General features: G+C 60.1%; 445 protein-coding genes, 5 tRNA genes, 1 other RNA gene, 1 pseudogene and 1 riboswitch (2 of these 453 running past the window's edge). Of the genes and pseudogenes, 223 read left to right on the forward strand and 229 right to left on the reverse strand.

All coding sequences use genetic code 11. The features are described from left to right. The 3 genes from pyk to HYP802_RS0106840 form a co-directional block, all read right to left on the reverse strand. Positions 1-329, reverse strand: the beginning of a protein-coding gene (pyk, locus tag HYP802_RS0106830; RefSeq protein ID WP_013946403.1) for a pyruvate kinase. 1,117 nt of this gene lie to the left of the window's left edge; the window shows 329 of its 1,446 coding nt (coding positions 1-329); the start codon lies at positions 327-329; its stop codon lies off the left edge, out of view. Beyond that, positions 326-745, reverse strand: coding sequence for a DUF1036 domain-containing protein (locus tag HYP802_RS0106835; protein WP_085941688.1), 420 nt, complete (start codon positions 743-745; stop codon positions 326-328). The genes pyk and HYP802_RS0106835 overlap by 4 nt, the downstream gene beginning before the upstream one ends. A 101-nt stretch (positions 746-846) precedes the next feature. Then, positions 847-2,142 carry a glycerate kinase gene (locus tag HYP802_RS0106840; protein WP_024275406.1) on the reverse strand — a complete coding sequence of 432 codons (1,296 nt, stop codon included), beginning with the start codon at positions 2,140-2,142 and terminating at the stop codon, positions 847-849. 176 nt (positions 2,143-2,318) lie between these two features. Here HYP802_RS0106840 and HYP802_RS0106845 point away from each other — a divergent pair, with 176 nt between their 5' ends. The 3 genes from HYP802_RS0106845 (at position 2,319) to HYP802_RS0106855 (ending at position 4,434) form a co-directional block, all read left to right on the forward strand. Beyond that, the gene (locus tag HYP802_RS0106845; RefSeq protein ID WP_013946406.1) at positions 2,319-2,627 is read left to right on the forward strand and encodes a DUF1244 domain-containing protein; all 309 of its coding nucleotides are present in this window, start codon (positions 2,319-2,321) and stop codon (positions 2,625-2,627) included. A gap of 268 nt (positions 2,628-2,895) precedes the next feature. Next, positions 2,896-3,192: a DUF2312 domain-containing protein gene (locus tag HYP802_RS0106850; protein WP_013946407.1), complete on the forward strand. Its 297-nt coding sequence runs from the start codon at positions 2,896-2,898 to the stop codon at positions 3,190-3,192. Between the two features lie 312 nt (positions 3,193-3,504). Further along, entirely contained in the window at positions 3,505-4,434 is a 930-nt protein-coding gene (locus HYP802_RS0106855) for a hydrogen peroxide-inducible genes activator (protein ID WP_024275407.1), read from the forward strand. 22 nt (positions 4,435-4,456) lie between these two features. Here HYP802_RS0106855 and HYP802_RS0106860 read toward each other — a convergent pair whose 3' ends face one another. The 3 genes from HYP802_RS0106860 to HYP802_RS0106875 all read right to left on the reverse strand — a co-directional run bounded on the left by HYP802_RS0106860 (position 4,457) and on the right by HYP802_RS0106875 (position 10,386). Continuing rightward, entirely contained in the window at positions 4,457-6,007 is a 1,551-nt protein-coding gene (locus HYP802_RS0106860) for a DUF882 domain-containing protein (protein WP_013946409.1), read from the reverse strand. 222 nt (positions 6,008-6,229) lie between these two features. Next, on the reverse strand, positions 6,230-8,413 hold the full coding sequence (locus HYP802_RS0106865) for a L,D-transpeptidase family protein (RefSeq protein ID WP_024275408.1): 2,184 nt from the start codon (positions 8,411-8,413) through the stop codon (positions 6,230-6,232). A gap of 464 nt (positions 8,414-8,877) precedes the next feature. Next, positions 8,878-10,386 (reverse strand): sigma-54 dependent transcriptional regulator, encoded by a 1,509-nt coding sequence (locus HYP802_RS0106875; RefSeq protein ID WP_024275409.1) that lies wholly within the window; start codon positions 10,384-10,386, stop codon positions 8,878-8,880. Between the two features lie 384 nt (positions 10,387-10,770). On the opposite strand from HYP802_RS0106875, the gene HYP802_RS0106880 reads away from it, so the two are divergent. The 8 genes from HYP802_RS0106880 (at position 10,771) to HYP802_RS0106915 (ending at position 20,502) form a co-directional block, all read left to right on the forward strand. Next, complete coding sequence (locus HYP802_RS0106880; RefSeq protein ID WP_244421025.1) at positions 10,771-12,534, forward strand: M3 family oligoendopeptidase; 1,764 nt, start codon at positions 10,771-10,773, stop codon at positions 12,532-12,534. A gap of 194 nt (positions 12,535-12,728) precedes the next feature. After that, positions 12,729-14,642: a potassium transporter Kup gene (locus tag HYP802_RS0106885; RefSeq protein WP_013946413.1), complete on the forward strand. Its 1,914-nt coding sequence runs from the start codon at positions 12,729-12,731 to the stop codon at positions 14,640-14,642. 175 nt (positions 14,643-14,817) lie between these two features. Beyond that, complete coding sequence (locus HYP802_RS0106890; RefSeq protein WP_013946414.1) at positions 14,818-14,961, forward strand: aa3-type cytochrome c oxidase subunit IV; 144 nt, start codon at positions 14,818-14,820, stop codon at positions 14,959-14,961. Positions 14,962-15,073: 112 nt separating this feature from the next. Next, entirely contained in the window at positions 15,074-16,213 is a 1,140-nt protein-coding gene (locus tag HYP802_RS0106895) for a Re/Si-specific NAD(P)(+) transhydrogenase subunit alpha (protein ID WP_024275411.1), read from the forward strand. An 11-nt stretch (positions 16,214-16,224) separates the two neighbouring features. Beyond that, complete coding sequence (locus HYP802_RS0106900) at positions 16,225-16,626, forward strand: proton-translocating transhydrogenase family protein (protein WP_244420970.1); 402 nt, start codon at positions 16,225-16,227, stop codon at positions 16,624-16,626. Between the two features lie 65 nt (positions 16,627-16,691). Continuing rightward, positions 16,692-18,116: an NAD(P)(+) transhydrogenase (Re/Si-specific) subunit beta gene (locus HYP802_RS0106905; protein WP_013946415.1), complete on the forward strand. Its 1,425-nt coding sequence runs from the start codon at positions 16,692-16,694 to the stop codon at positions 18,114-18,116. Between the two features lie 157 nt (positions 18,117-18,273). Further along, positions 18,274-19,662 carry a YiiX/YebB-like N1pC/P60 family cysteine hydrolase gene (locus tag HYP802_RS0106910; RefSeq protein ID WP_013946416.1) on the forward strand — a complete coding sequence of 463 codons (1,389 nt, stop codon included), beginning with the start codon at positions 18,274-18,276 and terminating at the stop codon, positions 19,660-19,662. A gap of 12 nt (positions 19,663-19,674) precedes the next feature. Continuing rightward, the gene (locus tag HYP802_RS0106915) at positions 19,675-20,502 is read left to right on the forward strand and encodes an alpha/beta hydrolase (protein WP_013946417.1); all 828 of its coding nucleotides are present in this window, start codon (positions 19,675-19,677) and stop codon (positions 20,500-20,502) included. A 75-nt stretch (positions 20,503-20,577) separates the two neighbouring features. Here HYP802_RS0106915 and rpsU read toward each other — a convergent pair whose 3' ends face one another. Beyond that, positions 20,578-20,931: a 30S ribosomal protein S21 gene (gene rpsU, locus HYP802_RS23535; RefSeq protein ID WP_013946418.1), complete on the reverse strand. Its 354-nt coding sequence runs from the start codon at positions 20,929-20,931 to the stop codon at positions 20,578-20,580. 300 nt (positions 20,932-21,231) lie between these two features. Here rpsU and HYP802_RS23785 point away from each other — a divergent pair, with 300 nt between their 5' ends. Continuing rightward, complete coding sequence (locus tag HYP802_RS23785) at positions 21,232-21,792, forward strand: nuclear transport factor 2 family protein (RefSeq protein WP_013946419.1); 561 nt, start codon at positions 21,232-21,234, stop codon at positions 21,790-21,792. Positions 21,793-21,800: 8 nt separating this feature from the next. Here the strand turns inward: HYP802_RS23785 and HYP802_RS0106930 are convergent, their stop codons facing one another. Continuing rightward, a complete protein-coding gene (locus HYP802_RS0106930) occupies positions 21,801-23,123 on the reverse strand; it encodes a glycoside hydrolase family 3 N-terminal domain-containing protein (RefSeq protein WP_013946420.1) in 1,323 nt (440 codons plus the stop codon). A 94-nt stretch (positions 23,124-23,217) separates the two neighbouring features. Next, on the reverse strand, positions 23,218-24,078 hold the full coding sequence (locus HYP802_RS0106935) for a transporter substrate-binding domain-containing protein (RefSeq protein ID WP_013946421.1): 861 nt from the start codon (positions 24,076-24,078) through the stop codon (positions 23,218-23,220). A gap of 384 nt (positions 24,079-24,462) precedes the next feature. On the opposite strand from HYP802_RS0106935, the gene HYP802_RS0106940 reads away from it, so the two are divergent. After that, positions 24,463-25,749, forward strand: a complete 1,287-nt coding sequence (locus HYP802_RS0106940; protein WP_244420971.1) for a glycosyltransferase — start codon at positions 24,463-24,465, stop codon at positions 25,747-25,749. 12 nt (positions 25,750-25,761) lie between these two features. Here the strand turns inward: HYP802_RS0106940 and HYP802_RS0106945 are convergent, their stop codons facing one another. Then, complete coding sequence (locus HYP802_RS0106945) at positions 25,762-26,124, reverse strand: DUF3175 domain-containing protein (RefSeq protein ID WP_013946423.1); 363 nt, start codon at positions 26,122-26,124, stop codon at positions 25,762-25,764. A 151-nt stretch (positions 26,125-26,275) separates the two neighbouring features. Here HYP802_RS0106945 and HYP802_RS0106950 point away from each other — a divergent pair, with 151 nt between their 5' ends. Next, entirely contained in the window at positions 26,276-27,532 is a 1,257-nt protein-coding gene (locus HYP802_RS0106950; RefSeq protein ID WP_013946424.1) for a cyclopropane-fatty-acyl-phospholipid synthase family protein, read from the forward strand. A 15-nt stretch (positions 27,533-27,547) separates the two neighbouring features. On the opposite strand, the gene HYP802_RS0106955 is transcribed toward HYP802_RS0106950, so the two are convergent. Together HYP802_RS0106955 and HYP802_RS23540 are read right to left on the reverse strand one after the other, a co-directional pair. Further along, positions 27,548-28,291 carry a lysophospholipid acyltransferase family protein gene (locus tag HYP802_RS0106955; protein WP_013946425.1) on the reverse strand — a complete coding sequence of 248 codons (744 nt, stop codon included), beginning with the start codon at positions 28,289-28,291 and terminating at the stop codon, positions 27,548-27,550. 160 nt (positions 28,292-28,451) lie between these two features. Then, the gene (locus tag HYP802_RS23540) at positions 28,452-28,595 is read right to left on the reverse strand and encodes a hypothetical protein (RefSeq protein WP_013946426.1); all 144 of its coding nucleotides are present in this window, start codon (positions 28,593-28,595) and stop codon (positions 28,452-28,454) included. Between the two features lie 289 nt (positions 28,596-28,884). On the opposite strand from HYP802_RS23540, the gene HYP802_RS23965 reads away from it, so the two are divergent. Further along, positions 28,885-29,172 carry a hypothetical protein gene (locus tag HYP802_RS23965; protein ID WP_024275415.1) on the forward strand — a complete coding sequence of 96 codons (288 nt, stop codon included), beginning with the start codon at positions 28,885-28,887 and terminating at the stop codon, positions 29,170-29,172. A gap of 36 nt (positions 29,173-29,208) precedes the next feature. Here HYP802_RS23965 and HYP802_RS0106970 read toward each other — a convergent pair whose 3' ends face one another. Beyond that, a complete protein-coding gene (locus HYP802_RS0106970; RefSeq protein WP_013946428.1) occupies positions 29,209-29,436 on the reverse strand; it encodes a hypothetical protein in 228 nt (75 codons plus the stop codon). Between the two features lie 394 nt (positions 29,437-29,830). On the opposite strand from HYP802_RS0106970, the gene HYP802_RS0106975 reads away from it, so the two are divergent. Next, entirely contained in the window at positions 29,831-30,082 is a 252-nt protein-coding gene (locus HYP802_RS0106975; RefSeq protein WP_013946429.1) for a hypothetical protein, read from the forward strand. A 23-nt stretch (positions 30,083-30,105) separates the two neighbouring features. Here HYP802_RS0106975 and HYP802_RS0106980 read toward each other — a convergent pair whose 3' ends face one another. The 9 genes from HYP802_RS0106980 to HYP802_RS0107020 form a co-directional block, all read right to left on the reverse strand. Then, a complete protein-coding gene (locus HYP802_RS0106980) occupies positions 30,106-31,389 on the reverse strand; it encodes a GGDEF domain-containing protein (protein ID WP_013946430.1) in 1,284 nt (427 codons plus the stop codon). A gap of 183 nt (positions 31,390-31,572) precedes the next feature. Then, positions 31,573-32,451 carry an arginine deiminase family protein gene (locus tag HYP802_RS0106985; RefSeq protein WP_013946431.1) on the reverse strand — a complete coding sequence of 293 codons (879 nt, stop codon included), beginning with the start codon at positions 32,449-32,451 and terminating at the stop codon, positions 31,573-31,575. Then, positions 32,448-33,041, reverse strand: a complete 594-nt coding sequence (locus HYP802_RS0106990; protein WP_013946432.1) for an urea carboxylase-associated family protein — start codon at positions 33,039-33,041, stop codon at positions 32,448-32,450. The genes HYP802_RS0106985 and HYP802_RS0106990 overlap by 4 nt, the downstream gene beginning before the upstream one ends. Next, positions 33,038-33,826 (reverse strand): creatininase, encoded by a 789-nt coding sequence (locus HYP802_RS0106995; protein ID WP_013946433.1) that lies wholly within the window; start codon positions 33,824-33,826, stop codon positions 33,038-33,040. The genes HYP802_RS0106990 and HYP802_RS0106995 overlap by 4 nt, the downstream gene beginning before the upstream one ends. A gap of 14 nt (positions 33,827-33,840) precedes the next feature. Then, positions 33,841-34,554, reverse strand: a complete 714-nt coding sequence (locus HYP802_RS0107000; RefSeq protein ID WP_013946434.1) for an SDR family oxidoreductase — start codon at positions 34,552-34,554, stop codon at positions 33,841-33,843. Next, positions 34,551-35,324: an SDR family oxidoreductase gene (locus tag HYP802_RS0107005; protein WP_013946435.1), complete on the reverse strand. Its 774-nt coding sequence runs from the start codon at positions 35,322-35,324 to the stop codon at positions 34,551-34,553. The genes HYP802_RS0107000 and HYP802_RS0107005 overlap by 4 nt, the downstream gene beginning before the upstream one ends. Before the next feature lie 25 nt (positions 35,325-35,349). After that, positions 35,350-36,129 (reverse strand): ABC transporter ATP-binding protein, encoded by a 780-nt coding sequence (locus HYP802_RS0107010; protein ID WP_013946436.1) that lies wholly within the window; start codon positions 36,127-36,129, stop codon positions 35,350-35,352. Between the two features lie 10 nt (positions 36,130-36,139). After that, complete coding sequence (locus HYP802_RS0107015; protein WP_013946437.1) at positions 36,140-37,015, reverse strand: ABC transporter permease; 876 nt, start codon at positions 37,013-37,015, stop codon at positions 36,140-36,142. Positions 37,016-37,047: 32 nt separating this feature from the next. Continuing rightward, positions 37,048-38,076 carry an ABC transporter substrate-binding protein gene (locus HYP802_RS0107020; protein WP_013946438.1) on the reverse strand — a complete coding sequence of 343 codons (1,029 nt, stop codon included), beginning with the start codon at positions 38,074-38,076 and terminating at the stop codon, positions 37,048-37,050. A 139-nt stretch (positions 38,077-38,215) separates the two neighbouring features. On the opposite strand from HYP802_RS0107020, the gene HYP802_RS0107025 reads away from it, so the two are divergent. Then, positions 38,216-39,148: a LysR family transcriptional regulator gene (locus HYP802_RS0107025; RefSeq protein ID WP_013946439.1), complete on the forward strand. Its 933-nt coding sequence runs from the start codon at positions 38,216-38,218 to the stop codon at positions 39,146-39,148. Between the two features lie 145 nt (positions 39,149-39,293). Next, positions 39,294-39,470, forward strand: coding sequence for a hypothetical protein (locus tag HYP802_RS23545; protein WP_013946440.1), 177 nt, complete (start codon positions 39,294-39,296; stop codon positions 39,468-39,470). Between the two features lie 137 nt (positions 39,471-39,607). Here the strand turns inward: HYP802_RS23545 and HYP802_RS0107035 are convergent, their stop codons facing one another. Both HYP802_RS0107035 and HYP802_RS0107040 read right to left on the reverse strand, forming a co-directional pair. Further along, positions 39,608-41,428, reverse strand: a complete 1,821-nt coding sequence (locus HYP802_RS0107035) for a methanol/ethanol family PQQ-dependent dehydrogenase (RefSeq protein ID WP_024275421.1) — start codon at positions 41,426-41,428, stop codon at positions 39,608-39,610. 486 nt (positions 41,429-41,914) lie between these two features. Continuing rightward, a tRNA-Gly gene (locus HYP802_RS0107040) sits at positions 41,915-41,988 on the reverse strand. 142 nt (positions 41,989-42,130) lie between these two features. On the opposite strand from HYP802_RS0107040, the gene HYP802_RS22165 reads away from it, so the two are divergent. Further along, entirely contained in the window at positions 42,131-42,676 is a 546-nt protein-coding gene (locus HYP802_RS22165) for an FUSC family protein (RefSeq protein ID WP_013946444.1), read from the forward strand. A gap of 90 nt (positions 42,677-42,766) precedes the next feature. Continuing rightward, entirely contained in the window at positions 42,767-43,066 is a 300-nt protein-coding gene (locus HYP802_RS0107050) for a hypothetical protein (protein ID WP_013946445.1), read from the forward strand. Between the two features lie 98 nt (positions 43,067-43,164). On the opposite strand, the gene mscL is transcribed toward HYP802_RS0107050, so the two are convergent. Continuing rightward, positions 43,165-43,554: a large-conductance mechanosensitive channel protein MscL gene (gene mscL, locus HYP802_RS0107055; RefSeq protein WP_013946446.1), complete on the reverse strand. Its 390-nt coding sequence runs from the start codon at positions 43,552-43,554 to the stop codon at positions 43,165-43,167. 239 nt (positions 43,555-43,793) lie between these two features. Between mscL and HYP802_RS0107060 the strand changes: the two genes are divergently transcribed. The 3 genes from HYP802_RS0107060 to pip (HYP802_RS0107070) all read left to right on the forward strand — a co-directional run bounded on the left by HYP802_RS0107060 (position 43,794) and on the right by pip (HYP802_RS0107070) (position 46,928). Further along, positions 43,794-44,054, forward strand: coding sequence for a DUF4212 domain-containing protein (locus HYP802_RS0107060; RefSeq protein ID WP_013946447.1), 261 nt, complete (start codon positions 43,794-43,796; stop codon positions 44,052-44,054). Positions 44,055-44,063: 9 nt separating this feature from the next. Further along, positions 44,064-45,899 (forward strand): sodium:solute symporter, encoded by a 1,836-nt coding sequence (locus HYP802_RS0107065; RefSeq protein ID WP_024275422.1) that lies wholly within the window; start codon positions 44,064-44,066, stop codon positions 45,897-45,899. Between the two features lie 69 nt (positions 45,900-45,968). After that, entirely contained in the window at positions 45,969-46,928 is a 960-nt protein-coding gene (gene pip / locus HYP802_RS0107070) for a prolyl aminopeptidase (RefSeq protein WP_024275423.1), read from the forward strand. Between the two features lie 9 nt (positions 46,929-46,937). Here pip (HYP802_RS0107070) and HYP802_RS0107075 read toward each other — a convergent pair whose 3' ends face one another. Next, positions 46,938-47,492 carry a hypothetical protein gene (locus HYP802_RS0107075; protein WP_024275424.1) on the reverse strand — a complete coding sequence of 185 codons (555 nt, stop codon included), beginning with the start codon at positions 47,490-47,492 and terminating at the stop codon, positions 46,938-46,940. Positions 47,493-47,844: 352 nt separating this feature from the next. On the opposite strand from HYP802_RS0107075, the gene HYP802_RS0107080 reads away from it, so the two are divergent. The 3 genes from HYP802_RS0107080 to HYP802_RS0107090 all read left to right on the forward strand — a co-directional run bounded on the left by HYP802_RS0107080 (position 47,845) and on the right by HYP802_RS0107090 (position 52,379). Next, on the forward strand, positions 47,845-50,568 hold the full coding sequence (locus HYP802_RS0107080) for an SEL1-like repeat protein (RefSeq protein WP_081741021.1): 2,724 nt from the start codon (positions 47,845-47,847) through the stop codon (positions 50,566-50,568). A gap of 93 nt (positions 50,569-50,661) precedes the next feature. Further along, positions 50,662-51,588, forward strand: a complete 927-nt coding sequence (locus HYP802_RS0107085; RefSeq protein WP_013946452.1) for a sulfite exporter TauE/SafE family protein — start codon at positions 50,662-50,664, stop codon at positions 51,586-51,588. Next, the gene (locus tag HYP802_RS0107090) at positions 51,588-52,379 is read left to right on the forward strand and encodes a TIGR02186 family protein (RefSeq protein WP_013946453.1); all 792 of its coding nucleotides are present in this window, start codon (positions 51,588-51,590) and stop codon (positions 52,377-52,379) included. The genes HYP802_RS0107085 and HYP802_RS0107090 overlap by 1 nt, the downstream gene beginning before the upstream one ends. Positions 52,380-52,390: 11 nt before the next feature. Here HYP802_RS0107090 and pdeM read toward each other — a convergent pair whose 3' ends face one another. The 4 genes from pdeM to HYP802_RS0107110 are packed head-to-tail and all read right to left on the reverse strand — an operon-like array spanning position 52,391 to position 57,241. Then, positions 52,391-53,113, reverse strand: coding sequence for a ligase-associated DNA damage response endonuclease PdeM (gene pdeM / locus HYP802_RS0107095; RefSeq protein WP_013946454.1), 723 nt, complete (start codon positions 53,111-53,113; stop codon positions 52,391-52,393). Next, positions 53,110-55,746 carry a ligase-associated DNA damage response DEXH box helicase gene (locus HYP802_RS0107100; protein ID WP_155831176.1) on the reverse strand — a complete coding sequence of 879 codons (2,637 nt, stop codon included), beginning with the start codon at positions 55,744-55,746 and terminating at the stop codon, positions 53,110-53,112. The genes pdeM and HYP802_RS0107100 overlap by 4 nt, the downstream gene beginning before the upstream one ends. Positions 55,747-55,805: 59 nt before the next feature. Further along, positions 55,806-56,903, reverse strand: a complete 1,098-nt coding sequence (locus tag HYP802_RS0107105) for a quinone-dependent dihydroorotate dehydrogenase (RefSeq protein WP_051463114.1) — start codon at positions 56,901-56,903, stop codon at positions 55,806-55,808. Then, positions 56,888-57,241: a DUF952 domain-containing protein gene (locus tag HYP802_RS0107110; protein WP_024275429.1), complete on the reverse strand. Its 354-nt coding sequence runs from the start codon at positions 57,239-57,241 to the stop codon at positions 56,888-56,890. Before HYP802_RS0107110 ends, HYP802_RS0107105 begins: the two co-directional genes overlap by 16 nt. A 196-nt stretch (positions 57,242-57,437) precedes the next feature. Between HYP802_RS0107110 and HYP802_RS0107115 the strand changes: the two genes are divergently transcribed. Beyond that, the gene (locus HYP802_RS0107115; RefSeq protein WP_024275430.1) at positions 57,438-59,219 is read left to right on the forward strand and encodes a DUF262 domain-containing protein; all 1,782 of its coding nucleotides are present in this window, start codon (positions 57,438-57,440) and stop codon (positions 59,217-59,219) included. A 22-nt stretch (positions 59,220-59,241) separates the two neighbouring features. On the opposite strand, the gene HYP802_RS0107120 is transcribed toward HYP802_RS0107115, so the two are convergent. Together HYP802_RS0107120 and HYP802_RS0107125 are read right to left on the reverse strand one after the other, a co-directional pair. After that, a complete protein-coding gene (locus HYP802_RS0107120; RefSeq protein WP_024275431.1) occupies positions 59,242-60,894 on the reverse strand; it encodes a lysine--tRNA ligase in 1,653 nt (550 codons plus the stop codon). Positions 60,895-60,989: 95 nt separating this feature from the next. Then, entirely contained in the window at positions 60,990-61,700 is a 711-nt protein-coding gene (locus HYP802_RS0107125; RefSeq protein WP_029670848.1) for an alpha/beta family hydrolase, read from the reverse strand. Positions 61,701-62,379: 679 nt separating this feature from the next. Between HYP802_RS0107125 and mepA the strand changes: the two are divergent. Then, positions 62,380-63,384 (forward strand): annotated as a pseudogene (mepA, locus tag HYP802_RS23970) (penicillin-insensitive murein endopeptidase); the annotation flags it as partial. Positions 63,385-63,606: 222 nt separating this feature from the next. Here mepA and msrA read toward each other — a convergent pair. Continuing rightward, positions 63,607-64,281 carry a peptide-methionine (S)-S-oxide reductase MsrA gene (gene msrA / locus HYP802_RS0107135; RefSeq protein WP_024275434.1) on the reverse strand — a complete coding sequence of 225 codons (675 nt, stop codon included), beginning with the start codon at positions 64,279-64,281 and terminating at the stop codon, positions 63,607-63,609. A 118-nt stretch (positions 64,282-64,399) separates the two neighbouring features. Then, positions 64,400-64,855 carry a hypothetical protein gene (locus HYP802_RS0107140; protein ID WP_245261470.1) on the reverse strand — a complete coding sequence of 152 codons (456 nt, stop codon included), beginning with the start codon at positions 64,853-64,855 and terminating at the stop codon, positions 64,400-64,402. A 171-nt stretch (positions 64,856-65,026) separates the two neighbouring features. Here HYP802_RS0107140 and HYP802_RS0107145 point away from each other — a divergent pair. Continuing rightward, a tRNA-Ser gene (locus HYP802_RS0107145) sits at positions 65,027-65,116 on the forward strand. Between the two features lie 316 nt (positions 65,117-65,432). Beyond that, the gene (locus HYP802_RS0107150; protein ID WP_024275436.1) at positions 65,433-65,894 is read left to right on the forward strand and encodes a hypothetical protein; all 462 of its coding nucleotides are present in this window, start codon (positions 65,433-65,435) and stop codon (positions 65,892-65,894) included. Positions 65,895-66,063: 169 nt separating this feature from the next. On the opposite strand, the gene HYP802_RS0107155 is transcribed toward HYP802_RS0107150, so the two are convergent. After that, positions 66,064-67,104, reverse strand: coding sequence for a cytochrome-c peroxidase (locus HYP802_RS0107155; protein ID WP_013946491.1), 1,041 nt, complete (start codon positions 67,102-67,104; stop codon positions 66,064-66,066). A gap of 323 nt (positions 67,105-67,427) precedes the next feature. Then, positions 67,428-67,799, reverse strand: coding sequence for a carboxymuconolactone decarboxylase family protein (locus HYP802_RS0107165; RefSeq protein WP_024275437.1), 372 nt, complete (start codon positions 67,797-67,799; stop codon positions 67,428-67,430). Between the two features lie 182 nt (positions 67,800-67,981). Between HYP802_RS0107165 and HYP802_RS22170 the strand changes: the two genes are divergently transcribed. After that, positions 67,982-68,275 (forward strand): MliC family protein, encoded by a 294-nt coding sequence (locus tag HYP802_RS22170; RefSeq protein ID WP_024275438.1) that lies wholly within the window; start codon positions 67,982-67,984, stop codon positions 68,273-68,275. 35 nt (positions 68,276-68,310) lie between these two features. On the opposite strand, the gene HYP802_RS0107175 is transcribed toward HYP802_RS22170, so the two are convergent. Together HYP802_RS0107175 and HYP802_RS0107180 are read right to left on the reverse strand one after the other, a co-directional pair. After that, the gene (locus HYP802_RS0107175; protein WP_024275439.1) at positions 68,311-68,805 is read right to left on the reverse strand and encodes a hypothetical protein; all 495 of its coding nucleotides are present in this window, start codon (positions 68,803-68,805) and stop codon (positions 68,311-68,313) included. Between the two features lie 119 nt (positions 68,806-68,924). Then, positions 68,925-70,607 (reverse strand): FAD-dependent oxidoreductase, encoded by a 1,683-nt coding sequence (locus HYP802_RS0107180; RefSeq protein ID WP_024275440.1) that lies wholly within the window; start codon positions 70,605-70,607, stop codon positions 68,925-68,927. A 168-nt stretch (positions 70,608-70,775) separates the two neighbouring features. Here HYP802_RS0107180 and HYP802_RS0107185 point away from each other — a divergent pair, with 168 nt between their 5' ends. The 4 genes from HYP802_RS0107185 (at position 70,776) to HYP802_RS0107200 (ending at position 74,424) form a co-directional block, all read left to right on the forward strand. Then, the gene (locus HYP802_RS0107185; RefSeq protein WP_024275441.1) at positions 70,776-71,366 is read left to right on the forward strand and encodes an NAD(P)H-dependent oxidoreductase; all 591 of its coding nucleotides are present in this window, start codon (positions 70,776-70,778) and stop codon (positions 71,364-71,366) included. A gap of 103 nt (positions 71,367-71,469) precedes the next feature. Further along, on the forward strand, positions 71,470-72,957 hold the full coding sequence (locus HYP802_RS0107190) for a CHASE3 domain-containing protein (RefSeq protein WP_024275442.1): 1,488 nt from the start codon (positions 71,470-71,472) through the stop codon (positions 72,955-72,957). After that, complete coding sequence (locus HYP802_RS0107195) at positions 72,947-73,396, forward strand: response regulator (protein ID WP_024275443.1); 450 nt, start codon at positions 72,947-72,949, stop codon at positions 73,394-73,396. Before HYP802_RS0107190 ends, HYP802_RS0107195 begins: the two co-directional genes overlap by 11 nt. Before the next feature lie 2 nt (positions 73,397-73,398). Continuing rightward, the gene (locus HYP802_RS0107200; RefSeq protein WP_024275444.1) at positions 73,399-74,424 is read left to right on the forward strand and encodes a response regulator; all 1,026 of its coding nucleotides are present in this window, start codon (positions 73,399-73,401) and stop codon (positions 74,422-74,424) included. A gap of 42 nt (positions 74,425-74,466) precedes the next feature. On the opposite strand, the gene HYP802_RS0107205 is transcribed toward HYP802_RS0107200, so the two are convergent. The 6 genes from HYP802_RS0107205 to HYP802_RS0107230 all read right to left on the reverse strand — a co-directional run bounded on the left by HYP802_RS0107205 (position 74,467) and on the right by HYP802_RS0107230 (position 76,988). Then, on the reverse strand, positions 74,467-74,805 hold the full coding sequence (locus tag HYP802_RS0107205; protein ID WP_024275445.1) for a hypothetical protein: 339 nt from the start codon (positions 74,803-74,805) through the stop codon (positions 74,467-74,469). Between the two features lie 53 nt (positions 74,806-74,858). Continuing rightward, a complete protein-coding gene (locus tag HYP802_RS23550; protein ID WP_155831178.1) occupies positions 74,859-75,017 on the reverse strand; it encodes a hypothetical protein in 159 nt (52 codons plus the stop codon). Positions 75,018-75,133: 116 nt separating this feature from the next. Beyond that, the gene (locus HYP802_RS0107215) at positions 75,134-75,331 is read right to left on the reverse strand and encodes a hypothetical protein (protein WP_155831180.1); all 198 of its coding nucleotides are present in this window, start codon (positions 75,329-75,331) and stop codon (positions 75,134-75,136) included. Between the two features lie 204 nt (positions 75,332-75,535). Next, the gene (locus tag HYP802_RS0107220; RefSeq protein ID WP_024275447.1) at positions 75,536-76,345 is read right to left on the reverse strand and encodes a ribonuclease HII; all 810 of its coding nucleotides are present in this window, start codon (positions 76,343-76,345) and stop codon (positions 75,536-75,538) included. Positions 76,346-76,641: 296 nt separating this feature from the next. Next, complete coding sequence (locus tag HYP802_RS23790; protein ID WP_197022718.1) at positions 76,642-76,779, reverse strand: hypothetical protein; 138 nt, start codon at positions 76,777-76,779, stop codon at positions 76,642-76,644. Next, positions 76,776-76,988, reverse strand: coding sequence for a hypothetical protein (locus HYP802_RS0107230; RefSeq protein ID WP_024275448.1), 213 nt, complete (start codon positions 76,986-76,988; stop codon positions 76,776-76,778). The genes HYP802_RS23790 and HYP802_RS0107230 overlap by 4 nt, the downstream gene beginning before the upstream one ends. Before the next feature lie 97 nt (positions 76,989-77,085). On the opposite strand from HYP802_RS0107230, the gene HYP802_RS0107235 reads away from it, so the two are divergent. Continuing rightward, positions 77,086-78,153: an ROK family protein gene (locus HYP802_RS0107235; protein WP_024275449.1), complete on the forward strand. Its 1,068-nt coding sequence runs from the start codon at positions 77,086-77,088 to the stop codon at positions 78,151-78,153. 202 nt (positions 78,154-78,355) lie between these two features. On the opposite strand, the gene HYP802_RS0107240 is transcribed toward HYP802_RS0107235, so the two are convergent. Next, entirely contained in the window at positions 78,356-81,232 is a 2,877-nt protein-coding gene (locus HYP802_RS0107240) for an autotransporter domain-containing protein (RefSeq protein WP_024275450.1), read from the reverse strand. Positions 81,233-81,319: 87 nt separating this feature from the next. Between HYP802_RS0107240 and HYP802_RS0107245 the strand changes: the two genes are divergently transcribed. The 3 genes from HYP802_RS0107245 (at position 81,320) to HYP802_RS0107255 (ending at position 83,263) form a co-directional block, all read left to right on the forward strand. Continuing rightward, positions 81,320-81,820, forward strand: a complete 501-nt coding sequence (locus HYP802_RS0107245) for a hypothetical protein (protein WP_024275451.1) — start codon at positions 81,320-81,322, stop codon at positions 81,818-81,820. Positions 81,821-81,909: 89 nt separating this feature from the next. Next, positions 81,910-82,374, forward strand: coding sequence for a hypothetical protein (locus HYP802_RS0107250; protein WP_013946508.1), 465 nt, complete (start codon positions 81,910-81,912; stop codon positions 82,372-82,374). 199 nt (positions 82,375-82,573) lie between these two features. After that, positions 82,574-83,263: a Spy/CpxP family protein refolding chaperone gene (locus HYP802_RS0107255; RefSeq protein WP_013946509.1), complete on the forward strand. Its 690-nt coding sequence runs from the start codon at positions 82,574-82,576 to the stop codon at positions 83,261-83,263. A 132-nt stretch (positions 83,264-83,395) separates the two neighbouring features. Here HYP802_RS0107255 and HYP802_RS0107260 read toward each other — a convergent pair whose 3' ends face one another. Further along, positions 83,396-85,264, reverse strand: coding sequence for a DEAD/DEAH box helicase (locus HYP802_RS0107260; RefSeq protein WP_013946510.1), 1,869 nt, complete (start codon positions 85,262-85,264; stop codon positions 83,396-83,398). Positions 85,265-85,567: 303 nt separating this feature from the next. Here HYP802_RS0107260 and HYP802_RS0107265 point away from each other — a divergent pair, with 303 nt between their 5' ends. After that, entirely contained in the window at positions 85,568-86,041 is a 474-nt protein-coding gene (locus HYP802_RS0107265) for a cupredoxin domain-containing protein (protein WP_013946512.1), read from the forward strand. On the opposite strand, the gene pip (HYP802_RS0107270) is transcribed toward HYP802_RS0107265, so the two are convergent. Next, positions 86,038-87,000, reverse strand: a complete 963-nt coding sequence (gene pip, locus HYP802_RS0107270; protein ID WP_013946513.1) for a prolyl aminopeptidase — start codon at positions 86,998-87,000, stop codon at positions 86,038-86,040. The two genes, HYP802_RS0107265 and pip (HYP802_RS0107270), sit on opposite strands and share 4 nt — an antisense overlap. Before the next feature lie 14 nt (positions 87,001-87,014). Here pip (HYP802_RS0107270) and HYP802_RS23555 point away from each other — a divergent pair, with 14 nt between their 5' ends. The 4 genes from HYP802_RS23555 to HYP802_RS0107290 all read left to right on the forward strand — a co-directional run bounded on the left by HYP802_RS23555 (position 87,015) and on the right by HYP802_RS0107290 (position 88,878). After that, positions 87,015-87,215, forward strand: coding sequence for a hypothetical protein (locus tag HYP802_RS23555; protein WP_155831181.1), 201 nt, complete (start codon positions 87,015-87,017; stop codon positions 87,213-87,215). Positions 87,216-87,309: 94 nt separating this feature from the next. Next, positions 87,310-87,738 (forward strand): hypothetical protein, encoded by a 429-nt coding sequence (locus HYP802_RS0107280; RefSeq protein WP_024275452.1) that lies wholly within the window; start codon positions 87,310-87,312, stop codon positions 87,736-87,738. Between the two features lie 201 nt (positions 87,739-87,939). Beyond that, positions 87,940-88,476, forward strand: a complete 537-nt coding sequence (locus HYP802_RS0107285; RefSeq protein ID WP_013946516.1) for a Spy/CpxP family protein refolding chaperone — start codon at positions 87,940-87,942, stop codon at positions 88,474-88,476. Between the two features lie 15 nt (positions 88,477-88,491). Then, positions 88,492-88,878: a DUF302 domain-containing protein gene (locus HYP802_RS0107290; RefSeq protein ID WP_013946517.1), complete on the forward strand. Its 387-nt coding sequence runs from the start codon at positions 88,492-88,494 to the stop codon at positions 88,876-88,878. A gap of 26 nt (positions 88,879-88,904) precedes the next feature. On the opposite strand, the gene HYP802_RS0107295 is transcribed toward HYP802_RS0107290, so the two are convergent. The 3 genes from HYP802_RS0107295 to HYP802_RS0107305 all read right to left on the reverse strand — a co-directional run bounded on the left by HYP802_RS0107295 (position 88,905) and on the right by HYP802_RS0107305 (position 91,896). Beyond that, on the reverse strand, positions 88,905-89,111 hold the full coding sequence (locus HYP802_RS0107295; RefSeq protein WP_013946518.1) for a hypothetical protein: 207 nt from the start codon (positions 89,109-89,111) through the stop codon (positions 88,905-88,907). Positions 89,112-89,147: 36 nt separating this feature from the next. Continuing rightward, positions 89,148-91,322: a methylmalonyl-CoA mutase gene (gene scpA / locus HYP802_RS0107300; protein ID WP_024275453.1), complete on the reverse strand. Its 2,175-nt coding sequence runs from the start codon at positions 91,320-91,322 to the stop codon at positions 89,148-89,150. A gap of 73 nt (positions 91,323-91,395) precedes the next feature. Then, positions 91,396-91,896: a hypothetical protein gene (locus tag HYP802_RS0107305; RefSeq protein ID WP_155831182.1), complete on the reverse strand. Its 501-nt coding sequence runs from the start codon at positions 91,894-91,896 to the stop codon at positions 91,396-91,398. A gap of 177 nt (positions 91,897-92,073) precedes the next feature. On the opposite strand from HYP802_RS0107305, the gene HYP802_RS0107310 reads away from it, so the two are divergent. The 5 genes from HYP802_RS0107310 (at position 92,074) to HYP802_RS0107330 (ending at position 94,789) form a co-directional block, all read left to right on the forward strand. Beyond that, positions 92,074-92,973: a DUF817 domain-containing protein gene (locus HYP802_RS0107310; protein WP_013946521.1), complete on the forward strand. Its 900-nt coding sequence runs from the start codon at positions 92,074-92,076 to the stop codon at positions 92,971-92,973. Positions 92,974-93,062: 89 nt separating this feature from the next. Next, a complete protein-coding gene (locus tag HYP802_RS0107315) occupies positions 93,063-93,338 on the forward strand; it encodes a hypothetical protein (RefSeq protein WP_013946522.1) in 276 nt (91 codons plus the stop codon). Positions 93,339-93,494: 156 nt separating this feature from the next. After that, positions 93,495-93,698 (forward strand): hypothetical protein, encoded by a 204-nt coding sequence (locus HYP802_RS0107320; protein WP_013946523.1) that lies wholly within the window; start codon positions 93,495-93,497, stop codon positions 93,696-93,698. A 207-nt stretch (positions 93,699-93,905) separates the two neighbouring features. Then, the gene (locus tag HYP802_RS0107325; RefSeq protein ID WP_155831183.1) at positions 93,906-94,598 is read left to right on the forward strand and encodes a hypothetical protein; all 693 of its coding nucleotides are present in this window, start codon (positions 93,906-93,908) and stop codon (positions 94,596-94,598) included. Positions 94,599-94,600: 2 nt separating this feature from the next. Further along, the gene (locus HYP802_RS0107330) at positions 94,601-94,789 is read left to right on the forward strand and encodes a hypothetical protein (RefSeq protein WP_013946525.1); all 189 of its coding nucleotides are present in this window, start codon (positions 94,601-94,603) and stop codon (positions 94,787-94,789) included. Positions 94,790-94,815: 26 nt separating this feature from the next. On the opposite strand, the gene HYP802_RS0107335 is transcribed toward HYP802_RS0107330, so the two are convergent. Then, positions 94,816-96,156 carry a chloride channel protein gene (locus HYP802_RS0107335; RefSeq protein WP_013946526.1) on the reverse strand — a complete coding sequence of 447 codons (1,341 nt, stop codon included), beginning with the start codon at positions 96,154-96,156 and terminating at the stop codon, positions 94,816-94,818. Positions 96,157-96,183: 27 nt separating this feature from the next. After that, a complete protein-coding gene (locus HYP802_RS0107340; protein ID WP_013946527.1) occupies positions 96,184-98,058 on the reverse strand; it encodes a methylmalonyl-CoA mutase subunit beta in 1,875 nt (624 codons plus the stop codon). Between the two features lie 219 nt (positions 98,059-98,277). Between HYP802_RS0107340 and HYP802_RS0107345 the strand changes: the two genes are divergently transcribed. Continuing rightward, the gene (locus tag HYP802_RS0107345; RefSeq protein ID WP_013946528.1) at positions 98,278-99,717 is read left to right on the forward strand and encodes a helicase HerA-like domain-containing protein; all 1,440 of its coding nucleotides are present in this window, start codon (positions 98,278-98,280) and stop codon (positions 99,715-99,717) included. 126 nt (positions 99,718-99,843) lie between these two features. Beyond that, a complete protein-coding gene (locus HYP802_RS0107350; protein ID WP_013946529.1) occupies positions 99,844-100,140 on the forward strand; it encodes a DUF4236 domain-containing protein in 297 nt (98 codons plus the stop codon). 74 nt (positions 100,141-100,214) lie between these two features. Here the strand turns inward: HYP802_RS0107350 and HYP802_RS0107355 are convergent, their stop codons facing one another. Together HYP802_RS0107355 and HYP802_RS0107360 are read right to left on the reverse strand one after the other, a co-directional pair. Next, positions 100,215-101,471 (reverse strand): patatin-like phospholipase family protein, encoded by a 1,257-nt coding sequence (locus HYP802_RS0107355; protein ID WP_244420973.1) that lies wholly within the window; start codon positions 101,469-101,471, stop codon positions 100,215-100,217. A gap of 237 nt (positions 101,472-101,708) precedes the next feature. Further along, positions 101,709-102,299 carry a superoxide dismutase gene (locus tag HYP802_RS0107360; RefSeq protein WP_013946531.1) on the reverse strand — a complete coding sequence of 197 codons (591 nt, stop codon included), beginning with the start codon at positions 102,297-102,299 and terminating at the stop codon, positions 101,709-101,711. 699 nt (positions 102,300-102,998) lie between these two features. Here HYP802_RS0107360 and HYP802_RS0107365 point away from each other — a divergent pair. From HYP802_RS0107365 to groL, 3 genes are all read left to right on the forward strand, one after another. Then, entirely contained in the window at positions 102,999-103,328 is a 330-nt protein-coding gene (locus HYP802_RS0107365; RefSeq protein ID WP_024275455.1) for an H-NS histone family protein, read from the forward strand. A 452-nt stretch (positions 103,329-103,780) separates the two neighbouring features. Continuing rightward, positions 103,781-104,095: a co-chaperone GroES gene (gene groES, locus HYP802_RS0107370; RefSeq protein WP_013946533.1), complete on the forward strand. Its 315-nt coding sequence runs from the start codon at positions 103,781-103,783 to the stop codon at positions 104,093-104,095. Positions 104,096-104,134: 39 nt separating this feature from the next. Further along, the gene (gene groL, locus HYP802_RS0107375) at positions 104,135-105,781 is read left to right on the forward strand and encodes a chaperonin GroEL (RefSeq protein ID WP_013946534.1); all 1,647 of its coding nucleotides are present in this window, start codon (positions 104,135-104,137) and stop codon (positions 105,779-105,781) included. 131 nt (positions 105,782-105,912) lie between these two features. On the opposite strand, the gene HYP802_RS0107380 is transcribed toward groL, so the two are convergent. Then, on the reverse strand, positions 105,913-108,186 hold the full coding sequence (locus HYP802_RS0107380) for a glycosyltransferase (protein ID WP_013946535.1): 2,274 nt from the start codon (positions 108,184-108,186) through the stop codon (positions 105,913-105,915). Next, complete coding sequence (locus HYP802_RS23795) at positions 108,111-108,521, reverse strand: hypothetical protein (protein WP_013946536.1); 411 nt, start codon at positions 108,519-108,521, stop codon at positions 108,111-108,113. Before HYP802_RS23795 ends, HYP802_RS0107380 begins: the two co-directional genes overlap by 76 nt. Before the next feature lie 32 nt (positions 108,522-108,553). On the opposite strand from HYP802_RS23795, the gene HYP802_RS23560 reads away from it, so the two are divergent. The 3 genes from HYP802_RS23560 (at position 108,554) to HYP802_RS0107405 (ending at position 110,064) form a co-directional block, all read left to right on the forward strand. Beyond that, positions 108,554-108,697 (forward strand): hypothetical protein, encoded by a 144-nt coding sequence (locus tag HYP802_RS23560; protein ID WP_155831185.1) that lies wholly within the window; start codon positions 108,554-108,556, stop codon positions 108,695-108,697. Positions 108,698-108,871: 174 nt separating this feature from the next. After that, a complete protein-coding gene (locus tag HYP802_RS22820) occupies positions 108,872-109,693 on the forward strand; it encodes a hypothetical protein (protein ID WP_013946538.1) in 822 nt (273 codons plus the stop codon). 188 nt (positions 109,694-109,881) lie between these two features. Beyond that, positions 109,882-110,064, forward strand: coding sequence for a hypothetical protein (locus tag HYP802_RS0107405; RefSeq protein WP_013946539.1), 183 nt, complete (start codon positions 109,882-109,884; stop codon positions 110,062-110,064). A gap of 14 nt (positions 110,065-110,078) precedes the next feature. Here HYP802_RS0107405 and HYP802_RS0107410 read toward each other — a convergent pair whose 3' ends face one another. The 7 genes from HYP802_RS0107410 to HYP802_RS0107440 form a co-directional block, all read right to left on the reverse strand. Beyond that, positions 110,079-110,750, reverse strand: a complete 672-nt coding sequence (locus HYP802_RS0107410) for a class I SAM-dependent methyltransferase (protein WP_013946540.1) — start codon at positions 110,748-110,750, stop codon at positions 110,079-110,081. A gap of 7 nt (positions 110,751-110,757) precedes the next feature. Then, on the reverse strand, positions 110,758-112,002 hold the full coding sequence (locus HYP802_RS0107415; RefSeq protein ID WP_013946541.1) for a DUF3419 family protein: 1,245 nt from the start codon (positions 112,000-112,002) through the stop codon (positions 110,758-110,760). 48 nt (positions 112,003-112,050) lie between these two features. Then, positions 112,051-112,857 (reverse strand): UDP-2,3-diacylglucosamine diphosphatase, encoded by an 807-nt coding sequence (locus tag HYP802_RS0107420; RefSeq protein ID WP_024275462.1) that lies wholly within the window; start codon positions 112,855-112,857, stop codon positions 112,051-112,053. A gap of 272 nt (positions 112,858-113,129) precedes the next feature. Beyond that, positions 113,130-113,363 carry a hypothetical protein gene (locus HYP802_RS0107425; protein WP_013946543.1) on the reverse strand — a complete coding sequence of 78 codons (234 nt, stop codon included), beginning with the start codon at positions 113,361-113,363 and terminating at the stop codon, positions 113,130-113,132. Positions 113,364-113,457: 94 nt separating this feature from the next. Then, positions 113,458-114,714, reverse strand: a complete 1,257-nt coding sequence (locus HYP802_RS0107430; RefSeq protein ID WP_013946544.1) for a CCA tRNA nucleotidyltransferase — start codon at positions 114,712-114,714, stop codon at positions 113,458-113,460. Between the two features lie 18 nt (positions 114,715-114,732). Next, complete coding sequence (locus HYP802_RS0107435; RefSeq protein WP_013946545.1) at positions 114,733-115,035, reverse strand: DUF6111 family protein; 303 nt, start codon at positions 115,033-115,035, stop codon at positions 114,733-114,735. Then, positions 115,032-115,688 (reverse strand): CoA pyrophosphatase, encoded by a 657-nt coding sequence (locus tag HYP802_RS0107440; protein WP_013946546.1) that lies wholly within the window; start codon positions 115,686-115,688, stop codon positions 115,032-115,034. The genes HYP802_RS0107435 and HYP802_RS0107440 overlap by 4 nt, the downstream gene beginning before the upstream one ends. 119 nt (positions 115,689-115,807) lie before the next feature. On the opposite strand from HYP802_RS0107440, the gene HYP802_RS0107445 reads away from it, so the two are divergent. Continuing rightward, positions 115,808-117,052: a hypothetical protein gene (locus HYP802_RS0107445; RefSeq protein ID WP_155831186.1), complete on the forward strand. Its 1,245-nt coding sequence runs from the start codon at positions 115,808-115,810 to the stop codon at positions 117,050-117,052. Positions 117,053-117,087: 35 nt separating this feature from the next. On the opposite strand, the gene HYP802_RS0107450 is transcribed toward HYP802_RS0107445, so the two are convergent. From HYP802_RS0107450 to hemF, 3 genes are all read right to left on the reverse strand, one after another. After that, on the reverse strand, positions 117,088-118,152 hold the full coding sequence (locus HYP802_RS0107450) for an alkene reductase (protein WP_013946548.1): 1,065 nt from the start codon (positions 118,150-118,152) through the stop codon (positions 117,088-117,090). 169 nt (positions 118,153-118,321) lie between these two features. Next, positions 118,322-119,491: a DUF2235 domain-containing protein gene (locus HYP802_RS0107455; RefSeq protein WP_013946549.1), complete on the reverse strand. Its 1,170-nt coding sequence runs from the start codon at positions 119,489-119,491 to the stop codon at positions 118,322-118,324. Between the two features lie 238 nt (positions 119,492-119,729). Continuing rightward, positions 119,730-120,638, reverse strand: a complete 909-nt coding sequence (hemF, locus tag HYP802_RS0107460) for an oxygen-dependent coproporphyrinogen oxidase (RefSeq protein WP_013946550.1) — start codon at positions 120,636-120,638, stop codon at positions 119,730-119,732. 143 nt (positions 120,639-120,781) lie between these two features. On the opposite strand from hemF, the gene HYP802_RS0107470 reads away from it, so the two are divergent. Then, complete coding sequence (locus HYP802_RS0107470; protein WP_035575733.1) at positions 120,782-122,659, forward strand: ABC transporter ATP-binding protein; 1,878 nt, start codon at positions 120,782-120,784, stop codon at positions 122,657-122,659. 8 nt (positions 122,660-122,667) lie between these two features. Here the strand turns inward: HYP802_RS0107470 and HYP802_RS0107475 are convergent, their stop codons facing one another. Both HYP802_RS0107475 and HYP802_RS0107480 read right to left on the reverse strand, forming a co-directional pair. Next, complete coding sequence (locus HYP802_RS0107475; RefSeq protein WP_013946552.1) at positions 122,668-123,309, reverse strand: isoprenylcysteine carboxylmethyltransferase family protein; 642 nt, start codon at positions 123,307-123,309, stop codon at positions 122,668-122,670. A gap of 77 nt (positions 123,310-123,386) precedes the next feature. Further along, complete coding sequence (locus tag HYP802_RS0107480) at positions 123,387-123,857, reverse strand: tRNA (cytidine(34)-2'-O)-methyltransferase (protein WP_024275463.1); 471 nt, start codon at positions 123,855-123,857, stop codon at positions 123,387-123,389. Positions 123,858-124,089: 232 nt separating this feature from the next. On the opposite strand from HYP802_RS0107480, the gene petA reads away from it, so the two are divergent. The 4 genes from petA to HYP802_RS0107500 all read left to right on the forward strand — a co-directional run bounded on the left by petA (position 124,090) and on the right by HYP802_RS0107500 (position 127,835). Beyond that, the gene (gene petA / locus HYP802_RS0107485) at positions 124,090-124,662 is read left to right on the forward strand and encodes a ubiquinol-cytochrome c reductase iron-sulfur subunit (protein WP_024275464.1); all 573 of its coding nucleotides are present in this window, start codon (positions 124,090-124,092) and stop codon (positions 124,660-124,662) included. 14 nt (positions 124,663-124,676) lie between these two features. Further along, a complete protein-coding gene (locus tag HYP802_RS0107490) occupies positions 124,677-125,993 on the forward strand; it encodes a cytochrome b N-terminal domain-containing protein (protein WP_013946555.1) in 1,317 nt (438 codons plus the stop codon). Positions 125,994-126,003: 10 nt separating this feature from the next. Further along, positions 126,004-126,864: a cytochrome c1 gene (locus tag HYP802_RS0107495; RefSeq protein WP_013946556.1), complete on the forward strand. Its 861-nt coding sequence runs from the start codon at positions 126,004-126,006 to the stop codon at positions 126,862-126,864. A gap of 98 nt (positions 126,865-126,962) precedes the next feature. Continuing rightward, positions 126,963-127,835 (forward strand): S-methyl-5'-thioadenosine phosphorylase, encoded by an 873-nt coding sequence (locus HYP802_RS0107500; protein WP_013946557.1) that lies wholly within the window; start codon positions 126,963-126,965, stop codon positions 127,833-127,835. A gap of 53 nt (positions 127,836-127,888) precedes the next feature. Here the strand turns inward: HYP802_RS0107500 and HYP802_RS0107505 are convergent, their stop codons facing one another. After that, positions 127,889-128,329 carry a hypothetical protein gene (locus HYP802_RS0107505; protein WP_013946558.1) on the reverse strand — a complete coding sequence of 147 codons (441 nt, stop codon included), beginning with the start codon at positions 128,327-128,329 and terminating at the stop codon, positions 127,889-127,891. 126 nt (positions 128,330-128,455) lie between these two features. Between HYP802_RS0107505 and HYP802_RS0107510 the strand changes: the two genes are divergently transcribed. The 7 genes from HYP802_RS0107510 (at position 128,456) to HYP802_RS0107540 (ending at position 133,794) form a co-directional block, all read left to right on the forward strand. Continuing rightward, complete coding sequence (locus HYP802_RS0107510; protein ID WP_024275465.1) at positions 128,456-128,995, forward strand: adenine phosphoribosyltransferase; 540 nt, start codon at positions 128,456-128,458, stop codon at positions 128,993-128,995. A gap of 8 nt (positions 128,996-129,003) precedes the next feature. Further along, a complete protein-coding gene (locus HYP802_RS0107515; protein ID WP_024275466.1) occupies positions 129,004-129,225 on the forward strand; it encodes a hypothetical protein in 222 nt (73 codons plus the stop codon). Between the two features lie 2 nt (positions 129,226-129,227). Continuing rightward, entirely contained in the window at positions 129,228-129,938 is a 711-nt protein-coding gene (locus tag HYP802_RS0107520; RefSeq protein WP_245261472.1) for an alpha/beta hydrolase, read from the forward strand. Continuing rightward, positions 129,928-131,028, forward strand: coding sequence for an S-methyl-5-thioribose-1-phosphate isomerase (gene mtnA, locus HYP802_RS0107525; protein WP_024275468.1), 1,101 nt, complete (start codon positions 129,928-129,930; stop codon positions 131,026-131,028). Before HYP802_RS0107520 ends, mtnA begins: the two co-directional genes overlap by 11 nt. 28 nt (positions 131,029-131,056) lie before the next feature. Beyond that, positions 131,057-131,704 (forward strand): class II aldolase/adducin family protein, encoded by a 648-nt coding sequence (locus HYP802_RS0107530; RefSeq protein WP_280949176.1) that lies wholly within the window; start codon positions 131,057-131,059, stop codon positions 131,702-131,704. Between the two features lie 132 nt (positions 131,705-131,836). Next, positions 131,837-133,345, forward strand: a complete 1,509-nt coding sequence (locus HYP802_RS0107535; RefSeq protein ID WP_024275470.1) for a catalase — start codon at positions 131,837-131,839, stop codon at positions 133,343-133,345. Positions 133,346-133,491: 146 nt separating this feature from the next. Further along, entirely contained in the window at positions 133,492-133,794 is a 303-nt protein-coding gene (locus HYP802_RS0107540) for a hypothetical protein (RefSeq protein ID WP_024275471.1), read from the forward strand. A 22-nt stretch (positions 133,795-133,816) separates the two neighbouring features. Here HYP802_RS0107540 and HYP802_RS0107545 read toward each other — a convergent pair whose 3' ends face one another. The 5 genes from HYP802_RS0107545 to HYP802_RS0107565 form a co-directional block, all read right to left on the reverse strand. Next, the gene (locus tag HYP802_RS0107545) at positions 133,817-134,056 is read right to left on the reverse strand and encodes a DUF3297 family protein (RefSeq protein WP_013946566.1); all 240 of its coding nucleotides are present in this window, start codon (positions 134,054-134,056) and stop codon (positions 133,817-133,819) included. An 11-nt stretch (positions 134,057-134,067) separates the two neighbouring features. Then, complete coding sequence (ychF, locus tag HYP802_RS0107550) at positions 134,068-135,165, reverse strand: redox-regulated ATPase YchF (protein ID WP_013946567.1); 1,098 nt, start codon at positions 135,163-135,165, stop codon at positions 134,068-134,070. 93 nt (positions 135,166-135,258) lie between these two features. Then, positions 135,259-135,984, reverse strand: coding sequence for a hypothetical protein (locus HYP802_RS0107555; RefSeq protein ID WP_013946568.1), 726 nt, complete (start codon positions 135,982-135,984; stop codon positions 135,259-135,261). A 38-nt stretch (positions 135,985-136,022) separates the two neighbouring features. Beyond that, positions 136,023-136,763 (reverse strand): aminoacyl-tRNA hydrolase, encoded by a 741-nt coding sequence (pth, locus tag HYP802_RS0107560; RefSeq protein WP_024275472.1) that lies wholly within the window; start codon positions 136,761-136,763, stop codon positions 136,023-136,025. A 113-nt stretch (positions 136,764-136,876) separates the two neighbouring features. Then, entirely contained in the window at positions 136,877-137,590 is a 714-nt protein-coding gene (locus HYP802_RS0107565) for a 50S ribosomal protein L25/general stress protein Ctc (protein WP_013946570.1), read from the reverse strand. Between the two features lie 285 nt (positions 137,591-137,875). Here HYP802_RS0107565 and HYP802_RS0107570 point away from each other — a divergent pair, with 285 nt between their 5' ends. After that, the gene (locus tag HYP802_RS0107570; RefSeq protein ID WP_024275473.1) at positions 137,876-138,286 is read left to right on the forward strand and encodes a Fur family transcriptional regulator; all 411 of its coding nucleotides are present in this window, start codon (positions 137,876-137,878) and stop codon (positions 138,284-138,286) included. A 12-nt stretch (positions 138,287-138,298) separates the two neighbouring features. Here HYP802_RS0107570 and HYP802_RS0107575 read toward each other — a convergent pair whose 3' ends face one another. The 6 genes from HYP802_RS0107575 to lgt all read right to left on the reverse strand — a co-directional run bounded on the left by HYP802_RS0107575 (position 138,299) and on the right by lgt (position 144,537). Next, positions 138,299-139,234: a hypothetical protein gene (locus HYP802_RS0107575; protein WP_024275474.1), complete on the reverse strand. Its 936-nt coding sequence runs from the start codon at positions 139,232-139,234 to the stop codon at positions 138,299-138,301. Between the two features lie 125 nt (positions 139,235-139,359). Beyond that, positions 139,360-140,295, reverse strand: a complete 936-nt coding sequence (locus HYP802_RS0107580; RefSeq protein ID WP_024275475.1) for a ribose-phosphate pyrophosphokinase — start codon at positions 140,293-140,295, stop codon at positions 139,360-139,362. Positions 140,296-140,473: 178 nt separating this feature from the next. Next, positions 140,474-141,472: a hypothetical protein gene (locus HYP802_RS0107585; RefSeq protein ID WP_245261474.1), complete on the reverse strand. Its 999-nt coding sequence runs from the start codon at positions 141,470-141,472 to the stop codon at positions 140,474-140,476. A gap of 275 nt (positions 141,473-141,747) precedes the next feature. Then, the gene (gene pgeF, locus HYP802_RS0107590) at positions 141,748-142,533 is read right to left on the reverse strand and encodes a peptidoglycan editing factor PgeF (RefSeq protein ID WP_024275477.1); all 786 of its coding nucleotides are present in this window, start codon (positions 142,531-142,533) and stop codon (positions 141,748-141,750) included. 28 nt (positions 142,534-142,561) lie between these two features. Beyond that, positions 142,562-143,698: an SAM-dependent methyltransferase gene (locus HYP802_RS0107595; RefSeq protein ID WP_024275478.1), complete on the reverse strand. Its 1,137-nt coding sequence runs from the start codon at positions 143,696-143,698 to the stop codon at positions 142,562-142,564. Next, positions 143,695-144,537, reverse strand: coding sequence for a prolipoprotein diacylglyceryl transferase (gene lgt / locus HYP802_RS0107600; RefSeq protein WP_013946577.1), 843 nt, complete (start codon positions 144,535-144,537; stop codon positions 143,695-143,697). The genes HYP802_RS0107595 and lgt overlap by 4 nt, the downstream gene beginning before the upstream one ends. A 195-nt stretch (positions 144,538-144,732) precedes the next feature. Between lgt and HYP802_RS0107605 the strand changes: the two genes are divergently transcribed. The 3 genes from HYP802_RS0107605 (at position 144,733) to proC (ending at position 146,647) form a co-directional block, all read left to right on the forward strand. After that, positions 144,733-145,011 (forward strand): accessory factor UbiK family protein, encoded by a 279-nt coding sequence (locus HYP802_RS0107605; protein WP_013946578.1) that lies wholly within the window; start codon positions 144,733-144,735, stop codon positions 145,009-145,011. Between the two features lie 250 nt (positions 145,012-145,261). Then, the gene (locus tag HYP802_RS0107610) at positions 145,262-145,759 is read left to right on the forward strand and encodes a YbjN domain-containing protein (protein ID WP_013946579.1); all 498 of its coding nucleotides are present in this window, start codon (positions 145,262-145,264) and stop codon (positions 145,757-145,759) included. 60 nt (positions 145,760-145,819) lie between these two features. Further along, entirely contained in the window at positions 145,820-146,647 is an 828-nt protein-coding gene (proC, locus tag HYP802_RS0107615) for a pyrroline-5-carboxylate reductase (protein ID WP_013946580.1), read from the forward strand. A 243-nt stretch (positions 146,648-146,890) separates the two neighbouring features. Here proC and HYP802_RS0107620 read toward each other — a convergent pair whose 3' ends face one another. From HYP802_RS0107620 to HYP802_RS0107630, 3 genes are read right to left on the reverse strand one after another with little or no spacing between them, the layout of a single operon-like run. Beyond that, positions 146,891-148,303: an ATP-binding protein gene (locus HYP802_RS0107620; protein ID WP_013946581.1), complete on the reverse strand. Its 1,413-nt coding sequence runs from the start codon at positions 148,301-148,303 to the stop codon at positions 146,891-146,893. A 47-nt stretch (positions 148,304-148,350) separates the two neighbouring features. Then, the gene (locus HYP802_RS0107625; RefSeq protein WP_013946582.1) at positions 148,351-149,058 is read right to left on the reverse strand and encodes a response regulator transcription factor; all 708 of its coding nucleotides are present in this window, start codon (positions 149,056-149,058) and stop codon (positions 148,351-148,353) included. After that, positions 149,055-149,645, reverse strand: a complete 591-nt coding sequence (locus tag HYP802_RS0107630) for a MarR family transcriptional regulator (RefSeq protein WP_024275479.1) — start codon at positions 149,643-149,645, stop codon at positions 149,055-149,057. The genes HYP802_RS0107625 and HYP802_RS0107630 overlap by 4 nt, the downstream gene beginning before the upstream one ends. Positions 149,646-149,846: 201 nt before the next feature. Here HYP802_RS0107630 and HYP802_RS0107635 point away from each other — a divergent pair, with 201 nt between their 5' ends. Next, positions 149,847-150,743 carry a branched-chain amino acid aminotransferase gene (locus tag HYP802_RS0107635; protein ID WP_024275480.1) on the forward strand — a complete coding sequence of 299 codons (897 nt, stop codon included), beginning with the start codon at positions 149,847-149,849 and terminating at the stop codon, positions 150,741-150,743. Positions 150,744-150,889: 146 nt separating this feature from the next. On the opposite strand, the gene HYP802_RS0107640 is transcribed toward HYP802_RS0107635, so the two are convergent. Beyond that, entirely contained in the window at positions 150,890-151,186 is a 297-nt protein-coding gene (locus HYP802_RS0107640) for a hypothetical protein (RefSeq protein WP_081741022.1), read from the reverse strand. 298 nt (positions 151,187-151,484) lie between these two features. Between HYP802_RS0107640 and HYP802_RS0107645 the strand changes: the two genes are divergently transcribed. Together HYP802_RS0107645 and arfB are read left to right on the forward strand one after the other, a co-directional pair. Further along, positions 151,485-151,856, forward strand: a complete 372-nt coding sequence (locus HYP802_RS0107645; protein WP_024275482.1) for a glyoxalase superfamily protein — start codon at positions 151,485-151,487, stop codon at positions 151,854-151,856. 7 nt (positions 151,857-151,863) lie between these two features. Further along, positions 151,864-152,283 (forward strand): alternative ribosome rescue aminoacyl-tRNA hydrolase ArfB, encoded by a 420-nt coding sequence (gene arfB, locus HYP802_RS0107650; protein ID WP_024275483.1) that lies wholly within the window; start codon positions 151,864-151,866, stop codon positions 152,281-152,283. A gap of 45 nt (positions 152,284-152,328) precedes the next feature. Here arfB and HYP802_RS0107655 read toward each other — a convergent pair whose 3' ends face one another. From HYP802_RS0107655 to mnmA, 5 genes are all read right to left on the reverse strand, one after another. Beyond that, the gene (locus tag HYP802_RS0107655; RefSeq protein WP_024275484.1) at positions 152,329-152,718 is read right to left on the reverse strand and encodes a hypothetical protein; all 390 of its coding nucleotides are present in this window, start codon (positions 152,716-152,718) and stop codon (positions 152,329-152,331) included. A 365-nt stretch (positions 152,719-153,083) separates the two neighbouring features. Continuing rightward, positions 153,084-153,872, reverse strand: coding sequence for a class I SAM-dependent methyltransferase (locus tag HYP802_RS22825; RefSeq protein WP_024275485.1), 789 nt, complete (start codon positions 153,870-153,872; stop codon positions 153,084-153,086). Between the two features lie 690 nt (positions 153,873-154,562). Further along, a tRNA-Met gene (locus HYP802_RS0107675) sits at positions 154,563-154,639 on the reverse strand. Positions 154,640-154,764: 125 nt separating this feature from the next. Then, entirely contained in the window at positions 154,765-155,502 is a 738-nt protein-coding gene (locus HYP802_RS0107680) for a class I SAM-dependent methyltransferase (RefSeq protein ID WP_024275486.1), read from the reverse strand. 42 nt (positions 155,503-155,544) lie between these two features. Next, complete coding sequence (gene mnmA, locus HYP802_RS0107685; protein WP_051463145.1) at positions 155,545-156,732, reverse strand: tRNA 2-thiouridine(34) synthase MnmA; 1,188 nt, start codon at positions 156,730-156,732, stop codon at positions 155,545-155,547. A gap of 452 nt (positions 156,733-157,184) precedes the next feature. Between mnmA and HYP802_RS0107690 the strand changes: the two genes are divergently transcribed. After that, the gene (locus HYP802_RS0107690) at positions 157,185-157,463 is read left to right on the forward strand and encodes a DUF1153 domain-containing protein (protein WP_013216444.1); all 279 of its coding nucleotides are present in this window, start codon (positions 157,185-157,187) and stop codon (positions 157,461-157,463) included. A gap of 69 nt (positions 157,464-157,532) precedes the next feature. On the opposite strand, the gene HYP802_RS0107695 is transcribed toward HYP802_RS0107690, so the two are convergent. Both HYP802_RS0107695 and HYP802_RS0107700 read right to left on the reverse strand, forming a co-directional pair. Then, entirely contained in the window at positions 157,533-158,222 is a 690-nt protein-coding gene (locus tag HYP802_RS0107695; RefSeq protein ID WP_024275487.1) for a hypothetical protein, read from the reverse strand. Positions 158,223-158,439: 217 nt separating this feature from the next. Next, positions 158,440-158,823 (reverse strand): hypothetical protein, encoded by a 384-nt coding sequence (locus HYP802_RS0107700; RefSeq protein ID WP_035575737.1) that lies wholly within the window; start codon positions 158,821-158,823, stop codon positions 158,440-158,442. Between the two features lie 675 nt (positions 158,824-159,498). On the opposite strand from HYP802_RS0107700, the gene HYP802_RS0107705 reads away from it, so the two are divergent. Then, a complete protein-coding gene (locus tag HYP802_RS0107705) occupies positions 159,499-160,197 on the forward strand; it encodes a response regulator transcription factor CtrA (RefSeq protein ID WP_013946595.1) in 699 nt (232 codons plus the stop codon). A 94-nt stretch (positions 160,198-160,291) separates the two neighbouring features. On the opposite strand, the gene HYP802_RS0107710 is transcribed toward HYP802_RS0107705, so the two are convergent. After that, entirely contained in the window at positions 160,292-161,764 is a 1,473-nt protein-coding gene (locus tag HYP802_RS0107710; protein WP_013946596.1) for an outer membrane beta-barrel protein, read from the reverse strand. A gap of 228 nt (positions 161,765-161,992) precedes the next feature. Between HYP802_RS0107710 and HYP802_RS0107715 the strand changes: the two genes are divergently transcribed. Then, complete coding sequence (locus tag HYP802_RS0107715) at positions 161,993-162,655, forward strand: MBL fold metallo-hydrolase (RefSeq protein ID WP_024275489.1); 663 nt, start codon at positions 161,993-161,995, stop codon at positions 162,653-162,655. 41 nt (positions 162,656-162,696) lie between these two features. On the opposite strand, the gene HYP802_RS0107720 is transcribed toward HYP802_RS0107715, so the two are convergent. From HYP802_RS0107720 to HYP802_RS0107740, 5 genes are all read right to left on the reverse strand, one after another. Beyond that, on the reverse strand, positions 162,697-163,074 hold the full coding sequence (locus HYP802_RS0107720; RefSeq protein ID WP_024275490.1) for a hypothetical protein: 378 nt from the start codon (positions 163,072-163,074) through the stop codon (positions 162,697-162,699). Between the two features lie 37 nt (positions 163,075-163,111). Further along, a complete protein-coding gene (locus tag HYP802_RS0107725; RefSeq protein ID WP_024275491.1) occupies positions 163,112-163,609 on the reverse strand; it encodes a hypothetical protein in 498 nt (165 codons plus the stop codon). 208 nt (positions 163,610-163,817) lie between these two features. Beyond that, entirely contained in the window at positions 163,818-164,438 is a 621-nt protein-coding gene (locus tag HYP802_RS0107730; protein WP_013946600.1) for a histidine phosphatase family protein, read from the reverse strand. 116 nt (positions 164,439-164,554) lie between these two features. Beyond that, positions 164,555-165,256 (reverse strand): histidine phosphatase family protein, encoded by a 702-nt coding sequence (locus tag HYP802_RS0107735; RefSeq protein WP_024275493.1) that lies wholly within the window; start codon positions 165,254-165,256, stop codon positions 164,555-164,557. Between the two features lie 22 nt (positions 165,257-165,278). After that, complete coding sequence (locus HYP802_RS0107740; RefSeq protein WP_024275494.1) at positions 165,279-165,725, reverse strand: acyl-CoA thioesterase; 447 nt, start codon at positions 165,723-165,725, stop codon at positions 165,279-165,281. Between the two features lie 226 nt (positions 165,726-165,951). Between HYP802_RS0107740 and HYP802_RS0107745 the strand changes: the two genes are divergently transcribed. Next, positions 165,952-166,254 (forward strand): hypothetical protein, encoded by a 303-nt coding sequence (locus tag HYP802_RS0107745; protein ID WP_013946603.1) that lies wholly within the window; start codon positions 165,952-165,954, stop codon positions 166,252-166,254. A 78-nt stretch (positions 166,255-166,332) separates the two neighbouring features. On the opposite strand, the gene HYP802_RS0107750 is transcribed toward HYP802_RS0107745, so the two are convergent. Together HYP802_RS0107750 and uvrB are read right to left on the reverse strand one after the other, a co-directional pair. Beyond that, positions 166,333-166,911 carry a type 1 glutamine amidotransferase domain-containing protein gene (locus tag HYP802_RS0107750; RefSeq protein WP_024275495.1) on the reverse strand — a complete coding sequence of 193 codons (579 nt, stop codon included), beginning with the start codon at positions 166,909-166,911 and terminating at the stop codon, positions 166,333-166,335. Positions 166,912-167,004: 93 nt separating this feature from the next. After that, entirely contained in the window at positions 167,005-169,632 is a 2,628-nt protein-coding gene (uvrB, locus tag HYP802_RS0107755; RefSeq protein WP_280949177.1) for an excinuclease ABC subunit UvrB, read from the reverse strand. Positions 169,633-170,121: 489 nt separating this feature from the next. On the opposite strand from uvrB, the gene HYP802_RS0107760 reads away from it, so the two are divergent. Both HYP802_RS0107760 and HYP802_RS0107765 read left to right on the forward strand, forming a co-directional pair. Then, positions 170,122-170,325, forward strand: a complete 204-nt coding sequence (locus tag HYP802_RS0107760) for a PsiF family protein (protein ID WP_035576045.1) — start codon at positions 170,122-170,124, stop codon at positions 170,323-170,325. 114 nt (positions 170,326-170,439) lie between these two features. Beyond that, on the forward strand, positions 170,440-171,171 hold the full coding sequence (locus HYP802_RS0107765; RefSeq protein ID WP_024275498.1) for an SDR family NAD(P)-dependent oxidoreductase: 732 nt from the start codon (positions 170,440-170,442) through the stop codon (positions 171,169-171,171). A gap of 47 nt (positions 171,172-171,218) precedes the next feature. Here HYP802_RS0107765 and HYP802_RS0107770 read toward each other — a convergent pair whose 3' ends face one another. Then, positions 171,219-171,728, reverse strand: coding sequence for a hypothetical protein (locus tag HYP802_RS0107770; RefSeq protein WP_013946608.1), 510 nt, complete (start codon positions 171,726-171,728; stop codon positions 171,219-171,221). A 125-nt stretch (positions 171,729-171,853) separates the two neighbouring features. After that, positions 171,854-172,282 (reverse strand): hypothetical protein, encoded by a 429-nt coding sequence (locus HYP802_RS0107775; RefSeq protein WP_013946609.1) that lies wholly within the window; start codon positions 172,280-172,282, stop codon positions 171,854-171,856. 304 nt (positions 172,283-172,586) lie between these two features. Here HYP802_RS0107775 and HYP802_RS0107780 point away from each other — a divergent pair, with 304 nt between their 5' ends. Then, positions 172,587-173,789: a pyridoxal phosphate-dependent aminotransferase gene (locus HYP802_RS0107780; RefSeq protein ID WP_013946610.1), complete on the forward strand. Its 1,203-nt coding sequence runs from the start codon at positions 172,587-172,589 to the stop codon at positions 173,787-173,789. An 84-nt stretch (positions 173,790-173,873) separates the two neighbouring features. Here the strand turns inward: HYP802_RS0107780 and HYP802_RS0107785 are convergent, their stop codons facing one another. Next, positions 173,874-174,122, reverse strand: a complete 249-nt coding sequence (locus tag HYP802_RS0107785; protein WP_024275499.1) for a hypothetical protein — start codon at positions 174,120-174,122, stop codon at positions 173,874-173,876. 360 nt (positions 174,123-174,482) lie between these two features. Here HYP802_RS0107785 and HYP802_RS0107795 point away from each other — a divergent pair, with 360 nt between their 5' ends. Beyond that, the gene (locus HYP802_RS0107795) at positions 174,483-176,567 is read left to right on the forward strand and encodes an elongation factor G (protein ID WP_024275500.1); all 2,085 of its coding nucleotides are present in this window, start codon (positions 174,483-174,485) and stop codon (positions 176,565-176,567) included. A gap of 82 nt (positions 176,568-176,649) precedes the next feature. Here the strand turns inward: HYP802_RS0107795 and HYP802_RS0107800 are convergent, their stop codons facing one another. The 7 genes from HYP802_RS0107800 to HYP802_RS0107830 all read right to left on the reverse strand — a co-directional run bounded on the left by HYP802_RS0107800 (position 176,650) and on the right by HYP802_RS0107830 (position 184,822). Further along, entirely contained in the window at positions 176,650-176,961 is a 312-nt protein-coding gene (locus HYP802_RS0107800) for a formate dehydrogenase subunit delta (protein ID WP_013946613.1), read from the reverse strand. Between the two features lie 37 nt (positions 176,962-176,998). Continuing rightward, on the reverse strand, positions 176,999-177,817 hold the full coding sequence (fdhD, locus tag HYP802_RS0107805) for a formate dehydrogenase accessory sulfurtransferase FdhD (protein WP_024275501.1): 819 nt from the start codon (positions 177,815-177,817) through the stop codon (positions 176,999-177,001). Positions 177,818-177,853: 36 nt separating this feature from the next. After that, on the reverse strand, positions 177,854-180,751 hold the full coding sequence (gene fdhF, locus HYP802_RS0107810; RefSeq protein ID WP_024275502.1) for a formate dehydrogenase subunit alpha: 2,898 nt from the start codon (positions 180,749-180,751) through the stop codon (positions 177,854-177,856). 57 nt (positions 180,752-180,808) lie between these two features. Continuing rightward, positions 180,809-182,374 (reverse strand): NADH-quinone oxidoreductase subunit NuoF, encoded by a 1,566-nt coding sequence (locus tag HYP802_RS0107815; protein ID WP_024275503.1) that lies wholly within the window; start codon positions 182,372-182,374, stop codon positions 180,809-180,811. Further along, entirely contained in the window at positions 182,371-182,898 is a 528-nt protein-coding gene (locus HYP802_RS0107820) for a formate dehydrogenase subunit gamma (protein WP_013946617.1), read from the reverse strand. Before HYP802_RS0107820 ends, HYP802_RS0107815 begins: the two co-directional genes overlap by 4 nt. A 203-nt stretch (positions 182,899-183,101) precedes the next feature. Continuing rightward, the gene (locus HYP802_RS0107825; RefSeq protein WP_013946618.1) at positions 183,102-184,007 is read right to left on the reverse strand and encodes a LysR family transcriptional regulator; all 906 of its coding nucleotides are present in this window, start codon (positions 184,005-184,007) and stop codon (positions 183,102-183,104) included. 80 nt (positions 184,008-184,087) lie between these two features. Continuing rightward, complete coding sequence (locus tag HYP802_RS0107830; protein ID WP_245261475.1) at positions 184,088-184,822, reverse strand: SDR family NAD(P)-dependent oxidoreductase; 735 nt, start codon at positions 184,820-184,822, stop codon at positions 184,088-184,090. A 535-nt stretch (positions 184,823-185,357) separates the two neighbouring features. Between HYP802_RS0107830 and HYP802_RS0107835 the strand changes: the two genes are divergently transcribed. Next, on the forward strand, positions 185,358-187,274 hold the full coding sequence (locus tag HYP802_RS0107835) for an EAL domain-containing protein (protein WP_050976750.1): 1,917 nt from the start codon (positions 185,358-185,360) through the stop codon (positions 187,272-187,274). Between the two features lie 119 nt (positions 187,275-187,393). Then, on the forward strand, positions 187,394-188,251 hold the full coding sequence (locus tag HYP802_RS0107840; RefSeq protein WP_013946621.1) for a TIGR01459 family HAD-type hydrolase: 858 nt from the start codon (positions 187,394-187,396) through the stop codon (positions 188,249-188,251). Positions 188,252-188,319: 68 nt separating this feature from the next. On the opposite strand, the gene HYP802_RS0107845 is transcribed toward HYP802_RS0107840, so the two are convergent. Continuing rightward, complete coding sequence (locus tag HYP802_RS0107845) at positions 188,320-189,315, reverse strand: NAD(P)H-quinone oxidoreductase (RefSeq protein ID WP_024275506.1); 996 nt, start codon at positions 189,313-189,315, stop codon at positions 188,320-188,322. Positions 189,316-189,472: 157 nt separating this feature from the next. Between HYP802_RS0107845 and HYP802_RS0107850 the strand changes: the two genes are divergently transcribed. Next, a complete protein-coding gene (locus HYP802_RS0107850; RefSeq protein WP_024275507.1) occupies positions 189,473-189,664 on the forward strand; it encodes a DUF1192 domain-containing protein in 192 nt (63 codons plus the stop codon). 370 nt (positions 189,665-190,034) lie between these two features. Then, positions 190,035-190,583 carry a DUF1465 family protein gene (locus HYP802_RS0107855; RefSeq protein ID WP_013946624.1) on the forward strand — a complete coding sequence of 183 codons (549 nt, stop codon included), beginning with the start codon at positions 190,035-190,037 and terminating at the stop codon, positions 190,581-190,583. An 88-nt stretch (positions 190,584-190,671) separates the two neighbouring features. On the opposite strand, the gene rpmE is transcribed toward HYP802_RS0107855, so the two are convergent. Next, positions 190,672-190,896, reverse strand: a complete 225-nt coding sequence (gene rpmE, locus HYP802_RS0107860; RefSeq protein WP_013946625.1) for a 50S ribosomal protein L31 — start codon at positions 190,894-190,896, stop codon at positions 190,672-190,674. Between the two features lie 351 nt (positions 190,897-191,247). Here rpmE and HYP802_RS0107865 point away from each other — a divergent pair, with 351 nt between their 5' ends. After that, complete coding sequence (locus HYP802_RS0107865; protein WP_245261476.1) at positions 191,248-192,996, forward strand: ABC transporter transmembrane domain-containing protein; 1,749 nt, start codon at positions 191,248-191,250, stop codon at positions 192,994-192,996. A 308-nt stretch (positions 192,997-193,304) separates the two neighbouring features. Here HYP802_RS0107865 and HYP802_RS0107875 read toward each other — a convergent pair whose 3' ends face one another. The 5 genes from HYP802_RS0107875 to HYP802_RS0107895 form a co-directional block, all read right to left on the reverse strand. Continuing rightward, the gene (locus tag HYP802_RS0107875) at positions 193,305-194,333 is read right to left on the reverse strand and encodes a peptidoglycan -binding protein (RefSeq protein WP_013946628.1); all 1,029 of its coding nucleotides are present in this window, start codon (positions 194,331-194,333) and stop codon (positions 193,305-193,307) included. Positions 194,334-194,336: 3 nt separating this feature from the next. After that, positions 194,337-195,389 carry a hypothetical protein gene (locus HYP802_RS0107880; protein ID WP_013946629.1) on the reverse strand — a complete coding sequence of 351 codons (1,053 nt, stop codon included), beginning with the start codon at positions 195,387-195,389 and terminating at the stop codon, positions 194,337-194,339. Between the two features lie 117 nt (positions 195,390-195,506). Next, positions 195,507-196,301, reverse strand: coding sequence for an inositol monophosphatase family protein (locus tag HYP802_RS0107885; RefSeq protein ID WP_013946630.1), 795 nt, complete (start codon positions 196,299-196,301; stop codon positions 195,507-195,509). A gap of 88 nt (positions 196,302-196,389) precedes the next feature. Next, complete coding sequence (locus HYP802_RS0107890; protein ID WP_244420978.1) at positions 196,390-197,427, reverse strand: SEL1-like repeat protein; 1,038 nt, start codon at positions 197,425-197,427, stop codon at positions 196,390-196,392. A 41-nt stretch (positions 197,428-197,468) separates the two neighbouring features. After that, positions 197,469-198,116: a thiamine phosphate synthase gene (locus tag HYP802_RS0107895; RefSeq protein ID WP_013946632.1), complete on the reverse strand. Its 648-nt coding sequence runs from the start codon at positions 198,114-198,116 to the stop codon at positions 197,469-197,471. 310 nt (positions 198,117-198,426) lie between these two features. Here HYP802_RS0107895 and HYP802_RS0107900 point away from each other — a divergent pair, with 310 nt between their 5' ends. Further along, positions 198,427-200,814 carry a L,D-transpeptidase family protein gene (locus tag HYP802_RS0107900; protein ID WP_024275509.1) on the forward strand — a complete coding sequence of 796 codons (2,388 nt, stop codon included), beginning with the start codon at positions 198,427-198,429 and terminating at the stop codon, positions 200,812-200,814. A 91-nt stretch (positions 200,815-200,905) separates the two neighbouring features. On the opposite strand, the gene HYP802_RS0107905 is transcribed toward HYP802_RS0107900, so the two are convergent. After that, positions 200,906-201,940, reverse strand: coding sequence for a class I fructose-bisphosphate aldolase (locus HYP802_RS0107905; RefSeq protein ID WP_013946634.1), 1,035 nt, complete (start codon positions 201,938-201,940; stop codon positions 200,906-200,908). Between the two features lie 79 nt (positions 201,941-202,019). Next, a complete protein-coding gene (gene gap, locus HYP802_RS0107910) occupies positions 202,020-203,030 on the reverse strand; it encodes a type I glyceraldehyde-3-phosphate dehydrogenase (RefSeq protein ID WP_013946635.1) in 1,011 nt (336 codons plus the stop codon). A gap of 283 nt (positions 203,031-203,313) precedes the next feature. On the opposite strand from gap, the gene HYP802_RS0107915 reads away from it, so the two are divergent. The 6 genes from HYP802_RS0107915 (at position 203,314) to HYP802_RS0107935 (ending at position 206,434) form a co-directional block, all read left to right on the forward strand. Further along, positions 203,314-203,541: a hypothetical protein gene (locus HYP802_RS0107915; RefSeq protein ID WP_013946636.1), complete on the forward strand. Its 228-nt coding sequence runs from the start codon at positions 203,314-203,316 to the stop codon at positions 203,539-203,541. A 40-nt stretch (positions 203,542-203,581) separates the two neighbouring features. Next, a complete protein-coding gene (locus HYP802_RS0107920; protein ID WP_024275510.1) occupies positions 203,582-203,896 on the forward strand; it encodes a cell division protein ZapA in 315 nt (104 codons plus the stop codon). A gap of 76 nt (positions 203,897-203,972) precedes the next feature. After that, positions 203,973-204,133: non-coding RNA, 6S RNA (ssrS, locus tag HYP802_RS23190), on the forward strand. Positions 204,134-204,165: 32 nt separating this feature from the next. Further along, positions 204,166-204,738 carry a 5-formyltetrahydrofolate cyclo-ligase gene (locus tag HYP802_RS0107925; protein WP_013946638.1) on the forward strand — a complete coding sequence of 191 codons (573 nt, stop codon included), beginning with the start codon at positions 204,166-204,168 and terminating at the stop codon, positions 204,736-204,738. Positions 204,739-204,757: 19 nt separating this feature from the next. Continuing rightward, positions 204,758-205,591: a TIGR00282 family metallophosphoesterase gene (locus HYP802_RS0107930; RefSeq protein WP_013946639.1), complete on the forward strand. Its 834-nt coding sequence runs from the start codon at positions 204,758-204,760 to the stop codon at positions 205,589-205,591. A gap of 93 nt (positions 205,592-205,684) precedes the next feature. Beyond that, positions 205,685-206,434 (forward strand): YebC/PmpR family DNA-binding transcriptional regulator, encoded by a 750-nt coding sequence (locus tag HYP802_RS0107935; protein WP_013946640.1) that lies wholly within the window; start codon positions 205,685-205,687, stop codon positions 206,432-206,434. A 47-nt stretch (positions 206,435-206,481) separates the two neighbouring features. On the opposite strand, the gene HYP802_RS0107940 is transcribed toward HYP802_RS0107935, so the two are convergent. Further along, positions 206,482-206,799, reverse strand: a complete 318-nt coding sequence (locus HYP802_RS0107940; RefSeq protein ID WP_013946641.1) for a hypothetical protein — start codon at positions 206,797-206,799, stop codon at positions 206,482-206,484. Between the two features lie 173 nt (positions 206,800-206,972). On the opposite strand from HYP802_RS0107940, the gene HYP802_RS0107945 reads away from it, so the two are divergent. From HYP802_RS0107945 to HYP802_RS0108045, 21 genes are all read left to right on the forward strand, one after another. Beyond that, positions 206,973-209,075, forward strand: coding sequence for a hypothetical protein (locus HYP802_RS0107945; RefSeq protein WP_013946642.1), 2,103 nt, complete (start codon positions 206,973-206,975; stop codon positions 209,073-209,075). After that, positions 209,072-209,599, forward strand: a complete 528-nt coding sequence (gene ruvC / locus HYP802_RS0107950) for a crossover junction endodeoxyribonuclease RuvC (RefSeq protein ID WP_013946643.1) — start codon at positions 209,072-209,074, stop codon at positions 209,597-209,599. Before HYP802_RS0107945 ends, ruvC begins: the two co-directional genes overlap by 4 nt. Before the next feature lie 13 nt (positions 209,600-209,612). Further along, entirely contained in the window at positions 209,613-210,242 is a 630-nt protein-coding gene (gene ruvA / locus HYP802_RS0107955; RefSeq protein WP_013946644.1) for a Holliday junction branch migration protein RuvA, read from the forward strand. Between the two features lie 45 nt (positions 210,243-210,287). Further along, positions 210,288-210,713 (forward strand): hypothetical protein, encoded by a 426-nt coding sequence (locus HYP802_RS0107960; RefSeq protein WP_013946645.1) that lies wholly within the window; start codon positions 210,288-210,290, stop codon positions 210,711-210,713. An 80-nt stretch (positions 210,714-210,793) separates the two neighbouring features. After that, positions 210,794-211,840 (forward strand): Holliday junction branch migration DNA helicase RuvB, encoded by a 1,047-nt coding sequence (gene ruvB, locus HYP802_RS0107965; RefSeq protein WP_013946646.1) that lies wholly within the window; start codon positions 210,794-210,796, stop codon positions 211,838-211,840. Positions 211,841-211,945: 105 nt separating this feature from the next. Then, on the forward strand, positions 211,946-212,896 hold the full coding sequence (locus HYP802_RS0107970; protein ID WP_013946647.1) for a metallophosphoesterase: 951 nt from the start codon (positions 211,946-211,948) through the stop codon (positions 212,894-212,896). Continuing rightward, positions 212,893-213,384, forward strand: coding sequence for a YbgC/FadM family acyl-CoA thioesterase (locus tag HYP802_RS0107975; protein ID WP_013946648.1), 492 nt, complete (start codon positions 212,893-212,895; stop codon positions 213,382-213,384). The genes HYP802_RS0107970 and HYP802_RS0107975 overlap by 4 nt, the downstream gene beginning before the upstream one ends. Positions 213,385-213,769: 385 nt before the next feature. Next, positions 213,770-214,486, forward strand: a complete 717-nt coding sequence (gene tolQ, locus HYP802_RS0107980) for a protein TolQ (protein WP_024275511.1) — start codon at positions 213,770-213,772, stop codon at positions 214,484-214,486. A gap of 3 nt (positions 214,487-214,489) precedes the next feature. Beyond that, entirely contained in the window at positions 214,490-214,942 is a 453-nt protein-coding gene (tolR, locus tag HYP802_RS0107985; protein ID WP_013946652.1) for a protein TolR, read from the forward strand. Positions 214,943-215,150: 208 nt separating this feature from the next. Continuing rightward, positions 215,151-216,362, forward strand: coding sequence for a cell envelope integrity protein TolA (gene tolA, locus HYP802_RS0107990; RefSeq protein WP_013946653.1), 1,212 nt, complete (start codon positions 215,151-215,153; stop codon positions 216,360-216,362). Between the two features lie 86 nt (positions 216,363-216,448). Continuing rightward, positions 216,449-217,795, forward strand: a complete 1,347-nt coding sequence (gene tolB / locus HYP802_RS0107995; protein WP_013946654.1) for a Tol-Pal system beta propeller repeat protein TolB — start codon at positions 216,449-216,451, stop codon at positions 217,793-217,795. Between the two features lie 256 nt (positions 217,796-218,051). Beyond that, a complete protein-coding gene (locus HYP802_RS24100; protein ID WP_256380100.1) occupies positions 218,052-218,186 on the forward strand; it encodes a hypothetical protein in 135 nt (44 codons plus the stop codon). 35 nt (positions 218,187-218,221) lie between these two features. Continuing rightward, positions 218,222-218,347 carry a hypothetical protein gene (locus HYP802_RS24105; RefSeq protein WP_256380101.1) on the forward strand — a complete coding sequence of 42 codons (126 nt, stop codon included), beginning with the start codon at positions 218,222-218,224 and terminating at the stop codon, positions 218,345-218,347. A gap of 455 nt (positions 218,348-218,802) precedes the next feature. Next, a complete protein-coding gene (pal, locus tag HYP802_RS0108010; RefSeq protein WP_013946655.1) occupies positions 218,803-219,315 on the forward strand; it encodes a peptidoglycan-associated lipoprotein Pal in 513 nt (170 codons plus the stop codon). A gap of 297 nt (positions 219,316-219,612) precedes the next feature. Next, positions 219,613-220,335 (forward strand): OmpA family protein, encoded by a 723-nt coding sequence (locus HYP802_RS0108015; protein ID WP_157135397.1) that lies wholly within the window; start codon positions 219,613-219,615, stop codon positions 220,333-220,335. A gap of 147 nt (positions 220,336-220,482) precedes the next feature. Beyond that, a complete protein-coding gene (gene ybgF / locus HYP802_RS0108020) occupies positions 220,483-221,532 on the forward strand; it encodes a tol-pal system protein YbgF (RefSeq protein ID WP_013946657.1) in 1,050 nt (349 codons plus the stop codon). A 48-nt stretch (positions 221,533-221,580) separates the two neighbouring features. Continuing rightward, positions 221,581-222,957: a tRNA lysidine(34) synthetase TilS gene (gene tilS, locus HYP802_RS0108025; RefSeq protein ID WP_013946658.1), complete on the forward strand. Its 1,377-nt coding sequence runs from the start codon at positions 221,581-221,583 to the stop codon at positions 222,955-222,957. A gap of 114 nt (positions 222,958-223,071) precedes the next feature. Then, positions 223,072-225,024, forward strand: a complete 1,953-nt coding sequence (ftsH, locus tag HYP802_RS0108030) for an ATP-dependent zinc metalloprotease FtsH (protein ID WP_013946659.1) — start codon at positions 223,072-223,074, stop codon at positions 225,022-225,024. A gap of 98 nt (positions 225,025-225,122) precedes the next feature. Beyond that, positions 225,123-226,226, forward strand: a complete 1,104-nt coding sequence (gene folP / locus HYP802_RS0108035) for a dihydropteroate synthase (protein WP_024275513.1) — start codon at positions 225,123-225,125, stop codon at positions 226,224-226,226. A 129-nt stretch (positions 226,227-226,355) separates the two neighbouring features. Further along, complete coding sequence (locus HYP802_RS0108040; protein ID WP_013946661.1) at positions 226,356-226,949, forward strand: glutathione S-transferase; 594 nt, start codon at positions 226,356-226,358, stop codon at positions 226,947-226,949. Positions 226,950-226,964: 15 nt separating this feature from the next. Next, a complete protein-coding gene (locus HYP802_RS0108045; protein ID WP_013946662.1) occupies positions 226,965-227,588 on the forward strand; it encodes a pyridoxamine 5'-phosphate oxidase family protein in 624 nt (207 codons plus the stop codon). Here the strand turns inward: HYP802_RS0108045 and HYP802_RS0108050 are convergent, their stop codons facing one another. From HYP802_RS0108050 to HYP802_RS0108060, 3 genes are read right to left on the reverse strand one after another with little or no spacing between them, the layout of a single operon-like run. Beyond that, positions 227,589-228,917 (reverse strand): APC family permease, encoded by a 1,329-nt coding sequence (locus HYP802_RS0108050; RefSeq protein ID WP_024275514.1) that lies wholly within the window; start codon positions 228,915-228,917, stop codon positions 227,589-227,591. 35 nt (positions 228,918-228,952) lie between these two features. Beyond that, entirely contained in the window at positions 228,953-229,426 is a 474-nt protein-coding gene (locus HYP802_RS0108055; protein WP_024275515.1) for a hypothetical protein, read from the reverse strand. Positions 229,427-229,452: 26 nt separating this feature from the next. Continuing rightward, positions 229,453-230,361 carry a ParA family protein gene (locus HYP802_RS0108060; protein ID WP_013946665.1) on the reverse strand — a complete coding sequence of 303 codons (909 nt, stop codon included), beginning with the start codon at positions 230,359-230,361 and terminating at the stop codon, positions 229,453-229,455. A 350-nt stretch (positions 230,362-230,711) separates the two neighbouring features. Between HYP802_RS0108060 and glmM the strand changes: the two genes are divergently transcribed. The 8 genes from glmM to HYP802_RS0108105 all read left to right on the forward strand — a co-directional run bounded on the left by glmM (position 230,712) and on the right by HYP802_RS0108105 (position 240,645). Then, positions 230,712-232,064: a phosphoglucosamine mutase gene (gene glmM, locus HYP802_RS0108065; protein ID WP_024275516.1), complete on the forward strand. Its 1,353-nt coding sequence runs from the start codon at positions 230,712-230,714 to the stop codon at positions 232,062-232,064. Between the two features lie 240 nt (positions 232,065-232,304). Further along, entirely contained in the window at positions 232,305-233,096 is a 792-nt protein-coding gene (locus HYP802_RS0108070; protein ID WP_024275517.1) for an outer membrane beta-barrel protein, read from the forward strand. Positions 233,097-233,370: 274 nt separating this feature from the next. After that, positions 233,371-234,240, forward strand: a complete 870-nt coding sequence (locus tag HYP802_RS0108075; RefSeq protein WP_024275518.1) for an outer membrane beta-barrel protein — start codon at positions 233,371-233,373, stop codon at positions 234,238-234,240. Between the two features lie 91 nt (positions 234,241-234,331). After that, positions 234,332-235,501, forward strand: coding sequence for a phosphoserine transaminase (locus HYP802_RS0108080; RefSeq protein WP_013946670.1), 1,170 nt, complete (start codon positions 234,332-234,334; stop codon positions 235,499-235,501). 155 nt (positions 235,502-235,656) lie between these two features. Further along, positions 235,657-237,348 carry a mucoidy inhibitor MuiA family protein gene (locus HYP802_RS0108085; protein WP_013946671.1) on the forward strand — a complete coding sequence of 564 codons (1,692 nt, stop codon included), beginning with the start codon at positions 235,657-235,659 and terminating at the stop codon, positions 237,346-237,348. Between the two features lie 101 nt (positions 237,349-237,449). Continuing rightward, a complete protein-coding gene (locus HYP802_RS0108090) occupies positions 237,450-238,739 on the forward strand; it encodes an adenylosuccinate synthase (protein ID WP_013946672.1) in 1,290 nt (429 codons plus the stop codon). A gap of 35 nt (positions 238,740-238,774) precedes the next feature. Further along, entirely contained in the window at positions 238,775-239,569 is a 795-nt protein-coding gene (locus HYP802_RS0108095; protein WP_024275519.1) for a YdcF family protein, read from the forward strand. Between the two features lie 239 nt (positions 239,570-239,808). Continuing rightward, a complete protein-coding gene (locus tag HYP802_RS0108105; protein WP_155831187.1) occupies positions 239,809-240,645 on the forward strand; it encodes a hypothetical protein in 837 nt (278 codons plus the stop codon). Between the two features lie 16 nt (positions 240,646-240,661). Here the strand turns inward: HYP802_RS0108105 and HYP802_RS23565 are convergent, their stop codons facing one another. The 4 genes from HYP802_RS23565 to HYP802_RS0108125 all read right to left on the reverse strand — a co-directional run bounded on the left by HYP802_RS23565 (position 240,662) and on the right by HYP802_RS0108125 (position 244,608). Further along, on the reverse strand, positions 240,662-240,970 hold the full coding sequence (locus HYP802_RS23565; RefSeq protein WP_013946676.1) for a hypothetical protein: 309 nt from the start codon (positions 240,968-240,970) through the stop codon (positions 240,662-240,664). A gap of 250 nt (positions 240,971-241,220) precedes the next feature. Then, positions 241,221-243,413 carry a DUF1217 domain-containing protein gene (locus HYP802_RS0108115; protein WP_024275522.1) on the reverse strand — a complete coding sequence of 731 codons (2,193 nt, stop codon included), beginning with the start codon at positions 243,411-243,413 and terminating at the stop codon, positions 241,221-241,223. Positions 243,414-243,587: 174 nt separating this feature from the next. Continuing rightward, complete coding sequence (locus HYP802_RS0108120; RefSeq protein ID WP_013946678.1) at positions 243,588-244,106, reverse strand: N-acetyltransferase; 519 nt, start codon at positions 244,104-244,106, stop codon at positions 243,588-243,590. A gap of 49 nt (positions 244,107-244,155) precedes the next feature. Then, on the reverse strand, positions 244,156-244,608 hold the full coding sequence (locus tag HYP802_RS0108125; RefSeq protein WP_013946679.1) for an NUDIX domain-containing protein: 453 nt from the start codon (positions 244,606-244,608) through the stop codon (positions 244,156-244,158). 95 nt (positions 244,609-244,703) lie between these two features. On the opposite strand from HYP802_RS0108125, the gene HYP802_RS0108130 reads away from it, so the two are divergent. The 3 genes from HYP802_RS0108130 to HYP802_RS0108140 all read left to right on the forward strand — a co-directional run bounded on the left by HYP802_RS0108130 (position 244,704) and on the right by HYP802_RS0108140 (position 247,643). After that, positions 244,704-245,609, forward strand: a complete 906-nt coding sequence (locus HYP802_RS0108130; RefSeq protein WP_013946680.1) for a metallophosphoesterase — start codon at positions 244,704-244,706, stop codon at positions 245,607-245,609. A 319-nt stretch (positions 245,610-245,928) separates the two neighbouring features. Further along, the gene (locus tag HYP802_RS0108135) at positions 245,929-247,026 is read left to right on the forward strand and encodes a patatin-like phospholipase family protein (RefSeq protein WP_013946682.1); all 1,098 of its coding nucleotides are present in this window, start codon (positions 245,929-245,931) and stop codon (positions 247,024-247,026) included. A 98-nt stretch (positions 247,027-247,124) separates the two neighbouring features. Continuing rightward, positions 247,125-247,643, forward strand: coding sequence for a DUF3280 domain-containing protein (locus tag HYP802_RS0108140; protein WP_013946683.1), 519 nt, complete (start codon positions 247,125-247,127; stop codon positions 247,641-247,643). A gap of 106 nt (positions 247,644-247,749) precedes the next feature. Here HYP802_RS0108140 and HYP802_RS0108145 read toward each other — a convergent pair whose 3' ends face one another. Then, positions 247,750-248,547, reverse strand: coding sequence for a helix-turn-helix transcriptional regulator (locus HYP802_RS0108145; RefSeq protein WP_013946684.1), 798 nt, complete (start codon positions 248,545-248,547; stop codon positions 247,750-247,752). Between the two features lie 233 nt (positions 248,548-248,780). Between HYP802_RS0108145 and HYP802_RS0108155 the strand changes: the two genes are divergently transcribed. Further along, a complete protein-coding gene (locus HYP802_RS0108155; protein WP_013946685.1) occupies positions 248,781-249,164 on the forward strand; it encodes a lysozyme inhibitor LprI family protein in 384 nt (127 codons plus the stop codon). Here the strand turns inward: HYP802_RS0108155 and HYP802_RS22830 are convergent. Both HYP802_RS22830 and HYP802_RS0108165 read right to left on the reverse strand, forming a co-directional pair. Next, entirely contained in the window at positions 249,143-249,841 is a 699-nt protein-coding gene (locus HYP802_RS22830) for a septal ring lytic transglycosylase RlpA family protein (RefSeq protein WP_013946686.1), read from the reverse strand. The two genes, HYP802_RS0108155 and HYP802_RS22830, sit on opposite strands and share 22 nt — an antisense overlap. Positions 249,842-249,956: 115 nt before the next feature. After that, positions 249,957-250,484, reverse strand: a complete 528-nt coding sequence (locus HYP802_RS0108165; protein WP_013946687.1) for a septal ring lytic transglycosylase RlpA family protein — start codon at positions 250,482-250,484, stop codon at positions 249,957-249,959. A 612-nt stretch (positions 250,485-251,096) separates the two neighbouring features. Here HYP802_RS0108165 and chrA point away from each other — a divergent pair. Continuing rightward, a complete protein-coding gene (gene chrA / locus HYP802_RS0108170; protein WP_013946689.1) occupies positions 251,097-252,422 on the forward strand; it encodes a chromate efflux transporter in 1,326 nt (441 codons plus the stop codon). 2 nt (positions 252,423-252,424) lie between these two features. On the opposite strand, the gene HYP802_RS0108175 is transcribed toward chrA, so the two are convergent. Continuing rightward, positions 252,425-253,390, reverse strand: a complete 966-nt coding sequence (locus HYP802_RS0108175) for a magnesium transporter CorA family protein (protein WP_013946690.1) — start codon at positions 253,388-253,390, stop codon at positions 252,425-252,427. Positions 253,391-253,599: 209 nt separating this feature from the next. Here HYP802_RS0108175 and HYP802_RS0108180 point away from each other — a divergent pair, with 209 nt between their 5' ends. After that, positions 253,600-253,914 carry a hypothetical protein gene (locus HYP802_RS0108180; protein ID WP_013946692.1) on the forward strand — a complete coding sequence of 105 codons (315 nt, stop codon included), beginning with the start codon at positions 253,600-253,602 and terminating at the stop codon, positions 253,912-253,914. Positions 253,915-254,002: 88 nt separating this feature from the next. Here the strand turns inward: HYP802_RS0108180 and HYP802_RS0108185 are convergent, their stop codons facing one another. Both HYP802_RS0108185 and HYP802_RS0108190 read right to left on the reverse strand, forming a co-directional pair. After that, entirely contained in the window at positions 254,003-254,518 is a 516-nt protein-coding gene (locus tag HYP802_RS0108185; protein ID WP_013946693.1) for a polymer-forming cytoskeletal protein, read from the reverse strand. Positions 254,519-254,749: 231 nt separating this feature from the next. Next, positions 254,750-255,079: a hypothetical protein gene (locus tag HYP802_RS0108190; RefSeq protein ID WP_013946695.1), complete on the reverse strand. Its 330-nt coding sequence runs from the start codon at positions 255,077-255,079 to the stop codon at positions 254,750-254,752. 221 nt (positions 255,080-255,300) lie between these two features. On the opposite strand from HYP802_RS0108190, the gene HYP802_RS0108195 reads away from it, so the two are divergent. Continuing rightward, entirely contained in the window at positions 255,301-256,599 is a 1,299-nt protein-coding gene (locus HYP802_RS0108195; protein ID WP_013946696.1) for a polysaccharide deacetylase family protein, read from the forward strand. Between the two features lie 642 nt (positions 256,600-257,241). Here the strand turns inward: HYP802_RS0108195 and HYP802_RS0108200 are convergent. The 10 genes from HYP802_RS0108200 to HYP802_RS0108245 form a co-directional block, all read right to left on the reverse strand. After that, positions 257,242-257,892, reverse strand: a complete 651-nt coding sequence (locus HYP802_RS0108200; protein ID WP_013946697.1) for a hypothetical protein — start codon at positions 257,890-257,892, stop codon at positions 257,242-257,244. 121 nt (positions 257,893-258,013) lie between these two features. After that, the gene (locus HYP802_RS0108205; protein WP_024275525.1) at positions 258,014-258,712 is read right to left on the reverse strand and encodes a glutathione S-transferase family protein; all 699 of its coding nucleotides are present in this window, start codon (positions 258,710-258,712) and stop codon (positions 258,014-258,016) included. Positions 258,713-258,747: 35 nt separating this feature from the next. Then, positions 258,748-259,242, reverse strand: a complete 495-nt coding sequence (locus HYP802_RS0108210) for a hypothetical protein (RefSeq protein ID WP_155831189.1) — start codon at positions 259,240-259,242, stop codon at positions 258,748-258,750. 86 nt (positions 259,243-259,328) lie between these two features. Further along, positions 259,329-261,173, reverse strand: coding sequence for a phosphomethylpyrimidine synthase ThiC (thiC, locus tag HYP802_RS0108215; RefSeq protein WP_024275527.1), 1,845 nt, complete (start codon positions 261,171-261,173; stop codon positions 259,329-259,331). A gap of 103 nt (positions 261,174-261,276) precedes the next feature. Continuing rightward, positions 261,277-261,386, reverse strand: a riboswitch (TPP riboswitch). Positions 261,387-261,500: 114 nt separating this feature from the next. After that, positions 261,501-263,171, reverse strand: coding sequence for a DUF4332 domain-containing protein (locus HYP802_RS0108220; RefSeq protein WP_013946702.1), 1,671 nt, complete (start codon positions 263,169-263,171; stop codon positions 261,501-261,503). Between the two features lie 103 nt (positions 263,172-263,274). Then, the gene (locus tag HYP802_RS0108225; RefSeq protein ID WP_024275528.1) at positions 263,275-264,063 is read right to left on the reverse strand and encodes an NAD(P)-binding domain-containing protein; all 789 of its coding nucleotides are present in this window, start codon (positions 264,061-264,063) and stop codon (positions 263,275-263,277) included. Between the two features lie 19 nt (positions 264,064-264,082). Further along, on the reverse strand, positions 264,083-266,224 hold the full coding sequence (locus tag HYP802_RS0108230) for a membrane protein (protein WP_013946704.1): 2,142 nt from the start codon (positions 266,222-266,224) through the stop codon (positions 264,083-264,085). Between the two features lie 12 nt (positions 266,225-266,236). Beyond that, complete coding sequence (locus tag HYP802_RS0108235) at positions 266,237-269,233, reverse strand: DUF4159 domain-containing protein (RefSeq protein ID WP_024275529.1); 2,997 nt, start codon at positions 269,231-269,233, stop codon at positions 266,237-266,239. Continuing rightward, positions 269,230-270,228, reverse strand: a complete 999-nt coding sequence (locus tag HYP802_RS0108240; protein WP_024275530.1) for a DUF58 domain-containing protein — start codon at positions 270,226-270,228, stop codon at positions 269,230-269,232. The genes HYP802_RS0108235 and HYP802_RS0108240 overlap by 4 nt, the downstream gene beginning before the upstream one ends. Before the next feature lie 7 nt (positions 270,229-270,235). Then, positions 270,236-271,234: a MoxR family ATPase gene (locus HYP802_RS0108245; RefSeq protein WP_013946707.1), complete on the reverse strand. Its 999-nt coding sequence runs from the start codon at positions 271,232-271,234 to the stop codon at positions 270,236-270,238. Between the two features lie 189 nt (positions 271,235-271,423). On the opposite strand from HYP802_RS0108245, the gene HYP802_RS22190 reads away from it, so the two are divergent. From HYP802_RS22190 to HYP802_RS0108270, 3 genes are all read left to right on the forward strand, one after another. Then, positions 271,424-272,026, forward strand: a complete 603-nt coding sequence (locus tag HYP802_RS22190; protein WP_081740956.1) for a DUF1285 domain-containing protein — start codon at positions 271,424-271,426, stop codon at positions 272,024-272,026. 1,058 nt (positions 272,027-273,084) lie between these two features. Further along, the gene (locus HYP802_RS0108265) at positions 273,085-274,443 is read left to right on the forward strand and encodes a hypothetical protein (RefSeq protein ID WP_155831190.1); all 1,359 of its coding nucleotides are present in this window, start codon (positions 273,085-273,087) and stop codon (positions 274,441-274,443) included. Between the two features lie 173 nt (positions 274,444-274,616). Beyond that, positions 274,617-275,234, forward strand: coding sequence for a GNAT family N-acetyltransferase (locus tag HYP802_RS0108270; RefSeq protein WP_024275533.1), 618 nt, complete (start codon positions 274,617-274,619; stop codon positions 275,232-275,234). A gap of 587 nt (positions 275,235-275,821) precedes the next feature. Here HYP802_RS0108270 and HYP802_RS0108275 read toward each other — a convergent pair. The 7 genes from HYP802_RS0108275 to HYP802_RS0108310 all read right to left on the reverse strand — a co-directional run bounded on the left by HYP802_RS0108275 (position 275,822) and on the right by HYP802_RS0108310 (position 282,277). Then, positions 275,822-276,031: a hypothetical protein gene (locus HYP802_RS0108275; protein ID WP_013946713.1), complete on the reverse strand. Its 210-nt coding sequence runs from the start codon at positions 276,029-276,031 to the stop codon at positions 275,822-275,824. 195 nt (positions 276,032-276,226) lie between these two features. Further along, on the reverse strand, positions 276,227-276,415 hold the full coding sequence (locus HYP802_RS0108280) for a hypothetical protein (RefSeq protein WP_013946714.1): 189 nt from the start codon (positions 276,413-276,415) through the stop codon (positions 276,227-276,229). A gap of 125 nt (positions 276,416-276,540) precedes the next feature. Next, on the reverse strand, positions 276,541-276,750 hold the full coding sequence (locus HYP802_RS0108285) for a cold-shock protein (protein ID WP_013946715.1): 210 nt from the start codon (positions 276,748-276,750) through the stop codon (positions 276,541-276,543). A gap of 409 nt (positions 276,751-277,159) precedes the next feature. Beyond that, complete coding sequence (locus tag HYP802_RS22835) at positions 277,160-278,776, reverse strand: OmpA family protein (RefSeq protein ID WP_155831191.1); 1,617 nt, start codon at positions 278,774-278,776, stop codon at positions 277,160-277,162. A gap of 182 nt (positions 278,777-278,958) precedes the next feature. After that, positions 278,959-280,131 (reverse strand): acyltransferase, encoded by a 1,173-nt coding sequence (locus HYP802_RS0108300; RefSeq protein ID WP_013946717.1) that lies wholly within the window; start codon positions 280,129-280,131, stop codon positions 278,959-278,961. A gap of 156 nt (positions 280,132-280,287) precedes the next feature. Then, complete coding sequence (locus tag HYP802_RS0108305; RefSeq protein WP_024275535.1) at positions 280,288-281,742, reverse strand: multicopper oxidase family protein; 1,455 nt, start codon at positions 281,740-281,742, stop codon at positions 280,288-280,290. A gap of 154 nt (positions 281,743-281,896) precedes the next feature. Further along, a complete protein-coding gene (locus HYP802_RS0108310; RefSeq protein WP_013946719.1) occupies positions 281,897-282,277 on the reverse strand; it encodes a DUF930 domain-containing protein in 381 nt (126 codons plus the stop codon). Between the two features lie 248 nt (positions 282,278-282,525). Between HYP802_RS0108310 and HYP802_RS0108315 the strand changes: the two genes are divergently transcribed. Then, positions 282,526-283,539, forward strand: coding sequence for a DUF4118 domain-containing protein (locus tag HYP802_RS0108315; protein WP_024275537.1), 1,014 nt, complete (start codon positions 282,526-282,528; stop codon positions 283,537-283,539). A 67-nt stretch (positions 283,540-283,606) separates the two neighbouring features. On the opposite strand, the gene HYP802_RS0108320 is transcribed toward HYP802_RS0108315, so the two are convergent. Next, positions 283,607-283,795: a hypothetical protein gene (locus HYP802_RS0108320; RefSeq protein ID WP_013946721.1), complete on the reverse strand. Its 189-nt coding sequence runs from the start codon at positions 283,793-283,795 to the stop codon at positions 283,607-283,609. Between the two features lie 309 nt (positions 283,796-284,104). Continuing rightward, positions 284,105-284,377 (reverse strand): usg protein, encoded by a 273-nt coding sequence (locus HYP802_RS0108325; RefSeq protein WP_029670869.1) that lies wholly within the window; start codon positions 284,375-284,377, stop codon positions 284,105-284,107. Between the two features lie 239 nt (positions 284,378-284,616). Here HYP802_RS0108325 and HYP802_RS0108330 point away from each other — a divergent pair, with 239 nt between their 5' ends. From HYP802_RS0108330 to HYP802_RS0108340, 3 genes are all read left to right on the forward strand, one after another. Continuing rightward, positions 284,617-285,264: a MarC family protein gene (locus HYP802_RS0108330; protein ID WP_013946723.1), complete on the forward strand. Its 648-nt coding sequence runs from the start codon at positions 284,617-284,619 to the stop codon at positions 285,262-285,264. 127 nt (positions 285,265-285,391) lie between these two features. Beyond that, the gene (locus HYP802_RS0108335) at positions 285,392-285,802 is read left to right on the forward strand and encodes a hypothetical protein (RefSeq protein ID WP_013946724.1); all 411 of its coding nucleotides are present in this window, start codon (positions 285,392-285,394) and stop codon (positions 285,800-285,802) included. Positions 285,803-285,842: 40 nt separating this feature from the next. Next, positions 285,843-286,382 (forward strand): GNAT family N-acetyltransferase, encoded by a 540-nt coding sequence (locus HYP802_RS0108340; protein WP_013946725.1) that lies wholly within the window; start codon positions 285,843-285,845, stop codon positions 286,380-286,382. Between the two features lie 128 nt (positions 286,383-286,510). On the opposite strand, the gene HYP802_RS0108345 is transcribed toward HYP802_RS0108340, so the two are convergent. Then, positions 286,511-287,050: a polymer-forming cytoskeletal protein gene (locus tag HYP802_RS0108345; protein ID WP_013946726.1), complete on the reverse strand. Its 540-nt coding sequence runs from the start codon at positions 287,048-287,050 to the stop codon at positions 286,511-286,513. 236 nt (positions 287,051-287,286) lie between these two features. Beyond that, positions 287,287-287,754, reverse strand: a complete 468-nt coding sequence (bcp, locus tag HYP802_RS0108350; RefSeq protein WP_013946727.1) for a thioredoxin-dependent thiol peroxidase — start codon at positions 287,752-287,754, stop codon at positions 287,287-287,289. Between the two features lie 167 nt (positions 287,755-287,921). On the opposite strand from bcp, the gene HYP802_RS0108355 reads away from it, so the two are divergent. Beyond that, a complete protein-coding gene (locus HYP802_RS0108355; protein WP_024275538.1) occupies positions 287,922-291,677 on the forward strand; it encodes an AsmA-like C-terminal region-containing protein in 3,756 nt (1,251 codons plus the stop codon). Between the two features lie 9 nt (positions 291,678-291,686). Here the strand turns inward: HYP802_RS0108355 and tyrS are convergent, their stop codons facing one another. After that, a complete protein-coding gene (tyrS, locus tag HYP802_RS0108360) occupies positions 291,687-292,943 on the reverse strand; it encodes a tyrosine--tRNA ligase (protein WP_013946729.1) in 1,257 nt (418 codons plus the stop codon). Positions 292,944-293,095: 152 nt separating this feature from the next. Here tyrS and HYP802_RS0108365 point away from each other — a divergent pair, with 152 nt between their 5' ends. Then, positions 293,096-294,217 carry an anhydro-N-acetylmuramic acid kinase gene (locus HYP802_RS0108365; RefSeq protein WP_244420981.1) on the forward strand — a complete coding sequence of 374 codons (1,122 nt, stop codon included), beginning with the start codon at positions 293,096-293,098 and terminating at the stop codon, positions 294,215-294,217. A 16-nt stretch (positions 294,218-294,233) separates the two neighbouring features. Here the strand turns inward: HYP802_RS0108365 and HYP802_RS0108370 are convergent, their stop codons facing one another. Then, complete coding sequence (locus HYP802_RS0108370; RefSeq protein WP_013946731.1) at positions 294,234-295,016, reverse strand: alpha/beta hydrolase; 783 nt, start codon at positions 295,014-295,016, stop codon at positions 294,234-294,236. A gap of 304 nt (positions 295,017-295,320) precedes the next feature. Between HYP802_RS0108370 and HYP802_RS22200 the strand changes: the two genes are divergently transcribed. The 8 genes from HYP802_RS22200 to HYP802_RS0108410 all read left to right on the forward strand — a co-directional run bounded on the left by HYP802_RS22200 (position 295,321) and on the right by HYP802_RS0108410 (position 303,298). Beyond that, positions 295,321-296,898, forward strand: coding sequence for an aminotransferase class V-fold PLP-dependent enzyme (locus HYP802_RS22200; protein ID WP_024275539.1), 1,578 nt, complete (start codon positions 295,321-295,323; stop codon positions 296,896-296,898). Between the two features lie 54 nt (positions 296,899-296,952). After that, a complete protein-coding gene (sufB, locus tag HYP802_RS0108380) occupies positions 296,953-298,422 on the forward strand; it encodes a Fe-S cluster assembly protein SufB (RefSeq protein WP_024275540.1) in 1,470 nt (489 codons plus the stop codon). Between the two features lie 73 nt (positions 298,423-298,495). After that, positions 298,496-299,251: a Fe-S cluster assembly ATPase SufC gene (gene sufC / locus HYP802_RS0108385; RefSeq protein WP_024275541.1), complete on the forward strand. Its 756-nt coding sequence runs from the start codon at positions 298,496-298,498 to the stop codon at positions 299,249-299,251. Position 299,252: 1 nt separating this feature from the next. Continuing rightward, a complete protein-coding gene (gene sufD, locus HYP802_RS0108390) occupies positions 299,253-300,590 on the forward strand; it encodes a Fe-S cluster assembly protein SufD (RefSeq protein WP_024275542.1) in 1,338 nt (445 codons plus the stop codon). A gap of 30 nt (positions 300,591-300,620) precedes the next feature. Further along, positions 300,621-301,904: a cysteine desulfurase gene (locus HYP802_RS0108395; protein ID WP_024275543.1), complete on the forward strand. Its 1,284-nt coding sequence runs from the start codon at positions 300,621-300,623 to the stop codon at positions 301,902-301,904. Between the two features lie 12 nt (positions 301,905-301,916). Next, positions 301,917-302,399: an SUF system Fe-S cluster assembly protein gene (locus tag HYP802_RS0108400; RefSeq protein WP_013946737.1), complete on the forward strand. Its 483-nt coding sequence runs from the start codon at positions 301,917-301,919 to the stop codon at positions 302,397-302,399. Between the two features lie 68 nt (positions 302,400-302,467). Continuing rightward, positions 302,468-302,851, forward strand: coding sequence for an iron-sulfur cluster assembly accessory protein (locus HYP802_RS0108405; protein WP_024275544.1), 384 nt, complete (start codon positions 302,468-302,470; stop codon positions 302,849-302,851). A gap of 33 nt (positions 302,852-302,884) precedes the next feature. Next, the gene (locus HYP802_RS0108410) at positions 302,885-303,298 is read left to right on the forward strand and encodes a TfoX/Sxy family protein (protein WP_013946739.1); all 414 of its coding nucleotides are present in this window, start codon (positions 302,885-302,887) and stop codon (positions 303,296-303,298) included. A gap of 152 nt (positions 303,299-303,450) precedes the next feature. Here the strand turns inward: HYP802_RS0108410 and HYP802_RS0108415 are convergent, their stop codons facing one another. Together HYP802_RS0108415 and HYP802_RS0108420 are read right to left on the reverse strand one after the other, a co-directional pair. Then, positions 303,451-305,079: a DEAD/DEAH box helicase gene (locus HYP802_RS0108415; protein ID WP_013946740.1), complete on the reverse strand. Its 1,629-nt coding sequence runs from the start codon at positions 305,077-305,079 to the stop codon at positions 303,451-303,453. Between the two features lie 302 nt (positions 305,080-305,381). Then, positions 305,382-306,053: an aquaporin gene (locus HYP802_RS0108420; RefSeq protein WP_013946741.1), complete on the reverse strand. Its 672-nt coding sequence runs from the start codon at positions 306,051-306,053 to the stop codon at positions 305,382-305,384. A gap of 371 nt (positions 306,054-306,424) precedes the next feature. Here HYP802_RS0108420 and HYP802_RS0108425 point away from each other — a divergent pair, with 371 nt between their 5' ends. Further along, complete coding sequence (locus HYP802_RS0108425) at positions 306,425-307,828, forward strand: fatty acid desaturase (protein ID WP_013946742.1); 1,404 nt, start codon at positions 306,425-306,427, stop codon at positions 307,826-307,828. Between the two features lie 78 nt (positions 307,829-307,906). Here HYP802_RS0108425 and parE read toward each other — a convergent pair whose 3' ends face one another. Further along, positions 307,907-309,868 (reverse strand): DNA topoisomerase IV subunit B, encoded by a 1,962-nt coding sequence (gene parE, locus HYP802_RS0108430; protein WP_244421031.1) that lies wholly within the window; start codon positions 309,866-309,868, stop codon positions 307,907-307,909. Positions 309,869-310,084: 216 nt separating this feature from the next. After that, positions 310,085-310,936, reverse strand: coding sequence for a pantoate--beta-alanine ligase (gene panC / locus HYP802_RS0108435; protein ID WP_013946744.1), 852 nt, complete (start codon positions 310,934-310,936; stop codon positions 310,085-310,087). A 197-nt stretch (positions 310,937-311,133) separates the two neighbouring features. Here panC and putA point away from each other — a divergent pair, with 197 nt between their 5' ends. Further along, complete coding sequence (gene putA, locus HYP802_RS0108440; RefSeq protein ID WP_245261477.1) at positions 311,134-314,286, forward strand: bifunctional proline dehydrogenase/L-glutamate gamma-semialdehyde dehydrogenase PutA; 3,153 nt, start codon at positions 311,134-311,136, stop codon at positions 314,284-314,286. A 9-nt stretch (positions 314,287-314,295) separates the two neighbouring features. Here the strand turns inward: putA and HYP802_RS0108445 are convergent, their stop codons facing one another. Continuing rightward, positions 314,296-314,661 (reverse strand): cupin domain-containing protein, encoded by a 366-nt coding sequence (locus HYP802_RS0108445; protein ID WP_013946746.1) that lies wholly within the window; start codon positions 314,659-314,661, stop codon positions 314,296-314,298. Positions 314,662-314,726: 65 nt separating this feature from the next. Further along, a complete protein-coding gene (locus HYP802_RS0108450; protein ID WP_013946747.1) occupies positions 314,727-316,388 on the reverse strand; it encodes a D-alanyl-D-alanine carboxypeptidase in 1,662 nt (553 codons plus the stop codon). Between the two features lie 663 nt (positions 316,389-317,051). Between HYP802_RS0108450 and clpS the strand changes: the two genes are divergently transcribed. Both clpS and clpA read left to right on the forward strand, forming a co-directional pair. Then, a complete protein-coding gene (clpS, locus tag HYP802_RS0108455; RefSeq protein WP_029670871.1) occupies positions 317,052-317,399 on the forward strand; it encodes an ATP-dependent Clp protease adapter ClpS in 348 nt (115 codons plus the stop codon). A 7-nt stretch (positions 317,400-317,406) separates the two neighbouring features. Continuing rightward, on the forward strand, positions 317,407-319,860 hold the full coding sequence (gene clpA, locus HYP802_RS0108460) for an ATP-dependent Clp protease ATP-binding subunit ClpA (protein ID WP_013946750.1): 2,454 nt from the start codon (positions 317,407-317,409) through the stop codon (positions 319,858-319,860). Between the two features lie 61 nt (positions 319,861-319,921). On the opposite strand, the gene HYP802_RS0108465 is transcribed toward clpA, so the two are convergent. From HYP802_RS0108465 to HYP802_RS0108485, 5 genes are all read right to left on the reverse strand, one after another. After that, entirely contained in the window at positions 319,922-320,563 is a 642-nt protein-coding gene (locus HYP802_RS0108465) for an SDR family oxidoreductase (protein WP_013946751.1), read from the reverse strand. Positions 320,564-320,647: 84 nt separating this feature from the next. Next, positions 320,648-321,067, reverse strand: coding sequence for an HIT family protein (locus HYP802_RS0108470; RefSeq protein WP_013946752.1), 420 nt, complete (start codon positions 321,065-321,067; stop codon positions 320,648-320,650). A 44-nt stretch (positions 321,068-321,111) separates the two neighbouring features. Further along, a complete protein-coding gene (locus HYP802_RS0108475) occupies positions 321,112-322,284 on the reverse strand; it encodes a GNAT family N-acetyltransferase (RefSeq protein WP_013946753.1) in 1,173 nt (390 codons plus the stop codon). A gap of 117 nt (positions 322,285-322,401) precedes the next feature. After that, positions 322,402-323,154, reverse strand: coding sequence for a glycerophosphodiester phosphodiesterase family protein (locus HYP802_RS0108480; protein ID WP_013946754.1), 753 nt, complete (start codon positions 323,152-323,154; stop codon positions 322,402-322,404). Positions 323,155-323,158: 4 nt separating this feature from the next. After that, the gene (locus HYP802_RS0108485) at positions 323,159-323,620 is read right to left on the reverse strand and encodes a RidA family protein (protein WP_013946755.1); all 462 of its coding nucleotides are present in this window, start codon (positions 323,618-323,620) and stop codon (positions 323,159-323,161) included. A gap of 130 nt (positions 323,621-323,750) precedes the next feature. On the opposite strand from HYP802_RS0108485, the gene HYP802_RS0108490 reads away from it, so the two are divergent. Further along, entirely contained in the window at positions 323,751-324,635 is an 885-nt protein-coding gene (locus HYP802_RS0108490; RefSeq protein ID WP_013946756.1) for a cell envelope integrity EipB family protein, read from the forward strand. A gap of 7 nt (positions 324,636-324,642) precedes the next feature. Here the strand turns inward: HYP802_RS0108490 and HYP802_RS0108495 are convergent, their stop codons facing one another. Next, positions 324,643-324,912 carry a DUF3572 domain-containing protein gene (locus HYP802_RS0108495; RefSeq protein WP_245261478.1) on the reverse strand — a complete coding sequence of 90 codons (270 nt, stop codon included), beginning with the start codon at positions 324,910-324,912 and terminating at the stop codon, positions 324,643-324,645. A gap of 164 nt (positions 324,913-325,076) precedes the next feature. Here HYP802_RS0108495 and HYP802_RS0108500 point away from each other — a divergent pair, with 164 nt between their 5' ends. Continuing rightward, positions 325,077-325,490, forward strand: coding sequence for a response regulator (locus HYP802_RS0108500; RefSeq protein WP_050976861.1), 414 nt, complete (start codon positions 325,077-325,079; stop codon positions 325,488-325,490). 24 nt (positions 325,491-325,514) lie between these two features. Next, the gene (locus HYP802_RS0108505; RefSeq protein ID WP_013946759.1) at positions 325,515-326,885 is read left to right on the forward strand and encodes a PleD family two-component system response regulator; all 1,371 of its coding nucleotides are present in this window, start codon (positions 325,515-325,517) and stop codon (positions 326,883-326,885) included. A gap of 578 nt (positions 326,886-327,463) precedes the next feature. Here the strand turns inward: HYP802_RS0108505 and rpmG are convergent. From rpmG to topA, 5 genes are all read right to left on the reverse strand, one after another. Next, on the reverse strand, positions 327,464-327,631 hold the full coding sequence (gene rpmG, locus HYP802_RS0108510) for a 50S ribosomal protein L33 (RefSeq protein ID WP_013946760.1): 168 nt from the start codon (positions 327,629-327,631) through the stop codon (positions 327,464-327,466). Between the two features lie 76 nt (positions 327,632-327,707). Next, complete coding sequence (locus HYP802_RS0108515) at positions 327,708-328,412, reverse strand: NUDIX hydrolase (protein ID WP_013946761.1); 705 nt, start codon at positions 328,410-328,412, stop codon at positions 327,708-327,710. A 10-nt stretch (positions 328,413-328,422) separates the two neighbouring features. Beyond that, a complete protein-coding gene (locus tag HYP802_RS0108520; RefSeq protein WP_348623178.1) occupies positions 328,423-328,983 on the reverse strand; it encodes a DUF983 domain-containing protein in 561 nt (186 codons plus the stop codon). After that, positions 328,940-331,216 (reverse strand): ribonuclease R, encoded by a 2,277-nt coding sequence (gene rnr, locus HYP802_RS0108525; RefSeq protein ID WP_013946763.1) that lies wholly within the window; start codon positions 331,214-331,216, stop codon positions 328,940-328,942. The genes HYP802_RS0108520 and rnr overlap by 44 nt, the downstream gene beginning before the upstream one ends. Positions 331,217-331,239: 23 nt before the next feature. Next, positions 331,240-334,032, reverse strand: coding sequence for a type I DNA topoisomerase (gene topA / locus HYP802_RS0108530; protein ID WP_024275546.1), 2,793 nt, complete (start codon positions 334,030-334,032; stop codon positions 331,240-331,242). 202 nt (positions 334,033-334,234) lie between these two features. Between topA and HYP802_RS0108535 the strand changes: the two genes are divergently transcribed. After that, positions 334,235-334,432, forward strand: a complete 198-nt coding sequence (locus HYP802_RS0108535; protein WP_245261479.1) for a hypothetical protein — start codon at positions 334,235-334,237, stop codon at positions 334,430-334,432. Between the two features lie 34 nt (positions 334,433-334,466). Here HYP802_RS0108535 and dprA read toward each other — a convergent pair whose 3' ends face one another. The 5 genes from dprA to ruvX all read right to left on the reverse strand — a co-directional run bounded on the left by dprA (position 334,467) and on the right by ruvX (position 339,329). Then, entirely contained in the window at positions 334,467-335,648 is a 1,182-nt protein-coding gene (dprA, locus tag HYP802_RS0108540) for a DNA-processing protein DprA (protein WP_024275548.1), read from the reverse strand. After that, a complete protein-coding gene (gene plsY, locus HYP802_RS0108545) occupies positions 335,632-336,264 on the reverse strand; it encodes a glycerol-3-phosphate 1-O-acyltransferase PlsY (RefSeq protein ID WP_155831192.1) in 633 nt (210 codons plus the stop codon). Before plsY ends, dprA begins: the two co-directional genes overlap by 17 nt. Before the next feature lie 50 nt (positions 336,265-336,314). Next, positions 336,315-337,646 carry a dihydroorotase gene (locus HYP802_RS0108550; RefSeq protein WP_024275550.1) on the reverse strand — a complete coding sequence of 444 codons (1,332 nt, stop codon included), beginning with the start codon at positions 337,644-337,646 and terminating at the stop codon, positions 336,315-336,317. Continuing rightward, positions 337,643-338,617, reverse strand: a complete 975-nt coding sequence (locus HYP802_RS0108555) for an aspartate carbamoyltransferase catalytic subunit (RefSeq protein WP_024275551.1) — start codon at positions 338,615-338,617, stop codon at positions 337,643-337,645. Before HYP802_RS0108555 ends, HYP802_RS0108550 begins: the two co-directional genes overlap by 4 nt. Positions 338,618-338,828: 211 nt before the next feature. After that, positions 338,829-339,329, reverse strand: coding sequence for a Holliday junction resolvase RuvX (gene ruvX, locus HYP802_RS0108560; protein ID WP_024275552.1), 501 nt, complete (start codon positions 339,327-339,329; stop codon positions 338,829-338,831). 207 nt (positions 339,330-339,536) lie between these two features. On the opposite strand from ruvX, the gene gatC reads away from it, so the two are divergent. Genes gatC through gatB form a run of 6 tightly spaced genes read left to right on the forward strand, consistent with a single transcriptional unit; the run spans position 339,537 to position 343,875 of the window. Then, entirely contained in the window at positions 339,537-339,824 is a 288-nt protein-coding gene (gatC, locus tag HYP802_RS0108565; RefSeq protein ID WP_013946772.1) for an Asp-tRNA(Asn)/Glu-tRNA(Gln) amidotransferase subunit GatC, read from the forward strand. A 4-nt stretch (positions 339,825-339,828) separates the two neighbouring features. Beyond that, a complete protein-coding gene (locus HYP802_RS0108570) occupies positions 339,829-340,245 on the forward strand; it encodes a hypothetical protein (RefSeq protein WP_024275553.1) in 417 nt (138 codons plus the stop codon). Further along, a complete protein-coding gene (gatA, locus tag HYP802_RS0108575) occupies positions 340,242-341,741 on the forward strand; it encodes an Asp-tRNA(Asn)/Glu-tRNA(Gln) amidotransferase subunit GatA (protein ID WP_024275554.1) in 1,500 nt (499 codons plus the stop codon). Before HYP802_RS0108570 ends, gatA begins: the two co-directional genes overlap by 4 nt. A gap of 37 nt (positions 341,742-341,778) precedes the next feature. Continuing rightward, positions 341,779-342,096 (forward strand): chorismate mutase, encoded by a 318-nt coding sequence (locus HYP802_RS0108580; protein ID WP_245261480.1) that lies wholly within the window; start codon positions 341,779-341,781, stop codon positions 342,094-342,096. Continuing rightward, entirely contained in the window at positions 342,086-342,397 is a 312-nt protein-coding gene (locus HYP802_RS0108585; protein ID WP_024275555.1) for a hypothetical protein, read from the forward strand. Before HYP802_RS0108580 ends, HYP802_RS0108585 begins: the two co-directional genes overlap by 11 nt. After that, on the forward strand, positions 342,394-343,875 hold the full coding sequence (gene gatB, locus HYP802_RS0108590) for an Asp-tRNA(Asn)/Glu-tRNA(Gln) amidotransferase subunit GatB (RefSeq protein WP_013946777.1): 1,482 nt from the start codon (positions 342,394-342,396) through the stop codon (positions 343,873-343,875). The genes HYP802_RS0108585 and gatB overlap by 4 nt, the downstream gene beginning before the upstream one ends. On the opposite strand, the gene HYP802_RS23800 is transcribed toward gatB, so the two are convergent. From HYP802_RS23800 to HYP802_RS0108615, 5 genes are all read right to left on the reverse strand, one after another. Beyond that, on the reverse strand, positions 343,872-344,030 hold the full coding sequence (locus HYP802_RS23800) for a hypothetical protein (protein ID WP_197022719.1): 159 nt from the start codon (positions 344,028-344,030) through the stop codon (positions 343,872-343,874). The two genes, gatB and HYP802_RS23800, sit on opposite strands and share 4 nt — an antisense overlap. 161 nt (positions 344,031-344,191) lie before the next feature. After that, positions 344,192-345,556: a cytochrome P450 gene (locus tag HYP802_RS0108600; protein WP_024275556.1), complete on the reverse strand. Its 1,365-nt coding sequence runs from the start codon at positions 345,554-345,556 to the stop codon at positions 344,192-344,194. A 72-nt stretch (positions 345,557-345,628) separates the two neighbouring features. Continuing rightward, positions 345,629-345,793: a hypothetical protein gene (locus HYP802_RS23805; protein ID WP_013946780.1), complete on the reverse strand. Its 165-nt coding sequence runs from the start codon at positions 345,791-345,793 to the stop codon at positions 345,629-345,631. A 111-nt stretch (positions 345,794-345,904) separates the two neighbouring features. After that, positions 345,905-346,459, reverse strand: coding sequence for a DedA family protein (locus tag HYP802_RS0108610; protein WP_024275557.1), 555 nt, complete (start codon positions 346,457-346,459; stop codon positions 345,905-345,907). A 96-nt stretch (positions 346,460-346,555) separates the two neighbouring features. Next, entirely contained in the window at positions 346,556-346,996 is a 441-nt protein-coding gene (locus HYP802_RS0108615; protein ID WP_024275558.1) for a hypothetical protein, read from the reverse strand. Between the two features lie 175 nt (positions 346,997-347,171). Between HYP802_RS0108615 and HYP802_RS0108620 the strand changes: the two genes are divergently transcribed. Further along, positions 347,172-348,140, forward strand: coding sequence for a quinone oxidoreductase (locus tag HYP802_RS0108620; RefSeq protein ID WP_024275559.1), 969 nt, complete (start codon positions 347,172-347,174; stop codon positions 348,138-348,140). 8 nt (positions 348,141-348,148) lie between these two features. Beyond that, positions 348,149-348,793, forward strand: a complete 645-nt coding sequence (locus HYP802_RS0108625) for a glutathione S-transferase N-terminal domain-containing protein (RefSeq protein WP_024275560.1) — start codon at positions 348,149-348,151, stop codon at positions 348,791-348,793. Between the two features lie 37 nt (positions 348,794-348,830). Here the strand turns inward: HYP802_RS0108625 and HYP802_RS0108630 are convergent, their stop codons facing one another. Further along, positions 348,831-349,103, reverse strand: a complete 273-nt coding sequence (locus tag HYP802_RS0108630) for a hypothetical protein (RefSeq protein WP_024275561.1) — start codon at positions 349,101-349,103, stop codon at positions 348,831-348,833. A 423-nt stretch (positions 349,104-349,526) separates the two neighbouring features. On the opposite strand from HYP802_RS0108630, the gene HYP802_RS0108635 reads away from it, so the two are divergent. Then, on the forward strand, positions 349,527-349,799 hold the full coding sequence (locus HYP802_RS0108635; protein WP_013946786.1) for a sel1 repeat family protein: 273 nt from the start codon (positions 349,527-349,529) through the stop codon (positions 349,797-349,799). Positions 349,800-349,840: 41 nt separating this feature from the next. On the opposite strand, the gene HYP802_RS0108640 is transcribed toward HYP802_RS0108635, so the two are convergent. Continuing rightward, positions 349,841-350,479, reverse strand: coding sequence for a hypothetical protein (locus HYP802_RS0108640; RefSeq protein ID WP_024275562.1), 639 nt, complete (start codon positions 350,477-350,479; stop codon positions 349,841-349,843). Between the two features lie 158 nt (positions 350,480-350,637). Here HYP802_RS0108640 and HYP802_RS0108645 point away from each other — a divergent pair. Further along, a tRNA-Ser gene (locus tag HYP802_RS0108645) sits at positions 350,638-350,730 on the forward strand. A gap of 239 nt (positions 350,731-350,969) precedes the next feature. Further along, positions 350,970-351,314 carry a hypothetical protein gene (locus tag HYP802_RS0108650; RefSeq protein WP_024275563.1) on the forward strand — a complete coding sequence of 115 codons (345 nt, stop codon included), beginning with the start codon at positions 350,970-350,972 and terminating at the stop codon, positions 351,312-351,314. Between the two features lie 329 nt (positions 351,315-351,643). Here the strand turns inward: HYP802_RS0108650 and HYP802_RS0108660 are convergent, their stop codons facing one another. The 4 genes from HYP802_RS0108660 to HYP802_RS0108680 all read right to left on the reverse strand — a co-directional run bounded on the left by HYP802_RS0108660 (position 351,644) and on the right by HYP802_RS0108680 (position 356,442). After that, positions 351,644-352,294, reverse strand: coding sequence for a response regulator transcription factor (locus HYP802_RS0108660; RefSeq protein WP_013946790.1), 651 nt, complete (start codon positions 352,292-352,294; stop codon positions 351,644-351,646). Beyond that, positions 352,291-353,751 (reverse strand): ATP-binding protein, encoded by a 1,461-nt coding sequence (locus HYP802_RS0108665; protein WP_013946791.1) that lies wholly within the window; start codon positions 353,749-353,751, stop codon positions 352,291-352,293. The genes HYP802_RS0108660 and HYP802_RS0108665 overlap by 4 nt, the downstream gene beginning before the upstream one ends. Before the next feature lie 345 nt (positions 353,752-354,096). Then, positions 354,097-355,530 carry an AMP-binding protein gene (locus HYP802_RS0108675; RefSeq protein ID WP_245261481.1) on the reverse strand — a complete coding sequence of 478 codons (1,434 nt, stop codon included), beginning with the start codon at positions 355,528-355,530 and terminating at the stop codon, positions 354,097-354,099. Positions 355,531-355,791: 261 nt separating this feature from the next. Further along, positions 355,792-356,442: a DedA family protein gene (locus HYP802_RS0108680; protein WP_013946793.1), complete on the reverse strand. Its 651-nt coding sequence runs from the start codon at positions 356,440-356,442 to the stop codon at positions 355,792-355,794. A gap of 317 nt (positions 356,443-356,759) precedes the next feature. Here HYP802_RS0108680 and HYP802_RS0108690 point away from each other — a divergent pair, with 317 nt between their 5' ends. From HYP802_RS0108690 to HYP802_RS0108725, 7 genes are all read left to right on the forward strand, one after another. After that, entirely contained in the window at positions 356,760-357,683 is a 924-nt protein-coding gene (locus tag HYP802_RS0108690; RefSeq protein ID WP_024275565.1) for an alpha/beta fold hydrolase, read from the forward strand. A 169-nt stretch (positions 357,684-357,852) separates the two neighbouring features. Further along, positions 357,853-358,305, forward strand: a complete 453-nt coding sequence (locus HYP802_RS0108695) for a (2Fe-2S)-binding protein (protein WP_013946796.1) — start codon at positions 357,853-357,855, stop codon at positions 358,303-358,305. Positions 358,306-358,316: 11 nt separating this feature from the next. Next, complete coding sequence (locus HYP802_RS0108700; protein ID WP_155831193.1) at positions 358,317-360,467, forward strand: molybdopterin cofactor-binding domain-containing protein; 2,151 nt, start codon at positions 358,317-358,319, stop codon at positions 360,465-360,467. After that, positions 360,464-361,801, forward strand: coding sequence for a cytochrome c (locus HYP802_RS0108705; protein ID WP_024275567.1), 1,338 nt, complete (start codon positions 360,464-360,466; stop codon positions 361,799-361,801). The genes HYP802_RS0108700 and HYP802_RS0108705 overlap by 4 nt, the downstream gene beginning before the upstream one ends. Before the next feature lie 176 nt (positions 361,802-361,977). Next, on the forward strand, positions 361,978-363,000 hold the full coding sequence (locus tag HYP802_RS0108710) for an NAD(P)-dependent oxidoreductase (RefSeq protein WP_024275568.1): 1,023 nt from the start codon (positions 361,978-361,980) through the stop codon (positions 362,998-363,000). A gap of 353 nt (positions 363,001-363,353) precedes the next feature. After that, complete coding sequence (locus tag HYP802_RS0108715) at positions 363,354-365,504, forward strand: OmpA family protein (protein WP_013946800.1); 2,151 nt, start codon at positions 363,354-363,356, stop codon at positions 365,502-365,504. 171 nt (positions 365,505-365,675) lie between these two features. After that, positions 365,676-367,670 carry a hypothetical protein gene (locus HYP802_RS0108725; RefSeq protein WP_024275569.1) on the forward strand — a complete coding sequence of 665 codons (1,995 nt, stop codon included), beginning with the start codon at positions 365,676-365,678 and terminating at the stop codon, positions 367,668-367,670. Here the strand turns inward: HYP802_RS0108725 and HYP802_RS0108730 are convergent. Both HYP802_RS0108730 and HYP802_RS0108735 read right to left on the reverse strand, forming a co-directional pair. Continuing rightward, on the reverse strand, positions 367,610-368,593 hold the full coding sequence (locus HYP802_RS0108730) for an alpha/beta hydrolase (RefSeq protein ID WP_029670877.1): 984 nt from the start codon (positions 368,591-368,593) through the stop codon (positions 367,610-367,612). The genes HYP802_RS0108725 and HYP802_RS0108730 overlap by 61 nt on opposite strands. A 28-nt stretch (positions 368,594-368,621) precedes the next feature. Next, entirely contained in the window at positions 368,622-370,715 is a 2,094-nt protein-coding gene (locus HYP802_RS0108735) for a lytic transglycosylase domain-containing protein (RefSeq protein ID WP_245261482.1), read from the reverse strand. 409 nt (positions 370,716-371,124) lie between these two features. Here HYP802_RS0108735 and dapA point away from each other — a divergent pair, with 409 nt between their 5' ends. From dapA to HYP802_RS0108750, 3 genes are read left to right on the forward strand one after another with little or no spacing between them, the layout of a single operon-like run. Continuing rightward, entirely contained in the window at positions 371,125-372,015 is an 891-nt protein-coding gene (gene dapA, locus HYP802_RS0108740; protein ID WP_024275572.1) for a 4-hydroxy-tetrahydrodipicolinate synthase, read from the forward strand. Positions 372,016-372,038: 23 nt separating this feature from the next. Beyond that, positions 372,039-372,512: an SsrA-binding protein SmpB gene (smpB, locus tag HYP802_RS0108745; RefSeq protein ID WP_013946805.1), complete on the forward strand. Its 474-nt coding sequence runs from the start codon at positions 372,039-372,041 to the stop codon at positions 372,510-372,512. 59 nt (positions 372,513-372,571) lie between these two features. After that, a complete protein-coding gene (locus HYP802_RS0108750) occupies positions 372,572-373,123 on the forward strand; it encodes a peroxiredoxin (RefSeq protein ID WP_024275573.1) in 552 nt (183 codons plus the stop codon). On the opposite strand, the gene HYP802_RS0108755 is transcribed toward HYP802_RS0108750, so the two are convergent. Together HYP802_RS0108755 and HYP802_RS0108760 are read right to left on the reverse strand one after the other, a co-directional pair. After that, positions 373,104-373,763 carry a uracil-DNA glycosylase gene (locus HYP802_RS0108755; protein ID WP_024275574.1) on the reverse strand — a complete coding sequence of 220 codons (660 nt, stop codon included), beginning with the start codon at positions 373,761-373,763 and terminating at the stop codon, positions 373,104-373,106. The two genes, HYP802_RS0108750 and HYP802_RS0108755, sit on opposite strands and share 20 nt — an antisense overlap. A gap of 29 nt (positions 373,764-373,792) precedes the next feature. Further along, on the reverse strand, positions 373,793-374,452 hold the full coding sequence (locus tag HYP802_RS0108760) for an NYN domain-containing protein (protein WP_013946808.1): 660 nt from the start codon (positions 374,450-374,452) through the stop codon (positions 373,793-373,795). Positions 374,453-374,853: 401 nt separating this feature from the next. Between HYP802_RS0108760 and rpoZ the strand changes: the two genes are divergently transcribed. From rpoZ to HYP802_RS0108815, 11 genes are all read left to right on the forward strand, one after another. Then, the gene (rpoZ, locus tag HYP802_RS0108765) at positions 374,854-375,306 is read left to right on the forward strand and encodes a DNA-directed RNA polymerase subunit omega (RefSeq protein ID WP_013946810.1); all 453 of its coding nucleotides are present in this window, start codon (positions 374,854-374,856) and stop codon (positions 375,304-375,306) included. A gap of 103 nt (positions 375,307-375,409) precedes the next feature. Beyond that, on the forward strand, positions 375,410-377,632 hold the full coding sequence (locus HYP802_RS0108770) for a bifunctional (p)ppGpp synthetase/guanosine-3',5'-bis(diphosphate) 3'-pyrophosphohydrolase (RefSeq protein WP_024275575.1): 2,223 nt from the start codon (positions 375,410-375,412) through the stop codon (positions 377,630-377,632). Between the two features lie 52 nt (positions 377,633-377,684). Further along, positions 377,685-378,236, forward strand: a complete 552-nt coding sequence (locus HYP802_RS0108775; RefSeq protein ID WP_013946812.1) for a DUF2062 domain-containing protein — start codon at positions 377,685-377,687, stop codon at positions 378,234-378,236. A 103-nt stretch (positions 378,237-378,339) separates the two neighbouring features. Further along, on the forward strand, positions 378,340-379,122 hold the full coding sequence (locus HYP802_RS0108780; RefSeq protein WP_024275576.1) for a pyridoxine 5'-phosphate synthase: 783 nt from the start codon (positions 378,340-378,342) through the stop codon (positions 379,120-379,122). Beyond that, the gene (acpS, locus tag HYP802_RS0108785; protein WP_024275577.1) at positions 379,119-379,535 is read left to right on the forward strand and encodes a holo-ACP synthase; all 417 of its coding nucleotides are present in this window, start codon (positions 379,119-379,121) and stop codon (positions 379,533-379,535) included. The genes HYP802_RS0108780 and acpS overlap by 4 nt, the downstream gene beginning before the upstream one ends. A gap of 196 nt (positions 379,536-379,731) precedes the next feature. Further along, complete coding sequence (gene lepB / locus HYP802_RS0108790) at positions 379,732-380,490, forward strand: signal peptidase I (RefSeq protein WP_024275578.1); 759 nt, start codon at positions 379,732-379,734, stop codon at positions 380,488-380,490. Positions 380,491-380,511: 21 nt separating this feature from the next. Further along, positions 380,512-381,219, forward strand: coding sequence for a ribonuclease III (rnc, locus tag HYP802_RS0108795; RefSeq protein ID WP_013946816.1), 708 nt, complete (start codon positions 380,512-380,514; stop codon positions 381,217-381,219). Beyond that, positions 381,212-382,138, forward strand: a complete 927-nt coding sequence (era, locus tag HYP802_RS0108800) for a GTPase Era (protein WP_029670879.1) — start codon at positions 381,212-381,214, stop codon at positions 382,136-382,138. The genes rnc and era overlap by 8 nt, the downstream gene beginning before the upstream one ends. Before the next feature lie 21 nt (positions 382,139-382,159). Continuing rightward, positions 382,160-382,879 (forward strand): DNA repair protein RecO, encoded by a 720-nt coding sequence (gene recO / locus HYP802_RS0108805; RefSeq protein WP_013946818.1) that lies wholly within the window; start codon positions 382,160-382,162, stop codon positions 382,877-382,879. Between the two features lie 580 nt (positions 382,880-383,459). Continuing rightward, on the forward strand, positions 383,460-384,473 hold the full coding sequence (locus HYP802_RS0108810; protein WP_013946820.1) for a hypothetical protein: 1,014 nt from the start codon (positions 383,460-383,462) through the stop codon (positions 384,471-384,473). A 205-nt stretch (positions 384,474-384,678) separates the two neighbouring features. After that, a complete protein-coding gene (locus HYP802_RS0108815) occupies positions 384,679-386,697 on the forward strand; it encodes an acetyl/propionyl/methylcrotonyl-CoA carboxylase subunit alpha (RefSeq protein WP_013946821.1) in 2,019 nt (672 codons plus the stop codon). 52 nt (positions 386,698-386,749) lie between these two features. Here the strand turns inward: HYP802_RS0108815 and HYP802_RS0108820 are convergent, their stop codons facing one another. Beyond that, positions 386,750-387,598 carry a LysR family transcriptional regulator gene (locus HYP802_RS0108820; RefSeq protein ID WP_013946822.1) on the reverse strand — a complete coding sequence of 283 codons (849 nt, stop codon included), beginning with the start codon at positions 387,596-387,598 and terminating at the stop codon, positions 386,750-386,752. Positions 387,599-387,845: 247 nt separating this feature from the next. Here HYP802_RS0108820 and HYP802_RS0108830 point away from each other — a divergent pair, with 247 nt between their 5' ends. Further along, complete coding sequence (locus HYP802_RS0108830) at positions 387,846-388,217, forward strand: hypothetical protein (RefSeq protein ID WP_013946824.1); 372 nt, start codon at positions 387,846-387,848, stop codon at positions 388,215-388,217. Between the two features lie 81 nt (positions 388,218-388,298). Here HYP802_RS0108830 and lipB read toward each other — a convergent pair whose 3' ends face one another. Then, a complete protein-coding gene (gene lipB / locus HYP802_RS0108835; RefSeq protein WP_013946825.1) occupies positions 388,299-389,039 on the reverse strand; it encodes a lipoyl(octanoyl) transferase LipB in 741 nt (246 codons plus the stop codon). Positions 389,040-389,283: 244 nt separating this feature from the next. Between lipB and HYP802_RS0108840 the strand changes: the two genes are divergently transcribed. The 3 genes from HYP802_RS0108840 (at position 389,284) to HYP802_RS0108855 (ending at position 394,296) form a co-directional block, all read left to right on the forward strand. Further along, a tRNA-Leu gene (locus HYP802_RS0108840) sits at positions 389,284-389,370 on the forward strand. A gap of 781 nt (positions 389,371-390,151) precedes the next feature. Further along, positions 390,152-391,246 (forward strand): efflux RND transporter periplasmic adaptor subunit, encoded by a 1,095-nt coding sequence (locus HYP802_RS0108850; protein WP_013946903.1) that lies wholly within the window; start codon positions 390,152-390,154, stop codon positions 391,244-391,246. Further along, complete coding sequence (locus HYP802_RS0108855) at positions 391,243-394,296, forward strand: efflux RND transporter permease subunit (RefSeq protein WP_013946904.1); 3,054 nt, start codon at positions 391,243-391,245, stop codon at positions 394,294-394,296. Before HYP802_RS0108850 ends, HYP802_RS0108855 begins: the two co-directional genes overlap by 4 nt. Here the strand turns inward: HYP802_RS0108855 and HYP802_RS0108860 are convergent. Both HYP802_RS0108860 and HYP802_RS0108865 read right to left on the reverse strand, forming a co-directional pair. Beyond that, positions 394,293-395,744, reverse strand: coding sequence for a GntP family permease (locus HYP802_RS0108860; protein ID WP_013946905.1), 1,452 nt, complete (start codon positions 395,742-395,744; stop codon positions 394,293-394,295). The two genes, HYP802_RS0108855 and HYP802_RS0108860, sit on opposite strands and share 4 nt — an antisense overlap. Positions 395,745-395,747: 3 nt before the next feature. Beyond that, positions 395,748-396,785: a patatin-like phospholipase family protein gene (locus tag HYP802_RS0108865; protein ID WP_013946906.1), complete on the reverse strand. Its 1,038-nt coding sequence runs from the start codon at positions 396,783-396,785 to the stop codon at positions 395,748-395,750. A 218-nt stretch (positions 396,786-397,003) separates the two neighbouring features. Between HYP802_RS0108865 and HYP802_RS23570 the strand changes: the two genes are divergently transcribed. Further along, entirely contained in the window at positions 397,004-397,441 is a 438-nt protein-coding gene (locus HYP802_RS23570; protein WP_013946907.1) for a hypothetical protein, read from the forward strand. Between the two features lie 323 nt (positions 397,442-397,764). On the opposite strand, the gene HYP802_RS23810 is transcribed toward HYP802_RS23570, so the two are convergent. Beyond that, the gene (locus tag HYP802_RS23810; protein ID WP_013946909.1) at positions 397,765-398,331 is read right to left on the reverse strand and encodes an AraC family transcriptional regulator; all 567 of its coding nucleotides are present in this window, start codon (positions 398,329-398,331) and stop codon (positions 397,765-397,767) included. 631 nt (positions 398,332-398,962) lie between these two features. On the opposite strand from HYP802_RS23810, the gene HYP802_RS0108885 reads away from it, so the two are divergent. Next, entirely contained in the window at positions 398,963-399,352 is a 390-nt protein-coding gene (locus HYP802_RS0108885; protein WP_013946911.1) for a response regulator, read from the forward strand. 76 nt (positions 399,353-399,428) lie between these two features. On the opposite strand, the gene HYP802_RS0108890 is transcribed toward HYP802_RS0108885, so the two are convergent. Further along, positions 399,429-400,964: a Do family serine endopeptidase gene (locus tag HYP802_RS0108890; protein WP_013946912.1), complete on the reverse strand. Its 1,536-nt coding sequence runs from the start codon at positions 400,962-400,964 to the stop codon at positions 399,429-399,431. Between the two features lie 289 nt (positions 400,965-401,253). Between HYP802_RS0108890 and HYP802_RS0108895 the strand changes: the two genes are divergently transcribed. Next, positions 401,254-401,544: a hypothetical protein gene (locus HYP802_RS0108895; protein ID WP_013946913.1), complete on the forward strand. Its 291-nt coding sequence runs from the start codon at positions 401,254-401,256 to the stop codon at positions 401,542-401,544. A gap of 156 nt (positions 401,545-401,700) precedes the next feature. Beyond that, complete coding sequence (locus HYP802_RS0108900; protein ID WP_013946914.1) at positions 401,701-402,222, forward strand: DUF1269 domain-containing protein; 522 nt, start codon at positions 401,701-401,703, stop codon at positions 402,220-402,222. 133 nt (positions 402,223-402,355) lie between these two features. On the opposite strand, the gene HYP802_RS0108905 is transcribed toward HYP802_RS0108900, so the two are convergent. After that, the gene (locus tag HYP802_RS0108905; RefSeq protein WP_024275583.1) at positions 402,356-403,462 is read right to left on the reverse strand and encodes a polysaccharide deacetylase family protein; all 1,107 of its coding nucleotides are present in this window, start codon (positions 403,460-403,462) and stop codon (positions 402,356-402,358) included. Positions 403,463-403,746: 284 nt separating this feature from the next. Between HYP802_RS0108905 and HYP802_RS0108910 the strand changes: the two genes are divergently transcribed. Continuing rightward, positions 403,747-404,184, forward strand: coding sequence for a GNAT family N-acetyltransferase (locus HYP802_RS0108910; RefSeq protein ID WP_024275584.1), 438 nt, complete (start codon positions 403,747-403,749; stop codon positions 404,182-404,184). Between the two features lie 61 nt (positions 404,185-404,245). On the opposite strand, the gene HYP802_RS0108915 is transcribed toward HYP802_RS0108910, so the two are convergent. From HYP802_RS0108915 to HYP802_RS0108935, 5 genes are all read right to left on the reverse strand, one after another. Further along, positions 404,246-405,235: a proline-rich domain-containing protein gene (locus tag HYP802_RS0108915; protein WP_244420987.1), complete on the reverse strand. Its 990-nt coding sequence runs from the start codon at positions 405,233-405,235 to the stop codon at positions 404,246-404,248. Positions 405,236-405,316: 81 nt separating this feature from the next. Continuing rightward, the gene (locus HYP802_RS0108920) at positions 405,317-406,675 is read right to left on the reverse strand and encodes a hypothetical protein (RefSeq protein WP_013946918.1); all 1,359 of its coding nucleotides are present in this window, start codon (positions 406,673-406,675) and stop codon (positions 405,317-405,319) included. Between the two features lie 101 nt (positions 406,676-406,776). Further along, positions 406,777-407,418, reverse strand: coding sequence for a hypothetical protein (locus HYP802_RS0108925; protein WP_013946919.1), 642 nt, complete (start codon positions 407,416-407,418; stop codon positions 406,777-406,779). Between the two features lie 12 nt (positions 407,419-407,430). After that, positions 407,431-407,922: an isoprenylcysteine carboxylmethyltransferase family protein gene (locus HYP802_RS0108930; RefSeq protein WP_013946920.1), complete on the reverse strand. Its 492-nt coding sequence runs from the start codon at positions 407,920-407,922 to the stop codon at positions 407,431-407,433. A gap of 44 nt (positions 407,923-407,966) precedes the next feature. After that, positions 407,967-408,383: a hypothetical protein gene (locus HYP802_RS0108935; protein ID WP_013946921.1), complete on the reverse strand. Its 417-nt coding sequence runs from the start codon at positions 408,381-408,383 to the stop codon at positions 407,967-407,969. Positions 408,384-408,554: 171 nt separating this feature from the next. Here HYP802_RS0108935 and HYP802_RS0108940 point away from each other — a divergent pair, with 171 nt between their 5' ends. The 3 genes from HYP802_RS0108940 to HYP802_RS0108950 are packed head-to-tail and all read left to right on the forward strand — an operon-like array spanning position 408,555 to position 410,609. After that, the gene (locus HYP802_RS0108940; RefSeq protein WP_013946922.1) at positions 408,555-408,986 is read left to right on the forward strand and encodes a hypothetical protein; all 432 of its coding nucleotides are present in this window, start codon (positions 408,555-408,557) and stop codon (positions 408,984-408,986) included. A gap of 54 nt (positions 408,987-409,040) precedes the next feature. Continuing rightward, positions 409,041-409,478, forward strand: a complete 438-nt coding sequence (locus HYP802_RS0108945; protein WP_013946923.1) for a DUF1489 domain-containing protein — start codon at positions 409,041-409,043, stop codon at positions 409,476-409,478. A gap of 24 nt (positions 409,479-409,502) precedes the next feature. Beyond that, positions 409,503-410,609, forward strand: coding sequence for a pyridoxal phosphate-dependent aminotransferase (locus tag HYP802_RS0108950; protein ID WP_013946924.1), 1,107 nt, complete (start codon positions 409,503-409,505; stop codon positions 410,607-410,609). 15 nt (positions 410,610-410,624) lie between these two features. Here HYP802_RS0108950 and HYP802_RS0108955 read toward each other — a convergent pair whose 3' ends face one another. Further along, positions 410,625-411,296 carry a TetR/AcrR family transcriptional regulator gene (locus HYP802_RS0108955; RefSeq protein WP_013946925.1) on the reverse strand — a complete coding sequence of 224 codons (672 nt, stop codon included), beginning with the start codon at positions 411,294-411,296 and terminating at the stop codon, positions 410,625-410,627. A 73-nt stretch (positions 411,297-411,369) separates the two neighbouring features. Here HYP802_RS0108955 and HYP802_RS0108960 point away from each other — a divergent pair, with 73 nt between their 5' ends. Continuing rightward, positions 411,370-412,551 carry an MFS transporter gene (locus HYP802_RS0108960; protein ID WP_013946926.1) on the forward strand — a complete coding sequence of 394 codons (1,182 nt, stop codon included), beginning with the start codon at positions 411,370-411,372 and terminating at the stop codon, positions 412,549-412,551. Positions 412,552-412,649: 98 nt separating this feature from the next. After that, entirely contained in the window at positions 412,650-412,958 is a 309-nt protein-coding gene (locus HYP802_RS0108965) for a hypothetical protein (RefSeq protein WP_013946927.1), read from the forward strand. Positions 412,959-413,022: 64 nt separating this feature from the next. Here HYP802_RS0108965 and glnA read toward each other — a convergent pair whose 3' ends face one another. Together glnA and HYP802_RS0108975 are read right to left on the reverse strand one after the other, a co-directional pair. Further along, the gene (gene glnA, locus HYP802_RS0108970) at positions 413,023-414,432 is read right to left on the reverse strand and encodes a type I glutamate--ammonia ligase (RefSeq protein ID WP_013946928.1); all 1,410 of its coding nucleotides are present in this window, start codon (positions 414,430-414,432) and stop codon (positions 413,023-413,025) included. 107 nt (positions 414,433-414,539) lie between these two features. Continuing rightward, entirely contained in the window at positions 414,540-414,878 is a 339-nt protein-coding gene (locus HYP802_RS0108975) for a P-II family nitrogen regulator (protein WP_013946929.1), read from the reverse strand. Between the two features lie 296 nt (positions 414,879-415,174). Here HYP802_RS0108975 and HYP802_RS0108985 point away from each other — a divergent pair, with 296 nt between their 5' ends. Beyond that, on the forward strand, positions 415,175-416,722 hold the full coding sequence (locus HYP802_RS0108985) for a bifunctional ADP-dependent NAD(P)H-hydrate dehydratase/NAD(P)H-hydrate epimerase (protein ID WP_024275585.1): 1,548 nt from the start codon (positions 415,175-415,177) through the stop codon (positions 416,720-416,722). Positions 416,723-416,736: 14 nt separating this feature from the next. Here the strand turns inward: HYP802_RS0108985 and HYP802_RS0108990 are convergent, their stop codons facing one another. Continuing rightward, positions 416,737-417,309 (reverse strand): thioesterase family protein, encoded by a 573-nt coding sequence (locus tag HYP802_RS0108990; protein WP_013946932.1) that lies wholly within the window; start codon positions 417,307-417,309, stop codon positions 416,737-416,739. 177 nt (positions 417,310-417,486) lie between these two features. On the opposite strand from HYP802_RS0108990, the gene HYP802_RS0108995 reads away from it, so the two are divergent. The 3 genes from HYP802_RS0108995 (at position 417,487) to HYP802_RS0109005 (ending at position 421,716) form a co-directional block, all read left to right on the forward strand. Next, a complete protein-coding gene (locus HYP802_RS0108995; protein ID WP_024275586.1) occupies positions 417,487-419,160 on the forward strand; it encodes a tetratricopeptide repeat protein in 1,674 nt (557 codons plus the stop codon). Positions 419,161-419,208: 48 nt separating this feature from the next. Further along, positions 419,209-420,663 carry a deoxyribodipyrimidine photo-lyase gene (locus tag HYP802_RS0109000; protein WP_024275587.1) on the forward strand — a complete coding sequence of 485 codons (1,455 nt, stop codon included), beginning with the start codon at positions 419,209-419,211 and terminating at the stop codon, positions 420,661-420,663. 225 nt (positions 420,664-420,888) lie between these two features. Then, on the forward strand, positions 420,889-421,716 hold the full coding sequence (locus HYP802_RS0109005; protein ID WP_029670886.1) for a L,D-transpeptidase: 828 nt from the start codon (positions 420,889-420,891) through the stop codon (positions 421,714-421,716). A gap of 63 nt (positions 421,717-421,779) precedes the next feature. On the opposite strand, the gene HYP802_RS0109010 is transcribed toward HYP802_RS0109005, so the two are convergent. Together HYP802_RS0109010 and HYP802_RS0109015 are read right to left on the reverse strand one after the other, a co-directional pair. Further along, positions 421,780-422,964, reverse strand: coding sequence for a DUF1134 domain-containing protein (locus tag HYP802_RS0109010; RefSeq protein WP_024275589.1), 1,185 nt, complete (start codon positions 422,962-422,964; stop codon positions 421,780-421,782). 73 nt (positions 422,965-423,037) lie between these two features. Continuing rightward, positions 423,038-423,448, reverse strand: coding sequence for a thioesterase family protein (locus tag HYP802_RS0109015; RefSeq protein WP_029670887.1), 411 nt, complete (start codon positions 423,446-423,448; stop codon positions 423,038-423,040). 194 nt (positions 423,449-423,642) lie between these two features. Here HYP802_RS0109015 and HYP802_RS0109020 point away from each other — a divergent pair, with 194 nt between their 5' ends. Next, positions 423,643-423,957: a hypothetical protein gene (locus HYP802_RS0109020; protein ID WP_024275591.1), complete on the forward strand. Its 315-nt coding sequence runs from the start codon at positions 423,643-423,645 to the stop codon at positions 423,955-423,957. Here HYP802_RS0109020 and HYP802_RS0109025 read toward each other — a convergent pair. Next, positions 423,954-424,373, reverse strand: coding sequence for a hypothetical protein (locus tag HYP802_RS0109025; protein WP_051463116.1), 420 nt, complete (start codon positions 424,371-424,373; stop codon positions 423,954-423,956). The genes HYP802_RS0109020 and HYP802_RS0109025 overlap by 4 nt on opposite strands. A 329-nt stretch (positions 424,374-424,702) precedes the next feature. Here HYP802_RS0109025 and HYP802_RS0109035 point away from each other — a divergent pair, with 329 nt between their 5' ends. Further along, on the forward strand, positions 424,703-425,122 hold the full coding sequence (locus HYP802_RS0109035) for a hypothetical protein (protein WP_024275594.1): 420 nt from the start codon (positions 424,703-424,705) through the stop codon (positions 425,120-425,122). Between the two features lie 83 nt (positions 425,123-425,205). Here the strand turns inward: HYP802_RS0109035 and HYP802_RS0109040 are convergent, their stop codons facing one another. Next, positions 425,206-425,490 carry a hypothetical protein gene (locus HYP802_RS0109040; protein ID WP_013946941.1) on the reverse strand — a complete coding sequence of 95 codons (285 nt, stop codon included), beginning with the start codon at positions 425,488-425,490 and terminating at the stop codon, positions 425,206-425,208. A gap of 310 nt (positions 425,491-425,800) precedes the next feature. On the opposite strand from HYP802_RS0109040, the gene HYP802_RS0109045 reads away from it, so the two are divergent. The 3 genes from HYP802_RS0109045 (at position 425,801) to msrB (ending at position 427,073) form a co-directional block, all read left to right on the forward strand. Next, a complete protein-coding gene (locus tag HYP802_RS0109045; protein ID WP_197022720.1) occupies positions 425,801-426,268 on the forward strand; it encodes a hypothetical protein in 468 nt (155 codons plus the stop codon). Positions 426,269-426,345: 77 nt separating this feature from the next. Then, a complete protein-coding gene (locus HYP802_RS22215) occupies positions 426,346-426,612 on the forward strand; it encodes a hypothetical protein (protein WP_013946943.1) in 267 nt (88 codons plus the stop codon). A gap of 44 nt (positions 426,613-426,656) precedes the next feature. Then, on the forward strand, positions 426,657-427,073 hold the full coding sequence (msrB, locus tag HYP802_RS0109055; RefSeq protein WP_024275596.1) for a peptide-methionine (R)-S-oxide reductase MsrB: 417 nt from the start codon (positions 426,657-426,659) through the stop codon (positions 427,071-427,073). 38 nt (positions 427,074-427,111) lie between these two features. On the opposite strand, the gene HYP802_RS0109060 is transcribed toward msrB, so the two are convergent. Beyond that, positions 427,112-427,948 (reverse strand): DUF72 domain-containing protein, encoded by an 837-nt coding sequence (locus tag HYP802_RS0109060; RefSeq protein WP_024275597.1) that lies wholly within the window; start codon positions 427,946-427,948, stop codon positions 427,112-427,114. A 212-nt stretch (positions 427,949-428,160) separates the two neighbouring features. Here HYP802_RS0109060 and HYP802_RS0109065 point away from each other — a divergent pair, with 212 nt between their 5' ends. The 4 genes from HYP802_RS0109065 to HYP802_RS0109085 all read left to right on the forward strand — a co-directional run bounded on the left by HYP802_RS0109065 (position 428,161) and on the right by HYP802_RS0109085 (position 431,977). After that, positions 428,161-429,231 carry an energy transducer TonB gene (locus tag HYP802_RS0109065; protein WP_013946946.1) on the forward strand — a complete coding sequence of 357 codons (1,071 nt, stop codon included), beginning with the start codon at positions 428,161-428,163 and terminating at the stop codon, positions 429,229-429,231. A 370-nt stretch (positions 429,232-429,601) separates the two neighbouring features. After that, positions 429,602-429,949, forward strand: coding sequence for a hypothetical protein (locus HYP802_RS23575; protein ID WP_155831194.1), 348 nt, complete (start codon positions 429,602-429,604; stop codon positions 429,947-429,949). Positions 429,950-430,254: 305 nt separating this feature from the next. Next, entirely contained in the window at positions 430,255-431,508 is a 1,254-nt protein-coding gene (locus HYP802_RS0109080) for a GGDEF domain-containing protein (RefSeq protein ID WP_013946949.1), read from the forward strand. Positions 431,509-431,713: 205 nt separating this feature from the next. Beyond that, positions 431,714-431,977: a hypothetical protein gene (locus HYP802_RS0109085; RefSeq protein ID WP_013946951.1), complete on the forward strand. Its 264-nt coding sequence runs from the start codon at positions 431,714-431,716 to the stop codon at positions 431,975-431,977. A gap of 90 nt (positions 431,978-432,067) precedes the next feature. On the opposite strand, the gene HYP802_RS0109090 is transcribed toward HYP802_RS0109085, so the two are convergent. The 3 genes from HYP802_RS0109090 to HYP802_RS0109100 form a co-directional block, all read right to left on the reverse strand. Continuing rightward, positions 432,068-432,913, reverse strand: coding sequence for an SDR family NAD(P)-dependent oxidoreductase (locus HYP802_RS0109090; RefSeq protein ID WP_013946952.1), 846 nt, complete (start codon positions 432,911-432,913; stop codon positions 432,068-432,070). A gap of 233 nt (positions 432,914-433,146) precedes the next feature. After that, entirely contained in the window at positions 433,147-433,857 is a 711-nt protein-coding gene (locus HYP802_RS0109095; RefSeq protein ID WP_013946953.1) for a carbonic anhydrase family protein, read from the reverse strand. 137 nt (positions 433,858-433,994) lie between these two features. Beyond that, positions 433,995-434,351 carry a polymer-forming cytoskeletal protein gene (locus tag HYP802_RS0109100; protein WP_013946954.1) on the reverse strand — a complete coding sequence of 119 codons (357 nt, stop codon included), beginning with the start codon at positions 434,349-434,351 and terminating at the stop codon, positions 433,995-433,997. 225 nt (positions 434,352-434,576) lie between these two features. Here HYP802_RS0109100 and HYP802_RS0109105 point away from each other — a divergent pair, with 225 nt between their 5' ends. After that, positions 434,577-434,864, forward strand: coding sequence for a hypothetical protein (locus HYP802_RS0109105; protein WP_013946955.1), 288 nt, complete (start codon positions 434,577-434,579; stop codon positions 434,862-434,864). A 108-nt stretch (positions 434,865-434,972) separates the two neighbouring features. Here HYP802_RS0109105 and HYP802_RS0109110 read toward each other — a convergent pair whose 3' ends face one another. Both HYP802_RS0109110 and HYP802_RS0109115 read right to left on the reverse strand, forming a co-directional pair. Next, on the reverse strand, positions 434,973-435,170 hold the full coding sequence (locus tag HYP802_RS0109110) for a hypothetical protein (protein WP_013946956.1): 198 nt from the start codon (positions 435,168-435,170) through the stop codon (positions 434,973-434,975). A 27-nt stretch (positions 435,171-435,197) separates the two neighbouring features. Further along, complete coding sequence (locus HYP802_RS0109115) at positions 435,198-436,358, reverse strand: serine hydrolase domain-containing protein (RefSeq protein ID WP_013946957.1); 1,161 nt, start codon at positions 436,356-436,358, stop codon at positions 435,198-435,200. Positions 436,359-436,545: 187 nt separating this feature from the next. Here HYP802_RS0109115 and HYP802_RS0109120 point away from each other — a divergent pair, with 187 nt between their 5' ends. Next, the gene (locus HYP802_RS0109120) at positions 436,546-436,890 is read left to right on the forward strand and encodes a hypothetical protein (RefSeq protein ID WP_024275601.1); all 345 of its coding nucleotides are present in this window, start codon (positions 436,546-436,548) and stop codon (positions 436,888-436,890) included. Positions 436,891-436,951: 61 nt separating this feature from the next. Here HYP802_RS0109120 and HYP802_RS0109125 read toward each other — a convergent pair whose 3' ends face one another. Further along, positions 436,952-437,311 (reverse strand): cytochrome c, encoded by a 360-nt coding sequence (locus HYP802_RS0109125; RefSeq protein WP_013946959.1) that lies wholly within the window; start codon positions 437,309-437,311, stop codon positions 436,952-436,954. Positions 437,312-437,337: 26 nt separating this feature from the next. Then, entirely contained in the window at positions 437,338-437,763 is a 426-nt protein-coding gene (locus tag HYP802_RS0109130) for a hypothetical protein (protein WP_013946960.1), read from the reverse strand. A gap of 98 nt (positions 437,764-437,861) precedes the next feature. On the opposite strand from HYP802_RS0109130, the gene HYP802_RS0109135 reads away from it, so the two are divergent. Continuing rightward, positions 437,862-438,221 (forward strand): c-type cytochrome, encoded by a 360-nt coding sequence (locus HYP802_RS0109135; RefSeq protein WP_013946961.1) that lies wholly within the window; start codon positions 437,862-437,864, stop codon positions 438,219-438,221. A gap of 153 nt (positions 438,222-438,374) precedes the next feature. Then, positions 438,375-438,668 (forward strand): hypothetical protein, encoded by a 294-nt coding sequence (locus HYP802_RS0109140; protein WP_013946962.1) that lies wholly within the window; start codon positions 438,375-438,377, stop codon positions 438,666-438,668. A gap of 757 nt (positions 438,669-439,425) precedes the next feature. Here HYP802_RS0109140 and HYP802_RS0109150 read toward each other — a convergent pair. The 7 genes from HYP802_RS0109150 to HYP802_RS0109180 all read right to left on the reverse strand — a co-directional run bounded on the left by HYP802_RS0109150 (position 439,426) and on the right by HYP802_RS0109180 (position 448,753). Further along, positions 439,426-440,058 (reverse strand): HAD hydrolase-like protein, encoded by a 633-nt coding sequence (locus HYP802_RS0109150; RefSeq protein ID WP_013946964.1) that lies wholly within the window; start codon positions 440,056-440,058, stop codon positions 439,426-439,428. A 252-nt stretch (positions 440,059-440,310) separates the two neighbouring features. Next, positions 440,311-443,478: a multidrug efflux RND transporter permease subunit gene (locus HYP802_RS0109155; RefSeq protein ID WP_013946965.1), complete on the reverse strand. Its 3,168-nt coding sequence runs from the start codon at positions 443,476-443,478 to the stop codon at positions 440,311-440,313. Between the two features lie 3 nt (positions 443,479-443,481). Beyond that, complete coding sequence (locus tag HYP802_RS0109160; RefSeq protein WP_024275603.1) at positions 443,482-444,588, reverse strand: efflux RND transporter periplasmic adaptor subunit; 1,107 nt, start codon at positions 444,586-444,588, stop codon at positions 443,482-443,484. Between the two features lie 22 nt (positions 444,589-444,610). After that, positions 444,611-445,444 (reverse strand): polyphosphate kinase 2, encoded by an 834-nt coding sequence (gene ppk2, locus HYP802_RS0109165; protein WP_013946967.1) that lies wholly within the window; start codon positions 445,442-445,444, stop codon positions 444,611-444,613. A 154-nt stretch (positions 445,445-445,598) separates the two neighbouring features. Then, positions 445,599-446,660 (reverse strand): calcium/proton exchanger, encoded by a 1,062-nt coding sequence (gene cax, locus HYP802_RS0109170; protein ID WP_013946968.1) that lies wholly within the window; start codon positions 446,658-446,660, stop codon positions 445,599-445,601. A 24-nt stretch (positions 446,661-446,684) separates the two neighbouring features. Beyond that, positions 446,685-448,475, reverse strand: coding sequence for a sulfate permease (gene sulP, locus HYP802_RS0109175; RefSeq protein WP_024275604.1), 1,791 nt, complete (start codon positions 448,473-448,475; stop codon positions 446,685-446,687). Positions 448,476-448,579: 104 nt separating this feature from the next. After that, entirely contained in the window at positions 448,580-448,753 is a 174-nt protein-coding gene (locus HYP802_RS0109180) for a hypothetical protein (RefSeq protein ID WP_155831195.1), read from the reverse strand. 97 nt (positions 448,754-448,850) lie between these two features. On the opposite strand from HYP802_RS0109180, the gene HYP802_RS0109185 reads away from it, so the two are divergent. Then, positions 448,851-449,285 carry a hypothetical protein gene (locus tag HYP802_RS0109185; RefSeq protein WP_024275606.1) on the forward strand — a complete coding sequence of 145 codons (435 nt, stop codon included), beginning with the start codon at positions 448,851-448,853 and terminating at the stop codon, positions 449,283-449,285. Between the two features lie 87 nt (positions 449,286-449,372). On the opposite strand, the gene HYP802_RS0109190 is transcribed toward HYP802_RS0109185, so the two are convergent. After that, positions 449,373-449,717 carry a zinc ribbon domain-containing protein YjdM gene (locus tag HYP802_RS0109190; RefSeq protein ID WP_024275607.1) on the reverse strand — a complete coding sequence of 115 codons (345 nt, stop codon included), beginning with the start codon at positions 449,715-449,717 and terminating at the stop codon, positions 449,373-449,375. Between the two features lie 172 nt (positions 449,718-449,889). Continuing rightward, a complete protein-coding gene (locus tag HYP802_RS0109195; protein ID WP_024275608.1) occupies positions 449,890-450,363 on the reverse strand; it encodes a VOC family protein in 474 nt (157 codons plus the stop codon). A 929-nt stretch (positions 450,364-451,292) separates the two neighbouring features. On the opposite strand from HYP802_RS0109195, the gene HYP802_RS0109205 reads away from it, so the two are divergent. Next, a protein-coding gene (locus HYP802_RS0109205) for a DUF262 domain-containing protein (RefSeq protein ID WP_024275609.1) crosses the window boundary here: on the forward strand, positions 451,293-452,141 show its 5' portion. The gene runs 252 nt beyond the window's last position; 849 of the gene's 1,101 nt are visible here — the first part of the coding sequence; its start codon is at positions 451,293-451,295; its stop codon lies off the right edge, out of view.

The following is a 452,141-nucleotide window of genomic DNA, read 5'->3' on the forward strand; positions in this document are numbered from 1 at the left end:
GGCAGGTAAACGCGTTCTTCCGAACCGAGCGTTTCGTCGCGATCGAACTTGAAGATCGCGCCGGTCGGCACGTTGATGCGGCCGGCGTCAAAATTGCCGATGCGGAACTTCGGACCTTGCAAGTCGGCAAGGATGCCGATGGGATGGCGATGGCGCGCGGCGCAGGCGCGCACGGTGTTATAGAGCGCCTTCGAACCGTCGTGGGTCGAGTGGCTCATGTTAATACGGAAGACATCGACGCCCGCCATGAACAGGCGCTCGACCATCTCGGGGGAGGCAGACGCGGGTCCAAGCGTCGCTACAATCTTGACCCGCCGATTACGTCTCATTTGTCTGCATTTCCTTGGCCCGGATCGGTGAGGCGGATGGTCCACTCCTTCGCCTCGCCAGTATCTACTTCGAAAAATCCGGTGCGCTTATATCCGCGTTTCACGCAATCCTGAACCCCCCGGATGGCAAAGGACTTTTCTGTCGTGCACATGTCGTTTTTGCCGCCCCATTCGCCGCCGCGATCGTAATCGACGGCGTGGACGTAAACGTAGCGGCTCGGCAAGGCTCCCTTCAGAAGCGTCTCGCAGGTTTGCGATGCGATATTCCACCAGCCTTCCGTCGCCCAGCCTGTGGTGTCCTGATAACCAATCGCGACGCCCACCCGGCTTGATGTCGCGTTGCAAAGCTTCAGGTCGGCATGTGCCGCCGACGTGTAAACACATAAGGCCAACGAAAAGATGACGTGCCGGACAATGGCGCGCGAAGAATTGCGGGATGGCAAGTCAGAAGCTCCAATTCCTATAGCGGAGAGTTCTGGTTGTGTCCCCAGCCGTTCGCCAACGCCGTGTGTCTTGCTTACGGATCGACAAGGATGACCCGGAAATCGTTGACGTTGGTTTGGGTCGGGCCACACAGAATAAGATCGCCTATGGGGCGAAAGAAACCCGTCGAGTCGTTGTTCTCCAGGAACTTGGCGGCATTGAGATTTTGTGACGCAGCCCGTGCGAGCGTATCGGGGAAAACCATGGCGCCTGCCGGATCGCTGTGGTGTCCGCCACCGCCGTCGATGCCGTCGGTGTCGCCAGCGAGGCCGGCGATGCCCGGCGTGCCATTCAATGCGATGGCGAGGCCGAGGGCGTATTCCTGGTTGGGGCCGCCGGAGCCGTTGCCGCGTACAGTGACGGTCAATTCGCCACCGGACATAATCGCGACCTTTTCGCCCTTAGCTTTCGCTTCGAGCGCCATCTCGGCGTGCTTGCGGGCGACCTCGTGCGCTTCGCCTTCAAGATCGTCGCCAAGCATGATGGTGCGATAGCCGAGATCGCGTGCGATGGCGCCAGCAGCTTCGATCGAAGCGCGCGGTGCGGCGACGATTTCGTAAGTCGAATTGGCGAGCTTTGGATCGCCGGCTTTCAGCGTTTCGTTTTTCGGATCGTCGAGCGCTTTCGCGATCTCGGGCGACGGCGTGATCTTCCATTTGGCGAGCACGGCGCGTGCGTCCGCTAGCGTCGAGCGGTCGGCGACGGTCGGGCCGGAGCCGATCTCGTCGGGATTGTCGCCCGGCACGTCGGAGATAGCGAGCGTTAGCAAGCGCGCCGGATAGACGGCGGCTGCGAGCTTGCCACCTTTGACTTCGGAGAGGTGCTTGCGCACGCAATTCATTTCCGAGATCGGTGCTCCGGATTTCAGCAGCTGTTTGGTCAGGGCCTGCTTGGCTTCGAAGCTGACATCCGGCACCGGAGCTGCCCAGATCGCCGAAGCGCCACCCGACAGCAGGCAAAGAACGAGATCGTTCGGCCCGGCGCTCTTCGCCAGCGCAATGGCGCGTTCGGCACCAACGATGGAATTTGCGTCGGGAACGGGGTGGCCCGCTTCCAGGATTTCGATGATCTTGGTCGGCAAGCCGAAGCCGTGGCGCGTCGAGATAAGGCCCGAGATTTTGCCGGCTTCGCCGGTTGCGATGTAATGCTCTTCGGCTGCGACGGCCATCGCGGCAGAGCCCTTGCCGGCACCGATGATGATGATCCGGCCGCCTTCGGGGACCTTGGGCAGGTGCGCAGGCAGGCAAACCGCGGGGTGGGCCGTCCGATAAGCGGTTTCGAACAGCGTGCTCAAAGTCTCGCGGACGCCGCCGTTCGTGCCGTCTTTCATAGTGTCTCCCTAGGCCGATGCCTGCTTGTTATCTCATTATTGGGGGTCTGGTTTGCGCAAACGCTCCGTCCCCGTCAAGGCATCAGAGGCCGCAGCTTAGGCGGGGCTTTCGGGTGGCCGGAATGGTGCTTATGTCGTAAGCCCGTCGCAGGATCCTGCCGGTCAAGGAGTTGGCCATGAAGACTTTCGATCCGCAAACGACAATTGAACTCGAAGCCGCGGTATTCCGGCGTCTGGTCGAGCATTTGCGGTCGCGAACGGACGTTCAGAACATCGATATGATGAATTTGGCCGGGTTCTGCCGGAATTGCTTGGCGACGTGGATGTCGGACGCGGCGGAGGGCAAGGGGCTCGAATTGTCCAAGGATGACGCCCGCGAAATCGTCTACGGCATGCCGTTCCAGGAGTGGAAAGCCAAGCATCAGACCGAAGCGTCGCCCGATAAACAGGCGGCCTTCGAACAGAACCGGCCGAGAGATCATTAATCGTGGTCCCCGGCGACTCGCGTTCCGCGAGCCGGCCGCCGGGGACGGCTTTGGAGCAAGCAGTCGGCCGGCTTTTTGTTGCGCCTTGCGACTCTCCTTTGGAGAGCCGGCCGCAAGGCGCGGCACCGCAGCGACTCACAAACGCTCCGCGACATATACAACGTCAAGATGGCGGACCAAATTTATCCCTTTGGATAGCGGGGATCGCCGCCTTGCTGTGGCCGACGCTCGCCGTTAGCGTCGGCGGAACAAGACAGCAGGAGTTCCCATGAGCACGCTTCAAGCCTCGGCGCAAAATCAGCTGCGCCAGTTCGTCGAACAGATCGAACGCCTCGAAGAGGAAAAGAAGCAGCTCGCGGCCGATATCCGTGACAAATACACGGAAGCCAAGGCCGTCGGCTTCGACGTCAAGGCGCTGCGCCAGATCGTTCGGCTGCGCAAGAAGAGCAACCAGGAGCGCCAAGAAGAAGAGAGCATCCTGGAAGTCTACATGCATGCGCTGGGAATGTTGGATCAGGCACCCAATACGGAAGCGCTTGCCGACGCGATGATGGCCGCTGAGTAAGTGAGTCTTTAGTTGCGCCCTGCGACTCGCGTTCCGCGAGCCGGCGGCGGCTTCGATTGGCCGGTCGCCAGCGTGGGCTTTCATTGCCGGCCGCAAGGCGCGGTAACGCCGATCTGCAACCCGTAATAAAACAGCACCGCCCAGTCCCCATTCGGCGCTGAGGAAAAGGCGGTGCTGGCGACAGCAGTCTTTCGACTGCCACCTCTGTGCGCGCGGAAATGTGATTGGTTCTGCGCGTCTTCAGGTTCACCCTAATGCCCGGTCGTGATAAGGACAAATCGCTATTTCTTGCGCTGGGCATTAGACCTTCTGATGGTTCACGTCACACTCAAGCAGCTCCGGTATTTTGACGCGCTCGCGCGCGAACAGCATTTCGGCCGCGCCGCCGATGCCTGCGCGGTCACGCAGCCTGCATTGTCGATGCAGATTCAGGATCTTGAAGCCTCATTGGGCATTGCGCTCGTCGAGCGAACGCGCAGCGGCATCAAGCTGACGCCGAAGGGCGAGGAAATCGCGCTACGCGCGCAGCGGCTTCTCAACGACGTCCGCAATCTCGTCGATTATGCGCAGCACGCGGGCGGCCTTCTATCCGGGACGCTTCGGCTGGGTGTCATTCCGTCGGTTGCGCCGTATCTGCTGCCGCCGCTTCTGCCGCTGCTGAAGGAGCATCATCCCGATCTCGAACTGCACGTTCGCGAGACGCAGACGCAGGTTCTGACGGATGAGCTGGTCGAGGGGAAACTCGACGTGCTGCTCTTGGCTTTGCCGATCAAAAATCCGGATATCGAAACGTTACCCGTTTTCGAAGACCGGTTTTTGTTGGCGATGCCGAAAAGCCGAAAGCTCTCCGGCCGCGTGCGGGCAACGAAGGAGATGGTCGAGCACGACCGCCTTCTGCTGCTCGAAGAGGGGCATTGCCTGCGCGACCAGGCGCTCACCTATTGCAGCTTGCAGCAGGTCGATGATGTCAACACGTTCGGAGCGTCGAGCCTGTCGACTATCGTCGAGATGGTGTCGGCAGGTTTCGGAATCACGCTGCTGCCGGAGATCTGCATCGGCATCGAAAGCCGTGGCCGCGACATCAAGATGATCCGCTTCGTTGATCCTGAGCCGTCGCGGTCCATCGGGCTTGCGTGGCGTCGCTCAAGTCCGCGGCGTGCGGATTTTCTGGCGTTGGGCAAGTTCGTCAACGAGGCTGGGCAGGTGTCGCTTAAGCGCGGCGTTGCGGCGCTCGAGGCTTAGCGCCAGTCAACTTAGCGAATTGTCAGCGGGCGCTGGTCTGGACAGGGCGGTTCGAGATGCCCGTGGCGATGCGGCTGTCTTCCAGTTCCTTCAGGGCTTCGGCGTGCACGGCCTTGCCTTTGAATTGATCGCACCACATTGCTTCCGCCAATTGGCGTCCCGGCCGGAACCGCATTGGCTCAAGCGTATCGACATCATCCAGGACTTCGAGCGTAGCGGCGACGTCGGGAGCCTGCATCGGCGCGAGCGGCTTGTCGCGGGCCGTCGGTTCGTTGGTCAGAAACGGAGCAAGCGGGAAGGGGCGATAGTCCATCTCGTCGGGATGGTCTTCGTCGTAGGCCGGTGCCTGCGCCCATTCGGTCATGCTGGCCGGGCGCATATCGCTGACGGTTCCGGCCGCCGGATCGAGGCTTGCGACTTGAGCGATCGGCGCTTCCGAAGGTTTGCGATTTTCAGCCAAGGCTGCGGCGGCGAGCGCTTTCTGCGGGCGAACGGCGGGTCTTGGACCTTGGATGAGTTCCGGCAGCGGCATGGAGGCGGCGGACGCAACCAGATCATTGAGCTTGCTGCGATCGGCTTGCGACGGAACCGTGAAATGCGACGAGCGGTCGATCAGCCTCGGGACAGCGATTGCCTGTGATTGCCCATCGCTGGGTTCGAGCGATGCGACCGTCGATGCCGGCGCGAACGGGCGTATCGGTGGCGTGAGCAACGGGTCGGGCTCAGTCGTTATGTTGACGTTGCGACGCGTAGAGCCATCGGCGATTTTCGGGCGTGCGCCGAAACCCAATGAGGCGACCACGTTGAGATGCTTCTTCGGCGGGCTGACTTCGAGCGACGCCACCATGGTGCGCGAGGTTCCGGGCTCACGGCGGTCATGGAAGAATTCAGCGACCTGAGTTGCCAGATCGTGGAAGCGGCTCCGCGCGATTTTAACGTCGGCCGGGGTGATCGGACGGCCGTCGGCGGGCACGAATTTCGAGCGGCCGTTCGGAAAGAGCAGGGCAAGCTCCTGACGCGGCATGCGCGGCCACATGCGAACGTTGGCGGTGTCGATGTGAATGAAGGGGATGCCGGACGTCGGATAGTATCCGACGCCGCCGCGCTCACGGATCAGCGCGGAGTAGCGCATCTTCTTCAGCGGAATGTCGGGGAAGGTAATGTCGATCGCCTTGCCGGTGATGTGCTGGCTGAACCGCGCCTGACCGCCGCGCGTTTCGCGAAGCATTTCATTGGTGCTTGCCGTGCGGTAGCCGCAGATGATGTTGATCGGCTCCTTCGAGCCGAGTTCTTCGTGCATTTCCCAGGCGAGGTCGATAGTGGCGGGCGCGATCGTTATGATCTTGTTTTTGCGCCAGTCGCGCATGATGTAATTTATCTTGGTCATCGCCTCGGGAATGTATTTTCCATTCCGCTTGTAGACGATGGTCAGGCGTTCGTGTGTGTGGATGTGATAGAGGGAAATCACGCGCTCATTAGGCTGCCCGGCCGCCGTCATCTTGTCGGCGTTGAGACACACAGACAAAATCAGCGCGAGTGCGCCGAATACCAGCCCTGAGCGGCGAGCGGCCACGAATTCCCCCGTCCCTACTAAAAACATTCCGAGCCCGACTGGGGCCAAAATGCTCGGCCGTTAACGATTAACCCCGAACCGTTAAGAGGCAGTAACTATCCCCGGCCGATATCTAAAACTTCGGAAAGGGCGATAAAAAGGCCAGTGGGCTCGGCAAATGAAAAAGCCGGCCCGCTTACGCGGCCGGCTTCTCATGTCTGCTTCGTCAGTCGTTGGCTGTGCTCAGAAGCCGCCAAAGACCTGCTTGAAGAAACTGCCGAGGCCACCGTTGTGCTTCTTGCGGCGCCCGCGGCTGTCGTATTCGTCGTCATCGCCGAAGAGCGATGCGAAACCATCGTTGCGCCATCCCTCATTCGGGATGTCTTCGGGCGACACTTTCTTTTCGTCAGCTTTGACGATCTGGTTCCACTTGCCGGCGAGCGCGAGCGTAATGCGTTTCTCGTGGCCGTAGATGTCGTTGAAGGTCTGAACTTCGCCGTTATCATCGACCCACGCCGTGAAATACGTCACGTGCACGGGAATGGGATGATCGAGGGCGATCTCGTTCTCCTCTGGGCCGTTCTTGACGAGATCGTCGACCTTCTCTTTGTCCCAGCCTTTATCCTTGTCGAGGATCAGCTCGGCCAGCGATACAGGGTTGCGCACGCGCATGCAGCCGTGGCTGAAAGCGCGGACGGGTTCGTTGAACAGACCTTTGCTCGGCGTGTCGTGCAGATAGACCGCGTGCTTGTTCGGGAACAGGAACTTCACGACGCCGAGCGCGTTGCCGCCGCCGGGCGGCTGATAGACATGGAAATTGCGAATGTCGGTGCGAGACCAATCGACATTTCGCGGATCGACCTTGCGGCCGTTGTATTCCATGACCAGACCCTGGCGACGCAATGAATCGTAGCCCGATCTGAGGCCTGGCAGCAGTTCCTTGATCTTGATCGAGTCCGGAACGTTCCAGCGCGGCTTGATAACGACGGTCTTCATCGTCTCGGAGAAGATCGGCGACTGGGCGTCGGGCCGGCCAGAGACGATGCGCTCCTCATGGATGACCTGGCCATTTGACACCACGCGGAATTTGAATTCCGGGATGTTGACCATGACGTAGTAGTTGCCGAGATCGGCGGGCATCCACCGCCACTCTTCCATATTGGCGACTAGGCGGTCCGTCGTGACGCCGTTGCCGGCGTTCAACGAATTGCGCAGCACGTTCGTAATCCAGAAGCTCGCCGGGCGAATGCCCTTCTGCTCCTTGTAGGCCTTCACGGCGTCGGCCAGCGCATTGTCGTAATAGTTTTCGTCGGCGGGCGAGCCGTCAGCTTTGACCGGCGGAGCCGTGACTTTCAGGCGCTTGCGCAGGACGGCGATTGCGGGATCGCTCTGGCCGGGTTTGATATTCGGCCCGCTGGGAATTTTGAGCGCTTCCTCGGCCTTTTTCGACGCCCGCAGTGCGAGGAGCTTCTCGCGCAAACGGCGGAACTGCTCCTGCTGCGGGTTGAGCGAGGTCAGATAGGCAGCTTTGTCGGGTGCTGCCGCGAGATCGTCGATGACTGTCTTGCGATCAAGCAGAACCGGCTTGCGGTCGATGTACGTGCCGAGCTGTGCGGACGGATCGCTGATGCGATCGCCGTGAGCATCGCGCGCATACTCCATCGCCTCAAGCGACAGACGGGCTTCTGCGGCCATCAGGTCGTCGGGATTGAAGCCGCCGTCGGCGTTCGCCTTCAGATCGGGGATCTTGAAATCGGCCGAGCGCAGGCCCCAATCGTCGGCACCTTGGAGCGCCGAAATGAGGTTCTTGGCTTCGGGCGTGAAGCCGTGCTTGTCGACCCACAGCGTTGCGCCCATGCGATCGTGATAGAACTTTGCGAGTGCGTCGCGATCCTCAGCGTCGGTTCCGGACAACGCCTTCTTGGCGTTGTTCCGTATGTAGTCTTCGATAGGCAGATAGAGCAGCCGATCGTCGGCGGCGATTTTGGGCTGCTCGGCGGCTGCGGCGTCGGCAGCAGGTGCAGGCGTTTCAGCAGCCGGCGCGGTTACCGCCGTGTCGGTCGGTTTGTCGGTAGCGGCAGGTGCTTCCGGCGCCTTAGCTTCGGACGACGGAGCTTCGGCTGAAGGCTTGCTTTCGGGCGCTGCCGCGCTGTCGGTTGCGGGCGCTGCCGGTGCCTGTTCTACAGTGGAAGCATCCGGTGCCGGTTTGGCAGCGTCCGCTGCGGGTTGATGTTCCGGCGCCGTTTCCTGTGAACCGGCTGCGGGAGCGGCGGCAGGTTGTGTCGCGCTATCCGTGCTGTTGGACTGACCACTTGTCGGTTGTTGATCACTTGTCAGCTGATCACTGGCGGGATCGAGTGCCAACGCGGCTGATCCTGCGCTGGCCGTCAGCAACAGGCCGACAGCCAGGACTTTTGCGACGCGCATTCCGAAAACCACCTTTCAACTCCCCCGGCGATAGATAGGCGCCAGCGTTTCGTCTGACCAACCAGATCGCGGGACATAGCTGTGTTGCACAGCGCTGTGGCGAAACTGTTGCTGTTTCGTGCCCTTAAATGCACAGAAAACGGGCCAATACGGCGCGTCCGAAGCGCCCACCCGATTCGCTTACTTCCAACACCATAGAAAGCGGAAAGTTTCAATTTGATTGCGGCACGTCGGATTTCGCGACAGCTATAGCGAAAATGCAAAAGCCCCGGATGCAGCCGGGGCTTTTGCTGTCGAGGGCGAAGGGGCTCGCTCTCTCATCCTGGCCGGCGATCTTGAAGACCGGTCGGATGTAAACGGAATGTCGTGTGCGGTCTGGTCGCATGGTGGCGGGAACGGAGGGCGCGTGCATGCGCGCTCCACTCTCGCCTTTGGCGTGCAGCCTCTAAGGTTCGGTGACGTGTCTAGTTGGTGCGGGGCTCGAGGCCGTATTCCTGCATTTTGCGGTAAAGCGTCGAGCGTCCGATGTTGAGCCGTTTGGCGACTTCCGTCATGTGGCCGCGATAACGGCCGAGAGCCAAGCGGATCATGTCGGCTTCGATGGCTTCGAGCGAGCGGATTTCGCCGTCCTCAGCCATAGCCTGGATACCGAGCGCACTTCCCGCCGATGAGGTCTTCATCTCGACGGTATGCGGGACGGTGTTCTCGGCGCCGAGAAGGGCCGGGCCGGTGTAGGCCTGCGGCTTCTGGACGACCGAAGGTGCGGCCGGAATTTCGGCCTCGAAGCCGTCGACGTGGGCGGCGATCTGAGGGAATTCCGAAACCGTGAGTTCAGGACCGTCGGCCAGGACGACCGCGCGGAAGACCGCATTCTCGAGCTGGCGAACGTTGCCCGGCCAGGAGTAGGCCTGCAGCAAACGCATGGCACGGTCAGAGATCGTGGTCACGCGCTTGCCTTCCTCGGCGGCGAAGCGGGCAATGAAGTGGCGCGCAAGCTCGGGGATGTCTTCGACGCGTTCACGCAGAGGCGGAACGAAGATCGGGAAGACGTTGAGACGGTAGTAGAGATCCTCGCGGAACTTGCCGTCCTTGACCTGCTGGATCATGTCACGGTTCGTCGCTGAGATGAGGCGGAAGTTGACCTTCACCGGACGCTTGGAGCCGACCGGATCGATCTCGCCTTCCTGCAGGGCGCGCAGCAACTTCACCTGAGCTTCCAAGGGCAACTCGCCGACTTCGTCGAGGAAGAGCGTGCCGCCATCGGCTTCTTGGAATTTGCCGGTGCGCTTGTCGATGGCGCCGGTAAACGATCCCTTCTCGTGACCGAACAGAATGCTTTCGATCAGGTTTTCGGGAATCGCTCCGCAGTTCACCGTGATGAAGGGCTGGCCGGCGCGATCGCTCTCGCCTTGAATGGCGCGTGCGATGAGTTCCTTGCCGACGCCGCTTTCCCCTTCGATCAGAACCGGGATGTTCGATGCGGCGGCGCGCTTGCCGAGCGTGATGACACGCGTCATCGCTTCGCCGCGCAGAACGAGATCGCCGAACGTCAGCTTGCCTTCGGCGGTTTTCTTGATGCGCGTGATTTCGTCCGTCAGTGCTTCAATTTTGAGGGCGCTCTTGATGGATACCTCGAGCCGTTCTGGCGAGGCGGGCTTGACGACGAAATCGACTGCGCCGCGGCGCATGGCGTTGATCGCGGTTTCGATCGAGCCGTTCGCTGTCTGCACGATGATTGGCGGCATGCCAGCAACGTGGCCGACACGGTCAAGAACGGCCATGCCGTCCATTCCCGGCATGATCAAGTCCAACAGGACGAGACCGATCTGGGGGCGTTCCTGGCCTTCGAGAACTTGAACGGCCTGTTCGCCGGAGCCACATGACTTGGTCTCGAAGCCAAATCGCTTGATCGTCTCTTCGAGAATTCGACGCTGGGCAGGATCGTCATCGACGATCAGAATACGCTTTGACATTTTCACGCAACTTTTACTCTAACGCAGACACGAGGGTCGTTTTTGAGCAATGGAAGCAGACTGCCCCAGCTTCACACACTTGGTGACCCGGAACTTACGCAACGAGCACATCATTGCCGGACAACGGTAAACGTAAGGTTTCGCGGTGACGCAAATTTCGCCGCCGTTCGCTAAGAGGCTGAACTCTCGCGAAAGTTTTTTTCAGCCGGTGCCGACCCTACATCTGTCTGGATCGTCAAATTTCATCTTTTCCGAGGCTGTGCTAAGCCACGGCTCGCATTCTTAACTATAGAGGTTCTCATGCGCAGGTGGCCGTTGTCCGATATCACTCTCGCTCCACAATCCGCGACCAAGCTGGCGGACGATAGGGACGCCCTGGGCAACATGCCGCAATGGGATCTGAGCGATCTCTATTCCGGTCCCGGCGATCCGGCCATTCAGCGCGATCTCAAAGAAGCGGCCGCTGAGGCGACGCGCATCAAGGCGACGTATCAAGGGCGCTTAGCGGAACTCGCCAAGGACGGCGACAAGCTGATCCATCCGGTCAAGGATTACGAGAAGCTGTCCGATCTCGCGGGCAAGCTCGGATCGTTTTCCGGGCTCTACTATGTTCTCAATCAGACGGACCCGGCGCGTGCGAAATTCAATGCCGACGTCTCGGAAGCGCTGACGAAGCTCTACACCGATCTCATCTTTTTCGAACTCGAACTCAATCAGATCGACGACGCCGTGCTTGAGTCGGCGCTGAAGCACGAAAGCCTCAAGCGCTATAAGCCGTGGTTCGATGATCTGCGGAAGGAAAAGCCGCATCAGCTCGACGAACGGATCGAGACGCTTTTCACCGAAAAATCGCAGACGAGCCGCGGCGCGTGGAACCGGCTGTTCGACGAGACAATGTCGGCGCTGCGATTTGAGGTCGAAGGCGAGAAGGAAGCGCTTTCGCTTGAGCCGACGCTCAACCTGCTGTCGCACGCTGACGAGAAGAAGCGCGAGGCAGGATCAAAAGCGCTCAGCAAAGTTTTTCAAGCGAATCTGCCGCTGTTTTCGCGGATCACGAATACGCTTGCGAAAGACAAAGAGATCTCCGACCGCTGGCACAATTTCAAAGACGTTTCAGACAGCCGCAACCTTGCGAACCGTGTCGAAGGCCCGGTTGTCGACGCGCTGGTGTCGAGTGTCCGCGCGGCCTATCCGCTGCTGTCGCATCGCTATTACGCAATGAAAGCCAAATGGCTCGGCAAGAAGACGCTGGCATCTTGGGATCGCAACGCGCCGCTTCCCGACAAGCCGGAACGCACGATCACGTGGTCGGAAGCCGAGCAGATCGTTCTTCGGGCTTACAACGGTTTTGCGCCCGAGATGGCGACGATCGCCAAGCAGTTCTTCGATAAGAACTGGATCGATGCGCCGGTGAAGCCCGGCAAGGCGCCAGGCGCGTTCTCGGCGTCGACGGTGCCGTCGGTGCACCCTTACGTCATGATGAATTATCTCGGTAAGCCGCGCGATGTCATGACGCTCGCGCATGAGCTTGGCCATGGCGTCCATCAGTGGCTCGCGCGCGATCAGGGTCCGCTGCTGGCGCCGACGCCGCTGACGCTCGCCGAGACGGCGTCCGTGTTCGGCGAGATGCTGACGTTCCGCGCGCTCATCGCTGAGACCAAGGATGCGCGCGAAAAGAAAGCCATGCTCGCGGCCAAGGTCGAGGACATGATCAATACCGTTGTGCGCCAGATCGCATTCTATACTTTTGAGCGAAAGGTTCACGAAGCGCGCCGCGAGGGCGAACTGACGGCCGAGCAGATCAACGGCTTCTGGATGGACGTTCAGGCGGAAAGCCTGGGGCCGGCGATCGATCTAAAACCCGGCTACGAGGTCTTTTGGACCTATATCCCGCACTTCATTCATTCGCCTTTCTACGTCTACGCCTACGCGTTCGGCGACTGTCTGGTAAACTCGCTTTACGGCCTTTACGCCGAAGCTCACCCCGGGTTCGTGGCGAAATACTTCGATCTTTTGAAAGCAGGCGGGTCGAAACACCATTCGGAGCTGCTGGCGCCGTTTGGGCTCGATGCGCGCGATCCTCAGTTCTGGAATAAGGGACTTAAGGTCATCGAGGGGATGATCGACGAACTGGAAACCATGTCTTGAGCCTGCTCTAGAAAGCGTTCATAAAACCGACTGTTCGGCGGTGCAGCGAATCCTGCGAAGGTGTGCTGCCGAACGGTCCGCTGGAAAGGCAACTTGGGGGTGGCGAATTTAACGCTTTCCATCGGCTCGACGTGAGGGTAGAAGCCCGCCACTTTGCTGCGATGCAGCCCAATTCGACAGGTCGAGGTGCCTGAATGGCACAAGCGCCCGCCTCTTCTCAGGCTGCCGATTATGGCGTCGGAGAGGGGCATGACAGTAAGAACTTCTGGGCATTGGCACTGGGCTCGGTAGGTGTCGTCTTTGGCGACATCGGTACGAGTCCGCTTTATGCTTTCAAGGAGGCTATCACAGCTGCTTCGCACCGCGGGTTGACTGCCGCGGAGGCGGCGGTTGGCGTGCTGTCGCTCATCTTCTGGAGCATGACGCTCGTCGTCACCGTGAAGTACGTGCTCCTTTTGCTCCGCGCCGATAACAAGGGCGAGGGCGGTATGTTCGCGCTGATGGCGCTGGGCCAGACCGTCGCCCGCCGCAGCGCGCCGCTGCTCGGTGCGCTTGGTATTGCCGGCGCTTCGTTCTTTTACGGCGATGCGGTTATCACGCCGGCGATTTCGGTGTTATCGGCGGTCGAAGGCCTGCAACTCATCGCGCCGCAATTCGAACGCGCCGTCATTCCGGTCGCCGTCATTGTTCTCGCCGGCCTTTTCTGGATGCAGTCACGTGGCACGGACCGGGTCGCGCGATTTTTCGGTCCGGTCATGTGCGTCTGGTTTGCCATCCTGGCGCTGGGCGGCCTCGTCCACATCGCCGACAATCTGCACGTCCTTCGTGCCCTCAATCCGATTGAGGGCATTTCGTTTGTCTACCACCACGGCTTTCTGGGCCTGACGGTGATGGGCCTCGTCTTTCTGGCGTGTACCGGCGCCGAGGCGCTCTACGCCGACCTTGGCCATTTCGGCCGGAAGCCTATCTCTGTCGCCTGGGTGTACTTCGTCATGCCGGCGCTGGTGCTCAATTATTTCGGCCAGGGCGCGTTGGTCATGAACGACGCCAATGCGGTCGAAAATCCGTTCTATCGGCTTTATCCCGATTTCATGCTGATCCCGATGCTGATCCTGTCGACGTTCGCGACGGTGATCGCGAGCCAGGCAGTGATTACGGGGGCCTTTTCGCTGACGCGTCAGGCTATCCAGCTCGGCCTCGTGCCGCGCTTCGAGATCCGGCATACCTCGGAGAGCATGGCCGGACAGATCTATATGCCGAGGGTCAACTGGATCCTTTTCGTAGCCGTTCTTGTCGCGATTTTTGCCTTCAGGACGTCGTCCAATCTGGCGGCGGCCTACGGTGTGTCGGTGACGGCAGCGATGGTCATCGACTCGCTGATGGCGTTCTTCGTCATTTGGAAATGCTGGAAGTGGCCGCTGTGGCGCGTTGCGCTCATCATCATTCCGCTGTTGCTGATTGAGCAGGCGTTCTTCTCAGCCAATATCCTGAAGCTGCTGGAAGGCGGCTGGGTGCCGCTCGCAATCGCCTGCATGCTGGCGATCATCATGTTCACCTGGGTGCGCGGCACGCGTGTTTTGGCGAAAGTCACGAAGCGCAACGAGGCCGACCTCGATTGGCTGGTGCGCAAGCTCGAAGCGAAGCCGCCGCATCGCGTTTCGGGAACAGCCGTGTTTCTGACCGGCGATCCCTATGCTGCGCCCACGTCGATGATGCATAATCTGAAGCACAATCGCGTCATGCATGAGCGCAACATTCTGCTCTCGATCCGTACGGAAGAGACGCCGCGCGTGGCCCGTCATGAGCGGCTGACGATCGAGCGCGTGTCCGATCATTTCATCCGGATCATCGCGCGTTACGGCTTCATGGAAACGCCGAGCGTGCCGAAGATTCTCGAACATGCGCGCCGGAAGGACTGCAACATCGACATCGGTTCGACGTCGTTCTTTCTGTCGCGGCGTTCGCTGCGCATGACAGCGAAGTCTGAGATGCCGCGTTGGCAGGAACGCCTGTTCATTATGCTGGCAGGAAGCGCGGAAGACGCGACGACTTATTTCCAGATTCCGACCGACCGAGTCGTTGAGGTCGGCACGCAGGTTGCGGTGTAGCGAGGCGCGCTCGTCTCTACAACCTAGGCTCGATGCCGTATGGCGGATACGCAGTCTTGGCCGGGTTCCCGGCGCAAACTAGGCGAAAGGCCAGACTGCGACACCTTGAAGCTCGCCACATCTTGCGATACCAACCTCATGCAGATTTTAAAACACGCCACTGGGGAGTGAAACTTTGGATATCGATACCTCGAAGGGTAGCCCGGCAATGGACTACGCAGCGCATCTTGAGACCTACCGCGATTTCGTGCGCTTTCTGAAGATTGGCGTCATCACAGTGGCCGTCATTCTCGTCCTCATGAAGATCTTTCTGGTCTGATCCCCGGCTCACCTACGCCGATTAGGTGACGTCAATTTGGGGCAGGCCGGTGATGGACTGCCCCTTTGCTTTTTCCGGTTCTGCCCCTGCCGCCCATCGATTGGACCGAGACATGGTTACGATAGCTGTCACCAGTGAGCCGGCCGACGAGCCGCGCGTTGCCGTTTCGCCGGACACGGTCAAGAAATTCACCGGCCTCGGCGCGCTCGTTCGCATCGAGCAGGGCGCAGGACTCAGATCGCGCTTCTCCGACGACGCCTACCGTGCAGCCGGTGCGGAGATCGTCAGCAAAGCGGATGCGCTTTCCGGCGCCGATATTTTGCTCAAGGTTCGCCGTCCATCTATCGATGACGTCAAAGCACTGAAGCCCGGCGCGATCGTTGCCGGCATGGTCGATCCTTACGGCGAGCGCGACGGTCTCGACGCGTTGGCGGGGACCGGCGCAATCGTCTTCTCGATGGAATTCATGCCGCGCACGACACGCGCGCAGTCAATGGACGTGCTGTCGAGCCAAGCGAACCTCGCGGGCTACAAGGCCGTCGTCGATGGCGCTTCGATGTTCGGTCAGGCGCTCCCGATGATGATGACGCCCGCCGGTACGGTTCCGGCGGCAAAGGCGTTCATTATGGGTGTCGGCGTTGCGGGTTTGCAGGCCATTGCGACGGCGCGGCGGCTCGGTGCGCAGGTGACGGCAACAGACGTTCGCCCGGCGACGAAAGAGCAGGTGCAGTCGCTCGGTGCGAAGTTCATCGCGGTCGAAGACGATGAGTTCAAACAAGCGCAGACGGCTGCCGGTTATGCCAAGCCGATGAGCGCGGAATATCAGGCGAAGCAGGCCGAACTCGTCGCCAACCACATCAAATCGCAAGACCTCGTCATCACGACGGCGCTCATTCCGGGCCGTCCGGCACCGAAGCTTATTTCGCGCGCCATGATCGAGAGCATGAAGCCCGGCTCGATCATCGTCGACCTCGCGGCCGAGCGCGGTGGCAATACCGAGATGACGGAGCCCGGCAAAACGATCGAGACGCCGAATGGCGTGAAAATTTTCGGGCCGCTTAATCTTGCAGGCACCATCGCCGTCAACGCTTCAAGTCTCTACGCCCGCAATCTCTTGGCTTTCCTCGAAACGATGATCGACAAGAAGGAAAAGACGCTGGCGGTGAATTGGGACGACGAACTGATCAAGGGAACGCTGATCGCCAAGGACGGGCAGATTGTGCATCCCAATCTTGCGACGAAGACGGCATGAGGAGCCTTGCCATGCGCTTGATCCAAACTCTGATCGCGGCTCTTGCGGTCACGGCATTAACGGCATCGTCGGCGTTCGCTGCCGAGGGGCATGGCGTCAGCCCGTCTGTATACGAGCTGATGGTGTTCGTGATTGCGGTTTTCGTCGGCTACTACGTCGTCTGGTCGGTGACGCCGGCTTTGCACACGCCGCTCATGAGCGTCACGAACGCGATCTCGTCCGTTATCGTGGTCGGCGCGCTGCTCGCCGTCGGTGTTTCGCTGACGGATTCGGACAGCGGCATCGCTCGCGTGTTCGGTTTCCTCGCATTGACGATGGCGTCGATCAACATCTTCGGCGGCTTCCTCGTCACCAACCGGATGCTCGCCATGTACAAGAAAAAAGAAACGCCTCCACCGAAGAAAGAGGGCTGACGCTCGCGTCGCTCGTCGCATGAGAACCGCCGCAGGAATCCGATAACAGGCCCGGGAACGCACCTATGTCCGCAAACGTCGCCGCTCTGCTTTATCTCGCCGCCGGCGTTCTCTTCATCCTGGCGCTTAGAGGCCTGTCGAGCCCCGCGACATCGCGCAAGGGCAACCTCTACGGTATGATCGGTATGACGATCGCGATCCTTACGACGCTTGGGCTCGCCGAGCCGACGGCGACGTCCTGGATCCTGATTGTGCTTGGCATCGGCATCGGCGGTTTTATCGGCGCCAAGACGGCACACGAAATTCCGATGACGATGATGCCGGAACTCGTCGCGGCGTTTCACTCACTCGTCGGTCTCGCCGCGGTGTTCGTTGCGGCCAGTGCGCTTTACGCGCCATCGGCGTTCGGCATTCTCGTCGATCCGGCGGCGCCCGATCTCGGGATCAAGGCCGGCAGCCTGCTTGAGATGTCGCTCGGCGTTGCGATCGGCGCGATTACGTTCACCGGTTCGGTCATTGCGTTTGCGAAGCTTTCGGGGCGAATGTCGGGCAAGCCCATCATGTTGCCGTCGCGGCATCTGATCAATGCGGGCCTTGGGATTCTGCTGATCCTGATGATCTACGCGTTCATCGTGTCGGGTGGGTCGGCGTGGCTGTTCTGGCTGATCGTGGCGCTCTCGCTGCTGATCGGCGTCCTGATCATCATCCCGATTGGCGGCGCCGACATGCCGGTCGTCGTCTCGATGCTGAACTCGTATTCGGGATGGGCGGCTGCGGGCATCGGCTTCACCCTCGGCAACGTCGCGTTGATCATCACCGGCGCGCTCGTCGGCTCGTCGGGCGCCATCCTGTCGTACATCATGTGCAAGGCGATGAACCGGCAGTTCCTGTCCGTCATCGCGGGCGGTTTCGGCGGCGAGACTGCGGCGGCCGGAGCTGCAGGCGGCGGCGAGCAGAAGCCGGTCAAGCTCGGCTCGGCGGAAGATGCCGCCTACGTTCTCAAAAATGCGTCGAAGGTCATCATCGTGCCGGGCTACGGCATGGCGGTCGCCCAGGCGCAGCATGCGTTGCGCGAGATGGCGGACGCGCTGAAGAAGGCCGGTGTCGAAGTCAAATACGCCATCCACCCGGTTGCAGGACGTATGCCGGGGCACATGAACGTGCTGCTCGCCGAGGCCAACGTGCCCTACGACGAAGTTTTCGAACTTGAAGACATCAACAGTGAGTTCGCCCAAACCGACGCCGTTTACGTCATCGGCGCCAACGACGTCGTCAATCCGGCGGCTGAAGAAGACAAGACGTCGCCGATCTACGGCATGCCGGTGCTTCAGGTCTGGAAGGCGGGAACGGTGTTTTTTAACAAGCGTTCGTTGGCGTCGGGCTATGCCGGTATCGACAACCCGGTCTTCTATCGCGACAACACGGTGATGTTGTTGGGCGATGCCAAGAAAATGACGGAAGAGATCGTTAAATCCCTGGCTGCGGACTAGGCGAGGGCTGGCCCAAGGGTCGGAGCGAGCCGTCTGGCCGTAGATTGCCGGCCATAGGGGCGGATCGGCAACAGGCGGTTGCCGATTGCGGTGGCTCGGGTCAGAACCGGGCCGGTCTGCTATAACTTGCAGCCAAGGGTGAGTTTGAGGGTTTTCCGTGTTGGCTCCTGTCGCGTCGGCGTCTTTCGAAAACGATATCGAGCACATCGAGATTATCGCGGCGACGCCGGTAACGAATTCGGCGCTGCTCGCCCGCAACCTGCAATTCATCTACGAGCGGGCATCGAAGGCGCGGTTTGCCGATTACGACGTGGTGGGCATCGCGCGGCAGGCGCCGCAGCTGATGTACCGACTGTTCGATCTTCGCGTCGGCCTTCGCGATCATCTGGCGCATTACGAAATGCTCGGCCTCATGACGCCGGAGGCGACGCAGGGTTTTCGCGACGTCTTTCGTGTGCTCCGTTACGTTTCCGACATGCTCGGGGAGGTCACGACCGGGCATCCGCGCACGCATGAGAACGGGTATCTGCTCCGTGGCTTTACGGGCACCGACAACAACACGCTCGTGAACTATGCTTTCTATAGGAGCGGAACCGCGCACCATTTCCGTTCGGGCGACGTCGTGCTGGTGCGAGGCACGGCGCACAACAGCGCGGCCATCGCCCGGATCGGTGACGTCGATAGCCAGTTCAGCCATATCGGCGTCGTCTACATTGATCCCCAGGGCGACCACTGGATGGTCGAGAGCCTGATCGAAGACGGTGCGACCATCACCCCGCTAGCGAAGGCGCTCGACCATAACATCGTGCGCGCTGTGCTCTATCGCCATCGTGATGCCGATCTCGGGGCGCGCGCAGCTAAATATATTTTCGATTATGTGGCGGCGTCGCACGCGAAAGGCGGCAAGCGCATCCTTTACGATTTCTCGATGCGCACTGACGATACGCGGAACCTGTTTTGTTCGAAGCTGGTCCGGCTCGCTTATGAGCAGGGCAGCTTCGGGACTTTCAGGCTGCCGACCTATCCGACGCACATCGCCCGCAAGAACAAGGATTTTCTGGACCGCGTCGGCGTCGCGACAGACCTGACGTTTGCGCCTGCCGACATCGACATGGAGTCGGGTTTCGATCTCGTCGCCGAATGGCAGGACTATCGCGATACGGCCGGCATTCGCCTGCAAGACTTCACGATGGACAAGCTTTTCGAGTGGATGGACAAATACAACTATCGCTTCGAAGAGACGACGGCGATCAAGCTGGTTTCGCTGCTGGGCCGCTTTTCATCGCACTTCTCGGAAGGGGCGAAGGAAGTATTGTCGTCGGTCTTTCCGCGCGTGCCGATCAACATGCCGCGCAAGACCGTTGCGGTAGTGGCGATGTTGCACAAAACGGCCGAGCCGATCTATCGGGAACTCATGAAGCTCAATCAGGATTGCGTCGCTGAGACGGGCGTTCCGCTTCATGGACTCGACGCGATGGCAGCGCTCGAAAGCATTCGTGAACGAGAAGGTGACAGGATCGGGTATCTGGTTCGTCATCGTGACTGACCCAAGGCGGGCGTGCTTTTGGTTCTCAAATACATTCTGATCACTCTCGTTCTCCTCTATGTCGTCGTGGCGGGGGCGATGTATGTGGCGCAGCGGCGGTTCCTGTATTTCCCCGATCCCGTGCGCACGGCGCCCGCGGCTGCGGGGCTCGTGGGCGTGTCTGAACTCGTCATTCCGACACCTGACGGCGAGAAGCTGATTGCCTGGTACCGCAAGGCGCGGCCAGGTCAGCCGACGCTGCTTTATCTTCACGGCAATGGCGGTTCGCTGGCATTCCGCGCTGAGACGATGCGGAAATATATCGAGCATGGACGCGGCATGCTCATGCTGGCGTACCGAGGCTTCAGCGGTTCTACGGGGTCGCCGACGGAAACGGCCAACGTGGCGGATGCGAAACTCGCTTACGAGACGCTGATCCGCGACGGCGTGAAACCCCACGATATCATTCTGTATGGCGAATCGCTTGGGTCGGGCGTCGCGATCCAGGTAGCGAAGGACGAGAAGGTCGAGGGGCTCATCCTTGATGCGCCCTACACGTCCATTCTTGAATTGGCGTCGGCGGAGTTTCCGTGGCTACCGGTCCGCTTGCTGCTCAAGGACCGGTATGAGTCGATCAAATACATCCATGACGTCCATGTGCCGATTTTCATCATGCATGGGGATGCCGATGAGGTCGTGCCGGTCGAGATGGGGCGCCGGCTGTTCGCTGCCGCCAATGAGCCGAAGGAGATCAAGATCATTCCCGGCGGAGGGCACGTCATCCATGACGGACCGACGTTCGCGTTCGTGAATGGCTGGATCGACAGGCTGCGCGCGGGGAAGTTGCTGGCGCGCGACTAAACAGACCTTTCAGCAAAACAAAAAGGCCCGCGGACATCGCGAGCCTTGATTGTGTCGTCGCTTTGCAGCGATGGCTTAGAAGCTGCTGCCGGTGCTGCCGCTGCTGGCTCCGCCAGCGCCGCCGCCGTTCTGGCCGCCGCGGAAACCGCCGCCTGCACCGCCCTGGCCGCCACGACCCGGGCCACCCTTGCCACCAGCGCCGCGCGCTGTTGCGGGCTTGCTCGGAAGGAGACCTTCGCGCTGCAGCTTCTTGCGGGCGAGCTTGCGAGCGCGGCGCACCGCCTCGGCTTTCTCGCGGGCTCTCTTTTCAGAAGGCTTTTCAAAATGACCGCGGAGCTTCATCTCGCGGAAAACGCCCTCGCGCTGCAATTTTTTCTTAAGCGCCTTGAGAGCCTGATCAACATTGTTGTCGCGAACGAGAACCTGCAAGCAGTTGTATCCTCTGAAGAAATTCTGTCTCTTGAATGCGCAAAAACACCGACTCCGGAGGTTTGGCCGCCGGTGTCCGCGCGTGTTCTGGGCCGTCTTGTATCAAAGACGATGGAGATTGGCAATCGGCAGGACGGGAATTCCGTCAGGGGCGCCGCTAGGGCGAACAATACGCCAAATGGGACCTTTCGGCCGCGGAATTTCGCCTTTTCGGTTAAGGCGGCAACCGAAATTTCACGCACAGCGGGAATCATAACATCAAGAGAGGCTTGGACAGCTTCGCCTGCGAAAGGATCGCCTATGACAGGATCCTGGAATGCCCGGCCATTGCTCCGAGCGATCGGTCTTCTGATGATCGCCAGCGCCGGAGGAGCCTACAGCCCGGCCAAGGCGGATGGCCAAACAGACGGACCGGGGTGCGCCAAGCTTTCCGAGGTCCAGATGGTTCAATTGCTCAATGGCTGGCGCGCAGCGTTCGTGAGCGGGAGCGCGGAACAGCTTTCGACCCTTTATGCTGATGATGCAACTCTGGTCGCGACCAAGGACGGCAAGGTCTACAAGGGTCGCGACGCGATCCGAACCTACTATCAGGATTTCTTTTCCCGGCATCCCCGGCTGTCGATCCGCCCGGCATCGCTCGTTGCCGGATGCGGTTCGGCGACCGTCAGCGGTCCCGTGATCTATCGCATCACCGGCGAGCGCAAAGGGACGCGGATGTTGCTTGGCGGGCGGTACAAGACCGAATTCGAACGTGTCGGCGAGAAGTGGGAAATTGTTCGCCATTCGCTCGCGGCCGATCCGAGGACCATCGGCGAGCCGTTCGAGAAGACGCTGACCAAGCCTCCTGCATCCGATCTTTGAGGCGCGTCTTACTGCTGCGCCTGAACGGGAGCGGACGGTGGCAGGTCGCGATCGTCGACGAAGACGTAGCGCTTCAGCCGCTCGCGCGTCTCGTTTTCGCGCGCGATTGAGATTTCGCCCTTCTGGTCGGCTTCGATCAACGCGGACATCAGGATGTCGTAGCTCTTGTCGACGCTGCACAGCAGGATCAGATCGACCCCTGCATCGAGCGCTTTGACGGCCGCGCCGCCCAAGCCGTCGCGCGATTTCGTGACTGCGCCCATGCTGAAGTCGTCGGTGATGAGCAGGCCGTCGTTTTCGAAGCGCGGACGCACGACCTTGTTGATGACGATATCGGAGAAGGACGCCGGCGTCGTGCTGTCAATGGTGTCGAGCCGGACGTGGCCAAGCATGGTCGCAACGCCGGGCTCCGTCATTACGCGGCGGAACGGCACCCAATCGGTCAGTTCAAGCTGGCTTGCGCCGGTGCTGATGTCTGCCGACGTTACGTGTGTGTCGCGCGTAACGCGACCCAAGCCGGGGAAATGCTTCAGCGTGCAGATGATGTTGAATTTCGTCAGGGTATCGCAGTACCAGCCCGCGACTTTGGCGACGAGGTAGGGATCGTCGTCAATGGCGCGCCAATAGATACGGGTTTCGCCGTCGTTGCGATTGGGCTTGCCGAGCCGCAGATCGACGACAGGGCCAAAGTTCATCGTGATGCCGAGGCGTTCCAGTTCGCGCGCTTGCGTTTCGGCATATTGGCGGACGGCTTTTTCGCGATCGCTGTCGGTCTTGAGCTTGGCGATGAGCATGCCGAGCGTCGGCTGCCACTTGAGCGGGGGCGAGAGCCGCGACACGTATCCGCCTTCCTGGTCGGCGGCAACGATGAGGCGGGGCAGGCCTTGCTGCCGGCGGATCATCTGCAGGTCGTCGATGTCTTTGGCGACGTCCTGAATTTTACGGCCCTGGACGTTGTGATCGGTGACGAAGATGCCGGCGATGGCCTTTTTCTCGACGAGCGGCTTGACCTGAGAAAAGCTATCGAAGCCGACGACGATGCGTCCGCCGAGACGTTCGAGCCGCTGCGGATCGGATGCAAGGATTTCGTCGCGCGTCAGAAGTTTTTGCGGCCGTTGCGGCAAGGCCGGCTGCGCGGGCTCGGCTTTTACTGCGAGCTTGGCACGTCTGGTTTTATTGCGGGCATGATAACGCGGCGAGTGGCGCTTATGATATTTGCGCGAGCCGGATTTGTGATAGCCGGAGCGCGCATCGGACGAGCTGCCGCCCGACACGATCAGTGCGGCTGACAGAATGGCGAGCAGCAAGGCGCGGATCACAGTTTGAATCATAGCTCGTCAAATTAGCTTGCGGATCGTGCCGTTGCGTGCCGATGCCGCATTAAGCTTGTTTTTTTATGGCCGTGCAGTGCACACCAGCCTCGTCTCAGTAAATTCTGACCGGAAAGTAGCGCTGGACGAGTTCTTCGAAACGTCCCGAAGCGCGAACGCGTTCCAGTGCTTTGTTCAGCAGGAGCCTAATCTGCGGATCGTTCTTGGGGACGGCGATGGCCATGCCGTCTCCAAAGAACTTGGGTTCCAGGAATGCACCGCCGCGCATTTCGCAGCACTGGCGCGATAGCGTACCGTTAAGCCAGAAAGCCAGCGAGATGCCGTCGTCGAACAGGAAGTCGGCCTTACCGGCGGCCAGCGCCTCTCGCGCCAAGTCGGGATTTTCGTAAATGACGAGCGGGCTGTCGTGGAAGAACGCACGGAGGAACGCCTCGTGCGGGGTGCCGCGGGCGACAGCAATGCGTTTGCCTTCGAGCTTGCCGGGCGTCATCCCCACGCGCGGCTCGTCCTTGCGGGCGGCGAAGCGACCCGGCGTGTGGAAGTAGCGATCGGTGAAATCGACTTGCTTCAGCGCCGCTGCCGTCACCTTGTGTCCGGCGATGACGGCGTCGGCCTCGCCCTTCAAAAGGTCGGGGATCAGCTCGTCCCAAGGGCGAACCTTGATATCGCAGGAAGTGTTGAGTTCGAGGCAGATGGCGCGGGCGAGATCGACGTTGAAGCCGACGAGCACGCCGTCTTCGTCGTAGAAATCGAACGGCGGATAGTCGTTGTCAGTCAGAAAGCGGATGACGACACGACGGGGCGGGGCGGCATCCTTCGATGCGCCGACGTTGGCAACGGCAGGGTCTGATCCTGATGCGTCCTGGGCTGCGACCGGCATCGCAAAGCTGAGCGCCGCGAAAAAAGCCACGGCCGTCGCCAGAAGTGCATGTCGGTTCAGTCGTTGCGCTTTCATTTCAAAAGAACTCCGAGTTCTCGTGTCCGCGATCGACGCCCATTCTTGGCTTTTAATTTTACGCATCTTGAGCATATAGTTTGTCACTGGCTGGGCGGCGTGACCGTCGGAGGGGCCAGTCAGGTGCATGCCATGCTGGGGACTCGGCCTAAAACGCCGACCACGCGGACATTCCGCGTGCCGCCACGTGTAACGCGCGGTCGTCCGCCGCCGTCTGGACGCGTGTTCGCTCAGCCCCCCTTTCAACGCGATATTGGGCAACTGGACCGTGCGGTCAACGATTTGCGACGGAGGGCACCGGACTTTTCCGCCGCTTCTCCGCTGCTTTTGTGGCAGCGGGTGCTTTTGTTCCTCACGCTAGCGGGTTTGACGGCCGGGCTTTTCTTGCTTGACGACTTCGGTCTCGTGCTCTGGTCGCTGACCATTGCGGTGCCGTTTCTGATGATTTCAGTCTTGCGGCTGGCGGCGCTCTGGCGTGTCGTGAGCGGCCATCAGGAAGCGGTCGACCCGCGATGGCTTGACCGGCGGTACGATAACCGGCTGCCGACATTTTCGGTCCTGGTTCCGCTCTATCGCGAAGTTGCCGTCGTGCCGGCGCTCGTCCGCGCGATGGGTCGGCTCGACTATCCGAGCGACAGGCTCGAAATTCTTTTCATCACCGAAGTAGATGATGCAGTGACGCGGCGTGCGCTTTTGCAAGCCGGGCTCGGCGCCAACATGCGTGTGGTGACGGTTCCGCGCGGCCAACCCAAGACAAAGCCCAGAGCGCTCAATTATGCGCTGCAGGAAGCGCGCGGCACGCTGGTGGCGGTGTTCGATGCCGAGGATCGCCCCGACCCCGACCAACTTCGTCTGGCGGCGATAGCGTTCGTTCGCGGCGGTCCGAGACTCGCATGCGTGCAGGCACGGCTTGTGGTGTTCAATCCGGACGACTCTTTTCTCAGCCGCCAATTTACGCTCGAATACGCGGCGCTTTTCGGAGGGGTGTTACCGGCGCTCGATTATTTGCGATTGCCTATTCCGCTTGGTGGGACGTCGAACCATTTTCGCCGCGACGTGCTTTTGAAATGTGGCGGCTGGGATCCGTTCAATGTCACCGAGGATGCCGACCTCGGAATCCGGTTGTCACGTCTTGGCTACGAGGTTTCGATCATCGATTCCGAAACCATGGAGGAGGCGCCGGTTACGTGGCGCGTCTGGCGCGGTCAGCGCACGCGCTGGATCAAGGGATGGATGCAAACCTATCTCGTGCACATGCGCCGCCCGTTACGGCTTTGGCGCGATCTTGGCGCCCGAAGGTTCTTAGGTTTTCAGGTGACCATCTCGGCCATGCTGATCTCGATGCTCGCGCATCCATGGTTCTATGTGCTCGTTGGGACGGAGGCCGTGCTCAGAGGTCGGGTCCTGCCGGAGAACGAATTTCTCTTCTGGCTCTTCGGAGCCAATCTGATCGTGGGATATGGTTCAGCGGCGCTGCTGATTTTAGTGACGTCTTTTTCAGCGGGCATATCGGGACGCGTGTTCTCCGTCGTCTTGCTGCCGATCTATTGGCTCGCGATTTCACTCGCGGCCTATGGCGCGATCCTCGATCTCGTCAGGAGACCTTTCTTTTGGGAGAAGACGACCCACGGCGTGCGCCGACAGGCTCGCATGGCGAGACAAAGGGCATGATTGGCGACGCCGCTATGCAGATCGTCCGAACGCCTTCCGTAATTCGACCTTGGCGCGATCGAGTGTCTGGCGTCGGCGGGCGGTGAGATTCTTTCCGGCGCGATTGATGTAAAACGTCAGCATCGACATGGCCGATTGGTAGGGCGTGCCCTTCCGGCGCTTGCTTCTTTCTGCCGATCGCTTCAGCGATTTGGCGATCTCGGATGGGTCGCGCCCCTCGAAGAGATGCGCCTTGAGATCGAGGGCATCGCTCGTCTTCGTCACTTGCGCAGACCAGCGATGCGTCGAGCGCGGGGATTTGCGAGCATTTTTCGTCGTCTTCGCTGAATGCGTTTTACGCTTCGTAACCGAAGCAATTTGATTTTTTGGCGCCATGTCTTCCTCGCTGCTTGAGTATTTTGACGCATGACAGAACGATGATGAAAAACCGACGCAAATCTGTTAAGTTCCTGGTGTCGACGGGAATTTGGCCGGAACCAAATTCCTTTCGTTGTGTTGAGTATTGGACATATTCGACGGCCTGCCCATGAAACGCCTGCTCCAATCGTTTCTGAAACAGTGCATCAAGACCGGAAGCCTCACGGTCGTCATGCCCAACGGTGATAGGCTCTCATCGGGGGACGGGACCGGGGTCCCTCTCGTCGTCACCCTCAAAGACAACAAAGCGGCGCGTGAACTTTTCTTCCATCCGCAGATGGCGCTGGGAGAACTTTTTACCGACGGCAGGCTGACCGCATCTGGGGGCACCGTTTACGATCTCCTGGAACTGCTAGGACACAATCTTCACAGCCTAACGCCGCCGCAGTTCGGTTGGCTGCAGCACACGCTGCGCAATCTGCTGGAGCCATTCCACCGCGCGAATTCCGAGGGCAAGTCGCGCGATAATGTCCACCATCATTACGATATCGACGATCGCATCTATGAGCTCTTTCTCGATTCCGATCGTCAGTATTCGTGCGCCTATTTCGAAACGCCGGACCAGGATCTGGAGACCGCTCAGCTCGCGAAGAAGCGGCACATCGTGTCGAAGCTTCTCGTCAAGCAGGGCACGAAGGTTCTCGATATCGGCAGCGGCTGGGGTGGCATGGCGCTCTATCTGGCGGGTATTGCCGGCGCCGAGGTAACTGGCGTTACGCTTTCGCCGGAACAGCTCAAAGTTTCGAAGCGCCGCGCCAGCGAGAGGGGCCTTGCGAAACGCATTGATTTTCGCCTGCAGGACTACAGGGCGCTGACCGAGACGTTCGACCGGATCGTCTCAGTCGGGATGTTCGAGCATGTCGGTCTCAAGGATTATGAGACGTACTTCAAGACGGTTCGGCGATGCCTGAAGGACGACGGCATCATGCTCTTGCATTCGATCGGTCGGCTCGACGGGCGCAGCGCAATGAACCCGTGGTTCGAGAAGTATATTTTCCCCGGCAGTTACGTTCCGTCTCTGGCGGAGGTGTTCCCGGCCATCGAGAAGGCCGGTCTGATTGTTACCGATGTTGAGGTCTTGCGCCTGCATTATGCCGATACGCTGCTGGCGTGGCGGAAGCGGTTCATGGCACGGCGCGCTGAAGCCGCCGCACTGCTCGGCGAGCGCTTCTGTCGAATGTGGGAATTTTATCTGGCCGCGGGTGAGGCTGGTTTTCGATACGGCGGCTTGATGGTCTTCCAGATCCAGCTTGCCAAAAAAATCGACAGCGTGCCGCGGACACGCGACTACATCGCAACGGAAGAGGATCGTCTGCGTAAGCGTGAGAAGCAGGCCAACGCAGATCACACGGTCGCGGCAGAATAGCCGCGTCTTCCGCTCTTAAAGAAACAGGCGCGGCGTTCCGCTCTGCTTGTTGCCGGTGAGGGGGTGGCGGTCGGTTGCCTTTGCCAATTCGTAGGCGCGCGCTGTGACTGCGTTCAGCGAAGCCTCGACCGCAAGGCGGGCTTTCTCCAACGCTTCGTCGTCAGCATCGGGCGAGACGAAAATGGGCTCGCCTGCAACCCAAGCCAACCGTGACAAAGGCAAGTTCACCGTCATCCTGCTCCAGGTGTTGAGCACTAGGAAGCGAGATGTTGCTGCTGCAACCGGGATAATTGGACGGCCAGAGAGCCGTGCGAGCGTCACGATGCCCTCGCCCGCGACCCGTGGGCGTCTTGGTGGGATGTCGGCCGTCATGGCGACGATGGAGCCGCTTTCCAGCGCCTTCACTGCCGCGCGAAGTGCGTAGGCGCCCCCGCGATCTCGCTTGCGGTCTCCGGCGCCAGCGCCACGGATCGCAGAGATTCCGAAGCGGGCCAGAACCTGAGCGACGAGCTCGGCGTCGCCGTGGCGGGCAACCATAGCTTCGACCCGATATTCGCGGGTGTTCAGATCCGGCAGCATCATGAATTGCCCATGCCACATGGCCATGATGAATGGCACCTGGGCGCGAAGGCGATCGAGGAAATCGGCCGGCTCATAAACGGTGGATGATGTTCGTCTGACGGTCCGAATAAGACCGGCGACGAAGCGGCTGGACGCACTGATGGCGAAGCGATTTGTTTTGGAAGGCTGACGAACCATTATCTTGTCGCGCGCGTCGTCGTTCCGAAATGTAAAACAGTGGGGGCGGGATAGTCCGCTTGAACGAAAGTTAGCTCAAGTGTGGCAAGAGGCAATTGCATCGCAATACTTAGCAACGGGTGATTAGTAGGAGACGTTTACGCCGCGGACGGTGGGTCTTCTAGATCAGCATTTCAATTCCATAAGTGATGATGAGCGCAGAGGTCATTGCAACCACGATGCAGATCAGGGAAATAAGGACGTAATAGCCGTCCGATGCGTGATCGTCCTCGCAGAGAGGAATTTTTCCGGCCTGCTTTTGCATACAGAAATCCAACGGATAAACTGTTTTCCAAATTTGAAGCGGGCGGCATAGGGCTCTTTGCGAGCCCATACAAGCTGCGGCAGCAGAAATTCTGGGCTGCGTTTTCGCGTGGAGCCTGCGGCGCTTCGTCCGAGGACGGTTTTCCGGCTCCGCGTGGGGCAGACAAGCAATCCGTGGCAGCGACCGCTTTCAGGCCCCGATAGGGCAGCGCTGACGTGACGGACGCCGTTTGAGGCAAAGGCCGAATGGCACCGATATCATAGGCAACTGTGGCGCGATTGAAGCGCGGATGACAGCGGCGTTCATGATGAATTCATCGGCACAGGCAGAAAAAGGAGGTCATGCTGCAGCGCAGCTAAAATGCTCGTGCAAGGACTTTACGAGGGTGGCAATGGACAAATATCGCGTCGTCGTCTGGTGTGAATCCTGTCGCGGAGACGACGAAGGCTGTTTCGGGGGATCGTCGGAGGTTATCGGCGCCCAATTCGAAACCTGGGAAGAGGCAGAAAAGGCCGGCGCTCATTATTGTTTTGACCTGCCGTACCGCTACCGCGTCGAGCAGGCCGATATGCACTAAAATTTCGGTTGAAACGGCGGTTTAGAGCGGGTGGCGTCACGCAAGGCGCATAAGTTCCCGCTCCTGGCCGAGAGCCTCTTTGAGCGTCTTCTGGGCCATCTGCATTTTTCGCAGCATGTCCTCATAATCGACGGACGAATCGAGAGCTTCCGCGAGCAGGTAGTCCGCCTGCTCGACCTTGGCCTCAAGGTGGGCGATCCGCGACCGGGCATCGAATAGCTCTACCGGCTGATTATTACTGACTGCGATGCTTTCAACGGTCATGAGCATTATCCTAATTTATATTCTGGACAAAACGCGTTAGCCGAGGCCTTGGTTCCCCCAGCCTTCGTGAGCTGTTCGTCGCTGATGGACGCGGAAAACCGAGCGTTTAAAACCGATCGGCCATTTCCGCTGGCGCTCGGTTGCTGGGCGCGCATCGGTGCGCAAAGGCATTGCACAAGGCAACTGCCAATCGCGCGGACGGTGAACGGTATTTTAATCATCCGGTAACCGATTTTAACCCCTGCCGCCCGTCTGGGGTCTTTTCGCCGCGCTTTCGAGAGCGCACATTCATAATGCGGCCATTGCGCGATCGGTCACGGGGATCCGGTTGGATTCGGACGGCCTGCAGACTGTTGAGGGACTGACGGAGGCGAGACGAAGCGAGGAAAGAGCCATGGCCCTCTATTCTGGCGGCGACCGTAACGACGACTCTCAATTCGGTATTGGCATGCGCGATGGTGATGGCGTGCTCGATGCCTTGATCATTCTTCTGCTGGTCGGATTTTCGTTTGCGCTTTGGTTCGTGTGCGGAGCGCTGCGTCCGATGCTGGACGATACCAATCCGAGCTTGATGGCCCATCCGGCACCGATGTCGGGGCCTTACATCGCGGGCTCAGTGCAGCCTCAAGACTTGTCGGGAAGATAGTGCGGATTTTTTCTGACTAGGTCTTAGATGCGGCGGGTTAAGCGCGCCTTGCGTTGGGAGTGATGGTGTGCAGCTTCCGCCACAGCGCCGTAGACGTTCGCCCGCTCGGCTTCTGAGCCTTCCAGATCGATCGGAACAATGCTGTCCTTCTGCTGCCGGATGTCCTCGCGGCTTGAAAAGAGAATGACGCGATTGCGTCCGGACCGTTTGGCGACATAGAGAGCGGCGTCAGCCTGAATGATTAAGTCGTTCAACATCGTTTGGTCGCCGACCTTGGATATTCCGACGCTGACCGAGCTGCCAAACAGCTGAGCGTCGGAAAAAAAGCGCTTCTCGGCGAATTTCTTGCGGATGCGCTCGGCCACGAGCAGGGCCGCCTTCAGTGTCGCGTCGGGAAGTAGAATGGCGAATTCCTCACCACCGAGGCGCGCAGCGAGATCGCCCTCGCGGACGGTGTCCCTCAGAATTTCAGCAAACGTCTGCAGCACGGTATCGCCGATCTGATGGCCATAAACATCGTTGACTTGCTTGAAGTGATCGACGTCAAAAACGACGACCACGATGCCCGTCGGCGCACGAAATGCGGCGGCGCGATCGAAGAACGCGCGCCGATTGTAGAGGCCGGTCAGGGAATCCGTTTCGGCCTCGCGCTTGTGGCGCCGTGTCAGACGAATTTGATTGAGACCGAGGGAGAGCGCGCCGATCGCGGCCGTATCGGCGAGGCAAACGATGAGGTTCAGATTTTCGGCCCAGTCGTCGGGCGGGCGGTTCATGATCCATTCGCCCTGCTGTGCCAGAGCAAAGGCACAGAGGCCGAATGACAGGCCGCCTACAACATAAAGGGTTGCGAGTGTCGTGAGCAGGAGCGGAGATTCGTGGCGGCAACGCCAATATTCGATCCCCGTTTGGCATAAGATCAGCATCGCCGCGAGATTGAACACGATGTAGCAAAGGCCGTCATAACCACTAACCATCATGGTTGTGGTGAGAACGCTGGCGATGAGCGCGCTGGCAACCATCAGTTTGGCGGGAAGCAATCCGGTGCGGAATTGGTAGGCAGCTCCGAGAAAGAATACCAACCCGATTTGAAGCGCCGAAAAAGCTACGATGCCGACCGAAGGCGAATAGTGCGCGACAAAATTGCTGTAGGCCAGAATGCTGACGACTAGGCTCGTCGAGCCGAGCGTCCACGTCATCAGGGTGCGGTCAGACTGCGAGACCAGCCAGCTCACAAAGAACGTCAGCGCCACCCCTGCGCTGCAGAAGCTCAGAGCGATCAGCAATGAATTATAATCAAGCAGAATCATACCCGGACAATACCGACAAATCCTTTGCCGAGAATGACCGATGGGCCTCAGGGCCGCCTCATATGCAACAATTCAGTATTGTTTGGCCAGTCCAATTAGGCCGGTCACGGAAGACTAAATGAACAGGCAGCCGCTATCCTCGCTGCCTGATGATCATTTGTGAGGCGTTGGGCACAAATCGCCTCAGAGCGGATCGCGCCGCAGGGCCTGACAGAGGCAGTGTGGGCCGCCGCCGCCCAGCGTGAACATCCGGAGGTCAGGATCGAAGACCTTGATGCCGTGGGCGCGCATGCGGGCGTTCAGATCCTTGTTCGCTGCGGTCGACAACACGCGGTCGTTGCCGAGAGCGACGATGTTCGTGCCGAGCTGTGTCGCATCATGATAGGAGACGGGTAGAATTTCGTAGCCCTTCGATTTCAGAAGATCGAGGAACCACGGCTGGTGCGCGTCGGGAGCGACGGCAACGAGCTTTTTGTTGATGAATCCGACCGACACGTCGAGGTGCACGAAATGCGGTGGGAAGGGCACGGCGTAAGCCTCCCAGCCTTTTTCCCGGAACCACGCGCACATCTGCTCGGCGCCTTCCTGCTCGGAGCGTTCGCCGCCGTAGCCGCAGAGGACAAATCCCGGTTCGACGACCATGAAGTCGCCGCCTTCGAAATGGCCGGCGGTGATCATGTTCCAGATCGGGATTCCGGCTTCTTCGTAGAACTTCAGGACCAACGCATAGTCACCGCGGCGGTAGCGGGTTTGCAGCATGGTGATGACGGCGCCGAAGGGCGTCATCACGCTCGAGTCACGAGCGAAGACGCCGTATTTCAGCTCAGGCCGCGCATCGAGCCAATGACAGGTGACGCCCGCCTGCTCGAAGACATCGACCATTTCGCGATGCTGTGACATGGCCGCTTGGGCATCGAAGCGGAGTCCGAGCGCGAGCGTCTGCCGGGAAACGGCGCCGACGGGCCGCCATTCGAAAAAGTCAGGTTTGCCGAGAAGAACATGCCGGAGCACGCCGGTTTCTGAATCGAGTCCCCACGGAATGGAGACGGTCGTCGTGCTCATGCCAGAACCTCGTAGTGCGCGTCCGTCGGCGCGCCTTTGTTGATGCAGATGATGTCCTGCGGGCAGGCGGACATCGCGACGATGCAATTCATCTCGGCTTTCAGCACGACGTAGTCGCCGGGTTTCGAGACAGGCTCTTCCCAGCCGATGGTGCCATCGGTCTTCACCGGAATGTTCATCCAGAGATTGAGGGGGGAGGGCACTTCAGGCGGTGTCAGACCGAGGCCCGCCATACCGGAGCGTAGATTGTCGGCGCAGTTGTCGTGGTAATCGGCGACGCCCAGGCCTTGATAGCGATAGATATCGCATGCGGCGATGAAGGTGTCGTGGATGCCGGGCGAGGTGTCTTCGACGAGCGTCAGGATTGGGCGTCGCTTGTTGGTGACGAGCTTGTCGCCGGGCATTGGGCGAATGCGGTCGATGGCGGCGCGCATGTGCTCCATCGAGAGGAACTCGCTCAGATCGTCGGCGTTGAAGGCCCACGTATCGACGACCTGATGGCCATGCGTGTTGATGATCTTGATCGATTGCCCGGCTTTGAGCGCGACAGCGCGGCCCTGGCGCGCCGGGACGACGTGGATATCGCTCATGGCTTCACCTTTGCATTTGGAAATTCTTTGCGGATCGCGGCGGCGACGCCTTCGGCATAGTCGTTCGCCAGCAGCTTGCCCTTTTCCGCCGAGCAGCCGTGTGCGGGCGACAGCACGCCGGAGCAAGGCACCAGTCCTGTGCGCGTCGGGTATATGTCATAGGGCGGAAAGCTCGCGGGCTTGTCGTCGGGGAGCGCCGACAAATCGACGAGATGCGGATGATGATGGAGCATCAGAGACGTTTCCATCACGGCGGCGTGCTCGAGATCGTAGCCGGGGAAGCCGTCAGGAAAAATCTTATCGAGCGTCTCGCGCTTGGTGAAATCCCAATATTCGAGGCGCATGACCTCGAAATCATGAATGCCCATATAGGCGAGCTCACGACGGGCGAGATCGACGCCTTCGATCGTGAACATCATGTTTTCGTAGTGGCCGTTGATGAGAACGAGCTGGCGCGCGCCGTGGCGTGCAAACTCTTTGATGACGTCACGCAGTACGTGAGCAAGTGTATCGGCGTCGAGACTGGTCGTGCCGCAGAAGTGATTGCCGCCGCCCATCTTCGGCTGCGACTTGTAGCCGAACGAGAGGACCGGCGCGACGACAGCCTCGATCTGTTTTGCGACATCGGCTGCAACGGCGGTCGCGAGCAGGGCATCGGTGCCCATTGGCAGATGTGGGCCATGCTGCTCGGTGGCGCCGGTTGGGAGCAAGATGATTGCACCGTCTTCGATGCGTTTCTGGTACGTCGTCCAGCTCATCTCATTCATAAAGATGCGGTCGGTCATGCTTGTTCTTTCCTTCAAACCATCGAGGCGCCGCCGTTGACGCCTAGAACTTGGCCGGTGACGAACGTTGCGCCGGGGCCGGCGAGAAACAGGACGGCTTCCGCGACTTCTTCCGGTTTGCCGATGCGGCCGAGCGGATTGGACGTTTCAAGGCGTTTCCATTCGTCGGGCAGGTTTTCGAAATCGAGAAGCGGCGTGTCGGTTGGGCCTGGCGCCACGGCATTGACGAGAATGTCGGGGCCGAATTCCTTCGCCCAGCAGCGCACCATAGCGCTGACGCCGGCTTTAGTGGCGCAATAAGCAGCGTGATGTTCGCGTCCGAGCTGAGCCAGCTCGGAACTGAAGAGAATGATCCTGCCGCCCTTGCCGCGGCTTTTCATCATACGTACTGTTTCGCGCGTCACGAGGAACGTGCCGACGAGATTAACGTCGAACACCTTACGGACATCGGCAACGGGCGTTTCGAGTAAGGGGCCGTAGCGAAAGATGGCAGCCGAATTGGCCATGACGTCTATGCCGCCAAGCGCGCTATCGGCGGCGGCGATCGCTTCTGCAACTTGGATCTCGTCGGTGACGTCAAGCTGAAACGACAGGCCCTTCTCGATCGGTTCGAAATCGAGGCGAGCGACGCGCGCGCCTTTCTTCTCGAAGAGATCGGCCGTCGCAAGCCCGATGCCACTTGCGGCGCCGCAAACGACGACTTTCAGATCTTTTAATTCTCTGCTCATCCAAGAAATTCTCCGCGGTCGACGCCAATGGCCTGTCCGGTGATGTTCGTGGCAAGGTCGCTGGCGAGAAAAAGGTAGAGGCCGGCGACGTCCTGCGGCTCCATCAGGCCGGGGAGGCACTGGGCGGCGACGACATCGTCGAAGATGTCGGCTTCGCTGCGCTTGGACCGCGTGGCCATGACTTTCGCCGAACGAACCGATGCGACGGTGCGGACCCAGCCAGGGCAGACGGCGTTGACGGTGATGCCTCGCGGTCCAAGCTCCCGTGCGAAAGTGCGCGTCAAGCCGACGACAGCGTGCTTCGATGCGATGTAGGCGGCGAATTCGCCGACGGCGCTTTTGGACCAGACGGACGCAGTGTTGATGATACGCGCACCGGTCTTCAGAAGCGGTAGCGCGGTGCGCGTGACGTTCCAGGTGCCGCGGACGTTGATGTCCATGATGCGGGCGAACGTGGCATCAACCTCGTCGCTTGGGTCCGTCAGGGGCGTGATCAATTCAAGGCCGGCGTTGTTGACGAGAACGTCTAGCTTGGAAATTTCCGAGAACGCCTTGGCGACATCGGACTTGTCGGTGATATCGGCGACGAAGGCACGAACAGGGCGGCCGTACGCCTTCGAGATTTTGTCCGCGGCCTCATGCACGGTGTCGTCGTCGGCGAGGATTGCTAAGTCGGCGCCGGCTTCGGCGAAGCCCTCAGCGATACCAAAACCGATGCCGCGGCTCGCGCCCGTCACGAGGACGCTTTTATTTTTGAGATTGATACACATCTGCTTTCCTGCGGCGCTTTGCGCCCTAATTGTCGTGGCCCGCTGCAGCGCGGACGAATTTCAAAACTTCCGTTCGCAGCTTGAAGAAGCGCTCGCTATCGCGAAGCTCCAGCGTGCGATCAGGGCCGAGAGCTGCCGCAATATCGACTTCCTCAAGCATGCGTGCGGGGCGCTTGGAGAAGACGATGATGCGGTCGGCGAGAAAAACTGCTTCGTCGACGTCGTGCGTGACGAAAATGATTGTCTTGGCGTCCTGCTGTTGGATGCGGCGCAGCTCGATCTGAAGATCTTCTCGGCGCTGCGCATCCAATGCGCCAAAGGGTTCGTCCATTAACAGAACGTCGGAGCCTGCAGCGAGCGTTCGGGCGATGGCGATGCGTTGGCGCATGCCGCCTGAGACCTTGTTCGGATAGGCGTCGGCGAAGTCGCTGAGGCCGACGAGCTGCAAGTAATGTGCAAGGCGCGTCGCCTTGCGTTCCGGCGTCATATCGAGACGGTACTTCATGCCGTAGGCGACATTCTCGGCGACGGTCAGCCAAGGAAACGATGAGTAGGACTGAAAGACCATGCCGCGGTCGCGGTCCGGCTCGCGGATTGGTTGGCCGTCGAGGCGGATTTCACCGGTGCTTGGCGTTTCCAGGCCGCCGACCATGCGCATCAGCGTCGTCTTGCCGGAACCAGAGGGGCCGAGGAAGACGATGAATTCGTTGCGCCTGACGGTGAGGTCGAACGTTGGCGCGACGACTTCTAGATCGCCGAAATATTTCGCGATGCCGTCGAATACGAGATAGGGAGCTGGTGCCACGGCGCGCCTCTCAGAGATAACGGAAATAGCGCTTGTGGACGAGGCGCAGGATCTGATCGGTCAGCAGGCCAATCAAGCCGATGGTGACGACGCCTGCCATGACCTCGGAGGTGTTCATGTAGCGTCGTGCCGCCCAGATGACGAAGCCGAGGCCGTTATCGGCGGCGACGATTTCCGCGATGATGAGATAGGTCCAACACCAGCCGAGCGTGATGCGCAAGTTGTCGAATAGGCTCGGTAGCATGGCGCGGAAGGCGACGTCTTTCAGCATCTGGAAGGGACGTGCACCGACGGTGTAGGCGATCTCGACGTATTCCTGAGGCACGCGGCGCATGTCGTCGGCGACGAGCAGGACGAGTTGAAAGAAGGTGCCGAGCCAGAGAAGAAAGATCTTCGTCGTTTCGCCGACGCCGAACCAGATGATGCTCAGCGGGACGAGAGCGGGAACCGGCAGATAGCGGATGAAGTCGACGATCGGCTCCAGGGCGGCGCCGACGCCGCGGAAGCTTGACATCGCGATGCCGATCGGGATCGCCATTACGACGGAAAGAGCGAAGGCCACCCACACGCGCAAGGTCGAGACACCTGCATTCCAAAGCAGATGCTTCTGCGTGATCATGGTCCACAGAGTTTCGACGGTGACGCTGGGGGGTGGCAGGAAGAGCGAGTTGATCCAGCCGAGCCGGGTCGAAATTTCCCATGCCGCGATGACGAACAGGCTGGCGCAAATCGACGTCAGGATTTGCGCCCGCCTCGACAGTGTGCCCCGGAACGCGAAGAACTGGTTCCGGGTGCGGTACGCCGCGCGCGGCGCCTTGGCGTTCGGCGCCGCTGCCGGTTTCCGTTCGACCACTGCTGCCGTCGATACTGTTGCTTTGCTCGTCACGAGATGGCCTGGCTCGCCTGGTTCGCGGCTGATTATTTCAGGTCGGCTTCAGTGATGCCGGAGACGATCGAATTGTCGATTTGGTCTGCGGCCTTGAGGTCGTGATCGGCCGCGCCGTTTTCCAGGTTCAGCTTCATGACTTCGCCAAAGACTTTGTACAGCGAACCGGGGGCGCCGGGTTTGCCGAAATATCCGGCCGTCTGTGCATAGCCGGTATATTCGAGGCTGCCGTCAATAGAAGCGGCGAACTCTTCCGGCGTCAGGTTGAAGTGCGGTGCTGCCAGCTTGATGAAGTCCGCTTTGTTGCTCTTGAAGTAGTCGATCGCTTTGAAGATGCCGATCATGAACTTCTTGTACTTCTCGGGGTTCGCCTTCAAGTCGTCCTGGCGGACGATGATGACGTCGACGATGATGCCGGGATATTGCGCCGACGAGATCAGCAGGTGCGGATTGCGCTGCTTGATCTTGTCGAGGGCCTGCGAAAGGTTCGGCTGATAGGAAACAACGGCGGAGATCGATGGATCGGCGAAGACGGCGACGGTATCGGCGGTCGCGATCTGCTTTACGTCGAGGTCAGCAAGCGTCAAGCCTTTTGCCTTGAGCGCCATCTGAAGGAGCAGCCGGCCTGGGATGTTCGGCTCGGATGCGACGGTCTTGCCCTTGAGCTGTTCAACGGAGGTGATGTCACCCGGCGCGATGACGCCGTCACCGCCAAGTGACTCGTCGATGGTGCCGATGATGACGCCAGGCGTCTTGGCATCGCGCGGCTTGCCCTGATATTCGCCGACGGTGCGCATATCCATCTCGATGTCCTTGCGGTCCATCGCGGCCATGACGTTGGCACGTTCGTCCTCGAACTTGATGTCAACGTCGATGCCAAGCTTTTTGAAGTAGCCAAGATCCTGCGCGACGAAGACCGGCGCGTATCCGCTCCAGGTCGGGCAGAGAATGCGAATTTTCTCGTCGGCATGCGCAGCGGTTGCGGCGACCGATACGCCAGCCCAAAGCGCCACTGCCAGACCGACGCCGGTGAACCGGCGGAAACCTATTGCCATATGCATGGTCATAACCCCTCGCTGACGACACCACTTCGGCAATAGAGAGTTGGCTAAAATAACATCTATGAAAATATTGATTATTTGAACGATACATTGAAAACTGCCGATGTGATATGATGCTGCTTTGTGCGAAGGAGTTTCGGTGCGTCGGCTCGATAACATCGATATCCGCCTTTTAAGGGTGTTTATGACGCTGGTTGAAGCCGGTAGCTTCGCCGATGCTCAGATTGCGCTCAATCTCTCCCAACCGACCCTCAGCACCCACCTTGCGGCGCTTGAGCGCAGGCTCGGTGCGCAATTGTGCGTGCGCGGACGACGAGGGTTCCGGCTGACGCCTTTCGGCGAAGCAACCTATATCGCGACCCAAAAGCTCTTTGCGGAGATTAGCTCCTTCGAGGAACGGGTCGGTCAGTACAACGGTCAACTCGTCGGGAGGCTTCGCATCGGAATCGTCGATGGCATCGTCACGAATTCGGCGCTCGGGCTGCAGCACGTCGTCGGCCGCTTCATGGAAAACGCCGAGAACGTGTTCATCGATCTTGAACTCGGAACACCGAATCACCTTGAGCAAGCCATCGCGGATGGTCGCCGCGACGTTGTCATTGGACCGTTCTCGCAGAAAGCGCCGGGTGTGACGTACGTTGCTTTGCACCGCGAGCCGCATGGACTCTATTGCGGCAAGGGGCATCCGCTGTTCGATGCGCCGACATCCGCGATCACGCGGGAAGCGATCGAGAAGGCGCAGTTCTCGGTGCGCGGTTATCGGCAGTTCGACGATCTCTACCGCGCCGATCATCCGCGTGCGTCAGGCAACGTCGTTCAGATGGAAGCGCAGGTGATGCTGATCCTGTCCGGCTATTTCATCGGCTTCCTGCCGCGGCACATCGGTGAGAGCTGGTCAAAGCAGGGATCGATGCGCGAGCTCCGGCCGCAAACCTATCAGTTCGTGTCGAGCCACTTCGCGGCCTATCGGAAAAGCGACGGTGACCGGCAGCTCGTGCGCAGCTTCGTGCGCTTCCTCAGTCAGCATGCGAACCAAACGCGCAAGGGGGGTGCGGTTGGTAAAGCGGCCTGACGCTCATCAGAGCTTCGGCAGATCGTTTCGGAAAATCTGATTTAGCGCGGATCTTGATCCAGGGGGATTGCTGCATCCGTTGATGCGGATCAATTGCGCCGCGCTCTGCGCTCCTACTCTGTCTCAAATTCTTTGGGAGGCAGCCATGACAACGGTCGAATTCTATTATCTGGCGATCTGCATTGGAGCGATGTGCCTTTTCGCGTTTGCGCTGAGCTACAACGCAACAAGCTGGAAAAGCTGGAAGCAATCGCAGACAGCAAAGTCGTCTGCCGCTGACGCAGGTGAGCATGTGAAGCCCCAGGAAAAACTGGCGGCTTAGAGCCAACACATTCCGCCTGTCCGTGCCGGCAGTAAAAAAGGGAGAGGACCCGCGGTCCTCTCCCTTAAATTTTGTCTGATCGGTTTTCCCAGCGGATGTGGGATGGCCCAGGCTGCGCCGGGCCATCTCGCAGATCGTTAGGGCAGTGCGAACACGGTGAGCGAGCCACCGAGGTTCGAGTAGGAAGCAAGGCCCGAATAACCGCCGACAGCGCCGAGGCCGTCGTTCGGGTTCGTCAAGCCAGCTGCCAGACCGATGCCGGCCCAGCCGCCGATGCCCGAGAGAACGCCGACATACTGCTTGCCACCCTGCATGTAGGTGAAGACGTTGCCGATAACGCCCGACGGGGTCTTGAACTTGTAGAGTTCCTTGCCGGTCTTCTGGTCGACGGCTTTGAAGTAGCCTTCGAGCGTGCCGTAGAAGGCGACGCCGCCAGCGGTCGTCAGAGCGCCAGACCACACCGAGAACTGCTCAGGCTTCGACCAGACGATCTTGCCCTTGCCTGCGTCCCAAGCGAGGAACGTACCCATGCGCTCCGGCTTATCCGGGCCAGGGAACATCGAGAGCGTCGCGCCGACGAACGGCTGACCTGCGGCGTACGAAACCTTGAACGGCTCGTAATCCATGCAGACGTGGTTGGCGGGAACGTAGAACAGGCCCGTCAGCTCCGAGTAGGAAGCCGGCTGTTCGTCCTTCGAGCCGAGAGCGGCAGGGCAGATGCCCTTCGTGTCGAAGTCTGTGCCGTGAGCGAAGGTCGAGTACTTCTTCACGCGGACCGGACGACCGTAGTCGGGGCTCGACTTGTCGAGGTTGATGCTGGTCGCCCAGTTGACGACCGGATCATACTTTTCGGCGACGAGAGGTTCGCCCGTGGCACGGTCGAGCGTGTAAGCAAAACCGTTACGGTCGAAGTGGACTTCGACTTTACGCTTTTCGCCTTTGACATCGATGTCGGCGAGGATCGGCTCGTTGATGCCGTCATAATCCCACTCGTCGAACGGCGTCATCTGGTAGGCCCACTTGGCCATGCCGGTGTCGGGATCGCGCGCAAAGTGCGTCATCGACCACTTGAGATCGATCGGCTTGCCGTCCTTGCCAGCGCGCTGAACCGGGTTCCACGTGCCGGGGTTACCGGTTCCGTAGTACACGAGGTTCAAGTCCGGATCGTAAGCCATATAGCCCCAGGTCGTGCCGCCGCCGATCTTCCACTGATCGCCGCTCCACGTCTTGAGCGAAGAATCTTTGCCGACCGGCTTGCCGAGCGACATCGTCTTCTCGGGGTCGATAAGCATTTCAGCGTCCGGACCCGTCGAGTAGGCGCGCCAGACTTTCTTGCCGGTGTTTTCGTCGTATGCGGTCAGCGAGCCGCGGACGCCGTATTCGCCGCCCGAAATGCCGACGAGGACCTTGTCCTTGACGATGAGCGGAGCGGACGTGCCGGTTTCACCCATCTTCGGATCGCCGTTGGCGACCTTCCAGAGTTCCTTGCCGGTCTTGGCATCAAGAGCGACCAGCGTCGTGTCGGCCTGATACATGAAGATCTTGCCGTCGGCGTACTGGAGGCCACGGGTAACCGTGTCACAGCACATGACTGAGATAACGGACGGATCCTGCTTCGGAACGTACTTCCAAACGATCTTCTGTTCGTCGGCGAGGTTCAGGGCATAGACGACGTTCGGGAACGGCGTCACCATGTACATCTCGTTGCCGACGACGAGTGGGCTGCCTTCATGGCCGCGCAGAACGCCGGTCGAGAACGTCCAAGCCACCTGGAGCTGGCCGACGTTTTCTGTCGTGATCTGGTTAAGTTTCGAATAACGATGACCGGCGTAATCGCCGTTTTGAGTGGCCCAATTGTTCGGGTCGCTCGTCGCTTTAATGACGCTTTCATTCGCCCAAGCGGACGAACCCAGCGAAGCGGACAATGCCAGCCCCGCCGCTAGAATCTTTCCACGCATTGTAGTCCTCCAATTCACGACTTGACACGTCTTCGGCGGGTGCCGAAAGCCGTGCGCAACCGCCGGCGGAAGCCGGCATTCAATTTCCCTCTTTTATATTGTTTTTGTCATATATTCGGGCAGCGATGATGCGAAAATCATCACTGGTACCGTTCGGGATTTGAACGTCTTCTCAGGATGTTGCGGCGACGGGGCGAAGCCCGGAACAGCAACCGGGCGCAATCAAGTTCATATTCCGCAACGCGTCAACTGCGATTGCCGATTAGTGGATGCGACAATTGGAAATCCTACCCGTGACATTCAGCACGATTTCCCGATTTCTCTATTGTTGAGCGAAATCATGATGGTGACGCGACATATCAGCCTTGCATTTCGCGAAGAGAGAAATTCGGCGCGCAAATTTCGATCAATAACAATTCTAGATGAATTGCGATCTCAACTCCGGATCAATGCCGACTTTATGTGATTAAAAATTCAGCGGCGTGATGGAGCGGGCGAAGGGAATCGAACCCTCGTATGCAGCTTGGGAAGCTGCCGTTCTACCATTGAACTACGCCCGCGAAGGCCGTGATTTTCCGGGTTTTGACACTTTCACGATGTTCCCGCAAGCCGTACGATCGCTGGTAGCCGCGTTGTCCCTAGGGTACTGCGCTGAGGGGCGACAACGCGCCGAAAGGCGTCGATCACGACGATAGAGATCCGATGACAAGAGAAGCATGGGCGCGGCACGTTGCATTCGTGCTGCGCTGCTCGGGTGCGGCGACACTCTCTTATATGCTTGCGAACGCCATCGGGCTGCCGCACCCAGTGTGGGCGGCGATGTCCGGCGTCATTGTCGGGCAGGAAAAGCTGGACGAGACGCGAAGCGCGACCATAGGGCGGTTGTTCGGCACGGTCGTCGGCGTCGTCGTTGCGGTTACAATCGGATCTCTTCTCGAACCGCTTCATGCCGATGTCGTCGTGCAGATGGCGGTCGCAGTGGCCGTCGCGGCGATCATCGCGCGGCGTTACCCGATGCTCCGGGTCTGCATGTGGACGTGTCCGATCGTCTTTCTCAGCACCGACGCGGCGACACCGTTGGCTGTCGTCGGTTTTCAACGGGGTGCGGAAGTTCTGCTTGGCGGGATCGTTGGCGCGCTGCTGCACGGGCTATCGGAAACGGTCATCTCCGCCATAGTGACGGCGGCGCCCGAAAAGCCGGAGGAGGCGAAGCCTAAAGCCGCTTCTCTGCCGATTCACGATGACTGAGTGCTCCGAGGAAGTATTTACAAAAATTGATCGGGGCCGCGTCGGCGAAGATGCTAGATATGGTGCGTCGAACTTCGGGGAGAGGGATGAATGCCGGGGGCCTTTAAATCGCTTTGGGCCGTTGTCGCGCTTGTCATGGGCGCTTGCGGTGGCTTGCTTGTCTCTCCCGCGGCTGCCGATGATACGAGTACGGCCAAGCGTGCGCCTTCAACGCTCGATCAGCAGATCAACCAAGCGGTCGGATCGGGCGGATCATCGTCGTCGGATATGGACGCGCGGATCAGGGATCTCGAAGCGACCCGCACGGAGATCGATCAGCAGAAAAAGCCGACCATCAGCCTCGGCGTCAGCGGCTGGGTCAATCAGCAAATGTTATACAACGTGAAGTAACGCGCTCGCCGATCAGGGAGGGGCGCAACAGTCTGAGAGCGCGCAACCATTCCGCTGGAATAGTCGCGCGCTGGCTGAAACATTATTGTGGGACGGCTTCAGGCTTTCTTCGCCAGAAGGTCGCGAATTTCCTTGAGATACTCTTCCGTCGGTGTCGGCGGGGGCGGGCCCGCAGCGGCCTTAGGCTTCTTCATCGTGTTGACGGCTTTGACGAGCAGGAAGATCGCGAAGGCGGTGATGAGGAACTTGATGACGGCGTTGAGAAACACGCCGTACCTGATCAGCACCGGGTCGGTCGGCGTGGGGATCGCAACCGAGAGACTGGAAAAGTCGATCCCTGCCATCATGTAGCCAATCGGCGGCATGACGACATTGTCGACGAGGGAAGACACGATTGGAGCGAAGGCGGCGCCCATGATTACGCCGACGGCGAGGTCGATGACGTTGCCTCGCATGGCGAATTCTTTGAATTCGTCAATTATGCTCATGCTGATTGTCCTTCCCTGCTGATATTGCCGTTCCCGTCCTGGGAACGTCGCGCCTTCGTCCTGGAAGGCTGGCACGCGATTCCCGCGGCGAAATGTTAGGGGATGATCTAGCGCAGGACAACGGAACGGCGGCCAAAATCCCCGGAGTAGCATTGGACAAAGGCCCTGGCCGACGGGCATAATGAGGGCGACAGGCGGTGGGGCGCCGAGCGCGAAAGCGGCGACTTTGGGGGATCCGGATGATTGAACGGAAAGAACGCAAGCCCTACTGGCGCCATACCAAGTGGCAGGTCATTGCGAGCATCATACCGTTTCTGGCACTGGTCATCGTTTTGCCGCTCTATGCCGAGCAATTGAACTCCAGCCGGTTCCTAGGGTTTCCGCTCGGGTACTTTCTTGCGGCTCACGGATTTTTCGTGATCGCCCTGATAACGGTCGCGAGCTACGTCAACCGCCAGAATGCCATCGATCACTGGCACGGCGCGCACGAAGATATGTGAGGCGGGAGCATGGCGTTCGGTGCGCGCGCGAGATTGATCAATCCGCGCCTCGGCACGTATTTCAGCATTTTCGCCGCCCTCTACACGGCGCTGTTCCTTCTTGTCCTGATCTTCGAGCAGCTGAAGTTCGATGAGAGCTTCCTGCGCATCGCGTTCCTCGCCGGGCCGATCATCATCTACGCCGCGATCGGCCTGTGTGTCGGCACGAACGACATCCTGTGTTATTTCGCGGCTGGTCGGCGCGTTCCCGCGGCCTATACCGGGCTTTTGCTCGGTGCTTCGGCGCTGGGCGGCACCTTCATCGTGGCGGGCACGGGCGCATTCTTTTTCTCGGGGTTCGATGCCGTCATCCTGCTGATGGGTACCCTCACCGGTTTCGTCATCATGGCGATCGGGCTTGCGCCGTTCTACCGGAAGTTCGGCGCCTTCACCGTCCCGAGCTATCTCGGCCGCCGTTTTGAGAGCCGGGGACTGAGGGTCATCACGGCAGGCATCGCGGCTGTGCCGATGCTGCTCGTGCTGTCGGCAGAATTGCGCATTGGCGGTAACGTCGCGCAGCGCCTTGTCGGCGGCAGCGCCAACAATCTGGTGTTTCTCCTGGCGCTGACGATTGCGATATCGACGGCGGCAGGCGGCAAGCGTTCCTTCACCTGGACGGGCGTTGCGCAATCGATCGCGCTGTTTCTCGCCGTGCTTGGCGTCGCGACGACGGTCAGCGTGATGGTCACAAGCCTGCCCATTCCGCAACTCGCGAACGGTCCGATGGTGCGCGGGATGGTGCGGAACGAAGTCAACGAAGGATTGCAGCTCATCAAGGTCTGGCCGATGGCGTTCCAGCTGCCGCCCGACGGCTTTTCCGCGTTGACAAAGCCTTACACGCAGCCGTTCGGCTCGATCGGACCGTTGGCTTTCATCATTGGTGTTTTCGCGATTGCGACGGGTGTCAGCACCGCGCCGTGGCTATTGCCGCGCGTCGCGGCGACGCCTGGCGTGTATGAAGCGCGGAAATCGCTCGGCTGGGCGACGGTCTTTTCCGGACTGGCGCTCCTCACGATTTCTTCGGCGGCAATCTTCCTTCGAGATTTCACGCTCGAAGCCGTGATGAGCGAGCGGCTCGGCCCGTTGCCGCAATGGCTGCATAACGCGGCGGCGCATCATATCGTGACGTTCGATCAGGCAGCTACACGGCTGGGATTTGCCGGCTTGAAGTTCGATCGCGACGGCGTGCTGTTTGCTTTGCCGCTGCTCGTCGATCTGCCGTCGGCGTTCTCTTATCTCCTGCTGGCCGGCGCTGTTGCCGCTGCATTGGTCACGGCGTCCGCGACGACGGTGTCGCTGGCGGCCGTTCTTGGCGAGGACGTTGTTCAAGGCATGTCGTGGGAGCCGCCGACGACGCAAAGCCGGGTGTGGATCGTGCGCGGCTTCATCGTGGTCGTAGCGTTCTGTGGCGCGATGCTGTGCGTCACGGCGCCGAGCGATCCGTTGCGGCTCGTACTGTGGGCACTGTCGCTGACGGGTGCGAGCCTCTTCCCCGTCATGGTCCTGTCGATCTGGTGGAAGAGACTGACGGTCGGCGGTGCGATCGTCGGGGTCATCTCGGGCTTTATCGCCGGAGCGTTCGCCATCATGATGGGCGAGATGGGGACGCTTTCGACGCCAGGCGCCATCGCGGGCATTCTCGGGCTGCCGGTGTCGTTCGCGCTGGCCATCGGTACGAGCTTGATGCGGCCGGAAGTCAGCCGTCACACTGTCGAGATGGTACGCGACATCCGGGTTCCGGGCGGCGAGATCATCTACGACCGCGAGATGCAGCGGCTCCAGCTGCGTAAACATTCGCGCACGTAATGGCTCGAATGCTGACTTGCGGGTCGTTCAGGATTGCTCAGGCGGTCTGGGGCCTCTAAAGAGCAATCCATGACCATTCGCGATCGCCTCGATCTCTATCCGCCACTGACGCCGTACCGCGAGACCCGGCTGCCGGTCGGCGGCGGGCATACGCTTTACGTCGAGGAATGCGGAAACCCGAATGGACGGCCGGTCGTCATTCTGCACGGCGGTCCAGGCGGCGGATGCAATCCGACCATGCGGCGGTTTCACGATCCCGACCGTTATCGCATCGTGCTGTTCGATCAACGCGGGTGCGGGCGTTCGACGCCGAACGCGTCGCTCGATCACAATACGACGCACGATCTCGTCGCCGACATCGAGCGCATTCGCGGCGAACTCGGCATCGACCGCTGGCAGTTATTCGGCGGCTCGTGGGGGGCGACGCTGGCGATCGCTTACGCAGAAGCTTATCCCGAGCGCGTGACCGCGATGGTTCTGCGCGGCATCTTTCTGCTGACGCAGGCGGAGTTGCGCTGGTTCTATCAGGACGGATGCAGCTGGATTTTCCCAGAAGCCTTTGCCGAATTCCAGCGGCCGATTCCGCCCGACGAACGCGACGACATGATCGGCGCCTATCACCGCCGGTTGACGTCCGACGATCTCAGCGTTCGCCTTGCCGCAGCGCGTGCCTGGAGCATCTGGGAAGGGACGACGCTCTCGCTCATTCCGGAAGCCGATCGCGTGGCACGGTTTGGCGCCGACAGCTATGCGCTGGCCTTCGCCCGAATTGAAAGCCATTACTTCGTCAACGCTGGTTTCTTCCGCAGGGACGGCGAGTTGCTTCTTGAAGCCCATCGCCTGAGGGACATTCCCGGTGTCATTGCGCACGGCCGTTACGATGTCGTGACGCCCGTGCGGAACGCGGTGATGCTCGCCAAGGCTTGGGGCAACGCCGATCTACGCATTGTGCCTGACGCTGGGCATGCCATGACGGAGCCGGGACTCGTGCATGAGCTTATCCGTGCCACACGCAAATTCGCGGACTGATATCTTTATCTAGAGCGAGCCTTTTGGACCCGGCGAGGCCGACGGTGGCGCGGGCGGCGGTGACGGCGCGGCGTGGTCGTCCGGCGGCAGAGGCTTATCCAAATCCCTGACGTGATCGCGGATCTTCTTGTAAACGCGCGAGATGTAGTCGAGAGCCTGATCGACTTCCTCATCAGTCGGGAGCTGGGCCTTGCCGTCCGGCGGTGGCGCGTCGGCGAGCGGACCGGGTGGCGCTGGAACACCGGGCGGCCGTGTCTCGATCATCTCTTCAAGTTCTTTGACGCGCGCCTTCAGGTCGTGGTTCTCCGATTCAAGTCGCGAAAGCTTGTCGGCGGGTGTGTTGGCGGTCTGATCGTCGACGGATTTGCAGGCCCATTCGTTGCCGCTCTTGGCGCACATGGCGACGGCGCCCGTCTGCTTGTCGAGACGCAGGAAGCCGCCCTCGACGGGGGACATCGTGAACCGTTCGGCGGTGTCACTCGATGGCTCTGCAACTGAAGCCGCTGCCAGCATTGGCAGAATGGAAAGACCGAGCATGGTTGCCCGCGTCGCCCTCAAGGTCATTGCAAGTCCTCCGCTGACCGTTACCTGCGAAATGGTCATATGCGGGAACTATGGCAAGACCGCTGGCCATAGCCATTTCCGCGAATCAACCCGTTCGACGTGGCAGTGCCGGCGGCCGCCAGATCAAAAGTTTCCTCTAATAATGTATTGAAAAGTCGCAATTTTTATCGTCCTGGCACGCTCCTTAACTCGACGTTTACTCCCGGCGACCAAAAGTTGCCTTCGAAGCTGATTTGTGTCGCGTCCGCCAACGATCGCATTTGACCTGCGCGGTACGGACCCCCCGATGTCCCGAGCGCGCGGCGGCTGCGCTCTCCCGGACCGTTCGCAATCGCGCTGTCTCGAGGGGAAGATGTCGAAATCGGAAATGGGTGCTGAGCGTCGGGAGGGAAGGGACCCGCACGAGTCCGGTGACGACAGCCGCGACGAACTCAAATCGATCCTCGATACGATTGCCGCCCAGCTTCAGGACGCCGATCGTCGGCACACGGCTGCGCTCAGCGAAATGCAGGATCGGATTTCGGGGATGGGGCGCGAGGCCGATCTCCTGCGTATGCGCATTCCCGATCAATTCGCGCCGGCCTTCGAGCAGATCGAAGCAGGCATTGGCGAGCTGGCTCATCGGCTGGTCGATGTCGATCGAAGCGCCGCGCGTGGTGCGGCGCGGACGCGCCAGCATCGGGCGGCAGCACGTTCGGGCCATGCCGATCTGAACAACCCTTGGGACCGGGACGACGCGGAAGCGCTCGCCAGTGTCTATGAAGCGTCCGCCTATCCGCCGTCTGCAGCCTCTGCACGCGATGCCGACGAGACCGCGGGCGGTACTTCGAACATCGACGAGGCATGGCTTGAAAGCCGGTTCGCCGAGATTGCCCGCGGCATCGAATATTCGCTCGCGCATGTGAAGCCCGAGAACAAGTTCTCGGACTTCGATCAGCGTTTCGATCAGTTCGAGCGCCAGTTTGCGAAAGTGTTCGCAGGCGTTGCCACCCATGACGACCTCGCTACTGTGCAGCAGATCGAGGCGCACATGGAAGAGATCGTCAATCGTCTCGAAAAGACGAACGATCAGCTCGATCGGCTCAACACTATCGAAGCGCAGCTTGCGAACGTGTCGCAAACACTCGCGGAGATGCAGGCGGCGAACGCCAAATTGGCAGACATCGGTGCGGTCGCTCGGGCGGTAGCGGAAGAAACGGCGCAGCGATTTGCGAGCCAGCCTCCGGATGAGCGAAATGTGGCAGCGGACGAGCTTCGTCCGCTGATCGAACAGCTCGTGATGGAAAATCGTCAGGGCGGCGAACAAACCGCAATGCTTCTCGATACCATGCAGCAAGCTATGGTTCGTCTGCTCGACCGGGTGGAAGCGATCGACTTTCCGCCGCAGCAACCGCCGCCGCGGATCTTCGAGGCCGACCATGCGGCCAACTACGGCGCGCGAACGGAAATGTTCGGCAGCGATGCACTGCGCGATGACGACTTTGCTGCTGAGCCGTCTGCTTTCGACGAAGATGATAGCTATGGCGCCTTTCCCGGTGCCGTCTCGCCGCCACCGCTTTCGGCGGTCAGCGAGACGGGAATGTCGCCGGAAGAAATGGCGCTGCGCAGCGAGAAGATGCGGCAGGAATTCATTGCTGATGCGCGCCGGGCCAAGATGCGTCTCAGCGCCGAGGGCGACGACATTGACGATTCCGTCGCGCCATCGCTGTCGGCAACGCGGATGGCGTATGCAAGCGGCTCGGCGCCAGCCGGCAGCCGGCCGATCCGGCCTTCGAGCGCGCTTGCCAAGAACACGTCGGGACCCTCTGCGCCGTCGCCGCGGCTAATGATCATCGCGGGCTTCGTGCTCGTGGCGCTTGCCGGGCTTTGGTATGCCTTCGGATTTGAAAGCAAGCCGCAGTCGGCTGCCGTGCAGGAGGCCGCTCCTGCAACCACCACGCAAAGCAAGACGGTCCAACCGGGCGACGCCACGGATGCAGCAAAGGCTTCGGGTGCGCCGTCGGCTTCCGAGCCGTCGTCGGGGTCGCAAGCCCCTTCGGCGCCTGCCGGTGAACCGAACGCTCAAGGCGGGGTCAATGGTCCGCGCAGCGATCTCGGGCCTCATGACGGCGGCGCGCCTGCGACGACGGCCTCGATCGACCCGGATTCTACACCGCGGACGACGCTGCCGATGACAGGCGTTGCGGTCGATCTCGATCATCCGGTAACGGAAGCCGAGCTGATCCAGGCGCGGCGTCATCAGGCGATGGCGAACATTTCGGGCGAGCTTGGAAGCGCTGCGGCGCGGCCAGGCGAATCTGCCGTGGTCCCGGCGTCGATGATTCCAACAGAAGCGGAAACGGAAGGCATCGCGCCGCCGGCGCAAAACACAAGCGCACCGGCCGGGGGGCAGAAGTCATCGCGGCTCGATATGCCGCCGGCGATGATCGGTCCGCTGTCGTTTCGGCTCGCGGCGGCCAACGGCGATTCATCGGCACAGTTCGAAGTCGGCGCGCGGTTCGCGGAAGGCGAGGGCGTGTCGCAGAATTTCGCTGAGGCCGCGAAATGGTATCAGCGTTCGGCCGAACAGGGTTTCGCCTTGGCGCAGTATCGTCTCGGCACGCTTTATGAGCGTGGTCTCGGTTTGAAGGCCGACCGGAAGCAAGCAAGCACCTGGTATCTGCGCGCAGCCGAGCAGGGCAACATCAAGGCCATGCACAATCTTGCTGTGCTCTCGGCCAACCAATCGGATCGCGCCCCCGATTACACGACGGCGGCGCAATGGTTCGAGGAAGCTGCCAAGCGCGGCCTGCCCGACAGCCAATTCAATCTGGCTGTTCTTTATGAGAACGGTCTTGGCGTGACGCGCGATCTAAGGACGGCGTTCATGTGGCTTTCGCTTGCCGCGCAAGGTGGTGACGCAGATGCAGTCCGCCGCCGCGATATTCTTCGCGGCAAGCTGACGGCGCAGGACATTACCGTTGCGAGAAAGATGATTGACGCCTGGCGGATGACGCCTACGGATCGCGCGATCAATGATGCCCACGTTGCCGGCGACCTATGGAAACAAAATCCCCGAAACGGCCTCAACGGCTAGAGCTTGCCGTGACGCGCCGCGTGGTGTCTCCTGGCGGGAAATCCTGCTAGACGCTAGTTCCATCGCCTGCACCACGCCGTTTCGGATCCGAGGATGACCCTTTACCTGCCGATTGCCGAGATGTCGGTTTCCGTCATCGTGTTTTTGGCTCTCGGGATGAGTGTCGGTTTTCTCTCGGGTCTTTTCGGTGTCGGCGGCGGTTTTCTGCTCATGCCGCTGCTGACGTTTCTCGGCATTCCGTCGGCGGTCGCCGTGGCGACCAGCGCCTCGCATGTCGTGGCGTCTTCGGTATCGGGCGCGATCACACATTATCGCCGCGGCAACGTCGATATCCGGATGGGGCTCGTCATGCTGGCGGGCGGTCTGACGGGAACCTATCTCGGCGTCAGTGCGGTGAAGATCTTGCGGCGTCTGGGATACTTCGATTTCACTGTCGCGCTCATGTACGTCATTTTTCTCGGCGTGGTCGGTACGGTGATTTTCGTCGAGGGCATCAACTCGTCGCGCCGGGTGCGCTCGACTGGCGGGACGACGGCCAGAAAATCCGGTCAGCATGGCTGGATGGAAGGCCTGCCGTTCAAGATGCGGTTTCCACGCTCGAAGCTTTACATAAGCGCCGTGCCGCCGGTGATCATCGGCATGTTCATCGGTTGCCTGTCGGCGATCATGGGCATCGGCGGCGGTTTCATCATCATACCAGCGATGATCTATCTCTTGCGGATGCCGACGGGGCTCGTTATCGGCACGTCGCTGTTTCAGATCGTGTTCGTTGCGGCTCTGGCGACCGTGCTGCACGCTGTCGAGAACAAGACGGTCGATGTGGTGCTCGCTTTGATCTTGATCGTCGGCGGGGTGATTGGTGCGCAATTCGGAACGATGGTTGGGGAGAAATTGCGCGGCGAACATCTGCGCGCGTTGTTGGGCGCGGTGATTTTGCTCGTTGCGGCGCGGATGGCGTACGAGCTTGTCGTACCGCCTGCCGATCTGTTCTCGCTCGCGGCAGTGGCGGGGGCATCCTGATGCGGTGGTTTTTGGCAGCGATGGCCGTGATGATCGGCTTCGCAGGCGCTGCGGCGGCGGAGGCGCCGAAAGAAGGCGTCGAAGCCGACGCCTCGACGCGGCAGGTTGCCATCACATCGAGCTTCACGGGCACGGAAATTCTGGTCTTCGGTGCAGTCACCAACGGCGTGCAATCTAGTCCAGAAGCCGGCACCTATGACGTGATCGTGGTGGTCGAAGGCATTCCGGCGCCGGTCGTCGTGCGTCTCAAGTCGCGGGTCGGCGGCATCTGGGTCAATACGCAGTCGATGCGCTTTGCGTCGGTGCCGAGCTACTATGCTATCGCTTCGACGCGGCCGATCGACGAGATCGCGGATAAGGCGGTGCTCGATGCGCAAGGGATCGGCTTCGATCATGTGCGGATGGTTCGGGCCGCGCGGAGCCGGACGGATGCGACCGATCCGGCGGAGTTGCAGGCGTTCAAGGAAGCGCTGATCCGTTTGAAGGAGCGAGAGCGGGTCTACGTCAAATCGGATTTCGGCGTGTCGTTCATAGGCAGAAGTCTTTTCCGTGCGACGATTGCGTTGCCGCCCAATGTGCCGGTCGGGCCGCTGACGGCGCACGTGTATCTGTTCAAAGGCGGCCACATGCTCGGCGAATACAGCAATCGCGTCATGCTGCAACGTGAAGGCGTCGAGCGTTACATTCACGAGACTGCAATGACGCAGCCGTTTCTGTACGGCATAGTGACGGTGCTGCTTGCGGTGTCATCAGGGCTTGCTGCGGCGTTCGCATTCCGCAAGCCGGCCTGATCTCTTCGATCTCAATCGTCGCGCAGCAGGCGGGGGGCGACGGGATAGAGGCCTTCGTGGCCGAGCATCCAGACGTCAAGACCATCATCGCCGAACAGCGGTTCGAAGGCCATGTCGAGAATATTGAGACCGCCCGTATAGGCACCGAACGCCGGCATCACGAGACGCAGGCGATTGCCGACGAAGCATGGCCGCCGCAGCGATGTGCCGTGAAACACGAGGCGGGCGGCGGGATGAAAATGTCCGGCGATCTCGTGCGTCGCCGCGCCGGGACGTGGCTCATGACGGAGCGCGATACCGCCGACGATGATTTCCTCGACGACATAGCCCGCCAGCGTGCGGTCGATCTTGGGATCGTGATTGCCAGTGATCCAGATCCAATCGCGATCTTCCTGCAGCATGTGCAGGCTTTCGATGTCGGCTTGATCCATGCGCGCCGCGCCATCGGAATCATGCAGGCTGTCGCCAAGCGAAATGACTGTTTCGGGTTGGTAGCGATCAATCAGTGCTGCCAGCTTGCTCAGCGTCTCTCGCGTGTCATAGGGCGGCAGCATCTGGCCGCGCGCCGCGAACGCCGAGCCTTTTTCGAGATGAAGGTCGGAGACGATCAGCGCACGCTCGGCAGGCCAGTAGAGCGCACCGAACTTATGGGCGAGGAAGGTCTTGCCGCAGATGTTGACCGGCTGATCGGCGAAATCATCGAGCCCGATGCGCTCCGGTTTCAGCATGTTCATTGCTCTGCATCCCCCGTCGCTTCGCGTATCAATTCGTCGGCCGCCGCACGCAGAACCGTATCGCGATCCTGACCGTAGACCAGCTCGACGCCGATCTCCAACAGCACCGGCACGGCGAGCGGAGACACATGGTCGAGAATTTGGTGCCTGATTCGGTTTTTAATGCGAGCGAGAAACGCGCCGAGCCGCTTGATGTCGAGCAGGCCCGTGGCGGCGTCGGCCCAGGCGGCTTCTAGCAGCAGGTGGTCCGGGTCGTGGCGGCGCAGCACGTCATAGATCAGGTCGGTCGAGATCGTCACCTGGCGACCAGATTTGACCTTGCCGGGGTGGCGGCGCTCGATCAGACCGGCGATGACAGCCGCAAGGCGAAATGTCCGCTTCATCAAGGCGCTTTCGGCGAGCCACGCATCGAGGTCGTCGCCAAGCATGTCTTCGTCGAAGAGTTCTGCAAGCGAAAGGCGACCGCCGGCAATGAGGTCAGACATATCGCCATGGGTCCAGACGGCGAGCGCATAATCGTTCGCCACGAAGCCGACAGGCTGGGCGCCGGTACGGTCGAGGCGGCGGGTCAGCAGCATGCCGAGCGTCTGGTGCGCGAGACGGCCTTCGAACGGATAGGCGACGAGGAAGTGGCGGTTACCCCGGGGGAAGGTTTCGACCAGCACTTCATCGGGCGCAGGCATGACTGAGAATTCGGTCTGCAACTCAAGCCAGTTGGCGACAGGATTTGGAAGCGCCGACCAGACGCTCGGGTCGGCGAGCATATCGCGAACGCGGCGCGCGAGATGCGTAGACAGCGGGAATTTGCCGCCGTCGTAACTCGGCACCATCGGGTCTTCGGCGTTGGCGCGCGTGACGAAGACTTCGGTATCGCGAATGCCTTCGAAGCGCAGCACTTGGCCGGCGAAGACGAATGTATCGCCCGGCGTCAGTTGCTCGGCGAAATATTCTTCGACTTCGCCCAGCACCCGGCCGCCCATGTTCGGCAATCGCTTGGCGCCGCGATGGGCGATGAGGCGGACTTTGAGATGTGGCGCATCGACGATGGTGCCGATGTTCAGACGGTATTGTTGCGCGATGCCGGGATGGGCGACGCGGAGCTTGCCGTCGTCGGTTGGGCGGAGTTTGGCGAAACGTTCGTAGGAGCGAAGGGCGTAGCCGCCGGTCGAAACGAAATCGACGGTGCGGTCGAATTGATTTCGTGTGAGGCCCGCGTAGGGGAGGGCAGAGCGGACTTCATCGAACAGCGTATCGGGATCGAAGGGGGCTTCGCAGGCCATGCCGAGCACGTGCTGGGCGAGGACATCGAGTGCGCCGCTGCGGGACAGCTGCGCGTCCTGATCGCCGGCTTCGGCGGCTTGCTGGGCGGCGCGGCATTCCAAAACTTCGAAGCGATTGCCGGGAACGAGGATCGCTTGCGACGGCTCATCGAGGCGGTGATTGGCGCGGCCGATGCGTTGCAGCAAGCGGCTTGCACCTTTGGGCGCACCGAGATGGATGACAAGATCGACGTCGCCCCAGTCGATGCCGAGGTCGAGCGTGGAGGTGGCGACGACGGCGTGCAGGCGACCTTCGGCCATCGCCGCTTCGACCTTCTTGCGCTGGGCAGCTTCGAGCGAACCGTGATGCAGGCCGATCGGCAAGTTGTCGTCATTGATGCGCCAGAGTTCCTGGAAGGCATATTCGGCCTGCATGCGCGTGTTGACGAAGATGAGCGTCAGCTTGTGCGCACGGATTGCGTCGTAGACCTCGTGCATGGCGTAGCGGGCGGTATGGCCGGTCCAGGGAATGTCGTTTTCCGCTTCAAGGATTTCGATGACGGGCTTGGCGCCGCCTTTGACGGTGACGAGACCAGCGATGTTCGTCATCGTTTCGGGATCGGTCTGTGCGACGAGGTAGCCGCGCAATTCGCTCGGGCGCGCGACGGTGGCCGACAGGCCGATGGTCATGACATTCGGCGCGAGCTTTCGAAGGCGGGCGATGTCGAGCGCCAGGAGATCGCCGCGTTTCGAGGCGGCGAGCGCGTGAAGCTCGTCAAGGATGATCGTATCGAGATCAGCGAAGAGATAGGACGCGTCCGGGTGGCTTAGCAGCAGCGCAACCTGTTCCGGTGTCGTCAGCAGGATGTGCGGCGGCTTCACGCGCTGACGCTGGCGGCGCGCGAGGGACGTATCGCCAGTGCGCGTTTCGGTGCGGACCTTCAGGCCCATCTCTTCGATCGGCGTGTTGAGATTGCGCTCCACGTCGGCGGCAAGCGCTTTCAGCGGGGAGATGTAAAGCGTGTACAGCCCGGCGCCGGTTTTCTTCCGGCCCCCGTTATGAATCGAGATCAGGCTTGGCAGGAAACCTGCGAGCGTCTTACCTGCGCCGGTCGGGGCGATGAGCAATGTCGAGCGGCGCTCGCGGGCGGCTTCAAGGAGCGCCAGCTGATGCGGCCTCGGCGTCCAGCCGCGATGCGCAAACCAGTCCGCGATTTCTGGCGGGAGGTGCGCCGTATCGGGAGCAGCTTCGGCGCGACGTGATTTCTTCTTCGGAAGAGGTGCGACCAACGCAGCGCCGCGCGGCTTCGGCTTGGCGCGCGAGGTTGGCGGGCGCGCTTTGCGCGGGGGCTTGTCGGTGGTTTTACGCGGCACGTATCAGACTTCGTTGAGATAAGCGTTCGACTGGTACCGTCCCCGCGGGCATTCTATCTCTAAAGCGGCTGTTTCGCCCAGTAGTCGGCGTGGCGGCCTCGGATGGCGGCGAGACTCGATTGGCCGCTGCTCTTCAGGGCGTCGGTGAGAACGGACTTGATCTCACTGATGAGGCTTGGCCCTTCGTACACAAGACCCGTATAGAGCTGCAACAATGTGGCGCCGGCTTCGATTTTTTCCAAGGCCTGCTTGCCGGAACCAATGCCGCCGATGCCGATGAGCGGAATTTTTCCGCCGGTTTCCTGGTAGATGCGGGCGAGCATGGCGGTCGAACGGGCAAACAGCGGTTGTCCGGAGAGGCCGCCCGTCTCGTGCGCCAACGGCGATTTGACGCCGTTGCGGGTGAGGGTCGTATTGGAGACTGCGATACCATCGACGCGGTGCGCGACGAGGCGTTCGACGATCGGCGCGATGTCGGCCTCGGCAATGTCGGGCGCGATCTTGACGATGATGGGACGGCGTAACGCACCATCTTTGACCAGCCGCGTGCGCGTCGCCATGATCCGCGTCAGAAGTTCGTCGAGCGCTTCGGGCGCTTGAAGGTCGCGCAGGCCTGGCGTGTTCGGCGAGGAGATGTTGACGGTGAAATAACTGGCCAGCGATGTGAACCGCATCAATCCCAGAACATAATCTTCGCCGCGGTCGTCGCTGTCTTTGTTCGCGCCGATGTTGACGCCGACGATGCCGCCGCGATTTTTTCGCGCTTCGAGCCGGTCCAGTACCGCGGTGTGGCCGCCGTTGTTGAAGCCGAGCCGGTTGATCAGGGCTTTGTCTTCCAGGAGGCGGAATACACGCGGGCGTGAATTTCCGCTCTGCGGTTTCGGTGTTACCGTACCAACTTCGGCGAAGCCGCAGCCCATTCCAAGGACTGCGTCGGGTACGCGTGCGTCTTTATCATAGCCGGCGGCGATGCCGATGGGGTTGGGGAATTCAAGACCAAAGACGGATTGCGCCAGCACGCGATCGTCGGGTTTGAGTGGGCGCGGGTAAATTCCGCATTCCAGTGCCTTGAGGGAAGCCTCGTGGGCTTCTTCTGGGCCGAGTGCGAAAAGCGCGGAGCGCGCGAAGCGGTAGAATTTTTTCAGCACACGAACCATTCCTCTTCAATTCGCGGTATGCCATTCTCATCGTTTTGAAGGTTACGCTGCCACATCGCTTCGGAAACCGATATGTTGCCGTAGAGGTGCGGGAAGAGATCTCCGCCGCGCGATTGTTCCCATTTGAGTTCGGGGCCTAATGCCGAGGCCTCAAACGCGATGAGAACAAGATCGCCTTTGTCTTTGAAATGTTTTTCTAATGTGCCGGGAAGCTGATGTTGCGCCGAAAGATGTATGAAGCCATCGCGACGATCATCGGCCGATCCGCTATATACTCCGTCTATGGTCGCTTTGGACCATTCACGAACGGTGACAATTTTGAATACGATTTTGCTCATTGCAGAGTTTGAATTTTGATAGCGCTCTCTCACTGATATCATTACGCCGCAGCGACACGGGGCAGTGTGGCGCCGATGCAAGCCCGTTGCTATCACGGCTGCATACGCGTGCAACCCGTTTCATGTGTCGCGGGTTTTCAATTTCGGGTCGTGGGGATGCGGTTCCCGCGGATGGCAGATAGAGGTCTTCGTTTTCGTGTATCCAACGGCGTCGCTAACAATTTCGGAACTGTTCTTCGGACCCTATCTGTTGAACATTCCGCTGTTCCAACGGCCGTACTCGTGGGGACGAGAACAGGCCGAGCAGCTTCTCGACGATCTGATGGAGGCTGCTGGCGTCTGCTCGGGCGGCGAGGCGGATCAGACGTACTTTCTCGGAGCCGTCGTGCTTATGGACGCCCCGGGAGCGGAGACTTCGAGGCTCAACCCGAAGATGACGCCTCGCGAGTTCGGGGTAATCGACGGACAGCAGCGGCTCGTTACGCTGATGACGCTGCTTGCTGTGTTGCGTGATCTTGAAACCGATACGCGCAGGCCGGTCGGCAAGCGCGTGCACAATATGCTCATTGCGCAACTTGGCACGCGCTTCTTTCGTACCGAACGGTTCCGAATGCATCTTTCGACGCGCGAGCGCGCCGTGTTCGAAGATCATATTCTGCTGCCGGGAAGTTCGGTGCAGCCGACCTATCTCGCCGCGCCGTCCTTGCCGGAAGCGACGCTGCTCGAAGTGCGCGACCGCTTCAAGGCCGTTTTGTCCGAGATGACCAATACGGCACGGCGGACACTTGCCGATTTCATCGCGGACAGTTGTTATATCGTCGTGATCGTCGGCAACGACATCGACCGGTCGCATCAGATGTTCGTGGTGTTGAACGAGCGCGGGAAGAAGCTGCAGCGCAACGACATCCTGAAGTCCGACATTCTGGCGCGCATGTCGACGAGCGATGCGAAGTGGGCCGTCGGGATGTGGGACGATATGAGCCTGGCCCTCGGCGAAGGATTCGAGCCGTTCTTCGGTCATTTGCGCACGATTTACGGCCATGGCCGTCTGCAAATCGTATCGGGCGTGCGGCAAGTCATTCGCGACAGCGGCGGATCGGAAGCGTTCTTCAAGGATGTGTTCCTGCCGCTTGCGAAAGCGTATGTGCTGGTCAGGAGTAACGGCGAAGACGTGCTGCCGCACAGCATGCAGCGGACACTCATCTATCTCAATCGGCTGCCGGAAGCCGACTGGGCGCCTGCGGCTATCGTCGCGCTCAAGGACTGGAAGTACGATCCGCACCGGGCCGCGTTTCTTTTGGACGAGATCGAACGATTGGCGATGCTGACGCGGCTGCTTTGCGCCGGGTCGGGCAAGCGTGTGCGGCGCTTTGCGGAGCTTATCAAAGTCATGCGGTCCGGTGTGCCGATCGACGCGTCGCATCCGGTTCTGCAGATGTCGCGCGATGAAGTTCGCGGCGTCGCTTTCCATCTCAAGGATTTTCACAAACGCAATCCGAAGGTGTGCAAGCTGCTTCTGATGCGGCTTGGCGACGAGCTGGCAGGCGAAATGGATGTGGTCGATCCCGATCTCTACACCATCGAGCACGTGCTGCCGCAGCGCCCGGCGGCGTCTAGTCCGTGGCGCCAGAAGTTCGCGAGTTCGGAAGAGCGCGCGCAACTCGTGGAAAGCCTCGGCAACCTTGTGCTGATCACGCAACAGGAGAACGACCGGGCGCGCAACGCATCGTGGGAGGACAAGAAGCAGATTTACGCCAAGGCTTCGAGCCGGGTGCCGCTTCTTGCGATCACGCGCGACGTTCTCGGTGAAACGGAGTGGTGCAAGGAGCAGATCGAGGCTCGCGAGCTTCGACTGATTGAATTGATCGACAAGCTCTGGCGGATCGATCTTCTTGGGCAACGGCCGGGCGTTCGACCGCCGCCGCTCAAGCCTGTCGATGTCGAAGAGCCGACGGAGCCGCTACGGCATCTCGCGTGAGGAGATGCCAGGAGCCGCGTGCTTACGCAGCGGCAAGCTCGCCGCCGAGCGCTTTCGCAATCAACGCGCGGGTTTCGGGAATGCCGTACAGCGCGACAAAGGTGCCGAGACGCGGGCCGCGTTCCTGGCCCAGCAAGATCTCATAGATCGCCTGGAACCAATCGAGTTTTACACCGGGGCCGCCGCTGGGGCTGGTCTTGGTCGTGTCCTGATAGCGCGGAATGGAGCGGCCGACATCGAGCAGCGCATTCTGGATGGTGTCGCCGTCGGCGTCTGGCGGCAAAGCTGCAAGCGCCGCGTCGAGGCTCTTCAAGGCTTCGATCTCAACGTCGTCGGGTGCGCGGAACTTCTTCGTCGGTTTGACGAAGTCTTCGTAGTAGCGGATCGCGTAGCCGGCGAGCTTGTCGAGGATCGGCGCGTTCTCGGGCTCGGCGCCCGGCGCGTAGCGGCGCAGGAAGCCCCACAGCACGTCCTTGGTGTGGGCGTGCGATACCGACACGAGATTGAGCAGCAAGCCGAACGTCACCGGTATTTCCGGCTTCGGCGGGCTACCGGCGTGAATGTGCCAGACTGGATTGTCGATCTGCTGCTTTGAGTCCTGCTTCGGGAACGACGACAGGAATTGCAGATATTCATCAACGGCGCGCGGGATGACGTCGAAGTAAAGCCGCTTGGCGCTGCGCGGCTTCTGATACATGAACAGCGCGAGGCTTTCGGGCGAGGCGTAGGTGAGCCATTCGTCGATGGTGAGCCCATTGCCGCGCGACTTTGAAATCTTCTCGCCCTTGTCGTCGAGGAACAGCTCGTAGACGTAATGCTGCGGAGGCACGCCGCCGAGGATCTCGCAGATCTTGTCGTAGATCGGCGCGTTGGTCTGATGGTCCTTGCCGAACATTTCGAAGTCAACGCCGAGCGCGACCCACCGCATGCCGAAGTCCGGCTTCCATTGCAGCTTCACGCGGCCGCCGGTGACGGGCAGCGTGACGTCGCGGCCGTCTTCGTCGGCGAAGGTGATGGTGCCGTCCGTGGCGTTCACTTCCTTCATGGGCACGTAAAGGATGCGGCCGCTCGTGGGCGAGATAGGCAGGAAGGGGCTGTACGTCGCCTGCCGTTCCGGGCCAAGCGTCGGCAGCATGACCTTCATGATGGCGTCGTAGCGTTCGACGGCGCGCAGCAGCATGTCGTCGAAGCGTCCGGCCTTGTAGTATTCGGTTGCGCTCGCGAATTCGTACTCGAAGCCGAAGGTATCGAGGAAGCGACGGAGCATGGCGTTGTTGTGATCGCCGAAGCTTGCGTAGTCGCCGCCGAACGGATTGGGGACCGTCGTCAGCGGCATCTGCAGATACGGTTCGAGCGCTTTCCGGTCGGGAACGTTTTCCGGAATCTTGCGCATGCCGTCCATGTCGTCGGAGAAGCAGAGAAGGCGGGTCTTGCGCTTGCCTTCGGTCAGCGTCTCGAAGGCATGGCGCACCATCGTCGTGCGCGCAACCTCGCCGAACGTGCCGATGTGCGGCAGGCCCGAAGGTCCGTAGCCTGTCTCGAACAGGACCGTCTTGGTGTCGCCGCCGGGAATCTTCTCCAGGCGCTTGAGCAGCCGGCGCGCTTCTTCGAAGGGCCAAGCCTTGGAGTCGGCGCTGGCGGTGGACTGCTCGGGCGTGAAGACGAGTGCGGTCATTTGGCTATGGCTGTTCGTATGGTCACGAGATGGCAAAGGTACAAAGGCTGGCTTTGCGGCGAAGGCGCGCACCGTAGGTGCACGGGCGGGCAGCGTCAACGCGCCTTCGAAATCTCCGTGACAAATGCCGCAACGGCGTCGGCGGCGGCTGCGAGATTGCCTTTGCGCGTGAAGCCCGACGCGCCACGCGGCCCGAAATCGTGGTCGCCGTCGTCCATCCAGACGAACGCAATTTTGTTCGAAAGCGGATATTTTTCCACTTCGGCGCGGCTGCCGAACGGGTCGCGTTCGCCCTGAACGATCAGGGCCGGGCAACGAAGATTTTTGAGGTGCTCAGTCCGTAGCTGATCGGGTTTGCCGGGAGGATGGAACGGATAGCCGAGACAGACGAGGCCAGTGATCGCCTTTTTCGCAAAGAGCTCGTCGGCGACGAGGCTCGCGACCCGGCCGCCGAGGGATTTGCCGCCGATCACGAGTGTGGCGCGTGGATACGCGGCGTGGATGGCATCGATGCACGCGCGGTATTCATCGACGAGGACTTCTGCGCGCGGCGGCGGGCGCTTCGGGCCCCCATCGCGACGTCCGGCCATGTAGCCAAACTCGAAGAGCGTGAGCGCCAGGCCGCGTTCGTCCAAGAGAGCAGCCATTGTGTCGAGGAACGGCGAACTTATCCCCGCGCCTGCGCCATGCGCTAAGATCAGTCGCGTGTCGGCTGCAGCGCTTCCGCGGTCGATGCGGAATGCCGGCAGAGCCGACGACGCAGGCTTTTTTGCTGTTGCGCCGGGTGATTTTTGAACGCGGGTCATGGTGGTCACGATGCGAAAAGGACGAGCTGATACAGTGCCGGCAGTTGGCGTACCAGCGAAATTACAGGGCGAGGATGTGACAGGCGTGCCGTTGCGCCTTAAAATTGCAGGCTGGGTCTGATTTTCGCCCGAGATTGAGCTAAAGTAAGTGTCATGAGGTAAACGGGGACGAAGCATGAGAGCCGCAAAGGTCTTGGCGCTCGCGGTCGTCTGCGCATTGGCGGCGATCGGTAGTTCGCTGGTTCAGGCATCCGACACGCCGAGTTTGTTTGGTTTCATCCAGCCGTCGCAGGCGGAATCCGCGCAGAATGCTGCGTCCGGACAGAGCGATGACGCAAGCGATGTTCCGTCAGCGCCCGATCCTGGGCATGCAGACGGAGCGCAAGGTTCGACGCTTCCTGCTTTCGTGGCGCGGCCGCACGCGTTGACGCAGTCTGATTCCGAGCCAAGCGAACCGCCGGGTGACGATGCCGAGGCGCCGTCGTCGGATACCGCGGCTCCTGCTGCCGCCAGCACGACGACCGGCTCCGTTTCCGACAAGCCCGAGGCTGCAAGCGCCGCAACGACACCTGCGAAATCGTCGAAGAAGCCGCCGGTTTCGATCAACGTCAAAATCAAAGTTGAGCCGATTCCAGGACTGACGGCACCGAAGAAGCCGACTTGGCCGACGTTTGTCGGTGCGAAGCAACTCTTCGGGGAAGCCAAGAAGCCTGCGCCGATGGAGGCGCGTTCGATCGGCAGTTATTCGCGTGGATGTCTGGCGGGCGGTGTGCCGTTGCCGATCGACGGTCCGGCGTGGCAGGAGATGCGGCTCTCGCGCAATCGCAACTGGGGCAATCCCGTCTTGATCGCGCTGATCGAACGGTTCGCCAAGGATGCCCAGAAGCTCGACGGTTGGCCGGGCCTGCTGGTCGGCGATATCGCGCAGCCGCGCGGCGGTCCGATGGTGACGGGACATGCTAGCCATCAGATCGGTCTTGATGCCGACTTCTGGCTGACGCCGATGCCCAAGAAACGGCTTACGCGGAAAGAGCGCGAGACGCTGAATGCCACGTCGATGCTGGATGACACCGGATTGAAAGTCGATCCGAAGGTGTTTACGTCGAAGCAGGTGGCGCTCATCAAGCGCGCAGCGTCATATCCGGAGGTTGAGCGGATTTTCGTACATCCGGCGATCAAGAAGGCGCTGTGTGAGCGAGCGGGAACAGATCGTGCGTGGCTCGGCAAAGTGCGGCCGTGGTACGGCCATTACTATCACTTCCATATGCGCATCAAATGTCCGCCGGGCTCTACAGGATGCACGCCGCAAGTGCCACCCACCGGCGACGATGGATGCGGCAAGGAAGTGACGCAGTGGCTGGCGAAGGTTATCCCGGCAAAGGGGCCGCCAGCGCCGCGTCCGCCTGGGCCGCCAAGGGCGCCGAGCCCGCCGATCATGCTTTCGGATTTGCCAAAGGAGTGTCAGGCGGTGCTGGCTTCCGGGCCTGATCCGATCAAAATTCCGACCGCTGCCCTGATGACGAGGGTGCAGGTGAAGAAAGCGCTGGCAAAGGCTGCTGCCGTGAATATGGCTCTCTACAAGGCGTCGACTGCCGGAGGTGCCAAGGGGTCACCCGCGGAACTCGCGAAGAGCCCGGCGCTCCGTCCGCATATGCATAAATCTGCGACAGCCGATCCGAAGTAGGCCAGACGTCATCCCCGTTTGTGCCGGGAAGCCATTTCGATCATCGCGCTCCTGCGGGCGAGACAACACGATGGTGGGCGGCGGCGAAGTTTGTGGGCGCACTCGCAACAACGTCATGCCGACGGAGGTCGGCACCCAGGCAAGCATCAGCTCGCGTCGTCTTTCGACTTGTCTGGATCCCGGCCTTCGCCGGGATGACGTTGGAATAGCGACTAGGCGGACTTAGCCCTTTACGTCCGCCGATGCTGCGTCAGAAGCGGGCATCGGGCAGGAGACGCCCGTACCCTTCAGGCCGCAGTAGCCGTGGGGAACCTTCGCCAGGTACTGCTGGTGATAATCCTCGGCCAGGTAGACCGGCGGCGCAGGCTGGATCTCCGTCGTGATTGCACCGTAGCCCTTGCCGGCGATTGCAGCCTCATAGGCCTTCTTCGAAGCCTCAGCCGCTGCAAACTGCTCGGGCGTGGTGGTGTAGATCGCCGACCGGTACTGAGTGCCGACGTCGTTGCCCTGACGGAAGCCTTGGGTCGGATCGTGCGCTTCCCAGAACGTCTTCAGCAGCGTCTCGTAGGAAATGACCTTCGGGTCATAGACGACGACGACAACTTCGGCGTGGCCGGTCGCGCCGGTGCAGACCTCGTCGTAGGTCGCATTCGGCGTGTAGCCACCTGCGTATCCGACGGCGGTGATCCAGATACCATCACCCAACTGCCAGAACAGGCGTTCGGCGCCCCAGAAACAGCCGAGCCCGAAAACCGCGACTTCCAGGCCGGCAGGGTAGGGGCCATGCAGCGGGCGCGAAAAGAGATAGTGCTCGGCATTGGCGGAGAGGATCGCGGTCGGACGGCCCTTCGGGGCGGTCTCGGCGGTCGGCATGACGACGCGCTTACGTGCGAACATGGATTAGCTCCTTTTTATCGTTGGGGTGGATGCCCCAGTATACGACGGCCGTTCCCCGTTCGTTTCAGAAGGCCTGCAAATTCGCTTCCGGGTGCAAATGGCGCGCTGGTTGCGGGCTTCAATAGTCGTTGGCGAAAATTCGAATCCGGCGGCGCGGGCGACCGAGAAAGCCGCAGGCGATGGCCAGCAGCAGGAAGATCATCGTCGCCGGAAGCGACAGGAACGAGGTCAGCACCGGATCCCAGCCAACCGGCCCGGTTATGCGGGTGACCGTACGCTCCAGGGCTGACACGAACGCCGGAGCAAGGTTGTGAAGGTGCTGCAACAGCGAGATTGCGCCTTCGCCGTCGCTTCGAGGCCGCGAAACGTCGGCGGCGAAGGAGATGAGGGTGAAGAGGGCGAACAGCGCGGCGAGAAAGCGCAGCATGAGGCGCGGGCGGGATTCGGGGTTCACGAAGCCTGCGACCAAGGCAATCAGCAGCGCGGCGGCGGCGACGCGCAGCAGCCACGCCGTCGGCTGTTCGCCCGAGGTGTACCAAAGCCAACCGTAAACGGCCGCCGAAGCGGCTGCCAAAGCTGAAAAGACCTTGAGAAGCGTGGAGCTGGTCATAGGTGGCAGTTGCTCATGAGCCAGCGCCAGTTTTGCGGCCCCTGCGGCCCAGCGTCAAGCTGGGGAAAATCATTTCAGGGTGCCGTTGCGCTCGGGATGCGGATGCGTATAGTGCGCCCCTTCCACGAACCGGACGGAGAGATGGCCGAGTGGTTGAAGGCGCACGCCTGGAACGCGTGTAGGCTCGCAAGGGTCTCGTGGGTTCGAATCCCACTCTCTCCGCCATTGTTGTCAGACGTGCCGTTTTGACGACGATTAGCTTCCTCTGGTTTTCCTCCATATTCCCCACCCGCTTTCGCAACGCGGCGGAGCTTCGAGCCGTAAGCCGTCACCTAGTTCTATAAGGCTGACATATATTACCCGGATACAATTGACGAAGGTATTTCGTCCGGGTATTAATGGTGCGGGCATCTGGGCAAGCGCGACACGTTCGATTTCCTAAACAGCCCCGCGGGGCCAACGATTGCTGTCTTCTGGTTCGTTGCCGGAGGTGGCCATCGCGGTCGCGCGGTCAGCGATACATCCCATTCAAGGAACCGCCATGAGCAGAACCGGCTCGACATCGTATCTCGAACCGACACAGGCCGCGGGGCGCCAGTTCGTGCAGCGCGATCTTTCCGGCCCCGTCGTCATGCTCAATCTGCTGAGGTTCAGGGATGTCGCCGATTATTCAGGCCACCCTGAACTGGCGCCTGCTGTGCCGATCAGCGGTGCACGAGCATTCGATCGCTACGTTGAGCATACGCTGCCCTTCTTGCGCGAAAGCGGGGGCGACATCTTGTTTCTCGCCAAGGGCGGCGCCTTCCTGATCGGCCCCGCCGACGAACGGTGGGATCTGGCAATGCTGGTCCGGCAGGCCAGTGTTGCTTCGTTTCTCTCCTTCGCCGCCCATGCAGGGTATCTCGCGGGGCTTGGCCATCGCTCGGCAGCGGTGGAGGACTCCCGCCTTCTCCCACTATCGGAAATGCCATGTCGCACGCCTGCTGAGGGAATGCAGGCATGAATACAATAATGGCCAACGGCATTGAACTCGCCTGGGACAGTTTCGGCGATGCCGACACCGAAGCATTCCTGCTGAGCGTGCTGAAGGAATTTCGAGGCGTCGATAGGCGAAACGCTGTTGGGGACGGGCGACCGCCGCGCGTCATACGCCCGTCCCTTCACATCGAATCTTATGGCTGCGGCCTAGGCGTTTCTACCGTACTAGGCGGGAGTATCGGGTAGGTGACTTGGGGTTGCTCGCCCGTCAGCGACTCCAGGAACGAGGTGATGTTGCTAATTTCCGCGTCCGTGAGGTGTTGGCCGAGTTGGCTTGTGCCCATGACAGCAACTGCCTGACGAAGATCCCATGATTTCCCCGTATGGAAATATGGCATTGTCAGCGCAACATTACGGAGCGGCGGGACGCGAAAGACATATTCATCGCTGACCGTGTGCGTGACTTGGAAGCGCCCCTTATCATCAGGCGGCAGGAAATCAGCACCTGGTTTTTCGACTACGCCAAAGGGCGCATACATTTGCCCGCCGACATTTATGCCCGCATGACAGGACGAGCATCCCTTGCTCATGAAGAGCTGCAAACCTTCTTTTTGCTCTGGAGTAAGCGCTGCTTCATCGCCTCGCAAATACTTGTCGAAGGGAGCATTGGGGGTGATCAGCGTCGCTTCAAAGGCCGCAATCGCGGTTGCGACGTTGGACATCGTAATGCGATCGGCGTCAGTAGCGAAGGCCGCTTCAAAAAGCTTGCTGTAGCCAGGAATTCCTTTCAACATTTGAATAGCGTGTTCGGGGGTGATGCCCATCTCGATTGGATTCTGGATCGGCCCACCAGCTTGGGCTTTCAAGTCAGCGGCGCGGCCATCCCAAAATTGCGCGACGTTAAATACTGCATTCAAAACTGTGGGTGCATTTCGGCCGCCGTGTTGCCATTTGTGCCCAATCGAGTTTGGAAGCATGTCGACGCCTCCAAGCCCAATTTGATGGCAGGTGTTGCAGCTGATGTTATGACTTTGCGAAAGGCGCGGATCGAAATAGAGAGCTTTGCCGAGGTCCACCATCGCTGGCGTAGAGACAATGCCTTTAATCACTGGCGGGGTGAGAGGAATAGGAGCGAAGGTGGCTTGGGCCTGCTTCATGAGAGGGTCATCGGCAGCATCCACCGACATCGCGACCGCAGAAGTCGCGACCACTGTCAGAATTGTAAATAGTCGCATGCGCTTCTCCTTCTCGCCAACCCCCGCGAACAAAAAACTAACGCATCAACCATTGATGGACTTGATTTCGCGCAATAGGAATTATCGGTCAGGATGACCGCGCGAGGTGATTCAGAAATCACCCTTCGCAGCAGCTATCCCGAGGACAACTGCTGCCCACGAAGCATTGACGGTCACACTCGTTTTCTTCCGTTATCATGGCTTTGATCAAATTTTCGCCGTGCTCGACGCTGGCAAAGATGACGCCGACCACATGCAAAGCGACAAGTCCGAGCGCTAAAGTAAGCGAGGCCCTCTTGCACCTCCTCCATCGGCTTGATCGATCACGCCATCGTTGGGGTCGCTGCTGCTTTGGCGGCTTCGAATTGACGGACGGCGTCGACGGCGTGGGCGGCATACATCACCGAGGGGCCAGCGCCCATGTAGATCGCCATGCCGAGGGTTTCGAAGATTTCAGCGTCGGTCGCACCTTGAGCGACGGCCGCTTTGGCATGGAAGGCGATACAATCTTCACACCGGACGGCGACGCCGATCGCGAGAGCGATTAGCTCCTTGGTTTTGGTATCGAGGGCATCAGCCTTGGCCGCGGCCTGAGCGATGGCGCCGAAGCCTTTCATCACGTCAGGCGCGCCCGCGCGAAGTTCTTTCAAGGTGGCGCTGACGTTTTTCGTGATCTCCACATAGTCGGTTTTCATATCTGTCCGTTCCTCATTTGCTAACGCACAAAATCGCCGTGGTGAGCGAGCCGCTATGATGTGCGTCAAGGTCCGTCATCAGCAGGGTTCGCCTCGACGAATTCAAACCGGCGGTGCTATTAGAAATCGGCTAACCATCGACGCCTGACGATTAGGCTCTTACGGATTGAGGAGACGGGAACATGCGGCTTCGTTTGTTTGGGGCGTTCGTGGCAATCGTTGCGGCCACTCCGGCTGCGATGGCGATGGAGCCCGTCCATTATGTGTGTGCCGACAAGACGGAGTTAACAGCGACGTTTCACATGTCGCCAGGCGCCGCCCATCTCGTGTTCGCTGGTTCGGGCGAGACGATGAACCTGCCGCAAGCACCGTCTGCCGACGGTGGCCGCTATGTGAAGGGCGATACCGAGTTCTGGATCAAAGGCAGGGACGCGACGCTGACGCGCGGCGACGGTAAGACGACCTGCAAGAGCTGACGGTCCGCTCTGCTGGCGGCGCACCGCGCAGAAGCTTATTGCGGCGACGGTGCCGTCTTGAGTTTCGAAATTCGGATTAGTGTCGAACCGCCGACACCTGACGTCGTCCGGCATTCGAAACGATCGCCGTTGATGTCGTAAATCGCGTTGTTGTCATCGGAGGCCATGGCGCGCTGCGCGCAAAGGACAGAGCCGCTGCGGATGGCCGATCTGGTGCTCGCCATGACGACGGCGCCCGCGGACGAGACGCGGTCGTAGAAGTCGGATGAAGGCCATGTCGCATTCGCCTTCGCCATCAACTCGGGCGCTTTGTCGACGTCGCTGGCGCAGGTCAGCGTCAATTCGTCGACGCTGTCGGTTTTCAAAGCAACCACGACCGATTGATCCTGGGTATTGCGTTCGGCGACGGCAATTTCGGGGTTTTGGGCGTGGACGTTCGCGGCCAGCGCGTCACACTCGTCGGCGCGGGTCGGGGCTGCCCAGGCGAGAGCCAAAGCCGCGGTTAAAATCGTCGTTCGCCAAACACTCATTCGATTCCTCTCAATTCCGCGATGCAGAGACCCTACACATCGTGGCGGGGGTGGTCTGTTAAGCCAAACGGGCGACCAACTTATGGCAGTTGGCTGAACGTCAGAAAACAGCAAACTTCTTAGGCGGTTGCGGCGGCCTGAAGGGGCGCGGGTACCGACGACAGGTACGTGTGAAGCGCGGCGACGACCTGCGCGCCTTCACCGACTCCGGCTGCGACGCGCTTGATCGAGCCGGCGCGCACGTCGCCGATGGCAAAGATGCCGGGGATGCTGGTCTCCAGAGAGGCGCAATCTTCGCCTGCGCCGACGCCCGTCAAGACAAAGCCTTTGGGGTCGAGCTTGACGCCGGTCTCGGCTAGCCAGCCCGTTTCGGGATCGGCACCGATGAACAGAAAGAGGTGGCGGACGCTACAGCAAACTTCGTCGCCGGACGGAGAGCGCCACGCGATCGTTTCGAGGATGCCATCGTTACCTTCGAGGCGCGTGATTTCCGAATTCGTAAGAATATCGACGTTGGGCAGGCCTTTGATCCGGTCAACGAGATATTGCGACATCGAGAGCGAGATGTCGCCGCCACGCGCGAGCAACCAGACTTTTTTTGCGCGGCCTGCGAGGTAGACGATGGCCTGTCCGGCGGAATTTCCGGCGCCAACGAGGACGACCTCCTGCTGCGAGCACAGCTTGCCTTCGATCGGAGACGCCCAGTAGTGGACGCTGCTGCCTTCGAAATCGTGCAGGTTCTCGACGCCAAGGCGGCGATAGCGGACGCCGGTCGCGACGACGACGGTGCGCGTGCGGACGTATTGGCCGTCTGCGAGTCGCAGCGTGAAACTGGTGGTGCTGCTGCTGCCATGTGTTTCGAGGCCGACGACCTCCGAGGGAATGGCGAATTCGGCGCCAAACTTCTGCGCCTGATTGAAGGCGCGCGCCATCAAGGCCATGCCGGTTATTCCGGTGGGAAAGCCCAGATAGTTTTCGATGCGCGAGGATGCGCCGGCCTGGCCGCCGAACGATCGGCAATCGAGAATAAGCACTGACAGTCCTTCGGAGGCAGCATAAACGGCTGCGGCCATGCCCGCCGGTCCCGCGCCGACGATCGTTACGTCGTAGAGGCGGTTTTCATCGAGCGGGCCAACGAGGCCAAGGCAGCGGGCAAGCTTCAATTCGGTCGGGTTTTGCAGAAGGTCGCCGCTCGGGCAAAGCACGATTGGAAGTGAGGATGGATCGACGTGGAAGCGCTCGACAAGGCAGCGTGCTTCCGGATCGTTTTCAGGGTCCAGGTCGACATGGGGATGGCCGTTGCGCGACAGGAAGTTCTGCAGGCGGATAACGTCGCTATTGCCTGCGCGGCCGACGATGACGGGTCCTGCTCCCGTTTCCAGGAGGCCGACGCGACGCAAGATCAGCGCACGCATGATCCGTTCGCCAAGCTCGGCTTCAGCGATGAGAAGGGCGCGCAGTTTCGATGGTGCAATGACGAGCGCTTCGACCGTCGTCGTCGCGACGGCATCAACGAGCGAGGGACGGCCGGACAACTGGGCAAGCTCTCCCATGAACGAGCCCGGTCCGTGAGTGACGATGGGCGTGTCGTGCCCCTTCATGTCGCGTTGGGTGACATCGACGCTGCCGCTCAACACGATGATCACACCGGCGCCGACTTTGCCGACCTGGGCAAGCGCATCGCCTGCGGCAAAGGATTTGGTCTCTCCGAAACGGCGTACGCGCTCGATCTCGTATGTTTCGAGATGCGGGAACATCTGTTCGCGCCGATTGGCGGTAAGGGAACCCACGTTGGAGGTCATGGCAACTCGTATTTACGTCGTTATAGGTATTCAATATTCACGACTGCGGCGTTGCGCAACGAAATAGGGCGGATAAAGCCCGGATAAAAGCGGCAGGTCATGGAACCGAAACGCCGCCGGCGTCGTTGTCAGTCCCGTTGCGATGTATCTTGGGACAGGGAGATCAGGGTGTCCGATAAAATTCTCGTTTTTTACGGTTCATATCGCAGCGATCGGATGGGCATTCGGCTTGCCGATTTTCTGGTGTCGCGCTTGAAGCAGCGGGGCGCCGATGTCGAATTGATCGATGCGAAAGTCGTGAACCTGCCGATGCTTGACCGGATGTACAAGGAGCACAAGCCCGGCACTGCGCCTGCGGCGCTGGAAGAGTTGGCTCAGAAGATCAAAGCCGCGGACGCATTTCTATTTGTGGTCGGCGAATACAATTGGAGCATGCAGCCCGGCCTGAAAAACCTCACCGATCATTTTCTTGAAGAATGGTTCTGGAGACCGGCGGCTATTGCGAGCTATTCGGCCGGGCGGCTTTCCGGCGTCCGCTCTGCGACGGCATGGCATGGGACGCTATCGGAAATGGGAATGATCGTCGTCTCCAGTACGCTGTCGGTCGGTCCGATCGGGCAGACGCTCGGCCCCGATGGTGAGCCGATGGGTGAAGGTGGCAAAGCTTTGGAGAAAATGTTTCCGCGTTTTGCCGACGATCTCTCCTGGTGGACCGAAGCCGCCAAGGCGCAGCGTGCCAAACGCGCGCCCCCTTACTGATATTGTGAAGCTTCGCTGGGCAGTTGCGAAGTTATTTTTCAGATAGCACTTTGGTCGAAACTGTCTTATCGGAGAAAAATAGACTGGGGCAGCCGAGCGGTTAATGAGCGCGAATTCTTCGAATCTTTTGCGCGTTACATATGTATTCGCGGCGGCTGGCGTGTTGACGCTTGTCGTGCTCGTCGCGGTTTCTTTCTGGCTTTTAGAGAAGACCACCACCTCGACGCGCGATGTGATTGTCGCCCGTGAGCAGCTGACAGCGCTGTCGCAGCTGTTGTCGTCAATTCAGGACGCCGAAACCGGTCAGCGTGGGTATCTGTTGACGGGCGAGAGCCGTTATCTGGAGCCCTACAACATCGCGATTGAGGATGTCCCGCGGCGGATGGCAGATGTCCGCGACAAATTCAAAGACCAGCCGCAACTCAAGGCCGGGCTAGATAAGATTGCGGCGGCGATTGCAGCGAAACTTCGGGAGCTTGCATCCACGGTCGAATTGCGGATGGCGGGCAAGTCCAGCGAAGCGCTGGCGGTGGTCAACACCGATCGCGGCAAGAACCTCATGGATGACATCCGCAAGCTCGTGGCGGAACAGACCGAGGTGGTCGAAACGGAATTAACCAAGAGCATTCAAAGCCAGCAAGACAACGCCGTTCTTGCTCGATGGTTTACGTTGGGAGCTGGCGTCGTCATCCTGCTGGCGGCTCTTGGTGCCGTCGCGACGATCTTGCGATATACGCGCGCTCTGTTGGCAACTCGCGGCAAGATGGAGCAGCTCAATATGGGGCTTGAGGAGCGCGTTAAGGAAAGGACAGCGGACCTTCAGCGTGCGAACGATGAAATTCAGCGCTTTGCCTATATCGTCAGTCACGACCTGCGAGCGCCGCTCGTGAATGTCATGGGGTATACCTCAGAGCTCGAAGCGGGGCTGGCGACGCTTGCGAGCCTTTGTGAGGATCCCAAGCTCGTTGAACTGGAATCAGGGCCAGCCGCCCGGACCGCGATCCGTGAGGACTTGCCGGAATCGATCGGGTTCATCCGGACATCGACACATAAGATGGACGGGCTGATCAAGGCGATCCTGAAACTGTCGCGGGAAGGGCAGAGAATTCTCCGGCCCGAGACGGTCGACCTGGAAGAGTTTTTTGATTCCGCCATCGCAGCTGTGCAGCACCGGGTTACGGAAGCGGACGGCGAGATCGAGGTTTTGCGGCCGATGCCGACGATCGAAACCGACCGTCTGGCTCTTGAGCAGGTTTTCGGCAACCTTATTGATAACGCACTCAAATACACTATGCCGGGACGCGCGCCCAAGATCATCATCGAACAGGTTCCGAGCCGCTGGGGTGCAATCGTCATCGAGGTTCGAGATAACGGTCGCGGCATCGCCGCCGACGATGCGGAACGCGTGTTCGACCTCTTTCGGCGCGCCGGAGCACAGGATAAACAAGGCGAAGGCATCGGCTTGGCACACGTCAAGACTTTGATCCGCCGCCTCGGGGGTGAGATCACGATGACGTCTGAACTCAAACGAGGCACGACGTTCCGCGTCATGCTGCCTCGTAAACTGCCGGAGAAGCCGAATGCCCAATAGTGAAGGTAAGGCGGTCCAGATCGTCATGATCGAGGACGATGCAGGACACGCGCGTCTCATCGAAAAGAACATCCGGCGCGCGGGCGTCAACAACGACATCATTCCATTTGTGAATGGAACGGATGCGCTGGCATTTCTGTTTGGTCCGAATGGAAGTGGCGAGACGAGCGCGCGGAAGCATCTGCTTGTGTTGCTGGATCTCAACCTTCCCGACATGACGGGCGTCAGTATCCTCGAAAAGATCAAGGCGAACGAGCATACCAAGAGGACACCCGTCGTCGTGTTGACGACAACGGACGATGAACGCGAAATTCAGCGCTGCTACGATCTCGGCGCCAATGTCTACATTACGAAGCCCGTCGACTACGAGAACTTCGCGAATGCGATCCGGCAATTGGGGCTTTTCTTCTCTGTTATCCAGGTACCGGAAACCAACTGATCATGGCGCCGAAGGTGCTCTACATCGATGACGATCCGGGCATCGGGCGCTTGGTTCAAAAAACGCTGCAGGCGGGTGGTTTCGACGTCGAACTCGCGTATTCCGGCGATGAAGGGCTCGAGCTCGTTCGCTCCAGGCCGTTTGATATCGTGGCGCTCGATCATCACATGCCCGGAAAGATCGGGCTGCAGGTTCTGAAGGAAATCCGAGCGCTCTCTAATCCACCGCCAGTCGTCTACGTGACCGGATCGGAAGACAGCCGCGTTGCGGTCGCAGCGCTCAAGGCCGGGGCGATCGACTACGTCTGGAAAGATGTCCAAGGACATTTCCGAGAACTGCTTATGCAGGCCGTTCAGACGTCGCTGGAGCAGGAGCGGCTTCAGCGGGACATGGAAGCTGCCGAAACGGAAATCCGCTTGGCACGCGACAGGGCTGAGCTGCTGCTGAAGGAAGTCAATCATCGCGTCGCCAATTCGCTGGCGATTGTTGCGGGTCTTCTCGCGCTACAGCGGCATTCGCTCAGTGATCCGGGCGCGCAGGATCTGCTCGATCAAATGAGCGCGCGGATCATAGCGATCGCGGGGGTGCACCGCAGACTTTACACGTCGCAGGATGTGACGGCGGTGGATCTTAAGGAATATCTCACCAGCCTAATCGAAGATTTGAAGCGGGCTATGGGCGATGCAGGTCGCAACCATCCCGTCCATCTCAATTGCGTGCCATTGTCCATTCCGACCGACAAGGCGGTTTCGGTCGGCATCGTCGTCACCGAGCTTGTTACGAACGCCTACAAGTATGCTTATCCTGATCGTGCCGACGGGGAAATCCGCGTCGATCTCGCCCTTAGAGAGGGCCAAGTCGTTCTCACCGTCGAGGATGATGGCGTCGGTCTCGGCAAAACGCAGATGACGGGTGGTACACGTTTGGGCACACGTGTCATGACGTCGATGACGTCAAGCATTGGCGGCAAGCTGGACTTCAGCGGTGGAGACAGCGGCACGCGAGCCATGCTGACGTTTCCGGTTTGAAGCTTGAGCGACGTGCAGGTTTGCGAAAAGCAGTTCGCGTCGCTAGCGGCGAACGTATTGCACCGGCAGTTTCGGCGTGTGCGGCAGATCCGGGAACGAGGCGACAAATCCGAATTCACGAATGTCGAACGGATGAAACGGCGCCGACAGAAAAATCACCGGCACGCCGAGAGCCTGCACGGCTGTACAAAACGTCGTCGTCTGTTTGTCGGTATCGAATTCGACAAGTACGGCGTCGATGTGTTTGCGCTCGATCATCTCGAGCGCGGGAGAAAATCTGCTGAAGACATGAGCTGTGTCGCCGGACTTGACGACGATGTCTCTCAGTTCGAGGCCGCATGAGCGAGTCCGGTCGACGACAACGAACGATTTGGAAGCCATTACGGGTTCTCCTATCGCTTCAGCCAATGTCAGTCTCGAACATCAATCCCAAATTATCGGCGCGAAGATTTCGGATTGGTACGGCGAACCTCGGCGGGCTCAGCTCCATCCTGGTCGGAAATTTGCGAACCGAGATACAGCAGGTAGCAAAACACGATCGGGGGTGCGGTGACCGACAGCAGCAACAAAAAATCGTAAACGATGGCGAGCATGCCGCCTCCTTTCTCCGCGAATTAAGTCTCAACCGGAGAAATAAGTTCCCGTTTACGAATGTCAGCGGTGCGGGACAGCTATGCGCCGGAATGGCCGGACATCGCCCGCTGCTGGATCAATTCTGAGCGCCGAAGCCCAGTCGTTCCAACGCACTCTCGCCGAGCCTACGGTCGTCGCCGCCGCTTTGCACTAGTCGATCGAGGTGCCGGACGGTACGCGTCAGATTGCGCCGCATCGTCTGCTGGAAGAAGATTTGGCTCACCTCTTCGTCGCCGAGGTCGAGTATGAGCCGGGCTTCGGACCTGGCTTCCATGAGATCGCTTTCCGACATCATTACGCTCACCCCGCGTTTTGATTGCGCTGCTGCGAGACCCCAGTTTATAGCGGATTTTATCCGCAATGGATCCCCCGCCGTTCAAAAATCATCTCAGGCCGAGTATCACAACTGTCATAATTTGAGAGAAATCCGAACAGCCGAATGGTGTGGTTGCACTGCGCGTTTTCTGTTGGCGGACGATCAGGGGCCGTCCGTATCAGCCATCGAGGTGCTGTCATCGCCGTTGAATGATCTTGTGTCATAAAGCGGAGGCAGGCCGAGCACGGAGCGGACCGGCGCAAACGAGCGGCGATGAATGGGCGAAGCGCCGAGCTTTTTCAATGCCGTGAGGTGTTCGCGGACCGGATAGCCTTTGTGGGTCTTGAGACCGTAGCCGGGATATTCACCATCGAGGACGTGCATTTTGGCGTCGCGCGAGGTCTTGGCGATGATCGAGGCTGCGGCGATCGTCAAGCTTTTGCAGTCGCCGCGTACGATCGCCTGCTGCGGGATGGCCAAGTCTTTGATCCGCCGGGCGTCGAGCAAAATGTGATCGGGCGGGTTGGCCAAGCCTTCGACGGCGCGGCGCATTGCCAGGATACCGGCCCAGTAGATGTTCAGGCTGTCGATTTCATGCACTTCAGCCCAGCCGACGGCCCACGTCACTGCAACCTTCTTGATTTCGACGGCAAGACGCTCGCGCGAGACGGCGTCAAGCTTTTTGGAGTCATCGACGCCGGGAATGCGGGTGCCGGGTTCGAAGATGACGGCTGCCGCACACACCGGTCCGGCCAGCGGGCTCATGCCGGCTTCGTCGACGCCCGCCACCAGAAGCACGCCCGACGACCACAAATCGGTTTCGAAGCGCAGTAAATTGCGCAGCCTCTGGCCTTCCGAGCGATTATCAAAGCGGCGCTTTTCGATGGCTGAGAGAATGGCTCTGGCGCCAGCGCGCGGATCACGCCGCAGCGCGGCTTCGAGCGCCTTATCGAGGGGCCGCCCTTCGCGCATATGGCGAAGGGTAAGTTCTGACAAATTGAGTTTCACAGGGCACGCGTAGAGGTCTTGTTCGGCAAGACCGTGGCACGGGCGCTCCGCGTGCGTCAACTTTTTCTGCTTGGTTCAGTTTCAACGCGGCCGGATTACAGGCGGGACGTCAGGTTCCTCAGGCGGCTGATCCGGCGGCGGGGGCGAACTGGGCTCGGGGAGCGGCTCGGGTTCACTTGGCTCGATATTAGGATCAAAGCCGGGATCGGTCGCGGGATCATGCGGATTGCCGGGACGCCCCATCCCATGGTGGGCCACGTTCACTTGGCTTTTGCCTCCTTGAAATATTGAACTTCGCGTTCGCGCTGTTTAGCGCCGTCCTTAGTCTTATAGGTGCCGAGGTTCTTGCCTTTCTTGGAAACCAGGCGATATCCGGCCTTCACTTTTCTGATTGTCATTTTTTTCCTCCGCTCGGATAGGAACGGTTTTCAAAAACATATTTACGCCGCTTGCGTTCTGGGGCGCGGGTTTCGTCTGCGAGTTTCTGGCGCGCCTTGGTGTGGTCTTCGTTGGCGACAGCGGACCGCTCACGCTTCGTCGGCGTTTCTGTTTGACGCGGTTGCTGCGTCGCGTCGTCATCGGCGTGGGTTCCCGGCGTTTTGGCCATCGTTTAGTTCCTGTCAGTGCTTGTTGTAATGCAAGTCGCTCCGACATTCGTTGGTTCCAAAGGGAACCAATTTCCCTCATCCGGCGTCGTTGTGCCGATGGACAAACCGATATCTTCTCGATCCGATCTTCCGACCCATGGTGCAGCCGTTTTGCCGAGCGTAACGGTCGACAGCTACAACATTGAAGTTCGGGACGGCGATGGCTTCATCGGCGACAAAGCGAGCAAGAGCGCGTTCTGGGAAATCGTCGAAAAGTGGCGCAAGCCTCTGAAAGACGCGGGCGAGGATCCCTTCGGAAACAAGAGCACGGACAAGCTCAAGAAGGATGACCTTGTCGCGGAACTCGAGGAAGGCGATCCGGAGGCGGCTGGCCTCGTTCAGAGCGCCGTCGAAGAGTTTTCTCAGCAGTTTGCGAAAGTCATCCGCCGCTTTCTGCAAACCCAGGAGTGGCGGGACACGGAAGCCATCGTCGTCGGCGGCGGCTTTAGCGGCAGCCGGATCGGCGAGCTTGTGGCCGGTCGGACGGGGCTGCTGCTGAAAGCCGAGAATATCGCTGTCGACATCGAGATGATCCACAACGATCCGGACGATGCCGGCCTCATCGGGGCAGCGCATCTGCTGCCGGCGTGGATGCTCAAAGGGCACGACACGATGTTGGCGGTCGATATTGGCGGCACTAACATTCGCGCCGGGACCGTGCAACTCAACCTCAAGAAATCTTCTGATCTCATGAAGAGCAAAGTGGCAGGCTCGGAGATCTGGTGTCACGCGGATGCGGAAACCAATCGGACCGAGGCGGTTGCCCATCTCGTCAAAATGCTCGAAGGGCAAATTCGCTGGAACGAGAAAGAGAAGTTTGCGCTGGCGCCGGTGATTGGGATCGGCTGCCCCGGAATTATCCGCGAGGATGGCTCGATCGACCGCGGCGGCCAGAACCTTCCTGGGAATTGGGAGGCTCGCGGCTTCCATCTTCCGAGCGCCATCAAGGCAGCGATCCCCGAGATCGGCGGATCGGAGACGATGGTGGTCATGCACAACGATGCGGTGGTGCAGGGCCTTAGCGAGCTGCCGCGCATGCAGGACCGGCAGCGCTGGGCGGTTTTGACAATCGGCACCGGGCTCGGCAATGCGCGCTTTACAAATCGCGACGTGAAGAAGGATTGATAACGGCGGCAAAAATTTTCGGCGTTTGCCGCCGCGTCAGTTTCCGCGGTTACAGGCTTTTTAGGATTTCTCTGGCAGATACGATCTGCCGTCCGCGCTTGTCTTCACAAACAACAGGCCTGGTGGCCGGGCACCTCTTTAAGCGATCATAACTTTGGAGGTGCCCGTCATATTTTTCGTGCTCGACGTTCCACAAGTGGCGTCAGAATTTCCAGGATAGGTTGCCTTTGACGCCGTGGTCCTGGATGTCATCGCCGATCTCGCCGCTGTAGGAGAGGCCGACGGTGAGATCTGGCGAGAAATTAACGTCGAGGCCAGCGCCCAGCATCAACGTATCGCGCGCAATCGGCACACCGTCGATCGAGAACGGTGTGCCGCCGGAGAAGGCGAGCACCTGGCTGGTGTCGACGTCGTCGAGCGCATGCCGCCAACCGACCATCCCGTGTGTCGTCAAGATCGTACCGCTTTGCATGATGACGTTGGTTGCGGCGCGGAGGCCGAGTGTTGTCGTCGGCAGGTCCTGGTTGTCGCCGAAGCCCTTAAGGGCCGCGTCGCTGCCAGCTTCGCGGAAATCGTCGGTGTTGAGGTTGACGTAGGCGATGCCGGCGAACGGCTCGAAATCTACGCCTCCCAAACCGATGTGATAGCCGAGTTCGCCGAAGACTTGCGCCGTGCCAGCGGTTTGATTGCTGCGCGCTTCGTCAGTCGTTCCGCCAAGATCGAAGCGGCGCTTGGTGTCGAGATCGGCCCAGGTGTAGCCCGCACCCCAACGCACGCCGAGCGCGCCCCAGCGGCCGCCGCCATAGAGGGCGAGGTGGGCATCATCGCGCTCTTGCGAAGAGTTGCGGCCGTCGTCATCGAGAGAGGCGTGACTGTAGCCAGCGGCGATGCCGATGCTGCCGAAGCTTCCGGCTTTGGTATCGACGCCGACGAAGACACCGCCAATGGTGCGGTCGACACCTGCGGCGTTGCTGTCGCCGCTATACGTGCCTTGCGAGCCGAATGCTTGTCCCCAGAGGCCGCCGCGGGGTTTGTCTTCCAGATCGTTTCTGACACGGTCCATCACGGCGTCGCGTAGGAAGCGGCTGTCTTCGAGCATGATGCCGTTTGCGGAGGCGTAGATCTCGCCGGACAGGCTATTGAAGGCTCTCCGGGCTGCCTCTTCGCTGGTGGCGTTCGCGACCGAATTCAAAACGGCGCTGGTCGCGCCGAGGCTGTCGATCGCAGCGGCAACCTTATGTTGGTTCGAGGTGATGGCAACCGATTGGAACGTCACGTTGCTGCGCGTAATGTCGAGATAGATGTTGTTGGCGTCGGAGGCGAGCGCGAAGTCGATGAATGGCATCGAGTCCGTCGCGCTCGTGTAGCCACCCGTAATGCCGTTCTGTGCTGTCAGGATCGTGTATTGCGTTCCGAGCTTGTACTGGCCCGAAGCGGGCTTCACGACGACGGAGCCAGCGAGCGTCGCGGCGCCGTCGACGGTGATGAGATCGGATTTACCGGTGCTGTCGAGTTCGACTTCGTAAGTTGAACCGGCTTGCTGCTGATAATCGCCCGTGAAGGTCAACGTGCCGATCGAATGGCCAGGCGCGATGGTGCCGAAGATCGACGCCGACCCGATGGTGCCGTTGCCGGCGAGGATCGTTCCGGCCTTCGTGGTCAAGTCGGCGTCGAGCGTGCCATCGACGCTGAGCTTGCCCGATTCAAGTGTCGCGCCGTTGCTGTAGCTTTGCGTGCCAGTCAGCGTCCAGTCGCCTTTGACGTCGAGGATTTCGAAGTTGACGCCGCCAGCAAAGGTGCCGGTGCCGTCGAGATCGACCGTGTCGGTTCCGGCTCCGCCATCGACAAGGCCGATGAACTTGCCGCCCGTGTTGACGATGAGGGTATCGTCGCCGCCGCCGAGATCAACGGCTTGGCCGTTCGCACCCTCGATCAGCCCGGCGTTTTGAATGGTGTCGTTCTGCGTGCCGATGATGCGGATGCCGAAGCCATTCTCGCCACGGATGGTGCCGAGGTTGGTGATCTGGGTCGCGTAAGGCGCTGCGCCTGCGTTGCTGTCGTCGATCAGGATGGCGTTGTCTTTGCCGCTGATGACAGCGTTCGCAGAGCCGTTGATGATCGTGCCGCCGCCCGCAGCTATGCCTTCGCTGGTATTCGGGGAGCCGTCCTTTTCGCCCTTCGAGCCGGTGCCCTGAATCGTGCCGTAGTTGGTGATGTTGGCTTTAAAGTCGATATCGACGCCGTCGCCATCGCCGTTCTCTGAGACGTCGTCGATAGTGCCGGTGATGGTGCCGTAGTTCAGGACCGTGCCGTTTCCGTCAGAGCCGACGCCGGAGCCGTTGCGGCCGGTTATGCTGGCGCCGGCTTCGTTGTAGACGTTCACGTCAACGTCGCTGGTGATGCCGTGGCGCGCACCTGAGATGACGCCGCCCGCGTAGTTATTAACGGTGCCCGCGTGGTCTTGAAAATCGATACCGTCCTTGGAGTCATCCGGCGCGGCAGCGTTTGAGATGATCTTGCCCCAGTTGTTGACTGTGCCGTTTCCGCCGGCCCGGATGGCGTCGGCATCCTGGGTGCTAATTACACCGGTTGCATAATTGTTGATCGTTGCGCCGTTGGTCGAAATCGAGTCGAGATCAATCGCCTGGCCGGTTTGCGAGGTGATGGTTCCCGCGTTGTTGATTGTTACTTTTCCGTCTGTGACGTCTGTATCGATACGGATGCCGTCATCGAAGGTGTCGACGGTGGCGCCCGTTTCGTTGTTGAAGGTGAACGTCCGAATTGTGCTGCTGCCGCTCGTATCGATGCCACGGTTGCCGGATTTGATGGTTCCGAAGTTGTCGATCACGATCCCCGGCGCGGCTGAAGCATCCTTGAGCTTGATCGCAGTTGCAGAAACGTCGAGGGTTCCTCCACCCTGAATGGTGAGTGTGTCCTGGTTTTTGAGTGTCTGAGCGGTTGTGTTCGTATCGCCGCTGTTGACGACGATATCGGCAGCATGGACAGAAGGCGCAGGAAGATAGGAAACGAGAACAGCAACAAGCGCGGTGTGTGCCGCGCTACTCAACAGACGAGACATTTCGAGTGACCCCCAACGAACTTTACCGAGGGGCGTTTAGGAGCCGGGGATTACAGTTCGACGACAGAATCGGAGACGCCGGAACAGATGATGCGTTTGGGCAACCAGAGTGCTGACGAATATTGTGCGGGCGGCGTGCGCTGGTGTCGGCTGCCGGTCGCGCTTTTGGCGGTGATCGCTGCGTGCGTCGGCGGTTGTTCGGGGCAGGGGGCCAACATGGCGACGCTGCAGTCTCCCACCGCCACGCCGCCGACGGATGTGGCAGTACGGTCGGCTCCAGTCGTGCCTGGACGGCGTGCCCGTGTTTTCATTTTTGCGGGCCTTGGCGACAAGTGCGAGCAGTTGGCCGCGCCCGAGATCGCGATTACGCAGCCGCCGGCCAAGGGCGATCTGGCTTTCGTTCCCGGCCAACAGACGACGATTGAATATTCGGCAAAAGGGACCTGCATCGGAAAGACCGCGATAGGTACAGGCATTTACTACACGGCGCGGGATGGCACGGACGGCACGGACAGTTTCGCCGTTACGGCAAAGCTTGCCAGCGGGGAGACGGTCGGCCGGTCGTTCCGGGTGACGATCGCGCCATAAGCCGGGGCGCTTGAGAATGTCTTAAGCGTTTCTTTAACTTCGGTACGGCACAGTCTTTTCCAATTCGTTCAGTTCTGGAGCCTGCCGTTATGCGTAGCTCGTCGCGGTCGATCGGATTCGCCGCTCTCCTTTCCGTGCTCGTTGTCCTGCCGGTGTCGGTGGCTTTCGCGGAAAGCGCCGATGTCGATAATTCAACGGCGGACGGCGATCAGTTCGATCCTGCAGGGCCGGATTCTTACGTGCCGAAGCCCGGCAATCTCAACAGCGTGCCTGAAGACGGCGCGAGCTTCCGCTCGCAGCCCGGAACCGACAGCCCGCTCGTCAAGCAGATCCTGGCCGCGCGCCCGAACGAAGATCTGGTGATCTGCATTGCGGGTTGCTACGCGGGACGCAATCGCGTGGTCTATGCGCAGCCCTCATCAAGCGCTTTGCGCGGCAGCCTGTCATCGACCATGACGCCGGCGGACCCGCAGAAGTCGGGCAGCGTTGCGGGGGCGCGCCGCGCGGCGGCTATTGATCCCACGTCGCTGGCGATCATCAACGGGACGAACTGAACGCTTCGGCGCAAGGCGCCATTGGCATCTACGGGTGGGCTTTGTTCATGCCCGCGTTCTGCCTGAATTCGTTCATCTTTATTCATTCTCGCGATGTCGGCAGCAAACGGCGACGGATCGCGAAGATAGTTGCGTTTTTATCTCCGATGGCCGGGCAACGATCCCCCTAAATGCCTTCCCCGGCCCTAAGGAGATGTCCATGAAGACTTTATCGCGTGGCACCTGGATTGCGATTGCCGCTGTCGCAGCAGTCCCTGCAACCGTTGCTATCGCCAAGACGGCCGACCATGCCGGATGGCGCATGATGTCGCCTGAGACCCGGTCACGTCTTGAGGACGGCCGCCTGGCGATGGTGAAGACGGCGCTGCAACTCACGCCGGATCAGGAAAAGCTCTGGGCGCCGGTTGAAACGCAGGTTCGCGACGCGTTCAAGGCGCGCGAAGCCCGTATCGAGAAATGGCAGAAGAAGCGCGAAGAGTGGAAAGCCGAGCACGCCAAGGGCGGCAAGGATGAAGCCGAACACAAGCGTCCCGATCTCGCCACCCGCTTCGAAATGATGAGCAAGCGGATGGGTGAACGCGCTGACCGCATGAAGGCGTTCTCGACGGCCTTCTCGCCGTTCTATGCATCGCTGTCGGATGAGCAGAAAGAAGTCCTTCGTCCGTTGGTCCGTGAACTGAGCCCCGGCTTCGGTCATGGCCCGCGCGGTCACCGCTTCGCCGAAGGCTGGGGTCCGGGCGGTCGCGATCATGGCTGGTTCGGTCATGGCCCGCACATGGGTCCCGGTATGATGGGCCCCGGCTCGCATGATGGTCCGCAGATGCAGGACAACGACGATAATGACGGCGGACCGGAGCAGGCTCCTGCCGAGCCCGACAAGAAGGGCTAAGGCGTCGTAACCTTTTCTCTGCTTTTACTCCCTTCGTTTCGACTTTGGCCGGGCCATAAAAAAAAGCCCGGCCATTTTTATGGCCGGGCTCGATACTGTTTCGATCAGTGAGCTATCGCACCGTGCGAACGCTCAGCGGGCCGGACGGGCGCGGTTGCGATCGTCGTCGCGGCGCTTCATGAACTTCGGTGCGCCGCCGTCATTGCCCCACGACCGGCCGCTCTCGCCGTTGCGTTGCGGTTTTTTCGTTCCGTGACCGGCCTCGCGATTGCCACCATTCGCTTCGTTGCGGTGGCGGCCTTCGACATGGCGCGGTCCGTGGCGATGATCGTGACCGTTCTCGCCACGGTGATCGGCGCGGAGTTCGCCGCGGTGATCTTTCGGGCGATGATGGTCGCTCGGCTTGTGTTCGCGACGCTCTGCGTTAGCAGAATGGCCGTTGCTGCCATGCGAACGTGCGTTCAGCTGATCGCGGTCACGCGGACGGCTATCGTCCCGATGGCGCTGCGGGCGTTCTTGACGTTCCGGACGAGCCGAGCGCTCTTGGCGATCCGAGCGATCCTGACGATCGGCGCGTGCGGGCCGCTCCGGACGTTCGTGGTGAGCAGGACGCTCTGAACGTTCCGGACGCGCTGGGCGTTCGCGATCGGTGACGCCGAACACTGCGGGGCGTTCGGGGCGGCCTTCACGGCCTTCGCTCTGGTAGGCGGGCCGGTCACGCCCGCGGTCGCGATTGCCGCGATGGGCTTGGCGTTCCCCGCGCGGTGCGCCGTCGCGATGACGATGCTCGCCGCCACGATTGCCTTCACGGCGCGAGCCTTCACCGTCGTTCGTCTGATGATTGCGCGGCAGCGGCGGCAGGACTTCGCCACCGACATCGTCGACGACGTCGAGCGGCTGCTTCATCATCCGCTCGATGGCGCGGACTTCCTGGCGTTCCGACGGATCGCACAGCGAAATGGCGACGCCGTTGGTGCCTTTGCGGGCGGTACGGCCGACGCGATGAACGTACGTCTCGGGATCGAGCGGCATGTCGAAGTTAATGACATGCGTGATGTTCGAAACGTCGATGCCGCGCGCGGCAATGTCGGTCGCAACGAGCACACGAATGTGGCCCATCGTGAAGTCATTGAGGGCGCGTTGACGAGCATTCTGCGCCTTGTTGCCGTGGAAGGCTGCCGAGCTGATGCCAGCCATGCCGAGGCGGCTTGCAACACGATCCGCACCGCGCTTCGTGCGCGTGAAGACGATGACGCGCGAAGCGGCCTCGTCGTTCAGGATGGTGTGCAAGCGGCTCTGCTTCTCGGGCGTCTTAACGATCATGATCTTCTGATCGATGCGATCGACGACGATCTTCTTTGAAGAGAGATCGATGCGATAGGGATCGTGAAGAATATCGTAGGCGAACTTCTTGATCTCATCGGGCATCGTCGCGGAGAAGAGCGCGGTACGGCGCTTCTGCGGGATGAGCGAAACGATCTTCTTGATGTCGCGGACGAAGCCCATATCGAACATGCGGTCGGCTTCGTCGATGACGAGCGTCTGCACGCCGGAGAGATCACAGCTTCGCATATTGACGTGGTCGAGCAGGCGGCCCGGCGTCGCCACAAGGATGTGAACGCCCCGTTTCAGCGCGTTGATCTGCGGTCCTTTGCTGACGCCACCGAGGACGACGGCGCGGCGCAGGTTCATGTTGCGCGAGAGCTTGGCGACTTCCTGGTCGATCTGGACCGCAAGTTCACGCGTTGGCGCAAGGATCAGCGCCGAGACCTGCTTCCATTGCGGGTCGGACGGGTTTGCTGCGAACTTGTTCAGAAGCGGCAGAAGGAATGTTGCGGTCTTGCCCGATCCCGTCTCGGCCATGCCGAGCAGGTCGCGGCCTTCGAGCTGCGGCGGAAGCGCCTGCACCTGAATCGGTGTGGGCGTCGTGTATCCGCACTGCGTCAGAGCACGCGCAAGAGGTTCAGCAAAGCCGAATGCCTCAAAAGTTTCAGTGGTCAAAGTGAAAAAGTCCCAAGGGCTTCGAGCCCCGCGCACACATCTGGTGCCGGAGGTTCGTCCCATGGCCCACACCGGCGCTTTCGGGGTGCGGCCTTGTCTATAAGGATTGATCTCAATGCAGGGTCGAGCGCGGTGATTGAACCGCTTTCAAGTGGCACGAGGACCCGAGCGCCATCGGAGAGCAATGCGTGAGCTAGTGACGATGTTCGGCTGTGAAGTCAAGCGCGATCGTTAATTAACGCTCGACTGTGTCGCCACGACGCGGAAAAATCCAGGCGGATTGAAACGGTAAGGAGGTTCACCATGATCACACCGCGACAAGTCGCTCTGACGCTTGCAGCGGCAGCGATTGGGTTTGCCGGAGCGGCGGCTCTGGCGGCCACCGGCACTAAGCGCGCATTTACGATTGCGGCGATCGAGCCGAAGGGCGGCACGCTGGTCTCGAAAGAACCGTTCCCGACGACGCCGTTGCCGGAGGGTGGCGGGTACGAACTGAAGCAGCCGAATTCAGACGGGCGCTGGGAAGTTTCGGCGTACCTCTGGAGCACGCCGCAAATCCACGTCAAAGCCGGAGACGAGGTGACGCTGTCGTTCGTCGGCCTCAACGGGGCGAGCCATCCGACGACGATCGAGGGCTACGACAAGTCGTTCACCCTGAAACGCGGCGAAGTGCAGAACGTCAGCTTCGTCGCGGACAAACCCGGCGTCTATCGCATCATCTGCTCGAAGCATCAGCCGACGATGGTGAGCGAACTCATCGTTGACGAGAACAGCTAAGGCGCGGCCTGCGCGGCATCGCCGAGTTCGGTGATGGCGCGGCGCATGGCTTCCATCACGCCGGGCTCGGTCATGGAATGCCCGGCGTGGTCGATGATTTCCAGGCGGGCGGCGGGCCAGACGGACGCTAGCGCGTGAGCTTTTTTTGGCGGACAGAGAAGGTCGTAACGACCTTGAACGATGACGCCCGGAATGTCGCGCAGGCGATGGGCGTTGGCCAGCAACTCGCCGGGCTGCAGAAAAAAGCTGTTCGCGATGTAGTGTGCTTCGACGATCGGCGTCGGCGGCAGGCGGGCGCCATCGGCGACCGTTTCGGGAATGACGGCGTGTTTTGGCTGGAGTTCCGAGAGGGCGCGCTCGTAGGCGTTCCAGGCGTGCGCGGCGCGCGTTCTTTCAGCGCCGTCGGGGCCGGTTAGGCGTTTGACGTAAGCGGTCAGCGGGTTGGCCCGCTCCTCCGGCGGAAGACGGTTACAATAGGCTTCGAATAGTTCGGGGCGGAAAATCTGCGGCCCATCGACGAAGGCCCAGCGAACTTCTTCGTCGGTGCCGAGAAACAGCGCCCGCAGTACGAGAGCCGTTACGCGTTCCGGGTGCCGTTCGGCATAGGCGAGCGCCAGCGTCGATCCCCAAGAACCGCCGACGAGCATCCAGCGGTCGATGGCAAAATGGGCGCGGACAGCTTCGAGATCGGCAACGATATGGGCTGTCGTGTTGGCCTTGCAGGAGAGGTAGGGGTGGCTGCGGCCTGCGCCGCGCTGGTCGATCAGGAAGACATGATCGCGGGCAGGATCGAACAGCGTGCGATGCAGCACTTGGGAACCGCTGCCAGGGCCGCCATGCAGGAATACGATCGGCCGCCCGCCTTTCCGGCCAACTTCCTCGACGTAAATCCAATGGCCATCGCCGACGTCCAGCATGCGGGCATCGAAGGGGCGAAAGGATTCCGGGAGGGTCTTCATGCCTCCTGCTGAGCATGCTTTTTCTTAAACGACAAGTTCCGCCGGTAGGAATGCTGCAACCAATTGGTGAGGAGGGGCTGGACGGCCTTCACATGTCTGTCATCACTCTAGCGGCGGTTGACTTCAGATTTGATGAATTTGCGGCGGCGGAAGCGGCGTTCGTGTCGGCGGATCGCGGTCTGGTGAACGCCCAGTTTGGTGTTTACGGCAATTGACGATTTTCCAAACGATGCCTACCTGCACCCGGCTGCAACATTCGACACGGTGCGCTATATTTCGCGGGGCGGCCGGTTTCAACGGAGTATTGGAATGATCCAGAGCCACCTTTTAAAAGCGCGCCGCGCTTCGGTATTTGCCGTGACGCTCGCTGGTGCGTTAGGGCTCGGTATGGTTGGCGCCGAAGCGCGCGCCGAATCTGCGATGCTGGTTGGGACGTGGGCCGGAAACGGCAACATCAATTTCTCGTCGGGCACGAAAGAGAAAGCGCGGTGCCGTGCGCATTTTGCAAAGACCGGCGCGCGCAGCTACCGGATGTCGGCAACCTGCGCGACGTCGTCTGCCAGAGTCGATCAGACGGCGGAGCTGACGAAGTACGGTGCCAACAGATACGTCGGTAGCTTCTTTAATCAGCAATACAATACCGGCGGCTCGATCAAGATCACGGTCTCGGGGCGCACGGGCGATGTTAGTCTTGCGGGCGAAGCGGGCACCGCTTTCTTTCGGCTCAGGAAGTACTAGGCTTTTTCTTCGATACATTGTTCGCCATGGCTAACGCTTTCGGTCGGCCATGGCTTTTTTTGTGTTGAAGGCCGGCGTCGGCGCCGTCGCGACATTCGAGAGATAATAAAAATCTGTAACACTTGACGCCCATCAACGCGCGCAGGGCCAAGAAAACGGATTCCGTTCCTGGTCGAGAACAAGCCAGGAAGGAGAGCGGTCATGAAGCAGAATTTGCGTGTTCTTGCTGGAGCGCTTATCGGCACAATAGGTCTTGGAGTTGGCGGTGCTCTTGCCCAAGACAGTCAGCCGCAAATGCCTATGATGGGCCAAGGCATGATGGGTGGTCAAGGTATGATGGCTGGCCAAGGCATGGGCCCCGGTATGATGGGTCAGTCTGGCATGGGCATGATGGGCCATGGCATGATGAATGACATGGGCCCAATGATGGAAGGCCGCCTTGCGTACATGAAGGCCGAGCTTGGCATCACTGCTGAGCAAACGGCAGCATGGGACGACTACGCAAAAGCCGTGAAGGCGCGTGCGGCCGGCATGCAGGAAACGCGCACGGAAATGATGAAGGTCATGCATTCGGGCAGTGCGCTTGATCGTTTGGACGCCCGCACCAAGGCGATGGAAAATATGGTGCAGAACTTAAAGGCCGTTCGGCCGTCGGTTGAGGCGCTCTACAATGCTTTGAGCGACGATCAGAAGAAGAAGGCCGACGCACTGCTCGCGATGGGCTGTTGCATGATCTAAGTTCGGATTGCACGAATGGATTATTACATTGCGAAGACGTTGCAGCTTCCTTTCGCCGATGTGGTTGCGAAAGTGATATCGGCGCTCAAGGACGAAGGGTTCGGCATCCTGACGGACATCGACGTCAGCGCGACATTGAAGTCGAAAATCGGTGCGGAGTGGCGGCCCTATCGGATCTTAGGGGCCTGCAATCCGCAGCTCGCGTATCGCGCGTTGCAGGCGGAGGATAAGATCGGCGTCATGCTTCCATGCAACGTCATCGTTCAGGAGCGTGCGGCTGGCGACGTCGAAGTCGCAGCGGTCAATCCCGCTGCTGCTATGGGCCGTGTCGGCAATCCAGTCTTACCTGAGATTGCCGAAACTGTCCGGGACAAACTTAGCGCTGTACTTGAGCGGCTATAAGCCGGCCATACTCGGTATCAGTGTCCTCATTCGCCTTCGCGCTGTTCTTCCGCGAACTCTTTTTCAAGTTCGCGTTCGAGCGTGACAAGGTCTTCGGGCAGAGGCATGCCCGTTGCCTTCAGCTGATTGAGTTTTTCGCGCAGCGAGAGATAGATCTCGTGCCTGTCTTCGGGCTCGTTCTGCATCTCAGTGAGAAGCAGCGAAATCTCCAGCTTGATCTGGTCGAACGCCATGATCGGTACCTTTCAAGAAATGGGATGACGGGGGATTTATTCCGCCGCTTGCTTGTCCACGTAGCCCAACTGCGCGTTGAGTTTTTCAACGAGGTCTGCGGCGGCTTCGGGGATGTTGGTGCCGGGACCGAAGACGGCCTTGGCGCCTGCCGCATAGAGCGCGTCATAGTCCGACGGGGGAATGACGCCGCCGACGACGATCATGATGTCGCCGCGGCCTTCCTTGTCGAGCGCTGATTTCAGTTCCGGCACGAGCGTGAGATGGCCCGCCGTCATGGTCGAGACGCCGACAACGTGCACGTCGTTCTCGACGGCCTGGCGTGCTGCTTCATCGGCAGTCGCGAACAGCGGTCCGATATCGACATCGAAGCCGAGGTCGGCGAACGCGGAAGCGATAACTTTCTGGCCGCGGTCGTGGCCGTCCTGGCCGAGCTTGGCGATCAGGATGCGCGGGCGGCGGCCGTCATTCTTGTCGAACTGCTCGACGAGCTTTTTGACGCGCTCAAGGCTCGGGTTCATCGCCGCTTCCTTTTTGTAGACACCGCTGATGGCGCGAATTTCCGCCTTGTGGCGCGAGAACACTTTCTCCAGCGCATAGGAGATTTCACCGACCGTCGCCTTCTTGCGCGCAGCCTTCACGGCGAGATCGAGCAGGTTGGCGTTGCCTTTGGCGCCTTCGGTGAGATCGTTGAGCGCAGCTTGTACTTCGGCCTCGTTGCGCTCGGCGCGCAGGCGTTCGAGCTTCGCAAGCTGGGCTTCGCGGACGGCGTGATTGTCAACTTTGAGGAAGTTGATCTCCTTGTCGCCCTTGATCTGATACTTGTTGACACCGGTGATGGTCTGGCGACCGCTGTCGATGCGGGCCTGCGTACGGGCGGCGGCTTCTTCGATGCGCAGCTTCGGAATGCCCGCTGCGATAGCCTTCGCCATGCCGCCTTGTTCTTCGACTTCCTGGATGTGAGACATCGCTTTTTTCGCGAGTTCGTACGTCAGGCGTTCGACGTAATGGCTGCCGCCCCACGGGTCGATGGTGCGGCAGGTGCCGCTTTCCTGCTGCAGTAGAAGCTGCGTGTTGCGAGCGATGCGGGCGGAGAAGTCGGTCGGCAGCGCGATGGCTTCATCGAGGCCGTTCGTGTGCAGCGACTGTGTATGACCTTGCGTGGCGGCCATCGCTTCGAGACAAGTGCGCGTCGCGTTGTTGAAGATATCTTGCGCCGTCAGCGACCAGCCCGACGTCTGCGAGTGCGTGCGCAACGACAGCGAGCGGCTGTCCTTGGGCTTGAATTCTTCCTTGATGAGCTTCGCCCAGAGCAGACGCGCGGCGCGCATCTTGGCGATCTCCATGAAGTAGTTCATGCCGATCGCCCAAAAGAACGACAGGCGCGGGGCAAAGGCGTCGATATCCAGACCTGCGGCGACACCGGCGCGGGCGTATTCGATGCCGTCAGCGATCGTATAGCCGAGTTCGAGGTCGGCGGTCGCGCCCGCTTCCTGCATGTGATAGCCGGAAATCGAGATCGAGTTGAATTTCGGCATGTTCGCGGACGTGTAGGCGAAGATGTCCGAGACGATGCGCATCGAAGGTGCGGGCGGATAGATGTAGGTGTTGCGCACCATGAACTCTTTCAGAATGTCGTTCTGAATGGTTCCGGCGAGTTTCTGTGGCGGTACGCCCTGTTCTTCGCCGGCGACGATGAAAAGCGCCAGCACAGGCAGCACGGCGCCGTTCATCGTCATCGAGACGGTCATGTCCTGGAGCGGAATGCCGTCGAACAGCACGCGCATGTCGTAGATCGAATCGATGGCGACGCCCGCCATGCCGACGTCACCCTTCACGCGCGGGTGGTCGGAGTCATAGCCGCGATGCGTGGCGAGGTCGAAGGCGATCGAGAGGCCCTTCTGGCCGGCGGCGATGTTGCGGCGATAGAAGGCGTTGGAATCTTCCGCCGTCGAAAAGCCGGCGTATTGGCGGATCGTCCACGGCTGCAGCGCGTACATCGCCGGATAGGGACCGCGCACGAACGGCGCGATGCCCGGCAGCCCGTCGATAAAATCGAGCCCGGCCGTATCGGCATCGGTGAAGACCGGCTTCACAGGAATGCCTTCCGGAGTTTCCCACACGGGGGCGCTCGGCGCCTCGGCCGCCGAAGCGGATTTGACCGGCGTCTCCGGATCGAGGGGAATCTGAGCAAAATTCGGAATCGAAGTCATGCGGGTCGGTGATCCGGTCAAAAGTGGTTATCGTCCGCCGCAAGGTACGGCAAAACTCGGGGCGGGGGAAGGTTTAGCGGGGTTTGCGGTCCAGGAGGTAGTCCCTTCGGCGCAGAAGCAGATCGTAAACGACGCCGAAAAAAACTCCGCTTAATGCGGCGCGGATCAGATCGGCGCTCTGGGCGCCCGGCGGGGCGGGCGCTAAGGGCGTCAGGATGAGGTAAATCGCCTCCGCCAGCAGGCACCAGAGGATGGCCGCCAGCGCTACGAATTTCAGCAGGCGAAGAGTTCCGGTACTGGAGGCTGCGCCGAGAAATTTCGCCGCGGGTGGGAAAACGAATATCCCCACGGGTAGGAACCAGATGAAGGCTGCCAGCAGGGTCGTCGGCATGTCGTTGCCGAAGTCCTTGACGGCCGCTCCGGCATTCCCTGTGCCGGAGACGCGGGGATCGGCCAGGATGACGAGCGCGGATGCTGCGACGAACGCCGAGATGAGGCCGCTCAAGAGGCCCATCAGCATCAGGCGTGGCAGCGAATGGCTCGGTGCGGGGGATGGACTGGTCGGGGCAGTCAAGGCGAACTCCTTTGCGTCGCGATCACTTGGCATACCGGCCGTGCCTAGGGAAGAGACGGGATGACAGTGTCGAAATTCGACGTTTCCACGTCGATGCTGCAAGCGGTCAGCCTAGGGCTCATAAAGCCATAAACCTCGGCATGATGCGTAAAGGGGGCGCCAGTTTCAGGGTGCAATATGCAACGCAAAGTTTCCGGGGATGCTTCGCAGCGAAGCGCAGCCCGACAGTGGCCGCCGCTTGCGCGCTTCATCGATTGGGAAGCGCGGATTGGTGAGGCGGCGGAAGCACACGGGCGGCTTTCTCACTTTGCCTACGAGTTCGTCCGCTTCGGTGTGAAGCAGGCGTGGGCCTGTCTGTTCGGAGCTTTGCTTCTTGCGCTGCTGATCGCGACGCATTTTTTCTATCCGAAAGGGGCGGTGCTGGCGCGATACGATTTTCTCGTTATCGCTGCAGTTCTGATCCAATTGGCGATGCTGCTTTTCAAACTTGAGACGTTCGAAGAAGCGAAAGTCATCGTCGTGTTTCATGCCGTCGGCACGGTGATGGAAATCTTCAAGACGTCGGTCGGATCGTGGATCTATCCCGAGGCGAGCCTGCTTCGCATCGCGGGCGTGCCGCTCTTCACCGGCTTCATGTATGCGGCGGTCGGTTCCTATATCGCACGCTGCTGGCGGCTTTTCGATTTCCGATTCACGCGGCACCCGCCGGTCTGGGTGCTGGGCGTTCTAAGCGTCGCCATTTATGCGAACTTTTTTGCTCACCATTACGTCCGGGATTTTCGGGTCATTCTCTTTGCGGCCGCCGTCGTGCTCATCGGGCCGTGCACGGTCTATTACAGGATCTGGAAGACGCACCGCCACATGCCGCTGCTGCTCGGGCTATTCCTGGTGGCGCTTTTCATCTGGTTTGCCGAGAACATCGGGACGTTTACGGCTGCGTGGGCTTATCCCAACCAGCGGCACGGCTGGCAACTTGTGAGCGCCGGAAAGCTCGGTTCGTGGTTCCTCTTAATGTTGATTTCGTATACCCTTGTTGCGTCGCTCCATCGTCCGAGCGAAATAAAAATCGAGGAATGAGCAGTATATTGTTTACCTCGAACTGTGGTCCCGACGGATATCGGTCGCGTTTCGTCGTAATATCTGCCGTCATTTCCTGGAAACGTCCTATGCGCAACTCAATCATCTTCATGGCTTCGGCGATCTCGGCCGGATTGTCGGCATCAAGCGCCATTGCCGAGAGCGGGCTCGAGCCGCCGATGGATCTTCTGGCCGCGCAGCTTCGTACGCAGGGATTTGCGTGCGATCATCCAGACAGCGCGCGACTAGAGAAGGACGCATCGAAGCCTAACGCCAAAGTCTGGATCGTTGCGTGCAAGGGCGTTCACTACCGGATGACGGTGGTGCCGGATCTCGCTGCGAAAATCGAAAAGCTCGACAACTAGTCCAGCTGCTCTTACCGGCCGAAGCGCGTCGTTCGCTTTCGCGGCGGCGGCGCTGTCGGTTTGTCACTCCGGTAACAGCGAGAGTTTGGCGTCGTGTTCATTCTCCCACGCATCGGCCTGCCATGGCCGGAGCAATTTTGAGATGGGAGGAGTGTCATGTCTGCTGTCGCTGTTGGAGCTGCCGGAGCTGCTATCGTCACTGCCGCGACTGTGCTGGCCGCGGCTTTTCCAGACACTCAGGCTCTGCTGTCGCCGTTGACCGAAGGCGGCAACGAATATGCGGTGCCTGCGGCGTCGGTGCTCGCGTCGCTGCCGATCCTCGGCGTCATGGCCGTGCTTGCTGTGTCGGGCCGCGAATAGGTTTGCGCAGCGCTACTATTGGGCTCTGACCGAGCATCGCGCGTGCCATTCTCCTGCCTTTGTTAGCGTTTCATTAGTCGTTGGGGCACGGGGGGTTAGAGTACGAAGCTACCTTGCCCGTGTGTGTGTGTTTTGAAGGGTGCCGCGGCACCGGTGCGGGCCGGCGTCGACGAGCAGTCCCATCGAGTATCGCGTGGGGTGTGCGTCGTGAGATTTAAGGCAGTTTCAGTGGTTCTGGGCGCGATCGTTGCGTCGACATTGTCCACTCCAACGAGATTAGGATCCGGCGGCGCGGCCGATGCTGCCGATGCGATCCCGCCGGCGCAGCAGCGTCCGCAGGCGATCAAGGTTCCGGAGTTCGTTCCGGTCGTCAATTTCAGCGAGTTCGTTATGGCGATGCAGGCGTTTGCCGCGCAGAATCCTCCGGCGGCGCGGATTGCGGCGGAGGAGTTAAGCGCTAAATTTGCATTGAACGGCGATGCGAAGCCGGCGGACGCGCAACAGATCGAAGTGCGTAAGCCCGACCAGCAAATGGCTGCCGCTACGCCTGAGAAACCGGCGTCCGTTATCGTCACGCGACCGGTCGTTACCGCGAGTATTTCAGAAGCGCCAGCAGAACCGGCGGTTCCGGCTGTTCCCGATCCGAACGGGCGCCCGACGACGGTTGCGGACCCCGTGAAGATTATCACCGGCTATCCCGGTAAGACGGCGGAGACGACGTCGAAGCGGCATAAGGCCGAACGCAAAGTCGCATCCGCAGGCCGCGAACGCTTGGCGAAAAAGTTTCAGCCAGCGATGGGGCTCGGCATGATGATCGACTCCGCGGAAGAAGCCCCGCCGATGTCGGCTCTGGCTCAAAAAAAAAGCAAAGTGAACGCCGGCTCCCGCGGCATCGAATAGTCGTGGAGCGCGAAGCGCAGCCGACCAAGACAGCTGCCGTCGAGCAGCCGCAGCAGGCGGGTGCCGATGAAAAAGCCGGTGCTAACAACAAGGATTTTCAGGTCGGCATTCCGGGGCAGTCGATGGAACCGCTGATTTCGAAATGCGCAAAGACCGAAAGGTCGTGCATCGGCATCTTTTGCGGATGCTGAAAGGAGGGGCAAGTGCCCCTCCGGTTCTATTTCTTCAGTTCCGACGGCAGCGGATTGAAGCCGTGCGATAGCGCGTGATAGAGCGGCTCACGCTGGATAAGGCGCGAAATGCCTGCGGCGAGCAGCGACGTCGCCATCAGCGGAATGACCATGTTCCGGTCGCTCGTCATTTCCATCACAATCACGACGGCGGTGAGCGGCGATTGCACGACGGCGGCAAAGTAGCCGACGGTCATCATCAGCATCAGGGCGCGCGGTTCGACGAACGAGAAGATCGGCGTGACCATCGAGCCCAATCCGGCGCCGACGGCAAGCGACGGCGAAAAGAGACCGCCGGGAATGCCGCTCGCCGACGACAGGAGCGTCGTGATGAGCTTGCACGGCCCATACCAGAACGGAATGTGATTGCCGTCCACCAGTCCGGCATGCGTTTCCATATAGCCGTTGCCGGACGCATATCCGCCCGTTGCGATGCTGAGCACCGCGACGATGAGGCCGCAGACGGCGGCGAAGACGGCCGGACGGCGGCGGAGTATCGCGATGAAAGATGGCGGCTTGCGCACGAGTACGACGAGCGAGCGCGAAAAGAAGCCGCCCATGATGCCGCCCAGCAGTGCGCAGATCGGGATAGCGGACCAGTCGGCGGCATGCGCCATATTGGCCGAGACCACACCGAAATAAGCGTAATTTCCGAGGATGAACCAGCTCACGCCGCCAGCGATCGCGACAGAGGCGATGACGAGTTCGTTGATGCGGCCGGCATAAGATTTGGCAACCTCCTCGATGGCGAAGAGAATACCGGCGATGGGCGCGTTGAACGCCGCGGCGATGCCAGCCGCCGAGCCTGCGAGGACCAAGCCGTTGTGTCGTCCGATGCCGGCATAACCGGCAACCGCATACATGACCGAAGCACCGACCTGAACAGTCGGGCCTTCGCGTCCGACGGATGCGCCGAAGATCAGTGCAATCGTCGTCATGATGATCTTTGCGACCATCGTCGGCCAGCCGAGAATGCGTTTCCGGAAGGCGACGATCTTGCTCCGCCGCGCGGCGATGACCTGCGGAATGCCGCTTCCCGAAGATGCCGGGAACCAGCGTGCGGTGATGTAGGCGAGCACGGCGAAGCCGATGGGCGACAGGATCAGCGGCAGCCACGGCGAGGTGTGCAGCATCCGGTAGTAGATGTCCTGCGCCGCGTCGGCGAGCTTGGCAAAGCCAACCGCGGCAAGGCCGATGCAGACGGCGCCGAGAAGGAAGACGCAGCGGCGAAGCCAAAGGCGGCGCGAGAGGCTGACATACCTATAGCGGCGCAAATGCAATTTCCGACGGATTGCCGCTTTGCGAGCGGCTTGTACTTTTGAATCCACGTCTCGTCGTTTCCTTGGCTTTTTCGCTCAGGCCAATTTGTCTTGCAGGCCTTTCAGCGTGGCGACCGCATCGGCCCCGGCAAACAGGAACTGATCGACGCCGGCGGCCTTGAGCGCTGCCTCGTTGTCGCCCGGTCGACCGGCCATGAGCACGAGTTTGGCGCCTGCGGCTTTCAGAGCTTTTGCCGTCGGTTCTGAAAGGGCGGCATTGACCGCGTCGGACGAACAGATGCACGCGGCGGTCGCTCCGGATTTACGGAAGGCTTCGGCTGCAGACTCGGGCGTCTTGTAGCCGTCGCTGACGAGCGTCGCGATGCCGCCCGCCGCGAGGTAGTTTTTCGTCCACGTCGTGCGGATGTTGTGATCGACGATCTCGCCCATGCTGGCGAGGAAGAGGTTGAAGCCGCCGTGTGCGTCCGCCGCGTCGCGCAGCGCTTCGAACGCTTCGCCGAGGCGATGCGGTTTCAGCGGCGCGATCTCGACGGCGGCATTCGCCGTTGGCGCCGAAGCTGCCGGCCACGGATCGGCATGAACGCCATCGTCGCCGAGCAGCGGAAACGCATTCACACCCGTCAATTCCTGACGGATCGTTGCGACCGACTTGGCGCGCGTTTCCGCCGTCTTCGCGATCATTTCTTGCACGAAGCCCGATTGCAGGCAGGCGAGAAGGCCGCCGCGGGCTTCGATATCCTGGAAAATTTCCCAAGCTTTCTTCGTCATGTCGTCGGTCAGGTTCTCGACGTACCAGGAACCGCCTGCCGGGTCATTGACGCGGCCGAGGTGGCTTTCTTCCTGGCAGACGATCTGGATGTTGCGCGCAACGCGGCGCGCGAATGCATCGGGCTTGCCAAGTGCGAACGTGAAGGGCAGCACGACGATGGCGTCGGCACCACCGAGAGCAGCGCCTGCGCATGCGATCGTCGTGCGTAGGATGTTCGTCCACGGATCGCGCTTCGCCATGATGCGATAGGACGTCGGGCAATTGAGTGTGACGGCAGATGCCGCATCGCCTGCGCCGCAAGCGTCTGCAACGCGCCAGATGAGGTGACGCGCCGCGCGCAATTTTGCGATTGTGGAGAATTCATCGATGTCGGCTGCAAGCGCGACGTTGATTTTCGGGAGTGCTTCGGCAGGAGCGATGCCACCCATGTCCGCTGCACGCAAATAAGCAACGAGCGCCGACAGCATGAACGCAAGCTCTTGCGCTTCGCTGGCGCCTGCGACGTGAGCCGGGACGCCATCGGCCGTCATGACCTGAACGCGCGGTGACGCCATCGTCGTCTTCATCAAGGCGACGGCGCGTGCGAGCGCCGTCTCGACCGGTTCCGACAAGCGGCCGGTCATCGCCAGCGTGCCGAGCGGATCGGCGCCGAACGAGCCCTGGCGTTCGGCAGGCTTAATGCCTTTTGCGTCCCATTCCGCCATCAGCGCGAGGGCAGCGTCGAAGACGTTTTCTCCGGCAACAAGGACGATGGGGCAAACGTCAAGCAGGACGCCCGCGAGCGCCTCGGCGAATGCGTCCTTGGTGGCGGGCAGGCCGTCGCCGCAGACCTGAAGTGCGACGGATGTCACGCCGCCTTCGAGATCTTCCAGAATTGCCTTGTTCGCCGCTTTAGGGTCGGACTCGATGTGGAAGGTGCGAATGTCCCAGCCGAGGCCATCACGTGCGGGCCTCATGCCGCGGGTGAGCGGGGGCTTGCCTGGCAGCTCGTTTACCGTGCTTTGAAGCGCGTCGCGGCGGGTATAGAGCGGCTCGATCTTCAGACCGTCGGCCGTGCGGCTGACAAGCCGTTTCTCGAAATCGGCGCCTTTCAGCGCCTTTTCGACGAGGGCGCGCCATTCATCGATATTGGCGGCCGGAAAATCCTGGGCGAAATGCAAATCTTGCGTCCGGGTCGTCATACAACTTGGTTCCCAAATCATTAGGGGCGTTATCGATAGGGTATCTTTCCGGTATACCCCCTAAAGCAGTTCGTGCGAGCCTGAAATTGCTATGTGGCTTGGCCGAATTGCCGCGCTGGGGCGAGGCTAGGTTGACGTTTGCGTCGGCTGGACGGGCGTGGCATCACGGCAGGAATGGCCGCCGCGCGAGTCGGCCGTTTCGATACGCGAGGAGGCACTATGACCGGCAAGCATGGGCCCGAGGACAGTGGCGAAGCGGTCGCCGATCCTCGCGACTATGTCCAAGATGGCTTGATCCTCATTGGTGTCAGCAAGTCAGGCCACGAACCGGCGGCGGAATGTATCGAGCTTGCGCTGGCCAACCGGCATGGTCTTATCACAGGCGCGACTGGTACCGGCAAGACCGTTACGCTTCAGGTGCTGGCCGAAGGCTTCTCAGCGGCCGGCGTTCCGGTTTTTGCTTCCGACATCAAGGGCGATCTTTCGGGTATCGCTGCAAAGGGTACGCCTGCGCCGAAGCTCGTCGAGCGGGCGAAAGAAATCGGGCTGACGAACTACGGCAACACGTCGTTCCCGACGGCGTTCTGGGACATCTTCGGTAAAGACGGCCATCCCGTTCGCGCGACCGTGCAGGAAATGGGACCGTTGTTGCTCTCGCGATTGATGGAGCTGACCGAGCCGCAGGAAGGCGTGCTCAATATCGCGTTCCGCTGGGCGGAGGACGAACGGGCGGCCGGTGACGCGAAAATGACGATCCTCGATCTGCAGGATCTGCGCGCGGTCATCGACGAGATGGGCAAGAAAGCCTCGACGTTGCGCAGTAAATACGGACACATCGCGCCCGCAACGGTCGGCGTTATCCAGCGCCGTCTCCTGGTTCTCGAAGAGCAAGGCGCCGACCGGTTTTTCGGTGAGCCTGCGCTCGACATCATGGATTTTCTGAAGGTCGATGCGGACGGTCGCGGCGTCGTCAACGTGCTTGCGGCTGAAAAGCTGATGAACACGCCGCGCCTTTACGCGACGTTCCTGCTTTGGCTGTTGACCGAGCTTTTCGAGAAGCTGCCGGAGGTGGGCGATCTCGAAAAGCCCAAGCTCGTGTTCCTGTTCGACGAAGCGCATTTACTGTTCAACGACGCGCCGAAAGCGGTGCTCGAACAGGTCGAACGCGTGTCGCGGCTGATCCGTTCGAAAGGCGTCGGCGTCTATTATGTGACGCAGAGCCCGAGCGACGTTCCCGATCGCGTCTCGGCGCAGCTCGGCAACCGAATTCAGCACGCGTTGCGCGCTTTCACGCCGAGGGAGCAGAAAGCGATCCGCGCTGCTGCCGAGACGTTCCGGTCCAATCCGAGCATCGATACCGAACGCGCCATTCAGGAGCTTCGTGTCGGTGAAGCGCTGGTCTCGTTACTGCGCGGCAAGGGCGAACCGTCGATGGTCGAGCGGACGTTGATCCGGCCGCCGATGTCGCGCGTCGGGCCGCTCACGGCAGACGAGAGGAAGAAGCTCATCGAAGCTGATAGCGACAACGTCAAGAAATACGCCAAGGGCCTCGATCGCGAATCAGCACACGAGCGCTTGCAGGATCGCAGCACGATGCTGGGACAGCTCAAGCACAGCGCCAAGAAAGTCTTTCCCGGTCTTTTTGGCGGTAAAGGCTGACAGCGGAGCGAATCCGTTGAAAGTCACAATTGGAGCCATTAGGTTTTTTCGGAGATTCGCAAAACGCGAGTACCGTGGCGCGTAAATTGGATGACTTAACCGGCAGGCGCCGACGAGGAGACTGAGATGGGATATTTCCGGTTTCGCAAGACATTTACAATTCTTCCCGGCGTTCGCATCAATCTTAGTAAGACCGGTGTCAGCAGCAGTGTCGGCGGCAACGGCGCGACGCTGAATGTCGGGAAGCAGGGGCCGGTGGTGACGTTCGGCATTCCGGGTACGGGTCTTAGCTATCGCGCTCCAGTGAGCCTTGCGATCCTGCTGTTGGTTGTGGCGGCCGTTGCCATCGTCGGTATTACCTATCTGGTCGCGCCGGACGCTGTGAAAACGCTGCTGCATTGGTGGCAACCGCGCTGGTTCTGAACTGCAGCCAAGTTCAGTGGATGAGAAGCGCTAGCGAAAGCTGGCGCTTTTGTTTTAGCGGATGGTGGTTTGTCTTAGCCGTTGCCCGCAGCCGCAACCGGTTCGGGCAGACTTGGGCGGGGCTGCTGACCATCGACTCCGATCGGCGCCACACCCGGCGGATGCTTCAGCCATATGCCGCTGCGGCCGACCTGGACGCCCTTGGCATAGAGAGCTGCCTGATACTTAGGATCGTAGATTTCTTTGGTCTTGTAATCGAACGATGGCGGCACAGCCAGGAAGTTGAAATCGGCGCCACCATCAAGCGCAACGCGGTAGATGTGATAGACCTCGCCCATGTTCTGGCTCTTGATGAGCGTCGAAATCGAGCGGCCGGCGATCTGTAGCGTCGTCGGCTTTACGACTTCCTGGTCCGGGGTGGCTTTGCCGTTCTTTATAATGAAGTAGCGGCGGATCGGCGGCTGATCGTAAAGAACGTCGAAAGCTTTGATGGGCGCATCGACCGGGCTGATGAAGACTTCGCGGGTGGTGCCCCCGTCAACGTGTAACTCGTCATACATTCTGCCGTCGGCGACGACTTCAATCTTGACCGGCGGGAAGGCGGCCGGAATAGCGGCGGACGCTAGGATGACCTTGCGAAACAGCTCGATCGCTTGGGGCGATCTTTTGAGGGCGATTTCGCCCATGTTCCAAACAACGGGGCGCTGGGCATCGAGGTTCGTCGTCAGGACCAAGAGAACGCGACCGCGCTTGTATTGCGCAGCGATCCGGTCGAGAAATTTTTCATCGACATAGTGCGCGATGAGGTTCTGCAGGGGAGCGGTGCTCGAAAGAGCAGGGCCGCCGAAAAGACCTGACAGAATTTCTGGCGTCGCGACTTGATCCTGTTTGTATTGCGTCCAGATGGCGTGAAGCTTTTCGTCTTCGGACGGCCCGAGAAAGGCGAACGGCGCAATGATCGCCCCGGCGCTGACGCCCGTTACGACCTGGAATTCCGGACGGTCGCCGCGCTTCGTCCAGCCGGCGAGGACGCCCGCGCCGAATGCACCGTCGGAACCGCCGCCTGAAAGTGCGAGCGTATCGACGACTTTGCGGCCGGCTACGGTTCTCGTGTTCTTACCTAGCTTGGGCATATGCGCAGTGCGCCGCCGGATTTCGGCGATAGGATCTTTTGGAACTTCATCGCCCCAGAAGCGAACGCCGGGCATGCCCGGGATTTCCGCAGTTTCGGCGAGGGAGGCGCTGGAAATCCCGTTGCGCGTCATAATTGTCGCGCACCCGGTGAGAACGAGCGCGAAGATCAACGTGACAGCAACGTGCAATCTCGGCACGAACACTCGGATCCCCCGCCCCCGCACAATATCCGCGTACTGTATGAGCTTTAGGGCACGGACAAGGCGACGGCAACGGCGCGAAGCGAGCTGTGGAGGCAAGTCTCTGATTTGGCGGACCTTTGAGTGGCTTCCGCGCATCAGTTCGAACGCCGGGTTTGATCGAGTGCCACACATGCATTGGCGCCAGCATTGAAAGCAATGCCGGCGCCAATCGAACATTTCGAGGTTTTACACTTAGCCGACGAGAGCCTCGACGTGCTCCCAGTTGACGAGGTTGTCGAACCAGGCCTCGAGGTACTTCGGACGAGCGTTGCGGTAGTCGATGTAGTAGCTGTGCTCCCAAACATCGACGCCGAGGATCGGCTTGGAGCCGTACATCAGCGGGTTTTCACCGTTCGGCGTTTTGACGACTTCAAGTTTGCCGTCCTTTACCGCAAGCCAAGCCCAGCCCGAGCCGAACTGGCCCTTGCCGGCTTCGATGAAGTCGTTGCGCACCTTGTCGAAGCCGCCGTAACCGTCGACGAGCTTCTGGACGCTGCCCGGCAGCTTGTTGCCGCCGCCGCCCTTCTTCATCCACTGCCAGAAATGCAGATGGTTATAGTGCTGGCCAACGTTGTTGATGAGGCCAGCAACTTTATCCGCGTAAGCGTTCTTGACGATATCTTCGAGCGACTGGCCCTCGTACTTCGAGCCAGCAAGCAGCTTGTTGCCGTTTTCGACATACGCCAAGTGATGCTTGTCGTGGTGGAACTCGAGCGTCTCGGCCGACATGAACGGCGTGAGAGCGTCATAGGCATAAGGAAGATCGGGTAATTTCAGCGTCATAGACGGCCACTCATAATGTTGCGGGGTGGATTGAAAGCCGCGGGAACGTAGCTTTTGAAACCAGCTTACACAAGTCGAAGGCTGAACCCGCGGTTGGCGATGCAGTTCCACTGCGCCGACACCAATCGGCGATTTTCGTCGTTCGCATATCGATCTTCCGGATGGTGGGAGAGATTTAATGGCGGACGCTGGACTTCAAATTCACCGCGCTGCGATCCAGATAAAGTCAACAATTTAATAATTTGAATGCCGTGAGAGCCTTCAAGATCGCGGCAAAGAATGCCAGCCGCAATTTCTTTTTTTTGCCATCAATGCAAAAATTTGTATTTTAGTATCTACACGGATTGTTTGCGGGTATTATTGGAAGAACACGATTTCCGATTGCGATCCGGTAAGGACACGGCTGTTAAGAAGGCTGAATTCGTTGGAAAGATCTCGTGCTATTTCTCAGCCTGAGCGTTTGTTTGTAGGCGCGTTTTAGGTGGTGATATCGCTCCGCTTAAACTAATGAATTGGCGGCATTGAAAAATATGTGATCCGCCATTTCTCGTTTGCGGAATATTCACGAGTATTTATGAGGTTGCGTTGACACGGTGACACATCTCGGAGATTCCTGCTGCGCAGGGGTCGGGATGTGATTACACCGGCGGGCAGGAAATCTAGTAGAGGTTGTCGTTGGTGATGCGAAAAGTAAAATCTATGGCGACGATCAATGTCGACAAACTTTCCCTCAAGGAGCTTGTCGACCTTGAAACGAAAGTTCAGAAGGCGATCGCCGCCGCTCGGGACCGGGAACGCACCGAACTAAAAAAGAAAGTCGCGGATCTTGCAGAAACACACGGATTTTCCGTGGCCGAATTATTTGGTGCAAGCCGCGGACGCGGCGCAGTAAAAGGCAAGTCGATCGGCGTTGCGAAATACGCCAATCCTGAAAATAAAGCCGATACCTGGACGGGGCGCGGTCGTAAGCCGAACTGGCTGGTCGAACGGCTTAGGAAAGGTGCCAAGCTTGCCGATTTCGCGATTTGATGCCGCGAAATTGTACGACGGGGCAACTGAGGAAAATGCGCAATTCGCATCGCAGAATAACTGTTTGCGATAAATGAATTGCGCGAGCCCGCTCTTCAGAAAAATGGATTTCAAGTTGTCGCGCGATATAAACATCGCGCGCGATTTGTAATTGCGAGCTGCGACCGCTTTGTTGTTGCAACTTTTGGCCCGGCCATCGGATGGCGGCACGGGCCGCCATGGCCCCGCGCCATTGCAGCGTTCAATAACCCGAACGCCATACTAATGGATCACGTTTTAGCACTCAAGTATTGACAGTGCTAACAGTACGGACCATATATCCGTCGCGTTCGGGCTCGTCAGCGATCCTGCTCGCAGTGCACCGGCGGACAGCAATGCCCGTTGCCTGCGGCCTGGCATCCTAGGCTGCGAACAAAAGACAAATCGTCTAGCCAAATCATGAGGTTACCCCCATGGCGTTCCGTCCTCTCCACGATCGTGTCGTCGTGAAACGCATTGAGGAAGAAGCAAAGACTGCAGGCGGGATCATCATCCCCGACACCGCCAAGGAAAAGCCCCAGCAGGGCGAAGTTGTGGCCGTTGGCCCCGGCGCTCGCGATGAAGCGGGCAAGGTCGTTCCCCTCGACGTCAAGGTCGGCGATCGTGTTCTGTTCGGCAAGTGGTCGGGCAGCGAAGTCAAGATCGACGGCGAAGATCTCCTGATCATGAAAGAGAGCGACATTCTCGGCGTTCTCTCGGCCCCGGCAAAGTCCAAGGCCGCCGCTTAATTTTATCCCCCTATTTGCCAAGCTTAGGAGTTGCTCAACATGGCAGCTAAAGACGTCAAGTTTGCCCAAGACGCCCGCGAGCGCATGCTGCGTGGTGTCGACATTCTTGCCAACGCCGTGAAAGTCACGCTCGGCCCGAAGGGTCGCAACGTCGTTATCGAGAAGTCGTTCGGCGCACCGCGCATCACCAAGGACGGTGTGACGGTCGCGAAGGAAATCGAGCTCGAAGACAAGTTCGAGAATATGGGCGCGCAGATGCTCAAAGAGGTCGCCTCGAAGACGGCCGACCTCGCCGGTGACGGCACGACGACGGCAACGGTTCTTGCCCAGGCTATCGTTCGCGAAGGCGCGAAGTCGGTTGCTGCCGGCTCGAACCCGATGGACCTGAAGCGCGGTATCGACCTCGCCGTTCAGGCCATCGTCGAAGACCTCAAGACCAACTCGAAGAAGGTCGCGAAGGATCAGATCGCTCAGGTCGGCACGATCTCGGCGAACGGCGACGAAATCGTCGGCAAGAAGATTGCCGAAGCGATGGACAAGGTCGGTTCGGAAGGCGTCATCACGGTCGAAGAATCCAAGACGCTCGATTTCGAACTCGATGTCGTCGAAGGCATGCAGTTCGATCGTGGTTACCTGTCGCCGTACTTCATTACCAACGCCGACAAGATGATCGCGGAGCTTGAGAACCCCTACATTCTCATCCACGAGAAGAAGCTTTCGGGTCTCCAGGCGATGCTTCCGGTTCTCGAAGCCGTCGTCCAGTCGGGCAAGCCGCTCCTCATCATCGCTGAAGACGTCGAAGGCGAAGCTCTCGCGACGCTCGTCGTCAACAAGCTGCGTGGCGGCCTCAAGGTTGCTGCCGTCAAGGCTCCGGGCTTCGGCGATCGCCGCAAGGCCATGCTGGAAGACATTGCAGTCCTGACGGGCGGTACGGTGATCTCGGAAGATCTCGGCATCAAGCTCGAGACGGTTACGCTGCAGATGCTCGGCCGCTCCAAGAAGGTGACGATCGACAAGGAAAACACGACGATCGTCGATGGTTCGGGCAAGAAGGCCGACATCGAAGCGCGCGTGAAGCAGATCAAGGCGCAGATCGAGGAAACGTCCTCGGACTACGACCGTGAGAAGCTCCAGGAGCGTCTTGCCAAGCTCGCTGGCGGCGTTGCCGTCATCAAGGTTGGCGGCGCGACGGAAGTCGAAGTTAAAGAGCGCAAGGACCGCGTCGACGACGCTCTGCACGCAACGCGCGCAGCCGTCGAAGAGGGCATCGTCCCGGGCGGCGGCGTTGCGCTTCTCCGCGCTGCGAAGGCTCTCGACTCGCTGAAGCCTGAGAACGACGACCAGAAGGTCGGCATCAACATCGTCCGCAAGGCGCTGCAGGCTCCGGCTCGCCAGATCTCGACCAACGCCGGTGAAGACGGTTCGGTGATCGTCGGCAAGATCCTCGAGAACTCGAAGTACGCTTACGGGTACAACGCTCAGTCACACGAGTACGGCGATCTGTACTCGCAGGGCGTCATCGACCCGACGAAGGTCGTGCGTTGCGCGCTGCAGGATGCCGCTTCGGTTTCGGGCCTGCTGATCACGACGGAAGCCATGATCGCCGACGTGCCGAAGAAGGACGCTGGACACTCGCACGGCGCTCCCGGCGGCGGCATGGGCGGCATGGGCGGAATGGACTTCTAAGGAAGTTTTCGCTGGCGCCTTCCGACTCCGCTTCGCGGAGCCGGCCGGAAGGCGCTATCGTTCCACGAAAATCAAAAGCCCCGCAGTGATGCGGGGCTTTTTTGTGCGTCGAGAGCTTGAAAGGGGTTCGTTCAATTCGTTGAGAAGTGGCTCGCGAACCAATTTCCAAGCGAAGCAGACGAAAATTTTTCGAGGCCGTCATATGTTCCGATTACATGGCGTGCGTTCAAAATTTCCTCGGCTAGTTGCTCCGGAGGAATTTCACGATCGACGGCAATCGTGTGATCCGCCAGTGCTGGGTCGATGAGGTTTGTCGATGCAATTGGCTTCTTGCCAACACCGACGAGCTGGGCGAGGACACCCGAGCTTTCGCCATATTGGATCATGCGCAACTGAACAGCCACATCGACCGCCTTCATCCAACGATGCAATTCGGCGTCGTTCGGAGAGTCAACGATCTCGACGATGTTGCGATCTTCCGGGCTGATGCAGTTGCACGCATATTCGTTAGCGCGCCAGCCCACGATCGCAAGCCGCGCAGGCCGAGATCTATTTATTTCTCGAACGGCAGCAATGACGCGGTCCGTGCCTTTAATGTTATCTGGAATGCCAAACGTGCCGATGATCAGTTCATCTCGTCTGCGCGAGAACGGCGGGATGGCGTTAGCCTCGATGCGATCGATTGTATGATGGGCGATATCCACGCGTACATCGAATTCGCAAGCAATATCGTATTCAATCGCCTTTTTGGCGCGCTCGGAATTCACAACGATGTGTCTGATGCCAGCCCCGAGTATGAGCGGGCGAATTCCTCTCATGCCTACATCAGGGAACTCGTTATGGGTTCCGCAACTCTTCAGCTGCGCCAATGGATAGAACATCGAGAACAGCGTACGCATCGTCTCCAGTGATCGGCCGCAGTACCAGAACCAAATATTTTCCAATCGACCGTCGTGCAGGTAGACGGTTTTGGCGGCGCGATTACCTTTATGGTTCATGAGTGCCTGAAGTACCGGCAAATTGTGATGTGAATTACCGAGTACATAAACAGCACGGTCGTAGCGCTCGGCCTCATCGAGATCGTCGAACGCGCAGATCGGCCATAACGAAACCTGACGGCCCGCTATCTTCTGTGTCTCGCGTTCACGCAGAGACAAATCTTGCGGAGACGCCACATCCGTGAACAGGTCAAATAGGTCGGCGTCGCCAAAGACCTTCGCTGAATTCGTTGCAATTCCGCTTCGATCGGGTGGGGTGCAGCTGAATACAGCAACACGTCGGCTTTTCGATCTCTTGAGTTGTCGATCTGTGACGCGGATACGGAGCAACGTCTCGATCATGGTGCTCGCAGCGCGCGTCCAATTCACTTTAGAAAGTAATTCCTGTCCTGCGGCGATCGAACGGCTTCTCTCGTTTTCGTCATGGAGAAGAAGGTCGAGGGCCTTGGCTATGGACCGGGGATCGCGTGGATCGAACTGGTGCTCGGGCGGAACGAGTTCCGCCGTAGAGCTTACGTTCGATGCTGCGCAAGGAACACCCGCGGCCAAGCTCTCGAGGATTGGCAATCCGAGGCCTTCATATAACGAAGGAAATACGGTCATGCGGGCAGATTTTACAAGTCTGACGAGATCGTGCTCATCGACAAACCCCGTCATCGAGACGTCGGTCGGCGGCAAGAGAAGATCTTCGATCAATTTATCAAGTCGGGAGCGTGAGGGTTCGTGAATATTTCCGATGATAATGAGCTTTGCTCGAGACTCTGGTCTTATTTTCTTGAATGCAGCGAAGCCCGCAATCGCGCCATCGAGGTTTTTGCGGTATTCGTCGCCGCCGACATAAACAACGTTCTCAGTCGGCGGATAGCAATGCGCAGCCGACCATTTTGCAATATCCACGCCGCCGTAAATCACGGTTAGGGCGGTGGGTGCACAGCCTGCATACTTTGCGAAATCGGTTGCAGTCGTCACGCTGTTGCAGAAAGTGTGAGATGAGATTTGTGACGCGATTGTTTCGCCAAGGCGAAATAAATCGTGCAGGTCGGGCCTCGTGCTGAAATAGATATCAGGAAAAATATCTGGGATCAGGTCGTGGCCGATCCCGACAACCGAGCGGCTAATTCTTAGCGCTTGATGTGGCAATAAGAATCCAAGGCGTCCCTCGTGGTTGGCCCAGTTGTCCGGAAAATAGCTCGGCAGGCAGAAAAAATCGAAATAATCTTCGTCTATCGCCGAGAGTTCGTCGACGAAAATTGTCGATCTATCAAGGGCTGTCGCGCCGCGATCTTCGAGGAGCGAAATCTTCAATCGGCCGTCGACGCGCAGAGCGTCAATTAATCCAAATATGTATCGGCCGATACCGCGTCGACTTTGATGTTGAGCAAATCGAACGTCGAAGAGGAGGCGCATGGGGCAATCCTGGTGACGACGGGATGAAATTTTCTTGTCAATGCCATTAAGCGGACGAATTCGCGCTCCAGCTGCGCATTACGCGCTAAATTTTCAGCATGCTGTTGGGCATTTTCAAATGAGTGCGAAAACATGGCTACGCGCTTGTCGACTGTCCGCTCGATCTTTTTTGTGAGCGGCTTCAACAACCAACGTCGAAATTTTTTGGTAACCGGCATTTGAAAAACCCCCAAATAATATGCATTAGGCAGAATATCCGCACAAAGACTAAAATCCCGACGCGCCGAAGGCAAGCGGTTTAGAAAAAAACTGATGCAGTCTGGTGCGCGAGCCACTTGGCGCCGAACTCACGGCGCGTGGAGGGCGCATGAACGGGGATTTGGATACGGCGGCGCGAACGATCTGGGCGGTCTCTAAGAGAATTCCGAGCCTGCTCATGTCGGGAACGCCAGCGGCGGACGTCAAAACATCGAGCGGTCTATTCTTTGATGCGCTCATTACAAGCAAGTGACACCGAAGATATCTTCAGGAGAGCGGGCGCGGATCGAGGACGCTGAGTTGGGCTGCGGTAAGGTGCGCTCCCTCCAGCCCGATACAATTTATAGCTGTGCACAATCTGTCGCAGGCGTTCGCGTCGGCTCGAATTGCTGTACTTTATTACTGCGCATTACTGGAAAATTTGAAGATGAGCGTCCGCATGTTCAGTCATGCGCAGGCGAAGCGGAAACTTATTCTCAAAATACTAAGAAAAGGGAAGAAGATGTCGGCCGATATCCTGTCCAAGCTCAAGACCTTACACGATGACGTTCGTGCGCGCATTGAGGCGACGCCGGACTTCAAGGCCATGAAAGCCGTCGAGCGCGCGATCAGCGAGCTCGATGAAATTCTTGCTGTGCCAGTTGCCGCCAATAGCGACGCTGTGGAGGCCGAACCGGCCGAGGCAGCCGTAGAGGAGGCAGCATGCGAAGAAGCCGCTCCGGAGGCTGCTGCTGCTGCCGAAGAAGCAATGCCGGAGGAGGCTGCTGCTGAAGAAGCGGCGGCTGAACCGACGGTCGAAGACGTGGTTGAGGCCGCTGTCGTCGAAACCGCAGAAGCTTCGATGGAGGAGCCAGCCGCTGAGGCTGCGCCGGAGGCTCCTGCGGAGGCGCCTGAAGCACCAGTTGAGGCGGCGGCAGAGGAACCCGCAGCCGAAGCTACGGAAACGGCGGAGGTTGCGATCGAAGCGTCTGCCGAAGCTGAAGTGCCTGTCGCGGAGGCCGCCGAAGAAGCGGCTCCCGAGGCAGAGGCTGCTGCTCCTGAGGCTCCGGTGGGGGAAGCCGCTCCGGCAGCAGCAGAGGCGGCCGAGGCCGCACCAGCCGAAGAGGCTGCTCCGGAGGCAGACGCCGGCGAAGCTCCGGAAGAAGCGGCACCGGAGGCGCAAGACGATAAACCTGTTGCGGCCGCCGTCATGCCCAACGGCGCGGCGCATCCGGCCGAAGCACCGGCTGCCGCCCCGCCGGCGGAATAAATCGCAATCATGCGATTGTGATAATTACGAAAGCCCTGGTGCTCGCGCTGGGGCTTTTGCGTGCGGTGCGAAGTGTGGAACGCTCGCGCGTGGTTCCCCGATTGAGGCTTTGGGAGCGACTGTCACGCCCCTGGATCAAATCCTGGATCAACTGGGGCCAAACAAAAAAGCGCAGGGAGGCTTTTGTCATGAATGCCGTCGAAATCCATGATCATGCCCGTAAGCTTTACGACGTGCAGGGCGCCAAGGCGCTCGCAGAAGCGACGCAGATGGTTCGTCGCTATGAAAAGACCGGAGACGAGCGCACGGCAGAAGACTGGCGGCGCATCGAGCTGGCGCTCCGGCAGCTTCTCGGGCCTCGCGTCAGCTAGTTGCCGACGCGGCGTTACGAAAGCTTCGCACCGATGCAGACGTGGGCTGCATAATCGAAGCGGCCTTGGTGGAAAGCGGCGCTGCGGCCGCTGTGCCGGGCGACATCGCGCACGACGTCTTCGAGCTCCTGACGTGGCGTGACGCTGAATTTCGTCAGCCACGCGCGCATGCCGCGTCGCGCCAAGGAGGGCATGGTCGCCATCGTGCCGAAATCGACGATGTGCAGTTCGCCCGTTGGCGAGAGCTGTGAGACGGCGCGGGCGATGACGTCCTGCCAGGGCGGGATCATCGACAGTGCGTATGAAATGAAGATGCGGTCGATGTTGGCGATACCGAAAAGTTCGGACGCCGAGAACGTCGTGGCGTCTGCCTGGGCAATCGTGACGATGTCGCGAAACGGGCTGCGATCGATCGAGGCACGCGCCGTCTTCAACATTTCTTCGGAAACGTCGAGACCGTAGAACTTCGCAAGCGGATAGCGGCGCGCGGCGCGCAGTAGATTGCGGGCCGTACCGCAGCCGACTTCGAGCACCGTGCCGCCGACCGGAGGCGCAAGCTCGGCGATCATCTGATCGCGGCCGATCAGATAGTAGCGTCGTGTGAAATCATAAATGTAGCGTTGATGGCGATACATGCCATCCATGGCGCTCGCAGCGCTTTCGGTCATTGCGGCGGCGTCGCTCATAAGACGATCAGGCGTTCTTGATGTAGAGGTGGAAACCGCCGTAGATCGCCGAGCGATCCTTGGCGTGGATCTCAGCGGACTTGGCAGCGTCATAGGTCCACTGGCCGAGCGTCGCGTCGGCGACGCGGCCCGGCAGGATGCTTTCCTCGCCCGCGGTGCGGAAGATGACGCGGGCGCCGGGGCGCGCAGTGCGGGTGATTTGATCCCACAACGCATTCAAGGCTGCGTCGTCCATCCAGTCCTGGGCATCGAGCAGGATATAGCGATCGAGGCTTTCGGCCGGCTCGCCGGAGAGGAAGCGGATCATGTTGTCGTGAACAACCTCGACTCGGTTGGCGCGCGCCTTGATCGCCATGAAGTTCGCTTTTTCGAGATACGGTGGGCAGGGGCCTTCGCCCTGCGTTGCGTAGCTGCGGCCGAATGCCTGCCAAGCGAAATAGTTGTCTTTCAGATCGAAGCCCGTCGCCAGGCGTTCGGCGCGTTCCTTCAAAACGTCGGCCATCGTGCGAGCGCCGCTGCCGGAAAGCGCGTCATACTGCACCGGCGGAATGCCGAGGCCGAACAGCGACGCCCGGTTTGACGTGATCCAGCGCAAGACAGGATGGCTGAAGGCCGGTCCGATGTCGCGCGCAAAGATCTCGCGCTGCTCTTCGATCGAACGGGCTTCAAGCAGACGCTTCGGTTTGGCGCCGAACACGCGCGCAGCGAGATGGCCTGTCGCGATGAAGCGGCCGAGCAGCCCGAAATGATAGAAATTGCGCGCGAAGCGCGTGATGCGGCGGCGGCCCGTCAGCTCGCGGCCTTCCCAATAGGCGCGGGTATCGGCGTCGAGATGCGGCGCGATGAGATCGTTATAGAGGGCGACGTTGCGGCGGTCGTTGGCGGCGCCGAAGAAGCGATAGAACGTAGCGTGGTTCGGCAGATGCTGAGCTGCGGCGACCTTCAGCTTGAGCAGCGCGATGTGCGTGGCGTTGAGATCGACGGCATAGATGCGCGCCGGATTGGCCGACAGGTAGCTCATGACATTGCAGCCGCCGGAGGCAATCGTCATGATGCGCGTTTGCGGGGTGATTTCGAGCGCGTCCATGTCGGCGCGCGGATCTTCCCATATCTGCGGGTAGACCATCGAACGGAAGGCGAAGGTGAAGGTGCGCTCAAGGATACCGGCGAGGCTCAGCGCACGGTTCTGGTGCACAGCTTCGCTCAGAAGATCGATGCTCGTCGGTTCGAGGGCTTTAGCGGTCGCGTTCACGTGGGATACTCCGTTCGCCGGCTCGCTTTTCGTCCGGCATAATTGCCGTTAAGCGGCTTCAATCAACCAGCGGCCGGAAGGTGCCTGTGAGGCGCGCGCGGCCAAGTGCTCTTTCCAACGAATGATTTCAAATTGGCCGTCGAAGCGTTCGCCGATGGCGGTGCAGCTTTCGACCCAGTCGCCGCAGTTCATGTAGTGAATGCCGTCGATCTGGCGCGAGTTGGCGTGATGGATGTGGCCGCAGATAAGACCTTGCGCCTCACGGCGCTTGGCCTCGCCGGCCAGCGCGTCCTCGAATTCGCCGATGTAGTTCACGGCGCTTTTCACTTTGTGCTTCAGAAAAGCCGAAAGCGACCAATGACCGAGGCCGAACATGCGGCGAGCAAAGTTCAGCGGCACGTTGAGCGCGAGAGCTGCGTCATAAGACCGGTCGCCGAGAAATGCGAGCCAGCGGGCGTAGCGCACGACGACGTCGAATTCGTCACCGTGCAGAATGAGATAGCGCTTGCCGTCGGCGGCTTCATGGATGGCATCGCGGCGGATTTCGACGCCGCCGAAATTCATGCCGGTATAGTCGCGCAGGCCGTCATCGTGGTTGCCCGGAATGTAGACGACGCGGGTGCCTTTACGCGCCTTGCGCAGAAGCTTCTGCAAAACGTCATTGTGGCTCTGCGGCCAATAAGGACCGCGGCGGACTTTCCAGAAATCGACGATATCGCCGACGAGGTAGAGGTTCTGGCATTCGACGTATTTCAGAAAGTCGAGAAGAGCAGTCGATTGGCAATTGCGCATTCCGAGGTGAATGTCGGAAATAAAAACGGTTCGGTAGTTCAATTCCGGATTTGGTGCGCTCAAGGTCGGCCCCCAGTCAGTGCGCTTCCCATAAATGCGTCTATGCATTTCATGTAAAACGTAGGACGGGATTCATGTAACAGGCGTATGACGAACGCCTGCGGCCGGTAGTGTTGAGTGTAAGAAATCGCAGCTATTTATGGGTTTACCAACAGCGCGAGGCGGCGCGCGCGAGATATGCCGGCGGTTTCGATCGCCGCAAAAGTGTCATATGGCGAATATGCCACACACTGATGATTGCGCTGCCATCCACGCGACGGCAGCGCAATTTCGTATCAGTATTCGATGCGCTGAAAGATATGCTCCCAGGCGTAGAGCAGAATGGTGTCGACAGCGCCAACTAGAAGAAACGCCAGCGCAATCGGTGATGTCGAATTTTCGGGAAGGCCCATATCGACGCCCCTTGTCGATACGGCCAATGCTGCAGTCAGACTGAGAAGAGCGAGAACGGCGAAGACGATTTGAACGAACTTGAGCGAACGTTCACGCTCACGGCCGATGCTGTCCATCAGGGTGTCTCCTCAACGCGATACAAATGGGTGAACCCCGGAGAGAGACTTTAGTCGGAGCATAAGCAAAGGTGAAGTGAAATTTAATGATTTGTTAAGTAACAGCTTCGCGCGCCAGCTCTTTAAGCATTCTGCTTTGACGTTCAGCATCGGCGGGAAAATTCTCCGAGATCCACCAGCGCTCGAAGGCACTAAGGATGCCGCCGACTTTCGGACCTGGTTGAATGCCGAGTGCAAGGACGTCGTTCCCGGTGAAGGGCATGACCGGAATTTTCCAGCGATCGGCGAGTAATGCGCGGGCGCGCCAGCGCGGATCGGTGCTGGGGGCACCAGATTGTGCCCAGGCAAGGCGGACGGCGCGCGCGAAGGCATCGGCGCCGAGCCTGTAAAGTGCAGCTTGTGCAATCGCTTCGGACGTTTCCGGGGCGATGCCGGGATCGCCTGCGGATGCGCTTTTGAGACGCTCGGCTTCGGCATTCGAGAGCCGAAGCTCGCGGCCGAGAAAGGCTGCATCTTCCGGATTGTTGACGGCAAGCGCGGCAAGGCGCGCGAGCGCATCGGGTGGCTCGCCCAGTGCGGCTTCGATCGCAACGAAGCGCGCAAAGCGGTCAGGTTCGAGGCGCGTCCTGACGACAAGCTGAAGGATGCCGCTTTTTTCCATGGCGTTGACGACATCGACGGCGTTCAGCGCTGCGAGCAGTTTCAGCATTTCGGCGCGGACGCGCTCAGCGGAGAGCAGCGATAGTCCGTCTTTCAAGGCATTTGCTGCCGCCAGCCCTGCGGGATCGAGCTGGCCCTTTCCGTATTCGGCGCTGAAACGGAAGAAGCGCAGAATGCGCAGGTAATCCTCGCGGATGCGTGCCTCGGCATCGCCGATGAAGCGAACGCGACGTTGGCGTAGATCATCGAGGCCGCCGACGAAATCGTAGACGATGCCGTCGGCCGAGCAATAAAGCGCGTTGATCGTGAAGTCGCGGCGGGCGGCGTCTTCTTCCCAGGAGGTGGTGAAGGTGACGACGGCATGACGGCCGTCCGTCTCGACATCGTGGCGCAACGTCGTCACTTCAAAGGATCGCTTGTCAGCGACAACGGTAACGGTGCCGTGGTCTATGCCAGTCGGATATGCGCCAAGACCGGCATTGGCAGCGAGGCGCATGACGTCGGCGGGCAGAGCTGTCGTTGCGATGTCGATATCCTTGACGGGGCGGTTGATCATTGCGTTGCGCACAGCGCCGCCGACAACGCGGGCTTCCGCCCCGCCGGCAGAAAGCGCGGCGAAGACCTTTGCAAGCGCCGGGGCTCGTAGCCATTCGGCACTCATGCGGGTCGATTTGATGGCTGTATCAGTCATGCCGTTTCAGTCCTGCAATCACGGCTTTGCCGTCGGGGGCAGCGTTTTCGTCTCGTGAATGCTGCGCGCCGGTTCGAGCTTCCCGTCGACGACGGAGGCGGGCACATAGACGTCGTCGGGGCTGTTATAGGTGCGGGACGAAAACACGACGAGCGTCGCGAGCATCACGGCAGCGCCGGCAAAGAAGAGACGGATCAAGGGGGCACGGCTCAAGACCGTCATCAGGCCAGGCCATTCATCTTCGGAGAATGCAATCCAGGCGATGTAGAGGAACGTCGGCAGCAGGAAGAAAAAAATATTCTCGGTAACGATGCGGATCATGTGCTGAACAGTCTCCGATAGAGCGTGCGGATTATTCCCGCTGTCGCGCCCCATATATAGCGTTCACCGTAAGGCATCGCATAGAACCTGCGTTCTGCACCGCGCCAGACGCGACTGTGGATCTCGTGATTGGCTTCGTTCATCAAAAAGGCAAACGGAACCTCGAAAACGTCGGCGACCTCGTCCGGATTGGCCGTAAGCGTGAAGCCCGGACGTACGAGCGCGACCGAGGGCGTGATGATGTAGCCGGTGCCGGTGCGATAAGGCGAGAGATAACCGACCGGCTCGATGAAAGCCGCATCCAGGTTAATCTCTTCGCGCGTCTCCCGCAGCGCAGCAGCGAGAGGCGTTGCGTCTTGCTGCTCGACTTTCCCGCCGGGGAAGGCGATTTGTCCGGCGTGCGAGGGCAAATGGTCCGTTCGTGCCGTCAGCAGCACGGTCAGAGGCTCACGGGCGACGATGGGTACCAGGACGGCTGCGTGGCGCAGGCCAGCGGAAAATGGACCGAGGCCGGGGTTCAGATCGTCATCGCCAGGTGACTGCGGTTCATTCAGTTCAGGCGGGCTCGCAAGCAGCCGCGCACGTGCCAGGCGCTCGAAATCGGCAGCCTCGATATCCGGCGTTGCCATATTGGAGGCAGAAAGCGGGTTCATTTCGCAACCTGGCAGAAATTGAAGCGTGACCGTCCTGGGGTGGCCGGGGGCGGCTGAATCACGCTATTTTTGATTCGTCATTTAACTTGCGTCGTGTTTAGGGGCAGATGGGACTGCGCGTGGCTTACTTACGTATGACATCGCCGTTTCGGAAGCAGGGCATTTCGGCGCCCGCCCTGGCGCTCACGCTGGTTTGCCTCATGGTGCCGATCGCGCCGCCGCGCGCGACCGCGATGTCGACCATCGATTTTCTGACGTCGCTGTCCGATAGCGAGATAGAAGCTTTTCAAGTCTGGAAGACGGCGCGACAGAATTTCGAAGAGAAGCTCGATGCCTACTGGGATGCGGTCGAGCAGAAGCGAACTCTTCGCAAGCGTAAACGCGCAAAGGATATTCCGTTTTCGGCAAACGACTACGTGATGAGCTTTCCGCCAAAGTATGGAGGGCCGTCGCTGTCAGGTTCGCTCGCGTCGAAATATGGCCGATTCCTGGATGCGCAGCGGGAGGCCAACCCGTCGCCAAGCCGGGAGCTGGCAACCATTCCCGACTACCTCGCGGCCGCGAAGCGCGTCTACAACTTCGTGCCCGAACGCGTGACGGAAAAAGAGTTCAAGCTGCGCTATGCGTCAGAGGCTGCGGCCCTCGGTCTGTCGAAGGAGCAGGTGGTGCGTGTCTACGCGCTCGAAACGGGTGGCGTCGGCACCTACGATACGCAGGCCGGAATTCATCCGATCAAGAAGACAGGCCGCGCCATTTCCAGCGCCATTGGCTATGGCCAGCTTCTCGATGCCAATTCGATCAATGAACTGGCGCGCAGCGGGCCGACATTCATTCGGCTGCTGACTGCGAGATATCATGATCCGCGCAATTCGCCGGCCCGAAAAGCGCTGCTGCGGCACAAGCTGGTTGTGCTGAAGAAGATGTACGCGAACGTCAAGCATCAGCCGTTCGAATGGCATGTGCAGCAGGCCTATGCCAAGACGCAGGCGGGTATGGGTATTCACACTCTGAATATCGACGGTGACATTGGGCCGATGCTGCAGGCGATGAAGCTCAAGACACTGCAGGATTTGGCCGCCAAGAATGGACGGCGTTCGCTGTCGGGCGCCGAACTCGAGCTGATGAATCTCGCGGGGCCCGTCACGGGGCTCGAGATGATGGATGGAGCGGGATCACGCGCGCCCACGTCGAACTTCTTTTCGCGGCGGGCTTATTACGTGAACAAGATGGTGATGGGTTTGACCGGCTCGCAGCTTCAGGCTGAACTCGACCGGCGCATGACGCACGCGCTGACGACGCCGGGTTCATTGGAATTCGCGAATGCCTTCGACGCAGTCGAGGCGCGGCGGGAGGCCGAGCGCTGAGCGCACGGCCTCCGTTCAGTCACGCATAAGCGTCGTTACGCGTTTTGCGATTCAAGTGCGGGATAGTCGGTGTAACCCTTTTCCGTACCGCCATAGAACGAGTCCGGATCAGGCGGATTCAACGGCGCATCGAGCTTGAAGCGCAGCGGCAGATCGGGATTGGCGATGAACACCTTGCCGAAAGCGACGGCGTCGACCGTTCCGGCCTCGATGGCGGCCTGCGCCGTTTCCTTGGTGAATTTCTCATTGGCAATTAAGACGCCGCCGAAACGCTTCTTCAACTCGGGGCTGATAGAGTCCGGTCCCTGATATTCGCGCGTGCAGATGAACGCGATCTTGCGCTTGCCGACTTCTGTCGCGACGTAGCCGAATGTTTCGAGCGGGTTGCTGTCGCCCATGTCTTGCGAGTCGCCGCGGGGCGCGAGGTGGAGACCGACGCGGTCGGCGCCCCAGACTTCGATGCAGACATCGACGACTTCAAGCATCAGGCGGGCGCGGTTTTCGATCGAGCCGCCGTAGGCGTCGGTGCGCTTGTTGGTCTTATCCTGCAGGAACTGATCGAGCAGGTAGCCGTTGGCGCCATGGACTTCGACGCCATCGAAGCCCGCGCGTTTGGCGTTCTCAGCGCCGCGGCGATAGTCGGCGATGACGCCTGGGATTTCGCTCAATTCGAGGGCACGGGGCGTCACGTATTCTTTCTTCGGCCGCACGAGGCTGACGTGGCCTTTCGGTGCGATGGCGCTGGGCGCAACGGGAAGCTTGCCGTCGAGATATATTGGGTCGGAGATGCGTCCAACGTGCCAGAGTTGCAGCAGGATGGTTCCGCCTGCCGCGTGGACTGCGTCGGTGATTTTCTTCCAGCCCGCGACCTGCTCTTCCGACCAGATGCCGGGCGTGTCGGGGTAGCCGACGCCCATCGGGGTCACGGAGGTGGCTTCGGTTAGCATCAAGCCTGCCGAGGCGCGCTGGACGTAATATTCAAGCATCATGTCATTCGGCACACGACCAGCGCTGGCGCGGCAGCGCGTAAGCGGAGCGAGGACGACGCGATTCTTCAGCGAGAATGCGCCTGCTTTGAGCGGATCGAACAGAGTTGTCATAGGGGATTTCCCGAAGTTTGCCGGCAAGGAACAGTCGAGAGGGTGCATCTAGTTCGATAGAACTGAACCGGTGAACATGTGGCACGATCTATCTGGCGGACAACTGCGGCTTTCGACCGCCCCAGGCGGTGGAAGAGCCAATGTTCTTGTTTTGGCTTCCTGCCGGCCGTCACGCGGCCCTGTCGCTTGCTGCGCCGGGGATTGTTTCGACACCAGATTCATCAGGCCCGGTAGCGGCTCGCTGTGCAAGGGCGGCCGGTTCATAGGTGATATCCCGGACGGTGCCGTTGCAGGCTTCTTTCACGGTTCGTCCGAGACGCAAAAGCACGCTCTCGTGGATTTTTTCGTTGAGCGAAATCAGGTCGCGTCCGATTTTGCCGGTGCGCCGTTTGCTGGTTAATGGCTGATCTTCGAGGCTCTGCTGAATCGCACGGTTTGCGGGCATCAATCGGCTGAAGGCGTATGGCCAGCCGGTTGCTGACGCATGCTGCAAGCCGAGGTGATCAGGTTTGCTGTCTCGGCGCAGCTTATCGATGTCGATGGCGAGGCTCGTCTTGGCCTGAATGCGTTCGGCCATCCAGAGCAGTGCGATGTCCGAGAGAGCCGTTTCCGGCCAACCACCTCCGACGTCGGCGTGCGTACCGGCAAACCACATCTGCTCGACGTGCTGGCGCGATGGCAATCGGCCATCTTCGGGATAGGTCATAAGCGTCGGGCGGAACGGGCTTCGCGCTTCGTCGATCGACAGCGCATGCAGCGCGACGTCGATGGTGTCGTGCAGCCGCATGTCGTGATAATCGAATTTGCGGCTCAGCCAGTCCCAAGATCGATACGGATTGCCGACATTGCCGACGGTGTCCCAGAGGCCGAGACAGCGAATGCGAACCGGGTAATGGCAGGCGGCGCCGATTTCTGCGATGGCGTCGAAATTACGTTTGCGCTCGGGCTGGCGATATATGCGCCAAGCGTCGTCGATTGAAAAATCGCTGCCCTTCTCCGCGAGGCCGAACAGAGTGATGAAACTTGCGAGGCTGCGGGCTTCGTAAGCGCCACGCGAAAATCCGAAGAGATAGATCTCATCGCCCGGCTCGTAAGCGTTGCAGAGAAACTGATAGGCCGCCTTGATGCGGTCGCCAATCTCGAAGCCGAGCGCGCCCTTGAGAAAGGCCAAGCCGTGATCTTGCGACGAGGCAATTCCAACGACATAGCGGACGAGTTGGCGGACGCCTCGATTGTCTTCGTAAAGGACCGCACGGCTGAGCTTGGCGACGTTCGTCAGCGGTGACGCGTCGTCATCATCGTTCCAGGTGCCGTCGAGCGCGCAGACGAGCCGTTTCATCCTGCCGTGCTCCCGAAGGCCTCCGCTGCCGAGACGAGGCATTCGCCCCGCTTTGCTCTCGGCGCGCATAAGGCCCGAGGGTTAGATCGCTCGGAGGTTATACGGACGCGTGCGGAAGGGTAAACCCATCGCAGCAGGAAACGCGGCGACGGACGTGTTCAGGAATGGCGAAACGGCCACAATATCCGCAATCTGCCATCCTCGGGCCAAGCCCGAGGATGACGTCATGTTTGTAAAATCAGGGCCACTTCACCACGGGCGGCATCGAAGACAGGATCGACTCCGTGTTGCCGCCGGTTTTCAGACCGAACGTCGTGCCGCGGTCGTAGAGCAGATTGTATTCGACGTAGCGGCCACGGCGGATCAATTGCTCTTCGCGCTGCGCATCCGAGTACGGCATTGTGTAATTGCCACGCACCAGCATCGGATAGACGCTGTGGAATGCGCGTCCGACATCCTGGGTGAAAGCGAAGGCTGCATCCCAGCCGCCTTCGGCATCGGAAGGCGTCAGATAATCGTAGAAAATGCCGCCGACGCCGCGCGGTTCGTTCCGGTGCGGCAGGAAGAAATATTCATCGCACCAGTTCTTGAGCTTCGTGTAATCGACGATCGGGTGGTTGGCGCAGGCGCCGTACATGGCGGCATGAAAAGCGAGCGTATCTGCATCCGACTGCGTGCGACGCTTGTCGAGCACCGGTGTCAGGTCCGCTCCGCCGCCGAACCACCACTTGTTCGTCACGATCATGCGCGTGTTCATATGAACCGCAGGCACGTTAGGGTTGATTGGGTGGCCGATGAGCGAAATGCCCGACGCCCAGAACTCCGGGTTTTCTTCGGCGCCGGGAATTTGTTTGCGGAACTCCGGGGCAAATTCGCCGTAAACCGTGGATGTGTGCACGCCGACTTTCTCGAAAACGCGGCCATGCATGAGGCTCATCACGCCGCCGCCGGCATCAGGTTCACCGGCTTTGGCGCGATTCCAGGGCGTGCGGACGAAGGTGCCCGGCGCGTCTTTTCCGTGTGGAGCGTCTTCGGGAAGGCTTGTTTCCAGCTTCTCGAACGCTGTGCAGATGTCGTCGCGCAGTTTTTCAAACCACGCACGCGCGGTGGCTTTTTTCTGCTCTAGTGGCATTTCAGGGGCGTTCATGGATTTATCTGAGCTATGTCTTGTTTTTGACCGAAAAGACCCTTAGCTCCAACCGACATCAACGATCAACATCCGGTCGCCGTCGCCAGTCGGATCTAGCCCGACTTTGCGAGCAGGCGCCGCTTTCGTCATTGCGATAGATCATGTTGCGCCGACTTATGAGCTGGGGTGAGACCCGCATCAAGCCGTTCGACGAGCGCGCGATCGTGCGCCCGCCCGATACACTGTGGGCTTTCTATTGGTTTTTTATCAAGCCTCTTTGGCCGTTTTTCGTGCTGCTCCTGATCGCTGGCTGCCTGGGCTCGACCATCGAAGTGGCGTTGATGGGCTTTATCGGTGCGATCGTCGACAAAATGCGGACGCATGGCGATCCGGCGACGTTCGTTTCGAGCTACGGGTGGATGCTGGCGGGCATGGCGTTCGTGGCGCTGGTGCTGCGGCCAGTCATCTCGACGGCGCACGACTTCATCAAGAACCAGATGCTTTCTGCGGGCTGCACAACGCGCATTCGGTGGCAGACGCATCGCTACGTGCTGCGGCAGAGCCTCGGTTTCTTCCAGAACGATTTCGCGGGCCGCGTCGCCAACAAGATCATGCAGACGGGCACATCGCTGCGTGAAAGCGTCGTCCAGCTGATCGACGCGCTGTGGTATGCAAGCGTGCAGTTCATCGGTTCGGCGCTGCTGTTTGCGGCATCCGACTGGCGGCTGACCATTCCGCTGATCGCTTGGCTCGTCGCTTACGTCGTGGCGCTGCGCTATTTCGTGCCGCGCATCAAGGCGCGCTCGACGGAAGCATCGGAAGCTCGTTCGATGCTCGTCGGCCGCATTGTCGACAGCTATACGAACATCATGACCGTGAAGCTCTTCGCGCATGCCGAGCGCGAGGATATCTACGCGCGCGAGGCGCTGACCGAGCAGATGACGAAGTGGCAGGCGTCTCTGCGTCTCATCACCGGCATGGAAATCACGCTCTATTCGCTCAACGGCCTGCTGCTCGTTGCGACGACAGGAACGGCGATCTGGCTGTGGACTCTGCATCACGTCTCAGTCGGCGACATTGCGGTCGTCGGCGGTCTTGTCATTCGTATCGTGACGATGTCGGGCTGGGTGATGTGGACGATTGCGGACGTGTTCGAGAACATCGGCGTCGTGCATGAAGGCATGGAGACGATCTCGCGGCCGAATCTGCTCGTCGATGCGCCGGATGCGAAGCCGGTCGTCGTGCCGCGCGGAGAAATCCGCTTCGATCACATTCATTTCCACTACGGAGCAGGACGTGCGTCTGCAGAAGATGCGCCGCCGCGCGTGATCGAGGATCTTTCGCTAAAGGTGCGGCCGGGTGAGAAGGTTGGTCTGGTCGGGCGCTCCGGCGCTGGCAAGTCGACGCTCGTCAATCTGCTGCTGCGGTTCTACGACCTCGAAGGCGGCCGTATTCTGATCGACGGGCAGGACATCTCGCGTGTCACGCAGGACAGCCTGCGCGCGGAAATCGGGATGGTGACGCAAGACACGTCGCTATTACACCGGTCGGTGCGCGATAACATCCTCTACGGCCGTCTCGATGCCACGGACGAGGACGTGATCGCCGCGGCAAAGCAGGCCGAGGCGCATGACTTCATCATGGCCCTTGAGGACCTTAAGGGCCGCAAGGGTTACGATGCGCATGTCGGCGAACGCGGCGTGAAGCTTTCGGGCGGCCAGCGGCAACGCATTGCGATAGCGCGCGTGTTGCTGAAGAACGCGCCGATCCTGGTGCTCGACGAGGCGACGAGTGCGCTTGATTCAGAGGTCGAGTCTGCGATCCAATCGAGCTTCGAGAAGCTGATGGACGGCAAGACCGTGATTGCGATCGCACACCGGCTTTCGACTATTGCGGCGATGGACCGGCTGGTCGTGATGGAAGACGGCCGGATTGTGGAAGAAGGTTCGCATGCGGACCTTCTGAAGCGCGGCGGTCTTTACGCCCAGCTGTGGCTGCGCCAGTCCGGCGGCTTCCTTGCACGCGAGGCGGCTGAGTAATCCCGCCGCTAACGCTTGCTACGTTGGCTGCTGGCGAAAGCGGGAACTTTCTGCGCCAAAAAAGCCTGAAGCTCGCTCGCCGCGTGGCGGATATTGAAGAAGCGCGGCACGTCTTTCTTGTAGTCGAGATAGGCGCGGCCGTAGCGGGCTTCGAGCCACGGCTCTTCCGTTCGCGCCATCATGGCATAAACAATGACGAGTGCTGCTGCGAGAAGCGTGGCGTCCCACGACCAAGCCGCTAATCCGAGTGTCGTGAAGGCGAGAATGGCCGTCGCGTATTGCGGATTTCGCGTCCAGCGATAGACACCGGTCGTCTCAAGGCCGCTCGCCTGACAGTAGGTTGCCTTTCGGCCGAGCGACCACAGCGTATAAATATAAGCGACACCTGCGATGAACGCGACGGCAGCGAGCGCGACGCGGAACGGCGCTAGCGGTCCGGACAGCGTTATCAGGAAACGCTCAGCCGCGAGGATCAGGACCGAGACGTTTAACGTCCGAAAAAGTGTCCAGAAGGCAAAGCTTTTTGCTGACCCGACCGGGGGCGCGGGCCAAATCCGCCAAGCGGCGTTGATCCGGCCGGCCAGCATTCCCGCAATCAACAGAAGCGCCGAGGCGACGCCAGCAATGATCAGAATGAAGTCGATCGGCATGCGATTCTGCGACGTGTCGGTGCGATCCGACAGATTTGCAGCATTCGCGTGTCACGCGTGCGACAGGGCGGGACGCGTCAGGCGGCGGGAAAGCCGTGCGTTTGCCGCAGCGCTTCGCCGAGCACGATGGCAGCGGCGACGGCAACGTTCAACGATCTGAGACCGGGTCGCATCGGTATGGTGATGCGTGCATCGGCTTGGTTGTGGACGGCATCGGGAACGCCGGCGCTTTCGCGGCCAAGCAGCAGTGTATCGTTCGGCGCGAAAGCGAAGTCGCAATGCGTCGATGTCGCCTTCGTTGTGAGAAGGACGAGACGCCCCGGCGGTTCGGCGGAAGCGCGTCGTGCGGCCATGAAGGCATCGAAGCTTACGTGGCGTGTGAGATCGACGAAAGGCAAGTAATCGAGCGCGGCGCGCTTCAAGGAACGATCACTCATGTCGAAGCCGGTCGGGCCGATGACGTCGACGGGCACGCCAAAGCAGGCCCCGAGGCGAAGGATCGTTCCGGTGTTCTGAGCAATGTCGGGTTGATAGAGGGCGAGGCGCATCCGGGGTGTCTGGGGATCTCAGAGATTCATGTCTACTGCGACATGTGCGCCAAATTGCCCCTCACTTTTTGTCGCGCTTTCCGATTGATAGCGGCATCAAACGCTGTCAAAACATCCAACTAGGGAAGAAATGAACGAACTAGAGACCAAAAAATAGGCAATCGGCGGCAGGCACTGTCCTATGCAACCGGTGAAGCCTCTGGCTCTGGTTCCCCAATGCGGGAGGCGTGCGTTGAGCACAGATGCCTTAGAGCCGCACCGCCGGGATTTCCTGGTGGTTGCTGGAAACGCGTTCGCCGCTGTCGGCGCCGCGTCGCTTCTTTGGCCTTTCATTCAGCAGATGAACCCCGACGCCAGCACGATGGCGCTGTCGTCGGTGGAGGTCGATCTTGCTCCGGTGAAAGAAGGGCAGGCGATCACTGCGATGTGGCGCGGCAAGCCGATCTTCATCCGTAATCGGACGAAGGCCGAGATCGAATCGGCGCTGGCTGTACCCGTGAAGGATCTGCCCGATCCGCTGGCGCGGAACGAGGATCTGCCGACGGACGATCCGGCAACCGATGCTAACCGCACCAAGGCCGGGCACGAGAACTGGATCATCATCATCGGCATTTGCACGCATCTGGGCTGCATTCCCAAGGGGCAAGCTCTCGGCGATGATCGCGGTGAGTACGGCGGCTGGTTCTGCCCGTGCCACGGCTCGCAATACGATACCTCCGGACGCATTCGTAAGGGACCGGCACCCCGCAATATGGAAGTGCCGCCTTATGCGTTCACGACCGCAACAAAAATCAAAATCGGTTAGGGGGGAGAGAGCATATGGGAGCCCGAACCTCGAATTACGTGGCCGAAACGCGGTGGGGCAAGTGGCTCGACGAGCGCTTGCCGATCGGCCGTGTGGTGAAGAACCAGTTCATCGACTATCCAACGCCGCGGAACCTCAATTACCTGTGGACCTTCGGCGGCATCCTGACGCTGATCCTCGTCGGACAGATCGCGACGGGCGTGGTGCTGGCGATGCACTATCAGCCGAGCGCGACAGGCGCGTTCAATTCGATCGAGCAGATCCGCCGCGACGTGAACTACGGCTGGATGCTGCGTAATTTCCACGCCGTCGGCGCGTCGATGTTCTTCTTCGCCGTCTACATCCATATCTTTCGCGGCTTCTATTACGGCTCGTATAAGGCCCCGCGCGAAGTGCTGTGGATCCTTGGCGTGTTGATCATGCTGCTGATGATGGCGACGGCGTTCATGGGCTACACGCTGCCGTGGGGGCAGATGAGCTTCTGGGGCGTGACGGTCATCACCAACCTCTTTTCCGCGCTCGATACGATCGTCAACGGGCTCGGAACGGCGGTCGTCGAATGGCTGTGGGGCGGTTATGCCGTCTCGGGCGTGACACTCAATCGCTTCTTCTCGCTGCATTACCTCTTGCCGTTTGTGCTGACGGGCGTGGTCGGGCTGCACATCTGGGCGCTCCATATCGTCGGGCAGAACAATCCGACAGGGCTCGATCTCAAGGAGCCAACCGACTGCGTGCCGATGCATCCTTATGCGACGTCGAAGGATGCGGTCGGGATTTTCGCTTTCCTTCTGCTTTACGCGTGGTTCGTGTTTTTCGTGCCGGACTATCTGGGGCACGCCGACAATTACATCGAAGCGAACCCGCTGGTGACGCCGCCGCATATCGTGCCGGAATGGTATTTCCTGCCGTTCTACGCGATCCTGCGCGCCTTCACGAGCTCGTTCCTCGGCATTCCGCTCGGGCAGTATGCCAAGCTTTGCGGCGTCGTCGCGATGTTCTCCGCCGTGATCATCATCGCGTTCGCGCCGTGGCTCGATACATCGCGCATTCGGTCGGCGAAGTACCGGCCGATCTTCAAGTGGTTCTTCTGGTTCTTCGTCTTCACCTGCGTATCGCTCGGCTATCTCGGATCGAAACCGGCGGAAGGTGTGTATGTGGTCGCCGCGCAGATCTTCACGGTCTGCTACTTCCTGTTCTTCCTCGTTGCGATGCCGATCGTCGGCCTTATTGAAACGCCGCGAAGGCTGCCGCGCTCGATCACGGAATCGGTGCTCAGCAAGGGCGGAGCGGGGCTGCCGTCGGGTGCCGCTGCCGCACCTGAGACGCGGTGAGGAGCGACAGATGAAACAGCGCATCTCACTTTCATTGATCTTCGCGCTTTCGTTCGTGCTCCCGGTTACGAGCGCCTCTGCGGAGGAAGCGGGACATCCGGAGATCCATCGGCAGACGTGGTCGTTCTCGGGCTTCACCGGGCAATTCGATAAGGCGCAATTGCAGCGCGGCTTCCAGGTCTACAAGGACGTCTGTTCGAACTGTCACGGCCTTAAGTATCTGTCGTTCCGCAATCTCGTGCAGCCGGGAGGACCGGAATTTCCGGAAGCAGCCGTGAAGGAACTGGCGAAGACGTGGCCGAACCAAATCACGGACGGTCCGAACGACGAAGGCAAGATGTTCGAGCGTCCGGCGTTGCTGTCTGATCCAATCCGGGGGCCGTATCATAACGATCAGGAAGCGCGGGCAGCGCAAAACGGCGCGTTGCCGCCTGATCTATCGCTTATCGCTCGGGCACGCGGCGTTGAGCGCAATCCAAGTTGGTGGATCCATCCGTTCCTGATGCTCGGCGATATTGCCAAGGCCTATCAGGAGGGCGGCGCGGATTACATCTATGCGCTCATGCACGGCTATTCCGATCCGCCGGCAGATTTCAAACTGACGGACGGAAAATTCTACAACAAGATTTTCCCCGGCCATCAAATCAGCATGCCGCCGCCGCTTTCCGACGGTCTCGTCAGTTACCAGGACGGCACACCCGACACCGTCGATAACTATGCGAAAGACGTTGTCGCATTTCTGTCATGGGCCGCCGACCCCACGCTCGATACGCGCAAGCAGATCGGATGGCAGGTCATTTTGTATCTTATCGTCACCACTGGCTTGCTCTACCTGGGCAAGAGGCGGATCTGGGCCAGCATTAAGCACTGACCCGAGCGCTTGTGACGATTTGCAAACTGGAAGGCTGCGCTTGCGTAGCCTTTTTTCTTTTGTACTGGCGGGTACATTGAAAATGAAAAAGGTGGGTGATGACGGCATCGGTTCTGGGCATTGTTGGAGGCAGTGGGTTCTATCAACTGCCAGGCCTTGCCAACCCTGAATGGAAGGCAATCGAGAGTCCGTGGGGTACACCTTCGGACGAAATTCTGTTTGCTGATATCGACGGATTGCCGATCCGGTTTCTGCCGCGGCATGGGCGCGGGCATAAGCTGTCGCCGACGGGCATCAACTATCGGGCGAATATCGATGCGCTTAAACGTGCTGGCGTGACCGATCTCATCTCGGTTTCCGCGTGCGGATCGTTGAAGAAGAAATACAAGCCCGGCGATTTCGTGCTTCCCGATCAGTTCATCGACCGGACGTTCGCGCGCGAGAAGTCGTTCTTCGGCAACGGTTGCGTTGCGCATGTTGCGATGGGCGATCCGATCAGTCCGCTGCTAACGAAGGCGCTCGAAAAGTCGGCGAAGGCCGAGAAGATCGAGGTGCACAAGGGCGGCACCTACCTCGCGATGGAAGGGCCGCAGTTTTCCACGCGCGCAGAAAGCAATCTTTACCGGTCTTGGGATTGCGACGTCATCGGCATGACGAACATGCCGGAGGCCAAGCTCGCGCGCGAAGCGGAGATTTGCTACGCGAGCGTCGCGATGGTGACGGATTACGATTGCTGGCACGACGATCATGAAGACGTCGATGTCGCGTCGATCATTGCTGTCATGCACGCGAATACAGAAAAAGCGCAGCGGCTCGTCGCGCATCTCGCGCGGGATTTTCCGCGCGAGCATCCGGCTTGTCCGATCGGCTCGGACAGGGCACTCGAAGTTGCGCTGATCACGCCCCCGGAAGCGCGCGATCCTGAACTCTTGAAGAAGCTCGATGCGGTTGCGGGGCGGGTGCTGGGATAGCTCCTGATTATCATCCTCGGGATTGTTCCGAGGGTGGCCCGGAGAGGCGTGCGTTAGTTCGGGAAGCTGATCAGGATCTTCATCTTGATGAGCCAGGGGAAGATCATTTCGAGTAGGGTGCCGAGCGTCCATAGTACGGTGCCGAGCAGAATGAGCGCGGGGATGCTGGCGATGACGGCTTTCAGAAAGAACAGCATCAGCTCGACGAAGGGCACGTCGATTTTACGGACCGACACCGGCGCGAGCGTTGCGGCCGCCGCAGCGGCATTGGGGGTGAAATCGGATGCTGCGTAGATCTGCGGCTGCGGCCGTGAACGATCGTCTGGGCCCATCGAGAGTGTCGGCGCGGCCGCGCGTTCCTGCGCTGCGCGTTCGCGTGCTTCCCGGGCGCGGGCTTCCTTTTCGCGTCTCAGCGTGCGCGGCAAGTCTTCCGTATCGTCGAGAAGCGGGTCGAGGTCGGGTCCTGCGATTGCGGAGGTGCCTGGAGATGCCATTACTCTTCCCTCAAGCAGGGCTGCCGCCAGTGCCGAATGTTTCAGCACGACAGCGTTGCTCAAAATCTACCTAGAACCCAGCGATATTGCTATTTTGCGCCGTCAATTTGACCGGAGTGGAGCACTGTGAAGAACCTGGACGCCCTCGAAGAGCTTATTCGTACGATCCCTGACTATCCGAAGCCCGGCATCATGTTTCGGGATATCACGACGCTTCTTTCCGACCCGAAAGGGCTTAAAAAAGCGATCAAAGGCATGGCGAAGCCATTCGAGGACCAGAAAATCGACGCGGTTGCCGGTATCGAGGCGCGCGGGTTCATTCTGGGTGGCGCGATTGCTGACCGCCTCGAATGTGGCTTCATTCCGATCCGGAAAAAAGGCAAGCTGCCTTGGAAGACGATCGGGCAGGAGTACACGCTTGAATACGGCGTGGACGTCATCGAAATTCATGAGGATGCGTTCGAAAGCGGATCTCGCGTGCTGATCGTTGACGATCTAATCGCGACGGGTGGCACGGCGGAAGCGGCAGTAAAGCTCGTTCAACGTTCCGGTGGCAAGGTGGTTGGAGCAACCTTCATTGTCGATCTGCCGGATCTCGGCGGCATGAAGCGGCTCGATGACCTGGGCATCACCCGTCACGCGCTTGTGGCATTCGAAGGCCACTAGGAGCAAACGTGGACCTTCCAAAAGAGCATCTGTCAGATGCGTTCGAGCGGATCGCCGCGTGGCGAGCCGATCCTTGGACGGTTCATAATTGCCCCGTGTGCCAAACGCCGGGGCTGCAGGTCATCGACAGGTCGGTGCGGCCCTATTCGGAATGGTACGCGCTGACGTGTGCCGCTTGCGGGCTTGATGCTTCGCTGCACATTCCGTTGCCCGGTCCGGGTAACATGTGAGCATGGCGAACGGTCCGATCGAGATTGTCCTGTTGCCCGGTCTCGACGGGACAGGCGATCTGTTCGACCGTTTGGCAGCGCGGCTTGCTCCGGATCTGACTGTTACGATCGTACGCTATCCGCAAGATCCGTCGCTCGGGTATGCGGGCTATGCGGAAATCGTGCGCAACGTGATCGGCAAAAGACCGGTATTTCTTCTGGGAGAGTCGTTTTCGGGGCCGGTTGCCGTTCGTGTCGCGACGCAGCTCGGGCGGCAGGTGCAGGGTGTCGTGCTGGCGGCAACGTTCGTGAAGAACCCGTGGCCCGGTTGCTTCATTCGTCGCGCGGCGCTCGTCGATCCGCGAACGACGCCGTCGCGACTTCGCGATGCTGTCCTGATGGGACCTTTCGGCGATCCCGAACTCGTCAAAAAAGTAGAAGGGATCGTCGCTACGCTGTCACGGTCGGTGCGGGCATCGCGGCTCAAGGCCATTGCGGAGGTCGATGTGCGGCGGGATTTCGCCCAACTCGCCTGTCCGATCCTGGTGCTGCATGGGCGCGGCGATTGGCTCGTCCGCAAGTCGCCCATTCAGCGTGCGGTTTGCGAACGCGGGCGCGCACGCATGGTCGTCATTCCCGGCGCCCATATGCTATTGCAAACGCGTTCCGCCGAGGCGGCGGCCGAGATCGTTAATTTCACTAAGTCAATCGCGGAGGCTCATCATGAAGCTTGACGGAGTGCCCTCGCGCACGATCTGGCTCGAACCGGACGGCTGGTCCATTGGCATCATCGATCAGACGCTTCTGCCGCATAAGATCGTGCGGCCGGTGCTCAAGACGGTCGAAGATGCGGCGCGCGCCATTAAAACGATGCAGGTTCGCGGCGCGCCGCTGATCGGCGTCACGGCGGCTTATGGCGTGGCGCTGGCGATGCGTGTCGATGCATCGGATGCGAGCCTAGACAATGCGGTTGCGTTCCTCGGTGCGCAGCGGCCGACGGCGGTCAATCTGCGCTGGGCGCTGGAAGATCTGCGCACGACGCTGCTGCCGCTGGCGCCGAGCATTCGCGCTGTCGCCGCCTACGCGCGTGCGGCAGAACTGGCAGAGGACGATGTCGAGACGTGCCGGAACATCGGCGTCAACGGCCTCAAGTTGATTAAGGAGATCGCGATCCGCAAGGGCGGTGGTCCTGTCAACGTTCTGACGCATTGCAATGCGGGCTGGCTCGCGTGCGTCGATTGGGGGACGGCCACGTCGCCGATCTATCACGCGCACGATGCCGGCATTCCGGTGCATATCTGGGTCGACGAGACGCGACCGCGCAATCAGGGCGCGGCGCTGACGGCGTTCGAGCTTTTGCAGCACGGTGTTCCGCATAGCCTCATCGCGGACAATGCCGGTGGGCATTTCATGCAGGCTGGCGACGTCGATCTCGTCATCGTCGGCACGGACCGGGTGACGGCGAACGGCGACGTTGCGAACAAGATCGGCACGTATCTGAAGGCGCTCGCGGCGCACGATACACGGGTTCCGTTTTATGTGGCGCTGCCGTTTTCGACGATTGACTGGCGCACCGAAAAAGGCAGCGACATTCCCATCGAGGAACGCAGCGAAGACGAAGTTCTGTATGTTCAGGGCAAGCTGCCGAATGGCGAGCTCGGGTCGGTTCTGATTTCGGCAGAAGGGACGCATGCCCGTAATCCGGCCTTTGATGTGACACCTGCGAGGCTCGTGACGGGGTTCATCACGGAGCGGGGCATTTGCGCGGCGTCCCGAGAAGGGCTGCTGTCGCTCTATCCTGAAAAGACCAGCGAAGTGGCATGATCCCGTGAAACAGCCAAGCGAAAAATCGTTGAGAAAAGAGGTCATTGCAACGGCTCTGGAGATGAGCCGTTCGGGACTTTCTCCAGGGCGTTCAGGTAACGTCTCGTGTCGGTTCGGCGGCGGCATGCTGATCACGCCGACGGGCAAGCGGTATGAAGATACCGAGCCAGACGACATCGTATTCGTCGCCGCTGACGGCAGCGTTCCAGATGGTCAACTGAAGCCGTCGAGCGAGTGGCAATTTCACCTTGCTGCGTATCACGCGCGCCCGGATCGAAATGCACTTGTGCACACGCACTCGCTGCATGCGACCGTGCTGGCGTGCGCGCACAAATCCATTCCGGCATTTCATTACATGGTGGCGGTCGCGGGCGGAAAGGACATTCCGTGCGTGCCTTACGCGACGTTCGGAACGGATGAACTCGCGCGGCATGTTGCGGCCGGGCTTCGTGAACGAGACGCGTGTTTAATGGCCAACCACGGTCAGATTGCTTGCGGAGCTTCGCTCGCGCACGCACTTGAAATGGCCCGAGAGGTGGAAGTTCTGGCCGAGCAGTACTACAAAGTACTCTTACTGGCTGATATGCATTTGCTCGATGATGCTGAAATGCTCGAGATTGCCGAGCGCTTTAAAGCCTACGGCAGGAATGCGGAGCTAAACCAGAAGCGCCGATAGAAAGGGCCAATCGCTCCTATAGAAATTTTTGCGCGATAAGATTGTCTTATAAGCATTTCCTGAAGATTCGATTGGTGGATTAAGTTTTTCTGATCTTAGGTCTCTTTGGTTTCCTCCAGGAAGGATGATCACATGACCGATACCACGAAGCTCACCACAACAGCGGGTGCCCCGGTCCCCGACAACCAGAATTCGCTGTCAGCCGGGCCGCGCGGTCCGCTGCTGATGCAGGATTACCAGCTCATCGAGAAGCTCGCGCATCAGAACCGCGAGCGCATTCCGGAACGTACCGTCCACGCCAAGGGCTGGGGCGCTTACGGAACGCTGACGATTACGGGCGACATTTCGAAGTACACGAAGGCGAAGGCGCTGCAGCCGGGCGCGAAGACCGACATGATCGCGCGCTTCTCGACCGTTGCAGGCGAGCTTGGCGCGGCGGATGCAGAGCGCGATGTTCGCGGCTTCGCACTCAAATTCTATACCAGTGAAGGCAACTGGGATCTCGTCGGCAACAACACGCCGGTGTTTTTCGTCCGCGATCCGATGAAGTTTCCCGATTTCATTCACACGCAGAAGCGGCACCCGAAAACCAACATGCGCTCGCCGACGGCGATGTGGGATTTCTGGTCGCTGTCGCCGGAAAGCCTGCATCAGGTTACGATCCTGATGTCGGACCGCGGCTTGCCGGTCGGCGTTCGCAACATGAACGGCTACGGCTCGCACACGTATTCATTCATCAATGCCAACAACGAGCGTTTCTGGGTGAAATTCCACTTCAAAACGCTTCAAGGCCATAAGCACTGGACGAACGGCGAAGCGAGCGAGATCGTCGGCCGCACACGTGAATCGACGCAGGAAGATCTGTTCACGGCTATCGAGCGCGGCGAGTTCCCGAAGTGGAAGATGCAGGTTCAGGTGATGCCGGAAGGCGATGCCGACAAGCATTGGTATAACCCGTTTGACCTGACGAAGGTTTGGCCGCATGCGGACTATCCGCCGATCGACATCGGCGTATTCGAGCTGAACCGCAATCCTGAGAACTATTTCGCCGAGATCGAGCAAGCGGCATTCTCGCCGTCGAACATCGTGCCGGGCATCGGCTTTTCGCCCGACAAGATGCTGCAGGCGCGCATCTTTTCGTATGCGGATGCGCATCGCTATCGCCTCGGCACGCACTACGAGCATCTGCCCGTGAACGCCGCGCGCTGCCCCGTTCATAACTATCACAAGGACGGCCCGATGCGGTTCTTCGCACCGGAGACGGGGAACTTGGACGCCTATTACGAGCCGAACTCGTTTCATGGTGCCGAGCAGGACAAGTCCGTCGCGGAGCCGCCGCTGAAGATTTCGGGCGATGCCGATCGTTTCAATCATCGCGATGGCAACGACGATTACAGACAGGTGACGGCGCTGTTCAATCTCTTCAACAAAGAGCAGAAAGCGCGGCTGTTCTCTAACGTTGCCGAAGCGATGTGGGGTATTCCCGATTTCATCGCGGAGCGGCAGCTTGCCCACTTCAAGAAGGTGCATCCGGATTATGAAGCCGGGGTGCGCGCGGCGCTCGATCACATGACACGACAGAAAGCTTCCGAGACGGCGCAGCAGCAGAAGATGCCGCAAGGCGCAGAAGCTGCCGAGTGATCGCGCGGTTCGTTTCGACGATTAATGAAAAGGCCCTGCTCGTGCGGGGCCTTTTTTGTTTCGGCGGTTTGCTGCTGTTAGGACGCAACTTCCCGAGTGCCAGCGCGTTGCTCGAACGGCGCTCAATGTATCGAGGAGGAGCCGTCATGCCGAGAGGCGATAAAGCGAGCTATACGACCAAACAGAAACGCAAGGCCGAACACATCGAGGAAGGCTACGAGAAGCGCGGCGTCGGCAAGTTGGAAGCCGAGCGGCGCGCGTGGGCGACCGTCAACAAAGAGAGCGGCGGCGGAAACAAGAGCGGCTCGGGTCGCGGGAAGAAAGATACGCACGTCGCGTCGAAGCGCGGTGGAAAGATCGGCGGCAGAGCGTCGGCCACGCGACCAGCGGCGGCGCGCAGTGCGTCAGCGCGGAAAGCTGCCGCGACGAGAAAGCGGCGCGGAAGCTGATCGCGCCGCATTGGCGTCATCATCACGCCGTGCGGAAATACGGCTCGACTTTGCCTTTGAGCTTCAGGGTCATCGGGCGGCCTTTGCGGTCGCGCGCGTTCCCTGCTGCGACGCGGATCCAGCCTTCGCTGATGCAGTATTCTTCAACGTTGGTTTTGTCGGTACCATTGAAGCGGATGCCGATGTCACGCTTCAGAAGCTCTTCGTTGAAGAACGGGCTTGCGGGATCGTTGCAAAGGCGGTCGGGCAGTTCGTCGGACATGTTTGTTCGTCCTAGTTGGCGAAACGGAAGTGCATGACATCGCCGTCTTGGACGACGTAGTCCTTGCCTTCGAGACGCATTTTTCCGGCTTCTTTAGCACCGGTTTCGCCGTTGCCGGTTACATAATCGTCGAAGGCAATGGTTTCGGCGCGGATGAAGCCTTTTTCGAAGTCGGTATGGATGACGCCAGCGGCTTGCGGAGCCTTGGTGCCGCGCGTGATTGTCCAGGCGCGGGCTTCCTTCGGGCCGACGGTGAAGTAGGTCACGAGGTGGAGCAGGTCGTATCCGGCGCGGATCAGGCGATTGAGGCCCGGTTCGTCGAGGCCCATCTCACTGAGGAAGGCATCACGGTCTTCCGGCGCAAGGCCTGCGAATTCGCTTTCGATCTTGGCGGAGATGACGACGACAGCCGCGTTCTCGGCCTTCGCGCGCTCTTCGACCTGCTTCGAATAGGCGTTGCCGTTGGCCGCTGAGGCTTCCTCGACGTTGCAGACGTAGACGACGGGCTTCGATGTCAGAAGCTGCAGCGCACGGAAGGCGGGCATCTCTTCGGCGGTCATCTGCGCGAGACGGGCGGGCTTGCCTTCACGCAGAAGCACCAGCGGCTTTTCCATGACGGCGTACTGCGCCTTGGCTTCCTTGTCGCCGGACTTCGCTTTCTTCTCGATTTGCGAGATGCGCTTTTCAAGGCTTTCGAGATCGGCGAGCATCAATTCCGTTTCGACGACGTCGGCGTCGGCGAGCGGGTCGATGCGGTTCTCGACGTGGGTGATGTCTTCGTCAACGAAGCAGCGCAGCACGTAGGCCACGGCATCGACTTCGCGAATGTGCGACAGGAACTTGTTGCCGAGGCCTTCGCCCTTCGAAGCACCGCGGACGAGGCCGGCGATATCGACGAACGTCAGGCGCGTTGGAATGATTTCCTTGCTACCTGCAATGCCAGCGAGCGTGTCGAGGCGCTTATCGGGAACAGCGACCTCGCCGACGTTCGGTTCGATGGTGCAGAAGGGGTAGTTGGCCGCCTCGGCCTGCGCCGTTTGCGTGAGCGCATTGAAGAGGGTTGACTTGCCGACGTTCGGCAAGCCGACGATGCCGCATTTGAAGCCCATGGTGGGGAAATATCCGTTTAGGTTGTGGTCCGTGGGTTAAGCGACCCAGGCCCTAATGTGAAGCCTTATCGGTCCAATGTGCGGCCGTATGGCTCACCGCTGGTACTTGGTAAAGGCGAATGTCGAGTAACGCGCGGGTGCGGGAAGATTGCTCGTGCCGGACATGGCGTCTGCAAGCGCCTCCGAAATGTGCGTACCCTGATCGACGCTGCGGACCGCGATGACGATGAACGGGCGCTGCCAGCTCGTATCTATATCTTCGCAATCGGCGCACGGATCGATGTAGCGGCCGAGATTGAGCGTCCACATCGGGATGCGATCGCCGACTGCGCCGCGCACCCATTGTGCGGTGCGAACGGCGCGGAGACCGCCGCGCTGTTCCTCACGGGCGACGTCGCCTTCCTGGCTCGCAAGGCCGACAGCGATCAGACCGAGCGCGGTGCCCAGGCCCTGACGCAATTGCGGTGCGAGAACCTCGTCCTGGATCTCTTGCGGCGACAGGATGGTGTCGTCCTTTTCGAGTTCCGTCGTCGACCCGCGGACCCAGCCGTAATTCTTCGTCAGCACAACGACATCGAACACGGCGCGGCGCCCCTGGCGGTCGGTGCCTTCGATCGGGAAGACCAGCGTGCGATCATTCCAGCGGTGGGCGAAAATGCGCCGGACGCCGGTCTTGTCTTTATCGCGCGCGAAATAAGCGTCATTCAGCACGCTGCCGAAAACGCCGACGGTGAAAAGGAAAATGAGCGCGCCGATAACCAGATCGAAAAGAGATCGCGATCCGGAGTCCGCGCGGCTCTCTTCCTGATACTCAGACATCGGCTCAACCCCACAACTCGCCAAACTTCGCGAGGATGCTAGGCGTCCTCGCCGCCGGATTTTCGCGCGCTCAGCCATTTTTTCAAGTTGTCGGCGAGGGCGGATTGGCGTTTGGACGCGCGTTCACCGGCTGGGTGTGGCCGCGATGCCTTCGGCGGGCGCGGCGACTCTTGTGGCGCGCGCGAAGCCTTGGGCGCAGGCGTTTCGTGATCCTCCTGCGTCGTGCGAGCGACGTCACTCAGGAAGCGGTCGTCTTCGCCTTTGGCGAGATAGGGGGCGGCGTCGGAGATGGCATCAAGCAGCGCATTGAGCCATTCGCGCTCTGATTTCGCGAAGTCGTTCAAAACATAATAGACGACGGCATCTTTTGAGCCGGGATGACCGATGCCGAGGCGCACGCGCTTGTACTCGTTTTCAATGTGCGCGGTGATCGAGCGCAAACCGTTGTGACCGGCGTTGCCGCCACCCGTTTTCAGTTTCACCTTGCCGGGTACAAGGTCCAACTCGTCGTGAAAGACGTAAATGTCCGACAGCGGAATTTTTAGAAAACGCTGGGCTTCACCGACAGAGCGGCCGCTCTCGTTCATGTAGGTTTCGGGCTTCAGCAGCGTCACGCGCTCGCCGCCGATCGAGCCTTCGGAGATGAGCCCCTGAAATTTCTTGCGCCAGGGCGCGAAGCTGTGGCGTTCCGCGATGCGGTCGAGCGCCATGAAGCCGATGTTGTGGCGATTGGCGCGGTATTTCTCGCCCGGATTGCCGAGGCCAACGAAGAGCTTCATTTCGACTGTGCCTTCCGACTCGCCTTCGGCGAGCAGCCCGGAAGGCACGGGATTGTTGCTGGGCCCGGCGGTCCACTTCCCAAAGGAAAGATGTCGGGCCCAGCAAAAGTCTCTTACTTCTTCGCGGCGGGCTTGGCGGCCGGAGCGGCCTTACCTGCAGCAGCCGGGGCTGCCTTGCCAGCGGCGGCCGGAGCAGCCTTGGCACCCGCGGCGGGAGCGGCAGCAGCATCCGCGGTTGCGCTTGCGGCTTCGTCGTCACCCTTCAGGGCGCCGGCGATCGTCGCAATCGTGAAGTCGCGATTCTTGATGACGGGCGAAACGCCTTCCGGCATCTCGACGGCCGAGATGTGGATCGAACGGCCGATCTCCATGCCTTCGAGATTGATCTCGAACGCGCGCGGGATTTTGTCGTAAGGGCAGAACACTTCGACGTCGTGGCGGACGATATTGAGAACGCCACCGCGCTTCAGACCCGGCGACAACGTTTCGTTGGTGAAGTGCACGGGAATCGAAACGCGGATCACGCCATCCTTGCCGACGCGCTGGAAGTCAACGTGAAGGGGCGTGTCGCGGACAGGGTCGACCTGGACGTCGCGGGCGAGCACGATGTGCTTCGTGCCTTCGACGTCGATCTCGATAGCCGTCGAGGTGAAGTGGCCACGCAGGACCTGCTTCCACAGCTCGTTGTATTCGAGATTGATCGTTTCCGGGGTTTCGTGGTTGCCGTAAATGACGGCGGGCACATTTCCATTGCGGCGTGCTTGGCGTGCGGCCCCCTTGCCGGCACGCGGGCGCGCCGTAGCCTTGAGCGTAATGAGCTCAGCCATGGCATCGTCTCCGAGTGTTAAAGGCTCTCCTGCCTATCAGAAGAGCCAAAAAGCCGCTTGCCGGCCTCCAAGGGTGCCGGGCGGCGTCTCAGGAAAATCTTCTTGAGATGGCGGGTATATACCTGGGGTTGCCGCCGCGCGCAACGGTCGGAAATGGCCCCAAATAGGCGCACAATACTTGGGTCGGACTGGAAAGTTGCTGAGAAAATCAGCATATTAAGGGGTGATTTACTGGAAACCCTGCGTTGTGACCTGCAATTGTGGGTGGTGGAGATGCCCGAAGTGATGACGAAGAAGACGACCAAGCGCCGGAGCGCGGCCGATCAGGACAAGATCATTGTCGAAGCGCTGAGGGGCGTCGGGCGGCCCGTGAGCGCCTACGAGCTTATCGAACAGGTGCGCGCGAAGGGTGTCAGCGCGCCGCCAACGGTCTATCGGGCTCTACAACGTTTAATCGACGATGGCTTGGCGCATCGGCTTGAAAGCCTCAATGCTTTCGTCGCTTGCGATCATCCTCATCACGTAGGAAAGGCTGTCTTCGCGATCTGCGATTCCTGCGGCACGGTGAAGGAATTCGATAGTCCGACCGCTGTGAAGAGCCTGCAGACGTGGGCAAGCAAGAACGACTTCAACATCCGCTCAATGACAATGGAAATTCGCGGACGCTGCGGAGATTGCACCGTAGGACACGATTGATAAAGCCAAGGTTCAAAAATCGATATCGAGACTGAGTTTCAGCGTGGTTGCGGGCGTCGCACTATTCAAACCGAACAACGCACCGAACCCGACCGTCGTCTCAACTTTTTGTTCGTCTTCAGCGTCATCTTTCTTTGAGAGCGTGTCGTCGTCATCTGCGTCGCCGAACGTCCAGTAGGCGATAGGACCGAGACGATACTGATTGAACGTTCCGAAGATTTGCTGCTGCTCGTCCGTGTTGCCGCCGCTGATGCGTTCGACGCCGCCATAGGATTCAACGGCAAGAGCGAGCTGATTGGATGTGCGATACATGATCCGGGCGGCGTAGCCGAAATCGAGCTTGCCCTGATTTTCGAAGCCGCCGCCAAAGTATTGAATGGCTGTCGGATTGATGTTTGCGCTCCAGCGTCCGGATTGCCATTCGATGATCGGGCCGATCGTCAGCGTCGAAGCTTCGTCTTCGTGTGCGGATTGATCCCATTCGACGAGAAAGCCGGCGCCGATGCCGTCGCCTTTGCGCTTGATGACGGTCCAGATGGTTTCGGCACCGTAGCTGTCGAATTCAAGCGGTCCCATCCGATCGGCGTCGTTGAAGGTCTGGGGATCGTCCAGGCGCTGCTGCTCGAACTCGATGCCGAGGCGAAGTTTGACGAAGGTCGTGAGGCCCATCTCAACTTCCAGGCCTTCGCGTTGGCGTGTTACCGTGTTGTCGTCGGCAATGATGCCGCCTGCGCCATTGGAAACGACGCCGCGTCTCGGATTGCCAGATGAAAAGTCATTCTGGCTTTCGATCTCGATCGCGCCAGGTTCGGTGTCGAGGTCTTTGATTTCGAACTGGTCGAGGGACGGTCCCGCCATTGCCGCCTGTGAGAACGCGAGCATCGAGATGCCCATGAGCAAGGCAACAACGCAGCCTGCCGCTCGCGTGTGAACCGGGATTCGCCCCACGCCTCCCCCTCGAGAATTTGCTTCCCGTTATTGTTCTCAAATTTCCTTATGGCATGGAGAGTTTTTTCCGAACAGTGCGAAACAGCACCGCTCGGGATCAGATAATCCGGCTTCTGGAAAGTGTATCAGTAAAAGAGGCTCGAGACGCTTTCTTCGCGGCTCGTGCGGAGGATCGCTTCGCCGATGAGTGGCGCGATCGACATGACGCGGATGTTGCGCGCGGCCTTTACGGCTTCGGTCGGCAGGATCGAGTCCGTGATGACGAGCGATTTCAGGCGCGAGTTCTGGATGCGGCTGACGGCGCCGCCAGACAGCACAGCGTGCGAAATGTAAGCAGAGACTTCCGTCGCGCCGTTTTTCAGCAGGGCCTCAGCGGCGTTGACGAGCGTACCGCCGGAATCGACGATATCGTCGATCAGGATGCAGCGTTTGCCGTCAACGTCACCGATGACGTTCATCACTTCGCTTTCGCCTGGACGTTCGCGCCGCTTATCGCAAATGGCGATTGGCGCGGTGATACGCTTGGCGAGCGCTCGGGCGCGGACGACGCCGCCGACGTCGGGCGACACGACGACGATGTCGTCCGTGTTGCCATAGTGCTCTTCGATGTCGCGCGTCATGACCGGCGCAGCGAAGAGGTTATCGGTCGGGATGTCGAAGAAGCCCTGGATCTGGCCGGCGTGGAGATCGAGCGTCAGAACGCGGTCGGCGCCGGCGCGCTCGATCAGGTTGGCGACGAGCTTGGCCGAAATGGGCGTACGCGGACCGGGTTTGCGGTCCTGCCGGGCGTACCCGAAGTATGGGATGACGGCTGTGATGCGGCGCGCCGACGAGCGCTTCAACGCATCGAGCAGGATCAGCAGCTCCATCATGTTGTCGTTGGCGGGGAACGACGTCGACTGAATGACGAACACGTCCTGACCACGGACGTTTTCCTGGATTTCGACGAAGATCTCCATATCGGCGAAGCGCTTCACCTGGCCTTTGGCCATCGGCAGCTTCAGATAGGTGCAGATCGCCTCGGCGAGGGGGCGATTGCTGTTTCCCGCGATGATTTTCACGCCCAGCTTCCCTCGGCCGTCACTGTTCCGGGCGTCACCCTTGGAATCGAAAGGCATTTGCGCTCCAGAAACCTCTTCATTTGCGGGCTTGTAGCAATTGGGCCCGGACGATTCAACCGTCCGAGCCCAAGCTGTTGTCACAGTGTTGCCGATCGAGGTTAACCTGACCGGCTACTGATTATTCGACGCTCTTTGGCGGTAAGAGCTTGATAATGCCTTGCGCAGCAGCGGCGGCTGCGGCATCGGCGGTCTGTCCCCAGGAGCCGTCAAGCGAGCCGGTCGGGATCTCATTCTTCTGCGACACAGTGCCGAGCTTCTTGCCGCTCGGGTCGATCACGTTCCAGTCGATCTGGATCGGCTGCTTGCCGTCTTTGCTGGTGCCCATGGCGACCTTGCCGACAACTTTGTAGGCCTGCGAGTCGGGCGTAGTTGCCAGCTTCAGGCCGCTCTTCGACAATTCGCGCTGAATTGCGGTGGTGAGCGTGGTGCTGCCGTCGCCGGGCGCTCCCGTCACCAGCGGCACGACGGCCGTGACGGGACCGGAGTGGGTGATGCTGCCGGTCGTCGGCGAAGCCGGGCTCGATGCAGCCGAGGCATACGTCGTCGGCCGCGGCGGGCTTGACGGAGCGTTGGTCGATTGCGTGTTGATGTTTGAGGCCATCGGAACACCACCGCCGCTCGCGATCCAGCTAGCGATCTGTTTCGAGGTCTTGCCGGAGATCCGTTCTACGACGGCAGGCGTCACTGCCGACCAGGGGTCTTTCCCGGCGCTCGCGATGACTTCCTCACCCGTGACGCGATGAACGCGCTTGCCGCTCTGGTCGGTCACATCCCAGATGTAGGAGATCTTCGCTTTCGATTTTTCGCGAGCAGCCACGATGTAGCCGCGGACGACATATTCGCCCGTCGCATTGTTCGAGGTGCCGACGCTCAGGCCCTCTCGGCCAATGGCAGAAGCAAGCTGCGACTGCAATTCGTGAGCGACGTTTTCGGGCGATCCGATAACCGGCGCGATCTGGAATTTGGCGTTCTGTGTAACGGGTCCAGATGGTGACGCGCCTGTCGGGAGAGCGATCGAGTTTTGTGCCGAGGGCGTTCCGCTGCCACCGCCTATGCCGCCCAAGAGGTTTGATGATGAGCCACAACCACCCAGGCCTGCCGTTACCAGCGAAGCCAAAAGTATCGACCCGATCGTCCAAAGACGTGTTCGGCGCTCGCGTACCCGAGCAGAGCAAAAGGTCGCCACTCGACGTCCCCCCTTATCCAACCGCGACTTCCCCGGCGGCCGGAACACATTACCTCCGCGGCCTGAACTCCTGTGATTACTACCGGAACTGACCCTTATCCCTGTAGATCAGCCCTGAACGACCCGTCCAGACGGGAGCTCGGCGAAACTGTTATCGACCGGTGTAAACGTTGGCGTCGGCTCGGACTTCCCTGTGGATTATGCCGTTACGCCACGACGATGGCGGAGATTTGACGGCCATAGTCCACTTCCCCGAGGAGAGTTTTACGCCTGTAGCTGAAGAAAAGCGATTCGTTCTTGCAGGTGCAGAGCGCCAGATCCTCGATGCTGCCGACGCCGGCTGCCTGCAATCGCATTGTCACAAAGGCCGGCAGATCGAAATGCGGACGCGCGTTCGGGTTCGCCCGCGTAAAATACGTGCTGAACGCTGGATCACGCTCAAGGAAGGTCGCCTCGAACTCAGGGCCGACCTCGTAGGCTGACTGACTGATGCAGGGGCCAACGGCCGCAGTGATCCGTTCGCGTTTGGCGCCGAGACGTTCCATTTCCGCGACGGCGCTGCCGACAACATCGTTAATGGCGCCACGCCAGCCGGCGTGAGCAGCAGCGATGACGCCGGCCTCTGCGTCGGCCATCAGGACCGGAGCGCAATCCGCTGTCAGAACGCCAATGACAAGTCCGGGCGTGTTGGAGACGACGGCGTCGGCGTGGGGGAGGGCCGCGCGGTCTGGCGCTTTGGTCACGTGCAGCGCCATCGTGCCGTGCTCCTGATAGAGCGTGACGACACCGCCGCCGAGTTTTTCGTCGCCGCCGAGAAAACGGCCGATCCGGTTGCGGTTCTCGGCGACGAGGTTCTGATCGTCGCTTGAGCCCCAGCCACAGTTGAGGCTGGCGTAGAGACCCGTCGAGACGCCGCCTTCGCGGGTGAAGAAGCCGTGGCGGATGCCGTTCCAGCTGGAGAGATTTCGCGCTTCGATGGGTTTCAAGGACATCCGGCGCGCTTTCCCTTTATGCGGGTCTTCATGCTGGTCCGGGCGCGGCGCTCTGCTCGCGGGCCGCGCTGAAGCCCGGAAGCGACGGTAGACCGGGGGAGCGGGCTGCGAGGACCTTGAAGCGCCCTCCCATGCCATTGGGGGCGAGCAAGCGGGCGACGCCCGTTTCGATTTCGGTCGCGCGGGCCGGATTGGCCGCCATCAAACGCGAGGCGCGCTCGACAATGCCGAGAGCACCGAGGAACTCCGCCTGCGTGACAGGGCCATCGAGCGCCAGACCGGCGCGATGCAGCGTCGAGGCGAGATCGTAGAAGTTGATGTGCACCGTCAGGTCGGCTTCGCCCGGCGACGTCAGTGGAGATTCATACTTATGCGCGCGGACCGCTTGCAGCGTGTCTCCGGCGGCCGGTGTGGTGTGACCATAGTCGACCATAAGAAAGGCGATGGGGCCGCGTTCGGAGAGTGCTTGCAGGGCGTCGGCAAGCTGGTCGAGGCGCTGGCTTTCGATGACGGCCCCGGGCGGGGCGCCGGGCAGCAGAGCTTCGAATGCATCGCGCGGGCATTCGCCGTCGATTGCGGTGAATTGCAGGTCGCCGCGGGCATCGAGGGTCACGGCGCGAATGTGCCAACCCGATGCGGTCTTGACCCATTGGGCGACCGGCCAGGCATCGAGAAATTCGTTGGCGAAGATGATGGCCGGCGGGTTGATCTCGTCGAGTTCGCGGCCCCAGCTCAGCACGTTGCGGAATTCCGACAGAGTTGCAGTTTGCAACTCGATCAGGGATTCGCTGGCTTCGACGAGATGCACGCGCGTGACGTTCGAGAAGCCGGGGACGATGCGGGCGGCGCGAAGAATATCGCGCATCATGGTGCCGCGTCCGGGGCCGTATTCGACGATGGTAATCGGGTTAGGAGCGCCGAGCACGCCCTGCCAGACGACGCCGGCCCAGACGCCCAGAAGCTCGCCAAAGACCTGCGATACGTCGGCGGCGGTGATGAAGTCGCCCGATGCGCCGAACACCTGCTGACGGCGATAGTAGCCGTAGTCCGCATCCCAAAGGCAGGCGGACATGTAGCTATCGACCGTCATGGGCCCGTCGCGGCGAATCCGTTCCTTGATCCGCCGGGCGAGCGGTGTATCGCGACGCAGGCCGTTATCGATCACACCGCAGCCTTTCCGGGCTCGCTCTTGTTATGACAGGCGGTCCAGATCAGATAGATCCCCAGAATAACCATCGGCACGCAGTACATCTGACCGGCCGTGAAGGGACCGATGTTCATGATGTTATAGGGCTCGGGCTCGCGGAAGATCTCCGAGAAGCTGCGGGCGATGGCGTACCAGATCATCCAGATGCCGGTCGTCAGTCCGGGGCGCTTCAGCGAGGAGAAGTGGTGGGTGGCGATCCGCAAGATGATGAACATCACGATGCCTTCGAGCGCCGCCTCATAAAGCTGGCTCGGATGGCGCGGGTTGTCGCCGCCGTTGGGAAAGACCATGCCGACCCAGGCGTCGGTCACGCGGCCCCAGTGCTCGGAATTGATGAAATTGGCGATCCGGCCAAAGAAAAGGCCGAAGGGTACGGACGCACAGACGAGGTCCGCCACGGACCGGGCTGACACTTTGTAGATGTAAGCGAATACGAAGATCAGGATGGCGCAGCCGATGACGCCGCCATGGAAGCTCATCCCGCCCTTCCAGACCTTCACCATCTCCAGAGGATGCGAGAAGTAGAAATCGGGGTCGTAGAGAAAGATCTGACCGAGGCGGCCGCCGATGATGACACCAAAGGTCATGAAGAGCAGAAGGTCGTCGATGCGTTCGAGCGTCATCGGCGGTTTGTTGCCCGCCCAGAGCCGCGGGGTCGAAACCAAGTTGCGGATATACCACCAGCCGAGCAAAAGGCCGGCCATATACGAGAGGCCGTACCATTTGACGGCGACTGGCCCGAGATGGATCGCGACCGGGTCGATATCGGGGTAGGTGAGAAGGGCGAGGGGTGTCATCGGCTCTCCGGGCGAGGTTTCGCAAATGGCCGTATCGAGTTACCAGGGAAGGCCGGTCTTAGGCCGCGTTGTTTGGGTAACGCCGTCTTAATGTCAAGCATGCATCCGGCAGACCCAAGATGAGAATGTCGTAAGCTTGCAGCCATGCCTGCCTATCGCCATAGTTGAATAACCGTTCCAATCCGAGATCTTGAAATGACCCAGACGACCAACAAATTCTTCGACGACTTTGCCAAGCTCATGACAGACGCAGCGGGTGCGGCAGAGGGCTTCAAGAAAGAAACCGAGGCTGTTTTTCGGGGCCAAGCCGAAAAGTTCCTGCGGGATATGAATGTCGTGACGCGCGAGGATTTCGAAGCGGTGCGCGAAATGGCGCAGAAGGCGCGGCAGGAAAACGAGGCGCTGGCGGCGCGCATCGCGGAGCTGGAAGCCAAGCTCTCGAAGCTTTCGCCGCAGGGCGGCACCGCTGCCTAAAGGCATCCACAGGTTCGAGCGCTTTTCACCAGCAATCGTGGCCCAAGGCGGCCTTGGCCCCTGTTCCGCCTGGGCTTTGCCACTTTGATCGTGGACAAGATTTCCTGGCCCGCCGGGTCAGCTTGCGACTCGCAGGGCCGTCTGGTTTTGTCCGGCGCAGCAGCACGAAAGCGGCGCAATTTGGGAAATCCCAATCGCGTGGTTGTTTCGTGGCCATCCCGGCGCGCGGCAGACTGGAGAGCGATATCAAATGGCAGTTGCGGAACAGGGTTCTGACCGCGTTCTCAATCCGATCGATCTCATCGAACAGCTCGCGCATGCCCATGACTGGCCGTGCGAGCGCGCGAGCGACGAAGAGCTGACGCTGATCGTTGCGGGTTCCTGGGCCGACTATCACATCTCGATCAACTGGCGTGACGATCTCGAAGCCCTGCACTTGGCGTGCGCGTTCGATTTCCGGGTGCCAGAAAACCGCCTGACGGAAATGTATCGCCTGATCGCCCAGATCAACGAGCAGCTCTGGCTCGGCCACTTCGATCTGTGGACCCAGGAAGGGCTCGTGATGTTCCGTCACGCGCTGCTGCTTAACGGTGCCGTCGCGACGGTCCGGCAGTGCGAAGCGATGCTGAAAGCGGCGCTGGAAGGCTGTGAACGGTATTACCAGGCCTTCCAGTTCGTGGTGTGGGCAGGTAAGGAAAGCCGCGAAGCCCTGGTTTCGACGATGTTCGAGACGCAGGGGCAGGCTTAAGCCGGGTCCATCGGGCGACGTCTCGACCCACGCCCGGCCACTTTCCAAGGTGTCCGGGTTATGTCTCTGAAATTAGATGGTTCCGTCGTGCTCGCCGGCGCAGGCAAAATGGGCACAGCGATGCTTGCAGGCTGGCTTGAGCGGGGCCTCGATCCGGCTCAGGTCATCATCCAGGAGCCGAAGCTTTCCGGAGCCGCCCTCGAACTCGCGCAGAAGCACGGGATCGCGTCGCAGCCGGTTCTGGAACCGCGGTCGCCGCCACCCGCTGTCATCGTCGTCGCGGTGAAGCCTCAAGCGATGGATGACGTCTTTCCGGCCTTGGCCAAGATCGCGGGGCCACAGACGGTCGTCATGTCAATTGCGGCGGGTAAGACGATTGCGAGCTTCGAGAGGCATTTGCCGGCTGGTGTTGCCGTTCTACGGGCCATGCCGAATACGCCGGCCGCCATCGGGCGCGGCATCACGGGTGCCGTCGCGAACGCTCATACAACACAGTCTCAAAAGGCTGCCTGCGAAGCGCTGCTCGGTGCGGTTGGTGATGTCGTTTGGGTTCCCGAAGAAGACCTGATCGACGCGGTAACGGCGGTGTCGGGGTCGGGACCTGCCTATGTGTTCCTGCTGGCGGAAGCACTGGCGGACGCTGGCGTTGCGGCGGGGCTCGATGCGGCGACGGCGAAGCGGCTCGCCACTGCCACGGTATCAGGTGCCGGTGAGCTTCTGCATCAGTCGAAGACCGATCCAGCGACGCTGCGCCAGAACGTGACGTCACCGGGCGGCACGACGGCGGCTGCGCTGGCCGTGTTGATGCGCGACGGCAGCGGCCTCAAAGAGCTGATGACGGAAGCGGTGCTGGCGGCGGAAAAACGAGGCCGCGAACTCGGGCATTGACCAGGGCTGGGAAATTGGTCTCGCCCGAGGTTCGCGACCTTCGATTGGCGTTCCCGTGGGTTGGCGACCCACAGCGTGGAACTTCGGTTCCGGCGACTGCAGCCTTGGAGGACACCTTCGCCGTAGTCGGACGGGAAATCGTGCCGGAACCGATGTGCAGAAATTGTAACTTCATAACGTTACGGTCAAATCACAAGGGCGTGTGCCACGCGCGCCAAATTTGTGATCGACGGCCAAATTTCTCTATTGCGGCAAAGAGATAATGGCGCGGAGGCCGCCCATCGAACTCTCGCCCAATGCGATCTCGCCGCCGTGGCTTTTGGCGATGTCGCGGGCGATGACGAGCCCCAAGCCGCTGTTGCCCTCGTCCTGATTGCGAGCGTGGTCCAGCCGATAGAACGGCCGGAAAACGTTCTCGCGTTCGTCCTCGGGAATGCCGGGACCGTCGTCATCGACCTCGATGCGGACCCAGCGGCCTTCGGGTGCCACACGAATGATGATGCGGTCGCCGAAGCGGGCGGCGTTGGTGACGAGGTTCATGATGGCGCGTTTCAGGGCCTGCCGCTTCAACGGCAGGATGATGTCGCCCTTGCTCTTGCGGATCTTGAGTTCGATCGAGCAAGCGTAGATCGACGCATCGTCGACGATCTCTTCGAGAAGCTCCTTGAGGTTCGTCGGCTTGGCTTCCTCGCCGCCGTCGCCTTTCGCGAAGGCTAGGTAGTCTTCGAGCATGTGCTGCATCTCGTCGACGTCGGCGGAGAGTGCGCGCGTCTCCGGTGTATCTTCGAGCAGGGCAAGCTCAAGCTTGAAACGGGTTAGGACGGTGCGCAGGTCATGGCTGACACCTGCCAGCATCGTCGTACGCTGCTCGACGTGCTGCTTGATGCGGTCGCGCATCTGCAGGAAGGCGAGCGCGGCCTGGCGCACCTCGCGCGCGCCACGCGGGCGGAAATCCTCCGGGATGCCGCGGCCTTTGCCGAAAGCGTCGGCGGCATCGGCAAGGCGCAGAATGGGTCTGATCTGATTGCGCAGGAACAGGATCGCGACCGTCAGCAGAATGACGGACGAGCCGACCATCCACAGCAGGAAGATGTGCGAGTTCGAGGCATACGTCTGGCTGCGGGTGGCGACGAAACGCAAGATCGCATCGTCGAGCTTCACGCGGATCTCGACGTTCTGATCGCCGACGGTGTTGATCCAGAACGGCAGCTGTACGTGCTTGCGCAATTCGTTCGAGAGCGCGCGATCAAGTAGGCGAAAGAACGGTTTCGGACCAGGCGGCGGCAGGTCGCCGCTTGGCAGCACTTCCATTTGCAGGTTGAGGCGATCGCGCGCGAGGTCGATGATCTTTTGGGGACCTTCGCGTTTCGCCATGTCCTCGTAGACTTCGATCACGGCCGCGATGTCGCGCGCGGTCGCTTCCGAAAGCCGGCGCGTAACGGCTTGCCAGTGCCGTTCCATGAACGCGAATGCGATCACGCCTTCGAGGACGACGATGGGCGTGATGATGATCAGCAGCGCGCGGGCATAAAGCCCTTTCGGCAGCATCTCGGAGCCGAGACCCAGGATGCGCATGACGATCGGGTGCTCGCGAAAGCGCTGATAGCGCGCGGCGAGGCTGCCGGTCTCCGGGGTCGTTTCGGGCACAACGGCCATGGGATGCTATCCGCCTTGCGCCGGTCGGCCCGAGCGCGCTGTTACGGTCAATCGGTGTAGAGGATGTAGCCTTTGCCTCTGACCGTTTGCAAATAGACCGGGTTCGAAGGGTCGGCTTCGATCTTGCGCCGGAGGCGGTTGATCTGGACGTCGATGGCGCGCTCGCTGCCAGTGCTGTCGTCACTCGACAGTTCATGGCGCGGGACGGCGACGCCGATGCGTTGCGAGAAGAGGCGCAAAAGATCGCGCTCGCGCTCGGTCAACTTGATGGCTTCGTCATCGCGCTTGAGTTCGCCGCGCGTGATGTTGAAGACGCAGCCGCCCATGCGGATTTCATCGCGCTGGGCGGATTGCGTCTGGCCGCGGCGAAGAATATTGCGCAAGCGGAGCAGCAACTCGCGCGGATCGAACGGTTTCGAAACGTAGTCGTCAACGCCGGCTTCGAGGCCTGAAATGCGATCCTCGGCTTCGGCGAGTGCGGTCAGCATGCAGATCGGCACCGGACGCGTCAGCTTCAGGTCGCGGGCAAGCGACAAGCCGCTTTCGCCTGGCATCATGACGTCGAGCAGCACCAGGTCGAACGCCAGTCCGCGCATGTAAGATCGTGCGGAGGCAGCGTCAGACGCTTCGGTGACGCGGAAGCCGTTGCTCGAAAGAAAGCGGCCGAGCAGTCCGCGGATTTTCTGGTCGTCGTCGACGACGAGGATGTGCGGGGCATTATCGGCCAAAGGTTCAGTTCGGTCCGGTGCCATCATGGTTCCCGTGGGTTACAATCAGGTTCGGGCGAGGGCAGTCCGCCGTGCTCGCTACGGATAAGGCTTTCGACACGATGCTTGTCCTTTTCGGAAATCATCGCGAAGAGAAAATTCTTTGCAACGGTGTCGGCGTTTTGGCCGAGCTCGGCAAGAGCCCCTTCAATCCGTTTGGCCTGGATTTGTGTCAGTTTATCGGTCAAACGCGCGCCTTTTGCCGACAGATAGAGGCGGCGTTCGCGGCGATCCTCGTTGCCCGCTTTCTGGATGATGAAGCCCTCATCGACGAGCTGTTTCAAGACGCGCGCTAATGACTGTTTTGTAATCTGCAAAATATCGAGCAGTTCCGCGACCTTCAGGCCGGGATTGCGGTGCACGAAGTGCAGGACGCGGTGGTGCGCGCGCCCGAAGCCGTATTGCTCAAGTATCGTGTCCGGGTCGCAAGTAAAGCCGCGATACGCAAAGTAAAACAGCTCGATACAGGCGATCAGGTCGGCATTCGGAGAGCGTCGGCCAGCGTCCTGGGCATGGGAGGGCTGTCCCGGTGCGCCGCGATGTTCTGACGGGCCTTCTGACGTTATGTCAGTCATGTTGACTTATTGGCCTCGATTGTATTCTGTTGCAAGCCAATTTGGTGGCTTGTCCCGCAGGTCCATAGTCTTGCACGCGGCGCACTGAAATATCGGTTTTCCGAGCGTTTCAGCCTGCCTGGCCCGTCCGTAACGGACCGCGCGACATACACCACCACTTCAAATTCGCCAATGATAAAGACCAGGAAGGATTACGCTGGCATGGCCGACCTTATTCCGTTTCACGATCGCGACGGGTTCATCTGGATGGATGGAGCGCTCGTTCCTTGGCGCAACGCGAACGTTCATATCCTGACGCACGGGCTGCACTACGCCAGCTCGGTGTTCGAGGGCGAGCGCGCCTACGACGGCGAGATCTTCAAGCTGACCGAGCATAGCGAGCGGCTGATCGCAAGTGCGCGGATCCTCGACTTTACAATTCCGTACACCGTCGCCGAAATCGACCAAGCCTGCCGGGATGTCGTTGCCGCCAACAAGCTGTCAGACTGCTACGTGCGGCCTGTGGCATGGCGCGGCAGCGAGCAGATGGGTGTTTCGGCGCAGAACTCGAAGATCCATCTTGCCGTCGCTGCCTGGGACTGGGGTTCCTATTTCCCGATGGAACAGCGGCTGAAGGGTATTCGCATCACCAATGCCGTTTACCGTCGTCCCGATCCGGCCTGCGCGCCGTCGCGCGCCAAGGCTGCGGGTCTCTACATGATCTGCACGCTCGAAAAGCACCGCGCCGAGCGCATGGGCTACTCGGATGCTTTGATGCTCGATTGGAAGGGCCGCGTGGCGGAATGCACCGGCGCCAACATCTTCTTCGTCAAGGACGGCGTTATTCATACGCCGACGGCCGATTGCTTCCTTAACGGCATCACGCGGCGGACGGTCATCGAGCTTGCGAAAAAGCGCGGAATTCAGGTGATCGAGCGCGATATTATGCCGGACGAGCTGGCGTCGTTCTCGGAATGCTTCATTACGGGTACGGCGGCGGAAGTGACGCCGGTTTCGGAGATTGGCGAGCACAAATACAAGCCGGCCAAAGTTACCGAGACGCTCCTGAACGACTATATGGAACTGGTGAAACCGAAGAAGCGTGTCGCTGCGGAGTAAGTCACGTTTCGAGACTGTTTAGCAGAGATTAGCGGGGTGCCGTTTCGACGGCGCTCCGTTTTTTGTGAAGGCTAGATAATGCCGCGCAATAGCGACCTCATGCCAAGGTGCATGGGGTTTGCTGAGTTGAAATGTGGGCTTGGGTTCTACGCCTTGCGGGCTTGGATTTTGGCGTCGGTGTCGGCAGCTGGCCGGCGCAACATCAGCGGAGCGCAAATCGCGAAGAGGAATAGAGCAATCGCCGCGCCGACCATCAGGATCGTTTTCGAGGACAGCGGCTTGTCGAGCCACAACGCGCCGACGGCGAGAATGGCACTCCAGAAGGCGGCCGGAACGAGGGAGGCAATCGCGAGACCGGCGAAGCGCGAGAAGCCAGACGGATGAGCCACACGTGTGGTCTCCTCAATGGCGTGAATCGCGGTCGATGTCGTCGCAGTTCGCATGGCGGCTTCCTCAGCCCTAAGCCAGTAATACGATTCGCCCCTTGAGCTGGCGGTCGATTGCAGCTCCTCGACCAAGGCTATGTTGCGGCATTCAACAAATGGTAAATGCTGCTGCTAAAATGCTACAAATAGGGCGCAATGTAGGGCGAAATGGGGCTATATTCCGTATGCGCACCAACTGCCTTACGATCTTCTCCTGAGGGTTGTTCCCGAATTTCGCAATCGCGAATACTATGCCGCAGCCTTTTCGCAATCAATAGTGGTGTTTACCTCTGTCTGCAATTGTCGATTGGTGGTTATGCACATTGCTCCGGCCGTGCCGATATTAAGGATATTCGACGAGGGGAAGGCCAAAGACTTCTACCTTGGCTTCTTGGGGTTCACGCTCGACTGGGAACATCGGTTCGAGCGGGGTATGCCGCTTTATGCGCAGATCACACGGAGCGCCTGCATCATCCATCTCTCCGAGCATCATGGGGACGCAGCTCCAGGCAGCGCGGTTCGAATTGCCGTCGACGATATTGACGGCTATCACGCTGAGATCATGGGGAAGGGCTACAAGTACATGCGGCCGGGGATCGAAGCGATGTCGTGGGGCACGCGCGAGATCAAAGTCATCGATCCGTTCTTCAACCGCCTGATGTTCTTCTCGCCCGCGAAGAAGGACTAGCAGCGCGATGCGCGTTTCCGATGCGCTCGACATCGACGAAGCGGAACTCGAAGAGCGCTTCGTCAGGGCGTCGGGACCGGGTGGCCAAAACGTCAACAAGGTGTCGACGGCAGTCGAACTGAGGTTCAACCTGCGAGCCAACACGTCGATACCGCCTTACGCCCGCGAGCGCCTGAAGCGGCTTGCGGGGCGGCGGCTGACGCTTGATGACGAGATCGTCATCCAAGCGGACCGGTTTCGAAGTCAGGAGCAGAACCGGGCGGATGCGCGTGCACGCCTCGCTGAGTTGATTGCAGAAGCGTTGGTGCGGCCGAAGCTCAGGATCAAAACCAAGCCGTCGCGCGGCGCCCGTGAAGAGCGCATCAAAGCAAAGACCGTGCGCGGGAAGGTGAAGAAAATGCGAAGCCGTAAAGTCGATTTCGACTGAGACCGCTGTGCGGCTTCGCGAGTAACCGTCTTGTCGCCTGTTGGATCAGGCGATCACCGCGGCGATGCCGGCGGCTGTCTTCAGGAGATTGGCGAATTCAGTAAGAGTCTGCTGGAGCGGGTCGGTCGCGGCTGTATCGGTGGTCGTCGTGCTATCGCTCGTCTGCGATGTCGCGTCGGCCTTGCCGTGGTGGCCGTGCGCACCATGAGCGTGCGATTTGCCATCATTCGAGCCGTTGAGCATCGAAAGATCGGTTTTGAACTTGGTCGCGAACGGATTGGTGTCGGAGGGATCGGTCGTGGCCGGTGGCGTGATGTAGGACAGGGCTGTCGTCTGACCGGCTTGCGTCTGCTGGCCGGGCGAAGCCAGGAGATCGAGCGCCTGCTGGCGATAGCGTGCGTAGGCGTCCGAGTTGCCGACGGATGAAATGGACATGCGGTCTCCTATGGAGCGGAGGCATAAAGGAGGGCCGTGATGGCCTTGTCGACCGCGGTAAGCACATGCAAACGAGCCGCCGCCGATGAAACAGCGTTTTCTAACCCGCGAACCTCGCCCGAGGCTGACATTGTCATCGATTTGAGAAAAGGCAGCTGCGCGCCTGAAGCGCGATGCGTCAAGAACGTTGTTCTAACTCGCTACATATCTGCTGGCGGCGGCGCGCGCAGCTCAAGCTGTGGTCGTCAATCCTGCAGCGAAGATTTATGCGAGTCCCGATTGCCATCTTTGACGATCTACATTTCAACTAGAGTCGCGCGCTACACCAGTTTTGCGGTCTGGCGCTATCCAGGGTCACTCCGCTTTTAAACATAGAGTTCTGGAGGCCAGCGCTCAATCACTGGACCGCTCTTCTTGCCGATGAAGAAGATATTATCGCCGCGATGGGCGGTCGGAAGGTCATTTTTGCGAAGAAATTCGAGAGCCTCTTCCGAGGACTTTCCAAAGGTGTCAACGGTCTCCAAACTTGTGCATTCGAACCCCGCAGCCTGCGTCAGAGCCAATAAGGCGTGGATGTCGTATTCGAAGTTGTGCCGGTAGGGGCTTCGGTTCTTCATGTACTGCATGAAGAAATGTGGGCGATACCCATGCAGGATCTTCAAGACATTCTGGGAAGACGTACAATTTGGCGTTGTCATAAGCAGTGCACCGCCGGGTTTAAGAACCCTATTCAAATCTGACATCAAAAACATCGGATCGACGTCCATGTGCTCGATTACTTCGCAGCAAAGGACGAGATCAAGGCTCTCGTCCGGCAGCGGAATAGGCTCCTCTTCAAAGTTCACCGTGAGGAACGTCGACCGCATCGGAAAGCCATCCACGGTGAGTTCAAATGGTTTCCGATCTGTTTGCTCGGGGCTTGAGCGGAATTGAGTTCCATAGACAGTCTCGAAACCCATCTTGGCAAGGATGTATTGAAAGATATGGGTCGCGCCGAGTTCGAGGGCGGTGGTTCGTTCGCCATCAAAGGCATAAAGTCGTTTCAGCGTTTCAGCATAGCGAAGTTGGTGAGCGGTCAGCCATGGATTTTTGCTCTCGCCCGTCTTTTCAAGAATAGAAATGACCGTCTCGATGGTCGCGTCCTGCATCAGCATGAAGTCTCACCACATGTCCAAAATTCGTTGTATTCTCTGTCGCGATGTCCGGGCGTCATGGTCGAGCGGGGGCGGCAGTTTGGAGGTTGGCCTCGCAAATAATTGCGAGGTCGCCCACAAGCCCTCTCTCTATTGATTTTTTAGGCACTCGCCGAAAGCGAATCCCAACAACCATCCCTCGGCTTGCGTATCCACGTTCTTCAAATGCGAAACGAGTCGCGAACTCGGCGCCCAATTCCATCGAAAATATCTCCCCTCAATGCTCACATCGAAAATATTTCAATAAGCTATCGAGTTCAGGCGATAAGAACAATCCCGGTGTAGGTAAGCGCCGGGCGGATTTTGAGCTTGCGATCGAAGGCGCCTTGCATCGTCTGGACTGGGAGAAGGCCGAACCGTCCCAACTCGCCGGCAAATCCGGCATGGTGATTTTTGCAACGGAGTACCGGCCGCCGAGTTCGTCCTAAGATTGGAACGCAGGCAAAACGATCGCGCGCAACTGCAGGCAATCCGACAGTCCGGACACGTCGCGCGGGGCAATGGCCATTTTTCTTCACGATGCCAGGGCGGCGAGCGAGAAATGTGCGTTTGATGCACCTTTCACGATGATTGATCGCGTCCACGCTTCGCGCTGGCGAAGGTCAGCTAAATGAGGGGGAGACAAATTTTGTCGCGCTAAGTGTGGTTTATTGGTAGCGGGAGGCGGACTTGAACCGCCGACCTGCGGATTATGAGACCGCCGCTCTAACCACCTGAGCTATCCCGCCACACGCGGCGCGCTGCGCCGTCGAGGGACCGTCTATAGGGAGCGCCATGCCTTTCTGTCAACACGGCGCGCCGTCTCAAAATGCCGCCGAACCGCTTATCTCGGCAATTGGTTGAAGGCTGGCGGCTATTCCGCAGCTTCGGGGCGGAGCGAGGCCGAGCCTTCGTCCTTGCGGAAGCGCATCATCGTGAAGATGCCCCAGGGTCGGAGTGCCTTGCGGTCCATCAGCTTCAGGTCCGGGCAGACCATGACGCGTGAGACGTCGAAGACGGAATGCCAGCCGACGAGGTCGGCGAACGGCGCCATCTGGCGCTCGACCCAGCCGCGGACGCCTTCGTCCTGGCTGAAGTGGTTGACCAGCATCACCTCGCCGCCGGGCTTGGTTACGCGTGCGAGTTCAAGCATCACCTTCTTGGGATCGGGAACGACGGTGATGACGTACATCGCAACCGTCGTGTCGAAGGTGTTGTCGGGGAAAGTGAGATTGCTGGCGTCCATCTCGTGGAGGCCGGAAACGTTCGTCAGCTTTTCGGCTTTGACGCGCTCGCGGGCCTTCTCAAGCATTTCAGGCGCGAGGTCGATGCCAACGATGTCGAGGTGTTTCTTGTAGTTCGGAAGTGATAAGCCGGTGCCGACGCCAACTTCGAGAACGCGCCCTGACCCGGAGTTGATGATCTCGACAGCATGACGGCGGCCAGCGGTCGAAACGGCTCCGAAGGTATAGTCGTAGACAGGCGCCCAGCGACGGTAAGCGTCGCGAACCTGGCCTTCGTCGAGTTGAAGAACCTTCGTTGCAGAACGCCCTTTCTGTGCGTCCGACCGCGCTGTCGCGGAGCGGAAGCTCGAAGGCTTGTTATCACTCACTGCCGATCTCCATCAGTCCGCAAACAATCTTGCCCGATGCGCCTAGCGTCCCAACTCGGCCATCGTCGTAACGCGAGGCTCGACACCGTTTGCCTTGATCGTCTTGGCAATCCAGCCCCCGCCGAGAACGCGTCCTTCCGTCCCGTCATCGGCATAAAACACGCACGCCTGACCGGTCGCAATACCTTCCTCACCGTCATGAAGTTCAATTCTGACCGCACCATTTTGTTCGATTTGCAGCAGTGCGAGCCGAAGCTTCTGCGACGAACGCATGCGAACATACAGCGAAAGTCCAGAGGCGCCGACGTCTTCGAGCGGCTTTTCCCCGAGCCAATTGACGTTGCGCAGCATCAGGCCGGTCGTCGTCAGCGCCGAGCGCGGCCCGACGATGACTTCGTTGCGGGCGGCGTCGAGGCGCACGACGTACAGCGGCTCGGCGGCGGGGATCTTGATGCCGCGACGCTGACCGACCGTGTAGTGAACGATGCCGTCGTGACGGCCGAGAATGCGACCGTCGAGGTGGACGATGTTGCCGGAATCGAGCGCGGTCGGCTTCAGGCGTTCGATCACGTCGGTGTACTTGCCGGTCGGGACGAAGCAGATGTCCTGGCTGTCGGACTTATCGGCGACGGGCAGATTGAACGAGCGGGCAAGCTCGCGCACATCGGCCTTGCGCATGCCGCCGATCGGGAACCACAGGGACGCAAGCTGCTCCTTTGTGATCCCGAACAGAAAATAGCTCTGGTCGCGGTCGGCATCGACGGCGCGGGCGAGGGCGGGGCCGTGCTCGGTGTCGAGCCGCTGCACGTAATGGCCCGTGACGAGTACTTCGGCGCCGAGGTCCTTGGCGGTGTCGAGAAGATCGCGGAACTTGATCTCGTTGTTGCAGGTGACGCACGGAATCGGCGTTTCGCCGGCGACGTAGCTCTCGGCGAACGTCTCGATCACCTTGGCGGCGAAGCGCGTCTCGTAGTCCAGAACGTAATGGGGGATGTCGAGAGCTTCGGCGACGCGCCGAGCATCGTGGATGTCCTGGCCGGCGCAACAGCTGCCCTTGCGTCCAGTGGCTGACCCATGATCGTAAAGCTGGAGTGTGACGCCGATGACGTCGTGGCCGGCTGCCTTCATGATTGCCGCAGCAACTGAGCTGTCGACGCCGCCGGACATGGCGACGACCACGCGCTTGCGAGCGGCCGGCGCCGCGATGGGCGCGTTGGCGGGATTGGTCATCGTGCCGCGGCTGGCAAATGTCGTTTCAGACTGAGTCATGGTGATCAAGCAGAGGCTAGGGTAACTCAAAGCGGGCCATCGGTCGGCCCCTGCAACGCTATCCCTGTGCCGCTATCCTTCAAAAGATTGAACAGATTCAGACAACTACCGTGACGCAGCCTGGATGGCGCCACCGCCAATTCGAATAGCGTGTAATCAATAGTTCTCAAATCTGCCATCGGCAAGGCTGTGTGTCATCCGGAAGCTGCCGTTGGCCCATTTTTCGCTGAGAAAGACTTACGGTTAGCGATTGGGTCACAATGGAACAGTTCGCCTCATCGGCGCCCTATTTCAGTGGCCGGAATGTTGGAATTGGCACGCCTATTTAAGTCTTTTTCACTCAATGGGTTAGTGCTAATTTAATCGCAAACCGGTTATAACCGAGCCGTGGTCAAGAGTGTGTATCGAGTATCATGACCGAACAGCAGATGAGAGCGCGCGGGCGCTATGTGATCGGACCCGATGGGTCTCCGCTCACAGTCGCAGATCTTCCCCCGCGGGATACGAAACGTTGGGTTATTCGCCGCAAGGCTGAAGTGGTTGCTGCCGTGCGCGGCGGACTGCTCAGCATTGAGGAGGCGTGCGAGCGGTATACGCTGACCGTCGACGAGTTTTTGTCGTGGCAGCGTTCGATCGACAAGCATGGCCTTCCGGGTCTTCGGGCGACGCGCCTGCAGGACTATCGCGAATAACTTCGCGATCCTCGTGAGGTGAACGCGGCGGCTCGCGCTTGCGGGCCGTTGAGCCGTGTCCAACTGGATTTACGGTTGAGAAGCAGACTGCGCGGCAGGTTTTGCCTGCGCAGCCTTGACCTTTGTCTTGGGCTTCTTCGCGGTCTTTGCCGGTTTTGTTGCGGACGCGACGGCGTCGCCTGGTGGCGGAGGCCACGCGGCGACGGTCGTCGGGCCGTGGCAGCCTTCTTCGCCTTTCGACCAGCGGGAAATGTCGTCGGTCATGGCGGCGGCGTAAGCGTCCGACATCTTGCGGTTTTCGACGGTGACACTGGCGGTTTCTTCGCCGGTCGGCTCGATTTCAACCAGATAGGCTTTGAGCCCACGCGGGTTGGCCTGCGATGGATCACGCACGTGGACTGTGATCACGGCCTTGCCGCCGGTGCCGCGCGATGGCGCGTCGGCCGCAGCATGGAAGATATAATCTTTCTTGAGTGGGCCATTCACTGAAAACCAGCAAGCCATCGCGCCGGTCGCGATGTGCGAATAGATCGTCGTCGCCGATCCGACAGCGCCGCGAATGGGAGTGCCGGGAGGTGCCTCAGGGTCGCCGGGTGCTGTCGTTGGCGACGTCGGCATCGTGACGGGCGTGGGTGCTGTTGCAGCCGTCGATTGCGCGCCGAGCGAGGGCAGTTCAGGGGTATTGCCTGCGCAACCCGATAGCGACGCAGCCAAAAGCAGCGCCGAAGCGGCCATGCATGATGGACGGCGAAGCGACATCTTCCCCCAAAGTGCAGTCCAATCGAATCGTCATTCTGAGCACTGCAACGGCACAGACTCCTGCCCGCCGCGTCACGTTTGGGCAAGGGGGCGGAGCACTTTCAGCCGCGCCGCCAACAGAATTTGGAATGAAAAAGGCGGCGCCTTTCGGGCACCGCCTTGAAGCCTGCCTTTTTCTGACGGCCTACACAACCCAAGTTCGCCCGGAGCGCAAGGCTCAGCGAAGGGCCGTGAAGCCGAGCGGACGGTCGCGGCGGCCGGGGCGCGGATCGTCCATATTCTGGGACTGCTGGGAGGCCCGGGAAAACTGTTCGACGGTATCATCGCGCTCGCGGACGGCGGCGGTAAGCTTCTCGCGGAGGCCTTCCGTCGACTGGCGGAGGTTGTCGCGGCGTTGGGCGGCGGCCTTCGCAAAGGTCGAGTAGGAGAAATGCCCGCGATCGCGAATGCCGGTGCGATCCTCTTCGAGCTGGATCTGGCGTTCCAAATCAGCAGCCATTTGATCAAATTCGCGAATAATGCGCTCGAGATCGTCAACCTTTCGGGACTTCTCTTCCACTTCTCGACGCTTCAGGCGGATGGCCAGGTCACGTGACTTCATCGTTCGATACCCCAAACACATTCGAACCCTGGTATCCAAGAAGCATGCCAGATCATTGATAAGGCTTTGCTACTACAGCAACCAGGAAGAAATACCTTAAATCCGGCAAGAGGCTGCGTTGCAACAGCTCTTTAGGACCCTCAATACTCTAAATAACATTCTGCACTTAAGTTGCGGTAAAGCAACGCGTAACTAATTCTGATCGGTCGTTTCGTTTGGGGGCAGCTTTTGGCCATAACCCATCTAGGGCAATGACGCGAATTCTGTTAGCTCTTGATTCGAGCCGTATATGGATTGCGAGGCGATTGTATAGGCCAATCAATGGGGTGGGCGCCCCAGCGAGAGGTTTCGCTTAGGGTCTGTTAGCGGGTCGAGAGGGGCAAGTTCTAATACATCGAAACTTGTGGCGGGCCGTTGTCCGGCGCGAACGGGATTACTTTGTCCCGTTATCGACGGCGCGTGACCCGAGATCGTGAAAGCCGTATCATCGGCTGCGGACGCTGACGTGTTTCGGCATTCCGACAGTATGGTGAAATAGCTAACGCGGATTAGGGTTTGTTAACCTCTCGTCGCTAACTTCCTAACGATCGCTTAGCTCGACTGTAGTGCGTTCACTTTGAGCAAAGAGCAGACATAGCGCGGACACGGATCGGATAGGGCACCAGAGGGACGGTCATGCGGGTTCTACTCATTGAAGATGATAGTGCCACGGCGCAAAGCATCGAGCTTATGCTGCAGTCGGAAGGTTTTAACGTTTACACGACGGATCTTGGGGAAGAGGGCGTCGATCTCGGCAAACTTTATGATTACGATATTATTCTCCTCGACCTGAACCTTCCCGACATGAGCGGCTATGAAGTTCTGAAGACGCTGCGCGTGGCAAAGGTCGGCACGCCAATTCTCATTCTATCGGGCCTCGCCGGCATCGACGACAAAGTTCGCGGTCTCGGCTTCGGCGCCGACGACTATATGACGAAGCCGTTCCACAAGGACGAACTCGTCGCGCGAATCCAGGCGATCGTTCGCCGTTCGAAGGGTCATGCGCAATCGGTCATCGAGACGGGCGATCTTCGCGTTAACCTCGACACCAAGACGGTCGACGTCAACAATCAGCGCGTGCATCTGACGGGTAAGGAATACCAGATGCTCGAGCTGCTCTCGCTGCGCAAGGGCACGACGCTGACGAAGGAGATGTTCCTTAATCATCTCTACGGCGGCATGGACGAGCCCGAGCTCAAGATCATCGACGTGTTCATATGCAAACTTCGTAAGAAGCTGCAGGCAGCGACCGGCGGCAAGCACTACATCGAGACGGTGTGGGGCCGCGGCTACGTTCTTCGCGATCCGAGTGATGAAGGCTCTGAGGCCGCGTAGGCCAGAGCGTCATTGCGATCACGCGCACAGGGGCCATGACGGCCCTTGTCGTGTTTTTGGGAGGCATGCGGAGTGCGGCAAGCTTCCCGCCGCGCTATTTCAACGGAGCGTCGGGCGTTTCGCGAGCGCCAAAGCGATAGTTGAGCGAGAGGCGGCCCATCTGGATGGTGGGATCGAATTTAGTCGAGATGAACTGATTGATCTGAGGAAGGTCGTTCGGCAATAACGTCACCTCATCGCGGCTGAGATCGACATAGCGATACTCGGCCTTAAGCGACAGCGACTCCCAGATTTTCGTTTCGATACCGCCGCCGACGAAGAAGCCATCAAATCGCTGGCCGTCGATCAGGACTATACCGGTGCTCGCTCCGGAGAACCCGGCGTTGAGCGTCATCGGATCCATTCCGACGTTGGCATAGCCGACACTTCCGAAGACCAGCGTGTCGGGGGTAACGAGATATCCGAGCCTGCCGCCGACCATCAGCATGTTGTCGAACTTCGAGATCGTGCCGGCGCCAAGAGTATCTACGCCGTCTGTCAGGCTGAGGGTGTTGCGGTTTTTGAGATTGGCAAAGTCGGCATCGAAAAATGCGCCGATGACATAGCGTGTGTGGAGCTGGAGGTCGTAACCGACCGTGCCAGATATCAGTCCTCCGTCGCTTCCGATGCCATCAAGGGCGACGTTGAAGATGGATCCCGGCGGCGATGAGCGATCTGCAACCGTCGCTTTATTGTTCGCGACGCCGTAGCCCGCGCCGATGCCGATATAGGGACCTGTCCAATTGCTGTTGACGGTCGGCGGCTGCGGATTGGTTGCGGCGTCGTTGCTGTCATCACCGAAGCGATAGTTCAGCGACAGTCGCGCCGTTTGAATCTGCGGTTTGATCGACGCGGATATGAAGTCGCTGACACCACTGCCAGGCAGGATCGTCGCGCTTTCGGCCTCAAGTGAGGTGTAGCGATACTCGGCCTTGACGCTGAATCCCTTGCCGATCAGCGTCTCGGCGCCGCCGCCGAAGAAATAGCCGTTGAAGCTTCCGACACTCGCGAGCGTTCCGCTGCCGCCGCCGCTGGCCGTTGAAACCGAGGCATCTACATCGCTCGTTTCGGCGTGCGTGTAGCCGCCCGTCGCGAAGAAGACCGTCGTCGGTGAAACCAAGTATCCGATCTTGCCGCCGACCGAGAGCTGGTTATCGATCTTGAATTTGGCGCTCGCGTTCAGATCGTCGGCGGGCGGGATGCCAAGCGAGACCTTCGTCTCGATGTCGGCGAAATCGTAGTCGACGAATGCGCCGACGAGCAGCTTGTTATAGAGAATGCGATCGTAACCAGCGCCGAGGGTGAAAAAACCGCCGGTGCCACTGAGCCCGTTGATATCCAGGCCGCCGCTTATTCCCGTCACGTCAGGACCGGGACCGATCTTCATCTCATTGTTGGTGGCCCCGTAACCGCCTCCAATTCCGACCGAAAACCCATTCCAGTCGTTGGCGTGTGCCGGGTGACAGGCGAGCCCAAACGCAGCAGCCGAAACAGCGATGCTTAGTGCAATACTGATTGTGTTCGGCATTGTTGCTTCTTCCCGCATTGAGCAAAAATTGAGCGTATGCGGACGATCGTGCGATTCGGCTTTGGTGCGGAGATGCCGAAAGGCAATGAACCATGATTATTAATTAGGCAGATTATCTGGGGTGGTTGGGCAGAGGCCGCTGCTGTGCCGATATTTGCGCCAATGCGACGCTGCTACCTGCACCGCAAGATGCGCTAAGACCCATGTCGGCAATACGGAGCGAATCTCATGAGCGAACCGCGCGCGAACGTTTCATCCCCGCTGCAGGCCGCGATCGTTCGCGTCACGCCGTTCGAGCAGAATTGCACCTTGATCTGGGACGAGGCGACGAAGGTCGGCGCGGTTATCGATCCGGGTGGTGATCTCGATCGTATTGAAGCCGCGATCAAAGAGACCGGCATGACGGTCGAGAAGATCCTGCTGACGCATGGGCACATCGATCATGCGGGTGGCGCCGCGGAATTGCGCGACAGGCTCGGCGTCAAGATCGAAGGCCCGCACAAGAACGACTCGATCCTGCTCGATGCACTGGAAAAGCAGGGCGAGATGTACGGCTTTTCCGGTGTCCGCAACGTCGTGCCGGACCGTTGGCTCGACGAAGGCGAAACGGTCACCGTGGCCGGGCATGCGTTCGAGATTTTTCACTGTCCGGGGCACTCGCCCGGTTCGGTCGTGTTCTTTAACCGGCCGCAGCGGTTTGCGCTGGTCGGCGACGTCATCTTCCGCGGATCAATCGGACGTACGGACTTTCCGTATGGCGATCATGAGGCGCTGATCTCCGCTATCAAGACGAAGCTGCTACCGCTCGGTGACGATGTTGCCTTCATTTGTGGGCACGGTTCGCCCAGTCAATTCGGGCACGAGCGGACAAGCAATCCGTTTCTCGTATAGGGCAGAGCTTGAGGCCGCTGCCGCTAGCGATCAGAAGCCGCTCAGAACGAGAATTCGTAAGAGCCGCCGAGACAGCCGAAGATGCCACATTCGCGGGCAAGCGAGCCGTAGCCGCCATCGTCGATCGAGTTGCCGCCCGAAAAGTAGTCAATCGTCTGCACGCGCAATGTTTCTTCGCAGCTGCGGCGGCAGTAGGTCCAGTTGCCGCTCGGCAGCTTCACCTGCCAGCCCACTTGCGTCGGTCGAACGACGCTCCTGATCGAGCCGTTGCCGTAGCGGCTATAGGCCGTGATGATCTGGCCCGGCTTATAGTTCGTTTTCAGGCGGCCGATGCCGCTGGCATCTACAACCGGAACAAGCGCCGTGGTGCCGAGCATAGCGGCGAGGGCGGGTATGAGAGCCAGCAGTCGTGCGCGCATCGAAATCTCCAATTTTCGGAAGTGTGGCAGATTCCCGTTAACGCGACATGGAAATGTGCACGCCCTTGAACGACGGACCGCTGGAAGCAACCGTGACCGAATGCGAGCCGCCCGAGATCGAGACGGTCATCGTACCGGTGATGCCGCCGCTGATGGCGAGCGTCATCCGGCTGGCCGTCGCGCGTCCCTGCACGGTGCCCGACTGATTGTAGGTCCGCTCCTCCCAACTGCCGCTGACGGCGCCGTTGGTATCGACGAGATTGGCGCGCAGTTCCAATTTGGCAGACGCATTGGCGCAGCGGATCGAGAGCCCGAGGTTATGCGGGTTGCCGTTGTTGGTGTAATACCCTTTGCAACGCAGGCTTTCGGTCTTGCCGTCATCGAAGCGGGCCGTGCCGGAGCCGCCCCACGTTCCCGCGAGGGTGACGAACGGGTTGTCCGATGCGGCCCATACCGGTGCCGCCGAAACTGCTAAAGCCACGGCGATGGCGGAGGTCCACGCCGACACCGACGTTGCACGTCTCAGATTGCGCATCACGTAAAACCTTCCTTCCCAGAATGCGGGCTGCACAAGCGGCGCGCATTATTGTCTGATGTTCGCCGTTTTGCGAGACGTATGCATGTAGTTCGCGTTCACGCCGAAATGTGTGGCCGCGAGGCGACACTAAAAGGGTAATGGCCGGCGCAGCCCCCCGTATATGGGGGCGATTCTACAGTACTCCGGTTTCATTTTGATGCCGGTTTTAGAACGGATTGACGATCTGTGCGACGATCGGTGGCGCATCCGTTTTGGGGTCGTAGCGGAAATCCAGGATGAGATTGAAGCAGTCCTGAGGCCAGGGATCAGGATAAGACCCTTTTTGCGCGCCCAGAAGGGACGCAATCTCCGGCAGCTTGCCGTGATGCCAGCAGATGACGATGGTCTTGCCGCGATACTCGGGCTTCGAAAAAATCTCCGTGACAAGCGAACGGAACTGCTTGTCTTCGATGTGGTATTGAACCTCGATGCCGAGCGTGGCGGCGAGCGGTTTTACCGTTTCGATCGAGCGGATCGACCGCTTCGAGCGCGCTGCTGCATAGATATAGTCTGGTTTACCGAAGACTTGCGGAATATAGGTCGCCAGCCGTTCGGCGCGCTTCATTCCGTCTTTCGAAAGATAAATGTCGTCGGTCTTGCCGGTCTTCTCGGCGTGCCGCATCAACAGGATGCGGCCAGGACCGCCATCCGGGTGGCACGTCGCGGTTATTTCCTTGTGCCCACACCAGGCTTTCCAAAGCGCGCCAAGCCAGCCGCTGTTGCCGTCGGCACTTTTTTCCTCAGAACTCAGCACGTCGTGTCCCTCAACGGTGTCATCGCGGCGCATGTCCGCACCGGCGCCCGGCCCCAACTAAGCAGGCGCCCGCGTGTAGTCAGAGATGGCGGAAGCGTCAATGCGACGACGATCTGCCGGCGTTTCAATCCGGCAGTTACGCACGGCGATCAAAACGGTTCGATGACGCGCGACACCTTCGGAGGTTTGCCGGAGAAGGGATCGTATTGGAGATCGAGGACAATGTTGTAGGCGTTTTTCGGCCAAGGATCGGGATAGCTGCCGGCCGGTGCGCCGAGCAGCGCGGCGATGGCGGGCAATTCCTTGTGGTGCCAGCAGATGACGACCGTCTTGTTCTTGAAGTCTGGGTCGTTCAGGATTTCATCGATGAGATCGCCGAACTCATCTTTCTTGAAATAGTCCTGGATTTTGAGATCGAGCGCGTCCGCGAGCGGTTCCATCGTTTCGTGGGGCCGGTCGGAATGTTTCGATCCCGCGGTCGCGACGATGATGTCGGGCTTGCCGAAGGTTTCGGGGATGTACGTCGCCAGGCGCTTGGCGCGCTCGACGCCGGCATCCGAAAGGTCTTCGTTATCGGGGTCGTCGGTCTTGTCGGCGTGACGCATCAGAATGATGCGCTTCGGGCCGCCCATGAAGTGATCAATCGGCGCAAGGTCGCTCGCCTTTTCGCGCGCAGGCGTGCAGACGCTGCAAACGCGTGCCGCGGCGATTTTCGGAAAGCCGAGCGCAAGCAGGCCGACGTGAAGGCCATCGGCAATATTGGCAAAGTCAGTGCCGAATGCTGCTGTCGCGAGCGCCGCCATTAAAACGGCCGCGGAAAGCACGTGCCGGCAGGCGAGACCATGTCTCATGTTTTTTCCCTTCTGCGGGAGATTAGACCCAGGTTGAGCCATTGCGGCGTTCGGGCAGGGGGCGCGGCCGACCGTTATCATCGAGCGCGACGAACGTGAAATGCGCGCGCGTCACGCAGGCTTGAACTTCGCCGTCACGCGGACGCCGCCATGCCTGGACCTCGAACGTCATCGATGTGCGGCCGCGCTTGGTGAGGAGCGCCCAAACCGTTACCTCGTCGCCGACCTTGACGGGTGAGTGAAAGCTCATGCCTTCGACGGCGACCGTCACGCAGCGACCCTGGCTGAGCCGGGCCGCGGCGTTGCCTGCCGCGAGGTCCATCTGGGACATGATCCAGCCGCCGAAGATGTCGCCCGCCGGATTGGTGTCGGCGGGCATGGCGATCGTGCGAATGACCGGGTCGCCAGACGGCGTCGTGATATCCGCAGCCGTCGGGTTCTGGCTGGCGTCGGGTTTTCCATCTTTCATGTCCGCGACCCCTCTTTTGAAGCGTTTCGCGGCTTCTGGCACGCGACGTCACATTACGAATGTCATCTGAACAAATATCCGGACTTGGCTGCCGGGGCTATGCGCCGGACGGGCGCGGTCTAAAAGGCCATGTCCGAAATCGGTATGGCGTCAACCCTTGAGCAACCTTCGTTGCCTAATTTCGGCAGTCGAACCGTTCTTTTCGATTCGAAAACGAGACCGCACGATGAAATGGGCAACGCCTGATCGCGAACTGCTGCAGCAACTTGCAGATATTCCGGAGGTGACACTCAGCGGCTTTTCCGTCCGGGAAGGCTTGGCTGGCACCGGTGTGACAGTTCTCAAGGGCCGGGACTATTTCGGCAGCTGGCGGACCGTCGATACGCAGCTCGTCTGGGTTCCGGCGAACCTGACGGAGCCGGGTCACATCGTCGAGACGGTGGACGAAGCGCTGCGCCAGACGCTGCTGATGATCTTAAAGAGCCTGCAGGTTTCGCCGAAGAAGCCGCCGCGCGCGCTTGCCGGTTGAGGCGGGTTGCAAAAATAGAAATGGCCGCCAAGGCAGCGGCCACTTCGTATCATCGCGTTTTGCAAATTTGAGACGACGCTAGGCCGCGAGAACGGCGCGGTCGTGCTTGCCTTCTTCAATCTCCTCGATGATTTTTGCGACGAAGGCTTCGAGGTCACCGGGGTTGCGGCTCGTCACGATGCCTTGGTCGGATACCGCGGGTTCGTCGACCCATTGTGCTCCAGCATTCAGCATGTCGGTTTTGATTGAGGCGTAAGATGTCGCTTTGCGGCCGCGGACGGCGTTGGCTTCGATCAGCAGCCACGGAGCGTGGCAGATCGCAGCGACGACTTTGCCTTCCGCCAAAAATGCTTTGATGAGTTTCACTGCCTCAGGATTTTGTCGGAGCGTGTCGGGATTCATCTGCCCGCCAGGAAGTACGATCGCATCGTAGAGCGATGTTGAAGCTTCGCTCAGTTCGACGTCGACTTTGACGGGCTTGCCCCAGTCTTTGTTCTCCCAACCGATGATCGAGTCTTTCTGTTTGCGCTCCTTCGGTGCTGCGACATGCACAAGCTGCGCGACGGCTTTCAGCTTCTCGCGCGGTACGTCGAGTTCGGACTGCTCGAAGCCGTCAGTCGCGAGAATGAGAATTTTCGCTTTCGAGATCTTTGGCATTGGAGGTTCCTCGATTGCTGTACAACTGAGGGACAACCATGTGCATCAGGCGAGGTTCCCCGCAGTGCGAAGAACGCCGTTATTGTCGCGTGTTTATTGGCCAGGGCGGCCGGTTTTACGCGGGCGGCCGCGGCGTTTCTTCTTCTCGCTATCGTCGTCGAATTCCCGCGTACGTGTCGGCGTTGTAATGCGTGACGGCTTCTCTCCGGACTTCACGGGCAGCGATGCGTGCGGGCCCATCTCGTCGAGCGTCGGCTTGTGCGGCCCGGAAATGCGTTCGCCGAATGCGCCAGCTTTCGCGCGGCTGTCGACGGTCGGCGCGCGAGCAGGCACAGGGCGATCTGTACCTGGACCCATGTCGTCAAGCGAAGGTTTCTTGATGCGTGATGTGGACTGAGCATGCGTCGGCTGAACCGGCTCGTATTCGTTCTTCACGCGGGAAGAACTGGCGGCCGGCGGCACATTCGCTTTCGCGCCGTATTTTCGTTCGCCTTTGAAGCCGCCGGACTTGTCCTCGATCTCCGACTGGCGCGCGAGCGGGTCGTCGGAGATTGCGAGTTCCGTCTGCTGCAGGCGTTTGATCTCGTCGCGCAAGCGCGCGGCGGTTTCGAATTCCAGATCGGCGGCGGCTTCTTTCATGCGCCGTTCCATGTCGGCGATGACGGCGTGTAGGTTGTGTCCGAGCGTTTGCACTTTGTCGCCGTCCGCGAGACCGGCATCGACTGTCACATGATCTTGCTCGTAAACAGACTGCAGCACGTCGGCGATATTCTTCTTCACGCTTTCCGGCGTGATGCCGTTGGCTTCGTTCCACGCCATCTGCTTTTCGCGACGGCGCGTCGTTTCGGCGATGGCTCGTTCCATCGAGCCGGTGATCTGGTCGGCGTAGAGAATGACTTTGCCGTCAACGTTACGCGCAGCACGGCCGATGGTCTGCACAAGGGATGTTTCCGAACGCAGAAAGCCTTCCTTATCCGCATCGAGAATAGCGACGAGGGCGCATTCGGGAATATCGAGACCTTCGCGTAGCAGGTTGATGCCGATGAGCACATCGAACGCGCCAAGACGGAGGTCGCGGATGATCTCGATACGCTCCAACGTTTCGATGTCGGAGTGCATGTAGCGGACGCGCACGCCGTTCTCGTGCATGTATTCGGTGAGGTCTTCGGCCATGCGTTTCGTCAGCACCGTGACGAGCGTACGATAGCCCTTTTGCGAAACCTGGCGCACTTCATCCAACAGATCATCGACCTGCGATTTCGCCGAACGCACTTCGACGACAGGGTCGATCAGGCCGGTCGGGCGAATGACCTGTTCGGCGAAGGTGCCGCCGGTCTGCTCCAGTTCCCAGCTTGCGGGCGTCGCCGAGACGAACACCGACTGGGGGCGCATCGCGTCCCATTCTTCGAAACGGAGCGGGCGATTGTCCATGCACGACGGCAGGCGGAAGCCGTACTCGGCGAGCGTCGCCTTGCGCCGGAAGTCGCCGCGGAACATGCCGCCGATCTGTGGGACCGTGACGTGGCTTTCGTCGGCGAAGACGAGAGCGTTGTCGGGCAGATATTCGAACAGCGTTGGCGGCGGATCGCCCGGATTGCGGCCCGTCAGATAGCGCGAATAGTTTTCGATGCCGGCGCAGGAGCCTGTCGCCTCCATCATTTCCATGTCGAAGGTCGTGCGCTGTTCGAGGCGCTGGGCTTCGAGCAGCTTGCCGGCATTGTAAAGCTCGTCGAGGCGCTGCTTCAGCTCAGCCTTGATCGACTTGATGGCCTGTTGAAGCGTCGGCTTCGGCGTTACGTAGTGCGAGTTGGCGTACAGTTTCACGAGCGCCAGCTCGTCGGTCTTTGTGCCGGTCAGCGGATCGAACTCGACGATGCTCTCGATTTCGTCACCGAACATCGAGAAACGCCAGGCACGATCCTCTAAGTGAGCCGGAAAGACTTCGACGGTATCGCCGCGCGCGCGGAACGAACCGCGGATGAAATTGTGATCGTTGCGGCGATAGTGAAGCGCGACGAGGTCGGCCAGCAATTGATCGCGCGAAAGCTGTTCGCCCTGGCGAACCGTGAACGTCATCGCGGTGTAGGTTTCGACCGAACCGATACCGTAGATGCAAGAGACAGACGCGACGATGATGACGTCGTCGCGTTCGAGCAGCGCGCGGGTCGCGGAGTGGCGCATCCGGTCGATCTGCTCGTTGATCGAGGATTCCTTCTCGATGTAGGTGTCGGTGCGCGGGACGTAGGCTTCGGGCTGGTAGTAATCGTAATATGAGACGAAATACTCGACCGCGTTGTCAGGAAAGAAGCTTTTGAACTCGCCGTAGAGCTGGGCGGCGAGCGTTTTGTTCGGCGCGAGGATCAGCGCCGGGCGCTGCGTTGCTTCGATGACGTGCGCCATTGTGAATGTCTTGCCGGAGCCCGTCACGCCGAGCAGCACCTGATTGTGCTCGTGCTTGCTTACGCCCTCAACGAGTTCGGCGATGGCTTGGGGCTGGTCGCCTCGCGGCTGAAACTCGGACGCGATTTTGAAGCGTACACCGCCTTCACTCTTTTCCGGCCGGTCGGGGCGGTGCGGAACGAACGTCGGCATGCCGCCGGAGACGATCGGATGCGTCGCCATGAGCGGCTGGCGGGCGAGGATTTCGCGGGCACGATCGGTTCGCTCCTCGGGTTTGGTGAGGAGGGCTGTCAGGCTGTCGGTCAGGCTCTCGCTGCCCATGGGCGGGCGCGGTCCGGACTGGCGCAGGGCGGGCAGGCTTGGAAGGCCGTTGGCCGATTTGTGGCCCGAGAAGTCGGCGGGCGCGAAATAGGCGCTCGATTCCGCAAAGCCCGGCGTCCCTGCTTCCGTCTCAATGGGCGGAGCAGCCGGTTTTCCCGATTTGCCGCGGGAGGGGCGGGGGGTCTTGCGGCCGGATGATTTCGATGGGGGCGACACCGCCTAGATATAGGAAATGCCCGGCTGTCCATAAATGCTGTTTTCACGCCACAGTGTCACGGTCAAGCTATAGTACGAAGTGGCGAACCTCTCGGTCCGCGAAAATGTTCTCCTTACGGAACAGTATGTTCGGTCGCGCCAAGTGGCGTGATAGCGAAACGGAAACCGGGAAGGGGCGTTAGATGCGCGTCTGTCCGGCGGGGGGCGATGAACCTGCCAAGCTGGGCTTTGTCGGTTTATCGGGGCGACCCTAAAAAAAACATGGAGACCACAATGATCACCACCCGTTTGATCGCTGCAGCCGTTGCGGCCACGTTCGTTATTGGCGCAGGCGCAGCGGTTGCTGCCGAGAAGACGCGTACGCCGGAATCGATCGAATGCTCGAAGCAGGCCGACGCGAAAGGTCTGCATGGCAAAGAGCGCAAGACGTTCCGCGCGCACTGCAAGGCCGAGATGAAGAAGGCCAAGAAGAGCTAAAAGCTTTTTCTTCTGATACGTCTAGGTGAGAGACCCCGTCGCTTGCGGCGGGGTTTTTTGTTTGGCCGTTTGGCCGGCGCTATGTTCAGTTTAAAAAACGCCGGGAGAGGTCTCATGGCGATGGGCAAGGACGCGAAGCTCGCGCTTGTAACGGGCGCAAATCGCGGCATCGGCTTTGCGATAGCGTGCGGACTTGCGGCGCGCGGGATGCGTGTGCTGGCGGGTGTGCGTTCCACTGAGAAAGCCCGCGAGGCAGCCGATGCGTTCGGCAGGGCCGGTGCGGCGGTCACTTCTGCCGTGCTTGACGTGGCAGATGTGCGGCGCATTCCAGAGGCGCTTGATGGCATCGCGCGCGATCACGGTCCGATCGACATTCTCATCAATAACGCCGCCGTTCTCATCGACGGCCCCGGCGGGTTTGCTGCCAGCCTGTTCGACATGACCGACGATGTCTTTCGGCGAACGTGGGAGACGAATGTCTTGGGGCCTTCAGCAACCATTCGCGCGCTGGTTCCGGGCATGATGGCGCGAGGGTTCGGGCGGGTCGTCAACATGTCGTCGAGGGCGGGGCAATTGAACGGGATGGGCGCGGGATTTCCCGCTTATCGGGTTTCGAAAGCGGCGCTCAATGCGCTGACGCGCATTGCAGCGGCGGAAGCGGCTGCGTCGGGCTCGGACGTGAAGATCAATGCGTGCTCGCCGGGATGGGTCCGGACCGGCATGGGCGGAGCGGAAGCGCCGCGCTTGCCTGCTGAAGGTGCGGAAACGCCGATCTGGCTGGCGACGCTTGCGAGCGACGGCCCAAACGGCGGCTTTTTCGAAGATAAGAAGGCGCTCGCATGGTAAGCGCCGCCTGGCGACCAAGCTGTGCGATCAGAATTATAGCGCGAAAATCAGAGCGTGCGGCCGCTGCGTCCGCCAGCTACGACCGGCAATCCGCCCTGCTGAATTTCCATCACGAAACGGACGGGCCGGGCTCCTGAATCGTTCAGATCACGGGCAGTGACGAGAACGAGGTGCGTCGGAGTCGTCGAGGTGTCGATCTGGGTGATCTGCGGCGTGAAATCGGAGACGGTCGAAACTTCAAGCGTGCGATGGACGCCGCCAAGATCCAGCGAAATCTGATCGCCGACCGAGATCGTCTTGGTGACGGGCGTGGTGCCGTCGCGCATGGCCGAAAGCCAGAAGTCTTCGGAGCCAGAAACCGGCGTCGCCGGCGCGATGGATGCGACCTGTCTGACTTGTTTGGTGTGAATTTCGGCGCGGTCGTTCAGAGCCGTTTGAAAGCTCGAGCGGAGGACCGACTCGCTGCTAGCAAAAAATAACGCCAACCCGGCGAAGGCCACCGTGGAACCGGCCGCCAAACTCAGCCAAAGAGGGCGCCTCACTTCCTGCTTCGTCATGCTTCCGTCTCCAGCATTCCTATCAGGGCAACAACCGGTCCAAATGCAACCTTGTTGCTATCCTCAGACGTACAGGCGAGATTAAGGCAATTCAATAGCGCTGCTCGCCACATCGGCCAATAACTCTATTTCGTGAGTGGGAAACGCCGGGCAGGGACCGCATAAGCGCGCTTCAGATGCCGCAGAATGGCCAAGTTCAGCGCCGTCATCAACGAAAACGCAACTCCCAGTAGGCCCCATGCGGCCGACACACTCGTTTGGCGGTAAACGGCGTCAGCGGGGGAGGTCGCGGTCGCGATCTGAACGATGGGCTGCGGACCAGGCTGGGCGACGGCCTTTTCAGCCGCAGATTTCTGAGCCGCCAGCGCGACGCCGGTGAAGGCTGCGGGCACGATCCCGGCCTTGGCGTGATTGCAGATCAGGGTCGAACTGACGATCGTGAAGAGGAGACCTGCCGCGACAGCGTCCACCAGGGGACGTACGAGGCGGCGATATTTCGGATGAGCGCGAGTTTTCGCGCGCGGAGGCGTTTCCGGATCAGTACTCACACTCATTGTCTCAAGACCTCCCGCTCAGCATCAACTTGGTAATGACATTCCATTAAAGCAAAGTTGACCTTTGCATCTGGGCGGACGTGGGTTCGGATTGTGGCGCGAGCGGATCAAATACGGTTTCGCGAGAATTCGCCCGCACTTTGTGTCTCGCCTGCATCATGACCTCACGATGGCGATAAGAGCCCTGCAAAAGCGCGACTTGCGGCGCGGATACATTGCAATTAGGGTCCGCGCCGCTTATCTCGCCGCTGCGAAATAGGAAGTCTTGTCCGTTTCCCCACCTCGTTTACAGGTCGCTTTGATCATGGGCTTCATCGCCGACAGTCTGAACCGCATCCAACCGTCCGCAACCATCGCCGTTTCGACCAAAGCGCGCCAGCTCAAGGCGCAGGGCCGGGACATTGTCTCGCTGTCCGCGGGCGAGCCGGATTTCGATACGCCGCAGAACATCAAGGATGCCGCCAAGCGGGCGCTCGACGAGGGCAAAACGAAGTATACCGACGTCGACGGCATCCCCGAGCTCAAGGCGGCGATCGTCGCGAAGTTCAAGCGCGATAATGGCCTCGATTACAAGCCGAGCCAGGTTTCGGTCGGCACGGGCGGCAAGCAGGTGCTCTATAATGCGCTGCTCGCGACGCTCAATCCGGGCGATGAGGTCGTCATTCCGGCGCCGTGCTGGGTGTCCTACGCCGATATCGTACTGCTCGGTGGAGGCAAGCCGGTGTTTGCCGAGACGACGCTCGAAAACGGCTACAAGCTGACGGCGGATGCGCTCGAAAAGGCGATCACGCCGAAGACGAAGTGGTTCATCTTCAACTCGCCGTCGAACCCGACCGGCACCGCTTATTCGGCTGCCGATCTGAAGATCATTACGGACGTTCTTCTTCGTCACCCGCACGTCTGGGTGCTGACCGACGATATGTACGAGCACCTGCTTTATGATGGGCTGGAGTTCGCAACGCCGGCGCAGGTCGAGCCGAAGCTCTATGAGCGGACGCTGACAATGAACGGCCTGTCAAAGGCTTACTGCATGACGGGCTGGCGCCTCGGTTATGCCGCTGGGCCGGAAATCCTGATCAATGCCATGCGCAAACTGCAGTCGCAGTCGACCTCGAACCCTTCGTCGATCGTGCAGTGGGCGGGTGTCGAAGCCCTGAACGGGCCGCAGGACTTCATTGCTGCCAACAACAAGATCTTCGTCGAGCGGCGCGATCTCGTTGTCAGCATGCTCAACCAGGCGAAGGGTATCCAGTGTCCGAAGCCGCAAGGCGCGTTCTATGTCTATCCGAGCATCAAGGCGACGATCGGCAAGACGAGCAAGGGCGGCACGGTCATCAAGGACGATGAAGCTTTCGTGACGGCCCTTTTAGAAGAAGAGGGCGTTGCCGTGGTTCACGGTGCGGCGTTTGAAGGCTCGCCATCATTCCGCGTTTCTTATGCGGCTTCGACCGAGTCCTTGAAGGACGCCTGTACCCGCATCCAGCGGTTCTGCGGAAATCTCAGCTGAAAAACATAAAGCGCGCGATTTTGGTCGCGCGCTCGAAAATTCGATCGGCAACTTGGTGGCGTGCCGAAGCCCCGGGTCAGAGCCTTAAGCTGGCGTCGCGCCGTGCGGCATGAACCGTTCGGCGAACCAATCCCAAGCATGGGCGAGCTGGCTCGTAATCGGTTTGCCATCGACTGCCGGGACGACCGGCCGCCAGATTGCGATTTCTGTCGCTGGCTGCGCTTTGAATTCGAAAACCGTCGGCTCAGCGCCGAAGGTCTCGGGGAGTTGTTCTTCGGCGGCCATGACGTATCCGGCGGCGTTAGCCGCGGACATCAGTGTTTCGATACTCATAACCTTGCCTCGCATTTCTGAGCCAATTTCCCTCTGGCCCATTCCGCATTTCTCGCCAGTACCCCTAGAACGCGCGAAACACCGGAAGAGTTCACAATGCGACGAATATAAAGTTATTCAAGTTATTTTTCGCTTTCGAACTCCGTTCGACAAACATGCGCCGCAAAGTAGGTTCGGCAGCGCAAAATAAATCTCCCTCGAATTGTCTTCATATCGCATCGCAATAGAAGCCTTCACAAAACTGTGCGGCGAAGATCGTTGTGCTGTCCGATCTTTGGAGCGAGCATCTCCTGAGCCGCTCCCTTCCGAGGTGCGGGGTGCGGCCGGTAAAGGTCGCGCGCCTCGCAATCGGAGGCAATCATGACAAGCTCAGATGGCCCAAAAGGCGGAAACGGCACTCAAAGTGGCAGAGGCGGGGTCCGGGGCGCGCGATGCGTGGCGCTCATCGGACCCTTTGCAAGCGGTAAGACGACACTTCTCGAAGCGATCCTGGCGCGAACGGGTACGATTTCCCGGGCCGGATCGATCTCAGCAAAATCGACGGTGGGAGACAGCACGCCGGAGGCTCGCGACCACGTAATGAGCGTCGGGCTCAACGTTGCGGAGGCTTCGTTCCTCGGAGAGCAATACACCTTCATCGATTGCCCAGGCTCGGTCGAATTTGCCTACGAGGGCGCGCTAGCGCTTCCGGCTTGCGACATGGCCGTCGTGGTGTGCGAGCCGGACCCCAAGCGCGTCTCGGCCTTACAGGTGATCCTGAAGCAACTCGACGACGCCGGGGTGCCGCATCTCCTGTTCCTGAACAAGATCGACGCCTCGAGCGTGCCGGTGCGTGACGTCATCCCGAGCCTGCAGCCCGCGAGCGCGAAGCCGTTGGTTCTGCGCCAAATCCCGATCTGGGAGAACGGCATCGCGACGGGGTTCGTCGACCTCGCGTCCGAGCGCGCCTACGTCTATCGCGAGCATGCCGAAAGCAAAATTATCGAACTGCCTTCCGCCGTCGCCGCGCGCGAGAAGGAGGCGCGGTTCCAGATGCTTGAAAAGCTCGCCGATTACGACGACGAGCTGATGGAGCAGTTGCTCGTCGATATTCCGCCTCCCAATGATCGGGTGTTCGAGGATCTGACGAAGGAATTGCGTGACGGATTGATATGTCCGGTGCTGCTCGGCTCTGCGGAGCATGGGCACGGCATTCTCCGGCTATTGAAAGTGTTGCGGCACGAATGTCCGACGGTCGAAGACACCGCCAAGCGACTAAAGCTCGATGGTGCGAAATCTGCGGCCTACGTATTCAAGAGCGTGCATACGAAAGCGGGTGGTAAGCTGTCGTTTGCGCGCGTTTTTGCCGGTGAGATCGCCGACGGAGCGACCGTGACGGGTGCGCATGGGCAGGAGGAGCGTGTCGCCGGCATCTTCAGCATTCGCGGTGAAGAAACTTCGAAGCGTGGAACGGCGAAAGCCGGAGAAACGGTGGCGCTGGGACGGCTCGATTCCATCCGGTCCGGCGAGACGATTGCGGTTGGAAAGTCGGCGGCGGCGCAGGTCGCCGTGGCGAAAGCTCCACAGGCGGCGCTTGCCATCGGTCTCGGCCTCAAGGATCGAAAGGACGAAGTGAAGCTGTCATCGGCCGTTGCGAAGCTGACGGACGAAGACCCCTCGCTGACGCTTGAGCACAATGCCGACATGCATCAAATCCTGCTGCATGGGCAGGGCGAGATGCATTTGCGCGTGGCGCTTGAACGCTTGATGCGCAAGTACGGCATCGACGTTACGCGCGAGAAGCGACGCGTCGGCTACAAGGAGACGATCCGCACGGCGACGGAGGTGCGGGCGCGGCACAAGAAGCAATCGGGCGGTCACGGGCAGTTCGGCGACGTGAAACTCGACATCCGACCGATGCCGCGATCAAGTGGAGTTGCGTTCGACGACAAGATCACGGGCGGCGTCATTCCGAAGAATTTCATTCCTTCGGTCGAGATCGGCGTGCGCGATTATCTGACTGAGGGGCCGCTCGGGTTTCCGGTGGTCGATGTCGCGGTGACGCTGACGGACGGCTCATTCCATTCGGTCGATTCTTCCGACATGGCGTTTCGTCAGGCCGGACGATTGGCGATGACGGAAGGCATGCCGAAGTGCAATCCGGTGCTGCTCGAACCGATCATGGCCGTGTCGATTGCCGTGCCCTCAGAGGCGAACGCGCGGATCAACGGTATCATCTCGCAACGGCGCGGGCAGATCCTGGGGTTCGATGCGCGTTCGGGCTGGCCGGGATGGGATGTGATCGAGGCACATATTCCGGAAGCGGAAATGGACAACCTGATCATTGATTTGAGATCAGCGACCGCGGGTGTCGGCTCGTTTACATTCGGGTTCGATCACCTGGCGGAAGTGTCCGGGCGGCTGCGCGATCAGGTGCTGGCTGCAAGCCGGGCCGCTGCAGAGTAATTTGCCGCGTTCGAAACTTAAAAGGCGGCGTGGAACAACACGCTGCCTTTTTTAGTGCTGTGTCTTGGGGAGGTCTGAAGTCTTAGCCCGCGTCACCGCCGCCGCTGGCGGTGCTCGGCATAGCGCCTTTCGGCGCGACTTTGTCTTTGTTCTGCACGACGGCCTGCTTCACCGGCGATTTCGGGCCTTTGTAATAAGCAGCCATGGCTTCGAGGAAGAGAGGCGAGAGATCTTTTCCGCCAGCGTCGATGTAGGCCTTCAACTCGTTGCGCATCCGCGGTTCCCAGAAATTGTGGATGTGCATCGCGATGCCGTCGATCGCTTCCTGCTTCGGATACGACTCGAAATAAGCGGCAATTTGATTGGTCATGCGGATGATGTCGGAGCTTTGCATCGTCAGGTGATTTTCTGGTTGTTGGATGGGAAAGCGTTCAACGATTAAAGATGACAGGGCCGCCAGGGCCGAGCGCGGCGAGGAAGAGATTGGCGTTCGTCGCCAATTCAAGGGCGAGTGCGGTCGGCGCCGAGACGGTGACGAGCGCACCGATGCCTGCCGTGACGGTTTTCTGTACAAGCTCGAAGCTGCAGCGGCTGGTCATCAGCACAAAGCCTTCGCTGCGGTCGATGTTCTGCGTGTAAAGCGCGCCGATGAGCTTATCGAGCGCGTTGTGGCGGCCGACATCTTCGCGGACGAGCTTGATTTCCCCGTCCTTCGACACCCAAGCCGCGCCGTGGACGGAGCGGTTGAAGCGGTTCATCGGCTGCTGATCCGATAAGTTCTGCGCGGCGCGGCGGATGGCATCCGGCGAAGGCGCCCACGAACGATGCACCGGTTTCAGCGGACGAACGGCGGACTCGATTTCTTCGACGCCGCACAGGCCGCATCCGGTGCGGGCTTCGATCGTGCGTCGCGACAGGCGCGTCGAGTCGATTGCGTCTTCCGGCACGGCGACGTCAACTGCCATGCCGCCGTCGACCGGCATTACCAGGACGCCCTGGATTTTGCTTGGATCGGGAACGATGCCTTCGCCGACGAGAAAGCCGATGGCGAAGTCGCGCAGGTTTGCCGGCGTCGACATCATCACGGTGTAAGGCACCGAGTTGATCTGCAACGCAACCGGCGTTTCCTCAGGCAGTTGCCACGTGATCGCCTGCGTGCCTGACGCCGTTGTCTGCTCGCCGAAGGCAGGGCGCGAACACAGGTCCGCGCCGCCCGTTGGCTGAGATACGGCTTTGGGCACGACGTTCATTGCGGTCAAACTCCGGGAGGGCCGGCTAAGAGGACGTTACTCCGCCGGCTCCAGTTTCTTGTCCTTGGCGATGCGCTTGTTCTCGAACTCGCGCTCCTGCCATTCCTCCTGCCACTCTGACGGGTGGTTGGAGACGTGGACCTGGACCGCCGTCACCTTATACTCGGGGCAGTTGGTCGCCCAGTCCGAGTTTTCCGTAGTGATGACGTTGGCGCCGGTCACGGGGTGGTGGAAGGTCGTATAGACGACGCCTTGCGGCATGCGATCCGAGACCTTTGCCGTTAACGTGGTGGCGCCGACGCGGCTTGCAAGAGACACTTTCATGCCGCTCTTGATGCCACGCACTTCCGCGTCGTGCGGATGAAGTTCGAGGATGTCCTCCGGGTGCCACGCGACGTTCTCGGTGCGCCGGGTCTGAGCACCGACATTGTACTGCGACAGGATACGTCCGGTCGTCAGGATCAGCGGGAAGTTGCGGTTGGTGCGCTCGGCCGTCGGGACGAAGCCCGTCAGCATGAAGCGGCCCTTGCCGCGCGTGAACTCGTCCGTGTGCATGACGGGCGTGCCGACCGGATGTTCTTCGTTGCACGGCCACTGGATGGAGCCCAGTTCGTCGATGCGGTCGAACGAGACGCCTTCGAAGGTCGGCGTGACGCGGGCGATCTCGTCCATGATTTCCGACGCCGAATTGTAATGCATCGGATGGCCCATCGCCGTTGAGAGGCGCGAGATGACCTCCCATTCCGCCATGCCCTGTTTTTCGCGCATGACCTTACGGACGCGGTTGATGCGCCGCTCGGCGTTCGTGAACGTGCCGTCCTTTTCAAGGAACGACGTGCCGGGCAGGAAGACGTGAGCGAAGGCGGCCGTCTCGTTCAGGAACAAGTCCTGTACGATGACGATGTCCATCGATTCCAGCGCGTGCTCGACGTGATGCGTGTTCGGATCCGACTGAGCGATGTCTTCGCCCTGGATGAACATGCCCATGAACGTGCCGTCAGAGGCTGCGTCGAACATGTTGGGAAGACGCAGACCCGGTTCCGGATCGAGCTTGGTGTTCCATTCCTTCTCGAAGATCGTACGTACTTCGGCGTTCGAGACGTGGCGGTAACCGGGGAACTCGTGCGGGAACGAGCCCATATCGCACGAGCCCTGCACGTTGTTCTGACCGCGCAACGGGTTCACGCCGACGCCTTCGCGGCCGATGTTGCCGGTTGCCATCGCGATGTTGGCCATGGCCATAACCATCGTCGAGCCTTGGCTGTGCTCGGTGACGCCGAGGCCGTAGTAAATCGCAGCGTTGCCGCCGGTCGCAAAAAGGCGCGCGGCTTCGCGAACCATTTGCGCCGGAACGCCGGTAATGTGCTCGGTCGCTTCGGGGGAATTTTCAGGGCGCTTGATGAATTCTTCCCAGCGATAGAAATCAGCAGGTTCGCAACGGCGCTTGACGAACTTGGTGTCGATCAAGTTTTCGGTCGCGATGACGTGACCCATCGCGTTCATGACCGCGACGTTGGTCGAGGGTTGAAGCTGAAGATGGTAGGCCGCCTCAACGTGCGGCGAGCGCACGATATCTGTGCGACGCGGATCGACGACAATCAGCTTGGCGCCTTCGCGGATGCGCTTCTTCATGCGCGAACCAAAGACGGGGTGACCGTCGGTCGGGTTGGCGCCGACGACCATGATGACGTCGGTCTTATCGACGCTCTTGAAGTCTTGCGTTCCGGCGGATTCACCGAACGTCTGCTTCAAGCCGTAGCCCGTCGGCGAGTGGCAGACCCGGGCGCAGGTGTCGATGTTGTTGGTGCGGAAGGCACCACGAACCAGACGCTGCACGGCGTAGACTTCCTCGTTCGTGGTGCGCGAGGAAGTGATGCCGCCGATGGAATCCTTGCCGTATTTCTCTTGCGTGTCCTTGAGACGCTTCGCGGCATAGTTGATGGCTTCATCCCACGACACAGCCTGCCACGGATCGGTGATCTTTTCGCGGATCATCGGCGTCAACACGCGATCCTTGTGCGTCGCGTAACCGAACGCGAAGCGGCCCTTGACGCAGGAATGGCCTTCGTTGGCGCCGCCGTCCTTGTAGGGCATCATGCGGACGACTTCCTCGCCGCGCATTTCAGCCTTGAACGAGCAGCCGACGCCGCAATAAGCGCACGTTGTGACGAGCGAATGCTCGGGCTGACCGTGATCAAGAACGGACTTCTCGATGAGCGTTGCTGTCGGGCAAGCCTGGACGCAGGCGCCGCAGGAGACGCATTCCGACGACAGGAATTCTTCGTCCATGCCGGCAGAAACGTGAGAAGCGAAACCGCGGCCGTCGATCGTCAAGGCGAACGTGCCCTGCACTTCCTCGCAAGCGCGAACGCAGCGCGAGCAGACGATGCACTTCGACGGATCGAACTGGAAGTAGGGGTTCGACTTGTCTTTCGCCTTGAAGCGGTCGTTGGCTTCGCCGTCTTTCGTTTTGGCGAAGACGTGGTTCTCGCCGTCGTAGCCGTAGCGGACTTCGCGCAGGCCGACTGCACCCGCCATGTCCTGCAACTCGCAGTCGCCGTTGGCGCCGCAGGTTAGGCAGTCAAGCGGATGGTCGGAGATGTAAAGCTCCATCACGCCACGGCGGAGGTTGGCGAGACGAGCATTTTGCGTCGTGACCTTGATGCCGGGCGCGACGGGCGTCGTGCAGGACGCTGGCGTTCCTTTGCGGCCCTCGATCTCGCACAAGCAGAGGCGGCACGAACCCCAGGGGTCGAGGCTATCGGTGGCGCAGAGCTTCGGGATCTGGATGCCGAGCTGCATTGCGGCGTTCATGATCGACGTGCCTTCGGGCACCGTGATCTCGCTGCCATCGATTTCGAGCGTCACCATCTTGGTGGCTTCGTGGACATCTGGTGTCGGCGTGCCGAAGTCGGTCTCTTTGATGAGAGTCATCGGCTTGATATGTTGGTTCATCGAGCGTCCTCTTGGAGGTCAGCTGATTCTGGAAATTTACTCTGCGGCATCTGCGAGAAATTTATTCGTCGACGGCTTGTGGAAGTCTTCCGGAAAGCCCCGCAACGCACTCATGACGGGGAACGGTGTGAGGCCGCCCATCGCGCAGAGCGAGCCGTCCGTCATGGTCACGCACAAGTCTTCGAGCAGCGCCAAGTTCTTGTCGCGATCGACGTCGTCGATGATGCGGTCGATCACCTCGACGCCGCGCGTCGAGCCGATCCGGCACGGCGTGCACTTGCCGCAGCTTTCGATCGCGCAGAATTCCATCGCGAAACGTGCTTGCTTTGCCATGTCGACCGTGTCGTCGAAAACGACAAGGCCGCCGTGGCCGACCATGGCGTCGACTTTGGCGAATTCCTCGTAATCCATCGGCACGTCGAACTTCGATGCCGGGATGTAGGCACCGAGCGGACCACCGACCTGGACAGCGCGGACGGGACGTCCCGTTGCGGTGCCGCCGCCCCAGTCTTCGATCAACTGACGCGTGGTGACGCCGAACGCCTTCTCGACGAGGCCGCCCTGCTTGATGTTGCCGCCGAGCTGGAAGGCGAGCGTGCCGCGCGAGCGGCCGACGCCGTAGTTCTTATAGAACTCGCCGCCCTTGGACAGGATGATTGGCACGGCCGCGAAGCTCATCACGTTGTTGATGATGCTCGGCTTGCCGAACAGGCCTTCGATGGCGGGGATCGGCGGCTTGTAGCGAACGATGCCGCGTTTGCCCTCGATGCTTTCGAGCATCGACGTTTCCTCGCCGCAGATGTAAGCGCCGGCACCCATCCGGACGAAGAGATCGAACGAATAGTTCGTGCCCTGGATGTTATTGCCGAGCCAATTGGCTTGGCGTGCGATTTCGATGGCTTCGCGCAGCACGTGCACCGAATGGGGATATTCGGAACGCACGTAGATGTAGCCCTTCTGGGCACCGCCCGCGACAGCGGCGATAGTCATGCCTTCGATCAGGCAGAAGGGATCGCCTTCCATCAGCATGCGGTCGGCGAAGGTGCCGCTGTCGCCTTCGTCGGCGTTGCAGACAACGTACTTTTCGCCCGGCGGCAGGTCGTGAACCGTCTTCCACTTGATGCCGGTCGGGAAGCCTGCGCCGCCGCGGCCGCGAAGACCCGACGTCGTCACTTCGGTGACGATATCCAGCGGCTTCATCTGCAAGGCTTTGGCAAGCCCCTCATAGCCGCCGTGGGCACGATAATCTTCGATGGAAAGCGGATCGGTAATGCCGCAACGCGCAAACGTCAGCCGTTCCTGGTTCTTGAAGTAGGGAATCTCTTCAGTCCGGCCGTGGCCGAGACGATGGGATTTGCCTTCGAGGAAGCCAGCTTCGAAAAGGCCCGCGACATCGCCCGGCGTCACCGGACCGTAGGCGACGCGGCCGCCCGGCATATCGACCTCAACGAGCGGCTCAAGAAAGAGCATGCCGCGCGAACCGTTGCGGACGACCTGAATATCGAGGTTGCGAGATTTTGCCTCTTTGGTGATCGCAGCTGCGACTTCGTCGGCGCCGACGGAGAGCGCTGCAGCGTCTCTTGGAACGAAGACCCTGATCATTCTGCAGCTTCCTTGTCGAGAGCGCCGATGATTTCGTCGAAACGCTTGGAATCGACCATGCCATAAAGTTTTTCGCCGACCATGATGGCCGGCGATAGCGCGCAATTCCCAAGGCAGAAGACCTGTTCGATGGTGACCGAACCGTCGGCGGTGGTGCCGCCGAGTTTGGTGCCAAGCGATTGCTCTGCGTGCTGACAGAGCTTCTCAGTGCCCATCGATTGGCAGGCCTCGGCGCGGCAGATCTTGACGACGTGGCGGCCGACGGGATGGCGTTTGAATTCGTGATAGAAGGTCAACACGCCGTAGACCTCGGCGCGGGAGCGGTTCAGTGCCTTGGCGATCACCGGCAGCGTCGCATCCGGCACGTAGCCAAGCTGATGCTGCAACTCGTGAAAAATCTCCAGGAGCTCGTCGGGCTTGTTGCCGTGACGGGCGCATACCGCCAAGGCCGCGACCTCAGCGGGGTCCATGACTGGCGTTGGCGCCGTCGAAGTGCCGTTGTTTTGACTGGCTTTCTTCGCCATGCGTGGCGTTTCCTCGGTATTGTTGGCGGTCTTTCGTGCCGCAGTGCGCACTTTGCCGCATAAACGGTTAAGTGGTTCAATCCGCACCTCGGTTCAAATCGATATAGTCGATATCTCTATAGACGCCGTCAATGATGCGGTGCAAAAACTGGGCCGAATGGCACAGTTTTGAGCATTTTTTCGGGCTAAGTAGCCGGAAAATTTCAGGAAATGCGTTTTGTAGAAAGAGCGGTCGCGGCCTCTCTGAAGGCCCGTACGAGCGGTGCAACGGGATCACGATCCTGTGTGATCATGCCGACGCTGTGCGCCACCTCAGGATCTACAAGAGGAATGGCTCGGATGCCGGGATCGTCGCCCAAGAGATTCAACAGATAGTGGGGCATGACGCTCGCCAGCCCCATGAGGCGGACGTTGGAATAGAGATTGATCACGGAGTTCGTTTCGAGCGCCGGTTCTGGGTGGCGGCCGGCTGCCTCGAACGCGTGGTCAATGATGCGCCGGTTCTGCATGTTTGGGGTCAGCAGGCCCAGCGGCAACTCGGCGGCGTCGCGCCAGCTCACCGTCTCGCGCTCGGCCATCGGATGATCTTCTGGAACGAAAAGGCAATAGCGCTCGACGTAGAGCGGGGTGGCGACGAGGCCATTGATCGGCTCGTTGTCGAGGTAACTGATCCCGGCATCGATCGTATACTCGTTGAGCCCGCGCAGGATTTCCTCGGAACTCATCGACATGATCGTGAAGTTGATCTGCGGATGTAGGCGCTGCACGTCGCGCGTCAGATAGGGCAGAATCGGCAGCGCCGACGGGATCGCGCCGAGGACCAAGCGGCCAGTCAGGCCGAAATCGCTGATCGCAAGCTGCGCCAGCTCCTGATGCATCGAGGCCCAATTGTTGAGAATGAGCTGCGCCCATTTGAGGACGCGTTCACCTTCTTGCGTCAGACCCTGATAGCGTTGGCCGCGTTCGACGATGGGCACGCCGAGTTCAAGCTCAAGCTGGCGGATGCGGCCAGAGAGCGTCGGCTGCGTGACGTTGCAGGCCTGGGCAGCGCGCGTGAAATGCTTTTCGCGCGCCAGTGCAACGAGATATTGGAGCTGGCGGATATCCATTTTCGACGCTCTCGCTTGAGAGAGCGCCGGTTATCGGGGTTTCGCTGGGCAAAAGCAAATCGCGCGCTGACGGCTGTGTTTCAGCCGTCAATGCCGGTGGCGTCGAAGACGTGGCCCGAGAGTGCGCGGCCGCGGCGGGAAGCCAGGTGCAGCGCGAGAGAGGCGACATCGGGTTCGCTGGCGAGATAGGCTCCGGCGCGGCCGTCGAAGAAGGCGCGGGGCCCGACACCGTTAATGCGAACGCCCTTATCAGCCCAGGCGCGGGCTTCCTGCGCGATCATCGCGGCGAGCGCCGTCCGGATGACGCCGCAGATCGCGGCCGAGCGGGCATCGCGGGGTTCGGGCATGTTGACGACGTTGAGGACGAGGCCTTCGCTCATGACGAGGCACATGCGATTGGCGATCACCCGGGTGAGCTGGGCGAGGGGTGCGAGCTTTGACTCTATAAGGGCTTCGAGATCGGCATCGTCGGCGATGGCATTGATCTCGTCGGCCGAAATCGACGTCATGTTGATGGCGGCGTCGAGCCCGCCAAAGGCCTGAGCCGAGGTCTGGGCGAAGCGCGCCGCGGAATTTGCAGTCGAAATATCGAGAGTATGGAGGCGAATCTCGCTTGCGCTCTGGGACAGGAAGGCGAACAACTCGACGAGTTCTGGCGACAACTCGGCGGTATGGACGACAAGGCGGACGTTGAGATCGGCGAATGTCCGGGCGACGTCGATGCCCGAGTTTCCGGTCAGACCGGTGATTAGGATGCGCGCCCGCGATAACTCACTCGAGACTTCTTCTTCGACGCTGGTACCTACTCGATCCATGTACATGGCGCTCTTCCCCTCCTGACAACACGCTGAACCGGCGAACGCGAGAGGCGCCGTCGGCAGGATGATAGCACGCCGATTCGCCTAACGAGACCTAAACAGCCAGCCGATTCGGGTTTGGGGGAGACGGGTCAAGGGCGCTTTTGAGACTATGCACCGCGTCACGCGTTATAAGTCTGTGACCCTGACGCCCCGCACAGGCATCGATCTGCCCTTAGTGCGGGCAGAGGGTGGAAAAGGTGGTGATAGTTCGAGGCGCGCACGTTGCGCCGCGTTTCACGCCTCTGCGAAGGTTGAGACTGACGAATCGACTAGCTGCTTGGATAAGATGACAAAACAGGACAACTCGAAGCCGCAAGCCAGTGTCGCGCCTGCCGACACGGCTGCACCATCGCCGGCTCTTGTGCCTGGTCCCGCTTTTGGGCCTGGTCCGGCTCCAGGACCTGCTCCGGCAAACGGGCCGCCTGCTCCAAGCGCGGCTGCGCCATCCCAGGATTCGCCCCGCGAGGTTAAATCGCGAGATGGGCTGATCGTGGCGTCCATCGTCATTGCCTCTGTTGCCGTGGCGGTGATGTGCTTTACCCAGCTCGGGCTGACGCTACCTGTTGCCGGCGCCGTGGGCGTCGTAACGCTGGCGCTGCTGATGCTCATTCACAAGCAGATGCAGAAGTCGGCGCAGATCGCTCAGCTGAAAGCGGAACTGGCCCAAAGCCGCCTTGCCGGACGGCCCAAAGCCGGAATGCGTCCGGGTCCCGCTCCCCAGCAGGCCCAAGCCCAGCCTCAATCATCGCAAAGCGCAACCGAGGCGCGGATTCGCGAATTGAGCCGTGACATCGGCAATCTTGTTCCCCGTTCGGATGCGTCGCCAGCCGGCGCTCAAGGTCCGACGCAATCGTTCGTCGGTCCGCTGGCGCCCGAGCAGGGGCCGCGAAAGGCGCAGCGCGCGCCGTTACCGCCTATCGGTGAAGCAGCGGCGAAGTCGGCAAGCGAAGCCGGCGCTGGTCCGTCTCTGCAGGGGCCGACTGTAAAGCCTCCGGTTTCGGAGCCGCCTGCCGACACGCAGTTCATGGGGCCGCAACCGGCGCAAGAGGATGCGCCGCGCGAGCAGTGGTCTTTCCGGCCTCGGACCGATGCCCAGGCGTCCGTGCAGGGCGCGTCGGCTGCGACCAACGCTATGAACGGCAACGCACAGGCGCCAGTCGCGACGACCATCGAGGGCGATCTCGAACTCGTGCAGCGTAAGATCAAGGAACTCGCTGACGAGGTGAACGCGGCGGAAGCATTGCGTCCCAAGCCGCAGCTCGTTGCGACTCGTCCGAGCGGACCGTCGAGCCCGCTGGAAGACTCCATCGGCGCGCTGCGCGCTGCTGCAAAGAGCATGCGCGGCAGGCCGTCTCTCGGCGATTTCATTCCGAAGTTCGAAACGCAGGCTGCCGAGCCGAAGCCCGCTTCCCAACCACAGTCGATGCCTGCGCAGCCAGCTGCTGCTCCGGCGAGCCCCGCAACGGGTTTCGGCGAGCTCGTCATTCCGGCGACGGCAGAAAGAATCGCGGGTTCGGACACCGCCGCGTCGGCTTCTACTGCTCCACCATCAAATGCTGCTGAGCGCGATGTGGCACCTCCCAACCTTGAGCTGCCGCTTCCCGATTTCTCGCTGCCGTCGGGGCCGACCCTGCCGCCGCGTGCGGATGCGATCAGCCGTGCTGTTGACGATGGAACCATCGACGTCTTGCTTGGGCCGATCGTGACGCTGTCGGAGCATTCGGTCAGCCACTACGAAATGACGGCGAACCTCGTTTCGCTGACTGGCGAGACACTTACCTTCAGCGAGGACGATTTTGCGCTGATCGAAGGTGACCGCGATGCGAAATTCGACATTGCGCGTCTCACTCGGGCCGCTGCACTGGCGGCGCGAATGGATGCGCGTGATCGCGAAGGTTCGCTGCTCGCGGAATTTTTTGGCTCCTCGATGACGAGCAGGGCTTTTCTTGAAACCTTCGCGAACGCCTACGAAACGCGGCAGCGAATTTCGGCACAGCTCGTACTGACGTTTACGCAGCGTGCGGTCGACGCGTTCTCACCGGCGGCTTGGCAGGCCGTGCGCGATATGCACGCGTTCGGGTTCCGCTTTGCGCTCGACAAGGTTCGTCACGTGGGGACGGATTTCGCGGCGCTGCAGAGATCGGGCTTCCGCTTTGTTCGCATTGACGCTCAGACACTGCTCAATGGGTTGGCAACACCAGAGCGGCTTGTGCCGGCCGAGGAAATTCTGCAGCGGGCGACGCTGGCAGGGCTTTCGATCATTGCGGCGGGCATTCAGGACGCAACAACGCAAAAGCGGCTGCTGGACGCCGGTGTGCTGTTAGGTCAAGGGCCGCTGTTTGGAGCGCCGCGACAGGTCAACGTCGACAGCGGCGCGGGGCCGTCCGATCAATCGGCGGCGGCTTGAGATAGCTCGGCGAAGTTTAACGACTGTGACGACGGCGCCGGATGACAGTCCGGCGCCGCGTCGTTTATAGGGCCGTTTATCGGGGCCGCAGAGCGCGCGCTCCATGTAAAGGCCTGCCGATGACCGACATTCCCGTTCTCTCGTCCATTGCGCCATTCGCGGAAACATCCGAGCTCTGGTTCGTCGATATCTGGGGCGTGATGCACAACGGCGTGCGGCCGTTCGCGTCGTCGGTGGCGGCGTGCGAGGCTTTTCGCAAGCGGGGTGGAACAGCGCTGCTGGTGACGAACTCTCCGCGGCCGCGGGAGAGTGTGGGCAAGCAGCTCGATAGCATCGGCGTATCGCGCGATGCTTATGACGGCATTGTCAGTTCGGGAGACGTGTCGCGCAGTCTCATCGACGCGTGGGCGGGGCGGCCTATTTTGCACATCGGGCCATCGCGTGATCTGCCGATCTTTGCGGGGTTGAAGGCTCAGCCCGGCGCGACCCTCGAGGATGCCGAAGTTGCGATCTGCACTGGTCTTTACGACGACGAGACGGAAACGCCGGATAGTTACGCCACGATTTTGGAGAAGCTTCGTGCGCGCGATGTGCCGATGATCTGCGCCAATCCGGATTTGAAAGTCGAACGTGGTGGCCGCATCATCTATTGCGCCGGAGCGATTGCGGCGGCTTATACGGCGCTGGGTGGTACAGTGAGCTACGCAGGGAAGCCATACCAGCCGATCTATGACCTTGCGCTCAAGATCGGCGCCGAGAAGCGTGGCGCGGTGGTCGGTAAGGATCGGGTGCTGGCGATTGGCGACGGCGTGGCGACCGACATTGCGGGAGCGGCCGCATTCGGTATCCGTTCCGTGTTTATTGCGAGCGGCATCTCCGTACGGGCAGACGAAACGATGGATCACGCGGCGCGGCGCCTATTCGCAAACGACAGCGCCGCGAAGCCGGTTGCGGTGATGAAAGATTTTGTTTGGTAGTTGGAATTGTCATCCTCTGCATAATGTCGAGGATGACACGGTAAGAGCGGCGAAGTCGCTCAACGTTTCTATATCGTCAAAACGATTTTGCCGATGTGGGCGCCACTGTCGATGCGCTTGTGGGCTTCGGCGGCATCGGCCAGCGGATACGTGCTGTCGAGCGGAATTTTGATTTTTCCGGAGGCGATCAGCGGCACGACTTTTTCGGCAATCGCGCTCGCGATATCGCCTTTCACTTCGTTCGAACGGATGCGCAGCGTCGAGCCCGTTAGCGTCAGGCGCTTCAGCATCACGCGCATGAAGTCGACTGTTGCGGTCGAGCCCCTCTGGAACGCGATGTTGACGAGACGACCATCGTCGGCAAGCGAGCGAATGTTCTTCTCGATGTAGTCGCCGCCGACCATGTCGAGGATGACATTGACGCCTTTGCCTGCCGTTTCGGTCTTGATGACTTGGGCGAAATCCTGCGTGCGATAGTTGATCGCGACGTCGGCGCCGAGCTTGCGGACTTCTTCGCATTTTTCATCTGAGCCAACGGTCGTGAAGACCGTTGCGCCGAACGCCTTGGCAAGCTGTACGGCCGTCACGCCGATGCCGCCACTGCCGCCGTGAACGAGAAACTTCTCGCCCGCCTCCAATTGTCCGCGCTGAAAGACGTTGTGCCAGACAGTGAAGAACGTCTCGGGAATGGCGGCTGCTTCGATGAACGAGATCGCATCCGGCTTTGCGATGCAGGCGAGTTCCGATACCGCAGCGTATTCGGCATAGCCGCCGCCAGGCACGAGGGCCATTACGGCATCGCCAATAGTGAAGCGTTTCGCGCCCTCGCCCAAGGCCACGATCGTGCCGGAGACTTCGAGGCCCGGAAGTTCCGAATGGCCTTTCGGTGCGGGATAATTGCCCTGTCGCTGCAACACGTCTGGCCGATTGACGCCTGCTGCTGCAACCTTGATCAACACTTCGCCTGCCTTCACCTCGGGTAGCGGCAGTTCCGTCATCGTCAGGACTTCGGGTCCGCCGGCTCCGTTGATCACTACCGCTTTCATCGTCGTGGGAAGGCTCATCAGGTTTACTCTCTTGGCATTTTGGCTGGCGAGAGGAATGCACCGCAAGGGCCGCTGGGGCAAGGCGGGATGGAGACGCGCCCTGTCTGCTGCATCCGATCTCGACCCGCTGGAGCATCTTCAATAGAGTGGGCGCATAAGAACCGGAGGACGCGTCATGGACCTCGACGATCTGTTGCCGCCGAAAAAACCAAAGGGTACAGCAATCGGCGAAAGCCTCGAAACGCTGTCGGTCGCAGAGCTCGAAAAACGGATCGCAGATCTTGAGGCGGAGATCGTCCGGGTGCGTGCGGAAGTCGATCGCAAGAAGCGTCACGAAGAGGCGGCGCGCGCGCTTTTTAAATCGTAAAGTGCGCTCTAACGATCAATTTGAATTACGCTGCATACTGTCCAATTTTGGGATTCGATGAATTTGGCGCGGCTGTTTCGAATCCTAACAGCGCATCACTCCGCGCGCGTTTCCACTTAACTGAACCTTAAGCATATTGCTGCACTTTCGATGTTAATCCAGGCCATCTGGATCGTGGCGGCCCCTCTGCCGCCTCATTTGACGCCTCCCTGTTGACTTTCGAGCCGCCCTAACGGAGCGGCTCTTTTTTTGCACTGTCCACAACAGGATTGGAAACGCCCCGTTTTGGGCGAGGTTGTTAACTATGGTGCTCTAGTGTCGGTTCGTGGTAGCAGTTGCACACGGGTAAGCGTTTGTATCGTTGAGGGTCATGAGTAACGTATATCGCGTGGATGGCGCGCCGTCTGGCGGCGCCACAACGGTCTCGTTCGGAGAGCGGTTTCAGTCCTCCGAACAGTTTGACCACATCTTCAAAGAAGGCATGGCGCTCGTCGAGCGCACGGCCAGTTATCTTGACGGTCCGGGCCGCAAGGAAGCAAAGGCGCTCGCTGGCGGGGTCGGCGTCCTTTATGCAACCGAAAGCATGCGTCTGACGACGCGGCTGCTCGATCTGGCTTCGTGGCTTCTCATTCGCCGTGCGCTTCGAGAAGGTGAGATCACCGAGGACGAAGCGCGCAAGAAGCGGCGTCGCGTCAAACTGCAGGCCTTTGGTCGCCCGGCGCACGTCAAGGGCTATTCGGAACTTCCGATGGGCCTGCAGAGCCTGATCGAGGAAAGCTTCGCTCTGCACGATCGCATCTCGCAGCTCGATCGCATTCTGACGACGCCGTCGGCAGCAGACGCGCCGGAAGCAGCTGTGAACCCGGTTGCGCATCAGGTCGGTTTGCTGGAGCGGGCGTTCGCTGCGAAAGTCAGCTGAGCGCAACGACAGTTCGAAAATCAAAAAGGCCCGCTCCACGAGAGCGGGCCTTTTGATTTCTGACGATACGTTCCATCGCGAAAAGCGATCAGAACATGCCTTCGAACTTCTTCTTGAAGCGCGACAGGCGGCCGCCACGGTCCATCAACTTCGCATCGCCGCCAGTCCAAGCCGGGTGCGTGTTCGGGTCGATGTCGAGGGTGAGCGTGTCGCCCTCCTTGCCGTACGTCGAGTACGTCATGAACTGAGTGCCATCCGTCATGACCACCTTGATCTGGTGGTAGTCGGGGTGGAGATCGGCGTCTTTCTTCATAGCCTTTGGTCCGTCTGGTAATACGTTTATCACGGCGAAGCCCTGAAGAGCTCCGGCCCCGGTCTTGGCAAAGAGGGGACTGAATTGGCGCGTTGTTTAGCCGAGATAGCCACCCTGCACAAGCCGCAGTGCGTCGCAAACCTAAGCAAATCGTAATTTTCTTGAGGCCGATCAGCGGCCCATTGCCACTTGAGCCATCGGCTCCGGTGGGGCATGGTCCCCGCGGCTTAAGGGTCGAAACATCATGTTTCCCCACGACTTGGATCAGAAAACCCCATGAGCAGCGACGTTGCAGACCGGAGCCCTGAGCAGGCTCAACCTACGGATGAACCTTCCCGGGAACGCCGGCGCATGTCGCTTAAGCCTTTGAAGACGCTGATGCCCTTGATCACCGCGCATAAGGGTGCGCTCTGGGGCGCCGTTATCGCCCTGGTCGTCTCGGCGCTTGCCATGCTGTCGGTTCCGCTCGCCGTCAGGCGTATGATCGACAAGGGTTTTGCCGGCAACGATTCCGCGCTCATTAACAGCTACTTCCTCACGCTCATCGGCATCGGCCTCATCATCGCGATCGCGAGCCCGGCCCGCTATTATTTCGTCAACTGGATCGGCGAGCGCGTGGTTGCCGATTTGCGCTCGAAGGTTTTCGCGCAACTCGCCAAGCTCGGACCGGCCTATTTCGACGTCAATCATTCCGGCGAGATCATGAGCCGCCTGACGGCGGACACCACGCAGATCAAAGCTGTCGCCGGCTCGTCGCTGAGCCAAGCGGCGCGCAACTCGATCATGCTGGTCGGCGCGCTGATCATGATGTTCATCACCAGCACCAAGCTTTCGCTGCTGGTGTTTCTGGCGATCCCGGTCATCGTTCTGCCGCTCGTCGGCTTCGGGCGGCTTGTGCGCCGCCTGTCACGGGAGGCGCAGGATACGCTCGGCGATTCATCGGCCTACGCGGCCGAGAACCTTGCCGCCTATCGGACGATGCAGGCCTACGTCAACGAGAAGGCCGTGACGGATCGGTACGACCGTTCGGTGGAGCGGACGTTCGCTGCGGCACGTCGGCGGATGCGGGCGCGTGCGGCGCTGACGGGCATCGCTATCTTCCTGACGGTAGCAAGCATCACGGCCGTGCTCTGGTACGGCGCGTCGGCGGTGATCTCCGGTGACATGACCGGCGGCCGGCTTGGGCAGTTTGTGCTTTATGCGCTGTTCGCTGCGGCATCTCTCGCAGAAGTCTCGGAAGTCTGGGGTGAGATCAGCCAGGCGGCAGGTGCTGCGGAGCGGCTTTCTGAAATGATGGCGACGGTGCCGGAAATCCGTTCGCCAGAGAAGCCGACGCCGCTGCCGGAGCCCGCAATCGGCAGCGTAGCGTTCGAAAACGTGTCGTTCGGCTATGCGGCGCGCAAGGGCGATAAAGCGCTCGATGGTGTTTCGTTCCGAGCCGAGCCGGGCGAGACGCTGGCGCTCGTCGGCGCCTCGGGGGCGGGCAAGACCACGATCTTCAATCTGCTTCTGCGCTTCTATGATCCTGATACGGGCATGGTTCGCGTTGATGGCGTCAACGTCAAGGATGCCGACCTCTCGGCGCTGCGCAATCGCATGGCGCTCGTACCGCAGGACGTTGCGCTGTTCGCCGATACGGTTGCCGAAAACATTCGCTATGGCACGCCAGGCGCGACGCTGTCGGAAGTGCGGCGTGCGGCGGCTGCAGCCCAGGCCGACGAATTCATTCGCCGTCTTCCGGATGGATACAACACGCGTCTTGGCGAACGCGGCACATCGCTTTCGGGCGGTCAGCGTCAACGCATCGCCATTGCACGCGCCATTCTGAAAGATGCGCCGATCCTGCTGCTCGACGAGGCGACGAGCGCGCTCGATGCGGAAAGCGAGGGCGCTGTGCAGCGAGCGCTTGAAGACCTGATGAAGGACCGGACGACGATCGTCATCGCGCATCGCCTGGCGACGGTGCAGAAGGCGGACCGGATTCTCGTCATGGAGAACGGCCGTATCGCGGAAGCCGGTACGCATAGCGAACTGGTACGGCGCGGCGGAATCTATGCGCATCTTGCCGAGCTTCAGTTCGGACGCGAGGCGGCGGAGTAGGCCGAACGGCGGATCTGCGAGTTAACTGGCTGTTAATGTCTGTGAACTGATTATCAACAATCTGTCCGCCTGCTGATAATTAGTGTCATGAAGACGCTTACGGCCATCGTTATCGGGTTCGGAGTTTTTGCGTACGACATCTCGTTCAACAACGGCGAGATCGTACGTTGGGTCGGGTCGTTTCTCGGACTTGCCTAGGCGATAACAGCTGACTACTGCCCCGACGCATGCGGCTGCGCATTGACGTGGCCGCTCCTGTTTTCCATTGAGCTTAGCGATAAGCGTTCGGCGCGGCGGCCGCTAGGCTTTTATCTGTTCGTCAGCTTCAGCTCGATGCGACGGTTCTTCTGGTAGGCTTCTTCCGTGTGGCCGGGATCGACCGGCTGGAATTCGGCATAGCCCGCTGCGACGAGCCGGTCGGCGGGGACGCCGCGCGAGACGAGGTATTTCACGACCGATGCGGCGCGGGCCGTTGAGAGTTCCCAGTTCGAAGCGAATTGCGAATTCGAAATCGGGCGCGCGTCGGTGTGGCCGTTGATCTGAAGAGCCCAATCAATGTCGGGCGGAATTTCTTTCTGCAATTCGACGATGGCTTCGGCGATCTGGTCCATCGCCGCCATGCCTTCCGGCGTCAGCGTTGCGGAGCCCGACGGGAACAGCACTTCAGATTCGAAGACGAAGCGGTCGCCGACAACGCGGATGTCTTTGCGATCTTTCAGCAGCGTGCGTAAGCGGCCGAAAAAGTCGGATCGATAACGCTTCAACTCCTGCACCTGCTGGGCAAGGGCCGTGTTCAAACGGGCTCCGAGATCCTTGATGGTCTTGTCGCTTTCGGCGCCTTTTTTCTCCGAGGCTTCGAGTGCGTCGTTCAAGGCTGCGATCTGGCGGCGAAGCGCAACGAGCTGTTGATTGAGAAGATCGACTTTCGACAACGCTTCGTTCGAAAGGTTCTTCTGCTTGTCCAGCGCCGCCGTTAATCCGGCAATCTGACCTTCGGCCGATTTGGCGCGCTCGTCGGCGCCAAGGCCAGCGCCCGTCAGTTTTTCGTTCTCGGCTTTGAGTGTGGAGAGCGTGGCTTGCAAAGCCGCGAGTTCATCCTGCGCCGATTGCGATTTGCCTTTTTCCAGCGACAGCATCGACGTCAATTCACTGATCTGGGCGGTGAGGCGCTGAAGGGCGGAATCTTTGCCGGTGACTTCCTGGGCGGAGAAATACTGCGCGATCATGAAGATCGACATCAGAAGCGTCACGACGAGGAGCAGCGTCGAGAGCACGTCGACGTAGGCGGGCCAGAACTCGCCGTATTCGCCACCGCGGCGGGAGCGTCCGCGCGCCATTGGTTAGCCCCCGCGCTTCATCGCATCGGCGAGGCTGCGCAGCATGCTGGCGACCTCTTGCTGCTGCTGCGCCTGCTCATCGACCCATTCGCGGACGACCTTTTGTTCGGTGCGCATCTGCGTCACGAGCTGATTGACGCCGCGCGCGAGGTCGCGAACGTCCTCTTGAGCTTGACCGGCCGCCTTGGCGGTCGTGGGGGCCGGCTGGTCGGTCAAGCGATTGGTGAAGTCTTCGAGCGAGCGCTGCATGTCGACGACGGCGGACAGAAGCTGGCGGTTGACGTAGTCGCTCGACGACACGCCGCCGGCAGGCGTCAGCTCGGTGATGCCCGAGAGCCATTCTTCCAGCTCGTTATAGAAGCGGTTGTGCGCGTGGTTTGCCTGCAATTCGAGAAAGCCGAGAATGAGAGATCCAGACAGGCCCAGAAGCGATGACGAGAAGGCCGTTCCCATGCCCCTCAGCGGCGCGGCGAGGCTTGCCTTTAAGTCGCTGAAGAGCTGGACGTTGTCGGTCGCCTTGCTGTCGAGGGTGTCGATGGCGTGGCCAACCGACTGAATGGTTTCGAGCAGACCCCAAAAGGTGCCGAGCAGGCCGAGGAACACGAGCAGCCCGACGAGATAGCGGCCGGTGTCGCGGGCTTCATCGAGGCGCGAGCCGATCGAATCCATGAACGACCGCATTGCGGCCGTCGACAGCGAGATGGTGCCGGTGCGGTCGCGCAGCATCGTCGCCATCGGGGCGAGCAAAACAGGACGCGCGCTGATCGACAGGCCGGGATCGGAAATGCGGAAGGCGTTCACCCAGCGGATTTCCGGATAGAGCCGGAAGACTTGGCGGTAGGCGTAGATGATGCCGAGAAAGAGCGTACCGAGGATCAGGCCGTTCAGGCCTGGGTTGTTCAAAAACGAATGCTGCAACTGATCGAAGAGAATGGCGGCAAGAAAGCCGACCAAAGTCAGGAAAATCGTCATGCGCAGCAAAAAGACACCGGGCGGTGTCAAACGCCGCGATACCGGTGCGAGTGCCGAGGCATCGCCCGGGCGGATCTTGGCCATTCGTCGTCTCCGGAACGTCCCCGCTGTCCCATTGCGAGACCTTAGCGCAACGCTGTGTCATCGAAAACCGGCAACATCATGCCGGAGTCCGGGCTAGCCCGGGGCGTCCGGCGTGTGTCATCCCTTTGTAAACAGCACAGAGCCGAAAGCTTTGTGAAGGTGAAGGTTGGCAGCCAGGACGTCGCCCGAGTCCAGCATCTTGTCGCCGCCCTTCAGGTCGCTGACGAAGCCACCGGCCTCGCGGACGATGACGATACCGGCCGCGACATCCCACGGTTGCAGATTATGCTCCCAGTAGGCGTCGAAGCGGCCGGCAGCAACGAAGGCGAGATCGAGGGCGGCGGAACCGGTGCGGCGGATGCCTGCGACTTCGCCCATCAACATTTCCATCTCTTTCAGGAAACGCGGGTGACCGGTGCGGCCGCGATGGGGAATGCCGGTCGTTACGAGCGCATCCGCGGGCGATTTGCGGGCGGCGACGCGGAGGCGGCGGTCATTCAGGTACGCGCCTTTGCCCTTTTCGGCGGTGAAAAGCTCGTCGCTCGCCGGATTGTAAATGACGCCCGCGACAAGCTGGCCTTCGCGTTCAAGGCCGATGGAAACGGCGAACATCGGATTCGAATGCAGGAAATTGGTGGTGCCGTCGAGCGGATCGACGATCCAGCGGTGGGTCTTGTCGGCGCCAATGATTTCGCCGCGCTCTTCCATCAGGAAGCCGTAGCCGACGCGGGCCTTCGACAGTTCCTTGAAGATGATGTCTTCGGCTTTGTGGTCGGCGGCGGAGACAAAATTGGCAGGGCCTTTGATCGAGACCTGCAGGTGTTCGACCTCGCCGAAGTCGCGAATGAGGCTGCGTCCGCCTTTGCGCGCCGCGGAAATCATGACGTTCAGGGTCGGTGATACGTTGCTCATGTCGTGAGATCCGGAATCGGCGCGAGAAAAACTTCGAAGACGCGCGCTCTACCGGCTCTTCACAGTCATGGCAAGGCGGCGCAAAGCCTTAAGGCACTGCCGACATTTCCGGATCGACCGCGATACGGTCCATCCAGGCGGAAGCCTCGACCGCTGCTTTGAGGCGATCGGCCTTCGACATTTTCGCCAGAATGGCGTCGAATTCCTTGTCGACGAAGCCGTTCTTCTGCGCGATCAGGCGCCATTTCGCGGCTTCGATCGGGTCTTTCTTCACCTTGATGCCGTCAAGGTAAACGTAGGCCAATCGGTTCTGCGCGCCGACGATGCCCTTTTCTGAGGCCGCCTTGAGCAGAGCGGGGATCTTCACCTCGTCCTTCGTGAGGCCGAAGCCCTGGAGGAGCCGCACAGCATAATCGTATTGCGCGACTGCGAGGCCTTGCTCGGAAGCGCGGGAGAGCCAGCGTGCCGCTTCCAGCGCATTGGCATCGACGCCGGTGCCCGTCTGATAAAGCTCTGCGAGGTCGTATTCGGCCTGTGGAACGCCTTTTTCGGCGGCGTAGCGAATGTGCTGGTAGGCGCGGATCGGGTTCTGCGGCTTGCCCGTGCCGTTGAGGAACAGCAGGCCGAGATTGTAGTTGGCGTCGGCGCTGCCGGAGAGGGCGGCCTTCTCGAACAGTTCGCCGGCCTGTGTGTAGTCTTTCTTGACGCCCTTGCCCTGGGCGTAGGCCATCCCGAGCGCGAAGGTGCCCTGGATGTCGCCCATGTCGGACGCTCGCTTGAAGTATTCGTTGGCTTTGCGCTGGTCTTTTTCGACGCCAAGGCCGTCCTGGTAGATGCGGCCGATGAGAGTATTGGCTTGTGGTTCGCCCTTGGCTGCGGCTTCCTGCGCGAGCTTCAGCGCCGTCAGGTACTGGCCTTGGTCGAAGGCGGTGTAGGCGGCATCGTCGCCGGTCGGGGGAACCAGCGAGGGAATGCGCGTTTTCATGCTCGCCGGTCCGGACGTGGGGGGCGGCTCGGCTTCCGACTTCTTGGGCGTCGGGGTGAGCTTGGGGACAACCGTCTCGTCGCGCGAAAACCACGAGCTGCTTTCGGCCGCTGCGGGAGCGGCGCTGAGAGTGAGTGCCAAGCAGAGGGCCGTTCCGATTAATGATCCAGACCGGGATAATCTCATGTTGCAGTCTCGGGGATTCGTAAGGCTTCCGAAAACGCGCGAACGCGGGCGGCAGCGTCTTTTTCCGTTTCGCTGCTTGTCACGCGGACAGAGACGAAGTCGGCGCCCAAGATAGCCAATGCATGCGCGGCATCGCTATCGGGAACATCGAAGGCAACGCAGGGGACTTCGAACAGCTCACTCCACCAGGCGATGAGATCGCGTTGGCGTTGCGCTGCCTTTTCCCGGTCTTCGACATGAGGAGGAATGCCGAAGGCGACGTAATCGGCGCCGCTTTCGCCAAGTTCCATCGCGTCGTGGCGGCTGCGCCCAGCGTCGGCGCCGACGATGGCATCAGGCGCGGACTGGCGCGCTGTTTTGAATGAACGGATGATATCCTGTGACCAGAGCAGATGAACGCCATCGGCGCCGAGCATCTTGGTTTCGCCGGTCTCCGACGCGATCAGCACGGCGATGCCTTGTGCTTGCGCCAAGGCAATGAGCGGCCGCGTCGTTTCGGAAGCGATTTTCGCGCCTTGGCCGGGACGCAGCAGCACGCTTGCAATCGGCGCGGCCTCAATCGCCGCCGAAAGCACGCTTTTCGCCTGTGCGGCGGGCGTGTCGTCGATCTGAAAATCCAGATAAAGGCTGGCTGGGGTAGACACGCGCCAAAGACTCCAGTTTTTGAACGTTCAATTCCGTGCTGAATGCGGCGGAAACAAGAAGGCCGTCGATTGACCGGGTTTCGTCCACTGGGTTGCAGCAAACAGGGCTATACTCAAGACGAATCGAGTTTTAAGGGCCACAGCGCGGTTTTTTCGCCGGATTACCGCCTTAACGCAGTTTACCAGTCTACGGGAACGGGTCATGGTCACCCATCTCTGAGTTTAGGCGTTTTTCCGCCAACTTGAGGGCTCACGTAGTGTCGGCAAGATCGGCATGCTGCGTCTCTCGCCCATCGGAGCCAAACGGGGAATGATCAAACAAGTCACGCTTCGCCTAGTCGGCGTCAGTTTATTGGGGGTTTGCTGGATCGGATGTGCGCCAGTCATGGCGGCAGAGACGACCACGCAGGATTCCTCAAGCGGCACGACGACGTATTTTCCGCCGAAACCGACGTCGGCAGCGGATGCTCCGGTTGTCACGCCGGCGGCGCCGACGACAACGGCTGCCATTCCGAAATCGGCTGACCCGCCCAAGAGCAATCTTCCGGCCGAGCCTGCGGTTTCGCCGAAGAGCAGCGTACATGATGCCGATCCGTCGGTAACGGCGACGGTGACTCCGGCTGCCGGTGAGACGCCTCAGTCGCAACCGGCGCCCGCGACAGGCGATGCCAAGCCGGCTGATGCAAAACCGGCCGACGTCAAACCCGACGCTGCGCCGGCCCCTGCAACGACGGATACGGCTATCGTAACGCCATCGGCGGACGACAAGTCTGCCGCGGATAAACCTGCTGCAGACACGCCGGCTGCAACGCCTGCGCCATCAACCGACAGCAAGCCAGACGCTGCTACCGCGACACCTCCTGCGGCTTCTCCCGCGAGCGATACAGCGCAGCAGCCCAAGCCCGCTGAGACGACGCCGGTTGCCACGCCGCCAGCACCGCCGCCGGTCAATCCGGTCGTTCTCGCGGCACGCGGGAAGCTTTCGGATAAGTCGTTCGCCAGCAACAGCGCCAATGACGATGTGACCGCCGCGCGCGATTACTATAGTGGCCATACCGAGCCGCTGTGGGTTCATGGCGGTGAGTTCACGCGCAAAGCGAAAGAGATCATCTCGACGTTGAAAGGCGCTGATGATTGGGGTCTCGATTCATCGGCCTTCGCTATTCCGGCGCTCGGGAGTGGGTCCGCTTCGGAAGGAGCGGCGGAGGCTCAGTTGACGCTATCGGCGCTGAAATATGCGCGGTATGCGCGCGGCGGCCGTCTCGATCCAGTGTCGCTCAGCAACATTCTCGATATGAAGCCGCCGGTCAAAGAGCCGAAGGCCGTCATGCGAGAGCTGGCGAGTGCGTCAGATCCCGGCGCTTATCTGCGCGGCCTCAATCCGAAACACATCGGTTTCGAACGTCTACGTCAAGCGCTGTTGAAGGCACGTGGCGGGGCGACTGATGTCGCGGATGAGCCTGTCGACCCGGCGCTACTCATCAAACTACCGACGAAGGGCAAAACGCTGAAGCGGGGCGTCAAGGACGATCAGGTTTCGCTGCTGCGGCAGCGCTTGAAAGTTCCTGCCGACAATCCCTCAAATGATCGCGTGTACGACGATCAGCTTGCCGATGCGGTTCGCGCCTTCCAGCAGGCGAACGGTCTCAAGGCCAATGGCGTGGTGACCAATCGCGTGCGCACCGCGCTCAACAGCGAGGGGCAGCCCAAGCGTCGCGCCAGCCCGTCGGAGAACGTCGATCGCATCGTCGTCAACATGGAGCGTTGGCGGTGGCTGCCGGCCAATCTCGGGAAGTTCTACGTCATGAACAACATTCCCGAGTTTACCAGCGAGATCTGGAAAGACGATCGCATCGAGCTGAAGCAGAGGATCGTTGTCGGACAGCCGTCGTGGCCGACGCCGCTGCTGTCTTCTAAAATGCAGTATGTGATCTTCCGCCCGAGCTGGGGCATGCCGGACGGCATCAAAGCCAAGGAGCTTATGCCGCGCCTCCGGCAGGCGTCCGGCAATTCGGGCTTCGGATTCTTCGATCAGTTGTTCGGTGGCGGCGGCGGTTACAGCGGCGCAGATGTGATCGAAGCCTACAAGCTGCAGGTCTATTACAACGGCCAGAGGGTCGATCCCAATTCGGTGAATTGGAAAACGGCGGACGTTCGGCAATACAGCTTTATCCAGCCGCCGGGTCCGGACAATCCGCTCGGCATGGTGAAGTTCCGTTTCCCGAACAAGCATGACGTCTACATGCACGATACGCCGGAGAAGAGCCTCTTCAGCGCGAATGCCCGGGCGTTGAGCCACGGCTGCATGCGTGTTCAGGATCCTCGTAAAACTGCGGAGGTCATTCTGGGCGAAGACAAAGGTTATTCGCCTGAGAAGGTCGGAGAGCTTTGGAATAGCGGTGCCAGCATCACGCTGTCGAAAGAGGTGCCCGTTTACCTCGTCTATTTCACCGCTCGTGTGGGCGACGATGGTCAGATGGAAAACTTCCCCGACGTCTACGGCATCGACAGCCGGGTGATGTCTGCAATCCGGGGACGTCCCGTCCGCTTCGTTGCGCAGGAAGCGATCGATCCGACGGAAGCTTCGGAGCCGGGCGCCAGCGCGTACGATCCGGGAGACGATCAGCGGCCGAACCGCCGGAGCAAGAAGAACAGCAATCCCATCCAGGATGCGCTTTCCAACATCTTCTTGAACTGAGCGCAGCCGGTATAGACATCAAAAAAGGGCGGATCTTTCGATCCGCCCTTTCTGTTTTCAGGCCGTGCCCGGGATTTCGATACGGCTTTTATCAGGCCGCTTTTTCGAGCTTCTGGTCCCATTTGCCGAGAGCAGCTAGGCTGTTCATCTTGGCGCGGTGCGTGAAGGCGCGCTGGCCGGCAGCGACGTTCTCGGGCTTGCCGCCCCAGGCCTGGATCGCAGCGGCCTGCAACGCGCGGCCATAAGAGAAGGTCAGCGGCCAGGGCAGCGGACCGGACGCGTTCATCAGCGAGAGATGCTCGGTTGCGGCTTCGTCCGACTGACCACCCGAGAGGAAGGCAATGCCAGGGACAGCGGCGGGAACCGTCGCCTTCAAACACTTGACCGTCTTTTCGGCGACTTCGGCGGCGCTCGCCTGCTTTGAGCACTTCTGGCCGGAAATGATCATGTTCGGCTTGAGCACGATGCCTTCGAGATTGACGCGGGCATCATAGAGTTCGCGGAAGACGGTGCGCAGCGTCCACTCCGTGACGCGATAGCATTCATCAATGTCGTGGCCGGCATGCTCGCCGTCCATCAGGACTTCGGGTTCGACGATCGGGACGATGTTGGCTTCCTGGGCAAGGGCCGCGTAGCGGGCCAGCGCGTGCGAATTTGCCTTGATGCAGTTCCAGGTCGGCATGCCGTCGGCGATGGTGATGACCGCGCGCCACTTCGCAAACCGGGCGCCGAGCTTGTAATATTCGGCGAAGCGTTCGCGCAGGCCGTCGAGGCCTTCGGTGATGGTTTCGACCTTCGACGTCGGACCTGCGAGCGGTTTTGCACCCATGTCGACTTTGATGCCGGGAAGCGAGCCTGCGGCCTTCATGATGTCGACGAGCGGCGTACCGTCCTTGGCCTTCTGACGGATGGTCTCATCGTAAAGGATGACGCCGGAGACGTAATTCTTCATGCCTTCGGTGGCGCGGAACAGCATCTCGCGGTAGTCGCGGCGGCTGTCTTCGGTCGATGTCAGCTTGATCGAGTCGAACCGCTTCTTGATCGTGCTCGTGCTTTCGTCAGCGGCCAGAATGCCTTTGCCGGGCGCAACGAGAGCGCGGGCGATGTCTTCAAGTTTTTCGCTCATACTTGCCTCCGTAGGCCGTTTAAACAGTGAAACGCACAATAACGGGCGCCGTTCACTGGCGCCCGTCCTAAAATCCCGTTCAAATCAGCTTGGCCATTGCGACTGCGGTATCGGCCATGCGGTTCGAGAAGCCCCATTCGTTGTCATACCAGGAAACGACGCGAACGAAGTTGCCGTCAATCACCTTGGTTTGATCGAGGGCGACGGTCGAAGACGACGGATCGTGGTTCAGGTCCATCGATACGAGCTTGTCCTTCGTCACCGTCAGAATGCCACCGAGGCGGTTCGATTTTGTGGCTTCAACGATGGCGTTGTTCACTTCTTCTGCCGTCGTGTTCCGCTTGGCGACAAACTTGAAGTCGATCAGCGAGACGTTGGGCGTCGGCACGCGCATCGACGCGCCGTCGAGCTTGCCGGCGAGTTCCGGGATCACGAGGCCGACGGCCTTCGCGGCGCCGGTCGTCGTCGGGATGATGTTCAGCGCTGCTGCACGGGCGCGGTAGAGATCCTTGTGCAGGGTGTCGAGCGTCGGCTGGTCGCCCGTGTAGGAGTGGATCGTCGTCATGAAGCCGTGTGCGATACCGACGGCATCGTTGAGCACGTGGACGACCGGCGCGAGGCAGTTGGTGGTGCACGAGGCGTTCGAGACGACGACGTGCTCCTTCGTGAGCTTGTCGTCGTTGACGCCGTAGACGACAGTCAGATCGGCGTTATCGGCGGGGGCCGAGACGAGCACGCGCTTGGCGCCGGCTTCGAGATGCGCCTTGGCCTTGTCCTTCGAGGTGAAGATGCCGGTACATTCGAGCGCGACATCGACGCCCATGGCCTTATGCGGTAGCTCGGCGGGGTTCTTGATGGCCGTCACCTTGATCGGACCGGTACCGGCGTCGATCGTATCGCCATCGACCTTCACTTCCTTGGGGAAGCGGCCATGCACGCTGTCATAGCGCAGCAGATGGGCGTTGGTTTCGACAGGGCCGAGATCGTTGATGGCGACGACTTCAATGTCCGTCCGACCGCTCTCGATGATTGCGCGCAGCACGTTGCGACCAATGCGGCCGAAACCGTTGATCGCGACCTTCACAGCCATTCTTGGAGATCCTCCGGGTGTGAGAAATTGTAACGGATACGGACGAATTGCGGGCTCGTCGCGATCAGTCTCAAGGTTTTGCGGGTCTTTAACGTCACTTGGTGGCCGCCTGTCAATCAGGCAAGCCCGGTGCTTTGGGTTACGCTCCTAGGATTCTTTTCAGTCATAAGGGGGCAAACACGGTCTCGTTTATTGACGACATTTACCTTAGCCACGTAACCTAACGCCCAAGCTAAGGTGATCGATGCGTCAATCGTGTCGCCCGCGAGGGCGATGAGAGGCCATGACTGAACGCAACACCGTTAAGATCAAGCGCGCGGAAGACCTGAAGTCTGCCCGCAAGCCGTCGGGCGACCTCAATTTGCGGTCCGAGAATGCGCGCCTGCGAGCCGAGCTGGCGACCGCCCAGCAGCGGATCGCGGAGCTTGAGCAGCGGACCGCCGACGCCCTCAATCGCATTGATTGGGTTCTCGATTCGCTTCATAGTCTGCGCGAAAGCGAGTCATCGTGAGCGTCGTTCAAGGGGGAGACCGGCTGCGTTGCCGGGCAGGATGGCCGAAGTCCCGTTCACCTTCAATCAACGCACCTATCGGTTCCACTGCGAGGAACACGACGAGCGGCGCCTGAGGGACATCGTCTCGTACTTCAACTCAAAACTGGACGAACTGGTCCGTGAGCATGGGGCGGTCGGCGACGAGCGTCTGATCCTCATGGCGGCGCTGATGATTACGGACGAGCTGTTCGACACTCGGGCCGATGTCGACGATCTGCTGGGGGGCAACTCAGCTGACCTGCGCTCGGCCGCGATCCGCAGCCTTGAGGCGGACGAAGACGCCGAGCCCGAGAAGCGGCGCGCCAAGGGCTAAGGCGGCGAAAGCCCATCGGGCTCGTGCATATGCCGACGCGACCACTGGATTTTTCTTAGCCGTTCACATACATCAGCAGATGCTGCGGGGCTCGTCAGGGACAATATGACCCGGGGGCCTATAAGATCCGCACGGGCGCTGTCCCTGACCGGAGCCGTGGCTCCGGATACATGGTGCCCACCTACGCTCGTAGGGACCACGCGGGATCATCGTCTCAACGGCCTTCGCGGCATTATTTCTTTCAGGACCAACTTGCGTTAGACAGCGAAATGATGGCGGACGCAAAGAAAGAGCTGCGCGCCGAAGCGCTTCTGCGTCGCAAGGAAGCCTTCGAGCGCCACGGACCGGAGGCGAGCCGGCTGGTTGCCGCCCAAGGTCTGGATTTCCTTGGCATAAAGCCCGAAGCGACGGTGTCGGGGTTCGCGGCAATCCGCGATGAAATCAACCCGGCGCCGCTGATGACGTGGCTTCAGGCCGAAGGCTGCAAGCTGGCGCTGCCGGTGATGCAGGGGCGGGGCAAGCCGCTTATTATGCGGTTGTGGTCGCCTGGAGACGTGATGGCCCCTGCAGCCTGGGGGATCGCCGAGCCGACCGACGATAAGCCGGAGGTCGATCCGGACGTCGTGCTGGTGCCGCTGCTGGCGTTCGATGCGCGAGGGTACCGCCTGGGTTATGGTGGCGGTTTTTACGACCGTACGCTCAACCGGTTGCGAAAAATAAAGCCGATCATCGCCGTTGGGATCGCCTATGACGAACAAAAGGTCGACGCGGTGCCTGCCGAAAGCTATGACGAAAAACTCGACTGGGTCCTGACGCCTTCGGGTCCCCAAAAATGCCAATAAATTCTGGTCGGACCCTTTCATGCGTCTTCTGTTTCTTGGAGATATCGTCGGCCGTGCGGGCCGCACGGTCGTATGCGATGCATTACCCGGGCTCATCCGGCGGTTCGGCCTGGATTTTGTCGTCATCAACGGTGAGAATTCGGCCGGCGGTTTCGGTATTACGGAAGCGATTTTCAACGATCTGATCGACGCCGGCGCCGATTGCGTGACGCTCGGCAACCATGCGTTCGATCAGAAGGATACGCTCGTCTTCATCGAGCGACATGACCGGCTGATCCGGCCAATCAACTATCCCAAAGGTACGCCGGGAAGGGGCGCCACCCTGCTGCAGTCAAAGGGGGGTGCAGATGTGCTCGTCGTCAACGCTATGGGGCGCGTGTTCATGCCTGAAAACGACTGCCCCTTTCGCGCCGTCGATAATGAATTGGCGGCTTGTGCACTAAAGCGCGAAGCCGACGCCGTTATCATCGACTTCCACGCCGAGGCGACGAGCGAGAAGCAGGCGATGGGCTATTTCCTCGATGGGCGCGTCAGTCTCGTGGTCGGAACACATACTCATACGCCCACCGCGGACGGCCGCATTCTGCCGAGCGGAACGGCGTATCTTTCAGATGCAGGAATGTGTGGCGACTACAACTCAGTGCTCGGCATGGATCCCGAGGAGCCGATCAATCGCTTTCTGACGCGGATCCCGCGGGGGCGTTACGAGCCGGCCGTCGGGCCGGGCTCGATTTCAGGGTTCGCGGTCGATACGGACGACACCACCGGCTTGGCCGTTCATGCCGCCCCGCTGCGGCTTGGTCCGCATCTCGAGCCGTCAACGCCTGCTTTCTGGACGGAAACGGTCGCCTGAACGAGGCTTTGAAGGGTCGCCCTTGACCCGCGCGCGGCCGTTGCGCAAAAGACGGGGCTTCTGCACAACTCCAAAAACGCAACGAGCACGAGCATGGCCGGCCATTCGCAATTCAAGAACATCATGCACCGCAAGGGCAAGCAGGACGCGATGCGTTCGAAGCTCTTCGCGAAGCTCGCACGCGAGATCACGGTGGCCGCGAAGTCGGGCACACCCGATCCGGACATGAACCCCAGGCTGCGGCTGGCGATCCAGGAAGCCCGCGCCGAAAACATGCCGAAGGACAACATCGAGCGCGCCATCAAGAAGGCGGCAGGCGGCGACCTCGCGAACTACGAAGCAGTTCGCTACGAAGGTTACGCGCCGGGCGGCGTGGCGGTGATCGTCGAAGCTTTGACCGACAACCGCAATCGCACGGGCGGCGTCGTCCGCAGCGTGTTCACGAAATACAACGGCAATCTCGGCGCGACGGGTGCAGTCAGCCATATGTTCAATCATATCGGCGAGATCACCTACAAGCCGGGTGCCGGATCTGCGGACGCTGTGCTGGAAGCTGCGATCGAGGCGGGCGCCGACGATGTGCAGTCGGACGAGAATGGCCATCTGATCACGACGGCGTTCGAATCCCTCGGGACGGTCGCGGGCGAGCTTGAGAAAAAGCTCGGCGAAGCCCAGAGCGTCAAAGCTGTGTGGAAGCCGAACCTGTCAACGTCGGTCGATGAAGACAATGCGCAGACCATCATGAAGATGCTTGGCGCGCTCGAAGACGACGACGACGTACAGAACGTCTACGCCAATTTCGAAATCTCCGACGAAGTGTTGAAGAAGCTGACGGCGGCCTGAGGCTATAGGCCCGAGCGCCTCGGCCGAGGCGCTTCGAGAACTGAGAGCTATCCGGCAGTATAGAACACGCCAAATGTCATCGCGACCAGTCCGGCGATGACCATCAGGATGCCGACGATCCCGAAAAACTGAGCCATCGAGTTGCGGAAGCGGGTGCGGGCGCTACCTCCAGCCGAGGCTTTCGGCTGGCCTGGACCGGGAGCACCCGGCTTTTTGCGAAGTTTGTTAATTGCGGCTTCTGTCGTGGCGGCGGCGATCGCGGCGCGCGTATCATTCCGTTTGGCCCAGCGAAATAGCCAGAATCCGCCAAGGATCAGCAACAGACCTGCCACAATCCAGAGCGGATGAGCGAAGGTGACGTTCATTACGTCCTGAACCTCTATGGTGGCGGCGGACCGCCAAGTTATTTATTCATTCCGCAACACTAAAGTCGAAATCTTGCGTTCTTACGAGTTTGGTGCGGCAGCAAAGCCGGGGAAGCGTGCTTTGTTGTCAAAACGCACTATGATTAGGGCGTACACGGTGTACGGGAGTAGGCATGGCGGCGGGCGGACCATCGGGGGGCAGAAGCCGGGTTCGTGTCGGACTGGTCGTTGTCCACGGTGTGGGCGAGACCGAGCCCGGCTATTGCGTCAATGCCGTTCTCGATACCCTGGCCACGACGCGGCCCGGATACAGCGTTTCGCCTGCCAACGAATACAATCGCATGACCGAGCCCGAGGTCGGCAATCCGCCGCCCGTGTTTCCGGTGATCCGCCGCGGCGCCGCGCATAACAGCGGCATCGAGATCGAAGCCGTCGAGCTGCACTGGGCGGACCTGACCGAAGGCCAGCCCGGGCGCGTGAATACGCTGCTGCAACTCTTTCGCGTCATCTTCGAATCCCATCACCTCGTCGATGCCATGCTCGACCGGACGCGGGATGTCACGTCGTGGATCCTGCGCAAGCTGCTCTGGATCGCGGGCTGGCTGATCCGCGGGCCGAGCGCGGCACTCACGATCGTGACCTCGGCGATCTGTGCGCTGTTCCTGTTCGAGCCCGTGTCGGTGACGACCGAAATGATGGACGTCCGCTCGCAGGTGCTCGTCATGACGGGCGCAATTTTTATTGCGTCGCTCTATGTTTTCTACCGGATCAGCCGGCAGCAGGATTACTCCTGGTACGACACCGTGTTCTGGCTGGTGGTGACGTCGCTCGCGGTGTTCGCGCTGACGTACTACAACGCGCTGCTCGTGCTTCTACAATACATTCCCGAACTCGAGATCGGTCCGCAGCGGCTGTTGGCCCGCGGTGTTGCTGACTGCGTCGGCGGACCGACGAACGCGGCCTGCTATATCGACGGCCTTTACAAGATCATCATCTGGGGCTGGCGCTTCTGGGGCGGGATGATGGTGTTCGCGGCGGTGCTGCTCGGGTTCGCCTGGGTCCGCGCCCGGATCACGCGCGACCGTTCGCGGCTCGGGACGCTGTCGACGAGCATCGCCATCCTCATCATGCAGTTCATGCTGTGGACGACAGTGGTCGTCAGCGTGATCTATCCGGTGTTGAACCGGGCTGAGACGATCACGACGCTGCGGGAAGCGCGGCCCATTGTCCAGAAGGCCATCGCCGCGCATGAGATTCAACCCGACAGTCCGCTTGCAAAGCTTGTGCAGGTGCCGAACATCGAGCTCGACTGGATCGGTCGCTTCAAGTTCATTTATGCGGCAACCGCCGTCACCGTGCTGCTGATGATATTGGCCTCGATCCTGCTGATCGAAATCCGGCAATTCAAGGCGCGGCGCGGGCGTTCAGATCTCGAACAGACAGCGCGAAACATGCCACGGCTGTTGTTCAATCCGGCGCTGGTCGGGCTTTTGATTTTCGCGTTTCTCGTCGTCTTCGCGCTGGTTTTCGTGCAGCCCTATCTCGACAAGAACCAGATGTTCGTGACGCTGAGGGGCTATATCCTGCCGGTGGCGGCGGTGGTCGCTTTGGTGCTGCCGTTCTTCTTCGGACGGCGCGTCGCCAACGTCGCAAACTTCGCGCGCGATCTGATCGACCATCACTATCAGCCGCGGCAGGAGACGGCCGCGTACTTCATCCCGTCGGTGTTTCGCATTCGCAACCGTCGGCTCCGGCGCGAGCGGATACAGTCGCGCCTCAACCTGGTGCTCGAACACTTCGTGCAGAACCAGGGCTATGACGGCGTGATCTTTCTGGCGCACAGCCAAGGGTCAGTGATCGTCTATGATTATCTGCGCGATAACGGGCCGAACTATACGCGCCTCGGCGATGCCGCCCCGGCGCTGCTGACGTTCGGATCGCCGCTCGGCAGCATCTATCAGAAATATTTCCACGAATACGCGGCTGCGAAGCAGGTGCCGATTGGCATCGCGTCGAAGCTCAAGTGCTGGATCAATCTCTTCCGGGTGGACGATTACATCGGCGGTCGCATCCAACCGCCGCCGGGACTGCGCGTCGACAACCACGTCATGGGCCTGGGTGGCCATACCGGTTACTGGACCGAGCCTGACGTGGCGGAAGCGCTCGATGCGATCCTGACGGGCAAGGTTGCGGACGCTACCAAGCCCCCGCCGTTGCCGCCGCCACCGATGACGCCTTCGGCGCCCTATGCGGTTCGTGCTATGCGAAGAGCATGAGGGAACGAACGATTCGCATTATCGGCTTCGATCCGGGGTTGCGCCGGACCGGGTGGGGGGTCATCGACAGCGATGGCGTCCGGCTCGTCTATGTGGCGTCCGGCGTGATTACGCCGCCCAAGGACGACGATCTTGCCTATCGGCTTTCGGCGTTGTTCGACGAGGTGACGAGCGTTATTCAGAGCTTCAGTCCGTCTGAGGCCGCCGTCGAAGAGACGTTCGTCAACGAGAACCCGCGCTCGACGCTGAAGCTCGGTCAGGCGCGCGGAGCGGTGCTGTTGGCGCCCGCACGCCTCGGGCTGCGCGTCGCGGAATACACGCCGAACCTCATCAAGAAATCGGTGACCGGCGCAGGTCACGCAGAAAAACATCAGATCCAGGCGATGATCTCGTTCCTGCTGCCGAAGGCGACGTTTGGATGTGCGGACGAGGCGGACGCGTTGGCGATCGCTATCACGCATGCGCATCATCGCGTCAGTCGCCAGCGGGCGGCGGCGTTTGCGGCCAAGGTCGCGGGAACATGATCGGCAAGTTCATATGATCGGGAAGCTCAAGGGCAAGGTCGATGCGATCGGCGAAAGCCACCTCGTGATCGATGTCAACGGCGTCGGCTACGAAGTGCAGGCCTCGACGAAGACGCTGCGCAATCTGAAGGTCGGCGACGACGTGGCGCTGACGATCGATACGCACGTGCGCGAGGATGCGATCCGGCTGTTCGGATTTCAGAGCGAGTTCGAGCGGAGCTGGTTTCGTACCCTGCAGACGATCCAAGGCGTCGGCGCCAAGGTTGCTTTGAGCGTGCTTGGCGTGATGGCGCCGCAGGATCTCGCCAACGCCGTGGCGTTCGGCAACTGGGCGGCGGTGGAAGAAGCACCGGGCGTCGGCAAGAAACTCGCGCAACGCATCGTTCTCGAATTGAAGGACAAGGCGCCGGCGCTTTCGCTCGGCGGGCATAACATTCCGGCGGGTGGTGCGGGTATGGCTGCTCCTGGGCCCAGCATGCCGCCATCGAGCCTGGCGTTCGCCGAAGCGCTCTCGGCGCTGACGAATCTCGGCTACAACCCGGCGCAGGCCAATGCTGCCGTTGCGGTCGCGTCGCAGGAATTGGGAGATGCTGCCGACACTGCTGCCCTTATCAAGCGCAGCCTCAAAGAGTTGGCGCGCTAGGCCGTCCGTCATAATTTTCGCCGCAACCGGAAAGCAGTCTCGCGCATGGAGAAGAACAAGATCAGCAACACCATGCGCACGCTCTGGATGGTTTTGATTACGTCGCTGGCGGCGCCATTCTTTGCCGGATTGATCTTTGTCGGACTGCAATTCCTTGCTCCGGCGACGAATTTTCTACTGCCGCCGCACGGTGGCGAAGCGATTGGCGAAGTCGCAGTGGATGCGTTCGTCTGGAGCGCATTGCCGGCGACCGTCGCGGCGCTGGGATTGACGCCGTTCGTCCTGCAAAACGGCACGTACCCGTGGTTGTATGCGGCCGTGGCCGGTGTGTTGGGGTTCATGGCGGGCGTGATCATTTTTCCGTTTCACGCCGGACCGGCGATGCCGTTTCTGGCATTTCTGGCGGGTTTGCTGGCCATCGGCATGCGGGCGCTGCTGATCGCGGGCGGCATTCTGCGCGAAGAGGCGTGAAGTCGGGCTTTGCACCGCGTTTCCAACGGCCCCTGGCGCGCCGACTTGACGGCGCTGGCGAATAGCCTCACGAACAAACCATGACCGACAGGCTTGTCAGCAGCGCGCGTAAGGACGCGGATGCCTTCGAGGCGACGATCCGCCCGCAGTCGCTCGACGATTTTGTCGGGCAGGAGCAGGCGCGCGCAAATTTGAGGGTTTTCATCTCAGCGGCGCGCGGGCGCGGGGATGCGCTCGACCATGTGCTGTTCGCCGGGCCTCCGGGGCTCGGCAAGACGACGCTGGCGCAGATTCTGTCGAAGGAACTCGGCGTCGGGTTTCGAGCGACCTCAGGGCCGGTGATTTCCAAGGCTGGCGATCTCGCGGCGCTCCTGACGAACCTCGAAGAGCGCGATGTGCTCTTCATCGACGAAATTCATCGGCTCAATCCGGCGGTCGAAGAAATTCTCTATCCAGCGATGGAGGATTTCCAACTCGATCTGATGATCGGCGAGGGGCCCGCGGCGCGGTCGGTTCGCATCGATCTGCCGAAATTCACGCTGGTCGGCGCGACAACGCGCGCGGGACTGCTGACCAATCCGCTGCGCGACCGGTTCGGCATTCCGGTGCGGCTCAACTTCTATACGGTTGCCGAGCTTGAGCAGGTGGTCGGGCGCGGGGCACGCGTGCTCGGAGCTGCGATGTCGCCGGACGGAGCACGCGAGATCGCCAAACGTTCGCGTGGGACGCCGCGCATCGCAGGGCGGCTGCTTCGCCGCGTCCGGGATTTTGCGGCCGTCGAGGGTGCCGTCGTCATCAACGCCGAGGTCGCCGACCGGGCGTTGACGATGTTGGAAGTCGATGGCGAGGGACTCGATGCGCTCGATCATCGCTATCTGGGCTGCATCCTCAAACATTACGAAGGCGGCCCAGTCGGCATCGAGACGCTGGCGGCGGCGCTGTCGGAACCCCGTGACGCGCTCGAAGAGATCGTCGAGCCGTATCTTTTACAGCAGGGCTTCATCGGGCGTACGCCGCGCGGACGGGTTCTGACCCTCAAAAGCTACAGGCATCTGGGCGTAAACAGCCCGGCGAAAGGGGCTTCGCCGGAGCTTCCGATCTTCGAGGACGGCGAAGGCGAGGCGTAACGCCGCTCCTCAACCAAAACTTAAAAAAGTTCATGGTTTGAACAGCATTTGCCGTCGAATGTCGGTGCTCGGCTTTCAAATCTGAAGACTTAAGAGGGATTTGCAGTGATTAGCCGCCGCGATCTGCTGAAGATGACGGGCGTCGCAGGCGTCGGCTCGACGGCGCTCAGTGGTTATGCCGTCGCCGAAGCCTTCCGCGAGCATGTCACGACCTACGCATTTACGCCGCCGAACTGGACGCCGGGACTGACGTTGCGTCTGGCGGTTCTGGCCGATCTGCATGTCTGCGATCCGTGGATGTCGACCGAGCGGCTCGAACGCATCGTGGCGCAGACAAATGCGCTTAATCCGGACGCCATCCTGATGCTCGGCGATTTTGTCGTCGGCTTGCAACTCGGCAGCTACTCAGGCGCGGTCAGCAACGAAGCGTGGGCTTCTGAGCTGGCGAAGTTGAAGGCGCCTTATGGCGTGCATGCGATTCTCGGCAATCACGATTGGTGGCAGTCGGCAGAGGTTCAAAAACGCCGCGCAGGTCCGACGCCGGCGGGACTGGCGCTGAAAGCCGTCGGTATTCCGGTTTACGAAAACACTGCCATTCGGCTGGAGAAAGACGGGCATCCGTTCTGGATTGCGGGGCTCGGCGATCAGTGGGCTTTCAAACCGCCCAAAGTTGAAAGCGACGAGGTGGTGCCGAGCCGGGATAGCGGATTGAGCTATGCGGGCGTCGATGATCTTCCGGCGACCATGCGCGCAATCAAGGACGATGCGCCGGTCATTCTGATGGTGCATGAACCCGATATCTTTCCAGACGTTTCAAAGCGCGTGTCGCTGACATTTGCCGGCCACACGCATGGCGGTCAGGTGCGCATTTTAGGATATGCTCCGGTCGTTCCGTCGATCTATGGGTCGCGCTATGTCTACGGGCATATCGTTGAGGATGGGCGGCATCTCATCGTTTCGGGCGGCCTCGGTTGCTCGTCGCTGCCGATCCGGATCGGATCTCCGCCGGAAATCGTGGTCGCAGACCTCGGCGGGGCAAACGGAGGCGAAGTTTGAGCGTCGAGCAATGGCCGGATATCGCGGGCCGCATCATCAATGATGCGAACGGCCAGCGGCACATTCTACCGGTCCGGGTTTATTTCGAGGACACTGACGCAGGCGGCGTCGTCTATCACGCATCGTTCGTGCGCTATGCCGAACGTGGACGCACGGATTTTCTGCGGTTGCTTGGCACCGACGCGCGCCGCTTAATCGACGGCTCCGACAGTGGCGAGCCGGCGGCGTTCGTCGTGAGGCGGATGACGTTCGACTACGCGCGCCCTGGACGGATGGACGATCTCCTGGAGGTCGAGACCCGCGTGAAAGAGCTGGGTGGGGCAAGCGTCACGCTTGAGCAGACGATCAGCCGCGACGGCGTGCGTCTCGTGTCCGCGGACGTCATCGTGGTGCTCGTTGCGATTTCGGGGAAACCGCTGCGTCTCAGCGGAGCTGTGCGGGAAGCTTTTGCCGCCTACGCGGAAGGCGCGAAAAGCTCGGCATCCTAAGGGCCTGCATCTGGGATAGGCAGACGTCGGCCGATTGCTGTCAGACACGGATTGAGCACCTTGAGTGGCTTATCTTGGCTCCGCCTGAGGCCAACGGCCGCAATTTTCGTGGATAAACGGGCGGATGCGGCGATGTCATGGGCTGTAGTAAGCCCTCGTTTGGTCATATTGGGCGGCAAAAGCTCTCCGCTCCAAATGCGCATGGGGCGGGGGCGCTTGCTGCCGGGGTGGACGTCATTAGGCCGTCATACGCTTTCTTCAACGGGCCGATGCTCGGCGCGTCTCATATCATTGGGTTCGCCTTGAGCGTGTCCCGGTGCTACCGGAATTCCACGGCTCGTGCGATTGCGCACGGGTATCGCAGTTCTACGACATGGATGGTGAAATGAATCCCGCGGATGTCGCCCAAAGCGCCGTTGCACCGGTCTCAGCGGGTGGTTTTTCCTTTCTCGAACTTTTTCTGCACGCAAGCATCGTGGTGCAGCTCATCATGGGCGGGCTGGGGCTCGCCTCTATCTGGTCTTGGGCGATCATTTTCGAAAAGCTTCTGGCGTTCCGCAAAGCGCGCGTCGAAAGCGATCGTTTCGAGCAGCTTTTCTGGTCTGGCCAGTCGCTCGACGAGCTCTACACCAATCTGTCGCGTGGGCGGACGATCACGATGGCGGCTCTGTTCGTGGCGGCCATGCGGGAGTGGAAGCGCTCCGTCGAAGGCAACATTCGCGCACTCGGCGGCATTCAGCTTCGCGTCGAGAAGGTGATGGACGTTACGATCAGCCGTGAGATGGAACGGCTCGATCGACGCCTGCTTTTCCTTGCGACGGTCGGCTCGACGGCGCCGTTCGTGGGTCTGTTCGGCACGGTCTGGGGCATCATGACGAGCTTCCAGTCGATCGCGGTTTCCAAGAATACGTCGCTGTCGGTTGTGGCGCCGGGTATCGCGGAAGCGCTTTTTGCAACCGCCCTCGGCCTGATGGCCGCTATTCCTGCCGTTATTTTCTACAACAAGTTCTCGGCGGATTCGGCTGCGATCTCGCAGCGTCTCTATGCATTTTCGGATGAATTTGCAGCGATCGTATCGCGGCAGATCGACGTGAGGGCTTAGCCGATGGGAATGAGCGTCAAGGCGGGCGGAGGCGGTGGACGCGGTCGGCGTCGCGGCAAGCATATGCCGATGAGCGAGATCAACGTCACGCCGATGGTCGACGTGATGCTCGTGCTGCTCATCATTTTCATGGTCGCCGCGCCGCTGCTGCAGACCGGCATCGACGTCAATCTGCCGGAAGCCAAGGGGCAGCAAATTCCGACGCCGAAGAAAGATCCGCTGGCGGTCACGGTGAAGGCCAACGGCGATGTTTACATCGGCGATTCGCAGGTTCCGCTCGATGATCTGGCGACGAAGCTCAAGGCCATCGCGCAGAACGGCTACGACGAGACGATCTTCGTGCGCGGCGACAAGGGTGTGAACTACGGTACGGTGATGGAAGTCATGAGCCGCATCAATCAGGGCGGCTTCAAGAAGTTGTCGTTCGTTCTCAACGGGGAGAAGGGAGGCACTTAGCGCCCGTAATCGCTAAAGGACGATACGTATGACGAACATGGATGCGCGTCAGCGCCCTCTCAAGACCGGTTCGTCGCGAGGCCTGTCGGCAGCGAAGGCTTCGGTCTGCGGCCGGTTCCCGTCGCAGTTCGGACCGCTACTTGGGCCGCAGTTTGGTGAGTATCGGCGGCCGGACGCGCCGCCTTATGTTGATTGTGGGTGCTGAACCGTGCCCTTCGGACTTGTTCTGTCCCTTCTTTTTCATGCCGCCCTTCTCGGGTGGGCACTTTACGGCTTGCATTCCTCGCCGCCGCTGACCCCGGACACGCCTGCGATTTCGGCTGAACTCATCACGCCGTCGGAATTCCTGCGCCTGAAGCAGGGCAGCGAAGACGCCAAACATCTCGAAACGAAGGCGAACGACAAGCCGACGCCGGACGACAGCAAGAACGATACGCAAAAGCCCGCGAATGCGCCGCCCCCTCCGCCGCCCCCGGCCGAGGAGCAGGTCGCGAAAACGGAGCCGCCTCCGGAGCCCGAACCGCCGGACGCTGCCGAGCCTCCGCCGCCTCCACCTCCGCCCGAGGCATCGAAGTCCGAGCCCGATCCGATCGCGAAGAAGCTGCAGGAGACGCCGCCGCCTCCGGCTGCGAACACGCCGCCTCCGCCGCCCGAGCCTGGTCCGACGCCTGAAGAAAAGAAGGCTGAAGAAGAAAAACAGGCCGCAGAAGCGGCGAAAAAGAAGGCCGAGGAAGAAGCTAAAAAGAAAGCCGAAGAAGAGGCAAAGAAAAAGGCCGAAGAGGAAGCCAAGAAGAAAGCGGCCGAGGAAGCGAAGAAAAAAGCGCTCGCCGAAGCCAAGAAGAAGGCTGCGGAAGAGGCAAAGAAAAAGAAGCTCGCTGCACTGAAGAAGAAGCGGCAGGAAGAGGCGCGCAAGAAGGCCGAGGCTGCCAAGAAGCAGTTCGATCCGAGCAAGATTGCCGCGTTACTGGACAAGTCGCCGGACGACGCGACGCCGAAAGCGTTGCTCGACAAGGACAAGCGGAAGAAGGGTCAGCAGGCATCTGGCTCGAAGAACGACGCGTTCGACACGGGCAAGGAAGCCGGTACGGCGACGGGCACCGATACGGTGCTTTCGGCGCGCGAGCAGGATCTGCTTAAGGGCATGCTGAAACAACAGCTCAACGGCTGCTGGCGGCCGCCGGGAACGGGCGGCGGCGAGGAAGTGCCGGTCGTCGCGCTGCATTGGGAACTCAATCCCGACGGCACACTCGCAGGCGAGCCGCAGGTGACGTCGGCACCGAACACGACGGCGGGGCAGGTCTATGCCGAGGCGGCGCTCCGGGCCGTCCGGACCTGTGCGCCTTTCCATCTGCCGCCGGACAAGTACGAAGGGGGCTGGAAGGTCATCGACTGGACTTTCGATCCGCGACAAATGTTGTAAACGCCTAAAAGTTGCTTCAATCGACCGCGAAGCGAGACAATCTTTGAACTCCCGGTTTGCCGGCAGTGACGCATGAGAGAGCCTGAATGATTCTGAAAGTCCGCCTGAAACGGCTGTTTTCTGTCGCTACGTTCGTCGCTGCCACCATAGGGCTCGCTCCAGGGTTGGCGACGACGCCCGCCATGGCGCAGCTCAAAGGTACGCAGACGGAAGGCACGATCGCGCCGATCCCGATCGCAATCCCGACATTTCTTGGCGACGATCAGCAACTCGCGCAGCAAATCTCCGGCGTGGTCGAAGCAGACCTTGGGAATTCAGGTTTGTTCCGGCCGCTCGATCACGGGTCTTTTCTGGAGCAGGTGCGCGACGTCAACGCGCTGCCACGTTTCAACGACTGGAGGTCGATCCAGGCCGACGCCCTGGTCGTGGGGCGCGTCGTCAACAGCGGCGACGGGCGAGTCGGCGCCGAATTCCGGGTCTGGGACGTGGCAGGCGGAAAGCAGCTCACGGGGCAGCGATTCTCAACGGCGTCCCGAAACTGGCGCCGCATCGGTCATATGATCGCCGACAGCATCTACGAACGCCTGACGGGCGAAAAAGGCTACTTCGATACGCGAATCGTCTTTGTCGACGAGACGGGACCGAAGGAACGCCGCATCAAGCGGCTCGCGATCATGGATCAGGACGGCGCCAATGTCCGCTTGCTGACGCAAGGCAACGAACTCGTGCTGACGCCGCGGTTCTCGCCGACGAACCAGGAAATCACCTACATGGCCTACATGGCCGATGGCCAGCCCAAGGTTTTCATCATGAACCTTGAGACCGGACAGCGGGAACTGGTCGGCGATTTTCCGAACATGACGTTCGCGCCGCGATTCTCGCCCGACGGCCAGCGCGTGATCATGAGTCTCGGCCGACCGGACGGCGGCTCCGACATCTACGAGATGGATCTGAGGTCGCGGCAGCCGCGGCGACTCACCCAGTCGAACGGCATCGACACCAGCCCCAGCTATTCGCCCGACGGCAGTCAGATCGTGTTCGAAAGCGATCGCGGCGGCCGGCAGCAGCTCTGGGTCATGAATTCGGATGGCTCCAACCAGCATCCGATCTCTGGAGGCGATGGCACCTATTCGACGCCGGTCTGGTCGCCGCGTGGCGACTATATCGCCTTCACCAAGCAGGCGGGCGGCCAGTTCATCATCGGCGTGATGAAACCGGACGGTTCAGGCGAGCGGCAATTGACGTCGGGCTTCCACAACGAGGGGCCGACCTGGGCGCCCAACGGCCGGGTGCTGATGTTCTTCCGTGATGTCAGCAACGGCGAGTCGGGTGGACCTCGAATCTATTCGGTCGACATCACCGGCTACAACGAGCGCGAAGTGAAGACGCCCTCGTTTGCATCCGACCCAGCGTGGTCGCCGCTGCTGAATTAAGATCCCGTTTACGAATGCGTCGCCACAAATATTAACGGCGATGGAAAAAGGACTCGAAAAGATACGCGATACCAATTGGTTGCGTATCTTAACGCCGCTGGAAAAAGTGTTGACTTTTGCCCACTAACGCCCGTTGCATTTTCGCATCTATGGGGTTGGAAAACTTGGGATTTGGCGCCTCCGTTCTTGATCCAAGACCGCCCTCCCGGTACCCCAGAGTACGGCTTTTGCCGGAATCGTATCAGGAGATATGACCATGCAGGGTGTGAAGGGGCTGATCCTTTTGTCAGCAGTTGTTGCGGCTATCGCTCTCGGCGCTTGCCGTCGCGAAGCTGAGCATGTTCCTCTGAAGCTTGGCGGCCCGGTCGCCAGCGACTCGGTTGCTCGCTAATTTAGCGCGTAATCAGGAACTTTAAGGAGACTACAATGAAGAGCGCAATCGTTCTCGCTACAGTTTTGGTTGCTGTTGCTCTCGGTGCTTGCCGCCGTGAAGCAGAAACGACGCCGCTGAAACTTGGCGGGCCCGTCGCTTCGGAGCAGGTTGCGCACTAAGCGCACCCTGACTTCTTAGTACTGCGTTTTTCATTATTGATCTTCAAGACCGAGTTGTGGGCGGGTTTCCGTCAACAACTCGGTCTTGAGCTTTTTAGGCCTGTCGTTCCAGGCATCCTCATTGTGCTGACAAAAGATCAGAACAAGTGAGTCTCAAGTTCTTTGGTGCTCTCGCGCAATAATTCCGGGAAAACACAAAGAAAAGTGGTCGTAATTCAAATTAGTCGCACACACACCTCTAAACCCGATGGTAATAGATCCGGTGAGAGGCTGCTGCGGAAAGCCCAGATTGCCAGTTCGAAATACGACGGATCGGGGAGCTACCGCCGCGGAATCGGCCATATTTTCGGCTGAACGCTCCGCTATCGGCATAAGGGACAAACACTATCTCTTGGCGGACGGTACGCGGTGCGACTCGCGCAAGGGACGAGATCGATACGAAGGGGATTAGCGGAATGATGGCCACGTTTGCGCGGAGCTTGGGCCTGCGCCTTGCCGCCGTTTCGATTCTTGCCGCGACGCTCGGCGCATGTGCCAACAAAGACATGCAGCCCGACTCGCTCGCCAGCAAGTATGGCAATGCAACACCCGGTTCGCAGCGCGACTTCACCCAGAATGTCGGCGATATCGTCTACTTCTCGACCGACTCGGTCGATCTGACGCCGGAAGCGCAGCAGACGCTCGTGAAGCAATCGCAATGGCTGCAGCAGTACCCGCAGTACACGATCACGATCGAAGGTCACGCCGACGAACGCGGTACGCGCGAATACAACATCGCGCTCGGTGCGCGCCGCGCGACGGCCGTGCGCAATTTCCTTTCGCAGCATGGTATCAACGGCGCCCGCATCCGTACGATCTCGTACGGCAAGGAGCGTCCGGTTGCGGTTTGCAACGATATTTCCTGCTGGTCGCAGAACCGGCGCGCGCAGACCGTGCTCAACAGCGGCGGCGTCGTCAGCCAGCGTTAGCGCTGGGCATCAACACCGAGGCATCGGCTGGGCGTCGTTTCGCCCGCCGCCACCTGCTCGTTCCTACCGGGTCGATGCTTGAGGGGGCTTGTTCGATAGGGGTTGCCGGGTGGTTCAATTCGGCAACATGTTAACAAACCTTTAAGGCCATTTGCTATCAGCAAAGTTTGGCCCAATTAGCCTCGCATAAGGACGCCACGTTATTTTTAGTTGCGGCGCCCTTATTCAATGCGGATTTCGCGGACTTCAATTGTTGCGGCTGGCGTGATTTGTTGCGTCCTGGGCTTGATGGGCGCCTTGGCATCGCATGTCGGCGCGCAAGACAGTGATCCTGATGGCATTCGGGCAGCCGAACTTCTCGAAGATGGTCTGGATGCCTTGTCCGACCGTGCAGAGGATTCGGGCCGCCGGCTCCTTAATCGCGTTATCGACGAATATCCCGGCACGGCTGCCGCGTCGCGCGCCAAGCGAGCGCTCGCCGCGCTTGAGCGTGGCGAACTCGATCCGGAATCGCGGCAACGGCTGAAAGCCGATGAGGCCGAACGGACGTCGGAATATCGGCATGCTTTCCTGCTGGATGTTGGCGATCGCGTCTTTTTTGCTGAGAACAGTGCCGCACTTGGCGGACGCGCGCGCAGCCTTATCGAGCAGCAGGCGCGCTGGCTAAATGTGCGACCGGATCTGTCCATCATGGTCATCGGCCGGGCCGACGGCGAGGGCAACAGCAAGGCGGCCCGCGACCTGTCGCTGCAACGGGCGCAGGCAGTTCGCGATCGTCTCGTCGCGGCTGGTCTGCCGCTGAATCGCATAGAGATCAAAGCCGCCGGAGATCTGGACCAGGTCGCAATCTGCGACAACGCCCTTTGCCGGGCGCAGAATCGCAATGCCGAGGTTCTGATCAACTACTGGCACGTCTATTCCGGCTGGCAAGCCGGTGCGCAGCATCCCGGATTGGCAAATTCCACGTCCGGAACGGCAAGCCGGCAATTGCGCGATTCGGGCGATCAGATTTCTCAATAGGTTGTTGGGAAAGGTGGTTGATGGCGGACTGCGACCCGGCGTAGGTGGAGGCGCGGGAACACCTGGGGTAAGCTCCCGCAGCCGGCTGGCGGGAGAATCCTGTTCCGGCGCGTGTCGCATCAACTGATCCGAGGGGCACAGCCGGGCATGGCCAAGCTTGCGCAAATCTACAGCACTGGCATGGGCGCCTTTCAGGCCGTCGCCTTGATTGCGGTTATGGCTCTCTCGTCCGGTCCGCTTTTGTCTCGCCCGGCCATGGCGCAGGCGAACGATGCGCGCGGGACGAAGGGCGGCGCGGCGGCGAATGCTTCTCCTGACTCGGCTCTCAAAGCACGCGTCGATGCCCTGGAAGAGCAGCTTGTCGATATGCAGGTCGTCGTCGGGACTTTGGAAACACTCGCCAAGAACGGCGGCGGTGGTGGCGGGGCTGCATCGCAACCCTTCCCATCGGCCGGAAGCGGTGCTGATACCGCGCGGATCGAAAGCCTCGAAACGCAGGTCCGGGCGTTGACGGCACAGGTTCAGCAACTCACAGAACAGATTCAAGCCCAGGGCGGTGTGCAACATCGAACCGACCTTCCGGGCGGACCTGACACGGCTTCGCTCGGGAGTGGCAACGGAACGCCGCAAGCCGAGTCTGCGGCTATTCCAGGTTTCGGCTCGACGACCGTTTCGCCGGGGAATGGCGGCAACGATGCCATCGGCGGGCTTCTGAACAAGCAGGATCAGCAAGGGCAGGCGAACGGCTGGTCGTCTCCACCCGGCGCGGGCGTTGCGACGGCGGCCTTGCCGCCCGCAAGCGAAGCGTCAGGCGATCCCAAGCAGGCCTACGAGACGGCGTATGGCTATCTGCTGCAGCGCGATTACGGCTCGGCGGAAGCGTCCTTCAATGATTTTCTGAAGAAGTATCCCAACGACTCGCTCGCCGGGAACGCCCAATACTGGCTCGGCGAGACGTATTTCGTGCGCGGTCAATACAAGGCGGCAGCCGGCGCGTTTCTCAAGGGGTATCAGACTTATGGGCAAAGCGGTAAGGCGCCCGACAGTCTGTTGAAGCTCGCGATGTCGCTGGACAGGCTGGGTCAGAAAGAGGCAGCTTGCTCATCGTTCTCGGAGCTCGCCGCGAAATTTCCGACCGCCCCGCAGAGCGTCAAAGGCCGGGCGCAGAGCGAGCGTCAGCGGATCGGCTGCCAATAAATCTGTGTTCGCCGGCCTTTAGGGCGTTTGCCGGCTGAGAGTTTGCCCGTGCGTAGAGATTTGCAATCGCCGATCAGCACTGTCGAAGCGGATGCCGCGTTGGCGGTGCTCGCGCGTTTCGATCATGTCGTGCTTGCGGTGTCCGGCGGTCCGGACAGCATGGCGTTGATGGCGCTCGCGGCTGAATGGCGTGCCCGTTTCGAAGGGCTAAAGCCAAACGTCTCCGTCGCCACTGTCGATCATGGTCTGCGCGCCCGGTCGCGCCACGAAGCGGAGATGGTGGCTGTCGAGGCGCGGCGCCTCGGTTTGCCGCACGCTATTCTGAGTTGGGACGGAGAAAAGCCGACCTCGGGTCTGTCAGCCGCCGCACGGGAGGCGCGCTATCGTCTGCTCGAAGCGCATGCGAAAACGATTGCTGCGGCCAACATCGCAATCGTCACGGCGCATCATCGTGACGATCAGGCAGAGACGTTTGCGATGCGGCTTGCGCGCGGGGCGGGACTGGATGGTCTTGCCAGCATGCGTGGCGAACGGCCGTTGCGCGATGGCGCGCCGATCGTGCTGATGCGGCCGCTGTTGGCTTTTCCGAAAGCGCGGCTATTGGCGACAGTCGCTCTGCGCGGCATCACCTATGCCGAAGATCCGACGAACCGCGACCGGCGCTATGAGCGGGCGCGCGTTCGCTCGACGCTGGAGCAGATGGAAGAGGCCGGTCTGTCGTCCGAGGCCATTGCAACGTCCGCCCGGCGCCTGGGCGAAGCTCGCGAGGCGTTGGCCTACGCCGAAGCGCACTTCGTGGCCTCGCTTGATCTGTCTTACGGCAACGACGTTTTCGCGAAGCTCGATCGTCGGGCATTCGAGGCTGGCCCGGCATTCCTGCGACAGAAAGTTCTCGCGCAGCTTATCGCGCGATATGGCGGTGCAAGTCCGTCACCGCAACTTTTCGAGGTTGAGGACTTGGTGGCGCGTATGCAACGCGATGCCGCCTCAGCGGCAACACTCGGGGGGGCGGTGGTTTCGAGCGGCCCGCGCTTCGTGCGTGTCTGGCGTGAGGTTGGGCGGCTCGGACAGGCCGAGATTACGCTGTGCGTCGGTGAGGCGACCGTCTGGGATCAGCGTTTCGTCGTGCGGTTTGCGCCGGATCAGGCCGATATGGCCGATGCCGTCACGGTTAAGCCTTTGGGCGAAAAGGGCTATGCGGCCATCGTACTGCGGCTTGCGCCGACCCGGCGGCCGCCGACACGTGCGGCACAGGCGCTGCCGTCATTTTGGATCGGGGACAGCTTCCTTGCGGCCCCTTCTCTTGCCCCATTTGCGTTATTCGATGCAGCGCCGCTCGATCCCAAGGCATACGAGATCAGCCCCTGGTTGCCGCTGCCAGATCTTAAGGAATTGGCCGTACGGTCGGAGGCCAAAGGTTGGTAAATGCCCGAACTTGTGCGGCGTTACGCTGGCACCTATGTTAGGGTCTAACTTTGGGGGCAGCAGTGCCGCCGAGCACGCGCCGATTTGGTGCCGGTGGCACCATCAAGGAAAAATATGAACCCGAATTATCAGAAACTTGCGATTTGGGCGGCACTGTTCGTCCTGTTGCTTGCCCTCTACAATCTCGTCAGCAATCCGAGCACGACGCGCCGGACCAACGAAATTCAATATTCCGAATTTCTTGATGCCGTCGATAAGGGTAACGTAACCGAAGCCGTGATTGCAGGTAATCGGATCACGGGTACGAAGCGCGATGCGAGCAGCGGAGACATTTCGTTCTCGACTTACGCCCCGGAAGACCCCAACCTCGTAAAGCTTTTGCGCGAGAAGGGTGTAAAATTCAAAGCGCGACCTGCCGAGGATGAAGTGCAATCGATTACGAGCATTCTTCTGAGCTGGTTCCCGATGCTGTTGCTCATCGGCGTGTGGATCTTTTTCATGCGTCAGATGCAGTCCGGCTCCGGTCGAGCCATGGGCTTCGGCAAGTCACGCGCTAAGCTTTTGACGGAGCGCCACGGGCGCGTCACGTTCGAAGACGTGGCCGGCGTCGACGAGGCGAAGGCCGATCTTGAGGAAATCGTCGAGTTTCTGCGCGATCCGCAGAAGTTCCAGCGCCTCGGCGGACGCATTCCGCGCGGCTGTCTGCTCGTCGGTCCTCCCGGCACCGGTAAGACCCTGATCGCGCGTGCCGTCGCCGGTGAAGCCAACGTGCCGTTCTTCACGATCTCAGGCTCCGACTTCGTCGAGATGTTCGTCGGCGTCGGCGCGAGCCGCGTCCGCGATATGTTCGAGCAGGCGAAGAAGAATGCGCCGTGCATTATCTTCATCGACGAAATCGACGCCGTCGGTCGCCATCGTGGCGCCGGTCTTGGCGGCGGTAACGACGAACGCGAGCAGACGCTCAACCAGTTGCTGGTTGAGATGGACGGCTTCGAGGCCAACGAAGGCATCATCATCATCGCGGCGACGAACCGTCCCGACGTGCTCGATCCAGCTTTGCTGCGTCCGGGCCGTTTCGACCGGCAGATCGTCGTGCCGAACCCGGATGTCATGGGCCGCGAGAAGATCCTTCGCGTGCACATGAAGAAGGTGCCGCTGGCTCCTGACGTCGATCCGAAGGTGATTGCGCGCGGTACGCCCGGTTTCTCCGGCGCTGATCTCGCGAACCTCGTCAACGAGGCGGCCTTGCTTGCTGCGCGCCGTAACAAGAGGCTCGTAACGCAGGCCGAATTCGAAGATTCCAAAGACAAGGTCATGATGGGCGCCGAGCGCAAAACCATGGCCATGACCGAGGAAGAAAAGCTCGCGACCGCCTATCACGAAGCCGGTCACGCCATCGTCAACCTCGTCGTGCCAGGCAACGATCCGCTGCATAAGGTGACGATCATTCCGCGCGGCCGGGCGCTGGGCGTAACGATGAGTTTGCCGGAGCGCGATCGCCTCAGCTATTCGAAGCAGTGGTGCGAGGGCAAGATCGCGATGGCCTTCGGCGGCCGTGTCGCCGAGCAGTTGATCTATGGCCGTGAGCATTTGAACACCGGCGCGTCGAGCGACATCAGCCAAGCGACGAACATTGCCAAGAAGATGGTGACGGAGTGGGGTATGAGCGAGAAGCTCGGGCCCCTGCTCTATTCCGAGAACCAGCAGGAAGTGTTCCTCGGCCATTCGATCACGCAGCAGAAGAACATGAGCGATGAGACCGCAAAGCTCATCGACGAAGAGGTTCGCCGCATCGTGACCACGGGCCAGACCACCGCTTGGGAAGTGTTGACGAAGCACAAGGGCGAACTGGAGCTGATGGCGCAGGCGCTGATGGAATACGAGACGATCTCGGGCGATGAGTGCCAGACGATCATGCGCGGCGAGAAGATCTCTCGTCCCACGGATGATGACGGTACGAAGGGGCCTGCCGGTTCGGCTGTTCCTTCAGCCGGTCGTCAGCCGCCGCGTCCGCGCGGAGAACCGCAGGGCGGCATCGACATCGGACCTGAGCCTCAGCCGCAGTAAGTGGCGAGGTCGATGGTCGGCCAATAATTTCCAGGCGGCCGCGATTGTTTCGCGGCCGCTTTTTCATGAGTTACGCGCACGGGCAGGCACACACCGGAATGAGACGCTCAATCTATCTGCAACCCACCGCCATCTTCTGGGACCGGAGCGAGCGGCGCGCCGTCGACGAAGCCGACGTGGCCCAGTGGAAGGGTCTGCCGCTGGCAGGCGGACGCCTGTCGTTTGCTGCGCTCGACGTGCTGACGCGTAGCTCGCCTAACACCAAACGGCGAACGGTCGTGCTCGGTGATGCCTTCAGCGGCGATTGGGGGCGGGAAGCGCTGGCTGCTGCCGATATTCTGCAGGAGCTTTCGGAACCGAGGGCGCGGCTTGCCGGTATGTCGCTCGACCGGCCGCGCATCATGGGCATCGTGAATGTCACGCCCGACAGCTTTTCCGATGGCGGCGAGTTTGCTTCGACGCGCGATGCAGTCGAGCACGGTCTGCGTTTGATCGAACAGGGTGCCGACATTCTCGATATCGGCGGCGAGAGCACGCGACCGCAGGCTGACTATGTCGCTGTCGAAGAAGAGTTACGACGCGTCATTCCGGTGATCGAAGGGCTGCGGGCAAAGACCGATGCCGTCATTTCGGTCGATACGCGCAAGTCTGAGGTCATGAAGCGCGCGGCGGCGGCGGGAGCTGATATTCTGAATGACGTCTCCGCCTTCACGCACGAACCGGACGCGCTGGAGGTTGCTGCCGAGACGGGGCTGCCGGTCATCGTCATGCACGCGCAAGGTGATCCGAAGACGATGAACGACAATCCTCAGTACGACGATGTCGTGCTCGACGTGTTTGATTATCTGGAAAGCCGCGTGCAGGCGTGCATCGCGGCCGGGATTCCGAAGTCGAAAATCGTCGCCGATCCGGGCATCGGCTTCGGCAAGCATCTGCATCACAACGTGGCGGTGATGGCGGGGTTGTCGCTCTATCATGGGCTCGGCGTGCCGCTGCTTCTCGGCGCGAGCCGTAAGAAGATGATCGGTCAGCTCTGCAACGTGGATGGTGCCAAGAACCGGGTGCCGGGTTCTCTGGCCTGCGCCATCGCCGGGGTTGCGGCAGGCGTTCAGATGGTTCGCGTGCACGACGTGGCGGAAACGAAGCAGGCCGTCGAGGTCTGGCGGGCGTGCTCGGCAGGAACGGAGAAAGGACTGGACTGAACTGAACGGCGCTAAGGCCGATCTTCCCTCTCATTTTTCGAGAAGGTCCTTGCTGGAAATCCGGACTGCCGCCGCCGGCTAGAATGCCCTATCTCCGGTCTCCAGAGACGGTGTGAGAGGGCAAAGGCGATGAAATTATACGATCTCGATGTTTCCGGAAATTGCTACAAGGTCCGACTGCTTTGTTCGCTGCTCGGCGTCCCGGTCGAACTCGTTCCGGTCGACTTTATGGGCGGCGCGCATAAGCGCAGTCCAGTGATCGATCTCAATGCCTTTTGTCAGCTGCCCGTCCTAGAAGACGGCGATGTGATCCTCAGAGATAGTCAGGCGATCCTCGTTTACGTCGCTCGTAAGTGGGGCGGGGAGACTTGGCTGCCCACCGACGCGGAGTCGATGGCGCAGGTCATGCAGTGGCTCATGGTGGCGGAGAACGAAATCGCACGCGGGCCGGGTGATGCGCGCCTGCATGACAAGTTCAAAATGAATATCGACATCGCGGCGGCGCGAGGGAAGGCGGCGCGCATTTTGACGATCATGGATCGGCATTTGGAAACGCGGCAGTGGCTGGCGCTCGACCGGCCGACGATCGCCGACATCGCCTGCATGCCCTACGTCGCCCTCGGGTGGGAGGGCGGTGTGCCGCTCACACCGTATCCGGCCGTTTCCGCTTGGGTCGAGCGCATCAAGAAACTTCCTGGCTTCATCGGCATGCCGGGTCTTTGACGAAAGGTATGTGCTGTGGATCGTGTCGCGTCTGACATTGCGTTTACGCCTGCCGTGAAGGCGGAGCAGGCGCGGCACGGGTCGCGCCTGCAATACGAGCGCATGGAGCGGCTCAGGGGCTGGCCGACTACGGTGACCGACGATCTCGCGGAACGGATCGCCGAGACGCGGTCATTCTACTTGGCGACGGCGAGCGCCGACGGGCAGCCTTACGTCCAGCATCGCGGCGGCCCAGCCGGGTTTCTCAAGGTTCTCGACGAGAAGACGCTGGCGTTCGCGGATTTCGGCGGCAACAAGCAATACATCACCGTGGGCAATCTGGGTGAGAATGCGAAGGCGTTCATTTTCATCATGGACTATGTGAACCTGCGCCGCGCCAAACTCTGGGGCACCGCAAAGGTGGTCGAGGGTGACGACGCGCTGCTGTCGCAGCTCAGCGATCCGGGCTACCGCGGCAGGCCGGAGCGGGCGATCGTCTTCACACTCGAAGCGTGGGATCTGAATTGCCCGCAGCATATTCCACGCATGCTGCCGTTCGACGATGTGAAAGACGCGATCGGCCGGTTGCAGTCACGCATCGCCGATCTGGAGGCCGAAAACCAGCGCCTGCAAGACGAACTTGCCGCCGCCGCGCACTGATCAGCGCTGGCTCGCCTTCGTCAGCCGCAATATTGCGTAGAGCGCGAGAATGCCGGCGAGGAGCGCGGCGGCGAGTGCCGGCGCGCGCCAGTCTGCGCTCGCGAGGCGGGTGATCAGCAACACGCCGCAGACGCCGATCCCTGCAATCGGTAGCGCAATCGGGATTTCGAAGCGGCCGCGCGCTTCACCGGGGCGGCGCTTCAGAACGACGAGCGCCGCATTCACCGCAATGAAGATCACCAGCAGCAACAGGACCGTAGCGGCGGCGAGGTCGGCAATCTGACCGGCGACGACCAACAGCAAAAGCAACCCAAGTAATGCCGCGATGGCGATGTGTGGCGTACGGCGGGTCTCATGCACGCGGCCGATAAAGCTCGGCAACAGGCCTTGTCCCGACATACCGTAGATGAGACGCGACGCCGTCACGTAGTTGACGAGTGCGGTGTTGGCTACCGAGAAAAGCGCGATGAGCGTCATCAGTTCCGCCGGGATGCTCGGCGCACTCTTTTCGAGGACGGCCGTCAGCGGGCTCGGCGCAGCGGCGAGTTCCCGCCACGGCACGACGGAAACGGCGGTGATCGAGACGGCGACGTAAAGCACCGCTGCGGCGAGCGTGGCCACGATCAAGCCGCGCGGAATCGTGCGCTCGGGATCTTTGCATTCTTCCGCGACGTTCACCGCATCCTCGAAGCCGATGAACGCGAAGAAGGCGAGCACGGAAGCTTGCAAGACGACGACGCCGAGGCCGAGATCGGCACGCTCGGGCGGGATTTCGAAATAGTCGACGGTGCCCCAGTACGAGAGGCCGGAGGCGATGACGAGCAGGAGGCCCGAGACTTCCATCAACGTGCAGACGACGTTCACCCACATGCTTTCGCGAATGCCGCGGAAGACGATGCCGGAAAGAATGAGAAGGAAGCCGATGGCGATGATGTTCGGCGACGAGGCTTCCCAGCCAGCCAGATCGGCGACGATGGCGGCGAAGATTTTTGATTGCGTCGCGACCGACGTCAGCCCGGAGGCAACGAGCGCCAAGCCAATGGTGAAGCTCAGAACTGGAATGCCGAAAGCCCGATCCGTCACGTAGGCGGCTCCGCCGGCGCGGGGGTAGCGCGAGCCGAGGGAGGCATAAGACAGCGAGGTCAGCAGCGCCGCAACGAGCGCGGCCAGGAATGACAGCCAGACAGCGGAACCGGCTTCGCCTGCGGCCTTGCCGATCAGGCCGTAGATACCTGAGCCGACCATGCTGCCGAGCGCATAGAGTGCAAGCTGAGTCGGCCCGACGGAGCGGCGGAGATGAGGGGTTCCGTCGCTCACACTGTCGGTCACCAATACGCTTCTCCCGGTTTAAGGATTGCGGCCGGTCAGCTTGCGGCGGCTTTGCGATCCGCGAGCCGACGTTCGACGCCTGCCACGATGGCCTTGCGGATATCGTCGGTTCGTTTCAACGACGCGTCAACCGGGACATGTTGCGCTTCGGCGAAAGCACGTAGATTTTCGGCCGACTTGATATCTTTCAGCCGCAGCATCAGGCCGTCGCGGCCATGCTTCGCCAAGGCGACAAGCGCGGAGAACAGGTATGGATTGAAGTTCTCGGCGCGGTCGTGCCGCTCTTGAACGGCGATCTCGCTTTCGATCTTTGGTGGCGGAGGAGGCGTCGCGGCAGCTTCTGGCAGCTCGGCAGGGACCTCCCACACCAGCATGCGATTGACGGACTTCGTCAGCGCGGCTGCAAGTTTTTCGGCTGTTTCCGCATCGAGAGACGTTTCGCGCCGGATGTGGGCACGAAAGAAGTTGAGCATCTCATCGCCGGGCCAGAGCTGTTTGCCTTTGCTCATGATCGACGTCTTTTCGCTCTCAACGGTTAAGAAACAGCGACTGCGGCTTTCTTTTTCGCGGCGACCGTTTCGACCAGTCGCGCGATTTCCTGGTGAAGCTCTTTCACGTCACCGGCAGCATCGCCGTATTTGGCGTCGATCGGGCGGAGCTTGCCAAGATAGTCGAAAGCGTTGGCGATGCCGTTGCGCTGCGGCAGGAACGTCTCGAGCACAGGATGCACGAGGCTGATTTCTTCGATCATCATATAGTCGCGGTCGTCGTTGCGCACGTAGTTTGCGAGGCAGACGTAACGGCGGTCTTCCGGCGGCATCTCGGCCAGATCGTCGAGGTTGCGCATGTCCTCGATCAGCATGGCGACGCGGTCGACGGCAAGCTGCGAGACGTAGTCGGGGCGGAATGGCACGATCACCTTGTCAGCCGTCTTGAGCGCCGCGAGCGCCGCGAACGACAGGCCGGGCGCGCAATCGAGAATGACGACGTCATAGTCGCCTTCGAAGCGGCGGATGAGGCTTTCCATGCGGCCGCGTACACGGTTAGCGACGACCTCGGGCACGTTGCTCTGGTTCGCCTGCTTCAGGTACAGCTCGCCCTGGATATCCTCGAGCAGAAGAGATCCTGGCACGAGCGAGATCGGCGCGGGCTTGCCGTTTGCCGCAGAGACGTCGCCGACATTCTTGGCGACATAGTCGCGCGCATTTGCCGGGATGCCGTCGAAAAGATCGTAGAAATAGTCGGCGATCGTCTTGCCGGCCTTGCGGGATTCGTTCCAGCCCTGGCCGCCCATCAGGATCAGTGAGGCGTTGCACTGGGAGTCGAGGTCGATCAGAAGGACGCGCTTGTTGCCATAGACCGCCAGGCCGTGCGCGAGCATCACCGAAACCGTGGATTTGCCGACGCCGCCCTTTCGGTTTGCGACCGCAAGAAAGACTGCCATAATTGCGTTACCTCTCAGATCGCGCACGCCAATTCAGCCCTCTGAGGCGCGCGATTCATCAATAGCCGAGCTATGGGCCGATTCCATGTCGCTTCGCCACCCCGCGCGAGGACGCTCAGTAGGTGCGGCTTTATTAGCGCTGTTTTCAACCCTCAGTGGAATTCCGTGCAAAATTTTGTTTCATTCAACCATGGGGATGGAATGCGGAACCGCTCTCGGGCATCTATGATGGCGAGGGGTGAGGGGGAAGCAGGTCGTCTCGGCGCGACACGCGTTTCTCCGCCAATTCCGGATTGCTTCCGGGGCCGAAAAGGCCGGCTGCAGGCGTTCCGGCTCTACGGGAGGATAGCATGGCACGGCGGTATTTCGGGACAGACGGCATTCGCGGTCTCGCCAATCGTCACCCGATGACGTCGGAACTGGCGTTGAAGGTCGGCATGGCGGCCGGAACCGTTTTCCGGTCCGGTACGCATCGCCATCGCGTCGTCATCGGCAAGGACACGCGGCTCTCGGGCTATATGCTCGAAGCGGCACTGATGTCGGGCTTTACTTCCGTCGGCATGGACGTGTTTCTGCTCGGACCGATGCCGACACCGGCGGTCGCCATGCTGACGCGGTCGCTGCGCGCCGATCTCGGCGTGATGCTGTCGGCGTCGCATAACCCATCGCACGATAACGGCATCAAGCTGTTCGATCCCGACGGCTATAAGCTCTCCGACGACATGGAACAGCAAATCGAGGATCTGATCGACGCGGACAGCCGGACGCTGCTTGTCGATGCCGATCGGATCGGGCGGGCAACGCGAGTCGAGAGCGCGCAGGAGCGTTATATCGAATTCGCCAAGCGGACGATGCCGAAGCAGCTCCGCCTCGCGGGGCTCCGGATTGTCATCGACTGCGCCAACGGCGCTGCCTACAAGGTCGCGCCGGAAGCGTTGTGGGAGCTTGGTGCGGAAGTCATCAAGATTGGCGTCGAGCCGAACGGTCTCAACATCAATTTGAACTGCGGTTCGACGTCACCGCAGGCGCTGGTCGACAAGGTCAAGGAGTTGCGCGCCGACATTGGCATCGCGCTCGACGGCGACGCCGACCGCGTCGTGATCGTCGACGAGAAGGGCGATATCGTCGATGGCGATCAACTGATGGCAGTGATCGCCGAAAGCTGGCATCGCACGGGCAAGCTTTCCGGCGGCGGCATCGTCGCGACGGTGATGAGCAATCTCGGGTTAGAGCGTTATCTGCGCTCCATCGGACTGTCGCTGGCGCGCACGCCGGTCGGCGACCGTTACGTGACTGAGCACATGCGCAAACATGGCTTTAATATCGGCGGTGAGCAGTCCGGCCATATCGTGCTGTCGGACTTCACCACAACAGGCGATGGGCTCGTTGCGGCGTTGCAAATTCTCGCCTGCGTCGTGGCGACCGGAAAGACAGTATCGGAAGTCTGCAATCGCTTTCGCCCGTTGCCGCAGATTTTGCAGAACGTGCGTTACTCAAACGGCCAACCGCTCGAAGACACGCGCGTGGTCAAGGCGATCGAAGGCGCGAAAGCAAAGCTTGGCGAGAACGGGCGCCTCGTTATCCGGCCATCGGGCACGGAGCCTGTCATTCGCGTGATGGCGGAAGGCGACGACGAGAAAATCGTTTCCAGCATCGTCGGCGACATTGTCGATGCCGTGAAGTCGGCAGCGGCCGCGGCTTAGTTTCGACGTTTGCGTGTCATGCTCGGTTCGTCCGAGCATGGCAGGATTAGGTCGGCTTCGCGCCATACCTTGTTCGCAAGACCGCGTGGGCATTTACCTTTCATTAAGGCCATCGCCGCCGCTGAGGCGTGCCACAATTCGACGGCAATTAAGGCTCCCTTAAGCACTCTCGGCAATATTCGGGTTCGATTTTAAATCCCGGTTCGGCGAATCGCGCGGACCGGTTCCTAGGGAACCCGTATGTTTTTTGCGCGCACAGTTCCGTTTGTCAGCGCTGCGCTTCTGTTCGGAGGCGCCGTTGGTGCGTCTGCGGCCGATCTCGGGACGCCCGATCTCGACACTGCGCCGACAATGGCGCCGATGCCTCAGCAGTTCACGTGGAAATGGTACTTGCGCGCTGATGGGGGGTACACGTGGTATCCGACGCCGGGCATGTCGTTCAGCGATTTCGACACGCACTACACGAAGTCTGAAGGCGCATGGACCGTCGGCGGCGGTATCGGCCAGTATTACGCCTGGGGCTTCCGCGGCGACATCACCGTCGATCATATGTTCGACGCCAAGAACGAAACCAATTTCGATTTTGGGTCTTCGCAACTCGATTTCAACAGCACGGTCGTGCTTGCGAACCTCTATTATGAATTCAATCGCGGCGGGCGCTTCGTTCCTTATATCGGCGGCGGCATCGGCTGGGCGCATAACGAAACGAATTCGGGAACGGTGACGACGGCGGCGGGCACATCGTCATACGGCGGACAATCGACCGATAACTTTGCGGCCGCAGCGATGGCCGGCATCTCGTGGCGCCTGTGGGGCGGCCGGACGATGTACGTTTCGGGCAGCACGAAAGATGCCGATCCCGTCGAGGTCAATACGGGGCACGCGGTCTATCTCGATTTCGGATACCGCTTTCTCTACCTCGGCGACGCCAAGACCTTGGCATTCGATGCCGACGGCACGACGGCGGCCGAGAAGCTCAAAGAAATCACCGCGCATCAGTTTCGTATCGGTGTGCGCTACGACCTGAATTAGGGGGGCGGACGCGTTTTGTCCGCTAAGTAAATGAGTAGGCAGGCGCGGGGGGCTGCGTCTGCTTGGAATGCCAACAGGTGCGGTTTGTACTGCGGTGTTTCGCGTACGTGTGTCCACGTTGTTGCGTCGTGCGCTTCCCTTTAAGGGAAGCGCACAGGACACCGTCCGAAGACCGTTTTTCCCTCCCTTGGCTTTGTTAGCGCAAGCGTAGCGTCGAGCAGAGTCTCAAGTGGCGTGCGTTTTGTCTTGAGCGCCGACTTCAAAGGGTGGGGCGATGAAATCTACCATTGCGTGGATTGCGACGATATTTGTGATGGCTTCCGGTGCGGCGCCTGTGATGGCAGCCGATTGGGGAGGCGTCAAAGACATGGGCGGCGGCGTGCCGATCCCGGTGCCTGCTCCTGCGCCGGTCCCGACATATGATGCGGACAGCGATTGGTATATCGGGCTCTCGCTGGGCGGGAATCTGCTGACGGATGCGACAATACGGGATTCCGATCCCAACATGCCTGTCAAGGACGGCAATGATATTGCAGCGTCCCCGACATTTGGACTGACTTTTGGGCGCTACATCACACCGTCGCTACGTTGGGAAATTGCAGTCGATTATACCCCCAATACCAACTTGATCGACGGGCAGATTAAGTATCGAACGTATGGTGAGCCTGGCACGGCTATCGAGACACAACAGTACGGTGTATTTCGCAACGACACTGTGAAGCTTTCGCGAACGACAGCGCTTTTTAATCTGCTTTACGATATTCCGACCGGAACGCGCTTTACGCCTTATCTCGGCGGCGGCTTCGGATTGACGTGGCGGCGTTTAGAGCGCAGCTACACGGAGAATGCCAGCTGTGATGATACCTTCGATTTTCCCGGTATAAGCTGCAACGGGGCGGGGTCGAGTAATTCGAGTACGTCCGGCTCGAGTTCCAAGAACCAAATCAATTTTGCCGCAGCGGTTCAGGCCGGCGTTTCGACAGACCTCACGGACTCGATCGTTTGGGACAACGGTTGGCAGATGCTTTGGGAGAGTGGAGGCATCTCAATTGATGGCAATTCGATTTCCGGCAACAATCGCCTGACCTTCAAAGATTCCATCCTGCAGCAATTCCGCTCGGGCATCCGCATCAAGTTCGACTAGAAAGCGTGCACCCTTGTGTTGCTTTGGTGCCGAAAGGCGGTCGTTCGCGACCGCCTTTTTCTTTGGGGGGAGGCCATGCTAAGAGGCCCCCATGCCGAAGCTTTTGAAGCCCAAAACCAGTCCTGAAAGGCCGTTCTTTTCGTCCGGGCCCTGCGCCAAGCGGCCGGGGTGGCGACCGGATGTGCTCTGCAATGCGCTGGTCGGACGTTCGCATCGCTCAATGGATGGGCGGGAGCGATTGAAGCTTGCCGTCACGCGCACGCATGAGCTTCTGCGATTGCCGCCCGGTTATGAAGTCGCCATCGTTCCGGGGTCAGACACCGGCGCGTTCGAAATGGCGATGTGGAATTTGCTTGGGCAACGTGGCGTCGATGTTCTTGCCTGGGACGTGTTCGGCCGTAACTGGCTGCGGGACGCAACATCTGAACTAAAGCTTGCCGATCTCAGAACGTTCGAAGCCGAACCGGGGTATCTGCCTGATCTTGGTCAGGTGGATTTCTCGCGCGACGTTCTTTTTACCTGGAACGGTACGACGACAGGCGTGCGTGTCCCGGATGCGAATTGGATCGCATCTGATCGCGACGGACTCGTTATTTGCGACGCTACGTCGGCGTTGCTCGCGGAAGAGATCGACTTTCAAAAAATCGATGTGCTGACGTATTCCTGGCAGAAGGTGCTCGGCGGCGAGGGCGCGCACGGCATGCTGATCCTGTCGCCGCGCGCGCTCGAACGGCTGGAAACGCATCGGCCGCCTTGGCCGGTGCCGAAGCTTTTCCGACTATGGAATGCCGACGGCGTCCTGCGCGACGTGTTCGAAGGCGTGACGCTCAATACGCCGTCGATGCTATGCGTCGAGGACTATCTCGATGCACTCGCCTGGGCCACGGGGATTGGCGGTCTAGAAGCGACGATCGCGCGTGCCGACGCGAACGCAGCGCTGCTTTACGATTGGATCGAGCGGACGGATTGGATTGCGCCTCTGGCCGTCGATCCGCAGACGCGGTCGCACACGTCAGTCGCGATGCGCTTTGCCGAGCCACAGCTTGTTGCCGCCTCGGAAAGCGTGCGCGCCGATGTCATGCGCACGATGGTGCAGTTACTCGAAGCCGAAGCGGCGGCGTTCGATATCGCAGCTTATCGTGGAATGCCCCCCGGCCTGCGGATCTGGTGCGGCGCGACGGTCGAGACGCAAGACATCGCCGCGCTTCTGCCCTGGCTCGATTGGGCCTATGCGGAGGCCCGTGCCGTGATTGCGGCCTGAAAATGAGCCGATCCTGCTCGCAAACTGGTTAAAACCGGTCGTGTCAATGCCTTTTTCTCACGCATACCATCGGTCATAATCGCCCGGGCTCGCCAGCGCGCTATGGTGCGCTCTTCCCCACGTGTCAGAAACGATCAACGAGAGGTCTCAACGCGATGCGCATTGTCTTAGCGGCTGTTTGGGCGGCTGTCTGGTTTTCCGCCTTGTCCGCACCGGCATTTGCGGCTCAGGTTCCGGCAACGTCGGCCGTCGATGCGGTGACTGTGTTCCTGTCGGGGGCAGAAGTGACGCGACTGGCAAAAGCGCATCTCGACAAAGGCGAGCATACGATTGTTGTCGGCGACCTGCCAGCAAGCGCTATTCCGGGCTCGATCCGCGTCGAAGGGCGGGCCTCCGGCAAGCTCGATATCGGTTCTGTCGATACGGCGCAGAAAATGCTGCAGCGTGCTGAAAGCGAAGCGGCGGACGCGCAGCGTAAAATTCTCGAAGACAAGATACAGACGCTGAAAGATCAACGGAAGACCATCGAGGCGCAGGCGCTGGCGGCAAAGACGCAGCAGAAGCTGATCGCCAACCTGGCGCAATTGCCGACGCGACCCGCTCCGCAGGGCCAACCTGCGACGTCGCTCGATGACTGGACAAAGGTTCTTGCGCTCATCGCGCAGGGGACGACCGATGCGGGCAAGCTCGCTCTCGACGCCGAACAGAAGACGCGCGACATCGATCGGCAAATCGCCGACGCCAAGGCGCAGATGTCGTCGCTCGCGCCGGCGCGTACGCAGCAAACGGAAGTGCGCATTCATGTGATCGCACAGAGCCCGCTCGATGTCGATTTGAGCATTCACTATCAGGTGCCGGATGCACATTGGACGCCGCTTTATGATGCGCGCCTTTCGACGGGGACCAAAACCGAGCCGCCGAAGCTTTCGATCGACCGGCGGGCTGCCATTTCGCAGGTGACAGGCGAGGACTGGAACGGCGTTTCCATGGAACTTTCGACGGCGCGTCCGTCGGATGGATCGGCGGCGCCGGATATTGAGACGCAGTTCGTCGATTTCGAGCCGGAGCCAAAGCCTGTAGCGGCAATGCCGGCTCCGCCACCCGCTCCGACGCTGATGGCGCGTCGTAAGATGGATGCCGAGCTTGACGCCACACTCGGTGCGGGTGCGGAGGCCAACGCACCCGTCGCGGCAGAAGAAGCCGTTGCACAGCTCAAAAGTGCGCCGTTCGACGCGACGTTTGGGGTCCCCGGACGGGTGACCGTGGCGGCGAACGGCGAGCCCAAGCGCGTCTTGATCGCGTCCGAAAGCAGCGAGCCGACGCTCGGCTGCCGCTCAGTGCCGAAGGTTGATACCAACGCCTACCTCTACGCCCGGATCAATGTGGCCAAGGGGAGCCCCATGCTGCCGGGCACCGTCTATCTTTTCCGGGATGGTACGTTTGTTGGAACCGGAAATTTACCACTTTTGCGCCCAGGAGAAGACCACGATATCGGTTTCGGCGTTGACGATCAGGTGAAAGTCAAGCATGCGGTGCTGGAAGATAAGCGCGGCGAGACCGGGCTGATTTCGACGTCGCATGTCGATAGCCGGAATTTCCAGGTCAACGTCAAGAACATGCATGAGCGGCCGATCGACGTAACGATTCTCGATCGCGTTCCGGTCTCGCAGAACGACGACATCAAGGTCGAGATGACGGGCAAGGCGTCGCCCACTACGACCAACGTCGATGACAAGCGCGGCGTCATCGCCTTCCAGGCGAAGCTGGAGCCGGATGAGGAGAAAATCCTTGAGTACGGCTATCGGGTTTCGTGGCCTGCGTCGAAGTCGATCGTTTACGGGCCTTGAGGCGGGCGCTTCAAGTCCCGGGTTTTAACAAGCGGGTGTGCCGCGTGGCCCTGGCTCAAGCCGGGGCCAAATCATGAGAAGACTGAGAAGGTTTAAGACTAATGGCGAATGTCGTCGTGATCGGAGCCCAGTGGGGCGACGAGGGCAAAGGCAAGATCGTGGACTGGCTCTCGGAGCGCGCCGACGTCGTCGTGCGTTTTCAAGGTGGGCATAACGCTGGGCACACGCTGGTGATCGGCGACAAGACGTTCAAGCTGTCGCTACTGCCGTCGGGCGTGGTGCGGCCGGACAAGATGTCGGTGATCGGCAACGGCGTCGTCATTGATCCATGGGCGCTCGTGAGCGAGATCGAGCGGCTAAGGGAGCAGGGGATTTCGATCACGCCGGATAATCTGCGCATCGCCGAGAACGCGGCGCTGATTCTGCCGCTGCATCGCGAGCTCGACGTCGTGCGCGAAGCCGCAGCTGGCACGGAGAAGATCGGTACGACGGGCCGGGGTATCGGTCCGGCCTATGAAGATAAAGTCGGCCGCCGGGCTATCCGATTCCAGGATTTGGCGACGCCCGAGACGCTGGGGCCGAAGGTCGATCGTTTGCTGGCGCATCACAATGCGTTGCGGCGCGGGCTTGGTCAGGAAGAGATTTCGAAGGCGAAGCTGATCGATGATCTCGTCACGATCGCGCCGAAGGTTCTGCCTTACTCGGACGTGACCTGGGAATTCCTCGACAATGCATGGCGGCAGGGAAAGCGCATTCTGTTCGAGGGTGCGCAGGGCGCTCTGCTCGATGTCGATCATGGCACGTATCCGTTCGTTACCTCGTCGAACACCGTTGCAGCGCAGGCTGCGACCGGCTCCGGTATCGGTCCGCGCCACGTCGGTTACGTGCTGGGGATCGCGAAGGCCTATACGACGCGCGTTGGCTCGGGTCCGTTTCCATCGGAGCTGACGGACGCCATCGGCGAGAAGATCGGCGAGCGCGGCCGCGAGTTCGGAACGGTGACGGGACGCAAGCGCCGCTGCGGCTGGTTCGACAGCGTCCTCGTCCGGCAGGTGGCCAAGGTGTCCGGCATCGACGGCATTGCGCTGACGAAGCTCGATGTGCTCGACGGTTTCGACACGATCCGCATTTGCGTCGGTTACAAGCTTCGTGGTGAGCGCCTCGACCGGCTACCTGCAAGCGCCACGGCACAGGCCGAGATCGAACCGATCTATGAAGAGTTCGAGGGCTGGTCGGAATCGACCTACGGTGCGCGGCGCTGGGCGGATCTGCCGGCGCAGGCAGTGAAATACGTTCGCCGCGTCGAAGAGCTGATCGAATGTCCGGTCACGCTACTCTCGACGAGCCCCGAACGCGACGACACGATCCTGATGAAGGACCCATTTATCTGATCTGACGAGTTTCGGCGCGAGGGGGAGCGAAGCAGATGTTTTTCGTCGCGTCGAAAGTCATTTTCTTCTGCATTCAGCCTTCGAACCTGGTGTTCTTTGCACTGCTCGGTGGCACGCTGCTTCTCGGCTGGTGTCCGAAGTGGGGGCGGCGGCTGCTCTATGCCGGTCTCGCCGGTATCGTGCTGTTCGGCTATCTGCCGGGCGGGAACATTCTGGTCCTGCCGCTCGAAGAGCGCTTTGCCTCGCGCGTTCCGGCTGTGCCGCACGAGAAGATCAGCGGCATCATTCTGCTCGGTGGCTTCGAGGATATTTCCATCACGCGGGCGCGCGGCGGATTGGCGCTCAACGAAGCCGCGGAGCGTTTGACCGAGACGCTTCGGCTCGCTCATGAACTGCCCGAGGCCAAGGTCGTTTTCACCGGCGGTAGCGGGGCGCTGTTCGGCGACAACGGCATCGCGGATGCGGTGAAGCAGTTCTTCATCGACGCGGGAATCGCGCCCGACCGCATCATCATCGAAAACGACTCGCGCAATACCTATCAGAACGCCGTCTTCACGAAGGCGCTGCTGAGGCCCGTTCAGCAAGATCGCTGGCTGCTCGTGACGTCGGCCTATCACATGCCCCGTTCGACCGGCGTGTTTCGTAAGGTCGGCTTCGACGTTGTGCCGTATCCTGTCGATTTCCGCACGCGCGACTGGGACGATGCGTTCCGTCCGTTCGACAGCTTCGCGGCGGGATTGCAGCGCACAGATCTGGCCGTCAAGGAATGGATTGGGCTCGTCGCCTATTGGATCACAGGGCGAAGCTCGGCGATTTTTCCCGGCCCTTGAACCGCCCTCCGCGCAGTCGTGCTGGCGCCGTTCGCCTGACGAGTGCGGCGCACACGGACGATCCCGTGCGCTTTCGGTATTTTCGGCTGGAACAATCACGCCGCGAGCACTGTTGAAACCTCGAATCTTGGCGAGGAGACGTGTGCAGTGCACGAGATCATCTATCTGATCGGACTAATCGTGGTCATTTCGTTTCTTCTGAGCCTTCTGGGTTTTAGATGATCGAAGGAGATGCGCAGATGGCCGATGTCATCGAAATCGAGGCGACGACTCCAGCTGAATCCTTCCTGAGCTGGCGAGGTATTCTCGCCGGGGCGGCAGCAGGTTCAGCGTTTTCTCTGGTACTTATTTCCCTTGGACTTGCGGGGGGCTTGTCGCTGCTGTCGCCGTGGCCGGGTCAGTCGCACACGGGATTGGCGGCAAGCGTAGCGGCAGCTTGGAGTTTGATCGCGACGATCGCTTCGTTCCTGATTGCCGGATTTGTTGCGGCGCGCGTGCGGCCGCGTGTTGCAGATGTGCCCGCTGACGAAGTCGAATTTCGCGACGGCGTGCAAGGGTTTGTCGCGTGGGCAGTGTGCGTGTTGTTTGCGGGACTGATCGCAGTCGGCGCGAGCGGTCTTGCTCTGCACGCGACGTCGGCCGTCGCCAAATTCTCGGACCGAACATCGTCAAGCCCGCTGGCGGCAATCGTGTCGACGCTGGCGGCGCCACCCGAAGGCAAGCCGGTGACGGCGGCGGTGCCACTGTTCACGGCCGATGAAACGCGCACCCTCGAAGGCGTTTTTCTGAAATCGGTCGGTAGTGGCGGAATGGCGCCGAAGGATAAATCGTTCGTGGCAAACATCGTCGCGGCAAGAGCCGGTATTCCGCTGAGCGATGCCGAGACGCGAGTTGATGTGGCTTATGCGGATGCAGTCGCAGCTCTCGACCAAGCGAAGAAGGCCACCGAGCTGTCCGGGCTGCTGACAGGTATCGGTCTACTGATCGGCCTCGCGGCCGCTTGGTATGGCGGCGTCCGCGGCGGCAAGAGCCGTGACGAGAACATGCCCGGCCGCCTGAGGTTCGGCGGCTGGTGAGGTGAGGACCGGCCGATTATTGGCCCAGGATGATGCGCGGCTTACGGCGCGGTTTCGGCAGCGTCGGCAAGGGCGGTCCGAACAGCGGCTGAACAAGATTATAGTTGGGACCGGCCGCACCGCCGCTGTTGCTTCCGTTCCAGCCAGAATCCGGCCCGAGCATAGTGTCGGGCGGGAGGGTTGGGCCTAAGCGATCGACGGGCGCCACCGGAACGTCTCCGGCTGGGCCGCGGGGTCCCGAACCTGAGCGGGGTTCCGCGCTGGCCGCACCAACCGACAGGGCCAGCAAGGCCGCGGCGGCACTGGTGATGGCGAGGGGTCTCATCTGGCTGTCCTCTGCGAGAGCGTGGCACATCCGGCCAAAGATCAATCCTAGATTAATCTCTGGCGCCGGAGACGGAAAGACCGTCCGACCGTATCCTCTCGGCTGCTGCTTAAAGGGCACAAGCGGGACAAAGAGCCTTGAACCACGCGGGAAAAGGGGCGCCGACCCCAGAGTTCACGCAGTGCAGGCGGCCGTACATTACATCCGAAACGACGCAAATCCGTTAAACGGCCCCCCGCAATTGCGAGGATCAGGAGCTGATCGGAACTGTGATCGGGTCGATGGAGATGATGCCGTTCGACGAGCCGGAGCTGCCCTGCAGGATCTGGAGGACGGGAGAAGTCGAGGTCACGTCGGAATTGTTTATGTCATAAAGTGCTGAGAATTGTGCGATGAGCTTGGTCAGCTTTTTCGGGTCTTGAAGGTCTGCGAGGTTGAGCTTCTTGGTGATCATCGTGGCCTGGGTATCGATATCGGCATTCGACATATAGCTCGACAGGCCAAGGGCGGTCTGGGTGAACTGCAGAAGCGCTTTGTCGCCCAGGATCTGATAGGCTGACGTGATGGTCGGGGCCTTTTTCAGGAAATAAAGCGCGAGCTGTGCGCCAGTGCTTTGGTCGCCTGCTTGCGTTTCCATCGTCTGCTCGACGTAGCCGTCCTTGGTGGCGACGATCTGGCTGCGATCCTGGACCTGATTGATCGGCACGCTGAGCGTATTGCCGTCTGTCCCGAAATTGAAGGCGACGTCGAGAGCGCGATACTTCGCATTTTCAGGCTTGTTGATGTAGCTGCTCGGGTCGGTCGGATCGCTGGTCAGGATTTTGCGCAAATCCGTAGTGGTAAGATTCGCGTCCTTTAAATTGTAGGCATCGAGCGCGTAGTTGACTAGGCGCTGGTCCTTCAGGAAGTCGTCGACATTCGTGATCGAGCCGATCGTCGATGTGTAGTAATTGCTTTCGGCTGTAGCCAATGTCTGCTGCTGTGTGGCTGTCGCGCCGGAGGCGACCGAGCCACCGTTGTGGCTTGTGTATGCCGTTACCGTTGTCGCGAGATTGGTGTTGGTCTGGGCAACGTTGGCCGTTTTTGCATTGCCGTTGGCGTCGAAATTGAAATCCTGCGCCAGCTTGATGTAGGCGGCGTTGTGCGACTGGTTGGCAAAGCTGTGCGGATCGTTGGGATCGCTCGTCAGGATCTTGGTCAGCGTATATTTCGACGTCGTATCGGAATTGAGCCCGTAGGCGGCCATGATGAAAGAGTATGCGGTGCCGCTCAACAGATCGCTGACGGTCGTGATGCCTTCGACCGTGCTCTTATACGCGGTAATAGCGCGATCGTTCGAGGCCTGCAGGTTGTCATCGAAGGTGTTCGAATAAAGATTGACCACATTGTTGAGCTGATCTGTAGTTTGAATTGAGCCGTTGATGGAACCGTCGGCGTTGAAGTTGAAGGCCTGGGCGAGCTTTTTGTAGGCCTTGTTGGTTTGCTGATTGGCGATGCTGTTGGGATCGGAGAGATCGCTCGTCAGCACCTGCTTCAATAGTGTTCTGGATGTGAGGCTGGGGGTGAGGCCAAAGGCTGTCAGCGCAACATCGACGAGCGCGTTGTTGGCGAGGAAATCGTCAACATTGGACACCGTGCCGATGGTCGATTTGTAGTACTGCGATTTGTAGTTGGCGGCCTGCTGGCTGGCGTTCGTGCCAGTCGCGTTGAAATATTGATAGACGGTTGTGGCCGTGTTCGCTGCCGACTGGGCCGTGCCGTTGACGCTACCGTCGGTATTGAAATTGAAGGCTGCCGCCAGCGTCTTATAATTCGAATTGTTCAGCGTGTTCGCGACACTGTTGGGATCGGACAGATCGCTCGTTAGGACGGCACGAATCGTCGATTTCGAAATAAGATCTGGATCGATGCCATAGGATCTGACCGCGACGTCATACAGGCGCGGGTTTGCCATCAGCTGATCGACGGACGTGATGTTGCCGATGTTGGCTTGATAGTACGTCGCTTCGGTCTGGGCTGAGGTCGCTTTGTTGACCTGAGCCTGCGTGTAGAGATCAATCGTATCGTCTTCGTCGTTGGTATTCTGAGCGGTCACTGCCTGCTGAGCGACGGTGCCGTCGGTCGAGAATTGATAGGCCTTGGCGAAGGTGAGAAAGCGCGGATCGGTGAGCTTGTTGACGAAGCTACTGCTGTCGCTCAGGTCGCTGGTCAGCACCTTTTTCATGAAGGCTTTGGCGTAGGCCATGTCGCTCAGGCCGTATGCCGTCATCGCATACGAGAACAGGCGCTGATTGTTCAGGAAGTCATCGACGGACTTCACCTTGCCGATGTTGTCTTGATAATACTGCGCGGCGGTGGAAACGTCCGACTGAGAACTGATGCGGGCAAGCGTTTTGGAGAGGTCGGCCGCGTAGCTCTGATAGAGGAGATACGTTGAGGTCATCGCCGGCTTTCCCATTCCGTGGCTTACATCGAGGGGACTGTCGCCGAGGCAGCTTGCGTGGGCCTGCCCCTGCCGCGTTTCGATGCTTGATACAACTCGTGTAATGATACCCGCGCGGAATCCTCCGGCGATTCGGTTACGAGGGCGTTACGATCACAGACGTCCTTGGTCCGATCAGGCGGTTTTTCGAGCAGGGGGCTCTGCAACCACAAGACCGCGATACTCGGTGAGGGCGTCGGCCGCGAGTTCGTAGGCCAGGATGCGCTGCGGATTGACCGGGCCGGGAAAAATGATCTGGCCCATCGGCACGGGCTTGAAGCCGAAGCGGCCGTAATAGGGATGATCGCCGACGAGCACGATAAGGCGGGCGCCGCCGTTGCGCGCAGCTTCCAGCGCCGCCGCGATCAGCTTACTGCCGAGGCCTAGGCTGCGGTGTTCGTTGTCAACGGCGATCGGTCCGAGCAGGACCGCGCCCGTCTTGCCGCCAATGGCGATCTCGGTCGTGCGGATCGAGGCGATGATCGTCTTGCCGAGGCAGGCGACAAGGCAAAACCGCGACAGGTGCCCCTTGCCCTCGCGCACGCGATAGGCGGAGCGGGCGAAGCGTCCCGGACCGAATACGCGCGCATGCAACTTGGATATCTCGGCGATATCGTCGGGAAGCGCGGGGCGGATGGTCAGGGACGGGGACATGCGCGAACACAGAAAGCTGGAGGCCGAAGGAATGCAGCCGCGGCTTCTATCATACTTCCGGCGCCATGCGATCCTCGACGGAGCGGCGAATTCGCTCGGCCGTCTGAGCGCCCGTGTCCGGCGGAAGGGATTGGATCGGGAAAAAACCGACCTCGCGGGTGGTGAGCGCGGTTACACGCCGCCAATGGCGGACGAGATACACACCCGTCTGCTCATTTTTCCCCCTAGCATAGAAGAACGACAGATCCGGTTGGGCGTTAACCTCGATGCCGGCGACCTCGCGCAGGACGCGGCGGAGGGCCGTTTCAAGATTTTCGCTGTTATGAACCGATCCCACCGGCAATTCCCAGGTGCTGCCACTTTCGTTTTGGACCATAAGAGTGCGCCCCGCTTCGTCGATGACACAGGCTTCGACGGAGAGGTTCAGTCCACGCGCTACCCGCCAATACTTTTGAAAAACGCGGGCAATCCATCGACCGAGCAGCGGAATGTCTTCTCTCAACGGCAAACTCTCCTTCGGCAATGCCCGTCGCTGGACATTTCCCATCCGCAGGGTGATCTAGACGTGCGCTTCTCTATATATCGTTCCTGCCGCCAATGACCGAAGCTTTCACGCTCGCGCATTTTTCCGATGTGCACCTGCCGTCTACCGTGCGGGCAGCGTGGCCTTTTTGGAATGCAAAACGTCTGCTCGGGTACGCCAATTGGATGCGCAAGCGGCGGCGCGTTCACGTGCGTTCGGTCGTCGACAGACTAGTGGCGGACGCGAAAGCGTTGAGGCCCGATCATATCGCCATCACGGGCGACCTCATCAATCTGGGGTTGCCGGGAGAGTACGAGGCGGCGCTCGGTTGGCTGAGGACCGTCGGGGCGCCTCGGAACGTGACGGTCGTTCCCGGCAACCACGACATTTATTCGAGCCTGCATGGCCATGCCGGAATTGGGCGGTGGGCGCAGTATATGGGCGATGAAGACGACACGCTGGCATTTCCGTTCGTCCGCCGCGTCGGGCCGCTCGCGCTCGTCGGCTTGAACTCGGCCGTCGAGACACCGCCTTTTTATGCCGGCGGTAAGCTTGGTCGCCATCAACTCGAAATTGCCAGCGAGCTTCTCGATGCGCTTGGCCAAGAAGGCGTCATTCGCGTTGTGCTGATCCATCATCCGCCATTGCCGGATCTCGCGCCGACACGACGGGCATTGAGCGATGCGGCGCATCTTTCGCATTTGCTCGAACGCGGGAATGCTGAACTCGTGCTCTATGGACACAATCATCAGCCGCGGCTCGATTGGCTGCATTCGCGCGGCAAAGCCGTTCCGATCATCGGCGCAGCATCGGCGTCAGCGGCGATGGCGCATGGTGAAGAGCCGCCTGCGAACTACAATCTCTTCACGTTCTTTAAAAACGAAAAGGGATTGCGCATTCGTCATATCGTGCGCGGTATCGATGGGCCGGAAAGCGCGGTCAGGAAGATCAGCGAAACGGTGTTGAAGGCGCCGGCATAAATTTCAGGCAGCGCATTTCCGTGTCGCGGCCATATGCCACGCGCAAACGAAAGCAGCGTTGCGATGCCTCATCGTGACGCGTCTTCTCTCTATGCAGCGCACGTATGCTTGTGTTCTGAGCAAGTGTGACAGCGTGGCCGCCCATGCGATGGGCAGGAAAGACGTGCAGCGCGTGTGTTATATTTACGCGCTAGTGCATAATCTGGGTGAAAGCCTGTCGTTCTGACGCGGCGCCATTGACACAAGCTCGCCGCGAGCGGTCATGATATGAAGACGCGCTGGCTTTCATTTTTAGGTGGCCTGCGGGGAGCACTGCAATTTGCCTAAACCTGTCGAAATCAATCTCGCCCTTCAGGGCGGTGGAGCACACGGCGCCTTCACGTGGGGCGTTCTCGACCGTCTGTTGGAGGATGAAACGCTACAGTTCGGATGGATCAGCGCAACGAGTGCTGGTGCCGTCAATGCGGTAGCGCTTGCAGCCGGTCTGGCTGAAGGTTCTCGTGCCAAAGCGCGCGAGAAGCTCTACAAGATCTGGCATGCGATCCATCAAGCCGGTGTGCCGGATCTCACCCGTCTCAATCCGTTTCTGAACGGATTGGTTCGTCCGACGCAATTGACGACGCATCTCGCGACGATGCTGTCGCCATACGAATTCAATCCGCTGGGCTTCGATCCGCTCCGCCGGCTGATTACCGAGCATGTCGATTTCGATCTGATCCGCACGCGCTCGCCGGTCGAGCTGCTGATTGCTGCGACGCATGTTGCAACGGGCCGCGCACGTCTTTTCCGCGAAGATGAGATCACCGTCGACGCGGTATTGGCGTCCGCCTGTCTCCCGGTCATGCATCACGCCGTAGAAATCGAAGGCGCGGCCTATTGGGACGGCGGCTTTTCGGCCAATCCCGATATCGTGACGCTGGCGAGCGAAAGCCCGGTTCCCGATACGCTGCTGGTGATGGTGTCGCCGCGCGTGAATGAACATCTGCCCACGACGGCGCGCGATATTTCCAATCACGCCAACAGGCTGACATTCAATGCGCCGCTGTTGCGCGATATCGAAGTCGTGACGGCGGTGCGCGAAACGTCCGGGCCGCTCATGGCAAAGGGCCGTTTGGCGCCGATCTGCCGACATCGCTTTCATTTGATCGACGGTGGTCCGATCACGGGCACACTCAATCCCGAGACGACGATGCAGCCCGATTGGGATGTCATCACGTATCTGCACGGCGCCGGGCGCGACCATGCGGAGAAGTGGATGGACGTTGCTCGTTCTGCCGTCGGCCGGCTCGAAACCGTGGACCTCGCGAACTACTTCTTTCCACCAGTCGAAGATGGCGTGCAGTTCCGCACGGTTTCCACGCCGAAGCGGCACACCGGGCGTCGTGGCCTCGGCGGTGGCGTTAAACGCGCGAAGTAGCTTCGTCGGGCAAATCTCCCGGTCACAATCGTGGGATTTGCCTGCAACAAATCGGTCCCGCGGCGGTATTCCTTTCGGAATTCGAAGGAATACGAGCAATGATCAATCGCAGAACTCTCTTTGTGGCGTTGATGGCGGCGTTATTGCTGCCGTTGTTGCCGATTTCAATTGCTGAGGCCGCGCCGTTGCGCTTGGCTTTCCTCGGCGTGCGCATCCAAAACGACAACGAAGGCTTGGAGCCGACGACCGATGCAGAGCGCAAGCGGATGGCGGCGATCGGTAAGCAGTTCACCGATGCGCTGGCAACGTCCGGCGACTATAAAATCGTGCCGTTGACGGACGATATTCGCGCCGAGATCGCGCGCGGACAGTCCGTCGGGCATTGCGGTGGCTGCGAGGCCGATTACGGCAAGACATTGAAAGCCGATCGCGTCGCGTGGATCATGGTGCAGAAAGTTTCAAACCTGATCCTGAATATGAATGTCTATATCGCCGACGTGGCGACAGACAAATATACGTTCATCAAGAGTGTCGATATTCGCGGCAACACGGATGAATCGTGGTCACGCAGTCTGAAATACCTGCTCGACAATTACTTCTTTGAACGGAAGTCGTAGCGCAAGTGCCGCCGTCTTCGGTGCGGAACCTATAATTTTGCGTGGATGGCCGCCTTTCGCGGCCATTTCCTTTTTGGGGGAAGATGACAGCGACTGGGCCGCAGAGTCATCCGACGAGTTTGGCGTAGCCTTCAGCGATGGTTTCATCGAGCAGGCGTTTGTATTCCGCATAAGCTTTGTTCTTCGGCGTGACTTCGCCGAAGGTGTCACCGTCGAAGTTCTGGCGCTGGGAATACAGAATGGGCGTTGCGACCGGGATGAAGGTCGCGCGCTGTTTGTTCAGTGTCGTGATGATGCCGCGCATCTCTCCCGCGCGATCGAGCTGGGAGACGACGACCATGCGCATCGCGCCTTTCGTCAGCGAGACGAGGTGGATGAAGCTCGATGATGCCGGAATGTAGAGCCGGCCGCGATGGGCATACGGGGCGTCCGGCCGGTCACGCTCCTGGAAGAGCAGGCTCGGCCATTCCGGGTCCCAACTGATGTCGGTGCGATAGGCGACGATGGTATCGGGCAGCGAGAACGAGCGCCGAAGCGTCAGGTAGCTGCCGATGTAATGGTCGACGGCAGCTTGTGTGTAGGCGCCCATGTAGATCGGCGCGATGCCGCCGCCGTTGCGCGCAAATTCGAGCGGACCGCTGGCGCTTTCGACGGCGACCGTTTCGCCGTGCCAAGCGTCACGCAGGCCATGGAAATCGAGGCCGAGCACCATACAGACGTCAAACAGCGTCTGGTCGCGGACGGAACGGCCGCCGAGCAAATTTTGGATCGTCTTTTCGTGGCAGTCGGCGGCGTCGGCGAGTTCGGCTTGCGTGAGCTTTTTTTCGACCATCGCCGTCTTGATGCGGTCGAGCGCCTCGGAGCGAGTGGTGGCGGGCGCAATCTGGTCGGCGACTTTTTTCATGGCCCACGAGTTTCGATGCGTGGCGGCGGAACGCCGCCGTTGCCGGAAAATACCGATTTTTTCCGCCTGGAAGCAATCGGAATCGGAGGTCAATTCCCGGCTTCTTCCGGTTGCCGCTTACTGGGGCCTGACGGGCTCATGTTTCCGCTGTGCATTCGGCATTCTTCTCGCGTCGTCACCGCTGGGGTGACGCGGCGCGCCGCTTTAGCGCGCAACCCGAGGAGATGGGCACCATGTCGGACACGGTTACTTTAAAATTGGCGGCGGCGATTTCTATGGGCTCGCTGCTGGCGCTCGCCATCATGGCGGGCAGCGTTGGGCGAGCCGCGGCGCAGGAGTTCGATTGCCGGAACGCCGAATTCGCATCCGAGATGACCATCTGCGGCAGCGGCCGGCTATCGGCGCTCGATGAGCGGATGAACGAACTCTATCGGGATTTGAAGGCCGCTTACGGCACCCGCTACCAGCGCAACGGTCTCAAAGCCTATCAGCGGCAATTTCTCGATGCGCGTGACGCGTGTGGGCGCGATACGGAATGTATCAAAGGTGCGTATCTCGATCAGATCAGCGTGCTGGAGGCGCGCCTTGAGCAGGTTTACCGGCGCACCGAACGTTGATCGAGGTTTTCGACGACGTGGGGCGGATCCTGCCGGTCGACGACTTCGAGTTTCACGGCAGTCAGGCCCTTATCCGTCATCGAGAGGTCTTCGGCGGCTCTGCGAGACAAATCAATGACGCGGCCTGGTTTGAATGGGCCGCGGTCGTTGATGCGAACGATGACGCTTTGTCCGGTGTCGACCCGCGTAATGCGGACACGCGTTCCGAAGGGCAGCGTCCGGTGGGCGGCGGTAAGGGCGTTCGGATCGAACGCTTCGCCGGAAGCCGTCTTCTTGCCGGAGCCGTAATACGAAGCGATGCCCTTCATGGCATGGCTCTTAGCGGTGCCCTCGGTAATCGGACCGTGCAGGCCGAACGGCGGGGTAGCCACTGTGGCGGTGGCCTTGACGCGTTTGATCGCCGGCTTGTTCAGTGTGATCTTGGCTCGCCAGTGATCGAATTTGATGGCGGGCGGTTTCGGCGGATCAGGCTCGGGCTGGGTGTTCGTGGCCCAGACGCCGACGGATGCGGTGGCGGCCGATGTTGTGGCCGCCGACGTCGCGACGGCAGCGTTGCTTGCCGGCCCTGACAGAGCTTCTGAAAGCGATTGAGCCTGTGATAAGCCGCTTCCAGCGAAAACGGCTGAACTCACTAAAACGGCAACATAAGCCACACGAGTGCTTCGGCGCACGCACATTCCCCCCGGAACATCCCCGAATCACTGTGATTATGACGATTCTAATGGCGGAAAAACGTCGGGAGGCGCAGGTTATCCAACGCCTCCCGTCGTTTTAGTCAGAGCATAAGCGTCTTTAGTTCAAGACCTGCAACGAAACACGGGCCACGCCGGCACCGGTCATGTTGATGGCGCGGGCTGCGCCGCGCGACAGGTCGATGACGCGACCGCCGACAAACGGACCGCGATCGTTGATGGTGACAACGACGGACTGGCCGTTCGACTGGTTCGTGACGCGAACGCGCGTGCCAAATGGCAGCGTGCGGTGGGCGGCCGTCAGACCGTCCGGATTGAAGCGCGCGCCCGAAGCGGTTTGCTGGCCCTGCCAGTAGTACGACGCCATGCCGCCACCGCCGCCGCCAGAAGCATAGTGACGCTTACGCGACGAACCCTGTGCATAGTGCTTGCGAGATACGTTGCGGGCATACCGCGACTTAGAAGACTTGTGGTAGGACTTATACGACGACTTGCGATAGACGGCTTTCTTGTGAGAATGCCCGCAGACATAGGCTGCGCCTTCGCACTTCCAGGCCGCGTTTGCGGGCATGGCTGCCGCTGTGATCCCCGCCAACGTGAACGCGGCTACCGCGATAGTTGAACGCATAATGCACTCCTTCATCAGGAGCAGCAGTGGTTTCGGGTCGAATGGGCGGTTTCCCCCGCCCGTGATCCGCTTTCTTCAGCGATCACGGGTCAACCGCCTCGGTGGCGGCACCGTCCGTGTATGTTGGGAGAAAGTTGCCCCTGTATCGGAAACCCCGTGTGACCCGTTACTGAACTCCAGAACCCAGTTCGTACTGCTGCCCGTGCTTGTTGACTGGGGTTACCCCCGTCCTGGCAGCGGCCAACGAGCACCGACTGGCTCCCGCGGTCAACCCGTTGCTGCTAACACTTTTTAACCATAATTGGTAACTGTCGGAAATATATCATTTATTTTAACTGCATCTTTAGGTTGCGCGACGCCAGGTCGCAGAATTTAACAATCTTTCACGGAACAAAAATCTTAACAGGCCATTTGTCATATTTCGTTTACCAATCAAAAGCCTATCTCGATCGGCCTGGACGGACGCTCCGTATGCGCCGATTACCCGTTTTCGAAAATGCACTTTTAAATCTCGTCGCCGAGCTCTCGTCGGCTGCCGTGTCGTGAGACGTCCGCGCATGTTATTGGCCGTCCAAGCGCGAGAGATTAGCGCGATGAGATGGATCGAATGCGATGGCGGATGTCCGGCGACAGCAGCACGAACAGCCGGTGCCGACGCCATCATTCGCGGAGGCACGCGCGGTTTGGCTGCGTATTGGGCTGATGTCGTTTGGCGGTCCCGCCGGACAGATCGCTCTGATGCACAAGGTCCTCGTCGATCAGAAGCGATGGCTGGACGAGGGGACGTTCCTACTGGCGCTGAACTTCTGCACATTGCTGCCCGGTCCGGAGGCGATGCAACTCGCGACCTATGCAGGATGGCGGATGCATGGCGTGCGTGGCGGTCTGACGGCTGGGCTGCTGTTCGTTCTGCCGGGCGCCCTGCTGATCCTCGCGATCTCCATTCTCTATGGCAACTTCGGGCAGGTGCCGATCGTTGCCACCCTGTTCGAGGGGATCAAGGCGGCGGTGCTGGCGATAGTCGCCGAAGCGCTGTGGCGGATCGCACGGCGCGCGCTGACGAGCCGGACGGAATGGCTAGTCGCTACGGCATCGTTCATTGGGATCTTTCTGTTCAAGGTGCCGTTTCCGCTCATCGTGCTGGCGGCGGCGCTGGCGGGCTGGGGCCGGACACTGGTTTCCGGCGGCGGCAGTTCCGCATCAGCGACGGCGTCGAATTTGGTTGTGCCGATCGCATCCACGCTTAAGACGATCGGGCTTTGGCTGGCAGTTTGGCTCCTGCCGCTGCTGGCCGTGGCGCTGGTTTTCGGGTTCGATCATGTGCTGGCGCGGCTTGCCCTCTTTTTTTCGAAGCTGGCAGTCGTAACGTTTGGCGGGGCTTATGCCGTGCTCGCCTATATGGCTCAGGACGTCGTCGAAAAATACGGGTGGCTCAGGCCCGGCGAAATGCTGGACGGACTGGGTCTCGCCGAGACGACGCCGGGACCGCTGATCCTCGTTACCGAGTTCGTCGGCTACCTTGCGGCGGCAAGACATGGCGGCGGCCCAGCGTGGCTGTTCGGAGTGCTTGGCGCTTTTGTTACGCTGTGGGCGACGTTTGCGCCGTGCTTTCTCTATGTCTTCGCCGGTGCGCCGTATATCGAGTGGCTGAAAGCGGCGCCGAAGCTGAAAGCGGCCTTATCAATGATCACGGCGGCCGTCGTCGGCGTCATCTTCAATCTGTCGCTCTGGTTTGCGCTGCATGTGTTCTTCAGGGCGCAGGCGGAAGTGGGGTTCGGGCCGGCGCGGCTCGACGTGCCCTTACTGGCCAGCGTCGATGTCCGGGCTGTCGGATTGGCGGTTCTTGCCGCCGTGCTGCTGTTCGTTTTTCGCCTCGGAATCGTGACGACGCTCGGCGTTTCAGCCTTGGCATCGTTGCTGCTGGCTTGGGCGATGTGACGTCAGAGCCAACCCTTCTTCTTGAAATAGAGGAACGGGATCAGGCCCGAGATGAACATCAAGACGAGGGCCATCGGATACCCGAACGGGAAATCGAGCTCCGGCATGACTTTGAAATTCATGCCGTAGATCGAGGCGACGAGGGTCGGTGGCATCAGCATCACGGCCATGACCGAGAACAGCTTGATGATCTGGTTCTGCTCCGTCGAGATCATGCCAAGCGTCGCATCGAGCAGAAAGCTGGTGCGGGCCGAGAGAAAGCGCATGCTTTCCATCAGCGATAGGATGTCATGGTTGGCGGCTTCGATGCGACCGAGCACGCGCGTGTCGTCCTGGCGTTCGCGAGCGGCATTGGCGAAATAGAGCGACAGGCGGTGAAGCGACATGGCGCTTTCCTGCGCTCTCGCGGTGATGTCGCCTTCCTTGCCGACCGTCCTGAGTAAAACGTCCAGTCGCCGGTTGTGTGCGGCCTGTCCCTTTTGAGCGAAGACGAGTGGGGCGATGAGTTCGATTTCATCTTGCACGCGTTCGATCAGGTCGGCTTCGCGCTCGATCAGCATTTCGAGCAGGCCGATCATGACGCCCGCGCCAGTCACGCAATCGGCGTCACCTTTCGCGGCGCGGGTGACGTAAACCGGAAAGGCCTTCGGCTCGGCGTAGCGCACGGTGACGAGGCGGTTGCCGGACAAAATGAACGTGATGACCGACGTCATCGGCATATCCTGTGCGTTGTGATGCAGGATAATGCTCGTCATGTAGTAGGCGCCGTTCTCCGAGTAGAAGCGGTTCGACGCTTCGATCTCGCGCATTTCGGAGCGGGTCGGGATTTCGATGCCGAGAGCGTCCTCAATGCACTTGTCTTCGTTTTCGCCGGGATTAATCAGGTCGATCCACACGCTCGACGCAAGATCGCCCGGCTCTGTGCGCTTGATCAATTTGCTGCCGAGGGCGTCATAGACCGTTATCATTGATTTCAACCTTGCTGTGAAATGCGTGCGGCGTGGATGCTAGAACGCCGTCGATAGGCCTCAAGTTCGGGGCGCAGCCATTCCACGGCGTCCCAGAGCCGAACAAGCCCGCCGAACGGCCGAGCTTGTTCCAGCCGTCGGCGTTTCGGGCTTTGCTCGGCGGTCGCGAGTCCGATATGACGAATGCATCTTTAATTGGAGCGGCTTCCATGTCTCCGCGATTGATGATCGTTGCTGGTGTGGCCGGAATTCTATTTTGCGGATTGGCGACGTCGGCCGGCGCCGGAGGAATTCAGTGCAAGAACGGCTTTCAGCTGGTGCAGGGCTCTTGGCTTTCCACGCCCTACTGCCAGGACGCACTGGTTGCCCAGGTAGCCCATGAATATGGGTTTAAGGCGACAGCGGCGGAGGTTCGAAACAACCCGATGTTCAAGCAGCGTCTTTGCCGTTTCATCGGCCAGGATATCCGGATCAAAGAGACCTGCAGCGAGGTCACGCCGGTGCCGGGGCGCGGATTTTACTGACGCCGCTATCGTAGGCCGCCAGGCATAAAAAAGGTGATGATCGCTTGGTACGATCATCACCGGGATGGCGTCGAAAAAACGTCAGATCTCAGCCGAGATCTGGCGTCACTTCGCTGATGTCCTTGGCGCGGCGGACGCTGCCGTCGAACTGGGCGCCTTCGTCGATCGAGAGTGTCTGCTTGATGATGTCGCCGTCAACGCGCGAGGTGGCGTTGAGGTTCACGGACGAGCCCTTGAGGGCGCCGCTGACTTCGCCCTGCACCGTGATGGTGCGTGCCGTGATGGTGCCGGCGACGCTGCCCGTTTCACCGACGGTGACAGCTTCGCCATGAACATCGCCCTGGATGTGCCCGGCGATGAGCAGCGAGCCCTTCGTCTTGATCACGAGCTGCTGGCCCGAGATGGTGATGTCCTGTCCGAGGACCGATGTCGGCGCGTCGATGGCGTGGGTGTGTGAGTGACTGGCGGTCTGCTGGATCGGCGAGCCGAAAAGCGGCGGTGCCGGGGTCTTGGGTGCCATCGATGGGATCGATGAAGCGTGTGGCGTGAGTGTCTTGGCTGGCTCTGCGACGCGTGGTTCCGGCGTCGCTACGCGGTTGAACATCGGTCTACCCCCAAACAAAAAAGAACTGCTGTCGCCCTTCCCGCTGAGGCACAGCATCACGCTAGTTAGGGTACATTATGTCCAAGTCGGCACTGGCGCTAGGATTGTTTCGCCGCGGCGCAGAATTCGGCGGGCCGGGGCAGCAATCGTTAAGACGCTTGATCAAAAGAGAAACGGGCCATCGCGTTTGGCGAGGCCCGCTTTGGATTTCCCATAGTGAATTCGTGTCGATCAATCCCAGTAATTCACGAACGGCGCGACGACGTGCGTTCTGCCGTGGCGATCGCTGTAGACGTGTGCGAACGGTGCATCGACGACTGTCCGGCGTCCGCTTTCCACGCGCGTGAAGGGCGCATGCACAACATTACGGCCCCGGTGATAGTGACGGTGATAAATAGGGCGGCCATTCCGGTCGTACCGGTCATGGACCTTGATTAGGTTGGACGGCGCAGCGGGTGCGCCGGGCTTTGTAGCCGGGAAGGCGTTGGCTGTTACGGAGACCGCCAGCATCGAAGCCAGCGCTGCCGTGACTGCGATGAGGGGACGGGAAAATGCCGTCATGACAATACTCTTCTCGTTTCTGTTGCTACGCTTTCAAAACTGACGAAGTGAGCTTTTGGTTCGCATTTTTCCATGCGGCAATTGGCTGAACGGCTGCCTCTTTTGCTCGGCGCGATCCAATCCCTGACGCCTTAATGCGACGTACCCTGCAGAATCTGCGGGTCTGGGCTTCCGACAGCGCGGGAGTCTGCTAGATTCGTTAACAAAAAGGGGAGGTCGTCATGGTCATTCACCGAGTGGGGCTCGCCATTATCTTAACGGCGCTTCTCGGGCATGGCCCGGCGTCGGCGGCAGATGAAGCGGCGTGTCCGCGTCCGGGTACGCTTGGCGTTTCCCGCACCGTCGAGATCGATACGACCGGCGGGCCGGGCTTCGGAATGGAGCACTACAAGGCGTACGACTTCCTACAGGACAAGGAAGTCGTCCTGACATTCGACGATGGTCCGCAAAAGTACACGACCGAAGCGGTCCTCAAGGCGCTGAATGACGAATGCGTCAAGGCGACGTTCTTCTCGATCGGGAAAATGGCGCTGGGCTATCCGGAGATCATTCGCGAGGTGGCGAAGGCCGGACATACGGTCGGAACACACACGTGGAGCCACAAGGCGATTGCCAAGCTCAAGACCTTCGATGCGGGCAAGGATGAGATCGAGCGCGGCGTCAGCGCAGTGCACCGCGCGGTCGGTGGTCCCATAGCACCCTTCTTCCGGTTTCCAACGCTCGTCGATACGCAGGAGGCCGTCGCATATCTCGGCAAGCGCAACATCGCGATCTTTTCGACCGACATCGACAGCGTCGACTACAAGCCGCAAACGGCTGATCATCTCGTCAAGTCGCTGATGCAGAAGCTCGACAAGAGGGGCAAGGGCATCCTCTTGATGCATGATATTCATAAAACGACCGCGAAGGCCGTGCCGATGTTGCTCGCGCAGCTCAAGGCCAAGGGCTACAAGATCGTCCACATGACGGCGAAGTTTCCGGTGACGACGGTGGCGGAATACGATCAAGCCATCGAGAAGGAAGCGAAAGGCTTGCCGCAAGTCGGCGCCGAGAAGCCGCTTTCGAGCATCGTCAAGACAGTCGGAGGAACACCGCCGCCAAGCGAAGCGCCATCTTCATCGGAAAACGGCGAGCCAGAGGGGCTGCCGGCGCCGCCGTCACCTGAAGCCGCGTCGTCCGCTCCGGCTGCTGCGCCGCTTCCGGCTTTTCCGGCGACGCCGCCCGCTCCACAATCCGTTCCTGAAGCGGCGCCCGCTCCGGGAAAGCAATCTTCTGCGGCCCCCGTGCCTCAGGAGATCAAATCTCCGGTGGCGACTGTGTCGGAGACAGGCGACGGCGCGGCAAAGCCCGTGAGCGTTGTCGCGGCGGCCGAGACCGCGCCTGTGAAGACGGTTTCGGGGACAGCGCATATCGATGAGCCAAAGAAGGTCGACGCGCTTGAGCCCGCGCATCCGGGCGAGCCACCAAAATCGATATCCGAGAAGCTGAAAGAGACGTGGCAGTTCTGGTTCGGCGAATAGTGCCGACAAAAATGAAATGGGTGGCAGGGTCTGCCACCCATTTCATTTTGGACGCCCTGTAAGGCCCCCCCGGGCCCGCCGCAAACCAAGCTTTCTGCCCGAGCGCACAACAGCGCGACGGCAAGTTCTTGGGCGTTCACCACGGTCTGACGCTGATAATCAGAGACGTAGCGTTTCCGGCATCATGTGGGCTTGGTCCCCCAATCGACCCCCCGATCGACTGCCCACGAGAAGGACGCTATTGGACCTTGACGGGGGCTTCCACAGAAAACGAATCAGTTTTGCTCGAATCCAAAATCGTGTGGCGTATTGGATACAACAAAATGAATATTCAGTACTCAGACTATAGTCTTGTGGATAGCTGCTTTCGGAGGGAACTACGCAAAGAGAAGGGCCGCTCGTGAGAGCGGCCCCGTGAGATCATCGTCTGAAAGCGGAGTTGCAATGTCTGCCGCTTAAGGTGTCAGGCGCACTCCAGGAGAGTTCCGTGTGCAAGCCCGAGCGACCTCGACATCGACCGCCTCAAGATCCCACTCGACATCGGATCACCTCCTCTCTGTTGTTGAAAGATGAGATAAGCTGACACTGTTCGCGCGCTTTGAAAAGCCTTTGTTTATGACGCTTTGTTAAGTCTGGTTCGCATCATTTGTTGAGGCAACTCGGATAGGGCGGTTTCTCGTCCGGTTTGATTGCGCAGAGGCGGATCGGTGCGAGCTTCGCCAGCCGGTCTTTCCATTTGCTCTCGTCGATCGTTAGGTTCTCGGCATTCGCGGCCGTGCGCTCGGCCCATTGCACCGTGTAAACGGCGGACGCGGATTTGATCGCAACGACGAGGGCTGTTTCGCTGTCGTCGCCGCCGCTCGCATCGATCTTGCCGCAACTCGCGACGGCGACGAATGCGTCTTCGCCGCTGATCTCGGTCTGGCCGAGCGGCTTTACCGAGAATGTTTTCGGGCAGGCCTTCTGAAATCCGGCCGCGATCTGCGCCGCGAAGTATTGTGCGGAGAGGTCGGGATGTGTGGGTGCGGCTTTCGCGCCGGTCACAGTGATCATCTGCGACCACTTCTCGGCTGTCTCGCCTTTCAGCACGGCTTCGCGAATATAGTTGTCGGCGGTCGGCTGCTCATAAACGGTGGTGAAGTCTGCGGGCAGCGTGAACATCACGAGCTTCCCAAAGATCGGGGAAATGACGATCGGCGCGGATGGGCTGCTTGGTGGCTTGGCCGTATCGTCGGCGATAGCATATCCCGGCAAAGTGCAGATCAGGGCGAGCAGAAACATCGAACTTCGCATGCAGCACATCCTTGATGGTTTTCCGGAACGGCTAGCGTGCAGATATGACCATAGTCAGACGGCACCTGCGTCAATTCTAGGGTCGTTGCAATGTCGGGAAATTTCTCCCCAACAACGCCGTTCATGTAGAGCCGCTGACGGCGTCGTGGATGGCGCGGCAGTGGCGCACCATGTTGTCATGCGCGACGACGAATTTTTTCAGCGGTGTGTCGATGTCATAGAAATAGATGTTGGCGATAAAGCCATAGATGCCGGCATCTATCGTTGACGGTTTGGGGCCGTGAACGAAGCCCTCGGCCGGGATGAGGTTGGCCAGAACCTGTAGGTCCGCGAGGCCGCGCGCCATGGCCTGATCCGGCTCGTAGCGGCCGATCCCTTGGTAGTAATAGCGCTTGGCGTTGAATTCTTTTGCAGCGGCGAGGCCCTCTTCCGTCAGTTGCGGATGTTCGCGCAGCAACGCATCGCGGAATTGCTTCCAATAGCGCTCGTCCTTCCAGCGCGAATACGACATGACCCAATAGAGATCGTCGAGCAGGCGCGTGACGAGGAGATCGGTGTCGCGCTGGGCGGGCGTCAGCGCGTCGTCCATCGTTACGCCGTACTTGCGCGTGACGTGCGCGATGATCGCGCCGCTGTCGCCGATCGTTTCGCCATTGTCGACGATGTAGGGAAGCTGACCGCGCGGCGCGGACGAGGCGTCGAAGATGTGTTCGTGCACGAACGGTACGCCTGCCAGTTTCAGGAAGGTATAGACTTTCAGGCCGTAGCCGTTGTTGTCGGCGACGCCGAACAGCGCGGGATAAGAATAAAGCGTAAGCATGCAATCCACGGACTCATAAATTGTAACAAGGCGAATTAAGAGGTTTTCTGAAACGCGTGGGGATAAATCTCCAGGATTGCGTGAATAATCTTATCACACGTTTGATTTATCAATCGTATGGTATCTCGAATTTCTTTATCGCTTATGGATCGAACCTGCCCTTGCTTTTTCTTCATGCGATGATCGATGAGACCCAATTTCTTATTATCGTAGGTGACCCAAGTTCGATGGACTAATTCATTTCGTATCTGAAAACACGCGATGAGAGAATTTAAGCAAGAGAGTAAGTCTTGCATCTTTGGATGCTCATCGAGACTTTCTTCAAGCAGCTTGGCGGTCAGGTCGTAGCGCGTGCGAAAACTGGTTATGTTTTCGTAGATATCAAACGCTTTTCCCTGGGTGGTTCCAGTTATGGCCCAGAAGACCAAGTAAATCGCACGTTCGGCGTGTGACCATGAAACGGTTAGATTTCCTAGTAGCCGTGCTGTTTCCGGAAATTCATCTAAGCTGGAAATAGTTGAAAATTGCATGGCTTCCCCCGCGGTTGGCGTTGGGCGGGCGGCGCTGGTGTCACCGCTTCCGCCAACCGCGATCCTAGCAAATGGGCGTGTGCTGCCTATGGCTTTTCGGCGTCGATGTAGATCTGGTTCCCCATCTCTTTGAACTTCGCGCTCATCTCGATCATGCCAACCTGCTGATCGTTCAGGGTGGCGGCGTAGTCGCGGACGTCCTGCGTGATTTTCATCGAGCAGAACTTCGGGCCGCACATCGAGCAGAAGTGCGCGACCTTGTGGGCGTCCTTCGGCAGCGTTTCGTCGTGGAACGACATCGCCGTGTCGGGATCGAGCGAGAGGTTGAACTGATCCTGCCAGCGGAACTCGAAACGGGCGCGTGAAAGCGCATCGTCGCGAAGCTGTGCGGCGGGGTGGCCTTTCGCGAGATCGGCGGCGTGTGCTGCGATCTTGTAGGTGATGACGCCGACCTTCACGTCGTCGCGGTTCGGCAGACCCAGATGCTCCTTTGGCGTGACGTAGCAAAGCATCGAGGTTCCAAACCAGCCGATCATCGCGGCGCCGATGCCTGATGTGATGTGATCGTAACCCGGCGCGATGTCGGTCGTCAGCGGCCCAAGCGTATAGAACGGGGCTTCGCCGCAAGCTTTCAGCTGCTTGTCCATGTTGGCTTTGATCTTGTGCATCGGCACATGGCCGGGGCCTTCGATCATGACCTGACAGCCCTTGTCCCAGGCGATCTTGGTCAGCTCGCCGAGGGTTTCCAATTCGGCGAATTGCGCGCGGTCATTTGCATCGGCGATGGAACCGGGACGCAAGCCGTCGCCCAGAGAGAACGACACGTCATACTTGCGCATCAGATCGCAGATCTCGTCGAAGCGTTCGTAAAGGAAGCTTTCTTTGTGGTGAGCAAGGCACCACTTCGCCATGATCGAGCCGCCGCGTGAAACGATGCCCGTGACGCGATTGGCGGTTAGCGGCACGAACGGCAGCCGCACGCCGGCGTGAATGGTGAAGTAATCGACGCCTTGCTCGCACTGCTCGATCAGCGTGTCGCGATAGAGTTCCCATGTGAGCTTCACAGGATCGCCGCCGCACTTTTCGAGCGCCTGATAGATCGGCACGGTGCCGATGGGCACGGGCGAATTGCGGATGATCCATTCACGCGTGGTGTGGATGTTGCGGCCCGTCGAGAGGTCCATGACGGTGTCGGCGCCCCAGCGGATCGCCCACACCATCTTTTCGACTTCCTCTTCGACCGACGACGTGACAGCCGAGTTGCCAATGTTGGCGTTGATCTTCACGAGGAAGTTGCGGCCGATGATCATCGGTTCCAGTTCGCCGTGATTGATATTTGCCGGAATGATGGCGCGGCCGCGGGCGATTTCGGAACGCACGAACTCGGGCGTGATGTGCTCGGGGATATCGGCGCCGAAGCTTTCACCGTCGGCGAGGGCTTCCTTGGCACGCGCCAGGGCCGCCGCACGACCGAGGTTCTCGCGATGGGCGACGTAGATCATCTCTTTGGTGATGATGCCTGCGCGGGCGTATTCGAACTGGGTGAGGGGAGCGGAAGATGTGGCACAGCGCGGTTGATAGACGGTCGGAAACACGCGCGCGGCGTGGGCGCCGGTGACGTTGCCGTTGTCTTCTGGTTTGATGACGCGACCGTCGTAAGCTTCGGTGCCACCGCGCTCGGCAACCCAGGCGTCGCGAATGCGCGGCAGACCGGTCGCGACGTCGATCGTCATTGACGGATCGGTGTAAGGTCCCGAACTGTCATAAACGCGGAACGATGGCTCGTTCATATCGGTAAGTGCGATTTCGCGGAATGGCACGCGGACGTCGTCATGGCCTTCGGGCGAGGAATAAACTTTCGTCGAGGCGCTGACCGGGCCGACAGTGACTTTCGGCGTCTGGATGTCGGCGGCGCGGGTTGGCTTGTTCATGACGTTGCTCCTCTCGGCCACTCCCTTGGTAGGGGAGTGCTCCACCATGGCTGCACGCGCACGCGCAGAATTGCGTTGACCGGAAAGGTGCGGAATGCGGCTCTGCCGCGGAATGCCCCGTCCCTTCGCCGGCATGACCCGGATCAGGTTCGAAGGGTGCTCGCGCTTTCTTACGCGATCTCAGCCGGACAACCGGCGCCCCTCGGAAACGCTCCCATTCTTGCGCGGATGGGGTGCGCTTGGCAAGCTTGGGCTTATCTCTTCACGAAACAGTCAATTTTTGTACCGGGCGAGCAGCTGCCTTCGCCGGCATGACTGTGGTTTGGCTTAAGCTGCCGCGACCAGTTTGGCGAACTCGACCCAGGTTTTGATTTTTTCGATGTCGGGTGGGCGGCCTTCGCGCAGGACGCGTTTGCCTGCCGATGTGGTTGCGAATTTCAACACGCTGGCCGAGAGCGCGAGCGGATCGGCTTCGGCCACGGCTTCGGCCGTCTTGTAGCCCGCGCCGACGAGTAGTTGCGCGTGTGTGCCGCGCAGACCCGGCACGGCCATGACGAGTTTCGCCTGATCCTGCCATTCGAGCAGCGTTTCGGAATCGAAATGCGGGTCGTCGAGTTTTTCTGCGAGCTGCTCCGGATCCTGCTTCAGGAAATCTGCGACCGTGTGAATATCGATCGCCGCGAAGCGATCGGCGATTTTCGGTCCGATGGAGGGTGCCGCTTCGAGGTCGTCGCCTTCGCGCAGATACACGCGCGTTTCCGACGGACGATCAGGGGACGGCCGCGAGATTGAAATCGGCGCGACTGTCGCGGCAGGTGCCGAAGCGGGCGTGTGTGCCGCTGCGGGCGTCGCTGCTGGCGGTACTGTCGCCGCACGTTGTTGCGAGGGCGTCCAGAGCGGCTCCATGCGCGCGACGATGCTCGGCGCGGCGCGGGGCATAGGCGGCGGTGTTTTCGACAGCGGGATCGTCGGCGGCGTTTCGGAAATGTCCATTTTGGTAGCAGCCGACTTTGCGACCGCGAGTTCGAGCGGCGTGTCGTCAGGACCATTGATGCGGGCGGCGCGTGCTGTTTTGCGTTCGGCGAGCTTTGGCGCCAGAACTTCAGCATTGTGAAGGTCGCGGATCGTGCGATCGTCTTCGGACAGAGATTTGTCGACGCGGCCGGTGGTTTTCAATTCGTCGTAGATGGCAGCGACGAGCTTGCGGTCTTCCTCGTTCGAGAGCCGCTTTTCGATGAACTTCCGTGGGATCTGCGTCATGGCGAGGAAAGTTTCCGCCGTCAGCGTTACTTCCGGCGCGGACATGCCGGATTCGGCGACGGCTCTGTCGAGAACTTTGCCGAAGCTCGTCGAGGCATAGATCAGCAGTTCGGCGACGATGGTTTTGGCAATGTCGTCAAGGCCTTCCTCGGGACGAGAAGCGCCTTTGTGAATATCGTAATGGGCGATGAGCTTCTCGTAATAGCGGTGCGAGAATTCGGCGCCGTCGCAGACGAATTTTGCCAGCCATTTCTGGCCAGAGGGAACCGCGATGCTCAAGCGTCCGAAGCGCTTTTCGCCAAGCGCGCGGAGCGTATTGTAGGAGCGGTTGATGCTCCACTCGGTGGCGCGGTGGATGGCGTTCTCGGCTTCCGTCTGGCCGGTGTGGAACGGCATCACCGGATCGGTGAAGTAGTGGCTCAGTACGCCCGCGGCGTAGACGGCTTCCGGCCAATTACCGGCTTTGAGTTCGAAGACGGTGCGGTTGTACCACTCCTGCGTCTTCTCCGGCGCGCCGCCCCAGTAGTTCTCGGATACGTGCAGGACGTGGTTCTTGAAATCCTTGAAGGTGACGTCAGGGGCTTTCGAGCCTTCGAGATAGCGCTCGACGTGTTTCAGGAACAGGCGGGTCCAATCGGCGCTGTCCGGGCGCGTCATCGCTTCCAGCGCATCGAGCGCCAGCTTGTGATGCGTGCCGTTGGCATGCGTAGCATACACAATTCGAAAGAGCGGCGACATGTGAGGCCCCAGTGCTCGCAGTGAAGTCTCGCGACGAAAGTGCAAGATGCTTACGCGAGTCGGGGCTGTCGCTCGATCCGTGCGGCAGGGACGCCGCAGGTCATCAACGGTTTTCGCGCTTGGAGCGTGCCTGTTTTTCAGCCGCAAGGTCGATGATGTCGGCTCCCGCATTGCGGTCGCGGGCGATACGGCGGGCAAGATCGGCGCGGCGGGCGATCTGTACGACGTTCATTCCGTGCGGGGGCGCGCGTTCGGACAGGACGCGGGCGATCATGTCCGGCGTCAGGCCACAGGCGGCGCCAAGGGCCATGGCTTCCTCGCGGGCGACGGCATGGGCGGCCTCGATGTAGCCCATAAGGGCCGCGGCGGCGTGGGCACTTCCGAGCGGGCCTGTACGCTCGACGGTGCCGAACAGCGAGACGATGCTGGCTGCCATCTCGGTCGCGGTTTCGGCGCCGCCGAGGAGAACTTTGGCGCGGCCTTCGGCAGCAGCGGCGCCGCCGCCGATCAGCGCCGCGTCCGTCAGCGAAACGCCACGCGGCTCGAGAAGTTCGAGCAGCGCATCGAGTTCCCGCGGCGTGCGGGCACCGAGATCGACGATGACAGCGCCCGACAGCGGAGCAAAATCGAGATCGGACGCGTCGCGGCTGGTCAGGAGGCCGCGGAACGCTTCGGTGTCCTCGATGGCGATGAGGATGACCGGACAGTTCGCCATGCTGTTCGAGGTTGGTGAGACCGGCTCCAGATGCTCGCCGTAGATGGCGGGTGAGGCCCCAGGCAACGCTGCGTAGAGCGTTGGAATGCGGCATGCAGCGAGGCGTTCGGCAATTGCCGTTGCGAATTCGTCGTTGCCTATGACGCCGATTGGCCGGGTATTCGAAGCGCTGCCCATGGGGTTATGTGCCCTCTCATTATCGTCCCTCACGCCACCACGCCAAGGCGATGAGAGCGAGTAGCAGCGAAAGCGCCGCAAATCCCGTAAACATCGGCGTCAGCTTGACGCCGCGGGTCAGAAACGCTTGCCGGTCTTTCAGACCGAGCCAGTCTGAGCCCGCCATCACCTTGGCCGCTGACATCATAGAGATACGCGGCACGTCGATATCGGTTGCAGTCGCGAGGAGACCTGACGGCTTCGTCCAGAAGATGCCGCCGCCCGTCGCGTCGGCGATGGGCTTCATTTTCTGGTCTGTCGCAGTGACTTCGCTCATTTCGCGAGGGTCTTCGACGCCAGCATTGGCAACGGCAGTCAGCTGGCCGTTGGGGCCATCGGTTTCGACTTTGTAGAGGCCCGGCATTTTGACATCGATGGTCGAGCGCCACACGCCAGGCTCGACGGGCACAGGCTGAAGCGTGACTGTAGACGTGTCGCCGCCGGGACCCAGCACCTTCACAGGTGGAATTTTGTCTTCCATCGAGCGGCGCTCGATCGTGAGCTTCAGACCTTTGGCGGACGCGATGACGCGTTCTTCCTCAAGGTCCGGCTCTTTCATCAGCCAATGCGACAGGCGGCGAAGCAGGTCGGTGTGCGGGCCGCCGCCGTCGTAGCCGCGCGCCCAGAGCCAGGAGTGGTCGGACGTCAACAGCGCAACGCGGCCTTTGCCCTTGCGGTCGAGGATCAGAAGTGGCTTGTCCTCGGCGCCGCTCATCAGCACGCGACCGCGCAGCGGCGTCACCTCGGCCTGACGGAACCACTTGCCCCATGACGGCTGCGGAGAATTGTCGGCGACCTGCGCGCCATTCCAGCCGGGGAGATCGCGTGTGACAGGATGCTTCTGTCCTTCCGCCGTCACCTTGGCTTTGAACGGCATTTCGAGGACGCGGCCGGTCGGCGCGGCGGGAAGCACCGGGGCGAGCGGCGTATTATAGATACTGTACGGGCTGGCATAATCGTCACCCGCGGCAACCAGCAGCGCGCCGCCGTGCTCGTTCACGTAGCGGGCGATGTTGTCGTAGTAGAGAAGCTGCAGAATTCCGCGGTGCTCGTACCGATCGAAGATGATCAGGTCGAACTCATTGATCTTTTCCGAGAACAGCTCGCGCGTCGGGAATGCGATGAGCGAGAGCTGATTGATCGGCGTGCCGTCCTGCTTCTCGGGCGGGCGCAAAATCGTGAAGTGGACGAGATCGACGGCGGCGTCGGATTTCAGCAAGTTGCGCCATGTGCGTTCGCCTGGGTGCGGCTCGCCCGAGACGAGCAGCACGCGTAGGTTTTCGCGCACGCCTTCTGCTGCAACGACGGCGCGGTTGTTTGCAGTCGTCAACTCGCCGTCGACAGGCTGCAACTCGATTTCGACGATGTTCGTCCCGGTGTGCGGGATCGGCATGTCGATTTTGACGTTACGATTGACTTCAGTGCGGATCGTTTCGTCGGGTTGGCCTTCGCGGCGAACTTTCAGCGTCGCAGCGCCAGAGTTCGCGGATGGGGCGGTACCGGTCTGGCGGACGGCAACTTCGATTTCGCGCGACTGGCCAACGAGACCGTAACGCGGAGCTTCGATCACCTCGATGCGGCGGTCGAATTCATCGCGCTTGCCGGTCAGCAGCGTGTGAACGGGGGCGTCAAAGCCGAGCGATGCGGCGGACTTCGGCACGTCGTGAACTTCGCCGTCGGTTACGAAGATGACGCCCGCGATGCGGTCCGGCGCAGTGTCGTTCAGCGCTGCATTCAGGTCCGTGAAGAGGTTCGTTCCCGGCGGCGCTGAATCGGACGGCACACCGCCCGTCACCCATTTGATGTCGAGGTTCGGGATCTTGGCGAACTTGGCTTCAAGATTGGCGCGGATCTCGTCCATCTGCTTGGTGCGGTCGGCGAGCTTTTGGCTCGGGCTTTCGTCGAGGACGACGATCGCGACGTTGGCTAGGCTTTCGCGCTGCTCTTCCTTCAGGATCGGATTGAACAGCGCCGCGATCAACGCTGCCAGCGCACCGGCGCGCAGAAAAGCGCCACGCGAACGGCGGAACAGAAGAATGAGGATCAGCGCGGCCGCCAATACCGACAGGCCGATCAGGATCGGCATCGGAATCAGGGGCGCGAAGGTAATCGACCAGTTCAAAACCTAATGCCTCTACTGACCGAGCCGCTCAAGCAGCGCGGGAACGTGGACCTGATCGGCTTTGTAGTTGCCGGTCAACGCGTGCATGACGATGTTGACGCCGCCGCGGAACGCCATCTCGCGCTGCATCTCGCCGCCGGGCACGACCGGATAAAGCGGGCGTCCGCGGTCATCGAGCGCCCAGGCAGCAGCGAGATCATTCGACGTGATCATGATCGAGGTCACGCCGTCCGAAACGCGAGCCTTGTGGGATTCGTTTTCGTCTTTCGGTGTCGCTTCGACCCAAAGCTGGCCGCCGTCCCAGCGGCCGGGGAAGGAGCGCAGCAGATAGAACGATTTCGTCACGACGTGATTTTCGGGAACCGGTTCGAGCGGCGGCACGTCGAGCTTGCTCAACAGCCGCTGGATGGCGGTGCCGCCCTGGCCTGCCATCGGCAGCATGTCAGCGCCGCCGTCGCCATAGTCGCGCGTGTCGAAGATGATGAGACCACCTTCTTTCATATACGCGTCGATCTTGGCGATGATTGCGTCGGGCAACGCCTTTGCCGTCTTCAGCACCGGCCAATAGAGCACAGGATAGAACGCGATCTCGTCTTTCGTGATGTCGACGGCTGCGGGTTCGCCGGGCTCGACAGCCGTGCGGGTTTGCAGCACGCGGCCGAGGCCTTTCAAGCCCGCGCGGCTTGTGTCGTCGGTTTCTCGATCGCCGCTCAACACGTAGGCGAGCGTGACCTTACTCGTCGCGTCGATGGCGGCATTATCGGCGGGCGATGCGGGCGGGCGCACAATCACCGGGCCTTGCTGCTGCGACGGGCTTACCGGACTGAAGCCGTCGAACTGAGGAATGGCGTCGCGAAACTCGGACGGAAACTCCTGCGCCTTCGCATCGGTGCCGAGGGCGATGATGCCCGCGCCTAAAGCAAGAAGACCGAGCACGATCGTGGAAGCCGTTGCGGCGCGGCGCCGCGATCCGGGGCGGCGGGAAAAGAGACCGGCGATGCCGCCTGCCTGGAGGATCATGACGGCGATGATGTCGAGGAACAGCAGGCCGAGCGCCAGTGCTAACAGCGCAGGCTTCAGCGAGGTGCTGGCAGCGTTGTCATACGTCAACCTCTCGATGCTCGCGGGCAGTTCCGGGAACGGCGCAAGCGTGCTCTTCACGGTCAACACGTTGACGGCGCGGGGCGCCGCGGCCTGGCCGTAGTAGCCCGGCGGATGCTCGAAGTTCGGCCGGATTGCACCGATCTCGGCAGCCTTCAGAGGTTCGGCGGTCGGCGGTGGCGAGACGAGCGTTCCGACGCCGCTCAGCGTCTTCAGAGGTGCAAGCACGCTCGCTGACACGGTATTGGCTTTCGTTGCGGTATCGGCTGCGGCCGTATCCGACTGCGGTTCCGCCGATGCTGCAGCGCCGACCGTTCCCATGGTCGAGAGGCGGCGAAGCATTTCGACGAATAGCCCGGACATCGGCAGGTTCGACCAGTCGGAATTGGCGGTGACGTGGAAGAGGACGAGGCGGCCGTTGCCGCGTTTTGCGGAGGTGACAAGGGGCGTACCATCTTGCAGACGCGCCCAGATCTCGACGTCGGGCGTCAGTTCGGCCGGGTCGGCCAGTACCTGGCGCGTAACGGTGACATCCTTCGGCACGGTCAGACCGGCGAACGGACTGGTCTCGTCGAACGGTGCAAGTGCCTGAGGTGACGACCACGAGAGCGCGCCACCGAGCGAGCGGCCACCGCTGCGCAGTACGACGGGCAGCAGATCGTCGCCGGCCTTTTCGAGGCGCGGTCCCGCGAAGCGCACCAGCAGGCCGCCATGTTTGACGAACTCGTCGACCTTTTCTTCGGCTTCGCCGCTGATGGTGCCGATGTCGGCGAGAACCAGAACGGAGATGTTCTGCTTCAGGACGGCGTCGAGGCCTTCCACGAGGTTGGCGTTTTTGGCGGCGACAACGTCTGCGTAAGGCTTCAGCGCTTTCTCGATGTAGTAGAGGGGTGCGAGCAGTGGTTGAGCTTCCTCGCGGCTCTCGCCTGAGAGAAGACCCACGCGATGCCATTGTGTCATGGCGTCGATCAGGCTAACGGCGCCTGCCGAGCGTTCGCCTGCGATTTCGATGCGAGCGACTTGGTTGCGCAGTTCGAGCGGCATTTCGAATTTAGCTTTCGCGGATGTTGCGCCGGGGCCGAGCTTGAAGGGCGCTTCACCGAGACGTTCGCCGCGAGCTGAAAAGGCATTGACCACACCTTCGCGCGCCGGGCCACCGGTCGAGAGCACCGTTGCTTCGAGCTTCCCGCGCTCGGCGAGATCGGCGACGAGACCCAAGGCTTCGCGACCTTTGGTTTCGTCGATGACGGAAAGCGTACCGCCACCCGCTAGATTTTGCAGTTTCGTTGCGACGTCGCTGACTTTGCCTCTGTGATCGATGCCGTCTTCGATCCAGACGATCGAGGAATTTTTAACGGCGGCGTCCGACAACGCAGTTTGCAGGGCGGCGACGGCGGCTTCGCGATCAGGCTCGAACGGTTGCGGTTCGATTGCCGCTGCCGTGCTGCGCGCTTCGCCGGGCGGCTCGATCTTGATGGCGGGCAGCTTTGTGGCGGCGGCGGTCGGCACCAGCATGACGGGACGGCCGCTGCTTTCCGCTTCGCTGATGAGGCGTTGCATGATGTTGGCGCGCTCAGGCCAGCGCGATGCTGCCGCCCAGCCGTTATCGACGAAAATGACAACAGGGCCGGTGCCGGTCAGGCCCTTGTCCTTCGAGGAATTGAGCATCGGGTCGGCGAGCGCGAGAATGACGAGCGTCGCCGCGATGAGGCGCAGGAGCGTCAGCCACCACGGCGTCTTCTCGGCCGTCTTTTCTTCGTTCTCGATGCCGACGAGAATGCGGGTCGGCGGAAATTCGATCTGCGTCGGGCGCGGCGGCACGGCGCGCAGCAGCCAATAGATCAGCGGCAGCGTGACGAGCGCCGCAAGCAGCCAGGGATTGAGGAAGGCGAGCGGGCCGAAGCTCATCGGGCGCGCTCCTTATCGTCGGAGCTGACGGCATCAGAGCTGGACGACATCCAACGATAGCCCTGGGCTGAACCGTTGAGACGCATCAAGAGCGACAGCAGCGGCTCGGAGGCCGGGCGGTCGGTGTGGTGGGTCAGCAGCGACCAGCCGAAGCGTTTCGCCATCTCGGCGACCTCGGCGCGATGGGCTGCGAAGCGTTCCTGATATTTCGGACGGAGCGATTCAACGCGGTCGGCAACCCAACGCTGACTGCCGGACGGCGTCAGGAATTCGGTGCGGCCGTGATAGGGTAGCGTCTCTTCCGCCGGGTCGATGACCTGCACGAGATGACCGCCGACGCCATTGCCCGCATAGCCTTCGAGGCGTTCGCGAATGGCGTGAACGGGCGCGAGAAAATCGCTGAACAGGATGAGGCCGGAAAAGCGGTTGAGGCCGGCGTTCGGCGGCAAGCTTTTCTGGATCGTTTCGGAATTGGCGTTGGCCGCAATCGTTTCGGCAATGCGCGTCGCGGCGTTGCGGCTGGCAGTCGGCAGCATCTGCGCGAGCAATGCAACGCGCTCACCGCCGCGAACAAGCATCTCGGCGGCGGCGAGTGTCAGCACCAGCGCGCGGTCGCGTTTGGTGACTGGCGCGAGATGGCTCTTGAAGTCCATCGACGGCGAGATGTCGGGCCAGAGATAGAGCGTGTGCGCGGCTTCCCACTCGCGTTCGCGAACGAAGAGATGATCAGAGCTTGCCGAGCGGCGCCAATCGACGAGGCTCGCATTCTCGCCCGACTGATATTGGCGGAACTGCCAAAACGTTTCGCCGGGTCCGGCGCGGCGGCGTCCGTGAATGCCCTGCGCGACGGTCGAGGCGATGCGCGCGGCTTCCATCAGCAGTTCCGGCATCCGGTCGACGAGCGTAACGGCTTCGCGCTCAAGCGTGAGGACGCGCCGCCGCTCGGAGCTTTCGCTTTGGCCTGACGTTCCTGTCCGCCCGATTGGGCTCGCCATCCCGCACCTACTCCACAGCCGCCGCGAGACGCGCGATGATATGGTTCAGATCTTCGCCTTCGGCGCGGGCGGCGAATGTCAGCGCCATGCGGTGCTTCAGGATCGGTTCCGCGAGCGCGATGACGTCATCGACGGACGGGGCGAGGCGGCCGTCGATCAGCGCCTTGGCGCGGACGGCGAGCATCAGCGCCTGGCTGGCGCGCGGGCCAGGGCCCCAGGCGACGAACTTATCGGTATCGGCGTTCGCTCCGGTGCCTGGACGCGCCGAGCGCACGAGTTTCAGAATGGCCTCGACAACTTTATCGGGCACCGGGATCTGGCGGACGAGGCGCTGCGTCGCCATCAGTTCCTGCGCCGAGATAACGGTTTCGAGTTTCGGCGTTTCCGTGCCGGTCGTGGCGTAAAGCATGCGCCGCTCGGCGACGAGATCGGGATAGGTCACGTCGATCTGCAGCAGGAAGCGGTCGAGCTGGGCTTCGGGCAGCGGATAGGTGCCTTCCTGCTCCAGCGGGTTCTGCGTGGCGAGCACATGGAACGGCGCGGGCGTATCGTGGCGCTGACCGGCCACCGTGACGTGATGCTCCTGCATCGCCTGCAGCAGTGCCGACTGCGTCTTCGGCGAAGCGCGGTTGATTTCGTCCGCCATCAGAAGCTGCGTGAAGATCGGACCTTTGATGAAGCGGAAAGCGCGGCCGCGGCCCGGCTCATCTTCGAGGACTTCGGAGCCGATGATGTCGGACGGCATCAAATCCGGCGTGAACTGAATGCGCTTGGCGTCGAGGCCCAGCACGCGGCCGAGCGTTTCGACGAGCAGCGTCTTGGCGAGACCCGGAACACCGATCAGAAGGCCGTGCCCGCCGGACAAAATCGTGATGAGCGTCCGCTCGATCACCTGATCCTGACCGAATATGACGCTCGCTGCCGCTTTGTGGGCGCGCTGTACGCGCTCGGCAGCGGCTTCGAGCCGGGGCACGATATCGGTATGCGTTTCGACGACAGTGCTCATAAAGGGGGCCTCGCGCAGCTGCTTCTTGTCATTCTTGGTGGCGAATTCGCCTTACAAAACAATGGCCGAGCGGCTGCGTACTCGGCCTTAAGCATCAGCCTAGACGATCCTGCCCAGCCCTCATAGGGTCAAGTGAATGTTACGTTAGGATGAGGTGCATCTGAAGGCACCTTGAGGGCGCGGGCAGAAATGCCGAATGAAAAACTGCAAGTTGCGTCCGGGAATGGAAATTCTGACGCACGACCGGGTGGATTGGATGCGCTTTTGCGGGCGGCGTCAGAAGGTGGCGCGTCGAGCATAAGACCGGTGGAAAAGTGGGATCCGCCGTACTGCGGCGACATCGGCATGGCGATCCGCCGCGACGGGACGTGGCTCTATCAGGGGAGCCCGATCGGACGCATCGCGCTCGTCAAGCTGTTCGCGTCGATCCTGAGAAAGGACGAGGACGGACGAACGTATCTCGTGACGCCTGCGGAGAAGGTCGACGTTCACGTCGAGGACGCGCCGTTCCTCGCTGTCGAGATGGCGGTCGAGGGCGAGGGGAAAGCGCAGCGGCTGACGTTCCGCACCAACCTCGATGACGTCGTTACGGTCGATGCGGAGCATCCGCTTCGGTTCGCGCCCAGCGGACCCGACGGCGGGCTGAAGCCTTACGTGCTCGTGCGCGGAAGATTGGAGGCGCTGTGCACGCGCGCGGTTTACGCGGAGCTGGTGGAATTGGCTGTTGCCGCAGGTGATGACGGCGATGCGGTCGGGGTTTGGAGTGGCGGGACGTGGTGGGGGATGGGGTAGGGTGCCGGACGAATGCCCGCCGCCATTCGGACGTCCATTGGCTGAGTCTTCGAGCGCCAGCCCCGCAAAATGTGGTTGGGATCGATCAAAGGAAATATCTCTGGGGTGGTCATGGGGGAAATGCACCGTTAGCGGATTAATAGACCTTTGGCGTCGAAAGATTAAAAATGCAGCACACGTTGCATTTGGCTTCCGTTTGTCGTCCGCGATCTACTTGTTGTGATTGAATTTGATTGCGGCATTGGAGATGAAAAAATAACCGTGTACGGATCGTTGTGCGCGCGATATGATTTGAAGGTCTGAAGAATTTTCATTTCTACCGATGTGTTTTTTTTATCTCTCAAGTCGTTTTCCGAAAATGAGTTGCCTGGCCGAGTTCTGCTCGGCTGTCGCGTGGTGATCGCGTGTCGACGCACGGAAGATTTTTATGAAGCGCGAAACGCACATGGGGCACCAACTTGCACCGATCATTGCGTTGCCTCGCTCGTTGACTGCCGAGAAGCTGTTAGATCTTCAGTGCAGATACGGTAATCGGTATCGCATAGTGACGGTCGGCAGCTCTCTTACGGGCTGGCACTCTCCACGAATTCTCGTCCTGACAGAGGCACTCACGGATAGCCATGAATCTGCGTGGGCTTATGATTGGATCGACGGCCATCTCGCTTGTCGATTGCTGCCAGAAGGGAAGATGGCCGAGATCGTCTGGGATTCTAAGAAGCCTGGAACGGTCACTTACTCACCCATGAGACGCAAGGGCGGACGGGTGTGAAAGTTCGCGACAAGAGGGCCTGACGGGGGGCTGAAGCCCTACGCGCTCGTGCGCGGGAGATTGGAGCACTGTGCACGCGCGCGGCTTATGCGGAGCTGGTGGAGTTGGCAGTTGCCGCAGGTGACGACGGCGATGCGGTCGGGGTTTGGAGTGGCGGGATGTGGTGGGGGATGGGGTAGGGGACGTGGCAAAACTAAACGGCAAATAGGTAAAACGATCCACTTAAAAAATCGGACCTAGCAAGAAATTTATTGGACACCTTCGGCGGCCCATCGAAAGCATCGAAGTCTTGGCGGAGATGAACTTCTTTGGGATTCGCGAGGATCATTTGGCCCGGCGCACTAATCCATCAAAATCTGCAAACCCAACGGATGATGCCTTTCGTAAAGGAAAGTGGCTGTCTGTATCGGAAATACTAGCGGCTATAGCAATTATTGTGGCCGCTACGCCGGCATATTGGAGCTACGAATGTCGCTCGACGGGCACATTTTGTGAAGGATCGTTTGCAGCCCCAACGATTACCGAAAAGAAGAAAGATGTTGTGCTCGCAAAACTCGAAGCAAATGGAGGCGAGCAGAATTTTGATGGCTTATCGATTAGAGAGGCCGGGGTGTGGCCGTTCGCAAAGCGCTACGATGTCGTAGCATCGTTTAAAGACGGAACAGAGGTGGCCGTTGATTCATTCCCAGTGGATCAGATTTCGCAGGTATTAATTGCCGACAAAAACTCGCTTATCGCGGTTGTTGGTCGAGAGAGCGAAGCTTCCGAAGTAAAGGTAACTGCGTATTTTCCCTCGTTTAAACTTGCAAAAAGGATATTCGAGATTGCGGCAGCTTTCCATTCCGGTGGTTCGATAAAGGTAAGCAATCTCACCTTTGATGCTTCCGAGAAATCCCTGACAATGGACGTCGTGTCACCCTCGCCATGGCTGGTAATAAATAACAACAAAAGCACGCAATTCTCCATAAATCATTCGGATGCAGATAGCGGTCCATTTGGTGCTACGGTGACAGTTGAATTGACCGATGATCTCCACGTCAAGAAGGCATACGACCAGACGAACAGGGTAGCCTTCGAAAAATCTCAAGAGGATGTGGCGAACTGCAAGAAGTCGGCCTTGGGGGATGCCGACCTGACGGAAGGCACTTTAGTGCCTTGCTATAAGGTTCAAGACGAATCCCTTAATTTGCGCAGCGCTGCTTTACTCGTATTTGAATGGAAGGCGGGGCAGTTCCATCAGGTGGAGCGCGTTACTTGCGATAGTTGTTATTGGAATTACGATGGCGCGAATAAAACGCTATTTGTGACGAATGATCGTTCCTTCACCTATTCCCAAAAGCGCGGGAGTAGGCAAGCTGATCTTTGGCTGTCCATTATTAGAGTTCCATTCAATAAAGAGCGCACGATTTTTGTCAGGGGTGATTGCAAAGGCTTCAACGTGTATGAGATGGCTTATGCGGATGATTTGACGATTAGATTTCAGCTCACTACAGATTGTGCCACCGTGACAATCAATAATACTCGTTTCGATATTCGGCCTGCAGAGCGGAAGGGCATTGAAGTCACGCAAATTTATCGTTTGAAGCTGGATCGTGACGGCCTGCCGGTTAGCCTTGGGCCAGAACGGGTCGCGGCCGACGTCCGCTAGCGCCAATTTGTGGAGTTTCGCGGCCCCTTGCCGAAAAAAAACTTACCCTCGCTCTCGCGCTCCCGCATGCACTCCCTCCCTTCCCGCAGCGACGTTAAAGGTCTAAGCCCGCCGTCTGCCGAGACTGCTGGACGCGTTGCCCGCGCTTTCGCGTTCCGCCATACCCTCCCGCGATGAAAACTCCTAATCCTCACCTTCCAGACGGCTATTCGCCGATACCGGCGGGGAAGCTGGTCAATGCCGTGACATTCGTCGAGATGTGCGAGCGACCGACGCCCTCGCGCGCCACGAATGGCTCGTCATCGCTTGCGATATCGCGATGGAGGTCCCCCGATCTCGATGCTTATCGCGCGTTGTTCCGCGCCGTCGGTGAAGATTGGTTGTGGTGGTCGCGCCTCCGGCTGGCCGACGATGCCTTGGCGGCCGTCCTCAGCGATCCGGGCATCGAGGTTTTTGTCCTGAACGACGGCGACGCGCGCATCGGTCTGCTCGAATTGGATTTTCGTGAAGATCAAGAGTGCGAGATTACGTGGTTCGGCGTCGTCAAAGAAGCCATCGGCAAAGGCGCGGGCCGGTTCATGATGGATTTCGCAATCGACGCGGCGTGGGCGCATCCCATTCGCAGGCTGTGGCTGCACACCTGCAGCTTCGATCATCCGGGCGCGTTGGCATTCTATCGGCGGTCCGGCTTTCGACCCTATGCCTTCATGGTCGAGGTGGAGAACGATCCGCGCCTCGCTGGCCTGCTGCCGCGAACGGCCGCGCCGCAAATTCCTTTGTTGGAGCGGTGACGGAAAAAAACTTATCCCCGCTCTGGCGCGCGCCCGCATACTCCCTCTCATCCCGCCGCGACTTGCAAGGGCGCGAAACTCGAGCATGGGGTTTTGCGTGCGGATGGGAGCGTGCCGGGCCGCCAGCGATATCGGCGCGCCTGGGGATCCCTGCCGGCCGCGAGCGGACCACCATGGCGTGGTATCGCGGTTCAACTCCCGCTCCAACTCGAGATGCACGGGAGGATGGTGGGTTCACGGCTCGAAAGGAAGCTCGCTTCCTTTCAGGTTGCGAGTGCCCCGGAATGCCGGTTCGGCCGCCGCTGGGTGCATGAACAAGACTTGGCACTGTCCCGGGGCGGCGAAGGCTGCATCCGAAGTACAATAAGATATGAGAGCGAGGCCCCGCCGCCCTGGCCCTTGTTGCGTTTGCCATCGGCGACTCCGCTACGCGGAGCCGGCCGCCGATGGCGCTTGCTTTTGCGTCTTTCTTCGGACGTCGGCCGCGCAACCGACACGCGTTCCACGAGCCGGCCGTCGGCGCATGACCGTTTCCACCGGCCGTCGATCGCGGGTGTGTGCCGTCGCTTAGAGCGTCGAAAAAATCATCACTTCGACGGCTTCTTGCGGGCGTCCAGGCATTTGCCGCCCTTGAGATACTGATACGTGCCCTTGCACGATTTCCAGCCCTTCACGTGATGGGTCTTGTGATGGCCGTGATGCTTCGTGGCCTTCTTGGCTTTGCCGGCCTCGGCAGCGGACGTCGCGGCGAATGCGATCGCCATCGTTGCGATGGCGAGCAGGAATTTCGAATTCATAAGGTGGACCCCCAAATGCGGTTTGAGCGTCTGAGACTCATCCGCTGGCGGACGAGTTCAGCCGTCCGCGCCCCTTATCCCAGATTTATAACAAGCCGGTGTAAGCGCCGGGAGGTTCCGACGAATGACGATGGGCGTGAGCGCCAGTTGGTGTTGCGGGAGGCGGCGCCTGGGGGTGTTGGAAAGTCTGCTACGTTATCGCTTCTTCTTCGTCGCGGGGGGATTGGCTGCTTCCCGGGCGAGCCGCTCGGCGCGAAGTCGTTCAGTCTTGGCGCGAACGGCTTGGCGTTCCGCTTCGTGGTCTTTCATCGCTTGCGATGCTTCCTGAGCCTTCCGCAGCTTAACGGTTGCTGCACTCGACAGGTCTTTCCGGGGCATAGCCATGAAATCGTTCCTTGATTTTGACGGGCAAACAAAAACCCGCGGCTGGCCGAGCAGACGCGGGTTTCGTTGATCCGGTTCGTGTTCGAGGCCAGCAGGGGCTGGCCAGGTCCCGATCTTTATGGAGATCAGGCGGCGCGCAGGTTGTCGGCCGACGACTTGCCGCTGCGGCGGTCAGCTACGACATCGAACGAAACCTTCTGGCCTTCGTTAAGGCCGTTCATGCCCGCACGCTCGACGGCGCTGATGTGCACGAAAACGTCGTTGCCGCCATCATCCGGCTGGATGAAGCCGTAGCCTTTTTGGCCATTGAACCATTTCACGGTACCAGTCTGCATAGGTAAAATCCTTAGTTTATGCGCGATTATTCCCGACAATGCCGGGACTGACAGTCGAGATTTGTTGGGAAGGTCGTCGGTCAGGCGCGCACTTCGCGGGCGAGGCCAAGTCATTTTCAGCGAAGCTCGAACGGAGAAACAATAGAAAAAATGCTGCTTCTATGCAAGCGCAATCGGTTCAGCGCGCAAAAACGTGTTTCCAATCGGACGTTGCAAAGCCCTTGATCTAAGGGTTTGCCTTGGTGGGACGATCGCAATCTTTAACGGTTAGGTGGCCGAGGTGACGGACGATCCGCGTCGCGCGGGCCTGATGCCGCGGACGGCAGCGCCGCATATTCCGCTGTTGGAGCCCCACGGCAAATAGAAGCTTGCGCGCTACGTTAAACGCTGTGTCTGTGGAGATGAACGCTCAGCCCGACGTCTTGGCGGGTGTGATGTGGAATTCTACGCGGCGGTTCAGACGGCGACCTGCGGCCGTGGCGTTGGATGCGATCGGTTGATCCTGTCCGTACCCGACGGCGCGCAATTTCTCGGCTGGGACGCCCGCGCTAACGAGCACGCCAACGACGGCATCGGCTCGACGCTGCGACAACTCACGATTGCCGAGGCGGGTGCCGAAAGTGTCGGTGTGACCGCTAACCTCTATTGCCACGTTCGTGCAACTGCGGGCGATCTCGGCAATTTTTTTGAGTTCGGCGACGCTATCGTTCGAGAGGATCGCGCTGGCATTCGCGAACGTTATCGCTGCGGCATGGATTTCGCTATCGAGCGTTTCCCGGCAGGGTTCGACGCCAGGTACGGCGGCGACGGTCGACTCGGCGGATGGCGGCGGGGCGGCGGTTGGCGACGGTTTTTCCTCTGCTCCAGGGTTTGCCGCTGGGGTCTGTATGGTGACAGCAGGTTCAGTGGACGCGCTCGGCGACGGCGGGGCGTGTAGCAACGGCTTTTCTTCTGTGCCGGTACTTGCTGCAGGAGCCTGCGCGGTATCGGCAGTTGCTATTGAGGCGCTTGGCGGTGGTGTGGCGGGTGTCGCTTCCGTCGCATTTTTCTCGGGTTCGACAGTTGCGCTCGGCTCCGCTTGCGCCGTCGGCGCTTTCGCAGAGCCGCTGATGTTACCTCTATAGTCGGCCGCGGTCTGGGCGTCGGCCGGAGGAGGCGAGGCGGGCACGCTTGTGGGTGGCGTGGCAGGCGCTGGCTCAGGTGCGCTTGTGGGCGATTCAACGGAACGTGGTTCCGACGGCGGCTCGGATGCCTTTGCCGAGCCGGCGGTGGCGTGTTCGTCGCCGGTCGTCGGCTGTGCCGAGGGTGGAGGCGCGGCAGCGAGGCTTGGCGGGGGAGCGGCGGAGAGCGGCTCAGCCGCATTCTTTTCCGGCCCGGAGATGGAGTTCGGCAGTGGCGGGGAAGTAATCGCCGCGAGGTTTTTGTGATCCTTCTCTTCAGTCTTCGCTTCGTCCGTCGCCGCAGGTGCGGAAGGCATGTTTGGCGACGTTGACAGCGGCGACGGCGGTGCTGCCTCGTTTGGCTCAGGTTTAGCGGCGAGCTTTGGTTCGATGTTCGGCTCGGCCTTCTGAGTAGATGGCGGTGCCGTCTGGCCTGGAATTGGCTCTGATTGTCGTGGGGCGCCCGCGGCTCGGTTCGATTGGGCGACAATGTCAGAGATTTTGGCGCGCACGCACGAGTCGAAAAATTCGCGATTTTTACCGCCACCCGAAAAGCCGCCGCTGTTGGCTGCCAAGTCGAAATAGAAAAAACCGAGTTCATCGCCGCTTGCTGGCGGAGACGTTTCCTTAACGTCCGTGCCGTCAACCAAAAGTGACATCGTCTTGAACCAGCCCTTGCCGAAATCGACCCTGGCGGTTTTGGCGGCAATGTTGATGGCGATGATGGCGGATCCGATTTTTCTTCGGGTCGCTTCCGCTTCGGAGCCAAGCTGATAATTGCACGTGTAGGCCACTTCTCCAGCCGACGCTGCGCAAGCAAATAGCGTCGAGAGCAGGATGAGAATTATGGTCGTTGTCCGTGTCACCGTACTGCTGCGTCCATCGAGGGGCGATTTGTCGATCTTAAATCAAAGCGCGCGGCAGGCCGCGATGGGTTTCAAAGCCTTTGGTTAGCGAGGCGGCGCGATCGGCCGCCAATATTCCCAGGTAAAAATTTATTCTCGTAGCGCATCGTGTGTCCCGGCTCCGGGTTCACGTGCGTAGGGTTCTACGTCGCGATACGGCCGCCGGATCTGAACAGGAACGCCGCCGATTGCACACTCCGCAGGCTGGCTTCGCCACGCTCCCATGCTGCGCGCAACAGTCTGCGAACGGGCGGCTCGCCATAGAGCGAAACTTCGTAAGCTATCGACAGCATCGACAGAACAGCGATCGTCAAAGCAATCCAAGGATTTATTCCAGATCGCACCATCACTCGGATCAAGAAGGCCCCGACGACGGAATGAATGAGATAAAGCGGATACGTCATCAGCCCCAGGTTCTTGAAGGCATTTTGCAGCCTGGGCGACAATGGTGTGAAGCGCTTGTCGTCTCGGACGATCACCAGCATAAACATTATGGTGCCGATCCATACAGCTGCTGGCAGTACCTGCGAAACTGGAACACCGGGGTGAACTTCCCATTTTGCCATATCTCGCGAACGGCCGACGATTTCGAGAATGCAGATCGCAAATGCGGAAACCAGGCCGAATACGTTGGGCATTCCCAATGTGCGCCTTGAGAAAAGCCACATCCAGATGCCGAAAGCGAAAAAACATCCGTATCGGAGCTGCAGCACGTCCGAATACGCCACGATGTGCCAGCCAAGATGGGATCTGTAGGCGTTGGGAAAGAAACTAACGGAAATCAGAAATGCCGCCGAGATCGTCGTCAACGCCCACGCCACATGCGTTAGACAATCGAACCGGCTGCTGAGTAGAAGGAAAAAGATGATCGCGTAAAACACCAATTCCACAGCGAGCGACCAGTAGACGCCATCGACCCATGGTCCGAAAATCCAAAGCGTGATGGAGCGCAAGAATTCTCCGCTAAGGTGACGTCCCGACACGCCTCCGACGAGAAGCCACGCTGCAACTGTGAAGCAAATGGAAAGCCATGCGGCTGGATAGAGTCTGAGCACCCGGCTTTTGACGAACGCAATCGGCGATGAATTGTTGGCGGAATTGGCGATCACAAAGCCGGAAATGACGAAGAATATCTCGACGCCGACCCAGCCGAACGATGTATAGGGCGCAGCCTGCGGAAAGGACGTCGCGGATGCGAACATTTGGCCGACGACGGAGTTCGTCGACGCCCAATCGTAAAAGCTCAGATGAAAGAGCATGACGCAGAGCGCTGCAAAAAAGCGGACTGCGTCAAGCGGATATATGTGGGCGCGCATGAAAGGCCCCCGGAATTTGGCTTTTGCGGCCAACTTGAAGGGTAGCGCAAGATTCGGGCCCTCGACATTCCGCCGAAAAGGCTAATTACGGCGTATACGTTCCGAAAGCTTGCGGCGTGCTACTCCATTCGGAGAGCGATCCGCAGACCGCGTCCGTTAAACATATCGCAGCGTCGTGAACATGCCTGCTGCCATGTGATAGAGCAGATGGCAGTGGAACGCCCACCAGCCGGGATTGTTGGCATCAAACGCGACGACGACACGGCCGTTCTCGGGAACGAGGACCGTATCGCGCTTGGCACCAGAAAAGCGCTGGCCGTCGATTTCCACGACCTGGAACGGATGGCCATGAAGGTGCATCGGATGCGGCATCGGGTTCTTGTTGATGATGATCAGCTCGACGCGCTCGCCTTGAGCAATGGCAAGCGGCGGCACATCCTTCGTCCAGGGCACGCCGTTAATCGACCAGACGTAGGTCGCCATATCGCCTGTCAGGTTGATGGTGTGGACGCGATCAGGCTTGCGAGGGGCGAGCGGATCGAGTGCTTTCAGATTGCGTTCCAGATCGAGCGTCAATGCGGGTGAAGGCTGTGCAGCCTGATCGGGAATGCGCGAGACGGTTGCCGCACCTGCCGAGAGCACGATGCCGGTCTGCTTTGCCGCGCCTTCGAGGATGGCAAGAACGGGATGCGCTGCGGCGCCGGCCGGTATCGTAAGCTCGATATCGAGGCGTTGCGCGACCGCTATCGGGAAACGCTGTCCCGATACGGGCTGGATGCGCAAGCCATCGACGGCAATCAGTTTGCCGGAGAGTGCGCCGAGATCGAGGTGAAAATTGCTCATCGACGAGCCGTTGATGACGCGCAGCAAGACGCGTCCGCCGGGTTCTACCTTAATCACCTCGGGATCGGCCAGCGTGCGGTCGTTGGCGAGAAACGCGTCATACGTTACGTCGTTGAGGTCCGGCACTGCGTGCGCACCGGTTTTGCCCATCTGCATGCCGGGCGTCGACATGTCCTTCATGTCCATGCCGGACATATCCATACCACGCATCGCCATTCCGCTCATGTTGCCCGGCTTGCGCAGGGATGCGTAAATCTCTTCAGGCGACTTGAAGCTGAAGTCGTGCAGCATCAGCACGACCTCCTGCTGGTCTTTCGTATCGCGCTGGTCGTGGATGATGAGCGGCGCCGTCATCAGAAGTTGTTCCTGGAAGCCTTGATGCGAGTGCATCCAGAAAGTGCCGCCAAAATTCAGCGGAAAATCGTAGTCGGCGCTGCCGCCAGGCGGAATGGCGGGGGATGAGATGCCGGGGACGCCATCCTGCTGCCAGGGTGGGGTCAAGCCGTGCCAGTGAATGAGGCTCGGCTTGTCGATCTGGTTCTCGACGCGCACGCGAAAGCGCTCGCCAATCCCGGTCGTCAATCCGCTTACGCCGTTTGGCTGGGCGATGCGATAAACCGAGGCGGACTTGCCATTCATATCGATTTCACGTCGCTGCAACCTTAAGACCGTAGCGGGCGTTTCGGCAGCAAAGGTCGGCGTGCGGAGCAAGCCAGCCGCGGCAGTTGCCAGAGCCGATGTGATGACCGTGCGGCGATTGAGGAGCATGGCATTTCTCGTGAAGGCAGCAATACGAAGCTCGTTCGCGAGTTTGCCAAATGTGCGAACGATTACTCAATAGCCTCGTATAGATCGGCGATCCGCGGTTTTGACATGAAACAATCGTCCGTGTGGGCGTGGGGCTGCATCGGGTTGATTGCCATTATTTCCAGAGCCCCAGGTCTTCGTAGCGGTCTTCCGGAATTTCGGTCCCGAGATCGTACGTAAAGGATGTGGCTGTCATCTGGTTTTCGCCAACCGTGCAGGTGAACTTGAGCCGGTACCAGTGGCCGTCGGCTCGAACGGCCGCGCCCTTGGCGACTACGGTAGCACCGTCGAATGTCGCTCGGGAAAGAATGCTCGTTTTCAGCCGGTCGATCTTTTTCAGTTTTTTGGCGCGCTTGAGCGTGTCCATGCCGCGCAGAATGCACGCCTGATGCGCACGTTCTTCAGGTTCGAGCTTCATCAGCGTCTTGTCCATGGACGCCGCAGATGCCGGCGTAATCAAGCCGATGAGTGCCAATAGTCGCAACCACAGATGCATTTCCCCTCCCTCGTCGCGCGTCACGCTGCGGACGGACCCGACTTAACGCCCCTCGTCGCTGGCGTCAAAAAAGTTATGCCGGCACGGGGCGTAGTGTGGACAGGGCTCTCGTGGCTTCGGGAAGGGAAAATCCGACGCTGATCGGCGTTAACGCGGCTGGGGCGCCCTCGGTTGCATTGCGGGACGATTGTTCGAACGGTCTATATGAGCACTTGAACGATTTCGGCCGCCGGTGCGTATTAATCCGCATGGATACATGGGTCGCTACTATTCACCGGGCTGCGCTTGCTGCTCGCACCATTCCGAAGGTGCTGCGCTACGCAATCACAGTGCTTCTCGTGGCGCTAACGGTTTTGGTGCAACTCGCGTTGGATGGCTCAACGGTCGATCGATATCCGTTTCTGACCTTCATTCCCGTCGTATTCGTTTGCGGGATGTTGTTCGACCGTGGGAACGGATTTCTTGCGACCATATTGAGCGCGATGGCCTGCGTCTTCTTTTTTCTGTCGCCACACCATTCGCTCGACATTCTGCAGGCACGCGATCAAGGCGGATTGGTCCTTTTTATCGTCATCGGTTTTGCGATTTCGTCCGTTGTCGAAGCCCTTCATAGCGGGCTTGTGGCGCTGGCGATGGAAAAAGAGGAGGCGCGCGATACTGTCCGGGATCGCGATTTGCTGCTGAATGAGCTTGCTCATCGCACGCGCAATGACTTTGCCAATGTCGTGACGTTGCTCAATCTTCAGTCTCGGTCCGCCAACCCCGAGGCGCGTGAGGCGCTGGCATCCGCGGCGGAACGTGTTCAGACGATTGCGCGGGTGCATCGCCGATTGGAGCTTCAAAACGATCGGGTCGTCGTCGATACCCGGGCGTATATCGGCGAGCTGTGCGCCGATCTTCGCCTCTCGCGGCTGGCGATGCGGCCAATCGCGCTCGATTGCGAGGTCGAAAGCCATTCGATTAGCCTGGAAAAGGCTGTGCCGCTTGGGCTGATCATCAACGAGTCTGTTACCAACGCCTGCAAGCACGCGTTTCCAGAACAGCGCCAAGGGCATATTACGGTCTATTTTCGACGCGTCGGATTGGAGTACACGCTCACCATCGCGGACAACGGCGTGGGAAGCGAAACCGTCACGAACGGCGGGATCGGCAACCGTCTGATGGGCATGCTCGCAGCTCAGCTCAATGGCGATCTTTCGTTTGAGCCGAGGTCGCCGGGCATGGCCGTGGTCGTCGTCATTCCTGTCAAAACAGAGAAATAAAAATTCCCAAAAAAAGAGGCAGCGCTTGCGCGCCGCCTCAAGAACTGAGTTTCGGATTGACCGAAGCTCAGCGCCACCAGCAGTGGCGGTGGCCGTGGCGCCATACGCAATGGCGATGGCGATGATAGTAGCCCGTCTTCTGAACGAGGCTTGAGCCGTGAATGCCGTCGAGCGCAGCGACGCTCGGAGCGGCATTTGCGATTTGAGAGCCCAGAGCGAATGTCGCCACTGTGGCGACTGCCAGAAAAAACTTCATGATTTTCTCCTCAATTGATCCCGTCGAGACAGCCTGGAGCGCGCTGCTTGCGAGATGCCCCGCCAACGCAGATCCAAGTGTGTGTCGGCTGCGATCTAGTCCCACCCAATGAAATATTTCGTGCGACGGCGCGAAGCTAAACCGAAGCGGTAAGGAGGAGGTACTTACCCTTTTGTAAAGTCGATTTCGTTCTGCGGGCAGAGGCGGAGAGACGCGCGCTCATTGTGGCGGTCGGAAAGGCCGACCGCTTTCGTTCATCGTTCTGCCGCAGATATAAGGCGCGCTCTCTCGCACTCGCGAACGCCCAACTCAATGCAGCTTCAATTCCGATCCAATGAGCCGTAATTCGCGCGGCCTTATTAATTCGGAATGGGCTACGGTCACGCGATAAAGTTTGCCTTCGAGCTTGGCGACCCAGAAATCGAGGAACGATTTGAGTTTCGGAAAACGCGGCGCGGCGTCGTATTCCTGCCAGATATAGCTTTGCAGCAGCGAAGGATGGTCCGGAAGACGGTAGAGGATTTCAGCGGTCGTCAGGCTGAACCCTGCAAGTTGAGCCCGGAAACCGTTATCGCAAGACATTTCCCGTTCGGTCACGTAGCAATCTCCTTTGAATTAGGTGATTGGGCGCCCTCCCTAGAATGATGATGATCAAGTGAGATTCGTTCCTTGTCCATTGCGAAGATGTGCGAAAATACATTGTTAGCAAACGCATTATTCGAGTGCTGGCGGTTTCTGCCGAAGTGCTGTGCGGACCGCTGACTGGATGTGCGTCAACGGCTGTGCCGATGGCTGTTTCGATTGGAAGGTAGCGTCGCCGGATGCTTGAGATTGCCCTCAAAAGTTTCACGACGTTCTTTGCAACGGTCGGTCCAATCGAAGCCGCGGTGTTATTTGCGACGCTGACGCCAAAGATGGCCTATGCCGAGCGTCAAGCGATTGCGGTGCGGGCGACGCTGATCGCCTCCGGTATTTTGGCGTTCTTTACGCTGCTGGGTGGTCCGATCCTCAGCCAGCTCGGCGTATCACTGGCGGCGCTGCAGGCGGCGGGCGGCGTGATCCTGCTCTTGATTGCGCTCGACATGATTTTTGCGCGGCCGGGCGGATCGATAAAACTTACGGCTCCGGAAGGTGCGGAAGCACAATCGCGCGATGACGTTGCGGTTTTTCCTCTGGCGACGCCGTTGCTCGCAGGACCTGGCGCAATGAGCGCAGGTATCCTGCTGGCCGCCAACGTCCACGGCGAGCCGCTGGGGTTGGCTGTCGTCGCCATCACCCTTGTCGTGGTGATGATCATCACGCTGGTCCTGCTGATGATGGCCAATCAACTCAACCACGTCCTCGGTATCACGGCGCAACGGGTGCTCATTCGCGTGTTCGGAATTCTGCTGGCGGCGATTGCGGTGCAGGCGCTGTTCAATGGCATCCTGGCGTCGGGGCTGATCCCGGCTGCAGCCAAGCTTTCTTAGAGACCTCGGCAACCCGAGCGGCTTCAAAAGCTGGCGGCCGTTAGGGCGCCTTTAACGCCTGGCTGTTTCAATCCCGGACAACTGTTGAACTTGCGTAGCGTTTGTTGCGTTGACGAAGGCGTATGTGATGTCCGCGTTTTCTTTTCACCGTCCGGCGGCTCCGTCCGTGCGCGCGGTGCTTGCATCTTTTGCAGCCGGAGCGGCAGCTCTTTCGGCGGGCGGATGCGCCAATACAGGCAACGGCTATTCCGCGAGTGCGACGCCGACGGCTTACGTTGCGCAGGGGCCGGCCGTGCAGATGGAGAGTGATGGTTTGCCGGTGCAGGCCGCACCTGCAGCAACGATCCGGCAATTGCCGGACGATCCGAGCCAGCCGTTCAGCCCGAACTACGGCGGGGCAAATCCGGCGAGCACGATTTCGCCGAACCCGACGGTCAAGGCGTCGAACGATGTGCCGCCGTTCAAGCAGGCTATTCCGTATGACCTGCCGCCGACGTTCCGCAGACAGCTCGTGGCGGCGGTCGACGCTGCCGGTTGATTGGGATGTGGACTTTCGCGCCGTGTGCTAAGGCGCAGGGATGTCCGAGACCGTTTCGATTTGCCGATACCGCGATATCGATCTGACGCCTGAAAGGGTGGCCGAGATCGACCGCATCTTTTTTGAATCGAGCAATACGAAAACGTTTCCGAGCGACGCAGCACGAGCTGCGTTCCGCGAGCGGTGGCTGGGACGTTATCTGGTCCACGATCCGGCGTTTGCATATTTGGCGCGGGATGGCGGCGGCAGGATCATCGGCTATCTCGTCGGCGCGATCGACGATCCGGCGAAGACGCCGCGGTTTGCCGATATTCCGTATTTCGCGATGCTCGGCGCGCAGACGAAGCGCTATCCGGCGCATCTCCACGTCAACATCAGCCCCGAGTTTCGCAATCGAGGGATCGGGGGGCGGCTGATTAGTTGTTTTATCGTCGATGCCCAGGCGGCGGGTGTGCCCGGCGTGCACGTCGTGACGAGCGTGGGGGCTGCGAACGTCAGCTTCTACAATCGGAACGGCTTTGAGGAGGTGGCGCGGGCCGGGCCGGATGGTAGCCTCGTCTTCTTGGCGCGCAGCTTGTGAAAATTGGGATTTGAAAGCCTTTCCGGCCGCCGACTAAGCGGTACAAACAGGCGGCCGGAAAGGTGAAGTTAAGCCCTCTGGGGGAAGGGCCTCTGGGGGTTTGGGGTCGTGTAAACTTTTGTGATCTCTCAGTTCGGCAATTCAGGCGGCTGCGCTGGGATGACAAAGCCGATTGGCTCCGCCTTGATTTCTGCCGTGCGCGGATCGTCTTTGGTGCGGCGCGACTTGCCTTCGAACAAGGCGCCCTGTTCGATCGACAGCGACTGATGGAAAATGTCGCCTTCGACCTGGCTGGTGGTCTGCAGCATCACGCGCTTGCCGCGGACGGTTCCGACGACGTGGCCGCGGACGATGACTTCATCTCCGGTGATGCTGCCTCTTATCGTGGCTTCCTCGCCGATGACGACATTGCTGCCTTCGATGTCGCCTTCGACGATGCCGTCGATTTGGACTTCACCTTTGCAGATGAGATTGCCGGTGATGGTGAGGTCGGCGCCAATCACCGAGACCGATTTCGGACCCTCGGCGGCGGCGCGGGGAACGGTCAGGAATGGACGGGGCTGAAACACCGGGGCGGGAGGCGTCGGCGTGGCCGTTTCAGATGTAGCGGATGCCAGCGTCGGGGACTTCGACAACTCAGGCTCGGAACGGCGGAAATTTGGCAACATGCTCGGACTTCCCTCTGACACAACTTAAGCAACAATCCGCACCCGAAACGACTCAACGCATCACATCATCGCTTTGCGACGAGCGCGTTTGATTCGCGTAGCACTTTTCCAACGTTGGTCCACCGTGTCGCCCGAGGCTTTCCACCGGAAATTCCCCGGCGCGACGTCGCAAGGCACTCTCTTGAGCGAGAAGTGTGGCGGAAGATCAACGGTCGTAATGATTATGCGCAGTATGGTTATATTTTGAGCGCGCGCACGGCCGCCAGAACTTCTTCGGCATGTCCCGGTATCTTCACCTTGCGCCAGCTTTTGACGACCTTGCCGCTGCCGTCGATGAGGAACGTCGAACGCTCGATTCCCATGTATTTGCGCCCGTACATCGATTTTTCGACCCATACGCCATAGGCTTGAGCGACCTCTTTCTGCTCGTCGGCGAGCAGGCGGATGGACAACTCGTGTTTCGCCTTGAACTTCTGGTGTTTGGTCGGGCTGTCGGGTGAAATGCCGAGCAGCTCTGCTCCGGCCGCGGCGAAATCGTCGGCGAGGCAGGTGAAGTCCTTGGCCTCCTGTGTGCAGCCCGAGGTGTCGTCCTTGGGATAGAAATAAACGACCACCGGGTGGCCCTTGAGCTTGGAGAGGCGGACCTTTTCCCCAGTGTCGTCGGGAAGCGTGAAGTCGGGCGCCTTTTTGCCGTCCTCGATCATCTTGAAAGTGCCTTTCTTTTGTCGTTTTTGACCCTTGTAGCTGGCTTTATGCCTGAGAGGGGGCCAGAGAGTTTAGACCTTCTATTGAAAGCATTTTCTGTTCGTTCCGAGCTACAGTACGGGTGACCGGCCCGCAACTGGCCGGTTGGGGGTTTTGAGGAGCGGAGTTGACGAGACCGGTAACCGGCGGGCGCGCTGCTGTTCGGCGCGGCGCTGACCAAAACGCGCAGCAAAACGCTTCGCAACGCCTGTCGGCCATCCCGCAGCGCGAGGTCTCGGCCTCGCCGCCGCCCATGCCGCGGAAAGACACTGCGATGGCGAAGGGCGCCAAGCATTTCTTTCGCGGGTGCCGCGTCATGTTCTATCTCGTGATGCCGCTTACGCTGCTCGCGGCGATCGCTATTGGCGTCTTGTATGTGCGCTTGCGCCACGGCCCGATCGCGTTCGATTTCGTCGTCGCTCCGATTGAGCAGGGGATCAACGCTGAACTCGTTACCAGCTCGGTGAAGATCGATGGCGCGGAGTTGCGGCTTGGGCAGACGGGAGAGCTCGAATTTCGTCTGCGGGATGTCAGCGTGCTCGAAAAGGGCGGCGATGTCGTGCTGTCGTCGCCGCTCGCGGCCGTGAATATCTCGATGGGGGCGTTGATGCGGGGCCGCATCGTGCCGGCCCGCATCGAGTTGATTGATCCGATTATTGCGCTCGCCTATTCGGAGCAATCCGGGTTTGTGTTCGAGCGAGCCATTCCCAAACCGATGCCGCTGCATCCCGGAACTGACACAGGAGTGCAGCCAGCGACGGGCGAGGCGCCTGCCGTGGTCTCCGGTACGACGATCGTGCCACAGCACGGCGCGAAGGGCACGAAAGTCAATCTCGCGAAAATGCTGACCGAGTCTTCGCGGCGGGCGCGGCAACGTCTCGATGCGACGTCCTACCTGACGGAATTCGGCATCTCGAACGCCACCGTCGTCGTCGATTACGAAGGACAGCGCAGCTCCTGGCGGATCGACGAGGCCAGTGTCGATTTCGATCATGCGGCCAAGCGCAGCGTGATTTCGGGGCGCGCCACCGTCGCGTCTGCGCGCGGGCCATGGTCGCTCTCGTTCCTGACGGACGAAAGCGAACAGATGGGCCGGCTCGAGGTCAAAGCGACCGTGCGCGGTCTGGTGCCGTCGACGCTGGCATCGGCTGCGCCGCCGCTCGCGCTTCTCGGAAACTTCGAATTTCCGGTTTCGGGCGACGCGACCGTAGACCTTTCGACGGTCGGCAACATCGAAGCCGCGGACCTTTCTGTCGAAGTCGGCAAAGGCCGGGCGCGGCTGCCCTATATGGTTCAGCCGATGGACGTTACGGCCGGTATCTTCAAGCTTGCCTACGACGGCAAGCAGAAGCGCTGGGAGCTCAAGCCGAGCCCGGTCAAATGGGCCGATGGCACGATCATGTTTACCGGCAACATGGCGGATGTGGCCAAGGGGACGGAGCCGCCGACGTGGCAGTTCAGTCTCGACGGCAAGAATGGTGTCTTTGAAGCGCCCGAGTTCAAAGTTCCCCCCGTCACCATCGACAAGTGGAACGCGACCGGTACGATCGTTCCGCGGCGTGGTTCCGTCGATCTAAGCGAATTTCAACTCGCGGGCGGTGGCGGCGAGGCGACGGTCAAAGCGAAGATGCAAGCTGGGCCACAGGGCCAGAGCATGTCGGCGGAGTTCCATGTTTCGCCGATGCCGCTCAACACGCTCAAGGCGCTATGGCCGCGGGCGGTGGCGACCGGGCCGCGCGAGTGGTTCGGCGAGAATGTGAAGTCCGTCGATTTCAAAGGCGGGACACTGAAGTTTTCAAACGGTGACGTCGGTGGCATCGAGCCCGGCACTGTGCAGACCGCAACGGAACAGGCCAATGCCGATTTCGAGGCGGAGAATGTCGTCCTTACGACGCTGCCGGGTATCCCGCCTATCGCGGCTCCCAAGGCTTCGATCCATCTGGAAAACAATATCCTGTCGGTTGCCGTCCCAGAAGGAACACTGACACTGCCGGACGGGAAGCAGGTGCCGCTCAAAGATGGAAGCATGACGACGGACAATATTCTGTCGCCGCGTCCGAACGGCGAGATCGCGCTCGCAGCGACCGGTGATCTCGGTCCCTTCATCGAAGCGCTTGAGCAGCTTCCGATCAAAGCCGTTCGCGATGCTTCACCGTTGCCGAAAGCCGGCGAAGGCAAGGTCAATGCGCAGTTCCTGATTAAAATGCCATTCTACGACGGCGTCAGCGGCGACGACATGGCCATCACCGGCAAGGCGCGCATTACGGATGGGCGTTTCGGCAAGGTTGCCGGGCGCTTCGACGTGCAGAACTTTTCGCTCGACCTCAATCTCACGGCAACGTCGCTCGATGCGAAGGGCGATCTTCTGGTCAATGGCGTTCCGGCAAAAGTCGTGGGACAGCGGCTGCTCGGTCCGGATGCCGGTGACCAGCCGCCGCTCAAGATCGTCGCCAAGCTTGACGAGGCAGACAGGACGCAGCTCGGGCTCGACGTCAACAACATGGTGCACGGCGTTGTACCCGTCGAGGTGACGTACCAGAAGGGCGATCGGCCGGAGCCTGCAATCAAGGTGCATGCGGATCTGACCGGCGCCGAGATGACGCTCGACAAGCTTCAGTGGCGCAAGGCGCCCGGCCGGACGGCGTCGCTCGATATGGATGTCGTGAAGACGCCTGACGGCGACACGGAGCTGCAGAATTTCAAGGTGCTGAGCGACAACATCGCGGCTGACGGCAAGGTCGTGTTCGGCCCGGACAACAAGATCAAGGAATTCGAATTTCCCGATCTCAACCTCAACGTCATTTCGAAACTCGATATCGACGGCACGCGCAGCAAGGACGACTTCTGGACGGTCAACATCAACGGTTCGAATTACGACGGCCGTAATTTCTTCAAATCGCTCTTCAGCGTCGGGGATGGGCCGGATCGCACGGCAAAGGCTGCTTCGGGCGGCTCCCATGCTTCGATCTCGCTGACCAACGTCATCGGCAGTTCGGATGTATCGCTGCGCAATCTCAAGCTGGAAGCCGAAATGCGGAATGGCAACCTGTCGAGCCTGGACGCCAGGGGAACGCTCGATGGCGGGGGCAATTTCGTTGCGACACTTGATAAAAGCACGGGCTCGCGGCATCTGATCGTGACGTCGAGCGATGCCGGGCAGGTGATGAAGCTCGTCAACTTCTATCCGAACATGCAGGGCGGGCGCATGCGTCTCGACGTGGCGCTCGACGGTTCGGGACCGGCAGAAAAGACCGGCCTTCTCGTCGTCGATAATTTCAGGATTTTGGGCGATCCCGTCATTACGGAACTCGCAAGCAGCGCCGACAGCGGCCGCCCCGCCATCGGCGGCAACGATCACGTTGTGCGCGAAGTGTTCGATTTCAATAGAATGCGCGCGCCGTTTTCCGTCGGCTACGGACAATTCGTGTTGCAGGAAGCCTATCTGAAAGGACCGCTGCTCGGCGCGACGCTGCGCGGCAAGGTCGATTTCCGGACGAAGCGGGTTAACATCGGCGGCACGTATATTCCGCTGCAAGGCCTCAACGGTGCGCTCGGCGACATTCCGGTGATCGGACAGATCCTGTCAGGCACGCAGGGTGAGGGCGTTCTTGGCATGACCTTCGCGGTGCAAGGGCAAACGAACGCCCCGCAAGTCATCGTCAACCCGTTCTCACTGGTTGCGCCGGGCATCTTCCGTGACATCTTCCAGATGACGTCGATGGACCCGACCATCCAAGTTCGCGATGCCGCCAAGCGGCAGGTTCCGGTCGTATCACCCAGCCCGTCTTCCGAGACGAAGAGATCAAAGTCGAAGGCCAAGAAAAAAGCGCCAAAGGCCGAGGCACAGGTCGATGGCTGGTCATCGACGACGACCAACCACTAGACCACTCCTTTAGTGCGGTCGCAGCAAGATGTGTTTTTTCTTGCCGAGCGACAGCTTGATAAAGCCTGATGCACTCGCATCGGCTGGGGTGAGGCTGGCTTTGTCGCTTGTGACGGCTACATCGTTGACCTTCAGGCCGCCGCCCTGAATCTGCCGGCGCGCTTCGCTGTTCGACGAAACGAGCCCGGCTTTCACGAACGCAACCAGAATGCCGATGCCGGCATCGAGTTCGTTTCGCGGGATTTCGATGGTCGGCAGATCGGACGCGAGCGCGCCCTGCTCAAAGGTCTTGCGCGCGGTTTCGGCGGCAGCTTCGGCTTTGTCGCGACCGTGCAGCAGCGCGGTGGCTTCGGTCGCTAGCACCTTCTTTGCTTCGTTGATCTCGGAGCCCGACAGTTTTTCGAGCCTGGCAATTTCATCGAGCGGCAGGAACGTGAAGAGCTTCAGGAAGCGGGCAACGTCGGCGTCTTCGGTGTTGCGCCAGAACTGCCAGTAGTCGTAGGCGGACAGCTGCGCCTCGTTGAGCCAGATGGCGCCCGCAGCGGTCTTGCCCATTTTGGCACCCGACGCCGTCGTCAGCAGCGGGCAGGTCAACGCATAAAGTTGATCCTTCACGCCCATGCGGCGGCCAAGGTCGATGCCGGTGACGATGTTGCCCCACTGATCCGAACCGCCCATTTGCAGATTGCAGCCATAGCGACGGTTCAGCTCGACGAAGTCATAGGCCTGAAGCAGCATGTAGTTGAACTCGATGAACGACAGCTCCTGTTCGCGTTCGAGGCGGAGTTTGGCCGAGTCCATCGTCAGCATGCGGTTGACCGAGAAGTGACGGCCGACATCGCGCAGGAAGTCGATGTAGTTGAGTGGCGCGAGCCACTCGGCGTTGTCGACCATCATGGCGTCGGAGCCCTGATCGCCGAACTTCAGGAACTTCTCGAAAACCTGCTTGATGCCGTTCTTGTTGGCTTCGATCTCATCGATGGTGCGCATCTGGCGCGTCTCGTCCTTGCCGGATGGATCGCCGACGCGGGTCGTGCCGCCACCCATCAGGGCGATGGGCTTGCCGCCGAGCTTTTGCAACCAGGTCAGCATCATGATCGAGATCAGCGAGCCGACATGGAGAGACGGCGCCGTGCAATCGTATCCGACGTAAGCAACAATACGGCCATCGGCCGAGAGCTTGTCCAGGCCCTCGATGTCGGAGCACTGGTGGAAAAATCCGCGCTCGGTCATAGTCTTAAGAAATTCGGAATTCGGTGTCGTCATTGCAATTCAGGCTTTCACTTCAGTCGTCGCGGGCTATGTTTTGAGCTGTGCCGCTTTTTAGTATGCGGCGTGGCCGCTTTCTATTTGCGGCTGCGCCACTTGATGATTTGCGGCCTGCGCCGCGGGGCGGCACCATGCACGGGAAGGTCGCGATGAGCAAGTTGATGAGAGCGGTGGGGCTGATGAGCGGAACATCGCTCGACGGCATCGATGTGGCGTTGATCGATACGGACGGGGAAGATCACGTGATCCGCGGTCCGGCGATGACGTTTCCCTATGACGATGACATGCGCCGCGTGCTGGTCAACGCCATAGCGGATGCGCGGGATCTGCATGTTCGCGATGCGCGACCGTATTCTCTGGCGGATGCGGAACGGGCGCTGACCGAAGCCCACGGCATTGCGGTCGCGCAGTTTTTCAAGGAGGCGGGCATCGAACGCTCGTCGGTCGATGTGATCGGCTTTCATGGCCAGACGGTGCTGCACAGGCCGGAGATTGGCCTGACGGTGCAACTCGGGCTTGGCGATCTGCTGGCGAACTTTACGCGCTGTCCGGTCGTCTATGATTTGCGTGCGGCCGATGTCGATGCGGGCGGAGAGGGTGCGCCGCTCGTTCCAGCCTATCACCGGGCGTTGACGGCAAAGCTGCCGCAGCGGCCGGTCGCGATCGTCAATATCGGTGGGGTCGCGAACCTGACGTGGATCGGGCGCGACGGCTCTCTGCTGGCTTTCGATACTGGACCCGGCAATGCGTTGATCAATGACTGGATGTTGCGCAAGACCGGCGCCTATCTCGATTCCGGCGGCGTGACGGCGGGTCAGGGGCAGGTCGACGAAGATGCGATCATTTCCTTGCTGAGCGATGGGTATTTCGCCGAGACGCCGCCGAAGTCGCTCGATCGCAATGCCTTTGCGCTCGATGCCGTCCAGCACTTGGGCATCGAAGACGGAGCTGCGACGCTGACGGCTTTTACTGCGCGCTCGATTGCGAAGGCGCGGGAGCACATGCCGAGCGAACCGGAGTTGTGGGTCGTTGCAGGCGGTGGCCGGCGCAACAAGACCATTATGGGGATGCTGGCGGAGCAGGTGCATCATGCCGTCGTTCCAGCGGAAGCAATCGGCCTTGATGGCGATAGCCTGGAAGCGGAGGCGTGGGCCTATCTGGCTGTTCGTTCGACGCTCGGACTGCCGATTACGTTTCCGGGCACGACGGGCGTTTCAGAACCAATGAGCGGCGGGCTCAGGGCTGAACCCACCGCTCACGTCATTCACTAAGCTACGTAAGACGGCGTTATTCGTCGTCGCTTTCTTCGTCGCCGCCTGCGCCGGCAGCGGGTGCGCTCTGGGATTCGAGCCGTTCAAGTTCGCGCTGGCGCTGACGTTCACGCTCACGCTCACGCTCGCGTTCCTTGTTGCGCTCGCGATCGAGTTCGAACTGAACCATGCGCTCGTCGAGATAGCTGCCGACGATATTGCCGAGTTCTTCCGTCTTGTTCTCAAAGAAGTGGTTGGCGCCGGGCACGACCTCGTGCGTGATCTTGATGCCCTTCTGGACCTTCACCTTCGCCGCCATTTCGGCAACCGAAGCGGTCGGGACGACGCGGTCCATATCGCCGTTGATGATGAGACCCGAAGAGGGGCACGGCGCGAGGAACGAGAAGTCATACAGGTTCGACGGGGGCGCGACGCAGATGAAGCCGTCGACTTCCGGGCGGCGCATCAGGAGCTGCATTGCGATCCAGGTGCCGAACGACACGCCGGCGATCCAGCAGGTCTTGGCGTCGGGCTTGACGAGCTGCAGCCAGTCGAGCGCGGAGGCTGCGTCGGCGAGTTCGCCGGGGCCGCCGTCCCAAACGCCCTGGCTGCGGCCAACACCGCGGAAGTTGAAGCGAAGCACGGAAAAGCCCCGCGCTGCGAACGTGTGGTAGAGATTGTAGACCACCTGGTTGTTCATCGTGCCCCCGAACTGTGGGTGGGGGTGCAGGATGAGCGCGATCGGGCTATCCGCGTTGCTCTCGTGGTGGTAGCGGGCCTCAAGGCGTCCGCCTGGGCCATTTATTATGAGTTCGGGCATTCGTTACTCGGTCTCGCTCGTGTGAAATTGGGCTGCATTCGGAGGCTGGATGCCGCCGCCAGGATGACCTGCGGCGTTTTGGCGTTCAAATCCTTGTGGCTCGAATTCTCAATCCTTGACTCCAGCGCTCAGGATTTCCATAACCTTAGAACCGTTCGAAATGTAGGGGCTGGCGTTCAAAAACGCAGGGCCCTTCCGATAGGGCGGGTCTCTTAGCACAGTCCGGGGTGCCGGATGCAAGCTAAGGATGCGTGGTGAAGGATTCCGCCGCCGCTTGGGGCGACGATAGTCCGGGGATTGATACGTGGAACTAACGACCAAAGGCCGTTATGCGGTCATGGCCATGGCGGACCTTGCCGGGCATGCCGATGAAGGTGCGACACCGCTGTCGGTCGTGGCTGAGCGCCAGAGCTTGCCGCTTTCCTATCTTGAACAGCTTTTTGTGCCGTTGCGCCGCGCTGGGCTAGTTGAGAGCGCCCGCGGGCGCTCTGGCGGCTATCGTCTTGCCAAGCCTGCAAATGAGATTTCCGTCGCCGATGTGATGGACGCGGTCGAGGAAGACACGCGTTTCACCCGCTGCTCGCACAACGATCCGCGCTGTTCGGTTGCGACGCCGTGCGTGACGCATGGGCTGTGGAGTGCGCTGAGCGACGCGACGGGGAAGTTTTTGAGTTCGGTCAAACTTGCTGACGTCGTAGCAGGCGGCCGAATGTCAGCCCGTCCGGCTGCCAGCCGCGGATTGCCGTTTGCACGCGCGGACGGTCCGCGAACCTATCTCGACTACAACGCGACGGCGCCGCTTCTGCCGGAGGCGAAAGCCGCGATGATCGAGGCGCTCGATGTTGCCGGCAATCCATCGTCGGTGCACGCGGAAGGCCGTCGTGCACGCTCTGTCATCGAAGCGGCGCGCGAGAGCGTAGCGCGTCTGGTCGGCGCGAAGTCGTCCGAGATCGTGTTTACGAGCGGTGCGAGCGAAGCCAACACTTGGGCGTTGTCGCAGCCTTGGGCGACGATTTTGACGAGCGGCATCGAGCACGATTCGGTGCTTGCACCTGCGCGGGCTTTAAACGCCGAGCTTGTGATGCTGCCGATCGGCACGGATGGCAGGCTCAAAGTCGAGGATATCGCTGCGCTGCTCGCGTCGCGCAGTTTCACCGGCCCGGCCGTCATTGCCGTTCAGATGGCCAACAACGAAACCGGCGTCGTCCAGCCTGTCGCCGAGATTGCCGAACTTGCCCGGGCACACGGTATAAAAATGCACGTCGACGCGGTGCAGGCGGCGGGCCGGATGCCGATCGATTTCGCCGCGCTCGATGTCGATACGCTGGCGATTTCCGCACACAAATTTGGTGGCCCGAAAGGGGTTGGCGCACTCGTCAATCGTGACCATGTGGACCTTGTGCCTCTTATCAGGGGCGGCGGGCAGGAACGTCGCCGTCGCGCTGGGACGGAGAACGTTGCGGCGATTGCAGGCTTTGGCGCTGCTGCCGAAGTTGCGCTTCGCAGTCTGGCTTCGATCGATGCGGTCGGCGCGTTGCGAGACAAGCTCGAAGCCGAACTGAAGCGGGTCAGCCCGAAGGCGGTCATCGTCGGTGAAGGTGCACTGCGTCTCGCCAATACGACGGCGGTGGCGCTTCCCGGAAAGCTTGCGGAAACGCTCGTTATTCGGCTCGATCTTGCAGGCATCGCAGTAAGTGCGGGGTCGGCGTGCTCATCGGGCAAAGTCGGCGCGAGCCATGTTCTGGAGGCGATGGGATTGGGGCCGGACATCGCAGCGGGCACGATCCGCGTCAGCCTCGGCCCGACGACGACCGAAGATGATATCGCGGCGTTTCTAGCCGCCTGGAAGACAATCGCGGGCGCACCGGCGCTCGCTGCGTAAAGATCAGATTTCAGGTGCCGTCGCGAGGCGGTGCGTAAATAGAGAGACGAAGAAATGGCTGCTGTTCAGGAGACGATCGATCAAGTTCGCAAGATCGATGTCGACCAGTACAAGTATGGTTTCGAGACGCTGATCGATAGCATCACGGCGCCGAAAGGCCTCGATGAATCGACGGTTCGTTTCATCTCGGCCAAGAAGGATGAGCCGGAGTGGCTGTTGAACTGGAGGCTCGAAGCGTTCACGCGCTGGAAGGCTATGACGGAGCCGACGTGGGCGAAGGTCCATTATCCCAAGATCGACTTTCAGGACCTCTATTATTATTCCGCGCCGAAATCGACCGAGGGGCCGAAGAGCCTTGCCGAGGTCGATCCGGAATTGCTGGAGACTTACAAGAAGCTCGGCATTCCGCTGAAAGAGCAGGAAGTGCTGGCCGGCGTGCAGGGTTCGCGCGTTGCGGTCGACGCCGTGTTCGACAGCGTGTCGGTCGTCACGACGTTCAAGGATGAACTGAAGAAAGCTGGCGTGATCTTCTGCTCGATCTCGGAAGCGGTGCGCGAGCATCCCGAGTTGGTGAAGAAGTATCTGGGCTCGGTCGTGCCGCAGTCGGACAACTTCTACGCGGCGCTCAACTCGGCGGTGTTTTCTGATGGCTCATTCGTCTACGTGCCGCCGGGTGTTCGCTGCCCGATGGAGCTTTCGACGTACTTCCGCATCAATGCGAAGCAGACGGGCCAGTTCGAGCGCACGCTGATCATCGCCGACAAGGGTGCATATGTATCGTATCTGGAAGGCTGCACGGCGCCGATGCGTGATGAACATCAGCTGCACGCGGCGGTCGTCGAACTGGTCGCGCTCGACGAAGCCGAAATCAAGTATTCGACCGTCCAGAACTGGTATCCAGGCGATGCGCAGGGCAAGGGCGGCGTCTATAACTTCGTGACGAAGCGCGGCGATTGCCGCGGTCATCACTCGAAGATCTCGTGGACGCAGGTCGAGACGGGTTCCGCGATTACGTGGAAGTACCCGAGCTGCATTCTGCGCGGCGACTATTCGCGCGGCGAGTTCTATTCGATTGCGGTTTCGAACGGCTATCAGCAGGTCGATAGCGGCACGAAGATGATCCACCTCGGGAAAAACTCGTCGAGCCGGATCATTTCGAAGGGCATTGCGGCGGGGTTCTCGCAGAACACCTATCGTGGTCTTGTCTCGGCGCATCGGAAAGCAACGAACGTGCGCAACTTCACGAACTGTGACTCGCTGCTGATCGGCGACAAGTGCGGTGCACATACGGTGCCTTACATCGAGGCCAAGAATTCGAGCGCGCACTTCGAGCACGAAGCGACGACGTCGAAGATCTCGGACGACATGCTGTTCTACTGCCGTCAGCGCGGGCTTTCGTCGGAAGAAGCAGTGGCGCTCGTCGTCAATGGCTTCGTGCGTGACGTGCTGCAGCAGTTGCCGATGGAGTTCATGGCCGAGAGCCAGAAACTGATCGGCATTTCGCTGGAAGGCTCGGTTGGTTGATCGTGGCTGAGGGTGACCGCCCCGCGCAGCTGTGACGAAATCAGAATTCAAGTTTGTAGAAACGGTTATTGAAATGCTTGAAATCAAAAACCTGCACGTGAAGCTCGCGGATGAAGATCGCGAGATCCTTAAAGGCCTGTCGCTCACCGTGCCGAAGGGCGAGGTGCACGCCATCATGGGCCCGAACGGCTCGGGCAAGTCGACGCTCGCGTATGTGCTCGCTGGGCGCGACGGCTATGAAGTGACCGACGGCGACATTCTGTGGAACGGTGAATCCATCATCGACATGGAACCCGATGAGCGGGCTGCGAAGGGCGTCTTCCTCGCGTTCCAGTATCCGATGGAAATTCCGGGCGTCGCCGGGTTGACGTTCCTGCGCACGGCGCTCAATTCCGTTCGGAAGAAGCGCGGTGAAGCGGAACTCACGACGCCTGCGTTCCTGAAGCTCGTGAAGGAAAAGGGCGCGAAGCTCAACATCGACGTGGATATGTTGAAGCGCCCTGTCAACGTGGGCTTCTCAGGCGGCGAGAAGAAGCGCTCGGAAATCCTGCAGATGGCGCTGTTGGAGCCGACGCTGTGCGTGCTCGATGAAACCGATTCCGGTCTCGACATCGATGCGCTGCGCATCGTCTCTGAGGGCGTCAACGCGCTGCGCGACAAGGACCGCGCGTTCGTCGTCATTACGCACTATCAGCGGCTGTTGAACTATATCGTGCCGGACAAGGTGCACGTCCTTGCCGATGGCCGCATCCAGAAGACAGGCGGCAAAGAGCTGGCGCTCGAACTCGAGAAGTCCGGCTACGCGGAATACACGCACAAGGCGGCTTAATATGAACGTTGCAGTGATGAAGACGAAGGCCGAACAGGCCATTTCGGAAAGCTTCGAGGCTGCGGCCGGAAAGCTGCCGGGAACCGATGTCGTGCGTGAGCGGCGCGCGCAAGCGATCGGGGCTTTCAGTGGCCTTGGCCTGCCTCATCGGCGCATCGAGGAATGGAAATACACCGATCTTCGCGCCAACGTGAAAGACATCTTTCCCGCTTCCCTCGACGACGCAACGCCGTTGACGATCGCGGAATTGATTGTGGCGCTCGGGCCGTTGGCCCACGTCGATGCGCATCGGATCGTTTTCGTGAATGGTCACCATCGGGCAGGGCTTAGCGATTTTGCCGACGCGGCAGGCTTCGAGGTTGCGGCGCTTGGCGAGTTGTTGGCAACGGCGACGGAAGACGTGAGTGCGGCTCTAGTTTCCACTCCGGAGGGCGGCGATGCGATTGAAACTCTCAATACGGCCTTCATGACCGACGGCGCCGTCGTGCGCATGACGGAAGGCGCCTCAGTCGCAAAGCCGCTGTTGGTCGTTTTCGTTCGAGCAGGCGCCGAGGCTTCTTCAGTTGCCGTGCGCAATTTCGTGACGGTTGAAGCCGGTGCGTCGGCGAGCGTGATCGAAGCGCACGTCGTTCTGCCGGGCGCGGAGCAGGACGTGCAGCTCAATGCACTGACGGATGTCGTCGTTGGCAAGGGCGCGACGCTGCATCATGCAAAGGTCGCGGTCGATGAGGGGAAGGCTTTGCATCTGTCGAATTGCGATGTGATGCTCGACGCCGATGCAACCTATCGCAGCTTCCAGTTTTCGGCTGGACTCGGCCTGGCGCGCAATGACCTCAACGTCATTTTCGAGGGCGAGGGCGGCAAAATCGATCTTTCCGGCGCCTATCTCGCGCGGCGGGCGGAGCATATCGATACGACGCTCGTCGTCGATCATGCGGTGCCGCGCTGCGAGAGCCGCGAACTATTCAAAGGCGTGCTGGAAGATCACGGCCGTGGCGTGTTCCAGGGCAAGATCATTGTTCGCCCTGATGCGCAGAAGACTGACGGTAAGCAGATGTCGCAAGCGCTGATGCTGTCGGAAGACGCCGAATTCGATTCGAAGCCTGAGCTCGAGATTTACGCTGACGACGTCGTCTGCGGCCACGGCACGACGGCGGCGGAACTCGATCCCGATCTTCTCTTCTATTGCCGTTCGCGCGGCATTCCGGAGAAAGAGGCGCGGGCGCTGATGATCGAATCCTTTATTGGTGAAGCCATCGAGAAGGTTGAAAACGAGCAGCTTCGAGGTGCGCTAGCGGCTTACGCTACGCAGTGGCTCGGGCGCTCGGCGGGCCGATAGTTTAGGGCCGAAAGTCTGGGCGGATAACATATGGGACATGAAACCAGTATTGCCGCTTCCCGAAGCGCCGCGTCGCAGGCGGGGCTCACCGGCGCGCCTTACGATGTCGAGCGCATTCGCGCGGATTTTCCGATCCTGTTTCGGGAAGTGAACGACAAGCCGCTCGTCTATCTCGACAATGGAGCGTCGGCGCAGAAACCGCTGTCCGTCATCGAGGCAATGGATCACGCGTATCGCTACGAGTACGCGAATGTGCATCGCGGGCTGCATTTCCTGTCGAACACAGCGACGGATAAATACGAAGCCGCACGTGAGACGGTGCGCCGGTTTCTCAACGCCGAGCATGCGGACGAGATTATTTTTACGCGCAATGCGACGAGCGCGATCAATCTCGTGTCGCGGTCATTCGGTGAGCCGAGGATCGGACAGGGCGACGAGATCGTCATCACGATCATGGAGCATCACGCCAACATCGTGCCGTGGCATTTCCTGCGCGCGCGCAACGGTGCGGTGCTGAAATGGGCGCCGATGACGGATCGCGGCGAGCTGATAATCGACAAGCTCGAGGCGCTTATTACGCCGCGCACGAAGCTTGTCGCTGTGACGCATATGTCGAACGTGCTCGGCACGATCAATCCGGTGAAGGATATCATTCGTATCGCGCACGCCAAGGACGTGCCGGTGCTGATCGACGGCAGCCAGGCGGCCGTGCACATGGGCGTCGACGTGCGCGATCTCGATGCGGATTTCTACGTCTTCACGGGGCACAAGACCTATGGCCCGTCGGGGATCGGCGTCCTGTATGGAAAGCGCCAGTTGTTGCAGTCCATGCCGCCGTACGAAGGTGGCGGCGACATGATCGAAAGCGTAACGCTCGATAACGTCACATATAACGAACCGCCGCACCGGTTCGAGGCCGGCACGCCGATGATCGTCGAAGCGGTCGGGCTGGCGGCGGCGCTGAATTACATGATGCAGATCGGGCGCGAGAAAATCGCCCGCTACGAAGCGGAGCTTGGCGCCTATGCCGCCGAGCGGCTGGCGGAGCTGCCGTGGCTCAAACTTTACGGCACGGCGCCGGGCAAAGGCGCGATCTTCTCGTTCACGATAGATGGGCTGCATCCGCACGACGTGTCGACGATCATCGACCGTTCGGGTGTGGCGATCCGGGCGGGGCATCACTGTGCGCAGCCCTTGATGGAGCGCCTGGGCGTGACTGCAACCTGCCGCGCGTCCTTCGCGTTGTACAACACAAAAGCCGAGGCTGATGCGCTGGTTACCGCGCTCACCAAGGCGCATGATCTTTTCGCGTAAAGGAGCTTCCGAATGGATGGGAAGCAAATCGAAGACCGCGAGGCATTGAAGACGGCGGTGGAGGCGCTCGATGCGCCGCCGACGTTGCCGCCGGACGGTGGCGTTGCGCCGGACCCAGCAGCGGGTGTCGTATCGGCAGATGGTGCCCCCAAGGGTGACGGCAATGCATCGGCACTCCCGCCGGAAGAGATCGAGCGGCTGACGAACGATATCGTCGCCGCGCTCAAGACGGTTTACGATCCGGAAATTCCGGCGGACATTTACGAACTGGGCTTGATCTACAAGGTCGAGGTCGATGACGACCGCAATGTCGTGGTCAACATGACGTTGACGGCGCCGGGCTGTCCGGTCGCAGGTGAAATGCCGATCTGGGTTGAAAACGCCGTCAATGCCGTGCCGGGCGTCGCTGGAACCAGGGTCAATATCGTGTTCGATCCGCCCTGGGATCAAAGCCGGATGTCGGACGAAGCGCGGCTTGCGGTTGGAATGTTCTGACGTGGGTATCGTTTTGGACGGCGAATACCCATATACTTGCAGTGAAGCAACGACCTACGGAGGCCAGCGTGCCCTCGCTTAGAATGATGCCAAAAGTCATGACCTTGACCGACACCGCTGCGGCGCGCGTTTCTGCTCTGCTCGCGCAGAAGCCGGGTGTCAAGGCGTTGAAGATCGGGATCAAGAAGGGCGGCTGCGCGGGCATGGAATACACCATGACCTGGGCCGAAGAGATCGGGAAGTTCGACGAAGTCATCGAAGACAAAGGCGCGGTCGTGCTCATCGATCCGGCAGCGATCATGTATCTGATCGGCACGGAGATGGACTACAAGACCGACAAGCTGTCGTCGCAGTTCGTCTTCAACAATCCGAACCAGAAGAGCGCTTGTGGTTGCGGCGAGAGCGTCAACCTCGAACCGGCTACGCCGGAACGGTTTGCGCCGGTCGGCTGACGCAAACCGCGGGCACGGGTTTGGGACCGGGGCATGTCCTCCGCGAACGATGATCTGCTTCAAATCCTGAAAGATGCTCTGGAACGCGAAGGTTTCGTGCGCGGTGGGCGCATGTTCGGCGGCGTTGGTGTTTATTTTGACGGCACGTTCTTCGCCATCATCACCGGCGGCACGATCTATTTGAAGACCTCTGAAGGAATGCGAGCGCGGTTCGAGGCGGAGCGCTCGCAGCCGTTCTCCTACCAGACCAAAAGCGGAAGGACGCAGCTTACGTCTTATTGGCGGCTGCCGGAGCGCCTGCTCGACGACGTCGATGAATTGAGGGATTGGGCGCGTGCATCCATTGATGCCGCGCGTGAGTTCGCTGCTAGCAAACAGCGGAAGCCGACAACCGCAAAGCCCAAAGCAGCGCGAAAGACAAAATCGGCCGCCCGATCATCCCGTTGAACATCATCCTCGGCACAAAGCCGAGGATTGTTTTTCTGCTGAGGATTCTGGCCGGTAGATCCTCGGGACGAGGCCGAGGATGACTGGCGAGGAAGCAAGCCAGCGGCTGGTCCCCTCGCTCTGTGGCCTCTCAAAGGGAGAGGTAAGATCAATCAGCCGCGGCCCGGGACCTTTATTGGGCGGGCGGGCTTGCGCATGAACGCCGGCATGTTTTCAGCGAAGCCGAGGCGCTCGCCACCCTTCTGCGGCGGAGGCGGGGCCTTGCTACGTGGCTGCTCTTGCGCCGCTTGCCGCTTCTCCGGCGCACGCTCGGGGCGACGCGGCGCTTTTGGCTCATCCGTCCAGGCATCGACCGTCGGCTGTTCGTTGCGATGGGCTGAGCGCTGAGGATGTTCGCGGCGCGGCTGCGCATGCTGACGGCTTGGCGACGGCGGTTGCTCTCCGCGCCCATGAGCACGCGGAGCTTCGTTGTCGCGCGACGGTGCATGGCTTCGCGGCTGCTTGTCCGCCGACGGCTTCTGCTCGCGACGACCGTGCTCAGAACCACGGTGCTGCGGCTTGGCCGACTTCTCGCGACCGCCCGAGGCTTGGCCGCGTCCACCGCGACCGCGGCGGCGCTTTCCGGCTCCGGCGATGTCTTCCTCCGATGGAGGTTCGCCAAGCCAAACGGCCGTTTCACCTGTGATCTTTTCGATGTCTTTCACGAACTTCAAATCATCCGGACTGACGAGGGAAATGGAATGTCCTTCGTGTCCGGCGCGGCCGGTGCGGCCGATGCGATGCACGTAGTCATCGGCTGCCCACGGCAGATCGAAGTTGAAGACGTGCGAGACCTCCGGAATATCGAGACCGCGTGCCGCAACGTCGGACGCTGCCAGCAGCATGATCTCGCCAGCGCGGAATTTGTCGAGCGTCTCCATGCGGCTCGTCTGGTCCATGTCGCCATGCAACGCGCCGGCGTTGAAGCCGTGCTTGGTCAGCGATTTATGGAGCACCGCGACATCGCGCTTGCGGTTGCAGAAGATGATCGCATTCTTGACGTTGCCGTCGCGGATCATGTCACGCAGGACTTCGCGTTTGGCCCAGTCTTCGCCGTTCTGGCAATAGACGAACCGCTGCGTGATCGTCTTTGCCGTTGTTGCTGGCTTGGCGACTTCGATGCGTTCGGGATTGTTCAGGAACTGATTGACGAGGCGTGTGATCTCGGGCGGCATCGTCGCCGAGAAGAAGAGCGTCTGGCGGCGCGGCGGCAGCAGCTTGCAGATCTTCTCGATGTCGGGAATGAAGCCCATGTCGAGCATGCGATCGGCTTCGTCGATGACGAGAATTTCGACGCCCATCAGCATGACGCGGCCGCGGCCGAAATGGTCGAGCAACCGGCCGGGGGTGGCGATGAGAACATCGACGCCGCGGTCGAGCTTCTTCACCTGGTCGTCCATCGAGACGCCGCCGATCAGCAGCGCGAGCGACAGCTTGTGATTGACGCCGTATTTCTCGAAGCTCTGCGCGACCTGAGCGGCGAGTTCTCGCGTCGGCGCGAGGATCAATGAGCGGGGCATTCGCGCGCGTGCGCGGCCCGTTTCGAGGCGTGTGATCATCGGTAAGGTGAAGGAGGCGGTCTTGCCGGTGCCCGTCTGAGCAATGCCGAGAACGTCTCGGCCGGTCACGGCGACGGGAATAGCAGCGGCTTGAATCGGGGTTGGCGCGACGTAACCCGCAGCCGCGATGGCGGCTTGAACCTTGGGCGAGAGCCCCAGGTCAGCGAACGTCTTGGTTTCCAAAAGCAGGTATCTCCATCTGCACAGGATCTGGCTGTCCGGCGCGAGGGGCGTCAGACGGTCTTTAAGAGAGCGCAGGGGGGACGGGTGCCGAAAGGACCTAAGCCGAAATAGGAGTGCGGATCAAAAAAGCATTAAAAAATGCGCAAATCGATCCCCTGCGCTCCGGCACGATCGCGTGCTCGCATACATCTCGGCAAATCGCAAGGAAAACCCACTAGTTTTGAGCCTGTAAGCCGCGGGCTTGTGTCACAGGCAGCTCCAGGGCCGCTTTTGGGCGGCCCTAGAAACCCTAAACTCCAAGTTTAGTCTTCAAGCAACCAGCGGCCGAACAGTCCACCGATGATGCCGCCGAGAATCGGCGCGACGAAGAACACCCAGACCTGCGACAGCGGCTCGCCCCCGGCATAGATCGCCGGGCCGAAGCTTCGGGCCGGGTTAACCGAAGTGTTGGAGATCGGGATCGACATGATGTGGATTGCAGTCAGGGCGAGGCCGATAGCGATGGGCGCCATCATCGAGGGGTGGTTCGCCCGCGTGACGCCCATGATGACGACAAGGAAAAATGCAGTCAGGACCGTTTCCAAGATGAAAACCTCACCCAGGGTCGCTTTCAGCATCGAGAGATCACCGTAGCCGTTGGCGGCGAACGTGGGGCTCGTATGGCCGACGAGGGAGAAGATTCCGCAGGCGGCACAAGCGCCGACGAGCTGGGCGATGATGTAGAGAATGGCGGGACCGAACTCGAAGCGGCCGCCGGCAACCAAGCCTAGAGTGACAGCGGGATTATAGTGCCCACCGGAGACGTGGCCGATCGCGAAGGCCGTCACCATGACGGTAATACCGATACAAAACGCGACGCCAAGTATGCCCGCCGCGCCGGACGGTGCTCCAAACGAATAGAACGCCGATCCAAGTATGGACGACATCAGCATAAATGTGCCGAACGTCTCGGCAGCCAAGGCTCTTATGTTCATAATATTATATTCCCCCCGGGCGCCGTATTCTGAGGTCGCTCAGAATTCTGCCGCCGTATGTTGGCATAATGAATGCGAATCAGCATTCGGAACAGGGGCATGCGTGCAACATGGTGGGCGTTGCGGCGAGTGCTTTTTTGCCGTGCCCGTTGAAAAAATCTTAACGAACCTCCACAAGCTCCGAGGAGCTTATTTGTCGTATCAACTAAATTGCCTTTTTAGCGGATATTTAGTGCCGTAGATTTCGGCGAGGCGGCGCCTGTCACGGTCTGGGTATAGGGGCGGTGTTAAGAGCGCTCTGTTGCGTGGCGTTTCGCGTGTGCAATTTTGAACGCGGGAACCGTCTCGCGACCTCGCAAGGATGTCGAGCAATGACAATCGATGCTGGTTCTGCGGTTGGCGGTGTGACCGCACGCGAAACTCCGGCGGTAATGGCAGAAGCCCGGCCACGCGGCATTCGTCGTGGCGATGTCATACGCGAATTGAAGAAGCGGGATAATTATACGAATTTCGCACACATCGGGTTTGTCTACCTGGTGATTGCCACCGCGATTGGCTTGACGATCTGGAGCTATGGCGCCGTCGCGGCTGCCGGCCTCGGCTGGTGGTGGAACATCCCGATGACGCTGCTGTGCATTGCGACGGTTGGCGCCTCGCAGCATCAATTCGGCGGTGTCATTCACGAGGGCACGCACTTCACGCTCTTCGAAAACAAATTCATGAATGAAGCCGTGTCCGATTGGCTTGGCGGCTTTCCGATTTACACATCGACGTTCCAGTATCGGCTGCACCACTTAGCGCATCATCAGTTCATCAATGATCCGCTGCGCGATCCCGATTGGGCACAGTTGAATGAGAGCGGCCACGATCTCGATTTTCCGATCACGCACGTCGACATGCTGAAGGAGCTGGCGAAGCAGCTCTGGCTGCCGAACCTCTTCCGCTACATGATCGTGCGTGCGCGTTACAGCGCGCTCGGGACGGACAATAATCCATATATGGACCGGGAGCGGAAGGGCGAACGGCTGCCGACGCTGGCCGGTGTCATCTATGCCGTTACGGCGCCGATTGCGGCTATCACACTCATCAAGACGGGCCACGGCCCATGGGCCTTTGCGGCGCTCGGCGTGATGACGGCGGCTGTCGTCGCGTATTTCTATTTTCTCGATGAAAACAAGCTGCCGCACGCACACGTCGAGACGGTGATTTCGCATCGGGCGACGAATATCAGCCGCATCATTTACATGGCGATCGTCTACACGGCTTTGACAGCAGTCGAAGTGGCGGGCTGGGGACCGGCTTGGAGCTATTACGGCCTGCTGTGGATCTTGCCGCTATTCACGGCTTTCCCGTTGTTCATGATCATGCGGCAGTGGGTGCAGCACGGGAACGCCGATCGCGGGCGCTATACGAACACGCGCGTGTTCCTGGTCAATCCGTTCATTCGCTATGCGGTGTTTCCGTTCGGCATGGACTATCACTTGCCGCACCACATCTACGCGTCGGTCCCGCATTACAAGCTCAAGGACCTGCACGAGCTGTTGCTGGACGATCCGAAGTATCGCGAGAAGGGTATCGTCGTCGAAGGGTATTTCAACTCGCCGCATGGTGAGACCCCGGAGCGCAATCCGACAGTGATTGAGGTTCTGGGCGAGAAGTATGCGCCGAAGCCGGATGGCGAAGTTTACGTCGATACGGATACGCTTGAATACGCCAAGGTCAGCAATGCGGCGGCCATCCAGCGCGAGAACGAAGCCTCATCGCGCGGGGAGTAATCCGCGAATTTTGTCGTCCTCGGGGTTTGTCCCGAGGATGACAAATGGAATGCTTTCAGGTTGAGCCGAGCGAAGGCCTTAAATATCCAGATCCTTCGCGAAGGCAGCGTTCTCCTGAATGAAACGGAAGCGCGCTTCAGGCTTCGAACCCATCAGAGCGTTGACCACTTCTGACAGGCCGTCGCGCGCGGCTTCATCGATGGCGACACGCAGAAGCGTGCGGCGCTTCTTGTCCATCGTCGTCTCTTTCAGGTCTTTGAAGTCCATCTCGCCGAGGCCTTTGAAGCGCGTGACCTTCGGTTTCTTGTTCTTGAAATGCGTCGCGAGCAGCTCGTCGCGGTGCGCCTCGTTGCGGGCGTAGGCAACGTCGCTCTTGTCGGAGATCTTGTAGAGCGGCGGCACCGCCAGGAAGAGGTGGCCGTTTTCGACCAGTTCCGGCATTTCCTGATAGAAGAACGTGATCAGCAGCGAGGCAATGTGCGCGCCGTCGACGTCGGCGTCGGTCATGACGATCACGCGCTCGTAGCGCAGGTCATCGTCTCGATACTTGGTGCCCGTGCCCACGCCGAGCGCCTGGATCAAATCGGCTAGAAGCTGGTTCTGTGACAGTTTCGCCGACGAGGCGTTGGCGACGTTCAGGATCTTGCCGCGCAAAGGCAGCACGGCCTGGGTTTCGCGGTCGCGTGCGCTCTTGGCGCTGCCGCCGGCCGAGTCGCCCTCGACGATGAAGATTTCGGTGCCGGCGGCCTGCTGGATCGAACAGTCGGCAAGTTTGCCGGGAAGACGCAGCTTGCGCGTTGCCGATTGGCGGCCGACCTCTTTTTCGCGGCGACGCTTCAGGCGTTCTTCGGACTGGTCGATCGTCCATTCGAGCAGTTTCGTTGCCTGCTGTGGAGAGTCTGCCAGCCAGTGATCGAAGGCGTCGCGCACAGCGGTTTCGACGATCTTCGTCGCCTCGACGGTCGCGAGCTTGTCTTTGGTCTGGCCCTGGAATTCGGGCTCTCGAATGAAGACGGACAGCATCGACGCGGCCGTTCCCATCACGTCTTCGGACGTGATCTGCTGGGCTTTCTTTACGCCGACGAGTTCGCCATAGGCACGGAGCGCCTTATAGAGCGCCTGGCGCAGGCCGTTTTCGTGCGTGCCGCCTTCTGGCGTCGGGATCGTGTTGCAGTAGGACGATGAGAAACCGTCTTCGTCGGAGATCCAGGCGACGGCCCATTCAACGGAACCGTGGCCTTCGTCCTTCTCGACGCGACCTGAAAAGATTTCCTTGGTGACGCGGGTGCGGCCGTCGATCGATGACGTGAGATAGTCGCTCAAGCCGCCGGGGAAGTGGAAAGTCGCTTCGGCGGGCGTGTCGTCTTTGATGAGCTCCGGTGCACACTTCCAGCGGATTTCGACGCCGCCGAACAGGTAGGCCTTCGAGCGGGCCATTTTCATCAAGCGCGCAGGCTTGAACGCAGCGCCTTTGCCGAAGATTTTCTCGTCTGGCTTGAAGCGCGTTTTCGTGCCGCGCCGGTTCATGATGGAGCCGAGCTTTTCGAGCTTGGTCTGCGGCTCGCCGCGCGAGAACACCATGCGATAAAGCTGTTGGTCGCGTGCGACCTGAACTTCGAGCGTTTCGGACAGCGCATTGACGACCGACACGCCGACGCCGTGCAGACCGCCCGAGGTGTTATAGGCCTTGGAATCGAATTTGCCGCCCGCGTGCAGAACGGTCATCACGACTTCGAGCGCGCTCTTATTCTTGTACTTGGGATGCGGGCCGATCGGAATACCGCGGCCATTGTCGGTGACCGTCAGAAAGCCGTCTGCCGAAAGCTCGACCTCGATCCAGGTGGCGTGGCCCGCAACGGCCTCGTCCATGGAGTTGTCGATGACCTCGGCGAAAAGGTGATGCATGGCTTTTTCGTCGGTGCCGCCGATGTACATGCCGGGGCGGCGGCGCACGGGTTCGAGGCCTTCGAGGACCTCGATGTGCTCTTCGCTGTAGGCGCTTTCGACAGGCTTGCGGGCACGCGACGATTTCTCAGTCATTTCGCTTTCGAATTCCGGAAAAAGGTCAGTTTGCGATCGGCTCATTAGCGGCCCCCAATCGTGCCATGGCATAACCACGCATTCGGAAAGAAGCGGCGGGGACGCCTGACAGCTGGGCCGCTGAAGCGAATCTCAGAGAGCTTCTTATAGCCCGAGCCGGGCCGGGGCTACCATGGCGTTTCGGTTCTGTGTCGGTCCGGCAACTCGCGGGCTGGATCAGGCTGCGACGTTATCGATCAGCCGGGTTTTGCCCAGCCAGCAAGCGGCGAGAACGCGCATCGGCCGCCCACTTGCGGTTGATGCCGGTTCGAGTGTTTCGGCATCCCAGACCTCGATATAGTCGATTTTCGTGAAGCCTGCCGCGGTGACTTTGCGTTTGGCATCAGCCACGCCCGCCGGAATGTCGGCACCGTTGGCGACATCTTTGGCAAGTGCGGAAATTGCTGCGTAAAGAGCCGGCGCGATCTTGCGTTCGGCTTCCGAGAGATAGGCATTGCGCGAAGAAAGCGCCAGTCCGTCGGCGTCGCGTTTCGTCGGTGAGCCGATCAATTTCAGCGGCATGTTCAGGTCGCGGACCATCTGGCGCAGTACGGCAAGCTGCTGAAAATCCTTTTCGCCGAAAACTGCGATGTCGGGCGTCACCTGATTGAAAAGCTTGGCGCACACGGTTGCGACGCCATCGAAATGACCGGGGCGGAATGCGCCTTCCAGGTCCTTGGCGGCGCTCCCGGCACGCACGCCTGTGGAAAAACCGTTTGGGTACATTTCTTCAACACCGGGTGACCAGACGAGGTCGGCGTCGGCAGCAGCGAGCTTGGCGAGGTCGCCCGCTTCATCGCGCGGATAACGCGACAGGTCTTCATTGGCGGCGAACTGCGTCGGGTTGACGAAAATAGAGACGACGGCCTTGTCGGCTTTCTTTTTCGCCAGTTTCACCAGGGAAATATGCCCGGCGTGGAGCGCACCCATCGTCGGTACAAGGCCAACCGTCTGGTCGCGGCCGCGCCATTTGGCGACGGCCTTTCTGAGGTCGTGGACGGTGCGGACGATCTTGATTTTATCGGACACAGGCGAAGCCCCCGAGCTTAAATTTCGGCCAGAGGTGCCGGGAATAGGGGCGAACCGTCAAGGGGACACGGTGGGCGGCGACGGCCGGGGGAGGCGACGGTTTAACGATCTGCTAGTATTCCTTAACGGGCGAATCGCATCGGCCGCCCTATATCAGCGGGTAGGACATGGTCGCGACATTGCGGCGTGAGGACAGCGTGACACAGCGGGCTCTCCCACCACGGGATGAATTCGCCGCCCAGTATCTTATGGACGAGCCGCGTCTCGTCGGGGCTTTGATCGAGCGGGCGTTTTTCACTGAAGACGAACGCCGGCGCACGGCCGACATCGCGCGCCGCCTCGTTCATACCGCACGCGCCGATAAAGCAAGCCATGCGGGCATTGATGCTTTCATGCACGAGTATGGGCTGGCGACCGATGAGGGCGTCATCCTGATGTGCCTCGCTGAGGCGCTGCTGCGCATCCCGGATGCCGAAACGGCCAACGCCTTCATTGCCGACAAGATTTCCGGCGGCGCCTGGGAGAAGCATCGTGGCCATTCCGATAATCTGTTCGTCAACGCCTCGACCTGGGGCCTGATGCTGACGGGCCGCATCATGCGGCTCAAGGAGGCGAAAGGCGCCAATCCGTTTCAGGCGATGAAGCGGCTCGTCGCGCGTTCGGGTGAAGGAACGATCCGGCTGGCCATCCGCCATGCCGTGAAGCTGCTCGGCGAGCAATTCGTGCTGGGCTCGACGATCGAGAGCGCATTGGCGCGAGCGCGCTTTTATGAAGAGAAGGGCTACCGGTTTTCCTACGACATGCTGGGCGAGACGGCGCGCTCGGAACATGATGCCGAGCGTTATTTCCAGCGCTACATGGCGGCGATCGATGCCGTTGGGGCGGAGGCCCGGCCATTCACAACGCAGCATGCCGACGCGATCTTTGGGCGCCCTTCGATTTCGGTGAAGCTTTCGGCGCTGCATCCGCGGTTCGAGCCGGGGAAAGAGAAACGACTGCGTGCGGAACTCGGCCCCCGACTGTTGACGCTGGCGCGAGCGGCGCGGGCGAAGGGTCTCGGGCTGACGGTCGATGCCGAAGAACAAGACAGACTCGATCTCACCGCGCAGCTTTTCGGTGATACATTCGTCAGTTCACAGCTCGAAGGCTGGCATGGGCTTGGGATCGCCGTGCAGGCCTATGGGAAGCGCGCGATCCCGATGCTTCGCTGGCTCCGGCGGCTGAGTGAGCAGACGGGCAAGCGCATTCCGGTGCGGCTCGTCAAAGGCGCGTACTGGGACAGCGAGATCAAATGGGCGCAAGAGCGTGGTCTTGAAGATTACCCGGTATTCTCGCGCAAGCTGCATACGGACGTTTCCTATCTCGCAGCGATGCGGCTGCTGATTTCCGATCCCGTCGCATTCTATCCGCAGATTGCGACGCATAACGCGCATACGATTGCGGCGGCGGCAGTCGCGGGGGGCGCTGTCGAATTTGAATATCAGCGCCTGCACGGCATGGGCGAAGCGCTTTACGAGCAGGTCGTCGGCGAAGGTAAGTTCAATCGCGCCTGCCGCGTCTATGCGCCGGTCGGCGGGCATGAGGATCTGCTCGGCTATCTCGTGCGGAGACTGCTCGAAAACGGAGCCAACACGTCGTTCGTTAATCGGTTGGGCGACGAAGAAACGCCGATTTCCGAGATCATCGCCGATCCGGTCGAGATCGCAGACCGGGAATTCAGCTCGGGCGAGCGGCCGAAGCTGATTGCGCGCCCGCGCGATATTTTTCTGCCCGAACGCAAGAACAATGCCGGGCTGGCTCTAACCGAGACCGGCGTGCGCGAGGCGTTGCAAACCGAGATCGCGAAAGCCCTGAAAACGCCATTCGCGGCGGGGCCGATCATCAACGGCGTTGTCACGGCGGGGGGCGAGGCAGCAGGCGTTGTCGCGTCACCGCACGACCATCGCGATCGGATCGGAACGGTGCGGCTTGCAACGCCGCAGCACCTCGAAGACGCGATTGCGTCGGCGAAAAACGCAGCGCCGTTATGGGAAAAAACCGACGCTGCCGAGCGTGCGCGCATTCTCGAAGTTGCTGCGGACCTGTTCGAGCGAGATCGTGCAGCGCTGATGGCGGCGCTGATCCGCGAGGCCGGGAAGACCATCGAAGCGGCGCAGGCCGAGGTGCGGGAAGCTGTCGATTACCTGCGCTATTACGCCGTCGAAGCGCGGCGGCTTTTTTCCGATCCGGTCGTACTCCGGGGCCCGACGGGCGAGGAAAACACTCTGACGCTGCGCGGGCGCGGTGTGTTCGGCTGCATTTCGCCGTGGAACTTTCCGATTGCAATTTTCACCGGCCAGGTGGCGGCAGCACTGGCGGCGGGGAATGCCGTCATTGCAAAGCCTGCCGAGCAATCGCCGATCTCAGGCTTTTTGGCCGTTAGGCTGCTGCATGAAGCGGGTGTCCCGCGCGAGGCGCTGCAACTCGTGACGGGCGGCGGCAAGCTCGGCGAAGCGATGGTGAAAGATGCGCGCCTGCAAGGAATTGCATTCACGGGATCGAACGAAACAGCCTGGGCCATTCAGCGGGCGCTGGCGGATCGGCGCTCGGCCATCGTGCCATTCATCGCCGAGACGGGCGGAATCAACGCGATGATCGCGGATTCATCGGCGTTGCCTGAGCAGGTGGTGCGCGATGCTGTGCGGTCGGCCTACGATAGCGCCGGTCAGCGCTGCTCGGCGGCTCGCATTCTCTTCGTTCAAGACGATAATGCGCCGCGTATCCGTGCGCTGCTCGCTGGCGCCATCGAAGCGCTTGATGTCGGCGACCCGCTGGATTACGCGACCGATATCGGCCCGGTGATCGACGAAGCGGCGCAGGACAATCTCGAAAGCCACAAGGTCTTGATGCAGCGTGAGGGGCGCGAGATCATCGATCTTGCGATGCCGGAAGCCTGCCGGGCTGGGACCTATGTCACACCAGCGCTTTATGAGATCGACCGGCTCGACAGGCTCGATCATGAAGTGTTCGGGCCGATCCTTCACATGGTTCGCTATGAGCGCGGGCATATCGACAAGGTCGTTGCTGCGCTCAATGCGACTGGGTACGGCCTGACGCTTGGGCTGCACAGCCGCATCGAGAGCGTCGCCGATTACGTGGCGGAGAACGCCCACGTCGGTAATCTCTACGTCAACCGCAATCAGATCGGGGCGGTCGTCGGCGTCCAGCCGTTCGGCGGCGAGGGGCTTTCCGGCACCGGACCGAAAGCTGGCGGACCGAACTATCTTGCGCGCTTTGCGACCGAGCGGACGCGTTCGACCGATATCACCGCGACCGGCGGCAATTACACACTGCTGAGTGGGAAGAGTTAGGAGGCTTCGTCACTCATAAACTGCGTAGAACTTCTTGGCGGGTTCGATGACTTCCCAGGTTCCGGTGAAGCCTGCGGGCGTCAGGAAGGCGTCTCCAGCGCGGAAGGTCGCCTCGGAACCATCATCGCCGCGGACGACGATGAGGCCCTCCAAGATGTAGCAGAACTCGGTTTCGGTGAAGACGACGCGCCATGCTCCTGGATCGCCGCTCCAGATGCCCGAGCTGAAATGGCCATCGGGGCTTTGAAACAGGTTTTGTGCGCACTGCACCGGGTTCCCAGAGACGATGCGATCGGCTGCTGGGTGATAAACGTCGCCGGGCGGAAGGACGCCTTGGAAGACGACGAGCTTGGGAATTTCGCTGTTGGCGGTCACGGGCGGGCCTTACATTGCAAGCTGGGCGGCGATGCTACGTCTGCGCTGCTTTCCAGTGCAAGGCGTTACTCGCCCGCCATGACGAAGCAATCGACCGCCTGGCGACGCAGTGCGTTGCACGTCGAGGCGGCACGATTGGCGTTGAAGCCGGTGAAGCGGGCCCGGAAGATCTGGTGGCCGTTCTTCATCGCCGGGTTGGTGACCGAGGAAACGCCGGCGAGAAGGCGTCCGGCACGATCCTGGACGTTGCTCAAGGCGCGCTGGGCGTCGTCGATCGAGCTATAGGCGCCGATCTGAACGGCATAGCGACCGCCATTTGCCGTCCGAGCCGTGTCCCGGCGCGGTTCAAACCGATCGTCTGACGCGTCACCTAACGCGCGGGCTTGGGCGCCCAGCGTAGACGGCGGCATGCCACGGATAACCGGCGGGTCGTGCAGTTCGGTCTCTTGCGGCTGCTGACGTCGCTGCGGCCGCGGGGCAAGCGCTGGCGGCGGCGGTTCATAGGCCGCGACGCGCTGCAGAGGGCGAGGTGGCGCGGTTATCGACGAGGTGCTGGAGCTGGCAAGGTTCGCCGGAGCGAATGGGCGAATTGGCGCGACCTGGGCTCCCGTCGCCGGGGAAGCGTTGCCGACGCGCGTGTAGCCGGGCGTTGCCTGGATCGGCGGAACGGCTCGGGCCGGGGCTTCTTCGGGGCCTGTGTCTTCCATGTCGGTCGTGTCGTCGGACGAGGGCGCGCGCGCCTTCGTCGAGATCGGCACCGCACGGACTTTGAAGATACGGACCGGCGTTTCATCGGCGTCGGCCTGGACAGCCGGTTGTGGAGCTTCCGCGCGGGCCGGCGCGCGCTTTATGGGGCGTTGCGCGATCTTCGGCTCGTTTCTTAGACGGGCGAGCAGCAGCGGCTTGCGGGTTTTGTTGCGGGAGGCGCGCGACAGCATCCGCGTCAGCAGGGCGCGCATCTCGGCATTGCGCGTCGCCGCGGTGCGGCCGCCGAAGACAACGCCGACCAAATGTTTCTCGCCGCGATGAAGGGACGTCACGAGGTTGAAGCCGGAAGCGCGCGTGTATCCGGTTTTGATGCCGTCGATGCCTGCGAAGGTGTTCAGCATGGTGTTGTGGTTGCGGTAGGACTTGCCGCCATACGAAAACACCCGGGTGGAAAAGAACGGGTAGTACTGTGGAAAGTCGTCCTGCAGGCGCAGCGCGAGGGTCGCCATGTCGTGTGCTGTGGTAATCTGCTCGTCGTTCGGGAGGCCCGAGGCGTTCTCGTAGTGGGTACCTGACATGCCGAATGCGCGGGCGCGGGCATTCATCAGACGGGCAAAATTGGTTTCGGAGCCGCCGATTTTTTCGGCAAGCGCGACGGCGATGTCGTTTGCGGACTTGGTGACGATCGCCTTGATGGCGTTTTCGACAGTGATCTGATCGCCCGGTTTGAGGTCGAGCTTCGAGGGCGCCTGATCGGCAGCATGCTCGGAGATCGTAATCCTGTCGGCCATACGTAGACGCCCGGTCTGGAGCGTCTCAAATGTCAGATACAGCGTCATCATCTTGGTGAGAGACGCGGGATGACGCGGCGCATCACCGTCTTCATTGTGGAGAACAGCGCCGGTGTTGGCGTCCAGGATAAACGCAGCGTGGCGGTTGTCCCGAGCTTCCGCGCTCGTCAGGCCAACGGCGAAAACGATGAGAAAAGCTGATGCGTACGCAAATACTCGTCGCAACACGACGCTCTATCCCTCTGGCCGCCCTCGAAAAGCGGCAATGACTGACACCCTGTTCGTGGGATTGCCGACCGGTTCCCACTGGCGCCCCACCCACCGATATCGGCAAGAAGAGCATTGTTTTTGGGCACCTTTTTGGCGTCAAAGAGGCTTTCGGCGCTTTCCAGGTGCCAGCGCCACTGTAGGAGCTGAAGGACTTCGTTAGCGTTAAGGAGCAAGGTAAAATTTACCCCTTTGGCTGTCCCATTATTGGGCGCTAAGGTCTTGATTATGGCCCGCGTGACGACGCGTGGGGCGAGACCGGACTGTTGGCCGCCGCGGCTTCTGTGGAAGGGCCAAGAGGGGGGTGTCATGAGGGTGGCGAGCATCTGTTGAAACGACATTGTCCCATGCTTCGAGCCTGTCTGAAGCGCCGCATGGCTCGTTCTATTTTTTGCTCGTCAGCGTGCCTATATTACAGGCTTGATGAACACGGGTGTTTAGCTTGAACATTTGGCGAGAGAGACAGTTGTCCCTGCGGGCATGCGTTTGCAGTGAAAGCGTAACTTTTCTGCCTCCAACGGTTGAAGGTTGCGGGATAGCTTTAGGAGATCCGATGGATTCGGGGTTTGCCCGAGGCACGCGATGAAGAAGGTGGACATCCACTCCCTGGTGCACGCTGCCCGCATGGCAGCGAATGAGCCGCCCGATGGTCCGCGCCGTGATGACGGTGATGGTGACTCCAAGACGGGTATTGTCACGAAGACCCGTCCCAAAACTAAGAAGCCGAACCTATATAAAGTTCTTCTGTTGAACGACGACTTCACTCCGATGGAGTTCGTCGTTCTCGTGCTGCAGCGTTTCTTCAATAAAGGACAGGAAGATGCCACCCGCATCATGCTTCATGTCCACCATAAAGGTGTCGGTATTTGTGGCGTGTATACGTACGAGGTTGCTGAAACCAAGGTGACGCAGGTCATGGACTTCTCGCGGCAGCATGGCCATCCTCTTCAATGCACCATGGAGAAAGAGTAGGACTCGATTGACATCGCTCTCCAAAAATCTTGAAGCCTCGCTGCACCGGGCGGTGCAGTATGCAAACGTCCGTCACCACGAATTTGCGACGCTGGAGCATCTGCTTCTGGCGCTCGTTGACGACCGGGATGCGGCCGCCGTGATGCGTGCCTGCTCGGTTGATCTTGAGCAGCTCAGGGCGCGCCTGATCGAATATCTGGATACGGAACTGAAGCCGATCGTATCCAAGTCGGCCAGGGATGCGCACCCGACGAATTCGTTCCAGCGCGTCGTCCAGCGGGCGATCGTGCATGTGCAGACATCCGGACGCGAAGAGGTGACGGGCGCGAACGTTCTGGTCGGGATTTTCTCGGAACGCGAGAGCCATGCCGCCTACTTCCTGCAGGAGCAGGAAATGACTCGCTTCGATGCGGTGCAGTATATCGCACACGGCATCGCGAAGCGGCCGGGCATGTTCGAGCCGCGGACGGTTCGTGGCGTCGACGAGGAAGTCAATTCGACCGAGAGCGAAGAGAAGAAGCCCGGCGACGCGCTCAACACTTACTGCGTCAACCTCAATAAAAAGGCCCGCGATGGCAAGATCGATCCGCTGATCGGCCGCGAGCAAGAGGTGCTGCGCACGATTCAGGTTCTCTGCCGCCGGCAGAAGAACAACCCGTTGCTGGTTGGCGATCCGGGCGTCGGCAAGACGGCCATTGCTGAAGGCTTGGCGCGCAAGATTGTGCAGGGGCAGGTTCCCGACGTTCTCAAGGGCGCAACGATCTTCTCGCTGGATATGGGCGCGCTGCTTGCCGGCACGCGCTATCGTGGCGACTTCGAAGAGCGGCTTAAGGCCGTGATGAAGGAGGTCGAAGCTTTCCCGGGAGCCGTGCTGTTCATCGACGAGATCCACACCGTTATCGGTGCGGGTGCGACGTCGGGCGGCGCGATGGATGCTTCGAACCTGCTGAAGCCGGCGCTTCAGTCGGGCGCGCTGCGCTGCATCGGCTCGACGACCTACAAGGAGTATCGCCAGCACTTCGAGAAGGATCGCGCTCTCGTCCGTCGATTCCAGAAAATCGACGTCAAGGAGCCGTCCGTCGAGGATGCCATCGAGATCTTGAAGGGTCTGAAGTCGGTCTTCGAGGACTATCACAAGATCAAGTACACGAACGAGGCCATTAAGGCCGCGGTCGAACTGTCGGCGAAGTACATCCACGACCGTAAGCTGCCGGACAAGGCGATCGACGTGATCGACGAAACCGGCGCGTCGCAGATGCTGCTTCCCGAAAGCAAGCGGAAGAAAAAGATCACCACCAAGGAGATCGAAGCGACCGTCGCAACGATGGCGCGCATTCCGCCGAAAACCGTCACGAAGAGCGACGCCGAAGTCATTGCGCACATCGGGCGCGATCTGAAGCGGCTGGTGTTCGGTCAGGACAAGGCGATCGAAGCGCTTTCGAGCGCGATTAAACTGGCCCGTGCCGGTTTGCGCGAGCCCGAGAAGCCGATCGGTTGCTACCTGTTCTCCGGCCCGACCGGCGTCGGCAAGACGGAAGTTGCCAAGCAGCTTGCGAACCTGATGGGCGTCGAGCTGCTACGCTTCGACATGTCGGAATACATGGAGAAGCACACGGTTTCCCGTCTGATCGGCGCTCCTCCGGGCTATGTCGGTTTTGATCAGGGCGGCCTTCTGACTGATGGCATCGATCAGCATCCGCATTGCGTGCTGCTGCTCGATGAGATCGAGAAGGCGCATCCGGACCTGTTCAACATCCTGTTGCAGGTCATGGATCACGGCAAGCTGACGGACCATAACGGTAAGTCGGTCGATTTCCGCAACGTCGTGCTGATTATGACGACGAACGCGGGGGCGTCCGACATGGCCAAGCCGCCGATGGGCTTCAATCGGACGAAGCGCGAAGGCGAGGATACGGAAGCCGTGGCCAAGCTGTTCACGCCCGAGTTCCGTAACCGTCTTGATGCCGTCGTGCCGTTCGCCGGGTTGTCGCCCGAGATCATCGCGCAGGTCGTCGAGAAGTTCATCTTCCAGCTCGAAGCGCAGCTCGCAGATCGCGGCGTTTCGATCGAGCTGTCGGATGAGGCGACGCGCTGGCTTGCGGAGAAGGGTTACGACGAGAAGTTCGGTGCTCGTCCGTTGGCGCGCGTCATCCAGGAGTACATCAAGAAGCCGCTGGCAGAAGAGCTGCTGTTCGGCAAGCTCGAAAACGGTGGCACGGTGAAGGTGCTGGTTGCCGGCAAAGGGCCGGATCGGACGCTGACGTTCGATTTCCTGCCGCTTGATCCTTCGAAGAAGGTGAAGACGCCGGACGACGAAGAAACCGACGAAGACGATGGCCCACAGCCGGTCCTGGCCGACGCGACGCCAAAGAAGGCGCTTCCCGGTCCGAAGGAGAAGGGCGACAAGCCCAACGGATCGGGTGCGGTGCCGAGCGTGCCGCGGAAGAAGAAGGACGAGTAGTTCTTTTTAGATTGAAATTCACAACGCCGGGCTCGAAGCCCGGCGTTTTTGTTGGAGCGTCTCAGTCGACGAGGATCGGCGTTTTTCCGTACGTGGTTGGATCGGCGAGGCTCTTGACCATGAAGTCCGCAACATCAGCGCGGGATATTGCGCCTCGGCGCCAGTCCTTCATGTCATTCAGTACCTTATAGCGCTTCTTGGCTGGCGCATTTGTCAGCAATCCAGGCCGGACGATAGTCCAGTCGAGGTTGCTTTTCTGAACGATATCTTCGGCGATGTCTTTGTCGGAATAAACGCGCTGCAGGAACAGCGGAAACATCACGTAATCATAGAGAGGGTGAATGCGCCCACGACTGTTCCCGGCGCCGATACCGGTCACCATGACAAGGCGGCGAACGCCGGTCTGCTGCATTCTGTCGACCATAACGCGCGTTGCTTCGGAAAAGATCGTTGTGCCAAAGGCAAGCTCGGTTAGCGTTTTGACGCCAAGTGATTGAATGACAGCGTCCACGCCTTGCATCGCGGCACTGACATCTGCGCTCGAGCGCGCATCACCGTTGAGCTTCACGAGTTTAGGGTGGCTGATCGATATGTTCTTTGCCGAGCGCGAGAATGCGCGGACTTCGTGACCAGCAGAGAGTGCGGCTTTCACAGTTTCGTAGCCGATCCCGCTGCTAGCGCCGATAACAAGGACAACGGACATGGCGCACCTCCTTATCGAGTTTAGAAGTGGGCTTCCGAGGGCGTGCCGTGAAGGGGAGCACGCCCGGCTCCTCACTCAGTTAAGTTACGCCAGCGCTGCTTTCAGCTTCTCGGCGTTGGCTGCAAGAATGGCGGCATCTTCCATCTGGCGCGCATGCAACTGAAGGGGTTTGCCCTCGTAGCGCGGCATGATGTGGAAATGCAGGTGAAACACTGTCTGCCCGCCAGCCGGTTCATTGAACTGGGCGATGCTGATGCCGTCGGCGTTGAAGGCGGCTTTGGCGGCGATGGCGACCTTCTGCACCAGCGGGATGATCTTTGCGAGCACAGCCGGATCGGCATCGAGCAGGTTGCGCGACGGCGCTTTCGGCACAACGAGCGTGTGGCCCGACGTCTGGGGCATCACGTCCATGAAGACGATGGCGTCAGCATCCTCGTAGACTTTGTGGCACGGGATTTCGCCGCGCAGGATTTTCGCGAAGATATTGGAATTGTCATAGGACATGGTGTTCGCTCGGCCCGGTATCGCGGCACCCGGCCGGGGCCGCTTCAGGCCTCGTCTTTGCGATAGGGACCCATTTCGGTCAAGTCGGCATTCATCTGGGCGACGGCCTCACGCTCTTGCGTCAGGAAACGCTCGACGGCGCGGCGGAACGATGGATCGGCGATCCAGTGGGCCGAATAGGTTTCGACCGGCAAGTAGCCGCGCGCGAGCTTGTGCTCGCCCTGGGCGCCCGCTTCGACGCGCGGCAGCTTGTTGGCGATGGCATAGTCGATGGCTTGGTAATAGCAGACCTCGAAATGCAGGGCCGGATGGTGCTCCGTGGCGCCCCAGTAGCGGCCGTACAAACAATCGCCGCCGATCATGTTGAGAGCGCCTGCGATGTAGCGCCCGTCACGCTTAGCGAATACGAGGAGGCAGTGTTCGGCCATCGTCTCGCCCAGCAGCGAAAAGAACGTGCGGTTGAGGTAAGGGCGGCCCCATTTGCGATTGCCGGTGTCCATGTAAAACGTGAACATCGCGTCCCAATGGTCTTCGGTGATGTCTTTGCCGGAGATCTGCTCGATCTCGATACCGGGTGCGAGGGCGGCCTGCCGTTCCTTTTTGACGGCCTTGCGTTTGCGCGAGGCGAGCGACGCCAGAAAATCATCGAATGATGCGTAGCCGTCGTTCTGCCAATGGAACTGCTGGCCGACGCGCGTCAGGAAGCCGAACTCTTTCAAACGTTCGGCCGTTTCGGCATTCAGGAAGGTCAGGTGTACGGATGACAGTCCGCCCTGGCGCGCGACTTCAATTGCGGCGGCTGCCAGCACCTGTTCGTCGGCGCGCGCTTTCTCGCCCGGTTTGACGAGGAGGCGTGGGCCGGGAACAGGCGTGAACGGGATGGCAATCTGAAGCTTTGGATAGTAGCGCCCGCCTGCGCGCTCATAAGCATCGGCCCAGCCGTGATCGAAAACGTATTCGCCCTGACTGTGGGATTTGACGTAGGCGGGGGCAACGGCAGCGATGTTTCCATCATCGTCATTGATGACGAGGTGGCGCGGCAGCCAGCCGGTCTGCCGGCCAACAGTATGCGAATCCTCCAATGCCTTCAGGAAGGCGTGGCTGACGAACGGATTGAAAGTCGCCGGATCGGGATTGGCGCATGCGTCCCACTGCGCGGCATCGAGTGTCGCGATCGAAGGAACGAGATTGACGGCGGTGTCGGAAAATATAGGCATTCGGTCGTTTGTCGCGCCTGCGCAAAGTCTATGCAACGCCTTGATATAGGATCAAAGCGATTACACGGCAGGGCTGTCACGCGCGGCGCGGGAGGCACGCAGTGTCGCGGGCTGCGGCTACTCGGGCCGGAAGCCTTCGAAGATCATGGCATCTGCCCATGTTTCGGCGATGCGGCGCTGTTTGGCGGTACGGACCGTCCAGGTGAAAACGGGAAGACCTAACGTCCGGCGCACGAATTCGGTGACGGGCGTCGGCAGCGCATCGACTTCGTAGGCGTAGAAATCAGGTGCGACGGCGCCCGATTCGAGCAGATCGCGAAGGTCTTTGGCGCGGGCCTTACCGATCTTGCGCGGCCACCAGCCCGGTCCTTCATAGCTGCCGGAGACCATACCGCGCAGGATCTCAGGGGCGGCTGTCCTTATCGCGACCATAACGGCGGGGTCGAATGACATCAACGCGATGGGGCCTGGGTACGCAGCGACTGCCGCTGCGATATTGGCGATGAACGTTTTGTTCGGCGGCTCCCACTCGCTTTTGATCTCGATCAGAAGTGGCACGCGTCCGGCGACCAGATCGAGCAGTGCGGGGAGCGTGAGAATGGGCGTGTCGCTGTCGCGGTGGCGCAGTGTTTTGAGGTCGCTTTCCTTCAGGTCAGCGACGAGGCCGCGGCCACCGACGAGCCTTTGCAATGTCTCGTCATGAAAAACGACCGGAACGCCACGTTTGATCGGACGGATATCGCATTCGATGCCGTAACCGGCCGCAATGGCCGCTTCGAATGCGGGGCCGGTGTTTTCGATGATGCCGCGTTTGCTGTCGTGCAGCCCACGGTGCGCGACGGGCCGGAAAAACGCGGCATGATTGGCCATGACGTCAGCGCACCTTGAAGATAGCGTCGATCTCGACGCAGGCGTTCAACGGCAGGCTCGCGACGCCAACGGCGGAACGGGTGTGGCGGCCTGCATCGCCCAGGGCGGCGACCATCAAGTCGGATGCGCCGTTGATGACTTTCGGCTGGTCGTAGAAGTTCGGTGCGGAGGCGACGAAGCCCGTGAGTCGCAGGACCTGCACGATGCGGCCGAGATCGCCGAGGGCTGCCTTGGCTTGCGCCAGCAGGTTGAGTGCGCAGTGGTGAGCGGCTTCCTGGCCTTCCTCGATCAAGACACCGGCGCCGAGCGTTCCCGTGAGAATGCGGCCGGCGCCGTCCTTGGCGACCTGACCTGAAATGAAGAGTTGATCGCCCGAAAGAAGAAACGGCACGTAGTTGGCAACGGGTTGCGGAGCCTCGGGGAGTTTTAAGCCCAATTCGGCCAGCCGCTGTTCGATGGAGGTCATTGAAAGATTACTCGATGTTTAGGTTGTTCAGTAGCTTGTGGCCGTCGCAACGCCCTTTTGTAAATGCTTTATCTGCCATCTTGTTTGCGGTACCTATAGCCTTTTCCGCCCGGAGAGCGAGCTAAGTTCGATGACGACGCGTTTTGGCTACGCTTTGGTAGCGCTTTCGACCCTGGTAGCGGGCCTTGCATCGGGAATGGCGAGCCATTCTGCGGCAGCTGCAGAGCTTGTGCCGTTTTCGCCGCATCGCGCCGTATACGATCTGTCTTTGGGCGATGCTTCGGCGGGCTCGGGCGTGACCGGAATCGTCGGCCGGATGGTTTATGAGCTGAAGGGCTCGCCGTGCGAGGGTTATACGCAGAACATGCGCTTCGTCACTGTGATGACGAACCAGGATGGCGTCGAGACGGTTAGCGATCTTAGAAATTCGAGCTGGGAAGAGGCGGACGCCAAGAAGCTCCGTTTTTCATCGACGCAATATCAGAACGATGAGCTAGCGGATTCGAGCCAAGGCGATGCGCTAAGGACGAAGGGCGCGACGCCAGTCGTCGGCGTCGATCTCGTGAAGCCCGCCAAGAAGCGGTTGTCGCTGCCGACCGACATTTATTTCCCGATGCAGCACGCTTCAACCTTGGTTCAAGCCGCCAAGAGCGGTGTCAAGATGTTCACCGCCAATCTCTACGACGGTTCGGAGAAGGGCGAGAAATACTACCTAACCAATACGATCATCGGCAAAAAATTCGGGACTGGTCCGGATGCGTCTGTCGGCACGTTCAAGGGTGCCGATCAGCTGGCGAAGGTCGAATCCTGGCCGATGACGATCAGCTATTTCGACGCCGGCAAAGAGCACGAAGATCAGACGCCCGCTTACGAGCTGTCGTTCCGCTATTTCGAGAATGGCGTCACGAGCGATCTCAAGATCGATTACGGTGAGTTTTCGATCAGGGGCGATCTCAAGGAGCTGACGTTCCTTGAACCCGGTAAGTGCCCCGCCACGGCGGCGCCGACGAAATAAATTTACTTCAGTCGTCGATCGGGCCGGCGAGTAGCTGATGGGCCGGCGCAATCAGCGCCGGGTCAATCCCGTTCTCCTGGCAAAATGCCAGAAGAAGCCCTTCATCGGACAATAGAAACTCGAGCGTCGCCAGCTGCATCTCGCGCGAAGAGGCGATGTTGCGAAGGTCTTGCGGGTCGCTTCCGGTCAGCGCCAGAAAGCGCGAAATCTGCTTGGGGTCGGCGAGCACGTACGTCAGTATCTGCAACGCGAGTGCTTCTGCCCGTTCCTCGGTCAATCGCGCGGGCTTCGATCGGAACATATGGTTACCTAATCGTCGAGGTGTCGTTAACTGTTGGTTACCGCTTTCAGGGGCAAAGTCGAGCGCCAATTCAACGGAGAATCGGTGCACAACGGCCGCAAGGAGCCTAGGCGGTTGCTATGACGTATCAGGAAACGGGAATGAGCGTCGAGCGTCGTTCGCCCGAGCCGCTGCTCGGTGCGCAATCTGTCCTGATCGTTGAAGACAACGAGCTCAATATGAAGCTCTTCAACGATCTCCTTGTTGCGCACGGTTATCAGACAATTCAGACGCGCAACGGCTTCGAGGCTCTCGAACTCGCGCGCAAGCATCGTCCCGATCTCATCTTGATGGACATTCAGCTGCCGGAGGTATCCGGGCTAGAGGTCACGCGCTGGCTAAAGGACGACGATACGCTTTGCCAAATTCCCATCGTCGCGGTCACGGCCTTTGCGATGAAAGGCGATGAAGAACGCATCCGTTCAGGCGGTTGCGAAGCGTACATCTCGAAACCGATCTCCGTCACGTCTTTCCTCGAAACCGTCCGGAAGTTCATCGGTGCATCGAAGGCCTAGTATTCTTCAAAGATTTTTCAGCTCATGACCGCGCGCGTTCTCGTCGTCGACGATATTCTGGCAAACGTGAAGCTTCTCGAAGCGAGGCTTCAGGCGGAATATTTCGAAGTTCTCACGGCGAACAGCGGGCAGCAGGCGCTCGATATCCTTGAGCATGAGAGCGTCGACGTCGTGCTTCTCGACGTCATGATGCCCGGCATGGACGGCTTCGAAACGTGCCGCCGCATTAAAGGTAGTCATCTCACGCACCACATTCCCGTCGTCATGGTCACCGCCCTCGATCAGCCGTCCGACAAGGTTCTCGGGCTGGAGAGCGGTGCGGATGATTTCCTCACCAAGCCGGTCGACGACATCGCGCTCGTGACGCGTGTGCGGAACCTTGCACGCCTCAAAATGCTCAACGACGAAATGATGATGCGCGCGTCGACGGGCCGAACCATGGGCATTCCCGACGACGGCTCCCTCGCGCGGGCTCTGTCGGCGAGGACAGGGCGTGTTCTGCTGGTCGACGATCATGAGCGGTCGGCGACGCGTTTGCTTGAAGTGCTGTCGCGCGCGAACGACGCGCATCTCGAACGGGATGCGCAGACGGCGCTCGTTCGGCTCGCCGAGGGCGGATTTGATCTGCTCATCGTCAGTCTTTCATTGAGCGGCTCGGACGGCTTGCGGCTTTGCTCGCAGGTCAGATCGCTCGAACGGACGCGGCATCTACCGGTTATCATGCTGGTCGAACCCGGCGATGAAGCACGATTGCTGCGCGGCCTCGATATGGGCGTCAACGACTACCTGATGCGGCCGATCGATCGCCATGAACTGCTGGCGCGTGTCAAAACCCAGATCAAGCGGAAGCGGCATTCGGATTTTCTTCGCCATCGGCTCGCGGAAAGCGTCGAGCTGTCGATTACGGATTCGCTGACCGGGCTACATAACCGTCGCTACATGGAAGGCCATTTGCGGACGCTTGTTTCGGAAGCGGCCCGGACCGGGCGCAGCCTGTCGATGCTGGTCGCCGACATCGATCACTTCAAGAACGTCAACGATACCTACGGGCACGATGTCGGTGATGAAGTGCTGAGGGAGTTTTCCGTGCGCTTGCGGCGCAATACGCGCGGGATCGATCTTGCCTGCCGGTTCGGCGGCGAGGAGTTCGTGATCATTATGCCGGACACTGATCTAACGCACGCTTATCAGGTCGGCGAGCGCCTGCGCGCATGCGTTGCCTCCGATGAATTCCGGATCGGTGATGGTCAGAATATCCGGGTGACGGCGAGCGTAGGGATCGGCACGTTGGAGACGGCAGACGACACGCCGGAGACGATGTTCAAGCGGGCGGATAGCGCCCTCTACATCGCCAAAAGACGCGGCCGGAACCGCGTTGTCGTCGACGCCGCGTAAATGAGACTTTAGCCGAAAGTCACGTTGCTTGCGGGCAAGCCGCAATTTGAGAACAACGCAACCGTCACGCAGATGTCAGAAAATAGCTATGCTTTTCTGTCAGTTAGTTGTGAACGCCATACAGCCAAGCTTGCGTGAATCGTAGCGCCAGCGACACAGTAAAGCAGTTGTTGCTTTCCGCGTCGTAATCTGGCACCAATCTACGCGTCTAAGTGGGGATAAATAGGAATTCTTGCGATTTTGACGTCGGCCTTGCGTGCACTCGCTGTGAGGTGACGCCTATAAAATCCCGCGCTATCGGGCCCGCCGCAAAGCCTGGTAGAGTGGGTATGATCGAACCAAGCGACCACACGAGTGGCCTCCTCGAACGGTTGCGGAGGATCGATCGCGAAGCTGGGTGGGGAACAACGCCCTCTTTGAACCTCGCCCGGTCGTGGCCAGGGTTGCGAAGCTGTCTCGGAACGATTTACCCCGCTGCCGAGTTTGCTTTAAGCCCTGGCCACATCATCAGCCAGAGCTTCCTCAACGCGATTGATATCCGTCAAGTTCAGCCGTAATCGGCTGAGCAGCAGCGCGGTTTATTTAATTTTTGTTTCTTTGAATTCCACGTGCTTACGCGCAACGGGGTCGTACTTCTTGAAAACAAGCTTTTCGGTTGCCGTGCGCGGATTTTTCTTCGTGACGTAGAAGAAACCGGTTCCGGCGGACGACAACAATTTGATTTTCTGCGTAACTGGCTTTGCCATGGATAGTGGCCTTAAGTGAAAAATGCCAAGAAACCTTGGCCAGGGAGCGCGCAACATACGCGTCAACTTTGCCGTGTCAAGGCATCGGAGGTGCGACTTTACACGATATCAGGTCGCGGTGGAAGGATGAGCCTGCGGAATAATAGAAAGGCAGGAGTTCGGCGCTGTTGCGAAATACCGGCGCGGCTTCGAGAAGTTCGGCCACATCATTAAGCACAAGCCGCGTAATGTTTGGCAAATCGAGCGCCGCGGCTTCCGTTAGCGTAAACCATCCAAGATCCAGCAGCTCGTCGTCCGTCGCAGAGCGATCGGCAGAGACCGCTTCGGAAACTGCAAGGAAGAACCAAGTATCGTAACGGCGAACGCGGCCCGGCGGCGTTATCGCGCGCGCGAACGGAATGAGGTTCGCGGGAGCTGGTGCCTGCCCTGATGCGGCAAACGTCTGCCAGGCAGGCAATGTCTCGGGCAGTGCACCTTCTTTGCCGATCAGCAGCCCTGTCTCCTCGAAAAGCTCGCGGATGCCTGCAAGCGCAAATGGTTTGATCTCGTCGGCCAGATCGGCAGGCGAGAATTGTCCTGCGAACTGCTTTGCGAAGTGGCGATCTTCGTCTTCGACGCGACCGCCGGGGAAGACCCATTTGTTGGGCAGGAAGACTTGATTGGAATGACGGCGTCCCATCAGCAGTTTGGGTTCGGCGTTGCTGAGGTCGGCGACGAGCAGGCACGCGGCGTCGCGAACGGGAACATCGGACGTAGGATTGTCGAGTGGCTCCGCGGACATGGACGGCTCGTTACCGCGTGTCCGTCTCGGCCGGAGCTGGCGGCCATTTCTCAGGCTCGTCGAGGCTCGGATCGCCGAAGCCATGCATGCGAAGCGCCCACTGATATCCGATCAACGCACCTTTGACGCGCGGCAGCAGCCAGAGGCTCAAGATCACCAGCGCCGGCATCCAGATCGAAAGCTGCACCCAGGTTGGCGGCGAATAGAGCTGTTCGGTGATGAGAATGCCAGCGACGATGACGTGTGCGGTGATCGTCATGACGAAATAAGGAGGAGCGTCGTCGGCGCGCTGATGGAAAAACTCCGTGCCGCAATCGGAGCAGATGTCGTTGACTTTGAGATATTTGCCGTAGATCCGTCCGGTGCCACAGCATGGGCAGCGCTGTCGCCAGCCGCGCCCCATCGCTTGCCAGAGATTACGATCCGTCTGGGCGTCAGCGTCGATAATCTTGTCGGCTGGGTTGGCCATGGCTAGGTGATGGGGTTTTCCGTTTCCGAGGTCAAGGTGGGCCTCCTGTCCTGCGGCGTTAGCGTCGTTGCCCGCGGAACTTTCCGAATTTTCGTTTGCCACCTGTGTTGCGCCGCAAGGTCTTTCCCGAGCCGAAGTTGCCGGGCGAGGGCTCCGTCAGCATTTCGAAACGCAATGCGCCTGCCGAGGGAATTGCCTCAAGCAAGCGGACTTCAACAGTATCACCAAGGCGATAGCCTTCGCCGGAGCGCGCGCCGATCAATGCGTGGGCGGCTTCGACGTGGTGATAGTAGTCGTTTCCGAGGCTTCCAATCGGAATGTAGCCGTCGGCGCCGGTGTCCTTCAGGCGCACGAATAGACCAGAACGCGTTACGCCAGCGATGCGCGCCGTGAACGTCACTCCGATGCGATCGGCCAGGTGAGCGGCGATCAGACGGTCGGTCGTCTCGCGCTCGGCGGACATGGCGCGGCGCTCGGTATCTGAGATGGCCTTGGCGACGCTCGCGAGACGCGGAATTTCATCGTCGGTCAATCCGTCGGGGCCGAGGCTCAATGCGCGGATCAGCGCGCGATGGACGATCAAGTCGGCGTAGCGGCGGATCGGCGACGTGAAGTGTGCATAGCGCACGAGGTTCAGGCCGAAGTGGCCGATGTTCTTCGGATTGTATTCGGCTTGCGATTGCGAGCGCAGGATCACTTCGCTGATGAGATCCGGTACGGGAAGGTCTTTCGCCTGCTCAAGCACGCGATTGAAGGCTTCCGGCTTTAGCGCGCCCGCGTGAGGAATTTTCATATCGAGCGTTTCGAGGAAGTCGCGCAGGCCTTTGAGCTTCTCGGGGCTCGGTTGATCGTGAACGCGATAGACAAGCGGCAGGCGCTTTTCTTCGAGCGTCTCGGCGGCAGCGACGTTCGCCTGGATCATGAACTCTTCGATCAGGCGATGGGCTTCGAGTCGTTCCGGTGTGACGACGCGCGCAACCTTGCCTTCCTCGTCGAGCACGATACGGCGCTCGGGCAGATCGAGGTCGAGCGGGCCGCGGTTGTCGCGGGCTTTCGCGACGGCGCGATAGGCTGCCCACAGCGGGAGCAGCGCGCGCTCCATCAGCGGCTGGCATTTGTCGGAGGGTTTGCCATCGATGGCGGCCTGCGCTTCCTGGTAGGAGAGCTTCGCGGCCGACTTCATCATGGCGCGAAGGAACGTGTGCTTTCGCTTCTCGCCATGCTTGTCGAAGATCATGCGAACGGCGAGGCAGGGGCGTTCCTCAAGCTCACGCAGCGAGCAGAGGTCGTTTGAAATCTTCTCTGGTAGCATCGGCACGACGCGATCAGGGAAGTAGACCGAGTTGCCGCGCAGTTGCGCCTCGCGGTCGAGCTTCGAGCCCGGACGAATGTAGTGGGCAACGTCGGCGATGGCGACGGTGACGATGAAGCCACCGGAATTTTTCGGATCGGTGTCGGGCTCGGCGTGCACCGCGTCGTCATGGTCGCGGGCGTCGATGGGGTCGATCGTCAACAGCGGGACGTTTCGGAGGTCCGTGCGGCCATCCATCGTCGGAGGCGGGAGCGTCTCGCACTCTTGCAGGACGGATTCAGGAAAGTCCTCTGGGATGCCGTGGGCGTGAATGGCGATGAGCGAAATCTTGCGCTGATCGTCGGGATTGCCCAGGCTTTCGACGATTTCGGCGCGCGGCGTCGCAAAGCGGCCACGTCGGTTGAGTTGGAAGCGCACGAGGTCGCCGTCTTCCGCGCTGCCCGTATCGTCGGGCAGGATCGGCCAGCTCTTCAATTCCTTGCGGTCGATCGGTTCGATGGTGCCGCCGCCGCGCTTCGACGCGCGGAAGATGCCGAGCAGCCGGCGCTTCTCGCGTGGCAGCTTCTTGATCGGCGTCGCTTCGTAAGACGCCTGCCCGCTGCCGCGGGGCAACTTTTGCAGGCGCGCAAGAATGTGATCGCCGATGCCGATCTCAGCGTCGCGTCCATCGCGGGTCGCGACAACGCGAACGACTGGGCGCTTGCCGTCGGACTCTTCCCACTGAAGAGGTTTAGCAAGAAGGTCGCCGTCGTCATCGCGGCCGGTGACTTCAAGCGTCGTGACGGGCGGCAGCTTGCCCTTTTCGCGCAAGTGCTTCTTGTCGCCTGAGAGGGCGCCTTCTTCCGTCATTTCGGCGAGCAGGCGCTTCAACGCAATCTTCGCGCCGCCTGATACACCGAAGGCGCGAGCGATCTCGCGCTTGCCGGCTTTGCCCGGAGCGGAATTCAGGAATTCGAGAATCTGCTCCTTGCTCGGCAGACCGCCATCGGCCGGGGCTCGCGCCGGGCTCGATTTGCGGGCCACCTTTGCGCCTCGTCGTTTTGCGGTCAGGCCTTTGCCCTCGCGAGTTTCTTGGCTCCAGCGGACGTTGCAGGTGCTTTCTTGGCTGGCGCTTTTTCGGCTTTGGCCGCTGCGGTTTTCGTTGCGGCTGGCTTCTTCGCGGCTTTCGGTGCGGCGGCCTTGTCAGCTTTTGGCGCTTTCGCGGGTTTGTCGTCCTTCGCGGCTTTTGCCTTGGCACCGCGCGCGGGCTTGCCCTTCTTGCCACCGCCGTTGGCGGTGCGCTCGTTAATGAGGGCGACGGCTTCGTCCATCGTCAGCTCGGCGGGGTTCTTCGCCTTGGGAACGGTGGCATTGACCTTATTGTGCGTGACGTAGGGACCATAACGGCCTTCGAGCACCTGCACTGCTCCGCCTTCGCTCGGGTGCTGCCCCAGGTCTTTCACGACCTTCGGTGCGTTACGCTGGAAGCGGCTCTTGCCACCGCCTGCGCGCTTTTCAGCGATGAGCGTGACAGCGCGATTAAGGCCAACCGTGAAGACGTCTTCCAGGCTTTCGAGGTTGACGTACGTTTTCGCGCCGTTCTTCTCATGTACGATGAACGGTCCAAAACGGCCGAGACCGGCTGTAATCATGCCGCCTTCGTCGGGATGTTCGCCAACATCGCGCGGCAGCGACAGAAGCTGCATTGCGCGTTCGAAATCGAGGGTCGCAGCGTCGATGCCGCGCGGAATGCTGGAGCGCTTCGGCTTCTCGTCGCCTTCGGCTTCGCCGAGCTGGATGTAAGGTCCGAAGCGGCCCGTCTTCATCGTGACGGCAAGACCGTCATCGTTGTAGCCGAGGATTTTGCCGTCGAGCGCGGCGGCGTCGCCGTCGGAGCTTTGTGTCAGCTGACGGGTATAGTTGCACTCTGGGTAATTTCCGCAGCCGATGAAGGCGCCATACTTGCCTGAGATTTTCAGGCTCAGGCGTCCAGTGCCGCACTTCGGGCAGAGGCGTGGATCGCTGCCGTCGCCCTTATCGGGGAAGACGTGCGGTCCAAGCATCTCGTTCAGCGCTTCGAGGACGTCGCCGACGCGCAGATCCTTGATCTCGCCGACGGCCGCCATGAAGTCGCGCCAGAAGTCGCGCAGCACTTGCTTGTATTCCAGCTCGTCGTTGGAGATGAGGTCGAGCTTTTCTTCGAGGTCGGCGGTGAAATCGTATTCGACGTAGCGCTTGAAGAAGCTTTCGAGGAACGCGATGACGAGGCGGCCCTTATCTTCCGGGATCAGACGCTTCTTCTCGATGCGGACGTAGTCGCGATCGACAAGCACGGCCATCGTCGAAGCATAGGTCGACGGCCGGCCGATGCCGAGCTCTTCCATGCGCTTCACGAGCGTCGCTTCCGAGAAACGCGGCGGCGGCTGCGTGAAATGCTGGTCGGCGCTGATCTCTTTGTCTTTCAGGCGATCGCCGACTGCGAGCGGCGGCAAGCGACGGCTGTCGTCGTCCTCGTCGGCAGTGTCGTCCTTGCCTTTTTCGATGGTGCGAACGCGGTCGTCGCGGCCTTCCTCGTAGACCTTGAGGAAGCCGTCGAACATCAGAACCGAGCCGTTGGCGCGGAGGCCATAAGCTTTGCCGTCGGAACCTTTGACGTCGATTTCCGCTGTCGTCTGCTCGATGTCGGCGGCGGCCATCTGGCTGGCGATGGTGCGCTTCCAGATCAGGTCGTAAAGCGCGGCCTGATCCTTTTCGAGGTGCTTGCGGACCTGGTCGGGCTTGCGGCGCGGATCGGTCGGGCGGATGGCTTCGTGCGCTTCCTGGGCGTTCTTGGCCTTGGTTTTGTATTCGCGCGCGAAGGGCGTGTAGTTCTTGCCGTATTCGGCCGAGATCACGTCGCGGATCTGGCTGACGGCTTCCGGTACGATCTGGACGCCGTCGGTTCGCATATAAGTAATGAGGCCGACTGTCTCGCCGCCGATGTCGACACCTTCGTAGAGGCGCTGGGCGATCTGCATCGTCTGCTTGGCGGAGAAGCCGAGCTTGCGGGAAGCGTCCATCTGGAGCGTGGACGTCGTGAACGGCGGAAACGGATTGCGCTTCGTGGCCTTCTTCTCAACGGACGCGATGCGGAAATCCTGCCCGAGCAGCGCCTTGCGGATTGCTGTCGCGGTCGCTTCGTCTTTAATGTCGAGTTTCTTCAGCGCCGTGCCGTCGATAGCGACGAGGCGCGAGCGGACGTCTTCGTTCTTGGCGGTCGAAAGGAGCGCCTCGATCGTCCAGTATTCTTCGGTCTTGAACGCCTCGATCTCGGCTTCGCGGTCGCAAACCAAGCGAAGCGCCACCGATTGGACGCGGCCCGCCGAACGCGAGCCCGGAAGCTTGCGCCACAGAACGGGAGACAGCGTAAAACCAACGAGATAATCCAGCGCCCGGCGGGCGAGGTAGGCGTCAACCAGCGGCTCGTCGATCTTGCGCGGCTCTTTCAGCGCGGCGAGGATCGACTGCTTGGTAATGGCATTGAACGCTACGCGCTCGACTTCGGTGTCTTTGCCGAGCGCCTTCTTCTGATTGAGAATTTGCAGGATGTGCCAGGAGATGGCTTCGCCTTCGCGATCAGGGTCGGTCGCGAGGATCAGCTTGTCGGCCTTTTTCACCGCTTCGGCGATTTCGCGCATGATCTTCTGGGATTTCGTATCGACTTCCCAGTGCATGTTGAAATCATGATCGGGCTCGACGGAGCCATCTTTGGCCGGCAGGTCGCGCACGTGCCCGTAGGACGCGATGACCTTGTAACCCGAGCCCAAATATTTATTGATCGTCTTGGCCTTAGCGGCGGATTCGACGATGACGACGTTCATCTGGCGATTTCGCTCCTCACGCCGTTAAACCCGCAATTGCTGCGGATTGGCGGGCTTCATCTCTGCCGCCCGGCGGGCCGGGAACATGGTTGATCGTCGCGGCGCTGTCAAATGCCCGGTCTTTCTATTTTTGATTGTATTTTTGTTGATGTTGCCACCATTTGGCGAGTAAGATGTTCTCGGGATATGGATGGTGGTGGGAATGATCGCAAGCACAATGGACGATTTGCATCATAATCGGCTTTCCGGCGGTTCGGGCGATGAGCGGCGGGAACGGCTTGAGTATCTCGCTGATTTGCTGGGACAATTGCAGCAAATGGCGGACCAGCATGGGTGCCGGAAGCTGTCTCGCATGCTCGCGATATCGCACGCCGAGACACAACGCGAGACGCTCAGGTGAGGCTCCTAACGAGCGTAAGGAGCGGTCGCTGGGCTCAAATCGCGGTCGCCTTCAGGGCGACAAGGCTTTGGCCCTGCCGTTCGATACGCCCCGCCAGATCGAGTTCCAGGAGGGCAACCTGCACGGCTTGGACGTTAAGGCCCGTTTGGCGGGCGATGGCGTCAGTGGCGACGGGCGCGGGCCCTAGGGCCGTCAGAACGGCATTCAGAACGTCTTCGGATGCCATCTCGGGTGCGGGAGGTGATGGGAGGGCGGTTGGTTGCGGCTCTCGGTCGGTGAAATCGAACCGGCGTTCTTCGATACCAAGGATCGGCCTCAAGACCTCTATAATATCCGAGACCTCCGTCACCAGCGTGGCGCCCTGCTTAATCAGGCGGTTAGTGCCTTCCGCGCGCGGGTCGAGTGGGTGGCCGGGGACGGCGAAGACCTCGCGGCCGAGCTCGTTCGCGTAGCGGGCGGTGACGAGCGTGCCTGAGCGGGCGGCGGCTTCGATGATGACGACGCCATAGACGAGGCCCGCAATGATGCGATTGCGGCGGGGGAAGTCCTTATCGCGGGGTTTCAATCCGGGAGGGCGTTCCGTGACGAGGCAGCCTTCCGTACCGATGCGGGCCTGAAGCTCGGCGTGTTCCGGCGGATAGACCCAGTCGATGCCTCCGGCGACCACAGCGATCGTTCCGCTGCCCAAAGACGCGTCGTGTGCAGCTTTGTCTATGCCGCGGGCAAGGCCGGATACGATGACGAAGCCTGCTTCAGCCAATTGGCTCGCAAACAATCTGGTCAGTTGCATGCCTGCTGCTGAGGATTGGCGCGAGCCAACGATGGCTATGGACGGCCGTTTCAGCAGGTTCAGATCACCTTTCACATAAAGCATCGGCGGCGGTGCTTCGATGCCCGCCAGAACCTGCGGATACCCGTGCTCGACGGTGAGGAACGGCGTCGCGCCGATACGGGCGGCGGCTGCTAGCTCGCGTTCGGCGTCGGCTTTTGGGCAAATTCGGATCGGCCGCCCTGAGCCGCCCCGCCGCGAGAGCGTCGGGAGGATCTCCAGCGCTTTCGCCGCTCCGCCGTAATAATTGATCAGATCGCGAAAGGTGACAGGGCCGACATTCTCCGAGCGGATTAGGCGCAGGCAGGCGATCCGTTCTTCGTCGGAGAGTTCGGAAGGAGGCGGCGATGGATTGAAAAGCTCGGGCTGATCAGGTTTTGGAGCCAATCCGCGGCTCCTCCCCAGCCATCAGACGTTCGATGTTTGCGCGATGTTTGATGAGCACCACGATGCTCATCAGAGTGACGGTGATGGCGAGCGCGCGCTCTCCCCATATCCAGGCGGCGACGGGAACGGCGATCGTCGCAACGATGGCCGCAAGCGAGGATATCTTGCCGACTTTCGCCACTGCAAGCCAAAGCACGGCAAAAAGCAGTGCGAGTTGCCAAGCAAGGGCAATGAGAACGCCGAGGTACGTCGCGACGCCCTTGCCGCCTTTGAAGCCAAGCCAAACCGGATAGATGTGTCCGAGGAAGGCTGCGAGACCGGCCACCATCGCGGCGGTTTCGCCGAGCCAGGCGCGTGCGATCAGGACGGCGGCGGCGCCTTTGGCGGCATCAAGCAGAAGCGTCGCTGCGGCGAGCTTTTTATTGCCCGTCCGGAGGACGTTGGTCGCACCGATGTTGCCCGATCCGATGCTGCGGATGTCGCCCAGTCCGGCGGCGCGTGTCAGCAGTAGGCCGAATGGAATGGAGCCTAACAAGTAGCCGAGCAGTGCCGCCACAGCGTGCGGCTGCCATGAGCCGTTGTCCGTCAGCAAAGCCAAGGGTGACAACAAGCTCATGACTGGGATCTCTCGTGTGCGAAATGGAGCGTCGCCGAGAGAGGTAATGCCTAGGTGCGTTCGACGCCAGCGTATTCATAAACGGTCTGACCCGCGACCATCGTCCTCAAGACGCGGCCTTGCATCTTGGCCTCATCGAAGGGCGTATTCTTGGAGCGCGAACGCAGGAGATCCTTGTTCACGACCCAGGGTTCGCCGGGGTCGAACAGGACGAGGTCGGCGATGGAGCCCTTCGCAAGTCGGCCGGAGTGCAGACCGAGCAGTCGCGCGGGGTTGATGGTCAGCGCTTTCAGCATGACCGACAGCGTCATGTCGCCGGAGTGAACGAGCCGGAGCGCGGCAGAGAGCAGCGTTTCGAGGCCCACGGCGCCGTCGGCGGCTTCCGAAAACGGTCGCCGCTTGGTGTCGGCGTCCTGTGGGTCGTGGCTCGATACGATGATGTCGATATCGCCGTTGGCGACACCTTGGACCATGGCGACGCGGTCTTCCTCACGCCGCAGAGGCGGACGCACCTTGAAGAACGTGCGGTACGGGCCGATGTCGTTCTCGTTTAGCGTCAGATGATTGATCGAGACGCCGCAGCTGACAGGCAGTTTTTTGGCCTTGGCGGCCTTGATGACGTCAAGACTTTCCTGGCAGCTGATCGTTGCGGCGTGATAGCGCCCGCCCGTCATTTCGACGAGACGAACGTCGCGTTCGAGGGCGATGGTCTCGGAGATCTTGGAAACGCCGGAGAGGCCGAGACGTGCCGCGACTTCGCCCGAGTTCATGGCGCCGGTCGAGAGATACGGGTCTTCAGTGTGATGCACGACGAGGGCGTTGAAGTCTTTGGAGTAGCTCAGGACGTTGCGCATCACGCGGGTGTTGACCACGCTCGCTTTGCCGTTCGAGAAGGCGATGGCGCCGGCGCGTTTCAACAGACCGATTTCGGTCATTTCCTCGCCCTGCAGGCCTTTCGTCATCGCGGCCATGGTGTGGACGTGGACAAGGGCGTTGTCGCGGGCGCGGCGCTGAATGAAATCGACGAGCGCGACTTGGTCGATCACCGGATTGGTATCCGGCATGACAACGATGGTCGTAACGCCGCCTGCCGCGGCAGCGTGGCTCGCAGTCTTGAGCGTTTCGCGATGTTCGTAGCCGGGTTCGCCGGTGAACACCTGTGCGTCGATCAAACCAGGAGCCAGGACGTGACCTTTGCAGTCTATGACCGACGCGCCTTCCGGTGCGTTGCGGCGCAGATGGCTGCCGAGATCGGCGATCAAGCCGTCCTTGACCAGAAGGCCGCCGGGCTCATCGCGGTTCGATGCCGGGTCGATCAGGCGAGCATTGATGAAGACGGTTGCGGGGCCGACGCTCTTCGGCTTTTCGATCGGTTTTCTCATGGCGCATCCTCCGCGAAGCCGGGAAGGTGCACAGACAAGGCTTCAAGAACGGCCATGCGAACTGCAACGCCCATTTCTACCTGCTCGCGGATAACGCTTCTGGAATGATCGGCAACGGTCGAGGCAATCTCGACGCCGCGGTTCATCGGCCCTGGATGCATGACAAGCGCATCGGGCTTGGCGCGAGCGAGCTTTTCGTGATCGAGGCCAAAGAAGTGAAAGAATTCACGGCTGGAGGGAACGTAGGATGCTTCCATCCGTTCGCGCTGCAGACGCAGCATCATGACGATATCGACGCCTTCGATGCCTTTCCACATGTCGGTGAAAACTTCGCAGCCGAGCCGTTCGGGCGAGGAGGGCAGAAGCGTCGTCGGAGCAATGAGGCGGACGTGAGCGCCGAGTGCGTTCAAGACGTTGATGTTGGAGCGCGCGACGCGCGAATGGAGAATGTCGCCGCAGATCGCGACCGTCAGTCCGGCGACGCGGCCTTTTGCGCGACGGATCGTCAGCGCATCGAGCAGGGCTTGCGTCGGATGCTGATGCGCGCCGTCACCTGCGTTGATGACCGAGCAATCGACTTTTTGAGATAAAAGTTCGACGGCACCTGCCGCGTGATGGCGCACGACGATGATGTCGGGACGCATGGCATTCAGCGTCACGGCGGTGTCGACGAGCGTTTCGCCCTTCGTAACCGACGACGTCGCGACATTCATGTTCATGACGTCGGCGCTAAGGCGCTTGCCCGCCATCTCGAACGAGGACTGCGTGCGTGTCGATGATTCAAAGAAGAGATTGATCAGCGTTCGGCCCGCGAGGACCTGCCGCTTGCGGCCATTGTTGCGGATGTGATCAGCGTTCCGGTCCGCGAGATCGAGAAGAAAATTGATCTCATTGGCTGACAAACCTTCGCAGGTCAGCAAATGGCGGCGCGGAAAAACCTTCAGCGCGTTGGAATTCGATTTCGTTGTCATTAAAGGCGCTTCTATAGGGGGAGTCTTGCGGGGCTGCAAGGTCGGGGCGCGACATCAATCGCAAACCTCTTAACGGAGCCTGAAATGCCACGCTTCGTGTGGCCGAAAGTCGGGGACAAAGCGAGTGTGGCGCACCGTTCGACGGGGTCACCAGCTGCGCCTTTTGTCATTCTCAGGACAAGCCCGAGGATGACATTTGGGCGATTGCCGCTCAGTTGTCCTGCTTCAGGCGGTCGAGGGCGCTTTGCAGGATTATGGTGGCAGCGAGCTTGTCGATGACCTCGGCGCGGCGTTTGCGGGTCTGATCGGCGTCAATTAGCATGCGTTCGGCTTCGGCAGTCGTCAGCCGTTCGTCCCAGAGCAGAATCGGCAGCGGCGACAACTTGTTGAGGTTGCGGGCAAGTGCGCGGGTGGCCTGGGCGCGTGGGCCTTCAGTGCCGTCGAGATTTCGTGGCAGGCCAAGCACAAACCCCGAGACGCCGTGCTCGGCGACGATTGCGAACAGTCGTGCCGCATCAGCCGTGAACTTTGTCCTGCGGATCGTTTCGAGGGGGGACGCTATCGTGCGCCGTACGTCAGACAGGGCAAGGCCGAGCGTCTTCGTTCCGGCGTCGATCCCGATCAGCCGGCCCGCGCCGGTTGTGGCGTCGCGAAAGTGATGGTGATCTTCGGTGGTTAGTCCCGACGGCGGGGAAACGGTGGGTTGTGTCACAGGCGCCTAATCTCGGCTGCAAAGGGTCATGACGCGACGCTCTAGCAGGTCCGGCGACAAATTGGCATCGCCAACGGGCCTTATCCGGCTTTCCCGGTCCGTTTCCGTGACTTGAACCCCTTGCGGAATGCCGCCGCTGGTTGCATTGGTGGCGTTCGCCCGGTTATGAGAGCGGCGCAATCCCCCGATTTCTTGAAGGGACTTTTCATGCAGGTCGATGAAGCGACCGTTCGCCGTATCGCGCGCCTCGCCCGTATCAAGGTGAGCGACGAGGAGGCCAAGGGTCTCGAGAAGGAGCTTTCCGGCATTCTCGACTGGGTCAAGCAACTCGATGAGGTTGATACGTCGGCGGTCGAGCCGATGACGCGGGTCGTCGATCAAAAGCTCAAGATGCGGGACGACGTCGTGACGGACGGCGAGATCGCCGACCAGATCACGGCGAATGCGCCGATGGCGGAAGACAATTTCTTCGTGGTGCCCAAGGTCGTGGAGTGACCGAATGTTTCACGCGTTGCTTGCTGTTGCAGCAGTGATGCTGGCTTCCGGGATGGCGCAGGCTGAGGAAACGAAGCTTGACGCCGCGTTCGTCGGCGACGGGACGTACTCGCCGACAACCGGATGCAAGAAACTTGAGGATATCCAGAACGGCAAGGATGCGCCGAACATCGAGACCTATCCGCTGACGTTGACGCGTGAAGGAACGGGAAGTTGGGAAGGCGGCTGCAATTTTGCAGCGCTACGCGAAGTGAAGTCGAACGTCTTCGAGGGCAAGATGCAGTGCTCAGAAGGCGCAGAGGAATACGCACAGACGGTGACGTTCACGCGTCTGGATGCCGACCGCATCGAGGTCAGAAGCGGAACGGAGGCGCTGGTTTATGAGCGCTGCAAAGGTTTAAAAGGGAAAGTCGAGCGGTGACCGATCTTACCAAACTCACCATGGCTGAAGCCCGGGACGGGCTTCAGAAGAAGTCATTCACGGCACTTGAGCTGACGGACGCCTTTCTGTCGGCAATCGACAAGGGTAATGGCGCCCTGAATGCTTACGTCTTGCCGACGCCGGAACACGCGCGCGCACAGGCGAAAGAAAGCGACAAGCGGATCGCAGCAGGCAATGCGCGTCCGCTTGAAGGCTTGCCGATCGGCAACAAGGATCTGTTCTGCACGAACGGCATCCGCACCACGGCGTGCTCGAAGATCCTCGACGATTTCAAGCCGACGTATGAGTCGACGGTCGGGCAGAATTTGTGGGACGCCGGTGCGGTCATGCTCGGCAAGCTCAACAACGACGAGTTCGCGATGGGATCGTCGAACGAGACGAGCGCGTTCGGCAACGTCGTCAACCCGTGGCGGCGCAAAGGCTCGGACGGCAAAACGTCGGCCGACAAACTTGTTCCCGGCGGCTCGTCGGGCGGTTCGTCGTCGGCGGTTGCGGCCAACCTTTGCCTGGCGGCGACGGCAACGGATACGGGCGGCTCGATCCGCCAGCCCGCAGCGCTGACGGGTACGGTGGGTATCAAGCCGACGTACGGCCGCTGCTCGCGCTGGGGCATCGTGGCGTTTGCCTCGTCGCTCGATCAGGCCGGGCCGATCGCAAAGACGGTTCGCGACAGTGCTATGATGCTGAAAGCCATGGCGAGCCACGATCCGAAGGATACAACGTCGGTCGATGCGCCGGTTCCCGATTACGAGGCGGCGCTTGGCAAGGGCGTCAAAGGCCTGCGCGTCGGCATTCCGAAAGAGTATCGCGTCGATGGCATGTCGGCCGAAATTCAGAAGCTCTGGGACGATGGCATCGCGTGGCTGAAATCGGCCGGAGCGACGATCCATGACATCTCGCTGCCGCACACGAAATATGCGCTTCCCGCATATTACATCGTAGCGCCTGCGGAATGTTCGTCGAACCTCGCGCGCTATGACGGCATGCGGTACGGCCTGCGCGTTAGCGGCGACAATCTGATCGACACGTACGAGAAGACGCGCGCTGCCGGTTTCGGCAAGGAAGTGCGCCGCCGCATCCTGATCGGCACGTATGTGCTCTCTGCGGGCTATTACGACGCCTATTATCTCAAGGCGCAGAAGGTCCGCACTCTCATTAAGAAGGACTTCGACGAGGCCTGGAATTCGGTCGATGTTGTGCTGACGCCGACGACGCCGTCGCCCGCGTTCGCATTCGGCGAAAAGTCTGGCGATCCCTTGGCGATGTATCTAGAGGACATATTTACTGTGACGGTGAACATGGCCGGTCTGCCGGGCATGTCCATTCCGGGCGGACTTTCCTCGCAAGGCACGCCGCTTGGGCTGCAGCTCATCGGCAAGCCGTTCGACGAGGAAACGCTGTTCCGGACCGCACAGGTTATTGAAGACGCTGCCGGACGGTTTGCCGTGCCGGACGCATGGTGGATGAAGGGCTAAGATCATGGACCCAAAACGTCCGTGGGAATGCGCAGACATGTCCCAGGTGCGTAGCGAGATCGATCGGATCGATAATGCGCTCGTCGATCTGATCACCGAGCGCTACGGCTACGTCGACAGGGCGTGGCAACTCAAGATGTCGACGCGCGAAGGCGCCGTCGTTCAGTGGCGCATTCAACAGGTCATCGACCGGGTCAAAGCGCGGGCCTCCGAAAAGGGGATGCCGCCTGAGATGATCGAGATGGTCGGCGCCCAATGGCGCAACATGATCGGTTGGTTCGTGCAGTACGAGGAAGAGAAGCTTCGTCAGGTGCAAGACAGCAGTGACAAGCCGGGAGCAAACGGTGGGGCCTGACTTTCAGCCGGACGTGCCGCTGACAGAGGTTCTGCTTTACGGCATCTTCAATCCGGCAACGATCATCGTGGCGTATATGCTCGGCCAGCGCGCTGATGATAAATCCAAGATTTTGATCGCCGGATTTGGCGGTGCGGCGGCCGGCGCGGCACTGCTTTACATCGTGACGTTGCTGCGCATCTGGGACGCGCCAAACCTGGGCCGGGCTGCAGCGGGCGTGTTCATCGTGTCCCTTGTTTTCGGCTTTATCTATGCAGCTATCGGCTACGCCATGAAGGCCCGGACTGGAGGCGGAAAATGAGTTCTCAGAAGGTCGCTGAAAAGCCGAAGGCGAAGAACCTTATCGCAGGCGCGACCGGCGACTGGGAAGTGGTGATCGGCATGGAAGTCCACGCCCAGGTCGCCTCAAAGTCGAAACTGTTTTCTGGCGCTTCGACCGGCTTTGGCGCGGATCCGAACAGCCATGTGTCGCTCGTCGACGCGGCAATGCCGGGCATGCTGCCGGTCATCAATCGCGAATGCGTGGCGCAAGCGATCCGCACGGGACTGGGTCTCAAGGCTCAGATCAATCTGAAGAGCGTGTTCGACCGCAAGAATTACTTCTATCCGGATTTGCCGCAGGGCTATCAGATCTCGCAGTTCAAGCAGCCGATCGTCGGCGAGGGAGAGATCGAGATCGAAGTGGATGGCGAGACGCTGAAGATCGGCGTTGAGCGTCTGCATCTCGAACAGGATGCGGGCAAGTCGCTGCACGACCAGCATCCCGATTATTCCTACGTCGATCTTAACCGCTCGGGCGTTGCGTTGATGGAAATCGTCTCGCGGCCGGATCTCCGGTCCTCTAAGCAGGCGCAGGCGTACATCACGAAGCTGCGGACCATTCTGCGTTACCTCGGCACGTCCGACGGCGACATGGAGAAGGGCAACCTGCGTGCCGACGTCAACGTGTCGGTAAGGCAGCCGGGCGACGAGCTCGGCACGCGGTGCGAGATCAAGAACGTCAACTCGATCCGCTTCATCGGCCAGGCGATTGAGTACGAAGCGCGCCGTCAGATCGACATCATCGAAGATGGCGGCAAGATCGATCAGGAAACGCGGCTGTTCGATTCCGGCAAAGGCGAAACGCGGTCGATGCGTTCGAAGGAAGAAGCGCACGACTATCGCTACTTCCCCGATCCCGATCTGCTGCCACTGGAGCTGACGCAGGGCTTCGTCGACGATTTGAAGTCGGGGCTGCCGGAGCTTCCGGACGAGAAGCGTGCGCGCTTCATGAAGAGCTTCGGGTTGTCGGGCTACGACGCCGACGTGCTCGTCGCCGAGCGGTCATCGGCCGATTACTTCGAGACGGTTGCCAAGGGCCGCGACGGCAAGCTCGCTGCCAACTGGGTCATCAACGAGCTGTTCGGGCGCTTGAACAAGGAAGGCAAGTCGATCGAGGAAAGCCCCGTCTCGGCGGGGCAGCTCGGCGGCATCGTCGATCTGATCGGCTCCAACGCCATCTCGGGAAAGATCGCCAAAGATCTGTTCGAGATCGTTTGGACTGAGGGCGGCGATCCGGCGGAGATCGTCGAAAAGCGTGGCATGAAGCAGGTGACCGACACCGGCGCCATCGAGAAGGCCGTCGATGCAATCATTGCCGCCAACCCCGAGAAGGTTGAGCAGGCGAAGGCGAAGCCGTCGATGCTCGGCTGGTTCGTCGGTCAGGTGATGAAGTCGACGGGCGGCAAGGCGAACCCGGCCGCTGTCAACGAGATCCTGAAAGGCAAGCTCGGGATTTAACCTCCGGCTTTGACCGGCACCGTTTGAAGGGCCAGTCTGGCCCTTCTGTCTTTCAGGCCGGTCATTGCGACGTGGGCGATCCCGAGGCACGCCAGTAGGATCAGTCCGCCCGGTGCGATTGCTGCGATCAGGTAGGCTATTTTTGTCATCGTCATTGGCCTCTCCTTGGAGGCGGTTCTTATGATGCGACAAATCATAGCACTGACTGTTTTCAGCCGCGCTCACGCCAAGCCTGCAATTGCGACAGTAAAATTTGGACTTCGCTAACGCAGCGTAAATGCTTTCCTAACGTCGCCGGTGCGCGCGTGGAGCAACTTCACAGTGGGCGGACGGTCAGCGGCATGCCGCCTTTCGGCCGGAGCGTTACGCGGCTGACCGGTTCCGGCGCGAGCCTGCCGTCCCATTCGAAACGGGCGTGGCGCAGAAGCGTTGCCAGGATGGCGGTCGCTTCGAGGATCGCAAACGACGAGCCGATGCAAATGCGCTGGCCATAGCCAAAGGGCATGAATTGGGTGCGCGCGTACCGAGCTTCCTTCTCGGGAAGAAAGCGATCCGGATCGAAGCGATTGGGGTCTTCCCACAATGCGTGATGGCGATGGATGATGAAGATCGGCATGACGATCAGTGTCGATTTCGGCAGCGTCTTGCCGCCGATGTCCGTCGCGTCGGCTGTTACGCGCGTCATCACGGGCGCTGGCGGATAGAGGCGCATCGCTTCCTTCAGAACGCGCGAGACAGTCGGCAATTTGGTGACGGTTTCGGGCGTGATCGGCGCCGAACCTGCGACGGCTGAAATTTCGTCGCGGAGACGGTCCTGCCATTCCGGTGCACGGGCGAGAAGATAGAGGGTCCAGGTGAGGGCCTTCGCGGTCGTCTCGTGGCCGGCAAACAGGAAGGTTGCCAGATTGTCGGCGAGCATGTCGTCGGACATCGGTTCGCCCGTGTCGGGATCTTTCGCAGTCAGCATGCGGGCGACAAGATCGTTACCTGATGCTCCGCCACTACGGCGATGCGCGACGAGGCGGCGCATGATTGCCCTCAGCTCGTCTGCAGAACGACGCATGCGGGCTTTACCGGGATGCCAATAGGTTTCGGGATACTGCAGCATCGATGCGGCAACTTCCCATGAGATCGGATCGAGATAGGAACGGCTCGATGCCTTGATGCGATCGCCCTCGGCGGTGTTGATGCCGGCGAGGACGGTGCGCGCGACGACGGCGAACGTCGCATCGGTCATGGCGGCTTCGACGTCGGTCGTGAACGGCGCAGAACCGTGCTGACGCCATTGCGCGATGCATTCGTCGGCCGCGTCGACCATCGTCGGCACATACGTCAAAAGCTCGGTGTGCCGGAACGGCGGGCTCGCAATCTTACGCTGCCAGCGCCAGCTCTCGTTCTGGGCGGTCAGCAGGCCGTCGCCGACGATGGGCCGCAGGACGCGCAGATCGAGGCGCGTCTTGGGGAACTGCTCAGCGTTTTTGACGAGAATGTTTTCGATGAGCGCCGGGTTTGTCACCCAGGCAAGCAGCGGACGCTTCTTGCCATAGGTAACGACCGGCTCTTCATAGACCGCCTGAGGAATCGCCCGCAGCGGATTGCGGATGAAACGCCTCAGGAAGGGAAGCAGCGGCAAAGGCTGCGCCGGCGGTGTCACCGTCGGCGGATAGAGCGCAGGTGTCATAAGGCTTCTTGCTCACGTCGTCACGATGCGCCGGCGTTGACGGAGTATAGCTAGGTAGCGGCGGCCCGATGTCTAGGCGGCCACTGCCTTTTTCGCGCGGGCGATGCCGGAAAGCTTCTTGAGGCGCTTGCGAGCGGCGGCCGTGTTGCCCTGGATCCGCGACTGAGCCGGACGGTCGATGGTGCGGCGGGCTTTCTTCTTCTGCTTCTGAATATTCTTCAACGACGTCTTAGACATGAAAAACGGCCTCGATGCCAGGAAAGGGGTGGATGAGAAGGCCGCGCATCGAAGCGCAGCATTGGGCGTTCCTCTAAGGGATCGCGCTGCGTCGCGCAAGCTCAGGCTGCGTTATGGGGCCGGGGGCGGGGATTCTGTGCCCAGAAGATAGCCAAAGCCGAAATAGGATGGGGCAATAATGCCAGCCGCCCAAATGAACGCTGATACAATATTGGCGAGTTGAAATTGCCACTGCGGCAAAGCGTACATGCCGGCCACGACAGGAATGACCGCCCGGATCGGCCCGAAGAAGTGGCCGAAGAACACGCTCAGCGCACCCCACTTATCGAAGAACGCCTGTCCGCTCTCGACCATCGCGGGGTTGCGATTGAAGGGCCACATCTCGCGGATGCCATCTTTGAAATAGAGGCCAATCCAATAGGAGAGCGCATAGCCAAACGATCCGCCCACGGCTGCTGCCACGATGGCCGGCCAAAGCACGCTTAATTCCACACCGCTTTTGGCGAGCAGCGCGGAAATTCCAACGAGAATTGCGGTGCCAGGCCAGAGAATGGACAGAAAGCAGAAGCTTTCTAGAAAGGCTACGGCGAAGGCGACGGGCACGGCCCAGTTTTCGTTCGCTCTTACGAAAGTGACGACTGCATCGACGAAGTCATGCACGCTCATTCTGAAGCTTTCGCGCTGGTGTTATTGTTGTTTGTTGGCGTGCACGGCGTAAACGCCCTCCCGGCAAAATGGGGAGCCGACGGGCAGCGTCAAGCCTCACCTGCATCGGCGCGCAATTTCCTTCGCGAGTTCTTTCGAGACTTCACGGGACAGCATCGCGCCGCGTGCGACCTGAGTTGACGTAATCCCGACATAGGCGCCGCCCGTCAACACGGTCGGGCCACGGTCGGCCTCTTCTTTGCCGTGTTGCAACTCGGCGCAGGAGAGTTCCTTGCGCTTCTTGCTCAGGGCCATGAGGCGTACGCCGGACGCGTATTCGTGGGGACCTGCGGGCTGATTGATCCAAGAGCGGGACGAATCCGCCATGTAGGAATCGTAGACCATCTTGCGTTGGCTGATGCAGACGTGGCTGTCGTCGACACACTTCAGGCCGCGCGCCGGATCGCCGAGAGCGGCCTGGTTGCCCGCGCAGCCGCCAACGGCCAACGACGCCAAGACGAGCATCAAGGCGGTACGCGGCTTTCTGGGGCGCTGCACAGTCGGCGGGCTTCGCAAGATATATTCCGTTGTCGTTGCCCCCTGCGGGTAGAAAGTCAGCGTGGCAGGCTCGTGGCAGAGGGCAGTCTAAGATGTGACCCTTGCCAAGCCACTAGCGGGATTCGCTGTGAAACGGCATCACTTGGTCCACAAGTTCGATCGGAAGGAACATTCGATGCCACATTCGGTCCGCGTGCATTCTATCGGAGGCCCCGAGGCGCTTGTTTACGAAGAAGTCGCAATGCCGGTCCCGGGACCGGGCGAGGTGCTTCTTCGTCAGCACGCCATTGGCGTCAATTTCATCGATATCTATCACCGGAGTGGCCTCTACAAGCTTCCTGAATATCCGGTGACGATCGGCTCGGAAGGCGCGGGCGAGGTGGTTGCCCTGGGTCCCGAGGTTACGCGATTGAAGGTCGGCGATCGTGTTGCCTATGCGGGGGCGATCGGCGGCTACGCAGAGGTGCGCACCGTGCGGGCCGACCGCCTCGTCAAAATTCCGGACGGGATCGACTACGAGACGGCAGCGGGGATGCTGCTTCGAGGCATGACGGTCCGTTGCCTGCTTCGCGACGTCTATCGGGTCGATGCTAGCACGACACTGTTGTTTCACGCTGCGGCAGGGGGCGTTGGCCTCATCGCCTGCCAATGGGTTCGGTCGCTCGGCGCGACGATGATCGGCACGGTGGGCAGCGATGAGAAAGCGGAACTGGCGCGCGAAAACGGTTGTACGCACGTGATCAACACCGCCCGCGAAGACTTCGTCGAGCGCGTTCGAGAGTTAACGGCGGGAAAGGGATGCGACGTCGTTTACGATTCCATCGGCAAGGATACCTTCCCGCGATCGCTCGATTGCCTCAGGCCGAGAGGCTTGTGGGCCTCGTTCGGCAATGCGTCGGGACCGGTGCCCCCTTTTGAGCTCACGGCGCTTAAAGGTTCGCTGTTCGCCACGCGACCGTCGATTTTAGCCTATACGGCGACAACTCAGGATTTGGAAGAAAACGCCGCAGACGTATTCGAGATGGTGCTGAGCGGAAAAATTCGGATCTCGATCAACCATCGATATCCGCTCGCTCGTGCCGCCGATGCTCATCGCGATCTTGAGGCTCGAAGAACGACGGGCTCGATCATTCTCGTTCCCTGAGGAGGAAGATGCTGGACGATCTCGAAGACGAGCCGATCATTCTCTATTTCTGGACGACGCCGAATGGATTTAAAATTTCGATTATGCTCGAAGAACTCGGCGTGCCGTATGACGTGCGGTACGTTGATCTGACCAAGGGCGAGCAGTTCGAGCCGGGGTTTCTCGCTATTTCGCCGAATAACAAGATTCCGGCCATCGTCGATCCGGATGGACCGGACGGCAATCCGCTCGCGATTTTTGAATCGGGCGCCATCCTGCGTCACCTCGCTCGCAAGTTCGGTGCGTTTTATCCCGCGAACGAGCGCGTCAAGGCGGATGTCGACGAATGGCTGTTCTGGCAGGTTGGGGGTCTTAGCCCGATGGCTGGGCAATACAATCACTTCGCCCACTACGCCCCGGAGAAAATTCCCTACGCGATCAATCGCTATCAGAAAGAAGTCGAGCGGCTGTTTTCGGTGATGAACAAACGGCTCGCCGATAGGCCGTATCTCGCGGGCGAGTATTCGATTGCCGACATCGCGTGTTTTCCATGGATGCACAACTGGAAGACACTCGACCAGGACATCAGCAAGTTCGCGAACCTTGCGCGGTGGATTGCCGATATCGAGGCACGGCCGGCGGTGATCAAAGGTCTTGCCGTCAAGAAGCCCTAAATCTCGTCAGTTCAGATGGCCTGTTACTGCGAGCTTTTTACTCGCTGTCGCCGCGGACGAGGCTGTCAGGATCGACTGTCCGGCCAGTCATGCGCTGGAACGCCATGGCCCCGAGGACTTTGTTCGATTGAACGTGACGAAGGATATCCGGCACGTCGCCGGTCGAGGGCGGCGGCTGTTTCAAAGCAGGGCTGTTCCCGGCAAGATCCGACAGGCCGAGATAAGACGGGCGCACGCCTTCCTGGGCGCAACCCGCGAGCGCCAACAATGCTGTCGCCGCCAGCACGCGGCAGACCATCGCGTGATCCATTATCCCTCATCAAGCTGCCTGGCAGCTTGAACCCTCCTGCTGTCCGGGCACGGCTACGGCCCGGTTATTATGGTTACCAGCATTTCGCTGAACCCCATCTGAACGCCGTTGCGCCCCGTCCGCGTAACCGGCCGTCAGAGGGCTTTTTTCAAGCATGGTTAGCAAATGATGGCAACCCGGCTTAACGCCCCGTCACCGACCGTAATGTTGTAGAAAAAATGGGTCACCGCGTGACGGCGCATAACTCGAAATAAAGCAAGTTTACCCGGCATTTACAGTAATTTTGTGCGGGTTTTTACGAGATTTCATCCAAGGACTGAGATTGTTCGATTGCGCCTTATGTCAGCGATTTGAAGGCGCGCGTAACAGGCCGTGCTTCGACATCAAGTCCGTTTGGGCGGTCAGGTTTGGGAGTATTCAGTTATGGCACGTGTGGACGTGTTGTTCCGTCAGACTGCGGAGTACGCCGCTCAAGGCGAGCAGTCGGACGCTCTTTTCGAACTCGGCCTCAGCTATTGCTCGGGACGTGACGGGGTGATCGATCTCGTTCAGGCACATAAGTGGTTCAACATCGCAGCGATCCGCGGCAACGACGATGCAAAGCGCTATCGGTCGGAACTTGCTGGCGACATGAGCAAGGCCGAGATCATGCGGGCGCAGCGGTTGGCGCGCGAGTGGTTGGCTTCAGTGCACTGAGGCCATTCCACGGTCGCTATACGCAGCCACCATGATCGGCTTCAGCACTTTGAGAAAAACGACGAAAGGCATTTCCACGAGCTCTTGGCGGCGCCGCCGACGGCGGAGCCAGCTTTTTCGAGCGCCGTGCTTGCGGATTTTGCGGCTTCGCCAGCAGTTTTTTGTGTCTGGCTGAGGCCGGTGCTCGCCGACAGGCCGCTTTTTTCCACCATTTCCTGCACCGTCTTTGGCGGCGCTTCCTTGGCGGGCGCTTCCTCTACAGGCGGCTTGGGCGGTACGCCTGCGGCGCCATCCGGGGCGGCTGGCGGGGTGGCAGCTGCGTCTTGGGTCTGTAAGCTCGAGTGATCCTGCTTCGCCGCTGGCACGTCGCCCGGCGGAGCGCCATCGTCGCCGCCATTGAGGAAAGCCGGAATCGGCAGGTTTCGGCGCTCGCCAGGGCAGGGCGCAGTCACGTTACGATCTATCGCGCAACTTGCATGCGAGCCAGCTTTAGCGAGGCTCGTGATGCAATAGAATTTCGATACGGTGTCGAGCGTCGGGTTCGAAGTGTTGCCTACAACGCAAGCGTAGTTCGCGTCGGGACCGGTGCATTTGACGCAGAGTTCCGTCGCCCCCGCCGGTGCTGCGGCTGAAAGCGTCAGGAGGGCCATGCCCGTCAGAAAATATGGCCGATAATTCACAGCCAGCACCCGTTTCGATGGAGCAACATTGCTTCCAAGAGACTAGGACGACTTTGCGGCAGTAGCCAGACAAGGCCGTATCCTTTTGCCGCTTCATCCAACGCGTCTTGCATTGCCGTGGCGTGCCCTCTATAGGGGGCCATTGCCCATTGATTTGGGGAGACGTGGCCGAGTGGCTGAAGGCAACGGTTTGCTAAATCGTCATACGCTTTAAAGGCGTATCGAGGGTTCGAATCCCTCCGTCTCCGCCAGTACCATTGCTTCGCCCCATCCCGAGATAACAGACAGTGCACAGGCACCGGAACTTGATGCCATCGTGGATGGACGACGGCGTTTCCGTTTTTTGTTCACAATGGCGTTCCAGATCGTGAAGCTCAGGGGGCTTGCTTCGGGACAGGCCGGAGCGTCGCTCCGGCGCCTTGGGTCGGGGCTGCCACAAGAATGGATTTGTCAGATCGGGCGAGACGCTTTGAGCCTGCGTGAGCGTATTATGGACTGGATCAAGCTAAGCTCACTCGTTGTTTCTGCCGGGCTATCCGCTTGCGCCAGCACGGGCACATCCAACAGCGGCGTCGTGAAGACGGGACTTCCGATGTCGGAAAATTTCCGCGTCGAGCGATCGCCATCGCCTGAATACGACTATCTCGTCACGATCAAGAACGGGAAGGATTTAGGCATCAACGCCGATAATCAGTTGGCCCGTGATCGTATGGCGCTGCTGGCGCTGAAAAATCAATGCGAGGCGCCGCAGATCGTCAAAGAGTTCGTCGTCCATTCCGGATCGGATCTGTTTGGGAGTGCCGAGCGCACCTATCAGCTTCATATCAAATGCTGATAGCGTAGCCGTTTCGTTTCCGCGCGTTCGAATGCGCAAAGCATGAGCTTCAAGGGGCTGAGCATCGATCGCTGCGGGATGCTCTTATACTATTTGGCATGGCGTGAAGGTGCGCAGAATTTCAATGGCCGGCGGGATGTCCGGGATGCTTGGCAGACCTTCTAAATTCGCGGTTCGATAAGCATTTTCTTGGGCTAGACGAACTATGGGCGGGCGGCGAGTCGTCTGCGGAACCAATCCCCCTTGGTCCCCAAAGGCCTTCGAATACTCCCGTCTTCGAGGCGCCGCCCCCTATTTTTGAAGACAGACGATTTGTGCAATCGGAACGTTCAGGCGCTGACGCCTGAGAGCCCCAGTTTCTCGGCCGCGCGCACGAGATCGGCGAGCGACCTTACAGCCATTTTGCGCATCACATGACCGCGATGGATTTTGACGGTGATCTCGCTTAGACCCATCTCGCCCGCGATCTGTTTATTCATGAGCCCCTTCGTAACGTAGGCCATGACTTCTTTCTCGCGGGCCGTCAGGCTTTCGTAGTGAGCCGACAGATCCGCGATGCTTTGATCGGATTCGAGCTGCTTGCGGTCAGTCTCCAGCGCCGAAAAGACGGCGTCGAGCATATCCTGGTCGCGGAAGGGTTTGGTCAGGAAGTCGATGGCGCCGGCCTTCATGGCGCGGACCGACATTGGAATATCACCATGCCCGGTCATGAATATCACGGGCATCCGAATGCCAGCCTTCGCGAGCTGGGCCTGGAAATCCAAGCCGCTGACGCCGGGCAAGCGGATATCGAGAACGAGGCAGCTCGGAATTTCCGGCAGCTTCTTTTCCAGGAATTCTGCGGCGGACCCGAACACCTCAACTTGCAGGCCGACGGATCTAAACAAGCTGCTGAGCGCGTCGCGAAGCGCGGGATCGTCGTCGACGACGTAGACGGCACGGCCGGCGGTCGAACGATCTGAACTAGGGTTGCTTTTCACGCTGCGTCCTCCCGGACTGGCAAGTGGATCGTGAACGTCGCGCCGTGTCCGAGTTCAGACGTCGCGACGATCGTGCCACCGTGGCTTTCAATGATCGAACGGCAAATAGATAGTCCCATACCCATGCCTTCGGACTTCGTCGTGTAGAATGCCGTGAAAAGCTTACTAATAACAGCCGGATCGATGCCGGGGCCGTTGTCGGCAATTTCGATAATCGCGTTTTTCTGCGGCGGTTCTGCCTTGTCGTCCTGTTCGAGCCTGGTCGAGATGCGAAGGGTTCGCGGCCGGTCGGTGACAGACGACATCGCCTGGACGGCATTCAATGCCAGATTGATGACGGCCTGCTGGAGCTGAACGCGGTCTCCGAGTAGCGGCAACGGGGTGGCCGCGAGGTCCAGCCGCAGGGCAACGTCCCGGGCGATGAGCTCCCGTTCAACGAGGAGCAGGACATCCTCCAACAGTTCGTTGGCGTCGAGCGGCGCGCGGATGAGATCGGTTTTTCGCGTCAGCGCCCGCAGCCGCGCAATGACGTCACTCGCCCGGCGACCGTTGCTGATCATTCGTTCGAGCGAGTTATTGACCTCAGTGAGATCAGGGACATCACGCTTCAACCAGCGCAATGCCGCTTCGCCGTTCGTGACGACCGCTGCGAGCGGCTGGTTCACTTCGTGGGCGATCGAGGCCATCAGTTCGCCGAGCGTCGTCAAGCGTGTGACGTGGGCAAGTTCGGACTCTGCTTTGTGCAGCGCCGTTTCGGCAAGCTGTTGATCGGTTATGTCGTTGTTCGTGACCATCGTGGCAACGGGCCGGCCTTTATCGTCGCGCTGCTGCGACCAGCGGCTGGCGACTACGACACTGCTACCGTCACGCTTGGCATGCGTGATTTCACCCTGCCAACGACCTTCGGCCGCAAGGTCTCTGGTGATTTCCGCGAGCGGTTTGGGAAACTTCGATTTGAGCAGGTCGATAGCGACCTTGCCGATCGCATCCTCGCGGGGCCAGCCATAGAGCTGTTCGGCGCCGGCGTTCCAATACGTGATGACATCGTGGTTGTCGCGGACGTAGATCGCGTCGTGGGTGAGATCGAGGAGGGCAGCTTGATCGCGTAGATCGTGGGTCGCCTGATTGTTTTTAAGCGCCAGCAGCGTCGTGACGATGATTGCGCTCAGGCTAACAAGGCAACGGATGAGAGCGCTGGTTTCCAGATCAGACCAGTGCGTGATGATAAACGATGAGATCGTCAGGAACACGCATGTGGCAGCGATGGCGAGCAGTCCCGTGCGGCTGAGGAATGTCGCCGACAGCATGATGACGGCCACGTAAAGCACCGCGACCGCGATATCGAGCGGCGTGAATGTATCGATCAGAAAAATCGCCGTCGCGCCGAGAAGAGCAAGTGCGGAATTGAGATGGGAATTCGGCTGCATAGGCGAAGGCAAATTTTTATTTTTCAACATTCGGTCCGTAACCTGTCCTGTGCAGGCTCGCCGGAAGAAGCCTGGCGCTCTCGGTGCGGCGACATTCGACCTGGGTGCAAAGTCGCTCGCTATAAGTGGTAAGCACGCGCCCTATTCGATGCGCCATGGGACAAATGGTAGTTCAAGCACTCTTGAATTGATTAGAAAAATTTATGACTTCTGATGAGTAGGCTTAATTCAATATGTCTGCCGGATATCCGGGGCGAATTTGATGTGCTCGGTGGCGGCGGCAGGATAATGCCGGTTGCCGGAAAGGAACGACGTCATTGTACGTCGTTCCTTCCGGTCCGATGGCATTCTCGATTTGTGCGGTTTTGCTGCGGCTTAGGGCTCGCTCGCCAATTCGTGTGCCGGGTTGGGAGCCGATGGCGGTGGGCCGAAAACGTTCTTGGCGCGGCGAACTTTGCCCGACTGTTCCGGCGCAATATTATCGACAATTTCGATATCGAACGTGATCACGTCGGCCAAGCCCTCAGCCGTCACCGACTGCTGAATGAGTTCACGCAGTTTTTCGGCGGACAGCGTGCGGCCAGCGAGCGGCGCGGCGCGCAAGACGAATTTGTTGACGCCGGTTTGCAGAAACTGATGCTCCGCGAGATCGGTCTCCGTATGGAGTGCGAGCAGGAACACATAATACGGTAGGTCGCGGATCTCGCCATTAACGTCGACCCAGAACTGATCTTTGGCGCGGCCTTCGACAGCCTTGACCAGGGGCAGCAGGCTGCCGCATTCGCAAGGCTCTGGGCTGATCGTGACGACGTCGTCGATCTCGTAGCGGATGATCGGCTGGGCGAGATTGTAGAGGTTCGTAAGCAGCACTTTGCTTCCCGCGGTCCCTTTGGGGACCGGACGGTTGTTTGCATCCACGACCTCAAGGAAGGCCAGCTCGTCGTTCAGGTGGCTGCCGTGCGTCGCTTGGCAGCCGCAGGTCAGAGCCATGCATTCCGCCATGCTGTAGACGTTGGTGATGTGAACGCCGAAGGCTTTCTCGACGCGCTGGGCGATGGCTTCCGGCAATGGCTCGCTGATGTTTGTCATCTGCTGGAGATCACCGTTCAGCTTCAAGCGACCAGCGTGGAGTTCATGTGTGATCGTTTCGAGCGCGCTCGTGTAGCCGGTGATGAAGTTCGGCTGAAAGCTATTCAGCTTTTCGACCAGCACCTCTGGCGGATCGAAAACGGAAAGGCGCTGCAACTTGATGTATCGGCGCGCACGCTCGGGGAAATAGTTGAAGAACGTGCTGCTTGGATAGAAACCGGGTTTCTGCGTGATGATCGCAAATCGGGCCGGATTGAAGAGCTTCTGCAGGAACGGCAGAAAGCGCCGCGAAACCGGTGTGCCGCGCGCAAATTGCGCTGCGAAGGTCGTCAAGATCGCGGGTTTGTCCTGGACGATAATTGCCGGCTGTCCCTGACTGCCGGACGTATGGCAGACGGCGTAATTGTCTTTGTAATACGAGCCGACGTTCGAAGGATTGGACATGAAGCGTTCCAGACCTTCGCGCCGGACGGCACGGTCGGTCAGGATATCGTCGAGATTCTCCATCATCTGCGCCTTCGTGAGCGTGGGCAGATCTGTGATGGAGCAGGTATTCAAGTCGATGCCCTGAAACTGCTTGCGATAGTACGGTGAGTTTTCGTTGGCGTAGTTCAGGAGTTTGCGAAACCTGGCTTCCCGCGCCGCGGCGCGGGCTTCCATGTCTTCGGGGCGTGGTGGCAAAAGCGAGCGAATGGCGAGCGCCAATTTCACTTGATCCACGACTGCCCGGAGAAATCCTCTCATCAGATATAAGCCTTTGAGATACGACGATAATTGTTAGGGGCAGAACCCGAGCAAACTTGCATCAGCGGCATGACCGCCCTCGACGCGGCTTAAGTATGGCAACGGCGGACAAATTGGCAGCGAAAACTGCGATCCGCATGTTTTTACACCGCCGGTTCAATCCAAACGAAGACGTTTCCATTGCCACTTATTGAAGAGTGTCAGCAAACGACGATCTTGCTCAGATGGTGACGCAACTCAGTCGCGGGGTTCAAAGCCGGGAAGATGTCCTGGAAGAGAAGCTTCCGCCCGGGCCTGAAGTTCCGCTTCATGGCGTTTCAAATAGATAAAGATCGCAAACAGGATGACCAGAGCGATCGTGATGCCGATAATTCCTGCCGGCCCCTGAACCGCGTGTATGCTCCGTCCGAATGTGTAGGCAGAGATACCGACAATGCTCGCCCAGACGAGTCCTCCCAGAGCGTTGGCGACAAGAAAACGCGGCCATGCCAATTGATTGACGCCGGCGAGGAACGCGGCAAGAAATCGCAAGACGGCAAAGAAGCGGCCGAAGAAAACGACCGTGCCGCCATACTTCTGAAAAAGGTACTGACCGAGCTTGATGCGTCCTTCGGTCAACCCCAGGTAAGCACCGAATTTCAGAACGAGGCGATAGCCGAATTCACGGCCAATCATGTAGCCGATGTTGTCGCCGACGATGGCGCCGATCGTCGCTGCGGCGATGACCATCGCGATATTGCCGTCATGGGTTGCGGCATAGACCGACGCCAGGATCAGCACGGCTTCGCCGGGCAGCGGAATACCTAGGCTTTCGAGTGCGACGATCAGGGCAACCGTCCAGACGCCATAGGTTTGGAATAGGTGGTGCAACTGTTCTGGAGAAAGCAAGCGTATCCCTCTCTGTGACGGCGCAGCGAACACGCAACGCCCGTCAGCACCACTAATTGTGCTGTCATTTTAATGTCAATCGAACTCGCTGGAGTGGATTGCATTGTTCACGTCGATTGGCGGCCCGTCCGTTCGCGGTGGCACCATCCAGCGAAATGCAATAGGCGGCATTTCCGTATATCTCTTGGCTGGCAAGATAATCGAACTCGTGGTTCTTAATTGCGCACTTGGCGCGAACGTGGCGCAATAAACGGTGCATCAACCATCGTCGCAGGCTGCGCCTTGCGGAATTGAATATCGGAATTCAGAGATAACCGATGATTTGGATTCCCAAGACATTGCTGAATGGGCAGCGACTTTCCGCGCTTCCTCCGGGAATTGCGGGCGATACGGCATTCAGGATTTTTTGTACGCCGGAATTATCGCAATATCGCGCTTCAAATCATTATCAGCTCGTCGAGCGGGCTCGGTTTCATTTGCGCAATGCGTCTTGGGCTCGTATTCCGACGCCGGTCGCCGATATCCAGACGTACACGTTCGATCCGGACACCGATGCGCCGAGGGGCACGATTCTCGTCGTTCACGGCTGGACGGCCGAAGCCTCTTTCATGACCGCGATTGCCGAGCCGATCCGGCGAGCGGGATATCGCGTCGTCCTGCTCGATTTGCCGGCGCATGGCTTGAGCGGCGCTCATTCGACGAACCTGATCGACTGCGCCCGCGCAACGGCGGCGGTGGCCGCGCATTTTGGTCCGATCAGCGCGGTCGTCGCACATTCCTTCGGCGGCATGATTTCGCTCGTTGCGGCGGAGGGGCGCATGCCGATGCCCTGCAAGCTCGATATTCCGCGTTTCGTGCTGGTTGCTTGTCCGAACCGTCTATCGCAAGTCACTGCCGATTTTTCGGTGCATTGGGGCCTGACACTCGCCGGACAACAGGCTTTCGAGCATCGGCTGGAACGCGTCGGCGGCCGTGCGCTTCGCTGTTTCGCGATCACTAAGCTTTTGCCGGCTATCGGCGCGAAAGCGCTCGTCGTCCACGATCGGGACGACCGTGACGTCACGTTCGAGGCGGCCGAAGAGATCGCCAATAACGTCGCCGCAGCGGAGTTGCTGTCGTTCCAGGGTTTCGGTCATCGAAACATCTTGTTCGCACCGCCGGTGATGCGTGCGATTGTCTCATATCTTTCTCGAGCGGATCGCGCAGCGACGACTGCGATGGCAATCGGAGATTCGGACTAAAACGATAATTCGATATCGTTGTCCGGCTATATCGCATGTCGGAAATCGCATGAATTCCGACATTCCCGCGACATTGAACGAAGGAATGATAGAAGTAATATAAGAGCCTTCTCAGACTGCGATAAAGATCGTCGGTCTAACGTCGATCATTTTGTGCCGGGAGCTCTCGATGATCACCCTTCAAGTTAACGGTCAGTCGCACGAGGTGGACGTTTCGCCCGAAACGCCACTGCTGTGGGCCTTGCGCGATGTGCTAGGCATGACCGGAACGAAATTCGGTTGCGGTATCGCGCAATGCGGTGCCTGCACAGTCCATCTCGACGGTCAGGCTGTTCGCTCATGCCAATTGTCGGTCGGATCGGTCGGTGATCGCCCGATCACGACCATCGAGGGCGTCAGCGCGACGGAAACAGGTGCTAAAATTCAGAAGGCCTGGCTCGACCTCGAAGTCATTCAATGCGGCTATTGCCAGTCCGGACAGATCATGTCCGCGGCTGCGCTTCTGGCGCACAAGCCGAACCCGACTGACGACGATATCGATGCGGCGATGGCCGGCAATATTTGCCGTTGTGGCACCTATGTCCGCATTCGGGCTGCCATCAAAAAAGCCGCTGCGGCGTAAGGGAGGCGTTCATGCGAACGAATGTCATGGCCGAGACACGCGGCCTTTCGCGGCGCGATCTGTTGAAGGCCGGTGCCGCTGGTTTTCTCCTTGTCAGCTTCAGGATGCCCGTCGCCCGTGCGGCGAGCGACTCGTTTGCACCCAACGCGTTCATTCGCGTCGGTGACGACGATGTCGTGACGCTCGTCATGCCCCAGGTTGAAATGGGCCAGGGCATTTACACGACTGTCGCCATGATCCTGGCGGACGAGATGGATGCCGACTTCAACAAAGTCGTTTTGCAGCACGCGCCGCCCGATAAGGCGTACATCAATCCAATTTTCGGCCTGCAGGCCACCGGTGGGTCGACGTCGGTTAAGGCTTTCTGGGATCCGCTGCGCAAGGCGGGCGCCTCGGCGCGAGGCATGCTGGTCGAAGCGGCTGCGCAACAATGGGGTGTCGACCCTTCGTCATGCCGGACGTCGAACAACGAAGTCATTCACGACGCCAGCAGCCGCAAGGTCAGCTACGGCTCTATCGCGGCGTCGGCGGCCAAGATGAAGCCTGTTGCCGATCCGAAGCTCAAGGATGCCAAGGATTACACGCTTATCGGCAAGCCAGTGAAGCGCAAGGACACGCCCGATAAGACGACGGGCGCGACGAAGTACGGCATCGATGCGATGCCGGCAGGCGTCAAGTTTGCTGCCATCGCGCAATGCCCGGTGTTCGGCGGCAAGGTCGGACACGTCGACGATACGAAGGCGAAAGAGATCAAGGGCTATCGGCAGTTCGTTGCCGAGGATGATTTTGTCGCGGCGGTCGCGGATACGACGTGGGCCGCGATACAGGCGCTCGATGCGCTCGATATCAAGTGGAACGAAGGACCGAACGCGAACGTCAATTCGGAGCAAATCTGGGAGGCCCTGAGGGCGGCCAGCACAGGGCAGGGCGCAGTCGCGAAGGACGTAGGTGACGTGAAGTCCGCGCTGTCGGACGGAGCGCGCTACGACGGCGTTTACGAGTTGCCCTTCCTCGCGCATGCGACGATGGAGCCGCTGAACTGCACGGTCCACTACACGAAAGACGCGTGCGAAGTCTGGATCGGAACGCAGGTCATCGGCCGCGTGCAGGAAGACGTCGCCAAGGCCGTCGGGCTTCCGGTCGAGAAAGTAACTGCTCATAACTTCTATGTTGGCGGCGGTTTTGGACGGCGGCTCGACCACGACATGGCGGTGCGGGCGGCGCGCGTCGCCGTGCACGTTGATGCTCCGGTCAAAGTGACGTGGAAGCGTGAAGAAGACACGCAGCATGACGTCTATCGGCCGGTTTATCACAATGCGGTCTCGGCGACCGTCAAGGACGGGAAGATCCAGGGTTGGTCACATCGCATTACGGGATCTGCCGTTATCGCGCGTTGGCTTCCGCCGGCGTTCAAGAACGGCGTCGATATCGACGCGGTAGATGCGGCGATCGATCAGCCTTACGACTTCCCGAATTTCAAGGTCGAATATATCCGCGCCGAGCCGCCAGCGGTTCCTACCGGTTTCTGGCGCGGTGTCGGACCAAACAACAATATCTTCACGATTGAAAGTTTCGTCGACGACATTGCGTTCAAGGAGAAGGTTGACCCGGTTGCCTTTCGGCTGAAGCATCTCGATCACAATCCGCGCGCTAAAGCTGCGCTTCAACTCGCCGCTGAAAAGGGTAACTGGGGAGCGCCGCTGTCCCCACGGATGGGTCGAGGAGTTGCGGTGCAGAATGCGTGGGGCACCTACCTTGCCACCATTTGCGAAGCAGAGGTCGATGAGAGCGGAGAGGTCCGCGTTCATCGGCTCGTCACGGCTGTCGATACGGGCATTCCCGTCAACCCGGATACGATCGTCGCGCAGATCGAAGGCGGCATGATCTTTGGTCTGACCGCAGCGCTTTTCAGCGAGATCACGATTGCGAACGGTCGGGTGCAGCAAGGCAACTTCAACGACTATCGCATGTTGCGCATCAACGAAGCGCCGAAGATCGAGGTGCATCTCATTCAGAGCACCGAACATCCGGGCGGGATCGGTGAACCGGGAACGGCATCCGTACAAGCCTCCCTCGTCAACGCGCTGTTTTCAGCAACGGGCGTGCGGCTGACGCGGCTTCCGATCGATCGCAAGGCGCTGGCCGGGAGAAAGCCTGTATGAAACGCATTTACTGGGTTCTACTGGCGCTCGCGGCCGTCGTGTGCATCGTCGCCGGCATAATCATCTATGTGCCGGGTCCGACCGCGTTTGCGGGCGGCAGCACAGTGGCGCTTGCCGACTACAAGGACGCAAATCCAACAGGCGTGCCGCCTAGCCTCGCGAAGGCCGACATTATCACGCGCGGCGAATACCTGACGCGTGCGGCCGACTGCGAAGCCTGTCATACGTCCAAGGGCGGCGTGCCTTACGCTGGCGGTTTGGCGTTCAAGCTGCCGTTCGGCACGCTTTACTCGCCGAATATCACGCCCGACAAGGAAACCGGCATCGGTAACTGGACGGACGCCAACTTCATCAATGCGCTGCACAAGGGCATTGCGCCGGATGGCTCGCGTTTCTATCCGGCGTTTCCGTATCCGTCCTACACGCTGCTGACGAATGACGACGCGCTGGCGATCAAGGCTTATCTGTTTAGCCTGAAGCCGGTGCATCAACCGACGCCGGAAAACACGCTGATGTTTCCGTTCAATCAGCGCTGGGGCATGATGTTCTGGTCGTTGTCCTACAACAGCGACGAGCGGTATCGTCCGAATCCGGGCCAGAGCGCGGAATGGAACCGTGGTGCTTATCTTGCGGAAGCGCTCGGGCACTGCGGCGAATGCCATACACCGCGCAATCTGCTGCAGGCCGTCGACAACAAGAAGAAGTTTGCCGGAGCTGTGACTGCGGGTTGGCGTGCCTACAACATCACGCAGGACAAGACGACCGGCATCGGCAGCTGGGATATAAAAACGACGGCGAACTTCCTGGCGCACGGCCACGTCGAAGGCTTGGGCACCGCTTCGGGGCCGATGGGTGAAGCCATCGACATGAGCCTTCGGCATATGGCGCCTGAAGATATCAATGCGCTCGTCGTCTATCTGAAGACGATCCCGGCGATCGCCGATACCTCATTGCCTGTTCCGAAGACGATGCTGGCGTCCGCATTCCCAAGCGACCATGAAATGAGCGAGAACCAACGGGGCGCCATGGTCTTTGCTGGGGCATGCGCTGCGTGCCACAACTGGACCGGCAAGAGCGCTGTACTTTCCTACGCCGACTTCATCGGCGGCCGGACGGTCAACGATCCGACGGCAAGGAACGTCGCTCAGGCGATTGTCTGGGGCGTGACGCGGCACACGCCAGACGGGGTTGTGAAGATGCCCGCCTTCGGCGCCGCCTATACGGACGAAGAAATCGCAGCGGTGTCGAACTACATCACCGCGCGGTTCGGAGCCGAGAAGTCGCGCATCACCGCCGACGAGGTCAGGAGCATCAGCAAGCAGGCTTCGCAGTAAGCCGACTGCCACGTTAACGAATTCAGCGGGAGTTTTTTTGCTCCCGCTGAGGGCTTTTCAATCGAATTGACGTATCACTTCCGGGCCGGAAGGCGCTTGTTCGCCCCGGCCTGGATCGTTACGAAGCTCGTAGAGTCGCCGCATTGAAGCTGCGGCACGGAAACGAGCCTCTGTTCATGTCGAATGCCAAACAAGAGACGGTTTCTACACGTCAGGGCGCCCGTATCGGGCCCCTCGCAACGCTGCCTGTCTTTTTTAAGCTCGACGGCAAACGCGTCGTGCTCATCGGCGGCGGCGAACCGGCGCTCTGGAAGGCGGAGCTGTTGGCGGCGACGGGCGCGCTGGTGGAAGTTTTTGCCGAAGCGTTTGCCGAGGAATTTTTCGCGTTGGCCGAAGCGCCGCCGAGCGGACAAATTCTTCTCGTTCAGCGAGGATGGTCGCCGGGGGATCTGGCGAACGCAGCGCTGGCGGTTGGCTCCTTTGCTAATGAAGCGGAAGGGGCGGCGTTTGCGGCTGCAGCTCGCGCTGCCGGCGTACCGGTCAACGTGGTCGATCGACCGGCGCTTTGCGATTTTCAGTTCGGCGCGATCGTCAATCGTTCGCCACTCGTCGTGGGGATTTCGACGGACGGAGCGGCGCCGGTTTTCGGACAGGCCATCCGCTCGCTGGTCGAAAGCTTGCTGCCTGAAAGTTTCCGGCTCTGGGCAGCCGCAGCGCGCGATCTTCGCAAGGAAAGCGATCGTTTTGGAGAGACGCCAGAACAAAAGCGGCGCTTCTGGCGGCGGTTTACCGATTTCGCTTTTCGCCATCTCGACCGGGGGCCGGGAGCCGACGACATTGCGCAGTTGATCGCTGGCGAACCCGAAGCGTGCACACCGGAGGCCGTGACGGTCATCGGGATTGGAAATGACGCGGACATGCTGACGCTTGGAGCCGTGAGGGCATTGCGGGCTGCGGACGATATTTTCTACGACGACGATGTCCCAGCCGCTATGTTGGACTTCGCCCGGCGCGAGGCGCGCCGTCATCCGATCGTGAACACCCTAGGCGGCGACACATCCGCCGTTGTCGCGTCGGCAAAGAGCGGCCGCCAAGTTGTGCGCGTCAGGCTCAACGCGGATGCGAGTAGACGAGGCGAGGAGCAAGAGCTGGAGGCACTTCGAGCCGCCGGCATATCGGTGGTTGTGCTGTCATCGTGACAGATGCCGCCAAGGCGATGCCCATTGGTGACAAGAAGCGATTTTTGCCTTTTTTGCCATGTGGTTGCCGTGAAGGGGTGCGAGCAACGGCCCTGAGCGGCACTGGAGCAACAGGGTGTAGCCGGTTCGGCGAAGACGGAATAAAATCTTTCTTTTTCAGTCGGTTATGGCGCGGTGCTGTGGCTCTCGCCTGCTTGGAATGGTCTTTCCTCTTGTCTATACTTCGGATCGGGGGATCCGCTCGGATCAAAGATTGCCACGCTGGGCGGGGTTAGCGCATCGCTTCCCTCATGGTTGGTTTTTTGTCGTTCCGCGACAGCGAGACGTCGGTAAGCATTCGGAGTCGCGTGCGCATGCGCTGCAATCCATCATGTTGGCTTTTGGGACTCGTCCCGATCGCGCTTTTGACTTGGGTTGCCGTGCACTTCGAACAGGGCGGTATCGAGTTCGATCTGTCGCGCCGTGCAGGCGAAGCGCTGCGCCGTTCAGGGCTCGATTGGGCCAAGCTGCATGTCGTCGGCCGCGATGCGGTGCTGACGGGACGTGCGCCGGACGAGCGGGATCCGGGACGGGCTCTCGCGAGTGTCGAGAACGTCTGGGGCGTGCGCGTCGTTGCCGACAGGGCTGCGCTGCTTGAGAGTGTCGCCAACTATCATTGGTCGGTGACGTCGTCGGACGATGGGCGCGTGCGGATTGTGGGTGACGTACCATCGGAAGACGCGCGCCGCGCGCTGCTGGACGCTGCTCGCAAAGCTTTCTCCGGCGCTAAGATTCAGGATGAGACGCGGCTGGCGCGGGGAAGCATCAATCGCAATGCGTGGCTCTCTGCTGCAATCTTCAGCATGAAAAATCTGGCCGAGTTGAAGCGCGGACAAGCGTCGCTCTCCATGCTGGATCTGTCGATCGCAGGCGAAGCCAAGACTGCGGATGCCTACCGCGATGTTCGTGAGGCGCTGTCCGAGAAGCGTCCGGCAGGGCTTGCTTTGGCTCGCGAGGCGATTACGCCGCCGCTCGTCCGGCCGTTCGTCTGGGGCATTAAGAAGAGCGGCGCGGGCATCGAGATTTCGGGGTTTGCGCCGAGCGACGACGACCGCGAGCGGTTGAAGGCGCGCGCCAAATCATTGTTCCGGGCGATGACGATTACCGACAATTCGGATATCGGCGACGGGGCGCCGCAGGGCTGGAACAAGGCGACGAGTGTGGCGCTCCAACAGCTCGCGCAGCTTCGTACCGGCGACGTCGCGTTTACGGATCGCGATATGGCTTTCTCTGGCGAAGCGCCGGACGAGCAGACGGCGACCGCCGTCAAGAGAACATTGAAGCTCGATGTGCCGCAGAATTTCCGGATCGTCGAACACATCCGTTTCCCGAAGCCGGAGATCAAGCTGCCACCGAGCGGCTATGTCATGGGCATCGTAAACGATGGGGCGTCGCTGTCTCTGGTCGGCATGGTGCCGAGCGAGGCGGCGCGCGGCGCACTGCTCGATGCGATCAAGGCGCGGTTCCCCGGCAAACAGGTCAACGACAAATCGCAGGTTGCGCCGGGAGCTCCGGATGGCTGGCAGCAATGCGTCGTCGCCGGTTTGTCGTCGCTGCCGCGGCTCAAAAAGGGCAAGTCCGTTCTGACCGACCACAAACTTGAGGTGTCGGGCGACACGGATGATTACGCCGCGTCGCAGTCGGTGCCGGGGGATGTGAAGGCGGCCGCCGGGCAGACCTGCGAAACGATGACGAACATCGCGTTCACCGGCAAGATGAAGACCGATCTCACGTGGAAAGCGGCGCGTGAGCCAAACGGCATGGTGACGATCGAGGGTGAGGCGCCCGACGACGCGTCGCGCCTGCGTATCGTTGAGATCGCGCAGCAGATTTTTGCCGGCTCCAGCGTGACCGACAACATGAAGATTGTCGGCGCGTCGGCGGAGCCGTGGTCGTCCGCGGCGCACCTCGGACTTGAGGAGATGGCGCGTCTCAAAAACGGCGAAGTCTCGATTGCGGGCAAAGAATTTGTGATCAAGGGCGCGGCGGAGAGCGATCAGGTCGCGAACGATATCCGCAGCGTTCTGTCGACGGATTTGCCGCCGGGCTTCAAGAGCCGGGACGAGATCACGGTCATGTCCCAGGAAGAGAAGGCGGCCGACAGTTGTCAGACGCTGATGCGGCAAGCGTCGGCCAACGGGACGATCAACTTTGCGCGCGCCAAGGCGGATTTGACGGCGGACAGTGCGCAGACTCTGAGAGATCTGGCTCAGATCGCCAACCAATGTCCGAGTTTCAAAATTCAAATCGAAGGTCATACGGATTCGGAAGGCACGGATGAGCGCAACCAGCGGCTTTCCAACCGGCGGGCGCAAGCCGTCGCCGACTTCCTGGCCCAGAACGGCGTCGATCCGCGGCGCATGACGACGGTCGGATACGGCGCGACGAAGCCCATCGCCGATAACGCGACGGCGGAAGGGCGGGCCAAGAACCGCCGCATCGAATTTACGGTCAAGGTCAACTGAGGGGAACGGAGGAAGACCGCAAATGGACTATCTGTTCATGAAGTTGATCTGGTGGATCGCAGCGGCGTTCGCGCTGGGGCTTGTCGTTGGTTGGGTCTCGTGCCGTGAAAAAAAGAGATGACGCGCGGCCGAGATTATCCGGCCGCCCTTGGGCATCTGATTAGGTAGGAAATGACGTATCTACTGCTGCAAACGTTCCTGCTGTTGCTTGCGTCGTATTTTCTCGGCGCTTTTGTCGCGTGCACGGTGAAACGCGCTCTGTTGAGTTCGCGGGGTGAAGCACCTGAGCGCGTGCTTGCGCCGGTGCAGGCCGACGTGCCGGTCGGACCTCCGATCGTCATCCCGCCGCAACCGGTGCGTCCGCGTCCGGCGCAGCCGATGCCGCCGGTCACGCCGCGGACGATTGATCCGGTTCAGCCGAAAATCGAAGTTCTCCGGCGTCCGGAGCCGCGTCCGGCGCCGGCTGTGCTCGATCCGTCGCGCTTCGAGCGCGCGTTGACCGGCCCGCATTTCAACGAAGGCGTTCCGCGTATCGCGGTTATTGAAATTTGCCCTGCGGTGCTGCCGCCGGTGACGGATATCTATCAGCCTGCGCCTCCGGAGTTGCCGCCCCCGCCGCCCGTCGAAGAACTTCCGCCCGACGTGCCGGATATCGAAGACATTCACGAGGAAGCACAGGAACCTGAGCCGGAGCCGACTCCGGAGCCAGAATCGGTGTCCGAACCTGCGCCGGAGCGTGAGCCGCGTACGGGCGGGTTGGCTGCGCGGTTGCGCGATGCGACCACTGCGGCGGCCGCCGGAGCCGTTGCAGCCGCCAAAGCCGCGGCTGCAGCGTCGGTTGCGATGCCGGGGATGGGGCTGTCGCGGCGCGAACCGGTGAAAGAACCGCCCGTTGAGGAAACGCGGCCTCCCATCGAGGAGATCGGTGCGGAACCGGTGATGACGGAACCGGACCAGACTGATGCTCCGGATGCGGATCGCGATGAAGCGGCGAAACCCTCGGAAGAGATCGTGGCTGCCGCAGCCGAGCCCCCGGCTGTTGTGGCAGAGGAAGAGACTTTTGCGGCTGAAGAGGAGCAGGAGCCTGCGCTCGAAGCCGAGCCGGAGGCTGAAGCTCAACCGCAATCAGATGACGAAACGCCATCGGAGCTTGAGCCGGAGATCGAACCTGCGCTCGAACCGGAGCCCGAACCTGAACTTGCACGTGAACCAGAACCGACGCCTGAGTCTGTGCCGGAACCTGTGGTGCCTGCGGCGCTGATCGAAGACGGCGACGATTTTCAACGTATTCGTGCCATCGACAGCGATATCGAGCAGAAGCTCAAGACGCGCGGCGTCGTATATTTCGAGCACATCGCGGGCTGGAGCGCGTCCGATGTCCGGCGGATCGGCCAGGAACTCGAAATGCCCGGCCGGATCGATAGAGAGCAGTGGGTCGAGCAGGCCCAGATCTTAGCGAAAGGCGGCGAGACGTATTACTCGCGCAACCGCAGGGCGATGCTGAAGGCCAAGGCCGAAACTGAGGCGGCAAGTGAGACGAAAGCGGAGCCAAGCTCCACAGGCGGGCCGCCGGCATCACAGGATGATGCTGCAGCGCCTGCGCAGTCGCAGCCCACGACAGGGACGGTGTCGCAACGTGAGGGGCTTTCCGGCGTCGCGGCTGCAAGTCAGGGACGCTCGGTCGCCGAGATGGCGGCTGCTGCTGCGGCGGCGATCGCCGCTTCGTCAGCAAGCGTGACCCGCGGGCTCAAACCCATCGAACCGATTTCGCCGTTGTCGAAGGTCGATCCGAAAATCTCGATGCCGGCTCGGATCACGGATGCGATCCGCGAAAAGGGTACGAGCACTGCGACCGTCGAAATCGCGAAAGACAGCACGCCGTTGCCGGAGGCTACGGCCGAAGGTCCTTACGACGACTTGAAGCGCATTCGCGGTATCGGTGTCCTGATCGAGAAGCGTCTCAACGCTATGGGCATTCGCCGCTACGATCAGATCGCGAACTGGACCAGTGGCGATATCGATCGGGTTAGCCGCATGCTGGAATTCAAGGGCCGGATCGAGCGCGAGAGCTGGGTCGAGCAGGCGCGCATTCTAGCGAGCGGCGGCTATACGGAATTTTCGCGCCGGGTCGACAGGGGCGAGGTCGATACCAGCCGCGAGACGTGACCGAAATCGCTGCGGGACAGGATTCCGTAGCGCGTGCCGTCATTTGGCTCGTCGGTTTCGGCAAAGAACGAGGCGACGGCGGAGATCGTCGGCACATCACGTAGCAGCGGCGCGTGCCCTTGGGCGGGCACCGTGAATGACGACAGTTTCGGATGGCGCTGGCGCATCTCCTCGACGGTCTTTTCGGATAGCAGATCGGAGTTTTCGCCGCGCAGAACGAGCACCGGCATGCGCTTCATCGCTTCGAACTGCGGCCAGAGTTTCGGGATCGGTCCATCAAGGACAGACAGGCATTTTGCCAGCTTCAGGTCGTAAGCGCCGACCGGCTTGCCGTCCTTATCATTGAACATCTGGCGGGCGATGATGGCAAAATCGTCATCGGTCATTTGCGGAAAATCGCGGCGAAAGAGATCGCCGATGATGCGCGTCGCGTCGGCCCAGTTCTTCGGCTGGGGAATGCGACCGACATAGCCTGCGATGCGTGCGAGCCCGTCTTGTTCGATCACCGGACCGATGTCGTTTAGAACCACCGCGCCCATCAGTGAGGGTTGCGCAGCCGCCAGAACCATTGAGATGAGGCCGCCGCGAGACGTTCCGATGATGCCGGCGTTGCGCAGCCCGAGCATCATCATGAAGTCGATCGCGTCCTGCATTTCGATCGGCACGGCGTAGTTCTTCCAGTCGGAATCGTATTCGGACAGACCGCGGCCGCGCGTATCAAGCGTGAACACGTCGCGTGCCTTCGCGCCCTGGCTCAATGCCATTGCGATGTCGTGGAAGTCGCGGCTATTGCGCGTCAATCCGGCGAGGCAAACGACCGGCCGCGCGTCGGACGCGACTTTGGGCCGATAATGGCGGCCGTAGAGGCGCAGCCCGTCGCGGCTGGTGAAGTGAATGTCTTCGAATTCCTGCACCGCCACCATTGGGGTATCGCGCCTCGGTTTGGTTTGCTCAGCCGTCGCTGTTGTTGTCGGCGATGCCGTTACCTGAATCGTCGTCTTTCGGCATCCGTACATCGCTACGGCCGCGCCAGAGGTCTTGGCGAAGACGCAGCGGGTTCTTCATGCCCATGCGCGCGCGATAGATCTGGATGTTCGACAGAACCTTGGTGACGTAATTGCGGGTTTCAGGAATCGGGATGCGTTCGATCCAGTCGATCGGATCGACGTTTGCGTCTCTCGGGTCGCCGAACTCATTCATCCACTGGCGTGCCCGGCCCGGGCCGGCGTTGTAGCCGGCAAGGCCAAGCACATAGGAGCCGTTGAAGTCATCCATCCGGTCGGCGACGTAGGCCGAACCGATCATCGCGTTATAGCGAGGATCGGAGAGTAAACGATCAATCTGGCATTTGATCTTGTAGTCGCGGCATACGTGGCGCGCGGTTCCAGTCATGACTTGCAGCAGACCTTTGGCGCCGGCACCCGAGACGATCTGAGCGTTGAATTCCGTCTCCTGTCGCGCGAGGCCGAGAAGGAGCGGAAGCTCAGGCGGTGCGCGCAGCGGCGTGTAGCCAGGAAACGGCTTCAGGGGATAGGCGTAGATTAGCAAGTTCTGGTCGCGCGCGATGGCGATCTTGGCGATGCGCAGCGACATTTGTGGGTCACCCAATTCTTCCGCCAGAAAGGCGACCATACCGACTTCCGCCTCGGACGGCGCAGCGTTTCTCAAGCCTGCCAGGAGCGTGCGGGTAATTTCGCGAGAGAGGCCCGCCTTTTGCGCAAGCACCAGCGCGTGCGCCTGATCGGAGGCGTTCAGCTTGCGGATTTGCGCGGCCGTCGGATAGGCGGGCGGGGTGATTTCGAGATGGGTGCGGCTGGGGTCCAGCGTTTGCATTGCCAGGAGACCGTGGAACGTATCGGAATACTTGGCTGCCTCACGGTACTGCTGGGCCGCGGCTGCCTTGTCCCCACGCGCCGCCAGGACGCGTCCCAGCCAATAATGCGCCTTGGCGCTGCTTAACGGCCCGTCCGATGCGGCGATCATATCGCGGAAGTGGCGCTCGGCGACGGCGGACTTTTTGAGATATCGGAATGCGATCCATCCGGCCATGAACGTCTGGTCTTTGCGCGGATTGACGGAGAGGGGACCGGCATCCTTGACGAGTTCGTAGGCAAGCTTCGGCTTATCGAGCTTGAGCGCTCCGTAGGCCAGTTCGCGCCGCTCGGCCCACCACTCGTCAAGCGCTGCGATCTTCTTGGGATCGGGCGGGATGGACAGAATGATGTCGGCGGCCAGCTCGATCTTTCCGGCTTTGCGCAGCAACTGCTCACGATGAAATGCGAGGCCGACGTCGTCGCGACCGCCTGGTGCGAGCGCACTCATCAGGGCTTGGGCGTTTGAGGCCTTGTTGAAGACGGCGAGACGCGCGACGGCTCTCTTGCGTTCGCTTGCCGGCAGAAGCGGGATGAGACGCTTCGCCAGCGCGGCGCGGTCCTTGCGGTTTCCCGCGTAGCGCACGTCATCGGTGATGAGGCGGTCGAAGCGCCATTTGTGATCGGCTGGCGTCAGCAGGTTGCCGAAGCGATCGAGAAAGCCATTTTCGAGCGTCGGCGGAATGGACATCTCGCGCCAGGCTTTAGAGGCGTACTTGCGAGCCGCCGTCGTGTTGCCCTCGGCCAACTCGGCCGAGGCGAGAGCGGCATAGCCTGCGCCGGTCTCGGGCGTGTTGTTGGCGAAATAGGCCTTGATGGCGTCGGCGCTGCCGCCATTCATGAACACGGCTTCTTCGAAGCCCTCCCGGATCGTCGAGCGATCCGGCCAATTGGGATGCTCGCGGAGGAAATCGCGAAATTCCTGGGGGTCGCCGAGACCGGCGCGCAGGCGCATCCAGACGACCAGCGTTCGGCCGACGGGGTCGCTGATCTTGCTTTTCGCAGTCGCAAAGTCGTCGAGGTTCTTCGACCGGATGGCTGAGGCCGCATCGCGCAGGGCGGACAGGTCGCCAGGATCAGGCGAGAGCGACAGCAAAGGGCTCAGCGCCGAATCAAGTTTGCGCTCTTGCGCCTTCTCGGACGGCAGCAGCTGCGGCGCGGGAACCGCCTTCACCGCAGATTCGGCGGGGGAAGGCGCGCCCGTTAACGTGACGCCAACCAAGAAAAGGGACGGCGACAGACCGCAGAGAACGCGGGTGAGGGAGCGAATTCGCGTTCTGGAATTGAGGCTTAGTCGCATTGCTCCCCATTGGGTAAAACGCCCTACTCGCCCCGACCTTGCGGCAAGCTTTACGAGCGCCTAATGTTACAGCGCTTGCGTCGCTAGCAACGATACACCGTATTAAGCGGAATTATGCATGCTGAGGCAAGCGGTTCAGGCCGGACGCATGGCACATACGTACGGCAAGACCGTGGCCCCTGGCCGTATGGCTCGAGTCCCTAATGACGTTGAATTCCTGATCGAGACAGGGGTGCCGCACCGCAGGGTGCCGGTCTCGGTTTTTTCAATCTAAGGCGAACGCATGTTCAGAGGTTCAATTACGGCGCTCGTTACGCCGTTCCGCAATGGCAAGGTGGATGAAGCCGCCTTTACGCGGTTCATCGAGTGGCAGATTTCCGAAGGCACGCATGGTCTGGTCCCCGTCGGAACGACGGGCGAGAGCCCGACGCTCGATTATGACGAACACAAGCGCGTCATCGAGCTTGCGGTCGGGACCGCCAAGAAGCGCGTCCCTGTGATCGCAGGCACGGGTTCGAATTCGACCGATGAAGCGGTCGAGCTGTCGCAATACGCCGAGAAAACCGGCGCGGATGCGGTACTGATCGTGACGCCGTATTACAACAAGCCGAACCAGGAAGGGCTTTATCAGCACTTCAAGGCGATCAATGACGCCATCAATATTCCGATCGTCATCTACAACATTCCGGGTCGTTCGGTTGTCGACATGTCGGTCGCGACGATGGCGCGCTGCTACGAGTTGAAGAATGTCGTCGGCGTCAAGGATGCGACTGCCAATCTTGCGCGTCCCTCGCAGGTGCGGTCGGCGCTTGGGCCGGATTTCTGTCAGCTCTCGGGCGAAGACGCGACGGCGCTGGGCTTCATGGCTCATGGCGGCGCGGGCTGCATCTCGGTCGCGTCGAACGTGGCGCCGCGGCTGTGCGCGGATCTCCAGAACGCGTGCATGGCGGGCGACTTCAAGAAGGCGCTTGCCATCCAGGACCGGCTTACGCCGCTGCACGAAGTGATGTTCATCGAGACCAATCCGGCGCCGGTCAAATATGCAGTTTCGCGGCTCGGTTTCGGCACGGCGGACATGCGTTTGCCGATGGTGCCGCTCACCGACGCGTCGAAGCGGGCGATCGATCAGGTGCTGAGCGACCTCGACCTCGTGAGCGCGAAAGCGGCCGAGTGACGACTGTCGGAAAGCGCTGAGTCATGGCATCCAAACGCGACGACGGCACCACGCTTGTCGCCGAAAATCGCAAAGCGCGGCATGAGTACTTCATCACCGATAGCTGGGAAGCGGGTATCGAGCTTCTCGGCTCCGAGGTGAAGTCTCTGCGGCGTGGCCAATCGAATATCGCGGAAAGCTATGCCTCGGTCGAGGACGGAGGTATCTGGCTGATCAACAGCTACATCGCCGAATATCCGGGCGCAGCGCTGTTCCCGCATGAACCGAAGCGCAAGCGCCGGCTGCTGATGCATGCCACCGAAATTCATAAGATCGGTATTGCGATCGAGCGCAAGGGCATGACGCTGGTGCCCTTGGAGCTTTATTTCAACGAGAAAGGCCGCGCCAAGATCAAGCTGGGCTTAGCGCAGGGCAAGAACCACGCGGACAAGCGGCAGGACGCCGCGAAACGCGATTGGAATCGGCAAAAAGCGCGCCTCATGCGCGAAAAGGGCTGATCTTGTGAGCGGCTGGAATGCGGGCCGCTTCGCTCGCGCTAGCGAAGGGGAAACGCGTTATGGAAGCATATTCGCCCTGGCCCATGCCGACCGATGATGGCGCAGCGAAACATCTGATTGCGGGAACGCGCCTTCCGGATGTGGCGCTGCCTGCCACGCGTGGTGCGATGGTCAACCTCGCGCGCTTTCAAGAGAGAGCGATTGTATTCGTCTATCCGATGACGGGGACGCCAGGCGTTCCCAATCCGCCGGACTGGGATACGATTCCCGGCGCGCACGGTTCGACGCCTGAAGCCGAAGGGTTTCGTGACGCTTATGCAGAGTTTGAGCTGGCGGGTTATGAGGTGTTCGGCGTGAGCGGGCAATCCTCGGAGGCGCAGCACGCTTTCGCTGCGCGCGCCGGTATTCCGTATCTGCTGCTGAGCGATGAGAGGCTGGCGTTTGCCGATGCGCTCAATCTGCCACGCTTTGAAACCGGCGGCGTTGCGTATCTTTCGCGGCTGACGATGATCGTCCGCGACGGCATCATTTATCGCGTGATCTATCCGGTCACCAACCCCGCCGGGCATGCGCGGACGCTACTGGAGTCCCTTACGGCAGTTCGTGCCTGATCGCTTCGAAGACAGCGTGAAACATCTCCGTCGTCAGCCGGCCGGTGTTGGTATTGTAGCGTGAGCAGTGGAAGCTGTCGTAAAGGGCGAGACCCCGTGCGAGTTCGTGACGGGCGCCGTGTGCGAACGGAAAAAGCGCCTTTCTTTTTGCAAGCGTAGTGAGTGTCTGATCGTGCGCGATCCGGCCTAGGGCGAGGATGACTTTCAGTTTTGGCAGACTTTCAAGCCGTGCTGCAAAGTAGGGACGGCAGTTTGCAATTTCTGACGGCTCAGGCTTGTTCTGGGGAGGCACGCAGCGTACGGCGTTGGTGATCATGCAGTTGCGCAGGCGAAGACCGTCATCGACGCGAGCGTGATACTCGCCGGTCGCGAAGCCATAGCGGATCAGCGTGCCATAAAGCAGATCGCCAGCGTAATCGCCGGTAAACGGCCGTCCAGTGCGATTGGCGCCGTTGCGACCCGGCGCCAGGCCGACGATCAGGAGGCTGCAGTTTGGCGTTCCAAATGAAGCGACCGCGCCGTTGAACCAGTCCGGCTCCTGGCGCTCGTTTTCAGCTCTGTAGGCAACGAGGCGCGGGCAGCGCGTGCATTTAGGCGGAGCTTCGGGGCCCAATGCCGTTTCGACTAAGGCCGCGCCCATCTTACCTTCGCTCAATTATCGTCTGTCGCTCAGACTTCCTCTTCAGCCAAGTCGTCGTCGCCCAGGTAATTGGTGTCGCGCGGAGACGAAACCTGTCCGCGTGCAGACGGGCCACGTCCACCTTCGCGCGACGTACGGCCGCCGTTGGAGCCGCCACCGGTCTGTGAGCGGCCGACCTGTTCTTCGAGATCGGCGAGGTCGATAAATTGATCGGCCTGACGGCGCAATTCGTCGGCGACCATCGGCGGCTGAGTCTGCAGCGTTGACACGACGCTGACGCGCTTGCCCTTCTGCTGAAGAGCGGCAACGAGACTGCGGAAATCACCGTCGCCTGAGAAAATGACGATGTGATCGAGGTTATCGGCTAGACGCATTGCGTCGACGGCCAGCTCGATGTCCATGTTGCCTTTGACCTTGCGGCGGCCGGTCGCGTCGGTGAATTCCTTGGTCGGCTTCGTCACCATTGAGAAGCCGTTATAATCGAGCCAGTCGATGAGAGGACGAATGGAGGAATATTCCTGTTCCTCTGCCAGGGCCGTATAATAAAGTGCGCGGACGAGGTGCCCTTTTTGCCGGAAAAACCCAAGCAAACGCTTGTAGTCGATGTCAAACCCCAGCGACTTAGCGGTGGCATAAAGGTTTGCGCCATCGATGAAAAGAGCGATACGTTCCGTGGGGTAGAAATGCATTGGTGGTTCCTGAGTAAAATTCCCAACTAAACAATGTTAAAAAATAACGTTGGGATTTTCTACTTCGCTATAGGCTACAGGGACTTGACTGTGGAGCATCGGGACTTGACCGAAGGCTCGAAGTCCACAAGTTTCTACGGCGTAGAATACTATCATTGCTAGGACTAACAGAAGTGCGCCGCAGTCAACAATTGTGACAAATAGTCTACTAAGAGCGTATATTTCCTTCGATGTGCCTATAGAACGTTCGGCCGCGGTTTTTCCTTCTCAGCGCTTGATTAATTCTTTTCGACGTGGCACAGAGGCATCAGCGCGGCGCCGAAAGGCTGTCTCGAACGGCTGTTTGCGCCCAATACGCCCAAAAGAGTGCGGCTGAATTTCACCAAGGGAAGGTTTGCCCCATGGCTCGCGTCACCGTCGAAGATTGCGTCGACAAAATTCCTAACCGGTTTGAGCTGGTGCTTCTCGCCGCTCACAGGGCTCGCGCGATCACGAACGGAAGTGCGATTACGATTGCGCCTGATGACGACAAGAATCCGGTCATCGCCCTGCGCGAGATTGCAGAGCGCACGCTTTCTCCCGACGACATGCGCGAGACGCTGATCTCTTCCATCCAGAAGAATACTGAGGTCGATGAGCCGGAAGCGGTTGCAGCACCGTTGCTGCCGCCGGAGCGTCGCGCACCGATGCTCGGCCGCGATGACCTTTCGTCCGACACGCAAGTCGACGTCATGACGGAAGAGCAGCTTTTGCGCGGCCTGGAAAGCATGACGCCGCTTGAGCCGTCGGCCAACATCGGATCGGGCTCGGGTCCGCGCGAGCGGGATCGCGATCCGCGCGACCGCGGCCGCTGAGCCGGCCAGGAAAGCCTGCTCGCGACAACAGGCTCGCGTCGTTCGACTTTAATCCGTCCTGCATCTTCGGTTACGCTTGCGCCCAGAAGGAGTGCGGCGGGTCATGATGCGGCAATACGAACTCGTCGAGCGGGTTCTCAAATACGATCCTAGTGCAGACGAGGCTCTGCTCAATCGCGCCTACGTTTATGCGATGAAGGCGCACGGCAACCAGAAACGTGCGTCGGGTGCGCCGTATTTCTCGCATCCGCTGGAAGTCGCGGCCATTCTCACTGATCTCAAGCTCGACGACGCGACGATCGCGACGGCTCTGCTGCATGACGTGATCGAGGATACGGACGCGACACGCTCCGAGATCGACCAGATGTTCGGGCCGGAGATCGGCGGTCTCGTCGACGGGCTGACGAAGATCAAGCGGCTCGATCTCGTTTCCAAGAAAGCCGAGCAGGCGGAAAACTTCCGCAAGCTTCTGATCGCCATTTCCAGCGACATCCGGGTGCTGCTGGTCAAGCTCGCCGACCGCTTGCACAACATGCGGACGCTGGAGCACATGAAGCCCGAGAGCCGCAAGCGGAACTCGGAAGAAACGCTCGATATCTACGCGCCTCTCGCCGGCATGATGGGCATGCAGGCGCTTCGTGAAGAGCTTGAAGATCATGCTTTTCGCTGGCTGCATCCGGAAGCCTATGAAGCGCTGACCGAGCGGCTCGCAGATATGCGCGAGCGCAACGAGGGGCTTGTCGAGGAAATCCGGCAGGCCATTGCACGTAAATGCGCGGATGCCGGGATCAAGGCGGAGACGTTCGGACGCGAGAAGAAGCCGTATTCCATCTGGAGCAAGATGGAGCACAAACAGATCAGCCTCGAACAGCTTTCCGACATCTACGCATTCCGCGTGATGGTCGACACGATCGAGGATTGCTACCGCGTGCTTGGCATCGTGCATACGACTTGGAGCACAGTGCCTGGACGTTTCAAGGACTACATTTCAGCTCCGAAGCGAAACAACTATCAGTCCATTCACACCACGGTTTACGGACCGCGGCACCAGCGCGTGGAACTGCAGATCCGGACGCGTGAGATGCAGCATATCGCCGAATACGGCATTGCGGCTCATGCGCTCTACAAGGCTCAGCAGAGCGACCACATGAATGGGCATGCCGTCGGTGAGGGCGAAGAAGTCGACGATAGCCCGTATGGACGGCTGCGGACGATGATTACATCGCTTCTCGAAGCGGCAAATCCGGAAGAGTTTCTTGAGCATACCAAGCTCGAGTTGTTTCACGATCAGGTCTTCTGCTTCACGCCGAAGGGACGTCTCATTGCTCTGCCGCGCGGGGCGACGCCGCTCGACTTCGCTTATGCCGTTCACACGGATATCGGTAATGAAGCGGTCGCCGCTTATATCAACGGGCGGCATGTGCCGATTGATACGCACCTGCGCAACGGCGACGAAGTCGTGATCGAAACTCAGAAGGGGCATGTTCGCCCTGCGGCGTGGGAAGCGTTTGCCGTCACCGGACGGGCGCGGGCTGCGATAAGGCGAGCGGCGCGTGAAGCGGAGCGCAAGCGTTTCGTCGAACTCGGGCGGCAGCTCGTGCAATCGACGCTGGCCGGTGTCGAGGTCGATTATTCGGATGAGAAAGTCAGGGCGGCCGCTCCGAAAATCGGCTTCAAGACCGCAGACGAACTGCTTGCTGCCGTCGGGCGCAATGATGTGCAATTGCCCGATGTTCTTTCGGCCGTGCTCCCGCAAGGGCAGACCTTGGGCGATGGCTATAAACCGACGCGGCGGTTTGGACGCGCCCGTGAGCAGGACGGCTGGTTCAATATCGACAAGGTAAACAGCCTCAAGTTCCGGACATCAGAAATCGACAGCATGACAGCGATTTCGATCGGTGGGCCGAGCCAGGAGCTGCCGGTCGCGTTCGAACCGGGCGGCGCGGTGCCCGGTGACCGGATTGTCGGTGTGATGGCGCCAGGCGAGGGGATTCGTGTTTTTCAGATCCATTCGCCTCGTCTTAAGGAATACGAGGAAGAGCACTGGATTGATGTCACATGGGACGTCGATCCTGATCGGCCGCAACGTTTTCCCGCGCGAATCAGCGTTACAGCGGTTAATGCTCCCGGGTCGCTTGCCGAGATTGCCAAGGTGATCGGCGAGACGGGCGGCAATATCGACAATATCAAAATGGCTCGCCGCGCGGCAGACTTTACGGTGATGCACATCGAGCTTGAGGTTTTTGATTTGGTGCATTTAAACCACATCGTTGCCGGGCTCAGAGCGAAGTCATCCGTCGCAAAGGTGGAACGGCTTTTCGAGTAAGCTAATGTGCGCACGGAATGGGTCGCATAATGGCGCCTAGGAACATAATCGTTTGAACGCAAAGCAACTGGCATTGGTGGACCGCGCAACGTCGTGGTGGAATTCCACGCGGCTGTGGTCGCGTCTGCGCTATTTCTGGCGGCAGGTGCTTCGACTGCGCGCAACGCCCCATGAGGTGGCGCTGGGATTTGCCATCGGCGTATTCACAGCATGCACGCCGTTCCTTGGTGTCCAGACGATTCTTGCCTGCGCTCTGGCGTTGGTGCTGCGCGTCAGCATGCCGGCGGCCCTCCTTGGGACGTTCGTCGGCAACCCGCTAAGCTGGCCGGCAATCTGGAGCGCCTCGTACGTCTCCGGAGCTCTGCTTCTCGGACAAGATCCGACCTATGCCGCCAACCATCTGGGTGAAACGGCCAACGTGCTCGGCGCCACCTTGATGACGCCTTCGCTGCAGACGTTTGACGCCGCCATCGATAATCTCTTGCCGATTGCAGAGCCGATGGTAGTCGGGGGACTTCTCGTCGGCTTGATCGCAGCTATTTTCAGCTATTACCCTACGCGTCGCGCGGTCCGCGTTTTTCAGCGTCATCGCAGCGTCAGTTAGGTGGATCGCAGCTCTTCTTTCGGTCCTTAGGCCAATTTCCCAACAATCGGTGGCACAGCCCGTGGCAACGATACGCAAAGCCTCTGACAACAACACGGCCATGATGCCGGTTCGCGCCCTGCGCCTCGGCGTCAATATCGATCACGTCGCGACGCTCAGGAATGCACGTGGCGGCATTCATCCCGATCCTTTGCGCGCCGCTCATCTGGCGATCGAAGGTGGTGCCGACGGTATCACTGCGCATTTGCGGGAAGATCGCCGCCATATCTCCGATTCCGATATCACGCGGCTCAAGAACGAGCTGACGCGACCGCTCAATCTCGAAATGGCCGCGACGAAAGAAATGCAGCAGATCGCGTTGCGGCACGTGCCGAACGCGTGCTGTCTCGTGCCCGAGCGGCGCGAAGAGCGCACGACCGAGGGTGGATTGGATGTCGTCGGCGCGGCGAAGACGCTGAAGCCGTTTATCGCCAAGCTCAAGGATGCAGGTATCCGGGTCTCCCTGTTCATTGAGCCCGACTTGAAGACGATCGAGTCCGCGGCGAGCGTCGGTGCCGATATCGTTGAGCTGCATACCGGCCGGTATTGCCATCTGGCGCTCGATCACGATGCGACGGGTATGGCGCGCGAATTGGAGCGTCACCGGAAAGCCGCTGCTGCAGCTTCTGCAGCCGGTCTTGAAGTTCATGCCGGACACGGACTGACCTACAACACCGTCAAGCCGATTGCGGCTCTGCCTGAGATCGTCGAACTCAATATCGGTCACTTCCTGATCGGGGAGGCCATCTTTGGCGGCCTGTCGATGGCAGTCCGGCGAATGCGCGTGCTGATGGACGAGGCACGAGAGGCGATGACAACAGCGCCCCAAGCACGGCGCGCGAAATGATTATCGGCATCGGCAACGATCTTTGTGACATTCGTCGGGTCGAGAAGACGCTCGCGCGTTTCGGCGACCGTTTCATTGAGCGGGTATTCACGGCGGAAGAGCGTCGCAAAGCGTTTTCGCGGGCACATGCTGCGCGTACGTTCGCCAAACGCTTTGCGGCCAAGGAAGCGGCCAGCAAGGCGCTCGGCACAGGGTTTCGCGCCGGGGTCTACCTTAAAGATATCGGCGTCGTGAATGCTCCGTCGGGGCGGCCGACGCTGGCGCTGACGGGCGGAGCGGCGCGCCGTCTGGCCCATCTCATTCCGGCCGGTTTCAAGGCCCGGATCGACGTTACGCTCACCGACGAGTATCCGATGGCGGAGGCGATCGTCATCATTTCGGCTGTGCCAGAAGGTATCGATCCTCCAGGCTGAGCTTTGGGGTTGCGGCAGATTGGTTCTCCAACGGCGATTTTGCTGATGCCAAACGACATCGAGTCGCTGTTTTCCTTACCTTTTAGTCAGATTAGCGCCCGTCATTGCGGCGTTAGACCAAACTCGCTATAGCGGTCCGCTAAAACGAAGCGAGCCCCGGCCAATGCCGCTCGGCGGCGCAAAGGGAGCCCTTTGAATGAGCGTTGGTACGAAGACGTCGAGATCGAGCTGGTCGGAAACCCTCATCATCGTCGTCGAAGCACTCGCTATTGCGATGTTCGTGCGGATTTTCTTTTATCAGCCCTTCAACATCCCGTCCGGCTCGATGAAAGAGACGCTTCTGATCGGCGACTATCTGTTCGTCTCGAAGCTTTCGTACGGATACAGCCGCTTCTCGTTCCCCTTCAGCCCGAACCTTTTTTCAGGTCGCATTTGGGGCGCTGAGCCGAAGCGCGGCGACGTCGCCGTATTCAAGCTGCCGCGTGATAACTCGACCGACTACATTAAACGCGTGATCGGTCTGCCGGGCGACGAAATCCAGATGCAGAACGGGCAGGTCTTCATCAACGGGCAGGGTGTGCCCAAGGAGCCTGCAGGATCTTTCACGACTTGGGAAGATGGCCGCGAACGGACAATCCCGGTCTTTCAGGAAACGCTTCCCAACGGCGTGAAGTACAACGTCCTCGATAGCGATCCGGACGGCCCGTACGACAACACCGGCGTCTACAAAGTTCCGCCGGGCCATTATTTTATGATGGGCGACAATCGCGACAACTCCACGGACAGTCGCGTGCGGAGCGCTGTGGGCTTCGTTCCTTATGAGAATTTCATCGGGCGTGCAGAGATCATCTTCTTCTCTGCGAAGGTCGACGGGCCGGACGCCATGCATTGGTGGGCACCATGGAACTGGCCGTTTGACATTCGTTGGAACAGGTTCTTCACTCTCGTGCGGTGACCGCGAAGCGGCATTTGCGCCATGTTGAGACCACGCAAGTTCAAAGAACTGGAAACAAAGCTGGGGTATAAATTTAAGGACCCCGGCCTTCTTGAGCGCGCACTTACACATGCCAGCGTGCGTGGCGGCAAGGTCGCCCGCTCCGATAACGAGCGCCTGGAATTCATCGGTGACCGGGTTCTCGGTCTCGCCATCGCGGAAGCCCTGAACAAGCAATATCCGGAAGCGAACGAAGGCGAGCTTGCCCGTCGCTATAACCGGCTCGTTCGCGGCGAGGCTTGCGCCAAGGTCGCGCGCAACATCGATCTCGGCGTTCATCTTATTCTGTCTGAGAGCGAGGCCGATAGCGGCGGCCGCAACAAGACAACGATTTTGGCCGATGCGGCGGAGGCGCTGCTCGGCGCAGTCTTTATTGACGGTGGTTTCGACAAGGCGCGTGCCGTCGTCACCAAGCTCTGGCAGGATCAATCTGAGCCGGTGCCGGAAGTGACGGTCGATGCCAAATCTGCGCTGCAGGAATGGGCGCAGGGGCAGGGGCTTGCGCTGCCGCGTTACACTGTAGTGGCGCGCAACGGTCCGGATCACGCGCCACGTTTTACAGCTGAGGTCTTGATTGCAGGGCGCGCTCCGGCGCAGGGTGAGGGCGCGTCTAAGCGAATTGCGGAGCAGGCCGCTGCCAGCGCGCTTCTGACGCGCGAAGGCGTGGGAGCGCGTGTCGGAGATGTCTGAGAACAACGTATCGACAGAGGCCGGTCGGCGGTGCGGCTTTGTTGCCGTCATCGGTCCGACGAACGCGGGCAAATCAACCCTCGTCAACGCATTGGTGGGGGCGAAGGTCGCTATCGTCTCACACAAGGTGCAAACCACGCGCGCCCCGATCCGTGGCATCGCGATGGAAGGCGACAGCCAGATCGTCTTCATCGATACGGCGGGTATCTTCAACCCGAAGCGGCGGCTCGACCGTGCCATGGTCGACGCAGCGTGGGGCGGTCTCGAAGACGCCGACGCGGTGCTTCTGGTGCTCGACGCCGCGGCGAGTCTCGGAGAGGATGTCGAAGGCATCGTCGAGCGGCTCAAGTCCGTGCGGATGCCCAAGATCGTCGTGTTGAACAAGATCGACCGGGTCGAGGACAAGCCGAAACTGCTTGAGCTTGCAAAAACGCTCGATGAGCGTTTGTCGCCGGATCGGATCTTTATGATTTCCGCGCTCGAAGGAAAGGGCGTCAAGGATCTGCTGACCTATCTCGCGGGCGTCGTGCCGGAGGGACCGTGGCATTACTCGGAAGACGATGTCACCGACGTGCCGATGCGGACGCAGGCCGCCGAGATGACGCGCGAGAGTATCTACCGCTTCCTGCACCAGGAACTTCCCTACACGACGACCGTTGAAACGACGGATTGGAAGACGCTGAAGGACGGTTCTGCGCGCGTCGAGCAGACGATCTACGTCGAGCGCGATGGGCAGAAAAAGATCGTGCTCGGCAAAGGCGGCGAGACGATCAAGAAGATTTCGAGCGCAGCGCGGCACGGAATCGAGGAAATGGCTGGGCATCGCATTCATTTGTTCCTGTTCGTCAAGGTGCGCGAGAACTGGGAAAGCGATCCGGAGCGCTACCGGGAAATGGGCCTGCCTTTTCCCAAATCCTGAGCAGCCTGCTATGAAGCCCGCATGCAGTGGACGGATGAAGGCATCGTTCTATCGGTAAGGCCGCATGGCGAAACGGCGGCGGTCGTCGATCTTTGGACGCGTGCCCACGGACGGCATATGGGACTGGTCCATGGCGGCCGTTCGCGGCGGCTGCGTCCCATTCTTCAACCTGGCAATCACGTCGATGCCGTTTGGAAGGCGCGGCTTGCCGATCAGCTCGGCTCGATGAGCGTCGAGATGCGACGCGCCTTTGCGGCGGAGACGATGGACGACAGCCAAGCGCTGATGGCGCTGTCATCCATCACGACGCTGACAGCGCTGCTGCCCGAGCGCGATCCGCATCCCAATCTCTATGAGATCACGCTGTTCGTTCTTGGCTTCCTGAACGATCCCACCGTATGGCCGGCTCTGCTCGTCAGGTGGGAGCTGGCGCTGCTCGATGAACTCGGTTTCGGTTTGGATCTTAGCCAGTGCGCGGCGACGGGCGCGAACGATCAGCTGATTTACGTGTCGCCGAAATCGGGCCGCGCCGTTTCGGCGTCGGCGGGTGAACCTTATCGCGACAAGCTGCTGGCGCTGCCGCAATTTTTAACGAAGCAGCGATCGAGCCCGGTAACGGCGCAAGACGTCCATCTCGGTTTTGCGCTGACTGGGCATTTCATCGAAAAGCATCTGTTGCTGCCGAAGGGACAGACATTACCAGCGTCGCGCATGCGGCTTGTGGCGCAGCTCGCGGCCTAGAATTCGAAATCCTTCGGTTTTTTAATGCGGATTTACGCGGTGAGGGCGACGGAATGTCTGCAGCGTAGTCGTTCTTCTTATCGACTGCGGGCAAACGGAAGAGCTTTCGTTTTGGCCTCCAGCCATGAGCGCACCGTCGGGCTTCTTTCTCCATTGGTCAGCCCGGGGTGCCCTGCAACTGGCCTCGCGTGCGACCCACACCGCCCGCCCGGCTAGCGACCGCCCGTTCGGATCCCCCCTCCGAACGGGCTCTCTTGCATCAGGATCCGGAAAGTTTCGGACTTGCTGCCGTTCAAGGACAGAAAAACGCTTTTCTTCAGCAACCGTTCATGCTGATGCGTAGACAACTATTAAAAGCGTTATTGTCTTTCTCACTGTGCATGCGGGAGTACGGTGGGAATTAACGGGACCGCGGTGCGAACTGCGGTCCCGATAGTTTTATGACAGCCTGATGCGGCGCGCGGAGCCCACGCCGCAGAAATCGCAGGCATTTTCCTTCCATTTTCCGACGCCGCTTAAGACGCGATTAAACATCGTTGCTTACGCTTCATGAGCATAGGTCGTGGCGTGGGGGCTTTCGATGGGTGGGTTAAGGTCGCTGCCGATTGACGACATTCTGGAGCGGCAAACGATCGAGTTTGACGACATTCTCCTTTTGAAGCGCGTCTTCTATGAGGACGGCGTCGTCTCGTCGGATGAAGCAAATCTGTTGTTTTCGCTGCAGCAGGGATGCTCGGTGCAGCATGCCGATTGGCCGGATTTTTTCGTCGAGGCCATCGCCGATTACCTCATCATTCAGGAACAGCCGCGCGGGTATCTGACGGCCGCCAACGCGAATTGGCTGATAAGCAGGGTTTCGCGTGACGGCAAGATCCGGTCCAAGACGGAACTCGATCTTGTTCTGAGCGTGCTCGAAAAAGCCCGCTGGGCGCCTGCAAGCCTTTCCAGGTTTGCACTCGAACAGGTCAAGCACGCGGTGCTGACCGGTGGCGGCCCGCTGCGTCGAGGCAAGTCGCTGGTTGCGGGCAAGATCAGCGAGAGCGAAGTCGATCTCCTTCGCCGCATTCTTTACGCCTTTGGCGGCGACGGGCATGTGGCTGTGACGCGCTCCGAGGCTGACGTTCTGTTCGATATCGACGAAGCGGTCGCGGGTTCGCCGCCGAATGCGGTCTGGACGGACCTTTTCGTCAAAGCCATCGCCAATGTGATGATGTCGGCGTCCGGCTACGCGGTCCCATCGCGTGAGGAGGCGCTGCGGCAGGAGGCGAAGCTCGACGAAGATGACGACGAGCAGACGTCTATTCTGTTCTCGCTGCTGTCGATGGTGCACGCGAATCTGTCGTCGATGCAGGATTCCTATCACGACCAGAGCGTGGAAGAGCGGGCGCTTGCGCGGCTGGAGCATCAGCGCATTGAAATCATTACCAACGAGAAGATCGCAGAAGCCGATCCGTCGTGGCTCGTGGGACGCCTCGGCCGCGACGGTCGCCTGACGCCGAGCGAGCGGGCGCTCGTCTCCTACCTTAATCACGAAAGTCCGCGGATACACCCGACCTTTACCGAAGCCGTCTGCCGGCTGGGGGAGGCCGCCTAACAGCCCGATCCGCTATAGTTACTTCGAGACCGCCGGTGAGCCCTCTCGCCGGCGGTTTTGCTATGCGGCAGCGGATCGCACAGGTCCTGGCATTCGGGGTGCCAACGGCGTGTTTACGCGGCGTTGCACACGCTCTAGAACGGCGTGTTGTCTTGCGACAAGCTGAGGCAGCCAAAATATTCACGGGAAGGACCGGGAAGCGCTGATGTTCAAGAAAATTCTGATTGCCAACCGCGGTGAAATCGCGTGCCGCGTGATCAAGACGGCTCGCAAGATGGGCATCAAGACCGTTGCCGTCTATTCCGATGCCGACCGGGATGCGCTCCACGTCGAGATGGCGGACGAGGCGGTCTATATCGGCGCAGCGCCGGCGGCCGAGTCCTATCTGGTCATGGATAAGATCATCGAGGCCTGCAAGGCGACGGGCGCCGAGGCGGTCCATCCGGGGTATGGCTTCCTGTCCGAGCGCGAGGCGTTCCCGCTGGCGCTCCAGAAGAACGGCATCGTCTTCATTGGCCCCAATCCCAAGGCGATTGCCGCCATGGGCGATAAGATCGAGAGCAAGAAGGCGGCTGCTGCCGCGAAGGTTTCGACCGTTCCGGGCTACATGGGCGAAATCAGCGACGCCAAGCATGCCGTCAAGATCGCCGACGAGATCGGCTATCCCGTCATGATCAAGGCCTCTGCCGGTGGCGGCGGCAAGGGTATGCGCATCGCCTACAACGCCCGGGAAGCGGCTGAGGGTTTCGAGCTTGCCCGCTCGGAAGCCAAGTCGTCGTTCGGCGACGACCGCTGCTTCGTCGAAAAGTTCATCGAAAATCCGCGTCACATCGAAATCCAGGTGCTGGGCGACAAGCATGGCAACGTCGTCTATCTCGGCGAGCGCGAATGCTCTATTCAGCGGCGCAACCAGAAGGTTCTGGAAGAAGCGCCGTCGCCGCTGCTCGATGAGAAGACCCGCAAGGCGATGGGTGAGCAGTCGGTCGCGTTGGCCAAGGCGGTTGGTTACGACAGCGCCGGCACGGTGGAATTCGTTGCCGGACAGGACCGCTCGTTCTACTTCCTCGAAATGAACACGCGTCTGCAGGTCGAGCATCCGGTGACGGAACTCGTGACCGGCATCGACCTTGTCGAACAGATGATCCGCGTTGCGGCGGGCGAGAAGCTGCCGTTCAAGCAGTCGGACATCAAGCTGACGGGATGGTCGGTTGAAAGCCGCGTCTATGCCGAAGATCCGTACCGGAACTTCCTGCCGTCGATCGGCCGCCTCGTTAAGTATCGCCCGCCAGAGGAAGGCACGAAGGACGGCGTGACGGTGCGCAACGATACCGGCGTCTTCGAAGGCGGCGAGATCTCGATGTATTACGATCCGATGATCGCCAAGCTCGTCACTCATGCGCCGTCTCGGCTCGAAGCCATCGACGCGCAGTCGACGGCGCTCGACGCATTCTATATCGACGGCATTCAGCACAACGTGCCGTTCGTTTCGGCCGTGATGCAGCATCCGCGCTGGCGGGAAGGCAACCTTTCGACCGGGTTCATCAAGGAAGAGTTCCCCGAAGGTTTCGTCCCACGCGAACCCGAGGGGAAGGATCTCATCACGTTGGCCGCCGTGGCCGGCGCCATCGACCATCTCAGCAATGCGCGCCGTCGTGACATCACCCATCAGATGTCGGGGCAGGCCGTGAGCTTTGCCAAGCGGCGAATCGTCAAAATCGGCTCGGCAACGGTGGAACTGGAGGCGCTGGGCGTCATTCCCGGACCCTATTACGTGTCGATCCTAGGCAAGGACGGACACCCCTCGAAGACGATGGAGATCACATCGGAATGGTGGCCGGGCGAGCCGGTTTGGATCGGAACGGTCGATGGAGCCGACGTCGCCGTCCAGGTCCGTCCAATTCCGAATGGCTTGACGCTGTCGTATCGCGGTATTCAGGCCCCGACGTATGTTTACACGCAGCGGGAGGCCGAGCTTGCCGCGCTGATGCCTGTGAAGGTTCCGGCCGACATGTCGAAGTTCCTACTGTGCCCGATGCCGGGGCTGGTCAAGGCAGTGAACGTGACCGAGGGGCAGGACGTCAAAGCCGGAGATAACTTGGCGGTCGTCGAAGCCATGAAGATGGAAAACATCTTGCGAGCCGAGCGTGACGGCAAGGTCAAGAAGATCGCGGCCAAGCCCGGCGATAGCCTCGCCGTCGACGCAGTGATCATCGAGTTCGCTTAAGATCAAAGACGCGGGCGGCGCTGAAATAAGCCGTTACGTTTGTGAACCGGCCTCAGCCGAGCTTCGCCGCCGCCCGCCTCAGACCTCGCAGAATTGGCTCGTAAGCCTCTTCGTTGCGCGTCTCCGGATAGACCATATAGACCGGATAGACGAATTTCCGAGCCCGCTTCGGCTCTCTCACCCGCCCACGGCTGATCAGTCCCCGCACCATACGCGCGGGGAAATAGCCGGAGCATTCGTTTGCCAGAAGATAGTCGAGGCCCATCGGGCCGAGGTCGAGACTGAGCGCCGGATTGGCATGCTCGGGAAACGCGGCGGCGTGATCCTGAACAAAATCCGTCCCCCAATCGATGAGCAGATAATCGTTCACGCCACGCCGGGCTGAGGGCTTAGCTGAGGAAACGAGCACGAACTCTTCGTCGAACAGATGCTCGATCGTCAGGCCCGGAGGTGGCGACGGACGATACATGATTGCAAGATCGAGCGTGCCTTCGATCAGCCGCTGGCCCAACACTGTGGAAGCTCCTGCTGTTGCCGAGACGGCGATTCCCGGGATCTGAACGCGTAGACCGGCGGCCCATTTCAGCAAAAAACCGCTCCAAAGACTGAGCGGCGCACCAACAGAAATGTGTTCGGGATGCTGATCGGCAAGCGAAACCTGGAGCTGCGCTTGTTGCCAGACGCGCACCATGGCGAGGGCATGTTTCTGGAAGAGCTCGCCCGCTCCCGTCAGTTCTGCTCCTGATTTCGAACGCGTGAAGAGCGGTCGGCCGAGCAAATCTTCGAGGCCTTTGATGCGTGCGGAGACCGTCGATTGGGTGATGTTGAGCTTGCGAGCGGCGTCGACGAAGCTTCCCGTCTCGGCAACAACGAGGAAAGTACGCGCGAGATTGACGTCCATCCGTTGAGATCCTCATCGATGAGGTGTGAAACTCATCTATCGAAATTTCCGATATCACCAAACATCAAATTTCGTTTGTGCATCGCTTTGAATTTCATCAATGTCGAAAACGACCTGACTTGAAGTCTGGTCGACAGATTCTTGTGTCTGTCAACGTTCAAACGGAAGGACGATCGAAAATGGCTAAAGCTGCAAAGAAAGCCGCCAAGAAGGCCCCTGCCAAAAAGGCAGCGAAGAAGAAGAAGTAATGACTTTCTGCCGCGATCGCAGGAGCGGCCGTTTCGACCTTTTGGTTATAGCGGCAGGCGCGATCGCAGTTCTTCTTATGACCTCGGCTGCTCCAGCAGCCACGATTGCCAACCGAGGTGACAAAGAGGTCAAGCTTACCATCACCGAGGACACGTCGATCAAGGACGAAGTTCTCCCAGTAGGTAAGGTGATCGGCGGGGTCTGTCAGAAGAGCTGTATCATCCGCCTCAACGACAATGCGAATGACGAGTACGAACTCGATGGTTCGGAAAGCGTTTCTGTCGAAGGGGGTCTTCTCTACTACGATTCACCCGCAAATGGGGGCGCGCCGCCGGTTGGCAGCGCCTCGGACGAGCGGCAAGGAAAATGACGTAGAGATAAGGTTGCGGCAACGGTAATCGGGCGCTTGTATCCCCCTCGGATGCAGGCGCCTTTTTAGTTTGGCGGACGTTCAGCCGACGTTTGTGCCGGTCCCGGGCTGGGGTGAGATGACAGGCAGATCGACGACCTTCGTCGGTCCGAAGATTTTCTGAAAACTGGTTCGAAGCGCGACGTCCATATCGTACATGGAAACCGGAAGGCCCAAGTCAGCGAGGCTCGTCACGCCGTGATCGCGGATGCCGCACGGGACGATACCGCCGAACTGCGAGAGGTCGGGGTCGACGTTGAGGGCGACGCCGTGGCTCGACACCCAACGGCTGACGTGAAGGCCGATGGCGGCGATCTTGTCCTCGACCTGTTCCCCTTTCGACGATCGGCGAACCCAGATCCCGACTCGATTGCGCCGAATCTCGCCGGTGACGTTGAATTCCGCGAGGGCGTTGATCAGCCACAATTCCAGGCGGGTGATGAAATCGCGGATGTCGCGACCGCGCGTTTCGAGGTCGAGCATGACGTAAGCCACACGCTGGCCCGGTCCGTGATACGTGAACTGGCCGCCTCGGGCGGTGCGGAACACCGGCAAAGCATTCGGGTTCAGCAGGTCTTCATCTTTGGCACTGGTGCCGGCGGTGTAGAGCGGGGGATGCTCAAGAAGCCAAACAAGCTCCCTAGCTGTTCCATCGCGGATTTCGCTCGTGCGTCGGCGCATGACCTCCAGCGCGAAATCGTAATCGACGTAGCCTTCGCTGATGGCCCACTCGACTCGGGCAGGCGTGCCGGCATTCGGAAGTTTCGATGTGAGCGTCTTCACCGTTGACCGCCTGTGACCGTCAAGTCGCGCGTGCCGTGCTAGGCTTTTAAGTAGGTCCAGCAACCTTGCGGCATTCTGTTCTCCATGCCGCATATATAATAATGAGTCTCGACATTTGCGCCTTCAGTGCTTTTCAGGCCAATCTGCCGCTTGCGTTCCGGCAGGGGCTCTGATACGTCGGCGTCTTCGCGGATTTGGGCAGCGCCAATGCCTTTCGCGATTTCCCAGATTTCAGGTCTGGACTGCGGTTGTGGCGGAATTGGTAGACGCACTACCTTGAGGTGGTAGCGCTGGAAACGGCGTGGAGGTTCGAGTCCTCTCAACCGCACCATTTTTATTTGCGCGATGCCGCCCGCCAACCCATCGCGCGGGTTCTGGTTCGAGGAAAGTCCTCGAACCTACACCATATTTATTTGCGCGAAGCGGGCACGCCAGCCCTGTGCGGCGATTTCGGTTCGAGGATGATCTCTCTGAAGCCGCGCCAATGAAGTTCAACTATTTCCGCTTCTGAGCCGCCTTGAGCTTAAGGCGCTGGCCGGGGCGACGTTCGCCCCCTTGGCTCATTTGTATCTCTCTATGTCGCATTTCTCGATTGCCTACCATTGAGACGAGCATGCGCTGTTGCTGCCCTCTACGCCGGAGCAACGGCCCCGGCGCTTCGTCATTCTTGTGGAGAAAAGACGGCAGGCGTCGCAGTGCCTACCAACGGCAAATGCGACGACCATTCCGCCACCAGCAGTGACGGGGACCGCGCCATCCGCCCACCCAACGGCAGTGTCTGCGTCCGTTCCGCCACCAGCACCGATAACGCACATTCTCAACGATGCTCGATTTTGAGGGCTTGATAATCTGAACGCTAGAAACGAGCGCGGCAGCGTTTGCCCGTGGCGCTGCAATGCCGATGAGTCGGGTCATCGCAATGCACAACGAAATTGCCAAAAGCCATTTCCTTTGCATTAGCCATCTCCCTTTTTTGTCGATTTGTTCAATTTTGACTTCGTTGAGTAGTATGTATGCTGAAATTCTTCGTGGCGATTTAATTCGCGCTTTTGGTTTTCGATCAAATCGATTTCGCTGAGGGACGCAGATTTAGATCCCCGGGGGCCATTGCCATGAATGCAGTACGATGCAGCTTGCTCGGCATGACGATCTGTCTGTCAGCGTGTGCTGTTCTGGCTACGGGGTGTGGGGAACAGGCACAGGTTGAAGATCAGCAGCCGCGCCCCGTTCGAACGGTCACCGTTGAAAAGAGTGAACTGGGTGAACTTGTTACGTTGACCGGCCAGGTTCAGGCGGAAAACGAGGCTGCTCTTTCCTTTCGGATCGGCGGCAGGATTATCGAGAGGTTGGCCGGCGTGGGCGACCATGTCGTGCCCGATCAAGTGCTTGCAAAGCTTGATCCTCAGGACGAACTCAACGCGCTTAGATCGGCGAGGGCGGCTCTTTCCGCGGCCGAGGGCCAACTCGTTGAGGCGCGGAACAATTATGATCGTCAGACCCAGCTTTTAACCCGCGGGCATACCACGCGGGTGCTATTCGATCAGGCGCAGCAGAATTTACGCACCGCACAGTCGCGAGAGGACGACGCCCAGGCGCAATTGGAAATCGCGGAGGATCGCGTCAGCTTCACTCAACTTAAGGCGAATGTCACGGGGACCATCACCTCGCGGTCTGCCGAAGCGGGTGAGGTCGTACAGCCTGGCCAAGCGGTCTTTCGAGTTGCGCGCATCGAGGGTCGGGACGCGGTTTTCGATGTTCCAGCGCAAGTCATCCACTCTGCGCCGCCCAATCCCGAAATTACGGTGGCGTTGACGGACAACCCGTCTGTGAAAGTGAAAGGATGGGTGCGGCAGGTCGATCCGCAGGCCGATCCGGTGACGCGCACATTTCGGGTCAGAGTCAGTCTCGTTGATCCTCCGGCCACGATGCGGCTCGGTGCAACCGTCACCGGGAGCATGCGCCAGAAGGCTTCTCCTGGCATGACGATACCGGCGAGTGCGCTGACCCGCAGCAATGGCCAGCCTGCGGTCTGGATCGTCGATCCGGCGAAATTCACTGTATCGCTGCGGAATATCGAGGTTCAGCGCTTCGATCCGGCAACAGTGGTCGTATCGAATGGACTAAGTGCGGGTGACATCGTGGTGACGGCGGGTGTTCAGGCGTTGCACCCCGACCAAAAGGTCAGGCTGCTCGGAGCATCTTCGTGAGTGGACTCAATCTGTCCGAATGGGCGCTGAAGCATCGCTCCTTCACCGTATTCATCATGATTGCGGTGACGTTCGCGGGCCTTTCGTCCTATCTCCGGTTGGGGCGGGCCGAGGACCCGCCTTTTACCTTCAGGACGATGATCGTACAGGCGTCATGGCCCGGCGCCACGATGGAGGACACGCTACAACAGATTACCGAACGTCTCGAACGCAAGCTTCAAGAGACGCGCGACCTCGATTTTCTTCGTAGCTACACAAAGCCCGGCGTAACAACGATTTTCGTTACGCTGAAGGGCTCGACGAAGCCCGCGGACGTTCCTGACATCTGGTATCAGGTAAGAAAGAACATTGGCGATATACGCCATACGTTGCCGGCGGGGGTCGTCGGTCCTGGATTCAATGATGATTTCGGCGACACATTCGGACTGATCTACGGCTTCACGGCCGATGGCTTCAGCCATCGCGAGTTGCGCGATTACGTTGAAGATATCCGCTCGCGCTTGCTGCAGGTTCCGGATGTCTCGAAGATCGAAGTTCTCGGCGCGCAGGACGAGCAGATCTATGTCGAGTTCTCAACGCAGCAACTCGCAGGGCTCGGGATCGACAGGGCGGCTCTGATCGCGGCTCTGCAGGCGCAAAATTCGGTCAGTCCGGCGGGCGTTCTTCAGACCGGAAACGAGAAGCTCATTTTGCGGGTGTCAGGGTCTTTCCGGTCGGAAAAAGACATTCTGGACGTCAATTTCTACGCCAATGGGCGGCTGATCCGGTTGCGCGACATTGCGGAAGTGCGGCGCGCCTATTCCGATCCGCCGCAGCCGATGTTTCGCGTCAACGGCAAGCCTGCGATCGGACTTGCGATAGCCATGCGCGATGGCGGCGATATTCTGAACCTCGGAACAAACGTGAAAAAAGCGGTCGCAGAGAGCATGGCCGATCTGCCGATCGGGATCGATGCGACGCTTGTTTCCGATCAGCCGATGGTGGTGAAAACGGCCATCAACGAATTCACGGAATCGCTGTGGCAGGCCATCGCCATCATCATGGCGGTCAGCATCATCAGCCTCGGCTTTCGACCCGGCGCGGTCGTCGCGCTGTCGATACCCCTGACCATGGCGATCGTCTTTCCGATCATGGAATGGCTGAGCATTGATCTGCAACGAATTTCGCTGGGCGCTCTGATCATTGCTTTGGGTCTTCTCGTCGACGATGCGATGACGACGGTCGACGTCATGACTTCTCGTCTGGCTGCCGGGGACAGCAAAGAGCAGTCAGCAACGTTTGCCTACAAGTCGCTGGCATTTCCAATGCTGACAGGCTCGTTCGTTACGGCTGCGGGGTTCGTACCGATCGGCTTCGCTCAAAGCGCGGCGGGGGAATATACGTTTTCGATCTTCGCGGTCGTGACGATCGCGCTCATCGTATCATGGTTCGTCGCGGTTCTGTTTGCACCATTGCTTGGCGTTTGGCTTTTGAAAAAGCCAGATCCGAATGCGTCTAAAAAGCAAAGCATGGTTCTTCGCATTTTCCACGACGTCCTCATCGGCGCTATGCGCAGACGCTGGCTGACGATCGGGGCGACGCTGGTATGCTTTGTCCTTTCGCTGCTGGCGCTTCCGCTGGTACCCCGTCAGTTCTTTCCGGCATCGGACCGGCCGGAACTTGTCGTCGATCTGGCACTCCCGCAAAACGCGTCGATCTTCGCGAGCGAGCAGGCTGCGACGAAACTGGAGGCGATCCTCAAAGGTAATCCGGACGTTGCGAGCTGGAGCCTCTATATCGGGCGCGGAGCCGTCCGCTTCTATCTGCCGCTCGACGTGCAATTGGCCAACGACTTCTTTTCGCAGGCCGTCGTCATCGCCAAAGATGTGCCGGCTAGAGAGCGTCTCCAGGCTACGCTTGAAAAGAAGCTCGCGGAACAATTGCCGAGTGTGGTAGCTCGCGTCTCGCCGCTGGAACTGGGGCCGCCCGTCGGCTGGCCGGTTCAATATCGCGTGACCGGCCCCGACGTCGAAAAGGTTCGCACGGCCGCTTTGCAACTCGGCGAGATCATGGGAGACGACCCGAATGTGCGGCACATTAATTTCGATTGGATGGAGCCTGCGAGAAAGGTGCGCATCCAGATCGATCAGGATCAAGCCCGGCTTCTGGGTCTCAGCTCGCAGACCTTGGCTGAAGTCCTGAATACGGTCACGACCGGCACGCCGATCACCCAGCTGCGAGACGACATATATCTCGTCAACGTCGTCACTCGCGCCATCGATGAGCAACGGGTGTCGCTATCAACATTGCGCGCATTGCAGTTGCCGGTCGCCAACGGGAGAACTGTACCGCTTGGACAGGTCGCTACTTTTGATTTCGAGCAAGAATATCCCTTGATCTGGCGGCGACAGCGTCTGCCGACGCTCACAGTTCAGGCGGATGTGGCGTCAGGCGTGACACCGGAAGCGGCCGTTGCGGCTTTGGCTCCGGCCGTCAAAAAGCTTAGTGAGGCCCTTCCGAGGGGATATCGGATCGATGTGGGTGGCACCGTAGAGGAGAGCGCGAACTCGCAAGCCTCAGTCTTTGCCAAGGTGCCGTTGATGCTGTTCCTGATGTTGTTGTTCCTGATGGCGCAGCTACATAGTTTCAGTCGCCTGATCCTGGTTTTGTGCATCGTCCCGATGGGGCTGATCGGCATCGTCGCCGCGCTTCTGATGTCGGGGCGGCCGCTCGGCTTCGTCGCGATCCTCGGGATCTTGGCGTTGATGGGCATGATCGCTCGCAATGCCGTCATCCTGATCGAGCAAATCGAAGCGGAACGTGAGGGCGGATGCGACACCTGGGACGCGGTCGTGCAGGGGACGGTCTCGCGCTTCCGCCCCATTATGTTGACGGCGATTTCCACGGTTCTCGGTTTCATACCGATTGCGCCGACCGTTTTCTGGGGCCCAATGGCTTTTGCGATCATGGGCGGTTTGTTCGTGGCGACGATGCTCACATTGATCGTTTTGCCGGCGCTCTACGTTGCGTGGTTCGGCATCAAAGAGCCCGAGCGTGAGGCCGCGGTCTAGAAAGATCCGAACGCCGTGCCGAGAACAATCACGGCCACCAATGCTATGAGCGCGCCGACAATCGCTACCATCACGATATCCAGATAGCTTTCCTTATGCGTCGATCCGCAAACGGCGAGCAACGTGACGACAGCGCCGTTGTGGGGCAGGCTGTCGAGTGTGCCGGCGCCGATGACGGCGACACGATGCAAGAGATCCGGGTTGATGCCCTGCTCATGGGCGATCTTGAGATATGTCGTCCCTAAGGCATCGAGCGCGATGGTGAGGCCGCCCGATGCTGATCCGGTTAGCGACGCCAGGACGTTGGTCGCTACAGCAAGCGAGACGAGGGGGCCGCCTTCGATTCCGAGCACCCAGTCGCGCACCACCGCGAAAGCAGGCAGCGCTGCAACGACGGCACCAAAGCCGACCAAACTGGCGACGCTGAGAACGGGCAGCGCTGAGGCGTTCGCACCGGCGTCCATGGTTTCGCGCAGCTTCGGCAAACGCTTGAGATTCAGGGCGATGAGAACTGCGATGGCGACAGTGAGCGCCGTCACGACGGCCCAAATGCCGCCTACGGCGGACAGAGAGGTCGATCCCCACGCGGGTTCGGCGAGATAGGAGGTGTCGAGGCGCGGCAGCACAAGCATCGACATCAGAAGATTGACGCCGACGACGATGGCCAACGGTAAGACCGCGATGGTAATCGGCGGCGCGTCGGCGCTTTGCGCGCCGTGCTCGACCTCGACGGGATCGAAGGTGCCCGAGGTCGTGGCGCGTTCGCGGATCTTTTCGTCTTTTGCCGCGACCATAGCAGCGGCCGCGGTACCATCATAACCTTCGCCGTTCTTGCGCGCGCGGGCTTCGACCAAAGCCAGCCACCACAGGCCGAAGCCGAGCGTGATGGCTGAGGCGAGGATTCCAAGTCCCGGCGCTGCGAACGGCGTTGTGCCGAAGAACGGCATGGGGATGGCGTTCTGGATGGCAGGCGTTCCGGGCAACATCGACATGGTGAACGTAGACGTTCCGAGCGCGATGGCGGCGGGCATCAGCCGCTTCGGAATAGCGGCGGCGCGGAAGAGAGCGTGCGCCATCGGCGCGAGCACGAAGAAAGCGACGAACAGGCTGACGCCGCCGTAGGTGACAAGCGCGCCAGCCAGAACGACGGCGAGGACGGCCCGCTTAGCTCCCAATCGTTCCGTCATGAAGTCGGCAATTGCGGATACTGAGCCGCTATCTTCCATCAATTTTCCGAACAAGGCACCGAGAAGGAAAATTGGAAAAAACTGCATCACGAACTGTGCTGCGCTGCGCATAAAGGTCTGAGTCCAATGCGCCAACAGCGGTTCTCCGGAAAGGCCGGCAGCAATGATTGCGGCAGCGGGGGCAAGCAGCAGGATGCTCCAGCCGCGATAGGCGAGGTAGATCAGAAGCCCTAGCGCGATCAGAATGCCAAGCAACCCCATCTTTCAGATTCCTTCGAGCAGGACGTCGAGGTTGAGCGTCGAGCGACGACCGAGATCGTGCACGTGGGCTTCAAGGAAGGCTTGCGCCGCTTTGCGTCCTTCATCGCGAAGATATTCGAAGAAAGCCCATTCGGCGTTGAGTTTGGAAGAGGCACCCAGCTCCGCCATGATGTCGTTGCGGACAACGTGCAATCGCATGCGCGCCCATCGCTGGCCCTCACCGTCGCCGGGATCGGCAACCTTGCGGAGGAGCGCCATCATCTTCAACTCCTTGAGTGCCGCCGAATTGAATGAAATTTCGTTCAAGCGGTTGAGGATGTCGCTGGCCGTGCGAGGCACTCCAGGACGTTCGATCGGGTTGATCGGGACAAGGATCGTGTCCTCGGATTCACACTCTTGCACCAACGTCGAGAGTGTCGGGTTGCCTGAGTAGCCGCCGTCCCAATACGCTTCACCATCTATTTCAATCGCTTGAAACAACGTTGGCAGACAGGCAGAAGCGAGCAGGACGTCGGGGGTCACAGCGGCGTTTTTGAAAACCCTGCCGCGTCCTGTGCGCACGTTGGTTGCGGTGACGAAAAGATGAATCGGGGCCTCTGCCAGCACATCAAAATCGATGACCTCGGCAAGGATGTCGCGAAGCGGATTGGCGCCGTGCGGATTGACGTCGTAAGGTGAAACAAGCCGGGACATCAGATCCATGGCGATGTACATGGGCGAGGAATCGAGCGTCCAGCGGCCGAGGAGAACGTCAAGCGGTCCTCGTTGAAATGGGCTGAAGCGTGCTGCCTCGGCCACGCGCCGCCAAAACTGTGCAAGTGCTTCACGAGCGCCGAGCGCGCCGCCTTTATGATGACCATAGACGAGAATGGCGGCGTTCATTGCGCCGGCCGATGTGCCCGACACGCCATCGATCCGGAGCCAGGGCTCTTCCAGCAAGCGATCGAGAACGCCCCACGTGAATGCGCCGTGGGATCCGCCGCCCTGAAGCGCAAGATCTACGAGCACCGGATCACGTTCGAAAACATTGCTGGTCGGCATTGCACCCCCACCATGGTCGTTCGTGATGAACCGGTTTTAATTCGTCCCACAATTCTCGTGCCGAAGCCGAAGCGTTCGGCAATTAACGTGAATGAGTTGCTAGCTTTCGGTGAAGCTTGTGCGGAAGGCAGCCTCCCGGTCAACGATCATGTCACCGACAGGAATGGATGGAGAGAAATTCTTGAAAGTGATATCGCCGCACAAGTAGGAGGCCGACTATGGCTGCCTCACAGAACTCTTATTCAGCCAACGGATGGTGGGTGCTTCTTGAGGCCGATTGCTTCTCGTCGCATTCGCGGATCGAACGCCACAATTTAATTGATTATTTCGCCAAATTTTGCGTCGCCGAAAGCTTGGTGTCGCTGGGAAAAGATGCAGAATTCGTGAAGGAAAGTCTCGTCCTCGATCGACGCGTTCAAATCGCTATCGAAAAAATCGCCTGTCCATTTTGTGCATTCGACATGAACTCTTGCTATAGTCCGCAAACGGGTCTGGGACACTTTGGGGGCAAAAACGCCTATAACCAAGGAGTTCAATGTGATGAAAGTTATTTTGGCAGCGGCTTTTTCCGCGTTCGTCCTCGCTCTCGCCCCTCTTCCTGCATTCTCCGAAGATCAGCAGCCTTCAAACGATCCTACGCGACACAGAATGGGTGATGAAGGAAAACTTCCGGCGACCAACTCCGGAACGACCCGCGTTCCCGAAATGGGCGCAGGAACCGGAGCGAGCAGCGGAACGTCGGGCTCTCACACGATGGGCGATGAAGGCAAACTGCCTGCGACGGGGAATATGAGCACACGAGTGCCCGAGCAGGGTGCCGGTACTCAAAATCAGAAATAGAAATGTGTAATCCGCGCGGGCGGACCAATCGGCCCCAATGTGCCCGGCTAGCTGCGAAGAAAGATCTCGCGGTTTAACTCGGATAAGTCGATGGCCTTTTTGAACCGCGCAATGAGGACTACCTGAGCGGGATCACCGCTCAGGCCTGCTGTTCGCGCCGCCAGCGAAGCGGCGTGTTGCCAGCGATTTTCTTGAAGATCGTCGTGAAATGCGCTTGCGTCTGGAAGCCGACGCTGAGGGCGATTTCGACGAGCGATTCCGATGTTGTGCACAACAGGTGCTGGGCACGTTCGATGCGCTTGTGCAGCACGTAGTCGTGCGGCCGCATGCCGGTTGCGACGCGGAACTGGCTAGCAAAGTACATCCGGCTCATCCCCGCCGCTGAGGCGAGGTCGGCCAGCGTGATCTGCTCCGAGATGTGCGAGTCGACGTACTCAACCACCCGCTTCATGCGCCACTTCGGGAGTGCCGACGGCGCCCTGCGAGCTCGCTGGTCCTGCTCTAATTTGGCGTTAGGCGAGATCGGAAGTTCGAAGAGGCGCGCGACGATCGCCAGGCGCTTTTCATTTTCGGCGTGACGGTCGAGCTTCTCGGGATTGACGCCGGCTTCCACCAATGCCTTGGCCAAGCGATCCAAAATGGCCGGATCGACGTGCTGATGCTGTGCTGTGTTGCCGTGGAAGTCTGAGGTCAATTGGAGCGACATCGCGTAAGACCTTCCCTTTTTCTGACCGCTTCGGTGGCCGGTGTGATTTGGATCAATGCAGATCCGTGTCTGGCCTAGCGTCATGGGAAGGTACGGAAGCGGGCCGTGGCGCTCCATTCTACGAGCGTTTGGGATCCTACATCGTCAGATTAGTCGGCTCATACTTTCGTATGGATATTACGGTTGGGAGTTTAGTGCGAACCGCGCTCGCTGCATGCTGGAGCTTGCTCGCGCCTTTGTTGGGCAAAGGCTTTTAGCGTCGAGGCGGGGTTGTGCGTTTTAGGAATCTATTGTGCGGAGAGAGAATATTCTTTGTCGCGACCATGGCAATGTCGTTTGCATTGGGGGTCGCCCTGGGCTCCCATCCTCGTTAACCGCTTAAAATAAAGGGTTTGTCAGAAGCATCTCTGCCCCGTTGTCCCCCACGGGGCTGTCCCCACCCCCCGGAAGATGTTCTGACGCCCAAGCGCGCCGGCCTAAACGCAGCCGGCGCGCTTTTCGTTTCGAGGGCGCAGTCCGAAAGGCCGATCCGTTACAAACCAGCGTATAATTTAAAACCGAGCGCAAAAGCGGCACGTTGAGTCGGCAAATGCGGTTCAATCCGCGTTAATCTTTCGAAAGGACTGCCGAAGTGTCCCAAAATCCCCTGATCAGCATCATCGATGACGATGAGGCGGTTCGCGTGGCAACCGAGAGCCTTGTGCGGTCTCTCGGCTTCGGGGCAACTACGTTCGCTTCAGCGGAAGAATTCTTGAATTCTGCCCGGTTGCAGGAAATTTCGTGCGTCATCACTGATGTCAACATGCCGGGCATGACCGGCGTGGAGTTGCAGTCGTATCTTCAGGCGCAGGGCCATAATGTGCCGATGATCTTTATTACAGCGTTTCCGGAAGAGCGGACGCGGCAGCGCGTAAATGCTGCCGGCGCGATCGGCTTTTTAAGCAAGCCATTTGACGGCGGCGCTATGATTCAATGCATCGATAAGGCTCTCGGGCGGGACTGCGAACCCACGCGTCACTGACTGTACGTCACTCATGATGCTTCATACTCAATCGGCAGCGGATAGAGATATCCGCTGCCGATTGCATTTCGATCTCTTAGCCCTGGCTTGTGGTCGGAACGGCGACGAAGCGATCGCCCTGTGCCGTCTTCAACTGCATGAGAACGGCGCGCTTGTTCGCGTTCCTAGCCGCACGCAGGGCTTCCTTGACATCGGCTGGCCCGGAGACCGACTTGCCGCCAACGGACAGGATGACGTCGCCCTGCTGGATGCCTTTCTCGGCGGCCTTACCTTCCGGATCGACATTCATCACGACCGCACCATGCGTACCGGCGCCGTCCACCTGATCGGCCGGAGCCAGCGTCATGCCGAGTTTGAAGTCGCTCTCGGAGCCTTGGTCGTTCTGGGCGGTCTTGCCATCCGGATATTTGCCGACGTGAAGGTCGACGCTGTGCTTTTCGCCGTTACGGATGTAGGCGATCTTGATCTCCGAGCCTGGCGATACCGCAGCGATGGTCCGAGCGAGATCGCGGCCGTCTTTGATCTCGTGATCGTTGACGGAAACAATCACGTCTTGCGACTTCAATCCGGCGCGAGCCGCGGGGCCGCCATCCTGCGGTTCATCGACGAGAGCGCCTTTGGCTTCCTTCAGGCCCAGACTGTCGGCGATGTCGGCCGTGACAGGCTGAATGGAGACGCCGATCCAACCGCGGGTAACGTGACCGCTCGAGCGAAGTTGCTCGGCAACGTATTTCACCGTTTCGGCGGGAATGTCGAATGCGATGCCGACCGAACCGCCGGACGGCGAAAAGATCGCCGTGTTCACGCCGACGACTTCGCCGTTCTGATTGAACGTCGGGCCGCCTGAGTTGCCCTTGTTGATCGGGGCGTCGATCTGAATGAAATCGTCGTAAGGGCCGGAGCCGATGTCACGTCCGTTTGCCGAGACGATACCCGCCGTGACCGTGCCGCCGAGGCCGAACGGGTTGCCCATCGCGACGACCCAGTCGCCGATTCGCGGAGATTGGGTTGCGAGGCGGACGTAGGGGAAGTCTCCGGAGCTATCGACCTTCAGAAGCGCAAGGTCGGTCTTAGGATCCGTGCCGGCGACCTTGGCTTTGTAGCGCTTGCCGTCGGTGGTCATGATCTCGACGCTCTTGGCGTGATCGACAACGTGGTTGTTGGTGATCAGGTAGCCGTCTGCCGAGATAAAGAAGCCTGAACCCTGTGCCTGCATCAGGTGCGGTTTTCCGCTATCCTGAGACTGCGGTCCGAACTGGAACGGAAGGCCCTGGAAAGGCGTGCCTTCAAAGGGATTCTGACCTTGTCCAGACTGGCCGGAGTCGGCGACCTGATCGACTTCTTCAGCTTTCACGAACACGGAAACAACGGCTGGTTTCACGCGTTCGACCAGATTCGCAAAGCTCGGAACGGCCTGCTGCGGCGCATTTGATGTGCTGACATCGGCGACCGGCGTCAGTAAGGAACTCGGGGCGGGTTTCTCTGCCGCGAAAACAGCGCCGGCGCCGAGAACGGCAATCATTGCGGCGCAGGCTGCCAATTTCGCCTTGTGGCGCGCAATCACGCGGCCGACACCTGAATGTTGCGGCGCGTTCATGTTGGTCTCATCCATTCGTAGTCTTCCTGATTTTACGAGGTGCAGTGCGGGGGATCGGCACTGGCCCCGGGCTGGGGTTGACGCGAATGTGCCAAAGCCAAGCTTTCCGGAATCCGTCCAATGGCTTAAAAATCAGAAAGTAAAAGCCCTATTCCATTCGGCGCAATTGTTCCGGCAAAATGCGCTGTATATCGTGCAATCGGACAATTTCAGATCGTTTGAGAAAGAAAGCGACCCTCCAGAGCCGCTAGTTTCAACCCATACAGGCGTCGTCCGCAGCGGCGGACGCTCAGGAGAGACGGCAATGGCAAATCGAGTTTATTCGTACAACGAAGCAGCCGAGCACGATCCGATCGTTCTGGCTGACGTCGACGAAGCCGCGGCGGTTTATCCGGATCACGACATCGTTACGCGCCATTTCGACAGGCCGTTGACGATCGGGGATTTCGTCAGCTCGATCGCGGACGGTGCGGATGGACATGGTGGATTGCCGACCTATCTGCGGATCACGCTGCAAGGCGACGCCGCTAAAATTCGCCGGCTGATGGTGGATGAGCCGCGCAAGGCTCGCACATCCAAGCGGGCGTCGCACTAAACCGTTTGCGGTCGAAGCGGTGGTTCTAACCGGGCATTTACCGCTTCGAGATTTCTCGCGCTCGAGCATTCGTCAATTTGATCTATTTCGTTGGCAAATATGCTGCGATGCCCGATGAAAGGGCTGCCAGGAACCTAACAGGTGGAGTGAGCCCCCATGTCTGATCTCGTCGTCATCGTCTATCCGTCCGAGGCAAAGGCCGAGGAAATGCGCACGAAGCTGTTCGATCTTCAAAAAGAGTATCTGATCGAGATCAAGGATGCCGTGATTGCGGTCAAGCACGACGACGGCAAAGTGAAGCTCAATCAGCTCATCAACACGACCGCGGCCGGTGCGCTTTCGGGCGGTTTCTGGGGCACGCTGGTCGGCATGATTTTCCTGATGCCGCTGCTTGGTGCTGCTGTGGGCGCGGCGTCTGGCGCGCTTGGCGGCGCGCTTTCCGATTACGGCATCAACGATGATTTCATGAAGGACCTCTCGGCAAGCCTGCAGCCTGGAAGCGCTGCGCTGTTCGTCGAGATCAAGAAGATGACGGAAGACAAGGTGTTCGAAGCGATCAAGGGCACCGGCGGCGTCGTACTCAAGACGTCTCTGGACCATACGAAGGAACAGGCCTTGCGCGACGCGATCGCGACGCATGCCCCAGCGATGGCTGCAGCGCAGCCTCCGGCAGCCTGACCGGCCGGAGGTCGGCTGCATTGCTGGCATCCTGGTTATTGATAGAAATCCATGATGCGCCGTCCGGATATCTTCGGGCGGCGTATTTGTTTACGCGTAGTGACTGAAGTCCCGCGAGGAGTCGGTAAACTTCCTAATTGAAGATGCTCCAGGGCGAGGTGACGTCCTCATCCTTGGGTTTGGCGCCTTTTCTATATTTCGACGCCGGGATTTTAACGGGTCGGCTATCCTCCACCACACCATCGATGAGCGTCGGTTTGGTCGCGACCCTTTTATAGCGGGAGGGCGATTTGCGGCGCGGCGCTGCTGCCGAAGCGTTCGCATTTCCCGTTCCCGGTGCGGCTGCCATCGGCCACACGATTGAGCGGGCGACCATGGGGTTGGCCGCTTTTGCTGCGGCTTTGGCGGCCAGCGCCTTCTCGGCCGCGGCGTCATAGGAGGCGATTGTGTCGACCTGGCTCTTCGGCACGAGGTGGACGACCTTATACCCGCGGTCGTGCAGTTCTTTCAGCAGGTCAGGAAGCTGTGCCGCCGTCCAGGGATGAATGTCGTGCATCAGGATGATGCCCTTCTTCTGCTTGGCGAGCTGCGAAAGAATATTCTGCTCGACGACCTTTGGGCTGCGTGTCCGATAGTCTTTGGAGTCGACGTCGATCCAAACCGCGCCGATGTTGCGCGATTTCAGATAGGCTTCCGTCTGTTTGGTGGCGTTGAGATAGGGAAAGCGAAAAAGCGGCGCGGCCGGGGTGCCGTTGGCTTTCGAGACGGTCGAGACCGCAGCTTCGATCTCCTGCTTCGCCTTTTCAAACGAGATGGCGCGGATATTCTTGTGAGACCACGTGTGCGTGCCGACGGTGTTGCCGCCCGCCGCGACTTCCTTCACCATATCAGGGTTGGCAAGCGCCATCTGACCGACCATGAAGAATGTCGCCTTCGTGCATTGATCGGCAAGCGCCTTGAGAATTGGTCCGGTGACAGACTTTAGCGGGCCGTCATCGAATGTCAGGACGACTTCGCCATCGTTGAGAAATTGCTTGGCGCCGGATTTATCGCCGCCGATGTCACCGCCACCCGCGGTGTCGATTTCAACGATACGCGACACGCCAAGCTTGGAGGTGTCTCCCGCACATGCGTCAGCCTTGACGGCGGCGCCGGGCTCGATTTCGGCCGACAGCTGATCGTGCGTGGCAAATGCCAACAGCGACGCAACAGCCAGGATATAGACGGAAACGTACCGCATCTCTCTCGCTTCGTTCAGGGAGCCGAAGCGGACTATTATGAGGGCGAATATGAATGATCAAGCAACGGCGATTATCCTCCGCCGATCCTCGGCGCGCTGTTACTGAAGTGCCGCTTTTGGCTGTATTTCTTACGTTTTTGTAAAGCCAAATATGAACGAATGCTGACGATCTGACCTTGCGGGCGCGATTTTGGGCTGAGTGGCGATGCGCTGGAAGCCCGCTGACAACCTCCGTGATTTGCGTCATAGAGCAGCCCTCTCAAGATCAGGAGGTGGAACGATCGATGGTCAGTGTCAGGCCGGTGGTTGCGAGCGACGAAGATGCGTGGCTCAAGCTCTTTCGGGACTATATCGTTTTCTACAAAGCCAGCGTGCCGGACGAGATCATCGCACTTACGTGGCGCCGTCTTCTTAATCAGGAAGACAACATGATGGCGCTGGCTGCCGTCGACGATAGCGGAAACATGCTCGGAATCGCGACGCTGGTCTTCCACCGTTCGACTTGGGCATCGAGCTGGTATTGTTATCTTGAAGACCTATTCGTCGCACCTAAGGCGCGTGGGCTGGGCGTCGGGCGGGCGCTTATTGAAGCCGTCTACGCGGAAGCGGATCGTCGCGGTGCTGGGCGGACCTATTGGGCGACGCAAGATCACAATGCGACGGCGCGCAAACTCTATGATCGCATCGGAACGCTCACGGAGTTCGTGCAGTATCGGCGATGAGCTGTCGATCGGCGCGTGTTCGCTCGCGCGCCGCTCTCCAAGCGGACAGGAATCTGCGTGTCTAGACCAGACTGTTGATGTGATCGAAAAGCTCGACCGCCTGCGGATAGGCTCCGAGGATCTGGGACATTTCGCCGGAGAGCTCGCGCAAGCGGGTCTTTTGCGAGATCGTGGGCGTTCCGGCACGCATCAGAAGTTCGAGTTCCGACAAGCGTTGCTCCAAATGCTGCGTGCCGGATTGGCGCGCATAGAAGCGATGCATTTCGACGATGGCCGGTAGCACGCCGCTATAATCGACAAAGCTTTCGGTCGGTGCCGGACTGGGTGAAGCGGCGCCATTCATCGCACCCGACAACGTCGGCTGCATGCGTTGCTGCGGATGCTGGCGTGATGGCGGCACGGTGTTTTCGGCCGGGTTTTGACGCGGCCTACCACCTGCCGTCTGAGGACTGCGATCGGACGCGCCGACATTGGCGGGGCGACCTGATGGGCCGGCATGTTGCGAGGTATGATCAGGCGCGGGGAGAGCTGCTGGCTGCATCGCGCCGCCGAGATTCTCGATGTGCCCACGATCGAAGTTGACGTTGAACGTCATCGACTCGTCGCCGCGATTGATCTTGTCGGTGAGAATCGTGCGGACCTCTTCGAGAATCGTTCGGTCCGGAGCGGAGAAACGAGACAACACGCCATCCGTCGAAGAGATCAGCAGGTAATGCGTCTTGTCGTCGGGGCGCAGCGCAAGCGCGGCAAAGACGACGGCCAGAAAGCCGAGCAAGACCGTGCCGCCATTAGGAGCCAGCGGCCCCCATGTGAAGTCCGGCCGCATGGAACCCAACGCCATCAGCACAAATAGAAGCGTCAACAGCCAATAGATTGCGGTCGGCCGGTGCGCGACATGCGTGCCCGTGCTGACCGTCGCGATATTGGCGATGGCGATCGTGCGCGTCGGCGTCGATAGCACGCGGCGGTCAATGCGCAGCGAACCGAAAGTTTTGGTCGCAGCCGCGCTCTCTCTGATACGTCCCGAAAATACCATCGAAAACCTGCTCATGGGACTACGTTAATAGTCCGAGCAGAAACATAGTCGATGCGGCAAGGAAACAGAAGCCTTGCACAGATGTCACACACGCGATCAGCCGGCAGGAACATCAAGTTTCCTGGTGAGATCTTCGAATTCTCTACGCAACTCATCGCTTTTGAAGATCTGCTCAAAGCTCGGTGCTTCGAGTTTCTGGATCGCTTCGAAGGATGTCGAGCTTTCGCGAATCAAATTGCGAAGCTGGACGCTGGCTTCGACAGTCTCGTAAGTGTTGTCTGCAATCTTCAGATCGTGAGTCGCTTTGAGACGGGCACCGGCGATCTGTTCGCGTTGCTGCTGGAGATAGCGGCGATACGCCTTTGCTGCTTCATCGGCGACTTGCTGGCTGTCGCGATTCGATTGCAGCGCGCGTGTCTGATCGGGCCGATTGTCGGCCTTGAGCAGTTCGGACGTGCGCTTACGGGCGGCGGCGATGTCGGCGATGATGGTGTCGAGTTTCGGCAGATATTGCGTATCGATCTTGGCGATGGTCGCATCCTGGGCCTGTACCAGCATCGCAAACAGCGCCGCATGCATCGCAAAGTAGCGGCGCGCAGCTTCCATGTTATCGCCCGTGGTGCCAATGAGCTTGGCAAGCTGGCCGTCAATCAGCTTGGCGGCATTGAACACGGCGACGAGCCGGACGAGATCGCCGGAGAGCACGCTATCGAGAAGCAGATCGACCTGTTCTTGCGACAGCTCCACGCCTGCTGATTTCAACGCGGCTGCGATTTCGGCCTTCACGCTTTTGATTTCGGTGCGGTTCGCCTCGATGCGCTTGTTGTTCTCGGTGATCTGATCCTGGAGCGACGAGACGGTATCGGTCAGGATGCCGGGGAAGTCCGCGTCTTTCGGCGCGAGGAGCTGCTTTTCCTTGAGCTTTACGTTCGCGTCTTCAAGCTCGCGAATGTTGTGGCGGAGAAGTTCGACCCGCTTCTGCATTTCAACGACCGGCGCGTTCGTTACGATGCCGAGGGCGGCATCGAGCAGGCCGCGGACCTTGGTGTTGCGGTCCTCGCGGGTTTCCTTCCAGAACGGCGGAATAATGTAGTCGTCGCGGCTCGGCAGCTTTTCGGCGCCTGCGCGCGTGTCGGCTGCGTCGCGCAAGACGTTGTCGATGGCGGCCATCAGCGATTTGGCCTGCTCGTATTGCGGATCGCCATCGCGCGGATCGGAGGCTGCGGCCTTGGCAGCTTCTTCGGCGGCGCTAGGCTTCGATGGCTTTTTTGTTGGATCGAGAGCGTTCGTGGCACCCTCGGCGGCGGTCTTGCCTTCGACGGATTTCAGCCAGTCGGCGATCGCGTCGCGTTTGGCCGCTTGCGCGTGGGCGCCGCTGGAAAATCCCAGCAGAACAACGAGTGCAAGATACCCGGCCGATTTCACAACGAAACTGGGCCTCCGCTCAACCGACATAGCGCCTCCGGCGCGACAATGGCGATGAAAAATCCGGCAAATCAATGGTGCTGGGCTGATGTGGTTGATGCAATCTATGCCGGCAGGAGGTTATCGCCGGGTTAGCGGGCAGCTGCGGCGCGGATCAGGCGGTAAAAGTCTTCGTCGATGCTGCGGGCGTCATCGAGGACGAGCATCTCGGCGAACGGCGGCGCGCTTTTGTTTATCGCCTCCGCCGGCTTGCTGCGATTGCCGCCGGCCGTTCCGAAATTAGCGTAAAGCCGTAACTTTCTCGGTGAAGGGTGGAGCGCAGCGTAGGGCTGCGGCGCGGACATCGTAACCAGCTGCCCGGAGGTTGCAAACACGGTCGCCGGTACGGCGCGCCCGACTTCGCGGAGAATGTGCTCAGCCAGCGGTCGCAGCCCTTTGGCTTCACGCAGCAGAGACTGAATGTCGGTTGCGGACGTCTTGGCCGGCGGTTGAATAGGCGGACGGAGCTTCGGCGCCCGCGGGGGCGGCTCGTCGGTCTGCACGGCGTGAAGATCGCCAGCGTAAATGAGGCGGCCGCCGTTATGATGGATGCGTTCAAGCCAGGACGCCCACGCGAACTGGAAGCCTTGCAGGCGCAGCCAGTCGATGATGTCGTTGCGCTCGGTGTGTCCGCTCTGGGCGATTGCGGTCATCCAGCCCGCGAGATCGCGGCCCGTGTCTTCGGCGAGATTGGCGACGAATTCGCGTTCTTTTTCGGCGTAAGCGGAACTCATGGCGATCTGATATCAGATCCAGCGGCGTGAGCGAGCCTTGTAAGCCAGATATTCATCGCCGAAGACCGCTTCCAGGTGCCGCTCCTCGGGAATGATCTGCAGAATTGTGACAAGAAGGCCAAAAAGCAATGCTGCCGCGACGAACCAGACCGACTTGGTGGTTTCCGCTCCATAGAGAAGAAGCATGACTTCGCCAAGGTAAATCGGGTTTCGGAAGCGGATGAACGGTCCTGACGTGACGAGCTTGGTCGACGCTTTGTGCGGCAGGTAGGTCGTCCGGTGCCAGGCAAGCGTCGCGAAGCCCGACACGATCAAGAGCAGGCCGAAGACGCCGAATGCGACGCCTACCCAATGGCCCGCCCTATCGTCAAGGCCCGGCCAGGGAACGGGGGCGAATACCGTCAGCAGCCAAGCCGCCGCAATGGCGAGTGCGAACAGTACCGGCGGCCAAGGGAACCGTGTCGCTGGCGTCGAGGGGAGGGAGTTGGGCGTCTCGTCGATCATTCGGGGAGATTATCGCCAAATGGCGAGGCGGTCAGCTCGGTCGATCAGTTCTTTGCCTTGGCTTTTTTCGGCGGCAGTATCGTTGGGGCCGGGACATCGTCGATGTCGCGTTTGTTAAGCTCGGCCTCGAGGTCGTAGCTCTTGCACCCCAGTGTCACCAGGCGCTGATTGTACTGGTGGAGCATGTTGAGCTCGGCCTGATATTCGCCGTTGGGATCGACACCGTGCGAGAGGTTGCCGAGTGTCGCCGAAAAGCCCGATTGAATGCCGCGTGCCAGCGCCGACGCTTGTTTGCGGTCGCTGAAGCCGCGCATTTCCATGATTTTTATCTGTATGCGGCCGGTTAGCTGCTTGCAGTTCAGCTTATCCTCGGGCGTGTCCGGCTTCTTCGTCTTGGCGTCGGCAGAGGACGGCGCAGCGACGGCCAGACCAATAAGGAGGGGGAGAACAAAAGATCGCATCGTGCCTCGCAGGGGTTCAATGTGAGAACCATATCATTTCCTGGGCAGCCTCAAGGCAAACTCCCGGTACCCCGGACGAACGGGCGGCATTGACGGCGGCCATGGCGTCGTGTTGCTTCGCGGGTCGGTGTTGGGGGCGCGGGTGCCTCCGTTGCGAGGCGGGGCGTTGCAATGCTGGATATTCGAAAATCGGTTGTGCTCATCGCCGCCGTTGTTGGTGGGCAAGCGGCTCTGGCCCAGGAGGATTTTCCGACGCATTTCGCCTGCGATTTCAACCAAGGTTATGCGTGGACGTATGAAGCCGGAAAATACAAAGCCGTTCCGCCCGCCGATCTCGCTTTCGAAGTCGCGCGTATCGACCTCGAACATCAGACGGCGTCGCTCATTCTTGGCGGTAAGCCCGCCAAAGACCTGAAAGTCGTGCGCGCGATCAACGCCAACCATTTCATCGAAGTCGTCAACGAGGGGTTTCTGAACCTCACGACGATCTACGATCTGGATCCGGCGACCGGCAAATATCCGGCCATACATTCACGGCATTTCGGGCTATTTGGGCAGCCTGTGTTTGCACAGTATGCAGGTGAATGCGTTCCTAAGCCCTGAGCCATGTGGACGGCTCAGTTGCTCTCGCCGTTCGGCTAAGGCAAAAGGCTCGCCATGACATTGAACCTCGTCAAGCTGTGTGTCGGCGTTTCGACGATCGAAGATCTTGCGGCCTGGCAGACCGAGCACCGGCGGCGCAAGAGCCAGGACGGCGTCGATTGTGCCTATCACCGGACATTCCAGACGCCGAAGAGGCAGGCCGAGCTGCTCGACGGTGGCTCGATCTATTGGGTTATCCGCGGCATCATCATGGTTCGCCAGAAGCTCGTCGGTTTCGAAGAAGGAACGAAGGAGGACGGATCGGCATGCTGTACCTTGATGCTGGACCGGACGCTCGTTCCGGTGCGACCAACGCCGCGGCGCGCGTTTCAAGGTTGGCGTTATCTTGATGCTGCCGATGCTCCGCCTGATCTTCGCAAAGGCAAGAAGGATCAGATTGCGGCGATGCCTGCCGAGATGCGCAAAAAGCTTGCCGATCTCGGATTGATTTGAACGCGGAACTTATTCGAGTGATCCATGTCCCGTCCTCCGTTTACGCCGACAATCGAAGCCTTGCCGAAGCTCGTGCCATTCGTCGGGCCGGAAGCGATGGAACGGGCTCGAGGGCGGCCGTTCAAGGCGCGCCTTGGCGCGAATGAGAGCATTTTCGGGCCGTCGCCAAAGGCCATTGCCGTCATGCGCGAGGCGGCGGCAGGCAACTGGATGTACGCCGATCCCGAGAACTACGAATTGCGTGCCGCCATTGCGGCGTATCACAGCGTCCCGATCGAGTGTGTCGTGGTCGGCGAGGGCATAGACGGGCTGCTTGGCCTGACATGTTCGCTGTTACTGACGCCCGGCAGCAATGTCGTTACGACTGATGGTGCGTATCCGACGTTCAACTTTCACGTCAAAGCACATGGCAGCAATGTGCACGCTCTTCCCATGCGCGATTTTCGCGAAGATGTTCCACGCCTGATCGAGACGGCGGCGGCGATCTCAGCGCCGTTAATCTATGTGTCCAACCCGAACAGTCCGATGGGGACATGGTGGACGGCGGATCAGATCGACGCGTTTATCACAGAGTTGCCGCCACGGACGTTGCTCGTTCTTGATGAAGCTTATTGCGATACCGCGCCGATCGGAACCGCACCGGCCATCGATGTCTCCAATCCGCAGGTCGTGCGGTATCGGACGTTTTCGAAGGCGTACGGGCTTGCAGGTGCGCGGATCGGGTATGCCCTCGGTGAGCGCAGCACTATCGAAGCGTTCGACAAAGTGCGCAATCACTACGGTATCAATCGCGTTGGCCAGCTTGGCGCGCGAGCCGCACTGCTCGATCAGGACTATCTCAGGACAGCAGTCTCGCAGATTGCTACGGCCCGCGAGAGGATCGCCGCGATCGCTATCGAAAATGGCTTGAGACCTCTGGCGTCGGCGGCGAGTTTCGTCGCCATCGACTGTGGCGGCGATGGCGCCTTTGCGACGCGCGTCTTGAACGGACTTCTGGAGCGGGACGTCTTCGTTCGTAAACCCGTCGCGAAGGGGCTCGATCCGTTCATCCGCGTTTCGTGCGGGCGAGACGAAGATCTCGATATTTTTGCAGGTGCAATCGCTGATGTCCTCGCGCGTGTGAACGCGTAGCGGCGAGCGCCGCCCTTAATCCTGGGGGACTGTGGATGACGGTGTCCGTTGTTTTGCGACCTGCGCTTCGATGCCAAATATTAAATTGGATATTGCGGCATCGAAGACATCGTCGTCTTTCAAACGCGCGAATATGGGCAGCAGTTTTTTCGTCAACGGCAAACCACTTTGCTCTTCGACTTCGCGCAATGCCTCGGCGCTAGGCTTTTGCAAAAGGCCTCCGATTTCGCCGGCGCAAATGCCGAGAATTGCGGCGTAGGTGGCGAAGCTTAGGGCCGGAATTTCTGCTTCAGGGACGCCGGCATCGAGGAGGGTCTGATAGCATTCCTCGGCCAATTGCAGATCGATCGGCCCACTGGTCCAAAATCTCAAAAGCAGGGGGAAGGCGTTCGGAAATTGTCTCGCGAGATTGCGATAGGCCTTTGCCGTTTCGATGAAGCGAATTTGCCAGGGGAGTTCTCGTTCCGGTGCCTCGACACTGCCTTGAAGACGGTCGGCGACGGCGCGTTCGAGACCTTCCTTGGAGCCAAAATGGTAGCTCAAAGTCGCGACGTCACAGCCGACGGCGCGCGCGGCACAGCGCAGGCTGAAGCCCTCAAGCCCGGTTCGCTCGATTTCCAAAAGCGCAGCCTGGACCAGATCGGCTGCGATCAGCCCCCTTTGCCCTCGTGTGTGAGGTGTTTTCATCAGTGTTGAAATTGTCCCTTGCAGGTGATCAAGTCAAGCGCTATTCCAACACTGTTGAAATGTGGGGATGGGCATGTCGGCCGTCACGGAACGCGAGTTTAGTTCGCGCGAAAGGATATTAAGCCTTGCTGCGATCATCTCTACGTCATTTGGCGTGGGGATCTCGTTTGGCGTCGGTTTTCCGCTAACGGCGCTGACGTTCGAACTTTGGGGCCAGCCGAACTGGCTGATCGGCTTGGCTGGTGCGGTGCCCGGTTTGGCGATCCTGTTGGTGCTGCCGATCGCGCCGCGGCTTATCACCAAGATCGGGCCAGTGAATGCGATCGCGAGCGGCTGCATCATCGGCGCGCTTGGCTTCCTAGCGCTGGGTCTGTTTCAATCGCCGTGGGCTTGGATAGCCACCCGGCTCATCATGAGTGCGGGCTTTGCCGTTCCGTGGCTCGCGGGCGAAACATGGATCAATTCTGTTTCGAAGGAGGAGACGCGAGGGCGCGTGATCGCGGTCTACGCCATCGGCTTCTTTTCCGGTTACGCGATCGGTCCGATCTTTCTGCAGGTGCTTGGTCTCGTCGGTCCGGGACCTTTCATCGCCGGAGCCGCGCTCACGATTTTATCGGGATTGCCGATCGTCTTCGGGCGAAAGCTCGCCCCGGATTTCATTCATGACGACGCGCATAATATCGTCACGGCATTCTGGTCGGCTCCGGGTGTCATGATCTCCGGATTCATCGGTGGTTTTTCGGAGGTGACCATCCTGTCGCTCATTCCGAACGTGGCCTTGGCGGCGGGCTGGAGCCAAGATGCGGCCCTTGCGCTGGTCACGGTTACGACTGTCGGCGGTGTGGCGTTGCAGTTTCCGCTCGGCTGGCTGTCAGACAAGACGTCTCGCTTTGCGCTGACGATTTCTTCCGTAGGCATCTTCATTCTGCTGGCGTTAGCGTTGCCGCTGGCCCTGCAAAACACGATTGCAGCCGTCGTGACGGCTTTTCTGATCGGAGGTGTCATCCTTGGCTTTTATGCGCTTGGACTGGCGACTATTGGCGAGCGAGACGGCGAGGGCGACCTTGCGGCCGTAAACGCTGCTTACATCGTCATGTACCAGTGCGGTTCTCTCGTTGGACCGATCTTTGCGGGCATCGCCATGACCGACCATCCCATCCAGGGATTCGTCGTGATCGTCATCGCGGTCATGGCGATCGCGGGCGCCTTGATGATAAGGGTGGAGTGCAAGGACCGGCGCAACCAGCGGCGATAGCCGTCTGCTGGCGTCCCGATCATGGTTAATTGTTTGTTTGCGTACTGACGCTAGTCTCGCTCAAGCTTCACAATCATGCGTTTTTAGCGAGATTGCCCATGTTCGTGCGATCCGTCCTGTCGTTCTTTTCCGTGCTTGCCTTCGGCGTGATGGCTGCGGCGGCCTTTTTCGCGTTGACTCCTTGGCTGTCGGCCCATGTTCCCGACAGCGTGCGTTCGCTGACCGAAGGTCTGCAATTTGGGTCTTTGGCCGTGGGGCTGGGTCTAGGCTTGACGCTCGGCGCCATCGGCCGCTTCAACTGGTCGGATATCCCGCGCCGGATCGTGACATGGTTTTTGATCCGCGAGCAGAAGTTCTTCTACTATGCGCTCATCGCGATCTGCGCTGGCGTTCTGGTTTTCTATTGAGTTCAAAATGCAAAGAGGCGGCCCGACAGACCGCCTCTCGAAGCATTGAAATGTGGCTCGATCCTCAGACCGAGTAGTACATGTCGAACTCGACCGGATGCGGCGTCATCTCGTAACGCATGTTCTCTTCCATGCGCAGCGCGATGTAGGCGTCGATCATGTCGTCGTTCATGACCCCGCCCGCTTTCAGGAAGTCGCGGTCCTTGTCGAGGCTGTCGAGCGCTTCGCGGAGCGAAGCCGATACTGTCGGGATCTTCGCCAGCTCAGCCGGCGGCAGATCGTAGAGGTTCTTGTCCATGGCGGGACCCGGATCGATCTTGTTCTGGATGCCGTCGAGGCCAGCCATCAACATCGCCGTGAATGCGAAGTAGGGGTTGGCGCCCGGATCCGGGAAGCGGATTTCGATGCGCTTGGCCTTGGGGCTTGAAACGTGCGGAATGCGGCACGAAGCCGAGCGGTTGCGCGCCGAATAGGCCAGCAACACAGGCGCCTCGAAGCCCGGCACCAAGCGCTTGTATGAGTTGGTCAGCGGATTGGTGAAAGCGTTGATCGCCTTCGCGTGCTTCAGGATACCGCCGATGTAGTTGAGGCACATCTGCGAGAGGTCGGCGTACTTGTCGCCGGCGAACATCGGCTGGCCGCCCTTCCAGATCGACTGGTGAACGTGCATGCCCGAGCCGTTGTCGCCGAAGACCGGCTTCGGCATGAACGTCGCCGTTTTGCCGTAGGCCTGTGCCACGTTGTGCACGACGTACTTATAGATCTGCATGTGATCGGCCATCGTGATCATCGGGCCGAACTTCACGCCGAGCTCATGCTGGGCCGCAGCGACTTCGTGGTGGTGCTTTTCGACGGTGACGCCCATTTCCGAAAGGACTGAGAGCATCTCGGAGCGGATGTCTTGAGCGCTGTCGATCGGCGGGACCGGGAAATAGCCGCCCTTCACGCGCGGACGGTGGCCGAGGTTGCCGGATTCAACAATCGTACCGGTGTTCGAGGGCAGCTCGCTGGAGTCGATCTGATAGCCCATCGAATACATGTCAGTGGTGAAGCGGACGTCGTCGAAGATGAAGAATTCGGCTTCCGGTCCGAAATAGACTTTGTCGCCGATGCCGAGCGACATCATGTAGGCCTCGGCCTTCTTGGCGACCGAACGCGGGTCGCGCTCGTAGGGTTGGCCGGTCGAGGGTTCGAGAACGTCGCAGAAGATCGCGACGGTCGTCTGGGCGAAGAACGGATCGACGTGAGCCGTTGCCGGATCCGGCATCAGCGTCATGTCGGAGGCTTCGATCGATTTCCACCCGGCGATCGAAGACCCGTCGAAGGCATAACCATCAGAGAAGACGCCTTCATCGACGCAGCTGACGTCGGCCGTGACGTGCTGCATCTTGCCCTTGGTGTCCGTGAATCGGAAATCCACGAACTTCGCTTCCTTGTCCTTGATGAATTTCAGGACGTCATTTGCATTTTTCATAGACACTCCCATGCCTAGGCATTCCGTTAAAGTTCACGCGTGCCAAATCGTTTAGCCGGTTGAGGCCGGTTCAAGCGTGACAGTCTTTTTTATAGTTCGTTTATCGATCAAATGGCATCGCGACCGGATTCGCCGGTCCGGATGCGAATAGCGTCTTCGATGGACGAGATAAAGATCTTGCCGTCACCGATCCGGCCGGTCTTCGCGGCCTTTTGAATGGACTCGATTGCCTTTTCCAGCATGTCGTCGCTCAAGACGACTTCGATCTTCACTTTCGGCAGGAAGTCGACCACGTATTCCGCCCCTCGATACAGCTCGGTGTGACCCTTCTGCCGTCCGAAGCCCTTCGCCTCGATAACTGTGATGCCTTGCAAGCCGATTTCTTGTAGCGCTTCTTTTACTTCATCGAGCTTGAAGGGCTTTATAATCGCTTCAATCTTTTTCATTTTCGCCCCTTAGATCTTGGACAGCATGTCGGTCGTACCCCACGCCTGCCCAGCGGCCCGAAGGCTAGCAGAGGCCGTGCCACCTGCGACGTTCTCGAGAAACATTACATATGTCATTGGCTTAGCGTGTCGTGATGGCTTCTTAGATGGTCAGCCGCTGTTTAGTAAGCCTTAAATGCATGCTGGTTGCACATTTTTTATGCTGATTTTTCTCAACGACGGTGAGTGGCTTTTAGGCGCTGAATTTCCAGGCAGTCGCCGGAGGCGGAGCAACAGCAGGGGTTCAGGTAGCGGATATGAATGAATTGCTGACGACGTCGGAGGCGGGACAAGCCGACCGTCTGGCGGCCGAGGGCGGTGTCGCCACGATTAGCCTCATGGAGCGTGCAGGGCAGGCGGTGGCCGAGGCGGCGCTTGGCATGGTCTGGGGTCCGGACCGGCGCGTGGCGGTGCTTTGTGGCCCGGGAAACAATGGCGGTGACGGGTTCGTTGCGGCCCGGCACCTACGTGACAAGGGTTGGGACGTCCGGCTTTTTCTGCTCGGGGACAGAGATGCGCTCAAAGGTGACGCGGCCGAGATGGCTCGGCGTTGGCCGCTCGTCGTTCGCCCGGCAACCCCGGATGCCCTGCAAAGCATGCATCTGGTCATCGACGCCCTTTTTGGTGCGGGCCTGTCGAGGCCTCTTGAAGGGGAGGCGGCGGAACTTGTTCGCGCCGTCAACGCCAGCGGTCTGCCTGTCCTTTCCGTCGACGTGCCGAGCGGGCTCGATGGGACGAGCGGCGAGGTGCGCGGCGCTGCTGTTCAAGCGCGCCGGACGGTGACATTCTTCCGCAAGAAGCCGGGGCATGTGCTGATGCCAGGGCGGCAGCTCTGCGGTGAGGTTATCGTTGCGGATATCGGCATTCCGGAGCGCGTGCTCGAGACGTTGAAGCCGAAGCTGCACGAGAACGGCCTGCCGCTTTGGGTCGATCATTTCAACTGGCCGAAGGATGGCGGCCATAAGTACGACCGTGGACATGCGGTCGTCGTCTCGGGACCGGCATTGCAAACGGGGGCAGCGCGTCTTGGTGCGCGCGCGGCGTTGCGGGTCGGCGCTGGGCTCGTCACGCTCGTCGGCAACGCTGCTGCAACGGCAATCATCGCGACGCAGATCACCTCGATCATGGTGCGATCGGTTTCAGGCGCCACGGCATTGTCGGAATTTCTTCGCGATACCCGTCGCAACGCAGTGTTGATCGGTCCAGGCGCGTCTGTTGGGCCAGAGACGGCAGATGACGTATTGGCCGTGCTTCGATCATCGGCTTCAGTCGTGCTCGATGCGGACGCGCTGACCTCATTCTCGGATACAGGAGAAAAGCCGCGCAGCGAAGCCAGCATGGGATTTCTGGCACGGAACGGCGATAATCCGCATGGTCGCGAGACGCTATTTGCCGCCATCAAGAAACGGCCGGCACCTGTCGCGATGACGCCGCATGAGGGTGAATTCAAGCGTTTGTTCGGAGAGCTTCCGGGTTCGAAGATCGATCGCGCCCGCGAGGCGGCGAAGCTCTCAGGCGCGATTGTCGTTCTGAAAGGCGCCGATACCGTCATCGCCGCGCCGGACGGTCGCGCCGCCGTCAATTCCAATGCGCCGCCTTGGCTTGCCACGGCCGGGTCTGGTGACGTTCTCGGCGGCCTCGTGACGGGGCTTTTGGCCCAGCACATGCCGCCTTTCGAAGCCGCCTGTGCTGCCGTCTGGTTGCACGGAGAGGCAGCCAACGCGTTTGGCATGGGCTTGATCGCCGAGGACTTGCCTGACGTTCTGCCTAAGGTGCTGCAGCGATTGTTTACGGAGCGCGTCTGACCGGATCGGTTGCGTCAGGCGCTGGAACTCATGGCGGTTCGTCCGGCCTGCTTGAGCTGATCGTCGGCATGTAGGAATGCTTCGACTTCCGGCGTAGCGGGTGGGCTGACCTCCGAGACGCCGAGGAGGGACATCAGCCGGGAGATCTCGACGAACTTCTTTTCTTTGCGGTCGTAAAGGCCGCCTTTGAATAGGGCGCGCGTTGCGGGCTGTCCGTCGCGCGGGCCGCCATGGATAACGAAGACCTGCTCCATGACGACAAGCGCCGCGTCCCAGCAGAGAAGCCGCGTTTCGAGGCGGAATTTTTGAAAAGGCCGCAGCTCGCGTTGAAAGCGGATGGTGATTGCGCTGGCGATCGGGGTCCAACGATGGCGCAAAACCAGCCGCCAAAGGCCGGACCGGACGAGCACATCAAGGCGACCGAGATCCATCAGCGTAAGATAGCGACCGTTGTTCATATGGATCGAAATATCGAGATCGTGCGGCCAGACGCGAAACCACAACTTGGATGTTTCGCTGGGCAGCGAGAGAGGCCCTCGGCGGCGTGCCGTCATTAAGACCCATATCAGTCTGAACCAAAGGTTCATGCGCCGGTTTCCGAAATGTAGGCATTGAGACCTAAGCAGCCTTTACCTATACGTCAACTGCGCGGTCTGCCGCGATCTCATTTGGCGATTGCCCGTCGGCGGGCCACAATGGCACGATATCGCCTGTGCAATTATGAATCGCGAATCTGACGAACCAAAGAGGGTTTGGCTCGGCGCATGAAAAGCTTTCGGGCATTTCCGGTGTGGCTGCTCATGGCTTCGCCTCTGGCGGGGGCACCTGCGCTCGCGGCTGATGCCATCACCGCGCCTTCGCCGGTCGAGGAAGGCGCGACGTTGCTCATTCGGGGCGACGCGGAGAAGGCTGTTGCAACTTATACGGCAGCGCTCAAGGATACAGGGCTGCCCAACGACCGGCGCGCGACGATTCTCAATGATCGCGCTGTCGCCAACGTGCGTCTTGGCGAGACCAAGGCTGCGCTTGAGGACTACAATCGCGCCGTCGAGCTTTTCCCCGAGTATCCGGTCGCATACAACAATAGAGGCAATCTTCTTCTGGCGCTCGGCCAGTTGAAAGAGGCGATGAAGGATTTCGATCGTGCTCTGCTTCTGGCGCCGAGCTTTGCCGCCGCCTATTCGAACCGCGGCAATGCGAGGATGAAGCTCGGCCAGTCGGCTGCAGCGCTGGCGGATTTCAACAAGGCGATCGAGTTGATGCCCGCGAGCGCGCCGCCGCTATCGGGACGCGGACTTGCCTATCTCTCTGTCGGCAAGCCACACGCTGCCATTCGCGATTTCTCGCGCGCCGTCAGCGCCGATGCGCGTTTTGCGGCGGCCTATCGCAATCGAGCAGAGGCGCGCATGGCCGTTGGGCAACGTGACGATGCGATCGAAGATCTGTCTCGCGCCATCGCCTTTGATCCTAATAATGGCGAGCTTTATGTGGTGCGAGGATACGCTTATCTGATTAGCGGCAATGCGGCGTCGGCCATCAAGGATTTTTCGCGCGCCATCGAACTCGATCCGAAATCGAGCGCGGGATACGAAGGGCGCGGGCTTGCCAACGGTGTGGCGGAAGCCTTTGACGACGCGAATTCTGACCTCAATCGCGCGATCGAACTCGATCCGCGCTCGCCGGTGGCGTTCGCGTTCCGGGCATACATCTATAAGCAGAACGGTCAGCCGGATATCGGCGCCAAGGACGTCGAGACGGCAATCAAACTCGATCCCAATTCGCCTGAAGCGCTCTGGGCGCGTGGCGAAATCGAAGAAGCCAATGGCCAGGCCGATACGGCCATTACGGATTTGCGCCACGCCTTGCAGCTTCGTCCGAGCTGGCAATTTGCGTCGGATGCGCTGCAGCGACTGGGTGCGGCGCCAGACGATGTCGAGGACAAGCCGGTGCCATCACTGGATATCGATAAATGGCATGTCGTGCTGCACGGCAAAGATTATTTCGCAACCAGCGTCGACTATCCGCAAATACGCGTGCCGCTGGAGATGACAGGTGAAGGGCTGCCGAAGCTGTTGTCGTGGGAAGTGCAAAAGCCGCCTTACGCGGGATACGGCATACTGCGTTTTTCAGGCGGCACGGTTCGTGGGAAAAACGGTCCGGAAGACACCGAGCTTGCCGCGATCATCTATATCGGTGGCGGCAAGGTTTTGGCAATCGAGCCGCATCGGCAGGGGCCGCGCGTCGCATCGTGGACGTGGGATGGCGATCGTCTGCAGATTGCAAGCGTGGATGGCGTCACCGACGAATATCAACTTCATCCGGTGAATGCTGCGGTCGTCGGCAATCGCGACCAGGCGTACGCTGACGGAGCGCGAGCGGAGCGGCAGCAGCGACGCTCCAAGCCGAAATCTTTCTTCCAATTGCTCTTCGGGTTCTGATAGCCAGCGCGTCGCCGCAATGACGGCGACGCAATCGGGATGCTGCGGATGACCGAAAGCGCGACGATCGTCTGGTTTCGCAATGATCTCCGGCTTCACGATCACCCCGCGTTGACCGCTGCGGTAAAGCGGGGTGGACCGGTCATTGCGCTGTTCGTTCTCGATGATGCGGCTGCGGGGTGTTGGAAGCTGGGCGGTGCATCGCGGTGGTGGCTGGCGAAAAGTCTGGAAGCGTTGAGCCACGACATTGCGCAGCGTGGCGCACGCCTGATTTTGCGTCGAGGCGATACGGAAAGTATTTTGAAACGTCTCGTCGATGAGAGCGGTGCAACGGCAGTTTACGTCACTCGCGGTTATGAGCCCTGGGCCAAGGGGTTGGAGGAAAAGCTCCATAAGTCGTTCGGTGGATCGGGTGTGGTCTTCAAACGCTTCGGCGGTCGTTTGCTGAGGGAACCGGAAGATTTGCGCACATCGTCCGGCGCAGCCTATCAGGTCTTCACGCCGTTCTGGCGCGTCTTCAGGAAAGAGTTTTCAGCGCCAAAAGCACTGGCGGCGCCACGTCATCTTGGCCCGGTGCCGGACGCGATTGCATCGGACGATATTTCCGACTGGAAGCTCGCGCCGACGAAACCGGATTGGTCGGGAGGTTTGGCTGAGGCGTGGCGGCCCGGCGAGCGTGGCGCGCAGTTGCGTCTTAAAAATTTCGTCAGCGAGGGTCTTGCAAATTACGATGACGGACGCGATCGGCTCTATGCGGAGGGGACGTCGCGACTTTCGCCGCACCTTGCATTCGGTGAAATTTCTCCGGCGGCGTGCTGGCGTGCAGCAGCGGAGGCATCGCATCAAAAGCACGGCAGCGATGGCGCCGTCGAAACATTTCTCAAAGAGCTTGCATGGCGCGAGTTCGGTTACGCGCTGCTCGTTCAATTTCCGCAAATGCCGGATGAACCATTGCGCGATGAGTTTGCGGCGTTTCCCTGGGCGAAGTCGTCGGCTAACCTCAAGGCATGGCAGCGTGGTTTAACGGGATATCCCGTCGTCGATGCCGGAATGCGCGAACTCTGGACCACCGGATATATGCACAATCGGGCGCGGATGATTGCGGCGTCTTTTTTGACGAAGCATCTGCTTCTGTCGTGGACATCAGGAGAGGCGTGGTTCTGGGACACGCTCGTCGACGCCGATCTCGCAAACAACGCTGCGAATTGGCAGTGGGTTGCCGGTTGCGGCGCAGATGCGGCGCCTTACTTCCGTATTTTCAATCCTGTCTTGCAGGGCGAGAAATTCGATCCTGATGGCGACTATGTTCGCCGCTGGGTTCCGGAGCTTCAACGCTTACCCTCTGCCGATATTCACAAGCCATGGGCGGCCGATGCGACGACGCTGAAACGCGCGGGAGTCGCTATCGGGAAAAATTATCCGTTTCCGATCGTGGACCATAAAGAGGCGCGCGCTCGCGCGCTGACGGCGTATGACCGCGTGAAATCGAGCAAGCGAGGTTGAAAATACGAGGCGACTTCCGACATTTAACGTCGTTGCACATGAATCCTTGAAGAGAAGCTTTGCAGGTGCGTGATTTTGAAATGCTCACGACGAACCTCGAAACCGTTTCGTAAGCTAGATGAGCCGCAGTCCTGTACGGGGGGCGATTTATTGGTAATTCCCATTAACGTTGGGGCGTTTTCGCCGTATTATGCGGGCAATAAGCGTATTGCGTAGGGAGCTATCATGTTGCGTAGGATGATGTTGGCGGCAATTTTGTTTGCCGCTCCGTCGGTTGCGGCCATGGCCGCGCCGAGTGAAGCACCGGCGAACGGGGCATCGACGACCACCGAGACGCAGTCGGGCACGACGACATACTTTGGCAAGGCCGAAGGAGCGAAAGAGCCTGTGACCGTCGAGGCGAAGAAGGAGCCGGTCGCCAAGCCGCGGCCGCTTCCGCCGACACTCACCGCATCCATTGATCTTTCTCGGCAGACGATGAGCGTTTCGGTCAATGGCGAGCCGCGCTATCGCTGGCGTATCTCGTCCGGGACACAGCAGTATGCGACGCCGACGGGCAACTTCTACCCGCAATGGACGTCGCGAATGTGGTATTCGAAGAAATACGACAATGCGCCCATGCCGAACGCTGTTTTTATCGACGGCGGCGTTGCCGTTCATGGAACATATCATATGGCTGCGCTCGGCCGTCCGGCGTCGCACGGCTGCATTCGCTTGGCGCCGTCGAATGCCAAAATTTTCTACGATCTCGTTCAGCGCCACGGAATGATGCGCACGCGCGTCAGCGTGCATGGACGCCCGAATTGGGGTGATAACGCCGTCGCGCGTCGCGACTCGCACGATGACGATGATTACGCGAGCAATGGCGGCAGCAGCTCGTTCTGGGGCAACATCTTTGGCGGTCCGCAGTCCGCCAAGGCGAACGGCAAGAAAACACGCTATGTCTATATCGATGGCGTTCGCACGAAGGTCTATCAGGCGAAGGACGGCACGTATTACTACAAGAGGCCGAAAGGGAAGAAGTATTCGGGCTACGCCTACGGCGCAAACTGATACGTCAAACCGTTCCATAATTGAAAAGGCCCGCGATTTGCGGGCCTTTTTTGTTGTCGGCGATTAGAACGGGTTCCAAGTCGGCTGTTCGGTGAACCGAAGGTAGCCGATATTGGCGCCCAGACGCATGCCAACGCCGGATCGAATTGGTGCCATGATAACGGGGCCGCCCTTCAGCAAGGTCACGCCGACGCCGCCGACAAAATATGCCGATCCGTCGACGCCTGTGAAATTCCGATAGATATCGTTCGCATTATCCATGCGGTAGATGAGGAAAAGTGTGCGCGAGCCAGAGGCGCCTAAGTCGGTGCCAACCGAAGGCCCGTGCCAATAAACTTCCCGCGTTCCAGGTTGGGAACGCATAAACAAGGTGCCTTTGCCGAAGCGAAGACCCGCGAGAAACGCGCCGCCGCCTTCGACGCCGAGGACGTAGGCAGTCGGGCGTCCCGACTGTTTGAAGGCATGCTCGATGACGGCAGCCAAGTTCGTCGAAATCGATCCGAAGAACCCGCGCGTGACGTCGCGAATTTCTTCGATCGAATAGCCTTCCTCTTCCGGTGGCGGCAGATTGGGAATGGGTGTCGGCTCTCGCATTGCAACAGCCGGCGGCGGCGTGGCCTCATCCGGGTGTGTGCGCGTGGCCCAGCCTTGAGATGTGTGTGGCGTGGCTTTGACGGCCGGCTTCTTGGCCACAACGGCAGGCGGGGAAGGTTTCTTTGCGGCGGATGCCGACGGCGGCGTTGCGGGAGAGGGCGCTGGAACGGGAGGGGTGGCCTGCGCTGTCGCCGGTGGTGGAGCGTTGCGCTTTGCTGCGGCGATCTTCTCATCGAGGCGCTTCAGCATATAATCCGACTTCGCCTTGATGACGGTATTGAGTTCGGCCGCCGCCATTTTCAGCTCTTCGAGCTTGGCGCAGTCGGGTTCTTCGCCGTCGGGTATGCGGCCGAGAGAGTCGACGGTAAGCAGCAGCTGGCTGCTCTTCTTGTCGAATTCTTCGAGCTTCGGGTCGTCGATGGCGTTGAGAGCCAGATTCTCGTCATCGGTGTCGGGCAACTGCAGCGCCTGCTTATAGCGTTTGAGGCGCTCCTGCAGCTTGGGTTGCACTTCGAGCGTCAAAGTTCGCAGACTTGCGCCCGACTGATCGACGGCTGCAGCGAAGTCATTTGCCGTGCAGGTTGCGGCGACGGCGCGCGGCGCGTTTGTCAGCAATGCCGCCATCATGGCAATGAATGCAAGCGTCGATCGCATGGCTTTGCAGCTCCAATATCAGTCGCCAGTGCCGGGCGATCGTCGGTCTTGCGCAAACGAGCAGAAGCCTTTGTTACGGTCGTGACGCGGATTTTGCGGCAATGCGCGCCATGAACCGGGCGGTGTCAACGATAATCCGAGTGTGCGTTCCCGATCCTATTCGATCAATGCCATCGGTTGCCGAAACGTCGAACGTGATTTTTCGGCCATCGACAGATTTGACCGTTGCGGTCGCGGTTACCGTATAGCCAATCGGCGTCGGCGAAGTATGTGTCACATCCAGGTGCACGCCGAGGCTTTCGTGGCCTTGCGGCAGGAAACCATCAAGGCAGTCGACCGCTGCCGCTTCGATCGCGGCGATCAGCATCGGGCTCGCGAAGACAGGCACATTTCCACTTCCGACATGCGTTGCGAGGCGCTCATCAGTGACAAGCATGCTTGCCGTGCCGCTTAGTCCAGCGCGCAACTGCGAAAGATCGGCCATCCGTTACGCTCCTTCTCGTCTGGAACGGCCATTAAGGGGCGTCGCTCGAATGATCAATAGGATTGGTGACGCTCGTAAACAGGGCTAGCGTTAACCAGCTTTTCGGAACGCGCTGCCCAAAGCCGCAGGAGCACGTCTAGCTAATTATGACGTTCGCTCAGTAGAGTTATTCAGGCGATATTCAGGATGGCTGCGTGCTGCTTCGCTTTCGCTCGTTCATGATCGCATTTTCGATTGTGCTCGCTCTTGCGCCGTTTTCGGGGATTGCGGCGGCGGCGCTTTTGGCCTCGACGCTCGGCTGCGAGATCAATGATGCTGCGATGGAACCGTGCACAGCGCATGGCATCGACTTTGGTCCACTGCTCACGGATTTGTTGCTGACCGCGAGCCTCGGGCAGATCGCATTCCTGATCCTGACGGCCGTGCTGATCGTCTGGGCCGTAATTGAAGTCTTCGCCCTGCTGGCACGGACGTGGCAGCGGGATCGCGGCGCGGCAGTTAGGCGCTAGGGACGGGTGATTTCGAACAGGCCAGGGAAGGCTGATCCCGCGGGGCCGATTTCGGAAACCGCAGCGGCGCAGCTTTCGTCGATGACCAGCTTGCATTGGTTCGAGGGATCATCTTGGGCGCAGTGCTTGGCGCGCATCCAAGCGTCGTAAATCTTCTTTTCCTGGGCGTTGAAAACATCAAGTTCGGGGCCGTTGTAAACCGACGGAAGAACGGCTGCTTTGTCCGTCAGCTTGCCGCCGGGGCAGGTTTCAGATGCGCCTCGGGCCTGGGCATAGCGAGAACCGATGTCGTAAGGCGTCAGATTGGTGGCGGCGATGGCGGTGCGCGTGGCTGTCAGAAGATCCTTGGGCGGATCAGCCGCCGTGGCAGCGGTATCGTCGGCCAGCAGTCCGGCCAGAGCCAGAAAGAGCAGCATGGAAAGGCTTTTTGGCCGCCTCAAGCCCATCGGGATCCTCATAGGTCACGTTGCTTGCCTCGGCAACTTATCGTCGTATTGCTGCGCGTGCTGATGGTGCCGGATGGAAGTCCGCGCGGGCGACGATGCGAAGAATGCCGTCAAATGCATATACTTTTTTGTAAGTCGAAGCGATTTGCATTTCAGCAAATCCATCAACCTCATATACCCTATCTTCGCAATTGGCGATCGAAGGCGCTATCCTGTCTTTGAGCTTGCCGGCTGGCGGCGATATCATCGTATTATGGGTTGAGCTTGCCCGTGCGCCGTCCCTAGGAGAGAGACATCACATGACCTCACGCATTGCGTTATATGCGGCTGCGTTTGCCGCTCTTGCTGTCACCGACGCCAGCCCAAGCTTCGCTCTTTCAACCAAGGAATGCAGCGTGAAATATCAGGCTGCGAAGTCCGCTGGAACGTTGAACGGACAGACCTGGGCGGAATTCCGCAAAAAGGAATGCGCCGGAGCTGCGACGACGACGGAAGAAAAGCCGGCTGCGAAAGTCGAGACGACGAAAGCTGCTTCCGGCGCTATTTTCCCGAAGGCGGTCGATACGAAGTATTCCAAGGAGAGCGCGGGCCGGGCCCGGATGCATACGTGCCTTGATCAGTACAAGGCTAACAAGGCGAACGGCGGCAATGGCGGCCTCAAGTGGATTCAAAAGGGCGGCGGTTACTACAGTCAGTGTAACGCGGCCCTGAAGAAGTAACTTTGCTCGTTCCGCTGCAGACATGACAACGGCGAGATTTTCATCTCGCCGTTTTTCGTTTCGGAGAAGGTATCAGCCCCGTCTCAGCGTTTCATTTCGCGCTCGCGCTGCCAGGACAAAAACAGCACCGTTACGAGTGATGTCAGAAGCATGGTGCCGAGAATAGCGGGCTGGCGCATGAAGGACTGCCAGACGTTGAAGCCTTCAATCCATCCGCCGCGGTTCGTCAGGACGTTATTGAGAACGAGAACCACGAACGCGACGAGCGACGTCAGGGCGGTGGCGATAACGGCTTCGACCAGCCGTTTGGTCAGTCGTGGTACGGATATGGAATTGCGGCCAATAGCGAGTTGTGTCCGGTCCGACATGGTTTGCTCCCGTATTGCTTAGGCGAAGGGGCACGGCGATCGCCACGGAGCCCCGGATTTATTCTCCCTTTCTATCAGATTCGCATCGGCAACGTGGCAGGGGCGAGGCGTTCGCGCATCGTTAGCTTATCAACGAGGCGAGCTTTTCTAGTGCCCGATCCTCAAAGCAAGTTGATCACTATGTTCGCAGCTTCGGCAACATCGTTCAGTGAAGCCGGGATATAATGAGCGGGCGTCGCCCATGCTGCGGCTGGCTAGCGACGAACGGGACCGGCGGATTTAAGGCGCGGTTCCAGATCGGAGAGCGTTCATGCTTCGCTTCGTACATCTGCTTGCTAGAGCTTTGCTGGTGGCAATCGTCGGTATGTCGGGTGCCGCGACCGCGGCTCCTGGCGGTTTAGGTGCGGTCGCGTTTGGCAAGCCAAGCGGTCTTGTACTGACGCACGGCGGAGGTGGCGGCCACTGGGGCGGTGGCGGCGGAGGTCACTGGGGCGGAGGTGGCGGCCATTGGGGCGGTGGGGGCCATTGGGGCGGAGGCGGTCATTGGGGTGGTGGAGGTCACTGGGGTGGTGGAGGTCACTGGGGCGGCGGCGGCCACTGGCACGGTGGATACTGGCGCGGTAGGGGCTGGGGTTACGGCTTCTACGGCGGGTATCCCTACTATGGCGGCTATTACCCGTATTATGACGACTATTATTACGATGATTACTACTATCCGGATTATCCGACCTGCTACTACAGCCGCAGGTATCGCGCGCGCATCTGTCCAGGTTATTGATACTTCAGGCCGTGGTGCCAAATTGTCCGAATGAGTCGGCGGCTTAACTGCCGACCGCAGGAGCATTTAGAAGTTACATGAAACCGATTGCGCGTGCTGTTCTTATCGCTCTGTCGCCATTGGCATTTGTCGCCACCGAGGCGAAAGCGCAATCGATCTTCGATGTCGAACATGCGCGTGCCATGTACCGTGCCGGCGTCGCCAGCCGGTACGATATGGAGCAGTTGAGACGCTACGGTGCGCCCAGCGGCTTTTACCCACAGTACGGGCCGCCGCCGCCCCGCCGGATTGATCTGCGCCGGCTCTGGTTACGAGAGCGCTATCGCGATCGCTATTACGACTGAGCGGCGGTCTTGAAGGGCGGCTGCAGTTGGCCGATATATGCGGCATGGATAAAAAATCGATGCCGGCCGACGAGGCCGAGTGGCGGAAACTCTTGACGCCGGAGCAATATCGGATCTTGCGCGAAAAGGGCACTGAACCGCCCTTTACCGGCGAGTATCTGCATTCCGAGAGCGATGGAACGTTCACCTGCGCGGCTTGCGGTAACCCGCTATTTTCCTCCGATGCCAAGTTCGATTCCGGTTCGGGCTGGCCTTCGTTTGATGAAGCGCTGCCGGGCGCTATCGAATATCACACCGATACATCTCACGGGATGGTGCGCACCGAGATCACATGTGCGCGGTGCGGATCGCACCTTGGTCACGTTTTCGACGACGGTCCGACGGATAGCGGCAAGCGCTATTGCATCAATTCGGTTTGCCTCAATCTCGATGAAGAGGCACCCAAGCCCGAAAGTAAGTAGTGAGCCTTTTTAAGACGGCTCACGTGCTAGGCAGGCTGTCAGGACTTGCCGTCCGGCGCCACGCGCTTCTGAAAAGCCATCGCGGCAGCGGGAGCGCGTATCTTTCCCTCGTGAATGAAATAGACAAACACGTCGCGTGGCGTTTTCGGGGCCTTGTCCTTTGGCGCCATGACCGGCAGGTCGTCGGGCGTGCCACCGTCGGCCCATATTTTTGCGCGCGCCGCCCACTGATCGAGAGCTTTCGGCTTGTAGGCGGTGGGCACCGTGTCTTGTCCCGTCTGAAGCCGAGCATAAACGAAGTCGGCCGTCACGTCGGCGATGGCCGGATAAGTCGCGTGATCGGCGAAGACGATGCCGACCGCATGCTCGCGGGTCAAGGCAACGAACGACGGCGTGCAAAACGAAGCATGCCGCACTTCGACGGCGTGCTTCAGTGGTCGCTTGCCGACTTTTTTCGGTAAAAGTTCGAGGAAGGCGCCGAAGTCGCTTTCATCGAATTTCTTTGTCGGGGCAAACTGCCAAAGGAGCGGTCCGAGCTTGTCTCCCAGCTCGGCGACGCCGGAATCGATGAAACGACAGACCGAATCTCCAGCTTCCGCAAGAATGCGGCGGTTCGTGGCGTAACGCGGACCCTTCAATGTGAAAATGAAATCGGGTGGCGTCGCCTTTGCCCAGCTTGCGAACGTTGAGGGTTTTTGCGTCCGATAGTATGTGCCGTTCACTTCAATCGTGGCGAGTTGGCGGCTGGCGTATTCCAGTTCTTTCGCGTGCGCCAAGCCGTCGGGATAGAAAACGCCGCGCCAGGGCTCGAATGTCCAGCCTCCGATACCGGCCCGGATCGTGCCGTTGCGGGCTGTTTCGGCTTTGCGCGCCATAGCTGGCCTTCCATATATCGAGGACGGAATCGCCGTGTTCAGCGAATCGCCATAATTCTGGGCAAGTTCTTGTTTTTCCCGCGACCTCGGGGCGCATGCACGGACAATCGCGGGCACGGCATCTCGGCGTTTTTTCGCCGATCATTTATCATTGGTGACAGCGCTTGGGGCAAGCGTTGTAATCTTGCGCCGTTGGGATCAGCATTAGGCACATGACTGCCGAGAACGTGGGGCAAACGGCCGGTCTTTCCATTGCGGGCTTCGTACCTTGGGGTGCGGGCGCGTCGAAGCGCGAGCGGAATTTTTATATCGCGCTGGGCGTCGCGCTTCTGCTGCACGCTTCGTTTTTGATCAGCGCGGTTAGCAGCGGAGGCGCCAAGCGTCTTGGCGCCGAAAATGGAGCGGATGACGCGATCAGCGTTTCTCTTGTAACCGAGCAAGATCTCAAGAGCCGGGCGACGGTCGCCGACGAAGTTTCGCCGCCGCCGGGGCCGATTGCGCCGACGCAGCAGGAGCAGAAGGCCAAGCCCGAGCCTCAGCAGCCGCCGGAGAAGCAGCAACCTCCGACTCCGCCTCAGCAGGAGCAGGCTAAGCAAGAGCCGCAGCCGCCCGAACCGCAGCAGCCTCCGCCGGAGCCGCAGGCTCAAGATACGCCGCAGCCGCCGGATCAGCCGCAACCGGACGTTCCTCAGGATACGGACCCGGCCAAGCCAGACCAGGTCGCCAAGCAGGACGATACGAGCCCGGATAGCCAGCCGCCGGACCTCTTCTCGCTCGACGATCAGGATCCGTCGAAACTGCAAAGCGCGAACGAGCCGAAGCCGAAACCGCAACCCAAAGAAGATACGAAGCGCGCGAACAAGAAGCCGAGTACGAGTAAGGCAGCGAAAAAGTCTTCTTCGAAGGCTCAGAAGAAGGTGGCTGCGCTCGATTTATCGACGCAGGCCCTGGCTCCGAGTTTCAGCGGCGGCGGTGGCGCGGCTGCATTCCAGCGCCCTCCGGGCATCACTCGCTCGGGCCTCAACGATGCTTTCGCGAGGGCGGTGATTCGGGCGCTCCAGCAGACCATGCCGCAGCTCTCGAATACGCTCGGCCGTGTGACCGTTCGAATTTTTCTGTCCGACAGCGGCAACGTGATTTTCGTGAAGATGCTCGCTGGATCCAAGGATCCATCGCTTAATCAGGATGTCGTCTTTGCGGCCAAGCAGACGAGCTATCCTATTCCGCCGGCGGGCTCGAATGAGGCCGACCGCACATTCATCGTGACTTACATCTACGATTGAAGCCGCCGAACTCGATGGTTCGTGGCCATCGCTCGGCTTGCGACAGACCCGCGGAATTTGTCCGCTGTCTTGGTATTACGCGAAATCAGGCAGGCAGCGTCGCGGCAAGCAGTTCTTCGGCGTGTGTGGCCGACGAAATGACCAGTCCGACGACTGTCAGGATGAGGAGAGCTAAGAGGAAGGTCACGTCGGTCTTCTCGCTCATGATCGCTCCAACAGGTTGTTGCGATGGCAGACAAACTGCCAATCGTACGGTCCTGGGCGATCCCGAAGAAGTTTCTTATGACGTTGCCATGAGGCTAAGTTCGACTCAGGCTCGGCCACAATAGCCAAAGTGAAGCAGCGTCACCGACACCCGCTGAGAGTGGCCGTGACGCTGCAGAGCTTCTTTTCGTTATGTGTTTTGGAGAAGGGGGACGGACACTTATTGCTGCTGCACGGCATCCGAAGCCGTATTCGTGCCTCCGAGCTTCATTGGCGCATATTCCGGCGTTTCCCTGCGGCAAGCTCCGAGCGCGAGTGCGGCAATGCATATTCCAAGCGCGACGACTTTCATGATCATCTCCCGTGGTCGATTGCGATTTGTCTGGATACGCATGTGAATGCGGAAGCAACGCCGGAAACGTCGAGCTTGTTCCGTGCTGGGCTGAAGGCAACTGGCGCCAATGGCCTAGCGAATCTTAGCCGTTCGGAAGCCGCTTTGACCGGCATGATTTGAAACGGGCAAATCTTAATGTTCAGGCAAGCATGCTTTCCAATTTAATTGGCATTCTCACAAAGTACGATCGCGAGCATTAAGCGCCAGGCTGTTGTTGCCGATCGTGGAGCTGGTAACGCGCTGATATGTTTCGGATATTTTTTGCGTCTCATGTGCATGTGGCTTGCGCGGCGAAGAGGGAGAACAGATGCTTGTTTTCCTATCGAGAATAATTGCTTTCATCTTCACGCGTTCTGTGTACCTCGCATTAAGGAGGCCGATAGTAGCGTCCGGGCCGTAGCCTCCGCTCATGAGGAGCGGGGAAAATGCTTGTGATGGAACGAGTGACGGGCGAATCCATTCCGGCCGGCGTCGAACGCTCGACGCTTGAAAAGGCAATTGCATCTGGCTTTCCGCTGCTGAAATTTCCTCAGCAGCTCGAAGCGGCCTTTGAACAAGAAGTTGCGGTTCAGCGATGCCGACAGCTCGCGCTGGGCGGGTTGTTCGGGATCTTGCTGTACGACCTGTTTCTCATTCCCGACTGGCTGGTTTCACCGCAGACGTTTTTGACGGCCCTTTGGGTGCGTCTTGGTATGGTGACGCCAATCGCGCTGCTTATGATTGCGTCGCTCTATCTCAATCCGCCGGTGGCGATCCGCGAATTTCTGGTGGCGGCCGGTGGCGTCGTGCTCGGGGCCGGCAGCATTCTATATCTCATGCTCGTCGGCGATGGTGGGCCACTGGATGCACAGCATCAATCGCTCATTCTCATCATCCTCTTCATAACAATGGTGCAGCGGGTGCGATTCTGGTGGGCCATGGCGGCGTGCCTGGCCTGCTTTGCGATGCACGCGGTTGGATTGTCTTTGCTGCCGGCATACACATTCGAGTTTCAGATTTCTGCCAACACCGTGTTTGGATGCGCCGTCGTTCTGACCCTCTTCGCCTCATACGTGCTGGAGCGAGAGACCCGGATGAATTATCTGCTGTCGCTCAGAGGCCGGTTGCAGCGCCAGGATCTCGATGCCAAGAGCCGCCGGGACGCGCTGACAGGGCTTCGCAACCGGCTCTCTCTCGACGAAGCGATTGAGGACTGTGACAGTGCGGATGGCCTCGACAATGAACTGGCGGTCATTCTGCTTGATATCGATCATTTCAAATCGTTCAACGATACGGCCGGTCATCAGGCCGGAGACGTCTGCCTGAAGCGCGTTGCGGGGATCGTGCAGAGCGAGTTGCGGGACTATTCCGACGACGTCTTCCGCTTCGGCGGTGAGGAGTTCGTCGTCCTTTTGCATGGCGTCGATCTGCCGAGGGCGATCAGGATTTCGGAGCGGATTCGAAAAGCAGTGGAGGATGCATCGATCCCGCATCCGGCGCTTGACCTAGGTGAGGTCGTGACCGTCAGTATGGGTGTCGCGTCGGTGGTCCTGAGTCGGGATATCCGCGTAGGGCAGGTAATCGCTGCGGCAGATACGGCGCTTTATTTGGCGAAGCGAAATGGTCGCAACCAAGTGGCGCCGCGGATGCCGGTCGTCGAATTCGTCGAAATGGCTGATCGCAGGCTCTACGCCCACTGAAGTTGTCAGCAAGAGTATTTCGAAAACGCACGAAATGCGCGTGTTTGCGCGCATGCAGGATCAGCTTCCTGATATGCAAGGCTGGCACGAGTTTCGTGCGACATCTCTCTTGCCATGTTGCGTTTGTGTTTGTCGCTCTTGACCAGGGAACAACGCCGCTGCATTTGCGTTTGGGGACGGGATCTCACTTAGAAGGAACACGGATATGAAGAGGGTCGCGGTTTTGGCTGCGGTGGCGCTTGCCTTTTCGTCGGGTTGTGCATTCGCGGTCAGTCAGGCCGTGAAAGACGCATGCAGCGCTGATTATGCTGCTTATTGCAGCCAGCATAAGGTCGGCACGTCGGCGGCAAAGTCCTGTATGCGCGAGCATCGCAAGATGTTGACCGACTCATGCATCCATGCGCTTGGACATTCGAGCGAAGTTACGCAGGCTGATATCGAGCAGTATCACCGCGAGCACGGCAAGTAAGTTTGCCTGCGCGGCCAGGGTCTTTCGGACAAGCTTTGCGCCCGTCACTGCATCTCGCGGTGGCGGGTTTTCTTTTGGTCTACCGCTTCGTCACCAGCGTACGCGGCTAAGTCCCAGATAACGGCCGATCAGCTTTCTGACGACGGTGCTTGGCAGCTTGCCGCGCGCGAAGTGGTTGAACTTGGCCGTCGGGCCAACCGCATAGCGGAACCGAGGGCGCGGCGCCGCCAGAGCTTTCGCGACGGCCTTGCCGACGTCTGCAGGATCGCCCGCCGACTTGGCGACAAGGGCCTCGACCGTTACCTCGAGGTGCCGCAGGAGCGGCAGGTAGACGCTATCCTTCGGGAGGATTCGCGGCGAGTTCTCCCAGATGCTCGTGCGGTAGGGGCCGGGTTCGATTAGGATGATGTCGATGCCGAAGTGCTCTACTTCGTAGGCGAGTGATTCGGCCCATCCTTCGACGGCCCATTTCGAGGCACAGTAAGGGGAATTGGCGGGCTGGCCAGCAAATGCCGATTCGCTTGAGATGATGACGATACGTCCACGGCGCTGCGCGCGAAAAGTCGGCAGCAGGCGTTTCGTTAGCGCCAAGACGCCGAAGTAATTGACCTCCATGATGCGGCGGACGTCGGTCTCGGGGAGATCTTCGAAGGCACCGCCTGCCGCGACGCCCGCATTGTGCACGACGGCATCGAGTTGCCGATTGGGAAGATCCAATTCGGCGACGGCGCGTTCGATCGACGTTGGGTCGGTTACGTCGAGCTGTCCGACCGTTACCGCTTGGTGCACGCCTGCCGCGACTAGCGTCCTGTCGAGTTCTTCGCGCTTGGCGAGGTCACGCATCGTGGCGACGACGTCCCAGCCCTGCTTTGCGAGTTCGACCGTTATGGCTAGTCCGAAGCCGGACGACGTCCCGGTGACGAGAACTCTTGGCATGGGGCAGGGGCTCCGCGAATTTTTGGTATTGGCGTTTTACGCGACTGCCGGCGTTGAATCGAGGCCGGGCTGTTCCCTGGGGAACAGCGAGGTGGGAGCGGCGCCGGTTATTCCATTCCCCACGACGCCGCCTCGCGGTGTCGGCCGCGAAACGACAAGTCCTGTGTTCCCGCCGGCTCACAGGGGCGTCGTGATGCGGCCGACTCCCCGAGGCGGTTGCGATTGGGCTGGAACTAGTCGAGGAAGGTAACGCGTCCGGTTGCGACGTCGTGCATAGCCGAGACGATCTTGAGCTGTTGGGCTGAGACGAGATCGCGGAGGACGCTGCTGAGGGCGGTCAGCCGCTCCGCGCCTAGGTGGGCATTGGCTGTTGCGACGGCCTGGACGAAAGCCTTGTTCTTCGACGTGCGATCGTCCGGAAAGTCTTTGCTTGCTTCTGCGACCGCGGGCTTGATCCGCGCCAGGACGCCGGTCAGCAGACCGAACTCGACATCGTCGACGGCGCCTTTGATAGCGCCGCATTCGCTATGGCCGAGCACTACGATAAGCTTGGCGCCTGCCAGCTTCGTTGCGAATTCAGCGCTCCCGGCAATATCGTCGTTGATGACGTTGCCGGCCACGCGGGCGCTGAATATGTCGCCGATACGTTGATCGAAAACGAGTTCGGGCGGCACGCGGGCGTCAATGCACCCGATCACGACTGCCGAGGGGAATTGTCCGCCCGCTGTCGCACGGACTTGTTCGATCAGGTCGCAATTGCGCATGTTCTGTGTGGCGAAGCGTTCGTTTCCGGCCTTGAGCTTAGCCAAAGCGTCGTCCGGGCTGGTCGCTGACTGGCGCTCGGAGGTCATGACGGAGCACTGATCGGCGGCGAAAGCCCGATCGACCGCCAGCAGACCGGCGGCTAAGGCGCTACTGCAACAAAAATGGCGGCGCGACAGCATCGAAGCCTCCCTGAAATCAACGGCCGAATCTAACCGGGAAATGCTTAAACGGACACGTCCAAACCGGGCGCAAATTCTCGCTTATTGTCGGCGAGTTGGGCGGCCCGTCTATTTTTGGCGGGATTTCCGTCTCGCGTCTAAGCCAATTCCAGCGGATTAGGGTGTCTGCGGGATTTGCCTTCAAAAAAGGAGCCGGTTTCGAGCAGCAGTTTCTTATGAACGATGTTGGCGTTGACCACGCAGGCGGATTTCAGCGTCAAATCGTTGGCGAAAATCTCGCCGGTGACTTCGCCCACGACAGTGACGGTTTCCGATTTGATCCGGCCTTCGATCACGCCGCGCGCGGCGACCGTGAGGGAGAGACAATTGACTTCGCCGAGGACCGTGCCCTCGATGACGAGGGGGCCGGGATAGTCGATGCCACCTTCGATGGTGGCGGTGCGCGGAATAGTGAGTGTGCGGCCGACGCTCGTGGTCGTCTTGAGCTCACGCATAAAACTCGTACCTGTCCGTAGCTGACACAACTCCCGCTAGCGTCAGCCTGACGGATATTTTCGGCAAATTTCAGGCTTTTCGCACCGGGTACAGGTATCTTGCGTCCGCGGCAGCGGCAACTCATGTGGCAGCGCGCGTCGTTGCCACCGACGTCCTCTTGCGCTCTTTCCGATGCGGTATTAGCAAACGGCCGTAAAGTCGGCGCTCGAAGGGAGAATGGGCTAATGGCGGAGACGACGGATACGAACGCGGCAATCGCCGAACTGAAACGCGAAATCGCCGAGCTTTCGGGATTGTCGCTCGCCACGGGGGTTATTCTTACGCAGCTTCTGCAGAAGATCGTGAGCCGCGAGATGAGCCCGCAGAATGCTGCGACGCAGATCGTCGGCAACGCCCGCGAGGCAATCGAGGGCTTTACATCGCATGTGGAGGTCGATCCGGCGATGAAGAAGCGGGCACTGGAAGCGGTCAAGCAGTACGAAGACCAGATCCGTTCGGTTCTGCCCATCTAGCTTCATTGGCGCGCGGTGACGTGCGGCCTGCGCCCCGGCCGCCGCGCGCTGACACACTTTCTGCCGTCACGTTCTGGCGGGGACTGCCGCCGGAGTGGCAAGCGGTGGTCAGGGACTGCCCGGCCGGATGCGTTTCAAAAAATCCCAAAGCGGTAGTGCTGCCAAGCCGCCGACCATGCCGCCGATGTAGCTCGGCAGCGGGAAGCGGAAGACGGCTTGCCAGATCAGGCCGGCGACCCAACTCGCCACCAGCATGGCGACGATCGTGACGAGCAGGCGTTGCCAGAAGGGAAGAAAGAGAGACATGGGCGGTTCTCAAACGGCTGCGGATCGCTATTTCTCGAATTCTTTGTACAGTGTTTTCATGACTTCCAGCGTGGCCTCGTCCACTTTCTGGCCGCCGATATTGCTCGTCACCACGATGGCGAGATCGTGATCTGGGTCGACTGCGATGGACGCAAAGTTCAGACCGTTAGAGCCATTGTGCGTGAGGATCGGTTTTTCCGTCCAGTCGAATTTTGAAAGTCCCCAGCCGAGCGCGTAGGCTCCAGATTTCGGCGTGCCGGGCTTTGGATTCTTTATCTCCATCGTGACGGCCGGCGCCTCCAAGATTTTCAGCGTCTCGGGTGTCACCAGGGCCGGGCCGCGCTTGCCGCCGCCTGCAATCCATCCAGCCCAGGTCGCGAAGTCCTTGATGCTCATATGTGCCAGCCCGGCTGGACCGAGAGAAGCCGGCAGATCTGCGCTTTCGCCCCATGCCATCGGTGTGATCTCGCCATCGGCCTCGATGCGATGGCCGACCGGCGCGTCGTAGAGGCCAAATGTTGCTTGAGCGCCGAGGCCCGCCGTCGACAGTCCGAGCGGTTCGTAAATCCGCTCGTACATCAGACGCTCCCAAGGTTTGCCCGCCGCTTTTTCGATCATCGCTCCGGCGGTGATGTAGCCGAGGTTCGAATATTGAAACTTGCCGGATGCCGGAAAGCTCGGGTCGTGCTTCGAACCCCAGGCGTCGATCATGTGTAGACGCCAGTCCTTGAGCGTGTGCTCGTAGGCGTCAGCGCTGAAATAAAGTTTGCCGATTTCTTCATTGTCAGTCGGTATGCCGCTCGTATGCGAGAGCAACTCTTTCAGCGTGATGGCAGCGAACTTCGGCTTGAGATTGGGAAGATCGGAGCCCAGAACCTCTCCAATGGTCGAATTCCAACTCAGTTTGCCTTCTTCTACCATCATCGCCGCGAGGGTTGCGGTCATGGCCTTGGTGTCGGATCCGAGGTGATAGCGGTCATCGATCGTGACCGGAATTGTCGTCTCCGCCACACGCACGCCTACCGCGCCAACTGCTACGAGCTTTCCATCTTTAACGACCGCTGCCGCGAGCGACGGGAGTGCATATTTTGTACGGATCGGGTCAAGCAGCGCATCGAGTGAAGTTTCGGCACGGGCGGTTACTGCAAACAGAAGGGAGGCAGCAAGAAAGACGAACGGCATACGCATCAGGGCACTCCAGCTTTCGGTGAAACATAGCCCGTTTCAGGACGGAGTGTCTCAACGGCCGGCTGTTCGTGACGGATTTGGTTGAGCTGCCGTTAAATTTTTGGCCGCCGACGTACTTACCGGGTGGATGGTACAACTCTAATTCGCCGACGGTTTCAGTACCTCAGTTTGGCGACATGGTTTTTGAATGCAGATGATTGCAATAACACGATTTTTCGATCGTCTTTGTTTGGATCGGCATTTTGCCAAAGATGCGTCTGGCGACACCGTGCTATTTCCCTTTGCTCGAACAGGGCGCGGCTATGTATTGACTGCAGACAAAGAAACCGGCGTCCGATGGGCACTGCGCGTTCAGATTATTGCCTCGTGGATTGCCATGCTTTCGTTCTGCATTCTCGGCGTGTGGATGACGATATCCAGCGAGAAGCAGGCATGGCACGATTGGCTTACGATCATGTCGTGGTTTGCCTTTATCACGGCGTACTTGATCTATTCGCGTTTCAGCCTTGTTCGCGGTCTTGCGCGGGCGTGATGAGGTGCGCTGCGCCGACACGCCTCACCGAATGTAGACATAGTATTTCGCTGCCCTATCTCTATTTAGGCGGCGGACGATTTTTCAGACTCATGATGTAGGCGATAACGTCGTTACGGTCGTCCGCATGCAGTACGAAATTCGGCATCGTGGGATGAGATGTGTCCAGCCACACAGCGAGTGCACGTCCGCTCATGCCAGACGTTTGAGCGACACTCGTGAAAGAGGGGGCATCGGCATTGGGTGATTTCGGATTTCCGAAGTCTATCGCATGACACTCAGTGCAGTGCTTCGCGGCGAAATTGTATCCCTGTCGCGCGTCGCCGATCTCCTGGCTGTCGACAGCCGATGGCGTTGAGACTGCGGCGAGCATTGCAGCCGTGGCGAGCCCTCGCATCGTTTTGGAATGCAACTGATGCATGCGGCTTCTCCTCCGTCCATGTTCTCTTATTTCTCGGTTCGAAGTGACATGATGTAGCCGGTGAGATCTCGGATCTCGATGCGCGTCAAATTAAGATTGGGCATCGGCGGGTGTGGCCGCGTAAGCCACGTAGCGAGATGGTCCAGTGTTTGTCCCGGTTGATTGGCGATACCGGCAAACGTCGGAACATCGCTAGGGACCGGAGCGTTCGCCGGTTCTCCAATCAAATGACAGGACGTGCACAGCTTGCGCGCGAGATTGTTTCCGTTCTCGATGTCGGGATGTTTAGATTCCGCTTTGCCGGGCTCTTCTTTCAAGTTCGGCGGCGCATCCATCTGCTGTGCCAAAGCTGAAATCGACAGCGGAGCCGTACAGCCAAACGCAATGACCGCAAATGCCAAAGCTTTAGTCGCAAAAGTTCGCGTCGTACGTATCGCCGATTTCGCCGTCATCTTGCCCCTCAAAATCCATTGTTCGAAATCAATACGATTGTGACATCGGTGCGCTAGGTCATGAATTGACGAAGCGCAAATTGGCCGGGTGGGCAGAGATGATTTATTTGAGTGCGGATTGTCGTGCATTGATGCTGGCGCTGGGCTTCGTCTTTGTAGTGTCGAGCGGCGCAAGCGCAAGCGCGGATGAGCAAGAGGCGGCTAAGGGCTTGGCGATCCTGCAAAAGAACTGCGCGCGTTGTCATGCGCTGGGATTGACGGAAAAGAGCCCGCACGCTCAAGCGCCGCCGTTTCGCGATATCGTCAATCGCTATCCTGTTGAGGATCTCGAGGAATCGCTGGCGGAAGGCATTATGTCGGGTCATCCCGATATGCCCGAGTTCAGCTTCGATCCGGACCAGATTGGGTGGATCATCGCCTACCTCAATAGCCTGAAAGCCAAGGAAAAAGGTAACTAGACGGCTTTTTTTAACGCTGCATCCGTAAGCAGAAGGCCGCCGTGGCCTTCGGTCGCCGATCGGTGTGGAACAGCCCCGCATGTGGGCGCGTTGGCCTTTGTAGTTAGGGCGCGCAAAAAAAAAGCCAGCGCGCCCAGGACATGGAGGACTTCGATGAAGAGGACATTTGTCGCTATCATCGGCGCGGTTTCCATCGCGGCGTTCGCGGCGCCTATTGCGCACGCGGATTCCATTAGTGGTGTCGAAGGCGCCCGCGCCAAAGAGCGCCAGGGCCGCTATCTCAATCGCAGCGACCGCGAGCATCTTCGCCGTTACGGTAACAACGACGACTACGGTTGGCGCGGACGCTATCGCTACTATGATGATGGCTATGACGACTATGATGACGGCCCCGGTGGCGTGAGCGTTTATGTCGGCCCTGGTGGCGTTGGCGTTTACGGTTACTGATCGCTGACGATAGAATCTCAAAACGCGTGAGGCGAGCGGGTAGACAATCCTGCGACGCCTTGCGCGCCTTTGCAAAAGGCGGGGACAATTTTCTTAAATCGTTGTTGGAGCCAACTGGCGTCTGCCGGGGCCTATAAGCACGTCCCCCAAAAAAGTTCCGCCCACAGCGCTGAAAATATCGGCTTTTGACGCGAAAATACGCAGTTTTTCGCTGCTTTATTGCGGCGGATATTTCCTCTGAGATCGTTTCAAAACGTATGCGGCGAGTATCTCTGTATCGCCGTGCAATCGCAGCGGCTTGGTGGGTGTCAAGCTGCGTCATTCGCAATCAAACCGAAGGAGAGACCTCGGGATGAAACGTCTCGCACTTATTTGTTTAATGGCAATCGGAACGGCCATCGGCGGCACGGCAGTGTCAGCCGCGCCTGCATCGACTAGCCTTGCCGGCATCGGAAAAGCACAGAGCGGCGTTGAGCTTGTTCGGCATAAACGCGGACACTGGAAACGCAATCGCCATTATCGCCACAACAATTGGCACCATCGGAGTCACTGGCGGCACAATCGCTATCGTGGTTGGCATCGCTATCATCGCCGTCCGTGGAACTGGCGTTCGCGCGGTTGTGTGATCATCGGACCGGTTTGGATGTGCCCATAAGAGACGCTTGCGTCGCAATGATCGACTGCGTTTTTGTGGAAGAGCCGGGCGCCCGTCCGGCTCTTTTTTATGCGAGTTCTCTCGGTGCCTGCCGTGATTGGTCTAGTTTGTGAGCAGGTGCGCACCGATGTCCTCGATACGCTCGAACATCATATCTGGTTGGAGTGTGCGTAGCTTTTCGGGCGCGGTGTAGCCCCAGGTCACGGCGGCGAAGTCGATGCCGGCAGCGCGGGCGGCATTAAGGTCGCGGGCTTCATCGCCGATCGCCAGAACCTGATGCGGGGCGACACCCGCGCGTTTCATCACGCGGCGGAATTTTCCGGACTTGCCGAAGAGGGCCGCGCTGCAATTGTAATCCGAGAAGAGGGCGGTGTTCTCGGGGCCGAGAACGACTTTCGCATTCTCTTCGTTGTCGGATGAGACCAGCGTCAGCGTGACGCCTCCGCTCTTCAGCGTGCGCAGCATGTCGTCTGCGCCGGGAAAAAGCGAGATGGTGTCGAGCTGCGTCGATTTCAGCTTGCGCATGTAGCGGGCGATCATCGGCAGTTTCCAGCGCGGTACGCCGAGGTGTTTCAGAATTTCGGGGACATCGGCACGGCGCAGCGGTTCGATCTCGTCTTCGCTGACGCGGCGCAGGCGGAACGCATCCGCCACGTCGTTCAGACTACCGATGAACCAGGGGAAGCTGTCGGCGAGGGTGCCGTCGAGATCGAAAATAACCAGCGAATAGCGCATGTGCTAATGACGGCTCCTCTAGCTCCGACCCTGTCTCGGAACGGAGAGGGAGTCAATCGCGCATCACTTGCAGGGTTTTGCGTACGGACCGTGACAGCACCGGCTGCGTATTGTCGCTGAGTGCGAGGGGGCGGGATCTGTCTTTCGTCGGCGTCTTTTGATGGCGCACAGCAAGTCCCCAGCAGGGAGACGGCCGCCATGCGCGTGGGCTCGGAAATGTCGGTTGGCGACAACCAAGCTTCGTGGCGATGCTTAGCTTTTCGATGCCGTAGGGCTCTGGCTGCCAGATATAGCGTTCGCCCGCCGCCTGACGGATGGTCTCAAGCGTTCGCGAAGCGCCTGGAACGTCACGTATAGTGACGGGATCGCGAAAATCCCGATGAACGATGCGAAAATCATTCCGCCGAATACTGGCGTGCCGACATTCCGGCGCGCGAGTTCGGCAGCTCCAACGGCAATGACAAGCGGCAGCAATCCGAGGATGAAAGCGAATGACGTCATCATCACCGGCCGGAACCGCAATCGGCTGCCTTCGGTCGCTGCTTCATGCAATTCGATACCGCGCTCACGCTGCTCTTTGGCAAATTCGACAATGAGAATGCCGTTCTTCGCCGCGAGACCGATCAGCACGACCATGCCGATTTGGCCATAAAGGTCGAGAGTCAGGCCGCCCAACACGATGGCCGCGAATGCGCCGAACACGCCGACGCTGACCGATAACAGAACGGGGACCGGAATGGTCCAGCTCTCATAGAGTGCGACGAGGAACAGATAGGCGAAGAGCAAGGCAAATCCCAAGATGATCGCCGTCTTGCCTTCGGCGCGCTTTTCCTGGAAAGCCGTATCGGTCCATTCCCCCGCGTATCCGTCAGGCAGAGTGCGTGCGGCGACGGCTTCCATCGAGTTGAGAGCTTGACCGGAGGACACACCAGCCGCCGGGCTGCCTTGAATGGTCACCGCGCGGAGATTGTTATAGCGAATGATCGCGGATGGACCGATGACGGGTCGCACTTCCACCAAGCTACGCAACGAAATCATCTCGCCTTTGTCGTTTCGCACATTGATCCGAAAGATATCGTCCACGCTCGTGCGATCGGCAGCGTCGGCCTGCACCTGGACCTGCCACGTTCGGCCGAAAAGGTTCATGTTATTGACGAAGTAGCCGCCAAGGGATGCCTGTAGGTCTTGAAAGACGTCGCTCAGTTTTACGCCCTGGACTTGAACTTTATCGCGATCGATATCGAGGTAGATCGACGGGTTCGTGGCGGAATACGTGCTGAAGACGCGCGAGAGCTTCGGGTCCTGGTTGGCGGCAACGAGAAGCCCTCGTAATACCTGTGCCAAGGCTTTTGGATCGCCGCCGCGGAGATCTTTCAGAACGTATGCGAAACCGCCACCCGACCCGAGACCGATGATCGGCGGCGGCGCCAACGGTACGACAATTCCGCCCACGATCTCGCGGAATTTTGGCCCCAACCGCGCGATCAATGCATTGACACCTTGCGAGCGGTCCTTCCTCTCTGCAAAAGGTTTCAGCGTCACAACCATGAACGCGCCGTTGGCCTGGGAATAGTTATCGATGAAATTGAGGCCGATGACGGACGTAACATCCTGAACGGCGGACTCACTTTGCAAAATTTTTTCGGCCTGCTTCACGACATTGGTGGTGCGCACGACGGATGCGCCTCCGGGAAGCTGCGCGATAACGAATAGCGCGCCCTGATCGTCTTCCGGCAGGAAGCCGGTCGGCGTCACTTTTGACAGTGCGTAAATTCCGACGCCCGAGATCGCCACGAGAGCAAGGCCGGCCAACGAGAACCGAAGCATCCGCGCCACTGCGGCGCCGTACGCATCCCGAATGTAATCGATGCTTCTCATGACGATGCCGATCAATCCTCTGCGCGGCCCATGATGCGGTTTCAGAAAAATGCCGCACAGAGCCGGCGAAAGCGTAAGGGCGTTGACGGCGGAGAGGAACATCGACACTGCGATCGTAACGGCGAACTGACGAAACAGCTCTCCCGAAATCCCGGGAATGAATGCGACCGGCACGAACACGGAAAGAAGGACGAGGGTAATGGCAATGATCGGCGCGGTAATTTCTTGCATGGCGAGTTTGGTCGCCTCTGCTGGAGATAGCTCCGGTCGCTCCTCCATGACGCGCTCGACATTTTCGACCACGACGATGGCGTCGTCGACCACGATGCCGATCGCCAGAACGATTGCGAGCAGTGATACCGTATTCGCCGAATAGCCGATGGCGAGCAGTCCGACGAAAGTGCCGATGAGGCTGACCGGCACGGCGAGCGTCGGGATCAACGTCGCGCGAACGCTGCCGAGGAAGAGATAGACAACGATAACGACGAGAATGAAAGCTTCTATGAGCGTCTTTTGAACTTCGTGAATGGTGTCGGTGACGAACTCTGTTGGATCGTAGGTTACCTTCCAAGCGAGGCCCTTCGGGAACCGCTTCTCTGCAGCCTCGAGTTTGGCCTTGACCTCTTTCAGCGTCGCAATGGCGTTGGCACCGGGGACCTGATAGATCGCGATGACGGCGGCAGGACCGCCGTTGAAAAGCGTTTCGCGGTCGAGATTGGCGGCGCCGAGTTCGAGGCGCGCAACATCGCCGAGGCGTAGAATGGAGCCGTCGGGATTTGTCCGCAGCACGATCTTTTCGAAATCTGAGACGGTATTGAGACGGCCCTTGGTTTGAAGATTGAGCTGGAGCTGCTGCTCGTTCGATATCGGGCGCGCGCCGATGCGTCCCACGGCGGCTTGAATGTTCTGCGCTTGGATCGCGCTGATAATGTCACCCGTTGTGAGGTTAAGCCCTGTGAGCCGGTCGGTCCGGATCCAGGCGCGCATGGCGTAGTCTTGCGGTCCCCACAACGTCGCGTCGCCAACACCTGGCGTGCTTTTGATTTGATCCAGAAGGTTGATCGTCACGTAATTGGAGAGAAAGAGCGGATCGTGCGTGTGCTTCGGCGAGTAAAGCGCGATGACGCCCAGCAACGCTGACGATTTCTTTTTCACCGATACGCCCTGTCGTTGCACTTCGGGCGGCAGGCTCGACAATGCGACCTGGACTCTGTTGTTGACGTTGACGGTGTTAATGTCAGGATTTGTGCCGAGTTCGAAGGAGCAGATGAGCGTATAGCTGCCATCGTCGCCGCTGACGCTCTTCATGTAGATCATCTTGTCAACGCCGACGACCTGCGCCTCGATGGGCTGCGCGACGGTCGCATCGACGACCGCGGAATTCGCACCGGGATAGGTCGTCGTAACCTGCACCTGCGGGGGAACAATGTCCGGGTATTGTGCCAGGGGAATTGCGTAGAGTGCTAGCGCACCCGCAATCGTCGTGACGATGGCGATGACGATTGCGAGCCTCGGGCGGTCGACGAAAATGGCAGAGAGCATTGATCAGCTCCGATCCGTCGTGGACGGCACGGGCGTTGCGATCACCGGCGCTCCAGGTCGAACCCCCTGCAATCCTTCGACGATGACCTGTTCGCCTGCGGAAAGGCCATCTTCGACGACGACGCCGTTTCCGAAATCTCCACCGGTTTTGATCCTGCGAACCGCTGCTTTTCCATCATCGACGACGAAGACGTAAATGCCCTCCTGATCGGCAATGAGCGCAGCTTGCGGAACGACGACTTTATCTTGGGGCGTTCCAGTCTCGACGCCAACGCGCACGAATTGCCCGTCGATCAAAGCACCATTCGGATTGGGGAAACTCGCGCGCACAAGAACGGTATCGGTCGATCGGTTGACCGTGACGTCGACGAAATTGATGGTGCCGATTTGATTGTAAGTGCTCAGATCCGCGAACCGCAGCGTCGCCTTAAGTTTCGTTACATCCAGAGCTTTGCCACTTTGTTGAAGACGCAGAAATTCCCGCTGGCTGACGGGAAATGTCACGTACATCGGGTCCTGGCTAACGATAACGGTCAGCGGCCCGGTGTCCGGACCGACGACATTGCCTTTAGTGATAGTCGACCGCCCGACCTTTCCTGCTATCGGAGCAGTAATAACGGTATATCCGAGGTTGATCTTTGCCGTCTGCAAGTTGGCTTCGTTGATGAGTATCGTGCCTTTGGCTTGCTCATCCGCGGCAAGAGCCTGATCGCGGGCGACAGCGGTGCCGACGTTGCGTTCAAGCAGATCTTTTGCGCGATCGAGCTGGACCTCGGTCAGCACTTTCGCGGATTTGCTGCGCTCCAATGCGCCTTGCGCTTCGCTGACGGCCGCTTTGAAGAGGCCGTCTTCTATTCGAAAGAGCGGAGCGCCAGCGGAGACCATCTCGCCTTCCTTGAATTCGATGGCGTCTAGAAAGCCCGTGACCCGGGCGCGGACGTCAACCCGTTCGATCGCCTCCACTCGGCCGACGAAATCGAGAGCATTGGAGATCGGCTTAAGATCGGCACGAACGACGCCGACGGAAATTTTTGGCGCCTCAGCCTGTTGAGCGAGTGCCAGAGGCGGTGCAATGAAGAGCGCAAGGATGGCGAACGAAGCAAGGCGCATTTCGGCCTCCTGGTTCATGTCGTCAATGCGGTTCAGGGACGAGCTTGAACGCGGGGGCGTTATGCTTCTTGGGTTTGCTGACTTCCCTTTTCGGCAGCTTGATCCTGTCGCGCTTGATGTCCTCATACGGAATGAGACTGAGAAGGTGCTCGATGATATTGAGCCGTGCCTTCCGCTTGTCGTCCGAGTACGCCACATACCAGGGCGCCCATGCTGTGTCGGAGGCTGAAAACATCTCGTCGCGCGCGTGCGTATAGTCGTCCCAGCGGGTATAGGACTTCAGATCCATATTCGAGAGCTTCCAGATCTTGCGGCCATCGTCGATGCGCGCCTCAAGGCGACGCGTTTGCTCATCGGGACTGACCTCGAGCCAGTATTTGACCAGGATGACGCCGGAATCGATGATGGCCTTCTCGACCGAAGGCACGATTCTGAGAAAGCGTTCGACCTGCTTTTCCGAGCAGAAACCCATGACGCGCTCGACGCCTGCGCGATTGTACCAGCTGCGATCGAAGATCACGATCTCGCCGCCCGCCGGAAGATGGGGCAGATAGCGCTGAATATACATTTGAGATTTTTCGCGTTCAGTCGGAGCCGGAAGCGCAACGACGCGAAACACGCGCGGACTGACACGCGCCGTAATGGCTTTTATCGTGCCGCCCTTCCCGGCACCGTCCCTGCCTTCGAACACGATGCAAACTTTTTTCTGCTCGTGGCGAACCCATTCCTGCAGTTTGACGAGCTCGGTATGCAGACGCTTCAGTTCGCGCTCATAATCCTTGCGTTTCAGCTTGAAGTGATTGCGGGGGCGTTCGCTTTCCAAGGTGGGAGCGTCAGCGCTCTTACTGTCTTCCATGTCATTGCCTCAGCAAACCGCGTGCCCCGCCGTCCTTAATGCAATGTAGTGCCCACTGTTGCCGATATTGCGTGCGTTAGAAAGATCCGAACACGGTCTGTTTGGGTAAATTCGTTATTGCGATGCGAACGACTGAACACTGCGGGAGCGCAAACTAGACTTGCGGAGTCAGGAAGAAAGCGATCCCCAGTATGAAGTAGACGGCCAAAAGTTGAACGCCCTTCAACCAATCCGACCGGCCGTCTCCGGCAACTTGTCCTGTTGCGACGACTGCGAGGAACACCGCGAGCACCAAGCCCTTGCCAAACAGCAAGTTCATAGGGGATGGGCCGACGAAAAAGCTTAAAAGAACCAGGACGGGAGCGACAAACAACGCGACCTGAACGCTCGACCCAATGGCAATCGATAGGCTGAGATCCATTCGGTCCTTCAACGCGGCCGTCACCGCAGTCGCGTGCTCGGCAGCATTGCCGAGAATGGCAACGACGAACACGCCGACGAAGAGATCGCTGAAACCGAACGCATGTGCCGTTGGCTCGATCGCACCGACCAGGATTTCGCTGAGCCACGCAATTGCCGCGGTACACGCGGCAAGAACGCCAATCGCCTGGCCGAGTGGCCAGTTTTTTCTATGTTCGCTGTTATTTGATGTGGTCAAGGCCAGAAAGAAGTTGGGGTGAGTCCGCACGGAAAATATGAGAAACAGCCCATAGAGAACGAGAAGCACAATAGAAATAGCGATGCTCAGTGTGCTCTCGCCTCCGCTATAGCGTTCACCGACAAGCGCGCCGTAAGCAGCGGGAATGACGAGCGCTATCGCCGCCAGTGTCAGCATGGTCGCTTGCGCTCGCGCTCCCGCAGCGTTGAAGCGCTGCTCATGATGGCGCAAACCGCCGGCCAGCATGGCGGCACCGAGCACGAGAAGAATGTTGCCGACGATCGAGCCGACGATGGTGGCTTTTACGATATCGTGCAATCCGGCGCGCAACGCTGCGAGGGCGATGATCAGTTCCGCGGCGTTGCCGAAAGTCGCATTGAGCAGGCCGCCCACACCCTCGCCGGCGCGGTCTGCGAGTTGTTCTGTCGCTCGTCCGAGCCAGGCTGCTAACGGTAGAATGGCGAGGGCAGACGCGAGAAATATATATGTGTGCTGATTTGGAGCAAGATACTCAAGCGCCACAGCGACAGGGGCGAAGCACAGCAGCCAATTCCACATCGCTTACTCCTGATGCCGCGCGCGCTATGGCAGCCTATCTTCCCAGTCGACCCAATCGACTGGGATTTCTTTCAGATAGGCGCTGACGGCTGCGCCGATCGTCGGAAAAAACGCTTGTTCGCCGAGTTGTTTCGCCAGACCAAAGCGCTTCAACTTATCTTTTACCGGGTCTTTCAATTCGGCAAAGCACAGCGCGATTCCCGCTTTCTGCAGCGTGCGGTCGAGTTCCGCCACCGTGTCGGCTGCGGTGACGTCGACATTCGTTATAGGTTCGGAGGCGACGACAACCCATCGCGCTGGCGTTGGCGCGGTTTCAACCGCCGTGATCACGCAATCCTGGAACAGTTCTGCGTTCGCAAAAAAAAGAGGCGCGTCCCAACGGAAAAGCACAAGACCCGGAATGCGGCGCGCATCGGGATATCGGCTGATGTCGTGATAGCCTTTGATGCCTTCGGCGCGGCCGAGAACCGCATAATGAGGCCGCCATGCATCCCAGAGGAATTGCCCGAGGGCGATGATGACCGCGAGCGCGATGCCCTGAATTGCGCCAAACACGGCGACGCCGGCGAAGCATACGATAGAAAGCCAGAATTCCCACTTCTGCATCCGATAGATGCGCTTCAGGTCTTGAATTTCAAACAGCCCGATTGCCGAAGCTATGACGACGGCCGCAAGCGCGCTCGTGGGCAAGTTCTGCAATAAGTTGGGTGCGGCGATGATAAGTAAGGCAACTGCCAGCGCGCCAGTGATGCCCGTCATCTGGGTCATTGCGCCCGCGGCCTCCGCGACGGGGGTCCGCGATGAGCTGCTGCTGATCGGAAAGCCCTGAAAAAATCCCGCCGCGAGATTGGCCGCGCCTAATCCGACAAGTTCTTGGTTCGGATCGACATATGTCCTCGTTCGGGCAGCGTATGCCCGCGAAAGAACGCTCGTGTCAGCGAAGGAGATCAAGGCCACGGCGAGGCCACCCGACAGGACCGTCGCGAAATCTGTCGAATAAATCCAGGGAATGCTAAACGACGGCAAACCCTCGGGTAGCGGCCCGAGGACTGAAACGCCGGCACTCTTCGCCAGACCCAGCATGCCGACGACGGCGGTCGCCCCAATGACTGCTATCAAGATGCCCGGGACAACCTTGCAGCGCTTGAGAAGCAGGATGACAGCCAACGTTGCGGCGCCGATCGCGAACGCGGTCCAATTCGTCTTGCCGCTGGTAACACCATTACCGATCGCAACGATGTCGCGCAGGGGGCCCTGGCTTTCAATCGAAAATCCGAGCAGCTTCGGCACTTGGCTCAGCAATACCGTCAGGGCGATGCCGTTCATGTAGCCATAGCGGATGGGCTTCGACAAAAGTTCGGTGACGAAGCCTAACTTCGCAAGACCTGCCGCGACGCAGACGACGCCGGATACGATCGCCATTGCTCCTGCGAGCGCGACTGCCCGCATTGGATCGCCGCCCGAGAGGGGCAACACTACAGCGAGGATGACGGCAGCAAGGGATGAATCCGGACCAAGAACGAGGATGCGGCTCGGACCAAAAAGGGCATAGACGATCAACGGCACAATCGTCGCGTAGAGACCGTAAATCCCCGGCAAACCAGATGCGACTGCATATGCGATCCCCGCCGGTACAAGCATCGTCGCAAGAACCAAGCCCGCAACGACATCATGCTTTATCCAGCTCGGCTGATAGTGCTTAAGCGTATTCAGGCCCGGAAGCCAACGCTCCGCTGCGCCGCGATTACCTGCCATTTGGGGGCGCAAGATCTGGCGTTGGGTCGGGCTTCGTGTCGCCGTGGGGTCAACGGTCATTCAAGGCCCCGTATGGAGACTGAGCATGCGCTCCAAAATAGGGTACGCCGCTTAAATTTTGCTGCAATAGGTGTGCTGTGCCGTTGCGAAGTCCTTGATTGCCGTCAAGTGCGCGATGGTAGATTGGCGTTAAAAGTTTCATGCAGCGCGCTGGCGATCCGTATGCTGCCCCGTTTTCCATTGTTGATTTTCTTCGGCGTCGGAATATCCTGAACAAACATAGTATGCAGGCTGATCTTTTCGTGAGTTGCCGCATATTTGTTGACGTTCTCAGTCAAAGAAGCGCTCGGTATCACGAGCATGAATCCAAAAAGCGCCGGATGTTCGAAACGCCATTGAAGTCGGGGGAATTGAAAAGATCCAAGGAGAAAAGCAATGCCTGGGCTCTTGCGACCCGAAGACCTGAAGATGATTTCGCTCGATGCGGAAACGGAAGAATACAATCGAGAGCGAGACCTCAAGAAAAAGAAAGTGCAGCAAGACAAGGAGCTGCGCGAGGCGTTCATGTCGCGCAAAGTCGCAGAAAAAGCCCTGGCGATTGATCGCGTCAACAATGCCATTCGAATTGCCGCTCAAAACGGCCAGCATCATCTGCAGGTCATCACGTTCCCGTCGAGCTACTGCAGTGACGGCGGCCGCCGCATCAACATTGCCGATCCGGAATGGCCGACGACGCTTACGGGTTTCGCAAAAGATGCGTATGAATTCTACGATACGGAGCTACGCCCCCTGGGGTACAAGCTCCGTGCGGAAATCATAAGTTTTCCCGGCGGGATGCCCGGCGAGGTGGCAATGTCGCTGGCGTGGTAGGCGCCGGGCGACTCTCATTTTGTTGGCGCTTTGCGACACGCGTTCCGCGAGCCGGCCGCAAAGCGCGAGGATGTTTGGCGCGCAGCGCTACGCCTTCTTGACGAATTCGGACTTGAGGCTCATCTGGCCGATGCCCTCGATCTTGCAGTCGATATCGTGATCGCTGTCGACAAGGCGGATGTTCTTCACCTTGGTGCCCATCTTCACGACATTGCTTGAGCCCTTCAGCTTCAGATCCTTGATGACGATGACCGTATCGCCGTCCTGCAAGGTGTTGCCCGCCGAGTCCCGGTAGACCTTCACGTCTTCATCATCGGACGCGGCGGCCGTTTGCGGGTTCCACTCGTACGCGCACTCCGGACAGACGTAGAGGTTGCCGTCCTGGTAGGTGTATTGCGAGGAGCATTTCGGGCAGGGTGGGAGAGTGCTCATTAAGGATGCCTTATTGATTGCGCGTTCCGACTCGCCTGCGGCGAGCCGGCCGGAACGCGCATTTGATGTTGCTTCGTTCCCGCTGGAATAAGGTGTGAAGGACGACGCTGCAAGTATGCGCGTCCATCCGGCTCTGCGAAGCGGAGCCGAATGGCGCAAATAAAAAACTCTCTCACCCCCGTCTCGCTTTCTCGATGGCCGCGACGTCGATCTTCTTCATCGTCATCATGGCGGCGAATGCGCGCTTGGCTTCGTCGCCGCCAATGGCGAGCGCGTCGGTTAGCACGCGCGGGGTGATCTGCCAGTTGACGCCCCATTTGTCCTTGCACCACCCGCATTCGCTTTCCCGACCGCCGTTGCCGACGATGGCATTCCAATAGTGGTCGGTTTCTTCCTGATCGTCGGTCGAGATCGAAAACGAGAACGCTTCGCTGTGCTTGATCCCCGGTCCGCCGTTGAGGCCCATGCATGGAATGCCGACGACGGTGAATTCGACGACGATGACGTCGCCCTCTTTGCCCGAGGGATAATCGGTCGGCGCGCGGATGACGGCGTCGAGGGAACTGTCCGGGAACACGCTCGCGTAGAAGCGGGCGGCGGCTTCGGCCTCCTTGTCGTACCAGACGCAGATCCGGCTCTTGGACATGACTAGGGCTCCTTTTTGTTTGCGGCTTCCGACTTCGCTCCGCGAAGCCGGCCGGAAGCCGCGACTGATGCTGCGCGACCGGTGCTTTCTTAAGACGGTCTCGGCATTCCCGTTCCGACACATAGATGCGCTTTTTCTTGATTGCGCCGAGGCGACACGCTTTTGATTTGCGCATGGCGACTGCTTTTCTTTTGCGCCTTCCGACACGCCGGCGGCGCGCCGGCCGGAAGGCGCGGGCTTGCTCGAGGGAAAGTGCGAAGGACGACGCTCCGGGCATGCGCCAACGGCCGGCTCTTTGTTAGTTTGCGCCGAGGCGACACGCCTACGGCGCGCCGGCCGCCCGGCGCGTCGCGATGGAAGAAACTCCGGGCATGCGCCAACGGCCGGCTCCGCGGAGCGGAGTCGTTTGGCGCCAATCAAAAAGCACGAAGCGGACGGGTTCCGCGGCGTAGGGTCTTCGCAAGGGTGGTCTCGGAACCGGTCCGCTCCGTGACAGCCAGAGATCAGGGTTCCGGCAGGCCACTTAATGAAGCGGGATATTCCGCACACGGTTTCTCTCATGCCGTGCGGACCTGCTTTCCGCCTTGACCGCATCGCGCGCGTGACGCGAGCGGGTGAGGCTGCCCCATCCGAGCGCCGCGCGACGCCTCGCGCGATGCCCTTGCCGGATGGGTGAGGGGATTATCGTGCAGGTAGAGAGGGCGGGGATAAGTTTTTTGAGTGCGCGGGCGGCCGGCTCGACGAAGGAGAGTCGCCAGTGCCAACGGAAATGGGATGCGGCGCTCTCCGCAGCGTGAGACGCCTTCTTAAGATAACATGTTTAGGTATGTTTCGTGCTAGCCATGGAATCCGTGCTAGAATTGCCGCTTAGTTTATTTGATGTCCATCGCAAACGGCTCTCAGGAGCCAATAACTAGCAAGTGTCATAAATGCAAATGGAAACCCAAAAAAAGCTCGCTGATCGGTTGTTTCCTGTTGCGGCTTCTGGCGACGAGACTGAACTTCGCAATATTCCCCCTGAGCAACGACGCCTTCATACAGAGAGCGCTGATTTGACTGTGTCATCCCTTCATCAATATATGACACATGGCAAAATTGAAGTTCCTGAATTTCAACGAGGCTACGTCTGGAATCGAAATCAGGCTTCGCGCTTGATTGAGTCTCTCGTAATTCAGTGCCCAATACCGGTGGTATATTTTAGCCAGGGGTCGGATAATAAGCTTATCGTAATAGATGGCAATCAACGACTTTTGAGTATTAAACTATTTCTGAATGATGCTTACGAGCTGCAGGGTTTGACTACTTATCCCGAGCTGAATGGATATTCCTGGTCTAGGTTGGATCCAAGATTTCGAGATCATATTAACAACCGCACGCTACGGTGTATTACAATTTTAAAGGACACTCATCCGCAAATAAAATTTGATGTATTCGAGCGGCTTAATACTGGCTCTGTGAAGCTTAATGCGCAGGAGCTTCGTCATGGCATAAATCACGGACGACTGATGACAGAGTTAGACGAGCTGGCTAAGTACGATAAATGGAAAAGTGCCGTAGGAATACGGAGCGATAAGCGAATGAAAGGCGCTGAGCTTATATTGAGATATTTTGCTTTTCGGAATGATCGCGCAAGCTACGAAAAGCCCCTTTCGAGTTTCTTGGATGCCTATAGTTCTAAAACGCGCTTGCTTTCTTCTGATGAGGTGGTTGAATTGAGTCGGGACTTTATGTCCGTCATGGATAGAGTCGATTTTGCATTAGGCCGGCTGGCCTTCCGA

It is taken from the genome of Hyphomicrobium sp. 802, assembly GCF_000526135.1.
Lineage (GTDB): Bacteria > Pseudomonadota > Alphaproteobacteria > Rhizobiales > Hyphomicrobiaceae > Hyphomicrobium_B.

Bases quoted from the DNA above. Each gene is read 5' to 3' on its own strand.
- HYP802_RS0106840 (WP_024275406.1), bottom strand. From the start codon at position 2,142: ATGAAAGACGGCACGAACGGCGGCGTCCGCGAGACTTTGAGCACGCTG.
- HYP802_RS0106845 (WP_013946406.1), top strand. From the start codon at position 2,319: ATGAAGACTTTCGATCCGCAAACGACAATTGAACTCGAAGCCGCGGTA.
- HYP802_RS0106850 (WP_013946407.1), top strand. From the start codon at position 2,896: ATGAGCACGCTTCAAGCCTCGGCGCAAAATCAGCTGCGCCAGTTCGTC.
- HYP802_RS0106855 (WP_024275407.1), top strand. From the start codon at position 3,505: ATGGTTCACGTCACACTCAAGCAGCTCCGGTATTTTGACGCGCTCGCG.
- HYP802_RS0106865 (WP_024275408.1), bottom strand. From the start codon at position 8,413: ATGCGCGTCGCAAAAGTCCTGGCTGTCGGCCTGTTGCTGACGGCCAGC.
- HYP802_RS0106875 (WP_024275409.1), bottom strand. From the start codon at position 10,386: ATGTCAAAGCGTATTCTGATCGTCGATGACGATCCTGCCCAGCGTCGA.
- HYP802_RS0106880 (WP_244421025.1), top strand. From the start codon at position 10,771: ATGCCGCAATGGGATCTGAGCGATCTCTATTCCGGTCCCGGCGATCCG.
- HYP802_RS0106885 (WP_013946413.1), top strand. From the start codon at position 12,729: ATGGCACAAGCGCCCGCCTCTTCTCAGGCTGCCGATTATGGCGTCGGA.
- HYP802_RS0106895 (WP_024275411.1), top strand. From the start codon at position 15,074: ATGGTTACGATAGCTGTCACCAGTGAGCCGGCCGACGAGCCGCGCGTT.
- HYP802_RS0106900 (WP_244420970.1), top strand. From the start codon at position 16,225: ATGCGCTTGATCCAAACTCTGATCGCGGCTCTTGCGGTCACGGCATTA.
- HYP802_RS0106905 (WP_013946415.1), top strand. From the start codon at position 16,692: ATGTCCGCAAACGTCGCCGCTCTGCTTTATCTCGCCGCCGGCGTTCTC.
- HYP802_RS23785 (WP_013946419.1), top strand. From the start codon at position 21,232: ATGACAGGATCCTGGAATGCCCGGCCATTGCTCCGAGCGATCGGTCTT.
- HYP802_RS0106930 (WP_013946420.1), bottom strand. From the start codon at position 23,123: ATGATTCAAACTGTGATCCGCGCCTTGCTGCTCGCCATTCTGTCAGCC.
- HYP802_RS0106935 (WP_013946421.1), bottom strand. From the start codon at position 24,078: ATGAAAGCGCAACGACTGAACCGACATGCACTTCTGGCGACGGCCGTG.
- HYP802_RS0106945 (WP_013946423.1), bottom strand. From the start codon at position 26,124: ATGGCGCCAAAAAATCAAATTGCTTCGGTTACGAAGCGTAAAACGCAT.
- HYP802_RS0106950 (WP_013946424.1), top strand. From the start codon at position 26,276: ATGAAACGCCTGCTCCAATCGTTTCTGAAACAGTGCATCAAGACCGGA.
- HYP802_RS0106955 (WP_013946425.1), bottom strand. From the start codon at position 28,291: ATGGTTCGTCAGCCTTCCAAAACAAATCGCTTCGCCATCAGTGCGTCC.
- HYP802_RS23540 (WP_013946426.1), bottom strand. From the start codon at position 28,595: ATGCAAAAGCAGGCCGGAAAAATTCCTCTCTGCGAGGACGATCACGCA.
- HYP802_RS23965 (WP_024275415.1), top strand. From the start codon at position 28,885: ATGACAGCGGCGTTCATGATGAATTCATCGGCACAGGCAGAAAAAGGA.
- HYP802_RS0106970 (WP_013946428.1), bottom strand. From the start codon at position 29,436: ATGACCGTTGAAAGCATCGCAGTCAGTAATAATCAGCCGGTAGAGCTA.
- HYP802_RS0106975 (WP_013946429.1), top strand. From the start codon at position 29,831: ATGGCCCTCTATTCTGGCGGCGACCGTAACGACGACTCTCAATTCGGT.
- HYP802_RS0106980 (WP_013946430.1), bottom strand. From the start codon at position 31,389: ATGATTCTGCTTGATTATAATTCATTGCTGATCGCTCTGAGCTTCTGC.
- HYP802_RS0106985 (WP_013946431.1), bottom strand. From the start codon at position 32,451: ATGAGCACGACGACCGTCTCCATTCCGTGGGGACTCGATTCAGAAACC.
- HYP802_RS0106990 (WP_013946432.1), bottom strand. From the start codon at position 33,041: ATGAGCGATATCCACGTCGTCCCGGCGCGCCAGGGCCGCGCTGTCGCG.
- HYP802_RS0106995 (WP_013946433.1), bottom strand. From the start codon at position 33,826: ATGACCGACCGCATCTTTATGAATGAGATGAGCTGGACGACGTACCAG.
- HYP802_RS0107000 (WP_013946434.1), bottom strand. From the start codon at position 34,554: ATGAGCAGAGAATTAAAAGATCTGAAAGTCGTCGTTTGCGGCGCCGCA.
- HYP802_RS0107005 (WP_013946435.1), bottom strand. From the start codon at position 35,324: ATGTGTATCAATCTCAAAAATAAAAGCGTCCTCGTGACGGGCGCGAGC.
- HYP802_RS0107020 (WP_013946438.1), bottom strand. From the start codon at position 38,076: ATGCATATGGCAATAGGTTTCCGCCGGTTCACCGGCGTCGGTCTGGCA.
- HYP802_RS23545 (WP_013946440.1), top strand. From the start codon at position 39,294: ATGACAACGGTCGAATTCTATTATCTGGCGATCTGCATTGGAGCGATG.
- HYP802_RS0107035 (WP_024275421.1), bottom strand. From the start codon at position 41,428: ATGCGTGGAAAGATTCTAGCGGCGGGGCTGGCATTGTCCGCTTCGCTG.
- HYP802_RS22165 (WP_013946444.1), top strand. From the start codon at position 42,131: ATGACAAGAGAAGCATGGGCGCGGCACGTTGCATTCGTGCTGCGCTGC.
- HYP802_RS0107050 (WP_013946445.1), top strand. From the start codon at position 42,767: ATGCCGGGGGCCTTTAAATCGCTTTGGGCCGTTGTCGCGCTTGTCATG.
- mscL (WP_013946446.1), bottom strand. From the start codon at position 43,554: ATGAGCATAATTGACGAATTCAAAGAATTCGCCATGCGAGGCAACGTC.
- HYP802_RS0107060 (WP_013946447.1), top strand. From the start codon at position 43,794: ATGATTGAACGGAAAGAACGCAAGCCCTACTGGCGCCATACCAAGTGG.
- HYP802_RS0107065 (WP_024275422.1), top strand. From the start codon at position 44,064: ATGGCGTTCGGTGCGCGCGCGAGATTGATCAATCCGCGCCTCGGCACG.
- pip (WP_024275423.1), top strand. From the start codon at position 45,969: ATGACCATTCGCGATCGCCTCGATCTCTATCCGCCACTGACGCCGTAC.
- HYP802_RS0107075 (WP_024275424.1), bottom strand. From the start codon at position 47,492: ATGACCTTGAGGGCGACGCGGGCAACCATGCTCGGTCTTTCCATTCTG.
- HYP802_RS0107080 (WP_081741021.1), top strand. From the start codon at position 47,845: ATGTCGAAATCGGAAATGGGTGCTGAGCGTCGGGAGGGAAGGGACCCG.
- HYP802_RS0107085 (WP_013946452.1), top strand. From the start codon at position 50,662: ATGACCCTTTACCTGCCGATTGCCGAGATGTCGGTTTCCGTCATCGTG.
- HYP802_RS0107090 (WP_013946453.1), top strand. From the start codon at position 51,588: ATGCGGTGGTTTTTGGCAGCGATGGCCGTGATGATCGGCTTCGCAGGC.
- pdeM (WP_013946454.1), bottom strand. From the start codon at position 53,113: ATGAACATGCTGAAACCGGAGCGCATCGGGCTCGATGATTTCGCCGAT.
- HYP802_RS0107105 (WP_051463114.1), bottom strand. From the start codon at position 56,903: ATGGTTCGTGTGCTGAAAAAATTCTACCGCTTCGCGCGCTCCGCGCTT.
- HYP802_RS0107110 (WP_024275429.1), bottom strand. From the start codon at position 57,241: ATGAGCAAAATCGTATTCAAAATTGTCACCGTTCGTGAATGGTCCAAA.
- HYP802_RS0107120 (WP_024275431.1), bottom strand. From the start codon at position 60,894: ATGACCGCACTCGTCTTCACGCCCGAGCAGTCCACCGCCAGCGCCGAC.
- HYP802_RS0107125 (WP_029670848.1), bottom strand. From the start codon at position 61,700: ATGACCCGCGTTCAAAAATCACCCGGCGCAACAGCAAAAAAGCCTGCG.
- msrA (WP_024275434.1), bottom strand. From the start codon at position 64,281: ATGTTCGCACGTAAGCGCGTCGTCATGCCGACCGCCGAGACCGCCCCG.
- HYP802_RS0107150 (WP_024275436.1), top strand. From the start codon at position 65,433: ATGAGCAGAACCGGCTCGACATCGTATCTCGAACCGACACAGGCCGCG.
- HYP802_RS0107155 (WP_013946491.1), bottom strand. From the start codon at position 67,104: ATGCGACTATTTACAATTCTGACAGTGGTCGCGACTTCTGCGGTCGCG.
- HYP802_RS0107165 (WP_024275437.1), bottom strand. From the start codon at position 67,799: ATGAAAACCGACTATGTGGAGATCACGAAAAACGTCAGCGCCACCTTG.
- HYP802_RS22170 (WP_024275438.1), top strand. From the start codon at position 67,982: ATGCGGCTTCGTTTGTTTGGGGCGTTCGTGGCAATCGTTGCGGCCACT.
- HYP802_RS0107175 (WP_024275439.1), bottom strand. From the start codon at position 68,805: ATGAGTGTTTGGCGAACGACGATTTTAACCGCGGCTTTGGCTCTCGCC.
- HYP802_RS0107180 (WP_024275440.1), bottom strand. From the start codon at position 70,607: ATGACCTCCAACGTGGGTTCCCTTACCGCCAATCGGCGCGAACAGATG.
- HYP802_RS0107190 (WP_024275442.1), top strand. From the start codon at position 71,470: ATGAGCGCGAATTCTTCGAATCTTTTGCGCGTTACATATGTATTCGCG.
- HYP802_RS0107195 (WP_024275443.1), top strand. From the start codon at position 72,947: ATGCCCAATAGTGAAGGTAAGGCGGTCCAGATCGTCATGATCGAGGAC.
- HYP802_RS0107200 (WP_024275444.1), top strand. From the start codon at position 73,399: ATGGCGCCGAAGGTGCTCTACATCGATGACGATCCGGGCATCGGGCGC.
- HYP802_RS0107205 (WP_024275445.1), bottom strand. From the start codon at position 74,805: ATGGCTTCCAAATCGTTCGTTGTCGTCGACCGGACTCGCTCATGCGGC.
- HYP802_RS23550 (WP_155831178.1), bottom strand. From the start codon at position 75,017: ATGCTCGCCATCGTTTACGATTTTTTGTTGCTGCTGTCGGTCACCGCA.
- HYP802_RS0107215 (WP_155831180.1), bottom strand. From the start codon at position 75,331: ATGGAAGCCAGGTCCGAAGCCCGGCTCATACTCGACCTCGGCGACGAA.
- HYP802_RS0107220 (WP_024275447.1), bottom strand. From the start codon at position 76,345: ATGCGCGAAGGGCGGCCCCTCGATAAGGCGCTCGAAGCCGCGCTGCGG.
- HYP802_RS23790 (WP_197022718.1), bottom strand. From the start codon at position 76,779: ATGACAATCAGAAAAGTGAAGGCCGGATATCGCCTGGTTTCCAAGAAA.
- HYP802_RS0107230 (WP_024275448.1), bottom strand. From the start codon at position 76,988: ATGGCCAAAACGCCGGGAACCCACGCCGATGACGACGCGACGCAGCAA.
- HYP802_RS0107235 (WP_024275449.1), top strand. From the start codon at position 77,086: ATGGACAAACCGATATCTTCTCGATCCGATCTTCCGACCCATGGTGCA.
- HYP802_RS0107240 (WP_024275450.1), bottom strand. From the start codon at position 81,232: ATGTCTCGTCTGTTGAGTAGCGCGGCACACACCGCGCTTGTTGCTGTT.
- HYP802_RS0107245 (WP_024275451.1), top strand. From the start codon at position 81,320: ATGATGCGTTTGGGCAACCAGAGTGCTGACGAATATTGTGCGGGCGGC.
- HYP802_RS0107250 (WP_013946508.1), top strand. From the start codon at position 81,910: ATGCGTAGCTCGTCGCGGTCGATCGGATTCGCCGCTCTCCTTTCCGTG.
- HYP802_RS0107255 (WP_013946509.1), top strand. From the start codon at position 82,574: ATGAAGACTTTATCGCGTGGCACCTGGATTGCGATTGCCGCTGTCGCA.
- HYP802_RS0107265 (WP_013946512.1), top strand. From the start codon at position 85,568: ATGATCACACCGCGACAAGTCGCTCTGACGCTTGCAGCGGCAGCGATT.
- pip (WP_013946513.1), bottom strand. From the start codon at position 87,000: ATGAAGACCCTCCCGGAATCCTTTCGCCCCTTCGATGCCCGCATGCTG.
- HYP802_RS23555 (WP_155831181.1), top strand. From the start codon at position 87,015: ATGCTTTTTCTTAAACGACAAGTTCCGCCGGTAGGAATGCTGCAACCA.
- HYP802_RS0107280 (WP_024275452.1), top strand. From the start codon at position 87,310: ATGATCCAGAGCCACCTTTTAAAAGCGCGCCGCGCTTCGGTATTTGCC.
- HYP802_RS0107285 (WP_013946516.1), top strand. From the start codon at position 87,940: ATGAAGCAGAATTTGCGTGTTCTTGCTGGAGCGCTTATCGGCACAATA.
- HYP802_RS0107290 (WP_013946517.1), top strand. From the start codon at position 88,492: ATGGATTATTACATTGCGAAGACGTTGCAGCTTCCTTTCGCCGATGTG.
- HYP802_RS0107295 (WP_013946518.1), bottom strand. From the start codon at position 89,111: ATGGCGTTCGACCAGATCAAGCTGGAGATTTCGCTGCTTCTCACTGAG.
- scpA (WP_024275453.1), bottom strand. From the start codon at position 91,322: ATGACTTCGATTCCGAATTTTGCTCAGATTCCCCTCGATCCGGAGACG.
- HYP802_RS0107310 (WP_013946521.1), top strand. From the start codon at position 92,074: ATGCAACGCAAAGTTTCCGGGGATGCTTCGCAGCGAAGCGCAGCCCGA.
- HYP802_RS0107315 (WP_013946522.1), top strand. From the start codon at position 93,063: ATGCGCAACTCAATCATCTTCATGGCTTCGGCGATCTCGGCCGGATTG.
- HYP802_RS0107320 (WP_013946523.1), top strand. From the start codon at position 93,495: ATGTCTGCTGTCGCTGTTGGAGCTGCCGGAGCTGCTATCGTCACTGCC.
- HYP802_RS0107340 (WP_013946527.1), bottom strand. From the start codon at position 98,058: ATGACGACCCGGACGCAAGATTTGCATTTCGCCCAGGATTTTCCGGCC.
- HYP802_RS0107345 (WP_013946528.1), top strand. From the start codon at position 98,278: ATGACCGGCAAGCATGGGCCCGAGGACAGTGGCGAAGCGGTCGCCGAT.
- HYP802_RS0107350 (WP_013946529.1), top strand. From the start codon at position 99,844: ATGGGATATTTCCGGTTTCGCAAGACATTTACAATTCTTCCCGGCGTT.
- HYP802_RS0107360 (WP_013946531.1), bottom strand. From the start codon at position 102,299: ATGACGCTGAAATTACCCGATCTTCCTTATGCCTATGACGCTCTCACG.
- HYP802_RS0107365 (WP_024275455.1), top strand. From the start codon at position 102,999: ATGGCGACGATCAATGTCGACAAACTTTCCCTCAAGGAGCTTGTCGAC.
- groES (WP_013946533.1), top strand. From the start codon at position 103,781: ATGGCGTTCCGTCCTCTCCACGATCGTGTCGTCGTGAAACGCATTGAG.
- groL (WP_013946534.1), top strand. From the start codon at position 104,135: ATGGCAGCTAAAGACGTCAAGTTTGCCCAAGACGCCCGCGAGCGCATG.
- HYP802_RS0107380 (WP_013946535.1), bottom strand. From the start codon at position 108,186: ATGCGCCTCCTCTTCGACGTTCGATTTGCTCAACATCAAAGTCGACGC.
- HYP802_RS23560 (WP_155831185.1), top strand. From the start codon at position 108,554: ATGAACGGGGATTTGGATACGGCGGCGCGAACGATCTGGGCGGTCTCT.
- HYP802_RS22820 (WP_013946538.1), top strand. From the start codon at position 108,872: ATGAGCGTCCGCATGTTCAGTCATGCGCAGGCGAAGCGGAAACTTATT.
- HYP802_RS0107405 (WP_013946539.1), top strand. From the start codon at position 109,882: ATGAATGCCGTCGAAATCCATGATCATGCCCGTAAGCTTTACGACGTG.
- HYP802_RS0107410 (WP_013946540.1), bottom strand. From the start codon at position 110,750: ATGAGCGACGCCGCCGCAATGACCGAAAGCGCTGCGAGCGCCATGGAT.
- HYP802_RS0107425 (WP_013946543.1), bottom strand. From the start codon at position 113,363: ATGGACAGCATCGGCCGTGAGCGTGAACGTTCGCTCAAGTTCGTTCAA.
- HYP802_RS0107430 (WP_013946544.1), bottom strand. From the start codon at position 114,714: ATGACTGATACAGCCATCAAATCGACCCGCATGAGTGCCGAATGGCTA.
- HYP802_RS0107435 (WP_013946545.1), bottom strand. From the start codon at position 115,035: ATGATCCGCATCGTTACCGAGAATATTTTTTTCTTCCTGCTGCCGACG.
- HYP802_RS0107440 (WP_013946546.1), bottom strand. From the start codon at position 115,688: ATGAACCCGCTTTCTGCCTCCAATATGGCAACGCCGGATATCGAGGCT.
- HYP802_RS0107450 (WP_013946548.1), bottom strand. From the start codon at position 118,152: ATGACAACTCTGTTCGATCCGCTCAAAGCAGGCGCATTCTCGCTGAAG.
- HYP802_RS0107455 (WP_013946549.1), bottom strand. From the start codon at position 119,491: ATGAAACGGCTCGTCTGCGCGCTCGACGGCACCTGGAACGATGATGAC.
- hemF (WP_013946550.1), bottom strand. From the start codon at position 120,638: ATGAACGCCCCTGAAATGCCACTAGAGCAGAAAAAAGCCACCGCGCGT.
- HYP802_RS0107470 (WP_035575733.1), top strand. From the start codon at position 120,782: ATGTTGCGCCGACTTATGAGCTGGGGTGAGACCCGCATCAAGCCGTTC.
- HYP802_RS0107475 (WP_013946552.1), bottom strand. From the start codon at position 123,309: ATGCCGATCGACTTCATTCTGATCATTGCTGGCGTCGCCTCGGCGCTT.
- HYP802_RS0107480 (WP_024275463.1), bottom strand. From the start codon at position 123,857: ATGCGCCTCGCCCTCTATCAACCCGACATTGCTCAGAACACCGGAACG.
- HYP802_RS0107490 (WP_013946555.1), top strand. From the start codon at position 124,677: ATGGGAGCCCGAACCTCGAATTACGTGGCCGAAACGCGGTGGGGCAAG.
- HYP802_RS0107495 (WP_013946556.1), top strand. From the start codon at position 126,004: ATGAAACAGCGCATCTCACTTTCATTGATCTTCGCGCTTTCGTTCGTG.
- HYP802_RS0107500 (WP_013946557.1), top strand. From the start codon at position 126,963: ATGACGGCATCGGTTCTGGGCATTGTTGGAGGCAGTGGGTTCTATCAA.
- HYP802_RS0107505 (WP_013946558.1), bottom strand. From the start codon at position 128,329: ATGGCATCTCCAGGCACCTCCGCAATCGCAGGACCCGACCTCGACCCG.
- HYP802_RS0107520 (WP_245261472.1), top strand. From the start codon at position 129,228: ATGGCGAACGGTCCGATCGAGATTGTCCTGTTGCCCGGTCTCGACGGG.
- mtnA (WP_024275468.1), top strand. From the start codon at position 129,928: ATGAAGCTTGACGGAGTGCCCTCGCGCACGATCTGGCTCGAACCGGAC.
- HYP802_RS0107535 (WP_024275470.1), top strand. From the start codon at position 131,837: ATGACCGATACCACGAAGCTCACCACAACAGCGGGTGCCCCGGTCCCC.
- HYP802_RS0107540 (WP_024275471.1), top strand. From the start codon at position 133,492: ATGCCGAGAGGCGATAAAGCGAGCTATACGACCAAACAGAAACGCAAG.
- HYP802_RS0107545 (WP_013946566.1), bottom strand. From the start codon at position 134,056: ATGTCCGACGAACTGCCCGACCGCCTTTGCAACGATCCCGCAAGCCCG.
- ychF (WP_013946567.1), bottom strand. From the start codon at position 135,165: ATGGGCTTCAAATGCGGCATCGTCGGCTTGCCGAACGTCGGCAAGTCA.
- HYP802_RS0107555 (WP_013946568.1), bottom strand. From the start codon at position 135,984: ATGTCTGAGTATCAGGAAGAGAGCCGCGCGGACTCCGGATCGCGATCT.
- pth (WP_024275472.1), bottom strand. From the start codon at position 136,763: ATGAAGCTCTTCGTTGGCCTCGGCAATCCGGGCGAGAAATACCGCGCC.
- HYP802_RS0107565 (WP_013946570.1), bottom strand. From the start codon at position 137,590: ATGGCTGAGCTCATTACGCTCAAGGCTACGGCGCGCCCGCGTGCCGGC.
- HYP802_RS0107570 (WP_024275473.1), top strand. From the start codon at position 137,876: ATGACGAAGAAGACGACCAAGCGCCGGAGCGCGGCCGATCAGGACAAG.
- pgeF (WP_024275477.1), bottom strand. From the start codon at position 142,533: ATGTCCTTGAAACCCATCGAAGCGCGAAATCTCTCCAGCTGGAACGGC.
- lgt (WP_013946577.1), bottom strand. From the start codon at position 144,537: ATGACACCCCTCGCCCTTCTCACCTACCCCGATATCGACCCGGTCGCG.
- HYP802_RS0107605 (WP_013946578.1), top strand. From the start codon at position 144,733: ATGACCCAGACGACCAACAAATTCTTCGACGACTTTGCCAAGCTCATG.
- HYP802_RS0107610 (WP_013946579.1), top strand. From the start codon at position 145,262: ATGGCAGTTGCGGAACAGGGTTCTGACCGCGTTCTCAATCCGATCGAT.
- proC (WP_013946580.1), top strand. From the start codon at position 145,820: ATGTCTCTGAAATTAGATGGTTCCGTCGTGCTCGCCGGCGCAGGCAAA.
- HYP802_RS0107620 (WP_013946581.1), bottom strand. From the start codon at position 148,303: ATGGCCGTTGTGCCCGAAACGACCCCGGAGACCGGCAGCCTCGCCGCG.
- HYP802_RS0107625 (WP_013946582.1), bottom strand. From the start codon at position 149,058: ATGATGGCACCGGACCGAACTGAACCTTTGGCCGATAATGCCCCGCAC.
- HYP802_RS0107630 (WP_024275479.1), bottom strand. From the start codon at position 149,645: ATGACTGACATAACGTCAGAAGGCCCGTCAGAACATCGCGGCGCACCG.
- HYP802_RS0107635 (WP_024275480.1), top strand. From the start codon at position 149,847: ATGGCCGACCTTATTCCGTTTCACGATCGCGACGGGTTCATCTGGATG.
- HYP802_RS0107640 (WP_081741022.1), bottom strand. From the start codon at position 151,186: ATGCGAACTGCGACGACATCGACCGCGATTCACGCCATTGAGGAGACC.
- HYP802_RS0107645 (WP_024275482.1), top strand. From the start codon at position 151,485: ATGCACATTGCTCCGGCCGTGCCGATATTAAGGATATTCGACGAGGGG.
- arfB (WP_024275483.1), top strand. From the start codon at position 151,864: ATGCGCGTTTCCGATGCGCTCGACATCGACGAAGCGGAACTCGAAGAG.
- HYP802_RS0107655 (WP_024275484.1), bottom strand. From the start codon at position 152,718: ATGTCCATTTCATCCGTCGGCAACTCGGACGCCTACGCACGCTATCGC.
- HYP802_RS22825 (WP_024275485.1), bottom strand. From the start codon at position 153,872: ATGCTGATGCAGGACGCGACCATCGAGACGGTCATTTCTATTCTTGAA.
- mnmA (WP_051463145.1), bottom strand. From the start codon at position 156,732: ATGACCAATCCCGCCAACGCGCCCATCGCGGCGCCGGCCGCTCGCAAG.
- HYP802_RS0107690 (WP_013216444.1), top strand. From the start codon at position 157,185: ATGACCGAACAGCAGATGAGAGCGCGCGGGCGCTATGTGATCGGACCC.
- HYP802_RS0107695 (WP_024275487.1), bottom strand. From the start codon at position 158,222: ATGTCGCTTCGCCGTCCATCATGCATGGCCGCTTCGGCGCTGCTTTTG.
- HYP802_RS0107700 (WP_035575737.1), bottom strand. From the start codon at position 158,823: ATGAAGTCACGTGACCTGGCCATCCGCCTGAAGCGTCGAGAAGTGGAA.
- HYP802_RS0107705 (WP_013946595.1), top strand. From the start codon at position 159,499: ATGCGGGTTCTACTCATTGAAGATGATAGTGCCACGGCGCAAAGCATC.
- HYP802_RS0107710 (WP_013946596.1), bottom strand. From the start codon at position 161,764: ATGCCGAACACAATCAGTATTGCACTAAGCATCGCTGTTTCGGCTGCT.
- HYP802_RS0107715 (WP_024275489.1), top strand. From the start codon at position 161,993: ATGAGCGAACCGCGCGCGAACGTTTCATCCCCGCTGCAGGCCGCGATC.
- HYP802_RS0107720 (WP_024275490.1), bottom strand. From the start codon at position 163,074: ATGCGCGCACGACTGCTGGCTCTCATACCCGCCCTCGCCGCTATGCTC.
- HYP802_RS0107725 (WP_024275491.1), bottom strand. From the start codon at position 163,609: ATGCGCAATCTGAGACGTGCAACGTCGGTGTCGGCGTGGACCTCCGCC.
- HYP802_RS0107730 (WP_013946600.1), bottom strand. From the start codon at position 164,438: ATGCGCCGCGATGACACCGTTGAGGGACACGACGTGCTGAGTTCTGAG.
- HYP802_RS0107735 (WP_024275493.1), bottom strand. From the start codon at position 165,256: ATGAGACATGGTCTCGCCTGCCGGCACGTGCTTTCCGCGGCCGTTTTA.
- HYP802_RS0107740 (WP_024275494.1), bottom strand. From the start codon at position 165,725: ATGAAAGATGGAAAACCCGACGCCAGCCAGAACCCGACGGCTGCGGAT.
- HYP802_RS0107745 (WP_013946603.1), top strand. From the start codon at position 165,952: ATGAAATGGGCAACGCCTGATCGCGAACTGCTGCAGCAACTTGCAGAT.
- HYP802_RS0107750 (WP_024275495.1), bottom strand. From the start codon at position 166,911: ATGCCAAAGATCTCGAAAGCGAAAATTCTCATTCTCGCGACTGACGGC.
- uvrB (WP_280949177.1), bottom strand. From the start codon at position 169,632: ATGGGCAGCGAGAGCCTGACCGACAGCCTGACAGCCCTCCTCACCAAA.
- HYP802_RS0107760 (WP_035576045.1), top strand. From the start codon at position 170,122: ATGATCACCACCCGTTTGATCGCTGCAGCCGTTGCGGCCACGTTCGTT.
- HYP802_RS0107765 (WP_024275498.1), top strand. From the start codon at position 170,440: ATGGCGATGGGCAAGGACGCGAAGCTCGCGCTTGTAACGGGCGCAAAT.
- HYP802_RS0107770 (WP_013946608.1), bottom strand. From the start codon at position 171,728: ATGACGAAGCAGGAAGTGAGGCGCCCTCTTTGGCTGAGTTTGGCGGCC.
- HYP802_RS0107775 (WP_013946609.1), bottom strand. From the start codon at position 172,282: ATGAGTGTGAGTACTGATCCGGAAACGCCTCCGCGCGCGAAAACTCGC.
- HYP802_RS0107780 (WP_013946610.1), top strand. From the start codon at position 172,587: ATGGGCTTCATCGCCGACAGTCTGAACCGCATCCAACCGTCCGCAACC.
- HYP802_RS0107785 (WP_024275499.1), bottom strand. From the start codon at position 174,122: ATGAGTATCGAAACACTGATGTCCGCGGCTAACGCCGCCGGATACGTC.
- HYP802_RS0107795 (WP_024275500.1), top strand. From the start codon at position 174,483: ATGACAAGCTCAGATGGCCCAAAAGGCGGAAACGGCACTCAAAGTGGC.
- HYP802_RS0107800 (WP_013946613.1), bottom strand. From the start codon at position 176,961: ATGCAAAGCTCCGACATCATCCGCATGACCAATCAAATTGCCGCTTAT.
- fdhD (WP_024275501.1), bottom strand. From the start codon at position 177,817: ATGAACGTCGTGCCCAAAGCCGTATCTCAGCCAACGGGCGGCGCGGAC.
- fdhF (WP_024275502.1), bottom strand. From the start codon at position 180,751: ATGACTCTCATCAAAGAGACCGACTTCGGCACGCCGACACCAGATGTC.
- HYP802_RS0107815 (WP_024275503.1), bottom strand. From the start codon at position 182,374: ATGATCAGGGTCTTCGTTCCAAGAGACGCTGCAGCGCTCTCCGTCGGC.
- HYP802_RS0107820 (WP_013946617.1), bottom strand. From the start codon at position 182,898: ATGGCGAAGAAAGCCAGTCAAAACAACGGCACTTCGACGGCGCCAACG.
- HYP802_RS0107825 (WP_013946618.1), bottom strand. From the start codon at position 184,007: ATGGATATCCGCCAGCTCCAATATCTCGTTGCACTGGCGCGCGAAAAG.
- HYP802_RS0107830 (WP_245261475.1), bottom strand. From the start codon at position 184,822: ATGGATCGAGTAGGTACCAGCGTCGAAGAAGAAGTCTCGAGTGAGTTA.
- HYP802_RS0107840 (WP_013946621.1), top strand. From the start codon at position 187,394: ATGACCGACATTCCCGTTCTCTCGTCCATTGCGCCATTCGCGGAAACA.
- HYP802_RS0107845 (WP_024275506.1), bottom strand. From the start codon at position 189,315: ATGAGCCTTCCCACGACGATGAAAGCGGTAGTGATCAACGGAGCCGGC.
- HYP802_RS0107850 (WP_024275507.1), top strand. From the start codon at position 189,473: ATGGACCTCGACGATCTGTTGCCGCCGAAAAAACCAAAGGGTACAGCA.
- HYP802_RS0107855 (WP_013946624.1), top strand. From the start codon at position 190,035: ATGAGTAACGTATATCGCGTGGATGGCGCGCCGTCTGGCGGCGCCACA.
- rpmE (WP_013946625.1), bottom strand. From the start codon at position 190,896: ATGAAGAAAGACGCCGATCTCCACCCCGACTACCACCAGATCAAGGTG.
- HYP802_RS0107865 (WP_245261476.1), top strand. From the start codon at position 191,248: ATGTCGCTTAAGCCTTTGAAGACGCTGATGCCCTTGATCACCGCGCAT.
- HYP802_RS0107875 (WP_013946628.1), bottom strand. From the start codon at position 194,333: ATGGCGCGCGGACGCTCCCGCCGCGGTGGCGAATACGGCGAGTTCTGG.
- HYP802_RS0107880 (WP_013946629.1), bottom strand. From the start codon at position 195,389: ATGGCCAAGATCCGCCCGGGCGATGCCTCGGCACTCGCACCGGTATCG.
- HYP802_RS0107885 (WP_013946630.1), bottom strand. From the start codon at position 196,301: ATGAGCAACGTATCACCGACCCTGAACGTCATGATTTCCGCGGCGCGC.
- HYP802_RS0107900 (WP_024275509.1), top strand. From the start codon at position 198,427: ATGATCAAACAAGTCACGCTTCGCCTAGTCGGCGTCAGTTTATTGGGG.
- HYP802_RS0107905 (WP_013946634.1), bottom strand. From the start codon at position 201,940: ATGAGCGAAAAACTTGAAGACATCGCCCGCGCTCTCGTTGCGCCCGGC.
- gap (WP_013946635.1), bottom strand. From the start codon at position 203,030: ATGGCTGTGAAGGTCGCGATCAACGGTTTCGGCCGCATTGGTCGCAAC.
- HYP802_RS0107915 (WP_013946636.1), top strand. From the start codon at position 203,314: ATGACTGAACGCAACACCGTTAAGATCAAGCGCGCGGAAGACCTGAAG.
- HYP802_RS0107920 (WP_024275510.1), top strand. From the start codon at position 203,582: ATGGCCGAAGTCCCGTTCACCTTCAATCAACGCACCTATCGGTTCCAC.
- HYP802_RS0107925 (WP_013946638.1), top strand. From the start codon at position 204,166: ATGATGGCGGACGCAAAGAAAGAGCTGCGCGCCGAAGCGCTTCTGCGT.
- HYP802_RS0107930 (WP_013946639.1), top strand. From the start codon at position 204,758: ATGCGTCTTCTGTTTCTTGGAGATATCGTCGGCCGTGCGGGCCGCACG.
- HYP802_RS0107935 (WP_013946640.1), top strand. From the start codon at position 205,685: ATGGCCGGCCATTCGCAATTCAAGAACATCATGCACCGCAAGGGCAAG.
- HYP802_RS0107940 (WP_013946641.1), bottom strand. From the start codon at position 206,799: ATGAACGTCACCTTCGCTCATCCGCTCTGGATTGTGGCAGGTCTGTTG.
- HYP802_RS0107945 (WP_013946642.1), top strand. From the start codon at position 206,973: ATGGCGGCGGGCGGACCATCGGGGGGCAGAAGCCGGGTTCGTGTCGGA.
- ruvC (WP_013946643.1), top strand. From the start codon at position 209,072: ATGAGGGAACGAACGATTCGCATTATCGGCTTCGATCCGGGGTTGCGC.
- ruvA (WP_013946644.1), top strand. From the start codon at position 209,613: ATGATCGGGAAGCTCAAGGGCAAGGTCGATGCGATCGGCGAAAGCCAC.
- HYP802_RS0107960 (WP_013946645.1), top strand. From the start codon at position 210,288: ATGGAGAAGAACAAGATCAGCAACACCATGCGCACGCTCTGGATGGTT.
- ruvB (WP_013946646.1), top strand. From the start codon at position 210,794: ATGACCGACAGGCTTGTCAGCAGCGCGCGTAAGGACGCGGATGCCTTC.
- tolQ (WP_024275511.1), top strand. From the start codon at position 213,770: ATGAATCCCGCGGATGTCGCCCAAAGCGCCGTTGCACCGGTCTCAGCG.
- tolR (WP_013946652.1), top strand. From the start codon at position 214,490: ATGGGAATGAGCGTCAAGGCGGGCGGAGGCGGTGGACGCGGTCGGCGT.
- tolB (WP_013946654.1), top strand. From the start codon at position 216,449: ATGATTCTGAAAGTCCGCCTGAAACGGCTGTTTTCTGTCGCTACGTTC.
- HYP802_RS24100 (WP_256380100.1), top strand. From the start codon at position 218,052: ATGCAGGGTGTGAAGGGGCTGATCCTTTTGTCAGCAGTTGTTGCGGCT.
- HYP802_RS24105 (WP_256380101.1), top strand. From the start codon at position 218,222: ATGAAGAGCGCAATCGTTCTCGCTACAGTTTTGGTTGCTGTTGCTCTC.
- pal (WP_013946655.1), top strand. From the start codon at position 218,803: ATGATGGCCACGTTTGCGCGGAGCTTGGGCCTGCGCCTTGCCGCCGTT.
- ybgF (WP_013946657.1), top strand. From the start codon at position 220,483: ATGGCCAAGCTTGCGCAAATCTACAGCACTGGCATGGGCGCCTTTCAG.
- ftsH (WP_013946659.1), top strand. From the start codon at position 223,072: ATGAACCCGAATTATCAGAAACTTGCGATTTGGGCGGCACTGTTCGTC.
- folP (WP_024275513.1), top strand. From the start codon at position 225,123: ATGAGACGCTCAATCTATCTGCAACCCACCGCCATCTTCTGGGACCGG.
- HYP802_RS0108040 (WP_013946661.1), top strand. From the start codon at position 226,356: ATGAAATTATACGATCTCGATGTTTCCGGAAATTGCTACAAGGTCCGA.
- HYP802_RS0108055 (WP_024275515.1), bottom strand. From the start codon at position 229,426: ATGAGCAAAGGCAAACAGCTCTGGCCCGGCGATGAGATGCTCAACTTC.
- HYP802_RS0108060 (WP_013946665.1), bottom strand. From the start codon at position 230,361: ATGGCAGTCTTTCTTGCGGTCGCAAACCGAAAGGGCGGCGTCGGCAAA.
- glmM (WP_024275516.1), top strand. From the start codon at position 230,712: ATGGCACGGCGGTATTTCGGGACAGACGGCATTCGCGGTCTCGCCAAT.
- HYP802_RS0108070 (WP_024275517.1), top strand. From the start codon at position 232,305: ATGTTTTTTGCGCGCACAGTTCCGTTTGTCAGCGCTGCGCTTCTGTTC.
- HYP802_RS0108075 (WP_024275518.1), top strand. From the start codon at position 233,371: ATGAAATCTACCATTGCGTGGATTGCGACGATATTTGTGATGGCTTCC.
- HYP802_RS0108080 (WP_013946670.1), top strand. From the start codon at position 234,332: ATGCCGAAGCTTTTGAAGCCCAAAACCAGTCCTGAAAGGCCGTTCTTT.
- HYP802_RS0108085 (WP_013946671.1), top strand. From the start codon at position 235,657: ATGCGCATTGTCTTAGCGGCTGTTTGGGCGGCTGTCTGGTTTTCCGCC.
- HYP802_RS0108090 (WP_013946672.1), top strand. From the start codon at position 237,450: ATGGCGAATGTCGTCGTGATCGGAGCCCAGTGGGGCGACGAGGGCAAA.
- HYP802_RS0108095 (WP_024275519.1), top strand. From the start codon at position 238,775: ATGTTTTTCGTCGCGTCGAAAGTCATTTTCTTCTGCATTCAGCCTTCG.
- HYP802_RS0108105 (WP_155831187.1), top strand. From the start codon at position 239,809: ATGGCCGATGTCATCGAAATCGAGGCGACGACTCCAGCTGAATCCTTC.
- HYP802_RS23565 (WP_013946676.1), bottom strand. From the start codon at position 240,970: ATGAGACCCCTCGCCATCACCAGTGCCGCCGCGGCCTTGCTGGCCCTG.
- HYP802_RS0108115 (WP_024275522.1), bottom strand. From the start codon at position 243,413: ATGACCTCAACGTATCTCCTCTATCAGAGCTACGCGGCCGACCTCTCC.
- HYP802_RS0108120 (WP_013946678.1), bottom strand. From the start codon at position 244,106: ATGTCCCCGTCCCTGACCATCCGCCCCGCGCTTCCCGACGATATCGCC.
- HYP802_RS0108130 (WP_013946680.1), top strand. From the start codon at position 244,704: ATGACCGAAGCTTTCACGCTCGCGCATTTTTCCGATGTGCACCTGCCG.
- HYP802_RS0108140 (WP_013946683.1), top strand. From the start codon at position 247,125: ATGATCAATCGCAGAACTCTCTTTGTGGCGTTGATGGCGGCGTTATTG.
- HYP802_RS0108145 (WP_013946684.1), bottom strand. From the start codon at position 248,547: ATGAAAAAAGTCGCCGACCAGATTGCGCCCGCCACCACTCGCTCCGAG.
- HYP802_RS0108155 (WP_013946685.1), top strand. From the start codon at position 248,781: ATGTCGGACACGGTTACTTTAAAATTGGCGGCGGCGATTTCTATGGGC.
- HYP802_RS22830 (WP_013946686.1), bottom strand. From the start codon at position 249,841: ATGTGCGTGCGCCGAAGCACTCGTGTGGCTTATGTTGCCGTTTTAGTG.
- HYP802_RS0108165 (WP_013946687.1), bottom strand. From the start codon at position 250,484: ATGCGTTCAACTATCGCGGTAGCCGCGTTCACGTTGGCGGGGATCACA.
- chrA (WP_013946689.1), top strand. From the start codon at position 251,097: ATGGCGGATGTCCGGCGACAGCAGCACGAACAGCCGGTGCCGACGCCA.
- HYP802_RS0108175 (WP_013946690.1), bottom strand. From the start codon at position 253,390: ATGATAACGGTCTATGACGCCCTCGGCAGCAAATTGATCAAGCGCACA.
- HYP802_RS0108180 (WP_013946692.1), top strand. From the start codon at position 253,600: ATGTCTCCGCGATTGATGATCGTTGCTGGTGTGGCCGGAATTCTATTT.
- HYP802_RS0108185 (WP_013946693.1), bottom strand. From the start codon at position 254,518: ATGTTCAACCGCGTAGCGACGCCGGAACCACGCGTCGCAGAGCCAGCC.
- HYP802_RS0108190 (WP_013946695.1), bottom strand. From the start codon at position 255,079: ATGACGGCATTTTCCCGTCCCCTCATCGCAGTCACGGCAGCGCTGGCT.
- HYP802_RS0108195 (WP_013946696.1), top strand. From the start codon at position 255,301: ATGGTCATTCACCGAGTGGGGCTCGCCATTATCTTAACGGCGCTTCTC.
- HYP802_RS0108200 (WP_013946697.1), bottom strand. From the start codon at position 257,892: ATGCGAAGTTCGATGTTTCTGCTCGCCCTGATCTGCACTTTGCCGGGA.
- HYP802_RS0108205 (WP_024275525.1), bottom strand. From the start codon at position 258,712: ATGCTTACGCTTTATTCTTATCCCGCGCTGTTCGGCGTCGCCGACAAC.
- HYP802_RS0108210 (WP_155831189.1), bottom strand. From the start codon at position 259,242: ATGCAATTTTCAACTATTTCCAGCTTAGATGAATTTCCGGAAACAGCA.
- thiC (WP_024275527.1), bottom strand. From the start codon at position 261,173: ATGAACAAGCCAACCCGCGCCGCCGACATCCAGACGCCGAAAGTCACT.
- HYP802_RS0108220 (WP_013946702.1), bottom strand. From the start codon at position 263,171: ATGTCGCCGCTCTTTCGAATTGTGTATGCTACGCATGCCAACGGCACG.
- HYP802_RS0108225 (WP_024275528.1), bottom strand. From the start codon at position 264,063: ATGGGCAGCGCTTCGAATACCCGGCCAATCGGCGTCATAGGCAACGAC.
- HYP802_RS0108235 (WP_024275529.1), bottom strand. From the start codon at position 269,233: ATGAGCTTCGGCCCGCTCGCCTTCCTCAATCCCTGGCTGCTTGCGGCG.
- HYP802_RS0108240 (WP_024275530.1), bottom strand. From the start codon at position 270,228: ATGGCGAGCCCAATCGGGCGGACAGGAACGTCAGGCCAAAGCGAAAGC.
- HYP802_RS0108245 (WP_013946707.1), bottom strand. From the start codon at position 271,234: ATGAGCACTGTCGTCGAAACGCATACCGATATCGTGCCCCGGCTCGAA.
- HYP802_RS22190 (WP_081740956.1), top strand. From the start codon at position 271,424: ATGCCGAATGAAAAACTGCAAGTTGCGTCCGGGAATGGAAATTCTGAC.
- HYP802_RS0108270 (WP_024275533.1), top strand. From the start codon at position 274,617: ATGAAAACTCCTAATCCTCACCTTCCAGACGGCTATTCGCCGATACCG.
- HYP802_RS0108275 (WP_013946713.1), bottom strand. From the start codon at position 276,031: ATGAATTCGAAATTCCTGCTCGCCATCGCAACGATGGCGATCGCATTC.
- HYP802_RS0108280 (WP_013946714.1), bottom strand. From the start codon at position 276,415: ATGGCTATGCCCCGGAAAGACCTGTCGAGTGCAGCAACCGTTAAGCTG.
- HYP802_RS0108285 (WP_013946715.1), bottom strand. From the start codon at position 276,750: ATGCAGACTGGTACCGTGAAATGGTTCAATGGCCAAAAAGGCTACGGC.
- HYP802_RS0108300 (WP_013946717.1), bottom strand. From the start codon at position 280,131: ATGCGCGCCCACATATATCCGCTTGACGCAGTCCGCTTTTTTGCAGCG.
- HYP802_RS0108305 (WP_024275535.1), bottom strand. From the start codon at position 281,742: ATGCTCCTCAATCGCCGCACGGTCATCACATCGGCTCTGGCAACTGCC.
- HYP802_RS0108310 (WP_013946719.1), bottom strand. From the start codon at position 282,277: ATGCATCTGTGGTTGCGACTATTGGCACTCATCGGCTTGATTACGCCG.
- HYP802_RS0108315 (WP_024275537.1), top strand. From the start codon at position 282,526: ATGGATACATGGGTCGCTACTATTCACCGGGCTGCGCTTGCTGCTCGC.
- HYP802_RS0108320 (WP_013946721.1), bottom strand. From the start codon at position 283,795: ATGAAGTTTTTTCTGGCAGTCGCCACAGTGGCGACATTCGCTCTGGGC.
- HYP802_RS0108325 (WP_029670869.1), bottom strand. From the start codon at position 284,377: ATGTCTTGCGATAACGGTTTCCGGGCTCAACTTGCAGGGTTCAGCCTG.
- HYP802_RS0108330 (WP_013946723.1), top strand. From the start codon at position 284,617: ATGCTTGAGATTGCCCTCAAAAGTTTCACGACGTTCTTTGCAACGGTC.
- HYP802_RS0108335 (WP_013946724.1), top strand. From the start codon at position 285,392: ATGTCCGCGTTTTCTTTTCACCGTCCGGCGGCTCCGTCCGTGCGCGCG.
- HYP802_RS0108340 (WP_013946725.1), top strand. From the start codon at position 285,843: ATGTCCGAGACCGTTTCGATTTGCCGATACCGCGATATCGATCTGACG.
- HYP802_RS0108345 (WP_013946726.1), bottom strand. From the start codon at position 287,050: ATGTTGCCAAATTTCCGCCGTTCCGAGCCTGAGTTGTCGAAGTCCCCG.
- bcp (WP_013946727.1), bottom strand. From the start codon at position 287,754: ATGATCGAGGACGGCAAAAAGGCGCCCGACTTCACGCTTCCCGACGAC.
- tyrS (WP_013946729.1), bottom strand. From the start codon at position 292,943: ATGACGACACCGAATTCCGAATTTCTTAAGACTATGACCGAGCGCGGA.
- HYP802_RS0108365 (WP_244420981.1), top strand. From the start codon at position 293,096: ATGAGCAAGTTGATGAGAGCGGTGGGGCTGATGAGCGGAACATCGCTC.
- HYP802_RS0108370 (WP_013946731.1), bottom strand. From the start codon at position 295,016: ATGCCCGAACTCATAATAAATGGCCCAGGCGGACGCCTTGAGGCCCGC.
- sufB (WP_024275540.1), top strand. From the start codon at position 296,953: ATGGCTGCTGTTCAGGAGACGATCGATCAAGTTCGCAAGATCGATGTC.
- sufC (WP_024275541.1), top strand. From the start codon at position 298,496: ATGCTTGAAATCAAAAACCTGCACGTGAAGCTCGCGGATGAAGATCGC.
- sufD (WP_024275542.1), top strand. From the start codon at position 299,253: ATGAACGTTGCAGTGATGAAGACGAAGGCCGAACAGGCCATTTCGGAA.
- HYP802_RS0108395 (WP_024275543.1), top strand. From the start codon at position 300,621: ATGGGACATGAAACCAGTATTGCCGCTTCCCGAAGCGCCGCGTCGCAG.
- HYP802_RS0108400 (WP_013946737.1), top strand. From the start codon at position 301,917: ATGGATGGGAAGCAAATCGAAGACCGCGAGGCATTGAAGACGGCGGTG.
- HYP802_RS0108410 (WP_013946739.1), top strand. From the start codon at position 302,885: ATGTCCTCCGCGAACGATGATCTGCTTCAAATCCTGAAAGATGCTCTG.
- HYP802_RS0108420 (WP_013946741.1), bottom strand. From the start codon at position 306,053: ATGAACATAAGAGCCTTGGCTGCCGAGACGTTCGGCACATTTATGCTG.
- HYP802_RS0108425 (WP_013946742.1), top strand. From the start codon at position 306,425: ATGACAATCGATGCTGGTTCTGCGGTTGGCGGTGTGACCGCACGCGAA.
- parE (WP_244421031.1), bottom strand. From the start codon at position 309,868: ATGACTGAGAAATCGTCGCGTGCCCGCAAGCCTGTCGAAAGCGCCTAC.
- clpS (WP_029670871.1), top strand. From the start codon at position 317,052: ATGGCAGCGAATGAGCCGCCCGATGGTCCGCGCCGTGATGACGGTGAT.
- HYP802_RS0108465 (WP_013946751.1), bottom strand. From the start codon at position 320,563: ATGTCCGTTGTCCTTGTTATCGGCGCTAGCAGCGGGATCGGCTACGAA.
- HYP802_RS0108470 (WP_013946752.1), bottom strand. From the start codon at position 321,067: ATGTCCTATGACAATTCCAATATCTTCGCGAAAATCCTGCGCGGCGAA.
- HYP802_RS0108475 (WP_013946753.1), bottom strand. From the start codon at position 322,284: ATGCCTATATTTTCCGACACCGCCGTCAATCTCGTTCCTTCGATCGCG.
- HYP802_RS0108480 (WP_013946754.1), bottom strand. From the start codon at position 323,154: ATGGCCAATCATGCCGCGTTTTTCCGGCCCGTCGCGCACCGTGGGCTG.
- HYP802_RS0108485 (WP_013946755.1), bottom strand. From the start codon at position 323,620: ATGACCTCCATCGAACAGCGGCTGGCCGAATTGGGCTTAAAACTCCCC.
- HYP802_RS0108490 (WP_013946756.1), top strand. From the start codon at position 323,751: ATGACGACGCGTTTTGGCTACGCTTTGGTAGCGCTTTCGACCCTGGTA.
- HYP802_RS0108500 (WP_050976861.1), top strand. From the start codon at position 325,077: ATGAGCGTCGAGCGTCGTTCGCCCGAGCCGCTGCTCGGTGCGCAATCT.
- HYP802_RS0108505 (WP_013946759.1), top strand. From the start codon at position 325,515: ATGACCGCGCGCGTTCTCGTCGTCGACGATATTCTGGCAAACGTGAAG.
- rpmG (WP_013946760.1), bottom strand. From the start codon at position 327,631: ATGGCAAAGCCAGTTACGCAGAAAATCAAATTGTTGTCGTCCGCCGGA.
- HYP802_RS0108515 (WP_013946761.1), bottom strand. From the start codon at position 328,412: ATGTCCGCGGAGCCACTCGACAATCCTACGTCCGATGTTCCCGTTCGC.
- topA (WP_024275546.1), bottom strand. From the start codon at position 334,032: ATGAACGTCGTCATCGTCGAATCCGCCGCTAAGGCCAAGACGATCAAT.
- HYP802_RS0108535 (WP_245261479.1), top strand. From the start codon at position 334,235: ATGATCGCAAGCACAATGGACGATTTGCATCATAATCGGCTTTCCGGC.
- plsY (WP_155831192.1), bottom strand. From the start codon at position 336,264: ATGAGCTTGTTGTCACCCTTGGCTTTGCTGACGGACAACGGCTCATGG.
- HYP802_RS0108550 (WP_024275550.1), bottom strand. From the start codon at position 337,646: ATGAGAAAACCGATCGAAAAGCCGAAGAGCGTCGGCCCCGCAACCGTC.
- HYP802_RS0108555 (WP_024275551.1), bottom strand. From the start codon at position 338,617: ATGACAACGAAATCGAATTCCAACGCGCTGAAGGTTTTTCCGCGCCGC.
- gatC (WP_013946772.1), top strand. From the start codon at position 339,537: ATGCAGGTCGATGAAGCGACCGTTCGCCGTATCGCGCGCCTCGCCCGT.
- HYP802_RS0108570 (WP_024275553.1), top strand. From the start codon at position 339,829: ATGTTTCACGCGTTGCTTGCTGTTGCAGCAGTGATGCTGGCTTCCGGG.
- HYP802_RS0108580 (WP_245261480.1), top strand. From the start codon at position 341,779: ATGTCCCAGGTGCGTAGCGAGATCGATCGGATCGATAATGCGCTCGTC.
- gatB (WP_013946777.1), top strand. From the start codon at position 342,394: ATGAGTTCTCAGAAGGTCGCTGAAAAGCCGAAGGCGAAGAACCTTATC.
- HYP802_RS23800 (WP_197022719.1), bottom strand. From the start codon at position 344,030: ATGACGATGACAAAAATAGCCTACCTGATCGCAGCAATCGCACCGGGC.
- HYP802_RS0108600 (WP_024275556.1), bottom strand. From the start codon at position 345,556: ATGACACCTGCGCTCTATCCGCCGACGGTGACACCGCCGGCGCAGCCT.
- HYP802_RS23805 (WP_013946780.1), bottom strand. From the start codon at position 345,793: ATGTCTAAGACGTCGTTGAAGAATATTCAGAAGCAGAAGAAGAAAGCC.
- HYP802_RS0108610 (WP_024275557.1), bottom strand. From the start codon at position 346,459: ATGAGCGTGCATGACTTCGTCGATGCAGTCGTCACTTTCGTAAGAGCG.
- HYP802_RS0108620 (WP_024275559.1), top strand. From the start codon at position 347,172: ATGCCACATTCGGTCCGCGTGCATTCTATCGGAGGCCCCGAGGCGCTT.
- HYP802_RS0108625 (WP_024275560.1), top strand. From the start codon at position 348,149: ATGCTGGACGATCTCGAAGACGAGCCGATCATTCTCTATTTCTGGACG.
- HYP802_RS0108630 (WP_024275561.1), bottom strand. From the start codon at position 349,103: ATGGATCACGCGATGGTCTGCCGCGTGCTGGCGGCGACAGCATTGTTG.
- HYP802_RS0108635 (WP_013946786.1), top strand. From the start codon at position 349,527: ATGGCACGTGTGGACGTGTTGTTCCGTCAGACTGCGGAGTACGCCGCT.
- HYP802_RS0108650 (WP_024275563.1), top strand. From the start codon at position 350,970: ATGGACTGGATCAAGCTAAGCTCACTCGTTGTTTCTGCCGGGCTATCC.
- HYP802_RS0108665 (WP_013946791.1), bottom strand. From the start codon at position 353,751: ATGTTGAAAAATAAAAATTTGCCTTCGCCTATGCAGCCGAATTCCCAT.
- HYP802_RS0108690 (WP_024275565.1), top strand. From the start codon at position 356,760: ATGATTTGGATTCCCAAGACATTGCTGAATGGGCAGCGACTTTCCGCG.
- HYP802_RS0108695 (WP_013946796.1), top strand. From the start codon at position 357,853: ATGATCACCCTTCAAGTTAACGGTCAGTCGCACGAGGTGGACGTTTCG.
- HYP802_RS0108700 (WP_155831193.1), top strand. From the start codon at position 358,317: ATGCGAACGAATGTCATGGCCGAGACACGCGGCCTTTCGCGGCGCGAT.
- HYP802_RS0108705 (WP_024275567.1), top strand. From the start codon at position 360,464: ATGAAACGCATTTACTGGGTTCTACTGGCGCTCGCGGCCGTCGTGTGC.
- HYP802_RS0108710 (WP_024275568.1), top strand. From the start codon at position 361,978: ATGTCGAATGCCAAACAAGAGACGGTTTCTACACGTCAGGGCGCCCGT.
- HYP802_RS0108715 (WP_013946800.1), top strand. From the start codon at position 363,354: ATGCGCTGCAATCCATCATGTTGGCTTTTGGGACTCGTCCCGATCGCG.
- HYP802_RS0108725 (WP_024275569.1), top strand. From the start codon at position 365,676: ATGACGTATCTACTGCTGCAAACGTTCCTGCTGTTGCTTGCGTCGTAT.
- HYP802_RS0108730 (WP_029670877.1), bottom strand. From the start codon at position 368,593: ATGGTGGCGGTGCAGGAATTCGAAGACATTCACTTCACCAGCCGCGAC.
- dapA (WP_024275572.1), top strand. From the start codon at position 371,125: ATGTTCAGAGGTTCAATTACGGCGCTCGTTACGCCGTTCCGCAATGGC.
- smpB (WP_013946805.1), top strand. From the start codon at position 372,039: ATGGCATCCAAACGCGACGACGGCACCACGCTTGTCGCCGAAAATCGC.
- HYP802_RS0108750 (WP_024275573.1), top strand. From the start codon at position 372,572: ATGGAAGCATATTCGCCCTGGCCCATGCCGACCGATGATGGCGCAGCG.
- HYP802_RS0108755 (WP_024275574.1), bottom strand. From the start codon at position 373,763: ATGGGCGCGGCCTTAGTCGAAACGGCATTGGGCCCCGAAGCTCCGCCT.
- HYP802_RS0108760 (WP_013946808.1), bottom strand. From the start codon at position 374,452: ATGCATTTCTACCCCACGGAACGTATCGCTCTTTTCATCGATGGCGCA.
- rpoZ (WP_013946810.1), top strand. From the start codon at position 374,854: ATGGCTCGCGTCACCGTCGAAGATTGCGTCGACAAAATTCCTAACCGG.
- HYP802_RS0108770 (WP_024275575.1), top strand. From the start codon at position 375,410: ATGATGCGGCAATACGAACTCGTCGAGCGGGTTCTCAAATACGATCCT.
- HYP802_RS0108780 (WP_024275576.1), top strand. From the start codon at position 378,340: ATGCCGGTTCGCGCCCTGCGCCTCGGCGTCAATATCGATCACGTCGCG.
- acpS (WP_024275577.1), top strand. From the start codon at position 379,119: ATGATTATCGGCATCGGCAACGATCTTTGTGACATTCGTCGGGTCGAG.
- lepB (WP_024275578.1), top strand. From the start codon at position 379,732: ATGAGCGTTGGTACGAAGACGTCGAGATCGAGCTGGTCGGAAACCCTC.
- rnc (WP_013946816.1), top strand. From the start codon at position 380,512: ATGTTGAGACCACGCAAGTTCAAAGAACTGGAAACAAAGCTGGGGTAT.
- era (WP_029670879.1), top strand. From the start codon at position 381,212: ATGTCTGAGAACAACGTATCGACAGAGGCCGGTCGGCGGTGCGGCTTT.
- recO (WP_013946818.1), top strand. From the start codon at position 382,160: ATGCAGTGGACGGATGAAGGCATCGTTCTATCGGTAAGGCCGCATGGC.
- HYP802_RS0108810 (WP_013946820.1), top strand. From the start codon at position 383,460: ATGGGTGGGTTAAGGTCGCTGCCGATTGACGACATTCTGGAGCGGCAA.
- HYP802_RS0108815 (WP_013946821.1), top strand. From the start codon at position 384,679: ATGTTCAAGAAAATTCTGATTGCCAACCGCGGTGAAATCGCGTGCCGC.
- HYP802_RS0108820 (WP_013946822.1), bottom strand. From the start codon at position 387,598: ATGGACGTCAATCTCGCGCGTACTTTCCTCGTTGTTGCCGAGACGGGA.
- HYP802_RS0108830 (WP_013946824.1), top strand. From the start codon at position 387,846: ATGACTTTCTGCCGCGATCGCAGGAGCGGCCGTTTCGACCTTTTGGTT.
- HYP802_RS0108850 (WP_013946903.1), top strand. From the start codon at position 390,152: ATGAATGCAGTACGATGCAGCTTGCTCGGCATGACGATCTGTCTGTCA.
- HYP802_RS0108860 (WP_013946905.1), bottom strand. From the start codon at position 395,744: ATGGGGTTGCTTGGCATTCTGATCGCGCTAGGGCTTCTGATCTACCTC.
- HYP802_RS0108865 (WP_013946906.1), bottom strand. From the start codon at position 396,785: ATGCCGACCAGCAATGTTTTCGAACGTGATCCGGTGCTCGTAGATCTT.
- HYP802_RS23570 (WP_013946907.1), top strand. From the start codon at position 397,004: ATGGCTGCCTCACAGAACTCTTATTCAGCCAACGGATGGTGGGTGCTT.
- HYP802_RS23810 (WP_013946909.1), bottom strand. From the start codon at position 398,331: ATGTCGCTCCAATTGACCTCAGACTTCCACGGCAACACAGCACAGCAT.
- HYP802_RS0108890 (WP_013946912.1), bottom strand. From the start codon at position 400,964: ATGGATGAGACCAACATGAACGCGCCGCAACATTCAGGTGTCGGCCGC.
- HYP802_RS0108895 (WP_013946913.1), top strand. From the start codon at position 401,254: ATGGCAAATCGAGTTTATTCGTACAACGAAGCAGCCGAGCACGATCCG.
- HYP802_RS0108900 (WP_013946914.1), top strand. From the start codon at position 401,701: ATGTCTGATCTCGTCGTCATCGTCTATCCGTCCGAGGCAAAGGCCGAG.
- HYP802_RS0108905 (WP_024275583.1), bottom strand. From the start codon at position 403,462: ATGCGGTACGTTTCCGTCTATATCCTGGCTGTTGCGTCGCTGTTGGCA.
- HYP802_RS0108910 (WP_024275584.1), top strand. From the start codon at position 403,747: ATGGTCAGTGTCAGGCCGGTGGTTGCGAGCGACGAAGATGCGTGGCTC.
- HYP802_RS0108915 (WP_244420987.1), bottom strand. From the start codon at position 405,235: ATGAGCAGGTTTTCGATGGTATTTTCGGGACGTATCAGAGAGAGCGCG.
- HYP802_RS0108920 (WP_013946918.1), bottom strand. From the start codon at position 406,675: ATGTCGGTTGAGCGGAGGCCCAGTTTCGTTGTGAAATCGGCCGGGTAT.
- HYP802_RS0108925 (WP_013946919.1), bottom strand. From the start codon at position 407,418: ATGAGTTCCGCTTACGCCGAAAAAGAACGCGAATTCGTCGCCAATCTC.
- HYP802_RS0108930 (WP_013946920.1), bottom strand. From the start codon at position 407,922: ATGATCGACGAGACGCCCAACTCCCTCCCCTCGACGCCAGCGACACGG.
- HYP802_RS0108935 (WP_013946921.1), bottom strand. From the start codon at position 408,383: ATGCGATCTTTTGTTCTCCCCCTCCTTATTGGTCTGGCCGTCGCTGCG.
- HYP802_RS0108940 (WP_013946922.1), top strand. From the start codon at position 408,555: ATGCTGGATATTCGAAAATCGGTTGTGCTCATCGCCGCCGTTGTTGGT.
- HYP802_RS0108945 (WP_013946923.1), top strand. From the start codon at position 409,041: ATGACATTGAACCTCGTCAAGCTGTGTGTCGGCGTTTCGACGATCGAA.
- HYP802_RS0108950 (WP_013946924.1), top strand. From the start codon at position 409,503: ATGTCCCGTCCTCCGTTTACGCCGACAATCGAAGCCTTGCCGAAGCTC.
- HYP802_RS0108955 (WP_013946925.1), bottom strand. From the start codon at position 411,296: ATGAAAACACCTCACACACGAGGGCAAAGGGGGCTGATCGCAGCCGAT.
- HYP802_RS0108960 (WP_013946926.1), top strand. From the start codon at position 411,370: ATGTCGGCCGTCACGGAACGCGAGTTTAGTTCGCGCGAAAGGATATTA.
- HYP802_RS0108965 (WP_013946927.1), top strand. From the start codon at position 412,650: ATGTTCGTGCGATCCGTCCTGTCGTTCTTTTCCGTGCTTGCCTTCGGC.
- glnA (WP_013946928.1), bottom strand. From the start codon at position 414,432: ATGAAAAATGCAAATGACGTCCTGAAATTCATCAAGGACAAGGAAGCG.
- HYP802_RS0108975 (WP_013946929.1), bottom strand. From the start codon at position 414,878: ATGAAAAAGATTGAAGCGATTATAAAGCCCTTCAAGCTCGATGAAGTA.
- HYP802_RS0108985 (WP_024275585.1), top strand. From the start codon at position 415,175: ATGAATGAATTGCTGACGACGTCGGAGGCGGGACAAGCCGACCGTCTG.
- HYP802_RS0108990 (WP_013946932.1), bottom strand. From the start codon at position 417,309: ATGAACCTTTGGTTCAGACTGATATGGGTCTTAATGACGGCACGCCGC.
- HYP802_RS0108995 (WP_024275586.1), top strand. From the start codon at position 417,487: ATGAAAAGCTTTCGGGCATTTCCGGTGTGGCTGCTCATGGCTTCGCCT.
- HYP802_RS0109000 (WP_024275587.1), top strand. From the start codon at position 419,209: ATGACCGAAAGCGCGACGATCGTCTGGTTTCGCAATGATCTCCGGCTT.
- HYP802_RS0109005 (WP_029670886.1), top strand. From the start codon at position 420,889: ATGTTGCGTAGGATGATGTTGGCGGCAATTTTGTTTGCCGCTCCGTCG.
- HYP802_RS0109010 (WP_024275589.1), bottom strand. From the start codon at position 422,964: ATGCGATCGACGCTTGCATTCATTGCCATGATGGCGGCATTGCTGACA.
- HYP802_RS0109015 (WP_029670887.1), bottom strand. From the start codon at position 423,448: ATGGCCGATCTTTCGCAGTTGCGCGCTGGACTAAGCGGCACGGCAAGC.
- HYP802_RS0109025 (WP_051463116.1), bottom strand. From the start codon at position 424,373: ATGCTGCTCTTTCTGGCTCTGGCCGGACTGCTGGCCGACGATACCGCT.
- HYP802_RS0109035 (WP_024275594.1), top strand. From the start codon at position 424,703: ATGACCTCACGCATTGCGTTATATGCGGCTGCGTTTGCCGCTCTTGCT.
- HYP802_RS0109040 (WP_013946941.1), bottom strand. From the start codon at position 425,490: ATGTCGGACCGGACACAACTCGCTATTGGCCGCAATTCCATATCCGTA.
- HYP802_RS0109045 (WP_197022720.1), top strand. From the start codon at position 425,801: ATGCTTCGCTTCGTACATCTGCTTGCTAGAGCTTTGCTGGTGGCAATC.
- HYP802_RS22215 (WP_013946943.1), top strand. From the start codon at position 426,346: ATGAAACCGATTGCGCGTGCTGTTCTTATCGCTCTGTCGCCATTGGCA.
- msrB (WP_024275596.1), top strand. From the start codon at position 426,657: ATGGATAAAAAATCGATGCCGGCCGACGAGGCCGAGTGGCGGAAACTC.
- HYP802_RS0109060 (WP_024275597.1), bottom strand. From the start codon at position 427,948: ATGGCGCGCAAAGCCGAAACAGCCCGCAACGGCACGATCCGGGCCGGT.
- HYP802_RS0109065 (WP_013946946.1), top strand. From the start codon at position 428,161: ATGACTGCCGAGAACGTGGGGCAAACGGCCGGTCTTTCCATTGCGGGC.
- HYP802_RS0109080 (WP_013946949.1), top strand. From the start codon at position 430,255: ATGCTTGTGATGGAACGAGTGACGGGCGAATCCATTCCGGCCGGCGTC.
- HYP802_RS0109085 (WP_013946951.1), top strand. From the start codon at position 431,714: ATGAAGAGGGTCGCGGTTTTGGCTGCGGTGGCGCTTGCCTTTTCGTCG.
- HYP802_RS0109090 (WP_013946952.1), bottom strand. From the start codon at position 432,913: ATGCCAAGAGTTCTCGTCACCGGGACGTCGTCCGGCTTCGGACTAGCC.
- HYP802_RS0109095 (WP_013946953.1), bottom strand. From the start codon at position 433,857: ATGCTGTCGCGCCGCCATTTTTGTTGCAGTAGCGCCTTAGCCGCCGGT.
- HYP802_RS0109100 (WP_013946954.1), bottom strand. From the start codon at position 434,351: ATGCGTGAGCTCAAGACGACCACGAGCGTCGGCCGCACACTCACTATT.
- HYP802_RS0109105 (WP_013946955.1), top strand. From the start codon at position 434,577: ATGGCGGAGACGACGGATACGAACGCGGCAATCGCCGAACTGAAACGC.
- HYP802_RS0109110 (WP_013946956.1), bottom strand. From the start codon at position 435,170: ATGTCTCTCTTTCTTCCCTTCTGGCAACGCCTGCTCGTCACGATCGTC.
- HYP802_RS0109115 (WP_013946957.1), bottom strand. From the start codon at position 436,358: ATGCGTATGCCGTTCGTCTTTCTTGCTGCCTCCCTTCTGTTTGCAGTA.
- HYP802_RS0109120 (WP_024275601.1), top strand. From the start codon at position 436,546: ATGCAGATGATTGCAATAACACGATTTTTCGATCGTCTTTGTTTGGAT.
- HYP802_RS0109125 (WP_013946959.1), bottom strand. From the start codon at position 437,311: ATGCATCAGTTGCATTCCAAAACGATGCGAGGGCTCGCCACGGCTGCA.
- HYP802_RS0109130 (WP_013946960.1), bottom strand. From the start codon at position 437,763: ATGACGGCGAAATCGGCGATACGTACGACGCGAACTTTTGCGACTAAA.
- HYP802_RS0109135 (WP_013946961.1), top strand. From the start codon at position 437,862: ATGATTTATTTGAGTGCGGATTGTCGTGCATTGATGCTGGCGCTGGGC.
- HYP802_RS0109140 (WP_013946962.1), top strand. From the start codon at position 438,375: ATGAAGAGGACATTTGTCGCTATCATCGGCGCGGTTTCCATCGCGGCG.
- HYP802_RS0109150 (WP_013946964.1), bottom strand. From the start codon at position 440,058: ATGCGCTATTCGCTGGTTATTTTCGATCTCGACGGCACCCTCGCCGAC.
- HYP802_RS0109155 (WP_013946965.1), bottom strand. From the start codon at position 443,478: ATGCTCTCTGCCATTTTCGTCGACCGCCCGAGGCTCGCAATCGTCATC.
- HYP802_RS0109160 (WP_024275603.1), bottom strand. From the start codon at position 444,588: ATGCGCCTTGCTTCGTTCGCCATCCTTGCGCTCTTCATTGCACCGCCT.
- ppk2 (WP_013946967.1), bottom strand. From the start codon at position 445,444: ATGGAAGACAGTAAGAGCGCTGACGCTCCCACCTTGGAAAGCGAACGC.
- cax (WP_013946968.1), bottom strand. From the start codon at position 446,660: ATGTGGAATTGGCTGCTGTGCTTCGCCCCTGTCGCTGTGGCGCTTGAG.
- sulP (WP_024275604.1), bottom strand. From the start codon at position 448,475: ATGACCGTTGACCCCACGGCGACACGAAGCCCGACCCAACGCCAGATC.
- HYP802_RS0109185 (WP_024275606.1), top strand. From the start codon at position 448,851: ATGCCTGGGCTCTTGCGACCCGAAGACCTGAAGATGATTTCGCTCGAT.
- HYP802_RS0109190 (WP_024275607.1), bottom strand. From the start codon at position 449,717: ATGAGCACTCTCCCACCCTGCCCGAAATGCTCCTCGCAATACACCTAC.
- HYP802_RS0109195 (WP_024275608.1), bottom strand. From the start codon at position 450,363: ATGTCCAAGAGCCGGATCTGCGTCTGGTACGACAAGGAGGCCGAAGCC.